At 63.7% G+C, this 454530-nt stretch carries 403 protein-coding genes, 4 tRNA genes, 3 pseudogenes and 1 riboswitch (2 of these 411 running past the window's edge); of the genes and pseudogenes, 266 read left to right on the forward strand and 144 right to left on the reverse strand.

Features of this window, described 5'->3' with window-relative positions:
• The 6 genes from uca to G559_RS0100275 all read right to left on the reverse strand — a co-directional run.
• A protein-coding gene (gene uca / locus G559_RS0100250) for an urea carboxylase (protein ID WP_028626309.1) crosses the window boundary here: on the reverse strand, positions 1-1535 show its beginning. It extends 2074 nt beyond the left edge of the window; only the first 1535 of its 3609 coding nucleotides appear in the window; it begins with the start codon at positions 1533-1535; the stop codon falls past the left edge of the window.
• 232 nt (positions 1536-1767) lie between these two features.
• The gene (locus G559_RS0100255; RefSeq protein ID WP_028626310.1) at positions 1768-2403 is read right to left on the reverse strand and encodes an urea amidolyase associated protein UAAP2; all 636 of its coding nucleotides are present in this window, start codon (positions 2401-2403) and stop codon (positions 1768-1770) included.
• A gap of 11 nt (positions 2404-2414) precedes the next feature.
• Positions 2415-3143, reverse strand: a complete 729-nt coding sequence (locus G559_RS0100260; RefSeq protein ID WP_028626311.1) for an urea amidolyase associated protein UAAP1 — start codon at positions 3141-3143, stop codon at positions 2415-2417.
• A 14-nt stretch (positions 3144-3157) separates the two neighbouring features.
• Positions 3158-3958: an ABC transporter ATP-binding protein gene (locus tag G559_RS0100265; RefSeq protein ID WP_028626312.1), complete on the reverse strand. Its 801-nt coding sequence runs from the start codon at positions 3956-3958 to the stop codon at positions 3158-3160.
• On the reverse strand, positions 3955-4770 hold the full coding sequence (locus G559_RS0100270) for an ABC transporter permease (protein ID WP_028626313.1): 816 nt from the start codon (positions 4768-4770) through the stop codon (positions 3955-3957). Before G559_RS0100270 ends, G559_RS0100265 begins: the two co-directional genes overlap by 4 nt.
• A 100-nt stretch (positions 4771-4870) precedes the next feature.
• Positions 4871-5938, reverse strand: a complete 1068-nt coding sequence (locus G559_RS0100275) for a putative urea ABC transporter substrate-binding protein (RefSeq protein WP_028626314.1) — start codon at positions 5936-5938, stop codon at positions 4871-4873.
• Positions 5939-6003: 65 nt separating this feature from the next.
• A riboswitch (guanidine-I (ykkC/yxkD leader) is annotated at positions 6004-6103 on the reverse strand.
• A 307-nt stretch (positions 6104-6410) separates the two neighbouring features.
• Between G559_RS0100275 and G559_RS0100280 the strand changes: the two genes are divergently transcribed.
• A complete protein-coding gene (locus tag G559_RS0100280) occupies positions 6411-6947 on the forward strand; it encodes a hypothetical protein (RefSeq protein WP_028626315.1) in 537 nt (178 codons plus the stop codon).
• 155 nt (positions 6948-7102) lie between these two features.
• On the opposite strand, the gene G559_RS0100285 is transcribed toward G559_RS0100280, so the two are convergent.
• Entirely contained in the window at positions 7103-8005 is a 903-nt protein-coding gene (locus tag G559_RS0100285) for a LysR family transcriptional regulator (RefSeq protein ID WP_028626316.1), read from the reverse strand.
• A 98-nt stretch (positions 8006-8103) separates the two neighbouring features.
• Between G559_RS0100285 and G559_RS0100290 the strand changes: the two genes are divergently transcribed.
• The 4 genes from G559_RS0100290 (at position 8104) to lapD (ending at position 13099) form a co-directional block, all read left to right on the forward strand.
• On the forward strand, positions 8104-9891 hold the full coding sequence (locus tag G559_RS0100290) for an alkyl/aryl-sulfatase (protein WP_028626317.1): 1788 nt from the start codon (positions 8104-8106) through the stop codon (positions 9889-9891).
• Between the two features lie 76 nt (positions 9892-9967).
• Positions 9968-10216, forward strand: coding sequence for a DUF1145 domain-containing protein (locus G559_RS0100295; RefSeq protein WP_028626318.1), 249 nt, complete (start codon positions 9968-9970; stop codon positions 10214-10216).
• 265 nt (positions 10217-10481) lie between these two features.
• A complete protein-coding gene (lapG, locus tag G559_RS0100300; protein WP_081667863.1) occupies positions 10482-11141 on the forward strand; it encodes a cysteine protease LapG in 660 nt (219 codons plus the stop codon).
• 8 nt (positions 11142-11149) lie between these two features.
• Entirely contained in the window at positions 11150-13099 is a 1950-nt protein-coding gene (gene lapD / locus G559_RS0100305) for a cyclic di-GMP receptor LapD (protein WP_028626320.1), read from the forward strand.
• 34 nt (positions 13100-13133) lie between these two features.
• On the opposite strand, the gene G559_RS0100310 is transcribed toward lapD, so the two are convergent.
• Positions 13134-13484 (reverse strand): hypothetical protein, encoded by a 351-nt coding sequence (locus G559_RS0100310; RefSeq protein WP_028626321.1) that lies wholly within the window; start codon positions 13482-13484, stop codon positions 13134-13136.
• Positions 13485-13571: 87 nt separating this feature from the next.
• Complete coding sequence (locus G559_RS0100315) at positions 13572-21977, reverse strand: retention module-containing protein (RefSeq protein ID WP_028626322.1); 8406 nt, start codon at positions 21975-21977, stop codon at positions 13572-13574.
• Between the two features lie 339 nt (positions 21978-22316).
• On the opposite strand from G559_RS0100315, the gene G559_RS0100320 reads away from it, so the two are divergent.
• From G559_RS0100320 to G559_RS0100330, 3 genes are all read left to right on the forward strand, one after another.
• Positions 22317-23669 carry a TolC family outer membrane protein gene (locus G559_RS0100320; protein ID WP_028626323.1) on the forward strand — a complete coding sequence of 451 codons (1353 nt, stop codon included), beginning with the start codon at positions 22317-22319 and terminating at the stop codon, positions 23667-23669.
• 108 nt (positions 23670-23777) lie between these two features.
• Positions 23778-25934, forward strand: a complete 2157-nt coding sequence (locus G559_RS0100325; RefSeq protein WP_028626324.1) for a type I secretion system permease/ATPase — start codon at positions 23778-23780, stop codon at positions 25932-25934.
• Positions 25924-27282, forward strand: a complete 1359-nt coding sequence (locus tag G559_RS0100330) for an HlyD family type I secretion periplasmic adaptor subunit (RefSeq protein WP_028626325.1) — start codon at positions 25924-25926, stop codon at positions 27280-27282. Before G559_RS0100325 ends, G559_RS0100330 begins: the two co-directional genes overlap by 11 nt.
• Positions 27283-27349: 67 nt before the next feature.
• Here G559_RS0100330 and mmsB read toward each other — a convergent pair whose 3' ends face one another.
• The 5 genes from mmsB to G559_RS0100355 all read right to left on the reverse strand — a co-directional run bounded on the left by mmsB (position 27350) and on the right by G559_RS0100355 (position 32955).
• Positions 27350-28234: a 3-hydroxyisobutyrate dehydrogenase gene (gene mmsB, locus G559_RS0100335; RefSeq protein WP_028626326.1), complete on the reverse strand. Its 885-nt coding sequence runs from the start codon at positions 28232-28234 to the stop codon at positions 27350-27352.
• A gap of 43 nt (positions 28235-28277) precedes the next feature.
• Positions 28278-29381: an enoyl-CoA hydratase/isomerase family protein gene (locus G559_RS0100340; RefSeq protein WP_028626327.1), complete on the reverse strand. Its 1104-nt coding sequence runs from the start codon at positions 29379-29381 to the stop codon at positions 28278-28280.
• Between the two features lie 23 nt (positions 29382-29404).
• A complete protein-coding gene (locus G559_RS0100345) occupies positions 29405-30223 on the reverse strand; it encodes an enoyl-CoA hydratase (RefSeq protein ID WP_028626328.1) in 819 nt (272 codons plus the stop codon).
• A 10-nt stretch (positions 30224-30233) separates the two neighbouring features.
• Entirely contained in the window at positions 30234-31397 is a 1164-nt protein-coding gene (locus tag G559_RS0100350; protein ID WP_028626329.1) for an isobutyryl-CoA dehydrogenase, read from the reverse strand.
• A gap of 64 nt (positions 31398-31461) precedes the next feature.
• Complete coding sequence (locus G559_RS0100355) at positions 31462-32955, reverse strand: CoA-acylating methylmalonate-semialdehyde dehydrogenase (protein ID WP_028626330.1); 1494 nt, start codon at positions 32953-32955, stop codon at positions 31462-31464.
• Between the two features lie 131 nt (positions 32956-33086).
• Here G559_RS0100355 and G559_RS0100365 point away from each other — a divergent pair, with 131 nt between their 5' ends.
• Entirely contained in the window at positions 33087-33968 is an 882-nt protein-coding gene (locus G559_RS0100365) for an AraC family transcriptional regulator (RefSeq protein WP_028626331.1), read from the forward strand.
• 139 nt (positions 33969-34107) lie between these two features.
• Here G559_RS0100365 and G559_RS0100370 read toward each other — a convergent pair whose 3' ends face one another.
• Positions 34108-34950 (reverse strand): HDOD domain-containing protein, encoded by an 843-nt coding sequence (locus G559_RS0100370; RefSeq protein ID WP_028626332.1) that lies wholly within the window; start codon positions 34948-34950, stop codon positions 34108-34110.
• 109 nt (positions 34951-35059) lie between these two features.
• On the opposite strand from G559_RS0100370, the gene ung reads away from it, so the two are divergent.
• Positions 35060-35755 carry a uracil-DNA glycosylase gene (gene ung / locus G559_RS0100375; RefSeq protein ID WP_028626333.1) on the forward strand — a complete coding sequence of 232 codons (696 nt, stop codon included), beginning with the start codon at positions 35060-35062 and terminating at the stop codon, positions 35753-35755.
• A 4-nt stretch (positions 35756-35759) separates the two neighbouring features.
• Here ung and G559_RS0100380 read toward each other — a convergent pair whose 3' ends face one another.
• The 6 genes from G559_RS0100380 to G559_RS0100405 all read right to left on the reverse strand — a co-directional run bounded on the left by G559_RS0100380 (position 35760) and on the right by G559_RS0100405 (position 42045).
• Entirely contained in the window at positions 35760-36620 is an 861-nt protein-coding gene (locus G559_RS0100380) for a DUF6279 family lipoprotein (protein ID WP_036996678.1), read from the reverse strand.
• Between the two features lie 114 nt (positions 36621-36734).
• The gene (locus tag G559_RS0100385) at positions 36735-37757 is read right to left on the reverse strand and encodes an AbrB family transcriptional regulator (protein WP_028626335.1); all 1023 of its coding nucleotides are present in this window, start codon (positions 37755-37757) and stop codon (positions 36735-36737) included.
• A complete protein-coding gene (locus G559_RS0100390; protein ID WP_028626336.1) occupies positions 37750-39258 on the reverse strand; it encodes a tripartite tricarboxylate transporter permease in 1509 nt (502 codons plus the stop codon). Before G559_RS0100390 ends, G559_RS0100385 begins: the two co-directional genes overlap by 8 nt.
• Position 39259: 1 nt before the next feature.
• On the reverse strand, positions 39260-39703 hold the full coding sequence (locus tag G559_RS0100395) for a tripartite tricarboxylate transporter TctB family protein (RefSeq protein WP_028626337.1): 444 nt from the start codon (positions 39701-39703) through the stop codon (positions 39260-39262).
• A gap of 64 nt (positions 39704-39767) precedes the next feature.
• On the reverse strand, positions 39768-40742 hold the full coding sequence (locus G559_RS0100400; RefSeq protein ID WP_028626338.1) for a Bug family tripartite tricarboxylate transporter substrate binding protein: 975 nt from the start codon (positions 40740-40742) through the stop codon (positions 39768-39770).
• 37 nt (positions 40743-40779) lie between these two features.
• Entirely contained in the window at positions 40780-42045 is a 1266-nt protein-coding gene (locus tag G559_RS0100405; protein WP_028626339.1) for an OprD family porin, read from the reverse strand.
• 202 nt (positions 42046-42247) lie between these two features.
• Between G559_RS0100405 and G559_RS0100410 the strand changes: the two genes are divergently transcribed.
• Positions 42248-42919 (forward strand): response regulator, encoded by a 672-nt coding sequence (locus G559_RS0100410; RefSeq protein WP_028626340.1) that lies wholly within the window; start codon positions 42248-42250, stop codon positions 42917-42919.
• A complete protein-coding gene (locus G559_RS0100415) occupies positions 42912-44297 on the forward strand; it encodes a sensor histidine kinase (RefSeq protein ID WP_028626341.1) in 1386 nt (461 codons plus the stop codon). Before G559_RS0100410 ends, G559_RS0100415 begins: the two co-directional genes overlap by 8 nt.
• Before the next feature lie 73 nt (positions 44298-44370).
• Here the strand turns inward: G559_RS0100415 and G559_RS0100420 are convergent, their stop codons facing one another.
• The 3 genes from G559_RS0100420 to ygfZ form a co-directional block, all read right to left on the reverse strand.
• A complete protein-coding gene (locus G559_RS0100420; protein ID WP_028626342.1) occupies positions 44371-45126 on the reverse strand; it encodes a substrate-binding periplasmic protein in 756 nt (251 codons plus the stop codon).
• 67 nt (positions 45127-45193) lie between these two features.
• A complete protein-coding gene (locus G559_RS0100425; RefSeq protein ID WP_028626343.1) occupies positions 45194-46030 on the reverse strand; it encodes an HDOD domain-containing protein in 837 nt (278 codons plus the stop codon).
• Between the two features lie 32 nt (positions 46031-46062).
• On the reverse strand, positions 46063-47004 hold the full coding sequence (gene ygfZ, locus G559_RS0100430) for a CAF17-like 4Fe-4S cluster assembly/insertion protein YgfZ (RefSeq protein WP_028626344.1): 942 nt from the start codon (positions 47002-47004) through the stop codon (positions 46063-46065).
• 119 nt (positions 47005-47123) lie between these two features.
• Between ygfZ and G559_RS0100435 the strand changes: the two genes are divergently transcribed.
• Both G559_RS0100435 and G559_RS0100440 read left to right on the forward strand, forming a co-directional pair.
• Positions 47124-47378, forward strand: coding sequence for an FAD assembly factor SdhE (locus G559_RS0100435; RefSeq protein WP_028626345.1), 255 nt, complete (start codon positions 47124-47126; stop codon positions 47376-47378).
• Entirely contained in the window at positions 47362-47814 is a 453-nt protein-coding gene (locus G559_RS0100440) for a protein YgfX (protein WP_028626346.1), read from the forward strand. Before G559_RS0100435 ends, G559_RS0100440 begins: the two co-directional genes overlap by 17 nt.
• On the opposite strand, the gene nadB is transcribed toward G559_RS0100440, so the two are convergent.
• The gene (gene nadB, locus G559_RS0100445) at positions 47783-49399 is read right to left on the reverse strand and encodes an L-aspartate oxidase (protein ID WP_028626347.1); all 1617 of its coding nucleotides are present in this window, start codon (positions 49397-49399) and stop codon (positions 47783-47785) included. The genes G559_RS0100440 and nadB overlap by 32 nt on opposite strands.
• A 381-nt stretch (positions 49400-49780) precedes the next feature.
• On the opposite strand from nadB, the gene rpoE reads away from it, so the two are divergent.
• From rpoE to pdxJ, 11 genes are all read left to right on the forward strand, one after another.
• Positions 49781-50362: an RNA polymerase sigma factor RpoE gene (gene rpoE / locus G559_RS0100450; RefSeq protein WP_028626348.1), complete on the forward strand. Its 582-nt coding sequence runs from the start codon at positions 49781-49783 to the stop codon at positions 50360-50362.
• Positions 50363-50393: 31 nt separating this feature from the next.
• Positions 50394-50987, forward strand: a complete 594-nt coding sequence (locus G559_RS0100455; protein ID WP_028626349.1) for an RseA family anti-sigma factor — start codon at positions 50394-50396, stop codon at positions 50985-50987.
• 8 nt (positions 50988-50995) lie between these two features.
• Positions 50996-51946 carry a MucB/RseB C-terminal domain-containing protein gene (locus G559_RS0100460; protein ID WP_028626350.1) on the forward strand — a complete coding sequence of 317 codons (951 nt, stop codon included), beginning with the start codon at positions 50996-50998 and terminating at the stop codon, positions 51944-51946.
• 192 nt (positions 51947-52138) lie between these two features.
• On the forward strand, positions 52139-53563 hold the full coding sequence (locus tag G559_RS0100465; protein ID WP_036996681.1) for a DegQ family serine endoprotease: 1425 nt from the start codon (positions 52139-52141) through the stop codon (positions 53561-53563).
• Between the two features lie 151 nt (positions 53564-53714).
• A complete protein-coding gene (gene lepA / locus G559_RS0100470; RefSeq protein WP_028626352.1) occupies positions 53715-55514 on the forward strand; it encodes a translation elongation factor 4 in 1800 nt (599 codons plus the stop codon).
• 5 nt (positions 55515-55519) lie between these two features.
• Positions 55520-56374, forward strand: coding sequence for a signal peptidase I (gene lepB / locus G559_RS0100475; protein WP_028626353.1), 855 nt, complete (start codon positions 55520-55522; stop codon positions 56372-56374).
• Positions 56375-56489: 115 nt separating this feature from the next.
• Complete coding sequence (locus tag G559_RS0100480; protein WP_028626354.1) at positions 56490-56867, forward strand: DUF4845 domain-containing protein; 378 nt, start codon at positions 56490-56492, stop codon at positions 56865-56867.
• Positions 56864-57553 carry a ribonuclease III gene (gene rnc, locus G559_RS0100485; protein ID WP_028626355.1) on the forward strand — a complete coding sequence of 230 codons (690 nt, stop codon included), beginning with the start codon at positions 56864-56866 and terminating at the stop codon, positions 57551-57553. Before G559_RS0100480 ends, rnc begins: the two co-directional genes overlap by 4 nt.
• Positions 57546-58448: a GTPase Era gene (era, locus tag G559_RS0100490; RefSeq protein WP_028626356.1), complete on the forward strand. Its 903-nt coding sequence runs from the start codon at positions 57546-57548 to the stop codon at positions 58446-58448. Before rnc ends, era begins: the two co-directional genes overlap by 8 nt.
• An 8-nt stretch (positions 58449-58456) precedes the next feature.
• Positions 58457-59155 (forward strand): DNA repair protein RecO, encoded by a 699-nt coding sequence (gene recO / locus G559_RS0100495; RefSeq protein WP_028626357.1) that lies wholly within the window; start codon positions 58457-58459, stop codon positions 59153-59155.
• Positions 59148-59894, forward strand: a complete 747-nt coding sequence (gene pdxJ / locus G559_RS0100500; protein ID WP_028626358.1) for a pyridoxine 5'-phosphate synthase — start codon at positions 59148-59150, stop codon at positions 59892-59894. Before recO ends, pdxJ begins: the two co-directional genes overlap by 8 nt.
• A 120-nt stretch (positions 59895-60014) precedes the next feature.
• On the opposite strand, the gene cmoB is transcribed toward pdxJ, so the two are convergent.
• From cmoB to lon, 6 genes are all read right to left on the reverse strand, one after another.
• Positions 60015-60983 carry a tRNA 5-methoxyuridine(34)/uridine 5-oxyacetic acid(34) synthase CmoB gene (gene cmoB / locus G559_RS0100505; protein WP_028626359.1) on the reverse strand — a complete coding sequence of 323 codons (969 nt, stop codon included), beginning with the start codon at positions 60981-60983 and terminating at the stop codon, positions 60015-60017.
• Positions 60980-61723 carry a carboxy-S-adenosyl-L-methionine synthase CmoA gene (gene cmoA, locus G559_RS0100510; RefSeq protein ID WP_028626360.1) on the reverse strand — a complete coding sequence of 248 codons (744 nt, stop codon included), beginning with the start codon at positions 61721-61723 and terminating at the stop codon, positions 60980-60982. The genes cmoB and cmoA overlap by 4 nt, the downstream gene beginning before the upstream one ends.
• A gap of 65 nt (positions 61724-61788) precedes the next feature.
• Positions 61789-62361 (reverse strand): hypothetical protein, encoded by a 573-nt coding sequence (locus G559_RS0100515; RefSeq protein ID WP_028626361.1) that lies wholly within the window; start codon positions 62359-62361, stop codon positions 61789-61791.
• Positions 62362-62390: 29 nt separating this feature from the next.
• A complete protein-coding gene (locus G559_RS0100520) occupies positions 62391-63080 on the reverse strand; it encodes a lysoplasmalogenase (RefSeq protein ID WP_028626362.1) in 690 nt (229 codons plus the stop codon).
• Positions 63081-63171: 91 nt separating this feature from the next.
• Positions 63172-63576 (reverse strand): protease inhibitor I42 family protein, encoded by a 405-nt coding sequence (locus tag G559_RS0100525; RefSeq protein WP_028626363.1) that lies wholly within the window; start codon positions 63574-63576, stop codon positions 63172-63174.
• 107 nt (positions 63577-63683) lie between these two features.
• Positions 63684-66083 (reverse strand): endopeptidase La, encoded by a 2400-nt coding sequence (lon, locus tag G559_RS0100530; protein WP_028626364.1) that lies wholly within the window; start codon positions 66081-66083, stop codon positions 63684-63686.
• Positions 66084-66230: 147 nt separating this feature from the next.
• Here lon and G559_RS0100535 point away from each other — a divergent pair, with 147 nt between their 5' ends.
• The 24 genes from G559_RS0100535 to G559_RS0100655 all read left to right on the forward strand — a co-directional run bounded on the left by G559_RS0100535 (position 66231) and on the right by G559_RS0100655 (position 93741).
• Entirely contained in the window at positions 66231-67004 is a 774-nt protein-coding gene (locus tag G559_RS0100535; RefSeq protein ID WP_028626365.1) for a helix-turn-helix transcriptional regulator, read from the forward strand.
• A gap of 144 nt (positions 67005-67148) precedes the next feature.
• Positions 67149-69209, forward strand: coding sequence for a TonB-dependent receptor (locus G559_RS0100540; protein WP_028626366.1), 2061 nt, complete (start codon positions 67149-67151; stop codon positions 69207-69209).
• 569 nt (positions 69210-69778) lie between these two features.
• The gene (putP, locus tag G559_RS0100550; RefSeq protein WP_028626367.1) at positions 69779-71272 is read left to right on the forward strand and encodes a sodium/proline symporter PutP; all 1494 of its coding nucleotides are present in this window, start codon (positions 69779-69781) and stop codon (positions 71270-71272) included.
• Between the two features lie 303 nt (positions 71273-71575).
• A complete protein-coding gene (acs, locus tag G559_RS0100555) occupies positions 71576-73531 on the forward strand; it encodes an acetate--CoA ligase (RefSeq protein ID WP_028626368.1) in 1956 nt (651 codons plus the stop codon).
• Positions 73532-74154: 623 nt separating this feature from the next.
• Positions 74155-74937: an ABC transporter substrate-binding protein gene (locus G559_RS0100560; protein WP_028626369.1), complete on the forward strand. Its 783-nt coding sequence runs from the start codon at positions 74155-74157 to the stop codon at positions 74935-74937.
• A 108-nt stretch (positions 74938-75045) separates the two neighbouring features.
• Positions 75046-75735 (forward strand): ABC transporter permease, encoded by a 690-nt coding sequence (locus G559_RS0100565; protein WP_028626370.1) that lies wholly within the window; start codon positions 75046-75048, stop codon positions 75733-75735.
• A complete protein-coding gene (locus G559_RS0100570) occupies positions 75732-76430 on the forward strand; it encodes an ABC transporter permease (RefSeq protein WP_028626371.1) in 699 nt (232 codons plus the stop codon). The genes G559_RS0100565 and G559_RS0100570 overlap by 4 nt, the downstream gene beginning before the upstream one ends.
• Before the next feature lie 4 nt (positions 76431-76434).
• Positions 76435-77547: a succinylglutamate desuccinylase/aspartoacylase family protein gene (locus G559_RS0100575; protein ID WP_028626372.1), complete on the forward strand. Its 1113-nt coding sequence runs from the start codon at positions 76435-76437 to the stop codon at positions 77545-77547.
• Positions 77548-77566: 19 nt separating this feature from the next.
• Positions 77567-78331 (forward strand): arginine/ornithine transport ATP-binding protein AotP, encoded by a 765-nt coding sequence (gene aotP, locus G559_RS0100580; protein WP_028626373.1) that lies wholly within the window; start codon positions 77567-77569, stop codon positions 78329-78331.
• A gap of 96 nt (positions 78332-78427) precedes the next feature.
• Positions 78428-79414 carry a transcriptional regulator ArgR gene (argR, locus tag G559_RS0100585; RefSeq protein ID WP_028626374.1) on the forward strand — a complete coding sequence of 329 codons (987 nt, stop codon included), beginning with the start codon at positions 78428-78430 and terminating at the stop codon, positions 79412-79414.
• A gap of 518 nt (positions 79415-79932) precedes the next feature.
• Positions 79933-81153: an aspartate aminotransferase family protein gene (locus tag G559_RS0100590; RefSeq protein WP_028626375.1), complete on the forward strand. Its 1221-nt coding sequence runs from the start codon at positions 79933-79935 to the stop codon at positions 81151-81153.
• 152 nt (positions 81154-81305) lie between these two features.
• Positions 81306-82322, forward strand: coding sequence for an arginine/ornithine succinyltransferase subunit alpha (aruF, locus tag G559_RS0100595; protein WP_028626376.1), 1017 nt, complete (start codon positions 81306-81308; stop codon positions 82320-82322).
• Between the two features lie 115 nt (positions 82323-82437).
• A complete protein-coding gene (gene astA, locus G559_RS0100600) occupies positions 82438-83460 on the forward strand; it encodes an arginine N-succinyltransferase (RefSeq protein WP_028626377.1) in 1023 nt (340 codons plus the stop codon).
• Positions 83461-84924: a succinylglutamate-semialdehyde dehydrogenase gene (gene astD, locus G559_RS0100605; RefSeq protein WP_028626378.1), complete on the forward strand. Its 1464-nt coding sequence runs from the start codon at positions 83461-83463 to the stop codon at positions 84922-84924.
• Positions 84921-86267, forward strand: coding sequence for an N-succinylarginine dihydrolase (gene astB / locus G559_RS0100610; protein ID WP_028626379.1), 1347 nt, complete (start codon positions 84921-84923; stop codon positions 86265-86267). Before astD ends, astB begins: the two co-directional genes overlap by 4 nt.
• A 10-nt stretch (positions 86268-86277) precedes the next feature.
• Positions 86278-86568 (forward strand): hypothetical protein, encoded by a 291-nt coding sequence (locus G559_RS0100615; protein ID WP_028626380.1) that lies wholly within the window; start codon positions 86278-86280, stop codon positions 86566-86568.
• A gap of 9 nt (positions 86569-86577) precedes the next feature.
• A complete protein-coding gene (astE, locus tag G559_RS0100620; RefSeq protein WP_028626381.1) occupies positions 86578-87576 on the forward strand; it encodes a succinylglutamate desuccinylase in 999 nt (332 codons plus the stop codon).
• An 80-nt stretch (positions 87577-87656) separates the two neighbouring features.
• Positions 87657-88661, forward strand: a complete 1005-nt coding sequence (gene ltaE / locus G559_RS0100625) for a low-specificity L-threonine aldolase (protein ID WP_028626382.1) — start codon at positions 87657-87659, stop codon at positions 88659-88661.
• 264 nt (positions 88662-88925) lie between these two features.
• Positions 88926-91550, forward strand: a complete 2625-nt coding sequence (gene alaS, locus G559_RS0100630) for an alanine--tRNA ligase (RefSeq protein ID WP_028626383.1) — start codon at positions 88926-88928, stop codon at positions 91548-91550.
• Between the two features lie 100 nt (positions 91551-91650).
• The gene (locus tag G559_RS0100635; protein WP_028626384.1) at positions 91651-92886 is read left to right on the forward strand and encodes an aspartate kinase; all 1236 of its coding nucleotides are present in this window, start codon (positions 91651-91653) and stop codon (positions 92884-92886) included.
• Positions 92887-93072: 186 nt separating this feature from the next.
• On the forward strand, positions 93073-93258 hold the full coding sequence (gene csrA / locus G559_RS0100640; protein WP_003283978.1) for a carbon storage regulator CsrA: 186 nt from the start codon (positions 93073-93075) through the stop codon (positions 93256-93258).
• A 62-nt stretch (positions 93259-93320) separates the two neighbouring features.
• Positions 93321-93411 (forward strand) — tRNA-Ser (locus G559_RS0100645).
• Positions 93412-93517: 106 nt separating this feature from the next.
• A tRNA-Arg gene (locus G559_RS0100650) sits at positions 93518-93594 on the forward strand.
• Between the two features lie 70 nt (positions 93595-93664).
• Positions 93665-93741, forward strand: a tRNA-Arg gene (locus G559_RS0100655).
• Positions 93742-93783: 42 nt separating this feature from the next.
• Here the strand turns inward: G559_RS0100655 and G559_RS0100660 are convergent.
• Positions 93784-94281, reverse strand: coding sequence for a DUF4124 domain-containing protein (locus G559_RS0100660; protein WP_245586461.1), 498 nt, complete (start codon positions 94279-94281; stop codon positions 93784-93786).
• 322 nt (positions 94282-94603) lie between these two features.
• Between G559_RS0100660 and mgtE the strand changes: the two genes are divergently transcribed.
• Positions 94604-96046, forward strand: coding sequence for a magnesium transporter (mgtE, locus tag G559_RS0100665; protein ID WP_028626386.1), 1443 nt, complete (start codon positions 94604-94606; stop codon positions 96044-96046).
• A gap of 144 nt (positions 96047-96190) precedes the next feature.
• On the opposite strand, the gene G559_RS0100670 is transcribed toward mgtE, so the two are convergent.
• Positions 96191-96517, reverse strand: a complete 327-nt coding sequence (locus G559_RS0100670) for an Arc family DNA-binding protein (RefSeq protein WP_028626387.1) — start codon at positions 96515-96517, stop codon at positions 96191-96193.
• Between the two features lie 477 nt (positions 96518-96994).
• On the opposite strand from G559_RS0100670, the gene phnN reads away from it, so the two are divergent.
• Complete coding sequence (gene phnN, locus G559_RS0100675) at positions 96995-97579, forward strand: phosphonate metabolism protein/1,5-bisphosphokinase (PRPP-forming) PhnN (protein ID WP_028626388.1); 585 nt, start codon at positions 96995-96997, stop codon at positions 97577-97579.
• Between the two features lie 3 nt (positions 97580-97582).
• Here phnN and G559_RS0100680 read toward each other — a convergent pair whose 3' ends face one another.
• Entirely contained in the window at positions 97583-98050 is a 468-nt protein-coding gene (locus G559_RS0100680; RefSeq protein ID WP_028626389.1) for an Lrp/AsnC family transcriptional regulator, read from the reverse strand.
• 201 nt (positions 98051-98251) lie between these two features.
• Between G559_RS0100680 and G559_RS0100685 the strand changes: the two genes are divergently transcribed.
• The 4 genes from G559_RS0100685 to G559_RS0100700 all read left to right on the forward strand — a co-directional run bounded on the left by G559_RS0100685 (position 98252) and on the right by G559_RS0100700 (position 104511).
• The gene (locus tag G559_RS0100685; RefSeq protein ID WP_028626390.1) at positions 98252-101719 is read left to right on the forward strand and encodes an indolepyruvate ferredoxin oxidoreductase family protein; all 3468 of its coding nucleotides are present in this window, start codon (positions 98252-98254) and stop codon (positions 101717-101719) included.
• A 98-nt stretch (positions 101720-101817) separates the two neighbouring features.
• Positions 101818-102873, forward strand: coding sequence for a Glu/Leu/Phe/Val dehydrogenase dimerization domain-containing protein (locus G559_RS0100690; protein ID WP_028626391.1), 1056 nt, complete (start codon positions 101818-101820; stop codon positions 102871-102873).
• Positions 102874-102950: 77 nt separating this feature from the next.
• On the forward strand, positions 102951-104348 hold the full coding sequence (locus G559_RS0100695) for a sodium-dependent transporter (RefSeq protein WP_028626392.1): 1398 nt from the start codon (positions 102951-102953) through the stop codon (positions 104346-104348).
• A gap of 86 nt (positions 104349-104434) precedes the next feature.
• Positions 104435-104511: transfer RNA gene (locus tag G559_RS0100700), tRNA-Arg, on the forward strand.
• Between the two features lie 34 nt (positions 104512-104545).
• On the opposite strand, the gene G559_RS0100705 is transcribed toward G559_RS0100700, so the two are convergent.
• Positions 104546-105367: an AraC family transcriptional regulator gene (locus tag G559_RS0100705; RefSeq protein ID WP_028626393.1), complete on the reverse strand. Its 822-nt coding sequence runs from the start codon at positions 105365-105367 to the stop codon at positions 104546-104548.
• A gap of 137 nt (positions 105368-105504) precedes the next feature.
• Here G559_RS0100705 and G559_RS0100710 point away from each other — a divergent pair, with 137 nt between their 5' ends.
• A complete protein-coding gene (locus tag G559_RS0100710) occupies positions 105505-106020 on the forward strand; it encodes a carboxymuconolactone decarboxylase family protein (RefSeq protein ID WP_028626394.1) in 516 nt (171 codons plus the stop codon).
• Positions 106021-106069: 49 nt separating this feature from the next.
• On the forward strand, positions 106070-106330 hold the full coding sequence (gene grxC / locus G559_RS0100715) for a glutaredoxin 3 (protein ID WP_028626395.1): 261 nt from the start codon (positions 106070-106072) through the stop codon (positions 106328-106330).
• Positions 106331-106337: 7 nt separating this feature from the next.
• Here grxC and G559_RS0100720 read toward each other — a convergent pair whose 3' ends face one another.
• Positions 106338-108428 (reverse strand): TonB-dependent receptor family protein, encoded by a 2091-nt coding sequence (locus G559_RS0100720; protein WP_028626396.1) that lies wholly within the window; start codon positions 108426-108428, stop codon positions 106338-106340.
• Between the two features lie 306 nt (positions 108429-108734).
• On the opposite strand from G559_RS0100720, the gene G559_RS0100725 reads away from it, so the two are divergent.
• From G559_RS0100725 to G559_RS0100745, 5 genes are all read left to right on the forward strand, one after another.
• Entirely contained in the window at positions 108735-109595 is an 861-nt protein-coding gene (locus G559_RS0100725; protein WP_028626397.1) for a LysR family transcriptional regulator, read from the forward strand.
• 225 nt (positions 109596-109820) lie between these two features.
• On the forward strand, positions 109821-110882 hold the full coding sequence (locus G559_RS0100730) for a putative 2-aminoethylphosphonate ABC transporter ATP-binding protein (RefSeq protein ID WP_028626398.1): 1062 nt from the start codon (positions 109821-109823) through the stop codon (positions 110880-110882).
• A gap of 1 nt (position 110883) precedes the next feature.
• Positions 110884-112605 (forward strand): putative 2-aminoethylphosphonate ABC transporter permease subunit, encoded by a 1722-nt coding sequence (locus G559_RS0100735; protein WP_028626399.1) that lies wholly within the window; start codon positions 110884-110886, stop codon positions 112603-112605.
• A 40-nt stretch (positions 112606-112645) separates the two neighbouring features.
• Positions 112646-113665: a putative 2-aminoethylphosphonate ABC transporter substrate-binding protein gene (locus G559_RS0100740; RefSeq protein ID WP_028626400.1), complete on the forward strand. Its 1020-nt coding sequence runs from the start codon at positions 112646-112648 to the stop codon at positions 113663-113665.
• A 184-nt stretch (positions 113666-113849) separates the two neighbouring features.
• Positions 113850-114980 (forward strand): TIGR03364 family FAD-dependent oxidoreductase, encoded by a 1131-nt coding sequence (locus G559_RS0100745; RefSeq protein WP_028626401.1) that lies wholly within the window; start codon positions 113850-113852, stop codon positions 114978-114980.
• Positions 114981-115006: 26 nt separating this feature from the next.
• Here G559_RS0100745 and G559_RS0100750 read toward each other — a convergent pair whose 3' ends face one another.
• The 4 genes from G559_RS0100750 to G559_RS0100765 are packed head-to-tail and all read right to left on the reverse strand — an operon-like array spanning position 115007 to position 118614.
• Positions 115007-116086 carry an ABC transporter permease gene (locus G559_RS0100750; protein ID WP_028626402.1) on the reverse strand — a complete coding sequence of 360 codons (1080 nt, stop codon included), beginning with the start codon at positions 116084-116086 and terminating at the stop codon, positions 115007-115009.
• The gene (locus G559_RS0100755) at positions 116083-117030 is read right to left on the reverse strand and encodes an ABC transporter ATP-binding protein (protein ID WP_028626403.1); all 948 of its coding nucleotides are present in this window, start codon (positions 117028-117030) and stop codon (positions 116083-116085) included. Before G559_RS0100755 ends, G559_RS0100750 begins: the two co-directional genes overlap by 4 nt.
• Positions 117017-117979 carry an HlyD family secretion protein gene (locus tag G559_RS0100760; RefSeq protein ID WP_028626404.1) on the reverse strand — a complete coding sequence of 321 codons (963 nt, stop codon included), beginning with the start codon at positions 117977-117979 and terminating at the stop codon, positions 117017-117019. The genes G559_RS0100755 and G559_RS0100760 overlap by 14 nt, the downstream gene beginning before the upstream one ends.
• On the reverse strand, positions 117976-118614 hold the full coding sequence (locus tag G559_RS0100765) for a TetR/AcrR family transcriptional regulator (RefSeq protein ID WP_028626405.1): 639 nt from the start codon (positions 118612-118614) through the stop codon (positions 117976-117978). The genes G559_RS0100760 and G559_RS0100765 overlap by 4 nt, the downstream gene beginning before the upstream one ends.
• 194 nt (positions 118615-118808) lie before the next feature.
• Between G559_RS0100765 and G559_RS0100770 the strand changes: the two genes are divergently transcribed.
• The 3 genes from G559_RS0100770 to G559_RS0100780 are packed head-to-tail and all read left to right on the forward strand — an operon-like array spanning position 118809 to position 121856.
• Positions 118809-120797 carry an FUSC family protein gene (locus G559_RS0100770; protein WP_028626406.1) on the forward strand — a complete coding sequence of 663 codons (1989 nt, stop codon included), beginning with the start codon at positions 118809-118811 and terminating at the stop codon, positions 120795-120797.
• Complete coding sequence (locus G559_RS0100775; protein ID WP_028626407.1) at positions 120784-120990, forward strand: DUF1656 domain-containing protein; 207 nt, start codon at positions 120784-120786, stop codon at positions 120988-120990. The genes G559_RS0100770 and G559_RS0100775 overlap by 14 nt, the downstream gene beginning before the upstream one ends.
• Before the next feature lie 11 nt (positions 120991-121001).
• Positions 121002-121856 carry an efflux RND transporter periplasmic adaptor subunit gene (locus G559_RS0100780; RefSeq protein ID WP_028626408.1) on the forward strand — a complete coding sequence of 285 codons (855 nt, stop codon included), beginning with the start codon at positions 121002-121004 and terminating at the stop codon, positions 121854-121856.
• A gap of 110 nt (positions 121857-121966) precedes the next feature.
• Here the strand turns inward: G559_RS0100780 and G559_RS0100785 are convergent, their stop codons facing one another.
• From G559_RS0100785 to G559_RS0100795, 3 genes are all read right to left on the reverse strand, one after another.
• Positions 121967-122437 carry a MaoC family dehydratase gene (locus tag G559_RS0100785; RefSeq protein ID WP_028626409.1) on the reverse strand — a complete coding sequence of 157 codons (471 nt, stop codon included), beginning with the start codon at positions 122435-122437 and terminating at the stop codon, positions 121967-121969.
• Positions 122434-123393 (reverse strand): alpha/beta hydrolase, encoded by a 960-nt coding sequence (locus tag G559_RS0100790; protein WP_028626410.1) that lies wholly within the window; start codon positions 123391-123393, stop codon positions 122434-122436. Before G559_RS0100790 ends, G559_RS0100785 begins: the two co-directional genes overlap by 4 nt.
• Positions 123394-123457: 64 nt before the next feature.
• A complete protein-coding gene (locus tag G559_RS0100795) occupies positions 123458-124195 on the reverse strand; it encodes a substrate-binding periplasmic protein (RefSeq protein WP_028626411.1) in 738 nt (245 codons plus the stop codon).
• Positions 124196-124380: 185 nt separating this feature from the next.
• Here G559_RS0100795 and fadD2 point away from each other — a divergent pair, with 185 nt between their 5' ends.
• The 4 genes from fadD2 to G559_RS0100815 all read left to right on the forward strand — a co-directional run bounded on the left by fadD2 (position 124381) and on the right by G559_RS0100815 (position 132931).
• Positions 124381-126069 (forward strand): long-chain-fatty-acid--CoA ligase FadD2, encoded by a 1689-nt coding sequence (gene fadD2, locus G559_RS0100800; RefSeq protein ID WP_028626412.1) that lies wholly within the window; start codon positions 124381-124383, stop codon positions 126067-126069.
• A 356-nt stretch (positions 126070-126425) separates the two neighbouring features.
• Positions 126426-128132, forward strand: coding sequence for a long-chain-fatty-acid--CoA ligase FadD1 (gene fadD1, locus G559_RS0100805; RefSeq protein ID WP_028626413.1), 1707 nt, complete (start codon positions 126426-126428; stop codon positions 128130-128132).
• Between the two features lie 261 nt (positions 128133-128393).
• Positions 128394-132398 (forward strand): ATP-dependent RNA helicase HrpA, encoded by a 4005-nt coding sequence (hrpA, locus tag G559_RS0100810; RefSeq protein ID WP_028626414.1) that lies wholly within the window; start codon positions 128394-128396, stop codon positions 132396-132398.
• Positions 132398-132931, forward strand: a complete 534-nt coding sequence (locus G559_RS0100815; protein WP_028626415.1) for a DUF3087 domain-containing protein — start codon at positions 132398-132400, stop codon at positions 132929-132931. Before hrpA ends, G559_RS0100815 begins: the two co-directional genes overlap by 1 nt.
• 87 nt (positions 132932-133018) lie before the next feature.
• Here the strand turns inward: G559_RS0100815 and G559_RS0100820 are convergent, their stop codons facing one another.
• Positions 133019-133453, reverse strand: a complete 435-nt coding sequence (locus tag G559_RS0100820) for an HIT family protein (RefSeq protein ID WP_028626416.1) — start codon at positions 133451-133453, stop codon at positions 133019-133021.
• Positions 133454-134045: 592 nt separating this feature from the next.
• On the opposite strand from G559_RS0100820, the gene G559_RS0100825 reads away from it, so the two are divergent.
• From G559_RS0100825 to G559_RS0100840, 4 genes are all read left to right on the forward strand, one after another.
• The gene (locus tag G559_RS0100825; protein WP_028626417.1) at positions 134046-135167 is read left to right on the forward strand and encodes a beta-ketoacyl-ACP synthase III; all 1122 of its coding nucleotides are present in this window, start codon (positions 134046-134048) and stop codon (positions 135165-135167) included.
• Positions 135167-135778: an RNA polymerase sigma factor gene (locus G559_RS0100830; RefSeq protein ID WP_028626418.1), complete on the forward strand. Its 612-nt coding sequence runs from the start codon at positions 135167-135169 to the stop codon at positions 135776-135778. Before G559_RS0100825 ends, G559_RS0100830 begins: the two co-directional genes overlap by 1 nt.
• Positions 135772-136005: a zf-HC2 domain-containing protein gene (locus tag G559_RS0100835; protein ID WP_028626419.1), complete on the forward strand. Its 234-nt coding sequence runs from the start codon at positions 135772-135774 to the stop codon at positions 136003-136005. Before G559_RS0100830 ends, G559_RS0100835 begins: the two co-directional genes overlap by 7 nt.
• A gap of 431 nt (positions 136006-136436) precedes the next feature.
• Positions 136437-137726: an OprO/OprP family phosphate-selective porin gene (locus G559_RS0100840; protein WP_028626420.1), complete on the forward strand. Its 1290-nt coding sequence runs from the start codon at positions 136437-136439 to the stop codon at positions 137724-137726.
• A gap of 109 nt (positions 137727-137835) precedes the next feature.
• On the opposite strand, the gene G559_RS0100845 is transcribed toward G559_RS0100840, so the two are convergent.
• The gene (locus tag G559_RS0100845) at positions 137836-138156 is read right to left on the reverse strand and encodes an antibiotic biosynthesis monooxygenase family protein (RefSeq protein WP_028626421.1); all 321 of its coding nucleotides are present in this window, start codon (positions 138154-138156) and stop codon (positions 137836-137838) included.
• The gene (locus G559_RS0100850; RefSeq protein WP_028626422.1) at positions 138153-138851 is read right to left on the reverse strand and encodes a CTP synthase C-terminal region-related (seleno)protein; all 699 of its coding nucleotides are present in this window, start codon (positions 138849-138851) and stop codon (positions 138153-138155) included. The genes G559_RS0100845 and G559_RS0100850 overlap by 4 nt, the downstream gene beginning before the upstream one ends.
• A 100-nt stretch (positions 138852-138951) precedes the next feature.
• On the opposite strand from G559_RS0100850, the gene G559_RS0100855 reads away from it, so the two are divergent.
• From G559_RS0100855 to G559_RS0100875, 5 genes are all read left to right on the forward strand, one after another.
• Complete coding sequence (locus tag G559_RS0100855) at positions 138952-139845, forward strand: LysR family transcriptional regulator (protein ID WP_028626423.1); 894 nt, start codon at positions 138952-138954, stop codon at positions 139843-139845.
• A gap of 62 nt (positions 139846-139907) precedes the next feature.
• Entirely contained in the window at positions 139908-140435 is a 528-nt protein-coding gene (locus tag G559_RS0100860; protein ID WP_028626424.1) for an SRPBCC family protein, read from the forward strand.
• Between the two features lie 190 nt (positions 140436-140625).
• Positions 140626-141003 carry a YciI family protein gene (locus G559_RS0100865; RefSeq protein WP_028626425.1) on the forward strand — a complete coding sequence of 126 codons (378 nt, stop codon included), beginning with the start codon at positions 140626-140628 and terminating at the stop codon, positions 141001-141003.
• Positions 141004-141034: 31 nt separating this feature from the next.
• Positions 141035-142258 carry an RNA polymerase sigma factor gene (locus G559_RS0100870; protein WP_028626426.1) on the forward strand — a complete coding sequence of 408 codons (1224 nt, stop codon included), beginning with the start codon at positions 141035-141037 and terminating at the stop codon, positions 142256-142258.
• A 122-nt stretch (positions 142259-142380) separates the two neighbouring features.
• The gene (locus G559_RS0100875) at positions 142381-142824 is read left to right on the forward strand and encodes a YybH family protein (RefSeq protein WP_028626427.1); all 444 of its coding nucleotides are present in this window, start codon (positions 142381-142383) and stop codon (positions 142822-142824) included.
• Between the two features lie 45 nt (positions 142825-142869).
• On the opposite strand, the gene G559_RS0100880 is transcribed toward G559_RS0100875, so the two are convergent.
• Positions 142870-143178: a hypothetical protein gene (locus tag G559_RS0100880; protein WP_028626428.1), complete on the reverse strand. Its 309-nt coding sequence runs from the start codon at positions 143176-143178 to the stop codon at positions 142870-142872.
• Here G559_RS0100880 and G559_RS0100885 point away from each other — a divergent pair.
• Together G559_RS0100885 and G559_RS0100890 are read left to right on the forward strand one after the other, a co-directional pair.
• Positions 143168-143398, forward strand: a complete 231-nt coding sequence (locus tag G559_RS0100885; protein ID WP_028626429.1) for a WCX domain-containing protein — start codon at positions 143168-143170, stop codon at positions 143396-143398. The genes G559_RS0100880 and G559_RS0100885 overlap by 11 nt on opposite strands.
• Positions 143399-143547: 149 nt before the next feature.
• A complete protein-coding gene (locus tag G559_RS0100890) occupies positions 143548-144408 on the forward strand; it encodes a LysR family transcriptional regulator (RefSeq protein ID WP_028626430.1) in 861 nt (286 codons plus the stop codon).
• A gap of 98 nt (positions 144409-144506) precedes the next feature.
• Here the strand turns inward: G559_RS0100890 and G559_RS0100895 are convergent, their stop codons facing one another.
• Together G559_RS0100895 and G559_RS0100900 are read right to left on the reverse strand one after the other, a co-directional pair.
• Complete coding sequence (locus G559_RS0100895) at positions 144507-145673, reverse strand: HPP family protein (RefSeq protein ID WP_028626431.1); 1167 nt, start codon at positions 145671-145673, stop codon at positions 144507-144509.
• 592 nt (positions 145674-146265) lie between these two features.
• A complete protein-coding gene (locus tag G559_RS0100900) occupies positions 146266-146679 on the reverse strand; it encodes an anti-virulence regulator CigR family protein (RefSeq protein ID WP_028626432.1) in 414 nt (137 codons plus the stop codon).
• Positions 146680-146912: 233 nt separating this feature from the next.
• On the opposite strand from G559_RS0100900, the gene G559_RS30750 reads away from it, so the two are divergent.
• Positions 146913-147392, forward strand: a complete 480-nt coding sequence (locus tag G559_RS30750) for a hypothetical protein (protein ID WP_028626433.1) — start codon at positions 146913-146915, stop codon at positions 147390-147392.
• A 41-nt stretch (positions 147393-147433) separates the two neighbouring features.
• Here G559_RS30750 and fahA read toward each other — a convergent pair whose 3' ends face one another.
• Together fahA and hmgA are read right to left on the reverse strand one after the other, a co-directional pair.
• On the reverse strand, positions 147434-148738 hold the full coding sequence (gene fahA, locus G559_RS0100910; protein WP_028626434.1) for a fumarylacetoacetase: 1305 nt from the start codon (positions 148736-148738) through the stop codon (positions 147434-147436).
• Between the two features lies 1 nt (position 148739).
• Positions 148740-150035, reverse strand: a complete 1296-nt coding sequence (gene hmgA / locus G559_RS0100915; protein ID WP_028626435.1) for a homogentisate 1,2-dioxygenase — start codon at positions 150033-150035, stop codon at positions 148740-148742.
• Between the two features lie 102 nt (positions 150036-150137).
• On the opposite strand from hmgA, the gene G559_RS0100920 reads away from it, so the two are divergent.
• Positions 150138-150926 carry an IclR family transcriptional regulator gene (locus G559_RS0100920; RefSeq protein WP_028626436.1) on the forward strand — a complete coding sequence of 263 codons (789 nt, stop codon included), beginning with the start codon at positions 150138-150140 and terminating at the stop codon, positions 150924-150926.
• 593 nt (positions 150927-151519) lie between these two features.
• Here the strand turns inward: G559_RS0100920 and G559_RS0100925 are convergent.
• Positions 151520-152404 (reverse strand): neutral zinc metallopeptidase, encoded by an 885-nt coding sequence (locus G559_RS0100925; RefSeq protein ID WP_028626437.1) that lies wholly within the window; start codon positions 152402-152404, stop codon positions 151520-151522.
• 149 nt (positions 152405-152553) lie between these two features.
• Between G559_RS0100925 and G559_RS0100930 the strand changes: the two genes are divergently transcribed.
• Together G559_RS0100930 and G559_RS0100935 are read left to right on the forward strand one after the other, a co-directional pair.
• Complete coding sequence (locus G559_RS0100930; RefSeq protein ID WP_036996697.1) at positions 152554-153858, forward strand: ATP-binding protein; 1305 nt, start codon at positions 152554-152556, stop codon at positions 153856-153858.
• A gap of 4 nt (positions 153859-153862) precedes the next feature.
• A complete protein-coding gene (locus G559_RS0100935; RefSeq protein ID WP_028626439.1) occupies positions 153863-154777 on the forward strand; it encodes a response regulator in 915 nt (304 codons plus the stop codon).
• A 47-nt stretch (positions 154778-154824) separates the two neighbouring features.
• On the opposite strand, the gene G559_RS0100940 is transcribed toward G559_RS0100935, so the two are convergent.
• The 8 genes from G559_RS0100940 to G559_RS0100975 all read right to left on the reverse strand — a co-directional run bounded on the left by G559_RS0100940 (position 154825) and on the right by G559_RS0100975 (position 162168).
• Complete coding sequence (locus G559_RS0100940) at positions 154825-156222, reverse strand: ATP-binding protein (RefSeq protein WP_028626440.1); 1398 nt, start codon at positions 156220-156222, stop codon at positions 154825-154827.
• The gene (locus G559_RS0100945) at positions 156219-156881 is read right to left on the reverse strand and encodes a response regulator (RefSeq protein ID WP_028626441.1); all 663 of its coding nucleotides are present in this window, start codon (positions 156879-156881) and stop codon (positions 156219-156221) included. Before G559_RS0100945 ends, G559_RS0100940 begins: the two co-directional genes overlap by 4 nt.
• Positions 156882-156889: 8 nt before the next feature.
• Positions 156890-157531 carry a tetratricopeptide repeat protein gene (locus G559_RS0100950; RefSeq protein WP_028626442.1) on the reverse strand — a complete coding sequence of 214 codons (642 nt, stop codon included), beginning with the start codon at positions 157529-157531 and terminating at the stop codon, positions 156890-156892.
• A complete protein-coding gene (locus G559_RS0100955) occupies positions 157531-158337 on the reverse strand; it encodes an SDR family oxidoreductase (protein ID WP_028626443.1) in 807 nt (268 codons plus the stop codon). The genes G559_RS0100950 and G559_RS0100955 overlap by 1 nt, the downstream gene beginning before the upstream one ends.
• Entirely contained in the window at positions 158324-158998 is a 675-nt protein-coding gene (locus G559_RS0100960) for a TenA family transcriptional regulator (protein WP_028626444.1), read from the reverse strand. Before G559_RS0100960 ends, G559_RS0100955 begins: the two co-directional genes overlap by 14 nt.
• Positions 158995-160464 carry an AMP-binding protein gene (locus G559_RS0100965; RefSeq protein ID WP_028626445.1) on the reverse strand — a complete coding sequence of 490 codons (1470 nt, stop codon included), beginning with the start codon at positions 160462-160464 and terminating at the stop codon, positions 158995-158997. The genes G559_RS0100960 and G559_RS0100965 overlap by 4 nt, the downstream gene beginning before the upstream one ends.
• Positions 160454-161131: a thermostable hemolysin gene (locus G559_RS0100970; protein WP_028626446.1), complete on the reverse strand. Its 678-nt coding sequence runs from the start codon at positions 161129-161131 to the stop codon at positions 160454-160456. Before G559_RS0100970 ends, G559_RS0100965 begins: the two co-directional genes overlap by 11 nt.
• Before the next feature lie 137 nt (positions 161132-161268).
• Entirely contained in the window at positions 161269-162168 is a 900-nt protein-coding gene (locus tag G559_RS0100975; protein WP_028626447.1) for a diguanylate cyclase domain-containing protein, read from the reverse strand.
• A 192-nt stretch (positions 162169-162360) separates the two neighbouring features.
• Here G559_RS0100975 and G559_RS0100980 point away from each other — a divergent pair, with 192 nt between their 5' ends.
• On the forward strand, positions 162361-163746 hold the full coding sequence (locus tag G559_RS0100980; protein ID WP_028626448.1) for an MBL fold metallo-hydrolase: 1386 nt from the start codon (positions 162361-162363) through the stop codon (positions 163744-163746).
• Positions 163747-163940: 194 nt separating this feature from the next.
• Here the strand turns inward: G559_RS0100980 and G559_RS0100985 are convergent, their stop codons facing one another.
• From G559_RS0100985 to G559_RS0101010, 5 genes are all read right to left on the reverse strand, one after another.
• The gene (locus G559_RS0100985; protein WP_028626449.1) at positions 163941-164426 is read right to left on the reverse strand and encodes an adenosine-specific kinase; all 486 of its coding nucleotides are present in this window, start codon (positions 164424-164426) and stop codon (positions 163941-163943) included.
• 144 nt (positions 164427-164570) lie between these two features.
• Positions 164571-165647: a 4-hydroxyphenylpyruvate dioxygenase gene (gene hppD, locus G559_RS0100990; protein ID WP_028626450.1), complete on the reverse strand. Its 1077-nt coding sequence runs from the start codon at positions 165645-165647 to the stop codon at positions 164571-164573.
• Between the two features lie 143 nt (positions 165648-165790).
• Positions 165791-166423 (reverse strand): maleylacetoacetate isomerase, encoded by a 633-nt coding sequence (gene maiA / locus G559_RS0101000; RefSeq protein WP_028626451.1) that lies wholly within the window; start codon positions 166421-166423, stop codon positions 165791-165793.
• A gap of 437 nt (positions 166424-166860) precedes the next feature.
• The gene (locus G559_RS0101005; RefSeq protein ID WP_028626452.1) at positions 166861-168948 is read right to left on the reverse strand and encodes an LTA synthase family protein; all 2088 of its coding nucleotides are present in this window, start codon (positions 168946-168948) and stop codon (positions 166861-166863) included.
• A gap of 255 nt (positions 168949-169203) precedes the next feature.
• Positions 169204-170118: a LysR family transcriptional regulator gene (locus tag G559_RS0101010; protein WP_028626453.1), complete on the reverse strand. Its 915-nt coding sequence runs from the start codon at positions 170116-170118 to the stop codon at positions 169204-169206.
• 174 nt (positions 170119-170292) lie between these two features.
• Between G559_RS0101010 and G559_RS0101015 the strand changes: the two genes are divergently transcribed.
• The 3 genes from G559_RS0101015 (at position 170293) to G559_RS0101025 (ending at position 172595) form a co-directional block, all read left to right on the forward strand.
• Positions 170293-171618, forward strand: a complete 1326-nt coding sequence (locus G559_RS0101015) for an MFS transporter (protein ID WP_028626454.1) — start codon at positions 170293-170295, stop codon at positions 171616-171618.
• A 163-nt stretch (positions 171619-171781) separates the two neighbouring features.
• On the forward strand, positions 171782-172102 hold the full coding sequence (locus G559_RS0101020; protein WP_028626455.1) for a DUF2025 family protein: 321 nt from the start codon (positions 171782-171784) through the stop codon (positions 172100-172102).
• A 157-nt stretch (positions 172103-172259) separates the two neighbouring features.
• Positions 172260-172595 (forward strand): hypothetical protein, encoded by a 336-nt coding sequence (locus G559_RS0101025; RefSeq protein ID WP_028626456.1) that lies wholly within the window; start codon positions 172260-172262, stop codon positions 172593-172595.
• On the opposite strand, the gene G559_RS0101030 is transcribed toward G559_RS0101025, so the two are convergent.
• Entirely contained in the window at positions 172592-173566 is a 975-nt protein-coding gene (locus G559_RS0101030; protein ID WP_028626457.1) for a GlxA family transcriptional regulator, read from the reverse strand. The genes G559_RS0101025 and G559_RS0101030 overlap by 4 nt on opposite strands.
• A 105-nt stretch (positions 173567-173671) precedes the next feature.
• Here G559_RS0101030 and G559_RS0101035 point away from each other — a divergent pair, with 105 nt between their 5' ends.
• The gene (locus tag G559_RS0101035; RefSeq protein ID WP_028626458.1) at positions 173672-174229 is read left to right on the forward strand and encodes a cysteine hydrolase family protein; all 558 of its coding nucleotides are present in this window, start codon (positions 173672-173674) and stop codon (positions 174227-174229) included.
• A gap of 89 nt (positions 174230-174318) precedes the next feature.
• The gene (locus G559_RS0101040) at positions 174319-175143 is read left to right on the forward strand and encodes an alpha/beta fold hydrolase (protein WP_028626459.1); all 825 of its coding nucleotides are present in this window, start codon (positions 174319-174321) and stop codon (positions 175141-175143) included.
• A 64-nt stretch (positions 175144-175207) separates the two neighbouring features.
• Here the strand turns inward: G559_RS0101040 and G559_RS0101045 are convergent, their stop codons facing one another.
• Positions 175208-176089 (reverse strand): LysR family transcriptional regulator, encoded by an 882-nt coding sequence (locus G559_RS0101045; RefSeq protein ID WP_028626460.1) that lies wholly within the window; start codon positions 176087-176089, stop codon positions 175208-175210.
• A 111-nt stretch (positions 176090-176200) separates the two neighbouring features.
• Here G559_RS0101045 and G559_RS0101050 point away from each other — a divergent pair, with 111 nt between their 5' ends.
• The gene (locus G559_RS0101050) at positions 176201-177205 is read left to right on the forward strand and encodes a zinc-dependent alcohol dehydrogenase family protein (RefSeq protein ID WP_028626461.1); all 1005 of its coding nucleotides are present in this window, start codon (positions 176201-176203) and stop codon (positions 177203-177205) included.
• A 107-nt stretch (positions 177206-177312) separates the two neighbouring features.
• Here G559_RS0101050 and G559_RS0101055 read toward each other — a convergent pair whose 3' ends face one another.
• Entirely contained in the window at positions 177313-178062 is a 750-nt protein-coding gene (locus tag G559_RS0101055) for an SDR family NAD(P)-dependent oxidoreductase (RefSeq protein ID WP_028626462.1), read from the reverse strand.
• A 109-nt stretch (positions 178063-178171) separates the two neighbouring features.
• Between G559_RS0101055 and G559_RS0101060 the strand changes: the two genes are divergently transcribed.
• The 5 genes from G559_RS0101060 (at position 178172) to G559_RS0101080 (ending at position 182106) form a co-directional block, all read left to right on the forward strand.
• Positions 178172-179104 (forward strand): LysR family transcriptional regulator, encoded by a 933-nt coding sequence (locus G559_RS0101060; RefSeq protein ID WP_028626463.1) that lies wholly within the window; start codon positions 178172-178174, stop codon positions 179102-179104.
• Between the two features lie 42 nt (positions 179105-179146).
• Positions 179147-179932 carry a histidinol-phosphatase gene (hisN, locus tag G559_RS0101065; RefSeq protein WP_028626464.1) on the forward strand — a complete coding sequence of 262 codons (786 nt, stop codon included), beginning with the start codon at positions 179147-179149 and terminating at the stop codon, positions 179930-179932.
• Positions 179933-180237: 305 nt separating this feature from the next.
• A complete protein-coding gene (locus tag G559_RS0101070; protein ID WP_028626465.1) occupies positions 180238-180447 on the forward strand; it encodes a cold-shock protein in 210 nt (69 codons plus the stop codon).
• A gap of 195 nt (positions 180448-180642) precedes the next feature.
• Entirely contained in the window at positions 180643-181314 is a 672-nt protein-coding gene (locus G559_RS0101075) for a class I SAM-dependent methyltransferase (RefSeq protein ID WP_028626466.1), read from the forward strand.
• 180 nt (positions 181315-181494) lie between these two features.
• A complete protein-coding gene (locus tag G559_RS0101080; RefSeq protein ID WP_028626467.1) occupies positions 181495-182106 on the forward strand; it encodes a cysteine hydrolase family protein in 612 nt (203 codons plus the stop codon).
• A 170-nt stretch (positions 182107-182276) separates the two neighbouring features.
• Here G559_RS0101080 and G559_RS0101085 read toward each other — a convergent pair whose 3' ends face one another.
• Complete coding sequence (locus G559_RS0101085; RefSeq protein ID WP_028626468.1) at positions 182277-186404, reverse strand: sulfite reductase subunit alpha; 4128 nt, start codon at positions 186402-186404, stop codon at positions 182277-182279.
• A 745-nt stretch (positions 186405-187149) separates the two neighbouring features.
• On the opposite strand from G559_RS0101085, the gene nirB reads away from it, so the two are divergent.
• Both nirB and nirD read left to right on the forward strand, forming a co-directional pair.
• Positions 187150-189711: a nitrite reductase large subunit NirB gene (nirB, locus tag G559_RS0101090; protein ID WP_028626469.1), complete on the forward strand. Its 2562-nt coding sequence runs from the start codon at positions 187150-187152 to the stop codon at positions 189709-189711.
• A complete protein-coding gene (gene nirD, locus G559_RS0101095; RefSeq protein ID WP_028626470.1) occupies positions 189711-190082 on the forward strand; it encodes a nitrite reductase small subunit NirD in 372 nt (123 codons plus the stop codon). Before nirB ends, nirD begins: the two co-directional genes overlap by 1 nt.
• Positions 190083-190114: 32 nt before the next feature.
• Here nirD and G559_RS0101100 read toward each other — a convergent pair whose 3' ends face one another.
• Positions 190115-190387, reverse strand: coding sequence for a hypothetical protein (locus G559_RS0101100; protein WP_028626471.1), 273 nt, complete (start codon positions 190385-190387; stop codon positions 190115-190117).
• Positions 190388-190552: 165 nt separating this feature from the next.
• Entirely contained in the window at positions 190553-191212 is a 660-nt protein-coding gene (locus G559_RS0101105; RefSeq protein WP_028626472.1) for a gamma-glutamylcyclotransferase, read from the reverse strand.
• 461 nt (positions 191213-191673) lie between these two features.
• Here G559_RS0101105 and G559_RS0101110 point away from each other — a divergent pair, with 461 nt between their 5' ends.
• The 3 genes from G559_RS0101110 to G559_RS0101120 all read left to right on the forward strand — a co-directional run bounded on the left by G559_RS0101110 (position 191674) and on the right by G559_RS0101120 (position 193815).
• Positions 191674-192330, forward strand: coding sequence for a DUF3313 domain-containing protein (locus tag G559_RS0101110; RefSeq protein WP_036996703.1), 657 nt, complete (start codon positions 191674-191676; stop codon positions 192328-192330).
• A gap of 170 nt (positions 192331-192500) precedes the next feature.
• Positions 192501-192854 (forward strand): DUF3302 domain-containing protein, encoded by a 354-nt coding sequence (locus G559_RS28335; RefSeq protein WP_036996705.1) that lies wholly within the window; start codon positions 192501-192503, stop codon positions 192852-192854.
• Position 192855: 1 nt separating this feature from the next.
• Positions 192856-193815: an HlyD family secretion protein gene (locus tag G559_RS0101120; RefSeq protein ID WP_028626474.1), complete on the forward strand. Its 960-nt coding sequence runs from the start codon at positions 192856-192858 to the stop codon at positions 193813-193815.
• Between the two features lie 302 nt (positions 193816-194117).
• Here the strand turns inward: G559_RS0101120 and G559_RS0101125 are convergent, their stop codons facing one another.
• Both G559_RS0101125 and G559_RS0101130 read right to left on the reverse strand, forming a co-directional pair.
• Positions 194118-194618, reverse strand: a complete 501-nt coding sequence (locus G559_RS0101125; protein ID WP_028626475.1) for a porin family protein — start codon at positions 194616-194618, stop codon at positions 194118-194120.
• A 46-nt stretch (positions 194619-194664) separates the two neighbouring features.
• Positions 194665-195504 carry a DUF3313 domain-containing protein gene (locus tag G559_RS0101130; RefSeq protein WP_245586462.1) on the reverse strand — a complete coding sequence of 280 codons (840 nt, stop codon included), beginning with the start codon at positions 195502-195504 and terminating at the stop codon, positions 194665-194667.
• Positions 195505-195645: 141 nt separating this feature from the next.
• On the opposite strand from G559_RS0101130, the gene G559_RS29515 reads away from it, so the two are divergent.
• Both G559_RS29515 and G559_RS0101140 read left to right on the forward strand, forming a co-directional pair.
• Positions 195646-196491, forward strand: coding sequence for a winged helix-turn-helix domain-containing protein (locus G559_RS29515; RefSeq protein WP_081667867.1), 846 nt, complete (start codon positions 195646-195648; stop codon positions 196489-196491).
• Entirely contained in the window at positions 196488-196961 is a 474-nt protein-coding gene (locus G559_RS0101140; protein WP_028626477.1) for a hypothetical protein, read from the forward strand. Before G559_RS29515 ends, G559_RS0101140 begins: the two co-directional genes overlap by 4 nt.
• Positions 196962-196991: 30 nt before the next feature.
• Here the strand turns inward: G559_RS0101140 and G559_RS0101145 are convergent, their stop codons facing one another.
• A complete protein-coding gene (locus G559_RS0101145) occupies positions 196992-197171 on the reverse strand; it encodes a hypothetical protein (RefSeq protein ID WP_028626478.1) in 180 nt (59 codons plus the stop codon).
• 307 nt (positions 197172-197478) lie between these two features.
• Between G559_RS0101145 and G559_RS0101150 the strand changes: the two genes are divergently transcribed.
• The 6 genes from G559_RS0101150 (at position 197479) to G559_RS0101175 (ending at position 202724) form a co-directional block, all read left to right on the forward strand.
• Positions 197479-198555 (forward strand): hypothetical protein, encoded by a 1077-nt coding sequence (locus G559_RS0101150; protein WP_028626479.1) that lies wholly within the window; start codon positions 197479-197481, stop codon positions 198553-198555.
• Positions 198555-198977, forward strand: a complete 423-nt coding sequence (locus tag G559_RS0101155; RefSeq protein ID WP_028626480.1) for a hypothetical protein — start codon at positions 198555-198557, stop codon at positions 198975-198977. The genes G559_RS0101150 and G559_RS0101155 overlap by 1 nt, the downstream gene beginning before the upstream one ends.
• Before the next feature lie 305 nt (positions 198978-199282).
• Entirely contained in the window at positions 199283-200407 is a 1125-nt protein-coding gene (locus tag G559_RS0101160; RefSeq protein WP_028626481.1) for an MlaE family ABC transporter permease, read from the forward strand.
• On the forward strand, positions 200404-201192 hold the full coding sequence (locus tag G559_RS0101165; protein WP_028626482.1) for an ABC transporter ATP-binding protein: 789 nt from the start codon (positions 200404-200406) through the stop codon (positions 201190-201192). The genes G559_RS0101160 and G559_RS0101165 overlap by 4 nt, the downstream gene beginning before the upstream one ends.
• The gene (locus G559_RS0101170) at positions 201193-202110 is read left to right on the forward strand and encodes an MlaD family protein (protein WP_028626483.1); all 918 of its coding nucleotides are present in this window, start codon (positions 201193-201195) and stop codon (positions 202108-202110) included. It begins immediately after the preceding gene.
• The gene (locus G559_RS0101175) at positions 202107-202724 is read left to right on the forward strand and encodes an ABC-type transport auxiliary lipoprotein family protein (RefSeq protein WP_028626484.1); all 618 of its coding nucleotides are present in this window, start codon (positions 202107-202109) and stop codon (positions 202722-202724) included. Before G559_RS0101170 ends, G559_RS0101175 begins: the two co-directional genes overlap by 4 nt.
• On the opposite strand, the gene G559_RS0101180 is transcribed toward G559_RS0101175, so the two are convergent.
• Positions 202708-202956: a hypothetical protein gene (locus G559_RS0101180; RefSeq protein WP_028626485.1), complete on the reverse strand. Its 249-nt coding sequence runs from the start codon at positions 202954-202956 to the stop codon at positions 202708-202710. The two genes, G559_RS0101175 and G559_RS0101180, sit on opposite strands and share 17 nt — an antisense overlap.
• A 586-nt stretch (positions 202957-203542) precedes the next feature.
• On the opposite strand from G559_RS0101180, the gene G559_RS0101185 reads away from it, so the two are divergent.
• The 4 genes from G559_RS0101185 (at position 203543) to G559_RS0101200 (ending at position 217469) form a co-directional block, all read left to right on the forward strand.
• Positions 203543-213841, forward strand: a complete 10299-nt coding sequence (locus G559_RS0101185) for a peroxidase family protein (RefSeq protein ID WP_028626486.1) — start codon at positions 203543-203545, stop codon at positions 213839-213841.
• A gap of 175 nt (positions 213842-214016) precedes the next feature.
• Positions 214017-215360: a glutamine synthetase family protein gene (locus tag G559_RS0101190; protein WP_028626487.1), complete on the forward strand. Its 1344-nt coding sequence runs from the start codon at positions 214017-214019 to the stop codon at positions 215358-215360.
• Positions 215361-215420: 60 nt separating this feature from the next.
• Entirely contained in the window at positions 215421-216749 is a 1329-nt protein-coding gene (locus tag G559_RS0101195; RefSeq protein WP_028626488.1) for an MFS transporter, read from the forward strand.
• Between the two features lie 99 nt (positions 216750-216848).
• Positions 216849-217469 carry a TIGR04282 family arsenosugar biosynthesis glycosyltransferase gene (locus G559_RS0101200; RefSeq protein WP_028626489.1) on the forward strand — a complete coding sequence of 207 codons (621 nt, stop codon included), beginning with the start codon at positions 216849-216851 and terminating at the stop codon, positions 217467-217469.
• Positions 217470-217537: 68 nt separating this feature from the next.
• Here G559_RS0101200 and G559_RS0101205 read toward each other — a convergent pair whose 3' ends face one another.
• The 4 genes from G559_RS0101205 to flgA all read right to left on the reverse strand — a co-directional run bounded on the left by G559_RS0101205 (position 217538) and on the right by flgA (position 220122).
• A complete protein-coding gene (locus tag G559_RS0101205) occupies positions 217538-218287 on the reverse strand; it encodes a flagellar brake protein (RefSeq protein WP_028626490.1) in 750 nt (249 codons plus the stop codon).
• A gap of 90 nt (positions 218288-218377) precedes the next feature.
• On the reverse strand, positions 218378-218845 hold the full coding sequence (locus tag G559_RS0101210; RefSeq protein ID WP_028626491.1) for a flagella synthesis protein FlgN: 468 nt from the start codon (positions 218843-218845) through the stop codon (positions 218378-218380).
• A 47-nt stretch (positions 218846-218892) separates the two neighbouring features.
• Complete coding sequence (gene flgM, locus G559_RS0101215) at positions 218893-219231, reverse strand: flagellar biosynthesis anti-sigma factor FlgM (protein WP_028626492.1); 339 nt, start codon at positions 219229-219231, stop codon at positions 218893-218895.
• Between the two features lie 129 nt (positions 219232-219360).
• Positions 219361-220122 carry a flagellar basal body P-ring formation chaperone FlgA gene (gene flgA / locus G559_RS0101220; RefSeq protein ID WP_036996712.1) on the reverse strand — a complete coding sequence of 254 codons (762 nt, stop codon included), beginning with the start codon at positions 220120-220122 and terminating at the stop codon, positions 219361-219363.
• 76 nt (positions 220123-220198) lie between these two features.
• Here flgA and G559_RS0101225 point away from each other — a divergent pair, with 76 nt between their 5' ends.
• Complete coding sequence (locus G559_RS0101225; RefSeq protein WP_028626494.1) at positions 220199-221131, forward strand: chemotaxis protein CheV; 933 nt, start codon at positions 220199-220201, stop codon at positions 221129-221131.
• A 45-nt stretch (positions 221132-221176) separates the two neighbouring features.
• Positions 221177-222004, forward strand: a complete 828-nt coding sequence (cheR, locus tag G559_RS0101230) for a protein-glutamate O-methyltransferase CheR (protein ID WP_028626495.1) — start codon at positions 221177-221179, stop codon at positions 222002-222004.
• 75 nt (positions 222005-222079) lie between these two features.
• On the opposite strand, the gene G559_RS0101235 is transcribed toward cheR, so the two are convergent.
• The 4 genes from G559_RS0101235 to G559_RS0101250 all read right to left on the reverse strand — a co-directional run bounded on the left by G559_RS0101235 (position 222080) and on the right by G559_RS0101250 (position 226031).
• A complete protein-coding gene (locus tag G559_RS0101235) occupies positions 222080-222505 on the reverse strand; it encodes an organic hydroperoxide resistance protein (protein ID WP_028626496.1) in 426 nt (141 codons plus the stop codon).
• 86 nt (positions 222506-222591) lie between these two features.
• Positions 222592-223443 carry a helix-turn-helix transcriptional regulator gene (locus G559_RS0101240; RefSeq protein WP_028626497.1) on the reverse strand — a complete coding sequence of 284 codons (852 nt, stop codon included), beginning with the start codon at positions 223441-223443 and terminating at the stop codon, positions 222592-222594.
• 43 nt (positions 223444-223486) lie between these two features.
• Positions 223487-224905, reverse strand: coding sequence for an aminotransferase (locus tag G559_RS0101245; RefSeq protein ID WP_028626498.1), 1419 nt, complete (start codon positions 224903-224905; stop codon positions 223487-223489).
• Between the two features lie 31 nt (positions 224906-224936).
• The gene (locus G559_RS0101250; RefSeq protein WP_028626499.1) at positions 224937-226031 is read right to left on the reverse strand and encodes a polyamine ABC transporter substrate-binding protein; all 1095 of its coding nucleotides are present in this window, start codon (positions 226029-226031) and stop codon (positions 224937-224939) included.
• A 150-nt stretch (positions 226032-226181) separates the two neighbouring features.
• Between G559_RS0101250 and G559_RS0101255 the strand changes: the two genes are divergently transcribed.
• The 11 genes from G559_RS0101255 (at position 226182) to G559_RS0101305 (ending at position 240790) form a co-directional block, all read left to right on the forward strand.
• Positions 226182-226832, forward strand: coding sequence for a TetR family transcriptional regulator C-terminal domain-containing protein (locus G559_RS0101255; protein ID WP_028626500.1), 651 nt, complete (start codon positions 226182-226184; stop codon positions 226830-226832).
• A gap of 78 nt (positions 226833-226910) precedes the next feature.
• On the forward strand, positions 226911-227630 hold the full coding sequence (locus G559_RS0101260) for a response regulator (protein WP_028626501.1): 720 nt from the start codon (positions 226911-226913) through the stop codon (positions 227628-227630).
• 4 nt (positions 227631-227634) lie between these two features.
• A complete protein-coding gene (locus G559_RS0101265) occupies positions 227635-228408 on the forward strand; it encodes a substrate-binding periplasmic protein (RefSeq protein ID WP_028626502.1) in 774 nt (257 codons plus the stop codon).
• Positions 228405-230651: a hybrid sensor histidine kinase/response regulator gene (locus tag G559_RS0101270; protein WP_028626503.1), complete on the forward strand. Its 2247-nt coding sequence runs from the start codon at positions 228405-228407 to the stop codon at positions 230649-230651. The genes G559_RS0101265 and G559_RS0101270 overlap by 4 nt, the downstream gene beginning before the upstream one ends.
• A 181-nt stretch (positions 230652-230832) precedes the next feature.
• On the forward strand, positions 230833-232230 hold the full coding sequence (locus tag G559_RS0101275) for an amino acid permease (protein WP_028626504.1): 1398 nt from the start codon (positions 230833-230835) through the stop codon (positions 232228-232230).
• A 799-nt stretch (positions 232231-233029) separates the two neighbouring features.
• Positions 233030-233812: an enoyl-CoA hydratase/isomerase family protein gene (locus G559_RS0101280; protein WP_028626505.1), complete on the forward strand. Its 783-nt coding sequence runs from the start codon at positions 233030-233032 to the stop codon at positions 233810-233812.
• Between the two features lie 28 nt (positions 233813-233840).
• On the forward strand, positions 233841-235001 hold the full coding sequence (locus G559_RS0101285; protein WP_028626506.1) for an acyl-CoA dehydrogenase family protein: 1161 nt from the start codon (positions 233841-233843) through the stop codon (positions 234999-235001).
• A 13-nt stretch (positions 235002-235014) separates the two neighbouring features.
• The gene (locus G559_RS0101290; protein ID WP_028626507.1) at positions 235015-237102 is read left to right on the forward strand and encodes an acetate--CoA ligase family protein; all 2088 of its coding nucleotides are present in this window, start codon (positions 235015-235017) and stop codon (positions 237100-237102) included.
• 104 nt (positions 237103-237206) lie between these two features.
• Positions 237207-238817 carry a 5-guanidino-2-oxopentanoate decarboxylase gene (locus G559_RS0101295; protein ID WP_028626508.1) on the forward strand — a complete coding sequence of 537 codons (1611 nt, stop codon included), beginning with the start codon at positions 237207-237209 and terminating at the stop codon, positions 238815-238817.
• Between the two features lie 21 nt (positions 238818-238838).
• Positions 238839-240029: a pyridoxal phosphate-dependent aminotransferase gene (locus tag G559_RS0101300; protein ID WP_028626509.1), complete on the forward strand. Its 1191-nt coding sequence runs from the start codon at positions 238839-238841 to the stop codon at positions 240027-240029.
• Positions 240030-240118: 89 nt separating this feature from the next.
• A complete protein-coding gene (locus G559_RS0101305) occupies positions 240119-240790 on the forward strand; it encodes an NAD(P)H-dependent oxidoreductase (protein WP_028626510.1) in 672 nt (223 codons plus the stop codon).
• 134 nt (positions 240791-240924) lie between these two features.
• On the opposite strand, the gene G559_RS30200 is transcribed toward G559_RS0101305, so the two are convergent.
• Positions 240925-241089 (reverse strand): hypothetical protein, encoded by a 165-nt coding sequence (locus G559_RS30200; RefSeq protein WP_155945659.1) that lies wholly within the window; start codon positions 241087-241089, stop codon positions 240925-240927.
• A gap of 66 nt (positions 241090-241155) precedes the next feature.
• Between G559_RS30200 and flgB the strand changes: the two genes are divergently transcribed.
• The 4 genes from flgB to flgE are packed head-to-tail and all read left to right on the forward strand — an operon-like array spanning position 241156 to position 244107.
• Positions 241156-241563: a flagellar basal body rod protein FlgB gene (gene flgB / locus G559_RS0101310; RefSeq protein WP_028626511.1), complete on the forward strand. Its 408-nt coding sequence runs from the start codon at positions 241156-241158 to the stop codon at positions 241561-241563.
• 14 nt (positions 241564-241577) lie between these two features.
• A complete protein-coding gene (flgC, locus tag G559_RS0101315; protein WP_028626512.1) occupies positions 241578-242024 on the forward strand; it encodes a flagellar basal body rod protein FlgC in 447 nt (148 codons plus the stop codon).
• A gap of 16 nt (positions 242025-242040) precedes the next feature.
• A complete protein-coding gene (gene flgD, locus G559_RS0101320) occupies positions 242041-242724 on the forward strand; it encodes a flagellar hook assembly protein FlgD (RefSeq protein WP_028626513.1) in 684 nt (227 codons plus the stop codon).
• 45 nt (positions 242725-242769) lie between these two features.
• Complete coding sequence (flgE, locus tag G559_RS0101325) at positions 242770-244107, forward strand: flagellar hook protein FlgE (protein ID WP_028626514.1); 1338 nt, start codon at positions 242770-242772, stop codon at positions 244105-244107.
• Between the two features lie 125 nt (positions 244108-244232).
• Here the strand turns inward: flgE and G559_RS30205 are convergent, their stop codons facing one another.
• A complete protein-coding gene (locus G559_RS30205) occupies positions 244233-244448 on the reverse strand; it encodes a hypothetical protein (protein WP_155945660.1) in 216 nt (71 codons plus the stop codon).
• Between G559_RS30205 and flgF the strand changes: the two genes are divergently transcribed.
• The 61 genes from flgF (at position 244447) to G559_RS0101645 (ending at position 308485) form a co-directional block, all read left to right on the forward strand.
• Positions 244447-245190, forward strand: coding sequence for a flagellar basal-body rod protein FlgF (flgF, locus tag G559_RS0101335; protein ID WP_028626515.1), 744 nt, complete (start codon positions 244447-244449; stop codon positions 245188-245190). The genes G559_RS30205 and flgF overlap by 2 nt on opposite strands.
• A 45-nt stretch (positions 245191-245235) precedes the next feature.
• A complete protein-coding gene (flgG, locus tag G559_RS0101340; RefSeq protein WP_028626516.1) occupies positions 245236-246021 on the forward strand; it encodes a flagellar basal-body rod protein FlgG in 786 nt (261 codons plus the stop codon).
• Positions 246022-246039: 18 nt separating this feature from the next.
• A complete protein-coding gene (flgH, locus tag G559_RS0101345; RefSeq protein WP_028626517.1) occupies positions 246040-246753 on the forward strand; it encodes a flagellar basal body L-ring protein FlgH in 714 nt (237 codons plus the stop codon).
• An 11-nt stretch (positions 246754-246764) separates the two neighbouring features.
• A complete protein-coding gene (locus G559_RS0101350; protein ID WP_028626518.1) occupies positions 246765-247865 on the forward strand; it encodes a flagellar basal body P-ring protein FlgI in 1101 nt (366 codons plus the stop codon).
• Positions 247866-247875: 10 nt separating this feature from the next.
• Positions 247876-249036 carry a flagellar assembly peptidoglycan hydrolase FlgJ gene (gene flgJ / locus G559_RS0101355; RefSeq protein ID WP_028626519.1) on the forward strand — a complete coding sequence of 387 codons (1161 nt, stop codon included), beginning with the start codon at positions 247876-247878 and terminating at the stop codon, positions 249034-249036.
• A 9-nt stretch (positions 249037-249045) separates the two neighbouring features.
• Positions 249046-251100: a flagellar hook-associated protein FlgK gene (flgK, locus tag G559_RS0101360; RefSeq protein WP_028626520.1), complete on the forward strand. Its 2055-nt coding sequence runs from the start codon at positions 249046-249048 to the stop codon at positions 251098-251100.
• Positions 251101-251111: 11 nt separating this feature from the next.
• Positions 251112-252362 (forward strand): flagellar hook-associated protein FlgL, encoded by a 1251-nt coding sequence (gene flgL / locus G559_RS0101365; protein ID WP_028626521.1) that lies wholly within the window; start codon positions 251112-251114, stop codon positions 252360-252362.
• A gap of 32 nt (positions 252363-252394) precedes the next feature.
• Positions 252395-253726: a UDP-glucose dehydrogenase family protein gene (locus tag G559_RS0101370; RefSeq protein ID WP_028626522.1), complete on the forward strand. Its 1332-nt coding sequence runs from the start codon at positions 252395-252397 to the stop codon at positions 253724-253726.
• 150 nt (positions 253727-253876) lie between these two features.
• A complete protein-coding gene (gene rfbF / locus G559_RS0101375; protein WP_028626523.1) occupies positions 253877-254644 on the forward strand; it encodes a glucose-1-phosphate cytidylyltransferase in 768 nt (255 codons plus the stop codon).
• Positions 254644-255720 (forward strand): CDP-glucose 4,6-dehydratase, encoded by a 1077-nt coding sequence (gene rfbG, locus G559_RS0101380; protein WP_028626524.1) that lies wholly within the window; start codon positions 254644-254646, stop codon positions 255718-255720. The genes rfbF and rfbG overlap by 1 nt, the downstream gene beginning before the upstream one ends.
• The gene (locus tag G559_RS0101385; protein ID WP_051246325.1) at positions 255711-256268 is read left to right on the forward strand and encodes a dTDP-4-dehydrorhamnose 3,5-epimerase family protein; all 558 of its coding nucleotides are present in this window, start codon (positions 255711-255713) and stop codon (positions 256266-256268) included. Before rfbG ends, G559_RS0101385 begins: the two co-directional genes overlap by 10 nt.
• The gene (locus G559_RS0101390; RefSeq protein WP_028626526.1) at positions 256265-257488 is read left to right on the forward strand and encodes a class I SAM-dependent methyltransferase; all 1224 of its coding nucleotides are present in this window, start codon (positions 256265-256267) and stop codon (positions 257486-257488) included. Before G559_RS0101385 ends, G559_RS0101390 begins: the two co-directional genes overlap by 4 nt.
• Positions 257485-258609: a DegT/DnrJ/EryC1/StrS family aminotransferase gene (locus G559_RS0101395; protein WP_028626527.1), complete on the forward strand. Its 1125-nt coding sequence runs from the start codon at positions 257485-257487 to the stop codon at positions 258607-258609. The genes G559_RS0101390 and G559_RS0101395 overlap by 4 nt, the downstream gene beginning before the upstream one ends.
• Entirely contained in the window at positions 258606-259325 is a 720-nt protein-coding gene (locus G559_RS0101400; protein WP_028626528.1) for a WbqC family protein, read from the forward strand. Before G559_RS0101395 ends, G559_RS0101400 begins: the two co-directional genes overlap by 4 nt.
• 167 nt (positions 259326-259492) lie before the next feature.
• Positions 259493-260251, forward strand: a complete 759-nt coding sequence (locus G559_RS30575; protein ID WP_051246327.1) for a hypothetical protein — start codon at positions 259493-259495, stop codon at positions 260249-260251.
• 2 nt (positions 260252-260253) lie between these two features.
• Positions 260254-261567, forward strand: a complete 1314-nt coding sequence (locus G559_RS0101410) for an NAD(P)/FAD-dependent oxidoreductase (RefSeq protein WP_028626529.1) — start codon at positions 260254-260256, stop codon at positions 261565-261567.
• Positions 261530-262672, forward strand: coding sequence for a class I SAM-dependent methyltransferase (locus tag G559_RS0101415; protein WP_081667875.1), 1143 nt, complete (start codon positions 261530-261532; stop codon positions 262670-262672). Before G559_RS0101410 ends, G559_RS0101415 begins: the two co-directional genes overlap by 38 nt.
• Positions 262673-262754: 82 nt before the next feature.
• Positions 262755-263483 (forward strand): cephalosporin hydroxylase family protein, encoded by a 729-nt coding sequence (locus G559_RS0101420; protein ID WP_028626531.1) that lies wholly within the window; start codon positions 262755-262757, stop codon positions 263481-263483.
• 35 nt (positions 263484-263518) lie between these two features.
• Positions 263519-268513, forward strand: coding sequence for a glycosyltransferase (locus G559_RS0101435; RefSeq protein WP_081667877.1), 4995 nt, complete (start codon positions 263519-263521; stop codon positions 268511-268513).
• A 304-nt stretch (positions 268514-268817) separates the two neighbouring features.
• On the forward strand, positions 268818-270011 hold the full coding sequence (locus G559_RS0101440; RefSeq protein ID WP_028626535.1) for a flagellin: 1194 nt from the start codon (positions 268818-268820) through the stop codon (positions 270009-270011).
• Between the two features lie 81 nt (positions 270012-270092).
• Positions 270093-270455 carry a flagellar protein FlaG gene (locus tag G559_RS0101445; protein ID WP_028626536.1) on the forward strand — a complete coding sequence of 121 codons (363 nt, stop codon included), beginning with the start codon at positions 270093-270095 and terminating at the stop codon, positions 270453-270455.
• A gap of 96 nt (positions 270456-270551) precedes the next feature.
• The gene (gene fliD, locus G559_RS0101450; protein WP_028626537.1) at positions 270552-271994 is read left to right on the forward strand and encodes a flagellar filament capping protein FliD; all 1443 of its coding nucleotides are present in this window, start codon (positions 270552-270554) and stop codon (positions 271992-271994) included.
• A 3-nt stretch (positions 271995-271997) separates the two neighbouring features.
• Positions 271998-272396 carry a flagellar export chaperone FliS gene (gene fliS, locus G559_RS0101455; RefSeq protein ID WP_028626538.1) on the forward strand — a complete coding sequence of 133 codons (399 nt, stop codon included), beginning with the start codon at positions 271998-272000 and terminating at the stop codon, positions 272394-272396.
• Positions 272397-272480: 84 nt separating this feature from the next.
• Positions 272481-272861: a flagellar export chaperone FliS gene (fliS, locus tag G559_RS0101460; RefSeq protein ID WP_028626539.1), complete on the forward strand. Its 381-nt coding sequence runs from the start codon at positions 272481-272483 to the stop codon at positions 272859-272861.
• A 28-nt stretch (positions 272862-272889) separates the two neighbouring features.
• Positions 272890-273186, forward strand: coding sequence for a hypothetical protein (locus tag G559_RS0101465; RefSeq protein ID WP_028626540.1), 297 nt, complete (start codon positions 272890-272892; stop codon positions 273184-273186).
• 218 nt (positions 273187-273404) lie between these two features.
• On the forward strand, positions 273405-274877 hold the full coding sequence (locus tag G559_RS0101470) for a sigma-54 dependent transcriptional regulator (RefSeq protein WP_028626541.1): 1473 nt from the start codon (positions 273405-273407) through the stop codon (positions 274875-274877).
• 110 nt (positions 274878-274987) lie between these two features.
• Positions 274988-276193, forward strand: coding sequence for a sensor histidine kinase (locus G559_RS0101475; protein WP_028626542.1), 1206 nt, complete (start codon positions 274988-274990; stop codon positions 276191-276193).
• A gap of 6 nt (positions 276194-276199) precedes the next feature.
• Positions 276200-277615, forward strand: a complete 1416-nt coding sequence (fleR, locus tag G559_RS0101480; protein ID WP_028626543.1) for a sigma-54-dependent response regulator transcription factor FleR — start codon at positions 276200-276202, stop codon at positions 277613-277615.
• A 298-nt stretch (positions 277616-277913) separates the two neighbouring features.
• Positions 277914-278246: a flagellar hook-basal body complex protein FliE gene (fliE, locus tag G559_RS0101485; protein ID WP_028626544.1), complete on the forward strand. Its 333-nt coding sequence runs from the start codon at positions 277914-277916 to the stop codon at positions 278244-278246.
• A gap of 14 nt (positions 278247-278260) precedes the next feature.
• Positions 278261-280039 (forward strand): flagellar basal-body MS-ring/collar protein FliF, encoded by a 1779-nt coding sequence (gene fliF / locus G559_RS0101490; protein WP_028626545.1) that lies wholly within the window; start codon positions 278261-278263, stop codon positions 280037-280039.
• On the forward strand, positions 280032-281048 hold the full coding sequence (gene fliG / locus G559_RS0101495) for a flagellar motor switch protein FliG (RefSeq protein ID WP_028626546.1): 1017 nt from the start codon (positions 280032-280034) through the stop codon (positions 281046-281048). The genes fliF and fliG overlap by 8 nt, the downstream gene beginning before the upstream one ends.
• Before the next feature lie 10 nt (positions 281049-281058).
• Positions 281059-281853, forward strand: a complete 795-nt coding sequence (gene fliH / locus G559_RS0101500; RefSeq protein ID WP_028626547.1) for a flagellar assembly protein FliH — start codon at positions 281059-281061, stop codon at positions 281851-281853.
• Positions 281843-283195: a flagellar protein export ATPase FliI gene (gene fliI / locus G559_RS0101505; RefSeq protein WP_028626548.1), complete on the forward strand. Its 1353-nt coding sequence runs from the start codon at positions 281843-281845 to the stop codon at positions 283193-283195. Before fliH ends, fliI begins: the two co-directional genes overlap by 11 nt.
• A gap of 6 nt (positions 283196-283201) precedes the next feature.
• On the forward strand, positions 283202-283651 hold the full coding sequence (gene fliJ / locus G559_RS0101510; protein ID WP_028626549.1) for a flagellar export protein FliJ: 450 nt from the start codon (positions 283202-283204) through the stop codon (positions 283649-283651).
• A gap of 180 nt (positions 283652-283831) precedes the next feature.
• On the forward strand, positions 283832-284137 hold the full coding sequence (locus G559_RS0101515; protein ID WP_028626550.1) for an STAS domain-containing protein: 306 nt from the start codon (positions 283832-283834) through the stop codon (positions 284135-284137).
• Between the two features lie 11 nt (positions 284138-284148).
• Complete coding sequence (locus G559_RS0101520) at positions 284149-285843, forward strand: ATP-binding SpoIIE family protein phosphatase (protein ID WP_028626551.1); 1695 nt, start codon at positions 284149-284151, stop codon at positions 285841-285843.
• 32 nt (positions 285844-285875) lie between these two features.
• Positions 285876-286229 carry an Hpt domain-containing protein gene (locus G559_RS0101525; RefSeq protein ID WP_028626552.1) on the forward strand — a complete coding sequence of 118 codons (354 nt, stop codon included), beginning with the start codon at positions 285876-285878 and terminating at the stop codon, positions 286227-286229.
• A gap of 82 nt (positions 286230-286311) precedes the next feature.
• Positions 286312-287586 (forward strand): flagellar hook-length control protein FliK, encoded by a 1275-nt coding sequence (locus G559_RS0101530; RefSeq protein WP_028626553.1) that lies wholly within the window; start codon positions 286312-286314, stop codon positions 287584-287586.
• A 189-nt stretch (positions 287587-287775) separates the two neighbouring features.
• Positions 287776-288294: a flagellar basal body-associated protein FliL gene (gene fliL / locus G559_RS0101535; RefSeq protein WP_028626554.1), complete on the forward strand. Its 519-nt coding sequence runs from the start codon at positions 287776-287778 to the stop codon at positions 288292-288294.
• 13 nt (positions 288295-288307) lie between these two features.
• Positions 288308-289279, forward strand: a complete 972-nt coding sequence (fliM, locus tag G559_RS0101540) for a flagellar motor switch protein FliM (RefSeq protein ID WP_028626555.1) — start codon at positions 288308-288310, stop codon at positions 289277-289279.
• 42 nt (positions 289280-289321) lie between these two features.
• The gene (gene fliN, locus G559_RS0101545; RefSeq protein WP_028626556.1) at positions 289322-289789 is read left to right on the forward strand and encodes a flagellar motor switch protein FliN; all 468 of its coding nucleotides are present in this window, start codon (positions 289322-289324) and stop codon (positions 289787-289789) included.
• A 4-nt stretch (positions 289790-289793) separates the two neighbouring features.
• Entirely contained in the window at positions 289794-290243 is a 450-nt protein-coding gene (gene fliO, locus G559_RS0101550) for a flagellar biosynthetic protein FliO (protein WP_028626557.1), read from the forward strand.
• Entirely contained in the window at positions 290243-290998 is a 756-nt protein-coding gene (gene fliP / locus G559_RS0101555; protein WP_028626558.1) for a flagellar type III secretion system pore protein FliP, read from the forward strand. Before fliO ends, fliP begins: the two co-directional genes overlap by 1 nt.
• A 10-nt stretch (positions 290999-291008) precedes the next feature.
• Entirely contained in the window at positions 291009-291278 is a 270-nt protein-coding gene (gene fliQ / locus G559_RS0101560) for a flagellar biosynthesis protein FliQ (RefSeq protein ID WP_028626559.1), read from the forward strand.
• A 2-nt stretch (positions 291279-291280) separates the two neighbouring features.
• On the forward strand, positions 291281-292057 hold the full coding sequence (gene fliR / locus G559_RS0101565; RefSeq protein WP_028626560.1) for a flagellar biosynthetic protein FliR: 777 nt from the start codon (positions 291281-291283) through the stop codon (positions 292055-292057).
• 81 nt (positions 292058-292138) lie between these two features.
• Positions 292139-293275 carry a flagellar biosynthesis protein FlhB gene (flhB, locus tag G559_RS0101570; protein WP_028626561.1) on the forward strand — a complete coding sequence of 379 codons (1137 nt, stop codon included), beginning with the start codon at positions 292139-292141 and terminating at the stop codon, positions 293273-293275.
• Positions 293276-293719: 444 nt separating this feature from the next.
• On the forward strand, positions 293720-295843 hold the full coding sequence (gene flhA / locus G559_RS0101575; protein WP_028626562.1) for a flagellar biosynthesis protein FlhA: 2124 nt from the start codon (positions 293720-293722) through the stop codon (positions 295841-295843).
• Positions 295844-295858: 15 nt separating this feature from the next.
• Positions 295859-297208 carry a flagellar biosynthesis protein FlhF gene (flhF, locus tag G559_RS0101580; RefSeq protein ID WP_028626563.1) on the forward strand — a complete coding sequence of 450 codons (1350 nt, stop codon included), beginning with the start codon at positions 295859-295861 and terminating at the stop codon, positions 297206-297208.
• Positions 297209-297278: 70 nt separating this feature from the next.
• Positions 297279-298112, forward strand: coding sequence for a flagellar synthesis regulator FleN (fleN, locus tag G559_RS0101585; protein ID WP_028626564.1), 834 nt, complete (start codon positions 297279-297281; stop codon positions 298110-298112).
• Positions 298109-298855 carry an RNA polymerase sigma factor FliA gene (fliA, locus tag G559_RS0101590; protein ID WP_028626565.1) on the forward strand — a complete coding sequence of 249 codons (747 nt, stop codon included), beginning with the start codon at positions 298109-298111 and terminating at the stop codon, positions 298853-298855. Before fleN ends, fliA begins: the two co-directional genes overlap by 4 nt.
• An 83-nt stretch (positions 298856-298938) precedes the next feature.
• Positions 298939-299313, forward strand: a complete 375-nt coding sequence (locus G559_RS0101595; RefSeq protein ID WP_003083073.1) for a chemotaxis response regulator CheY — start codon at positions 298939-298941, stop codon at positions 299311-299313.
• A gap of 19 nt (positions 299314-299332) precedes the next feature.
• The gene (locus G559_RS0101600; protein ID WP_028626566.1) at positions 299333-300121 is read left to right on the forward strand and encodes a protein phosphatase CheZ; all 789 of its coding nucleotides are present in this window, start codon (positions 299333-299335) and stop codon (positions 300119-300121) included.
• Between the two features lie 11 nt (positions 300122-300132).
• The gene (locus G559_RS0101605) at positions 300133-302361 is read left to right on the forward strand and encodes a chemotaxis protein CheA (RefSeq protein ID WP_028626567.1); all 2229 of its coding nucleotides are present in this window, start codon (positions 300133-300135) and stop codon (positions 302359-302361) included.
• Positions 302362-302405: 44 nt separating this feature from the next.
• Positions 302406-303509: a protein-glutamate methylesterase/protein-glutamine glutaminase gene (locus G559_RS0101610; RefSeq protein WP_028626568.1), complete on the forward strand. Its 1104-nt coding sequence runs from the start codon at positions 302406-302408 to the stop codon at positions 303507-303509.
• Between the two features lie 16 nt (positions 303510-303525).
• The gene (locus G559_RS0101615; protein ID WP_028626569.1) at positions 303526-304266 is read left to right on the forward strand and encodes a flagellar motor protein; all 741 of its coding nucleotides are present in this window, start codon (positions 303526-303528) and stop codon (positions 304264-304266) included.
• A 10-nt stretch (positions 304267-304276) separates the two neighbouring features.
• Positions 304277-305164, forward strand: a complete 888-nt coding sequence (motD, locus tag G559_RS0101620) for a flagellar motor protein MotD (RefSeq protein ID WP_028626570.1) — start codon at positions 304277-304279, stop codon at positions 305162-305164.
• A 49-nt stretch (positions 305165-305213) separates the two neighbouring features.
• Positions 305214-306002: a ParA family protein gene (locus G559_RS0101625; protein ID WP_028626571.1), complete on the forward strand. Its 789-nt coding sequence runs from the start codon at positions 305214-305216 to the stop codon at positions 306000-306002.
• 87 nt (positions 306003-306089) lie between these two features.
• On the forward strand, positions 306090-306917 hold the full coding sequence (locus G559_RS0101630) for a CheW domain-containing protein (RefSeq protein WP_028626572.1): 828 nt from the start codon (positions 306090-306092) through the stop codon (positions 306915-306917).
• A 94-nt stretch (positions 306918-307011) separates the two neighbouring features.
• Positions 307012-307491, forward strand: coding sequence for a chemotaxis protein CheW (locus G559_RS0101635; RefSeq protein ID WP_016493839.1), 480 nt, complete (start codon positions 307012-307014; stop codon positions 307489-307491).
• Between the two features lies 1 nt (position 307492).
• Positions 307493-307903, forward strand: coding sequence for a DUF2802 domain-containing protein (locus tag G559_RS0101640; RefSeq protein ID WP_028626573.1), 411 nt, complete (start codon positions 307493-307495; stop codon positions 307901-307903).
• A gap of 144 nt (positions 307904-308047) precedes the next feature.
• Positions 308048-308485: a rhodanese-like domain-containing protein gene (locus G559_RS0101645; RefSeq protein ID WP_028626574.1), complete on the forward strand. Its 438-nt coding sequence runs from the start codon at positions 308048-308050 to the stop codon at positions 308483-308485.
• Here the strand turns inward: G559_RS0101645 and G559_RS0101650 are convergent.
• Entirely contained in the window at positions 308466-308795 is a 330-nt protein-coding gene (locus tag G559_RS0101650) for an EscU/YscU/HrcU family type III secretion system export apparatus switch protein (RefSeq protein ID WP_028626575.1), read from the reverse strand. The genes G559_RS0101645 and G559_RS0101650 overlap by 20 nt on opposite strands.
• 58 nt (positions 308796-308853) lie before the next feature.
• Positions 308854-310392 (reverse strand): flagellar hook-length control protein FliK, encoded by a 1539-nt coding sequence (fliK, locus tag G559_RS0101655; RefSeq protein ID WP_028626576.1) that lies wholly within the window; start codon positions 310390-310392, stop codon positions 308854-308856.
• A gap of 151 nt (positions 310393-310543) precedes the next feature.
• On the opposite strand from fliK, the gene ccmA reads away from it, so the two are divergent.
• The 12 genes from ccmA to G559_RS0101715 all read left to right on the forward strand — a co-directional run bounded on the left by ccmA (position 310544) and on the right by G559_RS0101715 (position 319692).
• Positions 310544-311179 (forward strand): cytochrome c biogenesis heme-transporting ATPase CcmA, encoded by a 636-nt coding sequence (ccmA, locus tag G559_RS0101660; protein WP_028626577.1) that lies wholly within the window; start codon positions 310544-310546, stop codon positions 311177-311179.
• Entirely contained in the window at positions 311176-311847 is a 672-nt protein-coding gene (gene ccmB, locus G559_RS0101665; protein WP_028626578.1) for a heme exporter protein CcmB, read from the forward strand. The genes ccmA and ccmB overlap by 4 nt, the downstream gene beginning before the upstream one ends.
• A gap of 70 nt (positions 311848-311917) precedes the next feature.
• Positions 311918-312670, forward strand: coding sequence for a heme ABC transporter permease (locus G559_RS0101670; protein ID WP_028626579.1), 753 nt, complete (start codon positions 311918-311920; stop codon positions 312668-312670).
• Positions 312670-312846 carry a heme exporter protein CcmD gene (gene ccmD / locus G559_RS0101675; RefSeq protein ID WP_028626580.1) on the forward strand — a complete coding sequence of 59 codons (177 nt, stop codon included), beginning with the start codon at positions 312670-312672 and terminating at the stop codon, positions 312844-312846. Before G559_RS0101670 ends, ccmD begins: the two co-directional genes overlap by 1 nt.
• Positions 312843-313289: a cytochrome c maturation protein CcmE gene (ccmE, locus tag G559_RS0101680; RefSeq protein ID WP_028626581.1), complete on the forward strand. Its 447-nt coding sequence runs from the start codon at positions 312843-312845 to the stop codon at positions 313287-313289. The genes ccmD and ccmE overlap by 4 nt, the downstream gene beginning before the upstream one ends.
• A gap of 4 nt (positions 313290-313293) precedes the next feature.
• A complete protein-coding gene (locus G559_RS0101685; protein ID WP_028626582.1) occupies positions 313294-315267 on the forward strand; it encodes a heme lyase CcmF/NrfE family subunit in 1974 nt (657 codons plus the stop codon).
• Positions 315264-315800 (forward strand): DsbE family thiol:disulfide interchange protein, encoded by a 537-nt coding sequence (locus tag G559_RS0101690; protein ID WP_028626583.1) that lies wholly within the window; start codon positions 315264-315266, stop codon positions 315798-315800. Before G559_RS0101685 ends, G559_RS0101690 begins: the two co-directional genes overlap by 4 nt.
• Positions 315797-316285, forward strand: a complete 489-nt coding sequence (locus G559_RS0101695) for a cytochrome c-type biogenesis protein (protein WP_028626584.1) — start codon at positions 315797-315799, stop codon at positions 316283-316285. Before G559_RS0101690 ends, G559_RS0101695 begins: the two co-directional genes overlap by 4 nt.
• Positions 316282-317493, forward strand: coding sequence for a c-type cytochrome biogenesis protein CcmI (gene ccmI, locus G559_RS0101700; RefSeq protein ID WP_028626585.1), 1212 nt, complete (start codon positions 316282-316284; stop codon positions 317491-317493). The genes G559_RS0101695 and ccmI overlap by 4 nt, the downstream gene beginning before the upstream one ends.
• Entirely contained in the window at positions 317490-317939 is a 450-nt protein-coding gene (locus G559_RS0101705; RefSeq protein WP_051246329.1) for a hypothetical protein, read from the forward strand. Before ccmI ends, G559_RS0101705 begins: the two co-directional genes overlap by 4 nt.
• A gap of 179 nt (positions 317940-318118) precedes the next feature.
• A complete protein-coding gene (locus G559_RS0101710) occupies positions 318119-318667 on the forward strand; it encodes a DUF4124 domain-containing protein (protein WP_028626587.1) in 549 nt (182 codons plus the stop codon).
• A 362-nt stretch (positions 318668-319029) separates the two neighbouring features.
• The gene (locus G559_RS0101715) at positions 319030-319692 is read left to right on the forward strand and encodes a hypothetical protein (protein ID WP_028626588.1); all 663 of its coding nucleotides are present in this window, start codon (positions 319030-319032) and stop codon (positions 319690-319692) included.
• Positions 319693-319736: 44 nt separating this feature from the next.
• Here the strand turns inward: G559_RS0101715 and G559_RS0101720 are convergent, their stop codons facing one another.
• Both G559_RS0101720 and G559_RS0101725 read right to left on the reverse strand, forming a co-directional pair.
• Complete coding sequence (locus G559_RS0101720) at positions 319737-320735, reverse strand: sulfate ABC transporter substrate-binding protein (protein ID WP_028626589.1); 999 nt, start codon at positions 320733-320735, stop codon at positions 319737-319739.
• Positions 320736-320889: 154 nt separating this feature from the next.
• Positions 320890-323070 carry a patatin-like phospholipase family protein gene (locus tag G559_RS0101725; RefSeq protein WP_028626590.1) on the reverse strand — a complete coding sequence of 727 codons (2181 nt, stop codon included), beginning with the start codon at positions 323068-323070 and terminating at the stop codon, positions 320890-320892.
• Positions 323071-323142: 72 nt separating this feature from the next.
• Between G559_RS0101725 and G559_RS0101730 the strand changes: the two genes are divergently transcribed.
• Both G559_RS0101730 and G559_RS0101735 read left to right on the forward strand, forming a co-directional pair.
• A complete protein-coding gene (locus tag G559_RS0101730) occupies positions 323143-323427 on the forward strand; it encodes a SelT/SelW/SelH family protein (RefSeq protein WP_028626591.1) in 285 nt (94 codons plus the stop codon).
• Positions 323428-323582: 155 nt separating this feature from the next.
• Positions 323583-323813, forward strand: coding sequence for a hypothetical protein (locus tag G559_RS0101735; protein ID WP_028626592.1), 231 nt, complete (start codon positions 323583-323585; stop codon positions 323811-323813).
• 75 nt (positions 323814-323888) lie between these two features.
• On the opposite strand, the gene G559_RS0101740 is transcribed toward G559_RS0101735, so the two are convergent.
• From G559_RS0101740 to G559_RS0101750, 3 genes are all read right to left on the reverse strand, one after another.
• Positions 323889-324773, reverse strand: coding sequence for a DMT family transporter (locus G559_RS0101740; protein WP_028626593.1), 885 nt, complete (start codon positions 324771-324773; stop codon positions 323889-323891).
• Positions 324770-325105, reverse strand: a complete 336-nt coding sequence (locus G559_RS0101745) for a tRNA-binding protein (protein ID WP_028626594.1) — start codon at positions 325103-325105, stop codon at positions 324770-324772. The genes G559_RS0101740 and G559_RS0101745 overlap by 4 nt, the downstream gene beginning before the upstream one ends.
• An 83-nt stretch (positions 325106-325188) precedes the next feature.
• Positions 325189-325941, reverse strand: coding sequence for an AraC family transcriptional regulator (locus G559_RS0101750; protein ID WP_028626595.1), 753 nt, complete (start codon positions 325939-325941; stop codon positions 325189-325191).
• Positions 325942-326075: 134 nt separating this feature from the next.
• Here G559_RS0101750 and G559_RS0101755 point away from each other — a divergent pair, with 134 nt between their 5' ends.
• Both G559_RS0101755 and G559_RS0101760 read left to right on the forward strand, forming a co-directional pair.
• A complete protein-coding gene (locus G559_RS0101755; protein WP_028626596.1) occupies positions 326076-326909 on the forward strand; it encodes a UDP-2,3-diacylglucosamine diphosphatase in 834 nt (277 codons plus the stop codon).
• The gene (locus G559_RS0101760; RefSeq protein ID WP_028626597.1) at positions 326906-327943 is read left to right on the forward strand and encodes a glycosyltransferase family 4 protein; all 1038 of its coding nucleotides are present in this window, start codon (positions 326906-326908) and stop codon (positions 327941-327943) included. The genes G559_RS0101755 and G559_RS0101760 overlap by 4 nt, the downstream gene beginning before the upstream one ends.
• A 586-nt stretch (positions 327944-328529) precedes the next feature.
• Here the strand turns inward: G559_RS0101760 and G559_RS0101765 are convergent.
• Both G559_RS0101765 and G559_RS0101770 read right to left on the reverse strand, forming a co-directional pair.
• Positions 328530-329903 carry an adenylate/guanylate cyclase domain-containing protein gene (locus G559_RS0101765; RefSeq protein ID WP_028626598.1) on the reverse strand — a complete coding sequence of 458 codons (1374 nt, stop codon included), beginning with the start codon at positions 329901-329903 and terminating at the stop codon, positions 328530-328532.
• A 153-nt stretch (positions 329904-330056) separates the two neighbouring features.
• Complete coding sequence (locus G559_RS0101770) at positions 330057-330374, reverse strand: Mpo1-like protein (protein ID WP_028626599.1); 318 nt, start codon at positions 330372-330374, stop codon at positions 330057-330059.
• 143 nt (positions 330375-330517) lie between these two features.
• Between G559_RS0101770 and G559_RS0101775 the strand changes: the two genes are divergently transcribed.
• Entirely contained in the window at positions 330518-331522 is a 1005-nt protein-coding gene (locus tag G559_RS0101775) for an AraC family transcriptional regulator (protein WP_028626600.1), read from the forward strand.
• Between the two features lie 39 nt (positions 331523-331561).
• On the opposite strand, the gene G559_RS0101780 is transcribed toward G559_RS0101775, so the two are convergent.
• Complete coding sequence (locus G559_RS0101780; RefSeq protein ID WP_028626601.1) at positions 331562-333016, reverse strand: TrkH family potassium uptake protein; 1455 nt, start codon at positions 333014-333016, stop codon at positions 331562-331564.
• A 97-nt stretch (positions 333017-333113) separates the two neighbouring features.
• Entirely contained in the window at positions 333114-334568 is a 1455-nt protein-coding gene (locus G559_RS0101785; RefSeq protein WP_028626602.1) for a TrkH family potassium uptake protein, read from the reverse strand.
• A gap of 262 nt (positions 334569-334830) precedes the next feature.
• On the opposite strand from G559_RS0101785, the gene G559_RS0101790 reads away from it, so the two are divergent.
• A complete protein-coding gene (locus G559_RS0101790; protein WP_028626603.1) occupies positions 334831-335388 on the forward strand; it encodes a nitroreductase family protein in 558 nt (185 codons plus the stop codon).
• Here the strand turns inward: G559_RS0101790 and G559_RS0101795 are convergent, their stop codons facing one another.
• The 6 genes from G559_RS0101795 to G559_RS0101820 form a co-directional block, all read right to left on the reverse strand.
• The gene (locus G559_RS0101795) at positions 335389-336714 is read right to left on the reverse strand and encodes a sensor histidine kinase (RefSeq protein WP_028626604.1); all 1326 of its coding nucleotides are present in this window, start codon (positions 336712-336714) and stop codon (positions 335389-335391) included. It lies immediately after the preceding gene.
• An 86-nt stretch (positions 336715-336800) separates the two neighbouring features.
• A complete protein-coding gene (locus G559_RS0101800) occupies positions 336801-337211 on the reverse strand; it encodes a Spy/CpxP family protein refolding chaperone (protein WP_028626605.1) in 411 nt (136 codons plus the stop codon).
• A gap of 184 nt (positions 337212-337395) precedes the next feature.
• On the reverse strand, positions 337396-338073 hold the full coding sequence (locus tag G559_RS0101805) for a response regulator transcription factor (protein WP_028626606.1): 678 nt from the start codon (positions 338071-338073) through the stop codon (positions 337396-337398).
• Positions 338074-338081: 8 nt separating this feature from the next.
• On the reverse strand, positions 338082-338534 hold the full coding sequence (locus G559_RS0101810; protein ID WP_028626607.1) for a hypothetical protein: 453 nt from the start codon (positions 338532-338534) through the stop codon (positions 338082-338084).
• Between the two features lie 44 nt (positions 338535-338578).
• Entirely contained in the window at positions 338579-338878 is a 300-nt protein-coding gene (locus G559_RS0101815) for a YciI family protein (protein ID WP_028626608.1), read from the reverse strand.
• 11 nt (positions 338879-338889) lie between these two features.
• Positions 338890-339477: a septation protein A gene (locus G559_RS0101820; protein ID WP_028626609.1), complete on the reverse strand. Its 588-nt coding sequence runs from the start codon at positions 339475-339477 to the stop codon at positions 338890-338892.
• Between the two features lie 66 nt (positions 339478-339543).
• Between G559_RS0101820 and G559_RS0101825 the strand changes: the two genes are divergently transcribed.
• Both G559_RS0101825 and G559_RS0101830 read left to right on the forward strand, forming a co-directional pair.
• A complete protein-coding gene (locus G559_RS0101825) occupies positions 339544-340410 on the forward strand; it encodes a PHP domain-containing protein (RefSeq protein WP_028626610.1) in 867 nt (288 codons plus the stop codon).
• 13 nt (positions 340411-340423) lie between these two features.
• Positions 340424-341053, forward strand: coding sequence for an L-threonylcarbamoyladenylate synthase (locus tag G559_RS0101830; RefSeq protein ID WP_028626611.1), 630 nt, complete (start codon positions 340424-340426; stop codon positions 341051-341053).
• A 9-nt stretch (positions 341054-341062) separates the two neighbouring features.
• Here the strand turns inward: G559_RS0101830 and G559_RS0101835 are convergent, their stop codons facing one another.
• A complete protein-coding gene (locus G559_RS0101835) occupies positions 341063-341419 on the reverse strand; it encodes a PA2779 family protein (RefSeq protein ID WP_028626612.1) in 357 nt (118 codons plus the stop codon).
• Between the two features lie 167 nt (positions 341420-341586).
• Between G559_RS0101835 and G559_RS0101840 the strand changes: the two genes are divergently transcribed.
• From G559_RS0101840 to rluB, 3 genes are all read left to right on the forward strand, one after another.
• Entirely contained in the window at positions 341587-342414 is an 828-nt protein-coding gene (locus G559_RS0101840; protein WP_028626613.1) for a segregation and condensation protein A, read from the forward strand.
• Positions 342415-343203 carry an SMC-Scp complex subunit ScpB gene (scpB, locus tag G559_RS0101845; protein ID WP_028626614.1) on the forward strand — a complete coding sequence of 263 codons (789 nt, stop codon included), beginning with the start codon at positions 342415-342417 and terminating at the stop codon, positions 343201-343203.
• Between the two features lie 109 nt (positions 343204-343312).
• Positions 343313-344569 (forward strand): 23S rRNA pseudouridine(2605) synthase RluB, encoded by a 1257-nt coding sequence (rluB, locus tag G559_RS0101850; RefSeq protein ID WP_028626615.1) that lies wholly within the window; start codon positions 343313-343315, stop codon positions 344567-344569.
• A 91-nt stretch (positions 344570-344660) separates the two neighbouring features.
• Here the strand turns inward: rluB and G559_RS0101855 are convergent, their stop codons facing one another.
• The 5 genes from G559_RS0101855 to G559_RS0101875 form a co-directional block, all read right to left on the reverse strand.
• The gene (locus G559_RS0101855; protein WP_028626616.1) at positions 344661-345587 is read right to left on the reverse strand and encodes a GGDEF domain-containing protein; all 927 of its coding nucleotides are present in this window, start codon (positions 345585-345587) and stop codon (positions 344661-344663) included.
• 239 nt (positions 345588-345826) lie between these two features.
• Complete coding sequence (locus G559_RS0101860; protein WP_028626617.1) at positions 345827-346567, reverse strand: YciK family oxidoreductase; 741 nt, start codon at positions 346565-346567, stop codon at positions 345827-345829.
• 28 nt (positions 346568-346595) lie between these two features.
• The gene (mupP, locus tag G559_RS0101865; RefSeq protein ID WP_028626618.1) at positions 346596-347267 is read right to left on the reverse strand and encodes an N-acetylmuramic acid 6-phosphate phosphatase MupP; all 672 of its coding nucleotides are present in this window, start codon (positions 347265-347267) and stop codon (positions 346596-346598) included.
• Positions 347268-347272: 5 nt separating this feature from the next.
• Positions 347273-347971 (reverse strand): bifunctional 2-polyprenyl-6-hydroxyphenol methylase/3-demethylubiquinol 3-O-methyltransferase UbiG, encoded by a 699-nt coding sequence (gene ubiG / locus G559_RS0101870; RefSeq protein WP_028626619.1) that lies wholly within the window; start codon positions 347969-347971, stop codon positions 347273-347275.
• A 21-nt stretch (positions 347972-347992) separates the two neighbouring features.
• On the reverse strand, positions 347993-349318 hold the full coding sequence (locus G559_RS0101875; protein WP_028626620.1) for a TRZ/ATZ family hydrolase: 1326 nt from the start codon (positions 349316-349318) through the stop codon (positions 347993-347995).
• Positions 349319-349430: 112 nt separating this feature from the next.
• On the opposite strand from G559_RS0101875, the gene mtnA reads away from it, so the two are divergent.
• The 7 genes from mtnA to cmk all read left to right on the forward strand — a co-directional run bounded on the left by mtnA (position 349431) and on the right by cmk (position 359920).
• The gene (mtnA, locus tag G559_RS0101880; protein WP_028626621.1) at positions 349431-350507 is read left to right on the forward strand and encodes an S-methyl-5-thioribose-1-phosphate isomerase; all 1077 of its coding nucleotides are present in this window, start codon (positions 349431-349433) and stop codon (positions 350505-350507) included.
• A gap of 243 nt (positions 350508-350750) precedes the next feature.
• Positions 350751-353528, forward strand: coding sequence for a DNA gyrase subunit A (gene gyrA / locus G559_RS0101885; RefSeq protein WP_028626622.1), 2778 nt, complete (start codon positions 350751-350753; stop codon positions 353526-353528).
• A gap of 99 nt (positions 353529-353627) precedes the next feature.
• Entirely contained in the window at positions 353628-354713 is a 1086-nt protein-coding gene (gene serC / locus G559_RS0101890; protein ID WP_028626623.1) for a 3-phosphoserine/phosphohydroxythreonine transaminase, read from the forward strand.
• A gap of 1 nt (position 354714) precedes the next feature.
• Positions 354715-355809, forward strand: a complete 1095-nt coding sequence (gene pheA, locus G559_RS0101895) for a prephenate dehydratase (protein ID WP_028626624.1) — start codon at positions 354715-354717, stop codon at positions 355807-355809.
• A gap of 79 nt (positions 355810-355888) precedes the next feature.
• The gene (gene hisC / locus G559_RS0101900; protein ID WP_028626625.1) at positions 355889-357001 is read left to right on the forward strand and encodes a histidinol-phosphate transaminase; all 1113 of its coding nucleotides are present in this window, start codon (positions 355889-355891) and stop codon (positions 356999-357001) included.
• Positions 357002-357005: 4 nt separating this feature from the next.
• On the forward strand, positions 357006-359237 hold the full coding sequence (locus tag G559_RS0101905; RefSeq protein ID WP_036996729.1) for a bifunctional prephenate dehydrogenase/3-phosphoshikimate 1-carboxyvinyltransferase: 2232 nt from the start codon (positions 357006-357008) through the stop codon (positions 359235-359237).
• Positions 359234-359920 carry a (d)CMP kinase gene (cmk, locus tag G559_RS0101910; RefSeq protein ID WP_028626627.1) on the forward strand — a complete coding sequence of 229 codons (687 nt, stop codon included), beginning with the start codon at positions 359234-359236 and terminating at the stop codon, positions 359918-359920. The genes G559_RS0101905 and cmk overlap by 4 nt, the downstream gene beginning before the upstream one ends.
• A 90-nt stretch (positions 359921-360010) precedes the next feature.
• Here cmk and G559_RS0101915 read toward each other — a convergent pair whose 3' ends face one another.
• Complete coding sequence (locus G559_RS0101915) at positions 360011-361018, reverse strand: bile acid:sodium symporter family protein (protein ID WP_028626628.1); 1008 nt, start codon at positions 361016-361018, stop codon at positions 360011-360013.
• A gap of 83 nt (positions 361019-361101) precedes the next feature.
• Here G559_RS0101915 and G559_RS0101920 point away from each other — a divergent pair, with 83 nt between their 5' ends.
• Positions 361102-361893, forward strand: coding sequence for an AraC family transcriptional regulator (locus G559_RS0101920; RefSeq protein WP_028626629.1), 792 nt, complete (start codon positions 361102-361104; stop codon positions 361891-361893).
• Positions 361894-362103: 210 nt separating this feature from the next.
• Positions 362104-362940, forward strand: coding sequence for an enoyl-CoA hydratase/isomerase family protein (locus G559_RS28350; RefSeq protein ID WP_051246331.1), 837 nt, complete (start codon positions 362104-362106; stop codon positions 362938-362940).
• A 443-nt stretch (positions 362941-363383) separates the two neighbouring features.
• Here the strand turns inward: G559_RS28350 and G559_RS28355 are convergent, their stop codons facing one another.
• The 3 genes from G559_RS28355 to G559_RS0101940 form a co-directional block, all read right to left on the reverse strand.
• On the reverse strand, positions 363384-365051 hold the full coding sequence (locus G559_RS28355; RefSeq protein WP_051246332.1) for a DHA2 family efflux MFS transporter permease subunit: 1668 nt from the start codon (positions 365049-365051) through the stop codon (positions 363384-363386).
• Positions 365048-366145 (reverse strand): HlyD family secretion protein, encoded by a 1098-nt coding sequence (locus tag G559_RS0101935; RefSeq protein ID WP_028626630.1) that lies wholly within the window; start codon positions 366143-366145, stop codon positions 365048-365050. The genes G559_RS28355 and G559_RS0101935 overlap by 4 nt, the downstream gene beginning before the upstream one ends.
• Positions 366146-366291: 146 nt before the next feature.
• Positions 366292-367032 (reverse strand): SDR family oxidoreductase, encoded by a 741-nt coding sequence (locus tag G559_RS0101940; protein ID WP_028626631.1) that lies wholly within the window; start codon positions 367030-367032, stop codon positions 366292-366294.
• 257 nt (positions 367033-367289) lie between these two features.
• Here G559_RS0101940 and G559_RS0101945 point away from each other — a divergent pair, with 257 nt between their 5' ends.
• The 11 genes from G559_RS0101945 (at position 367290) to G559_RS0102000 (ending at position 382337) form a co-directional block, all read left to right on the forward strand.
• On the forward strand, positions 367290-368888 hold the full coding sequence (locus tag G559_RS0101945; RefSeq protein WP_028626632.1) for a winged helix-turn-helix domain-containing protein: 1599 nt from the start codon (positions 367290-367292) through the stop codon (positions 368886-368888).
• Positions 368889-369766: 878 nt separating this feature from the next.
• On the forward strand, positions 369767-371557 hold the full coding sequence (locus G559_RS0101955; RefSeq protein ID WP_028626633.1) for a hypothetical protein: 1791 nt from the start codon (positions 369767-369769) through the stop codon (positions 371555-371557).
• A 133-nt stretch (positions 371558-371690) separates the two neighbouring features.
• Positions 371691-372704 carry a UDP-glucose 4-epimerase GalE gene (gene galE, locus G559_RS29685; RefSeq protein WP_211228776.1) on the forward strand — a complete coding sequence of 338 codons (1014 nt, stop codon included), beginning with the start codon at positions 371691-371693 and terminating at the stop codon, positions 372702-372704.
• Between the two features lie 218 nt (positions 372705-372922).
• Complete coding sequence (locus G559_RS0101965) at positions 372923-373852, forward strand: glycosyltransferase family 4 protein (RefSeq protein ID WP_028626634.1); 930 nt, start codon at positions 372923-372925, stop codon at positions 373850-373852.
• 24 nt (positions 373853-373876) lie between these two features.
• Positions 373877-375142: an ABC transporter ATP-binding protein gene (locus tag G559_RS0101970; RefSeq protein ID WP_028626635.1), complete on the forward strand. Its 1266-nt coding sequence runs from the start codon at positions 373877-373879 to the stop codon at positions 375140-375142.
• The gene (locus tag G559_RS0101975) at positions 375124-376851 is read left to right on the forward strand and encodes a sulfotransferase (RefSeq protein ID WP_081667885.1); all 1728 of its coding nucleotides are present in this window, start codon (positions 375124-375126) and stop codon (positions 376849-376851) included. The genes G559_RS0101970 and G559_RS0101975 overlap by 19 nt, the downstream gene beginning before the upstream one ends.
• A gap of 17 nt (positions 376852-376868) precedes the next feature.
• Positions 376869-377594, forward strand: coding sequence for a glycosyltransferase family A protein (locus tag G559_RS0101980; protein ID WP_028626637.1), 726 nt, complete (start codon positions 376869-376871; stop codon positions 377592-377594).
• Positions 377595-377693: 99 nt separating this feature from the next.
• Positions 377694-379190 carry a glycosyltransferase family 4 protein gene (locus tag G559_RS28360; RefSeq protein WP_081667887.1) on the forward strand — a complete coding sequence of 499 codons (1497 nt, stop codon included), beginning with the start codon at positions 377694-377696 and terminating at the stop codon, positions 379188-379190.
• Positions 379190-380407 carry a glycosyltransferase family 2 protein gene (locus G559_RS29520; protein WP_051246334.1) on the forward strand — a complete coding sequence of 406 codons (1218 nt, stop codon included), beginning with the start codon at positions 379190-379192 and terminating at the stop codon, positions 380405-380407. Before G559_RS28360 ends, G559_RS29520 begins: the two co-directional genes overlap by 1 nt.
• The gene (locus G559_RS28370; RefSeq protein WP_028626638.1) at positions 380404-381135 is read left to right on the forward strand and encodes a hypothetical protein; all 732 of its coding nucleotides are present in this window, start codon (positions 380404-380406) and stop codon (positions 381133-381135) included. The genes G559_RS29520 and G559_RS28370 overlap by 4 nt, the downstream gene beginning before the upstream one ends.
• Positions 381135-382337, forward strand: a complete 1203-nt coding sequence (locus tag G559_RS0102000; protein WP_028626639.1) for a sulfotransferase family protein — start codon at positions 381135-381137, stop codon at positions 382335-382337. The genes G559_RS28370 and G559_RS0102000 overlap by 1 nt, the downstream gene beginning before the upstream one ends.
• 71 nt (positions 382338-382408) lie before the next feature.
• Here G559_RS0102000 and G559_RS0102005 read toward each other — a convergent pair whose 3' ends face one another.
• The 3 genes from G559_RS0102005 to phhA form a co-directional block, all read right to left on the reverse strand.
• Positions 382409-383602 carry an amino acid aminotransferase gene (locus tag G559_RS0102005; protein ID WP_028626640.1) on the reverse strand — a complete coding sequence of 398 codons (1194 nt, stop codon included), beginning with the start codon at positions 383600-383602 and terminating at the stop codon, positions 382409-382411.
• On the reverse strand, positions 383599-383955 hold the full coding sequence (locus G559_RS0102010; RefSeq protein ID WP_028626641.1) for a 4a-hydroxytetrahydrobiopterin dehydratase: 357 nt from the start codon (positions 383953-383955) through the stop codon (positions 383599-383601). The genes G559_RS0102005 and G559_RS0102010 overlap by 4 nt, the downstream gene beginning before the upstream one ends.
• A gap of 74 nt (positions 383956-384029) precedes the next feature.
• Positions 384030-384821, reverse strand: a complete 792-nt coding sequence (gene phhA, locus G559_RS0102015) for a phenylalanine 4-monooxygenase (protein ID WP_028626642.1) — start codon at positions 384819-384821, stop codon at positions 384030-384032.
• A gap of 259 nt (positions 384822-385080) precedes the next feature.
• Between phhA and G559_RS0102020 the strand changes: the two genes are divergently transcribed.
• Positions 385081-386640, forward strand: a complete 1560-nt coding sequence (locus G559_RS0102020) for a sigma-54-dependent phenylalanine hydroxylase transcriptional regulator PhhR (protein ID WP_028626643.1) — start codon at positions 385081-385083, stop codon at positions 386638-386640.
• Positions 386641-386989: 349 nt separating this feature from the next.
• Here G559_RS0102020 and mdtI read toward each other — a convergent pair whose 3' ends face one another.
• The 3 genes from mdtI to G559_RS0102035 all read right to left on the reverse strand — a co-directional run bounded on the left by mdtI (position 386990) and on the right by G559_RS0102035 (position 388875).
• Complete coding sequence (gene mdtI / locus G559_RS0102025; protein ID WP_028626644.1) at positions 386990-387319, reverse strand: multidrug/spermidine efflux SMR transporter subunit MdtI; 330 nt, start codon at positions 387317-387319, stop codon at positions 386990-386992.
• The gene (locus tag G559_RS0102030; protein WP_028626645.1) at positions 387316-387672 is read right to left on the reverse strand and encodes a multidrug/spermidine efflux SMR transporter subunit MdtJ; all 357 of its coding nucleotides are present in this window, start codon (positions 387670-387672) and stop codon (positions 387316-387318) included. The genes mdtI and G559_RS0102030 overlap by 4 nt, the downstream gene beginning before the upstream one ends.
• Before the next feature lie 321 nt (positions 387673-387993).
• Positions 387994-388875: a LysR substrate-binding domain-containing protein gene (locus G559_RS0102035; RefSeq protein ID WP_028626646.1), complete on the reverse strand. Its 882-nt coding sequence runs from the start codon at positions 388873-388875 to the stop codon at positions 387994-387996.
• Between the two features lie 138 nt (positions 388876-389013).
• On the opposite strand from G559_RS0102035, the gene G559_RS0102040 reads away from it, so the two are divergent.
• Together G559_RS0102040 and G559_RS0102045 are read left to right on the forward strand one after the other, a co-directional pair.
• Positions 389014-389652 (forward strand): FMN-dependent NADH-azoreductase, encoded by a 639-nt coding sequence (locus G559_RS0102040; RefSeq protein ID WP_028626647.1) that lies wholly within the window; start codon positions 389014-389016, stop codon positions 389650-389652.
• 10 nt (positions 389653-389662) lie between these two features.
• Complete coding sequence (locus tag G559_RS0102045) at positions 389663-389968, forward strand: DMT family transporter (RefSeq protein ID WP_028626648.1); 306 nt, start codon at positions 389663-389665, stop codon at positions 389966-389968.
• Between the two features lie 105 nt (positions 389969-390073).
• On the opposite strand, the gene G559_RS0102050 is transcribed toward G559_RS0102045, so the two are convergent.
• Positions 390074-393178, reverse strand: coding sequence for a transglycosylase domain-containing protein (locus G559_RS0102050; protein WP_028626649.1), 3105 nt, complete (start codon positions 393176-393178; stop codon positions 390074-390076).
• A gap of 96 nt (positions 393179-393274) precedes the next feature.
• Here G559_RS0102050 and G559_RS0102055 point away from each other — a divergent pair, with 96 nt between their 5' ends.
• The 14 genes from G559_RS0102055 (at position 393275) to G559_RS0102120 (ending at position 417546) form a co-directional block, all read left to right on the forward strand.
• On the forward strand, positions 393275-393961 hold the full coding sequence (locus G559_RS0102055; protein ID WP_028626650.1) for a class I SAM-dependent methyltransferase: 687 nt from the start codon (positions 393275-393277) through the stop codon (positions 393959-393961).
• A 40-nt stretch (positions 393962-394001) separates the two neighbouring features.
• Entirely contained in the window at positions 394002-394682 is a 681-nt protein-coding gene (locus tag G559_RS0102060; RefSeq protein ID WP_028626651.1) for a hypothetical protein, read from the forward strand.
• An 88-nt stretch (positions 394683-394770) separates the two neighbouring features.
• Positions 394771-395178: a VOC family protein gene (locus G559_RS0102065; RefSeq protein ID WP_028626652.1), complete on the forward strand. Its 408-nt coding sequence runs from the start codon at positions 394771-394773 to the stop codon at positions 395176-395178.
• Positions 395179-395256: 78 nt separating this feature from the next.
• On the forward strand, positions 395257-396078 hold the full coding sequence (locus G559_RS0102070) for an aldo/keto reductase (protein WP_028626653.1): 822 nt from the start codon (positions 395257-395259) through the stop codon (positions 396076-396078).
• Positions 396079-396405: 327 nt separating this feature from the next.
• A complete protein-coding gene (locus G559_RS0102075; protein ID WP_028626654.1) occupies positions 396406-397185 on the forward strand; it encodes an efflux RND transporter periplasmic adaptor subunit in 780 nt (259 codons plus the stop codon).
• Positions 397182-398501, forward strand: coding sequence for an efflux RND transporter periplasmic adaptor subunit (locus tag G559_RS0102080; RefSeq protein WP_028626655.1), 1320 nt, complete (start codon positions 397182-397184; stop codon positions 398499-398501). The genes G559_RS0102075 and G559_RS0102080 overlap by 4 nt, the downstream gene beginning before the upstream one ends.
• The gene (locus tag G559_RS0102085; RefSeq protein ID WP_028626656.1) at positions 398498-400594 is read left to right on the forward strand and encodes an HlyD family efflux transporter periplasmic adaptor subunit; all 2097 of its coding nucleotides are present in this window, start codon (positions 398498-398500) and stop codon (positions 400592-400594) included. Before G559_RS0102080 ends, G559_RS0102085 begins: the two co-directional genes overlap by 4 nt.
• A 33-nt stretch (positions 400595-400627) precedes the next feature.
• The gene (locus G559_RS0102090) at positions 400628-401428 is read left to right on the forward strand and encodes an aspartyl/asparaginyl beta-hydroxylase domain-containing protein (protein ID WP_028626657.1); all 801 of its coding nucleotides are present in this window, start codon (positions 400628-400630) and stop codon (positions 401426-401428) included.
• On the forward strand, positions 401416-402423 hold the full coding sequence (locus G559_RS0102095; protein ID WP_028626658.1) for a sulfotransferase family protein: 1008 nt from the start codon (positions 401416-401418) through the stop codon (positions 402421-402423). The genes G559_RS0102090 and G559_RS0102095 overlap by 13 nt, the downstream gene beginning before the upstream one ends.
• A gap of 136 nt (positions 402424-402559) precedes the next feature.
• Entirely contained in the window at positions 402560-403063 is a 504-nt protein-coding gene (locus G559_RS0102100) for a GNAT family N-acetyltransferase (protein WP_028626659.1), read from the forward strand.
• Positions 403060-403377 carry a DUF6916 family protein gene (locus tag G559_RS0102105; RefSeq protein ID WP_028626660.1) on the forward strand — a complete coding sequence of 106 codons (318 nt, stop codon included), beginning with the start codon at positions 403060-403062 and terminating at the stop codon, positions 403375-403377. The genes G559_RS0102100 and G559_RS0102105 overlap by 4 nt, the downstream gene beginning before the upstream one ends.
• Positions 403378-403429: 52 nt before the next feature.
• Positions 403430-404011, forward strand: coding sequence for a phage tail protein (locus tag G559_RS0102110; protein ID WP_028626661.1), 582 nt, complete (start codon positions 403430-403432; stop codon positions 404009-404011).
• 149 nt (positions 404012-404160) lie between these two features.
• Positions 404161-415998 carry an Ig-like domain-containing protein gene (locus G559_RS29525; RefSeq protein ID WP_051246336.1) on the forward strand — a complete coding sequence of 3946 codons (11838 nt, stop codon included), beginning with the start codon at positions 404161-404163 and terminating at the stop codon, positions 415996-415998.
• A 51-nt stretch (positions 415999-416049) separates the two neighbouring features.
• On the forward strand, positions 416050-417546 hold the full coding sequence (locus tag G559_RS0102120; RefSeq protein WP_028626662.1) for a TolC family protein: 1497 nt from the start codon (positions 416050-416052) through the stop codon (positions 417544-417546).
• An 87-nt stretch (positions 417547-417633) separates the two neighbouring features.
• On the opposite strand, the pseudogene G559_RS0102125 reads toward G559_RS0102120, so the two are convergent.
• The 4 genes and pseudogenes from G559_RS0102125 to G559_RS0102140 all read right to left on the reverse strand — a co-directional run.
• Positions 417634-418236 (reverse strand): annotated as a pseudogene (locus G559_RS0102125) (c-type cytochrome); the annotation flags it as partial.
• A 10-nt stretch (positions 418237-418246) separates the two neighbouring features.
• Positions 418247-419152, reverse strand: coding sequence for a copper resistance protein B (locus G559_RS0102130; RefSeq protein ID WP_028626664.1), 906 nt, complete (start codon positions 419150-419152; stop codon positions 418247-418249).
• Positions 419142-419414, reverse strand: a complete 273-nt coding sequence (locus G559_RS0102135; RefSeq protein ID WP_051246338.1) for a hypothetical protein — start codon at positions 419412-419414, stop codon at positions 419142-419144. The genes G559_RS0102130 and G559_RS0102135 overlap by 11 nt, the downstream gene beginning before the upstream one ends.
• Before the next feature lie 11 nt (positions 419415-419425).
• Positions 419426-421168, reverse strand: coding sequence for a copper resistance system multicopper oxidase (locus G559_RS0102140; RefSeq protein WP_028626666.1), 1743 nt, complete (start codon positions 421166-421168; stop codon positions 419426-419428).
• Positions 421169-421387: 219 nt separating this feature from the next.
• Here G559_RS0102140 and G559_RS0102145 point away from each other — a divergent pair, with 219 nt between their 5' ends.
• Together G559_RS0102145 and G559_RS0102150 are read left to right on the forward strand one after the other, a co-directional pair.
• Positions 421388-422896 (forward strand): DUF3300 domain-containing protein, encoded by a 1509-nt coding sequence (locus tag G559_RS0102145; RefSeq protein ID WP_028626667.1) that lies wholly within the window; start codon positions 421388-421390, stop codon positions 422894-422896.
• Positions 422897-422909: 13 nt separating this feature from the next.
• Complete coding sequence (locus tag G559_RS0102150) at positions 422910-423806, forward strand: DUF2950 domain-containing protein (RefSeq protein ID WP_028626668.1); 897 nt, start codon at positions 422910-422912, stop codon at positions 423804-423806.
• Positions 423807-423893: 87 nt separating this feature from the next.
• Here the strand turns inward: G559_RS0102150 and G559_RS0102155 are convergent, their stop codons facing one another.
• Positions 423894-424550, reverse strand: a complete 657-nt coding sequence (locus G559_RS0102155; protein ID WP_028626669.1) for a hypothetical protein — start codon at positions 424548-424550, stop codon at positions 423894-423896.
• Positions 424551-425126: 576 nt separating this feature from the next.
• Here G559_RS0102155 and G559_RS28380 point away from each other — a divergent pair.
• Complete coding sequence (locus G559_RS28380; protein ID WP_028626670.1) at positions 425127-425333, forward strand: hypothetical protein; 207 nt, start codon at positions 425127-425129, stop codon at positions 425331-425333.
• A gap of 817 nt (positions 425334-426150) precedes the next feature.
• Here the strand turns inward: G559_RS28380 and G559_RS0102165 are convergent.
• The 5 genes and pseudogenes from G559_RS0102165 to G559_RS30845 form a co-directional block, all read right to left on the reverse strand.
• The gene (locus G559_RS0102165) at positions 426151-427062 is read right to left on the reverse strand and encodes a GlxA family transcriptional regulator (RefSeq protein WP_245586463.1); all 912 of its coding nucleotides are present in this window, start codon (positions 427060-427062) and stop codon (positions 426151-426153) included.
• 290 nt (positions 427063-427352) lie between these two features.
• Positions 427353-427766 (reverse strand): annotated as a pseudogene (locus G559_RS31205) (M20/M25/M40 family metallo-hydrolase); the annotation flags it as partial.
• Between the two features lie 18 nt (positions 427767-427784).
• Positions 427785-427934, reverse strand: a complete 150-nt coding sequence (locus G559_RS30760; RefSeq protein WP_211228777.1) for a hypothetical protein — start codon at positions 427932-427934, stop codon at positions 427785-427787.
• Between the two features lie 76 nt (positions 427935-428010).
• On the reverse strand, positions 428011-428694 hold the full coding sequence (locus G559_RS0102180) for a DJ-1/PfpI family protein (RefSeq protein ID WP_028626673.1): 684 nt from the start codon (positions 428692-428694) through the stop codon (positions 428011-428013).
• Positions 428695-428846: 152 nt separating this feature from the next.
• Positions 428847-428942 (reverse strand): annotated as a pseudogene (locus G559_RS30845) (integrase); the annotation flags it as partial.
• 174 nt (positions 428943-429116) lie between these two features.
• Between G559_RS30845 and G559_RS0102185 the strand changes: the two are divergent.
• Together G559_RS0102185 and G559_RS0102190 are read left to right on the forward strand one after the other, a co-directional pair.
• Positions 429117-429509, forward strand: a complete 393-nt coding sequence (locus tag G559_RS0102185) for a hypothetical protein (RefSeq protein WP_028626674.1) — start codon at positions 429117-429119, stop codon at positions 429507-429509.
• Positions 429510-429613: 104 nt separating this feature from the next.
• Positions 429614-430063, forward strand: a complete 450-nt coding sequence (locus tag G559_RS0102190) for a hypothetical protein (protein WP_036996738.1) — start codon at positions 429614-429616, stop codon at positions 430061-430063.
• A gap of 310 nt (positions 430064-430373) precedes the next feature.
• Here the strand turns inward: G559_RS0102190 and G559_RS28385 are convergent, their stop codons facing one another.
• Positions 430374-430670: a hypothetical protein gene (locus G559_RS28385; RefSeq protein ID WP_051246340.1), complete on the reverse strand. Its 297-nt coding sequence runs from the start codon at positions 430668-430670 to the stop codon at positions 430374-430376.
• A gap of 555 nt (positions 430671-431225) precedes the next feature.
• On the opposite strand from G559_RS28385, the gene G559_RS0102200 reads away from it, so the two are divergent.
• A complete protein-coding gene (locus G559_RS0102200; RefSeq protein ID WP_028626676.1) occupies positions 431226-431597 on the forward strand; it encodes a hypothetical protein in 372 nt (123 codons plus the stop codon).
• Positions 431598-431771: 174 nt separating this feature from the next.
• Here the strand turns inward: G559_RS0102200 and G559_RS0102205 are convergent, their stop codons facing one another.
• Positions 431772-432053 carry a peptidylprolyl isomerase gene (locus tag G559_RS0102205; protein WP_028626677.1) on the reverse strand — a complete coding sequence of 94 codons (282 nt, stop codon included), beginning with the start codon at positions 432051-432053 and terminating at the stop codon, positions 431772-431774.
• A 118-nt stretch (positions 432054-432171) separates the two neighbouring features.
• Complete coding sequence (locus G559_RS0102210; RefSeq protein WP_028626678.1) at positions 432172-433053, reverse strand: LysR substrate-binding domain-containing protein; 882 nt, start codon at positions 433051-433053, stop codon at positions 432172-432174.
• A 159-nt stretch (positions 433054-433212) separates the two neighbouring features.
• Between G559_RS0102210 and G559_RS0102215 the strand changes: the two genes are divergently transcribed.
• Together G559_RS0102215 and G559_RS0102220 are read left to right on the forward strand one after the other, a co-directional pair.
• Positions 433213-434676 carry an aldehyde dehydrogenase family protein gene (locus G559_RS0102215; RefSeq protein WP_028626679.1) on the forward strand — a complete coding sequence of 488 codons (1464 nt, stop codon included), beginning with the start codon at positions 433213-433215 and terminating at the stop codon, positions 434674-434676.
• Positions 434677-434802: 126 nt separating this feature from the next.
• A complete protein-coding gene (locus G559_RS0102220) occupies positions 434803-435585 on the forward strand; it encodes an SDR family oxidoreductase (RefSeq protein ID WP_028626680.1) in 783 nt (260 codons plus the stop codon).
• A 47-nt stretch (positions 435586-435632) separates the two neighbouring features.
• On the opposite strand, the gene G559_RS0102225 is transcribed toward G559_RS0102220, so the two are convergent.
• The 7 genes from G559_RS0102225 to G559_RS0102260 form a co-directional block, all read right to left on the reverse strand.
• A complete protein-coding gene (locus G559_RS0102225) occupies positions 435633-437246 on the reverse strand; it encodes an FMN-binding glutamate synthase family protein (protein WP_028626681.1) in 1614 nt (537 codons plus the stop codon).
• Between the two features lie 167 nt (positions 437247-437413).
• The gene (locus tag G559_RS0102230) at positions 437414-437824 is read right to left on the reverse strand and encodes a hypothetical protein (protein WP_028626682.1); all 411 of its coding nucleotides are present in this window, start codon (positions 437822-437824) and stop codon (positions 437414-437416) included.
• 532 nt (positions 437825-438356) lie between these two features.
• Positions 438357-439058, reverse strand: coding sequence for an ABC transporter ATP-binding protein (locus G559_RS0102240; protein ID WP_028626683.1), 702 nt, complete (start codon positions 439056-439058; stop codon positions 438357-438359).
• A gap of 3 nt (positions 439059-439061) precedes the next feature.
• Positions 439062-439829: a high-affinity branched-chain amino acid ABC transporter ATP-binding protein LivG gene (livG, locus tag G559_RS0102245; protein WP_028626684.1), complete on the reverse strand. Its 768-nt coding sequence runs from the start codon at positions 439827-439829 to the stop codon at positions 439062-439064.
• The gene (locus G559_RS0102250; protein WP_028626685.1) at positions 439826-441082 is read right to left on the reverse strand and encodes a high-affinity branched-chain amino acid ABC transporter permease LivM; all 1257 of its coding nucleotides are present in this window, start codon (positions 441080-441082) and stop codon (positions 439826-439828) included. The genes livG and G559_RS0102250 overlap by 4 nt, the downstream gene beginning before the upstream one ends.
• Positions 441079-442002 (reverse strand): high-affinity branched-chain amino acid ABC transporter permease LivH, encoded by a 924-nt coding sequence (gene livH, locus G559_RS0102255; protein WP_028626686.1) that lies wholly within the window; start codon positions 442000-442002, stop codon positions 441079-441081. Before livH ends, G559_RS0102250 begins: the two co-directional genes overlap by 4 nt.
• A 115-nt stretch (positions 442003-442117) precedes the next feature.
• Positions 442118-443239 (reverse strand): branched-chain amino acid ABC transporter substrate-binding protein, encoded by a 1122-nt coding sequence (locus G559_RS0102260; RefSeq protein ID WP_028626687.1) that lies wholly within the window; start codon positions 443237-443239, stop codon positions 442118-442120.
• A 304-nt stretch (positions 443240-443543) separates the two neighbouring features.
• On the opposite strand from G559_RS0102260, the gene G559_RS0102265 reads away from it, so the two are divergent.
• Together G559_RS0102265 and G559_RS0102270 are read left to right on the forward strand one after the other, a co-directional pair.
• On the forward strand, positions 443544-443861 hold the full coding sequence (locus G559_RS0102265; RefSeq protein ID WP_028626688.1) for a DUF2288 domain-containing protein: 318 nt from the start codon (positions 443544-443546) through the stop codon (positions 443859-443861).
• Positions 443862-444010: 149 nt separating this feature from the next.
• Positions 444011-444379 carry a DUF5064 family protein gene (locus G559_RS0102270; protein ID WP_028626689.1) on the forward strand — a complete coding sequence of 123 codons (369 nt, stop codon included), beginning with the start codon at positions 444011-444013 and terminating at the stop codon, positions 444377-444379.
• Positions 444380-444525: 146 nt separating this feature from the next.
• Here the strand turns inward: G559_RS0102270 and phnE are convergent, their stop codons facing one another.
• From phnE to G559_RS0102290, 4 genes are read right to left on the reverse strand one after another with little or no spacing between them, the layout of a single operon-like run.
• On the reverse strand, positions 444526-445290 hold the full coding sequence (gene phnE, locus G559_RS0102275) for a phosphonate ABC transporter, permease protein PhnE (protein WP_028626690.1): 765 nt from the start codon (positions 445288-445290) through the stop codon (positions 444526-444528).
• Positions 445287-446114: a PhnE/PtxC family ABC transporter permease gene (locus G559_RS0102280; protein WP_028626691.1), complete on the reverse strand. Its 828-nt coding sequence runs from the start codon at positions 446112-446114 to the stop codon at positions 445287-445289. The genes phnE and G559_RS0102280 overlap by 4 nt, the downstream gene beginning before the upstream one ends.
• The gene (locus G559_RS0102285) at positions 446108-446914 is read right to left on the reverse strand and encodes a phosphonate ABC transporter ATP-binding protein (protein ID WP_028626692.1); all 807 of its coding nucleotides are present in this window, start codon (positions 446912-446914) and stop codon (positions 446108-446110) included. The genes G559_RS0102280 and G559_RS0102285 overlap by 7 nt, the downstream gene beginning before the upstream one ends.
• Complete coding sequence (locus G559_RS0102290) at positions 446911-447762, reverse strand: putative selenate ABC transporter substrate-binding protein (protein ID WP_028626693.1); 852 nt, start codon at positions 447760-447762, stop codon at positions 446911-446913. The genes G559_RS0102285 and G559_RS0102290 overlap by 4 nt, the downstream gene beginning before the upstream one ends.
• A 125-nt stretch (positions 447763-447887) precedes the next feature.
• Here G559_RS0102290 and G559_RS0102295 point away from each other — a divergent pair, with 125 nt between their 5' ends.
• Genes G559_RS0102295 through mnmH form a run of 4 tightly spaced genes read left to right on the forward strand, consistent with a single transcriptional unit; the run spans position 447888 to position 451753 of the window.
• Positions 447888-448775 (forward strand): NAD(P)-dependent oxidoreductase, encoded by an 888-nt coding sequence (locus tag G559_RS0102295; RefSeq protein WP_028626694.1) that lies wholly within the window; start codon positions 447888-447890, stop codon positions 448773-448775.
• Entirely contained in the window at positions 448775-449560 is a 786-nt protein-coding gene (locus G559_RS0102300; RefSeq protein ID WP_028626695.1) for a hydroxypyruvate isomerase family protein, read from the forward strand. The genes G559_RS0102295 and G559_RS0102300 overlap by 1 nt, the downstream gene beginning before the upstream one ends.
• A 52-nt stretch (positions 449561-449612) precedes the next feature.
• Positions 449613-450647 (forward strand): selenide, water dikinase SelD, encoded by a 1035-nt coding sequence (selD, locus tag G559_RS0102305; RefSeq protein WP_028626696.1) that lies wholly within the window; start codon positions 449613-449615, stop codon positions 450645-450647.
• Positions 450647-451753, forward strand: a complete 1107-nt coding sequence (gene mnmH, locus G559_RS0102310; RefSeq protein WP_028626697.1) for a tRNA 2-selenouridine(34) synthase MnmH — start codon at positions 450647-450649, stop codon at positions 451751-451753. Before selD ends, mnmH begins: the two co-directional genes overlap by 1 nt.
• 9 nt (positions 451754-451762) lie before the next feature.
• On the opposite strand, the gene G559_RS0102315 is transcribed toward mnmH, so the two are convergent.
• A complete protein-coding gene (locus G559_RS0102315) occupies positions 451763-453964 on the reverse strand; it encodes a putative bifunctional diguanylate cyclase/phosphodiesterase (RefSeq protein ID WP_028626698.1) in 2202 nt (733 codons plus the stop codon).
• 284 nt (positions 453965-454248) lie between these two features.
• Here G559_RS0102315 and G559_RS0102320 point away from each other — a divergent pair, with 284 nt between their 5' ends.
• A protein-coding gene (locus G559_RS0102320; RefSeq protein ID WP_028626699.1) for a spinster family MFS transporter crosses the window boundary here: on the forward strand, positions 454249-454530 show its 5' portion. 1044 nt of this gene lie beyond the right edge of the window; the window shows 282 of its 1326 coding nt (coding positions 1-282); it begins with the start codon at positions 454249-454251; its stop codon lies off the right edge, out of view.

Genomic DNA, 454530 nt, shown 5'->3' on the forward strand with positions numbered 1-454530 from the left:
CTCATGGTGATTTCCAGGCCTGCCGCACCTTCCGGGTTGCCCAGCAGGCGGTTGCCCAGGCGCAGGGCGCGGCTGTCCATGGGGCCGGACGGCGGCACGCCAACCGCCCAGTAACCGAGGCGGCCGGGGTAGTCCTGCACGCTGGTCTGGGTACCGGCGGCCAGCACTTCGAAGGTGCTGGCCCGGTAGCTCAGGCCTTCCAGGCAGCGGGTCCAGGGCGAGCCACTGGCGAAGGGCGCGTCCCTGAGTATCTGCCGCAAGTAGTCACGGTTGCTTTCCACGCCATACAGCAGGCTCTGCTCCAGGGCCTGGTCGAGGGCCGCGCTGGCCTCATCACGGCTCGGCGCCCAGGCGATGAGTTTGGCGATCATCGGGTCGAAGTAGGGCGGGATTTCGCACCCGGCTTCCACCCAGGTGTCGATGCGCAGCGCGCGGCCATCGGCAGGCGGGAACTGCATGGCGGTGAGCAGGCCGGGGCAAGGCTGGAAGTCGCGGCCCGGGTCTTCGGCATACAGCCGTGCCTGGATGGCGTGGCCGCTGGGGCTCAGCCCTTTGGCCAGTTCGGCGAGAGGCGGCAGGTCACCGGCGGCCAGTTCGACCATCCAGCGCACCAGATCCACGCCCCAGACCTGCTCGGTGACGCCGTGCTCCACCTGCAGCCGGGTGTTCACTTCGAGGAAGTAGAAGCGCTCGGCTTCGCTGTCGTAGACGAATTCCACGGTACCGGCACTGCGGTAGCTGACGGCCTTGGCCAGCTTGATGGCGGCGGCGCAGAGCGCTTCGGCCATGCCAGCGGGCAGGTTCGGCGCTGGCGTTTCTTCCAGCACCTTCTGGTTGCGTCGTTGCACCGAGCAGTCGCGTACGCCCAGGGCGATCACCTCGCCACGGCCGTCGCCGAATACCTGTACTTCCAGATGGCGTGCGCGCTGGATGTACTTTTCGATGAACACCCCGGCATCGCTGAAGTTGTTCTGCCCGAGGCGCTTCACGGCGTCGAAGGCTTCGCTCAGTTCGGCCGCGCTGCGGCACACGCGCATGCCGATGCCACCGCCGCCGGCAGTGCTTTTCAGCATCACCGGGTAACCCACCTGTTCGCCGGCGGCGAGGGCCGCGGTGAGGTCTTCCAGCAGTTCGGTGCCTTCGAGCATCGGCACGCCGTGCTGCTTGGCCAGGGCGCGGGCGGTGTGCTTGAGGCCGAATACGCGCAGCTGCTCAGGCGTCGGGCCGACGAAGGCGATACCCGCGGCCTCGCAGGCTTCGGCGAACGCGGCGTTTTCCGAGAGGAAGCCGTAGCCGGGGTGAATGGCCTGGGCGCCGCTATCGCGGGCAGCTTGGAGGATCTTGTCGACCACCAGATAGGTGCTGGCTGCCGGGCCGTCGCCCAGGCTGATGGCCTGGTCCGCCTGCTGGATATGCAAGCTGGCGGCGTCGGCTTCGGAATACACCGCTACACCGCGAACGTCGAGTTGGCGCAGGGTACGCAGGATGCGGCAGGCGATGGCGCCGCGGTTGGCGATCAGGAGCGTCTCGAACATGGAGTCTTCCCCATGTGGTGGCGGGTCGTCCCGCCGCTATTGGGTCTGTGCCACGGTCGTCCGTGGCTGAACTCTAGAAGTCGCAGGGTGGGTCGGGCGGCGTTCCGCGAGCGGAGCGAAACCCATCACCGCTCGATGGGTTTCGCAGGCTCTACCCATCCTACGGGGGGTGTATGCAGGCACTGCCCCGAGCGGCTCTGGCAGAGCAGGAAGAGCCAGGCGCGCAGTTGCTTCAGTCCCATACCAGCACCTCGGCGGGCGTCGGGTTGTAGGCGTTGCAGGGGTTGTTCAGCTGCGGGCAGTTGGAGATCAGCACGATGATGTCCATGTGCGCCTTGAGCTCGACGTACTTGCCAGGGGCGGAGATGCCGTCCTCGAAGGTCAGGCCGCCGTCCGGGGTGACCGGCACATTCATGAAGAAATTGATGTTGGCGCTGATGTCGCGCTTGCTCAGGCGGCCGTCGTGCAGGCTGGCGCGCAGGAAGTTGTCGCGGCAGCTGTGCATGTAGCGCTTGTCCAGGGCGTAGCGCACGGTGTTGCTTTCCTGGGCGCAGGCGCCGCCGAGGGTGTCGTGGCGACCACAGGTGTCGGCGGTGATGGTCAGCATCGGGTTGCCGAGGTTGGAGTAGAGCACGCTGCCGGCGCTGAGGTAGACGCGGTTCTGCCGGCGCAGGGTGCGCTGCACGTCATAGCGCTCACGCGGGTTGCTGGCGCTGTAGAAGAGGGTGTCCACCGCCTGGTTGCCTTCCAGGTCCAGCAGGCGCAGGGTCTGGCCGGCCTTCACTTCGGTCATGAAGGGCTCGCCGGCGGCGATCACGGCGCGGTAGACGGCGGCTTCGGGGTGTTTTTCGCTCGGGGTCTGGTGCATGGCGTCGGACCTCAGATGTACAGGCGTTCGGTGTTGTGGAAACCGCGGTCGTTTTCCGGGCGCGAGGTGCGGCAGAGCAGGGTGATGCCGTCGCTCTGCACCTGTTGCCAGGCGAGTTGCACCGGCTTGGGCGCATATTCCGGGGCGGGGTCCATGGGGTGCTGCAGGGCGGTGAGCACCACCAGGGTGTCCATGGGGGCGTAGAGCTCGATGTAGTCACCGGCCGTGGAGTTGCCGGGCTGGAAGTGGAAGCAGCCGTCACTGTCCACGGTGACCTTGCTGAACAGGTTCAGGCACATCAGCAGGTCTTGCAGGTTGAGGTCCCACTTGCCCATTTCCACCAGCAGGTTGTCCACGCCGTTGCGGAAGAAGCCATTACGCAGTTCCTGGTAGCGCCCGGCGCCGTACTTTTCCTTCACCTCGTCTGCATTGAGCACGCCGCCGAAGCTGTCGTGCCAGCCGCAGGTGTCGGCGGTGATGGCCGCCAGCACCCGGCCCATGTCGGAGTAGAGGCAGTGACCCGCGGTGAGCTTGGCGGTGTGCTGGCACTTGAGGCTGTCGGGCAGGTTCAGGCGCTCGCTCTTTTCTTGCGCGTTGAGCAACAGCAGGCTGACGTTGGCACCGCCTTCGATATCGGTGACGCGCAACTGCTGGCCGCGCTTGAGCACGAAGGAGGTGTGGCCGCCGCCGGGGACGGTTTCTTCATAGAGGGTCGGGCGCAGGGCCAGGGAAGCGGTCATGGGCAGGCTCCTTGTCAGTGGGCGATGGCGGGCTGCAGGGCGGAAGTGACTCGCTCCGGCAGGGCCTCGACGGCCGCGCGGGCGGCGCGGCGGTCGCTGTTCAACGGAATGTCGTAGGTGATGCGCGCGCCATAGGCATTGGGTGCCTGCGGGTCGTGGCGCACCTTGTCGAAGACCATCAGCCGAGTGCCCAGGCTGAAGCCCTCGGTGAGGTCGTGGGTGACCATGAAGACGGTCAGCCGGGTTTCGTTCCAGAGGCTGAGCAGCAGTTCGTGCATGTCCTTGCGGATGCCTGGATCGAGGGCGCCGAAGGGTTCGTCGAGCAGCAGCACGCGCGGTTTCATGATCAGTGCCTGGGCAATGGCCAAGCGCTGCTGCATGCCGCCGGAGAGCTGGCTGGGGTACTTGTCCAGGGCGTGGCCCAGACCGACCTTGCCGAGAATGGCGGCGGCCTCTTCGCGGGCGGATCGCTTGGCGCCACCGAAGAGCCGGCCAAACAGGGGCGAGCGAGGCAGTTCCAGACCCAGGGCGACGTTGTCCAGCACGCTGAGGTGCGGGAACACCGAGTAGCGCTGGAACACCACGCCGCGGCTGGCGTCGGGCTCGGCCATCAGTGGCTGGCCGTCCAGCAGGATGCTGCCGCGGCTGGGGGATTCCTGGCCCAGCAGCATGCGCAGGAAGGTGGATTTGCCGCAGCCGGAAGCGCCGACCAGGGTGCAGAACTCGCCTTCGTTGACCGACAGGTTAAGGTTTTCGAGGACGACCTGGTCTGCGTATTCCTGCCAGAGGTTTTTCACTTCAATGAACGCGCTCATGCCTTGGCTCCCTCGTACCAGGGGAAGGCCAGCCGCGTGAGCTGGCGCAGGCCCAGGTCCATCAGCCAGGCGAGCAGGGTGATCCACACCACGTAGGGGAGGATCACATCCATGGCCAGGTAGCGGCGGACCAGGAAGATGCGGTAGCCCAGGCCATCGGTAGAGGCGATGGCTTCGGCGGCGATGAGGAACAGCCAGGCCGAGCCCAGCACCAGACGCAGGGAGATCAAGAGGCGCGGCATGAGCTGCGGCAGGACCACCCGCAGGATCAGGGTCCAGGTGTTGGCGCCCAGGGTCTGCGCCTTGATCAGCAGCTCGCGGGGGATTTCCCGGGCGCGCTGCTCCATGTCGCGGGCGATGCAAGGCGCGATGCCGATGACGATCAGCATCACCTTGGACAGCTCGCCAAGGCCGAAGACGATGAACAGGATCGGCAATATCGCCAGCGGCGGAATCATCGACAGCACGGTGAGCAGGGGCGACAGCGGTGCGCCGAACAGCGGCAGGGTGCCGGCGGCGATGCCCAGGGTGAGGCCCAGCAGTGCGGCAATGGAAAGCCCCAGCGCCAGGCGCTTCAGGCTCGAGGCGCTGTCCTGCCAGAACAGGTAGTCGCCGCTGCGCTTGTCTTCGGTGAAGGCCAGACGTTCCACCGCGTCACTCATCTGCGCCGCGCTCGGCAGCAGCTTGTCGTTGGGGTTTTCCGTGAGCCGCGCCGCCGAGCCGGTGAAGTAGGCGAACAGCAGCAGGGCGAAGGGCAGCAGGATCAGGATCAGGCGGCCGGCGCGGTCCGGTTGGCGGTTGATCAGGCGCATGGCGGTGTACTCGTGTGTGGAACGGGCCATTTCGTAGGTTGGTGCGGGCCACGTTGGGCCGCGCTTCGCTCGGCGCCAACCTACGATCGGGTGCCGGCGGTCAGAGCTTCCCTTCGGCGGCCATCTGCACGTAGGTCGGGTCGAAGCGCAGCTTCACGTTGCCCTTGTCACCCGTGACCACGCCCTTGGCGAAGCTCATGCCGACTGCGTTGGCATCCTTGGCGCCTTCACCGAGCAGGCCGTGGTGGAAGCTGAAGTTGGCCACCTTGTCCATGGTTGCCGGCAGTTTCGGGCTGGTGACGAAGGCCAGGGCATCGGCCGGAGTGTGGAACAGGCGGGTGGCGTCCAGTTGGGCCTGGTAGCCGGCCAGGTCGGTGCCGGAAGCCTTGGCCATGTGTTCCAGGGCGGCAGTGCTTTCGGCGGTGTTGGCGTTCATCAGCGCGACGATCTCGAACCAGGCGCCGGTCAGCGCTTTGCCCAAGGCGGGGTTGTCTTGCAGGGTCTCGGTGTTGACCACCATCATGTCCATGATTTCGCCGGGAACCTTGCTGGAGTCGAATACCAGGCTGGTGCCGGGCTTGGCCTTGATGTCGGCGAGCATGGGGTTCCAGGTGGTCACGGCCTGGACTTCGGCGGTATCGAAGGCGGCGGCGATGTCGGCGTCGGAGGTGTTCACCACCTTCACGTCTTTCTCGGTGAGGTCGGCGCGCTCCAGGGCGCGGGCCAGCAGGTAGTGGGAGACGGACAGCTCCACCAGGTTGATGGGCGTGTCCTTGAGATCGGCCAGGGTCTTGCCTTCGCCCTTGAGCACCACGCCGTCGTTGCCGTTGGAGAAATCACCGACGATCAGTGCCGTGCTGTCCACGCCGCCGGCGGCGGGAATGGTCAGGGCATCCATGTTGGTCATGGTGCAGCCGTCGAACTGGCCAGCGGTGTATTGATTGATCGATTCGACGTAGTCGTTGAGCTGGGTGACCTGGATCTCGATCCCATACTTCTTCGCCCATTTGTCGACGATGCCCTTGGTGGCGCCGTACTCCCAGGGCATCCACCCGGCGTAGATGGTCCAGCAGACGTTGAAGCTGTCCTTCTGGGCGGCGGAAGTGTTGAAGCTGAGGGCGGCGGCGAGGCCGGCGGCGGCGAGAGCGAACAGACGGGACTTACGCATGGAGAACCTCCAGTTCGGTTGAGGGCGGGCGGAGCTGCGCGGCACTTTCCCTGTAAAGGGGCGCGTTCTCCCGGGCTTTTGTCCCGCCGTGTAACCTCGCTGGAGGTCGCCAGCTCTCGGACCAGTCATCCGCTTTCGCGAACCGGAACCCTAGCCAGCCATTGCAAATTGTGGTGCCGCGAACCCGGTGGTCCGGGTAGCTCCTGCACGCCTTCGTCAAAGCGAAGGCCGTGCCAAGTTGGTGAGAGGGCTCTGCCACGGGCTTTTCGCCGACCGGCAAGGGCGGCATGAAGGTGAGGGATGCCCGCTCATGGGGCGGCTGGCTTCAAACTGGTGCGTAGCAACAACTGGAAAAGGATTTTTCCGACAGGGAGCGAGCGCTGTTCTGTAGGACTCGTTGTCCAACGCAGTGGGAGCAATCCCGGGCGCCGACATCTGTCTGCGCCATCCCTAGCGGTCGAAGGAGGCCGCCATGTCCTACCGATCATTCTTCCTTGCCGTGCTGAGCCTGACCCTGGGCGGCTGCGCCGTCTATGACTACGACAACGATTACTACGGACGTCGGTACTACGACGGTGACGACTACCGTGTTAATCGCTACTACGACACACCCAAGACGACGTACCGCGTAGCTGACCAGCGCTACGACGACCGGCACTACGAGCGCCGCCACTACGACGGTCGCAAGGACTATTACAAGTCCGACAAGCACCGCTACGACAAGCGCTACTACGACAATGACCGCAAGTACCGCCACGACCGGCGTTACCACCAGCCGCGCCAGGACAATTACCAGGAACGCCGCCACGACTACACGCCGCGCCTGCAGACCTGGGGCAAGAACAACCACCTCCAGCCCGGTTACCGTCAGCCCGGCAACCACCAGAAAAGCTATCGCCAGAGCAACTACCGCCAGCAGTACCGGGTGCAGCCGGGCTACGAGGCGCGGCCGCACAACAATCCCCGCTATAACAACCGCAGCAGCTGGTCGATGGAGAACCGCCGTTAGGCTCTGTACGAAGAGTGCCTGCGCTCGGTGATGCTGCGTTGAAATCGGCCTCGAGCGCGAGTCTGATCAGAATGCTCATTTACAGCACGTAAACTGCGCTTCTTCGGCCGATTTCGCCTTGCCTGACCTTCGCTCGACGACTTTTCGTACAAAACCTAGTCGGCAGGAAAGCGGCTGTCCTCTTCCAGCAACAGCGCCCGCATTGCCCGCGCAGCCGGAGACAGGCTGCGTGCGGCAAGGCTGACCACGCCATAGGCCGATGAGGTCCCGGTGCTGGCCAGTGGCTCCAGCACCGCCAGGCGACCGGCGATCACGTCCTCGGCGACGACATCCCAAGGCGCCATGCTGATCACGTCGCTCTCGGCGACTACCGCCTTCAACACCATGAAGTTGTCGCACTCGATGCCCAGCGGCTTTTCGCTGCCGGCGAGTTCACCTATGGCCTGCGCCACCTCGACGGGCAGCTGAGTGCCGGCCAGGGCGTAGCGGCCCAGGTCGTTCAGTCGAATCCGGTCCTGCTCGAGCAACGGATGGCCCGGACGGCAGAACAGAGTGCCGGCGTGGCGCCGCAAGGGAACGATGTCCAGCATGGGATCGCCCTGAAGTTCGCGAATGTCGGCGACGAATAGCTCGATGGCGTCATCCACCAGTTTCTGGCGAAGGCTGTGCCAGTTTTCCAGGCTGAGTTGCACCCGAACGCCCGGGTGCTGGCTGGCGAAGCGTCCCAGGGCACGCGGAACCAGGCGCGCGGCGGGGTAGGGGCCGGCGCCCAGGCGCAGTTCGCCGCTGTCGAGGTTCTCCAGCTGGGTTACCGCGCTGCGCAGGGCGCGGCTGCCATCGAGCAGGCGCCTGGCATGTTCCAGCACCAGGCGGCCGTGGGCGGTCAGGCTGACCTGGCGTGGACCACGGTCCAGCAGGCTGCAGCCGAGGCTCGCTTCCAGGGCCTGGATGCTGCGGCTGAGCGCTGGTTGGCTGAGATTGACCGCTTCCGCGGCGCGGGCGAAATGGCCGTGTTCGGCAAGGGCCACGAAGTGGCGGAGCTGGCGAAGATCATTCATGCGTGGTTTGCATCGATATAGGGAAAAGAATGCATTGGAATTATTAGCAGGCGCCTGCCAGCCTGTCTCGGCCTATAACAACAATCCCCGAGCGAACCATGCGCATCTCCACCCGTTTCAGCGGCCTGCTCCTGGCGGCCGCACTGCCCCTGGGCGCCGACGCCGCACTGCCGGAAGAGTCCATCGCGCCCAGCATCAACGCCGAACTGGCCGAGCACACCAAGCACTTCAGCGAGAAGGTCTACAAGATCGCCGACAACGTGTACTCGGCGGTGGGCTGGAACCTCGCCAACAGCGTGATGATCGAGGCACCCGAAGGCCTGATCATCGTCGACACCGGCGAGTCGGCCGAGCAGTCGCGCAAGGTGCTGGTGGAGTTCCGCAAGATCAGCGACAAGCCGATCAAGGCCATCGTCTACACCCACTTCCATCCCGATCACATCAACGGTGTGAAGGGCTTCGTCAGCGAAGAGCAGGTGAAGCGCGGCGAGGTGCAGATCTACGCCCAGGAAACGCTCCTGGAAAACGTCGTCACCCAGGGCGCGCTGGTTGGCCCCATCCTCGGCATGCGCTCGGGCTACAGCTTCGGCGCCGCCCTGCCGGATGCCGACAAGAAGGACATGAACGGTGGAATCGGCCCGCTGGTCCATGAAGCCAGCTCCACCTTCATTGCGCCCACCATTACCTTCAAGGACAAGCTCGATACCACGATCGCCGGTCTGCAGGTGCAGTTCCTCCATGTGCCCAGTGAGGCGCCCGACGAGATCGTGCTGTTCCTGCCGCAGAACAAGGTGCTGATCAGTGCCGAGGTGACACAGGGCCCGACCCTGCCGAACATCCACACCCTGCGCGGTACCAAGTTCCGTGATCCGGTGGTCTGGGTGAACAGCCTCGACAAGCTGCGCGCCTTCCAGGCCGACTACATGGTGCCGCTGCACGGCCAGCCGGTGTCCGGCAAGGACAAGGTGGAAGAGGTACTGCGCATGACCCGCGATGCCATCGCCTTTGTCCACGACCAGACGGTGCGCTGGATGAACAAGGGCCTGACGCCCGACGAGCTGGTGGAGAAGGTCAAGCTACCCCCATACCTGGCCGGCTACACGCCCTACCTGCGTGAGTACTACGGCACCGTGAAACACAGCGTGCGGCAGATCTACCAGGGCTACCTGGGCTGGTTCCAGGGCGACCCGGTGGACCTCGACCCGATTCCGCCGATGGAGAAGGCCAAGCGCCTGGTCGATCTGATGGGCGGCCGCGAGAAGGTGTTGATGGCGGCCGGTGAGGCCTACCTCAAGGGCGACTACCAATGGGCCGCCGAACTGGCCAGCTACGCCATCCGCATCGACCACGACGACCAACTGGCCCGCGAGATCAAGGCCCGCAGCTTCCGCCGTCTGGGCTACGCCAGCATGAATATCAACTGGCGCAACTGGTACCTGATGAGCGCCATGGAGCTGGAAGGCAAACTCGACGGCGATGCCGCCCTGCAACTGTCCCAAGGCATGCGCAATGCCTTCCTGTCCCCGGACATGCTGAAGAACCTGCCGGCGCGCATCTTCCTGCAGAACTGGGTGACCCGTATCGATCCCGAGAAGAGCGCGGAGGTGAACCTGACCCTGGGCTTCGTCTTCCCCGACATCAAGGAAGCGTGGGCCCTGGAAGTGCGCCGAGGCGTGGTGGAACTGCACAAGGGCATCCCCGAAGGCACCACGCTCAAGCTGACCTTCGACAAGACCTACCTCGATACCGTGATCAGCGGCGAGAACGGATTGCTCAAGGGGGCTCTGCTGGGCGACGTGAAGGTGGACGGCAACCTGCTCGACATCAAGACCTTCCTCGGCTGCTTCGACTTCGAGGACGCGCCCATCGCCCTGACGCTGCGCTGAGTCTCCAACCGAAAGTGCGGAGAGCCCGGTGGTTCCAGGCGGCACACTGGCCGCCTGGTCCGCACATTCGGGAGACATCATGCACCTGCCATCCTTTCTCAAGGGCGCCCTGGCCATGTTCTGGCTGGTGGCTCTGCTCAACCTCATCCATCCCTTCGGCGAGCCGTTGCAACAGCCCTTGCTGTTGGCGGCTGGCGCGATCCTGCTGGCCCACGTGGGCGAGGCAGCCGTGTTCAATCGCAAGCTGAAAGCACGCCCCCATCCCTGGCTGGAACGGCTGCAAGTGCTGCTGTTCGGATTCCTGCATCTGCGCGGTCTGCGCTGAGAGCGTCTCCCGCCTCGTTGTGGCTGATCTCTGCGAAGCCCAACACATCCGGTGTTTCACTTTGGGTCGCTTGGTGTAAGGCCCCGCGTGGCCCGCACCAGACGGCGTCGTGATACTGCCCGGTGAGGGCAAAATGCCATTGTTTTTTTCAGGGCCAGCCCGCACCATTCGCGCCGTGTTCCATGGGGCCCCGATGGCCTCCTAGACGGGATGGTGGATGTTCCAAGGTTGCGTTCAGGCCTGGCGTGCGCGCAGGGGATGGCGGATGCCGGCCCTGGTCGCGGCGTTGCTGCCGATGCTACTGGTCGGCGCATTGCAGGCGGACTGGGATTTCACCCTGATCAGCCGGCGTGCCGAATCCCTCTACGGCCCCCTCGGTCCCGGCAAGCAGCGCATCGATGACTGGCAGGCCATGTTGGGGCGCCTGGCCGGTGTCGATGAGAGAAAACAGCTGGAAGAGGTGAACCGCTTCTTCAACGCCAAGCTGCGCTTTACCGATGACATCCGCCTCTGGGGCGAGACCGACTACTGGGCGACGCCCGTACAGGCCTTGCGCACCGGCGCTGGCGACTGCGAAGACTTCGCCATCGCCAAGTACTTCAGCCTGCGCCAGCTCGGTGTGCCCAGCGAGAAACTGCGCATCACCTACGTCAAGGCGCTGCGCCTGAACCAGGCGCACATGGTGCTGACCTATTACGCCTCGCCCGGCGCCATGCCGCTGGTGCTGGACAACCTGGTGGGCGTGATTCGCGCTGCCGATCAACGCACCGACCTGCTGCCGGTCTACGCCTTCAACGCCGAAGGCCTGTGGTTGGCCGGGAGCGGCGGTGGCAAGCAGGTGGGCGATGCCAAGCGCCTGTCCCGCTGGCAGGAATTGCTCAAAAAGATGAAGGCCGAAGGTTTCCCCGTGGAACCGGCCGGATAGGAGTCGAGATGTCTCTGTTCAAACAGCTGTTGATCGCCATCTGCCTGTTCCTGGTGGTCGCCTTCAGCGGCAGCTTCATGGTCGGCCTGGAGAGCTCGCGGGAGCAGTACGTCAACCAACTGCGCTCCCACGCGCAGGATGCGGCGACTGCCCTCGGCCTCTCGCTGACGCCGCATATCGACGATGCAGCGATGGTCGAGCTGATGGTCAGCTCCATTTTCGACAGCGGTTACTTCGCGAGCATCCGGGTAATCGACCTGCAGAGTGGCACGGTGCTGGTGGAGCGCACCGGTGTACCCGACGCGGCGGGTACCCAGATACCACAGTGGTTTGTCGAACTGATCGGCCTGCAATCGGCCGGCGGCGACGCCATCGTCAGCCGTGGCTGGCAGCAGGCGGCACGCGTGGAAGTGCAGAGTCATCCGCTATTCGCCCTGGCCCGACTCTGGCAGAGCGCGCTGGGCAGCCTCGGCTGGCTGCTGGCCTGTGGCCTGGCCAGCGCCGGCCTCGGGGCCTTCCTCCTGCGTCGCCAGCTCAAGCCGCTGGATTACATGGTCGAGCAGTCCCATGCCATTGCCCGCCGCGAATTCCTCAGCCTGCCGGAACTGCCGCGCACCCCGGAATTGCGCCGCGTCGTACAGGCAATGAACCAGATGGTGGAAAAGCTCAAGGCACTGTTCCAGGAGCAGGCCGAGCGCAGTGAACGACTGCGCGATGAGGCCTACCGCGACAGCCTGACCGGCCTGGCCAACCGCCGCCATTTCGAAATGCAGTTGCAGGCACGTTTGAGTGCCGACGACCAGGCCAGCACGGGGTACCTGCTGCTGCTACGGGTACATGATCTTGCTGGCCTCAATCAGCGCTTGGGCGGTCAGCGCACCGACCAGCTGTTGTTGGCGGTGGCCGAACTGTTGACTCAGGCTGCGGCGGGGCAGGGCGCCGGTCAATTGGTGGCGCGCAGCCGGGGTGGTGACTTTGCCCTGTTGATGCCCGGCCTGGTGGCCGAAGAAGCCGATCAACTGGCGCAACGCCTGGATGCCGGACTGGCCAATCTGGTGACCACAGGTGCCGCGGACACCTTGCCGGTGGCCCACATGGGCCTGGTGCCTTTCAGCCCGGGCGATGCGCTGGCGGATCTGCTGCGCCTGGCCGATGAGGCACTGGCCAAGGCGGAAAGCCAGACCGACCGGACATGGGCGACGCTGACCCAGGGCGAAGCGCCCAGCGTGGGCGATGAGCGCCATACCTGGCACCAGTTGCTGGATCAGGCCCTTGGCCAACGCCAGTTGCAGCTCTATTTCCAACCGGTGGTGGACAGTCGCGATCGCTCGCGGGTACTGCATTACAAGGTGCTGTCACGCCTGCGCGACGAGCGCGGCGAGAACATCCCGGCCGGTCGTTTCCTGCCCTGGCTGCAGCGCTTCGGCTGGATGGCGCGCCTCGACCTGCTGATGCTGGAGCTGGTGCTGCAGCAGATGGCCAGCCATGGTGAAACCCTGGCGCTCAACCTTTCCGGCGCGTTGCTGCGCGAACCCCAGGCGCTGGACAAAGCCTTCGAGCTATTGCGCAGGCACGCCCAGTTGGGGCCGCGTCTGGTGCTGGAGCTGGAGGAGGATCAACTGCCCGAGCAAGCGGTCCTGGAACGGCTCACTCGCCGCCTGCGCGAACTGGGTTTCAGTCTGAGCCTGCAGCACTTCGGTGGCCGCTTCAGCATGATCGGCAACCTGGCCCGTCTCGGCCTGGCCTACCTGAAGGTGGATGGCAGCTATATCCGTGCAATTGACCTGGAAGCCGACAAACGCCTGTTCATCGAGGCCATGCAACGTGCGGCCCACAGCATCGACCTGCCACTGATTGCCGAGCGAGTGGAAACCGAAGGGGAGCTGGAAGTGCTGCGGGGAATGGGGTTCCAGGGCGTACAGGGCCAACTGTTCGGCGCACCCGCCCCCTGGCGTTAGTGCCATCGGGGGAAGGTGATCGAGACCTCGGGGCTCAGATCAGCCCCGAGCCCGCGTCTTCCTCTTCGTCGACGATCAGCCGTGAAATCCCCCCAAGGGCTTCCCGCGCCTGATTCCGGCTGAGCAGCTTGGACTGTGCTGCCGGCGGCAGGTCGGTGATGCGGATCACGCCTTTGGCCATCAGCACAGTGATCAGGTCGTCGAGCACCCGGATCATGTCCAGGTCGCTCTGCTTCAGTTGCAGCAGGCTGCTTTGCATCGCCAGATTGGCGTACCAGGCCTGGATATCCTGGTCGTCGGCCGGCAGGCTGCCGGTCATCTCGTCGAACTCGGCCGCTTCGACGCGAACCAGCCTTCCTTCTTCGTCGCGCTGGATGTAGAGCATGGAGGTTCTCCCTGGAAGATTGCCGCAGGATGAAGGCAGAGCCTCCCTGCCCGCAACCACCGGGGTGATTGCGGGCAGGGACAGCCGTCAGCTGTGGTCGATCTTGATGGTCGGGTCGGCACCTGCGATCAACGAGTTGATCGACGCCCCGCTCAACTGGTTGGCTGCGCCTTCCAGGGTGATGGCCAGGTCGGCGTGGTTGGCCGCGACCTCGCTGTCGTTCAGGTGGCCTTCCTTACTGACCAGCAGGGTAGCGTGGCCGGTGCCGGTGCCGGTGCCGGTATCGACGATCAACTTGAGGAAGTTGTCGATGCTGGCAGTGGTTTCCCCTTGCAGCAGATCGCTCAGGTCCAGCTTGTCGCTCTCGCTGGTCTTGAAGTCCTGCACCACATCCAGGTCGGGGTCGCCTGCGGTACCTGCATCCCCGGCCTTCCAGACGAAGGTGTCGGCGCCCTCGCCGCCCCACAGGGTGTCGCTGCCCTTGCCTCCAGTGAGGGTGTCGTCGCCGACGCCGCCAATCAGGTTGTTAGCTCCGGCTGCGCCACCCAGGGCGGTGCCAGTAGAGCCCGCCTGGAGGGTGTTGTCCGAGTCGAAGGTGATCTGCAGGGGTTGGCTGGCCGTGCTGTCCTGGTCTCCGTCCGTTGCCTTGACGCCCAGCGTAATCCGCTGGTCGTAGGCTTCGGTCTGTCCGGTGAGAGAGTCGATGATCAGCTTGTACGAGGTGCCGGAGCCCGCACCGAATTTGATGGTGCTGAACTCGAACTGGCCACTGTTGAGCTTGCTGGCGTCAATCGTGAAGGTGGTTGTGCCACTGGACACGCCATTCAGCGTCCCGGCGCCAACGAGGGCTCCGGACGAGTTATAGGCCGACCAGGTGAGGGACTCGTTGTTGCCTAACTTGTCTGTGGTCAGTGTGACAGACGTCAAGTCAGTCGTCTGATTGGTGCTCTTGTCGATGAAAGTGAAGTTGAGCAGATCACCCGTATCGATCGATTGGCCGGTACCGACTCCGAAACTGTTGTTGCTGGTGTTCACGGTGTCAGCTACGCCGTTGGCCGTAGCCGAGGCTTGAAGCGAGAACCTGCTATTGGTGCCCAAGTCGTAGAGACCCGAATTTCCGCCCGAGAGATTGAAGTTGCTGAGTACCGAGGAGGGCGAGTCCAGATCGACGAAGTTGGTGACCTTGTATTGGCCACTGATTGGGTCTGCAGTAATCCTGAATACCTCGGTTCCATTGGCCGCCAAGGCGCTCACGGAATTGGTCCCGGTCACGTAATGCAGCTTGCTCCCCTGGTAAGTCAGATAGCTGGAAGTACTGATCTCGTTACCGCTTTTGTCCAGAGTGGTGCTGAGGATGTATCCGCTGCTGTCGACGGATACACCGGTGGTTGTGCTGAACTGAATCGATGCACCATTGGCGTCGGCGCCAATCGACAGATTGAGTTCACCAATGGCTGTGGCACTGGACGAGTCGAGAAGAATGCATTGCATCGGGGTCGCCATGACTGGCGCATCGTCTTCGACGTTGATCTGTAAGGTCCCGCTGGAGGAATTCACGCCGTCGCTGGCAGTCACCGCCACTGTAAAGCCACGCACATCCTCCGCATTCGCCACCGCATGATCCAGCTGGCCGAGCAATGTAACGGTATAGGCGCCCGAGCTGGTGATACTGATGGTCATGATTGTCTGGCCACCAGCTGTAGCGCTCAACGTAGACGTACCACTGCCGGACCACGCAAGGGGAATCCCATTCGAGGTCAGGGCAGTGGTTGGCGCCGTCAGCGTTACATTCAGGCTTGGCCCGTCGATGTCGCTGATAGCGAAGGTGCCGTTCGCGACCTGTGCATTGGTTGAGTCAGTCGGTGCCCCGGTAGTGTCCGGCGAGCCGCTGGTCAGCCCCTCTTCAGAGACGGTTGCGGTTCCGCTGGCGGTACCGAATACCGGTGCATCGTTGAACGGGTTGACGGTAATGGTGCCGGTTGCCGGGGTGGCATCCGCCAGGCCCTGGTTGTCGGTGGAGGCGTACTGGAAGGTGGTTGTGCCATTCCAGTTGGCGTTGGGTTTGAAGTAGATGGTCGCGCCATTGCTCGCCGCGTTGATGACGCTGCTGGTGCTGAGCGGGTCGGTGGCGGCGGCATCGCTGTAGAAGGTGCCGTTGGCCGGCAGCGAGGTCAGCTTGAAGCTGGCGACGGTGCCGTCGATATCCGAACCGCTGAGGTTGACGGCGATCACCGTGTCTTCATTACCGCTGCCAGTGGCTGCAATGGTTTCCGGCGCGTCGTTGGCCGGAGTTACGGTGATACTCAGCGTGCTGCTGCTACCGGTATTGGTGGTGTAGGTGACCTGCGGCACCGAGCCGTTCCAGTTGGCGACCGGGGTGAAGGTGTAATCACCGTTGCTGCCGAGGGTGAAGCTACCCACGTTGGCGATGGTTGCAGTCTGGCCGGCGGTGAAGCTGCCAGTGACGCCAGCCACGCTGAAGCTGGCAACGGTGAGCGTGTTATCCACATCGCTGTCGTTGCTCAGCACGTTGCCGGTGGCGGGGTTGTCCTCGGTGACAGTGTTGCTGTCGGCGACCAGGGCGGAGGCATCGTCCACCGGCGTGACGGTGATATTCAGCGTCGAGCTGCTGCCGGTGTTGGTGACGTAGGTTACCTGCGGCACCTCGCCGTTCCAGTTGGCCGCCGGAGTGAAGGTGTAGTTGCCATTGGCGGCGATGGTCAGGGTACCGACGCCGGCGATGACCGCGCTGGAACCGGCGGTGAAGCTGCCGGTGACGCCGGACACGCTGAAGCTGGCGACGCTGAGGGTGTTATCCACATCGCTGTCGTTGCTCAGCACGTTGCCGGTGGCGGGGTTGTCCTCGGCGACGGTGTTGGTGTCAGCGATCAGGACGGAGGCATCGTCTACCGGGGTGACGTTGCCGAAGCTCAGCTCGGCGGTGTCGGTGAGGTTGCCATCGGAAACGGTATAGATCGCCGTCGGTACCGGGCCGTTGTAGTTCGGCGCCGGAGTGAAGGTGAAGCTGCCGTTGGCATTGATCACCAGCGAGCCGACGCCATTGATAGTCGCGGTCTGGCCGGCCGCATAGGTGGTGCCGTCCACTTCGAACTGGGTGACGGTCAGGGTGTCGCCATCGATGTCGCTGTCATTGGTCAGGACATTGCCATTTACCGGGGTGTCTTCGGTGACCGCAATCGGGCCATCGTTGGTCGCCAGCGGCGCGTCGTTCACCGGGGTGACGCTGATATCCAGCGTGCTCTCGCTGCCGGTGTTGGTGACGTAGGTGACTTGCGGCACCTCGCCGTTCCAGTTGGCCACCGGGGTAAAGGTGTAGTTGCCATTGGCGGCGATGGCCAGGGTGCCGACGCCAGCGATGACGGCACTGGAGCCAGCGGTGAAGCTGCCAGTGATACCGGCCACGCTGAAGCTGGCGACGCTGAGGGTGTTATCCACATCTCTGTCGTTACCCAGCACGTTGCCGGTGGCCGGGTTGTCTTCGGTGACAGTGTTGGTGTCAGCGATCAGGACGGAGGCATCGTCTACCGGGGTGACGTTGCCGAAGCTCAGCTCGGCGGTATCGGTGGCGGTGCCGTCGGTGACGGTATAGGTCGCGGTGGGCACCGGGCCGTTGTAGTTCGGGGCCGGGGTGAAGGTAAAGCTGCCGTTGGCATTGATCACCAGTGTGCCGACGCCCGCGAGGGAGGCTGTCTGGCCGGCCGCATAGGTGGTGCCGTCCACTTCGAACTGAGTGACGGTCAGCGCGTCATTTTCCGGGTCGCTGTCGTTGGTCAGCACGTTACCGATGGCCGGAGTGTCTTCGGTGACCGCAATCGGGCCATCGTTGGTCGCCAGCGGCGCGTCGTTTACCGGGGTGACGCTGATATCCAGCGTACTCTCGCTGCCGGTGTTGGTGACGTAGGTTACCTGCGGCACCTCGCCGTTCCAGTTGGCCACCGGGGTGAAGGTGTAGTTGCCGTTGGTGGCGATGGTCAGGGTACCGACGCCAGCGATGACCGCGCTGGAACCTGCGGTGAAGCTGCCGGTGACGCCATTGATGCTGAAGCTGGCAACGCTGAGGGTGTTATCCACATCGCTGTCGTTGCCCAGCACGTTGCCGGTGGCGGGGTTGTCTTCGGTGACGGTGTTGGTGTCCGCGACCAGGACGGAGGCATCGTCCACCGGCGTGACAGTGATATCCAGCGTGCTCTCGCTGCCGGTGTTGGTGACGTAGGTGACTTCGGGCACCGCGCCATTCCAGTTGGCCGCCGGAGTGAAGGTGTAGTTGCCATTAGTGGCGATGGTCAGGGTGCCGACGCCGGCGATGACGGCGCTGGAACCGGCGCTGAAGCTGCCGGTGACGCCAGCCACGCTGAAGCTGGCAACGGTCAGGGTGTTATCCACATCGCTGTCGTTGCCCAGCACGTTGCCAGTGGCCGGATTGTCCTCGGCGACGGTGTTGCTGTCGGCGACCAGGGCGGAGGCATCGTCGACCGGAGTCACGGTGATATCCAGCGTCGAGCTGCTGCCGGTGTTGGTGACGTAGGTGACTTGCGGTACCGAACCGTTCCAGTTGGTGGCCGGGGTGAAGGTGTAGTTGCCATTGGCGGCGATGGTCAACGTGCCAACGCCAGCGATGACGGCACTGGAGCCTGCGGTGAAGCTGCCAGTGACGCCAGCCACGCTGAAGCTGGCGACGGTGAGGGTGTTATCCACATCGCTGTCGTTGCCGAGCACGTTGCCGGTGGCCGGGTTGTCTTCGGCGACGGTGTTGCTATCGGCGACCAGGACGGACGCATCGTCGACCGGAGTCACGGTGATATCCAGCGTCGAGCTGCTGCCGGTGTTGGCGACGTAGGTGACTTGCGGCACCTCACCGTTCCAGTTGGCCACCGGAGTGAAGGTGTAGTTGCCATTGGTTGCGATGGTCAGGGTACCGACGCCGGCGATGACCGCACTGGAACCTGCAGTGAAGCTGCCGGTGACGCCATTGATGCTGAAGCTGGCGACGCTGAGGGTGTTATCCACATCGCTGTCGTTGCCCAGCACGTTGCCGGTAGCGGGGTTGTCCTCGGTGACAGTGTTGCTGTCGGCGACCAGGGCGGACGCATCGTCCACCGGCGTGACGGTGATATCCAGCGTGGAGCTGCTGCCGGTATTGGTGACGTAGGTGACTTGCGGTACCGCGCCGTTCCAGTTGGCCACCGGAGTGAAGGTGTAGTTGCCATTGGCTGCGATGGTCAGGGTACCGACGCCGGCGATGACCGCGCTGGAACCGGCGGTGAAGCTGCCAGTGGCGCCAGCCACGCTGAAGCTGGCAACAGTCAGGGTGTTATCCACATCGCTGTCGTTGCCGAGCACGTTGCCGGTGGCGGGGTTGTCCTCGGCGACGGTGTTGGTGTCCGCGACCAGGACGGAGGCATCGTCGACCGGGGTGACGTTGCCGAAGCTCAGCTCGGCGGTGTCGGTGGCGGTACCGTCGCTGACGGTGTAGGTCGCTATCGGTACCGGACCGTTGTAGTTCGGCGCCGGAGTGAAGGTGAAGCTGCCGTTGGCATTGATCACCAGCGAGCCGATGCCAGTGATAGTCGCGGTCTGGCCGGCCGTGTAGGTGGTGCCGTCCACTTCGAACTGAGTGACGGTCAGGGTGTCGCCATCGATGTCGCTGTCATTGGTCAGGACATTGCCGATGGCTGGGGTGTCTTCGGTGACCGCAATCGGGCCATCGTTACTGGCCAGCGGTGCGTCGTTCACCGGGGTGACGGTGATGTTCAGCGTCGAGCTGCTGCCGGTGTTGGTGGTGTAGGTGACCTGCGGCACCTCACCGTTCCAGTTAGCGGCCGGGGTGAAGGTGTAATCACCGTTGCTGCCGAGGGTGAAGGTACCCACGTTGGTGATGGTGGCAGTCTGACCTGCGGTGAAGCTGCCGGTGACACCAGCCACGCTGAAGCTGGCAACGCTGAGGGTGTTATCCACATCGCCGTCGTTGCCCAGTACGTTGCCGGTGGCCGAGTTGTCCTCGGTGACGGTGTCGGTGTCAGGAGCCACCACCGACGCATCGTCCACCGGCGTGACGGTGATGTTCAGCGTGCTCTCGCTGCCGGTGTTGGTGACGTAGGTGACTTGCGGTACCGAACCGTTCCAGTTCTGCGCGGGGGTGAAGGTGTAATCACCGTTGCTGCCGAGGGTGAAGGTACCCACGTTGGTGATGGTGGCAGTCTGACCTGCGGTGAAGCTGCCAGTGACGCCCGCCACGCTGAAGCTGGCGACGCTGAGGGTGTTATCCACATCGCTGTCGTTGCCTAGCACGTTGCCAGTGGCCGGGTTGTCTTCTGCGACGGTGTTGCTGTCGGCGACCAGGGCGGAGGCATCGTCGACCGGAGTGACGTCAGCAAAGCTCAGCTCGGCGGTATCAGTCAGACTGCCGTCGCTGACGGTGTAGGTCGCGGTCGGTACCGGGCCGTTGTAGTTCAGCGCCGGGGTGAAGGTGAAGCTGCCGTTGGCATTGATCACCAGCGAGCCGACGCCATTGATGGTCGCGGTCTGGCCAGCCAGGTAACTGGTTCCGCCGAAGCTGAAACCGGTAACGGTCAGGGTATCGCCATCGGCGTCGTTGTCATTGGTCAGTACATTGCCGCTGGCGGGGGTGTTTTCGGCCACCGCAGTCGGGCCGTCATTGCTGGCGACCGGTGCATCATTGACCGGGCTGACGTTGCCGAAGCTCAGCTCGCCGGTATCGGTGGCCGAACCGTCGGTGACGGTATAGGTCGCAGTGGGTACCGGGCCGTTGTAGTTCGGGGCCGGAGTGAAGGTGAAGCTGCCGTTGGTGTTGATCACCAGGGTGCCAACGCCGGTGAGGTTGGCGGTCTGGCCGGCGGTGTAGGTCGTGCCGCCCACCGTGAACTGGGTGACCGTGAGGGTATCGCCTTCTACATCGCTGTCGTTGGTCAGCACGTTGCCGGTGGTCGGGGTGTCCTCGCTTACCGGGACCGGACCATCGTTACCCGCTTCGGGGGCATCGTTCATCGGGGTGACGCTGATGTCCAGCGTCGAGCTGCTGCCGGTGTTGGTGGTGTAGGTGACCTGCGGCACGTCACCGTTCCAGTTGGCTACCGGAGTAAAGGTGTAGTTGCCGTTGGCGGCGATGGTCAGGGTACCGATGCCTGCGATTACCGCGCTGGAACCTGCGGTGAAGGTGCCGGTGACGTCGGCCACGCTGAAGCTGGCAACGCTGAGGGTGTTATCCACATCGCTGTCGTTGCCGAGCACGTTGCCGGTGGCGGGGTTGTCCTCGGCGACGGTGTTGCTGTCAGCGACCAGAGCGGCCGCATCGTCCACCGAGGTGACATCGGCGAAGTTCAGTTCGGCGGTATCGGTCGTGGTGCCGTCGCTGACGGTGTAGGTCGCGGTCGGTACTGGGCCGCTGTAGTTCGGCGCCGGGGTGAAGGTGTAGCTGCCGTTGGCGTTGATCACTAGGGTGCCAACGCCGGTGAGGTTGGCGGTCTGGCCGGCGGTGTAGGTCGTGCCGCCCACCGTGAACTGGGTGACGGTGAGGGTATCGCCGTCGGAGTCGCTGTCGTTGGTCAGCACGTTTCCGGTGGCGGGCGTGTCCTCGGTGACCGCAGTCGGGCCATCGTTGGCTGCAACGGGGGCGTCGTTTACCGGATTCACGCCAATGGTGACGACGATCGTGTCGGTGCCGCCTTTGCCGTCATCGACGATGACCGTGAAGTTGTCGGTGCCGTTGAAGTTCGGGTTGGGCGTGTAGGTGTAGGAGCCATCCGGGTTGATCGCCACGGTGCCGTTGCGCGGGGCGTCGCCAGGCGCATAGGTGAGCGGGTCGCCATCGGGGTCGGTGGCCCCCAGCTGTCCTGTGATCGGGGTGTCTTCGTCAGTGGAGATGCTGGCGTCCTGGCCTTGCGGGGACGCGTTAGGGCTATCCGGCACATCAGGGATGGGCTGCTGGCTATCGTTCGACGGGAGCGTGGCATCTACGGTCGGAGTGCCGTCCTCTTCGACCAGCGCTGCGCCGGCCAGTGGCTCGGTTCCAGTGGGGAAACCAATGGTTGGGTCGACGCGGTCACCCGTCGCATCCAGCATCACGAAACTATGGCCGCCACCGGCGGCACCACCACCAGCGCCACCCGCGCTCGGGCCGGCCGCAGTGGCTTCGAGTTCCCTGGTCGGGTCGACACCCGCCTCGATGGCCTTCTGCAGTTGTGCAACGTCATCGGCGGGCGTCTGCGTGGCCGGCTGGGGCGCCTGGGCTCCAGTGCTGGCGTCCGTATCGGATTCGCTCCACTGGCTATCGCGGCCGAGGTCGACGGTGCGGCCATCGGTGAGTTCGAGCGTCACCATGCCTTCGAGGCCGGTTTGCAACTGATCGCCCTTGAAGAGTCTGTCGCCTTCGATGAGCAGGCGCTGGATACCCTCGGGCGACATGGCAAATACCTGGCCGACAATGCTTTTGACGATCGCAACGACACTGCTCATGGGGTGACTCTCCTGGAGTGGCTCTCAGCTGGCTTGTCGTCGCTGGGGGTCGTTCCGTCGACGACCAAGCGCAGGACTGACATTCCCTTTCTATAGTTAAGGCGTGGCGTAAAGGTGGCGCCAATAAATTGGCTTATTACGATTGGCTATTGGGAATATGCCAAAGTATTGACCAATTGACTCTCATCCTAAACAATCGAATGCATGCTGTCACTTTGATATTCATCGCTCGTCCCGTGCCGTAAAGTGTGACTCGTATCACGACGTCCCAGCCTCGAAAAAAGGCCGCTTCCGGTGAAGTTTCCGGACCTCCAATTCAACGAAAAGGATGCCAAGAACATGCGTCTGCGCTTCTCCGCCGTTCTCCCGTTTGCCCTGGCTGTCAGCCTGCCCGCCCACGCTCAGAGCCTCTCCGAGGCAATGCAACGTGCCATGGATGCCCATCCGGAGGTCCAGGCTGGGGTGAACAGCCGTCTGTCGGCCGACAAACAGCTTCAGGCTGCCAAAGGGGGGTATCTGCCTTCGGTGGACCTGCTGGGGGGATATGGCCGTGAGGGCACTGACAACACCACCACTCGCGCCACCGGCGACGACCACTGGAAGACCATGACCCGTGGTGAGTCCAGCCTGCGTCTGCAACAGATGGTGTTCGATGGCTTCGCCACCAAGAACGAGGTCGGCCGCCAGCAGGCCACTGTCAACTCCCGCGCGTACTCGTTGCTCGGTACTTCCGAGCGCACCGCGCTGGACGTGGCCCAGGTCTATATCGACGTGCTGCGCCGCCAGGAGATGGTGCGCCTGGCCCAGGAAAACCTGCGCAGCCACGAACGCATCTTCGACCAGATCACCCTGCGCAGTGAGCGTGGGGTAGGGCGCCTGGCCGACCAGGACCAGGCAGAAGCTCGCCTGGCCCAGGCCCGCAACAACCTGATCACCGAACAGACCAACCTGAGTGACGCTCGCACCAATTTCTACAGCGTCGTGGGCGTGGATCCGGTGGAACTCAGCGAGCCGGCTGGCCTGCCAGGGCAATTGCCGGAGTCCCTGGAGTCGGCTCGCCAGACCCTGCTTGCCAACAGCCCGATCCTGCGCTCCGCGGAGTCCGATGTCGCCGCTGCCGAGAAGCAGTATGACGCCGCCAAGTCCTTCTTCTATCCGCGCTTCGATGCCGAATTGTCCCGTGGGGCGGACAATGACCTGGACGGCGAGAACGGCCACGTCAACGAATGGCAGGCAATGTTGCGCATGCGTTACAACCTGTTCGCCGGTGGCAGCAACAAGGCTGACCTGGAGTCCAAGGCCTACCAGATCAACGAAGCGCTGGACATCCGCAACAACGCCCTGCGTGTGCTGAACGAGGAACTGGGCCTGTCCTGGAACGCCCTGAATAACGCCCGAGAGCAGGTGCCGATTGCCCAGCAGTACGTTGACTACAGCACCCGCGTGCGTGCGTCCTACCAACAGCAATTCAGCATCGGCGAACGTACCTTGCTCGACCTGCTGGACAGCGAGAACGAACTCTTCACTGCCTCGCGTCGCTTGGTGGATCTGCGTTACACCGAGCTGTTTACTCAGTACCGCATCAAGGCGACCATAGGCGAGTTGCTGAAGAGCCAGGGAGTGGTGGCACCGATGGCAACGGTCGTACAGACCGAACTGAAGCCACAGGCAACCCTTCCCGGCTTGAACTGAATCCCTGGATCCCACCTGCACCGCCAGGGCGAAGCGCCTGCTTCGCCCTGGCGGTGAGTCCGGCTCCAGGCAGAGTCTTTCGTAGAACCCAGAGCAGAGTGCCCAGGCGTGGATCCAGAAGTCAGCCCGATTCAACTCAATACCGATCCCCGTGGGCAGCATGACGATCCGTTGCTGGATTCGCTGCTATCCCTTTGCGTCCTGCACCGCAAACCCGCCAACCGGGCCATGCTCACCAGTGGCCTGCCGCTGCCTAAACAGCGCCTGACTGCCGAACTGCTGCCCCGCGCCGCGGCCCGTGCCGGTCTGCAGGGGCGCCTCCTGCAGCGTCGCCTGGAGCAGATCCCGAAGATCGCCATGCCCGCGCTGCTGCTGCTCAAGGAAGGCCGTTGCGCGGTGATGCTCGGCTGGAGCGACGATGGAACTGCTCGCCTGCTGCTCAGCGAGAGCGATGGCGGCGAGGTGAAGGTTTCCCGCGAGTTGCTGCAGGAGGACTACAGCGGCCAGGTGTTCTTCGCCCAACCCCAGCACAAGTACGACCTCAACCAGGGCAGCCTGATTCCGCGCACCCAGTCCTGGTTCCGCGACACCCTGAAGCGCTCGCGCTGGCTCTACATCGATGCCGTCGCCGCGAGCCTGCTGATCAACCTGATCGGCCTCGGCGCGCCGCTTTTCGTGATGAACGTGTACGACCGCGTAGTGCCCAACCAGGCCGCCGCGACCCTCTGGGTGCTGGCCATCGGTATTTCTGGCGCCTACTTCTTCGACCTGCTGCTCAAGACCATGCGCGGCCTGTGCCTTGACCTGGCTGGCAAGAAGACCGACCTGATCATCTCCGCCACCTTGTTCGAGCGCATCGTCGGCATGGCGATGAAGTACCGCCCGATGCGGGTCGGCAGCTTTGCCCAGAACATCCATGAGTTCCAGACGCTACGGGACTTCCTGGCCTCGCTGACCCTGACCAGCGTCATCGACCTGCCGTTCACCCTGTTGATCCTACTGGTGATCGGCCTGCTGGGCGGACATCTGGTATGGATTCCGATCCTTGCCTTCCCGCTGGCCATGGGCATCAGCTGGTTGTTGCAGAAGCCGCTGGTGGCAACCATGGACCGCACCATGGCGCTGGCCGCCGAACGTCAGTCGAGCCTGATCGAAACCCTCGCCGGTCTCGATGCGGTGAAGGTCAACAACGCCGAGAGCGACCGCCAGTACCTCTGGGAGCAGACCATCGGCACCCTTGGCCGCCTCGAGCTGCGGGTGAAGATGCTCTCCAGCCTGGCGATGAACCTGACGCTGATGATCCAGCAACTGGCCGGTGTGGTGATGATCGTCGCCGGGGTGTACCTGATCATGGACGGGGACCTCAGCATGGGCGGGCTGATCGCCTGCTACATGCTCAACGGCCGAGCCCTTGGGCCGCTGACCCAACTCTCTGGCCTGCTCACGCGCTATCAGCAGGCGCGCCTGACCATGATTTCCGTGGACCAGATGATGGACCTGCCCCAGGAGCGCCAGGAGGGCGAGCAACCCCTGGTCCGTTCCAAGCTGCAGGGCAGCCTTGAGCTGCGGCAGATCAGCTTCACCTACCCGCATCAGCAGATCCCGGCCCTGAGCGATGTCAACCTGATCATCCGCCCGGGCGAGAAGATCGGCATCATCGGCCGCAGCGGTTCGGGCAAGAGCTCCCTGGCCAAGCTGATCGTCGGGCTCTACCAGGCTGACTCCGGCAGTCTGCTGGTGGACGGCACCGATATCCGCCAGCTGGACGTCAGCGAGCTGCGCCACAACGTCGGCTACGTCCCTCAGGATATCCAGTTGTTCAGCGGTACCCTGCGCGACAACCTGATGTCTGGCGCCCGCTATGTGGAAGACGAATTGGTATTGCAGGCGGCGGAGCTGTCCGGCGTGCACGAATTCGCCCGGATGCATCCGCAGGGCTATGAGCTGCAGGTCGGGGAGCGCGGGCAGAACCTCTCCGGCGGCCAGCGGCAGAACGTTGCCCTGGCGCGCGCCTTGCTGCTCGACCCGCCGATCCTGCTGCTCGACGAACCCACCAGTTCGATGGACAACCCTGGCGAGGAGCGCCTCAAGGAACGCCTCGCCTCGGTGATCGCCAACAAGACCCTGTTGCTGGTCACTCACCGCGCCTCGATGCTTTCGCTGGTGGATCGTCTGTTGATCATCGACCGTGGCCGGGTCATTGCCGACGGCCCGAAGGAAGCGGTCATGGAAGCGCTGAAGAAGGGGCAGATCAGTGTCGCATAAGGGCTTCGGCGCGCTGCGCCAGTACTTCAAGGGCGGTGACTCGCTGTCCGACCAACCGCTGCCGGAGGTCAACAAGGCCCTGGTGGAAGATGCACCGCGCGTCGTGCGGCTGACCATCTGGACCCTCATCGGCTTCACCCTGTTCATGGCGCTCTGGGCGCACTTTGCCCAGGTGGATGAAGTCACCCGTGGCGAAGGCAAGGCGATTCCCTCCTCGAAGTTGCAGAAGGTGCAGAACCTGGAAGGCGGCATCGTGTCCGAGCTCTTCATCCACGAGGGCCAGGTGGTGGAAGTGGGTGATCCGTTGCTGCGTCTGGACCCGACCCGTTTCGAATCGAACGTCGGCGAGACCGAGGCTGACCGCAACGCCATGCAGCTGCGGGTCGAGCGCCTGAGCGCCGAGGTTGACGACCGCCCGCTGGAAATCTCCGAAGCGCTTCGCAACGTCGCCCCCGAGCAGGCGGGCAGCGAGGACGCCCTGTACCGCAGCCGGCAGCAGCAGCTCCAGGAAGAGGTGGCCGGCCTCGAGGAACAACTGGTGCAGCGCCGCCAGGAACTGCAGGAGTTCATCTCCAAACAAGGCCAATACCGCAACAGCCTGCAACTGCTGCGTCAGGAGATCGCCATCTCCGAGCCCCTGGTGGCCCAGGGTGCGATCTCCAAGGTGGAAGTGCTGCGCCTGCGCCGTGCCGAAGTGGAGAACCGAGGCGAGCTGGAAGCCACTAGCCTGGCCATTCCCCGCGCCGAGTCAGCGATCAAGGAAGCCGAGCGCAAGATCGCCGAGACCCGCTCGCGCTTTCGCAGCGAGGCGCTGGCCCAGTTGAACGAGGCGCGTACCGAGCTGAACAAGGCCAACGCCACCGGCAAGGCCCTGGAGGACCGGGTCAAGCGCACCCTGGTCACCTCGCCGGTGCGGGGAATCGTCAAGCAGTTGCTGGTCAACACTATCGGTGGCGTAATCCAGCCGGGCAGCGACCTGGTGGAGATCGTGCCGCTGGACGACACGCTGCTGGTAGAAGCACGCATCCGGCCGCAGGACATTGCCTTCCTGCACCCCGGACAACGCGCCATGGTCAAGTTCACCGCCTATGACTTCACCATCTATGGCGGGCTGACCGCCGATCTGGAGCAGATCGGCGCGGACACCATTACGGACGAAGACGGCAACAGCTTCTACCTGATCAAGTTACGCACCCAGAAGAGCCACCTGGGTAGCGACCAGAACCCGCTGCTGATCATTCCCGGCATGGTTGCTTCGGTGGATATCATGACCGGCAAGAAGAGCATCCTGAGCTACCTGCTCAAGCCTATCGTCCGCGCCAGGGCTGAGGCTCTGCGCGAGCGCTGATCGAGCCAAGGGTGGATAGTGCGCTTCTATCCACCGCCTACGGGTTCCCGCCCAGCGCCTCCTGACCTCACTCCGTGAACAGCTTCTGCACCACCGAGAAATCCTTCTTGCCCTTGCCCTGCTTGAGCAGCAGGCGATAGAGCTGCAGCGCCAGGGCGCCCATGGGGGTGCTGGAGAGGCTGTGCTGCGCGGTCTCCTGGGCCAGGCCCAGATCCTTGGTCATCAACTCGGCCATGAAACCGCCGTCGTAGTCCCTGCTCGCCGGCGCGTTGGGCATCACGCCCGGCCAGGGGTTGTAGCGTTCCAGCACCCAGTTGCCGCCCGAGCTCTGGCGCATGATCTCGGCGAGGATGGCCGGGTCGAGGCCGTTGGCCACGCCCAGGGCCATGGACTCGGCGGTGCCGATCATCTGCACCGCCAGCAACTGGTTGTTGCACACCTTGGCCACCTGGCCGGCGCCGTCAGGGCCGGCGTGGAAGATGTTCTTGCCCATGGCCTCGAAGACCGGCCGTGCCTTTTCCAGTGCCGCCGCTTCGCCGCCCACCATGAAGGTCAGGGTGCCCGCCGCCGCACCGGCCGTGCCGCCCGATACCGGCGCATCCAGTAGCTCGATGCCGCGCGCCTTGGCCGCCGCATGCACCTTGCGCGCGGATTCGGGGGCGATGGTCGAGCATTCCAGCAGCAGGCTGCTGGGGGCGATGGACGCCAGCAGGCCGCCGTCTCCGAGCAGCAAGCCTTCCACGTGTTTGCTGGCCGGCAGCATGGTGATCACCACCTGGGTACCGCTGACTGCGTCCCGCGCGTCCCGTGCCGGCTTGGCGCCTTCGGCCGCCAGTTCGTCGATGGCGGCTTGCACCAGGTCGTAAACCCGGAGGTCATGGCCGGCCTTGAGCAGGTTGCGGGCCATGGGCAGGCCCATGTGGCCCAGTCCGATAAAGGCGATCTTGCTCATCGTGGTTCTCCTTGTCCGGTGCTGCGCGGTAGCGATCAGCGTCTCAGAGATCGTCCAGCGGGTGCCGGCCTTCCCACACCGGCTCGAAATGGGCATCGATCACCGCACGGGGAATGGCCGCCACATCTGGCCAGTGCCAACGCGGCGCGTTGTCCTTGTCGATCAGCCGTGCGCGCACGCCTTCGGGAAACTCCGGGTGGCGGCAGCAGTTCAGGCTCATGGCGTATTCCATGCGGAAGACGTCGGCGAGCGACAGGTGCTTCGCCCGGCGGATCTGTTCCCAGACCAGGTGGGCGGTGAGCGGGCAACCTGCGGCCAGTGTCTTGGCGGCGCGCGCCAGCGGTACGTCGCTATCGTGTTGCAGGGCGGTCATGGCTTTCCAGGCCGCCGGCAGGTCAGCTACATCCAGCAGCTCGTCGATGCGTTTGCGCCGCGGCAGCCACTGGGCTTCCGGCAATTGACTGCGCGATTCGTGCTCCAGCGCCTTGAGCAGGCTGTTGAGCTGGGCGTCGGGCTGGTCTTGCCAGTTGAGCTGGACCAGGCCGGCGAGCAGGGCATCCTGCTGGTCTTCCAGGAGGAATCGGTCGGCCAGGTCGAGATCCAGCGCGTCGTGGGCGTTGATGGTGCCGGCCCCCAGGCCCAGGAACAGGCCGAGCTTGCCGGGCAGGCGGGTGAGGAACCAGCTGCCGCCCACGTCGGGATAGAGGCCGATGTTGATTTCCGGCATCCCCAGGCGGCTGGACGGAGTGACGATACGGATCGAGGCACCCTGCATCAGGCCCATGCCACCGCCCAGCACATGGCCATGGGCCCAGCAGATCAGCGGTTTGGGGTAGGTGTGGATGCGGTGGTCGAGGCGATATTCGTCGGAGAAGAAGCGACCCGCGAGCGGCGGCACCACGCCAGGCTGCTCGCGGCAGGCGTCCACCAGCTTGCGCACGTCGCCGCCGGCGCAGAAGGCCTTGGGACCATTGCCGCGCAGCAGCACACAGACGATTTCCGGGTCTTCGGCCCAGGCGCGCAGCTTGGCGTCCAGGGCCTCGATCATCGGCAGGGACAGGGCGTTGAGGCTGGCCTCGGCGTCCAGGCTGGCGATGCCGATACGGGCACCGTGCAGGCCGCTGCGTTCTTCGAAACTCACATTCATAGTCGTTCTCGTCCAGCGTTCGGTCATTTGTTGCGCCAGTGCGCGTCGCGTTTTTCCAGGAAGGCGTTGACGCCTTCGCGGGTGTCGTCGGCGTCGAACAGGTCGACGAAGCGCTCACGCTCTTCCGGCAGCCAGCCATTCGGCCCACGCTCGCGTGCGCCCTGGATCAACGGTTTGATGGTGCGTACGGCAACCGGGCTTTGCCGCGCCACCTTGGACGCCAGCAGCAGGGCAGTGCCACGGGCTTCGCCGCTGTCCACCACCTGTTCCACCAGGCCAATGCGCAGGGCGGTTTCCGCATCCACGCGCTCGCCGCACAGGATCATGCGCTTGGCCCAACCTTCGCCCACCAGCCAGGGCAGGGCCTGAGTGCCACCGGCGCAGGGCAGCAGGCCCACGGCGGCTTCTGGCAGGGCCATCTGCGCCTGGCGCTCGGCGATGCGGATATCGCAGGCCAGGGCGCATTCCAGGCCGCCACCCATGGCGTAGCCGTTGATCGCGGCGATGGACACGCCACGGAAGTCGCGCAGGGCCTCGAACGCCTCGCCGAAGCGCCGGGCCATCTCACGGGCGCGGGCCTTGTCGCCATCGGCGAAGAGATTGAGGTCGGCCCCGGCGCTGAAGAACTTCTGCCCCTGGCCGGTCACCACCAGGGCATAGATGTCGTCGTCGCGGTTGAGGTGCTCGATCAGTTGCTTGAGGCCGATCAGCGACTCGCGGTCCCAGGTGTTGGCCGGCGGGTGGTTGATGGTGATCAGCGCAGTGTGGCCATGCTTCTCCACCGTCAGCTTGTGGGTCAGGTCGAAGATTCCGGGCTGATAGGGTTCTACGGCAGTGCTCATGTGCATCTCCTTACAACAGACGGTCAAGGGTTCCGCCCTGTTCCAGTAAACGGCGCGCCACGATGACGCGCATGATTTCATTGGTGCCTTCGAGGATCTGGTGCACCCGGGTATCGCGCACCCAGCGCTCCAGAGGATAGTCGTTCAGGTAGCCGTAGCCGCCATGCAGCTGCAGGGCTTCGTTGCACAGCGCGAAGCACTGGTCGGTGGCAAAGCGCTTGGCCATGGCGCAGTAGAGGCTGGCCTCCGCGTGATGCTGGTCCAGGCGGTGGGCGGCCAGGCGCACCATCTGCCGGCTGGCGGTGAGTGCCGTGAGCATGTCGGCGAGCTTGAACTGCAAGGCCTGGAAGTCGGCCAATGGCTTGCCGAACTGCTTGCGTTCCTCCACGTAGCGCAGGCTCTGTTCCAGGGCCGCCTGGGCGGCGCCAAGGGAACAGCTGGCAATGTTCAGGCGGCCGCCGTCCAGGCCCTTCATGGCGTAGACGAAGCCTTCGCCTTCTGGGCCAATGCGATTGCCCGCCGGGATTCGCACCCCCTCGAACGTGATGGTGCGGGTCGGCTGGGCACGCCAGCCCATCTTGTCTTCGTTGCGGCCGTAGCGGATGCCTTCGGCATCGGCGGGCACCAGGAAGCAGGAGATGCCCTTGGCACCGTCCTGCCCGGTACGCGCCATGACGATCAGCACCTGGGTGCTGCCGGCGCCGGAGATGAAGCATTTGCTGCCGTCCAGCACGTAGTGGTCGCCGTCGCGGCGGGCGCGGGTACGCAGGTGGGCGGCATCGGACCCGGCATCCGGTTCGGTCAGGCAGTAGGAGGCCAGCAGCTCGCCGCTGATCAACCCGGGCAGCCAGTGTGCCTTCAGCTCGCTATCGCCGAAGGTGGCGAGCATCCAGGCGGCCATGTTGTGGATGGTCAGGTAGGCGGTGGTGGCCACGCAGCCGGCGGCCAGTTGCTCGAAAATCAGCGCGGCCGACAGCCGGGAAAGGCCCAGGCCTCCATCGTCTTCGCTGATGTACAGCCCCAGGTAGCCCTGTTCGGCGGCCCGGCGGATCACCTCCAGCGGGAAGTGATGGTCGCGGTCCCACTCCGCTGCGTGAGGGGTGAGTTCGTGGCTGGCAAAGGCGCGGGCGCTGTCCACCAGCAGGCGTTGTTCTTCGGTGAGGTCGAAATCCATATGTCGTCTGCCTGTACTCGGTTCCGTGGCGATGCTGCGCACCGCTTGGCGAATGAACTCGCCCCTACTTCAGGTGGATGGTCATGTTCGGGCCGGTGACCGGTGTGTCATCGAACCAGCGCGTGGTGACCGTCTTGGTCTCGGTGTAGAAGCGCACCGCCTGCTTGCCGTAGGCGTGCAGGTCGCCATAGAACGAACCCTTCCAACCGGTGAAGGAGAAGAAGGGCAGGGGCACCGGAATAGGGACGTTGATCCCCACCTGACCGACCTCGATCGCGTGCTGGAAGTGCCGCGCGGCGCCACCGGAGCGGGTGAACAGACTGGTGCCGTTGCCGTAGGGGTTGGCGTTGACCAGGGCGATGGCCTCTTCCAGGGTGTCTGCCTCCATGCACAGCAACACCGGGCCGAAGATCTCCTCACGGTAGAGGCCCATCTTCGGCGTCACGCCGCGGAACAGCGTGGGGCCCAGCCAGTTGCCGTTCGGGTAGCCCGGCACCTGGCATTGAGAGCCGTCCAGCAGGCATTCGGCGCCTTCGGCCTTACCCTCGGCGATCAGCCGCAGCACGCGCTGACGGGCCTGTTGGCTGATCAACGGGCCGAAGGCCGAATGGGCATCTTTCCAGTGACCAGGGCGCAGCTCGGCCATCTGCGCAGCCAGTTCGGGAATCCACTGGCGCGCCTCTCCCACGAAGATCGCCACGCTGATGGCCATGCAGCGCTGGCCGGCGGCGCCGCAACTGGCGCCGACCAGGTTGCTCAGCACCTGGTCCTTGTGGGCGTCGGGCAGCACCACCATGTGGTTCTTGGCGCCGGCAAAGGCCTGTACCCGTTTCAGGTGGGCGGTGCCTGTGCGGTAGATGTGCTGGCCTACCGGCACCGAGCCGACGAAGGAGATGGCACGTACGTCGGGATGGGTGAGCAGCGCGTCCACTTGCTCGCGGCCACCGTGGATAACCTGCAGCACGCCCTTGGGCGCACCGGCTTCGATGAATAGCTCGGCGAGGCGGTTGGGAGTCAGCGGGTCTTGCTCGGACGGCTTGAGGACGAAGCTGTTGCCGCAGGCGATGGCCAGCGGAAACATCCACAGCGGGATCATCGCCGGGAAGTTGAACGGGGTGATGCCGACGCATACGCCCAGCGGCTGTACCCAACTGGCCGTGTCGATTTCGCGGGCGACGTTCTCCACCGTCTCGCCCATCATCAGGCTGGCCACGTTGGCGGCGTGTTCGGCCACTTCGATTCCGCGCCAGACGTCGCCCTTGGCATCGGCGAAGGTCTTGCCGGTTTCACTGGCCAGCAGTTCGGCCAGTTCGTCGTGATGCTCCTTGAGCAGTTGCTGGTAGCGCAGCATCAGCCGGGCGCGCTCCGGCACCGGGACTTCGCGCCAGCTCTGGAAGGCACTCTTGGCGCTGGCGACAGCGGCCTCGATCTCCTCGGCAGTGGCCTTCGGCGCAAGGGCCAGGACCTCCTGGGTTGCCGGGTCAGTGACTTCGATCAGCTCGCGGGCGCGGCTTTCGCGCCATTCACCGTCGATCAGTTGTGGGAGTGTCTTGGCCATCTGGTCCTCCACCCGTAAGACGGGACCTTGTCGTTTCTTGCTTTTATAGCGGCCGCCGATCCAGTTGTGGATTGACGATCTTGGTTGCGGGATGGACGATCTTGGTATTGCAGGCCACTACAAGAACGAACATGAGCCGCTCCGTCGAGACATCCAACTGGCCCCTGCCGGCCAACGGCGTGCGCTTCACCACGCCGCCCCGGTTGCGCCGTCTGCTGGCCCGTCATCCGTTGACTTCCGCTTGTTATCCACTGGCCCTGGGCTACTACCCGGAGGCCTTGGGGCACCGTATGGAGCGCCTGGAACCGGAAGACAGCCTGCTGATCTACTGCCGTTCCGGGCAGGGTTGGCTGGAAAGCGGGGATGGACGATTCGAGGTGGCAGGGGGTGACCTGCTGCTGTTGCCCAAGGGCCGTGCCCATGCCTATGGCTCGGACGCCCTGCGCCCCTGGAGCATCTACTGGGTGCATTTCGAAGGCGAGCTGGTGGAGGACTACCTGCGTCCGTTGGGCCAGTCGGTCATGCGTCGGATCGGCGTGCAACCGAGGCTGCTGGCGGACCTGGATGGCCTGCTGGGACTGCGCAAGCAAGGCTTGAACCTGCCGCATTTCGTCCATGCCGCCCATCAATTGCAGACCCTGCTGACCTCCCTGGCAGTACTGCCGGTGCGGGGCTATCTCAAGTCCGGCCGGGTGCTGGACGTGGACGCGGTGCAGGCGGTGATGCGTGCCCATCTTCACGACAGCCTCAACCTCGACCAGTTGGCGGCGCAGTTCAAGCTGTCGCGCTTCCACTTCGCCAAGACCTACCGTGCCCTGACCGGCCATGCGCCGATCCAGGATTTCATTCAACTGAAAATGGCACATGCCTGCCGCCTTCTCGACGAAGGCGATCAGGGGGTGAAGCAGATCGCCGAGCAGTTGGGTTACGAAGACGTCTACTACTTCTCGCGGCTGTTCCGGAAGGTGGTGGGGATGGCGCCCAGTCATTACCGGGCCTTGCACCAGGGGTGATTGGGTGGGGCAGAGCCCGGTGAGGAAGAACTCATTGGCCGAGCAGCCGAAGGGCTGCCTCCCGAGCTGCTGTAAACCCACCGCTCCTGACCCTCCGGTTCATATCTTTCCGGAGGGGGAGGCGCTGTGAACAAGCCCGTCAGTCGGTCTCCACCGCTCGCCCACCCAGCAATTTCATCCACAACGCCACGACTTCCGCCAGTTCGGCGCGTAGCACCTGCGGTGCCGGTAGCTCCATGCGCTGGTAGGCGGGCAGCCGGGCCAGGCGGTCGTCGTCGCGGGGTTCTTCCAGTAATTGGCTGGCGACCTGCACCACGTCCGCCAGATCCACCGGGCCCTTGTGCTGGCGGCACCAGTCGCGGCGCAGGCGGGCGCAGTCCTGCATGTTGCCGGGCAGTTTCCAAGCGCTTAGCAACAGCACGCCCAGTTCGGCGGAGAGTTGTTCACAGAGACGCTGCAGGTCGACTTCCAGGCGTGACACTTGCGGCCATTGGTGCAGTTCCTTCAGCAGCGGCAGGCTGCCGACGTCCTGCAGCAGGCCGGCCAACAGGGCGTCTTCTGCCTCCAGGTGGGGCAGGTGTTGCGCCAGGCCGGCACTGAGGGCCGCACGTTGCAGGCTGAGACGCCAGCGCTTGTTGAAGACTTTTTCCAGGCTCGGTTCGCTGCCCTCGTACAGCTGCCGCAGTTCGAAGGCCAGCACCAGGTTGGCCAGGCGCCTGCCGTCCAGTTGCCTGACTACGTCCGTCAGTTGCGCGCCGGGGTGGATGTGGCCGAGCAGAGGCAGGCTGGCGAATTCATTCAGGCGTTCGGCCAGCACGGGACAGGCCTCCAGAAGGGCGCTGGCTTGTTCGTGGGTGGCCGCGTCCGCCGTCTGCAGCTGGCGCAAGCGCAGGGAGGCCTCCGGCATCGGCGGCAGTGCACCGACGTCCTTGAGAAAGCGCTCGTAGAGCGCGAGTTTCACGTTGTCGTGACGGTTGTCCATGTGGGATTGCTCCTGGCGTCCTTGATTGACAAGGGTAGTGGGCATTTCTTAGGGTGCCCGACCATCGGGCGGGAAGCGCCCCGGCAACCGCCACGGAACAGATAACGCGATGACTGAAAGCGACGACCGGATCAAGCTCGAAGCGAGCTGGAAAGAAGCCCTGCGGGATGAGTTCGACAAGCCCTACATGCAGGCCCTGAGTGAGTTCCTGCGCCAGGAGAAGGCCGCGGGTAAGGTGATCTTCCCGCCGGGACCGCTGATCTTCAATGCACTGAACTCCACGCCGCTGGAGCGGGTGAAGGTGGTGATCATCGGCCAGGACCCCTACCACGGCCCGGGCCAGGCCCACGGCTTGTGCTTCTCGGTGCAGCCGGGCGTGCCGGCACCGCCGTCCCTGCAGAACATCTACAAGGAGCTCAAGCGCGACCTGAACATCGAGATTCCGTCCCATGGCTACCTGCAGTCCTGGGCCGATCAGGGCGTGCTGATGCTCAACACCTCCCTCACTGTCGAACAGGCCCGCGCCGGTTCCCACGCCGCTGCCGGCTGGCAGCCTTTCACCGACAAGGTGATCGAAGTGGTCAGCCAGAGTCGTCCGCGCCTAGTGTTCCTGCTCTGGGGTTCCCACGCGCAAGGCAAGGAGCGCCTGATCGACCCTACCAAGCATCTGATCCTGAAGTCGGCGCATCCGTCGCCGCTGTCGGCGTACCGGGGCTTCCTCGGCAACGGCCATTTCAGCCGCTGCAACAAGTTCCTGGCCCAGCATGGGCTGGAGCCGATCGAGTGGAGCCTGCCCGCGCTCTGAGCGGTCAGCGCGGGTAGCAGGCCAGGCCGCGCAGGTCGCTGGCCAGGTCGGCCAGGCGATTGTCCAGGTGCCGGCGCTGGTCCGTCTCGGCCTGGTTGAACAGGTCGGCAAGCAGGCTGGCGAAGGTCTGGAGCTGCTGGGCCTCGAAAGTCCGGAACGCAGCGGTCCCGTGGGTTTTCGGGGACTGCAGCAGGCTGGTCAACTGCGCCGCGAAGTCGGGATTGTGGCGCGCGTACAAGGTGCGGCGCAGGGCCAATTGCCAGGCCTGGCGATTCTCCATCCAGATCCGGTTGTACTCGCCCTGGGCTTTCGACCACTCGGCGATTCTCGCCCGCTGGCGGGCTGTGGCCCGGCCCATCCAGTCCTCAACCCGCTTCACCATGCGCTGGGTGCGTTGGTCCACCTGCTTGGTCATGGATGGCGCCAGGTACTCGTCGTGCAGCGCCTCGTTCTTCTCGTCCATGGCGACATAGAGCTCACCCACTTGCCCGGGGCTCAGGTTCTCGGTCAGCCCGATCACCGTTGGCGTGATTTCAACGGAAATGCGCTTCACCGAGCCCTGCACGTTGTCGATCCAGCCTTGCACTGTGGCTGGCTCCAGATGCGGTTGTTTTGTCTGGAGGCGGACGCTTTCCAGCCAGTCGACATAGATCGGTAGTTGCGTACGGCAATGCCATGCCAGGTGCTGTTGCAGGTGAGAGTCCAACCATTGCTCCTGTCGGTCGTCGAGCGTGACGTAGCTCTTGACCCACAAGGGAATGATCAGGTCGAGGTTGCGGTAGGCCAGGTCGAGACGGCTGCAGGAGGCCAGCAGCAGGGCGGTAGCGAACAGCAGGAGACGAAGCGGTGCGATGCGTCCGGACATGGCGGTCAGCCTTGGCAACCATCGGATAGGAAGAGCATAGGCGCGTCTTGTTGCGAATGATTTCGCAGCCGCAACCGGATGTTGCCGGGGCAAAAAGAGCCCGCACGAGGCGGGCTAAGCGTGGGTCTCTTGCTTCTGCCAGCGCCGGAACACCGGCTCGGCGAGGAACAACACCAATAGCAGTCGCAGCACCTGCAGGGCGGTGACCAGGGGCACCGACAATTGCAGCGCTTCAGCGGTGAGGCTGAGTTCGGCGATGCCGCCCGGCATCATGCCCAGCATCAGCGAACGGTGGTCGAGCCCGTCCAGCCAGCCCAGCAGCTCTGCAGCCACGGCGGCGAAGGCCATGCCCAGGGAGGTGGCCAGCAGGGTGCGGGCGATGAAGGAGGGCGCGCGGCGGAAGAACGCGCGATCGAAATGGCAGCCCAGGGCACTGCCGATCAGCCACTGGCCGAGTTGACTGGCGCCTTGCGGCAGGCCCAGCTGCAGGTCGAAGCCGATGCTCATGGCGGCGCTGACCAGCAGCGGGCCGATCAGCCAGGGGTTGGGCTGGTGGGAACGCTGCATCAGCATCGCCAACAGTGCGCCGCCGGCCAACAGTGCCACAAGCCAGCTCCAGTCCACAGTCGCGGCCTGGTGCTGGATGGCCGGAACGCCGAGAAAGAACTGGAATAGCGCCGGCACGCTCAGCACCACCAGCAGCAGGCGCAGGCTCTGGCCGGCGGCGACGCGGCTGAGTACCGCGCCGTTACGCTGGCCGAGGTTGACCATCTCACTGGCGCCGCCCGGCATGCTGGCGAAGAAGGCGGTGGCGCGGTCCTCGCCGCTGCGCAGCATCAGGCTGATGCCAATGACGCTGGAAAGGGTGGTGGCCACGGCCCCGATCAGGATGATCGCGCTGTTGGCCAGCACCTGTTCGATCACCGCCGGGGTGAAATGCAGGCCGATGCCCACGCCCACGATCCACTGACCGCACTTACGGCCGCCGGGGACTTCCGCCAGTGGCAGATTGCCGATGCAGCGTACGGCGATCACCGCCAGCAGCGAGCCCACCATCCACGGCAGCGGCCAACCCACCAGGCTGGCCAGCCAGCCGCCGCCGGCACCCACCAGCGGCGTCAGCAGCCACTTAGGCATGGGCCAGCTTCGCCTTGGCCCGAGCGCGCATCCAGCGAATCCCCGGCAACGCCAGCATGATCGCCGTCAGCACCCAGAGCGCGATGGTGATCGGACTGCTCCAGAGAATGCCGAGGTCGCCATTGGTGATGGACAGGGCGCGGCGCAGGTTGGACTCCATCAGCTCGCCCAGGACAAAACCGAGGATCAGCGATGACAGTGGGAAGTCCATCTTGCGCAGCAGGTAGCCGAACACCCCGAGGGCGGCCATCAGCACCAGGTCGAAGGTGGTGCTGTGAACGGCATACACACCGACGACGCTGACGATGGTGATTGCCGGCACCAGGATCCAGGTCGGCACGCTGAGCATGCGCGCGAACAGGCCCACCAGCGGGATGTTCATCACCAGCAGGATGACGTTGCCGATGAACAGCGACGCGATCAGGCCCCAGACGACGTCGGGCTGTTGCTCGAACAGCAGCGGGCCGGGGGTGATGTTGTAGAGGGTCAGGGCGCCGATCATCACGGCGGTGGTGCCCGAGCCCGGCACGCCGAGGGTCAGCATGGGGATCAGCGAGCCACAGGCCGAGGCGTTGTTGGCCGCTTCCGGAGCGGCCACGCCGCGCAGGTCGCCTTCACCGAAGCGGCCACTGCTGCCGGCCATGCGCTTCTCGCTCATGTAGGTGATGGCGCTGGCGATGGTGGCACCGGCACCCGGCAGCACGCCGATGACGAAGCCTGCCAGGGAGCTGCGCACGCTGGTCCACCAGGTAAAGGAAAACTCCTTGAAGTTGAACAGCATGCGCCCGCTGGCCTTGACCGCCTGCTGGCCGGTAGCGGTGTGTTCGAGCATCAGCAGCACTTCGCTGACGCTGAACAGGCCGATCACCACGATCACGAACTGGATGCCGTCGGAGAGGCCGACGCTGTCGAAGGTGAAGCGGTAGACCCCGGTGGTGGCGTCCACGCCGACCGTGGCCAAACCGAGGCCGATCAGCGCCGAGAGCAGAGTCTTGACCGGTTTGTCGCCGACCATCCCGCCCAGGCAGGCGATCGCGAAGACCATCAGCACGAAGTACTCCGCCGGGCCGAAGGCTACCGCCCAGTTGGCCAGGATCGGCGCGAAGAGCACGACGCCCATGGTGGCAATGGTGCTGCCGATGAAGGAATTCATGGCCGACAGCGACAGGGCGATGCCGCCCTTGCCTTGGCGTGCCAGGGGGTAGCCGTCGAGGGTGGTCATGATGGCGGCGGCGTCGCCGGGTACGTTGAGCAGGATCGCCGAGATGCGTCCGCCGTACTCGCAGCCCAGGTACACGGCGGCCAGCAGGATCAGCGCCGTCTCCGGCGGCAGGCCGAGGGCGAAGGCGAGTGGCAGCAGGATGGCCACGCCATTGATCGGGCCCAGGCCCGGCAACAGGCCGACGACGGTGCCCACGAAGGCGCCGAACAGTGCCACCAGGAGGTTGATCGGGCGCAGGGCGACGTCGAAGCCCTGGGCCAGGAAGTTGAGGGTTTCCATCTCAGTTCTCCAGGAAGGCCAGCAGGCCCAGGGGCAGCGGGACGTCCAGCAGGTAGTCGAACAGGCCGTAGAGCAGCACGCCCATCAGCACGCCACTGACCAGGCTCGGCAGCGGCCGGCCCATGAACAGCAGGCCGAGGCCGAAGCCGACCAGGGTGGTGCTGACAACGAAGCCCAGGGGTTCGAAGAGCAGGGCGTAGGCGAACAGTGCAGCGACGCAGAGTGCGACCTTGCGAGCCAGCGGCCAGGAAATCGGCAGGTCTTCGGAGTCGCCCGGCTTGTACAGAAGCCAGAGTGCGGCCGTTGCCATCAGGAAGAGGAGCAGCAGGGGGTAGGCGCGTGGGCCGACCGGGTCGTAGCTGAAGGGGGCCTGAAAGCCCCAGGCGACCACTGCGAGCAGGGCGCAGACGAGCAGCCAGACCGCAGCGAAGATTCGTACGTACATGGCGATTTACCTAGGAATCATTGATCTCCCCTCTCCCGTTGGGAGAGGGGGCCGGAGCGGCGTGTTACTGCGCCAGGCCGAATTCGCCGGCGAGCTGCTTGTACTGCTTCACCTGATCGAAGACGTAGGCCTTCAACTGGTCGCCGGTGAGGCTGAGGGGGAACAGGTCGCGCTGTTCACGCAGCTTGGAGAAATCGTCGCTGGCCAGCAGGGTGTCGAACTGCTGCTTCCACCAGTTGAAGTCTTCGTCGCTGACTTCCGGGCCCATGTAGAAGCCACGGATCACCGGCCAGGTGATAGCGAATCCCTGCTCCTTGGCGGTGGGGATTTCGGCCAGCTTGCCTGGCAGGCGCTGGTCGGAGAGCACGGCGAGAACACGGATCTTGCCAGCTGCCAGTTGCGGGGTGATCTCGCCGAGGCCGCTGCTGGTCACCTGCACGTGGCCACCGAGCATGGCGGTGAGGGTTTCGCCGCCGCCCTCGAACGCAACGTAGCGCAGCTTCTGCGGGTCGATGCCGGCGGCGCGGGCGATCAGCGCGGTCTGCATCCAGTCCTGGCCGCCGATGGTGGCGCCGGCGCCGAAAACAATGGAGGCGGGGTCTTTCTTCACCGCTTCCACCAGTTCGCCCAGGGTTTTGTACGGGGAATCGGCGCGTACGGAGATGGCGCCGTAGTCGGTGCCGATGCCGGCCAGCCAGCGCACGGCGTTCTCGTCATAGCGGCCGAACTTGCCCTGGGCAAGGTTCAGCAGGGAGCCCGATGAAAAGGCGGTGATGGTGCCGGCATCTTTCGGACGCTGGGCTACCACGGCGTTGTACGCCACGGCGCCGACGCCTCCAGGCATGTAGGTGACGCGCATCGGCGCTTCGAGCAGGCCGCCGTCCTTCAGGCCGCTCTGGGCCAGCTTGCAGGTGAGGTCGAAGCCGCCGCCAGGTTTGGCCGGGGCGATGCACTCGGGGCGCTTGGGTTCTGCCAGCAATTGGGTGGACAGCAGCAGGCCGGAAGTGATCAGGGCGATGCGGGAGAGGGCAGTTTTCATCGGGGTTCTCCTGTGGAGTTTTATTTTGGTTCAGTCATCACCAGATCGGCAGTGCATAACTGACGATCAGGCGCAGTTCATCCGCGTCGCGGGCGAAGCTGGAGCGGAATCCGGCATGGCGTGCACGCAGGGTGAGGTTCTTCAGGCTGCCGCTGGGCACGACGTACTTGAACTCGACGTCGCGCTCCCACTCGCGGCCTTCCTCGCTGCTGCCAGTGACTTCAGCGTTGTCGCTGGTGATGTAGCGGGTCATGAAACTCAGGCCGGGAACGCCCATGGCGGCGAAGTCCAGGTCGTAGCGGGCCTGCCAGGAACGCTGGTCGGCGTTGGCGAAATCGTTGATCTGCACGAAGTTCACCAGGAAGGGGTCGCTGCCATCGATGTAGGCGTAACCGGTGTCGCCGCTCATGCGCTGATAGCCCAGGCCCACCTTGTGGCTCCCCTGGCCGTAGCTGACCATGCCGTTGAGGGCACGGTTGTCCACCTTGCCGGCCTCGGCGCGGCCGGTGTCGTCGCTGATGGCGTAGCGCAGGTCAGCGCTCAGGGTGCCGGCAGCCAGCGGCTGGCTGGCGAGCAGGCTGAAGAAGTGCTGGCGGTAGACCTCATTGAGCTCGGCGAAGTAGTACCGGCCGGTGTAGTGCTTGCTGAAGGCGTAGTCGGCACCGGCGAGGTCGAAGTGATCGCCGGTGGCGGCAGCAGCGAAGCGCTTGTTCTTGTTGTTGATGGCCAGGTCTTCGGAGTTGGTGGAGGCGCGGTCCTTGACCTCCGACAGACGTCCGCCGGTGAAGGTCAGGTTGCTGATCTCCTTCGAGGTGAGCAGGCCGCCTTCGAATACCTGAGGCAGGATGCGGCTGTCGCTGGCTTTCACCACGGGCAGTTCGGGAATGTGGCTGCCCAGGCGCAGTTCGCTCCTGGACGCGCGCAGCTTGGCGGTCAGGCCGAGCTTGCTGTACTCGTCCGGGGTGCCGCCGTCGTCCTGCACGGGCAGCAAGTCGGTGCCGCTGCGGCCGGGGCTGGAGTCGAGCTTGATGCCGAGCATGCCAAGGGCGTCGAGGCCGAAGCCGACAGTGCCCTCGGTGTAGCCGGATTCGAGGTTGAGGATGAAGCCTTGCGCCCACTCCTCGCGTTTCGACTGGCCGGAGCCTTCGCGGAAATCGCGGTTCAGGTAGATGTTGCGGGCTTCGAGGGTGGCCGAACTGTCCTTGAAGAACTCGGCATGGGCCTGGGTGGCCAGGGTGCTGCTGGCGATGGCGAGACTGAGGGTGCAAACAGGCGCAAATGCCTGCCGTGCGGCAGTGAGCATCGAGTGGTCTCCGTTGTTGTTCTTGTTAGCCGGCGCAACCACGGGCCGGCTTTTTTACGGGTGGTCATTGCCACCCTGTCGCGATGCTATGCAGTGAAACTTTCGCCAGCCTTTCAGCGTGAAAGAAAGTTCGTGCGACGTTCACAGCCTTCAATCGGCCGTTAAACTTCCGAGTGATCGCTGCCATTTCGGAGACCTTCTCGTGCGAATCCTGCTGGTCGAAGACCATCCCCAACTGGCTGAAAGCGTTGCCCAGGCGCTCAAGGGCGCGGGCTGGACGGTGGATGTGCTGCATGACGGCGTGGCCGCCGACCTGGCCCTGGCCAGTGAGGATTACGCCCTGGCAGTACTGGACGTGGGGCTACCGCGTATGGATGGCTTCGAGGTGCTGGCGCGTTTGCGTGGACGTGGCAAGACCCTGCCGGTGCTGATGCTCACCGCCCGTGGCGAGGTGAAAGACCGGGTTCACGGCCTCAATCTGGGGGCGGATGACTACCTGGCCAAGCCCTTCGAGCTGACTGAGCTGGAGGCGCGGGTGAAGGCACTGCTGCGCCGCAGCGTGCTCGGTGGTGAGGCGCAGCAGCGTTGCGGGGCGCTGGTGTATGACCTGGGCACGCGGCGCTTCAGCCTGGAGGACGACATCCTCAGTCTGACGTCGCGTGAGCAGTCCGTCCTGGAGGCGCTGATCGCACGGCCGGGGCGGGTGATGAGCAAGGAACAACTGGCTTCCCAGGTGTTCGGCCTGGATGAGGAAGCCAGTCCCGACGCCATCGAGATCTACATCCACCGCCTGCGCAAGAAGCTGGAAGGCAGCGCGGTGCGCATCGTTACGTTCCGGGGGCTGGGCTATCTGCTGGAGAGCCAGGATGCGTGAAGCCGGCAGCCTGCGCGGGCGGCTGCTGCGTCGCCTGGCGCTGATGCTGGGTGCCTTGCTGCTGATCGCCAGCCTGAGCTCCTACTGGAGCGCCCGCGAGGCCGCCGACACCGCCTACGACCGCACGTTGCTGGCGTCGGCCCGTGCGATTGCCGATGGTCTCTACGAAACCGACGGTCGCCTGAGGGCGGACGTTCCCTATGTGGCGCTGGATGTGTTCGCCTACGACAGCGCGGGGCGCATCTTCTATCAGGTGATCGACCCGGACGGGAAGCTGGTGTCGGGCTATGAGCATCTGCCGGCGCCACCGCCGGGCACGCTGCGCACTGACGACTATCCAGCGCTGGCGCGCTTCTACGATGCCGAGTACGAGGGCGTTGGCGTGCGGGTGGTGAGCCTGCTGCAACCGGTCAGCGAACCGCGCCTGAATGGCATCGCCGAGATTCGTGTCGCCGAAACCGAAAGCGCACGCGAGCGCCTGGCCCGGGGCCTGCTGGTGGACAGCCTGTGGCGGCTGGTGCTGCTGGTAGTGGCGGCGCTGGTACTGGTGTGGCTGGCGGTCAGTGCGGCGTTGCGGCCCTTGAACAAGCTGCGCCTGGCGGTGGAGGAGCGCCAGGCCGATGACCTTCGGCCCTTGCCCGAGGTGGCGGTGCAGCGCGAGTTGCGTCCCCTGGTGGACGCCCTCAACCAGTTCACCGAACGCCTGCGCGGATTGTTCCAGCGCCAGGCGGATTTCATTGCCGATGCTTCCCACGAACTGCGTACCCCGTTGGCAGCGCTCAAGGCGCGGGTGGAGCTGGGCCTGCGCGATCAGGAACCCGCGGTCTGGCGCTCGACCCTGGAAGAAGCGGCGCAGAACACCGATCGCCTGACTCACCTGGCCAACCAACTGCTGTCCCTGGCACGCATCGAGAGCGGCGCGCGGGCCATCGCCGAGGGCGGCGCCGAACGTATCGAGCTGGGTCAACTGGCCCGTGAGCTGGGCATGGCCCTGGCGCCCCTGGCTCATGCCCGCGGTGTCGCGCTGGCGCTGGAGGCGGAAGACCCGGCCTGGGTCATGGGCGAGCCGACGTTGCTCAATGAGCTGCTGTGCAATCTGGTGGACAACGCCCTGGCCCATACCCCCAAGGGTGGCAACGTGACCTTGCGGGTGTGCTCACCGGCGGTGCTGGAGGTGGAGGATGACGGCAGCGGCATCCCGCCCGAGGAGCGCGACAAGGTGTTCCAGCGTTTCTACCGGCGCAACGTGCAGAGCCGTGGGGCGGGATTAGGGCTGGCTATCGTCGGCGAGATCTGCCGGGCCCACCAGGCCGAGATCAGCCTGCACGATGGCGAGGCGGGTGGGTTGAAGGTGCGGGTGAGCTTTCCGCCGGCCTGATGCTCGCTGTGGCAATGACTACCGCAGGTTTCCACCGTCGGCCGGGAGTCGCCGGATCGATAGGGTGTGATCCCTACGGCGCCAGGCTGAGCGGCTGCTGCACTTCCAGCAGGTAGCGGGCGACCTTGCCGCTTTCCCGCAGCTGCAACAGCCCCTTGTTGAAGCGTGCAATCAGCTCGGCATTGCCGGGCACCTCGCGGGAGAGCATCAGGTGCAGGCTATCGCTGCGTAGGGGGTGTGGGTGAAAGCTCATCTGTGCGCGTTCGGCGGAGCTGAACTTGTCGTTCAGCAGGGCGAATGCGACGACTTTGTCCATGGGAAATGCGTCGAGCCGACCGGCCAGGATCATTCGAAGGCCTTGTTCTTCACCGCTCAGGCGCTTGACCTGGATCTGGCCGTGACTTTCGGCGCGCTGGAAGTCCGCGCCATAGTCGTAGCCCAGGGCGCCGCCGAGCTGCCGGCCCTTGAGGTCGGAAACCTGTTGCCAGTCCAGGGGGCGGTCCTTGCGGTGGAAGAAGTAGTAGGTGCTGTCCACCACCGGCTCGCTGATGAAGAAGAGCGCTTCCCGCTCCGGGCTGCGCAGCCAGACGGCCGTGCCAGCGCGCTCGCCGCGCTCGGCCAGGTGCATTGAGCGGGCCCAGGGGTAAAACTCCCACTTCACCTCGATGCCTTCCAGGGCGAAGGCTTCCTCGACAATGCGCGAGGCCACGCCCTGGTGGGGAAGCCTGGCGCCCAGGTAGGGGGCCCATTCTCCGTTGGTCAGGCGCACTTCTTCTGCAGCGACCAGGCCGTGGCAGAGCAGGCATAGGGAGAGAAGGAGTACGCGCATCCGGGTCCATCCAGCGACGTCAGGGGAAGCCTGAGTCTAGCGCTGGATGGGGGGATGCGCGCGGGTTTTACTGGAGCAGGCCCATAGCCGCCTCCATGGCGGCGGAGAGGTCTTCGTCGGCCTGCATGTCGACGTTCGGGTCGAGGCCGAGCTTGGCGAATGCGGGCACCTGGCTCCAGTCCAGTTGGGTGTAGGGGTGCTCGCTGCCGAGGTAGCTCTGCAGGGTGGCCACCTGGACGATGTCGATGTAGTCGACGCGTGCCGAGTTGCGGCTGAAGTCCAGGTACTGGCTGGGCACTGCGGCGATCGGCTCGGGGAACTCCCAGGCGCGCAGGATGCGGTCGCCGATCAGCGGGTGGATGCGCTCGATCACATGATTGAGGCTGATGGAGTCGGCCAGCAGCTCGTTGTGTTCCTCGGCATAGGTGAGGATGGGCAGCACGCCGATCTGGTGCACCAGGCCAGCCAGGGTCGCCTGGTCGGGCATCAGGCGGGTGTAGTGGCGGCAGAGCACGTGGCAAATGCCGGCGATTTCGGTGCTCTTGTTCCAGACTTCGCGCATCTTGCGGTCGACCACGTCCGTGGTGGCCTGGAACATCTGCTCCATGGCCAGGCCGGTGGCCAGGTTGCTGGTGTAGTTGATGCCCAGCCGGCTGATGGCCATCTGCAGGTCGGTGATTTCCTTGTTGGTGCGCAACAGCGGGCTGTTCACCACCTTGATGATGCGGGCAGTCAACGCGGCGTCGTTTCCAATCACCTTGGTCAGGTCCTGGATGCCGGCGTTCGGGTCTTCGGCGGTCTCGCGCACCTTCAGCGCGACTTCCGGTAGGGTCGGAAGCACCAGTTCATCGCTTTCGATGGCCTGGGTGAGCTCTTGTAGGACTTTGTCGGCAAGCTTGCTCATTGGATATCTCGTCAGTGGCCGGCAGGGGGTAGCTAGCGTTGGATTTCGCGGTCGGCGTCCAGCGTGTAGGGCAGGTCGAGCAGGCTTAGCGCCGGGCCATCGGCCGTGCCGAGGTGGATGCGCCCGTCGTTCACGGCGTCTTCCTGCAACACGGCGAGCAGCTCGCAACCGTCCGTCGTCGGGGCGGCCAACACCACTTCACCCACCGAACTCTGGTGCACCGGGGAAAAGAGCTCGACGCCCGGTTGGGGCCGCTCGCCTGCAGCCAGTGCCAGGCGGTAGAGACGACGCTTGAGCTTGCCCAGGTACTGCATGCGGGCGACGATTTCCTGGCCGGTATAGCAGCCTTTCTTGAAGCTGACGCCGCCGAGCGCCTGGAGGTTGATCATCTGCGGGATGAACAGCTCACGGGTAGCACCGAACACCTGGCCGATGCCCGCGCGCACCTGGGCCAGCAGCCAGGCGTCCAGCGGTGCCTGTGGCAGTTGCGCAGCCAGGCGGGCTTCCAGGGTGGTGGCTTCTCCCGAGGGGGCCCAGAGTTCGGCGCGGCCGTCGGAGAGGCGTACGGCGATCAGGTCGCCTTCGCGAGTGACGCTGTCAGCGGACTGCGGCAGGTCCAGGCCCAAGGCGAGCAGGGCGCCATCGCCCTGGCTGAGGCCGAAGCGCACCCAGTTGGCGCTTTCATCGGTCAGGGTGGACTTGGAAAAGACGGCGTATTTTTTAAGGTCGGCCAGTTGGGCTTCGACCAGGTCACTGGCCAGGGCCAGCAGGAAGCCCTCGCCCTGGGTGAGGATGCGGAAGCTGGAGATCATTCGGCCCTTGGGCGTGCAGCGGGCGCCCAGGCTGGTGGTGGTCTCGTCCAGATAGCTGAGGTTGCAGGTCACCTGGCCCTGGAGGAATTTCGCGGCATCCACGCCGCGGACGGCGAGCAGGCCTTCGTGGGAGAGCGGACAGAAGAATGCTGAGTCGGCCATTGCGGATCGCTGGAAAAATGTCTGGGGCGTCATCATAGAGTTCCGCTGGTGGCTTGTCAGCGGGTGCCCGGGGCGACGGCTGTGGTTATAATGCGCGCCTCTTTCCTGGAGGCGCTGTGATGGCCGACTCAATTGAACTGAACCGACTCTTCTGGCACAGCCGTCGCGGCATGCTTGAACTGGACGTGCTGCTGGTGCCCTTCGTGAAGGAGGTGTATCCGAGCCTCGACGCCGAAGACCAGGCTCGTTACCGCAAGCTGCTGGAATGCGAGGACCAGGATATGTTCGGCTGGTTCATGCAGCGCGGCGAGCCGGAAGATGCGGATCTGCGCCGCATGGTTCGCATGATCCTGGACCGTGTCCAGCCCAAGTAACACCTTCGAATGCCACTGGCGCCCATCGCGGCGCCTGCTGGCGCTCTACCTGATCCTCTCATGCCTGGCGGTCCTGGCCCTGTCGGTTGCCAATGTTCCTCTCTGGGCGCGGATTGCCGGCTTCATGGCTTGCGCGGTGCACGCCGCCTGGTGCCTACCCAGGCAGATTCTTCTGACCTCTCCCAACGCCTTTACCGGCTTGCGTCTTGACGACGACGGCTGGCAGCTCTGGTGCGCGGCCGATGGCTGGCGGCCGGTGCAGTTGCGCCCGGACAGCCTGGCGCTGCCGTTGGCGGTGATCCTGCGCTTCCGCGTGCCGGGGCAGTGGTGGGGGAGGGGGCTGTGCATACCGGCGGATGCCCTGCATCAGGAGCAGCACCGCCGGTTGCGGGTGAGGTTGGCGTTCAGTCGCCGAAGATGGGCGGAACCAGAATAGTGTCCTTGGCCTCGGGCAGCAGATCCGGATAGTCCAGGGTGTAATGAAGGCCACGGCTCTCGTGGCGCTGCATGGCCGAGCGGATCATCAGTTCCGCCACCTGCGCCAGGTTGCGCAGTTCGATCAGGTCGCGGCTGACTTTGTAATTGCTATAGAACTCGTCGATTTCGCTGAGTAGCAGGCGTACCCGGTGCTGGGCGCGCTGCAGGCGTTTGTTGGTGCGCACGATGCCGACGTAGTCCCACATGAAACGCCGAAGTTCGTCCCAATTGTGCGCAATGATCACGTCCTCGTCCGAGTCGGTCACCTGGCTGGCGTCCCAGGTTGGAAGGTGGGTGGGCATCGGCACTTCGCCCAGTTGGCTGAGGATGTCCGTCGCGGCCGAACGGCCATACACGAAGCATTCCAGCAGGGAGTTGCTGGCCATGCGGTTGGCGCCGTGCAGGCCAGTGAAACTGGTCTCTCCGATGGCGTAGAGGCCGGGGATGTCGGTTCGCCCCTGCTGATCCACCACCACGCCGCCGCAGGTGTAGTGGGCCGCCGGTACCACTGGAATCGGCTCACGGGTGATATCGATTCCGAAGTCCAGGCAGCGCTCGTAGACCGTGGGGAAGTGGCTCTTCACGAACTCGGCTGGCTTGTGGCTGATGTCCAGGTAGACGCAGTCCACGCCCAGGCGCTTCATCTCATGGTCGATGGCGCGGGCCACCACATCGCGCGGGGCCAGTTCGGCGCGCGGGTGGAAACGCTGCATGAAGCGTTCGCCATTGGGCAGCTTGAGCAGGCCACCTTCGCCGCGCACGGCTTCAGTGATCAGGAAGCTCTTTGCCTGAGGGTGATAAAGGCAGGTGGGGTGGAACTGGTTGAATTCCAGGTTGCCCACCCGACAACCGGCGCGCCAGGCCATGGCGATGCCGTCACCGCAGGCACTGTCGGGGTTGCTCGTATAGAGGTAGACCTTGGCCGCGCCGCCGGAAGCGAGCACGGTGAAGCGGGAATGGAAGGTATCCACTTCGCCATTGTTGCGGTTCAGCACGTAGGCGCCCAGGCAGCGCTGACCCTCGCGGCCGAGCTTGCGCTCGGTGATCAGGTCGACGGCGACGCGCTGTTCCAGTAGCTGGATGTTCGGCCGTTTCTTCGCCTGCTCCAGCAGGGTGTTGAAAATGGCAGCGCCAGTGGCGTCGGCAGCATGAATGATGCGCCGGTGGCTGTGGCCGCCTTCGCGGGTGAGGTGGAATTCGAAGCCGCCGTCTTCGCGGGCGCTTTCATCGTCGCGGGTGAAGGGCACACCCTGGTCGATCAGCCATTGGATGGCCGCCCGGCTGTGCTCTACCGTGAAGCGCACGGCGTCTTCGCGGCACAGGCCGGCGCCTGCGATCAAGGTGTCTTCGACGTGGGAATCGACTGTGTCGGTGTCGTCCAGCACAGCAGCCACACCGCCCTGGGCCCAGTAGGTCGACCCATTGCTGAGGTCGGCCTTGCTCAGTACGACGATGTTCAGGTGCGAGGGCAGGGTGAGGGCCAGGGTCAGGCCGGCGGCGCCGCTGCCGATGACCAGTACGTCATGCTGGAAATGTTGGCTCATGTCGGTTCCCGCGAAAAAAGCGGCGGCTAGTATATAGCCGGGGTGGGCGGCACAATAGCGCGCTTATGATCCTGCGTGGTGCCACGGAACTTTTTTAGTCGTTCAGGTTCCATTCAGGGTCACCATTTTGAAGAGACGGTGCTTGCTTACACTTACGCAACGAATGCACATGAAATGTGCAGCCCGGATGCCTGTAGATCAAGCGACTTATATTCGGCGCAGCATGGCCGCAGGCTCTGCTGCGTCATTCCGTGCAGATGAAAAAACAATCTGCAGGAAGCTTGCTTGGAGGGGAGAACTTTTGCGCAACGCCCGAGTCTATTTTGGCAAGCCGATCCACTGGCTGGCGCAGCACCCCTTCGAGATCGACGAGGAGTGTTCATGCTAACCCAGGAAGAGGATCAGCAGCTGGTCGAACGGGTGCAGCAGGGCGACAAGCGGGCTTTTGATCTGCTGGTGTTGAAGTACCAGCACAAGATTCTCGGGCTGATCGTGCGATTCGTGCATGACGCCCAGGAAGCCCAGGACGTAGCCCAGGAAGCCTTCATCAAGGCTTACCGCGCGCTCGGAAACTTCCGCGGCGACAGTGCGTTTTATACGTGGCTGTACCGCATCGCCATCAACACGGCGAAAAACCATCTGGTGGCGCGTGGAAGACGCCCGCCAGACAGTGATGTAAGTGCTGAGGACGCCGAGTTTTATGACGGTGACCACGCCCTCAAGGATATCGAGTCGCCGGAGCGAGCCCTGCTCCGCGACGAGATCGAGGCCACAGTGCACCGGAGCATCCAGCAACTGCCGGAAGATTTGCGCACGGCGCTAACCCTGCGCGAATTCGATGGTCTTAGTTATGAAGACATTGCCAGCGTCATGCAGTGTCCGGTGGGTACTGTGCGATCCCGTATCTTCAGAGCGCGGGAAGCCATCGATAAAGCCTTGCAACCCTTGTTGCATGGAACCTGAGACAGCGGCGACAGCCAAGAGGGGAACCGCCATGAGTCGTGAAGCTTTGCAGGAATCGCTGTCCGCGGTGATGGATAACGAGGCGGACGAACTGGAGCTGCGTCGAGTTCTCGCCGCCAGCGAAGATCAAGAACTACGGGCTACCTGGTCGCGTTACCAGATTGCCCGTGCCGTGATGCACAAGGAGCTGCTGGAGCCGCGCCTGGACATCGCTGCCGCGGTATCGGCCGCCCTGGCCGAAGAAGCCGCGCCGCCGGCGAAGGTGGTACGCGGTCCGTGGCGCAGCCTGGGACGACTGGCCGTTGCCGCTTCGGTGACCGTGGCTGTGCTGGCCGGTGTACGCCTGTATAACCAGGACGAGGTCGTAGGCACCCAGCAGCTGGCGCAGCAGCAGGGCAGCCAACCCACGATGGTTATGCCGCAGGCGCAGAAAGGTGCCGTTCTGGCTGGCTATAGTGAAGATGCCCAGCAGGTTCAGCAGCCCATCGGCGCGACACAGTCGTCTTCCGGTTGGCACGAGAAGCGTTTGCCGGCCTACTTGCGGCAGCACGCGCAGCAGGCTGCGATGAGTGGTAGCGATAGCGCATTGCCCTATGCCCGTGCTGCCAGTCTGGAGAGCCGCTGAGGAGGAACATGCGCGCACTTCCGGTATTCATCTTGCTAGGCGGCTGGCTGGCCCAATCAGCCCAGGCCGCTGACGCTCAGGACTGGCTGCAGCGCCTCGCTGACGCGGAGCAGCGCCAGAGTTTCCAGGGAACTTTCGTCTACGAACGAAATGGGAGTTTCTCCACCCATGAGGTCTGGCATCAGGTCCAGGAGGGTGGGGAAGTGCGCGAGCGTCTGTTACAGCTCGATGGCCCGGCGCAAGAGGTGGTGCGCGTCAATGGACGCGCCCAGTGCGTGAGTGGCTCCCTTTCCGATCAGATGTCCGATGGTCAGGCCTGGCCCGCCCGTACGCTCGATGCCAAGCAGCTTTCCGAATGGTATGACCTGCGCCTGGCTGGCGAATCTCGCGTAGCCGGTCGACCGGCCATGGTCCTGACCCTGGCTCCCCGTGATCAGCATCGTTATGGCTTCGAGCTGCATCTGGATCGTGACACCGGCTTGCCGCTCAAGTCCCTTCTCCTGAGCGACAAGGGACAGTTGCTGGAACGGTTCCAGTTCACTCGCATCAATACCACGACCCCCCCGGCTGATGCCGACCTGCAGCCCAGTTCGAGCTGCAAGTCTGTGCGCGTCAGCGAGACGCAGGCCGACAAGCCAGCCCATTGGCGCTCCGAATGGCTGCCGCCGGGCTTCAGTCTGACCAGCGCGCAGGAGCGTCGCAGCCCGGCATCGTCCGATCCTGTGTCCAGCCTGCTCTACAGCGATGGCCTGGCACGTTTCTCGGTGTTCCTCGAGCCGCTGCATGGCGCAGTGGTCGAAGATGCACGCAGCCAGTTGGGGCCGACAGTGATGGTGTCCAAGCGGCTCAGTACTGCGGACGGCGACGTGATGGTGACTGTGGTCGGCGAAATCCCGCTGGGAACGGCCGAACGGGTCGCCCTGTCCATGCGGGCAGTGGAGGCATCTGCGACACAATGATCCCTGCTACAGGATCTATAACCGCATCGCGGTGCGGGCGTTTCGGCTCCCGCTTTGTCTTTTTCACGATGTTCCACCGAGCCTGGGGCTGACGCTCCGGGCTCGTTTTGCTTTTATGTTTCTGCTTTGCTCGTCGGGCCGGGCGGCTCGGCGAGTTCATACCACTCGTTATGCGACGGGAGCTGTATGTCGATGCTTAACCTTAAATCCTGCATGACTGCCATGGCAGCCTTGCTGTTGCTTGGTCAAACCCTTGTGGCTCGTGCCGAATTGCCGGACTTCACGCCTCTCGTCGAAGAGGCGTCTCCGGCAGTCGTCAACATCAGTACCCGGCAGAAGCTGCCCCAACGTGGTGCGGCCGGGGCCCAAGTGATGCCGGACCTGGAGGGTCTGCCGCCGATGCTGCGCGAATTTTTCGAGCGCAACATGCCGCAGATGCCGCGTAATCCGCAGGGAGGTCGCCAGCGCGAAGCACAGTCGCTTGGTTCTGGCTTCATCATCTCCAGGGACGGTTATGTCCTGACCAACAACCACGTGGTGGCTGACGCCGATGAGATCATCGTGCGCCTGTCCGACCGCAGCGAGCTGGAAGCCAAGTTGATTGGTGCCGATCCGCGTACCGACGTGGCATTGCTGAAGGTCGAGGGCAAGGACCTGCCGATCGTGAAGATCGGTAAATCCGACGAGCTCAAGGTGGGCAGCTGGGTGCTGGCCATCGGTTCGCCGTTCGGCTTCGACCACTCGGTGACGGCCGGTATCGTCAGCGCCAAGGGGCGTAGCCTGCCGAACGAGAACTATGTGCCGTTCATCCAGACCGACGTCGCCATCAACCCGGGCAACTCCGGTGGCCCGCTGTTCAACCTGGATGGCGAAGTGGTTGGTATCAACTCGCAGATATTCACCCGCTCCGGTGGCTTCATGGGGTTGTCTTTCGCCATCCCGATCGACGTTGCCATGAGCGTCGCGGATCAGCTGAAGTCCGAGGGTAAGGTGAACCGCGGCTGGCTCGGCGTCGTGATCCAGGAAGTGAATAAAGACCTGGCCGAATCCTTTGGTCTGGATAAACCTGCCGGTGCGCTGGTGGCCCAGGTTCAGGAAGGTGGCCCGGCAGCCAAGGGCGGCCTGCAGGTGGGGGATGTCATTCTCAGCATGAATGGTCAGCCCATTGTGGTTTCCGCTGACCTGCCGCACCTGGTCGGAAATCTCAAGCCGGGTAGCAAGATCAGGCTGGAAGTCGTGCGTGGCGGTAGTCGCAAGACCCTCGATATGGCCATTGGTGCCCTGCCGGAAGATGGCGAGGAAATGGCCGCCGCAACCGGCGATGGCGTCGAACGCAACATTAATCGCCTTGGTGTGAGCGTGGTCGAACTGACCGATGAGCAGAAAAAGGCGCTGGATATCCAGGGTGGCGTTGTGATCAAGGAGGTCCAGGACGGTCCGGCGGCCATGATGGGCCTGCGTCCGGGTGATGTGATCACCCACTTGAACAATCAGGCCATCACCTCGGCCAAGGCTTTCACCCAGGTGGCGAAGGAGCTGCCGAAGAACCGTTCGGTATCCATGCGCGTACTGCGTCAGGGTCGTGCCAGCTTCATCACCTTCAAACTGGCCGAATAGCGCGGTTGCAGTGCATAAGGGCGGCCAATGGCCGCCCTTTTTCGTTTATGCCTTCCGCCGCATGGGCGTGACGGGCTGGCCGCCGATCAGGTAAACTCCCCCGCTATTTTTCGGCGAGCAACCTGCTTGCGGCTTTCTTGAGTGTTGACCTGTGAGTGACCTGAGTCATATCCGCAATTTCTCCATCATCGCCCACATCGACCATGGCAAGTCGACCCTGGCAGACCGCTTCATCCAGATGTGCGGCGGCCTGTCCGACCGCGAGATGGAGGCCCAGGTACTGGACTCCATGGACCTGGAGCGCGAGCGTGGCATCACCATCAAGGCCCACAGCGTCACGCTGCACTACAAGGCGCAGAGCGGTAAGACTTACCAGCTGAACTTCATCGACACCCCCGGTCATGTGGACTTCACCTATGAGGTCAGCCGTTCGCTGGCCGCGTGCGAAGGCGCGTTGCTGGTGGTGGATGCCGGCCAGGGCGTGGAAGCCCAGTCCGTGGCCAACTGCTACACCGCCATCGAGCAGGGCCTCGAGGTCATGCCGGTGCTGAACAAGATGGACCTGCCCCAGGCCGAGCCGGAGCGGGTCAAGGAAGAGATCGAACACATTATCGGCATCGACGCCACCGACGCCGTGCCCTGCAGTGCCAAAAGCGGCATGGGCGTGATCGATGTGCTGGAGCGTCTGGTCGAGGTGATCCCCGCCCCTGAAGGCGAGATCGACGCACCGTTGCAGGCCCTGATCATCGACTCCTGGTTCGACAACTACCTGGGCGTTGTCTCTCTGGTCCGCGTCAAGCACGGCCGGGTGAAGAAGGGCGACAAGATCCTGGTGAAATCCACCGGCAAGCTCCACCAGGTGGACAGCGTTGGTGTATTCACTCCGAAGCACACCGAGATGGCCGATCTGAAGGCCGGCGAGGTGGGCTTCATCATCGCGGGCATCAAGGACATCCATGGCGCGCCGGTGGGCGATACCCTGACCCTGTCCAACACTCCTGACGTGGACGTGCTGCCGGGCTTCCAGCGCATCAAACCGCAGGTTTACGCCGGCCTGTTCCCGGTCAGCTCCGATGACTTCGAAGACTTCCGCGAAGCCCTGCAGAAGCTGACCCTGAACGACGCCGCCCTGCAGTACGAGCCGGAAAGCTCCGAAGCCCTGGGCTTTGGTTTCCGCATCGGGTTCCTCGGCATGCTGCACATGGAGATCATCCAGGAGCGCCTGGAGCGCGAATACGACCTGGACCTGATCACCACCGCTCCCACCGTGGTCTTCGAGATCGTGCAGAAGAACGGCGAGACGATCTACGTCGACAACCCGTCCAAGCTGCCCGACCTCGCGTCCATCGACGAAATGCGTGAGCCCATCGTCCGCGCCAATATCCTGGTACCCCAGGAGCACCTCGGCAACGTCATCACCCTGTGCATCGAGAAGCGTGGCGTCCAGCGCGACATGCAGTTCCTCAGCTCGCAGGTCCAGGTCTGCTACGACCTGCCGATGAACGAGGTGGTACTGGACTTCTTCGACCGCCTGAAGTCGGTAAGTCGTGGCTATGCGTCGCTGGACTACAGCTTCGATCGTTTTCAACCGGCTAATCTGGTGAAGCTGGATGTGCTGATCAACGGCGAGAAGGTCGATGCCCTGGCACTCATCGTGCATCGCGATCAGGCCCACTACAAGGGGCGTGCGCTGACCGAAAAGATGAAGGAACTGATCCCGCGGCAGATGTTCGACGTGGCGATTCAGGCGGCGATCGGTGGACAGATCGTTGCGCGTACTACCGTAAAGGCGCTCAGGAAGAACGTTCTGGCCAAGTGCTACGGCGGCGACGTCAGCCGTAAGAAAAAACTGCTGGAGAAGCAGAAGGCCGGTAAGAAACGGATGAAGCAGGTTGGCAGCGTGGAAATCCCGCAAGAAGCCTTCCTCGCTGTGCTCAAAGTGGATAGCTAGGGTCTATGTCGATCAATTTCCCGCTGTTGTTGGTTATCGCCGTGGCAGTCTGCGGCGTGCTCGCGCTTATCGATCTGGTTCTGCTGGCCCCGCGCCGGCGCTCTGCGATTGCTGCCTACGAGGGGCAAGTCGGCGAGCCCGACCCGGAGGTGGTCGACAAGCTGAACAAGGAGCCACTGCTGGTGGAGTACGGGAAGTCCTTCTTCCCAGTACTGGCCATCGTACTGGTGCTGCGCTCCTTCCTGGTGGAACCCTTCCAGATCCCGTCCGGCTCGATGAAACCGACCCTGGAAGTGGGTGATTTCATCCTGGTCAACAAGTTCGCCTATGGCATCCGCCTGCCAGTGCTGGATAACAAGGTGATCGAGGTGGGTGATCCGCAGCGCGGTGATGTCATGGTGTTCCGCTATCCCAGCGACCCGAACATCAACTACATCAAGCGGGTGATCGGCCTGCCGGGCGACCGCATTGCCTACAGCAGCGACAAGCACCTGACCGTCAACGGTAAGCCAGTCGCCGAAAAGCTGCTGGGCGAAGAGCCGGGAACGTTGGGTAGCGCCATGCTCTACGAAGAGAAACTGGGCGAAGCCGAGCACCTGATTCGCAAGGAAATGAAGCGCTACCGCATGGAGCCGGGTCGCGAGTGGGTAGTGCCCCAGGGTCATTACTTCATGATGGGCGACAACAGGGACAACTCCAACGACAGCCGCTACTGGAACGATCCGCGTATCCCGAAGGACCTGCTCGGCATGGTCCCGGACCGGAATGTCGTCGGCAAGGCGTTTGCCGTGTGGATGAGCTGGCCCGATCCCAAGATGCGTAACCTGCCGAACTTCTCCCGAGTGGGCCTGATTCACTGATAACCCGCTCGCCATTGCGGTTTTGCGGCGTTGTTCATGACAGCGCCGCAGTCGCTATATAGTCTTGCTTGCGGGCCAACCGGCCTCCATAAAAACACAGACATTGAGGTCGATCATGACGTTCGCGCGTAAGCAGAAGGGTATGTCGGTTATGGGCTGGCTGCTGGTTCTGGCCATAGTGGCTTTCCTGGCCAGCACCGCCTTCAAGGTCATCCCGCACTATCTCGATTTCTTCTCCCTGGAGAAGATCATTACTTCGGTGGAAACCGAGAAGGCCCTGGAAATCAGGTCCATTCCCGATTTCTACAGCCATGTCAGCAAGGGCATGCAGGTGAATGGCATCCGTGACCTTGACCTGGAAAAGTCCCTGAAGGTAACCCTGGAAAACAACGAGTTCCAGGCCCACCTCAAGTATGAAAAACGCGAACCTCTGGTCGAGAACCTCGATCTGGTGGTGCGCTTCGATAAAGAATTCCGTGTGCGAGCCCAGTGAGCGTATCCCTCAGCCGTCTCGAGCGTAAGCTCGGCTATACCTTCAAGGACCAGAGTCTGATGATTCTGGCCCTGACCCACCGCAGTTACGCGGGGCGCAACAACGAGCGTCTCGAGTTCCTCGGCGATGCCATCCTCAATTTCGTCGCCGGCGAAGCGCTGTTCGAGCGTTTTCCGCAGGCCCGTGAGGGCCAGCTGTCACGGCTGCGCGCGCGACTGGTGAAGGGCGAGACCCTGGCGCTGCTCGCCCGCGGTTTCGAGTTGGGCGAGTACCTGCGCCTGGGCTCGGGTGAGCTGAAGAGTGGTGGTTTCCGCCGTGAATCGATTCTCGCTGACGCACTGGAAGCGCTGATAGGCGCCATCTACCTGGATTCCGGCATGGAGGCCGCGCGTGAGCGCGTACTCGCCTGGCTGGCCAACGAACTCGAAGGCCTTACCCTGGTGGACACCAACAAGGATCCCAAGACCCGTCTGCAGGAATTTCTGCAGTCCAGGGCGTGCGAACTGCCACGTTATGAAGTGGTGGATATCCAGGGTGAACCGCACTGCCGGACGTTTTTCGTCGAGTGCCAGGTCACCCTGTTGAATGACAAGACCCAGGGCCAGGGCGTCAGCCGGCGTATCGCCGAACAGGTGGCTGCGGCTGCCGCCCTGGTTGCCCTCGGCGTGGAGAACGGCAATGACTGATATCGATACCCCCCGCTGCGGCTACGTTGCCATCGTCGGCCGCCCCAATGTGGGCAAGTCCACGCTGCTCAACCACATCCTTGGGCAGAAACTGGCGATCACCTCGCGCAAGCCGCAGACCACCCGGCACAACATGCTCGGCATCAAGACCGAGGGTAATGTCCAGGCGATCTATGTCGACACCCCCGGCTTGCACAAGAAGAGCGACAAGGCGCTGAACCGCTACATGAACCGTAGCGCCTCGGCGGCCCTGAAGGATGTGGACGTGGTTGTCTTCGTGGTCGACCGTGACCGCTGGACCGAAGAAGACCAACTGGTGCTGGAGCGCGTGCAGTACGTGCAAGGCCCAGTGCTGATCGCGGTGAACAAGACTGACCGCCTGGAAGAGAAGGGCGACCTCATCCCGCACCTGGCCTGGCTCCAGGAGCAACTGCCGAACGCTGAACTGATCCCGGTTTCCGCCCTCCAGGGACACAACCTGGACACGTTGGAGCGCCTGGTGTCGGAGCGTCTGCCGGAAGGTGACCACTTCTTCCCGGAAGACCAGATCACCGACCGCAGCAGCCGCTTCCTCGCAGCCGAGCTGGTGCGCGAGAAGATCATGCGGCAGTTGGGCGCCGAGCTGCCCTACCAGATCACCGTGGAGATCGAAGAGTTCAAGCAGGAAGGTCACATCCTGCACATCCACGCCCTGATCCTGGTGGAGCGTGACGGCCAGAAGAAGATCATCATTGGCGACGGTGGCGAGCGCATCAAACGCATCGGCCAGGACGCTCGCAAGGACATGGAGACCATGTTCGACTCCAAGGTCATGCTCAACCTCTGGGTGAAAGTGAAGGGAGGCTGGTCCGACGACGAGCGTGCCTTGCGTTCCCTGGGCTACAACGACCTCTGAGCCTCCTCATGATCAGCGCGGCGCTACCGGCGTTTGTCCTGCACAGCAGGGCCTATCGGGAAAGCAGCGCGCTGGTCGACTTTTTCACCCCTCAAGGCCGCCTGCGCGCCGTAATGCGGGGTGCTCGAGGCAAGACCGGAACCCTGGCGCGACCCTTCCTGCCGCTGGAAGCCGAGTTCCGTGGCCGCGGCGAGCTGAAGAATGTCGCGCGCCTGGAGGGCGGCGGTATCCCCAACCTGCTTGCCGGTGAAGCGCTGTTCAGCGGGCTCTACCTCAATGAACTGCTGATTCGCCTGCTGCCGGCTGAAGACGCGCAGCCGGCGCTCTTCGAACACTATGCCGTTACGCTCCAGGCCCTGGCGGCCAACCGACCGCTGGAACCTTTGCTGCGCGCGTTCGAATGGCGCCTGCTGGACGAGCTGGGCTATGGTTTCGCCCTGGATTCGGACCTGGCAGGACAGCCCATTGCCCCCGACGGTATCTATCGCTTGTTGCCCGACGCAGGGTTGGAGCCGGTGGGGCAGTTGCAGCCCGGTCTTTTCCATGGCCGCGAACTCCTCGCCCTGGCCGAAGCCGACTGGAGCGCCCCCGGCGCCCTCGGCGCGGCCAAGCGCCTGATGCGCCAGGCCCTGGCACCTCATCTGGGCGGCCGACCTCTGGTCAGCCGCGAGCTATTCATGACGATCAAGGAACCTCCCCGTGACTGAAGCCAACCGCGTACTTCTCGGCGTCAACATCGATCACGTCGCCACCCTTCGCCAGGCCCGTGGCACTCGCTATCCGGACCCCGTCAAGGCGGCGCTGGACGCCGAGGAAGCGGGTGCCGATGGCATCACCGTGCACCTGCGCGAAGACCGCCGGCACATCCAGGAGCGCGACGTACGCCTGCTCAAGGACGTGCTGCAGACCCGCATGAACTTCGAGATGGGCGTGACCGAGGAAATGATGGCCTTCGCCGAGGAGATTCGCCCCGCGCATGTCTGCCTGGTTCCGGAGACCCGCCAGGAGTTGACCACTGAAGGCGGACTCGACGTCGCCGGCCAGGAAGCCCGCATCAAGGCCGCGGTAGAACGCCTGGCCAAGGTCGGCAGTGAAGTGTCGCTGTTCATCGATGCTGATCCGCAGCAGATCGAGGCGGCCCACCGTGTCGGTGCACCGGCCATCGAGCTGCATACCGGTCGTTACGCCGATGCCCACACCCCGGAAGAAGCCGCTCGCGAACTTCAGCGCATCCAGGAGGGCGTCGCCCTGGGCCTCAAGCTCGGCCTGATCGTCAACGCCGGCCATGGCCTGCACTATCACAACGTCGAGCCTGTGGCGGCGATTCCGGGCATCAATGAGCTGAACATTGGCCACGCGCTGGTGGCCCACGCGCTGTTCGTTGGCTTCAAGCAGGCAGTGGTGGAGATGAAGCAACTGATCGTTTCGGCCGCGGCCAAGGGCTGATCAAGTCAGGCCTCGGGCCTGTTCAGCGAATGAGCTCACCCCCATATGGCGTTCGTTTCATGTGTGGGTGTGTAGGGTGGGCTCCAGCCCACCCTACGCGCTCCCACGACGTAACCAGTATCAAGGCTTGCGGGCGATCATCACGGCACGGGCCGGCGCGGGCAGGCCTTCGATGGTGCGGCTATGGTCAGCGGGATCGAGGAACTCCGGGAGAGACTGGAAGCGCATCCATTCGGTGCTGCGCTGCTCTTCCACGCTGGTGTAGCTGACATCCACGCAACGGATATCCACGTAGCCTGCACGGCGTAGCCATAGTTCCAGGGCCGGAGCCGAAGGCAGGAACCAGACATTGCGCATCTGCGCGTAGCGGTCCTCGGGCACCAGCACCTGTTGCGCATCGCCTTCGACCACCAGGGTTTCCAGTACCAGCTCGCCGCCTCGGCGCAGGCAATCCTTGAGGTCGAGCAAGTGGTCGATGGGGGAGCGGCGATGGTAGAGCACGCCCATGGAGAACACGGTATCGAAGCCTTCCAGCTTCGGCGGCAACTCTTCCAGCGCCAGAGGCAGGTGCCAGGCGGGGAGGTCAGGGAGGAAGCGTTTCATGGCCAGGAACTGGCAGAAGAACAGCCAGTTGGGATCGATACCCACCACGCTGTCGGCGCCGGCACCAAGCATGCGCCACTGGTAGTAACCATTACCGCAGCCGACATCCAGCACGCGGCGTCCACGCAGGTCGAGATGGGGCGACACCCGGGACCATTTCCAGTCCGAGCGCCATTCGGTGTCGACGTGTACGCCGAACAGCTCAAAGGGGCCCTTGCGCCAAGGAATCAGCCCTTGCAGCGCAGTTCTCAGTGCAATGCGTGTGGCGTCGTCGCAGGGGCCGTCGAGCAGGAAGCGCTGCGCCAGTTCCACGTGCTGTGGTTGTAGCGGCGGCAGCGCGTTGACCGCAGCGCTCCAGCGCTCCAGATCGCCATGACCAACCGCCAGCTTGGCGTCGAGCTGAGCGGGCAGATCGGCTGCCCAATCCTGCAGGGGCGTGCCTGCCAACGTTTGCTGCAGAGTGTCCAGGTCCAGCGTACGAATCATGGTAGGGCGATCAGCGAAGCGAAGTTGAGGCATTGGAACCAGGGCACGACCTTGGAGAAGCCGGCCGCCAGCAGGCGTTCACGGTGTTCTTCCAGGCTGTCCGGGTGCATGACGTTTTCCAGGGCACTGCGTTTCTGGGCGATTTCCAGTTCGCTGTAGCCATTGGCGCGCTTGAAGGCAATGTGCAGGTCGGTGAGTAACTGGTGCTCGTCGGCGTCCTCGAAGCGCAGCTTTTCCGAGAGGATCAGCGCGCCGCCGGGCAGCAAGGCCTGGCGAATACGGCCGAGGAGTTCCGTGCGGCGCTCGCGGGGCACGAATTGCAGGGTGAAATTCATCGCCACCAGGGAGCAGGGCTGGAAGTCCAGGGCAAGGATGTCGGCCTCCATCACCTCCACCGGCAGCAGCTCCTGAAACATGGCGTCCTGAGCGTGCAGGTACTCGCGGCAGCGCTCCACCATGGCGCTGGAGTTATCCACAGCAATGACCCGGCAACCGTCGGTCTTCACATGGCGGCGCAGGGCCTGGGTCACGGCACCGAGGGAACTGCCCAGGTCATAGAGTGGGGTACCGGCCTGGGCGAACTGAGCTGCCAGCACGCCGATGTTCTCGACGATGGTGGGGTAGCCTGGCACCGAGCGCTTGATCATGTCCGGGAACACCCGGACCACGTCTTCGTTGAAGGCGAAGTCGCCGACTTGGGCCTGGGGATTGGCGTAGATGCGATCAGGGCTTTCGGTCACGGGCCGGTACCAGCAGTGGAAAAGGCCGGCATTCTAACGGACTGCGCGACGCGGCCAAACCACCCTTACTTCAACTGATCGGAAAAGAACTCGCCCGCCCCCTGCAGGGGGCCAAGCGGGTTTCGCTTGACCTCGTGGCGGCGGATGTTCGGTTCGCCGTTGCTCACCTTGTGCACGACCACGTCGTCCACCAGCACGAATACGGCGCGGAATACCCAACCCTGCAGTTCGCGATTCTTGCGGAAATTGAAGACGTCAGCCCAGAAGCTGCCGACCCGCTGGGTATCGGTTTTGGTGAATTCGAAGGCGTAGCCAATGCAGCGGTCCTTGGCTTCGAGGCACTTCATCAGCCCTTCGGGCAGATAATCGATCGGGACGTTGGGCTGGACGAACATCAATCGCACGTCGATGAACGAGAGCATCTTGCCGTTGCCCTGGATCAGCGGGTCGAAGCCCAGGGAAAAAAGCTCGGGGCGGGTCGTTCTGCCCGGCATCGCCTGGGAATAGCGGGCCTCGGCATCGCTGTAATCCCGAAACGGCGACAACACTTCGGCCCGTTCGCTGGGCAATAGACTGCCGCAACCTGCGAGAAGAACTGCATAGCACAGCAAGCTCCACAGTCGTACCAGGCCGCCCATTGCTCGCTCCCTTTTTTTTGAGTGTCCGCCTATTTGCTATAGCCGATTTCCCGGGAGGGTGCCGGGGGTTTCTTCGCGGATGGGATGGAGGTCGACAACGTCACGGCGGAGGAAGTGATGCCCCATTGGCCGAGCCAGTAGCTGAGAATGATCAAATAGCTCGCGGCACCAAAGGGGGAGACGAAGCGGTTGAACCCGATCAGGCTGTCGGATAGCACGAAGAGCGCTGCACCCCCGGCTGCCAAGAGCGCCGATTGGCGGTCGAGATCCGCACCCAGGCGGGCCAGTGCACGCCAGAGCATGGCACTGATGGCCAGTGCGTAGCAGGCTACCGGAACCAGCAGGACGCCCAGGCCGCCCGAGGCGAGCAGGGCGAAGATGGCGCCTCCACTCCCAATCGAGGTCAGCAGGGCCATCGGGGCCAGCCGACGGGTGTCCAGCAGATAGGCGCGCAAGTAGGCCAGATGGGCTAGCAGGAAAGCGCCAAGGCCGAAGACGAACAGATCGGCAGGCCACTGCAGCAGCATGTCGCCGAGCAGCGACAACGCCAGGCCGATGGCTATCCAGCGGCGGTAAGGGCCGGATGGTGCTCGGCGCAGCCAGAGCAGCAGGGCGATGATGGGAACCGGTTTGCTGACGAAGCACAACCAGTCGAGTTCCAGCGCGAGGCCAGTGAGAAAAGCCAGCACGCCGGCCAGCCCGAAGATCAAGATTCCCATGAGTGCTCCTGCAGATCGGTCAGGGCATCACTATGGGAAGCTGCCGATGCGCCCGCCAGGCGGCGGACGCCAACGGTGCAGTCATTTGGCGCTACTTGACGCTGATCTGGCAGTCGAAGGATTCGGCCGGCGCCACGTCGGTCTCCCAGGGGCGCTGGTAGTCGAGGTGCAATCGGCCTTCGCCGGGTTGGCTGGCCTTGAAGCGCCAGGTGGATTGGCCCGCGCTGCCCACCAGGCCTGCATCTTCCGGCGTCGAATAGACCTCCGGGCCGAGGCTCTGCAGCACGTTGCTCGCGGCGTCGCGCACCACCCAGCGAAAGCCAGTGGTGGGGTTGCTGGGGAGTGTCAGCACCAGAGGTTGGCCCTCGCTGAGGGAGAGCGGGCAGTCATCCTGTTGGTCCTGGACCACCATCGGGCCGGTCTTCTGCTGGGCGCAGGCGGTGAGCAGGGCGAGGCCCAGGGGTAACAACAGGCGAGGGGAGGGAACGAAGAACATCGGCGGCTCCGTCGGTCAAGGGCGGGGTCAGCATAACGGCTGACTCCGCCCTTGCGTAGGCTTGGTTCGAAAAGTGCCAGCGACTTTTCTAGAACAGGAGCGGTCCCTCAGTCGAACAATACCTTCGCCACATCGCTGAAGCGTCGGGCAAAGTGCACGGTCAGGCCTTCCTTGAGGTAGTCCGGCAGTTCTTCGAACGAACCTCGGTTGGCCTCAGGCAGGATCAGCTCGAAGATTTTCTGCCGGCGTGCGGCGATCACCTTCTCGCGTACGCCACCGATCGGCAGCACCTGGCCCGTGAGGGTCAGTTCGCCGGTCATGGCGACGCCCTTTTTCGGTACCTGGTTGCGTGCCAGGGAGAGCAACGCGCTGGCCATGGTGATGCCGGCACTTGGGCCATCCTTGGGCGTGGCGCCTTCCGGTACGTGGAGATGGACGAATGCCTGGTCGAAGAAGGTCGGGTCGCCGCCGTAGCGCTTCAGGTGCGAGCTGATGTAGCTGTAGGCGATCTCGGCCGACTCCTTCATCACATCACCCAGTTGGCCGGTGAGCTTGAAGCCGCGGTTGAGGGTGTGGATGCGCGTCGCCTCGATGGGCAGGGTTGCTCCGCCCAGGCTGGTCCAGGCCAGGCCAGTGATCACGCCGACCCCCGACAGCAGCTGCTCCTTGCGGAACGGCGCCAGGCCCAGGTAGTGCTCCAGGTCCTTCTGGCCGACCTTGATATTCGTCTCGGGCTCCTCCAGCAGGCGGACCACCGCCTTGCGGATGATCTTGCCCAACTGCTTCTCCAGTTGACGCACGCCTGCTTCGCGGGCGTAGCCCTCGATCACGGAAGTCAGGGCGCCATCGGTAATGGCCAGGCGCCCCTTCGGTACGCCGGTACGCTCCAGCAGGCGCGGCCAGAGGTGGCGCTTGGCGATGGCGTGCTTTTCCTCGGTGATGTAGCCGGAGAGGCGAATGGTCTCCATGCGGTCCAACAGGGGCCCCGGAATGGAGTCCAGTGTGTTGGCGGTGCAGACGAACAGCACCTTGGACAGATCCAGGCGCAGGTCCAGATAGTGGTCGAGAAACTCGACGTTCTGCTCCGGGTCCAGGGTTTCCAGCAGGGCCGAGGCTGGATCGCCCTGATAGCTGGCCCCGAGTTTGTCGATCTCGTCGAGCATGATGACCGGATTCATCACCTCCACCTCTTTCAGCGCCTGCACCAGCTTGCCGGGCAGGGCGCCGATGTAGGTGCGGCGGTGGCCCTTGATTTCAGCTTCGTCGCGCATGCCGCCAACGCTGAATCGGTAGAAGGGGCGCCCGAGGGATTCGGCGATGGACTTGCCAATGCTGGTCTTGCCCACGCCGGGCGGGCCTACCAGCAGGACGATGGAACCGGATATCTCACCCTTGAAGGCGCCCACCGCGAGGAATTCGAGGATGCGGTTTTTCACGTCATCCAGCCCGGCGTGGTGTTTGTCCAATACCTTGCGGGCATGCTTGAGGTCGAGCTTGTCTGCCTTGTAGACGCCCCATGGCACCGAGGTGGCCCAGTCCAGGTAATTGCGGGTGACCGCGTACTCCGGCGATCCGGTTTCCAGGATCGACAACTTGTTCAGCTCTTCATCGATGCGCTTCTTCGCCTGGCTGGGCAGCACCTTGCCTTCCAGGCGCTGGGTGAACTGCTCACTGTCGGCACTGCGGTCGTCCTTGGTGATGCCGAGTTCCTGCTGGATCAGCTTGAGCTGCTCCTTGAGGAAAAACTCGCGCTGGTGCTGGCCGATCTTGCGGTTCACCTCGGCGGACAGCTCGCTCTGCAGCCGCGCGACTTCCACTTCCTTGCGCAGTAGCGGCAGCACCTTCTCCATGCGCTTGAGGATCGGTACGGTGTCCAGCACCTCCTGCAACTCACGGGCGGGCGCAGTGGTCAGGGCAGCGGCGAAGTCGGTCAGCGGCGAAGGATCGTTGGGGCTGAAGCGGTTGAGGTAGTTCTTCAGTTCTTCGCTGTACAGCGGGTTGAGCGGCAGCAGTTCCTTGATGGCATTGATCAGCGCCATGCCGTAGGCCTTGACCTCGTCACGCGGGTCCAGCGGGCTATGTGGATAATCCACCTCCACCAGATAGGGAGGGCGGTGACGCTTGAGCCAGCCCCGGATGCGCACCCGTGACAGGCCTTGGGCCACGAACTGCAGTTTGCCGCCCTCGCGGCTGGCATGGTGCACGCGCACCAGGGTGCCGTGCTCGGGCAGGGTGCTGGGGTCGAAATGGCGCGGGTTCTCCGGCGGGTTTTCCATGAAGAACAGCGCCAGGCAGTGGTGTTCGGTCTTGGCCACCAGCTCAAGGGTTTCCGCCCAGGGCTCTTCGTTGACGATGACCGGCAGCACCTGGGCCGGGAAGAACGGGCGATTGTGGATGGGAATGACGTAGACCTTGTCCGGCAGGGTCTGGCCGGGTAGCACCAGGCCGGTCCGCTGGCTTGAAGTGGCTTCGTCGACGATGTCGGCGTTGATATCCTGATCGCTCATGGGGGCACCTGGCTAATGGCTTACCCTGGCTAGATGGGGTAACGCGGCGGGCATTTCAACTGCGCTGGGCCGTAGCACTCTGCCAGGTGGCGCTGTGCAACCCGGGTTGCGACGGCTAGAATGCGCAAAATTCGATCAAGTCACCCCATGCTCGAAGCCCGCCTCCTGCGCCTGGACGATCAGGCCCACCACCACGCCCACGACCATCACCAACTGGTGATGTCCGTCGCCGGCCGCGCCGCGTTCGAGGTGGATGGACGTGGCGGTGAGGTTTGCCGGATGCGCGCTTGTCTGGTGCCGGGGGATGCCAGGCACGAGTTCGCCGGCGTTGGGGACAACCGCATGCTGATTCTCGATCTGGATGAGCAAGGCACCCCGGCCGAGGACCTCGAACTACTGGGTCGCCTCTTCGAGACCCCGCGCTACCCCGAGCTGGATGCGGACTTCCACAACCTCTTGAGCTACGCCGGCGCCGAACTCGCCCGCTACGGCAGCGATCCTATGCTGGCCCGTTCCCTAGGCGGCATCCTGCTGCGCGCCCTGTACCTGCGCCTGTTTGGCGAGATGCAACGGCGTCCGGTCAGCAATCTCGATATCGAGCGGCTGGACGGCTACATCCAGGACAACCTGTCGCGGCGGATCAGTGTGGCGGAGCTGGCCCAGGTCGCTTGCCTGAGTCCCAGCCACTTCCATGCGCAGTTCAAGGACAGCCTGGGCCTGACCCCACATCAATACCTGCTGAAAACCCGCCTGGATCGCGCGGCCCGCCTGCTGCGCGAAAGTGAGCAGCCGCTGGTGCGCATCGCCGAAGAATGCGGGTTCTCCAGTCAGAGCGCGCTGACCACGGCCATGCGCCGCTATCTTGGCCTGACGCCCAAGCGCCTGCGTGGCGCAGACATGACCTCCATGCCCCACGATTAGCCGTACTGCGCACAGTCGTTGTGAATCACTCTTATTTGTTACGTTATAACACTATATAGTTGTACCTCGCAGTGATCATCCCTGCGCGTGTCTGCCAACAGCACCGTGCAATGCGGTGCGTCATACGGATATCAGAGGTACAACATGAAAGCGTTTCACCATCGTCTCGCCTTGGCCATTGCCCTGGCGCCGAGTGCGGCTGCCCTGGCTGACGAGGCCAGGACACCGTTGGAGCTGGAGAGCAACGTCATCAGCGCCAGCGCCCTGTCCAGCTCACCCAACGACATGGTCAGCCCGGCGGCCGTGCTACAGGGCGACCAACTGATGCTGCGTCGCGAGGCGACCCTGGGGGAAACCCTCGACGGCCTGCCAGGCGTGCATTCCAGCAGCTTCGGCGCGGGGGCCAGTCGCCCGGTCATCCGGGGCCTGGATGGCGCTCGGGTGCGGGTCCTCAGCGATGGGGTCGATGCCCTGGATGCCTCCACGATCAGCCCTGATCACGCGGTCAGCCTGGAGCCGATGCTGGTTGAACGTATCGAGGTGCTCAAAGGACCGGCGACCTTGCTCTATGGCGGTGGAGCCATCGGTGGTGTGGTCAATGTGATCGACAAGAAAGTGCCTACCTACATTCCCGAGAAGGGTTACGAGGGGGAAGTCGAGCTGCGCGCCAACAGCGTGGCCAACGAAGGTGCCGGGGCCTTCGGCCTGACTGCCGGAGCAGGGCAGTTCGCGATGCGTGTAGAGGGGGTCAAGCGCCAGGATGACGCGTACGAGATTCCCGGTGCCGGAGGCGAGCCTCGTTCCAGCAAACAGACGGGCTCCTACAACGACACCGATACTGCCACCCTCGGTGGCAGCTGGATCGGTGACCGTGGTTACCTCGGCCTGGCCTACACCCAGCAGAACAATCGCTACGGTCTGCTGGCCCACGAGCATGCTGACTGCCATGTGCACGATCCGCGCGACTGGCACTGCGCGAGCCATGACGATGAAGGCCATGACGACGATCATGACGAAGATCACGACCACGAGGATGCCGAAGGCGGCGTGCCTTACATCGACATGGAGCAGCGTCGCTGGGACCTGCGTGGTGAGTACCGTGAACCGCTGCCGGGTTTCGAGCTGGGCCGACTCCGGGTGGGTCACAGTGACTATGAGCACCGGGAAATAGAAGGAGGCGAGACCTCGACCACCTTCCGCAACGACGCTACCGATGCCCGTCTGGAGTTGACCCATGCGCCGCTGCTGGGCTGGCGTGGTGTGCTGGGTGGTCAGACACTGCGGCGCGATTTTCAAGCGCTGGGTGAAGAGGCCTACGTGCCGCCAACACTCACGCGCAACCATGGCCTTTTCCTGCTGGAGGAGTACCGGGTTGGCGATTGGCGCTACGAGCTCGGTTTGCGTCACGAGTGGCAGGACATCGACGCTGAAGGCCAGCGAGGCGCCAGTCATCGCGGTACCTCGGCTTCGGCCGGGGCGGTCTGGAGTTTCGCCCCGGAATATTCACTTGGCCTGACCCTGTCGCGCTCGCAGCGCCTGCCCACCGCCGAGGAGCTTTATGCCAACGGCCCTCACGCGGCGACTCGCACAGTAGAACTGGGCGATCCGGAGCTGGAGGAAGAAACCTCCCACAATGCCGAGCTGTCATTGCGCAAGCACACCGGCCGTATCCAGTTCAGTCTCAGTCTGTACCGCAACCAGGTGAACGACTTCATCTACGCCGCCGACACGGGACGTGACATCGGTGGTGGCATGCGCGAGATCCAGTACAGCCAGGACGATGCCGTGTTGACCGGCGCAGAAGGTGAGGTCAGCTACGGCTTCACTGCTGCCACCCAGGCGAGCCTGTTTGGTGATCATGTGCGTGGAAAACTGCGTGATGGCGGCGACCTGCCGCGTATTCCGGCGGATCGGTTGGGCGTGCGCCTCGATCAACGCCTCGCCCCGTCGCTGGCCGGCCAGCTGGAGTTCTACCGGGTGCAGCGTCAGGACGAGGTCGCGGCGTATGAGAGCGAAACGGGTGGTTACAACATGCTCGGCGCTTCGCTGACCTACGACGGGCGTTTGCAGAATACCGACTATCAGGTTTATCTGAAGGGGAGCAACCTGCTGGACTCCGTTGGGCGCAACCACAGTTCCTTTATCAAGGATGAGGTTGTCCTTCCTGGGCGCAACCTGACGCTGGGGCTGCGCCTCGTGTTTTGAGGCGATGTACCGGCTGCTCTACGGGGCAGCCGGTTGCACCTTTTGGCGGAAAGTTCCCTGAATCAGAGGATTCTGAAAATGAATCAGAGAATCTGACAAGAAAGGCGTAAGGCCATGTCTCTAAATTCCGCACTCGCCTTGCGACCGCCGGCAGTCTGGCGTGCCCTTGCGAGCCGGAATGGTTGTACTAGACCAAAGTAGTAGCGATCCCGGTGAGTAAAGGGGCGTGATGTCGATAGCCAGTCACGTCGGTTCGGTGTTGGTCCGCCAAGCCCACCCGCTTGACGTTCTCTTCATCGCGGTCCATGGCAGCGCGGCCTCCGTAACCCATGAGGCGCCGAAAGGAATTCATTGATACGCCTGGTGGACTGGACCCCCGGTCCGGATTCACCAGTCGTACTGGCAGGGCCGGATGCTCTGTGACCATTGCCCGACCGGGATTGCATCGGCCCCATGGCTGACGTGGTCGGGAAGTAAACCGGTAGCCGCCAAAAGCGTCTGCCAAATAGCAACCACGGAGCGGATACCCGCCGCATCCGAATAAAAACAAACGAGCAGGGGAGACCCCCATGAGTGTGAGTAACCCGACACTGATCACTTTCGTGATCTACATCGCGGCCATGGTGCTGATCGGCTTCTATGCCTATCGCTCCACCAACAACCTTTCCGACTACATCCTCGGTGGCCGCAGCCTCGGTAGCTTCGTTACCGCACTGTCCGCCGGCGCCTCAGACATGAGCGGCTGGCTGCTTATGGGCCTGCCGGGTGCCGTCTACCTCTCCGGTCTCTCTGAAAGCTGGATCGCCATCGGCCTGATCGTTGGTGCCTACCTCAACTGGCTGTTCGTTGCCGGCCGTCTGCGCGTGCAGACCGAGCACAACGGCAACGCCCTGACCCTGCCGGACTACTTCACCAACCGCTTCGAAGACAACAGCCGCATCCTGCGCATCTTCTCCGCCGTGGTGATCCTGGTGTTCTTCACCATCTACTGCGCATCCGGCATCGTGGCTGGCGCCCGTCTGTTCGAGAGCACCTTCGGCATTTCCTACGAAACCGCCCTGTGGGCCGGTGCTGCCGCCACCATCTGCTACACCTTCGTCGGTGGTTTCCTGGCGGTAAGCTGGACCGATACCGTCCAGGCCAGCCTGATGATCTTCGCCCTGATCCTCACCCCGATCATCGTGATGATCGCCACCGGTGGCGTCGATCCGACCTTCATGGCCATCGAAATGAAGGACGCGACCAACTTCGACATGCTCAAGGGCGCTACCTTCATCGGCGTGATCTCCCTGCTCGCCTGGGGCCTGGGCTACTTCGGCCAGCCGCACATCCTGGCGCGCTTCATGGCTGCCGACTCGGTCAAATCCATCCCCAATGCCCGTCGCATCTCCATGGCCTGGATGATCTTCTGCCTGGCTGGTGCCGTGGCCGTCGGCTTCTTCGGCATCGCCTACTTCTCCGCCCATCCGGAGCAGGCTGGTGCCGTGGGTGAGAACCACGAGCGCGTGTTCATCGAACTGGCCAAGATTCTGTTCAACCCCTGGGTTGCCGGTGTACTGCTGTCGGCAATCCTGGCCGCTGTGATGTCCACCCTGAGCTGCCAGCTGCTGGTGTGCTCCAGTGCCCTGACTGAAGACTTCTACAAGGCCTTCTTCCGCAAGAATGCCAGCCAGCTGGAGCTGGTGTGGGTCGGTCGTGCCATGGTGCTGCTGGTGGCCGTGATCGCTATCGCCATCGCCTCCAACCCGGAAAGCAAGGTGCTGGGCCTGGTGTCCTACGCCTGGGCTGGCTTCGGTGCCGCCTTCGGTCCGGTGGTGATTCTCTCCCTGGTGTGGAAAGGCATGACCCGTAACGGTGCGCTGGCCGGCATGGTCCTTGGCGCGGTCACCGTGGTCCTGTGGAAGAACTTCTTCGGCTGGACCGGTCTGTACGAAATCGTTCCGGGCTTCATCCTCTGCACCCTCGGCATCCTGATCTTCAGCCGCATCGGCAACGGCCCGTCCGCCGCCATGCTCAAGCGCTTCGACGAAGCCGAGAAGGAATACCAGGACGCCCACGTCTGACTCTGTATGGCGCGCGGCCGGTCGTCCGCGTGCCATCAGCCGGGCTTGATGTCCGGGCTCTCACCAACGACCCGATAGTGCTTCGCCGGCCCATATTCTCGGATATCGGGCCGGTTTTTTTTCGCCCCGGAAAAGGTTGTGGCGTGCTTGGGCGGAGCCTGTTCGCCAGGCCGCAGCCGTACGTCATTTTTGCAGCTTCGACCATAGTCCGGGTTTGGTAAGACCATGGTCGAATGGCCCTACAGAAGGGTGGGGGATACAAAAGACGCCATACAAAAACAACTACCCACCGAGGTAAGACCCATGAGTGCTGCTTCTCTGTATCCGGTCCGCCCTGAAGTGGCCGCCCAGTCCCTGACGGACGAGGCGACCTACAAAGCCATGTACCAGCAGTCCGTGATCAATCCCGATGGCTTCTGGCGTGAACAGGCCAAGCGCATCGACTGGATCAAGCCTTTCACCAAGGTGAAGCAGACCTCCTTCGACGACCACCACGTCGATATCAAGTGGTTCGCTGACGGCACCCTCAACGTTTCCGCCAACTGCCTGGATCGCCACCTTGCCGAGCGTGGCGACCAGGTCGCGATCATCTGGGAAGGCGACGACCCTTCCGAGCACGAGCACATCACCTACCGCGATCTGCATGAGCGCGTCTGCAAGTTCGCCAACGCCCTGCGCGGCCAGGATGTTCACCGCGGCGACGTGGTGACTATCTATATGCCGATGATCCCGGAAGCCGTGGTGGCCATGCTGGCCTGTACCCGTATCGGTGCCATCCACTCCGTGGTGTTCGGCGGCTTCTCCCCCGAAGCCCTGGCCGGTCGCATCATCGACTGCCGCTCCAAGGTGGTGATCACCGCCGACGAAGGCTTGCGCGGCGGCAAGAAGACCCCGCTGAAAGCCAATGTCGACGACGCGCTGACCAACCCGGAAACCAGCAGCGTGCAGAAGATCATCGTGGTCAAGCGCACGGGCGGCGATATCAAGTGGAACCAGCATCGCGATGTCTGGTACGAGGATCTGATGAAGGTGGCGGGTAGCACCTGCGCGCCAAAGGAAATGGGCGCCGAGGATCCGCTGTTCATCCTCTACACCTCCGGTTCCACCGGCAAACCCAAGGGCGTATTGCACACCACTGGGGGTTACCTCACCTACGCGTCGCTGACCCATGAGCGCGTATTCGATTACCGCCCGGGCGAGGTGTTCTGGTGCACCGCCGACATCGGCTGGGTCACCGGCCACACCTATCTGGTCTACGGTCCGCTGTCCAACGGCGCGACGACTGTCATGTTCGAAGGCGTGCCGAACTACCCGGACATGACCCGCGTCGCCAAAATCATCGACAAGCACAAGGTCAACGTTCTCTACACCGCCCCCACCGCCATTCGCGCCATGATGGCCGAGGGCAAGGCTGCGGTCGAAGGCGCTGACGGCTCCAGCCTGCGCCTGTTGGGTTCGGTGGGTGAGCCGATCAACCCGGAAGCCTGGCACTGGTATTACGAGAATGTCGGCCAGGGCCGTTGCCCGATCGTCGATACCTGGTGGCAGACCGAAACCGGCGCCTGCCTGATGACTCCGCTGCCGGGCGCCCACGCCATGAAGCCGGGCTCCGCTGCGCGTCCGTTCTTTGGCGTGCAGCCGGCACTGGTGGATAACCTCGGCAACATCCTGGAAGGCGCGACCGAGGGCAACCTGGTGATCATCGATTCCTGGCCGGGCCAGGCGCGCACCCTGTACGGCGATCACGACCGCTTCGTCGACACCTACTTCAAGACGTTCAAGGGCATGTACTTCACCGGCGACGGCGCTCGTCGCGACGAAGACGGCTACTGGTGGATCACCGGTCGAGTGGATGATGTGCTCAACGTCTCTGGCCACCGCATGGGTACTGCAGAAATCGAGAGCGCCATGGTCGCCCACCCGAAAGTGGCCGAGGCCGCGGTGGTGGGTATGCCCCACGACATCAAAGGGCAGGGCATCTACGTCTACGTCACTCTGAACGCTGGAGAGGAGTCTTCCGAGCAGCTGCGTCAGGAACTGAGGAACTGGGTGCGCAAGGAGATCGGTCCGATCGCTACCCCAGATGTAATCCAGTGGGCTCCGGGCCTTCCGAAGACCCGCTCGGGCAAGATCATGCGCCGCATCCTGCGCAAGATCGCCGTCGCCGAATATGACTCCCTCGGTGACATCTCCACCCTGGCTGATCCCGGCGTGGTGCAGCACCTCATCGATACTCACCGCACCATGCAAGCCGCCTGATCGGGGCTTGTCGCAAACCCCGCCCTGGCCACAAGCCGGGGCGGGGTTTTGCATTTCAGGAGCTGTGCGCTCGCACGTTGCCGTTGCGTTCAGTCGCGCCGGGCAAGTAGCGCGACTGCAGTCGGCCCCGCGGGTCGGGCATCAATGCCTCGCTGCAAATACCGATTTCTTATCGAGTTTTCGGCCGGAGAGGGGTGGTCGAGTAACAGTCCCCGTTACAGGTCGCACCATTCTGGTTCCATTGGGAACGCGTTGTCCTTAATTGGGGCGTTATTCGGGCCTCGAGAAACAAGGTGAAACTCGCAAGGTCGCGGAATAAAAGGGGCTTAAGTTTTGTGGTCCGATAATTGCCTTGCTATTGGGTTCTGCATCTAATCCTTTCGGCATTTTTCTTAGTGCCTGTCAATGCTCTTCATCCCCCTCTTCGGTGCTTCTGTAATTTGTTGTCGCATTGAAGAAATATCGACTTAAGGGCTGTGGCTAGAATGCCGCACACCCAGTCGGAGCCTTTTGCCTACAGCTTTCAGACAGCAAAGACGACGACTCTTCCTACAATTCGTGGACCGTCTGGGCGAATTCTCACGCTGCCAACAGAAGCCATATCCCTTTGAAGGAGTCATAACATGAAGAAGATTGCACTTCTCGGCGCCATGGCGCTATCCCTGTTGTCGCCGTTGGCCGCCATTGCTGAGGACGCCAAGCCCCTGCGCATCGGTATTGAAGCCGCTTACCCGCCCTTCGCCTTCAAGACGCCGGAAGGCACCATCACCGGTTTCGACTACGACATCGGCAACGCCCTGTGCGCGGAAATGAAGGTCGAGTGCAAGTGGATCGAGCAGGAGTTCGATGGCCTGATCCCGGCCCTGAAAGTACGCAAGTTCGACGCCGTATTGTCTTCCATGACCATCACCGAAGAGCGCCTGAAGTCGGTGGACTTCACCAAGAAGTACTACCACACCCCCGCTCGCCTGGCGATGAAGGAAGGCACCGTCATCAATGACCCGCTGACCGACCTCAAGGGCAAGAAAGTCGGCGTGCAGCGCGCCTCCATCTATGACCGCTACGCTACCGACGTCTTCGCGCCGGCCGGTGTTGAAGTGGTTCGCTACAGCTCGCAGAACGAGATCTTCCTGGACATGTCCGCTGGTCGCCTCGACGCCACCCTGGCGGACGTGGTGAATATCGACGACGGCTTCCTCAAGACCGACGCCGGCAAGGGCTTCGCCCTGGTAGGTCCGGCTTTCACCGAGAAGAAGTACTTCGGCGAAGGCGCCGGCATTGCCGTGCGCAAGGGCGACAAGGCCCTGGCCGAGAAGATCAACACCGCCATCGCCGCCATCCGCGCCAATGGCAAGTACAAGGAAGTACAGGACAAGTACTTCAAGTTCGACGTCTACGGCGAGTAATCGCTTTTCCCTGAAAGTGGCACAAACTTCACATAGCGGTTTGTGCCACTTTTTCGTTGTGGCGGTGCCGTCCGGAGCATTCCGGCGCGCTGCATGAGGATCTGAATCATGCTCAACGGCTACGGCTCGACCATTCTCGATGGTGCCTGGCTCACCCTGTTGCTGGCCCTGTCTTCCATAACCATGGCAGTGGTGCTCGGCCTGATCGGTGCGGCTTTTCGACTGTCCCCGATCAAGTGGTTGTCCTTGCTGGGTGAGACCTACGCCACCGTGATCCGCGGCATTCCTGACCTGGTGCTGATCCTGCTGATCTTCTACGGCGGTCAGCAGATCGTGAACGTCGTCGCGCCGATGGTCGGCTACGACGACTACATCGACCTGGACCCCTTCTGGTCCGGCGTCTTTACCCTTGGCTTCATCTTCGGCGCCTACCTGTCCGAGACCTTTCGCGGTGCCTTCATGGCGATTCCGAAAGGGCAGGGCGAGGCGGGGATGGCCTATGGCATGAGCGGCCCCAAGGTGTTCTTCCGCATACTCGTGCCGCAGATGATTCGCCTGGCGATTCCCGGCTTCACCAACAACTGGCTGGTGTTGACCAAGGCCACCGCGCTGATTTCGGTGGTCGGCCTGCAGGACATGATGTTCAAGGCCAAAAGTGCAGCGGACGCTACCCGTGAACCTTTCACCTTCTACCTCGCGGTTGCCGCGTTGTACCTGGTGCTGACCAGCGTTTCCCTGCTGGCGCTGCGCTACATGGAGCGACGCTACTCGGTAGGCATCAAGGCGGCTGAACTATGATCTTCGACTACAACGTGATCCTGGAGAGCCTGCCGCTCTACTTCGGTGGCGTGCTGGTGACCTTGAAGCTGCTGGCCATCTCCCTGGCGCTCGGGCTGACTGCAGCTGTTCCGCTGGCGCTGATGCGTGTATCCAAGCAGCCTTGGGTGAACTTCCCGGCCTGGCTCTACACCTATGTGATCCGCGGCACTCCGATGCTGGTGCAGCTGTTCCTGATCTACTACGGCTTGGCGCAGTTCGAGGCCGTGCGCGAGAGCGTCCTCTGGCCCTACTTGTCCAATGCGACCTTCTGCGCCTGCCTGGCCTTTGCCATCAATACCAGCGCCTACACTGCGGAAATTCTTGCTGGCAGCATCAAGGCCACGCCCCACGGCGAAATCGAGGCGGCCAAGGCCATGGGCATGTCCCGCGGCAAGCTCTACCGCCGCATCCTGCTGCCGTCGGCCCTGCGTCGTGCGCTGCCGCAGTACAGCAACGAAGTCATCATGATGCTGCACACCACCAGCCTGGCGTCCATCGTCACCCTGATCGATATCACCGGCGCCGCGCGCACCGTGAACTCGCAGTACTACCTGCCGTTCGAGGCGTTCATTACCGCAGGCGCGTTCTACCTGTGCCTGACTTTCGTCCTGGTGCGCCTGTTCAAGGCCGCCGAGCGTCGCTACCTGGCCTATCTGGCCCCGCGCAAGGCCTGACGTCATGCAACGTATTGACCACGAGCTGCCCTGGGGATGCCTGGGAACCCGCCGCCAACTGACGGTCTTCCGATTCGGCAATGGCGCGCGCAAGGCCTACATCCAGGCCTCGCTGCATGCTGATGAGTTGCCGGGCATGCGCGTTGCGGTCGAGCTCAAGCGTCGCCTGCGTGAGCTGGAAGGGCAGGGCCGCCTGAGCGGTGTGATCGAACTGGTGCCAGTGGCCAACCCCCTGGGGCTTGGCCAGGTGCTCCAGGCGGTCCAGCAGGGTCGCTTCGAGCTGGGCAGCGGCAAGAACTTCAACCGTGACTTCGCTGACCTGGCCGGCCTGGTGGCCGAGCGCCTGGAAGGTCGTCTGGGTGTCGACGCCACGGCCAACGTGGCGCTGATTCGCCAGGCCATGGGCGAGGCACTGGCCGCACTGCCCCCGGCCGGTTCCGAGCTGGCGGGCATGCAGCGTTTGCTGTTGCGGCATGCCTGCGATGCCGACCTGGTGCTGGACCTGCATTGCGACTTCGAGGCGGCGGTGCATCTGTACTGCCTGCCTCAGCACTGGTCAGGGTTGCGTCCGCTGGCGGCGCGCCTGGAGGCCGGTGCGGTGTTGACGGCCGAAGATTCCGGTGGCAGCTCTTTCGATGAATCCTGTTCGCTGCCCTGGCTGCGCCTGGCCCAGCGCTTCCCCGAAGCGTCGATTCCTCCGGCCTGCATGGCGACGACCGTTGAGCTTGGCAGCATGGCCGATACCGACAAGCCGCTGGCCGAAGCGCGCGCCGAAGCCATCCTGGCCTTCCTCGCCGACCAGGGTCTGATCACTGGTGACTGGCCGGTGGCGCCCGAGGCCTGCTGCGAGGCCACGCCTTTCGAGGGCGCCGAGTACCTCTACCCGCCGCATTCCGGCGTGGTGAGCTTCCTGCAGCCCGCTGGCGCGAAGGTCAAGGCGGGTGAGCCGCTGTTCGAGGTGATCGATCCACTTGAAGACCGCCACGCTGTGGTTTGCGCCTCGGTCGACGGCGTGCTGTTCGCGCGTGAGCGGATGCGTTTCGCGCAACCTGGACTGTGGCTGGCCAAGGTGGCCGGCCGTGAACCCATTCGTCAGGGACGCCTGCTGAGCGACTGAGCCAAACGAGACCGAAACCATGTACAAACTGGAAGTCCAAGATCTGCACAAGCGCTATGGCAGCCACGAAGTCCTCAAGGGCGTGTCCCTGGCGGCGAAGGCTGGCGACGTCATCAGCATCATCGGCTCGAGCGGCTCGGGCAAGAGTACCTTCCTGCGCTGCATCAACATGCTGGAGCAGCCCCACGGCGGCAAGATTCTCCTCAATGGCGAAGAGCTGAAGCTCGTGGCCAACAAGGACGGTGGCCTGAAAGCGGCCGATGCCAAACAGCTGCAGCGCATGCGTTCGCGCCTTGCCATGGTGTTCCAGCATTTCAACCTCTGGTCGCACATGAGCGCCCTGGAGAACGTGATCGAAGCCCCGGTGCATGTGCTTGGTGTGCCGAAGAAAGAAGCCATCGAGAAGGCAGAACATTACCTGGCGAAAGTGGGTGTGGCCCATCGCAAGGACGCCTACCCGGCGCACATGTCCGGTGGTGAGCAGCAGCGCGTGGCCATCGCCCGCGCCCTGGCCATGGAGCCGGAAGTCATGCTGTTCGACGAACCCACCTCGGCACTGGATCCGGAGCTGGTGGGTGAAGTGCTCAAGGTCATGAAAGACCTGGCGGTGGAAGGCCGCACCATGGTGGTGGTGACCCACGAGATGGGCTTCGCCCGCGAGGTTTCCAACCAACTGGTGTTCCTGCACAAGGGACTGGTGGAAGAGCGTGGTTGCCCGAAGGAAGTGCTGGCCAATCCGCAATCCGATCGCCTCAAACAGTTCCTTTCCGGCAGCCTCAAGTGAGCTCCGTCGCGGCGGCCCCAGGGCCGCCGCGACGCATTCGAAACCTGTCCTTGTCTTGTCCCTTTCCTTTTACCGGGGTCTGCTAAGCTGCCTGCCATGACTGCCCATCGAATCGCTTTTCTCCTCTGGCCCGGTACCAAGGCGCTGACTCTGGCGCTGGCTGAGGAAGCTCTGCGCGTTGCCCAGCGACTGCATCCGGAAGTGGTTTACGAGATGTCCTTCTTGCAGGCCGAACCGGCTGCCGAAGCGGCGTGGCGCCTGCCCGGCGAAGCCTGGACCGGCAAGCTGGAGGGTCTGCAGCGCCTGTTCCTGTTGGCCGACGAACCGCCGGCGCAGATGTCGCCAGCGCTGTCGGCGGCCATCAAGCATGCGGTACGTGCCGGCTGCGTGATTGGCGGCCTGTCCGCGGGTGTCTATCCATTGGCGCAACTGGGCCTGCTGGATGGCTATCGCGCAGCAGTGCACTGGCGCTGGCAGGATGATTTCGCCGAGCGCTTCCCCAAGGTGATCGCCACCAGCCATCTGTTCGACTGGGATCGTGATCGTCTTACTGCCTGCGGTGGTCTGGCGGTACTCGACCTGCTGCTGGCAGTGCTGGCCCGTGACCATGGTGCCGAATTGGCTGGGGCAGTATCCGAAGAGCTGGTAGTCGAGCGCATCCGCGAAGGCGGCGAACGGCAGCGCATTCCTCTGCAGAATCGTCTGGGTTCCAGCCACCCGAAGCTGACCCAGGCCGTGCTGCTGATGGAGGCCAATATCGAAGAGCCGCTGACCACCGACGAGATTGCCCAGCATGTCTGCGTGTCCCGTCGTCAGTTGGAGCGGATCTTCAAGCAGTACCTCAATCGTGTACCCAGCCAGTACTACCTGGAGCTGCGCCTGAACAAGGCACGCCAGATGCTGATGCAAACCAGCAAGTCGATCATCCAGATCGGTCTGTCCTGCGGCTTCTCCTCCGGTCCGCATTTCTCCAGCGCTTACCGCAACTTCTTCGGCGTCACCCCTCGCGAAGACCGCAACCAGCGTCGTGGTTCCAGCCCCTTCGACACCCAGCAGCCGGTCGCAGTGGCCGAGCGCGGCTGATCCCTCACCGCACTTCTCTTGTAGGGGCGAATGCATTCGCCAGGCGGGCCGCAGGCCAGCCTTTCGGGATTCCATGGGGCAGCTGCGCTGCCCTTGGCGAATAGGTTGGCTATGTCTGCGTTAGCTGTTGCGAGAGATTTACCATTGGGCCAGGAGCCTTGTAGGAGCTGGCTTGCCAGCGAAGCGGGGCCATTCGCTGGCAAGCCAGCTCCTACGGGCAATGCATCTGCTTGCAACACGTACTGCAGACGGATCCAACAAATTCACCCCCACAGATATTCCAATCCCTTCGAGCATCAATACCCATCAGTCACCCTGTGGAGAAAATTTCCCTGCGGGTGCGTAGCAGCGGCGATCAGCGTTTAAACTGCGCCTTCCCGACGCTTTCTGTCGCATTTCCATAAGCGCCGGTTTTCGCGGGGTTGGTGCTGTAAGAAGTTGTCGCATGGCGGCAATGCCAACCCCGAATCAGTCCCTACAATCCTTTCATCACTAGCCGTTCATGGCAGGAGAAACTGATGTCCGTTGAGCATGCGCAGGTCGAGCGCGCCGATTTCGACAAGGTGATGGTTCCCAACTACGCCCCCGCCGCATTCATTCCGGTGCGTGGTCAGGGTTCCCGAGTCTGGGACCAGTCCGGTCGCGAGCTGATCGATTTTGCCGGCGGTATCGCAGTGAACTCCCTGGGCCATGCGCACCCGGCGCTGGTCAAGGCGCTGACCGAGCAGGCCAACAAGATCTGGCACGTCTCCAACGTCTTCACCAACGAGCCTGCCCTGCGCCTCGCCAAGAAGCTGGTAGACGCCACCTTCGCCGAGCGTGTGTTCCTCGCCAACTCCGGTGCCGAGGCCAACGAAGCCGCTTTCAAGCTGGCCCGTCGTTATGCCCATGACGTCTATGGCCCGCAGAAGCACGAGATCATCTCCGCCACCAACAGCTTCCACGGTCGCACCCTATTCACCGTGACCGTTGGTGGCCAGCCGAAGTATTCCGACGGCTTCGGTCCGAAGATGGAAGGCATCAGCCATGTGCCCTACAACGACCTGGAAGCCTTGAAGGCGGCCATTTCCGACAAGACCTGTGCTGTGGTTCTGGAACCCGTGCAGGGTGAGGGTGGCGTTCTGCCGGCCGACCAGGCTTACCTGGAAGGTGCCCGCAAGCTGTGTGACGAGCACAACGCGCTGCTGATCTTCGATGAAGTGCAGAGCGGCATGGGTCGTACCGGCCACCTGTTCGCCTACGAGCACTATGGTGTGACGCCGGACATCCTCTCCAGCGCCAAGAGCCTGGGCGGCGGTTTCCCCATCGGCGCCATGCTGACCACCAGCGAAATCGCCAAGCACCTGTCCGTCGGTACTCATGGCACCACCTATGGCGGTAACCCGCTGGCCAGCGCTGTCGCCGAAGCCGTGCTGGACGTGATCAACACCCCGGAAGTGCTCCGCGGCATCAACGCCAAGCACGGCCGTTTCAAGACCCGTCTCGAAGCCATCGGTGCCAAGTACGGCATCTTCACCGAAGTTCGCGGCCTGGGCCTGCTGATTGGCGCCGTCCTCTCCGACGCCTGGAAGGGCAAGGCCAAGGACGTGCTGAATGCCGCCGAACAGGAAGCCGTGATGGTCCTGCAGGCCAGCCCGGACGTGGTGCGCTTCGCGCCCAGCCTGGTTATTCCGGATGCGGACATCGATGAAGGGCTGGATCGCTTCGAGCGCGCTGTCGCCAAGCTGACCCAGGCGTAAGCCTCTGCTGGACGCGGCGCAGGGAAGCGCTGCGCTGCGATCCCAGGGATGGAACAGATTCATGCGTGAGCGCGGGCCATAGGGGCCCGGCTTTCCTCCGAATGGAACCACTGGTTCGTTCGGGGTTTTCAACAAGAAAAGGAGTGACCCCCATGTTGGTGATGCGCCCCGCGCAAATGGCCGATCTCGCTGAAGTCCAGCGCCTGGCCGCGGACAGCCCCGTGGGTGTCACTTCGCTGCCGGATGACGCCCAGGTGCTGGGCGAGAAGATTGCCGCGTCCGAGGCTTCCTTCTCTGCCGAGGTGAGCTTCAACGGCGAGGAGAGCTATTTCTTCGTCCTTGAGGACAGCAAGACTGGCCGTCTGGCAGGTTGCTCGGCGATCGTCGCCTCGGCCGGATTTTCCGAACCCTTCTACAGCTTCCGTAACGAGACTTTCGTGCATGCCTCTCGTTCGCTGTCGATCCACAACAAGATCCATGTCCTGTCGCTCTGCCATGACCTCACCGGCAACAGCCTGCTGACCAGTTTCTACGTCGAGCGCGACCTGGTGAACACTTCCGTTGCCGAACTCAACTCCCGCGGTCGTCTGCTGTTCATGGCAAGCAACCCGGAGCGCTTCGCCGACGCGGTGGTGGTGGAGATCGTCGGCTACAGCGACGAGCACGGCGAGTCGCCGTTCTGGGATGCGGTGGGGCGTAATTTCTTCGACCTCAACTACACCGAGGCCGAGCGCCTGTCCGGCCTGAAGAGTCGTACCTTCCTCGCCGAGCTGATGCCGCACTACCCGATCTATGTGCCGCTGCTGCCGGATGAAGCCCAGGAATCCATGGGGCAGGTGCATCCGCGTGCGCAGATCACCTTCGACATTCTGATGCGCGAAGGCTTCGAGACCGACAACTACATCGACATCTTCGACGGTGGTCCGACCCTTCACGCCCGCACTTCGAGCATCCGCTCCATCGCCCAGAGCCGCATGGTGCCGGTGAAGCTGGGTGACCAGGGCAAGGGTGGCCGCCAGTACCTGGTGTGCAACGGCCAGCTGCAGGATTTCCGTGCGATCGTCGCCGAACTCGACTGGGTGCCCGGCAAACCTGTGGTGCTTGGCGAAGAAGCCGCCGAAGCCTTGGGGGTTGGCGAAGGCGCCAGCGTTCGACTGATTGCCGTTTGAGTCTTAGACCCTCCTCCCGTCGGGAGGAGGTGGCCCCTGGTTGGGCCGGATGAGAGCACCGCTCTCTCCCTGGCTTTCTTCCCGGACGGAAGGAAGCGCAATTTCTGGAGGCACTATGATCGTTCGTCCCGTACGCAGCGCCGATTTACCGGCCCTGATCGACCTGGCGCGCAGCACTGGCGCAGGCCTGACCACGCTGCCGGCCAATGAAGAGCGCCTGGCGCATCGAGTCGGCTGGGCGGAGAAGGCATTCCATGGCGAGGCCGAGCGCGCCGATGCGGACTACCTGTTCGTCCTCGAAGACGACGATGGCACCGTTATTGGCATTTCCGCCGTGGCCGGCGCCGTGGGCTTGCGTGAGCCCTGGTACAACTACCGGGTCGGCCTGACCGTCAGCGCCTCCCAGGAGCTGAATATCCACCGCCAGATTCCCACGCTGTTCCTGGCCAATGACCTGACTGGCAACTCCGAGCTCTGCTCGCTTTTCCTCCATTCCGGTCATCGCACGGGGTTGAACGGCCGGCTGCTGTCCAAGGCGCGCTTCCTGTTCATCGCCGAGTTCCCGGAGCTGTTCGGTGACAAGGTGATTGCCGAGATGCGCGGCATGTCCGACGAGCACGGTGTTTCCCCGTTCTGGGAAAGCCTCGGGCGGCACTTCTTCAAGATGGAGTTCTCCCGCGCCGACTACCTTACCGGCGTGGGCAACAAGGCCTTCATCGCCGAACTGATGCCCAGGTTCCCGCTCTACACCTGCTTCCTGTCTGAAGCGGCGCGCAACATTATCGGCCGCGTGCACACCGATACCGAACCCGCGCTGGCCATGCTCAAGAGCGAGGGCTTCAGCTATCAGGGCTACGTCGACATTTTCGACGCCGGTCCGGCCATCGAGTGCGAGACCGCGAAGATTCGCGCCGTGCGCGATAGCCAGAACCTGGTGCTGGCTGTTGGCACGCCGGGCGACGACGCTACGCCTTTCCTGATCCATAACCGCAAGCGCGAAGACTGCCGCATCACTGCCGCGCCCGCCCGTCTGGCCGCCGGTACCCTGGTGGTGGATGCGCTGACCGCCAAGCGCCTGAAACTCTCCGCCGGCGCCTCGGTTCGCGCCGTGCCGCTGTCGGCCAAGGAGTCCGTATAAATGAGCACTCACTTCATTGCTGGTAATTGGCAGGCAGGGCGGGGCGAGGCGTTCGATTCGCTGAACCCTGTGACCCAGGCGGTCGTCTGGTCCGGCCGCGGCGCGACTGCTGACCAGGTCGAGGAAGCCGTCAAGGCTGCGCGCGCTGCCTTCCCGGCCTGGGCGCGCCGCCCGCTGGAAGAGCGCATCACCATCCTCGAACAGTTCGCTGTGACCCTGCGTAACCACGCCGATGAGCTGGCTCGTTGCATAGGCGAAGAAACCGGAAAACCGCTGTGGGAGTCCGCGACCGAAGTGACCAGCATGGTCAACAAGGTCGCCATCTCCATTCAGAGCTACCGCGAACGTACCGGCGAAAAGAGCGGCCCCCTGGCCGATGCCACCGCCGTGCTGCGCCACAAGCCCCACGGCGTGGTGGCGGTGTTCGGCCCCTACAACTTCCCTGGTCACCTGCCCAACGGCCACATCGTGCCCGCGCTGCTGGCTGGTAACGCGGTGATCTTCAAACCCAGCGAGCTGACCCCAAAGGTCGCCGAGCTTACCGTCAAGTGCTGGATCGAGGCCGGATTGCCGGTTGGCGTGCTCAATCTGGTTCAGGGCGGCCGTGAGACCGGCATCGCCCTGGCGGGCAATCCAGGTCTGGACGGCCTGTTCTTCACCGGCTCCAGCCGCACTGGCAACCTGCTGCACCAACAGTTCGCCGGCCGACCGGACAAGATCCTCGCCCTGGAAATGGGCGGCAACAACCCGCTGGTGGTGGACCAGGTGCAGGACGTGGACGCCGCGGTCTACACCATCATTCAATCGGCCTTCATTTCCGCCGGCCAACGCTGCACCTGTGCCCGCCGCCTGCTGGTGCCGGAAGGCGCCTGGGGCGATGCCCTGCTGGCACGCCTGGTGAGTGTCGCCAGTACCATCAAGGTCGGTGCCTTCGACGCCCAGCCCGCACCGTTCATGGGGTCGGTGATTTCCCTGGATGCCGCCCGTCATCTGATCAAGGCGCAGGACCATCTTGTCGCGGGTGGAGCCAAGGTACTGTTGGCCATGTCCCAGCCGCTGGCGACCGCCGCACTGCTGACCCCCGGCATTCTTGACGTGACCGCCGTGGTCGATCGCCCCGACGAGGAGTTCTTCGGTCCGCTGCTGCAGGTAATCCGCTACCGCGACTTCGATGCCGCCATCACGGAGGCCAACGCCACTCAGTACGGCCTGGCTGCCGGTCTGCTGTCGGACTCCGCCGAGCGCTACCAGCAGTTCCTCATCGAGAGCCGCGCCGGCATCGTCAACTGGAACAAGCAACTCACCGGTGCCGCCAGCAGCGCACCCTTCGGTGGTGTAGGTGCGTCCGGCAACCATCGCGCCAGCGCCTACTATGCCGCTGACTACTGCGCCTACCCGGTGGCGTCGCTGGAAAGCGAAACCCTTGCCTTGCCTGCAACCCTTACTCCAGGAGTCAGCCTGTGAACGCCTATGAAGTGAACTTCGACGGACTGGTCGGTCCGACCCACAACTATGGCGGTCTGTCCTACGGTAACGTCGCCTCGCAGAGCAACAGCCAGGCGGTTTCCAATCCGAAGGAAGCTGCGCTGCAGGGCCTGGGCAAGATGAAGGCACTGATGGAAATGGGCTTCAAGCAGGGCGTATTCGCCCCGCAGGAACGCCAGGACGTCGCTGCCCTGCGCAGCCTGGGTTTCTCCGGCACCGATGCCGAAGTGATCGCCAAGGCCGCCAAGGAAGCCATGCCGCTTCTGGCTGCCTGCAGTTCCGCCTCCAGCATGTGGACCGCCAACTCCTGCACCGTCAGCCCCAGCGCCGACACCGCGGATGGCCGCGTGCATTTCACTGCTGCCAACCTGAACTGCAAGTTCCATCGTTCCATCGAGCACCCGACTACCAGCCGCGTGCTGGGCGCGATGTTCGCCAATGACAAATTCTTTGCCCACCATACTGCCCTGCCCGCAGTTGGCCAGTTCGGCGACGAAGGTGCGGCCAACCACACCCGCTTCTGCAAGGGCTACGGTGATGCCGGTGTCGAATTCTTCGTGTTCGGACGCAGCGCCTTCGACAGCCGTTTCCCGGCGCCGCAACGCTACCCGGCGCGGCAGACCCTGGAGGCCAGCCAGGCGGTCGCCCGTCTGCATGGTTTGGGATCTGAAGGCGTGGTCTACGCTCAGCAGAACCCGGCGGTGATCGATCAGGGTGTGTTCCACAACGACGTGATTTCGGTGGGGAATGGCGAAGTGCTGTTCTACCACGAGGATGCCTTCCTCGAGACCGACAAGGTGCTGGCCGAGCTGGACAGCAAGCTGGGCAAGCATGGTGGTCGTTTCCAGGCGGTGCGCGTACCGCGCAGCGCAGTGGGGGTGGAGGACGCAGTGCGTTCTTACCTGTTCAACAGCCAGCTGCTTAGTCGTGCTGACGGCAGCATGCTGCTGATCGTGCCGGAAGAGTGCCGCAGCAACGCCAACGTCTGGAACTACCTGAACCAGCTGACTTCGGACCAGGGCCCGATCCGCGAAGTGAAGGTCTTCGACCTCAAGCAGAGCATGCAGAACGGCGGCGGGCCGGCTTGTCTTCGCCTGCGCGTGGCGCTGAAGGAAGACGAGCTGGCAGCGGTGAATCAGGGGGTGATCATGTCCCCGCAACTTCACGCCACCCTGACCACCTGGGTCGAGAAGCACTACCGTGACCGCCTCAGTGAAGCCGACCTGGCCGACCCGCAATTGCTGGTGGAGTGCCGGACGGCATTGGATGAACTGACGCAGATCCTTAAACTGGGCGCTGTTTATCCCTTCCAGCTCAACTGAGAAACCTGAAATGTCCGATGCCCTGCAACTTATCCTCGAAGATACCGACGGCACCCAGCTCGAAACCTCCTGCACCCGTTTCGCCGTTATCTGGCAGGGCAAGGAAGTCTGGATCCAGCAGGCCGGCAACGGTCAGCTTCTTATTGGCGTAGATGTGGAGGAAGGTGACACCGAGTACGCCAACCTGCTGCTGCGCCCGCTGGCTACCAACCTGGTCAGCCTGCAACTGGAAATGGAACCGGCCGACGCCGACGCTGACGACGACCATGTCCATGGTCCCGACTGCGATCACGATCATTGAGGTAACAGGATGCTAGCCCTCGGAAAACTGCTCGAATTGACCCTCGCCGGCCGTGAGCCGACCGAGAAGATCCAGCTGACATCCGGGGGCGTGCGCCTGCACTGGTTGGGCGAGGGGGCGCTGGACGTCACCCCGCCAGCCGCCGAAGACAGTGGGCTGGACCTGCTGCTTTCGGCAGGGGTGCATGGTAACGAGACCGCCCCGATCGAACTGCTGGACCGCCTGGTCCAGTCCATCGCACGCGGCCAGCTCAAGCCGCGCGCACGTATACTTTTCCTGCTGGGCAACCCCGAGGCCATCCGTCGTGGCGAGCGCTTCGTCGAGCAGGATGTCAACCGTCTGTTCAATGGCCGCCATGCCGAATCCAGTGGCTTCGAAGCCATGCGTGCCGGAGAACTGGAGCGATACGCTGCTGCGTTCTTCAGCAAGCCTGACCGCGACCGCCTGCACTACGATCTGCACACCGCCATCCGTGGCTCCAAGATCGAGCAGTTCGCGCTGTACCCCTATGTCGAGGGCCGCGAGCATTCGCGCCAGGAACTGGCCCGCCTGCGCGACGCCGGGATAGACGCGGTGCTGCTGCAGAACAAGACCGGTATCACCTTCAGTTCCTACACCTACGCGTGCCTGGGGGCCGAAGCCTTTACCCTGGAGCTGGGCAAGGCGAGGCCTTTCGGTAGCAACGAGGAGGTCAACCTCGATCGTCTGGAGGCTCGCCTGCGTTCGATCGTCGAAGGCTGCGAGCCGGCCACTGACGGAGAAAGCCTGGATGGCTTGCAGCTGTTCTCGGTATCCCGGGAGATCATCAAGCACAGCGAGTCCTTCCGGTTGCACCTGGCACCGGACATCGAGAACTTCAGCGAGCTGCCCGTGGGCTATCTGCTGGCGGAAGATATCGCCGGTACCCGCTGGGTGGTGGAAGAGCAGGGCGCGCGGATTATCTTCCCCAATCCCAAGGTGAAGAACGGTCTGCGGGCGGGCATCCTGATCGTGCCGGCCGACGTCTGACGATTCATCCCTTTCTGTACCTGTACCCGCACGGCGCCGGGCTTTAGGATCGGGCTCTTCGCCCATCCAAGGAGCCCGGCATGAGCCTGATTGATCTGCGTAGCGACACCGTCACCCAACCCACTGCCGGAATGCGCGAGGCCATGCAGCGCGCCCAGCTGGGCGACGACGTCTATGGCGAAGACCCGACTGTCAATCGCCTGGAAGCCACTCTGGCCGAGCGCCTGGGCTTCGAAGGCGCACTTTTCGTACCCACGGGCACGATGAGCAACCTGCTGGGGCTGATGGCCCATTGCGAGCGCGGCGACGAATACATCGTCGGCCAGCAGGCGCATACCTATAAGTACGAAGGTGGTGGCGCCGCCGTGCTGGGTTCTATCCAGCCCCAGCCGATCGATGGCGAGGCCGACGGTAGCCTGGGCCTCGCCAAGGTCGAAGCTGCCATCAAGCAGGACGACTTCCACTTCGCCCGCACCCGCCTGCTGGCCCTGGAAAACACCATGCAAGGCAAGGTGCTGCCGCTAGCCTACCTGGCGGCGGCCCGTGAGCTGACTCGCCGGCGTGGCCTCGGCCTGCACCTGGATGGCGCCCGGTTGTACAACGCGGCGGTAAAGCTGGGCGTGGACGCCCGTGAGATCACCCGGCACTTCGACTCGGTTTCCGTATGTCTGTCCAAGGGCCTGGGGGCGCCGGTGGGGTCGGTGCTGTGCGGCAGCGCGGCCCTGATCGGCAAGGCGCGGCGCCTGCGCAAGATGGTCGGCGGTGGCATGCGTCAGGCTGGCCTGCTCGCGGCAGCGGGCCTCTACGCGCTGGACTATCAGGTCGAGCGCCTGGCTGAGGATCACGCGAACGCCGAGCGTCTGGGCGCTGGGCTGCGGGAGTTCGGTTTTGCCGTAGAACCGGTGCAGACCAACATGGTCTACGTGCAAGTCGGTGATCAGGCCGGCGCATTGGGCGCGTTCCTTTCCGCTCGCGGTATCCGCGTGAGCCCGGCCGCGCGCCTGCGCCTGGTGACCCACCTGGATGTGCAGGCCGCCGATGTTCCACGTGTGATCGAGGCTTTTGCGGCTTTCCAGCAGGCCTGAGTCGGCGGCGCGCATAAATAGCCGCCATCTATCGCACAAAGAGACTATCCCCGTAGCGCAGGGCCGATATAATGCGGCCCTTTGCCGGTGATTCGTATGTCCGTCGCCAGACGGCTGCGAGTTTCGCGCGCAATGTTGGAAACAGGCGGGAAATGCCGGGATATTCTGGAAAACCTGCTGCTTTCTCGCCGATTTCCACTTGCCGTCCTTCGCCGATAACGATTTGCACCCGCCGTCGTGGCCGCAGTTTCCGTGGAAGAACCTATGAAAAGCGCAGAAATCCGTGAAGCCTTCCTGAGCTTCTTCGAAGAGAAGGGGCATACCCGTGTCGCTTCCAGCTCCCTGATTCCGGGCAACGACCCGACCCTGCTGTTCACCAACGCGGGGATGAACCAGTTCAAGGACTGCTTCCTTGGCCTGGAAAAGCGCGCCTACACCCGTGCCACCACCAGCCAGAAATGCGTGCGCGCCGGCGGCAAGCACAACGACCTGGAAAACGTCGGCTATACCGCACGTCACCACACCTTCTTCGAAATGCTGGGCAACTTCAGCTTTGGCGACTATTTCAAGCGTGATGCCATCCATTTCGCCTGGGAATTCCTCACCGGCGACAAGTGGCTGAAACTGCCGAAAGACAAGCTCTGGGTCACCGTCTACGCCACCGATGACGAGGCCTATGACATCTGGACCAAGGAAGTCGGCATTCCCCACGAGCGCATGGTGCGCATCGGCGACAACAAGGGCGCTCCGTACGCCTCCGACAATTTCTGGGCCATGGGCGATACCGGCCCGTGCGGTCCCTGCACCGAGATCTTCTTCGACCACGGCCCCGACATCTGGGGCGGCCCGCCCGGCTCCCCGGAAGAAGACGGCGACCGCTACATCGAGATCTGGAACAACGTGTTCATGCAGTTCAACCGTACTGCTGACGGCGTGATGCACCCGCTGCCGGCCCCGAGCGTGGACACCGGCATGGGCCTGGAGCGCATCAGTGCTGTGCTGCAGCACGTGCATTCGAACTACGAGATCGACCTGTTCCAGAGCCTGCTGAAAGCCTCCGCGGATGCTGTTGGTTGCGCCAACGACGACGCGCCGTCGCTGAAAGTAGTGGCCGACCACATCCGTTCCTGCTCCTTCCTGATCGCCGATGGCGTGCTGCCGTCCAATGAAGGCCGCGGCTATGTGCTGCGCCGCATCATCCGTCGCGCCTGCCGTCACGGTAACAAGCTGGGCGCCAAGGGCAGCTTCTTCCACAAGATCGTTGCCGCCCTGGTTGGTGAGATGGGCGAAGCCTTCCCCGAGCTCAAGCAGCAGCAGGCGCATATAGAGCGCGTGCTGAAGACCGAGGAAGAGCAGTTTGCCAAGACCCTGGAGCAGGGCCTGCGTATCCTCGAACAGGACCTGGCGGGCCTCTCCGGTACCGTCATCCCGGGCGACGTGGTGTTCAAGCTGTATGACACCTACGGCTTCCCCATGGACCTGACCGGCGATATCGCTCGCGAGCGCGGCCTGACCCTCGACGAGGAAGGTTTCGAGCGCGAAATGGATAAGCAGCGCGAGCTGTCCCGTGCTTCCAGCGCCTTCGGTATGGATTACAACGCGCTGGTCAAGGTCGACGCCGATACCGATTTCACCGGTTATGTCTGCACCCATGGTGATGCCAAGGTCGTCGCCCTGTTCAAGGACGGCCAGGCCGTCGAACAGCTCGCCGAAGGCGAGGAGGGCGTGTTGGTCCTCGATCGCACGCCTTTCTATGCCGAGTCCGGTGGCCAGGTGGGTGACTGCGGCTTCATCGCCGCCAGCGGTCTGCGCTTCGACGTTCGTGATACCACCAAGGCCGGCGGCGCATTCCTGCACCACGGCGTGGTCGACCACGGCACCCTGCGTGTGGGCGCTGCCGTCACCGCCCAGGTGGACGCTACCGTGCGCCAGGCCACCGCGCTCAACCACTCTGCCACCCACCTGTTGCACGCGGCCCTGCGCCAAGTGCTGGGCGATCATGTGCAGCAGAAAGGCTCCCTGGTGGACAGCCAGCGCCTGCGCTTCGACTTCAGTCACTTCGAGTCGATAAAGCCTGAACAGTTGAAAGCGCTGGAAGACATCGTCAACGCCGAAATCCGCAAGAACAGCGAAGTCGAGACCGAGGAAACCGATATCGACACAGCCAAGGCCAAAGGCGCCATGGCCCTGTTCGGTGAGAAGTACGGCGATCAGGTTCGCGTACTGACCATGGGTGGCGATTTCTCCGTCGAGCTCTGCGGCGGCACCCACGTGTCCCGCACGGGTGACATCGGCCTGTTCAAGATCACCAGCGAAGGCGGTGTGGCTGCTGGCGTTCGTCGTATCGAAGCAGTGACCGGCGCTGCTGCGCTGGCCTACCTGAACGGTGCCGAAGAACAACTCAAGGAAGCCGCGGGCCTGGTCAAAGGCAGTCGCGACAACCTGCTGGACAAACTGTCCGCACTGCTGGAGCGCAATCGCCAGCTCGAGAAAGAGCTGGAGCAGCTCAAGGCCAAGGCGGCCAGCGCTGCCGGCGACGATCTGGCGTCTTCCGCCATCGACGTCAAAGGCGTGAAGGTGCTGGCTGCGCGTCTGGATGGACTGGACGGCGATGCGCTGTTGGCGCTGGTCGACCAATTGAAGAACAAGCTCGGCCGCGCGGTGATCCTGCTCGGCGGTGCGCTGGAGGGCAAGGTGACACTGGTCGCCGGCGTCACCCAGGACCTGACCGGCCAACTCAAAGCCGGCGATCTGATGAAGCAGGCCGCGGCAGCGGTTGGCGGCAAGGGCGGTGGTCGCCCTGACATGGCGCGTGGCGGCGGTACCGACGCTGCGGCCCTGGAACAGGCTCTGGCCTTGGCCGTACCGTTCGTCGAGCAGGGGCTCTAAAGCCCTCCGCCATCGGCCCGCCCCACGCCCGGCGGGCCTTGGCAGTGTTCTGCGTTGATTGTTTAATGGGCGCCCTTCACGGGATTAGGCGGCTTTTGAAATGGCTTTGATCGTACAGAAGTTTGGGGGGACCTCGGTCGGCACTGTCGAACGCATCGAACAGGTGGCCGAGAAGGTGAAGAAGTTCCGCGAAGGCGGCGATGACATCGTGGTCGTGGTTTCCGCCATGAGCGGCGAAACCAACCGCCTGATCGATCTGGCCAAACAGATCAGCGACCAGCCGGTGCCGCGTGAACTGGATGTGATGGTTTCCACTGGCGAGCAGGTGACCATTGCGCTGCTGGCCATGGCGCTGATCAAGCGCGGTGTACCGGCGGTTTCCTATACCGGTAACCAGGTGCGCATTCTCACTGACAGTGCCCACAACAAGGCGCGCATCCTGCAGATCGACGACCAGAAGATTCGTGCCGACCTCAAGGCCGGTCGCGTGGTCGTGGTCGCCGGCTTCCAGGGCGTGGATGAGCACGGCAACATCACTACCCTCGGTCGTGGCGGTTCCGACACCACCGGTGTGGCGTTGGCTGCGGCGCTGAAGGCCGACGAGTGCCAGATCTACACCGATGTAGATGGTGTCTACACCACCGATCCGCGCGTAGTGCCCCAGGCGCAGCGCCTGGACAAGATCACCTTTGAAGAGATGCTGGAAATGGCCAGCCTCGGTTCCAAGGTGCTGCAGATTCGCTCGGTGGAATTCGCCGGCAAATACAATGTCCCGCTGCGCGTGCTGCACAGCTTCCAGGAGGGTCCGGGCACCCTCATTACCCTTGATGAAGAGGAATCCATGGAACAGCCGATCATCTCCGGCATCGCCTTCAATCGCGACGAAGCCAAGCTGACCATCCGTGGCGTGCCGGATATCCCCGGCGTGGCCTTCAAGATCCTGGGCCCGATCAGTGCCGCCAACATCGAAGTGGACATGATCGTGCAGAACGTGGCGCACGATAACACCACCGATTTCACCTTCACTGTTCATCGCAACGACTACCAGAACGCCCAGCGCGTGCTGGAGCAGACCGCCAGCGAAATCGGTGCTCGCGAAGTGATCGGCGACACCAAGATCGCCAAGGTCTCCATTGTCGGCGTCGGCATGCGCTCCCACGCTGGCGTTGCCAGTCGCATGTTCGAAGCCCTGGCCAAGGAAACCATCAACATCCAGATGATCTCTACCTCGGAAATCAAGGTATCCGTGGTCATCGAGGAAAAATACCTGGAGCTGGCGGTCCGTGCTTTGCACACCGCATTCGAGCTCGACGCCCCGACTCGACAGGGCGAGTAAGGCAATTTTCAAAAGGCGCGGCTCACCCCGCGCCTTTTGTCGTTTTTGGCTGCTACGGCGGAGCTTTCCTTTTGCCGGGGCTGGTCAATACTTGGGTGTAAGCTCCAGCGGCTAAACCGTGCCGGGGCCGTAACCATTTCTTTTTTGCAGACTGTTGTCCCGAAACGAATCCGTAAGGAGAAAGGAATGCTGATTCTGACTCGCCGGGTCGGAGAGACCCTGATGGTGGGTGACGATGTCACTGTGACCGTGTTAGGCGTGAAAGGTAATCAGGTGCGCATTGGAGTGAACGCTCCCAAGGAGGTAGCCGTGCACCGCGAAGAAATCTATCAACGCATACAGAAAGAGAAAGACCAAGAACCAAGCCACTAATTTTTCTGCAATTTTTGGCTTTGCAAACGGGGAAAACATGGTTATCATGCGCCCCGTGTTGCGGAGAGGTGGCCGAGTGGCCGAAGGCGCTCCCCTGCTAAGGGAGTACACCTCAAAAGGGTGTCGGGGGTTCGAATCCCCCCTTCTCCGCCATTTTTAGTGTTGTAGGGTGGTTCAAGGCTAGATCGATAAGTTATTGAAACTTCTCGAAAAAGCAGTTGACCGAAGCAAGAAATTCCCTATAATGCGCGCCCACAACGCACTCATAGCTCAGCTGGATAGAGTACCCGGCTACGAACCGGGCGGTCGGAGGTTCGAATCCTCCTGAGTGCGCCATTTTCAAGATCTTCGGCTTATGCCGGAATCCTGAAAACCAGCGGTGATCTGGTTTAAAAACACCAACTGCGCACTCATAGCTCAGCTGGATAGAGTACCCGGCTACGAACCGGGCGGTCGGAGGTTCGAATCCTCCTGAGTGCGCCATACCCAAAGGGCCTGCAGAAATGCAGGCCCTTTTTTATTGTTTCAACGCCCGCCTTTCACGCAACCCGCCTCATCGAATTGCACCAGGTGGCGGGCTCCCTTCTTTGGCTGATAGTGATAGAGAAGCCGACCATTCTTGCCGCTTATGCGATCGGGTTTTCCCAGGGCGCTCTCGACATCGGCGCGGGACATGCCGCTGCGAATCTGCTTGCGAATGATGGCTTGGCGTCGCTCCTGCGGAGAAATCAGGTTTCCGCATCCGTCCTCTCGCTCGCCGACCACTACTATTTCCTGACGCTGTTCTGAAATTCCCCAATTCTGAGTCGGAAGATTCCTGCTGCCCAATTCTTCCTGTATCGGCTCGTTGCTTAGCAGATTCGGCGTCCGGGTGCGTTGTTGTTCGGTTTGGCTGCCGGGTGGACAGCCGTGTTGGTTGTAGCTGATGTTCCCGTCGGCGTCGCTGCAGCGGTACACGGAAGCCGCCTGCGCCGGGCCGTAGAGGCAGCAGGGTAGGGTGGTGAAGAGGAGGATCGAGAGCATTCGCATAGTGCCTTTTCCTTGGCGTGGGCTCTCGAGGGTATCCCGTGATTTTCCGTGCGTACGCGTGTCCTACAGAGGGCTGCCATCGTCGCAGCAGGGTGAAGACAATCCCAGCTTTGCGATGCAAGCGATTGTTCTTTCCATGATTTTGTAACGCGTGAGTGGAACGGCGGTGTTATCATTGCGCGGTCAGCCCCGCCGGGGCCTTCGGACAACCATCATGGACTTACCCAGTAGTTACTCAGAATCCCGATTGCACAATCGCGAAATGACTGTCTGACCCCTTCTGGCGTGCTCTGCCACTGGGGGTGGAGCGCGCTATATGACTGAAGTAGAAGCCAAAAAGCCGCAAGAGAGCCTGCAGGACCGCCTGGCCCAGGTTATCGAATTGCTGCATCGCCACAAGCTGGTGGAAGACCTGACCCACCGTCAGGAAGGCCAGCACCGTGACCTCGTCGAGAATCTCGTTCACCGGCAGAACCTTGCCGAGCTGCAACGAAAGCTGGACGAGCTTCACCCGGCCGACATCGCCCACATCCTCGAAGCCCTGCCGCTGAACGACCGCCTGACGGTCTGGCAGTTGGTCAAGGCCGAGCGTGACGGCGACATCCTCCTCGAAGTTTCCGACGCCGTCCGCGAATCGCTGATCGCCGACATGGACGATCACGAGCTGCTCGCCGCCGCCAAGGAGATGGACGCCGACGAGCTGGCCGACCTCGCGCCAGAGCTGCCGCGAGACGTGATCCACGAGCTGATGGAGTCCCTCGATGCCCAGCAGCGCGAGCGCGTGCGCTCCGTGCTGTCCTACGAGGAGGATCAGGTCGGTGCGCTGATGGACTTCGAGATGGTCACGATCCGTGATGACGTGACCTTGGAAGTAGTTCTGCGCTACCTGCGTCGGCTCAAGGAGCTCCCCGGTCACACCGACAAGCTTTTCGTTGTGGACTACGACGGCATCCTCCAGGGCGTACTGCCTATAAAACGCCTGTTGGTGAATGACCCGGACAAACAGGTGGCCGAGGTGATGGCGACCGACCCGGTGAGCTTCCATCCGGATGAGGACGCTTACGATGCCGCCCAGGCATTCGAACGTTACGACCTGGTGTCGGCTCCGGTGGTGGACAAGAACGGCAAGTTGATCGGTCGTCTGACCATCGATGAAATGGTCGACCTGATTCGTGAGGAGAGCGAGACCGAAGTTCTCAACATGGCCGGTCTGCGCGAAGAGGAAGATATCTTCGCCTCGGTCTGGAAGTCAGTGGGCAACCGCTGGGCCTGGCTGGCCGTCAATCTGATCACTGCCTTCATCGCCTCGCGGGTCATCGGCCTGTTCGAGGGCTCCATCGAGAAGCTGGTGGCCCTGGCCGCGCTCATGCCCATCGTCGCCGGCATCGGCGGCAATTCGGGCAACCAGACCATTACCATGATCGTGCGCGCCATGGCCCTGGACCAGATGGGGACAGGCAATACGTCGCGCCTGGTGCGCAAGGAGCTGGGCGTCGCATTGATCAATGGCCTGGTCTGGGGCGGGGTGATCGGTCTGGTGGCCTACTACCTCTACGGGAGCTGGTCGCTTGGCGTTGTGATGACGGGCGCCATGACTTTGAACTTGCTGCTCGCGGCGCTGATGGGCGTTTTGATTCCCATGACCCTGGTGCGCATGGGGCGCGACCCGGCCATGGGTTCCAGCGTGATGATCACGGCCATGACTGACAGTGGTGGCTTCTTCATCTTCCTTGGCCTGGCCACCTTGTTCCTGCTCTGACCTTTCCGCAAGCGAAGAAGCCGCCTCAAGAGGGCGGCTTCTTCGTTTTTGGGGTAGCGCGGGGTGCAGGGGCTGCTTCGATGCCAAATCGAAGGCATGAAAAAACCGGCAGTTGCCGGCTTCTTCAATCGATGTGGAGTGGTCTCACGACTCTTCGGCCGCCAGCTCCGCATCGTGTGCGATCAGTGCAACCAGCGCGTTTTGCTGGCGCCGCGACAGCTGACGGAAACGCTGCAGCAGCTCGCGCTCGTGCAGGGTCAGCTCCGGGCTGTCCAGGCGCAGGGAAACACCTTCATCCAGTGCGCCTTCCTGGAGCATGCTCTGCTCGAGGCGGGCAATGATTTCGGAGTTCATGCTGCGGTGGTGGTTACGAGCGACCAGAGCGATGCGCTCGCGCATACCCTCGGGGAGGCGAACGACGAATTTGTCAGCCGTGCGACTGGAATAAATAGCCTGTTTCATAGGGCGCATACATTCAACCGGTTAGTTCAGGAAAGCGATGCTGGCAATGAGCTGCAGATTGTCACCGGTTTGACTGTCCTTGGCAGCAATTGTTCAACCAGTTTCGCGATTCGAATCGGTATGACCCTTGGGTCAGCAAAACGTTTCCTTGACGTCAATTTGGTGTCAGATTGTGATCGTTATAGCGGCTTTTGGCCAGCACCAATTGTCCGAATTGAGAGTGGCTGAACAATTCGCACGTTTCCGATGCACCTGTGGGACTAAGCCGCTTTGACCGCAGTCTTCTCTCCTGCGAGCACCCTGTTACTCGTTACAGATAATGAAGGCACTGTGATGCTGTCTAGCCATCACGCTAAAGGGTAGCTGCTGTTGTCTGACCACGCCCAGTGCAAAAGAATTCCTTTGCGCTGTCATAAAAGCGGTTCAAAATTTTCCTTTCGGATTTCCGCTCGCTGGCGGCCACAACCCATCCTCTCCAGGTGCCCCATGACAGGCAGGCTCATTTACCTCATAGGCCCTTCCGGTTCTGGCAAGGACAGCCTGCTCGATGCCGTGCGTGAGGGCTCGGGCAGTCACGGTTGCCGAGTGGCGCGTCGGGTCATTACCCGCTCGGCGGAAGCCAAGGGTGAGCTGGCCGAAGCGGTCAGTCCCGAGGAGTTCGCCCAGCGAGAGGGCCGTGGCGACTTCGCCATGAGCTGGTACGCCAATGGGCTGTCCTACGGCATCCCCCGAGTCATCGACGAATGGCTGGATGCGGGCGACGACGTGCTGGTGAACGGCTCTCGCGGTTACCTGCCTGAAGCGCGTCGCCGCTATCCGCACCTGCTGGCCGTGCTGCTGACGGTAGAGGACGAAGTCCTGCGTCGGCGCCTGCACGCCCGTGGCCGCGAATCGGCGGAAGAGATCGAGGTCCGCCTGGCACGTAACGCCGGTTTTGCCGACACCTTGCTGGCTGGAGAAAACGCCGACCTCTGCCTGCTGGACAATTCCGGTTCCCTCGCCCAGTCCTGCGAGCGCCTGCTAAAGCTCATCGAAGACCACCGCCCCATCGCTTGGCCGGACTCGGCCTGACCCTCAATCCAGCGGCAGCTCGGTGGTGCGCTTGACCTCGCTCATGGCGATGTTCGAGTGCGCCTCCAGTACATGAGGGCGTTGCAGCAACTGGTCCCGCAGAAAGCGTTCGTAGCCGGCGATGTCCTTGGCCACCACCTTCAGCAGGTAGTCCGAGCCGCCGGCCATGGTGTAGCACTCCAGCACTTCCGGGTAGCCGACGATGGCTTCCTCGAACTCGGTGAGGTTGTTGCGGCCGTGGGCAGACAGCTTGATGTTGACGAATACCGTGATCGAGAAACCCAGCAACTTGGGATTGAGCAGGGCGACCTTGCGTTCGATCAGCCCGTCCTCCTGCATGCGGTGGATGCGCCGCCAGCAGGGTGACTGGGACAGCTCCACCTTCTCCGCCACTTCCGCGGCGGACAGGTCAGCGTCATGTTGCAACAGGCGCAGGATCTTACGATCGATGGGGCTTAGCGGGTTCTGCATGAATCTGTCCGAAATCTTGTTTTTGTTGGAAGGATCATGCGCAAGTCTGGCGTTGGAATCCGAAAATAGAAAGAAAAAATCAGCACCGTCCGGTCATATTCTTATCCACGCGTCCGAGGCAGCGATCCTGCGTCGGGCTGAACAAGAGATGGCACCCACCGTTGCCATCAAGGTCGCCATAAAAACAAAAGGAGCGCCCGCATGTCTCTGGCCGAGATCCGCCTGGATGACAAGTACCGCCTTGAAACCGGTCACCTGTACCTCACCGGCACCCAGGCACTCACCCGCCTGCCGATGCTGCAGAAGCAACGCGATAAGGCCCACGGCCTGAACACCGCCTGCTTCATCTCCGGCTACCGGGGTTCGCCGTTGGGCAACCTCGACAAGAGCCTCTGGGAAGCCAAGTCCTTCCTCAAGGAAAACCACGTTCACTTCCAACCGGGCGTCAACGAAGAACTGGCCGCAACCGCCTGCTGGGGCAGCCAGCAGACCAGCCTGTTCCCCGGTGCCAAGTACGATGGCGTGTTTTCCATGTGGTACGGCAAAGGGCCGGGCGTGGATCGCTGCGGCGACGTCTTCAAGCACGGCAACTCCGCCGGCGTCTCGGCCCATGGCGGCGTCTTGCTGCTGGCCGGCGACGACCACGGTTGCAAGTCCTCCAGCATCGCCAACCAGAGCGAGCATGCCTTCATCGGCGCCTCCATCCCGGTACTGAATCCGGCCAACGTCCAGGAAATCCTCGACTACGGGATCATCGGCTGGGAGCTCTCGCGCTACAGCGGCTGCTGGGTGGCGCTGAAGACCATCGCCGAAAACGTCGACTCTTCCGCCGTGGTGGAAGTCGACCCGCTGCGCGTGGATGTGAAAATTCCGCAAGATTTCGTACTGCCGGAAGACGGTGTTCATATCCGCTGGCCGGACCCGCCCCTGGCGCAGGAAAAGCGCCTGAACATGTACAAGATCTACGCCGCCCGCGCCTTCGCCCGTGCCAACAACCTCAATCAGGTGATGCTCGACTCGCCGACCCCGCGCCTTGGCATCATCACCACCGGCAAGTCCTATCTCGACGTGCGCCAGGCCTTGAACGACCTGGGCCTGGACGAGGAACTCTGCGCCAAGGTCGGCCTGCGGGTGCTCAAGGTTGGCATGAGCTGGCCGCTGGAACCCGTCTCCGTCCACGAGTTCGCCCAAGGCCTGGATGAAATCCTGGTGGTGGAAGAGAAGCGCAGCGTCATCGAAGACCAAGTCACCGGCCAGCTCTACAACTGGCCTGTGGACAAGCGCCCGCGCGTGGTGGGCGAGTTCGACGAGGAGGGCACCTCGCTGCTGCCCAACCTCAGCGAACTGACTCCGGCGATGATCGCCCGCGTCATTGCCAAGCGCCTGGCGCCGATCTACTCCAGTGAGCAGATCGAGTCCCGCCTGGCCTTCCTCGCCGCCAAGGAAAAGGCCCTCGCCGAGCCCAAGCACACGACCACGCGCACCCCGCATTTCTGCTCTGGCTGCCCGCACAACAGCTCCACCAAGCTGCCGGAAGGCAGTCGCGCCCAAGGTGGCATCGGCTGCCACTACATGACCCAGTGGATGGACCGCAACACCGACACCTTCACCCAGATGGGCGGGGAGGGCGCCACCTGGATCGGCCAGGCGCCCTTCACCGACACCCCGCACATCTTCCAGAACCTGGGTGACGGCACGTATTTCCACTCCGGCCAACTGGCCCTGCGCGCGGCCGTCGCCGCCGGGGTCAACATCACCTACAAGATTCTCTACAACGATGCCGTGGCCATGACCGGCGGCCAGCCGATCGACGGCGAGCTGCGCGTCGATCAACTCAGCCAGCAGGTCTTCGCCGAAGGCGTGAAGCGCATCGCCCTGGTCTCCGACGAGCCGGAGAAGTACCCGACCCGCGCCACCTTCGCGCCCATCGTCACCTTTCACCATCGCCGCGAACTGGATGCCGTGCAGCGCGAGCTGCGTGAGTTCAAGGGCGTGTCGGTGCTGATCTTCGACCAGACCTGCGCCACCGAGAAGCGCCGTCGCCGCAAGCGCGGCAAGCTGGTCGACCCGGCCAAGCGCGCCTTCATCAACCCGGCTGTGTGCGAAGGCTGCGGCGACTGCAGCGTCAAGTCCAACTGCCTCTCCGTGCTGCCACTGGAAACCGAGCTGGGGCGTAAGCGCCAGATCGATCAGAACGCCTGCAACAAGGATTTCTCCTGCGTCGAAGGCTTCTGCCCGAGCTTCGTCACCGTGCATGGCGGCAGCCTGCGCAAGCCCGAAGCCGCCGGTGCCAAGGCGCTCTTCGTGGCCCTGCCGGAACCGCGTCAGCCGAGCCTGAACCGTCCCTGGAACATTCTCCTGCCCGGCGTCGGCGGAAGTGGCGTAACCACCGTCGGCGCGCTGTTGGGTATGGCCGCGCACATCGAAGGCAAGGGCTGCACCGTGCTCGACCAGGCCGGCCTGGCACAGAAGTTCGGCCCGGTGATCACCCACATCCGCATTGCTGCCAAGCAGGACGACATCTACGCCGTGCGCATCGCCGCCGGCGAGACCGACCTGCTGCTGGGCTGTGACCTCGTCGTGGCCGCCAGCGAAGAGGCCCTGGCCAAGCTCAATGACCGCATCGCCAACGCGGTGGTCAACAGCCATGAGGCTGCCACTGCCGAGTTCACCCGCAACCCCGACGCCCAGGTACCGGGCCAGGCCATGCGCGAGGCACTGGTGGAAGCGGTGGGCGAGGCCAAGACCCATTTCGTCGATGCCACCCGCCTGGCCACCCGCCTGCTGGGCGACAGCATCGCCACCAACCTGTTCATGCTCGGTTACGCCTACCAGCGCGGCCTGGTACCCATCTCCGCTGACGCCATCGACAAAGCCATCGAACTCAACGGCGTGTCGGTCGCCCTCAACCAGCAGGCCTTCCTCTGGGGTCGTCGTGCTGCCCACGACCTGGCCGCGGTAGAGAAACTGGCCAAGCCTGTCGAAGTGGAAGCACCTCGCTGTGAAACCCTGGAAGAGATCATCCAGTACCGCGCCGACCACCTGCGTGCCTACCAGGACGCCGCTTACGCCGAGCGTTACCGCGCTCTGGTGGAGCGCGTGCGCAAGGCCGACAGCAGCGAAGACAAGGCCCTGACCCGCGCCGTCGCCCGTTACTACGCCAAGCTGCTGGCCTACAAGGACGAGTACGAAGTGGCGCGCCTCTACAGCGACGCTACCTTCCGCAAGCAACTGGACGCCCAGTTCCAGGGTGATTACCACCTGGAGTTCCACCTGGCGCCGTCCTGGCTGGCCAAGGCTGACCCGGTCACCGGCGAGCCGCGCAAGCGCCGCTTCGGACCCTGGATGCTCAAGGCGTTCGGCGTGCTGGCCGGGTTCAAGTTCCTTCGCGGCAGCGCGTTCGACCTCTTCGGTTACAGCGAAGAGCGCAAGCTCGAACGCCAGTTGATCGCCGAGTACGAAGCCACGGTCGACCTGCTGATCAAGGAACTGAAGCCAAGCAACTACGCAGCGGCAGTCGCCCTGGCCGAGTTGCCGGAGCAGATTCGCGGCTACGGCCCGGTCAAGGAACGCGCCCTGGCCAAGGTCCGCGAGCAAGAGAAGCAGCTGCGCACCCGCCTCACCGCCAGCGAGATCCAGGTGCTGCACCTGTTCGACCCGGCTGCCTGAACCCACCCACTCAAGCTCACCTCCCTCTTCCGTTCGCGGAGAGGGAGGCGAGCACCTGTTCAATTCGCAACACGTCACCACAGAATCGAGGAACACCCATGTCCGTCTTCACACACGTCGAGTTCGATCATCACGAGCAGGTGGTCTACGGCCACGACAAGGCCTCCGGACTCAAGGCCATCATCGCCATCCACAACAGCAACCTCGGCCCGGCCCTGGGCGGCTGCCGCATGTGGCCCTACCTGAATGACGAGCAGGCCCTGCGCGATGTGCTGCGCCTGTCCCGTGGCATGACCTACAAATCCGCCCTGGCCAATCTGCCGCTCGGCGGTGGCAAGGCGGTGATCATCGGCGACCCGCACCGCGACAAGAGCGAAGCGCTGTTCCAGGCCATGGGCGATTTCGTCGACAGCCTGGGCGGCCGCTACATCACCGCCGCTGACTCCGGCACCGGGGTCACCGAGATGCGCATCATGGCCGAGCGCAGCCGCCATGTGGCCGGCGCCGGCACCCGCGAAGCCCTGGGCGGCGGCGTGCGCGACGGCAACCCGTCGCCATCCACCGCCTACGGCACCTTCGTTGGTATCCGTGTCGCGGCGAAGCATCGCCTCGGACGCGATGACCTTTCCGGCCTGCGCGTGGCCATCCAGGGCGTCGGCCAGGTGGGGTTCAGCCTGGCGCAGTACCTGAAAGAGGCTGGTGCCCAGCTCTGGGTCTGCGACATCCACGACGCCAACGCCCGCCGCGCCGCCGAGCAACTGGGCGCTCAGGTAGTCGGGCAGAACGATATCTATGGCCTGGACGTGGACGTCTTCGCCCCCTGTGCCATGGGCGGCATCGTCAACCCGCAGACCCTCGAAGCCCTGCGTGCGCCGATCATCGCCGGCGCCGCCAACAACCAGCTGGCCGACGCCGGCCTGGCCGAGGAACTGCGCCGTCGCGGCATCCTCTACGCACCGGACTACGCCATCAACGCTGGCGGCATCATCGACGTCTGGTACGAGCGCAGCAACGGCAGCGAAGCGGCGCTGCGCCAGCACGTGGAAGGCATTGGCGAGACCCTGCGGGAAATCTTCGTGCGCGCCGACAGCGAAGGCCGCACCACCACCGCGGTGGCCGACCGCCTGGCCGAGGAGCGCTTCGGCCGCGTCTGACGGCTGTTCCCAGCCGGCCATCGGCGAGCGCCCCTGGCCGGCCCGTACCTCACTACAACAACAAGACGGTATGCCCCATGACTCAAGAAAGCCTCGTATCCGGCCATGCCGGTGATGCCTCCAGACCCGCCGACGCCCGTGGACAATGGTCGTCGCGCTGGGCCTTCTTCCTTGCCGCAACCGGCTCCGCCGTGGGATTGGGCAATATCTGGAAGTTCCCCTACATCACCGGTGAGAACGGCGGCGGCGCGTTCGTTCTCGTCTACCTTGGCTGCATCCTGGTGATCGGCATCCCCCTGCTGATGCTGGAAGTAATGCTGGGCCGACGCGCCCGGGCCAACCCGGAGCAGGCGATGAACCTGGCAGCTCTCGATGCCGGTGCTGGGCGCCATTGGCGACGCCTGGGCAGCATGGCGGTGCTCACCGGCTTCCTTATCCTCAGCTTCTACACCCTGGTGGCGGGCTGGGCCGTGGCCTATGTCCCGGATGCCCTGGCCGGCCGCTTCGCCGGGATCGACGGCAAGGCCAGCGAGGCCCTTTTCAACGGTCTGCTGGCCAACCCGCTCAAGCTCCTGGCCTATGGCAGTGCTGTGCTCCTGGCCACCCTGTTGATCGTCGCCCTGGGTGTGCAGAAAGGGCTGGAGCGCTCGCTGCGCTTCCTCATGCCGGGGCTGTTCCTGCTCCTGCTGGTGCTGGTGGGCTACGCCGCCACTACCGAGCACTTCGGCACTGCCGTCCACTTCCTCTTCGATTTCGACTTCAGCAAGCTCACCGGCCAAAGCGTACTCATCGCCCTGGGCCATTCCTTCTTCACCCTCAGCCTCGCCAGCGGCGCCATGATGGTCTATGGCTCCTACCTGCCCGCCGGCACGTCCATTGCCCGCACCTCGATCATGGTGGCCATCGCCGACACCAGCGTCGCCCTGCTGGCGGGTCTGGCGATCTTCCCGCTGGTGTTCGCCAACGGCCTGGAGCCTGGCTCCGGCCCGGGGCTGATCTTCGTCACCCTGCCCATCGCCTTTGGCCAGATGCCCTTGGGCAGCCTGGTAGGCGGGCTGTTCTTCGTGATGCTGGCGATCGCCGCCCTGACCTCCGCCATCTCCCTCAGTGAACCCACCATTGCCTGGCTCACCGAGCGCTTCGGCATCGGAAGGGTCAAGGCGGTGCTGCTGAGCGGCCTCGGTCTGTGGGTGCTGGGGCTGGGCTCGGTGTTCTCCTTCAACCTTGGCGCCGAGTACACCCTGTTCGGCAAGACTTTCTTCGACGCCCTGGACTACCTCACCGCCAACCTGCTGATGCCTGTCGGTGGCCTGCTGACCGTGCTGTTCTGCGGCTGGGTGCTGGGCCGTGCCAAGGTGGAGGAGGGCGTGGGCATCGCCAGCCCGGCGCTGTTCCGTCTCTGGTGGCAAATGCTGTGCTACGTCACGCCGCTATGCATTCTCGTGGTCTTCCTCCACAGCCTGGGCCTGTTCTGAGCCCGTCGGGATGGCATGACAAACGCCGCGAACGTCGTTAACATGCCGCCCGTCCTCACGACCTCGCCACCCGGCGGGGTCGCCGCGTCCCAGTAGCTCAATTGGATAGAGCATCCCCCTCCTAAGGGGAAGGTTGGTGGTTCGAACCCACTCTGGGACGCCATTTCCTCGCCGCTCCGGCCACCGCTTCCTGTCGTTCAACCCTGTGCCAGTAGCCATTCCCGCGGACTCGCCCCGGTCTTGCGGCGGAACGCCCGTGCCAGCGCTGAAGGGCTTTCGTAGCCCACGGCGTCCGCCACATGGGGAATGGGCCGGCCATCGCGGAGCAGCTTCTGCGCCAGGCCCACGCGCCAGTGCACGAGGTAGTCGGCCGGGGTCTGGCCGGTGACCTCGCGGAAGTGCGCGGCGAAGGCAGCGCGGGACATGTTGGCCGCGCTGGCCAGCTCGGCCACGGTCCAGGGGTGCTTCGGGTCTTCGTGCATCAGGTTCAGGGCCCTGGACAGGCGCGGGTCGGCCAGGCCCGCCAGCATGCCGGTGGCGAGGCCGCTGTGGGCCAGCAGGTGGCGCAGCAACTGGATCACCAGTAACTCGAACAGGCGATCCATCACCGCGCGGCGACCGCATTCCTCGCCGAATGCCTCGGCGAACAGCCAGTCCAGGTTGCCCGCCAGCAGCGGCAAGTCTTTCAGCGGCAGCACCAGATAGTCGGGCAGGGCGCCCGCCAGCGGATTGCCCGAGGCACCGCCGAAGGCCAGGGTGGCGCACACCAGTCGGGTGCCGTCGCGCTCGGCGGACTCCAGGCGATGTGCGTAGGGCCGGGGAAAGAAGGCCAGGGTGGGCTCCTCCAGTTTCCAATGACTGCCATCCGCCATGTGCAGGTCCGCCCGGCCCCCCTGGAGCAGGTGGACGTGGCCGCTTTGACCTTCCCGGCCGAAGGCTTCCAGGCCGCAGAAAACGCCACTGAAGAAGGTGCCGGCCTGGACGCCGAAGTGCCCCAGCAGGACGGAAAGACGGTCCATGGTCGGACTCCTGTCAAAAAACTAAAGTCTGGACGATTGGTTGCAAACTGGCGAGTTCCTGCGTCCAAAGAGGCTGGGCAGGCCCCTAGGATGGACGCCGTATCCAACAGGTATACCCATTCACAGGAGAGTCCGTCATGCCCCGTATCGCCATTGCCACCACCGAAGAAGTCTCCACCGCTGCCCGTCCGCTGCTGGACGGCGTGCAGAAAATGATCGGGTTCGTCCCCAACCTGTTCCAGACCCTGGCCCACGCACCCTCCGTGCTGTCCGGCTACCTGCAGCTTTCCCAGACGCTGTCCCGGGGCACCCTGGGTGCCCGGGAGCGGGAGCAGATCGCCCTGGCGGTTTCCGAACTCAACGGCTGCGACTACTGCCTGGCCGCTCACGGCTACTTCAGTGCCAAGGCCGGCCTTTCCGACAGCGAGATCCAGGCTGCGCGGGCCGGTGAGCTGGACGCCCTGACCCGTGTCGCCCGCCAGGTGGCCGAGAATCGTGGCGCCCTGGACGACGCCCAACTGGCGACTGCCCGTGCCGCCGGGATCTCCGACGCCAAGCTGATCGAGGTGGTGGCCCAGGTCGCGCTGATGACCTTGACCAACTACCTCAACAACCTCGCCCACACCGACGTGGACTTCCCGCCGGCCCCGTGACCTTCTACCTACGCGGGCAGGTGACTGCCCGCTCGCCAGGAGCTTCGCCATGAACGATGTGATCCTCTACACCACCCGCACCTGCCTCTACTGCGTCGCCGCCAAATCCCTGCTGCAGCGCAAGGGTGTGCTGGCCACCGAGGTGGATGTCCAGCTCGACCCGGAGCGCTTCCGGGAAATGCTCGAGCGCAGCGGCGGACGTCGCAGCGTGCCGCAGATCTTCATCGGTTCGCGCCACGTCGGGGGCTTCGACGACCTGGCGGCGCTGGAGCGGCAAGGGCAGCTCGATCCTTTGCTGGGACGTGACTGATGCGGCTTCAGTCGAAGGCGTACTCCAGCGCCAGGCCGGCGTACCAGCTGCGCCCGGCCCCCGCCTCGTAGTAGCGCTGGTTGCCCTCGCCAATGATCACCGAGCCGACGTAGTCGCGGTCGAAGAGGTTGTCGAGCCGCAGGGTCTGGCTGAAGGTCCAGGAGCGCTGGCGCTGCTCCAGGCGCAGGTAAGCGTTGGCCAGGGCGAAGCCCGGCGCGGCGCGGGCCCGGGCGCTGTCCTCCACCTCCAGGCTGCTGCGCCACTGGCCCTCCAGGCCGGCGTCCAGGCCGCTGCGGGGCGACCAGGCCAGGGTGGCGAAAAGGGTGTGTTCGGCGATGCCGGGCATGCGCTTGCCCGACGGGATGGTTTGCCCGGCGCTGCTGAAGGACTCCGTGTAGCGGGCGTCCAGCCAGGTGTAGGCCAGCTCGAGGCGCCAGTCCTGGTGCAGCGGTTGCTCCAGGCCCAGCTCCAGGCCTCGGCGGCGGGTCTCGGCGGCGTTCTGGTAGCGGGTGCGTCCGCCCAGGGACGCGGCCACCACCAGTTCGTCTTCGGTGCGGATCTCGAACAGCGCCAGCTCCAGTCGTCCGTCGCGCGGCAGCAGGGCCTTGAGTCCGACTTCCAACTGACGGCTGCTGGCGGGTTGCAGGCCGAAGCCGAACCCGCCATCGGCGCCGGAATAGGACAACTCGTTGAGCGTCGGCGTCTCGAAGCCCCGTGCCCAGCTGGCGTACAAGTTCAGGTCCGGCGTCAGGGCGTAGGTCAGGCCAAGGCTGGGCGTTGTCTCGCGATAGGTGACGCGGCCGCTGTCGTCACCATTGGCCAGGTAGCGGTCGTCTACTTCGAACGCCACCTCGTTGTGCCGCAGGCCCGCCAGCACCCGGAAATCGCCGCGTTCCCAAGAGAGCTGCACGTAGGGCGAGGCGCTGGTTACCTCGTCGCGCTCATCACGGCGCAGCGCCCCCTTTACCCCCAGGCTGTCGCCGATGAAGTTCTCGTAGCCCTGGCGATCGTCGCTGGACTGGTCGTAGTCGACGCCCGCGGTGGCGGTGAAACGTCCCAGGTCGGTGTCGAAGGGCTGGATCCAGCGGCTGCCGATGCCCTGGTAGTCGCGTTGGAAGTCGATCACTCCACCGGAATGCCGGGGGTTGGCCTGTACCGCCACCGGGATGGATTGGAACTGGATCACCCGCCGGGTGCCGCTGTAGAGCGTCGTCTGCCAACTGGCCTCACCGAAGCGGCGTTCCAGATTGAGGCCGCCCTGGCGCTGGTCCACCGTCTTGCGGGTGTTGAACAGCAGGGTGTTGGCCGACACCGAACGCGGGTCCTGGCGATAGGCCTGCCAGCTCAGTCCTTGCGGGTCCTGGGTGCCGTTCTGATCAAGGTCGCTATAGATCAGCGCCAAGCGCGTATCGGCGTCGGGGCGCAGGGTGAGTTTGGCGAATGTCTTGTCGATCAGCGCGGCGCTGTGGTCACGGTAGCCGTCGGTTTCGAAGTGAGAGCGGTTGACCAGGTAACCGACACGGCCGTCACCACCTTCCAGGGTCAGCCTTTCCCGCTGGGTCCCCCAGCTCCCCAGGGTGGTACCACCGGACAGGCGCGGCGGATCTTCGCCGTCGCGGGAGAACAGTTGCACCACACCGCCGGAATTGCTGCCGTAGGTGGTCGCGAAGGGTCCGCGCAACACCTCGATATGGTCCAGCACGTCCAGGTCGAAGCTGGAGGCCTGGCCCTGGCCGTCCGGAGTCGTCGCGGGAATACCGTCGCTGAGTAACTTGATGCCGCGCACACCGAAGGCTGACCGGGCGCCGAAGCCGCGGGAGGAGAGTTGCGGCTCCTGGGCGTCGTTCTGGCGGTTCTGGATGGCCAGGCCGGGCACGCCGGAGAGCTGCTCGGAAAGGTTGATGCCGGGTTGCGCCCGTTGCACCGGGTCGACCCTGTCCACCGAGAACGGCAGGTCGAAGGCCGGTGCCCGGTAACGGCTGCCGCTGATCACCAGCGCGGGGGCTTCCAGCGGTTGTGGATCGGCCGCACTCAACTGCTCGCCACCCAGCAGGCAGAGGAGGGCGGTGTAGCGGGAAACGGTCACAGCATCGGCCATGGCGGGTGTCGTTTTGATAGCTTTTGACAGTCTTTTATCTTTCCTGAAGGTAGCATCGCGCACAGGCTGTAGGTTCCACCGGCAGGTCTGTGTCTTGCTTCGCCAATGAACTCAGTCCTGTTGGGCCCTGGCAGACGGAGCCCGGCACAGTCGAGTAACGGTGGTTTGCCGGGCCGCGCTTCGCTTGACGCCAACCCTCGGGGGACTTCGTCCTCCTCTGCGAATGAATTCGCCCCCACAGCTATCGGAGCTGTCCTGGTGTACGGCTAGAATGCCCGGACTTCCCAGCTCCGAGGTTCCATCGCCATGCTCAGCGCTGAGCTCAAGGCCTTCTACATGGTCGCCCGCCTGGGCAGCATCACCCAGGCGGCGAAGAAGCTCGGCCTCAGCCAGCCCACGGTGACCACCCAGATCCGCAACCTGGAAAGCCAGTACGGCGTCGAGTTGTTCCACCGGGGCGGCCGCCGCCTGACGGTGAGCGAGGAGGGCGCGCGGTTGCTGCCCATGGTCAAGGTGCTGCTGCAGCAGGAGGCCGATATCGAGTTCTTTCTGCGTAACTGCGGGCAGATTCAGGGCACGCTGCGCATCGGCGCCACCGCGCCTTACTACATCCTCGATCTGGTGCGGGTCTTCCGTACCCGCTTTGCGCAGACGGATGTCTCCCTGGAGATCGGCAACTCCCAGCAGGTGATCGAATCCCTGGAGGAATACCGCGTCGACCTCGCTGCCTCCTCGCAGAAACTGGACGATGCCCGCCTGACCCGCATCGTCCTCGGCAGCGACCCGCTGGTGCTCGCGGTGCACCGTGAACACCCCCTGGCGCGGCGCAAGTCCGTCAGCCTGGACGATCTCAAGGGCCACTGCCTGCTGATGCGCGAATCCGGCTCCACCACGCGCCAGCTCACCGAAGACATGCTCAAGGAGGCCGGCATCTCCATCGGCCCGCTGCTGGAGATCGGCAGCCGCGAATCCATTCGCGAAGCGGTGATCCGCAACCTCGGTATCAGCATCATCGCGCGCCACGAAGTGCCGGATAACCCCGAGCTGCGGGTGATCGAACTCAAGGGCGCGCCGCACATCGACGAATACCTCTACTGCCTCAAGGAACGTCGCCAGGCGCGCTTGCCGGCGGCCTTCCTGGCCCTGGCCCGCGAAGTCTCGGAGTAGGGGATCACACTTCATCGATCCACCGTCGGCATCCGCCCGGGCGCCGCTGGTGGACATGAAGAGCGATGTCCACCGTGCTCGACGCCCACCCGCCTATACCAAATCCACCAATGCCACTATCGGCGTACTTTGCCTAACCGCCATCTAGCCTTCGCAATCCCTCCCTAGCATCAACCTCGTCGAGACATGCACCTGTGCATGCCAACCGCTTAACGAGGTACCGCCATGACTCCAGCCAATCAGCACGCCACCCATATGAAGGTGCGCGATATCCACAAGCGCTTCGGCCAGTTCACCGCCCTGGGCGGGGTTTCCCTGGATATCGCCGAAGGCGAGCTGGTGTGCCTGCTGGGGCCGTCCGGTTGCGGCAAGACCACACTGCTGCGCTGCATCGCCGGGCTGGAGCAGCAGGACAGCGGCACGCTGCACATCGGTGCGCGCGACATTTCCCGCCTGCCGCCGCAGGCCCGTGACTACGGCATCCTGTTCCAGTCCTACGCGCTGTTCCCCAACCTGACCGTCGAGCAGAACATCGGCTACGGGCTGGCCGGCAGCAGCCGCGAGCAGGCCCGCGCCCGCGTCGCCGAGATGCTGGAGCTGGTAGGGCTGGCCGGCAGCGAGAAGAAGTTCCCCGGCCAGCTTTCCGGTGGCCAGCAGCAGCGCGTGGCTCTGGCCCGTGCCCTGGCGCCGGCGCCGTCCTTGCTGTTGCTGGACGAACCCATGTCGGCCCTGGATGCCCGTGTCCGCGAACACCTGTGTACCGAGCTGCGCCAGCTGCAGAAGCGCCTTGGTATCACCACCCTGATGGTCACCCACAATCAGGACGAAGCCATGCTGATGGCCGACCGCATCGCGGTGATGAACCAGGGCCGCGTCGAGCAGTACGGCACCCCGCAAGACATCTACCGCCAGCCGGCCACGCCCTTCGTCGCCGAGTTCGTCGGCCAGGGCAACTGGTTGCCTTTCGAGTCCCGCCAGAACGGCCATGCGCGTGTCGGCAGCCTCGATCTTCGCCTGCCCGAGTCGGCCAACGGTGCAGCGAGCGGGCGCCTGTTCTGCCGGCCGGAAGCCATTGCCATCAACCCGTCTGAGCAGCAGGACAACCGTTTCCGCGCCCAGGTTCGGGAGATCACCTTCCTCGGCAACCGTTGCCGCATGAGCTTCGAGCTGGAGCAACTGCCGGGCCATCCGCTGCTGGCCGAGCTGGACCCAGAAAGCCTGCCGCGCCTTGGCACGCCGGACATCTGGGTGGCCTTGCCCGCCCGCAGCCTGCAGGTGTTCGCCTGAGATGGAAGCCGTGATCAAGCTGGAAAAATCCCGGGCCAAAGGCTCCCTTCGCGCCGAGTTGGGCGACCGACTCTTCGTGGCGGGTGGCAAGTACCTGATGCTGGGCTTTCTGACCCTCGCCGTGCTGCTGCCGCTACTGGCCATCTTCTGGCGTGGCTTCAGCGGCGAAGCGGGGCAAGGTGGCGGATTCGCGGCGGCCCGTGAGCTGTTCGCCAGCGCCAACTTCCACTGGTTGCTGGGCAACAGCCTGAAGGTGTCCCTCAGTGTGGCCGCCATCGTGGTGCCCACCGCCTACCTGTTCGCCTACGCCCTGCAACGCACGCTGATTCCGGTCAAGGGCCTGTGGCGTGGCATCTCCCTGCTGCCGTTGCTGGCGCCCTCGATGCTGCCGGGCATCGCGCTGATCTACCTGTTCGGCAACCAGGGCCTGTTGCGCGATTGGCTGCCGGACAACATCTACGGCTTCTGGGGCATCGTCCTGGGTGAAGCCATCTACACCTTTCCCCATGCGTTGATGGTGCTGCTCTCGGCCCTGGGCATGGCGGATGCGCGCTTGTTCGACGCCGCCGCCAGCATGGGTGCCGGTCCCTGGAAGGCCTTCCGCAGCATCACCTGGCCGGCCACCCGCCAGGCCGTGTTCGCCGCCTTCTGCCTGGTGTTCACCCTGACCATCACCGACTTCGGTGTGCCCGTGGTCGTCGGTGGCGACTATCAGGTGCTGGCGCTGGAGGCCTACAAGGCCGTCGTCGGCCAGCAGCAGTTCGGCCGTGGCGCGCTGATCGGCATGGTGCTGCTACTGCCGGCGCTGCTCAGCTTTGGCGTCGATGCCTGGCTGCGCCGCCGACAGGGCGAGGCCATGAGCGGTCGTGCGCAGGTCTTCCACCCGGCGCCGTCGCGGGGGCGCGATGCCTGCTTCCTGGCCTTGGTGCTGGTGGTCTGCGCCATCCTCCTGCTGGTGCTGGGCATGGCGGTGTATTCGTCCCTGGTGAAGTTCTGGCCCTACAACCTGTCGCTGTCCCTGCGTCATTACGCCTTCGAGGAAACCGCAGGCGGCGGCTGGCTGGCTTACCGCAACAGCCTGACCCTGGCCACCTGCACGGCGATTTTCGGCAGCGCGCTGATCTTCACCGGCGCCTACCTGATGGAGAAGACCCGTGGCCAGCAGTGGCTGAACCAGGCGCTGCGCTTCCTGAGCTTCGTGCCCATGGCGGTGCCCGGCCTGGTGCTCGGCCTCGGTTACGTGTTCTTTTTCAACCTGCCGGGCAACCCGCTGCATGCCCTGTACGGCAGCATGGCCTTGCTGGTGATCTGCTCCATCGCGCACTTCCTCACCACTGCGCAGATGACCGCCACCACCGCGTTGCGCCAACTGGATGGCGAGTTCGAAGCCGCCGCGCTGTCGCTCAAGGCTCCGCTCTGGCGCCACTACCTGCGGGTGACGGTGCCGATCTGCCTGCCGGCGCTGCTGGACATCATCCGCTACCTGTTCGTTTCGGCCATGACCACGGTGTCCGCCGCCATCTTCCTCTACAGCCCGGACAGCATCCTCGCCGCCGTGGCGGTGCTGAACATGGACGACGCCGGCAACGTCGGCGGCGCGGCCGCCATGTCCACCCTGATCCTGCTCACCTCGGCTGCCGTATCCCTGCTGCTGGCCTGGACCTCGCGCGGTTTGCTGCGCCGGTCCCAGGCCTGGCGCCAGGGCACGCCGGCCACAGTCTGAACAACCACAACCGTAAGCCAATCCCGACAAGGAGCTTTTCATGTTCAAACGCCTCGCTCTCGCCGCCGCCGTGATGGCCGGCTTCAGCCTCCAGGCCCAGGCCGCCACCGAGCTGACCGTCTACACCGCCCTGGAAGCCGAACAACTGTCCGCCTACAAGAAGGCCTTCGAAGCGCAGAACCCGGATATCGAGATCAAGTGGGTGCGCGACTCCACCGGCATCATCACCGCCAAGCTGCTGGCCGAGAAGGATCGCCCGCAAGCCGACGCCGTCTGGGGCCTGGCTGCCTCCAGCCTGGCCATCCTCGATGCGCAAGGCATGCTGGAGAAGTACGCGCCCAAGCACCTGGAAACCATCGGCGCGAACTACCGTGACGCCGCCAACCCGCCGGCCTGGGTGGGCATGGACGTGTGGGCCGCCACCATCTGCTTCAACACCGTGGAAGCCGAGAAGCAGGGCCTGACCAAGCCCGGCAGCTGGGAAGACCTGACCAAGCCTGAGTACAAGGGCAAGATCGTGATGCCGAACCCCGCGTCCTCCGGCACCGGTTTCCTCGATGTCAGCGCCTGGCTGCAAACCTTCGGCGAGAAGCAGGGCTGGGCCTACATGGATGCCCTGCACCAGAACATCGGCCAGTACGTCCATTCCGGCTCCAAGCCGTGCAAGCTGGCCGCTGCGGGTGAGTTCCCCATCGGCATCTCCTTCGAATACCCAGCCGTGCAGCTCAAGCGCCAAGGCGCGCCGCTGGACATCGTCCTGCCCAAGGAAGGCCTGGGCTGGGAAATCGAAGCCACCGGCGTCGTCAAGGGCACCGACCAGATCGAGGCTGCGAAGAAGCTCGCCGACTTCTCCGCCAGCCCGGCTGCCATGGAGCTGTACAAGGAAAACTTCGCGGTACTCGCCGCCCCCGGCATCGCCAAGCCGCAGACCGAACTGCCAGCCGACTACGAGCAGCGCCTGATCAAGAACGACTTCGCCTGGGCCTCGCAGAACCGCGACCAGATCCTCGCCGAATGGCGCAAGCGCTACGACGGCAAGTCCGAGAAGCTGCCGCAGTAACTAACAGGCCCGCACTTCTTCCCACCTCACCACTTTCCCCCTCTCCCTCTGGGGCGAATAGGCACGCTTTTGGAAGCACTGCTTCCAGTGCCTATGAGCGCCTGAGCGCGAAGCGCCAGGCAGGGGCGCGGAGCGGGGCCGGGGTGAGGGAAGTGGGGTGGCACGAGCTTTCAAGGAGAACCCCATGCCCCTGCAAGACACCGATATCGCCATCGTCGGCGCCGGCATCCTCGGCCTTTCCCACGCCTACGCCGCCGCCCGGCGCGGTCTGCGCGTCAGCGTCTTCGAGCGCAGCGCCACACCGCTGGGCGCCTCGGTGCGCAACTTCGGTCAGGCCCTGGTCACTGGCCAGCCGCCGGGCCCCATGTTCGCCCTGGCCCGTGACAGCCGTGAAATCTGGGCCGACTGGGCCGAAGGCGCCGGCTTCCAGATCCGCCGCAACGGCTCCCTGTTGTTCGCCCGCACCCGCGCTGAGGAAGAGCTGCTGGAAGCCTTCTGCGAAGTGCGCGCACCGGAGCACGGCTACCGCGTCGACCTGCTGCGTGGCGAGCGCCTGCACGACCTCTACCAGGGACAATTCAGCCACCACCGCGCGGCATTGCTCGGCCTGGACGACCAGCAGATCTATTCCCGCGAGGCCATTCCCGCGCTGGTGGACTACCTGCGCCGCGAGCATGGCGTCGAGTTCCATTTCTCCACCCTGGTGCGCGAAGTCGAACCGGGGGTTATCCACAGCACCAAGGGCAGCTGTCGCGCGGAGCAGATCGTCATCTGCTCGGGGCACGACTACCAGACGTTGCTGGCCGAACAGATCGCGCCGCTGCAACCCCAGGTGTGCCGCCTGCAGATGCTGCGGGTGCGTCCGGAGCGCGACTTCGGCCTGAACCAGGCGGTGCTCACCGGCCTCAGCTGCGTGCACTACGGCGCCTTCGCCGACCTGCCGGAAGCCGAGGCCATCCGCGAACAGATCCAGAGCCAGCAACCGGAACTGGAAGAGCACGGCATCCACCTGCTGGTGAGCCCGACGCCCTACGGCGAGCTGATCGTCGGTGACTCCCACCACTACGGTGTGGATGCATCGCCCTTCAACGCCGAAGCCGTGGACGACATCATGCTGGAACTCGCCGAGCACACCCTGGGCACCCGCCTGACCGTGGTGGAGCGCTGGCAGGGCGTCTACGGCGCCCGTGGGCCGGGGCCGTTCTCGGTGCTCAAGGCAGCGCCCGGGGTGACCGCCGTGCTGATGCACAGCGGCGTCGGCATGAGCATCGGCCCGGCGCTGGGTGAGCGGACCATGGCGGGGTTGCTGGGCTGATTCGGGTAACGAATGGGTATGCCTTCTCAATCCAGCCGCTTGTGCACCCGCATGACCGCAACGGTGAGCATCACCAGGGTGAACACCAGCAGCACCACCAGCTCCAGCCAGAGGTCGGCCAGGCCTGCGCCGCGCAGCATGATGCCGCGGGTCAGGCGCAGGAAGTGGGTGAGCGGCAGGATTTCGGCGATCCACTGCGCCGCCTTCGGCATGCCGGCGAAGGGGAACATGAAGCCGGACAGCAGGATCTGCGGCAGGAAGGTGAAGAAGGCCATTTGCATGGCCTGGAACTGGCTCTGCGCCAGGGTGGAAATGAACACCCCCAGGGTCAGGCTGGCGAAGATGAATACCAGCGAGGCGCCGTAAAGCTCCAGCAGCGAACCGCGTACCGGCACGTCGAACAGCCACAGCCCCACCAGCAGGATCACCGTCACTTGCACCAGGCCGATGCCGACGAAGGGCAGCACCTTGCCCAGGGTCAGTTCCCAGGGTGACAGCGGCGTGGTGATCAGCAGTTCCATGTTGCCGCGTTCCCGCTCGCGCACCAGGGCGATGGCGGTGAACAGCACCATGGTCATGGTGAGGATCACGCCGATCAGCCCTGGCACGGTGTTCAGCGGCGCCAGGCGTTCAGGGTTGTAGAAGTTCACCACTTGCACGCCCGTGAGGCTGGGCCAGCCGGGCAGCGGGTAGGCCGCCAGTTGTCGTGCCGAGGCCTGCACCACCTGGTCGGAGCCATCCACCACCAGTTGCAGCGGCGGGCGGTCGCGGCGTTGCAGGCGGGACTCAAAATCGGGCGGGACCACCAGGGCGGCGCTGATGCTGCCTTCGCGCAGCAGCTCGTCCAGTTGTTGCGGGCTGCTGAGCTGGTAGCGGAAGTCCAGCACCTGGCTGGCGCCGAGTTCGGCCACCGCTTCGCGGGAGCGGGCGGTGTCGGCCTGGTCCAGCACGGCCGCGTGCAGGCCACGCACGTCCATGTTGATGGCGTAGCCGAAGAGCACCAGTTGCATGACGGGAATGCCGACGATCATGGCGAAGGTCAGGCGGTCGCGGCGCAATTGGCGCAGTTCCTTGAGGACGATGGCTCCCAGGCGGCGCAGGTTCATGACGACGCTCCGGCTCGCTCGTGCGGGCGGTGGGTGACGGCGACGAAGACGTCTTCGAGGTTGGCTTCGGTGGGGGTCACCTCGGCTTCGATGCCAGCGGCGGTGAGGCGTTGGGCGATGCGCTCCTGGGCATCTTCCACGGCACTGAGCACCCGCAGCGAGGCGCCGATCTGCGCCATGGCGATGACTTCTTCGGCACCTTGCAGGCAACGCTGGGCCTGGCGTGGCTGGGCGCATTCGACCAGCATCGGGCGGCCGGGCAGGGCGGCCATCAGTTCCGCCGGGCTGCCGTCGGCCACCAGGCGGCCGGCGTCGAGAATGCCCAGGCGGGTGCAGCGCTCGGCTTCATCCATGTAATGGGTGGAGACCAGCAGGGTAGTGCCGGCTTCGGCCAGCTCGAACAGCGAATCCCAGAATTCCCGGCGCGATTGTGGGTCCACCGCGCTGGTGGGTTCGTCGAGCAGCAGCAGGTCGGGTTTGTGCAGTACGGCGCCGGCCAGCGCCAGGCGTTGCTTCTGGCCGCCGCTCAGGGTCCCGGCGAGTTGCTTGCGGCGGTCGGCCAGCCAATAGCGTTCCAGCAGTTCGTCGATGCGCTGGCGCGCTTCGCGGCGGTCCAGTCCCTGGACGGTGGCGAGGAACTCCAGGTTCTCGCCCACCGTCAGGTCTTCGTAGAGGGAGAATTTCTGGGTCATGTAGCCGATGCGTCGTTTCAGTGCTTCGGCGTCCTGGGGGATGCGGCAGCCGAGCACTTCGATCTCGCCGGCGCTGGGTAGCAGCAGGCCGCAGAGCATGCGGATGGTGGTGGACTTGCCGCAGCCATTGGGACCGAGGAAACCGAACACTTCGGCGCGGTTGACGTGCAGGTTCAGCCCGTCGACGGCCGTGAGCTGGCCGAAGCGCTTGGTCAGGCCTGTGGCGCGGATCACCGCTTCAGGGTTGTTCATGGCTGACTCGCTCCGCCTGCACCGGCAGGCCCGCGGGCAGCTTGCGTGCCGCCTCGCCCTGCAATACCAGTTCGGCGCGATAGACCAGGCGGCTGGCGTCCTTGCCGGTCAGGGCGAAGTAAGGGGTGAAGCTGGACTCGCTGGCGATACTGCGTACGGTGGCGTTGAAGGGTTCGGCCACGCCTTCCACCTTCACCTTGAGCGCATCGCCGATGGCAATCTGCGGGCGCACCGAGGCCGGCACATAGACTCGGGCATAGGGCGAGTCGCCCACCAGCAGGCTGACCAGTTCGGCGTTCACGGGGGGCTGGTCACCGGGTTTGAAGGGCAGGGCGTCCACCCGGCCGGCACGGGGTGCACGCAGGCTGAGGTGTTCGCGGGTGACCTGCAGCTGTTCCAGGCGGCCCTGGGCGGCCTGGAGCAAGGCGGTGGCCTGCTCGATCTGTTCCGGGCGGGTGCCGTTGGTGAGTTCGCGCAGCTGGGCGTCGGCGTTGTTCACCGCGGCAAGGGCCTGGTCGCGCGCGGCGCGGGCGCGGTCCAGTTCGGCGATGGCCACCTGGCGGCGTTGATAAAGGGCCGAGATGCGTTGGAAGTTGCGCTCGGCATCGGTCAGCTCCGCGCGGTTGCGGGTGAGGGTGGCGTGGGCGGCGTCCATGGTTTCGCTGCGCGCACCATTGGCGAGTTCGTCCAGTCGCGCCTTTGCCTGGCCGACATCGCCCTCGGCTTCCTTGAGGCGAGCGTCGAGTCGGCGTGGGTCGAGTTCCAGCAGCAGTTGGCCTTCCTGCACCCGGTCACCTTCGGCCACACGCCAGGCGAGGATGGTTTCCGAGGCTTCGGCAGGCAGGCCGATGCGGTCCCATTCCAGGGTGCCGAGCAAGGGTTCCCGGGCGGGGTCTTCACAGCCGCTGAGCAACACGACGGCCATCAGGCAAGGAAGCAAGCATTTCATGGCTTCACCTCCAGACCACGTTCGAGCAGGGCAAGGATGTGCTTCACCATGGCTTCGTCGCCCAGCTCCGGGCTGGCGAAAATGCCGCGCCAGATCTGTCCGGCGGCGTAGGGCAGCATCACCAGGCCGACCAGAGAGACCACCAGCAGGCGGGGGTCGATATCGGGGTTGAGGCGCCCGCCCGCCTGGGCCTTGGCGAAGCGTTCGGCCAGCAGCATGGGCACCATGGGGGCGAAACGGGACGTGAGCATTTCGCGCAGAGCGCCGCCTTCGCAGAGTATCTCGCGTACCCAGAGCGGCGGCAGCCAGGGGTTCTTGCTGAGGTTGGCGCTCATGCCGCGAACGAAGGCACTGACCAGTTCCAGTGGATCATCGCCAACCTGCTGCAGGCGCTCGGCCATGCCCTGGAACAGGGGCAGCAGGCGTTCTTCCACCACGGCATCCACCAGGCGTTCCTTGTTGCCGAAGTAGTAGTTGACCAGGGCGGGCGTCACGCCAGCCTGTTGGGCGATGCCACGCAGGCTGGCCGCGTGGATGCCGATATGGGCGAAGGCGTCGGTGGCAGCGTTCAGCAGGCGTTCGCGCTGGAACTGGGAATCGCCTGTGGGGCGGCCGGGGGAGCGGGGGCGGGTCACGGTAACCATCTCCGGACAAGTGAAGATGGTTTATTTAAATATGCATTTAATTAATTAACAACGAGAAGCCGACGAATGCACAGGTGCCTCTAGACGACATTAAGATAGCAAGCTAATAATAAGGTTTATATATAGCCCGTCGATTCCGACGGGCTATCTTCATTCCCTATCTGGATCACCCTTGGACCTTGCCTGTGCGCGATACCCTGCGTGCGTTCCTGGCGCCTGATATCCCGGCGCTGCAATTCGCGATCAAGACCCTGCTGGGCGGCGCCATTGCGCTCTGGTGCGCGTTCCGCTTCGACCTGCAGCAGCCGCAGTGGGCGTTGATGACCGCCTTCATCGTTGCCCAGCCGCTGTCGGGGATGGTGGTGCAGAAGGGCCTGGCGCGATTGCTCGGCACCCTGGTGGGCACCGTGATGTCGGTCACGATTGTCGGTCTGTTCGCCCAGACGCCCTGGTTGTTCCTGCTGGCACTGGCCACCTGGCTGGGTATCTGCACCGCCGCCTCGACCATGATGCGCAGCGCCTGGTCCTATTCTTTCGTGCTGGCCGGCTACACGGTCGCGATCATTGGCCTGCCCGCCATCGCCCATCCGCTGACGGTGTTCGACCAGGCTGTGGCGCGCTCGACGGAGATTTGCCTTGGGATCATCTGCGCCACGGCCACCAGTGCATTGCTATGGCCGCAGCGGGTCGAGCGCCAGTTGGCCCGCCAGGCGCGGGATGCCTGGCAGTGCGGCATCCAGGCGGCGATTTCTGCCCTGAAGGGCGAGCATCAGGAGCGTCAGGGCCTGCTCGGTGTGCTGGGACGCATCGTGGCTGTCGACGCCCAACGCGAACACGCCTGGTTCGAGGGGCACCGCGGTCGCCAGCGCGCAGCGGCCCTGCAGGTACTTAGCCGGGACCTGCTCAGTCTTCTGCGCCTGTCCCGTGGCGTGGCGCGTCAGTGGCGGCAATTGGGTGAAGGCGAGGCGGAAGGCTTGCGGCCTTGGCTGGAAGAAGTGGAGCTGGCCCTGGCCGAGCCGGATGTGGCGCGGCTGGATGATATTCGCCAACGCCTGCTGCACGTGTCGGAGGACGAGTCATTTTCCACTGTCCAGCAATACTGCCTGGGGCGCATGGCGGTGGTGATGCGCCAGGCCGCCGAGGCGGTGGCTGCCATGCGCGCGGTGGAGCGGGGCGAGGCACCGACGGATGCGCCGCCGCCGCTGTCGACCCATCGTGATATCCAGACCGCCACCATCTACGGGCTGCGCAGTGCCTTGGCTTTCCTCGGTCTGTCGGCGTTCTGGCTGGCCACCGCCTGGACCTCGGCGGTCGGGGCGTTGACCCTGACCTGCGTGATCTGCGGCCTGTTCGCCAGCCGCGAGAACGCCGAGCAGATAGGTATGCTTTTCTTGCGCGGGATTGTTTATGCGCTGCCGGTGGCCTTTGTCGTTGGCCAGGTACTCCTGCCCCAGCTCAGCGGCTTCCCGATGCTCTGCATGGCGCTGGGCGTGCCGCTGTTCTTCGGCGCGCTGGGCATGGCCAAACCGGCCCTGGGCGCTACGGCTACGTCCTTCTGCCTGCATTTCATCGTGCTCTGCGCGCCGCAGAACCTCATGCGCTTCGACGTCGGGCTGTTCTTTAACGAGGCAGTTTCCATGTTGCTGGGGGTGGGCTTCGCGGTGGTCGCGTTCCGCCTGATTCCGCTGCGCAATCCCATGTGGCATGGCCGGCGCCTGCTCAAGGCGTCGCACGCCGATCTGGCGCGCCTGACCGGCGTGCGGTTGGCCGGTGCGGAGAACTGGTTCGGTGGACGCATGGCCGACCGTCTGTTGCAACTGGCGCGGCTCTACCCGGTGCTGCCGGAGCAGAGCCGTAGTCGCTGGGACGACGGCATTGCCAGCCTGGACCTGGGAGACGAACTGCTGCATCTGCGGCGTTGCCTGGCAGCTGCGGACAGGCCGCTCGGGGTGTCGGAGGGCCGCTTCCTGCGCAAGCTCGAGCGCATCCTGCTGCAAGGTCCGGCGCCCGGTCGCGCCCAGCTCCTCGATGAACCCGTCAGAGAGTTGTTGGAGGCGTTGCGCGGCACGGGACGGAGCATCGACCGTCGCCTGGCCCAGGCAGCATTGCTGCAGTTGCAGCAGAGCTGGCGGCAATGGTGTGAACAACAGGAGGCGAGCCATGGGCTTGCGTGAATGGTCCCTGGGCGGCGTGCTGCTCAGCCCCTTTCTGCTTTATGCATTGCTGGCGCTGCTGGTGACCGGCGTGCTGCGCATCGGCCTGGCGCGAGTCGGGCTGGCGCGCTGGATCTGGCACGAAGCACTGTTCGATTGTGCCCTGTATGTCTGTGTGCTGGCCGCGCTGGTTGCGCTGACCGGGCACTGGTAGAGGAGAAAAAGATGCGTTCCATGCTGCGTGTGCTGGTAACCCTTACCCTGGTCGTGGTGGCCCTGGTGGCCGGCTATGGCCTCTGGCAGCACTACATGCTTGCACCCTGGACCCGGGACGCGCGGGTCCGCGCCGACGTGGTGGTGATATCGCCGGATGTGTCCGGTTGGGTGATGGACCTCAAGGTCCAGGACAACCAGCAGGTGAAGGCCGGTGACTTGCTGCTTTCCGTTGACCGCGAGCGCTATGTGGCGGCGATGGAAAAGGCCCGCGCCGTGGCCGATACGCGTCAACACCAGTTGCGCCTTCGTGAGCACGAAGCCTCCCGCCGCCAGCACCTCGGCCCCCAGGCCATCAGCGCGGAACTGCGCGAGAACGCCCTGATCACGGCGGAGGTCGCCCGTGCCGAATTCCGCGAGGCCCAGGCTGAACTCAAGGTGGCCGAACTAAACCTCGCTCGCAGCGAACTGCGCGCGCCGCGCAACGGGCAGGTGACCAACTTGCGCCTGGCCCAGGGCAACTACGTGAGTGCCGGTCAGCCGGTCATGGCGCTGGTGGACGACGGCTCGTTCTATGTCCAGGCCTACTTCGAGGAAACCAAGCTGCCGCGCATCAAGGTCGGCGCACCGGTGAAAGTCTGGCTGATGAGTGCCGGCGAACCCCTTGCCGGCAAGGTGGAAAGCATCAGCCGTGGCATCACCGACCGCAATGCGATTCCGGATACCCAACTGCTGGCCAATGTCGAACCCACCTTCAACTGGGTGCGCCTGGCCCAGCGGATTCCAGTGCGGATCAAACTGGACAAGGTGCCGGAGGACGTGATCCTGAGCGCCGGGATGACAGCCAGCGTGACGGTGGAGGAGTAGGGCAGGCCTTCGGCCTGCCTGGCGAATGAATTCGCCCCCACAGGTGCGGCAACTGAGCGCCAACAAAAAAGCCCGGATCAAGTCCGGGCGTCTTCGTATCCAGCGAAACCTCAACCGATGGTGATCGGCGGCAGTTCCGGCAGTTCCACCGACAGCTGCTGCTTGGGCGCCAGCACTTCGGCTTCGCCATCGACCACCTGCTCGGCATTCTGGTTGAACACGCGGGTGGCGATGCGCACGCGGTTCTTCGGCAGTTTCTCGAGGATCTCCAGCTCCACGGTCAGGCTGTCGCCCAGTTTCACCGGGCGGGTGAACTTGAGCTGTTGGCCAAGGTAGATGCTGCCCGGGCCTGGCATTTCGCAGGCGATGGCGGCGCTGATCAGGGCACCGGTGAACATGCCGTGGGCGATGCGCTCCTTGAACATCGTGCCGGCAGCGTACTCGGCGTCCAGGTGCACCGGGTTGCGGTCGCCGGAGACGGCGGCGAACAGCTGGATGTGGCGCTCTTCGACGGTGGTGGAGAAGGTGGCTTTCTGGCCGACTTCCAGGGCGTCGTAGGTGAAGTTGGTTACCTGGCTCATGCGGTCTCCTTGGCTTGCGTTTGGTTGGGTCGACTGTGGGCAAGGGTCTGCTCCAGCCAGTCGATCAAGTCGCGGGTCACCTCGTCGCGGTTGCTCTCGTTGAGCAGCTCGTGGCGGGCGCCGGGGTAAATGTTCAGCTGCACGTTCCTGAGGCCGGCCCGGCGCAAGGCCGCGGCCAGATCCTGCAGGCGCCGGCCTTCGCTGACCGGGTCGCGTTCACCGCCTATCACCAGCAGCGGCAGGTCGGGGTCGATCTGCGCCAGGTGCTTCGGCGGGGTGATGTTCTGAAGCCCGCCGAGCAGGTCGAGCCACAACTGGTTGGTGCAGCGGAAGCCGCAAAGCGGATCGTTGACGTACTTGTCCACTTCCTGCGGGTCGCGGCTGAGCCAGTCGAAAGCCGTGCGGTTGGGCTTGAAGGCCTTGTTGAAGGAACCGAAGGAGAGGAACTCGATCAGCGGGCTACGGCCCTCTTTGCCCTGGCGCCAGCGCTCGAACCGCGCTACGAGGCTGGCCACCCTGTACAACGCCACTGGCTGGTAGTTGGAGCCGGAGAGGATGGCGCCCTGCAGGCTGCAGCTGTGCTGCATCAGGTAGGCCTGGCCGATGTAGCTGCCCATGCTGTGGCCCAGCAGGAGGATGGGCGTTTGCGGATGTTGTTGGCGGATATGGTGGTTGAGGCTGGCGAGGTCGTTGATGACCTTGCTCCAGCCGTCATCCGCGGCGTACTGGCCGAGGACGCCATGCTCGGCGGTGCGCCCGTGTCCGCGCTGGTCGAGGGCATAGAGTTCGAACCCGGCGGCCACCAGGGCCTCGCCCAGGCGAGCGTAGCGGCCGCTGTGCTCGGCCATGCCGTGGGACAGCATCACCACCGCCCGGGGCGGTGCCTCGCCGGACCAGTGATTGACGTACAGGGGCACTGCATCGCTGGCGTCGAGCCAGAAGGCGTCGTGGCGCATGGCCGATCCTTTTGCCGGGGAATCGACGCATTGTGCACGGGTGCGCTGGTGGCGCAAAGCCTGCTCAGCGGGGAGGGGTATTCTGGCGTTCGAGTATGCGCATGTATTCGCCGCTGGCCAGCAGGGTCTTGAGCCCGCGCTCGTACACGTGCGCCCAGTCCGGCTGCCCGGGCTGCGGTGCGGTGAATCCCGCCAACAGGGGGATGCGTTCCAGGGCCGGGGACTGCCATTGGAGCTTGCCGCGCAGGTGCTCGTCCTTCGCGATTAGATACTGGCCCACCACACGCTCCAGCAGCACCAGGTCAAAACGCCGTGCCTCCAGCTTGCGCAGGTTGGAGATGTCGTCCACCGCTTCCTCGGCGCTGAAACCCGAATGCAGCACGCTGGCCGGGTAGCCGTAGCCCCGGACTACGCCCACCTTGCGTCCCTTGAGTTCGGCGAGGTTGTTGAACCGGACCGGCGAGTCGGCGCGCACGAAGAATCCCAGCTCGCTATAGAACAGCGGCCGCGAGGCACGCAGGTTTTCCTCGACCACTTCCCGTGGCCAGAGGGCCAGGGCGCCCTGGTAGTGGCCGCTGTGCAGGGCGGCGCGAACACGGGCCCAGGGCATAAAGTCCACCTGGACCTTGTAGCCCTGGGATGCGAAGGCGCGGGTGGTGAGCTCGACGATGCTGCCGCCTTGCGGCAGGTACTGCGAGCAGTAGGGAGGGTATTCCAGGGTGGCCAGACGGAGGTCGGCCCGAACGCCGCAGCTGAGGAGCAGGCAGCACAGCAACGCCCAGTGGGCCAGAGGGAAACGCATGAGTGATAAGTAATCCAGATGTCATGTTCTTGTTCTGATGCTAGGCGAATCTAACTGGACTATCGGCAAGATTCACGCGGTCAATGACGCCCGCTCGCATATTTGCGCGTTGCCTAGGAGCTGCTAAGTTCCGGGCAGCCCCGCAGCGCGGGCCAGACTATTTCAGGGCTAAGAGGACAAGAACAATGCAACCTGATTTCTGGAGCGACAAACGCCCGGCCGGCGTGCCCAACCAAATCGATCTGGCCGCCTACAAGTCGGTGATCGAGGTGTTCGAGCGATCCTGCAAGAAATTCGCCGACCGCCCCGCCTTCAGCAACCTGGGCGTGACCCTGACCTATGCCGAGCTGGACCGCCTGTCCGCCGCCTTCGCCGCCTACCTGCAGAAGAACACTGACCTTGCGCCCGGCGACCGTATCGCCGTGCAGATGCCCAACGTCCTGCAGTACCCCATCGCCGTGTTCGGTGCCCTGCGCGCCGGGCTCATCGTGGTCAACACCAACCCGCTCTACACCGCCCGCGAGATGCGTCATCAATTCAAGGACGCCGGGGTGCGCGCGCTGGTCTACATCAACCTGTTCGGCAAGCTGGTCGAAGAGGTGCTGCCCGATACCGAGATCGAATACCTGATCGAAGCCCGCATGGGTGACCTGCTGCCAAGCCTCAAGGGCTGGCTGGTCAACACCGTGGTCAAGAAGCTGAAGAAGATGGTCCCCGACTACCACCTGCCACAGGCGGTGTCCTTCAAGGAGGCGCTGAAGCTGGGCCAGGGCCATGCGCTGAAACCGGTGCGGGTGGGGCTGGAAGATATCGCCGTGCTGCAGTACACCGGCGGCACCACCGGCGTGGCCAAGGGCGCGATGCTGACCCACGGCAACCTGGTGGCCAACATGCAGCAAGTGGACGCCTGCCTGTCGCAGCTCGGCCCGGAGGGTGCACCGCTGATGAAGCAGGGCCAGGAGATCATGATTGCGCCGCTGCCGCTGTACCACATCTATGCCTTCACCGCGAACTGCATGTGCATGATGGTCAATGGCAACCACAACATCCTCATCACCAATCCGCGCGACATCGGTGGCTTCATCAAGGAGCTGAAGAAGTGGCGCTTCTCCGCGCTGCTGGGCCTGAACACCCTGTTCGTGGCGCTGATGGACCATCCTGAATTCAAGAACCTCGACTTCTCCAACCTCAAGGTCACCAACTCCGGCGGCACTGCGCTGGTCAAGGCCACTGCCGAACGCTGGCAGGCGATGACCGGCTGTTCGGTGGTGGAAGGCTACGGCCTGACCGAGACCTCGCCTGTGGCCAGCACCAACCCGTATGGCAGCCAGGCACGCTTGGGGACCGTGGGCATCCCGGTGCCGGGCACCGCCTTCAAGACCATCGACGATGCGGGCAACGAACTGCCCCTTGGTGAGCGCGGCGAGCTGTGCATCAAGGGGCCGCAGGTGATGAAGGGCTACTGGCAGCGTCCCGAGGCAACCGCTGAGGTGCTGGACGCCGAGGGTTGGCTGAAGACCGGTGACATCGCCGTGATCGACCCGGACGGCTATGTGCGCATCGTCGACCGCAAGAAGGACCTGATCATCGTCTCCGGCTTCAACGTCTATCCGAACGAGATCGAAGACGTGGTCATGGCCCACCCGAAGGTGGCCAGTTGCGCGGCCATCGGTGTGCCTGACGACAAGTCCGGCGAGGCGGTGAAGCTCTTCGTGGTGCCGCGCGATGGCGGCGTCAGCGTCGAGGAGCTGAAGGCCTACTGCAAGGAAAACTTCACCGGCTACAAGGTGCCCAAGCACATCGTGCTGAAGGACGCCCTGCCGATGACCCCGGTGGGCAAGATCCTGCGTCGCGAGCTGCGCGACATCGCCTGACCGAAAAGGGCAGGGCGGGTCCTCCGTCCTGCCCTCGCTCTTCCCCCCGCGTGTGACCCGCCTTCCGCCCCGGACGCCCTGTCCGATTCGCTCATCACGCTTCCCAGAACCCGTGAAAGCCCCGAAATACGCCGTTTGTCGGCGAATTAGAGTCTGGACTCCAAAAGTGACTGATATGCACTGTTTTGGTCACTTTAATGACTGCATGGGGCTGGTTTGGTGCTGGTGGGCCCTTGGTAAAGCTGTTAATCTCGGCGCGTTTTTTTGCCCGCACGGGCGCACAATTGCACAGAACACAACAAACAACTGCCCCTCGGAGGGTAGTGAAATCAGCTGTTGCTTAGGAGTGGGCCTCCATGACCGATAACTTCTGGAAGGACAAGTACCCAGCGGGTGTTCCTGCCGAGATCAACCCCGATCAATACCCCAACGTCCAGGCGGTATTGAAGGAGTCCTGCCAACGCTTTGCCGACAAGCCCGCATTCAGCAACCTGGGCAAGACCCTCACCTACGGTGAGCTCTACGAACTTTCCGGCGCCTTTGCCGCCTTCCTGCAGAACCACACGGATCTCAAGCCCGGCGATCGCATCGCCGTGCAGCTGCCGAATATCCTGCAGTACCCGGTGGTGGTGTTCGGCGCCATGCGTGCCGGCCTGATCGTCGTCAACACCAACCCGCTCTACACCGCGCGGGAAATGGAACACCAGTTCAACGATTCCGGCGCCAAGGCCCTGGTCTGCCTGGCCAACATGGCTCACCTGGCCGAAGAAGTCCTGCCCAAGACCGGCGTGAAACACGTCATCGTCACCGAAGTCGGTGACCTGCTGCCGACCTTCAAGCGCCTGCTGGTCAATGCCGTGATCAAGCATGTGAAGAAGATGGTGCCGCCGTTCAGCCTGCCCCAGGCAGTCAAGCTCAACGATGCCCTGGCCAAGGGCCGTGGCCGTGCCGTCAACGAAGCCAGCCCGCAGGGCGGTGACATCGCCGTGCTGCAGTACACCGGTGGCACTACCGGCGTGGCCAAGGGGGCGATGCTGACTCATCGCAACCTGATCGCCAATATGCTGCAGTGCAAGGCATTGATGGGCGCCAACCTGAACGAAGGTTGCGAGATCCTCATCACCCCGCTGCCGCTCTATCACATCTACGCCTTCACCTTCCATTGCATGGCGATGATGCTGACCGGCAACCACAACGTCCTCATCTCCAACCCGCGCGACCTGCCGGCCATGACCAAGGAGCTGGCGAAGTACAAGTTCACCGGTTTCGTGGGGCTGAACACCCTGTTCGTGGCCCTGTGCAACAACGAGGACTTCCGCAAGCTGGACTTCTCCGCGCTGAAGCTGACCCTGTCCGGCGGCATGGCCCTGCAACTGGCCGCTGCCGAGCGCTGGAAGCAGGTCACCGGTTGCGCCATCTGCGAAGGCTACGGCATGACCGAGACCAGCCCGGTGGTGTCGGTGAACCCGTTCCAGAACATCCAGATCGGCACCATCGGCATCCCGGTGCCCTCCACCCAGTGCAAGGTGGTGGACGACGAAGGCAATGACGTTGGCCTGGGCGCGCCCGGCGAGCTGTGCGTGAAGGGGCCGCAGGTCATGAAGGGCTACTGGCAGCGCCAGGAAGCCACCGATGAAATGCTCGATGCCGACGGCTGGCTGAAGACCGGCGACGTTGCGGTGATCCAGGACGATGGCTTCATGCGCATCGTCGACCGCAAGAAGGACATGATCCTGGTCTCCGGCTTCAACGTGTATCCGAACGAACTGGAAGATGTGCTGGCGACCCTGCCGGGCGTGCTGCAGTGCGCCGCCATCGGCGTGCCGGACGAGAAATCCGGCGAGGCGATCAAGATGTTCGTGGTCGCCAAGCCCGGCGTCAGCCTGACCAAGGAGCAGGTGATGGAGCACATGCGCAGCAACGTCACCGGCTACAAGGTGCCGCGCGCCATCGAGTTCCGCGACGCGCTGCCGACCACCAACGTCGGCAAGATCCTGCGCCGCGAGCTGCGCGACGAAGAGCTGAAGAAGCTCAAGGCGAAGCAGGAAACGGCCAAGGTCTGATCCCGCCCCGCACGACAAGGCCCCGCACTCGCGGGGCCTTGTCATTTCAGGCCGGAAAAGTGTGTGAGCGAAATCATTCGCGAAAGAGCCGTAGGATGGGTTGAGGCACGAAACCCATGCGGACCACGGTTGTTGGGTATCGCAAGCTCGCGGAACGCCGCCCGACCCATCCTACGCACTGCATGGCGCCCTACAGGCTCTCGCCGGAAATCTGCGACAATTCCGCCCTTGCCGAAAACGACAGCAGAATCAGCGGACCCGATGAGCGAGCAATCCCCCAGCCCCGAACAACTCCTCAAACGCCTTGAACAGGCCATGGGTGCCGACCGGCATCGCCTGCGCCGGCAGCTCCATGAGCTGCGCAAGCACCCGGATGACGCCAAGTTGGCGCAGTGGGTCGAGCGCTTCCAGGCGTCCATCGCGCGAGTCGAGGCCAGGCGCGCCAGCGTGCCGGTGATGCGTTACGACGACGCCCTGCCCATCGCCGCCAAGCGCGACGAGATCAAGGCGGCGCTGGAAAAGCACCAGGTGCTGGTGATTGCTGGCGAGACCGGCTCGGGCAAGACCACCCAGCTGCCGAAGATCTGCCTGGAAATCGGCCGCGGTACCCACGGTCTGATCGGCCACACGCAGCCGCGTCGGCTGGCGGCACGCAGCGTGGCGACCCGGGTGGCGGAGGAAATCGGCAGCCCGCTGGGCGAACTGGTGGGCTACCAGGTGCGCTTCGAGGACCAGTCCAACGAGCGCAGCCTGATCAAACTGATGACCGACGGTATCCTGCTGGCGGAAACCCAGCACGATCGCTTCCTCGAACGCTACGACACGATCATCGTCGACGAGGCCCACGAGCGCAGCCTGAACATCGACTTCCTCCTCGGCTACCTCAAGACGCTGTTGCCGCGCAGGCCCGACCTCAAGCTGATCATCACCTCCGCGACCATCGACCTCGAGCGCTTTTCCAAGCACTTCAACGACGCGCCCATTATTGAAGTCTCCGGCCGGACCTACCCGGTGGACACCTGGTACCGGCCGCTGGCCGCCGAGGTGGACGAGGATGGTGAAGCACTGTTCGATGACCTTTCCGTGGACCAGGGCATCCTCCGAGCCCTGGACGAGATCGCCGCTCACGAACGTGAAGTGGGCAAGCGTCCCGGCGACGTGCTGGTATTCCTCCCCGGCGAGCGAGAAATCCGCGACTGCGCCGACGTGCTGCGCAAGGCCAACCTGCGCCACACCGAGGTACTGCCGCTGTACGCGCGGCTGACTCCGGCCGAGCAGCAGAAAATCTTCCAGCCCATGGCGGGCCGCAAGATCGTTCTTTCCACCAACGTCGCGGAAACCTCCCTGACGGTCCCGGGCATTCGCTACGTGATCGACAGCGGTACGGCGCGCATCAGCCGCTACAGCTACCGCGCGAAAGTCCAGCGCCTGCCGGTGGAAGCGGTATCCCAGGCCAGCGCCAACCAGCGCAAGGGTCGTTGTGGCCGGGTCGAGCCGGGTATCTGCGTGCGCCTTTATAGCGAGGAAGACTTCCTCTCCCGCCCGACCTTCACCGATCCGGAGATCCTACGCACCAACCTGGCGGCGGTGATCCTGCAGATGCTGCACCTGCGCCTGGGCGATATCGAGGCCTTCCCCTTCATCGAGCCGCCAGACGGCAAGGCGATCAAGGACGGTTTCACGCTGCTGCAGGAGCTTTCGGCAGTCAATCGCGAGAGCCAGCTCACCCCCATCGGTCGCCAGCTTGCGCGCCTGCCCATCGACCCGCGCCTGGGCCGGATGGTGCTGGAAGGCGCGCGCCAGGGCAGCCTCGACGAAGTCCTGATCGTGGCCGCTGCGCTGTCGGTGCAGGACCCGCGCGAGCGTCCGATCGAGCGCCAACAGGCAGCCGACCAGGCCCATGCGCAGTGGAAGGACGTGGACTCCGACTTCGCGGCGCTGATCAACCTCTGGCGCGGCTTCGAGGAACAGCGCCAGGCATTGGGCTCCAATGCCTTGCGTTCCTGGTGCCGGAAGAACTTCCTCAACTACCTGCGCCTGCGCGAATGGCGTGACGCCCACCGCCAACTGGTGCTGATCTGCCGCGAGCTGAAGCTCTTCCCGGAATCCGGTAAAGGTAGGAGCCAGCTTGCTGGCGAACGGCAGAACGCGCCGGGCGTTCGCCAGCAGGCTGGCTCCCACAAGAGCGGCGAGGCGGCCGAGCGCAGCATCGATTACGCCAAGGTGCACAAGGCCATCCTCTGCGGCCTGCTGAGCCAGATCGGCCAGAAGACCGAAGACGGCGACTACTTGGGCGCGCGTCAGCGGCGCTTCTGGATTCACCCCGGCACCGCCATCGCGAAGAAGCGCCCGCAATGGATCATGGCCGCCGAACTGGTGGAAACCACCAAGCTGTTCGCGCGCATGGTGGCGAAGATCGAACCGGACTGGCTGGAGCCCCTGGCCGGCCACCTGGTCAAGAAGAACCACCTGGAGCCCCACTGGGAGAAGCGCCGCGGGCAGGTAGTGGCCTATGAACAGATCACCCTCTATGGCCTGATCATCGTCGGTCGTCGCGCCGTGCATTACGGCCCGGTGGACCCGGAGGTCTCCCGCGAGCTGTTCATCCGCGAAGGCCTGGTGCGTGGCGAGATCAACAGCAAGGCGAAGTGCCTCACCGCCAACCGCCAACTGCTGGAGAGGCTCGACGAACTGGAAGCCAAGGCGCGCCGTCGCGACATCCTGGCCGACGAGGAAACCCTCTTCGCCTACTATGCAGCGCGCCTGCCGGCGGATATCTACCAGACCGCGACCTTCGAGAAGTGGTATGAGCGGGAGCGGACGAACACGCCCGACCTGCTGATCATGCGCGAGGAAGACGTGCTGGCCCGCGAAGCCAGCGAAGTCACCGCCGCGCAGTACCCGGACACGCTGCACCTGAGTGAGCTGGAGCTGCCGCTGTCCTATCACTTCGAACCGGGCCACCCACGCGATGGCGTGACCCTGCGAGTGCCGGCGCCGCTGTTGCCGCAACTGCCGCCGGAGCGCCTGGAATGGCTGGTGCCGGGCCTGCTGGAAGCCAAGTGCGTGGCCCTGGTGCGCAACCTGCCCAAGGCCATCCGCAAGAACTTCGTGCCGGTGCCGGATTTCGTCAAGGCAGCATTGGCCAAGCTGGTGTTCGCACAGGGCTCGCTGCCCGAGTCCCTCGGCCGCGAGCTGCAGCGCATGACTGGGGCCCGCGTGCCCGAGGAAGCCTGGGTCGAGGCCGCTGCCCAACTGGAAAGCCACCTGAAGATGAACCTGGAAGTGGTGGACGCCCGCGGCAAGTTCCTTGGCGAAGGCCGCGATCTGGTCGAGATCACCGCCCGTTTTGCCGAAGCCAGTCAGGCGGCGCTCGCCATCCCGCAGGCGCAGAAAGAGCAGAAGCCGGTGGAAGCCAAGGGCTTTGCCCAGGTCGCGGAAAAGACCCAGCAGAAGGTCGCCGGCCTTTCCATGACTGTGTACCCGGCGTTGGTGGAGGAGGGCGGCAGCGTCAAGGAAAGCCGCTTCCCGACCCAGGCCGAAGCCGAATGGCAGCACCGCCGTGCCCTGCAACGCTTGCTGCTGCAGCAACTGGCGGAAACCGCCAAGTTCCTTCGCGGCAAGCTGCCCGGCCTCACTGACCTGGGCCTGCTCTACCGCGATATGGGGCGTGTGGATGCGCTGGTAGAGGACATCCTCCTGGCCAGCCTGGACAGCTGCATCCTTGACGGCGAAGCCAGCCTGCCCCGTGACGGCGCGGCCCTGGCCTCACTGGCCGAGAAGAAGCGCGGCGCCTGGGCCGAACATGCCGAGCGCCTGGCGCGGTTGACCCTGGAAATCCTCAAGCTCTGGCATGGCCTGCAGAAACGCTTCAAGGGCCGCATCGACCTGGCCCAGGCAGTGGCGCTGAACGACATCAAGGCGCAGCTGGCCAACCTGGTCTATCCGGGGTTCGTCCGGGAAACGCCGGCGGAATGGCTGAAGGAGCTGCCGCGTTACCTCAAGGCCATCGAACAGCGCTTCGACAAGATCGCCGCGCAGTTGCAGCGCGACCGCGTCTGGTCGGGCGAGATCGCCGGCTACTGGGAGCAATACCGGGCGCGCCTGGCCAAGCATGCCCAGGAAGGCAAGCGTGACCCCGAGCTGGTGCTCTACCGCTGGATGCTGGAGGAATACCGCGTCTCGCTGTTCGCCCAGCAACTCGGAACGCGCATGCCGGTTTCCGACAAACGTCTCAACAAACAATGGAGCCAGGTAGAAGCCTGATGAGCCCCTTCGAGATCCGCCCCATGAGCCCTGAGCTCTACCGCCAGCAGACCCGTCGCATCACCCTGGTGGTCGCCGGCCTGTTCATTGCCCTGGCGCTGCTGCTTTCCACCTTCTGCGTGAAGGCGTTCGGTACGCCCGGCGGTGACAATTTCCGCTGGAACCTGATCGGCGTGCTGGCCGGGCTGGCGCTCACCGTCGGCGTGGTGCGCATCCAGTTGTGGCCGCGGCCCTGGATGGCGCCGGCGGTCTACGGCTGGCAGCTCAAGCGCAGCCTGATGCGCGTTACCAATGTCATGCACAAGGTCAAGGCGGGCGTGGCGGCCGGTGATCCCGCGGCGATGAAGCTGCTGCGCTTCTATCACCTGGGCCTGACCCAGATGCACCAACTGGACGGCAACAGCGCCGACCTCAACCACCATGTACGCGAGATCGACCAGCACCGCGAAGCGATGGAAGCGCAAGGGCTGGAGGTCGAGCAGAACCGCCTCGAACCAGCCTGGCTGGAGGCGGTGAAGGGATACGGCAACTGAATACGGCCTGCTCGGAGTAAGTTCCTGCATGGGCGGATCACGCTTCACCGATCCACCCATGCAGGGCTGCAATGGCTCCGCAGGTGATTACTGCAGATGTTTCAGCAGGCGTGCCTGCAGCGCTTCCAGCTCCGCCGGGTCAGCCTTCTTGCTGGCGTGGATGCCCAGCGACTCACCTTCGAAGCGCGGCACGATGTGCATGTGGATATGGAAAACGGTCTGGCCCGCGGGCGCACCGTTGAACTGCGCCACCTGAACGCCGGCGGGTTCCAGTTCCTTCACCAGCACATGGGTCAACCGTTGCACCACGGCCATGACCTTGGCCAGGGCATCGGTCTCGATATCCAGGATGTTGCGCGCAGCGGAGCGCTTGGGAATGACCAGGGTGTGGCCGAAGGACTGCGGGAAGATGTCGAGGAAGGCGAGCACGTCGTCGTCCTCAAAGAGTTTGTAGCAGGGGGCTTCGCCGCGAATGATCTGGGCGAAGACGTTCTGCGGGTCATAGGTGCCGTGCAAGCTCATCGAGGCGCTCCATTTGCCGGTTGCGAGAGCCGTGCACCTTACCCTTCGCAGCGGCGGCAGAAAACCCCACCAACCCGGTTCGAACTCCGGCCGGCCCGCGTCCGGGCTGTGTCTTTCTCGGCCAGCAGCTACGCGCCCCCGAGCATCCAGGACCCGCAGGCAGGGGCGCAGGAGAGTTGCCCGCTCAATGTCAGCAGCCAGTCCGAGCGAGCCCTGGTCACGGCGTCCCTCCTCGCCGGGCAAGGCGTTGCTACGCTTTGCCACCTCAAGGTCGCAAACTGACCGATTATTCTCGTCACTTCGCCGATGATTTGGCGAAAGTCCCCGTCGCCAGCCGTCGTTTCTGGCGTTACCCTTCGCATCTGGATAAGAAAGTGGGGCACCCGCCAAGAGAATTCCGGCGAGATCGCTGACTGGCGCCAAGGGCGTCGGCGGGGCACGGCAAAGGATGTTCGTGTTGTGGCCTCCACCCTGTTTGCTGTTCCTTCCCGCGTTGCGGGACGACCATTTTCCGCTGCCGGCCGCCTGGGCCGGTGGCTGACTGCCTGAACCGGCCGTTCGCGCGAGCGGCCCAGTATCGAGAGGATCGACCGTGCACAACGTCGTGATCAGTGGCACCGGCCTGTACACCCCACCCAACAGCATCTCCAATGAAGAGCTGGTGGAGTCCTTCAATGCCTACGTGCAGGCGTTCAATGCCGAAAACGCCGCCGCCATCGAGCGTGGCGAGATGGAGCCCCTGGCCGAATCCAGCGTGGCTTTCATCGAGAAGGCGTCCGGCATCAAGAGCCGTTTCGTGGTGGACAAGGACGGTATCCTCGATCCCAAGCGCATGGTGCCGCGCATCCCTGAGCGCTCCAACGACGAGTGGGGCATCCTGTGCGAGATGTCCGTGGCCGCGGCCAAGCAGGCCTTGGAACGCGCCGGCAAGACGCCAGCCGATATCGATGGTGTGATCGTCGCCTGCTCCAACCTGCAGCGCGCCTATCCGGCCGTGGCCATCGAAGTGCAGGCCGCCCTGGGCATCAATGGTTTCGGCTACGACATGAACGTCGCCTGCTCCTCGGCGACGTTCGGCATCCAGGCCGCTACCAACGCCGTACAGACCGGCCAGGCTCGCGCCATCCTGATGGTCAACCCGGAAATCTGCACCGGCCACCTGAATTTCCGCGATCGCGACAGCCACTTCATCTTCGGTGATGCCGCGACCGCCGTGATCATCGAACGTGCCGACCAGGCCACCTCCAGGCACCAGTTCGACGTAGTCGGCACCAAGCTGCTGACCCAGTTCTCCAACAACATCCGCAACAACTTCGGCTTCCTCAACCGCGCCGCCGAAGAGGGTGTGGGTACCCGCGACAAGCTGTTCGTCCAGGAAGGCCGCAAGGTATTCAAGGACGTCTGCCCGATGGTCGCCGAGCTGATCGCCGCCCACCTGGGCGAGAACAAACTCAATGTCGGCGACGTGAAGCGTTTCTGGTTGCACCAGGCCAACCTCAACATGAACCTGCTGATCGCCCGCAAGCTGCTGGGCCGTGATGCCGAGCCGAGCGAAGCGCCGGTGATCCTCGACACCTATGCCAACACCAGCTCCGCCGGCTCGGTGATCGCCTTCCACAAGCACCAGGACGACCTGCCCAGCGGCGCGCTCGGTGTGCTCAGCTCCTTCGGTGCCGGTTACTCCATCGGTAGCGTGATCCTGCGCAAGCACTGATGAACCACCCGGCCGACGCTGACCTGCTGCCCCGGCTGCTTGCCGGGGAGCAGGGCGCCTATCGCGAGCTGATTGGCGCCTATCAGGGCGCCATGCGCGCGGTCGCCTACGCCATCGTTGGCTCGCGTCTCGCCGACGAAGTCGTGCAGGACGCCTGGCTCGCCGTGGTGCGCAACCTGGACGGCTTCCAGCAGCGCTCCAGCCTCAAGACCTGGCTGCTGACCATCGTCGCCAACACCGCCCGCAGCCGGCTCAGGCAAAGCCGACGTGAAGTCCTGCTCGACGACCTGCCCGCACCCCACGGGACGGTGGATGAAGGGCGATTTTCCGAGGACGGCCACTGGGCCGCCACGGTTCCCGCCTGGCATCAAGACTCGCCCGAGGCCCTGTTGACCGAAGAGGAACTGCGCGAGTGCCTGGAAAAGACCCTGCTCGGCCTGTCGGAGATGCAGCGCAGTGTGGTGCTGCTGCGTGAGCGTCAGGGGCTCGAGTTGGAAGAGATCTGTAATTTATTGGAGCTATCGCTCTCCAATGTCCGGGTGCTGCTACATCGCGGACGCCTGAAGCTGTTCGCCACGCTGGAACATTTCGAGGAGACAGGCCAATGCTGACGTGCAAGGAACTGGTTGCCCGCTCCAGCGGCCTGCTCGATGGCGAGTTGAACTTCCGTGAGCGCATGGCCGTGCGCCGTCACCTGATGCTCTGCCGCAATTGCCGGCGCTTCATCAAGCAGATGAAGCTGACCCAGGCCGTTGTCCGCCTTATGCCCGAAAGCCAGGGTGCCGAAGTGGATGACCTGGCCGTGCACCTGGCGCAGAAACGCCGCGACTCCCTCTAGGCTTTGCACGAAAAGTGCCTGCGCATCGGTGATGCTGCGTTGAAGTCAGCCTCAGAATGCTCATTTACAACACGTAAACTGCGCTTCTTCGGCCGACTTCGCCTTGCCTGACCTTCGCTCGACGACTTTTCCTACAAAACCTAGGCCTTTCGATCGTTCGATCGGAGCGGGTAGTCGCGAATCGCGATTTCCGCAACCCGCTGTTTTCAGCGTCATCTACTGCATATAAACCACTGAAATTGGCTGAAAGGCCCGTTCCAGAGCGTTTCGTTGCTTATGAAAAATCGAAGTAAAAAAGTTCCGTTGTCACAAAATATTTATATAGAAGCAACTGAGCTGAAATAACCCGCCGCCAAGATTCCCCACCAGCACCGACGAGCCCAGATGCTCTCGTGTTTTCTAACGCTAAAGACCAATAGGGGAACCCTTCGATGATCCGTAAGCACTTCGCCGGTTTTGCCGCCAGCGCCATGGCCCTGGCCATTTCCGCCCAGGCTTTCGCCGGTACCGTTACCACTGACGGGGCCGATATCGTCGTCAAGACCAAAGGCGGCCTGGAAGTCGGCACCACCGACAAGGCCTTCAGCTTCAAACTGGGTGGTCGTCTGCAGGCTGACTACAGCAGCTTCGACGGCTTCTACACCAAGGACGGTGACGCCGCGGACGCCGCGTACTTCCGTCGCGCCTTCCTGGAACTCAGTGGCGTTGCGTACACCGACTGGGCTTACCAGATCAGCTACGACTTCTCCCACAACGCCGGCAGCTCTGACGACGGTTACTTCGACGAAGCTTCCATTGCCTACACCGGATTCAACCCGGTTGTGATCAAGGTAGGCCGTTTCGACCCCGACTTTGGCCTGGAAAAGGCTACCAGCTCCAAGTGGGTAACCGCCCAGGAGCGTAACGCTGCTTACGACCTGGTGCCCTTCGCCAACGCCCATGAGAACGGCATGGGTATCCAGGTTTCCGGTGTAGCCGGTGACTCCCTGTACGGTTCCGCGGGTGTCTTCGCCAAGGACGTGAACGACGAAGACGGCGAAAGCGTCAAGCAGTTCAACCTTCGCGGTGTCTTCGCTCCGATGCACGAAGCTGGCAACGTCCTGCACGTTGGCGTGAACTACGCCCAGCGCGATCTGACCGACGTCACCAACTTCGATGCCTCGACCAAGAGCCGTCTGGGCATGCGTGGTGTTTCCACCCTTGGTGGTAACGACGCCGGCGCCAACGGCAACCGCCTGACCCTGGGTGGCACCAGAGGCGCGTGGGCTGACGACGCCGCTCTTGGCCTGGAAGCTGCAGCCGCATTCGGTGCTTTCTCGGCACAGGCCGAGTACATCAAGCGTGAGCTGGACTCCGACAGCGATACCGTTGATGACGTCGAGGGTGATGGTTTCTACGTGCAGCTCGCCTACACCCTTACCGGTGAAGCTCGCGACTACAAACTCGGCAAGTTCGACAAGATCAAACCGTCCAACAAGCAGATCGGCGCCTGGGAAGTGTTCTACCGCTACGACGACGTGAGCATGGACGACGACCTCGTGGGTGACGTTGCCACTGACGAAGTCGAGGCCAAGGTGCACAACCTGGGCGTGAACTGGTACGCCAACGAAGCCGTGAAGATCGGTGGCTACTACGTCAAGGCCCAGGTGGACAACGCCACCAACGCCAACGGCGACGACGACGGCGACGGTTTCGTAGTTCGCGCCCAGTACGTGTTCTAAGAAGACACGGGATTCCGCTCCTTTTTCAGCCCCGCCATCTGGCGGGGCTTTTTCATGAGTGCGGAAAAGGGCGGAGCCGTTGGGCGTTGCCGTTGGCACCGGCCTGCCTTCAGCCCATTCCGTACTCCCGCTCGACATACGCCACCCGCGTACGAAACGCCCGGTACCACTGCTCGCGGCCGCGCCGCTGCGCTTCCCGGTGTTCGGCCTGGGTCCGCCAGGTGCGAATTTCCGCTTCGCTACGCCAGTAGGACACCGTGATCCCCAGCCCATCGCTGCCCCGCGCGGATTCCACGCCCAGGAAGCCTGGCTGGTCGCGGGCCAGCTCCAGCATGCGCTCGGCAGTGGCGGCGTAATCCTGTTCCGTCTCGCTGCGCAGGGAGGTGAAGATCACTGCGTAGTAGGGTGGCTCCGGTGTGCGGGCAATCATCGGGCGTTCTCCTGGCAGGCGTTGACGAAGGCGCGTACCAGCGGCGGCAGGCGGCCGATCAGTGCGGCGCGCTCCGGTTGGAACAGCGTGGCCACGAAGAAGGGATGGCCGTCCAGCTCCACCGCCCTCACGGCGCCAAGGGCATCGGTGGCGGCAACCTTCAGTGGCCCCTGGGTGAGTGCTTCGCGGAAGTCGGGATTGAGGCCGTAGCCACAGAAGTAGCCCTCGAACGCTTCATGCGCGCCATAGGCTTGGGCCAGTTTCGAGCCGGGCAGCAACTGCACCCGTTCCAGGGTTTCGCGCAAGGCGCAGGGCAGGGGACTGATCACCGCGCGCGGTGCATCGGGCGAGTTTTCGGCGTGTTCCGCGTCGGTCCAGCCCAGCACATGGCGCGCATGCTCCAACAGTGCGTGCTGGAAGCCACCACAGGTACCGAGAAAGGGCTGGGCATTGCGCCGCGTATGGGCGATGGCCTGCAGTACGCCCTCGGTGTCGCGGTAGGGGCTGCCCGGGACGCACCAAAGGCCGTGGTATTCGTCCAGGCGGGCTTCGCCGAGGCGCTCGGTGGCCAGCCAGACACCTTCCAGCGCGCGGCCTGTGGCCTGCGCGGCGAGCTCCAGGGCGCGTGGAATGGCGCGGTGTGCGGTGATGCCGTCGTCCCTGTCGCCGATCAGGCCGATGCGCAGTTGCTTCATCTCTGTCCTCCCATGCCGGGCACGGCTTGCACCCGTTCAGGCGAACTATATAGTTGCGTCGAAGCAATCAATATTGGCGAATTGGCAAGGTGGGATTGCAGTGACGCAATACAGCATCGATCACGCCGACCTGGCTTTGGTCTTGGCGCTGGTTCGTGGCGGCACCCTGGCGCGGGCCGCCGAGCAACTCAAGGTGGATGTCTCCACCGTGTTCCGTTCCCTGCGTCGCCTGGAGCAGGCATTGGGCAGCGCGCTGTTCGAGAAGAGCCGCGCCGGCTACCTGCCCAATGCGGCGGCACAACTGCTGGCGCAGCAGGCCGAGCTGGCGGAGCGGGCGCTCGAGGCCGCGCGCCTGGGGCTGGAGCAGGGGCGCGAGGCTGTCAGCGGCACCCTGCGCCTGACCTGCACGGATGCCGTGCTCCATGGTCTGCTGCTGCCCGCCCTGGCCCGTTTCATGCCGGCCTATCCCGCACTGGAACTGGAGCTGACCACCTCCAACGATTTCGCCAACCTCAGCCGCCGCGACGCCGATGTCGCCCTGCGTCTGACCACCGCGCCGCCCGGTCATCTGGTGGGCCGCTGCCTGGGCCCTGTGCCTTACGTGCTCTGCGCGGCGGACAGTTACCTGGCGCGCTTGCCGGAACGCGACCCGGCGCGAATGAGCTGGATTGCCCCGGACGATTTCCTGCCCAACCACCCCAGCCTGGTCTGGCGCCGCCAGCGTCACCCCGAGGTGCAGCCAGCCTACCGTTGCAACAGCATGCTGTCAGTGGCGCAGCTGGTGCGCGCCGGCCTCGGCGTGGCGGCGCTGCCGGAATTCCTGGTACGTGGCGAGCGGGGCCTGCAGGTCCTGGAAACCGACCTGTCCGGCTGCGCCAGCGCGCTCTGGCTGCTGACCCGGCCGGACTGCCGAGCCCTGCGTTCGGTTACCACCCTGTTCGAGGAACTGGCGCGCCATATCACGCTAGCGGGCACCGCCGCGCAGAGCGGCTAACCTTGTTCAAGCTGTACTGCCCAAGTGCCAGTCCACCCGCCCGCAAGCCCCTGGAGGGCGCCATGTTCAAAGCCATCGTTGCCATCATCGTTGTCGCGATAGTCGGCGTGCTGGGATACGCCGCGATCAGCCCGGATCGCTTCCGCATCGAACGCACGACCACCATTGCCGCGCCGCCGGAAAAGGTCTTCCCCCTGATCAACGACCTGCACCAGTGGAAGGCCTGGTCACCCTGGGAGAAGATCGATCCGGCGCTCAAGCGCAGTTACAGCGGCCCGAAGGAGGGTGTGGGCGCGGTCTATGCCTGGCAGGGCAATAACGAGGTGGGCACCGGTAGCATGGAGATCACCCGGAGCGAGCCGGCATCGAAGGTAGAGATCAAGCTGGACTTCCAGATGCCCTTCGAGGCCCACAACACGGCCGAATTCACCTTGCAGCCGCAGAATGGCAGCACCCAGGTCACCTGGGCCATGTACGGGCCTTCGCCCTATACGCACCGGCTGATGCAGGTGTTCTTCGACATGGATGACATGGTCGGCAGCAAGTTCGACCAGGGCCTGATCAACCTCAAGGCCGCCGCCGAGAAATAGTCTGCTACGAACCGCTCGGCCCCTGGGCGGGCCGGGCGGATTCTCGCGGCTATCCTTCCTCTTTCGGCGACGAAAACCTGTAGCGGTCCATTCTGACGAAGAACGGAAATTTCCATCGGCCTTGTCGATTCCCGTAGTGGCCGAACGACCAATGGGTGTCAGTACCCTGCAGCCACCCGAGGAACCCACCATGAAATACCTGTGCCTGATCTATATCGAGGAAGCCAAGCTCGCCACCCTGACCGATGCCGATTACCAGGCCATCGCCGGCGAATGCATCGACTACACCGAGCAGCTCACCGCCAGCGGCCACTACCTGGCGTCCAATGCCCTGGAGTCGGTGCGCACCGCCACCACCCTGCGCATGCAGGGCGGGCGCGTATCCATGACCGACGGCCCCTTCGCTGAAACCAAGGAGCAACTCGGCGGCTTCTATCTGATCGAGGCGCGTGACCTCAACGAAGCCCTGCAGATTGCCTCCAGGATTCCGCCGGGACGCCTGGGCTGCATCGAGGTGCGTCCGGTACGCGAGCCTGAGGTGCGACCCACGCTGGGTGCCGCCTCGTGAAGACACGGAGGGCCTGATGGACGAGGCTGAACTGCGCCAGCGGGTCGAGGCGATCTACCGCAGCGACTCGCGTCGCGTGCTGGCCACCCTGATTCGCCTGCTGGGGGATTTCGACCTGGCCGAGGAAGCCCTGCACGACGCCTTCATCGCCGCCGTGCAGCAGTGGCCCCGGGATGGCATGCCGGCCAACCCGCGCGCCTGGCTGGTGTCGGCGGGGCGCTTCAAGGCCATCGACAGCCTGCGCCGACGCGCCCGTTTCGATGCCTCGAAGCGCCACCTGGTGGATGAGCTGGAGGAGGCCGCCAGCGCCTTCGAAGAGGGTGAGGATGTGGAGGACGACCGCCTGCGGCTGATCTTCACCTGCTGTCACCCGGCACTGCCGGCTGACGCCCAGGTGCCGCTGACCCTGCGCGAGGTCTGCGACCTGAAGACCGAGGAAATCGCCCGCGCCTTCCTCAGCAGCCCGTCCACCATTGCCCAGCGCATTGTCCGCGCCAAGGCGAAAATCCGCGACGCGCGCATTCCCTATCAGGTGCCGGCCCTCGCCGAGTTGCCGGAGCGGCTGGAAAACGTCCTGCGGGTCATCTACCTGGTCTTCAACGAGGGCTATTCGGCGTCCTCCGGCGATTCGCTGATCCGTACCGACCTGTCCGCCGAAGCCATTCGCCTGGCGCGGCTGCTTCTCGAACTGCTGCCGGACCCGGAAGTCATGGGCCTGCTCGCGCTCATGCTGCTGCACGACTCGCGCCGCGCCGCCCGCGCGACCGAGGATGGCGAGCTGATACTGCTGGACGACCAGGACCGCAGCCTGTGGGATCGGGCGCAGATCGCCGAGGGACTTGCCCTGGTGACCCAGGCCCTGGCCAGCCGGCGCGTCGGTGTCTATGCCCTTCAGGCTGCCATCGCCGCCGTACATGCCCAGGCTGCGGATGCCGCGCGCACCGACTGGGGGCAGATCGTGGGCCTCTACGACGTGCTGCAGCGCCTGGTGCAGTCGCCCGTGGTGGCACTCAACCGAGCCGTGGCCATCGCCATGCGTGATGGCCCCGAAGCGGGCTTGGTTGAGGTGGATGCGCTGCTTGAGGCTGGCGAGCTGAATGACTACCACCTGGCCCATGCCGCCCGTGCTGACCTCTGTCGCCGCCTCGGGCGCAAGGCCGACGCGCAGGCGGCCTATCGCAGTGCCCTGGCGCTGGCGCGCCAGGAACCCGAGCGACGCTTCATCGAGAAGCGCCTGCGTGAACTGGAGCGTTGAGGGCACCGCTCGTCGGCCTTGACCGGAGTGGTGTCGAAGTCGGGCAGCGGCCCACGACTAAGCGAGAGTCCGCCGGCAGCGCGCTCGGCGGAACCCCTTACCGGAACCCAAGGAGATGCACTATGAGCAGCGAAACCCTCAAGGCTACCGCCGAACTGGAAGTGCACGAAGTCTTCAACCAGTGGCTGAAGGCGGCCCGCGCAAAGGATGTGGATGCCATCCTGGCCTGCTATGCCGATGACGTGATCGCCTTCGATGCCATCCTCAAGCTGCAATTCAAGGGCCTCCAGGCCTACGGGCAGCATTGGCGTTTTTGCACGGAGATGTGCGGCGGCGACGGAATCTTCGAACCGGCCGATCCGACTATCCATGCCGACACCAGCGTCGCCTTCCTGCATTGCCTGGTCCGCTGCGGCGGCGAGCAGGACGGCGAGGTGAAGACCAGCTGGATGCGCGGTACCCAGTGCTACGTCAAACGCGGCGGGCACTGGAAGATCGTCCACGAGCATTTCTCCGCGCCCTTCGACATGGAAAGCGGCAAAGCGCTGTTCGACCTCCAGCCCTGACCCGGACGCGACGGGGCATCATGCCCCGTCGCAGGGGGGATGGGCTTACGCCGCGAGGCGCGCTGCCAGTTCCGCCAGCGTCACATGCCCCTTGAAGCCGCCACGGCTGAGCGCCGGCTCGCCGTCCTCGATGGCGCGGGCGAAGGTAATGGCCGGGTCGGCCTTCAGCTTCAGCAAGTAGCGCTGCAGGTGCGGGAAGGCCTGCCCCTGCAACAGGCGGTCCAGGTTGGCGCATTGCCCCCGAACATCCTCGGCCCCTTTCTTGCGCAACACGGCCTTGGTGGAGTCAGAGCCGTCGGCCATCTCGTAGGCCTCCCAGCTGCCACGCTCGACGGCGGTGGAGGTGCTGCTCAAGTGCGACCTGGCCCGGGCCGCCGAAGAACTGGACAGCGGCATCGGCCTGCTGGAGCCGCTAGAGGAAGGCGTTTTGCTGCGCACCCGAACCGACAGCATGGGCTGGTTCGCCCGCCAACTGGTGAAGCTGTCCTTCGAATTCGAGGTGCGCGAGCCGGAAGCGCTGCGCGAGGAGATCCGCACCTGCGCGGAGCGGTTGTTGAAATGGGTGGGTCCGTAGCCGGTCTCCCCGCTCCCTTTGGGAAAGGGGTCGAGGGTGAGGGAAGCGCCAGGCCGGCTCGATTTCGCCAATGAAATCCCCCCGCAGGCAATCCACCCCGGCCTTTCAGCCGTTAAACTCGGCCGTCCCTTCAGTACCCGAGCAAGCCCATGGATATCGACCTGGCGCGTACCTTCCTGGAGATCGTCCGCAGCGGCAGCTTCGTCGCCGCCGCCGAGCGCCTGCATGTCACCCAGACCACCATCACGGCGCGGGTGCAGAACCTGGAGCAGCAACTGGATTGCCGGCTTTTCGTGCGCAATCGTGCCGGCGCGAGGTTGACCGCCGATGGCGAGGTGTTCGTCGCCTATGCCAACCAACTGGTGCAGACGTGGGAAGCGGCCCGGCGTGACCTGCCCCTGCCTGAGGGCTATCGCGACGTGCTCAACCTGGGGGGCGAAACGAGCCTGTGCAGCCCGCTGGTGCTCAACTGGGTGATTCGTCTGCGCCAGCGCATGCCGTCCCATGCTGTACGTGCGGAAGTGGGTGAGGCTGGCCACCTGCAGCAGCAGTTGCAGAGCGGCCTGCTCGATGCCGCCCTGGTCTATCGCCCTGATTACTGGCCGGGCTTGCAGGTTGAGTTGCTGCTTGAGGAAAAGCTGATCCAGGTGCGTTCGGCGAGTAACCCTGAGCCGTACATCTACAACGATTGGGGGCCGGAATTCCGCCAGCGCCATGATGCCGCGCTGCCGGAGAAGGCCAGCGCCGTGCTGGCCACTAACCTCGGCCCGTTGGCCCTGCACTACATCCTGCAGTGCGGCGGCTCCGGCTATTTCCGGGCGCGCGTGGTGCAGGGGCATCTGGAAAGCGGTGAACTGGAGCGCGTGGAAAGGGCGCCGGAGTTCACCAATCCCACTTACCTGGTCTATTCCCGCGAGAAGGATTCTCCGGCGTTGCGCCAGGCTATCGACATATTGCGCGAGGTGGTGGCCGAGGATATCGACTGGTCCCGGCGCTGGGACCCGATCTGAGTGCGGGTTTCAGCCACCGCCCAGAGCAAACCGTAGCCCGGATGAAATCCGGGGATGCTTCGCACGGTGCTTTCCGGATTGCATTCGGGCTACTCGACTCAGCTCGCCAATTGCAATGCCGGCGGCGGCTGCAGGTCCTGCAACCAATTGCGGTACAGCGCGGCGATCAGGTCGCTCTGGCTGACGATCCCTGCCACACGACCGCTGTCATCCAGCACCGGCAAGCAATGCAGACCCTGGTCCGACAGCAGCGACACCAACTCCACCACCGGTGTGTCCACGGTCACGCAGCGCACCGGGCGGCTCATCAGGCGTGAAACCGGCGCTTCGCGGCGGGCACGGAAACGTTCGGCGAGGTTGCGGGGGGCTGCGCTGGCGGCATGACCGAGCAGGTCGGAGAGGGTCAGGATGCCCACCAGATGCTGCTTGTCATCCAGTACCGGTAGGGCTTTCAGGTGATGCTGGTCGAGCAACTGCCACGCCTCGCTGACCGGCGCATGAGGGCTGATGCAGCGCAGATCGCGGGACATGATTCTCGCCGCCCGCAGGTCGCCCATGCTGCGCCGCAGCGCGTGTTTCTCTGCAAGTTGCAGCAGGCGCTGGAGATCGTCGCGGGTCACGTCGACGAAGCTTCCGAACTCGGCCAGTGCGCGGTCCAGGTCTTTGTCGGCTATGCCATTACGCTCGCCTGGTCGCGGGTCAGCGGTCAGGTGCGGGCCACTGGCAGGATGAGCGACTTTGCGCGGGTAGGTGGAGCCGCAGAGGTTGTTGATCAGCAACGCTGTACCCACCAGCAGCAGGGACCCAACCAGTACCGGCAGCAACAGGTGCCAGCCTTGGGCAGCGAGGGCAGGTCCGCCAAGCGCAGCGCCAACAGCGATTGCGCAGCTCGGTGGATGCAGGCAACGCAAGGCTTGCATGGTCACCAGGGTCATGCCGAAGGCCAGCGCAGCGCTTGTCAGCAGCGGCAGGCCCCAGTGGGCGACCAGAAGGCCGATGGCAGCCGCCAGCACATTGCCGGCCACTACCGGCCAGGGCTGGGCCACGGGGCTGGAGGTCACAGCGAAGAGCAGCACGGAAGAGGCGGCGAACGGCGCAGCAAGGCGCAGTCCGAGGTCGGTGTCGAAAAAATGGATGCACGCCAGGGTGGCCAGGGCCACGGCGATGCAGCCGCCAACGGCGGCACGCAGCCACTCCCGCGGCGGGGCGGTGCTGGCGTCCGGCAGCAGGCGTTGCAGCCAGAGACGCAGGGGGTTCTGGGGCATGGGTACGACACTTGGCAGTTGATAAAAGGAGAGACCGCAAGGCTCTGTACGAAAACTGCCAACGGGTTTCGCGCCTGACGCGTCGCTCGGTGACCTTTCGTACGGGCCCTGGGTCCCTCAATCCCACTGGGGTGGGGGTTCCATCCTTGGATATGGAAATGTTTTCTTCTCGCGCACGGTTCCTCGGGAGGTCTGCTTGTGCAGGCCACTCCGGGCCGGGCGTCGGGGATGGCGGGAATCCTAAGCGATGGCTGGATAGCGGGCTAATGAATGTTATTGGGGTTTAAGTTCAGAAAAATTGCATCAAATGACGCTGGCCTGCCTGTCGCCGCAGCAACAACGTGCCCCAGGGTGCCGGTGTTATCTGTTCGTGCCAGATGACCTGGCTGAGGACTGGCCTGATTATTCTGCTGGTGCTGATACGCGGCGGGGACAGGTTGGCGTGGCTTGTTGAACAAGCGACCTGAAGTAATGACTGGAGCTGCAGGATGGGGGGAAAGCCATCCTGCGTATCCGGGCGGGGGCGATTGCTGGCAGGCAAGTCCGATATCGGCCCAGGCAGGCTTCGCAACAGCCGATAGGGGGCAGGAGGTCAGTCCATCACATCCTGGAGCACTTCATAGATGATCCCGGTGGCCACGGCCACCAGGATCAGGTCGGTGCCCGCGCGGACCCAGTCATAGCCTTCGTAGTGGGGCAGGCGGCTCACCAGTCGGCCGTCGAGCTTCTTGGCGATCCCCGGCGGCAGCGGTTTGCCGCGTGCCAGGTTCTTCTGGATGCCCGGCGGAAGAGACTGGGCCGGACCCCAGTAGTCACGGTTATCGTCGAGGATGATGCGGATACCGCCGATATCCACCTGCGGGCCGCCGGACCAGTTGCTGCCTTGAGAACTGGAATGGCCCTTGTCATGTCCCTTGCCTTTGCCGGGCTCGGCCAGCAGGGCGGGCGATCCGGCGATGAGGGCAAGGCTGGCGAGTGCTGCGGTGAGCGTCCGGGTTCTGGTCATGTCCGTGATCTCCATGAGGGACTGTTCCCTTTGCTGATGGACTGCGAAAGCAGGGGCGAGTGCCGCAACTATTGCAGAAATTCCGCTGCTGCGAGTTGGCCGAAACATGAACCGGTTCAAAGCCCGGAAACCCGGCTCCGATGGGCGCCTCCACTCGTCGTTCGGCGTTGAACCGGCGCATGGTCCCGGAGTCTCACCGTGTATCGTGAAGAAGCGCCTGTGGAGGTTCCAAATTGATCAATAAGAAAACCCTGTTGGCCGCGGCCACCTGTGTGATGGTCCTTGCGGCGGGTACCGTCCTGCCAGGCGGTGCATCCCTGGTCGACTCCGCCTATGCCCGAGGCAATGGCGGCGGCAATGGCGGTGGCAACGGTGGCGGGCATGGTGGTGGCCATGGCGGCGGATTCGGTGGTGGCGTTGGCGGCGGTCATGCCGGTAGCCACGACGGCAAGGGCCACGGCTACGGCAAGAGCGCCGATCACGCGGGTAAGGCGACCCGTAATGGCGAAGACAAGGGCAACCGCTATGGCAGCGTGCGTAACGATGACAACGGCCATGGGTACTCGACGTCTGCCGTTGCCCGCGACCAAGACAGTCGCGGCCTGGCAAACGCCCGCGCAGTTGCCGATACCACTCCCGGCGACCACAACGCCGATGGCCTGGGCAAGGCGGGCGTTTCGTCGAGCAAGAACGACGGCAAGAGCCACCGCTAGAAACGACTGGGGGCAACCATTCGGTTGCCCCCACTCTCACTTCATTTCGCCGCCAGCAATATCCCGCGGCATTCGCCGAAGCCGATGCTGGGGTAACCCTCGCGCTGGCAACGGGCACGCAGGATCACTTCATCCCCGTCTTCCAGGAAGGTGCGCTGCTCGCCGCTCGGCAGGCTGATCGCCTGTTTGCCGCCGACGGTGCTTTCCAGCAGGCTGCCGAACGCTTCCGGCTGCGGGCCGGACAGGGTGCCCGAGCCGAACAGGTCGCCCGGTTGCAGCTTGCAGCCGCCAACGCTGTGGTGGGCAACCATCTGCGCTACTGACCAGTACATGTTCAGGGTGTTGCTCAGCGCCAGGCGGTGAGGCGCCAGGCCCTGCTCGCGCATGGCCTTGGTGAGGATCAGCACTTCCAGCTCGATATCGAAGGCGCCCTTGGCCTGGTCCGCTTCGTCCAGCAGGTAGGGCAGGGGCTGCGGGTCGCCTTCCGGGCGGGCCGGCTGCGCGGCGCGGAAGGGTTCCAGGGCTTCGGCGGTGACCACCCAGGGCGATACCGTGGTGCCGAAGTTCTTCGCCAGGAACGGGCCGAGCGGCTGGTATTCCCAAGCCTGCACGTCACGTGCGGACCAGTCGTTGAGCAGGCAGTAGCCGGCGATGTGCTGCTGGGCGTCGGCGATGGCGATGGACTCGCCCATCTCATTGCCCTGGCCGATCCAGATGCCCAGTTCCAGCTCGTAGTCCAGGCGCTTGCTGGGGCCGAAGTTCGGGACTTCGTTGCCCGGCGGCATGGTCTGGCCGATGGGACGGCGCACCGGAGTGCCCGAGACGCAGACGGTGGACGCGCGGCCGTGGTAGCCGATCGGGACATATTTGTAGTTGGGCAGCAGCGGGTTGTCCGGGCGGAACAGGCGGCCGACGTTGTTGGCGTGGTGGATGCCCACGTAGAAGTCGGTGTAGTCGCCCACCTTGGCCGGCAGGTGCAGCCGGCAGGTGGAAGCGCTGGGCAGCAGGGCCTGGCCCATGGCTTCCAGGCGCGCCTGGGCGCTGCTGCCTTCGGCCAGCAACGCCTGCAGTTGTGCGCGCAGGGCACGGCGGGCAGAGGCGCCGAGGGCGAAGAAGGCGTTCAGGCTGTCGCTACAGGCGGAGCGGGCGGCCTCGGCGGCTTCACCGCTGAACAGGCCGGCATCGCTCGCCACCTTGAGGTCGAAGATGGCGTCGCCGATGGCCACGCCGCCGCGCGGGGAGGCGTTGGATGGGCTGAAGATACCCAGCGGCAGGTTCTGCAGCGGGAAGTCCGGGTGGCCGTTGGCGGAGGCGATCCAGCTACGGCGATTGTCTGTCTGGGTCATGTCAGATCCTGCCCTTGTCGAAGGTCTTGGCCATGCCGGCCCAGCATGCATCGTAGTCGCTCTGCAGCTGCGGGCATTCCAGCGCGTACTGGCTGGGGCGCAGCACACGGTTGGTCTCGAACATGAAGGCCATGGTGTTGTCGATCTTGTGCGGTTTCAGATCGGCGGCGATGGCGGTGGTGGTGGTGGCGTTGTCCGGGCCGTGGGCGCTCATACAGTTGTGCAGCGAGGCGCCGCCCGGGGCGAAGCCTTCTGCCTTGGCGTCGTAGGCGCCCTGGATCAGGCCCATGAATTCGTTCATCAGGTTGCGGTGGAACCACGGCGGACGGAAGGTCTTCTCGGCCACCATCCAGCGTGGCGGGAAGATCACGAAGTCGACGTTGGCCTGACCAAAGGTGTCGCTGGGCGAAGTGAGCACGGTGAAGATGGACGGGTCCGGGTGGTCGTAGCTCACGGTACCGATGGTGTTGAAGCGGTGCAGGTCGTACTTGTAGGGCACGTTGTTGCCGTGCCAGGCGACCACGTCCAGGGGCGAGTGGTCCAGTTCAGTGGCCCAGAGTTCGCCAAGGAATTTCTGCACCAGCGCGACGGGCGCGTCGATGTCTTCGTAGTGCGCCACCGGGGCGAGGAAGTCGCGCGGGTTGGCCAGGCCATTGCTGCCAATAGGACCGAGGTCCGGCAGGCGCAGGGCGGCACCGTGGTTCTCGCAGATGTAGCCACGGGCGCTGGCATCCAGCAGCTCGACGCGGAACTTCATGCCGCGCGGGATCACCGCGATCTCCAGGGGCTCCACGTCCAACAGGCCCAGCTCGGTCGCGATGCGCAGGCGGCCCTGTTCGGGAACGATCAGCAGCTCGCCATCGGCATTGAAGAACACGCGCTGCATCGAGGCGTTGGCGCGGAACAGGTGCACGCTGACGCCCGAGGCCTGCTCGGCATCGCTGGTCGCGGCGATGGTCAGCAGGCCGTCGATGAAGTCGGTGCGCTCGACGGGGATGTCCTGCGGGTTCCAGCGCAGGCGGTTGGGCGTCACCGGCCCCAGGCGGTTTCCGGCGATCTGGCGCTCCAGGCGCTGGTACCGAGGATGGTTGGCCGACGGCTTGATGCGGTACATCCAGGTCCGCCGGGCTTCGCTGCGCGGGACCGTGAAGGCGGTGCCGGAGAGCAATTCGGCATAGAGACCGTAGGGCGTTTTCTGCGGGGAGTTCTGGCCGACGGGCAGGGCGCCGGGCAGCGCTTCGCTGCTGAATTCGTTATCAAAACCGGATTGGTAAGTGAGCTGCGTGGGGGAGACCATGGCGACCTCGCTGTTTTTGTAATTTGATTACGCATAACGTAATTTGAAAGCCAAAAGGGGTCAAGCTATAACAGCGCCCTCCACACCGACCAAGGCCAGGACATGACGAGCGAGAACGACAGCGCGGGCGCACCGCGGCGGCAGAAGGTGCAGGCCGCGGAAGTGGGCACCGACATCCTCAAGGGCCTCGCCGAACTGGCGCCCGCCACCTCGTTGTCCAAGTTGGCCGAGCACGTCGGCATGCCGGCGAGCAAGGTTCACCGCTACCTGCAGGCGCTGATCGCCAGCGGCTTCGCCGAGCAGGACGCCACCACCAACCACTATGGCCTCGGCCGCGAGGCGCTGCTGGTGGGCCTGGCCGCCATTGGACGACTGGACGTGGTGAAGGTCTCCATGCCGCACCTGGTGGACTTGCGCGACACGCTGAACGAAACCTGCTTCCTCGCCGTGTGGGGCAACAAGGGACCGACCGTGGTCCATGTGGAGCAGGCCCTGCGTGCAGTGACCCTGGTGACCCAGGTGGGCTCAGTGCTGCCGTTGCTGGGATCGTCCACCGGCCTGGTGTTCAACACCTACTTGCCTGAAGCCGAAACCGCCTTCCTGCGCGACGAGGAACTGGCGTTGCCAGGGGCGCCGGCTGCTGCAGAGCTGCAGGAGCAGATGGCGCAGATCCGCGCGACCGGCCTGCACCCCGTTCATGGTCTGTTGATGCCGGGCGTGAATGCCTTGTCGGCACCACTGTTCGCCACCGGCAACAAGCTGGCCGGGGTCATCACCGTCGTTGGCGCCGCCAGCGTATTTCGCGCCGACACCCAGGGTTCGGCCGCCGAGCGTCTGCACCAGGCGGCCGAGGCCATCAGCCGGCGGATGGGAGGGCAGCAGCCGGCATAGGCAGATCTTCACCTGCGCGTGGGCGAAGCGTTTTGGGGGCGATTCCAATGGCTATGTCTGCGTTATCTGTTGCAACGTTGAATACAGCCCTCTAGCTCGAAACCTCCAGGCCTCCGTGCCAATCCTCCCCTCACCCCCGGCCCCTCTCCCAGAGGGCGAGGGGTGACTCGCGCCGGCGAGGCACGAACCATCCTGAAGCCCACACGGGCCTGACACCGGGCAGACAAGGTGGGGCAGCGACTGCGCCCCTTCAGGAGGCCGAGCGGAATCGTTGTGCAGGGGGACGAGCGGCATGGATGCCGCGAGAGGCGTGTGGGGCCATGGATGGCCCCTCGCGCCGGGCCCCCGAAGCAACGATGGAGGGAGGGTAGTTTGGCGGAGCCAAACCCGGATGCAGGGGCAAGCCCTTTGGTTCCTTTCGGCGCTTGAGAAAGGGACTCGTCCGGGGGGACGAAACCAGAAACATCCGCAGAACTCGGCAAGCAGCTGGGCTCAGGACGTTCTAGCAACACTTAACGCAGACATAGCCATTCCAATCGCTAAGCGAACCGCAAGTTCGCCCGCACAGTGAGCATTGATCACGCGGCCGTAGGTCACTCCGCCGATTCCGTGAGCATCTGGCTGCACTCCCTGGGGTCGCCGGTTTCAATGCCTACTTGCAGCCAGCGCATGCGCGTCTCGGCGTCGACCAGCGCCAGAGGGTCGAGCATGCCCGGCTTGCCCGGCATGGCCGTGCGCTCCTTGCTCAGTTCGGTCACGGCCTTGACGGCCGCTGGCAGGTCCTGGGGTTTCATCCAGGCGTACTTGTGCTGGGCATAGCTGATCCAGCTACCGACCAGGCAATCAGCCACCAGTTCCTGCGATTCCTGCAGGCGCTCGCTGCGTTTCGCCTGGTCGATGTCGACGTGGTACTCCTTGAACCAGCCAACTGCGCCCACGAGGTTGAGGACGTGGTGGGCGGCCGTATGGGCCACGGCATAGCTGCGGGCGAGGTCACCCACCTGTGGGGCGCGTTTCTGCAGTTCGTCCAGGTAGGCCAGGTCGATGTACAGACGCATGCCTTTTGGGCAGTAGAACGACCCGCTGAAGGAACCGGTCAGCGTGCAGGGGTCTTCGATCCTGTCTTCGAAAACCTCCACCTTGGGCTTCTTGTAGGCGTAGTCGCCACGGGCAAGGAACTCGCCCCAGATATCTTCGATGCTGTCGATCATCAATGTCACCAACTCCCGCGAGTCAGCAGGGGCCTGCACTGGAGCCGGCACCGGCGCTGCGGCGACCGGGGCCGAAGGCGCCTCGATGGTGTTTTCCGGGAAGGTCGGCGGAGGCGGCGCCAGCCGGTCGATCAGGCGCGCCGGGCCGAAGGCGAGATAGAGCGACACGCACAGCAGTGCCACGACAATCAACAGCCAGGCCAGGATGCGCAGCAGGCGGAGCAGAAGTCCCTTGCGGGGCATCGGGGCGGCGGTTTTTTCGGGCATGGCGATAGGCTCCGCAAGAGTGTCGAAACTCAGTGTTGTCGCTTCCAGGCAACCTCGCCATTTGTTTCTCGCCTGAGACACCTGTCACATGATGGCAATCTGGTGCTGTTTGAATGCGCGGCACCCATCAGTAGCCCGGAGTATCGATCATGGCAGCCGAAAGCAGTCTGGCTCGCCTGCTCAAGACCGTGGAGCCGCTGGCCCCGGACATGAGCATCAGTGATGTGGCCGATCGCCTGCTGACCCATGAGCACAAGGCTTTCCTCTCGCTGCCGGTGGTGGACGGGCAGGGACAGCCTCTCGGCCTGGTCAGCCGCTATACGCTGCAGGACATCTTCATGCAGCGTTTCGGCCGCGATCTCTGGGGGCGCCGCCCGGTGGTCGATGTGATGAATCCGGCACCGCTGACCGTCGCCCTGGCCTCCGGCCTGGAGTTGGCGGCCAAGCAGGTCACCGCACAATTGCAGTACCCGATTACCGAAGATTTCATCCTGGTGGACGAGCAGGGACGCTACTTGGGACTCGGCACGGTGCTGGACCTGCTGAAAGCCATGGAATTGCGTATCGCCCAGCGCAACCGGGTGTTGCGCCAGGCACTGGTGGACCTGAAGGAATCCCAGGCGCAACTGGTGCAATCGGAAAAGATGGCGTCCCTCGGCCAGATGGTTGCGGGTGTCGCCCACGAACTGAACACGCCGCTGGGTTATGTGAAGAACAACGTGCAGCTGATGGAAGAGCTGACCACGCCGCTCTTCGCGCTGGCCGAGAGCCAGGCCGCGCTGGCGGCCTGCCTGGATGATCCGTCCTGTGACGAACAGCGTCTGGCTGATGCATTGGAGTGCGCGGCCGCCAGTCGCGAAGCGGCAGCTCCCGATCTGCTGGCCGGAGACCTGCGCCAACTGTTCGGTGACACGCTCTACGGCCTTGGCCAGATTGCCGAGCTGGTTGCCGGGCTCAAGGACTTTGCCCGCCTGGACCGCGCCATGAGCGAGGAGGTGGACCTCAATGACTGCATCCGCAGCGCCCTGTTGATTGCCCGCAACCACATCAAGGACAAGGCCGAGGTGTACCAGCTCCTCGGTGAGCTGCCGCGCATCACCTGCGCGCCATCGCAGATCAACCAGGTGCTGTTGAACCTCTTCACCAACGCTGCCCAGGCCATGGATGGAGCCGGGCGTATCCAGGTGAAGAGCTGGGCTGACAACGACAACGTCTGCATCTCGGTGCAAGACAGCGGTCGCGGCATGCCGCCCGAAGTCAGGCAGCGCATCTTCGACCCCTTCTTCACCACCAAGCCGGTGGGCGAGGGCACGGGGCTGGGACTGTCCATCAGCTACAAAATCATTCGTGACCATGGCGGCAGCATCCGCGTGGCCTCGGAACCGGGGCGCGGAACGCGCTTTCTCATCAGCCTGCCGCGCAGTCAGGCGGTCGAACTGAAACGGAGTGCCTGAGCCCATGACTTCACCCGTCCGCATCCTCTTCGTCGATGACGAGGAGCGCATCCTGCGCAGCCTGGCGCTGCAGTTTCGTCGCCAGTACGAGGTGATCACCGAAAGCGACCCGCTGCGGGCGCTGGAACGACTGAAGGAAGAGTCGGTACAGATCATCGTCAGTGACCAGCGCATGCCGGGCATGAACGGCGCCGAGCTGCTGGCCCGCTCGCGGGAGATCGCCCCGGAGTGCCTGCGCATCCTGCTCACCGGCTATTCCGATCTGGATGCTGCGGTGGAGGCGTTGAACAGCGGCGGCATCTTCCGCTACCTGACCAAGCCCTGGGACCCGCAGGAAATGGCCTTCACCCTGCGCCAGGCGGCGGAAATCGCCGAACGCCAGGCCGCCGCGCCGGTCACTTCCGCCACCAGTGACCTGGCGGCGCCGCTGAACCTGCTGCTGATGGATGACGACCCGGAAACCCTGCACTGCGTCCAGGCTTTCTGCGAGGCTGGCGGCCACCGCCTGCTGCGTGCCCATAGCCTGAGCGAAGCGCTGGTCACCCTGAATCTGGAACCGGTGGACCTGCTCGTCAGCGACCTCAAGCTGGGCAGCGAGGACATGGCGCCGCTACTGAAATCCCTGGCCCAGGCTCACCCGCGCCTGCTCAGCCTGGTGGTGACGCCCTTCCGTGACACCCAGGCGTTGCTGAAGCTGATCAACGAAGCGCAGATCTTCCGCTACCTGCCCAAGCCGATCCGCCGAGGCCTGTTCGAGAAGGGGCTGAAGGCCGCCGCCGAGCAGGCTTTCCTCTGGCGCGCACAACCCCTGAACCTGGTGCCGCGTGTGGCTGACGTGCCCAAGGAAGCCGGCGAGAGCCAGCGGGTTGGAAGCATCCTCGGGATGCTGGCGCGATTGCGCGAGCGGGTGATCGCCTGAGATGAAAACCCGGCGCTGCGGTGGGGTTTCCCTGGATTTCATCCGGGCTACACGTCTTCTCCCTGCACTTTGCCGCGAGCCTCACGCGGCAATCTCAGGTCGGCGCACAAGCCGCTGCCTTCCCGGTTGTACAGCGTGATGCTGCCGCCCAGGCGCTGGGCGATCATCTGCACGATGGCCAGGCCAAGGCCGGCACCGTGGGGGTTGTCCTGGCTGTAGAAGCGTTCGAACAGGCGCTCCAGCTTGGCCTCGTCGATGCCCGGCCCCTGGTCCTCCACACGCAGCAAGAGGTAGTCGCGACCCTCCGGTAGCAGGCTGACTTTCACTTCGCCGCCGTCCGGGGAGAAGTTGGCGGCATTGGTCACCAGGTTCTGCAGGGCGATGCCGATGGCGGCGGCGTCGCTGGTGATTTTGAAGTTGCCCTCGGCCACTTCGAGGGCCAGTTCGAGGCCCTTGTCCAGCAAGAGGGGTGTCAGTTCGGCCAGGTGCTCGCGGACCAGGTGCCCGAGGTCCAGGGGCTGCCAATTCTGTCGCGCCAGTTCCGGCTCCACCCGGGCCAAGGTGAGCAGTTGGTGCACCACCCGGGTCAGACGGTCGACGCCCACGGTGAGAAAGCGCAAGGCCTCGGCGCGTTGCTCGTCGCTGCTGGCCTCCAGAGCGTTCTGCGCATGCAGGCGCAGCACCGCCAGCGGGGTGCGCATCTCGTGGGCGGCATCGCCGATGAAGCGCCGCTCGCGCTGGAGCATCTGCTCGATCTGTGCCAGCAGGCGGTTGATCGCTGCCTGCATGGGTTCCAGCTCTTTGGGCAGGGGCACGATCTGCAGTGGCGCCAGTGACTCGGCGTGGCGACTGCGGATCACCCGCGCCATGTTCTGCAATGGCTGCAGGCCCCAGCCGATGGCGAGCCAGACCAGGGCCGCGAGGATCAGGATGCCGATCAGGTTTGGCCAGAGCGTATGGCGGACGATGCGCTGTACCAGGTCCTTGCGTACATCGTCGCGCTCGCCTACCCAGATCAGCAGGCCCTGTTCGTTGTCCGGCAACACGAAGCCGCGCCACTGATAGCTGTCCAGCTTGATGTCGTGGAAACCGGTCCGTTGCGGTGCGTGGTCGAAGGGGGGAGCACTGGGCGAGCGCACCAGGCTGCGGCCGTCCTTGCCCCACACCTGGAAGGCCAGTTTGCTTTCGTAGGGGTGGCCAACCTTGTGCGGGCCGGCACTGCTAAGGGCGTCATTGAAGGCGCGATACAGCTCGTCCCGCCCGGTGCTGGCCAGCGGCATGCGCATCACGCCGAGCAGCAGACGTGCGTTCTGCGCCAGGTGGGCGTCGTAGATTTCTTCCACTTCGTGGCTGCTGTCGCGGTAGTTGAGGTAGACGATGAGCAAGGTGCCGAGCAGCAGGAGCACCATCACCAGCCAGAGGGTGCGTCGACGCAACGAGGTCATGGGCGTGCATCCACCAGGTAGCCGATTCCCCGCACGGTGCGGATGAGGTCGCTGGAGAGCTTCTTGCGCAGGTGGTGGATATGCACTTCCAGGGTGTTGCTTTCGGCTTCCTCGTCCCAGCCGTAGAGCGTCTGCACCAGGCGTTCACGGGTGAGCACCTTGCCCGGCTGTGAGAGCAGTTCGTGGAGCAACTGGTATTCCTTGGGGGTCAGCGGCACTGGGCTGCCCAGGTAGCTGACCTGCTGGCTGGCAGGATCGAGCACCACGCCGGCGTGTTCGATCAGCACCTGCGGCCGCCCGGCGCTGCGGCGCAGCAGGGCGCGCAGGCGGGCCTTGAGCTCATTGAGGTCGAAGGGTTTGACGAGGTAGTCGTCGGCTCCGGCGTCCAGGCCGATGATGCGGTCGTCGGTGGCGTCGCGGGCAGTGAGCACCAGCACCGGCAGGGTGGAGCCGCTGGCCCGCAACTGTTGCAGCACCTGTACGCCGTCCAGCCTTGGCAACCCGAGGTCGAGGATCGCCAGGTCGAATTCTTCGGTCTGCAGTGCATGCAGCGCGCTGGCGCCGTCAGTCAGCCAGTCGATGGTGTAGCCCTCCTGGCGCAGGCCGGCGCGCACGCCGGCCCCCAGGGCGTTGTCGTCTTCGACGAGTAGCAGTCGCATGGACGTCCTTAGTGTTTGGCGATTGCCTGCAGTAAAGCATCGATTTCCTGGCGGCGGCCCTGGTCGGCGAGCTCGCGTCCGGGGCGCGGGGCGGCGGCCTTGGCCTTGAGCAGAACCTCGCGGGCCTGTTCCGGGTGGCCCTGGCGGTACAGGTGGTCGCCCCAGAAATACAGGCTGTCGATGCCCGACGGATTGATCTGCAGGGCCTTGCGCAGCAATTGGTCGGCCTTGTCTTCGTCACCGAAGCTGACGGGCCAGCCGGGTACCCGGTCGTACAGTGCGCCAAGGCTGGTGTAGGCCGAGCCCTGCAGCGCCTGTGGGTCGAGCTGGATGGCACGCTCAAGCGCCGCGCGGGCATCCTTGACCTTGCCCAGCGCGCCCAGGCCGCCTTCGGCACCAGCCCAGCTGCTGGTGACGATGCCGTGCCAGATCCAGGCTTCGGCGGCCTGCGGGGTGCTGTGGGTGAAGGCACTGCTCTGGGCTGCGAGCTTCTCGAATTCGGCGGCGCGCTGCTTTTCCGGCACCTGGTACTGGATCTGTGCCCAGCGCTGCTGGATGTCGGCCAGGCGCTGGCTGCCGCTGGCGTCCAGGGCCCAGGCCGGGATGCTGAGGGTCAGGAACAGGCCGAAGGCGCAGAAGAGCTTGTTCATCATGGGTGGTCCTTGCTGTGGTGGGCGGTGCTGAAGCGGCGGATGATCGGCAGTTGCTTGTGCAGGGCGCGGTCCACTACACCCGGAAGCATGCCGTTGAGGCGGACGAAGAACTTCTCCGGCCAGCCCAGGTAGACCTCGCTGAGGTCCTTTTCGATGGCGGCGATCACCGCCCCGGCCACCTGTTCGGGCTCGTCCACCCCCACTTTGAGTTCGGCGTTGAGGGCCATGGCGGCCTGGCTGTTCATGCGGGTACGGGTGGCGCGCGGTGCGACGTACAGGACATTCACCGGGGTATCCGCCAGCTCCCGGCGCAGGGCCTCGGAGAATCCACGCAGGGCGAACTTGCTGGCGCAGTACACGGCGTATCCGGGGTAGCCGATGGAGCCGTAGATGGACCCGACGTTGACCACCAGGGCATGGCTCTGCTGGCGCAACAGTGGCAGCAGGGCACGGGTCAACTGCAGGGTGGCGGTGACATTGAGGGCAAGCATGCCCTCGATCTGGCTGTCGTCCACCTGTTCCAGCATGGCGAAACTGTTCACCCCGGCGGCGTTCACCAGGACATTGATGCCGCCCATGCTGCGTGCGTCGTCGAGGACCCGCTGGCGGCCCTGCGGTTCGCGCAGGTCGGCGCCGGTCCAGGTGAGCTGCTGCGCAAAGCGCTTGCGCAGTGCCGCCAGGGGTTCCTGGTGGCGGCTCACCGCCAATACCTGGGCGCCTCGTGCGCAGAGTTGTTCGGCCAGGGCCAGGCCGATGCCGCCGCTGGCGCCGGTGAGGAGCACGCGGCAATCAGTGAGGCGCATGACTCACCTCATGGGCACGGGGCAGGCCGCGGAACATCTCGGCGTAGAGCAGGTAGACCACCTTGGCGGCATGGATAACGGCCTGTTTGTCTTCTTCGTCTTCCAGGCGGTCCATCAGGCGGCGGTAGGTCGCCATGTGCTCCTGGTCGAGGACGCCGTGGGACGACAGGTAGCTGAAGGCGTCCGACGGCAGGCCGAGGCTCTCGCGGATGGTGTCGGCTGCCTGGGTGGCCAGGGCGATGCTGGTGCCTTCCAGTACGTTGACCATGCCGAAGAGTCCCACCGGATTGCCGCGGGCGATCTGGTCGTAGAGGAAGGCCACCATCAGCTCGATGGCAAGCGAGGGGCGGCTGCGGCTGACGGCTTCGGCATCACCGCCGCAGGCCGCGATGTCATTGAGAATCCAACGCTCGTGCCCGTACTCCTCCTCGATGTACTCGCAGACGGCGCCACGGAGCCATTCCAGGCGCGAGGGCAGGCGGGCGCCACAGGCCATCATCAGCGGCACGGTGTGGCGCACATGGTGGTAGGCCTGGTCGAGAAAGGCGCGGTAGCCTTCCAGGCTGACCTGGCCGGCCAGGGCCTCGCGTATCACCGGGACACTGAACAGCGCCTCGCGTTCACGGGCGGTGGCGGCTTGCAGTTGGTCGAAGAAACTCATGGTTTAACCTCATTCTCGAGTTCAAGCAGGGTGCCGCGATAGCGCGCGAGTATGGCCTCGCGGCGCAATCGGCCATTGGTGGTGAGCAGCCCGTCGGCGGCGCTGAAGGGGGTTTCCAGGCGATGCCATGCCCTGATCCGTGCGTAGTCGGGCAACTCGGCGTTGGCACCGGCCACGGCATCGGCGAGGGTTTGCGCATCGCATTGCGGGTCCAGTGGCCAGAGCAGGGCGAGGTTGCCGGGCAGCCCTTCGCCATGAACGAACGCCTGGGCGATCACGCCGCGCTGGGTGAGCTCGGCTTCCACCCAGTCCGGGTTCACGTTGCGACCGAAGCTGGTGATGAACTGATGTTTTTTGCGGCCCTTGAGGTGCAGATAGCCGTCGGCATCCAACTCGCCCAGGTCGCCGGTGGGCCACCAGTCGCCGGTGAACGGCGGTTCTCCCAGGTAGCCGAGCAGGGCGGAGCCGCTGACTTCCACTTCACCGTCGTCCGCCAGGCGCACCCGCACGTGGGGCAGGGGCCGGCCGACACTGCCCGGCCGGTTGGCGCCGGGGCGGTTCAGGCAGACCACAGACGCGCATTCGGACAGGCCGTAGCCTTCGAATACCGGCAGGCCGACCTTGGCCGCACGGCTCAGCAGGTCCTTCGATACCCGCGCGCCGCCTACCGCTACGAAGCGGAACTGCACGGCGCTGAGGAGTCCACGTTCAATGGCGGTGACCAGGCCCAGCAGCAACTGCGGTACCAGGATCAGGCTCTGTGCGCCGCTGAGGACGACGCTGGCCAACAGTTTTTGCCAGTCCACGCCGCTGGCTCCCTGGATGCCCATCTGTCGCTGCGGCAGCAGGGTCACGCAGGCGCCCGCCAGCAGGGCGGCGTAGATGCCGAGGTTCTCCAGCAGCACGGCCAATGGCAGTACCGCCAGGTAATGGGCCGGTGCCGTGGGACGGCTGGCCGTCTGCAGTTCATGGGCGACCCGCAGCAGGGCGTCCGCTCCCAGGCACACGCCCTTGGGCTGGCCGGTGGTACCGGAGGTGTAGGTGACCTTGGCGGTGCCGGCGGGCAGGGCGGCGTGGCCGCTGCGGGACTTGCGCCAGAAGGTGCCGTCGGCCTGGAATCCGGCTCCTTCCAGTTCGTTGGTGAAATTGGCGTCGACCACCGCCAGGCCGACCTGGCATTGCTCCAGGCAGTGGGCGCGCTGGGCGGGGCTGAAGAAGGGCGGCAGGATCAGGCAGGGGCGCCCGCTGAGCAGGGCGGCCAGGTCCCAAAGCAATGCCTCGGGGCCGTTGTCCAGGCCGAGGGCGAGCACGCCTTCGGGTTCGGCGCGCAGCAGGGCTTCGCGCTGTTCCACTTCGGCCAGCAATTGAGCATAGGTGTAGCGCCGGGTGTCGCCGCGCAGGGCCAGGGGCTGCGGCAGGTGGTTGGCGTAGCCGTGCAGGATCGCCCGCAAGTCCTCAGGCTGCATGGTGGGCTGCTCCTTCTGCCTCAGGAAAACCCAGGCGCGTGATGATCCCGCTGCGCTGCAACTGTTCGAAGCCGTGGCGGATGCTGCCGGTGAACACCTGGGGCTTCTGCTCGTAGTAGGTGCCCCATTGCTCCTGCTCTTGCCCGTTGAGGCGGCTGGGGTCGGCCTCGCCCAGGCGCAAGGGCTCCAGGCCGAGGCGGCGGAAGCTGTTGATCAGGCTCGGCGCACCGGTGAACACCACCCATTCCAGGCCGCGCAGGTTCAGCAGCCAGGTCACGGCGACGATGATCAGCCGCGCATTGCCGGCATTGATCGAGGCCAGGTTGCCCACTTCCACCACCTGCTCGCGTGTCACCGGGTGGGGCGCCAGGCGGGAGATGAGCGATTCCGCCGGTCCTTCCAGGTACTGCTCGAGGAACAGTGGCCCCTGCTCGGCGAGGCGAATGCCGGCCACGGCGCTGAGCGCGCCGTGGTAATTGCGCATGCTCAAAAGCTCCGGCATGAATTGGCGGATGTCCGCGCCATGGGCGCTGAGGAATCGGCGATGGACGAAGTCCTCCACCTGGCTGCGTCCGGAATCACCGGCCAACAGCAGGGACAGGGACTGTTGCTGCGACTTGTGACCGAAACGGAATGGGAACAGGGAGTTCCACTCGGCGCTGTTCATCGTTGCCCTCCAGGCGTTTGGCGTATGGAGGGCAGTATCTGTGGGAAGTCTTAAGGGACCCTGAAGGCGCGGACATGAACTCACACGACGTGGGTCGATGGAACATTCAGTGAGGCCACCGCTCTCGCAGTACCGTGCTAGCCGGATGAGCCGCACGCTGCCATTTTCTGGCCGTTCCCGCCGCGCTCCTTCACTTGGTACATGGATGTGTCCGCTGCTGCCAGGAGCTCATCCGGATTGCGGCCGTGATCGGGGTAACGCGCCAGGCCGATGCTGGCGCTGATGGAGCAGGTCTGTCCGTCGATTCGATAAGGACGGGCAATGCGTCGCACAAGGTTCTTTGCCATGGCGTCCAGGTCCGAAGACTGGTGGGGCGTCGTCAGTACTACCACGAACTCATCGCCACTCAGGCGGGCTACCAGATCGCTCCTGCGGACGCCCCCAAGCAGGCGACCGGCGACGGCGACCAGCAGTTTGTCGCCATAGGCGTGGCCGAAGGCATCGTTGACCGGTTTGAATTTGTCCAGGTCGATGAACATCAGGGCAAGCGGAACGCCATTCTGATCAGCCTCTTGCAACGCTTGCTGCAAACGCTCGAAAAGCAGGCGTCGGTTGGGAAGTCGGGTCAGGGGATCGTGTTCGGCTTCAAAGCGTACGCGCGATCGTTCCTGGTCGGTTTGAGTGAAACTGTGCTGGATGGCCAGCAACTGGCTGACCCGGCCCTGGTCGTCGAGCAGCGGTGTGATGACCTGGTTGACCCGGTAGAAGCTGCCGTCCCTGGCGCGCTCCAGCAACTCGCCCTGCCAGGGCTTGCCGCTCAGCACGGTGCTCCAGAGCCGGGCATAGAAATCGGGGTCCTGTTCCCCGGATTTGAGCAGCGCGGGAGTCTTGCCCAGCAACTCTGCGAGCGAGTAACCGCTGAGCATGCAGAAGGCCGGGTTGGCCCATTCGATGCGTCCATTGCAGTCGGTGATCAGGATGGCATTGGCGGCGCCTTCCATAGCCCTGGCCAGTAGCTGCCGGTCGCACTCGTTCAATTGGGTACTCCAGCGCGGCGAGAGGTCGCACACAGCCAAGACTCTATGTGATGGATTTACGGGTTTTCTTGATCGGCATCAGGCCTGTGGCACACCGCCATCCCCTACCTTGATCCAAGTCGTGCTGCTCGCTGGCAGCTAGAGTTTCCCTCCAGAGATTCGTATGGATCGACGCAAGAGACGGTGATCGAGATGGGTACCCATATCAGCTTTCTTGGCGGTGCTGGCACGGTGACCGGCAGCAAGTACCTGCTGGAGCATGAAGGGCAGCGGGTGCTGGTGGATTGCGGCCTGTTCCAGGGCTACAAGGCGCTACGGCTGCGCAACTGGGAGCGTTTCCCGATCCGCCCGCACCGGCTGGATGCCGTGGTGCTGACCCACGCCCACCTGGACCACAGCGGCTACCTGCCTGCGTTGGTGCGGGACGGTTACGCAGGCCCCATCTATGCCACCGAGGCCACGTGCGAACTCGTGGAAATCCTCCTGCGCGATAGCGCGCGCTTGCAGGAGGAGGAGGCCGAGTACGCCAATCGCCGAGGTTACTCCCGCCACCATCCGGCCAAGCCGCTCTATACCGAAGCCGATGCGGAGCAAGCCCTGAAGCAGTTGCGCCCGTTCGCCTGGCACCGTTCCTACGAGATCGCTTCGGGGGTCCGCCTGCAGTTGCGGCCGGCCGGGCACATCCTGGGGGCGGCGATGGTGGAACTGGAGGCGGGGGGGCGTCGCGTCCTTTTTTCCGGCGACCTCGGGCGCCCGGACGATCCACTGATGGTGGCGCCGGAAGTCGTCGAGGGCGCTGATTTCCTGGTGGTGGAGTCCACCTACGGCAATCGCCAGCACCCCTCGGAAGACACCCAGCGGGTGCTGGCCGACGTCATCAACCGAACGGCGCTGCGCAAGGGGATAGTGGTCGTACCGTCCTTCGCGGTGGGGCGGGCGCAATTGCTGATGTACTTGCTGTATCGCCTGAAGCAGGACGGGATGATTCCGGACCTGCCCGTCTACCTCAACAGCCCCATGGCCACTGACGTGACCACGCTCTACCAGCGCTTCCGGACCGAGCACCGCCTGAGTCGTGCAGAGTGCGAGGGCATGTGCCAGGTGGCGCGCTTCGTGCGGACGGTGGATGAAGCCAAACGCCTGGAGCAATTGCGTACGCCGGCGGTGATCATCGCCGGCAGCGGGATGGCGACCGGCGGGCGGGTGCTGCATCACCTCAAGGCGCTGGCACCTAACGCGCGCAACACCATCCTGCTGTCCGGCTTCCAGGCGGGCGGTACCCGTGGCGCAATGATCGCTTCCGGCGCCCGCGAGGTGCGTATCCATGGCGAAGACATCCCCATCCGGGCAGAGGTGGTGATGCTGGAGAACCTCTCCGCCCATGCCGATGCCGGCGAGATCCTCGACTGGCTGCGGCCGTTCTCCCGGATTCCGAAACACACCTTCGTGGTCCACGGGGAACCTGATGCTGCTGATTGCCTGCGCCGGCGCATAAGCCACGAACTGGGCTGGTCGGTTTCCGTCGCTGAGTATCGCCAGCGGGTGTCCCTGGATGCGCTGGCGGGGGAGGGCGACTGACATCGACCTGCAGTGATTCGGTCACCAACCGGTCATTTCCAACGGGCATCCTGCATGCAGGAACAGAAAGGGCACAGGACGTGCCAGGGTGCAAACTCAAGCTGCCGGCGATGGCAGCTTTTTTTTTTGCGCGCGATTTACCCAGCGGATGACAGGGCCGGAATCGTCGGGCTTCGCTGGGCACTGCCGCAACCTTAAAGCTTGTAGCCGATCTGCCTCAGCAGCCCCTTGCGCCAGGCGATGTCGTCGGCACCTTCGACTCCACTCGGCGAGAAGCCGTCTACCACGCCTAGAACGCCGCGGCCCTGCTCGGTCTCGGCGAGGATGACCTGGGTGGGGTTGGCGGTGGCGCAAAAGATCCGGCAGACCTCCGGCACCAGCTTCAGGCTGTTGAGCACATTGACCGGATAGAAACCGTCGCCGAGGAAGACGATGAAGCTGTGCCCGGCGCCGATGGCGAGGGCGTTCGTGCGGGCCAGTTCGAGCATGGCCTCATCGGTGCCGGAGCAGCGCACCAGGCATTTGCCCGAGGCTTCGCAGAAGGCCAGCCCGAAGCGGATTCCGGGCACGGCGCCCACCAGGGTTTCGTGGATGTCTTCGACGGACTTGATGAAGTGGGTCTGGCCGAAGACGAAATTGATCGACTCCGGCTTGTCGATACTGACGCTGATGAGTTGCATGTGGTGCGCCTCCAACCCCCATGGAACAAGCATAGCCAGGGGACTGGCAGCGGCGCGGTCACCCAGCAGTCAGCCAAGGCAGCGGGTGCCAACTCAGTATGAAAAAACCCGGCGGATGCCGGGTTTCTTGCTGGAAATAGCCGCTTATTCGGTGCTCAGCACGCCTCGGCGGATCTGGTCGCGCTCGATGGATTCGAACAGGGCCTTGAAGTTGCCCTCGCCGAACCCGTCGTCACCCTTGCGCTGGATGAACTCGAAGAACACCGGGCCCATCAGGGTTTCCGAGAAAATCTGCAGCAACAGGCGTTTGCTGCCGTCTTCGGTGGTGCCGTCCAGCAGGATGCCGCGCGACTGCAACTCGCCTTCCGGCTCGCCGTGGTTCGGCAGGCGGCCCTGGAGCATTTCGTAGTAGGTGGCCGGTGGCGCGGTCATGAAGCGCATGCCCAGGGATTTGAGTTCGTCCCAGGTCTTGACCAGGTCGTCGGTGAAAAAGGCGACGTGCTGGATGCCTTCACCGTTGAACTGCATCAGGAACTCTTCGATCTGCCCGGCGCCCTTGGAGGATTCCTCGTTGAGCGGGATGCGGATCATGCCGTCCGGTGCTGTCATGGCCTTGGAGGTCAGGCCGGTGTACTCGCCCTTGATGTCGAAGTAGCGGATCTCGCGGAAGTTGAACAGCTTCTCGTAGAAGTCCGCCCAGTAGGCCATGCGACCGCGGTACACGTTGTGGGTCAGGTGGTCGATGATCTTCAGGCCGGCACCCTTCGGGTGGCGGTCGACGCCCTCGATGAATTCGAAGTCGATGTCGTAGATCGAGGAGCCTTCGCCGAAACGGTCGATCAGGTACAGCGGCGCGCCGCCGATGCCCTTGATCGCCGGCAGGCGCAGTTCCATCGGTCCGGTGGGGATCTCGATGGGCTGGGCGCCCAGTTCCAGGGCGCGGGCGTAGGCCTGGTGGGCGTTCTTCACGCGGAAGGCCATGCCGCAGACGGACGGGCCGTGCTCGGCAGCGAAATAGGCGGCCAGGCTCCTGGGCTCGTTGTTCAGGATCAGGTTGATCTCGCCCTGGCGATACAGGTGCACGTCCTTGGAGCGGTGGGTGGCGACCTTGGTGAAGCCCATCATGGCGAAGATGGGTTCCAGGGTGTTCGGGGTGGGCGAGGCGAACTCGATGAATTCAAAGCCCATCAGGCCCATGGGGTTTTCGAAGATGTCAGCCATTTTTTGGCACCTCAAGCATTTGATAGAAAGTTATGGGTCAATGCGAGGTGGCAGCTGGTGGCGCGCAGGAAATGCCGCGTACGCTGCGGGCGAGGTAGTCGCCGATGGTGACTTTGAATCCGAGGCTTTTCATAGCGGTGGCCTCAGGCCGGTTTGTCGGCTTGTTGGTCGGGGTGCGCCTGGGTGAATGCCGGATGCTCAAGGGCAAGGCATTCGACCCGGGCGATCTTCGGATAGTGTGACAGGTCCAGCTCGAAGCGGCGGGCGGCGTAGACCTGCGGTAGCAGGTAGACGTCGGCCAGGCCCGGTTCGCCGAAGCAGAAACCTTCGTCGCCAATCAGCGCTTCGACCGCGTTGAAGCCCTCTGCGATCCAGTGACGAATCCAGTTAATCACCTCCACTTCCTCCACCTTCAGGCCACGCAGGCGATTGAGCACGGCGACGTTGTGCAACGGGTGGATATCGCAGCCGATGATGGCCGCTACCGCACGCTGGCGCGCACGTGCTTCCAGGTTCTGGGGCAGGAGTGCCGGTTGGGGAAAGCGCTCTTCGAGGTATTCGATGATGGCAGGGGACTGGATCAGTACCTGGCCGTTGTCGGTGCGCAGGCTGGGCACGCGGCCCTGGGGATTGATCGACTTGTATTCGGGGGTGTGTTGCTGGCCGCCGTCCTGGATCAGGTTCACCGGAATATTCCGGGCGTCCAGCCCCTTCAGCGCCAGGGCAATGCGCACCCGGTAGGAGGAGGTGGAGCGGTAATAGGTGTAGAGGTCCATGGCAATCGCTCGGCGGCAGGCGCTCCGGTGTGCGGTCCGGAAGCCAGCATTGTTATTTTCGTAATCAATTTACACTTTGCGTAATTTGCGGGCTTGGGGCGGGACTGTCAAGCAGCGAGCGGCGCCAGGAAAGGCTGTGGGGGGAATTTATTCGCTAAGGGATGCAACGCAGCCCCAGACGAATTCCGCAGGGCAGACCTGCGGTCTGCTTGGCGAATGAATAGGCGATGCCTGCGTTAGCTGTTGCGAGAGATTGACCAGCGGGCCAAGAGCCTTGTAGGAGCTGGCTTGCCAGCGAAACGGGGCCATTCGCTGGCAAGCCAGCTCCTACGGGCAATGCAGCTGCCTGCAACACGCCATGCAGACATAGCCAATGAATTCGCCCCCACGATAGAGCGCACAAAAAGAAGGCCCCGCATTGAGCGGGGCCTTTTCAGTCACTGGTGCTGCTTGGCGTCCTGCACGCCGGCGGTGTTGTTCAGCAGGCTGCCGGTGGCGGTCTGTAGGAAGGCTTCCAGGTACTTCTGCAGGCGCGGGTCGCTGTCGCCGGGGATGCGTTCGGCCTTCGCGTTGACCCCCAACTGGTACTGGTACAGGCGCGCCGGGAAGTCCTTGGGCTGTACCAGGATGCGGTCACTGCTGACGATGGCGACGGTCTGGTCGCTGCCGGACGGCTTGATCACGCCGATGCCCGGGTCGTCGGCTGGCAGGTTGAGCAGGTCGCGGCCCCAGCACTGGTGCCGAACCTCGCCGCCCAGGCGGCCCATGATCGTGGGCACGACATCGATCTGCGTACCGACGGTGTGATTCAGGGTGCCGAACTTTTCCTGCACGCCGGGGCCGATCAACAGCAGCGGCACGTTGAAGCGGAACAGGTCCATCTCGGTGAGTTGCTTGTCACTGCCAAAGCCATGGTCGCCGACTACCACGAACAGGGTGTCCTTGAAGTAGGGCTCCTTGCGCGCCTTCTCGAAGAACTGGCCCAAGGCCCAGTCGGAGTAGCGCATGGCGGTCAGGTGTTCGTCGTGGGCGCCGTGCCCGCTGACCTTTTCCACCGGCAGTTCGGTCGGCAAGGCGTAGGGCGTGTGGTTGGAGAGGGTCTGCAGCAGGGCATAGAAGGGCTTGTCGGTGGGCATCTTCGCCAGTTCGGCGGCGCCCCGGTCGAACATGTCCTGGTCGGAAACGCCCCAGGTCTTGTCCATGAACACCGGATTGACGAAGTCCTCGCGGCCGACGAAGCGGGTCATGCCCTGGTTGCTGAAGAAGCCGGACTGGTTATCCCACTGGAAGTTGCCGTTGTAGACATACAGATCGTTGTAGTCGCGGGCGCTGAGCAGTTGCGGCAGGCCGGAGAACTTGTGTGCGCCCTCGGGGGTACGCATCAGGTACTCGAAGCTGGGCAGGTTGGGGAAGCAGGCCATGGTGGCGAACATCCCCTGGTGGGTGTGGGTGCCGTTGGAGAAGAAACGGTCGAACAGCAGACCCTCCTTGGCCAGTTGGTCGAAGTACGGGGTAATGCCCTCCGGGCTGCCCATGGCGCCGACGTAGCGGCCAGCGAAGCTCTCCATGAGGATGACCACCACGTTGCGGATCGGCAGGGTGCCCTCGGCTGGCGGGGTGAAGTCACGACGGATGGCGGCCTTGTCGGCATCAACCAGATTGTCGTTGGGCGTCAGGAGCATCTGACGCACGGCCGCCAGGGCTTCATCCTCGGGCAGGGTGGCCTTCCAGGCGTTGTCGCGGTGGGAGGAGAAACTGTTCTTGGCGGCGTCCACCAGGGTCAGGGTGCCATTCAGGCCCAACTGGTTGGCGAACATCGAGTCGGTGGTGAAGGCATCGCCCCAGCGCAGCGGCGGACCTTGGCGCAGGTGGCCGCGGGCGGCAGTAGTCGCGACCACCAGGCAGACCAGGAAGACAGCCACACGGGCGAACCAGGGGGCGTGATGGTGAACGGCCGGACGGCCGTGCAGGGCAGGGGATCGTGGGCGGCTCAGCAGGTCCAGGCCACGGAACATCAGGTAGAGCACCGCAGTGGCCAGGGCCCAGGCGATCAGGTAGCGACCGACCGGGAAGCCGTTCCAGATCATGCTGGCAACAGTCCCCAGGTCCTCCTGCATGTACTGGAACACCAGGCTGTTCAGGCGCTGGTGGAACTCGCGATAGAAGTCCAGCTCACTGATGCCGAGGAACAGGGTAAGGCTGGCGAAGAGTGTCAGCCAGATCCGGTGCAGGCCCCGGGCGGCCATGGCGCGGACGCTGAGCAGGGAAAGCAGCAACGGAACGCAGGCGAACACCACCACGCGCAGGTCGAAGCGCAGGCCGTTGTAGAAGGCCTCGACGAAGACCGAGGCCGGGCTGTCGCCGATCTGGTCGCTGTTGTACACCAGCAGCGCCACCCGCAGCAGGCTGTACATCACCATCAGGGCGGCGGCGCTGAGCAGGGTGAAGACGAGGTGGCTCTTGACGGTGGGACGGTCCAGGTTGAACGAGGACTGCCGGGTGGTAACGGGTTCCTGTGCGGTCATGCGATCAAGCATCCATAGGTCTACTTCAAGTCGGGGCGGCATCTCTAGGGAACTGCTGCCGGAGGCAAGAAGACCACCTGATGGCACATTGGTTCCAATAAAGCCCGCCGAGGCCGGCGGACTGTGCCAGACAGAATGTGAAAAAAACGTCGAATGAACGGCGATTGGTCGCGTTGTGGGGCGTGTTCAGCCGCGATGATTGCCGATCGTCGCTCCAGTAGCCGCCCAGGGAGCCGAAGCTGCGCAGCGCTGTACTCAACCCTCGCGGCGTTCTCGAATGGCGGCGGCCTCGCGGGTCACCAGCTCGATGAACGACAGTGCCAGGGGCGAGCGTTCACTGCGTTTGCGTACCAGCCAGACGGCGGTAGTCGCGCCCGGGTCCAGTAGGGTGCGATAGACCACACCGTCGACGCGGGTGCGGCGGAACGAGGCGGGCAGCACCGATACCCCAAGTCCAGCCGATACCAGGCCGATGATGGTCATGGCTTCGCTGGCTTCCTGGGCGACGCGGGGCAGGAAGCCAGCATTGCGGGCGAGCTCGAGCATCTGATCGTAGAGGCCGGTACCGAAGGTGCGCGGGAAAAACACGAAGGGTTCCTCCGCCAGGGCGCTGAAATGGATGCCGTCCTCGCTTCCGACGGCCAGGGGGTGGTCGGCGCGCAGGATGGCCACCAGCGGCTCGCTGAAGAGCTCCACGGCCAGCAGGTTGTCCGGCAGGTTGAGCGGGCGTATCACCCCCACCTGCACGCTGTCGTCCAGCAGCGCCTTGACCGTTTCCGCGCTGCTGCCCTCGGTAAGTTCCAGGTGCACATCCGGATAGGCCTGGCGGAAGGCGTGGATGCTGCGGGGAATGCTGGAGGTGAACGGGGCGGACGAGGTGAAGCCCACCTTCAGCTCACCCAACTCGCCACGATGGGCGCGGCGCGCCAGTTGCACGGCCTTGTCCACTTGCACCAGCACCTGTCGGGCCTCGTCGAGGAAGCGCCGGCCGGCTTCGGTCAGTTCCACCCGGCGGTTGGTGCGTTCCAGCAGGCGTGCGCCGATTTCTTCTTCCAGGGCCTGGATCTGCTGGCTCAGCGGAGGCTGGGAGATGCCCAGTTGCTCGGCGGCTCGACCGAAGTGCAGTTCCTCGGCCACGGCGATGAAGTAGCGCAGATGTCTCAGTTCCATGGCGCGGCCTATTGATATGTTTAGCGTATTAAATGTGTCGAATAATATATTGGAGATAATATAAACCGCCCGATATCCTTCGTCCCATAACCCCAACAACGAATATTCCCAGCCCCTGATTCAGGCGGCACGGCCTCGTTGTGCCTGCTCGCCGCAATCTTCCGAAGGTGTCCCGTGAGCAAATCCCAGGCAGTACTCAAGACCGAAGACGACCCCGCGTTTAGCGAGGCGGTGCGTGACGCAGCCAGTGAGCTGCCGGATGCCGCCGCCAACGACCCCGACCTTCCCACCTACATTCGCAAAGGCACGCCGCAGTTCATGCGCACGTCGCTGGCGCTGTTTTCCGGCGGTTTCGCCACTTTTGCCCTGCTGTACTGCATGCAACCGATGATGCCGGTGCTGTCCAGGGCCTTCTCCATCACCGCTGCCCAGAGCAGCCTGGCGCTTTCGGTATCCACCGCCATGCTCGCCCTCGGCCTGCTGGTGACCGGCCCGCTGTCCGACGCCATCGGCCGCAAGCCGGTGATGGTGGTGTCGCTGATCGCCGCCGCCCTGTTCACCCTGGCCAGTGCCGTCATGCCGACCTGGGAAGGCGTGCTGGTGATGCGCGCCCTGGTCGGGCTTTCGCTGAGCGGCCTGGCCGCCGTGGCCATGACCTACCTCAGCGAGGAGATCCACCCGCATCACCTCGGTTTCTCGATGGGCCTCTACATCAGCGGCAACGCCATTGGCGGTATGAGCGGGCGCCTGATCAGCGGCGTGCTGGTGGACTTCGTCTCCTGGCACGCGGCGCTGGCCGTGCTCGGCGGCCTGGCGCTGCTGGCCGGCGTGGTGTTCTGGCGCGTGTTGCCGGAGTCAAAGCACTTCCGTCCTCAGCCGCTCAAACCGTCCACCCTGATGGAAGGCTATCGCCTGCACTTCCGTGATGCGGGCCTGCCCTGGCTGTTCCTTACCGGGTTCCTGCTGATGGGCGCTTTCGTCACCCTGTTCAACTACATCGGCTACCGACTGCTGGCATCTCCCTACCAGATGACCCAGGCCGTGGTGGGCGTGCTCTCGGTGGTTTACCTGTCGGGTATCTACAGCTCGGCCTGGGTCGGTTCCCTGGCGGACAAGCTGGGCCGGCGCAAGGTGCTCTGGGCTGCCATCCTGTTGATGCTGGGGGGGCTGGTGCTGACCCTGTTCAGCCCGTTGGGGGTGATCCTGGCCGGCATGGCGATCTTCACCTTCGGTTTCTTTGGTGCGCATTCGGTGGCCAGCAGCTGGATAGGCCGCCGCGCCCAGAATGCCAAGGGCCAGGCCTCGTCGCTGTACCTGTTCAGCTACTACGTCGGTTCCAGCCTGGCCGGCACCCTCGGCGGCCTGTTCTGGCACCACTACGGCTGGCAGGGTGTCGGCCTGTTCATCGGTGCCTTGCTGGTAGTCGCGGTGGCGGTGGCCTTGCACCTGGCACGGCTGCCGGCACTGCCGGGCAATGCCATCGTGCAGCCGGCGCATTGACCGTTCCACCCGGGCCCGCCAGGCGGGCCCGGGTGCGACAACACGTCTCCCTCCGGTCATGGCCAGGGCTGGCAGAATGCCCGCCTACCCACCGACCAGAGTGGGAGCGACCCTGCCTTTCATGCGTGCACACCCCAGTTCCTTCAACGCCGGGAAGTACAGCATGAGCATCACCTCCACCGACATCTGCAACGCCGCCGACGCCCTCCAGGGTTTTGTCGGCTTCAACCGCAAGCTGGGCAAGTACATCGTTCGTTTCAGCGAAGACTCGTTCGGCATGGACGTGCCCGACGACAGCATCACGCCGGCCTGCGAGTTCGTCTGGGTGGCGAAATCCGGCCAGGTGATGACGCTCAGCCGCGAATGCCTGCAGATCCTCCTGGAACAGAACATCAACGACCGCCTCAACCTGGGTGATGCGTTGCTGATTTACCTGCGCCGCACCGACCTGCCGGAAATCAGCGCCGAGCGCTTGCGGCTCTGATGCTGTAAGCGGAGCTGGAAGGCGTCCGGGTCGGTGCATGGCGGACCGAACCCTTCGATGCGGGGCGACGAGGCAAGGCATCGCAGGCCCTGCAGTGCGTGTGGTGCCGGGTGCTATAACTGAAAGCCTTGGGGGATTCACCGTGGAGGGCACCGTCATGGCACGCCTCGGAATCCTGCTATCAGTCCTGGCCGTGCCGGGCGCCTGGGCGACCGGCTATGGCGATTCCTATTACGGGGTCGGTCCCTACCTTGGTACTGCTTATTACCCCAGCCGCCCCCTGCAACCCTACGTCTCTCCGCCGCCCCAACCCTTCGCCGACCTGCCGCCGCAAACCTTCATCGTGGTGCCGGACTATCACCAGTTCCGCGACGCGCAGTTGCCTCGCGTCAGCACTGAGAAGCCGCAGGTTCTGATTCGCACCTTCGATCCGGCGCTGGGTGTGTATCGGGATACTGAGGTCAGGGAGGGGGAAGGAGAGGGGCTGCCCTAGCTCGCACTTCTGCGCCCAAACCGCCGCCGGTAATCCGTGGGCGACAGCCCGACCATCTTGTTGAACACCTTCCTGAAGGCCGCCGGGTCCTGGTAGCCGACTTCCCAGGCGATCTGGTCCACCGAGCGGTTGGTCAGTTCCAGCAGTTCACGGGCCTTGGCGGCGCGCAGTTGCTGGCAGTACTCGGTGGGTCGCAGACCGGTGGCCTGCTGGAAGCGGCGCAGGAAGGTGCGTTCGCCCAGCCCGGCCTGGTCGGCCATGGCGGGCAGGCTGACGTTGCGTGCGTCCTGGCGCTGCAGCCAGTGCTGCACCTTGAGCACGGCCTCGTCGCCATGGTTGAGGCGCGGGGTGAAGCGGCGGAAGTACTGCTGGGAGTGGCGGGGCAGGTCGAGCGCCAGGAAGCGCGCGGTGTCTGCGGCAATGGTTGGCCCCAGCAATCGGTCCACCAGGGTCAGGCCCAGGTCGGTCCAGGCCATCACGCCGCCAGCGGTGATGATGTCGCCGTCGTCCACCACCAGTTTGTCGGCATCCACTTTCACGTCCGGATAGCGCTCGGCCAGGTCCTTGGCCAGGCTCCAGTGGGTGGTCATGGCGCGGCCGGCGAGCAGGCCCGTCTGCGCCAGCACGAATGCACCGGCGCACACCGAGCTCAAGGTCACGCCCTCTGCATGCTGGCGGGTGAGCCAGTTGGCGAAGGGCTGCAGGGTTGCGGTCGAGGGCAGTGAACCGATGCAAGGCAGCGCCACCACCACCGCGACACGGCTGTCGGCGTCGGGGTGGCTGTCGAGGGTGCAGCGTAGCTCGCCGTCATCGCCAGCCGTCCAGTGGCGCACCCGCAGCAGGGGAAGGTCGGCGTCGGTGTGCTCGGCGGCCATACGATTGGCCACCGTGAACAGGTCGGAGAGACCGTGGGCCGCCGCGAGCTGGGCACCGGGATAGAGCAGGAGGCCGATCTCCAGCGTGGTCTTCATTGTCAGTTCTTCCTGCGAATTTGTCGGTTGCGCCGATCCCCGCCCGGCGCTGAAAGGTTCACCTTAGATCCCACGCAACCACCCCCACAACCTGAGGTGAACATCATGAGCAAGCAAGCCGTTATCGTAGTCGACATCCAGAAAGACTATTTCCCCGGTGGCCTCTGGACCCTCCACGGCGCGGACGCCGCAGCCGACAAGGCCGCCCGGATCATCGCCGGTGCCCGTGAGGCAGGCGACCTGGTGGTTCACATCCGTCACGAGTTCACCAGCCCGGATGCGCCCTTCTTCCGGCCTGGCTCGGAGGGCGCGCACATCCATCCGAAAGTGCTGAATGCACCGGGCGAGCCGGTGGTCCTGAAGCACTTCGTCAACTCCTTCCGCGAAACCGGACTGAAGGACATCCTCGACAGCAACGGCGTGGAGAAGGTGACGGTCGTCGGCAGCATGAGCCACATGTGCGTCGATGGCATCACCCGCGCAGCGGCCGACTATGGTTATCAGGTCACGGTGGTCCACGATGCCTGCGCCTCGCGGGACCTGGAATTCAACGGCAAGGTCGTCCCCGCTGAACAGGTCCATGGTGCCTTCATGGCTGCACTGGCATTCGCCTACGCCACTGTGATTTCCACTGACGAATACCTCGCGCAGCAGGGCCAGTAAGCCCGCCGCTGATGCAGTCGAGTGCAATCGAGAACCTTCCCACCCAATGGGGCCCCGGGCCGGGGCCCGACACCGAAGGAGTGCGCAAGATGGGCAGCATCACCACCCGAGACGGTACGCAGCTCTACTACAAGGACTGGGGCTCCGGTCAGCCCATTGTCTTCAGCCATGGCTGGCCGCTGACGTCCGATAGCTGGGAGTCGCAGATGTTCTTCCTGGCCAGCCAGGGCTACCGCGTCATCGCCCACGACCGCCGTGGTCATGGCCGCTCCAGCCAACCCTGGGAAGGCAATGACATGGACACCTACGCAGACGATCTGGCTGAACTGATCGAGGCGCTGGACCTGCGCGATGCAATCCTCTTCGGCTTTTCCACCGGTGGCGGTGAAGTGGCCCGTTACATCGGCCGCCACGGTACCGGGCGCTTGGCCAAGGCCGGACTGATCGCTGCCGTGCCGCCGAAAATGGTGCTGAGCGAGGACAACCCGCTGGGCACGCCGATCGAAGCCTTCGACGGCATTCGGGCCGGCTCCGTGGCGGATCGCTCGCAGCTCTACAAGGACATCGCCAGTGGCCCCTTCTTCGGGTTCAACCGCCCGGGCGCCAAGGTGTCGCAGGGGTTGATCGACTCTTTCTGGATGCAAGGCATGATGGCTGGCCACAAGAGCGCCTATGACTGCATCAAGGCCTTCTCCGAGACCGACTTCCGCGAAGATCTGAAGAAGTTCGACATCCCGACGCTGATCCTGCATGGCGACGACGACCAGATCGTACCGATCAAGGCCTCCGGGCTGGAGTCGGCCAAGCTGGTCAAGGACGCGAAGTTGCTGGTCTATCCCGGCGCTCCCCATGGCCTGACCGACACCCACAAGGAACAGGTCAATGCCGATCTGCTGGCTTTCATCAAGTCATAGGCAGGGTGGCGAAGGTGTGAGGCCCGGCGCTGCAATGTCGGGCCTCGCTCCATCCGGCCACTGACTACGCGAGCTTCTGTGCGATGAAGTCCACAAAGGTCCTGACCCGCGCCGACTGCCGCCGATTGGCTGGGGACAGGGCGTGGATGGGCAAGGTTGAAGGGGTGAAGTCCTGAAGCAGGGCAACCACCCGACCGGCCGCGAGGTCGGCCATGAACAGCCAGTCCGGCGACAGCGAAATACCCAACCCGGATAGCACCATCTCCCGTATCGCCTCCGAACTGTTACTGCGCGCATTGCCGCTCACCCGCACTGACTGTGTGTGCCCGTCGCGGATGAAGGTCCAGATGCCGGCATCCGGCAACAGGTTGAAAACCAGGCAGTTGTGTTCACGCAGCGCCTCCGGCGACTGTGGTGTGCCACGGCCTGCGAGGTAGGCGGGGGCGGCCAGTACCAGGCGCCGCATATGGCCGAGCCTGCGCGCGATCATCCCGCTGGCCGGTAGCTCGCCGATTCGCAGGCTGACATCGATGCCTTCGCTTACCAGGTCTTCGTTGCGGTCGCTGAGCTGCAAGTCGAGGCTGACCTGTGGATAACAGGCAAGAAACTCCCCGAGCACGGGAGCGATGCACGTGCGGCCGAAGCTCACGGACGAAGCCACCCGCAAGGGGCCAGCCACCTGTTCGCGACCGGTCTGGAAACTGAGTTCGGCGTTATCCACTGCCGAGAGAATCTGTCGGCACTGCTCGAAGTAGCGTTGTCCCTCATCAGTGAGCGAGAGCTGGCGGGTGCTGCGAGCGATCAGCCGGCCACCCAGGGACGTCTCCAGGGCCTGCACCTGCTTGCTGATGGTTGGCTGGCTGGTACCCAGTTCTCGCGCCACCGCCGAAAAGCTGCCGCTTTCCACTACCCGTACGAACACGGCCATTGCGTTGAGCTTGTCCATCACCGTTCCCACTCATTCTCATGTGGAATGAATGCTATGCCGTTTAGTGGTCTTCTGCGAATGAGCTGGCGGGCAAAGAATGGCCTCCACTGCAACCCGGAGGCCATAGCCATGATTGTCGAAACCCGTGACCGTGCACTGTTGCTCGAAACCGTCGATGCGCCTTTTAAACTCATCCATCCGATGCGCCCGCAACCCGGTCCGGGCCAGGTGCTGGTGCGTATCCACGCCAGCGGCGTCAACCCGCTGGATACCAAGATTCGCGCCGGCAAGGGCGGCCATGCCCGGCAAACGTTGCCCGCCGTGCTCGGGATGGACCTGGCTGGCGTGGTGGCGAGTGTGGGGGAGGGCGTCAGCAACTTCGCGCCGGGGGATGAGGTGTACGGCATGGCCGGAGGTATCGGCGGCAACCCGGGAACCCTGGCGGACTACCAGGCGCTGGATGCCGACCTGTTGGCGAAGAAGCCGGTCAACCTCGACATGCGCCAGGCCGCTGCATTACCGCTGGTGGCCATTACTGCCTGGGAGGGGATGGTGGACCGGGCAAGGGTCGGTGCCGGGCACAAGGTTCTGGTGCATGGCGGTGCCGGTGGCGTGGGCCATGTGGCGATCCAGATCGCCCGTGCTTTCGGGGCCGAGGTCTACGCGACCGGCTCGGCAGAGAACCTGGCGGTGATCGAAGGTTTCGGTGCCGTCGCCATCGACTACCGCAGTACCGCGGTGGAGGACTACGTGGCGCGTCACACTGACGGGAGAGGCTTCGACATCGTCTATGACACGGTAGGCGGAGCTACGCTGGATGCGTCGTTCCAAGCGGTACGCCACTACACCGGCCATGTGGTCAGCGCTCTGGGCTGGGGTGAGCACAAGCTGGCGCCGTTGTCGTTCCGGGGCGCCACCTATTCGGGGGTCTTCACCTTGTTACCGCTGCTCACCGGCGAGGGCCGCAAACATCACGGCGAGATTCTGGCGAAGGTGGCAAGGCTGGTCGAGGACGGCAAGCTGAAGGTTCGTCTGGACCTCCATCGCTTCAGCCTGGAGGAGGCCCTGGACGCGCACCGGCTGGTGGCCAGCGGTGACGCCCAGGGCAAAGTGGTGGTGGACCTCGTCGGCTGATTGTCAGCCGAAGCGCACCAGGTTGAGGGCTGGCAGGGGGCCGCCGGGGAACTGCACCAGGCTGCGCCGATGATTCCAATGCTTTTCATGCGTGTTCTCCGGATGGATCAGGCGGTGAAGCCGCCGTCGGCGATGATGTCGGCACCGGTGACGAAGGACGCGTCCGGTCCGGCGAGGAAGGCCACCACATGGGCGATCTCTTCCGGTTTGCCATAACGGCCGATGGCGATGCCGGGGCCGACGATCTGGCTCACGGGGCCGCCGTCCGGGTTCATGTCGGTGTCGGTGGGGCCGGGATGCACGGTATTCACTGTGATGCCGCGCGGTCCGAGGTCTCGTACCAGGCTGCGGTTGAAGCCGGCGATGGCACCTTTGGTCAGGGTATAGAGCGAGGCTGTGGGGAAGGCCGCGTAATGGGTCATGGAGGAGCCGATATGCACGATGCGCCCACCTGCCGACATATGGCGTACGGCTTCCTGGGTGGCCACGAACACGCCGGTGACATTCACCGCCAACATGCGCTCGTAGGTTTCGAAGGGGATTTCGTCGATGGGGCCGCCCAAGCCAAGGCCTGCGTTGTTCACCAGGATATCCAGGCTGCCGAGGGCGTCCACGGTTTCGGCGACGGCGGCGCGCACGGCGGCCGGATTGCCGGCGTCGGCCTGGATGGCAACGGCGCGGCCGCCGGTTGCCTGGATGGCACGCACGACTTCCGCGGCCTTGTCGGGCGAGGCGCTGTAGGTGATGGCGACGGCGGCACCGTCAGCGGCCAGGCGCTTGGCAATAGCGGCGCCGATGGAGCGGGAGCCGCCGGTAACGAGGGCGGTCTTGCCGGCGAGGGGGAGGGTGGTGGTCATGGCGGGTATCTCCGGGGGGTGGGTGTGAGTCCACTATCCCCTTCGGATTGATCCTTGATTAGCGGGTAATGCCTTGAATGATTTTCAAGCAATGATATAAGGTCGGCCGATGGAAACCCTCGCCAACCTGGAGTCCTTCGTGCGCAGCGCCGAGACCGGCAGCTTCTCCGCCGCCGCGCGTCGCCTCGCCCTGACGCCGGCCGCTGTCAGCCGCAACGTTGCCATGCTCGAGCGCAACCTCGGCGTGCGCCTGTTCCAGCGCTCCACCCGCAAGCTCACCCTGACCGAAGCCGGTGAACGCTTCCTCCAGGCCATCGGCGGAAACCTGGAGGCCCTGCAGTCGGCCATTGCAGCGGTGGGCAACGATCAGGGCGAGCCTTCCGGGATACTCAAGCTGAGCATGGCGCCGAGCTTCGGCATGACTCACATCCTGCCCTTGCTGCCGGCCTTCCGGGCCCGCTACCCCCAGGTGCGTCCGGAGTGGCACCTGGAAAACCGCCCGGTGGACCTGATTGCCGAAGGCTATGACCTGGCCATCGGCGGCGGTTTCGAACTGGCCCAGGGCGTGGTGGCGCGGCCATTGGCGCCGGCTCACATCATCGCAGTGGCGGCGCCGGCCTATCTGGCGGACCGCACCCTGCCCACCGATCCGGCCGGGCTGATCGACTTCGACGGCATCGTCATGCGCTCCTCCCGCACCGGCCGGATGCGCCACTGGAGCCTGCGTGACGCCGCCGGCAACGAAGTGGCCGCGCCACTGGCCGAGACCCTCATGCTCAACGACCCCGCGGCCATGCGCGAAGCGGCGCTGCTGGGCCTCGGCGTGGCCTTGCTGGCGGTACCCGACGTGCTGCCCTGGCTGGAGCGAGGCGAACTGGTGCGACTATTGCCCCAGTGGTACGCCGATGCCGGTACCATTGCTCTCTATTACCCCAGCCGCAGCCTGCTGCCGGCCAAGACCCGCGCCTTCATCGACTTTCTCACCGACCATTTCCAGCGCGAACGGCTGGACCGGCGCTTCGCCGGAAGCCTGGGCGCCTGACCTATGCTGGAAACCTGCTGATTCGCCCGAAACGGAGTCCCCATGAACGATCAAACCCTCCCTCCCGAGTACCTGGAGTTCGCTGAAGAGCTGGCTGATGCGGCGGCCCGGGTGACCCTGACCTACTTTCGCCTGCCTCTGGAGGTGGAGAACAAGGAGGCCGAGCGCTTCGACCCCGTGACCCTGGCCGACAAGGGCGCCGAGCGGGCCATGCGTGCGCTGATCGGCGAGCGCTATCCCGGCCATGGCGTGCTGGGCGAGGAGGAGGAGAACATCGCGGGCGAGGAACCCTGGACCTGGGTACTGGACCCGGTGGACGGTACCCGCTCCTTTATCAGTGGCATTCCGCTCTGGGGCACCCTGATCGCCCTCAATGACGGCACCCGCCCGGCGCTGGGCATGATGGACCAGCCCTTTACCCGTGAGCGCTTCGTCGGCGACGGCAGCAGCGCCTCGCTCAACGGCCGCCCGATCCAGACCCGTGCCTGCAGCCGGTTGGCCGATGCGACCCTGATGGTCACCAGCCCCGAGCATTTCCAGCAGCCGCCCTACAGCGACCTGTTCAAGCAGCTCTCGAACGACGTGCGGCTGGTGCGCTACAGCGGCGATTGCTACGCCTACTGCATGCTTGCCCTGGGGCTGGTGGACGTCGTGCTTGATCCGGGTCTCAAGCCCTACGACATCCAGGCGCTGATACCGATCATCGAGGGCGCGGGCGGTGTGGTGACCCGTTGGGATGGTGGCGACGCACAGCACGGCGGCGATGTCATCGCCTGCGGCGACCCGCGCCTGCACGCCCAGATCCTGGAACTGATGCGGTTGGCGTGATGAATGAACCGCGGCGGGGGCTGGTGGCTTTCTGGCATCCCGCCTGCGGAAATTTCTGCATTCGGCGCCTAAGCGCATGAATGCCAAGCGTATTCACCGGCGCAATTAATGTGCCTGAAAATAAACCTGTACATCCTGATCGAACCGCGTATAGTCGCGTCCACTGCTCTGCGATTGTCTCTGCGATACTTGGTTCGATGTTCTGATTGAAGTTATTTCATCTCCTCGATTCGTTACAGCTTTAGCACTTCAGTAATTTCCTGAGTTTTTATCAGGGTTATTTATTTTTATCTTGGAGTTATGAAATGTCCAATCGTCAATCCGGCACCGTCAAGTGGTTCAACGATGAAAAAGGCTTCGGCTTCATCACCCCCGCAGAAGGCGCTGATCTGTTCGTTCACTACCGTTCGATCGAAAGCACTGGCTTCAAGAGCCTGAGCGAAGGCCAGCAAGTGACTTTCGAAGTCGTACGTGGCCAGAAAGGCCTGCAAGCGGATAAAGTTCAGGTAGTCTGATACTTTACCGCCTCGAAAAGCCCCGTTCTACGGGGCTTTTCTATTTCTGCTCCAAAAAATTCCAATAGTTTCGCTGGCTTGTGAATTGGCAGCAGGAACTTACTTCGCTTTGCCTCCATGTACTGTCGATAGTTACCAATTAACTATCCAGTGCTGCGCATCTGGCGGCAACACTCACTGAATAGGGAGTTCCGCATGCCAGGCTATGAGGTCAGGTATCAAGATATATCCGTGGGCGATATGGACTTTCATATCCGCTCGTTGCTTGATCACCAGCAATATCACGATCCTGGAATGGTGGCAGAGAACCTGGGCATATCGCCCGAAAGCTGGCCGCTGTTTGGCCAGGTCTGGCCATCCGGGCAGGTCCTTGCGCTGGCGATGCTCACGATGGACCTGGAAGGCAAACGCATCCTCGAAGTGGGGGCCGGCCTGGCTCTGGCCAGCCTTGTGGTACATCGCCGGGGTGGCGATATCACCGCCAGCGACTATCACCCGCTGATCCCCGATTTCCTGAAAGAAAATTTGCGCCTGAACGATCTCGGCCCCCTCAAGTACCAGGCGGCGGACTGGTCCGACCTCGAAGATGGGTTGGGCGTGTTCGACATGATCATCGGTAGTGACCTCATCTATGAGCGTGGCCAGCCGGCGCTGCTCGCAGATTTCATCGACCGGCACTCGGCCGATACGGTGGACGTCTACATCGTCGACCCCAATCGCTCGAACCGGTCCAGCTTCTGTCGGGAAATGGTCGAGCTCGACTATGTGTCGAGCACCAGCAAAATGAACTGCCTTCTGGGCAATGGCGAAGCCTTCAAGGGGTCGCTTCTGCATTTCCAGCGCGACGACTCCCGATTCAATCTGTGAAGGCTCTGCAGGACCCGAACTGAATTCGAGATTCTGCTTCTCGCTGACTCTCTATCCGTCTTCTGGCCAGATCTCTCCCATGAGATCGACCAAAAGTGCCGCATTCTCTGTGCACGCAGAGCGATTTGGTCAGGGGCTATCTACACTGGCTCAGGTTACTGATTGTGCCGAGGCAGCGTCATGACCTACCCACGCGAGAGCAGCGGCCTGCTGCTGGTGGACCCGTATAACGATTTCCTGAGTGAAGGCGGCAAGCTCAATGGCCTGGCCAAACCGGTCGCCGACGCCGTGGGCACGCTGGATAACCTGCGCCGGGTGCTGGCAGCAGCGCGCAAGGCAGGGATTCAGGTTTTCTATGTGCCACACCATCGCGCGCGGCCGAACGACTTCAAGACCTGGAAGCACCCCAGCCCCTACCAATTGGGTGCCAGCCGCGCCCAGGTGTTCGCTGCGGGCAGTTGGGGTGGGGAATGGCACCCTGATTTCCAGCCGATGGAGCAGGACGTGATGATCCAGGAGCACTGGGGCGGTAGTGGTTTCGCCAATACCGACCTGGACTACCAGCTCAAGCAGCACGGCGTGCAGCAGGTGATCCTGATCGGGATGCTCGCCAATACCTGCATCGAATCCACCGGGCGTTTCGCCGCAGAGTTGGGTTACCACGTGACGCTGGTGACCGATGCCACGGCGGCTTTCTCGCCTGAGGCCATGCACGCGGCCCATGAGCTGAACGGGCCGACTTATGCCCATGCGATCCTCACCACTGAGGAAGTGCTGGGCGCGCTCCTGTAAGGGCGAGTTCATTCGCTATGTCTGCGTTTTGCGAGAGATTGACCATCGGGCCAAGAGCCTTGTAGGAGCTGGCTTGCCAGCGAAACGCCGCCATTCGCCGGCAAGCCAGCTCCTACGGGCAATGCAGCTGCCTACAAGACGTACTGCAGACATAGCCAATTCATTCGTCCTCAATACACATCCCTCACATAGCGCTTCTCCCGCGCCATGTTGCTGACATAGGTCTCGGCATCCGCTGCGCTGAGGCCACCATGCTCGCGCACCACCGCCTTGAGTGCGGCGTCCACATCCTTGGCCATGCGGCTGGCGTCGCCACAGACGTAGAAGTGTGCGCCGTCCTCCAGCCAGCGCCAGAGCTCGGCACCCTGTTCGAGCATGCGTTGCTGTACATACACCTTTTCCGCCTGGTCGCGGGAGAAGGCGGTATCCAGGCGATGCAGGTGGCCGCTGGCCTGCCAGGCATGCAGTTCGTCGCGGTAGTAGAAGTCGGTCGCTTCCCGCTGTTCGCCGAAGAACAGCCAGTTGCGGCCCTTGGCACCGAGGGCCTCACGTTCCTGCAGGAAGGCGCGGAACGGGGCGATACCGGTGCCGGGGCCGACCATGATCATCGGCCGCTCCGGATCGGCCGGTACGCGGAAGTGGGCCGCCTTCTGGATGAAGATCGACACCTCGCCCCGGCCGGCACGGTCGGCGAGGAACGCCGAGCAGACGCCGGCACGGCTTTGGCCCTCGCATTGATAACGGACGGTGGACACGGTCAGGTGCACCTCGTCCGGGGTCGCCAGGGGACTGGAGGCAATGGAATAGAGGCGAGGTTGAAGGCGCTTCAACCGGCCCAGCAGCTCGTCCGCGTTGATCTGGATGGGGCAGGTGCGCAGCAGGTCGGCCAACTGTTTGCCCCAGAGCCAATCCTCCAGCTCGGCCTTGTTCGCCGGTTCCAGCAGGCGTGCCAGCGCCGCGCTGCCAGAGCGTTCGGCAATGAAGCGCAGCAGATCAGGGGTGACCTTGGCGATCTCGAAATGTCGGCCCAGTGCCTTTGCCAGCGGCAGGACACCCAGGTCTTTCACCTCGACCAACTGATCGCCGTCCAGATCCAGTGCGCTGAGGACCTCGTTCACCAGCGACGGACAGTTGCTCGGCCACACGCCCAATGCATCGCCGGCCCGGTAGTCGAGGCCGCTGCCCTTGAGGTCGAGGACGACCTGCCGGGTCTCCTTGCTGGAACCCGGCGCATTCAGCACGGGGTTGCGTAGCAGCCGGCTGGCCAGAGGGCGCTGACGGCTGTACAGCGGTGGCGCTGCGTCCTCGGCGGGCGCACCAGCGGTTTCCAGCACCGGCAGCGGAACCGTTGCACCGGCCAGGGCACCGCGGACGGCGGCCAGCCAGGCGCGCGCCGGTTCTTCGTACTCCGGCTCGCAGTCCACGCGTGGCACCAGGCGGCGCGCACCGAGGGCTTCCAGGCGGGCATCGAGCTTGCGGCCGAAACCGCAGAACTGGTCGTAGTTGGAATCGCCCATGGCCAGCACGGCGAAGTCCAGGCCGCTGAGGGAGGGGGCGCTGTCCGCGTTCAGCGCGCTCCAGAGCGACGCACCGTTGTCAGACGGATCGCCGTCGCCGAAGGTGCTGGCAATCAGCAGGGCGGTGTCGGCGCTGGCCAGCTCGGCGGGCTGGATGGCGTCCATGCAGTGCACCTTTACCGCATGGCCCTCGCGTTTCAGTGCGTCGGCACAGGCGGTGGCGAAGCTTTCCGCATTGCCGGTCTGCGAGCACCAGAGCACCAGCAGTGAATTCCCCGCCGACGGCGTTGGGCCCGTGACGGCCGTAGGCGCTTCCCAGCTGCGGGAGAACAGCCCTGCGAGCACGCCGTCCAGCAGCAGGCGGGTTTCCGGGGCCAGCGGTGCGCTGGCCGGCAGGGTGGGCACGCCACCTTGCTTGCGGCTTTCCTCGCTGCGCAGGCCGAGCAGGTAACCCTGCAGGTAGCGTTGCTCGGTGGGCGCCAGGCTGAGATCGGCGCTGGCGTCTAGGTTCAGCAGACGGGCGAAGGCATTGATCGGCATGTCGGCGAGTTCCTCCGGAAAACCGGCAGCGGCGCTGGCCGCGACCGGCTCGACTTCTACCAAGGGGATGAGCGGGGGGCTGGCCGGGGCGACCGGCGCCAGGGCGACGGCGCTGTATTTGAACTCCGGCTGCAGCGAAATGGGGTCGATGGCATCACTGGTCACGGCGTTGATTGCCAGGTCTTCGCCATAGCGGTCGTTCCAGTGGAAGGGCGCGAAGCAGTTGCCCGGTTGCACGCGGTCGGTGACCACGGCCGGCAGCACGGCGCGGCCACGGCGCGAGCGCACTTCTACCTGGCTTTTGTCGGCGATACCGAGGCGGCTGGCGTCACTCGGGTGGATTTCCAGGAAGGTGCCGGGGTTGAGCTTGTTCAGGGTGGTCACCTGGCCGGTCTTGGTCAGGGTGTGCCACTGGTGCTGCACGCGGCCGGTGTTGAGCACCAGGGGGAAGGCGTCGTCAGGCAGTTCCGCCGGGTCCATGTGCGGCCGGGCGAAGAACCTGCCCTTGCCGTTGTCGGTGGCGAAGGCGATGGCCGGGCGTGTGCCGTCGGCACCGATCTTCACTGCCTGGCTCACCCCGTCGTTGAAGTAACGGATCGGGTTGCGCGCGTTGGCCTTCGAGCCGGGCGCGCAGGGCCATTGTTGCGGACCCTGGCGCAACAGCTCGTAGCTGGCGCCGCGGATGTCGTAGCCGGTCTTGGGGTTCCAGGCGAGTTTGATTTCTTCGAACACCTCGGCGGCGGACGCATAGTCGAAGGCCTCGGCGAACCCCATCGCGCAGGCGACGCGGGCGATGATCTGCCAGTCCGGCAGGCTGTCGCCGGGCGCGTCCACGGCCTTCTGGGTGAGGGTCAGGTTGCGCTCGGAGTTGATCATCACGCCTTCGGCCTCGGCCCAGAGTGCGCCGGGCAGGAGGATGTCGGCGTAGCGGTTGGTCTCGGTGTCGAGGAAGGCGTCCTGGGTGATCACCAGTTCGGCATTCTGCAGCCCCTCGATCGCCTGGCGGCGGTTGGGCACGGTGGCGACCGGGTTGGTGCAGATGATCCAGCAGGCTTTGATATCGCCAGCGCGCATGGCCTCGAACATGGCCACGGTGCCGTTGCCGCCGTCCTGGCGCAGGTGGCCGCGCGGCAGTTGCCACAGGTCTTCGATGAACTGGCGGTCGGCCTCCACCAGCAGCGAACGCTGGCCAGGCAGGCCGGGGCCCATGTAGCCCATCTCGCGACCGCCCATGGCGTTGGGCTGGCCGGTAAGGGAGAAGGGGCCGCTACCGGGTCGGCAGATGGCGCCGGTGGCCAGGTGCAGGTTGCACAGGGCGTTGGTGTTCCAGGTGCCGTGGGTGCTCTGGTTGAGGCCCATGGTCCAGCAGCTCATCCACTCTTTGGATTCGCCGATCCATTGGGCGGCTTTGCGGATGTCGGCTTCAGGCAGGCCGGTGATGGCGGCGACACGCTCCGGTGCGTAGTCCTCGAGGAAGGCCGGCATGGCCTCCCAGCCCTGGGTGTGGGCGGCGATGAAGGCCGGGTCGGTGTGGCCGTTCTTGTGCAACAGATGGAGCAGGCCGTTGAGCAAGGCGAGGTCGGTGCCGGGCTTGATCGGCAGGTAGAGGCTGGCTTTGTCGGCGGTGGCGGTGCGCCGCGGGTCGACCACGATCAGCTTCGCCCCGGCCTTGACCCGGTCCATCATGCGCAGGAACAGGATCGGGTGGCAGTCGGCCATGTTGGCGCCGGTCACCAGGAACAGGTCGGCCGTGTCGAAGTCCCGGTAGGAGCCGGGCGGGCCGTCCGAGCCGAGGGAGAGCTTGTAGCCGCTGCCGGCACTGGCCATGCACAGCCGCGAATTGGATTCGACGTGACGGGTGCGGATGAACCCCTTTGCCAGCTTGTTGGCCAGGTACTGCGCCTCCAGGGACATCTGCCCGGATACATAGAAGGAAATGGCGTCAGGACCGTGAGTCTCGAGCAGCGCGCGCAGACGGCTGGCGGTGTCCTGGATCGCCTCGTCGATGCCGGTGCGCACCGGGTCGCGACTGCGCTCGTGGCGCAGGTAGGCGTGCTCCATGCGGCCGGAGTCGGTGAGCGGTTGGGCGCAGGTATTGCCCTTGGTGCAGAGGCGGCCAAAGTTGCTTGGGTGGTTCTTGTCGCCCGTCACCTTGACCACGCGGTTGTTCGCGACCTCCATGACGATGCCGCAGCCGACGCCGCAATAGGGACACACGCTTCGCACTGTCTTGTTCGCCATATCCGTACCTTGCGCGGAAACGAAAAAGCGCCATGCCACCCACCGTCGAAACGGGGGAGACACGGCGCCTTTGTCGTGGGGTAGGGCAATCGGCATTGATTGCCTTGGCGGGGCTATCGCAAGGCACATGCCAAGTCCGCTGCAATCCTCGCCAAGGCTTTGCGTGGCGGCCCCTGCAGGCATTTATCAGGTGGAGTTCGAGTGGTGTTGGCTGGCTTCAGGATGGGGCGTGATGCGTGTTGTCGCACCGTTTTGGTTCCTTGGCGGGCGCTTGTCACGAGCGTCGCTGCAGCCGGGAATGGCGGCTGCACGAATCGCTGCAGGGCGCGCCATTACTGGTGCTGGACCTGACTCTGGAGGCGTTGGGAAGCGCCCTTTTGACAATCTGGCACAGCCACTGCATAGGCAGGACCAGGCCCACCACGAACAGTGCGGTGGGTGGCCCGGCAGATCAATGGCGATCGCTTCCCGGGCCAAAGCCTGTTCACGATCTCGCGAGCTAGAGAAGAACAAGGCGGGAATGGCTGAGGACGCGGAGTTTACGAGTTGTAAATGAGCAGTCCGAAGCCATTTTCAACGCGGTTGTTCCGACGCGCAGCAGATTGTGGATAGGTTTGACAGGTGCGCCAGGCAGTGTGGCTCGGCGGCACCCATGAACGAACAGGCAAAGGCGCCTGGGACGATAAGTCCCAGGCGCTTTTTTTTGCCCCCGAAAAACGTGATTGGCTTGGGCCGGGTGCTACCTATGAACTCCAACGTCGCTTCCACTCCTGATGTGCAAACGCTGATCGTCATCGGCAATGGCATGGTCGGCCATCATTGCGTCGAGCAACTGATCGAACGCGGCGCGCTGGACCGCTATCGCATCGAGGTCTTCAGTGAGGAACCGCTGCGCGCCTATGACCGCGTTCACCTGTCCGAATACTTCGGTGGCCGTGATGCCGAGTCCCTGGCCCTGGGCGAGGCCAGCCTCTACCGCACTCCGGGCGTGACGCTGCACCTGGGTGTGCCGGTACTGGAGATCGACCGAGAGCGTCGCGAGGTGATCACCGCCAACGGCTGCGTGGCCTTCGACAAGCTGGTGCTGGCTACCGGTTCCTATCCCTTCGTGCCGCCCATCGAGGGTGCCGAGGGTAACTCGCGGCTGGTCTATCGCACCCTGGCGGACCTCGACACCATTCGTGATGCGGCGGCCAATGCACGCCGTGGCGTGGTGGTGGGCGGCGGCCTGCTGGGCCTGGAAGCGGCCAATGCGCTGAAGTCCCTCGGCCTCGACGCCCATGTGGTGGAGTTCGCCCCGCGCCTGATGCCGGTGCAGCTGGACGACCAGGGCGGCCAGGCGCTCAAGGCGCGCATCGAGGCGTTGGGCGTGGGCGTGCACCTGTCCAAGGCCACCCAATCCATCAGTGCCGGCGCGGAGTACCGCTACCGGATGAACTTCGCCGGTGAGGATTTCCTCGAAACCGACCTGATCGTCTTCTCCGCCGGCATCCGCCCGCAGGACGCCCTGGCCCGCCAGAGCGGTCTGGAGCTGGGGGCGCGTGGCGGTGTGGCCATCGACGGTCAGTGCCTGACCTCGGACGCGAACATCTATGCCATCGGTGAGTGCGCGGCCTGGAACGGCAGCATCTTCGGCCTGGTCGCTCCCGGTTACCAGATGGCCCGCAGCGTCGCCGCGCAGCTCTGTGGCGAGGAGGCCGACCCCTTCATCGGCGCCGATATGTCCACCAAGCTGAAGCTGCTGGGCGTGGACGTGGGCTCCATCGGCGACGCCCACGGTGCATTGCCGGGGGCTCGCAGCTATCGCTTCATCGACGAAGCCACCTCCAGCTACCGCCGGCTGGTGGTTTCCGCTGATGGCAAGCAGGCCCTGGGGGCCGTGCTGGTGGGCGACAACAGCTACTACGACACCCTGCTGCAGTACGTGCAGAACGGCATCAAACTGCCGGCCGATCCGGCCAGCCTGATCCTGCCGGCGGGCGAGGGCGCCCCGGCCCTGGGCGCCGATGCGCTGCCGGCCACCGCCACCGTCTGTTCCTGCCACAACGTCAGCAAGGGGGCGATCTGCTCCGCCATCGACGGTGGCTGCACCGATGTCGCCGGGGTCAAGGCCTGCACCAAGGCGGCCACCGGCTGCGGCGGGTGCGCGGCGCTGCTCAAGCAGGTGGTGGAGCACGAACTGTCCGCCCGTGGCGTGGCGGTGGACAAGAGCCTCTGCGAACACTTCGCCTACACCCGCCAGGAGCTCTACGCCCTGGTGCGTGTGGAAGGCATCGAGACCTTCGAGGAAATGCTCGCCAAGCACGGTCGCGGCCATGTGGGCTGCGAGATCTGCAAGCCAGCCATCGGCTCCATCCTCGCCTCCTGCTGGAACCGTCCGATCCAGAACCCCTGGCTGGTGCCGCTGCAGGACACCAACGACACCTTCATGGCCAACATGCAGAAGAACGGCACCTACTCGGTGGTGCCGCGCATCCCCGGTGGCGAGATCACCCCGGAAGGCCTGATCGCGATTGGCGAGGTGGCGAAGAAGTACAACCTCTACACCAAGATCACCGGCGGCCAGCGTATCGACCTGTTCGGTGCCCAATTGCACGAGCTGCCGGACATCTGGGGCGAACTGATCGCCGCCGGTTTCGAGACCGGCCATGCCTATGGCAAGTCCACCCGTACCGTGAAGTCCTGCGTGGGCAGCACCTGGTGCCGCTACGGCGTGCAGGACAGCGTGAAAATGGCCCTGGACATCGAGAACCGCTACAAGGGCCTGCGCTCGCCGCACAAGCTCAAGTTCGCGGTCAGCGGCTGCACCCGCGAGTGCGCCGAAGCACAGAGCAAGGACGTGGGCGTGATTGCCACCGAGAAGGGCTGGAACCTCTACGTCTGCGGCAACGGCGGCATGCGCCCGCGCCACGCCGAGTTGTTCGCCACCGACCTCGATGACGAGACCCTGATCCGCTACATCGACCGCTTCCTGATGCTCTACATCCGCACCGCCGACAAGCTGCAGCGCACCTCCGTCTGGCGCGAGAGCCTGGAAGGCGGGCTGGATTACCTCAAGGCAGTGATCATCGACGACAGCCTGGGCCTGGGCGATGAGCTGGAAGCCCAGATGCAACTGGTGGTGGATCGCTACGAATGCGAGTGGGCCAACGCCATCAAGGACCCGGAGAAGCTCAAGCGCTTCCGCACCTTCGTCAACGACGGCCGTGGTGACCCGGATATCCATTTCGTCAACGAACGTGGGCAGATCCGTCCGGCGAAGGCGGCTGAGCTCACCCTGATTCCCGTAGCCGAGGAGGTGGTCTGATGGCCCAGCAGAGCGCACAACGCATCGACATATCGGAAAGCTGGCAGCGCGTTTGCTCGCGCCAGGACCTGGTGCCCAATTCGGGCGTGGTGGCCTGGTGGGAGGGTGCCCAGGTGGCGCTCTTCTACCTGCCCGAAGGGGAGGAAGGGCGCCAGCTCTTCGCGGTGGATAACCACGACCCGCTGGCCGGCGCCAATGTCATTGGCCGCGGCATCGTCGGTCACCTGGGCGGCGACCTGGTGATCGCCTCACCGCTTTACAAACAGCACTACCGCCTGGAAGACGGCACCTGCCTGGAGTATCCGGAACAGCAGCTGCGGGTCTGGCCCGTGCGCCTGGAGGGGGATGTTGTGGAAATCAGGGTGGAGTGAGTGCGCAACTGGCCCCGGAGCGGGGCCAGGGTTCAGGCCTTGCCGCAAGGCTGCCGATACGCGCGCGTATACATCAGGTGGGCATCCATCAGCAGCGCCTCCATGCCCGACAGCATGGCTTCGCGGCTCAGGTAGCCGGCACTGCCGGACGCCTGCTCAATTCGCAGGCGCTCGATGAGGCGGGTCACCTGCACCAATCGATAGTCGCCGAGGCGGCGGCAGGCCTCGGGGCTGGAGTCGGCGCGGACGTCCAGCACGTCGTCGGGGAATTCGTCGAGGGTGGGGAAACGGTGCGGAATCATCATGCGCTGGGTCGCTCGGGGCTGCAGTAGGCGGAGTAGGGGCGAAAAAGCTACCCAGTTGCCCTGTAGGGTTTCAAGGCATGAACCCTGTCCGATTTTTCGTGTTGGCAGGTAGGGATATTGTCGCGATGAGCCGCGAACGTACTGGGAAAGTGCACTCCAGAGCCGTCAGCTGAAACTCAGCGCGCCCTGCTTGCAGCAACGCACCAGGGCTTCTTCCAACTTGCGGTCAGGCATGGCGTGCGCGCGCAGGGTGTTCGCGGTCTTCTCCACGTAGTCGCGGGTGCTGCCGTAGTGGCCGCTGGCACTGTCGAACACCTGGCGCAGCACATGGTCCGGCAGCGCGCCGGCGTAGCAGGAAATATTGCGTCGCAGCACGAAGCCCAGGGCCTGCACCTTGGGCCCACGCTCCAGCTGGCAGCTCAGCCACTTCGGCTGGTACGCCGCATCGGGCATTTCCCGCTGCCACAAGGCGAAGAGATGCTCTTCCAGTTGCTCCTCCGGCAGGCGGTAGGCGAAGCCGGCGCAGGAGCCGCCACGGTCCAGACCCAGCACGAGGCCGGGGGTTTGCGGCGTGCCACGGTGGATCTGCGACCACAGATAGAGCCCACGATGGTAGCCATGCACGCGCGCGCGGCGTGTTTCCACCGTGGGGCATTCCGGACGCCAGATCAGCGAGCCATAGGCGAACAGCCAGACCGGTCCACCGCGATGGCGATTCATGGTGGTTTCGAGGGAGGCGAGTAATTCAGCGCGAGTCAGTTGCACCGGCTGTTCGAGCTGGGGCGGATAAAGCGTGAAAGGCGTTTCGGAATTGCTGCCTGTCATAGAAGTACTGCGGGTGCTGGTGATGTACGAACCCGTCCGGGATTCGCCTCTTCTTGTATCAGGTGTTGGGACGCTGGCGAACAGGCGGTCGTCGAATTCCGCAAAAAATTCCCGTTGGCGCAGCGGGTCATGAGCCGCTGATAAAGGAAAGGCATGATTTGGCGCCGGGTTATTGCGGATGGCGATAACCACCAGCGGCCGTAGGTTTGCCCCCGATGCGTGGCAACTGGCGGGGGCGCGCTGAACCGCCTGTGGGCCGGGTTCATTCCGTTCAGTCCAGGGGCTGAAGCTCGCGATATGACGACATCTTTTGTTGCAAGGAACGGCATCACACTGTCATGAAATGCTAAGAAGTTGTCATGAAATGCGAAGCCGTAGGGGGCGGCCGTCCCTAGTCTTTGCCGCCAGTCGGAAGGGGTGGAGAACCTGCACGGTTCGCCCCGACATTCATGGAGCCTTCTATGGTGAAACCGCTATTCGGATTTGCATTGGCTGGAATCGTCCTGCTTGGCAGTGGCTGTGCAAGCAACGTCACCCAGCCTGAGCAGTACTCGGGCTTCCTGGGGGATTACTCGCAGCTCGAGGAAGCGATGTCTGCCAGCGGCAAGCCGGTGCTGCGCTGGACGGCGCCGGATTTCGATCCGCAGCGCTATGGTTCGCTCCTGGTGGAGAAGCCGGTGTTCCATCCCGCCCAGGCACCCAGCGACAAGATGAGCCAGCAGACCCTGGACCAGATTGCCACCTACATGCGCCTCGCGCTGCAGCGCGAGCTGGTGGGCAAGTTGCGTCTGGTGGGGCAGCCCGAGGCGGACACCCTGGTGCTGCGCCCGGCCATCTCCGCGGTGGCGGTCTCGACCGAGCACCTGAAGGCCTACGAGGTCATCCCGATCGCCCTGCTGGCCGCTGCCGCGACCACGGCCGCGGGTACCCGTGACCAGGAAGTGACCCTCTATGCAGAGCTGGAGGCGGTGGACGCCGCCAGCGGCAAGCCCGTTGTCCGGATGGTGCGCAAGGGCCAGGGATTGAGCCTGGAGAACCGCAAGACGCCTCTGATACTGGACGACCTCAAGCCCGTGCTCGATGACTGGGCGCGAGACGCACGCCACTTCAGGCCCTGACAGGCCTCCCCCGATCAACCACCAGGCCGGAACCGGCGAACAGCCGGTTCGCCTTCGCGCGCGCTGAATCGAGCGCTACGGAGCGGCCTGGACGCGAATCCGCATTTTGTTCGACGCCGGGCATCACCCGGCCGGACGCGGATTTCCCCCCCTGCCAATCAGGTGATGACATGCTCAGTGATGGGTTTCTCGATTACTTCGCCCTAGGCGTGCTGTTCTTCGTTGTGATCGTGTTGTTCTACGGGATCATCGTGCTTCACGACATTCCCTACGGGATCGCCAAGCGGCGCAACCACCCGCACCAGGACGCTATCCATGCCGCCGGCTGGGTGAGCCTGTTCACCCTCCACGCACTGTGGCCCTTCCTGTGGATCTGGGCGATGTTGTACCGAACGGATCGTGGCTGGGGCTTTGGAGCCCCCAGGGCGGAGCTGGAGCAACAACTGGCCGAGATGCGCCAGCGCCTCGAACGGCTGGAGGGGGCGGGCGTCTCCCGTCCGGCCTCTGCAGTAGAGGAGGCCTGACATGGACCTGTTGCTGATCCTCACCTACACGGCCATCTGCGTCGCCATCTTCAAGATCTTCCGCATTCCGCTGAACAAGTGGTCGGTGCCCACAGCCGCCCTGGGCGGCGTGGTGCTGATCGGTGCGCTGATCTTCCTGATGAACTACAACCACCCGTACTCCGAAGTGGCGCGAAGCTATTTCGTGTCGACGCCGGTCATTCCGGCGGTCAACGGTCAGGTGGTGGAGGTGCCGGTAAAGACCAACCAGCCGCTGGAGAAGGGTGATGTGCTGTTCCGCATCGACCCGACGCCGTTCGAGAACCGGGTGAAATCCCTCAAGGCCCAGTTGGTATCGGCCCGCGCCGACCAGTCCCGCGCCCGGGAACTGGCCGCGCGCAATGTGGGCAACCGCCGCGACGTGGACCTCACCACCGCGCGGGTGGAAGACTTGCAGGCGCAACTGAACGTCGCCCTGTTCGAGCTGGACAACACCGTGGTGCGTGCCCCCGGCAAAGGTTTCGTCACCCATGTGTCGTTGCGTCCGGGGATGATGGCGACCAAGTTGCCGCTGCGTCCGTCCATGGTCTTCATCCCGGATGAAGGGCATTACTTCGCCGCCTGGATGCGGCAGAACAGCCAACTGCGCCTGAACCCGGGCGACGAGGCGGAAGTGGCCTTCGACGGCATTCCCGGTCGCGTATTCAAGGGCAAGGTCAAGGACGTGATCGCGGTGATCGGCGAAGGTCAGGTACAGCCCTCCGGCACCTTGCTCAGCTTCAGGGGCTCGCCGCCGCCAGGGCGGGTACCGGTGATCATCGAGATCACCGACCCCGACTACGCGCAGTACGCCACGCTGATGCCCGGTGGCTCCTACGGCCAGGCCGCGCTGTACAGCGAGCATTTCCACCATGTGGCGGTGATGCGCAAGATCCTCCTGCGCATGGCGTCCTGGATGAACTACATCTTCCCCTTCCATTGATCGGTACGTCCCCGCGCCCGGCTCTTGAGTCGGGCGCGGGTGCTTTGATCCTGCCGGGGGATGCCCCGGTGCAATCTGACGCGGAAGAATGCTGCGGAAACCAAGTCGGAGGCGCTTGTGTCATGCGCTTTGCTGCGAGGCGTGGGAGGCGGGAGATCGATGAGAAAGAGGGCGGCTCGCTGCCGGGGCAGGAGCCGCGAAGGGATCAGAAAGTGATGTCTGCGTAAGCTGCGTGGAATCCCTTGTAGGCGCTAGCGTGCTAGCGAATGCGGATTGGCAACAGCTAACGCAGACAGGGCCGATCAGAACAACAGGTAGGCGCTGGCGCTGGTCTGGTCCAGCTCGATGTCGCCGACCTTCAGCACTTCCTGCTCCAGGCGCACGCCGATATTGCGGAACAGGTCCAGTTCGACGCCGACGCCGTAGGTCAGATCCAGGTCGCTGCTGTCGCCGGTGGTGTCTTCTTCGGCATCCCAGGCATGGACGCCGGCACTGGCGAACAGGCGAAGGCGATCACCGATCGGCACGCCAAAGTGGGCCGCGGCCTGGAGCGAGTGGCCGTCGAAGTCGCCGCGGCTGCCTTCGAAACTGCCCAGGTCGACCCAGGCGCCTTCCACGGCCAGGTATGGGTTCAGGCGGTAGCCGACGTAGGCCTTGTAGCTGTTGTCATCGTCGCCGAGGGTGTTGTCGTCGATTTCTACGCGGGTCACACCTCCGCCCACATAGAGGCCTCGGTCATCGGCGAAGGCACCCAGGGAGGTCAGGGCAAGTAGGGTGGCTGCAAATTGCTTGCGGAACTTCATTTTTCTTCCTGCGGGGTTTGTTGAAAGTGAAAGGGACGAGGGGGGATCAGGCCGATCCCTTCGGCTGGAATTCCCTGTCCAGGCGCTCGCGAATCTGCCGCGCCGCAGCATCCATGGCGGGATAGATGTCCTCGACGACGGGCTTTTCGGATTGCTCGACGTTCCTGCCGCTGGCGCGGTCGACGGCTCGGACGAGGGTTTCGCCCGTGCGGCCATCGCTGACCTCGCTCTGGAAGAACACGTAGAGGGTTTCGTCGCGCACACCGGTGGCGTGCAGGGAGAGCCCGACCAGGAAGCCGATCGGGATGTACTCCATGACGCTCGGATCACGCGGTGTGCGCTTGAGATCGGTAATCGAGACGCGGAGCGACAGCGCTCCCGGGGTGGGGTTGTCCACCAGGCGGTAGCCGGCGCTGGAAAGTTGCCGTTCGAGTTGGTTGCGGAAGTGGAGAATCAGTTTGTTGGTATCCGCATCGGACTCGCTGAATGTCGAGTCGCTATTGGCGAGAGAAAGAGGAGTTGGCAAATCGATGAATATCGCCTTGTCGTGGTTACTTGATAGTGGTGCAGGGTATTTCTTCCAGGCGATGGTTTTTTCGTCCCGTTCGATGACCTGCAGCGGGATATTGGCTTGTTGTCCGGAAGATCCGGATGTGTCGATGCTGGGAGCCATCGAACAGCCGGACAAGAGTATCGAAAGTGAAAGGATGGAAAGTTCTTTGAGATGCATGGGGATTCCTGTTGAAGTCGCGTCGACCTGCCCATCCACGGCACTGGGAAGTGGCTGCCAGGAAAAGGCATCGATTGCGGCGGTCTGGCCTGCCCTCAGGCGTTCAGCCTTGAACTGCGGGGCGCGTAGCGCCTTGCCGCGCCCTCTCTGGCGCATCCGCACTCTGGGGCACGTGCGACGAAAACAAGAATCAAAAATCGTTATTTATGCCGTGAGGTGCACAGCGCAAAGTCGATGTGCGAGAGAATCCGCGTCCTCTCCCACGGGTAATGCAATCAATAAGCTCAGCAAATTTTCATGAAAAGCCAATTCAAGTTCTTACTGAAAAGTGGCGGCGAAGCAGTGTTCGATGCCGCAAATAATCAGTTGCATATAACCCCGAGTTCGGGCGAGCCGCGTGCGGTGACGCTCTCTTATTCGGAGTCGCGCCTATTGCAACTTCTGCTGGATAACCCGGGGGAAACCCGGAGTCGCAATGAAATAATGGAATACGCCTGGGACAATCGAGTCGTTGCGGCCGGAAGTCTGAACCAGGCGATATTCACCTTGCGCAATCTGATCGATGACGGCACCGATCATGAGTTGCTGCAGACGGTGCCGCGGCGCGGCTATCGGTTCAATGCACAGTACCTGATGGCCGAATCCACGCCGGCGCTGACGATACCCGTTGCTGATACTGCCGTCGGGAGTGCCGGAGCGGTGGACCCGCCTGCGCCCGATGCCGCGCCTGGCACGCGGGAACCTTGGCTGGCCGGACTGCTCCGCTCGCCGAAACTGCTGCTACCCGCCTATGCACTGATGGTTGGCCTGCTCGCCCTGGTGGCCTTGCAGCGCCTCGGCGTCTTCGATGGCGCGGCCTCGGACCAGGTGATCGAAGAGGTGGTGGCAGGGCCGCTGACCTACCACTTCATTGGCGACAGCGCCGAAGAGAACGCCCGAACCCGCGAGGCTTTCAAGGTGGCCGTGAACACCCGCGATGAGGGAATCGCCGGGCATATCTGGATCAATCGCTCGAACCGACTCTACGACCTCGGTTGCGTGCGTGCCGATGGCGCGACGGAGAACCTGATCTTTCTCGAGGACAACCCGGTGGCCAACCTGCAACTGGAGATGGTCCGGCGCTGCATGAGGGGCTGGCCATGATGCTGCGCCGCTACAAGCACGCCTTCATTCTCGGCGGCCTGGCTCTGCTGGCCATTGCCGGCCTGGTACTCGACCGCCCTGCCTATACCCGCGGCGTTTCCTACCACGGTGCCAGCGCCATCGTGCTCAACGACGGTACGCGGATCAGCCTGGAAGAGCGGCTCATCATGGGTGACGTGATGAGCTTCGCTGCCATGGAGCGGGTCGCCGGGGAGGTGAGCTACGCGTCCCTAGTGGCGGACGTCGTTCATTTCGGCCCCCGCAGCCTCGATGTCCGCCTGCAGAAGGCGCAGACCAGTCGCGCCAAGCCCATGGCGCGGATGAGCGAAATCCCCGATGTGCTGTTAGGTCGTCAGTACGGCCTGGCGATAGGGGCGACGCTGCGCCTGGAGTTCCTGCCGGTCGCCGATGACAAGGTGATTTGCTACTACGCGCGGGAGATCGACAACGTCCGTTGCCTGAACCGATGACGACCAGGCCGGCGGCCCTCTCCGCCGGCATCAGGCGGACTCCCGCAGGCGGATTTCGCTCCGTTGCGTGAGCCTTCCATCCAGCGTCCGGGTTTCCACGCTCAGGACGACCGTTGGCCGTTCTGTACGAATGACCTTGATGCGGGTGAGGGTGTCCGGCGTGCGCTGGATGACCAGGCTTTCCCCGACATTGCGACACAGAACCAGCATGATGAACGCTCCAGTGAAGTGGTCTCGCCGCCGATTCTCATCGCCACCCTACGCCTGATGCGAATCAATAGTGCTCATTGCCGGCGAAGCTTCCGACGCCACGCAGAAGGCGCCAGAGGTGGGCTTTTGCTCGTCCGGGGCGCGGGAGGTCAGGCGCTGGAGCCTGCTGACAGAAAATGAGGATTGGTAATTTTCATTTCCGCTTCTTCTTCCCAAGAATCCGGCCGTCCCGAGGTCGATGACCCGAGGGAGGCTGCGGCCTTCCGGGAACAGCCGGGGCCAGTCTTGCTACGAGAAGAGGCGTTGAATGAAGTTTGTACCTGTCATCCGGCTGATGTGCTGGACCGCGTGCTCGGTCCTTGTCGCCCTGTCCTTCGGGGTCATGCGCAGTTCCGTCATCGGTGGGCTATTGATGCTCTGCGGTGCGGTCTGGTTGTGCCCCGCGTCCTGGCGAGCGATCGAGAGCCTTTCCGGGCGAAAGGGCAGCGGCGTCGCCGTGGCCATCCTGGCCGTGCCGCTGTTTCTGCTTGGCATGCACATCGCCACCACCGCGCGGGACCTGGGCAAGGCCTCCGCGCCCTTGCGCTATTTCTCTGGCGGGGAGGAACTACCTCGCCAGGATGCCGCCAACCGTCCCGACGTCGACCCGGGTGCGCTGAACTTCTTCCGTCACATCATGGAGCAGGACTACCTGGTGGCCCTGGCTGGCGGGAAGTCGGCACTGAACAAGCTGTCGATGGTCAATCCGGTGGAGCGCATGCCCAGTTCGAAACTGGCGCGTTTCTATGAAGGGGACGAGGCGGTCGCTGACCCATTCTTCAAGGGCCGCAAACTCATCGTGACGGGCGAGATTCTGGCGGTGCGGGTCGACTACGCCGATGACGTGATCCTGGAGCTTCCGGGCGCCAGCGATATGTTCAACGTGCAGGCCGAACTCCATAGCGACCCGAGCAAGTACGCCAAGCCGGTAGTCGAGGGGAATTACGCGGAACTGTACTGCACCGTGTACGGCAAGGGCACTGAGGACAGCGCCAGCAACCTCTATCTGGAAGATTGCACCGAAGTCGACTTCACCCTCGACGCCGAGGCCTATGCCGACAACCTGACCGAAGCGCTGAGCGGCTGGCTGAACAGTGGTGGCAGGCATATTTTCCCCAACGACAATGCGGCCACCTATTTCCTGGTTTCCTATCTGGCGGGCACTCAGTTGCCGCCAGACAATCCCTGCCTGCGTAAAGACGCCCCGCTGGAGGATTGCGTGAGCTCGCTGGACAAGCTGCAAGCCGGCGCGCTGTTCGAGAAGGCGCGTGGCGACCTGCGCCGCTGGCAGGAGTGGCTCGGGCTGCCAATGCCGGAAGGCAACGGCCAGTTGAGCAGCCGCTGATGAGACCTTCCTTCCAGGCCCTGGCGCTCTGTTGCCTGCTCGGGCTGGCTGCAACCGGGCCGGTGCAGGCCGCGGATGTGCATCTGCGCAGCCATTGGCTTCAACCGATCGACGACGAAGACAGCCTGGTCGGTGTGCTGAGCCGCGACGAGGCGGGGGACGCAGTGGCAGCCGAACTTTACCTGGAGGCCTATAGCGACGGGATTCCCGTCGGTGAGGAGGTGCATCGCTTCGCACTACCGGAAACGGTGCGGCTGTTCGCCATCCCACTGGAAGAGGACGTCGACTGCTATCGGGTCGTGGGCATCGTTGGCCTGGACGCCGAGGGTGACCCCCTCAGCGCCGACGATGATTCGCCGCCTGCCGAGGGTGAATGCCACGCCCCCGGCCTGTTGCCGGTCGAAGCCTTGCGGCCGAGCTGAACCCACAGGCCGGCCATTGCGATCTGGCCAATTGCGGGCGCTGCGTGTCGGGGCAAGGGCTATGCTTTGAGGCTTGGCGGTCAGACGGGCCTTCCCGCAGCCGGAGGGCCGCGTTTGGCCGCTTCGAGCGGGGGCGCTGCTCACCGGGGGAAATGACCTGGAGCAAGAGCGGCACCGACCGCCAACGATACGATTTCAGCGCAGTAGCGACCTCAGGGAGAGCGTGTTGTGTTGCTGAAGCAGATGGTTTGTTGCCTGGCTGTTGCCGCTGCAGCAGTCGGGGTAGATCGGGGAGGCGCAGTGCCATGAGCGGGGCGCCTTCCATTGACGTTCACTCATCGGGCCTGAGCATCGCCGGGGACTGGACCCTCGCCCACTTTGGCGAGTTGCGCGGCCGGGTAGCCGCCCTGCGCGACACGCTGCTGCCCGGACAATCGGTGAACCTCGACGGACTCGGCAGCCTGGACACCGCCGGTGCTGCCCTGCTGGTGGAGTTGCTCGGCAACGCGCGCATGGCGGACCTGGATCGCCTGGCCCCGCACCTGCCCAGCGAGCGTCGGGCCTTGTTGCAGGCCGTGGCTGCAGCCATGGCCGGGGACGGTGAGGTGTCCTCACCCCCCAGGCAGTCGGCCCTGGTGGAACTGCTCGGACGTATCGGTGCCGCGATGCAGGGGCTCTGGGAGCAGAGCCTGGCGTTGCTCGGCTTCATCGGCCTGACGCTTTCTTCCATGTTCGCCATCCTCTTGCGGCCGCGCCGCTGGCGGGTTACCTCGCTGGTGGCACATCTGGAGCAGAGTGGCCTGGATGCGGTGCCCATCGTCGCGCTGCTGACCTTCCTGGTCGGCGCGGTTGTCGCCTTCCTCGGTGCCACGATCCTTTCGGACTTCGGGGCCACCATCTATACGGTCAACCTGGTGGCCTTTTCCTTCCTGCGTGAGTTCGGCGTGTTGCTCACCGCCATTCTCATGGCTGGCCGCACGGCCAGCGCCTTCACCGCGCAGATCGGTTCGATGAAAGCCAACGAGGAGATCGATGCCATCCGCACCCTGGGCCTGAGCCCGGTGGAACTGCTGGTTCTGCCACGGGTGTTCGCCCTGCTGATCGCGCTGCCACTGCTGACTTTCATTGCCATGCTCAGCGGCATGGTCGGCGGTGCGGTGGTCTGCGCCCTGGCTCTGGATATCTCGCCTTCGATGTACCTGTCGCTGCTGCAGGAGAATATCGAGCTGCGGCATTTCCTGGTGGGCATGGGCAAGGCGCCGTTGTTCGCATTCCTGATTGCGGTGATCGGTTGCCTGGAGGGCTTCAAGGTCACGGGCAGCGCCCAGTCGGTGGGTGAGCGCACCACGTCCAGCGTGGTGCAGTCGATTTTCGTGGTCATTGTGTTGGACGCGGTGGCTGCGCTGTTCCTGATGGAGATGGGCTGGTGACGGGAGAATCCATCATCGAGGTGCGCGGCCTGCGCAACCAGTTCGGCGCCCAGGTGGTGCATGAAGACCTCAATCTGGACCTGCTGCGCGGCGAGATACTTGGCGTCGTGGGCGGCTCGGGCACGGGCAAGTCGGTGTTGTTGCGCTGCATCCTCGGCTTGCGTCGGGCCAACGTCGGCACGGTGCGGGTGTTCGGCGAAGAATTGCTGGCGTTGCCGGCCGAGCGCCGCTCGCAGCTGGAGCGCCGCTTCGGGGTGCTCTACCAGCGCGGGGCGCTGTTTTCGTCGTTGACGGTGGTCGAGAACATCGCCCTGCCGCTGATCGAACACGCCCGTCTCGACAGGGCGGACGCCGAGGCCCTGGCCAGGGTCAAACTGGCACTGGTGGGGCTGCCGGCCGATGCCGGTGGCAAATATCCCACCGAGCTGTCCGGTGGCATGGTCAAGCGCGCTGCCCTGGCGCGCGCCCTGGCGCTGGACCCGGACATCCTGTTTCTCGACGAACCCACGGCGGGGCTCGATCCGATCGGTGCGGCGGCCTTCGACCAACTGATCCGAACCCTGCGCGATGCCTTGGGGCTCAGCGTGTTCCTGGTCACCCATGACCTGGACAGCCTCTACAGCCTGTGCGACCGGGTCGCGGTACTGGCGCAGAAACAGGTGCTGGTGGCCGACCGCCTGGAAGTAGTCGCCGCCAATGAGGACCCCTGGGTCCGCGAATATTTCCACGGACCGCGCGGGCGTGCGGCCGAGCAGGCGGCAATGCGCGCGCCGGGGAGTCCATGAATGGAAACACGAGCCCATCACGTTCTGATCGGTCTGTTCACCGTGCTGGTCGTCGGCGCGGCAATGCTCTTCGCCCTCTGGCTGAACAGGGCCGGCTCCGAAAGCCAGTTGCAGGAGTACGAGGTGATCTTCACCGAAGCGGTCAGCGGCCTGTCCCAGGGCAGTGCGGTGCAGTACAGCGGCATCAAGGTCGGTGACGTGGCGCAGTTGCGCCTGGATCCGAAGGACCCGCGCAAGGTGATGGCGCGCATTCGTATCGTTGGCGCCACGCCGATCAAGGAGAACACGCGGGCGCGGCTGTCCATCACCGGCGTCACCGGCACCGCGGTGATCCAGCTGCACGGCGGTACGCCGTCCAGCCCGCTGCTCAAGGGCAAGGGTGGTAAGTTGCCGGTGATAATCGCCGATCCATCGCCCATCGCCCGGTTGATGGCAGGCGGGGAAGACGTGATGCTCAGCGTCACCCGATTGCTGGAGCAGGCCAATAAGCTGTTCTCCAGCAAGAACGTCGAGCACGTGTCCCAGACACTGGCCCATCTCGAACAGACCACCGCCAGCATCGCTGAGCAGCGGGATGAGCTGCGCCGGACCCTGGAGCAGGTGAATACCGCTACGAGCGAAGCCAGTACGCTATTGCGCACCGCCAATAACCTGCTGGATGGCGATGGTCGGCAGGCCTTCGCTAGCGCAGAGCGGCTGCTGGCCTCCCTGGAACGCAGCAGCCGCAGTATCGAGCAACTGCTGGATGGCAACCGCCAATCCCTCGATGGCGGCATGAAGAGCATTGGCGAACTGGGCCCGGCCATCGGCCAGTTGCGCGACACCCTGGAATCGCTGCGCAACTTCTCCCGGCGCCTCGAAGAAGACCCGGGCGGCTATTTGCTGCGCAGCGACAGCATCAAGGAGTTCCGACCATGAAGCCTCTGTTTCCCCTGGCGTTCCTGTTGCTGCTGGGTGCGTGTTCCATTTTGCCCAAGGGTGAGGAGCTGGTGGTCTACCAGTTGCCTGCCAGCAGCGCCGCGCCCATGAACGGGCGGACGGTGGATTGGGCCTTGCAGGTCAACAAACCCCTGGCCAGCCCGCTGCTGGACAGCACGCGCATCGCTGTATTGCCGGAAGGCGACCGCATCAGTGCCTATCAGGGCGTGCGCTGGGAGGACCGTGGCACGCTGTTGCTGCGTGATCGCCTGATCGATGCCTTTCGCAATGACGGTCGCATCGGTGCGGTGAGCAGCGACGATAGCCGGTTGGACACCGACCTGGTGCTGGCGGGCGATCTGCGCGCCTTCCAGGGGGAGTACCGGGCGGGGAGGGTCGAGGTGCATATCCTGCTGGAAGCGCGCCTGGTGCAAAGCGGCAACCGGCGCATGCTCGCCAGCCAACGCTTCGAAGTGCGTGAGACGGCCAGCGACAAGGCACCGGCTCAGGTGGTGGCGGCCTTCGGCCAGGCCGCCGACCGGCTTGCGGCCCAGGTTCTGGACTGGACGCTGGCCCAGGGCGCACGCAGTGCCGCGCTCAGCGCGCGGGACTGAGGTCGATCAGCGGGTCGCTCCGCCATGGGGCGGACGGCACATCGTTGGCGAACTTCATCTGTTCGACCTGCGTATGGCAGCCGTGCGCCAGCAACAACCTCCGAGGCATTCCCAATGGGGCAATCAGGCAAAAAAGCACGGCTTTTTGATTCATAAAATCGCCGACTTTGCAAGATTGCGCCGGGGTCCTCCGGGCGGTGGCAAACACCGGATTAACGGGTGGTGTCTCCATCGAAGGCTCTAGAACGGGTGTTATGGCGTGGTGCACGGGTCCTCTATGTGGGCAAGGAGGCCCCCGAAGTGCCACGCATTCTCTTCTTTGTAAGAAGTTATTTCACTGAAAATTAATTATAAAACAATTAGTTAATGTGATTTTTTGCTGAAAAGTGACCAGGATGACGGTCGCTTGACAGTGTTTTTGGCCGAATCTTTAGTCAGGTATGTAAGAAATTGTTTCGAATTGCGGGCAGCTGCATCGTGAGGGCGCTGCAGCCTTAGCCGGGAAACAATAAAAGCTAGGGAGAACGTCATGAGCCTTGCATCGCGCGACCTGTTCCAGTGGGCGATCTCGCCCATTTCCTTGCACCTTTCCGAATACCACGGTCCGCCGGGTCGATGACCCCGGCGCCGGCACCCGATTGCCGGCACCGTCAGGGATAGAACCTCCTGCTGAAGAGCATGACTCGCGCTGCCACCAGCGTCGCTTCGAGGTAGGCGTCATCTAATCCCCCAAATCCCGAATCAAGTCGAAAGCGTGGAGCCCTGTCCTTGCTGCCATGGCGCACGCCCCTACGCAGTCGGAATTGAGGAATCAGCAAATGGCCAATTTCAACCTCGCAGACCTGGATTTCATCCTCCAGCAGATTCTTATCTCTGAAGCTCACGCCAATGGGGAGGAGCTCCGTGATCTTCTGCCCAACGTGCAGGTGCCTTTCGGTCTGCGCACCATCGATGGCTCGTTCAACAACCTGTTCTTAGGGCAAACCGAGTTTGGCGCTGCAGATAACGTCTTCCCGCGCTTGCTGGATCCTGTGTTCCAGCCCGCAGAGTTGGGAACCTCCTACGCGCAGACAACCGGGACTGTGATCGACTCCCAGCCGCGCACCATAAGCAACCTGATCGTCGACCAGACCGCGAACAACCCGGCGGCGGTCGCCGCTGCTGCACAGACTCCCGGTTCGGCCACGGTGGCCAGCCCCGGTCTGGATGGTCTGTTCGGTACCGCCGATGACGTACAGACGCAGTTCATCCCGAATATCTCCCCGGATGAAGGGCTGTCCGCGCCATTCAACGCCTGGATGACCTTCTTCGGTCAGTTCTTCGACCACGGCCTGGATCTGGTCACCAAGGGCGGCAATGACATCGTTTTCATTCCGCTGCAGCCGGACGACCCGCTCTTCGTACCGGGCAGCCCGACCAACTTCATGGTCATCACCCGCGCCACCATGTTGCCGGGTGCAGATGGGATCCTGGGTACTGCCGACGATATCCATGAGCAACAGAACACCACGTCGCCCTTCGTCGACCAGAACCAGACCTACAGCTCGCATCCGTCGCACCAGGTGTTCCTGCGTGCCTACGAGATCGGTGCCGATGGGCAGCCGCATGCCACCGGCAAGCTGATCACCAACCGCGCCCTCGGGGCGGACGGCGAGTTCGGCACCGCCGACGACGTGGAAATCGGCGGCATGGCGACCTGGGCGGTGGTCAAGGCCCAGGCCCGTGACATCCTCGGCATCGACCTGACCGACGCGAACGTGTTCGATGTGCCGCTGCTGGCCACCGATGCCTACGGCAACTTCATCAAGGGGCCGAACGGGTTCCCGCAGGTGGTGATGAAAGGTGCGGATGGATTGGCTGGCACCGCTGACGATGTCCTGGTGGAAGGCAACCCGCTGGCCCCCATCAGCCTGGCCAACGCGGTCGGCACCGGTCACCAGTTCCTCATCGACATTGCCCACAGCGCCGATCCCAGCGGCGGCCTGACGGCGGACGCCGACGGCATCGTCAACGTCGGTACCACGCCCGCAGCCGGGACCTACGACAATGAGCTGCTGGACGCCCACTACATCGCCGGTGATGGCCGGGTCAACGAGAACATCGGCCTGACCACCGTGCACCACGTGTTCCACTCCGAGCACAACCGGCTGGTGGAGCAGACCAAGGACACCCTGCTGGCCTCCGGCAACCTGGCCGAGCTGACGCCCTGGCTGATGCCGGGTACGGCCCCTGTCGCGTTCCCAACCACCCAGGCACAGATCGATGCCTTGCAATGGAACGGCGAGCGGTTGTTCCAGGCCGCCAAGTTCGGCACCGAGATGCAATACCAGCACCTGGTGTTCGAAGAGTTCGCTCGCACCATCCAGCCCCAGGTGGACGGGTTCCTCGCGCCGAGTGGCTATGACACCACCATCGATCCGTCGATCGTCGCCGAGTTCGCCCATACGGTTTACCGCTTCGGCCACTCGATGCTGACCGAAACCATCGACCGCCTGGACCCGAGCTTCAACCCGGTCACCGCCGACCCGTTGCACCCCACTGCCGACCAGCAGATCGGCCTGATCGCGGCCTTCCTCAACCCCCTGGCCTTCGCCGCCAGTGGACCGAGCGCCGAAGAGGCCGCAGGGGCCATCGTGCGTGGCGTGACCCGTACCGTGGGCAACGAGATCGATGAGTTCGTCACCGAGGCGCTGCGCAACAACCTGGTGGGCCTGCCGCTGGACCTGGCGGCGATCAACATCGCCCGTGGCCGCGACACCGGTATCCCCTCGCTGAATGCCGCGCGTCGCGAGTTCTTCCGCATGACTGGCGACGAGCAGCTGAACCCCTATTCCAGCTGGGTGGACTTCCTCGACCATCTCAAGCACCCGGAATCGTTGATCAACTTCATCGCCGCCTATGGCACCCACTCCAGCATCACCGGTGCCAGCACCCTGGCGGCCAAGCGTACCGCTGCAACTCTGCTGGTGCTGGGCGGCGCTGGTGAGCCGGCTGATCGCCTGGACTTCCTGCACAGCACCGGGACTTGGGCGAGCGGACCGGATGGTGTCACCACGACCGGCCTGGATCTGGTGGACTTCTGGATCGGCGGCCTGGCCGAAGAGAAGATGCCGTTTGGCGGCATGCTCGGCTCGACCTTCAACTTTGTCTTCGAGACGCAGCTGGAGGCGCTGCAGGACGGTGACCGCTTCTACTACCTGTCGCGTACCGCGGGGATGCACTTTGGCACCGAGCTGGAGAACAACTCCTTTGCCAAGCTGGTGATGCTCAACACCGACGTCACTCACCTGTCCAATGCGATCTTCTCTACCCCGACCTGGACCCTGGAAGTCAACCAGGCTATCCAGCACACGGGGTTGGGCGTTGGTGGCCGTGATGACCCCACCGGCGGCATCCTCATCAACGGCGTGGAAGTCACTCCGCTGGTGATCCGTGACGACCCCAACACCGCGGCCGTGGAAACCAACTACTTGCGCTACACCGGTCCGGACCACGTCGTGCTCGGCGGTACGGCTGGCGATGACACCATCATTTCCAGCGAGGGCGACGACACCCTCTACGGTGATGGCGGCAATGACGTGCTCGAAGGTGGCTATGGCAACGACACGGTCATGGGCGGGGCCGGCGACGACATCATCACGGACGCCGGCGGCGACAACCGCATGGAAGGTGGTGACGGCAATGACGTGATCCATGTTGGCAGCATGATGGCCGGAGGCGTTGGCAATCTGATCCTCGGTGGCAGCGGCAAGGACTTCATCGTCACCATCGAGGACCTGTCCACCACCTTCGGTGGCCAGGGCGACGACTTCATCTACAGCGCCAAGACCAGCCTGCCGCCCACCGGCAACGAGGGCGACGACTGGATCGAGTGGGGCACCCAGGACGGCGCGCCCGGCGACAATTTCGCCCCCTTGCTGGCTGACAACGTGATCGGCCACGACGTCTTCATCGGCGGTGGCGGCTTCGACGAGATGATCGGGGAGGGCGGCGACGACATCTTCGTGGGCAGCGATGCCCAGGACAAGATGGATGGCATGTCCGGCTATGACTGGGTCACCTACAAGAACGACAACATCGGTGTCACCGTTGACCTGGCCCTGGCGGCCTTCCTCGGCATCGGTGAGGTGGGCGACCACATTGCCTTCCCCGTAGCGCAGTCGCCGGCCTCCATCTTCGACCGTTTCGCCGAAGTGGAAGGCCTGTCCGGTTCTGACTTCGCCGACATCCTGCGCGGCGACGACGTGGACCCGACCACCATCATCAACCATGGTGGCGCCACCGGCGGTGCGCTGACCAACCTGGACCTGATCACCGGCCTGCGGGCCTTCCTCGGCGATCAGGCCTCGGTGGGTGCGGACGCCATTCTCGGTACCGGGGATGACTTGGTCGACACCTTCGTCGGCGGCAATATCATCCTCGGCGGCGGTGGCAGCGACATCATCGAGGGCCGCGGCGGCAACGACCTGATCGATGGCGACCTGTGGCTGAACGTGCGCATCAGCGTGCGCCAGAACCTCGACGGCACGGGTCCCGAGATCGCCACGTTCGACAGCATGGTGGATCTGATTCCGCTGATGCTGAACCGCACCTACAACCCCGGCCAACTGGTGGCGGTGCGTGAACTGCTCAATGGCGGTGCGGACTTCGATACCGCCAACTACCAAGGCCTGGCAAGTGACTATTCGGTGGTGGCCAACGCCGACGGCTCCTTCACCGTGACCGATTCGGTGGCAGGGCGTGATGGCATCGACCGACTGACCAACATCGAGCGCATCCGGTTCTCCGATGACACCCAGGTGCTGGTGCCGGGACTCAATGCAGAGCCGACGGGCTCCCTGACCATCACCGATACCAATGGTGGATCGCTGCAGGTCGGTGACTTCCTCAGCGTGTCCGCGGCCGGCGTCAACGACGCTGACAACCCCGGCGGCGGCATCACTGACGTCACCTACGTCTGGCAGGTGGAACGCAATCCCGGCACCGGTGTGTTCGAGGACATCATCGCCGCTCCTGCGGGCGACCTGGCCTTCCAGAGTGCCAACGGCATCCGCTTCCGCATCACTCCGGACCTGGCCGGTCTGGTAATCCGGGTGAAAGGCGTTTACGCCGATGCTGATGGGGTGACCGAGCAGGTGTTTTCCGCGCCCACCGTTGCGGTCGACCCCTTCACTCCGCCACCGCCCACCACGGCGGTCGACCCGGGGCCGGCGATCACCGCCAGCGGGGCCGGTGTGCAACTGGTCCGGGCTGACCTGGACTTCATCCTCAACCAGATCCGCATTGCCGAAGCTCACGCCAATGGTGCCGACCTGCTGTCCCTGGTGCCCAACGTGCGCGCGTCGGCCGGCCTGCGTACCGTAACCGGTGAGTTCAACAACCTGCTGAACTTCTCCGGCATCGACCAGAGCCAGTTCGGCGCCGCTGACAATGCGTTCCCGCGCCTGCTGCCGGCAGAGTTCACTGATGAGCAGGACGAGGCTGCCTTCAACGGCATCACCAACACCAACTACAACTCTTCCACCAACGTGGTGGACAGCGACCCGCGCACCATCTCCAACCTGATCGTCGACCAGACCAACAACAACCCGGCGGCGGTAGCCGCTGCGGCAGGTACCGATGGCTCCACACTGGTGACCAGCCCCGGCCTGGATGGCTTGTTCGGCACCGCTGATGACCAGCAGGTGAACTTCGTCCCCAACGTCAGCCCGGATGCCGGCCTGACCGCGCCGTTCAACGCCTGGATGACCTTCTTCGGTCAGTTCTTCGACCACGGCCTGGACCTGGTAACCAAAGGCGGTAGCGGGGCCGTGTTCATCCCGCTGCAGCCGGACGACCCGCGCTTCGTCCCCGGCAGCCCGACCAACTTCATGGTCCTCACTCGCGCCACTCAGGTAGGTGGCGTACCCGGGCAGAACGAGAACACCACCTCGCCCTTCGTCGACCAGAACCAGACCTACAGCTCGCATCCGTCGCACCAGGTGTTCCTGCGTGAATATGTCTCCACGCCGAACGGACCCAAGGCCACCGGTGATCTGATCACCAACCGCAACCTGGGGGCCGACGGCGAGTTCGGCACTGCCGATGACGTGGAGATCGGCGGCATGGCCACCTGGGCGGTGGTCAAGGCACAAGCTCGTGACGTCCTCGGGATCAACCTGACGGACGCCAATGTGTTCGATGTGCCGCTGCTGGCCACTGATGACTATGGCAACTTCATCCAGGGGCCGAACGGCTTCCCGATGGTGGTTTTCGTTGGCCCGGATGGGCTGCCGGGTACCCCTGATGACGTGCTGCTGGAAGGCAATCCGGCCGCCAACGGCGGCCTCGGGATCAGCCTGGCCGGTGCTGTCGGTACCGGGCACCAGTTCCTCATCGACATCGCCCACGCCGCCGACCCGTCGGCAGCACCAGGGCTGGTCCGCGACAACGACGGTGTGATCAACAGCCAGGCAGGTGTTCCCCAGCCGGCCGGCACCTACGACGGTGACCTGCTGGATGCGCACTACATGGCCGGTGACGGCCGGGTCAACGAGAACATCGGCCTGACCGCCGTGCACGCGATCTTCCACTCCGAGCACAACCGCCTGGTGGAACAGACCAAGAGCACGGTGCTGGCGAGCAATGACGTGGCCTTCATCAACGAGTGGCTGCTGAACCCGGTCGCTACCTTCCCGACCACTCCGGCCGAGATAGCCGCACTGCAGTGGAACGGCGAGCGGCTGTTCCAGACCGCCAAGTTCGGCACCGAGATGCAGTACCAGCACCTGGTGTTCGAAGAGTTCGCGCGGACCATCCAGCCCAACGTCGACCTGTTCTTCGCGCCGACGCAGGTCTATGACGTCAACCTCGATCCCTCGATCGTTGCCGAGTTCGCCCACACGGTTTACCGCTTCGGTCACTCGATGCTGACCGAGACGGTCGACCGCTTCGACGCCAACTTCAACCCGGTCACCGTCGATCCGCTGCACCCGACCAACGACCAGCAACTGGGCCTGATCGCCGCCTTCCTCAACCCGCTGGCCTATGCGGCCAGCGGGCTGACCCCGGAGGACGCCACCAGCGCCATCGTCCGTGGTGTGACCCGTACAGTGGGTAACGAGATCGACGAGTTTGTCACCGAGGCCCTGCGTAACAACCTGGTGGGCCTGCCACTCGACCTCGCCGCACTGAACATCGCCCGGGGCCGGGAAACGGGTGTGGCATCGCTCAACCATGCCCGTGCGCAGTTCTATGAAGCCACCGGCGACGCCAACCTGAAGCCCTACGTCAGTTGGGCGGACATGGTGATGCACCTGAAGCATCCGGAGTCGCTGATCAACTTCATCGCGGCTTACGGCACCCACCTGGATATCACCGGGGCTACCACCCTGGCCGACAAGCGTGCCGCCGCGACCGCGATTGTCCTGGGTGGCGCTACCGCCCCGGCCGACCGGCTGGACTTCCTCAATGGCACGGGTACCTGGACCGGCGTGGAAACCGGCCTGAATCTGGTGGACTTCTGGATCGGTGGCCTGGCCGAGAAGATCATGCCGTTCGGCGGCATGCTGGGCTCGACCTTCAACTTCGTGTTCGAGAACCAGCTGGAGAAACTCCAGGACGGTGACCGCTTCTACTACCTGGAGCGCACCGCCGGCCTGAACTTCAACGCCGAGCTGGAAGGCAACTCGTTCGCCAAGCTGATCATGGCCAACACCCACGCGACGCACCTGCCGGCCATCGTCTTCCTCACTCCGGGCTTCACCCTGGAGGTCAACCCGCTGCTGCAGCACACCGGCCTCAACGATGCAGGGCTCGATGGCATCCAGGGCACGCTGGACGATGTGGTGGGGGCCGACGGCATCGCCGGCAACTCCGACCCGCTGGGTGACAACCCGCTGCTGCCTCTGGTGGTTCGCGACAACCCGGCAACGCCGGGTGCCGATACCAACTACCTGCTGTACCGCGGACCCGACCATGTGGTGCTGGGCGGTAGCGCCGGCAACGACATCCTGCGCTCCAGCGAGGGTGACGACACCCTCTATGGCGACGGCGGCAACGACCGCCTCGATGGCGGCTACGGCAATGACTTCATCAATGGTGGCGACGGCGACGACATCATCACGGACGTGGGTGGCGACGACAACATCAAGGGTGACAACGGCAACGATGTGATCCAGGGCGGCAATGGCGTCAACCTGATCCTCGGTGGTTTCGGCAACGACTTCATCATCACCGGTGAAGACGCCAGTGAAGCCTTCGGTGGACAGGGCAACGACTTCATCCTGGGCTCCAAGGCCAACGAGCAGGACATGGGTAACGAAGGGGACGACTGGCTGGAAGCCGGTACCTCGGACGGCGCCCCTGGCGACAACTTCGATCCGGCCGGCAACGACCCCATCGCCGGCAACGACGTCTACGTCGGCAGAGGCGAGGGCGACAAGTTCAACGCCGAGGGCGGCGACGACATCATGGTCGGCAGCGCCGGCCTGGGCGATCGTTACATCGGTGCTTCCGGCTACGACTGGGCGACCTTCAAGAACGACTCGCGCGGCGTCACGATCGACATCAGCGACCGCTTCTTCGATCAGCCGCAACAACCGGGATCGGGCGCTTCCGTGCTGGCTCGCTTCGACTTCGTCGAAGGCCTGTCAGGCTCTGCCTTCGGTGATGTGATCAGCGGCGACGACTCCGATGCCACGACGCTGCCGACCGCTGGCGCCAAGGGCAGCGTGCTGGCCAACATCGCGCTGATCTCGGGCCTGCAGGAGTTCCTCGGCGCCGGGGTCACCTTCTTCGACGGCGGCAACATCATCCTCGGCGGCAGCGGCAGCGACATCCTCATGGGGCGCGGCGGCGATGACCTGATCGATGGCGACAAGTGGCTGAACGTGCGCATCAGCGTACGTCAGAACCTGGACGGCTCAGGACCGGAAATCACCAGCTTCAACAGCATGGCCGAGATGGTGCCGCTGATGGTCAACGGCACTTACAACCCGGGGCAGCTGGTGATCGTGCGGGAGATCCTGCAGGGCGATGCGGCGCTGGATACCGCGGCCTATCGGGGCCTTTCGTCAGAGTACGACTTCGTCACCAACCTGGACGGCTCTATGACGGTGACCGACCTGGTGGCTGGTCGCGATGGCGTTGACCGCCTCACCGGCATCGAGCGGCTGCAATTCACCGACGGGATCATCGATCTGTCGGGCACCGATGCCCTTCCGGTGGGCGCCGTGAGCATCAGCGACGGTACGCCTGAGGTTGGCTCGTTGCTGACCGCATCCCTGGCCGGTGTCACCGATGCCGACAATGCCGGTGGCACCATCACCGGTCCGGTGTCCTACTACTGGCAGGTGGAAACCGTCGCGGGCTCGGGCATCTTCGAAGACATCGTCTTCATTGCCGCCGGTGAGGCATCCCGCGCCACCGGCCAGACGTTCCGCGTCACCGAGGATCTGGCTGGCCTGGCCCTGCGGGTGATGGCCATCTACAAGGACGCCAACGGCGTGCTGGAGACTGTCCTGTCGAATGTGACGGATACGGTAGCCACCACCCAGGTCAACGATGCTGCGACTGGCGCCCCGACCATCAGTGACACCACACCGACCCAGGGTCAGGTTCTGACGGCCACGCGCGGCACCATCGCCGATCCGGACGGCACCACCACCTCGGTGTTCAGCTTCCAGTGGCAGTCCTCCGCTAACGGCACGACCTGGACCAACATCGGTGGTGCGACTGCCGCCAACTTCACGCCCGGCGCCGCACAGCTCGGGTTGATGCTGCGGGTGGTGGCGAGCTTCACGGATGACCAGGGCTTTGCCAATACGCGGGCTTCGGAGGCGACCGCCGTCATCGGCGGGACATTCAACGGCGATGCCGGAAACAACACCCTGACCGGCACCGCTGGTGACGATGTGATGAATGGCGGTGGTGGTAACGACAAACTCAATGCCGGCGCGGGCAACGATGTCATGACCGGCGGTGCGGGCAACGACACCCTCAACGGTGGTGCGGGTAACGACGCCCTTCATGGCGGAGCGGGCAACGACCAGATGGCGGGAGGGGCCGGAGATGATCTGTATGGAGTCGACAGCGCCGGGGATGTTGTGACCGAGACTGCTGGCGGCGGTAATGATGTCGTGTGGACCTCGTTGTCTACCTACACCTTGCCGGCGAACGTCGAGTTCCTGCGCTACAGCGGTACGGGACCGTTCACCGGTACCGGGAACGCCCTGGCCAACAACATCATGGGTGACGTAGGTAACGATGTGCTCAGCGGTGGCGGTGGCAATGACACGTTGGCCGGTGGCGCGGGCAATGATGGTCTCCATGGTGGGGCCGGCAACGACCGGATGGTGGGCGGCGCAGGGGACGACCTGTACGGCGTTGACAGCGCTGGAGACGTCGTGATCGAAACCACCGGCGAAGGCAATGACGTCGTGTGGACCTCGCTGTCGACCTACACCATGCCGGCGAACGTCGAGCTCCTGCGCTACGCCGGTACGGGGTCGTTCACCGCTACGGGCAATGCGCTGGCCAACAACATCGAAGGCGGAGTGGGCAACGATGTGCTCATGGGGGCGGGAGGCAACGACGTGTTGGCCGCAGGCGTGGGTAACGACGCTCTCCATGGTGGGATAGGCAATGATCGGATGGTGGGTGGCGTAGGGAACGACCTGTATGGTGTTGACAGCGCGGGAGACGTGGTGATCGAGCTGGCGGGTGGGGGCAATGATGTGGTGTGGACCTCGTTGTCGACCTACACCTTGGCGGCGAACGTCGAACACCTGCGCTACGCCGGCGTGGGACCATTCAACGGCACGGGCAACGCCCTGGCCAACAGTATTGCCGGTGGCACGGGCAATGATGTGTTGGGTGGCGGTGGCGGCAACGACGTGTTCCAGTTCGGTGCTGGCTTCGGCCAGGATCAGATCCTGGACTTCGACGCCAACCCGGCAGGTGGGCAGGACCGGATGGACATCGCCGGTCTGGGCATCACCGCGGCGACCTTCGCAGCGAACGTCAGCATCGCCGACCTGGGGGCGAATACCCAGGTCACCCTCGGGGCCAACAGCATCACCCTGGTGGGCGTGGCGGATGCCACAACCGTGACCCAGGCGGACTTCGTCCTGGCATGAGGAGGCAGCCGGAACGCTCGTAGCGGTAACCAAAAAGGGGTGAAGCACCTGGTGCTTCACCCCTTTTTCATGTCCGGAGAAATTGCCTTTCGCCCCGCTTGATATTTCGAACAGCCGGTGCGTATTTTGTACAAGCCGCCATCCAGAGCGGCTGTAGTGCACAAGGACAATAACCATGACTACCAAAGTCCGCAGCCCGTTCGCCGAGCGACTGGCCGGCGTAGAAGAGATCGAGTGCGTCACCCCCGACCTGAACGGGGTGATGCGGGGCAAGGTGATGACGGGGGAGGGTTTCCTCTCCGGGCGCCGCTTGCAGCTGGCGCGGGGTGTGCTCCTGCAGTGCATCATGGGCGGTTACCCGCCGGCCCGTTTCTATGGCAGCGACGACGGCGACCTGGCCCTGGTCGCGGAGCCTAGCCAGATCCATTGCCTGCCCTGGGCCGATCGGCCCCGCGCCTTGGCGATCTGCGATGCTCAGGAGCTGGACGGCCGACCTTCGGGGTTGTCCACGCGAGGGCTGCTGCGCAAGGTGGTGGAGCGCTATGCCGAACACGGCTGGAAGCCCGTGGTCGCCACAGAGCTGGAGTTCTTTGTCTTCGCGCCCAACCCGAATCCGACGGAGGCTTTCCAGCCGCCACTCGGGCTGGACGGACGTCGTGAGATCGGTTGTTCGGCCTTCAGCGTGTCCTCCAACAATGGCCTGAGGCCGTTCTTCGAGGAGGTCTATCGCGGCATGGAGGCCTTCGGCATGCCCCGCGATACGTTCATGCACGAGATGGGCGTCAGCCAGTTCGAGATCAACTTCCTACATGGCGACCCGCTGCTGCTCGCGGACCAGACTTTCCTGTTCAAGCATCTGCTCAAGGAGGTCGCGCTCAAGCACGGCATCCAGGTGGTCTGCATGGCCAAGCCATTGGCCCATACGCCGGGCAGTTCGATGCATATCCACCAGAGTGTGGTGACGCTCGACGACGAGGCGAACATCTTCAGCGATACCCAGGGCGAGCCCACCGCGGCCTTTGCTCACTTCATTGGTGGCCAGCAGGCGGCCATGGCGGATTTCACCGCGCTCTTCGCGCCAAACGTGAACTCCTACCAGCGGCTTTGCCACCCTTATGCGTCGCCCAACAATGCCTGCTGGTCCCACGACAACCGGGCGGCGGGCCTGCGTATTCCAGCCAGCGCGCCGGTGGCCAGAAGGGTGGAGAACCGCTTGCCCGGCGCAGACGCCAACCCTTATTTGGCCATTGCGGCCAGCCTGGCGGCCGGGCTCTACGGGATGGAGCAGCAATTGCAGCCGAGCGCGCCGATCCAGGGCGAGTTCGAGGCGCCGGACGAGTTGTTGCTGCCCTGTACCCTGCATGCTGCGATCGAGCGTCTGAAACGCAGCGATCTGGCGCGTGAACTGTTCGGCAAGGAGTTCATCGAAGGCTACATTGCTACAAAGACGATGGAGCTCAGCAGCTTCTTCGATGAGATCACGCCCTGGGAACGGCGCATCCTCGCCTCTCAGGTCTGATCGCCCAAGGGCCGTCCGATCGGGCGGCCCTCCCTGTACAAGGAGCCGCCTGGAGCGCCGATGCATCGGATCTGGAAGTCGTTTCGCGCACTGTATTTCGCCACCCTGCTCATGCTGATCGGCTCCGGCCTGCTCAGTACCTACCTGGGTCTGCGCCTGGCCGCGGACAAGGTGGACGGGCTCTGGGTCGGCGCTTTGATGGCGGCCAACTATTTCGGCCTGATCCTCGGCGGCAAGCTGGGGCATCGGCTGATCGCGCGGGTCGGGCATATCCGCGCCTACGTGGCCTGTGCCGGGGTGGTGACGGCGGCCGTACTCGGGCACGGTCTGATCGACCTCCTGCCGGCCTGGTTGTTCATGCGGATGCTGGTGGGCCTGGGGATGATGTGCCAGTACATGGTGATCGAGAGCTGGCTCACCGAGCAGGCCGATGCGAGCCAGCGTGGCCAGGTTTTTGCCGGCTACATGGTGGCGTCCTACCTCGGCCTGGTATTGGGACAACTGGTGCTGGTCCTGCACCCTGGCCTCGGGCCGGAATTGCTGATGCTGGTGGCCATGTGCTTCGCCCTGTGCCTGGTGCCGGTGGCGCTGACCCGCAAGCTGCACCCGGCGCCTCTGCATCCGGCACCGCTGGAGCCGCGCTTTTTCATCAAGCGGGTGCCGCAGTCCATGACCACCGTGCTGGTTTCTGGTCTGGTTATCGGTTCCTTCTACGGCCTGGCGCCGCTCTACGCTACGGCCCAGGGCTTGCCTATCGACCAGGTCGGCCTGTTCATGGGGAGCTGCATCCTGGCCGGGCTCCTCGTACAGTGGCCGCTGGGTTGGCTGTCGGACCGTCATGATCGCGCGGTGCTGATTCGCAGCACGGCGGCCTTGCTCGCCGTGTCTGCCTTGCCCCTGGCGATCATGCCGACGGCGCCCCTCGAGGTGCTGTTCCCGGTAGGTTTCCTGGTCTGCCTGCTGCAGTTCAGCCTGTACCCGCTCGCCGTGGCGTTCTCCAACGACCATATAGAAGCCGAGCGGCGAGTGTCGCTGACGGCGATGTTGCTGATTACCTTCGGTGTGGGGGCGAGCATCGGCCCGCTGTTGACTGGCGCGCTGATGAAGCAGTTGGGGCCCAACATGCTCTATGCGTTCGTCTGCTTCTGCGCCACGATCCTGGTGTTGCGGGTACGACCGGATGCCGTTACCGGGCTACACCGGGTCGACGAGGCGCCGCTGCACCATGTGCCGACCCCGGACAACATGATCAGTTCGCCTCTGGTGGCGGCCCTGGACCCACGGGTCGACGAGAAGGCTGTACACGACCAGATGCAGAACGGGGATATCCCCCCGCCGCCAACGGAGCCAACCGAGGAGACGTCCGCGCAACCGCAGCCGGAAAAATAGTGGCCCAACGCCACATCGCTTTTGCCCAATTATTGACCAGTGTGGCTGCCTGAGCTTCAAGTCCGAGGCCTGCCTCGGGACTTCAAGGAGGACCTGGTCATGACGTTGAGCATCTCCCTGCATCTGCTGGCCAGTGCCCAGCAGGCTGGCAAGCTCCATCCCCGACTGGTTCCGGAATTGGGGGAGGAGGGGGTGAGCCGGTTGCACAGGCAACTGGTGGCACGCGTTCTCAATCTCCCGCCCATGGGCTTCAGCGAGCGGATCTTCTGGATCGAGGATGGTCCGGACGAGGCCCTGGAAGCCCTGGCCGAGGACAATGACTGGATGGTGGTGGGCCAGCCGGTCGGTGATCTGGGGGAGCGAATGCGACGTATCGCTGCCCTGGGCCTCTCCGAGAACGATGCCGTGGTGCTTATCGGCCAGCATTGCCCGATGCTGGATGCCGATTATCTGTCAGCTGCCTGCGAGGCACTGGATCAATATCATGCGGTGCTAGGTCCGACCGAGGACGGACGCTATGTGCTGCTCGGTCTTCGCCGCATCGATCCGCGCCTGTTCGAAGCCATGCCTTGGGGCAGTGACCAGGTGCTGGCCTTGACCTGTGAGCGCCTGCAGGAGCTGGATTGGCGGCACGGACTGTTGCCTTCGCTCTGGGTGTTGGACAGCCCTGAACATCTGCCGCGCCTGGGGCGGCTGGGATTCAAGCTCGGGGTTGCCTGAGCAGGGGCGGAAGCGATTGAAGCCGGCCAGGAGCAGAGACCTGGCCGCCGGGCATGCCTGATCGATCGCTAGAAGAGTTCGTCTTTCTCGAAGCGCCGGGCTTCGCGCTGCAGCTGGTAGACGAAGCGCTCGACATTGCGTTGCACCAGGCCGCTCATCTTGTGGAAACGGATTCCAACGAAACTCATGCCGAGCTTCTCGTCGAAATGCAGGTGGCGCAGCTCGACTGGTGTGGTGACCGGGCCGATCGGCATCTTCGCACTGAAACGCTCATAGACCTGGCCGGGTTGCAGGCGGCCATTCAGGTCGCCTTCGAAGCGAAGCTTGCATCCAGTGGCCGAGATATCCAGCATCACACCCTTGACCGGTGACGACATCTTGTCGCCGTCCAATTCGACGGGAACCAGTTGGCTCTGTTTGAGGGGCGCGCGGAAAGCGTTGCGGCGCTGGTGGTAGGTCACTTCATCGGGCAGGGCGCACCAGTAGCAGCGGTCACCCTCGAACTCGCCGACGGTGGCGGGTTGCTGCGTCTCCCAGGCGATTCGCACGCCCTCATGGAAGCTTTCGACCCGGAAGGTCTCGCCGTTCTTCAGGAAGCGTTCGCCGTCGTTCGGGATCAGTTCATCCAGGGCGATCAGGCCGCGGTCGCGGTCAACGTCCACCAGATAGCTCTGGAAGCGCTGGTTACGGTCATGGAAGGTGATGATCAGCGGATCGTGGTGTTGCTGCAGCAGACGAAGGTTGGCCAGGATTTCTACCTGTGCCTTGAGCACTTTTGGGGGCTGTGGGCCGTTCTCTTCGTGGAATGGGTTGGACACGGTCCAGGTCTCTCCAAACGCAAAAGCAGGTCACGCAAAGAGTAGTGGCATCATGCCTCTATGTCTTTGTGCTTTTCTTGTAGTGTCTTGTCAGGCCTGACTGAGCGGGCGCTGCTGGCCGATTCTAGCGGCAGCCCCTCGGCTGTCATAGAGGCTAGGCGTTTCGCCGCCGCGGAGGATGCCAAGCATGCTGCTGACCGATGCCCGGTTGGCGCGGATCAGGCGGCCATTGCGCTCGTTGGATGCCTTGCAGCGCTCCAGTAGCTCGCCCAGCTCGTCACTGCGGTCGAGCAGGTCCTCGCCCAGGGGAGAGGACTCGGCGAGTTTCTGCAGTCCGGCGCGGTCAGCGCTGAGTTGAAGGCTGGCCAACAACTGGCTGCGTTGGCGGCCATGCTGGTCGAGCTGGGCGAGAAGAGGCTGCTTGTCGGCAAGCAGCTTTTCGAGGCGCGCGAGATCGCGCTCGCCCATGGCCTGGAATTCTTCGTCCATCAGCTCAAGCAAACGTTGGGCGTGGCCGATATCGTCGGTGAACAGTTGAAGCAGGTTGGTGTCGTGCATACGCGCTCTGGGGCCTAGCGTCCAAGTTCCCCAGCGCTGCCCGTGGACTAGCGCTGGGATTCGAAGTTCAGCAGCTTGCTGGCCACGCGCTTGCTGTCGACCTGGTAAGAGCCGTCGGCAATGGCCTGCTTGAGTTTTTCTACACGCTCCTTGTCCACAACGGGCAGGTCGCGCAGTTTTTCACCGGCTTTCTGCAACACCTGAGCTTCACTGCTCAGTTGCACGGATTCGCCGCTCTTGGCAGCTGGAGCCTGCTCGCCGGTAGTCTGGGTCGATGCAGTCTGGCCGCTGGTGACGGTTTCGCTCTTGCCGGCCTGGGTGCTGCCGGTACGCCCCGTGCTTGCGGGCGTGGGGCCGTTATTGAGCCGGTTGAAGTCGATAACCATGATGCTGAACCTCGGACGCTAGTTGGACGCTTACCGTTTTATCGGCCCTGTCCGGGATAACTTTAGAAAATTCTTCAGTACTGGCTGAGTTTAGGAAATCAGCCCACTTTGGCGCCAGCGGAATCATGCCTACATGTCCACTTCGACCTGGCCCGGGCGCTTGACGCGTGCCCTGATCACACGGCCGGAACTCAGGTTGCGAACCCGGATCTGTTCGCCTGGCGCACCGTTGGCCAGCGCCTCGCCGGGCATCCGGACATTGATTGCCGGACTTTGAGCGCTGATCACCACCTGATCGCCCTTGCTCACCACCTCGGCCTGCTGCAGGTGAAGCGGTGCCAGTACCTGGTCGGGGAGCAGGGTGCGGGTGGTCTTCTGGCCGACGATCTGTCCCGGATCGCTCAAGAATCCCTGGCTCAGGGTACCCACGTCGCGCTCAGCCACCGTTACATCCTGAGGCCCGATGGGTGCCCCGCGGCGCAACGGCCGGGTGACCACCACCACATCGCGATACAGCTTCACCTGGGCCGGTACGAACACGGTCCAGGGCGAACTGCCGTCACAACGGATTCGAACGGTGACGCGCCCCAGCGGCTGTGCCGGGCTTTCCAGCTGGCTCGTCAAATCCTTGTCGCACTCCGCGAGACGCAGCCGCGGATCGAGGCGGTTGACCTGGATTTCGCTGCGGCCCTGGATATTGCTCCGTTGCAGATATTCTTCGACCGCATACTCAAGAAAGCCCTCGGCCGTGCCGATAAGCACCTCAGGCGACGTCACCGTTGCACTCGACGCCGGACTGTAGCCGAGACAGCACAAAGCGGGTAAAACAGCCGCAAGCGATTTGCGGCGTTTTGCTATCAGGTGTCGGAAAAGCGTCGTCATAGCGTTCATGCAAACTGAGAAGCAAGGCTCGTGCCGCCTGCTAGTCTGATGCGGGCGTTCAATGGCTTGTAATAGGAGTCTGGTCATGGCCGGAGTTTTGGATTCGGTTAACCAGCGTACCCAACTGGTTGGGCAGAACCGCCTGGAACTGCTGCTGTTCCGTCTCGACGGATCGCAGCTCTACGGGATCAACGTGTTCAAGGTGAAGGAGGTGCTGCAGTGCCCCCGCCTCACCCTGATGCCCAAGTCCAGCCCGGTGGTACGCGGGGTCGCCAATATCCGTGGGGGTACCATTCCGATTCTCGACCTGTCCATGGCGACCGGGCGCAGAGGCCTGGATGACCTGAAGAACAGCTTCGTCATCATCACGGAATACAACACCAAGGTGCAGGGTTTCCTGGTGCGCTCGGTGGAGCGCATCGTCAACATGAACTGGGAGGAGATCCATCCGCCACCCAAGGGAACCGGGCGCGATCATTACCTGACGGCGGTTACCCGGGTCGACAAGCAATTGGTGGAAATCATCGACGTCGAGAAGATCCTCGCCGAAGTGGCCCCTACTTCCGAGGTGGTGTCCGAAGGCGTGATCGACATCGAGACCCAGAGCAAGGCCGTCAGCAAGCGGGTCCTGATCGTCGACGACTCCTCCGTTGCGCGCAAGCAGGTGGTCCGCTGCCTGGAAACCGTCGGCGTCGAGGTGAAGGCCCTGAACGACGGGCGCCAGGCCTACAACTACCTGCGTGAAATGGTGGAGGAGGGCAAGGCGCCGGATCAGGAACTGCTGATGATCGTTTCCGACATCGAGATGCCGGAGATGGACGGCTACACCCTGACGGCCGAAATCCGCAACGATCCGCGCATGCAGAAGCTGCATATCCTCCTGCATACTTCGCTTTCCGGTGTGTTCAACCAGGCGATGGTGAAGAAGGTGGGTGCGGACGACTTCCTCGCCAAGTTCAAGCCGGACGACCTGGCGGCACGGGTAGTAGAACGCATCAAGGTAACGGATGGGGGCTGATGGCTCGGCCCCCGGACATGGAAATAGATTCGTGAGGCGCCCTTAGTGTCTTCAGGTAATGTGGAGTTCGAGCAGTTCCGGGTGTTCCTGGAAAAGACCTGCGGCATTCTGCTGGGCAGCAACAAGCAGTATCTGGTTTCCAGCCGGCTGAACAAGCTGATGGAGCAGAATGGCATCAAGACCCTGGGTGAACTGACCCAGCGCATTCAGGGATTCTCCCGCGGTGGCCTGCGTGAACAGGTCATCGATGCCATGACGACCAACGAAACCCTCTGGTTTCGAGATACCTACCCCTTCGAGGTGCTGAAAAGCCGGGTGTTGCCCGAGCTGATCAAGGCCAATCCGAACCAGCCGCTGCGAATCTGGTCGGCGGCCAGCTCTTCGGGGCAGGAACCTTTCTCCATTTCCATGTCGATCGACGAGTTCGAGAAAGTCAACCTTGGCCAGCTCAAGGCGGGGGCGCGCATCGTCGCCACCGACCTGTCCAGCTCCATGCTGGCTGCCTGCAAGGCGGGGGAATATGACAGCCTGGCCATGGGCCGTGGCCTGTCACAGGAGCGCCTGACCCGCTACTTCGACCCGAAGGGGCCGGGGCGCTGGGTGGTGAAGCCGGCCATTCGCAGCCGTGTGGAGTTCCGTCCGCTGAACCTGCTGGACAGCTATGCGGCGCTGGGCAAGTTCGACATCGTTTTCTGTCGTAACGTGCTGATCTACTTCTCCGCAGACGTGAAGAAGGACATCCTCACCCGCATCCATGCCACCCTGAAGCCCGGTGGCTATCTGTTTCTCGGCGCCTCCGAGGCGCTCAACGGTTTGCCGGACCACTACCAGATGGTTCAGTGCAGTCCGGGGATCATCTACAAAGTGAAATGAACGAGGGAGGCCAATGGCCTCCCTCCTCGTTTGTACACCGCTGACGTAGCCCGGATGCAATCCGGGCTACGGGGCTCACACCAGGGTCAGCGTCACATTGATATTCCCGCGCGTTGCGTTGGAATACGGGCAAACGATATGCGCCTTGTCCACAAGCTCTTTCGCCGCCTGCTTGTCCAGCCCGGGCAGGGAGATCTTCAGTTCGACCTCGATGCCGAAGCCCGTGGGCAAGGTGCCGATTCCCACCGCTCCTTCTATAGAGGTGTCCTCGCTCAGGGTGATCTTTTCCTTGCCGGCGACAAACTTGATGGCGCCGAGAAAGCATGCCGAATAGCCGGCAGCGAACAATTGCTCGGGATTGGTGCCGTCACCGCCGGGGCCGCCCAGTTCCTTGGGCGTAGTCAATTTCACATCCAGCACGCCATCCGAGGACACGGCGCGGCCTTCACGGCCGCCGTAGGCTTCGGCGTGGGCGGTATACAGGGCTTTCTCGATGGGCATGTCAGGTCTCCGGATTGGTGGCAGAGACAAGCAAGCCTAGTCAAAGGATTCGACCTGCTCACATCCGTCTGACTGAAGGCAGTCTTTCAACTCGTCAGCCAGTCAATGAACAGGGCGAACAGCTCCGCCTGGGAGCCGATCTCCAGCTTGGTGTAGAGATTCTTGCGGTGCATGCGTACCGTTTCCGGGGATATCTCCAGCACCTTGGCGCTGGACTTGGCCGAGTGGCCGCGCAGCAGCAGGTGGGCGATTTCCCGTTCGCGCTCGGTCAGGCGGTCGCAGCCGAAGTTCATGAATGCGGCGCGAATCTGCTGGTTGAACGCGGCGGGCATGGGGCTGTGCAACGGCTCTGGGCTTCGGCCGTCCAGGCTGCGGGCCAGGCCGCCGCGTTCGTCGAACTGGCGGATCAGCTCGCGTACCAGGGGTTCTGCGGCCCGCAGCAGGTCCAGTTCGGCGCTGCTGAAGCATGCACCGCTGCGGCCCTGGTAGACGCAGAGGGAGACTTTGCGCTGGCCGCCGAGGTCGACGATGAAATGGGCGTCTTCCACCGAGCCGCACTTGAGGTAGTAGGTGCGGTAGTACTCGCTGTTGAAGAAGTCGTCCGGGGCGATTTCCGAGAGGTGGTAGAAGCCTTCCGCCAGTCCGCTTTCAAGGGCCAGGCAGAAGGGGTCGAGCATGTAGCCACGGGCGTAATAGCGCTCGATCAGCGCCTCGCGGTATTCCGTCGGGATGCCACGCTGGTAGAGCGGGCGAGGTGGCAGGCCCTTGCATTCCAGCCCGAGCAGTATCGACTCGATGGGCACCAGGCTATCCAGCGCGTCGGCCAGGCGTTCGCAGAACGTCGGTTCGCCGACATTGAGCATGGCCTGCGCCAACCCTGCATGCCAGGCATGCAGGGTGGCGAGGGTCGGGGTTTGGGGCGCAGTGCTGTCAGTCATGTCCGGCAGTCTACTGGCGCCCTCCGGCCGCTGCAAAACGTCGTCATCGGCCCGCATAGTCACCGCTGCGCTGCAGGTCGGCAGCGGTTTCCAGGATGGCTTCGCGCAGCGTTTCGACGATTTCGTCGACCTGCGCGCGGGTGATGGTCAGCGGGGGCGACATCACGTTCAGATGCACGATTGGCCGTACCAGCAGGCCGCGCTTCTGTGCCCGCAGGTGGATCTGCTCGCCGATGTTCAGCTCATCGGGGAACAGCGTTTTGCTCGCCTTGTCGGCGACGAACTCCACGCAGGCCATCAGTTTCTGGCACCGCACGCTGCCCACCAGCGGCAGGTCGGCCAGGCTTTGCAGTCGCTCTTCCAGGTAGGCGCCCACTTCATTCACCTGGGCCAGCAGGTTTTCTCGCTGGATGATCTCGATGTTCTTCAGCGCGCTGACGCAACTCACCGGGTGCCCGCTGTAGGTGAACCCATGGCTGAAGCAACGGCCCTTGCCCGGCTCGCCGATCACCTGCCAGATGCGGTCGGAGAAGATGCAGGCACCCAGCGGCAGGTAGCCGGAGGTCAGGCCCTTGGCCGTGGTGATGATGTCCGGTACTACGCCGAAGACATCCTCCGAGGCGAAGAAGGCGCCGAGTCGGCCAAAGGAGGTCACCACCTCGTCCGAGACATAGAGCACGTCGTGGCGTTGGCAGACCTCCCACATGCGCTTGTGGTAGCCGGCCGGCGGAATGATCACACCGCCTGAACCCATGATCGGCTCGGCAAGGAACGCCGCCACCCGATCCGCGCCCAGGGTGAGTATCTTGTCCTCGAACTCGTTCACCAGGAAATCCAGGAACTGCGCTTCGTCCATGCCCTCCGGAGCGCGGTAGGGATTGGGGCAGGAAATGTGGTGGATGCGATCCTTGAGGAAATCGAACTCCGCCGGCCGGTCCGCTGCCTTGCCGCCCAGGGACATGGTCAGGTAGGTGGAGCCGTGGTAAGCGTTGACCCGGGTGATGACGTGCTTCTTCGCCGGCAGCCCACGGCAATTCTGGTAGTACTGCACCAGACGGTAGGCGGTATCTACAGCAGTGGAACCACCTGTGGTGAGGAACACGTGGTTGAGATCACCCGGCGCCAGTTCGGCGAGCTTTTCGCAAAGCTCGATGGCGGTGACGTTGGCCATGTCGCAGAAGGGATTTGAGTAGGCCAGGCGGCGCACCTGGTCGGCGATGGCCTCGGCCATTTCCTCGCGGCCCAGGCCGATGTTGGTGCACCACATGCCGCCCACGGCGTCCAGGTAGCGATTGCCGGCCGTGTCGAAAATATAGGCGCCGCTGCCGGCGGCGATGTTCAGCGCGCCGTTTTCCCTGTGGTCGTCGAAGACGTGATAGCCGTGCATGTAGTGCGCCTTGTCGGCGGCCACCAGGCGCTCATTGTCGAACTGGGCGAAGAAGTTGGCGTTTGGGGTGTTCATGTTCTTTACCTCTGATACAGGGCAGTTCAAATCACTTGCCGGTCTTGACCGCATTCCAGGTGCGGGTGATCAGGCGCATGGCCTTGGGCGGCTGCGGTTTCTGGGTGAAGAGCCGGGCGCGGGTCGCGTCGTCGGGGTAGATCGCCGGGTCGTTGCGCACCTCGGCGGCTACCAGCGGAGTCGCGGCCTCGTTGCTGTTGGCATAACGGATGTAGTCGGTGACCTGGGCGATCACCTTGGGCTGCAGCATGTATTCGATGAACTTGTGGGCGTTCTCCACATGGGGCGCGTCCTTGGGGATGTAGAAGTCATCGAACCAGATCAGCGAGCCTTCCTTGGGTATGAAGTAGTCCAGCTTCACCTTGGCGCCGGCTTCGGTGGCGCGGGCCTGGGCCGTGGCGTAGTCGCCGGACCAGGTCATGGCGATGCATTGGTCGCCGTTGGCCAGGCCGTTGAGGTAGCTCATGGAGTCGAACTTGCGGATATAGGGGCGCACCTTCATCAGCAGGTCCTGGGCGGCCTTGAGGTCGTCGGGGGCCGCGCTGTTGGGGTCGCGACCGAGGTAGGCCAGGGCGAGGGGGAGAACATCCGTGGGCGAGTCGATCAGGGTCACGCCGCAATCGGCGAAGCGCGACACCACCTCGGGGTCGAAGATCATCGCCAGGGAGCCAATGGGCGCATCGGGCATACGCGCCTTGATCATGTCCACGTTGTAGGTGATGCCGTTACTGCCCCAGGTGTAGGGCGCCGAGTAGGTCACGCCCGGGTCGAAGTGCTCGAGGCTGGCCAGTACCTGACGGTCCAGGTTGCCCCAGCTGGGCAGGCGACTCTTGTCCAGCGGCTGGAACACACCGGCCTGGAGCAGCGGTGGCACCAAGGCGGCGTTGAGCACCACCAGGTCGTAGCCGGAGCGACCCGGCAGCAGCTTGCCCTGGACCGTCTCGTAGGAATCGAAGGTGTCGTAGACCACCCTGATGCCGGTGGCTTTCTCGAACTCGGCGAGGGTGTGCTCGCCTATGTAATCCGACCAGTTGTATAGACGCAGGGTATTGCCATCGTCCGCTGGGCTCAGGGCCGGCAACAGGATGAGAGTCGTGCCAAGTGCTGCAACCAGTGTCTTGCGCATGTCGGTTCCGCCTGTATTGTCGTTATCGGGTCACCTGGGGCTACTCTCCGCCGGTTGCCCGGATGCAGCCATAACCCGAACGGGTAGGTGCAATTCACTTCCTCCTGTACAGTCGTTCAGATTCGCCGTATCACCACAGGAGCTTTCGGCATGACGACCCAGGATGTGCGCTACTCCCGTCTGGACCCTGAGTTGCGCAAGGCCCACCTGATCGAAGCGACCCTCACTTGTCTCAAGCGGCATGGCTTCCAGGGCGCGTCGATTCGCAAGATCTGCGCCGAGGCCGGGGTTTCCGTCGGGCTGATCAACCACCACTACGCCGGTAAGGACGAACTGGTCGCCGAGGCGTACCTGGCCGTGACCGGGCGGGTGATGAAACTGCTCCGTGATGCCATCGACGAAGCCCAACCCAGTCCGCGAGCACGGCTGTCGGCGTTCTTTCGGGCATCCTTTTCCGCGGAGTTGCTGGACCCGCAACTGCTGGAGGCCTGGCTGGCCTTCTGGGGCGCGGTGAAAACCGCCCAGGCCATCAACTCAGCCCATGACCAGTCCTATGGCGAGTACCGCGCCATCCTCGCCAAGTCGCTCAGCGAACTCGCGATAGAGGAGCGCTGGCAGGGATTCGATGCGGAATTGGCGGCCATCAGCCTGAGTGCGTTGCTCGACGGTCTCTGGCTGGAGTCCGGGCTGAATCCGCAAACCTTCACCCCGGAGCAAGGTGTGCTGATCTGCGAAGCCTGGGTGGATGGCCTCCAGGCCGGCGGCGTACAGCGGTTTCTGCGGCCCGTCGGGGTCTGTTGATCGGTCGTTCAACTGGCGATAACCTCCAGCCACCTCCAACAATAAGAACGCCCCGCCTGAACGCGGAGGCGGAGGACAATTGCAATGGCTCCCAGTGTGCTGATCGTCGACGACGATCCGCTGATTCGTGAACTGCTCCAGTCCTACCTGGCCCAGGAGGGCTACCAGGTACGTTGCGCCAGCACGGCCGAACAGGCGGAAGCCTGCCTGGCGGAAGCGCCGGTTGACCTGGTGATGCTCGACATCCGACTGCCCGGAAAGGATGGCCTGACCCTCACCCGCGAACTGCGGGTGCGCTCCGAGGTCGGCATCATCCTGATCACTGGCCGCAATGATGAAGTCGACCGAATCGTCGGCCTGGAGTGCGGCGCGGACGATTACGTCGTCAAACCCCTGAACCCCCGCGAACTGGTGTCTCGCGCCAAGAACCTGGTGCGCCGTGTACGCCATGCCCAGCAGCCCGCCGCACCGGCCAATGGCCAGTTGAAGCGCTTCTCCGACTGGAGGCTGGACAGCGACCGGCGCCGCCTGATCGACCAGGATGGCAGCGAAACCCTGCTCACCCACGGTGAGTTCCAGCTACTCAGCGTCTTCCTGCGTAACGCCGGGCACACCCTCAGCCGCGACCAGTTGATGGACCAGATCCGCAACCGCGAGTGGTTGCCCAACGACCGCTCCATCGACGTGCTGGTTGGCCGCCTGCGCCGCAAGTTGCGCGACGACCCGGCCGAACCCCAATTGATCATCACCATCCACGGCGCGGGCTACCTGTTCACCGCCACGGCCAGCGCTGCCTGAGCTCATGCTGCGCTTCTGGCCGCTGGCCTTCCTGCTGCTCTGTGGCGCCGCCCAGGCCGCGCCTGCGGTGCGTTACTGCGACTATCCGGTCTACCCGCCTATCTCCTGGAGCGACGGTAAGCAGGTACGCGGCCTGGCACCGAGCGTGGTGAAGGCCGTGTTCACCAACCTCGGCCTGGACGTGGAGATGGTTGTACTGGGCAACTGGAAACGCTGCCTGCTGGACGCCGCCCAGGGGCGCGTGGATGTGGTGCTGGCCTACCGCACGCCACAGCGTGACAGCGATCTGCTATTCGCCAACGTGCCGGTCCTGCGCGAGGAAGTTGCAGTCTTCTACAACACTCGGCGCCCGCTTCAGGTAGACACGCTGGAAGACCTTGCCCGCTATCGTGGCGGCCTGCTTTTTGGTGAAAGCTACGGCGAAGCCTTCGACCAGACCGTGGCCCGTGTCGGCAACATCGAATGGGTTTCCGATAGCCAGCAGAACTTCGGGAAGCTGATTCGTGGCCGCATCGACTTCATCCCTCATGAGCGGCGCACGGGCCTGCTGTACATCGAACATTTGCCGGGAGGTGGCGACATCCGCGCACTTCCCATGACCTTGGCTGTGGACCACTTACGCCTGGGCGTATCGCGGCATTCGCCCCTGGCCGGGCGCATGCCGGACATCGACCGCGAGCTGCAACGCCTGACCGACCGCGGCGATATCGAGCGCTGGCTGGCGGAGAGCGAAGCCACCTACCGCGACATGATCGCCCAGCCGGAGCCGCTTAGATGACCGGCCTGAAACCCACCAATGGCCTGTTGCGCCGGCTCCTGCTGTTCATCCTGTTGTTCAGTCTTTGTTTCACGCTGGTGGCCAGTGCCGTGCAACTGCACCTGGAATATCGCCGCGAGATGCGTGATATCGAAGCACGCCTGGAGCTGATCCGCGTCGGTTACCTGGCGAGCTTCGAACGCAGCCTCTGGGACCTCAACCAGGAGCAACTGAAGATGCAGCTGCGCGGTCTGGCGGACTTTCCCGACATCGCCCAGGTACGCCTGACCAGCAGTGACTTCGACTTGCAGGAGGGCGCCAGCGCACTCGCCGGACCGCTTCGCCGCGAGCGCTTTCCGCTGTCCTACCAACCGCCCAGTGGCGAGCGGCGCCAGCTCGGAGAACTGGAAGTCGCCATCGACCTCGGCGCCGTCTACCAGCGCCTGTATGCCACCGGCCTGACCAGCTTGCTCTGGATGGGGACATTCCTCTGCGGCCTGGCGGTGGCGCTGTCGTTTCTGTTTCACCGCCTCGTCACCCGCCACTTGAGGGTGATGGCTGATTTCGCTCGACGCATCGGTGCTGGTGACTGGTACGAAGCGCTGCGCCTGGATCGCCGGGCCGGACGCGGCGCCGATGAGATTGACACGGTCGCCCAGGCCCTGGATGAGATGCGTCGCGCGATCCTTGATGACATCCGGCGTCGCGAGGATGACCGCGCCGCACTGCAAGGTCTGGTGGAGCGGCGCACCGCCAGCCTCCAGCGAGCCAAGGAGGAAGCCGAGGCGGCCAACCTCGCCAAGTCTCGCTTCCTTGCCACCATGAGTCATGAAATCCGCACGCCGCTCAACGGCATCCTGGGCATGGCAGAGCTGCTGCGCGGCGCGGCCCTGGGCGAGCGGGACTGCAAGCGCCTTGAGGCTTTGCACAAGGCCGCCGAAGGCCTGCTGGCGATACTCAACGAAGTGCTTTATTTCGCGCGACTGGAGGAGGGCGAAGGCCGCCCCGAGCTGGTCGATTTCTCCTTGGCGGCGCTGCTTGACCAGGTGCTGACCCTGCTGGAACCCAAGGCCAGTGACAACGGCACCATCCTGCGCTCGCGTATCGACGCGCACGTGGCGACTCAGTGTCATGGCGCCGAGCAGTTCTTGCGTCAGGTGCTGAGTAACCTGTTGGCGAACGCGGTGAAGTTCACCGAGGAAGGGGAGATCCTCGTGGAGGTCCGGTGGCTCGAGGATCTCGAGGGTGCGCAGCGCTTGCGCATCAGCGTCACAGATGACGGCATCGGTATTGCCCCGGACATGCAGGCGAAAATCTTCGAGCGCTTCACCCAGGCCAGCGAGGCCGTCGCCCAGCGCTATGGCGGCACCGGCCTGGGCCTGGCCATCAGCAAGCGGCTGGTGGAGCTGATGGGCGGGCGAATCGGCGTGGACAGCCAGGAAGGCGAGGGCAGTTGCTTCTGGTTCGAGCTGACCTTGCGGGCCGCGCGAGGACAATCCAGCGAAATGACGGTCGCACCGCTGAGTCGCTCGCTGGACGTGCTGGTGGTGGAGGATGTGGCCCTCAACCGCGAAGTGGTGAGTGGATTGCTCGAGCGCGACGGTCACCGGGTCACCCTGGCGGAAGATGCCGCGCCGGCCCTGACGCTTTGTCGGCAGCGGCGCTTCGACCTGATCCTGCTGGACCTGCACTTGCCGGGCATGGCGGGCACCGAGCTGTGTCGGCTGATTCGACGCGATGGGGAGGGGGTCAACCGTGATAGCCGCATCCTCGCATTCACCGCCAGCCAGCAACCTGCGCTGGTGCGCAGCTGCCTGGACGCCGGCATGCAGGGCGCCCTGGCCAAGCCGCTGAAACTCGACGACTTGCGCCGTGCTTTGGCCGGACAGGCGCCGCGGCCGGCGGAGGAGGTCGATGCCGAACTGCTGGATCGGCGATTGCTCGACACCCACCGCAGCCTGCTCGGCGAGCAGAAGCTCCAGGGGCTGCTGGAATTGCTGCGGCGCATGCTCGACGAGCATCGGGACGGTCTGCTCGCCGCCCTGGTCGCACAGGACTGCGCCGAAGTCGGCCACCTCGCCCACCGTCTGGCCGGCAGCAGCGAGTCCCTGGGGTTGCGCGCCCTGGCCGCCTGCTTGCGGCAATTGGAGGCGATCGCCCTGGCCGGTGACGGCACGGCCTTGCCGGCACTCAAGCCGAACCTGGAAGCACTGCTATCGCGCTCCGCTCGGGCCCTGGATGGGGTGTTGCAGTCGGCCGGCTGAAATCGAACAAATTCCTTACGACTTTTTACAACTTCGATCCCGGTATTCAACGGCGTCTTACAAGTCGTTCCAATAATCGGTCCGAACCGCGTCCAACGCGGTCCCCGTGGCCTATTGGAGACAAGAATAATGACCCGCAAAGCCCACCTCTCCCGTCGTCGCCTCCACCTGGAGGTGCTGCATGTCTGAAGAACGCATCCAGCTCACCCGCGCGCTGAAAAGCCGTCACATCTTCATGCTGTCGCTGGGCGGCGTGATCGGCACCGGCCTGTTCATGGGCTCGGGCGTCATCATCAACCAGGGAGGTCCGGCTGGCGCCGTGCTGGCCTACCTGGTGGCGGGTGTTCTCATGTATCTGGTGATGGTCTGCCTGGGCGAGTTGTCGGTGCAGATGCCGGTTTCCGGTTCCTTCCAGGCCCACGCCACCCGTTACATCGGGCCGGGCACCGGCTTCATGATCGGCTGGGTCTACTGGATGAGCTGGGCCACCACCGTCGGCCTGGAGTTCACCGCCGCCGGCATGCTGATGACGCGCTGGTTCCCCGATGTCCCCATCTGGTACTGGTCGGCGCTCTTCGTGGCCGTGCTCTTCTCCCTGAACGCCCTGGCCACTCGTGCCTTTGGTGAAGCCGAATACTGGTTCTCCGGAATCAAGGTTGCGGCCATCCTCGGTTTCATCATCGTTGGCCTGCTCGCCATCTTCGGTGGCCTGCCGCTGGCCAGCGGCGAGCCGGCTCCCATGTTCTCCAACCTGATCGGCGACAGCCTGTTCCCCAATGGAATTTCCGCCGTGTTCGCCGTGATGATGGCGGTGGTCTACGCCTTCCAGGGCTGCGAAATCATGGGCGTGGCAGCCGGCGAAACCGACCAGCCGGAAAAGAGCATCCCCCGCGCCGTGCGCAATGTGGTGTTCCGCGTACTGATCTTCTACGTGCTGGCCATCGTCGTGCTCTCGGCCATCGTGCCCTGGCAGGAGGCCGGGCTGATGGAAAGCCCCTTCGTCCAGGTGTTCGATATGGTCGGCATTCCCTTCGCTGCCGATTTGATGAACTTCGTCATCCTCACCGCCATTCTCTCTGTCGGCAACTCCGGCCTCTACGCCTCCACTCGCATCCTCTGGGCGATGTCCAAGACCGGCATGGCGCCGCGTGGCCTGGCCCGGCTCAGCAAGCGAGGCGTGCCGCTCAATGCGCTGTCCGTCACCCTTTGTTTCGCCCTGGTTTCCCTGCTGACCAGCTTCATCGCCGCCGACACGCTGTTCATGGTGCTGATGGCCATCAGCGGCATGGCCGGCACCGTGACCTGGATAGTCATCGCCCTGGCCCAGTACCGCTTCCGTCGCGAACTGTACAAGTCAGGCGGCACGGTGCAGGACCTCAAGTACGCCGCCCCCCTGTTCCCGCTGATCCCGCTGGCCTGCATCCTGATGTGCAGTTCGCTGTTCATCTTTCTGGCCATGGACCCGACCCAGCGCCCGTCGCTCTACTGGGGCTTCGGCTTCATCGGGGTCTGCTACGCGGCGTACTACGTCCTGCAGTACAAGCGCCAGCGCAGCGCGGTGATTGCGCCAGCCGCCTGATGACCTGGTGCTGGCCTGATTCGTGATTACGTTGGCTATGTCTGCGTTAAGCGTTGCTAGACCGTCCTGAGCCAAGCCGATTGCCGAGTTCGGCGGGTGTTTCTGGTTTCGTCCCCCCGGACGAGTCCCTTTCTCAAGCGCCGAAAGGAACCAAAGGGCTTGCCCCTGCATCCGGGTTTGGCTCCGCCAAACTACCCTCCCTCCATCGTTGCTCCGGGGGCCCGGCGCGAGGGGCCATCCATGGCCCCACACGCCTCTCGCGGCATCCATGCCGCTCGTCCCCCTACACAACGATTCCACTCGGCCTCCTGAAGGGGCGCAGTCGCTGCCCCACCTCGTCTGCCCGGTGTCAGGCCCGTGTGGGCTTCAGAATGGTTCGTGCCTCGCCGGCGCGAGTCACCCCTCTCCTCTTCAGGGAGAGGGGCCGGGGGTGAGGGTTGTATCCGGCTGGCGCGGAAGCCTCGAAGGTGCGCGCTAGAGCGCTTCACTCAACGTTGCAATCGCTAACGCAGACATAGCCATTACGTTCGCTCCCACAGGTATCCTCACCACCTCCCATCCCGCATCAAGAAGCGGTCTGCCTCCCCAGGAATCCGGGTTTCGAGTTGTTCGAAGATGTAACAACTCTTCGCCCCGGGTTCTGTCTTCTTTTGAAAATCCCTTTAAAAACAACCTGATAGACGGTGAGCCTCTCCGTTACATACCCCATTTGGGCAGGATTGCCGGCTTCCTGAACACTCGTTTAGGATCGCTGCAACTTCCCAGCCTCACCTGCAAAGACAACAAGACGAGGGCTCCCATGACTACCCTGCTCAGCCAGGTCGAAGCCGGCATCGCCCGGATCACCCTGAATCGCCCGCAACAGCGCAACGCGCTGGATATCCCCACCCTGAAATCCCTGCACGCGCTTCTGGATTCGCACGAGGCTGATCCGGCGGTGCGCGTAGTGGTACTGAGCGGGGCGGGGCGCAGTTTCTGCGCGGGCGCGGACCTTGCCGAGTGGGCTGAAGCCGATGCCCGCGGCGCACTGGAAACCTACGGCTGGACTGAAACCGCCCACGCGCTGATGACTCGCCTCCACGGTCTGGCCAAGCCCACCATTGCCGCCATCAACGGCACGGCCGTCGGTGCGGGGATGGACCTGACCCTGTGCTGCGACTTCCGTATCGCCGCCGCCTCGGCCCGCTTCAAGGCCGGCTACACCGGCATGGCCTATTCACCCGACGCGGGTGCCAGTTGGCACCTGCCGCGCCTGATCGGTGCCGAGCAGGCCAAGCGCCTGCTGTTCCTCGACGAACTCTGGGGCGCCGAGCGCGCCCTGGCCGTCGGCCTGGTGGGCGAAGTCTGCGCCGACGAGCGACTTCAGGAAGTCGCGGGTGAACTGGCCGCCCGCCTGGCAGCTGGACCGACCTTCGCGTTCACCCAGACCAAGGCGCTGATTCGCGATGGCGCCAGCTGCAATCTGGCCCAGCAACTGGAGGCCGAGTTGGCCGCCGGTCTGCTTTGCGGTCGCAGCGAGGATGCGGCTGAAGCTCTGCGCGCCGTTGCCGAAAAGCGCGCTCCCCAATTCACCGGCCGCTGATGCGCCGAATCCGCCAAAGGACCTAGCCATGAACTTCCAATTGACCCAGGAACAGGAAATGCTCGTCGACGCGGTGCGTGCCTTCGTCGACAAGGAACTGCTGCCCCACGAAGAGGCTGTGGACCGTGCGGACGCCGTGTCTCCGGAGCTCGCCGCGGAAATTCGCGGCAAGGCGCTGGCTGCCGGTTTCTACGCCTTCAACATGCCGGAAGAGGTGGGTGGCGGTGGCCTGGATTACCTGTCCCAGGCCCTGGTGGAGCGTGAACTGTCCAAGGTGTCCTGGGCGCTGCACGTGTTCGTCGCGCGGCCCTCGAAGATCCTCATGGCCTGCAAGGGCGAGCAGATTCAGCAGTACCTGTTGCCGAGCATCCAGGGCGAGAAAATCGACTGCTTCGCCCTCACCGAGCCGGGGGCCGGCTCCGATGCCAACTCCATCAAGACCCGCGCTGTGCGCGAGGGCGACGACTTCGTGCTGAACGGCAGCAAGCACTTCATCAGCCATGCCGGCCACGCGGACTTCGCCATCGTTTTCGCTGTCACCGATACCTACGAGCACAACGGCAAGAAGCGCAACGCCGTCACGGCCTTCCTGGTCGACAAGGGGACTCCGGGCATGACCGTGCGCCGTGGTCCGAGGTGCGTAAGCAACAAGGGCTACCACACCTACGAAATCTTCTTCGATGACTGCCGCGTGCCAGCCTCCAAAGTCCTCGGCGAAGTCGGCAAGGGTTGGGAAGTGGCCAACGCCTGGCTCACTGCGGGCCGCGTGATGGTTGCCGCCAACTGCGTCGGCCAGGCCCAGCGTGCCCTCGACTTGTCTCTGCAATGGGCCGCCGACCGCAAGCAGTTCGGCCAGCCCATCGGCAGCTACCAGGGCATTTCCTTCAAGCTCGCCGACATGGCCACGCAGATTCGTGCGGCCGAGCTGATGACCCTGCACACGGCCTGGAAGATGGACCAGGGCACTATGACCGATGGCGAAGCCGGCATGGCCAAGCTGTTCGCCAGCGAAGTGCTGGGCAAGGTAGCCGACGAGACGGTGCAGATTTTTGGCGGCATGGGCCTGATGGATGAGGGCCCGGTGGAACGTATTTGGCGCAACGCGCGAATCGAGCGGATCTGGGAAGGCACCTCGGAAATTCAGCGCCACATCATTTCCCGCGAACTGCTGCGGCCGTTGCTGCGCTGACCGGAGGCCGAGCATGACTCAACGAGACAACCTCAAGCGCCTGCTGGCGCCACGTCACCTGGCCTTCGTCGGCGGCCGTAGCATGGCCCGCGCCCTCAAGCGTTGTGCCGAAGGCGGTTTTGCCGGCCAGATGTGGCTGGTCAATCCGCAGCATGCCGAGCTGGAAGGCGTCCCCTGCGTTTCCACCGTCGCCGAGCTGCCGTGCGGACCGGATGCGGTCTTCATCGCCACCAACCGCGAACAGACCCTGGAAAGCGTTGCCGCATTGGCGACGAAGGGTGCCGGTGGCGCCATCTGCTATGCCTCCGGCTTTGCCGAAACCGGCGCTGAAGGCCAGGCCCTGCAAGCGCAGTTGCTGGCTGCAGCGGGTGAGATGGCACTGCTCGGGCCCAACTGCTACGGCCTGCTCGACTACCTGCACGGCGCTGCCCTCTGGCCGGTGGCCCACGGCGGCAAGCAGGTCGAGAAAGGGGTGGCCGTGCTCACCCAGAGCGGCAACTTCGCCTACAACCTGTCCATGAGCGACCGCTCGTTGCCGGTGGCCTATATGGCTTCGGTGGGCAACCAGGCCCAACTGGGCGTGGCGGAACTGATGGACGTGCTGCTGGACGAGCCGCGCGTCACGGCCATCGGCCTGCACCTGGAAGGCCTGAAGAATGTGCCGGGCTTCGCCCGTGCGGCACACAAGGCGCTGGAGAAGGGTGTCCCGATCATCGCCCTGAAGACGGGTGTGTCGCAGATCGGCGCCGAACTGGCGCTCAGTCATACCAGCTCCCTGGCCGGTTCCGATGCGCTGTACGACAGCCTGTTCGAGCGCCTGGGAGTGATCCGCGTCAGCGGCCCGGTAAGTTTCATGGAAACGCTCAAGGCCGCTGCCTGCGGCACGCTGCCGGCCGGCCCCAGCCTTATCGCCCTGGCGTGTTCCGGTGGCGATGCAGGGCTGATCGCCGACTATGCCGAGGCCAACGGCCTGCACCTGCCGAAACTGGACGCTGGCCAGCACCACGCGCTGGCGCAGACCCTGCCGAGCTACGCCAACATCGCCAACCCGCTGGATTTCACCACGGCCATCTGGGGTAACGGCGACGCCTTGGAGCGCATGCTCGACAGCGCGCTGCGCAGCGCGGCCGACGCGGCACTGCTGGTGCTGGACTATCCCGGTGAAGAAACCGGTGAGCGACCGCAATGTGACCTGCTTCTGGAACTCTATTGCGAAGCCTTGGAGCGTCATGGCAAGGCCGGCTTCATCGCATCGGCCTTCCCCGAGTTGCTGCCTGCAGCCGCCCGGGACTACCTGCACGCCCGTGGCGTCGCTGCGCTGCAAGGCGTAGAGGAAGGCCTCGCCGCATGGGGCCGAATCGCCGCCTACCGAGCGCGCCGCGAGGCGCTGTTGGCCCGTGGCGAATCCGCCCTGGTGCCGATGAGCCCATCGCCGCTGGCCGATGGCGAGTTGTGGGATGAGTGGCAATCCAAACAGGCGCTGCGCGCCTTTGGCCTGCCGGTACCGCAGGCGCTGCTCAGTACCCCGGAGCGGGCATTGGAGGATGCCGACCAGCTCGGCTATCCGCTGGTGCTGAAGGCCGTCAGTGCGCAGTTGCCGCACAAGACCGAAGCCGGTGCCGTGGCCCTCAACCTGAAAGATGCCGAGGCGCTGGCACAGGCCCTTGGCGAGATGCGGCAACGCATTGCCGCCTATGCGCCGGGCGTCGTATTCGACCAGGTTCTGCTGGAGCGTATGGCCACGGCGCCATTGGCGGAGCTGATCGTCGGCATCAAGCGCGAGCAAGGCTTTGGCCTGGCCCTGGTGATCGGTTCCGGCGGCGTCCTGGTGGAGTTGCTCAAGGACAGCCGCAGCCTGCTGCTGCCCACCAATGACGCGGCCATCCGGGATGCCCTGCTGAGCTTGCGCAGTGCGCCGTTGCTCACCGCCTTCCGGGGGCGCCCGGCGGCAGATCTGGAGGCTTTGGTGGCCGCCATTCGCGCGGTGGCCGATTACGCCTGCGAGAACGCGGGGCAGTTGCTGGAGCTGGACGTCAATCCGCTGCTGGTGAGTGTCGACGGCGCCGTGGCGGTGGATGCACTGATTCGCATCGCGGAATGACATCCCCCCTGTAGGAGCGACCTTGCTCGCGAACGGCTGAGAACGAGAGTTTCGCCAGCAAGCTGGCTCCTACAGGCCTTGGCATCGATTCGAGGAGACACTTCATGCAACACCAGAACACCCTCACCGGCGGCCAGGCCCTGGTCCGTCTATTGGCCAACTACGGCGTCGATACCGTGTTCGGTATCCCCGGCGTGCACACCCTCGAGTTATACCGCGGCCTGCCCGGCAGTGGTATCCGTCATGTGTTGACCCGTCACGAGCAGGGTGCCGGATTCATGGCCGATGGCTATGCCCGCGTCAGCGGCAAGCCCGGGGTCTGCTTCATCATCACCGGCCCGGGCGTGACCAACGCCGCCACGCCGATTGGCCAGGCCTACGCCGATTCGATCCCGATGCTGGTGATCTCAAGCGTCAACCATACGGCGAGCCTCGGCAAAGGCTGGGGCTGCCTGCACGAAACCCAGGACCAGCGCGCCATTACCGCGCCCATCACCGCCTTCTCGGCCGTGGCCTTGACGCCCGAGGACCTGCCAGAGCTGGTGGCCCGTGCCTTCGCCGTATTCGACGGTGAACGTCCACGCCCGGTGCATATCTCGGTTCCGTTGGACGTGCTGGCGGCGCCTATCTCGAGGGATTGGAGTAGTGAAGTGGTCCGCCGACCCGGTCATGGGCTGCCCGCTGGCGATGCACTGCAAGCGGCGGCGAACCGACTGGCTACGGCGAAGCGGCCAATGATCATCGCGGGCGGCGGTGCGTTGGGGGGCGCCGATGCCCTCCAGGCCGTCAGCGAGCGCTTGGCCGCGCCGGTCTTTACCAGCGTTGCCGGCAAGGGGCTGCTACCGCCCGAGGCACCGTTGAACGCCGGCTCGAGCCTTTGCATGGCGCCGGGGTGGGAAATGATCGCAGAGGCTGATGTGGTACTGGCGGTGGGCACCGAGATGGCCGACACCGACTTCTGGCGCGAGCGCCTGCCGCTCACCGGCGAGCTGATCCGCGTTGATATCGACCCGCGCAAGTTCAACGACTTCTATCCCTGCACGGTCGCGCTCAAGGGCGATGCCCGGCAGACCCTGGAGGCCTTGCTGGTCCACCTGCCGGCGGCGGGCAGGGCAGGGGAGGCGGCCGTGGCGCGCGTCGACCGGCTGCGCGAGGCAATTCGCAATGGGCACGGACCGCTGCAGGCTATCCACCAGGCGATCCTCGACCGCATTGCTGCTGTGCTTCCGGCGAATGCCTTCATCAGTACCGACATGACCCAGCTGGCCTACACCGGCAACTATGCCTTCGCCAGCCGGGCGCCGCGCAGCTGGCTGCACCCCACCGGCTACGGCACCCTCGGCTATGGATTGCCGGCTGGTATCGGCGCCAAGTTCGGCGCGCCGACGCGGCCCGGCCTGGTCCTGGTGGGCGACGGTGGTTTCCTCTACACCGTCCAGGAACTGGCCACTGCCGTGGAGGAACTGGACAGCCCGCTGGTGGTGCTGTTGTGGAACAACGATGCACTGGGCCAGATCCGTGACGACATGCTGGCCCTGGACATCGAGCCGCTGGGCGTACTGCCGCGCAACCCGGATTTCGCCGGACTGGCCCGCGCCTTCGGCTGCGCCGTGCAGCAGCCACAGAGTCTCGACGAACTGGAACGCGACCTGCGCACAGGCTTCGGCCATCCCGGTATCACCCTGATCGAACTGAAACACGCCTGCGCTCGCTGAGCACGGGCCAAGGAGCTATCCATGCGCTTTTCCGACCTCACCCAACGTATCGCCGGCGACGGCGCCGCCGCCTGGAACATTCACTACCGTGCCCTGGAGCGCCAGGCCCGGGGTGACGACATTCTCCTGTTGTCGGTGGGCGACCCCGACTTCGACACACCGCAGCCCATCGTCCAGGCGGCCATCGACAGTCTGCTCAACGGCAACACTCACTATTCCGACGTGCGCGGCAAGTTCGCCCTGCGCCAGCGCATCGCCGCCTGGCACAACCAGCGCAGCGGACAAAACGTCGACACCGACCAGGTGGTGGTGCTGGCCGGTGCCCAGTGCGCGCTGTACTGCGTGGTGCAGTGCCTGCTTAATCCGGGGGACGAAGTCATCGTTGCCGAACCCATGTATGTCACCTACGAAGCCGTGTTCGGCGCCTGTGGCGCCAAGGTGATCCCGGTGCCGGTGCGCTCGGAGAACGGCTTCCGTATCCAGGCCGAGGATGTGGCCGCCGCCATCACGCCGCGTACCCGCGCTCTGGCCTTGAACAGCCCGCACAATCCTTCCGGCGCCAGCCTGCCGCGCACCACCTGGGAAGCCCTGGCCGAACTCTGCATCGCTCACGACCTGTGGATGATTTCCGACGAGGTCTACAGCGAGCTGCTGTTCGAAGGCGAGCACATCAGCCCGGCCAGCCTGCCGGGCATGGCCGAGCGTACGGCGACCATCAACAGCCTCTCCAAGTCCCACGCCATGACCGGTTGGCGCGTGGGCTGGGTGGTGGGATCAGAGGCGTTGGCCGGGCACCTGGAAAACCTTGCCCTGTGCATGCTCTACGGTTCGCCGGACTTCGTGCAGGACGCTGCCTGCATTGCCCTGGAAGCTCGCTTGCCGGAGCTGGGCGCCATGCGTGAGGCCTATCGCCAGCGCCGTGACCTGGTGTGCGCCAGCCTGGAAGGCTGCCCCGGCCTGCGCGCGCTGAAGCCGGACGGTGGCATGTTCGTGATGGTGGATATCCGCCCGACCGGGTTGTCTGCGCAAGACTTCGCCGACCGGCTGCTGGACAACCATGGGGTTTCGGTACTGGCAGGCGAGGCCTTTGGGCCGAGCGCGGCCGGGCACATCCGCCTGGGGCTGGTGCTGGGCAGTGAGCCGCTGCAAGAGGCCTGCCGACGCATTGCCCGTTGTGCGGCCGAATTGATTGGTCAACTGGAAATCGCGTGAATGAAGGTTTGCGTTGCGCGGCGAATCCCTGATTGTTGGGCTTCGCTACGCTCTGCGCCAACCTACGGACCGTCCCATAAGGAACACCCATGAAGATCCTGATCGTCCACGCCCACCCCGAGTCGCAGTCCTTCTGCAGTGCCTTGCGCGACCTGGCCGTGGAAACCCTGCAAGGGCAGGGACACGAAGTCCGGCAATCCGACCTCCACGCCCTGGAATGGAACCCGGTAGCCAGTGCCGCCGATTTCAGCGAGCGGCAAAACCCTGATTACCTGGTCTATGCCCTGGAACAGCGCGAAGGCGTGAAGGCCGGCAATATTGCGCCGGATATCCAGCGCGAGCTGGAGAAGTTGCTCTGGGCCGACCTGCTGATCCTCAACTTTCCGCTCTACTGGTTCTCCACTCCAGCCATCCTCAAGGGCTGGATCGACCGGGTGCTGGTATCCGGCGTCTGCTACGGCGGCAAGCGCTTCTACGACCAGGGCGGCCTGGCCGGCAAGAAGGCACTGGTGACCCTGACCCTGGGCGGCCGCGAGCACATGTTCGGCGAGGGGGCCATCCATGGTCCGCTGGAAGACATGCTGCGTCCCCTGCTGCGCGGCACCCTGGCGTATGTCGGCCTGGACGTCCTGCCACCCTTCGTGGCCTGGCACGTGCCCTATATCAGCAACGATGCCCGCCAGGGCTTGCTGCGCGCCTATCAGGACCGGTTGCAGGGGCTGGAACAGGACCTGCCACTTCAGTTTCCGCGGTTGGACTAGTTCGACGACAGGTTGTATCCACTGGCTCGTTGAGAGCACTGAGAGCACCAAGGCCGCCCGAGGGCGGCCTTCTTTTTTCTCCGCTGAGCTCTTTTTGTAGGAGCGAGCTCTGCTCGCGAAAGTCCCGGGCGCGATCATTCGCGAGCAAGCTCGCTCCTACCTGTTTTATCGCCGGATGCCCCCGGCAAAGCGGCAACCAGCGGCAAGTTGCCCTTGCCGCTTTGCCGCCCGTCCAGCGTCCATTGCCGCTTTTTGCCGCTCAAAATTTTCATAAGATATTGAAAATAAAGGAAAAACATATTTGGCACGGCCTTTGCTGAATGTCAGGCAAGCAACCCAGATTGCCACTGGCAAAGGTTCCGGACATGAGCATCAGTTTCGAAAAGGCCCTCGGCATCCATCAGCAAGCCCTCAGCTTCCGCGCTCAGCGTGGCGAGGTGCTGGCCAACAACATCGCCAACGCCGATACCCCGAACTACAAGGCTCGTGACCTCGACTTCGCCAGCGTGTTGGCCCAGCAGTCCGAGAAGGCTGTCCAGGGCGGCTTCCAGGCCGCCCGGACCAACGAACGGCATATCGCCGCCGAAGGCTTCGATCTGGCGGATGCCTCGCTGAAGTACCGCATCCCGTTCCAGGCCGCCGTCGACCAGAACACCGTCGACGCCCAGCTCGAGCAATCGAACTACACCGAGAACGCCATGCAGTTCCAGGCCAGCTTCACCCTACTCAACAGCAAATTCAAAGGGCTGATCGGCGCCCTGCGCGGCGAATAACGGAGAGCCAAGCCATGTCCCTGTCCAGCATTTTCAACATCGCCGGCACCGGCATGAGTGCGCAGAACACTCGGCTGAACACCATCTCCAGCAACATTGCCAACGCCGAGACCGTTTCCTCCAGCCTCGACCAGACCTACCGCGCCCGTCATCCGGTGTTCGCCACCATGTTCCAGGACAGCCTGGGCGGTGGTGACCGCGGCTCGCTGTTCGCCGACCAGGACCAGTCCGGCGCCGGCGTGCAAGTCCTCGGTGTAGTCGAAGACCAGAGCACCCTGACGCCGCGCTACGAGCCCAACCACCCGGCGGCCAATGCGGAAGGTTACGTCTACTACCCGAACGTGAACGTGGTCGAAGAAATGGCCGACATGATTTCCGCCAGCCGGTCGTTCCAGACCAACGTGGAAATGATGAACACCGCCAAACAGATGATGCAGAAAGTGCTGACCCTGGGTCAGTAACAGGGAGCGAACCCGCATGAGTGTCAGCAACGTATCGTCCACCGATGGCCAGTCCTTTCTCGATCAATACGCCATCAAGAACGAAACCAAGACCAGCAACGATCTTGGCAAGAACGAATTCCTTGAGCTGCTGGTCGCCCAGTTGAACAACCAGGACCCGCTGGCGCCCCAGGAGAACGGTGAGTTCATTGCGCAGCTGGCGCAGTTCAGCCAGGTAGAGGGCATCGAGAAACTGAACACCAGCATGGGCTCGCTGCTCTCTGGCTATCAGTCATCCCAGGCCCTGCAGGCCTCGTCCCTGGTGGGACGCAAGGTGATCGTACCGTCCGAGAAGGCCGTGGTGGACACCGCCGAAACCTTCAAGGCCAGCGCCAACCTGCCCATTTCCAGCAGTAACGTCTGGGTCAACGTCTATGACACCGCCGGCACCCTGGTGAATCGCATCAACCTGGGCGAGCAGCCTGCCGGCAGCGTCAGCTTCATGTGGGACGGCAAGGACTCCAGCGGCAAGGTCATGCCGCCCGGTACCTACAAGTTCGAAGCGCAGGCTCAGTACGGCGGCGAAACCAAGGCCCTCTACACCATGCTGCCGGCCAACGTCGACAGCGTCACCCTGTCGCAGAACGGCGGCGAGCTGATGCTCAACCTCGCCGGCATCGGCAGCGTCGGCTTGTCCAAGGTCCAGGTCATCGGTCAATAACTTCCCGGTTCAGAGCGCCGGGAAGCACCGGCAAAGGAGATAGAAATGGCGTTCAACATCGGTCTCAGCGGCCTGCGGGCGGCGACCAGCGACCTCAACGTCACCGGCAACAACATTGCCAACGCGGGCACTGCAGGTTTCAAGCAGTCCCGCGCGGAGTTCGCCGACGTCTACGCTGCCTCGGTGCTCGGCACCGGCAAGAACGCCCAAGGTAGCGGTGTGGCCCTTGGCGATGTGTCCCAGCTGTTCAACCAGGGCAACATCAACTACACCCAGAACGCGCTGGACCTGGCCATCAACGGCAACGGCTTCTTCCAGACCAGCAACAACGGCGAGATCAGCTACACCCGTGCCGGCTATTTCGGCACCGACCGCAACGGCTACATCGTCAACAACTTCGGCTACCGCCTGCAGGGTTACGGTATCGACGGTAACGGCAATGTGCAGAACGGCGTGGTCAGCGACCTGCAGATCCAGACCGGGAACCAGGCCCCCAAGGCCACTACCGAGATCCAGCAGAAGTTCAACCTGAACTCCACCACCAAGGCGCCGACCAATACCCCGTTCGACCCGAGCGACCCGACGACCTACACCTCGTCCACCTCGGTCAACATCTATGACTCCCAGGGCAATGCCCACGTCATGACCCAGTACTTCATCAACAACTCCGATCCGTCGGCCACCCCGCCGGTGACCAACGACTGGACCATGGCCGTGCTCGTGGATGGCCGGAATCCGTCCGACCCCACCAGCACCGATCCCCACACCACCAACCTGCAGTTCAATGCCGACGGTAGCCTGAACACGGCCGGCATGGCCGCGGGCGGCGAGCTGAACTACGACCCGGCCACCGGCCTGATGAACCTCGACGACTGGGTGCCCGCGGTTTCCGATGGCGGTACCCCGGCCACCTGGTCGGCCAACGGCGCCACTGCCAACGCCGGTGGCATCAGCGTCGACATCCGCGGCTCCACCCAGTACTCCAGCGCCTTTGCGGTGAACAGCATCAGCCAGGATGGCTACACCACCGGCCAGCTGGCCGGTCTGGAAATCGACGACACCGGCGTGATCTTCGCCCGTTACACCAACGGCCAGTCCAAGGTGCAGGGCCAGGTGATCCTCGCCAACTTCGCCAACGTCCAGGGGCTCAGCCCTGTAGGCAAGACCGGCTGGGTACAGTCCTTCGAGTCCGGTGAGCCGGTGGTCGGCACCCCGCGCTCCGGCACACTGGGTGCCCTGCAGGCCGGCGCCCTGGAAGACTCCAACGTCGAGCTGTCGGATCAGTTGGTGAACCTGATCGTGGCCCAGCGCAACTACCAGGCCAATGCCAAGACCATCCAGACCGAGGACGCCGTGACCCAGACCATCATCAACCTGCGTTGATGAGCGGCTGCGCGTCGGCCATGCGTCGTTGAAAGTGATCCGAGGAATGCTCATTTACAGTCGTAAACTCCGCTTCCTCGGACCACTTTCGCCTAGCCTGGCTCTAGCTCGCGCGCTCATCCGTACTATGGAGTCCTATGGATTCCGGGCGGCAAATCCCCTTGCCGCTGGCGGCAGCCCTTCGCCGCCAGCGCTTTGACAAGGCCCTGCAAAGGGCCTTTTTCTTTTCTGAAAAATCCTTTTATTTCAGTATCTTGGGAATGATATTCGAGTTTGGCATGGCGCTTGCTGGATAGCCTGCAAAGAGCCAAGGGCGGCAACGCCCACTCGGAGAGATTCATGGACAAGATGCTTTACGTCGCGATGAGCGGAGCCAGCCAGAACAGCCTGGCCCAGCGTGCTCATGCCAATAACCTGGCGAACATCTCCACCACCGGTTTCCGTCGCGACTTCGAACAGGCGCGCTCCATGCCGGTGTTTGGTGACAGCTTTCCGTCGCGGGTCTATGCCATGACCGAGCGCCCGGGTACCGACTTCACCCCGGGTGCCTTGCAGGAAACCGGTCGTGACCTGGATGTGGCCATCGAAGGAGAGGGCTGGATCGCGGTCCAGTCCCCGGACGGCAGCGAAGCCTACGTGCGTACCGCCAGCCTGCAGATCGATGCCCTCGGCCAACTGCGCACCGGCAATGGTTTGCCGGTCATGGGCAATGCCGGTCCCATTGCCATTCCGCCGGAGCAGAAAGTCGAGATCGGCCAGGACGGCACCATCAGCATCCGCGCCCTGGGCGAGAGTCCCAACGTGGTGGCGGAGGTGGACCGCATCAAGCTGGTCAATCCCGATCCCAAGCAGCTGGAGAAAGGCAGCGACGGCATGATCCGGGTCAAGGACCCGCAGCAGTTGGTGCAGGCGGATGCCAATGTGCAGGTGACCTCCGGCTTCCTCGAAGCCAGCAACGTCAATGCCGTGGAAGAGATGACGGCGATCCTCTCGCTGTCCCGCCAGTTCGAGCTTTCCGTGAAGATGATGCGTACCGCCGAGGAGAATGCCTCGGCGATGGCGCGGGTCTTGCAGTTCAGCTAATCACCAGTACGCGGCGCCATGATTCCGGCGCCCGAGGAGAGATAGATGCTTCCGGCACTCTGGGTCAGCAAGACCGGCCTGTCCGCCCAGGACATGAACATGACCACCATTTCCAACAACCTGGCGAACGTGTCGACCACGGGGTTCAAACGCGACCGCGCCGAGTTCGAGGACCTGCTGTACCAGATCCGTCGCCAGCCGGGCGGCCAGACCAGCCAGGACAGCGAGCTGCCTACCGGTCTGCAACTGGGTACGGGTGTGCGCATCGCCGGCACCCAGAAGATCTTCACCCAGGGCAGCCTGCAAACCACCGAACAACCCCTGGACATGGCGGTCAACGGGCGCGGCTTCTTTCAGATCCTGATGCCGGACGGCACCGTCGGCTACACCCGCGACGGCAGCTTCCACCTGAACTCCGACGGCCAACTGGTCACCTCCCAGGGGTTTGCCCTGGAGCCGGCCATCGTGCTCCCCACCGATGTGCAGACCTTCACCGTGGGTGAGGACGGCACCGTTTCCGTCACCACCGCCGGCAACCCTGCCGCCCAGGTGATCGGCAACATCCAGACCGCCGACTTCGTCAATCCGGCCGGCCTCCAGGCCATCGGCAACAACCTGTTCCTGGAGACCGCTTCCAGCGGCGCGCCGCAGGTCGGCACTCCGGGCCTCACCGGTCTCGGGACCGTGCAGCAGAACACCCTGGAAAACTCCAACGTCAGCGTGGTCGAGGAGCTGGTGAACATGATCACCACCCAGCGCGCCTACGAGATGAACTCCAAGGTCATCTCCACCGCTGACCAGATGCTCGCTTTCGTCACGCAGAACCTGTAACGCCTTGAGGTAGTCGCCATGAACCGGCTGATCATTCTTCTCCCGCTGCTCGGTATCGCCTTTATCCAGGGCTGTGTGCAGCCGGCTCCGCGGCCGAACGATCCGTACTACGCGCCCGTACTGCCGCGCACGCCATTACCGGCGGCGCAGACCAACGGCGCCATCTACCAGGCCGGCTTCGAGACCAACCTCTACGACGACCGCAAGGCCTACCGCGTGGGTGACATCATCACCATCACCCTCAACGAGCGCACCCAGGCCAGCAAGAACGCCAACTCGCAGATCCAGAAGGACAGCAACGCCAACATCGGCCTGACGTCCCTGTTCGGCGGCGGCGTCTCGGTGAATAACCCCAATGGCGGCCTCAATCCGCTGGACGCCGCGCGCCTGTCCCTGGACGCGGAGTACAACGCCACCCGCGATACCAAGGGTGACTCCAAGGCAGGGCAGAGCAACAGCCTGTCCGGCTCCATCACCGTCACCGTCTCGGAAGTGCTGCCCAACGGCATCCTCGCGGTACGCGGCGAGAAGTGGCTGACCCTGAACACCGGAGACGAACTGGTGCGCATCGCCGGGATGGTCCGCGCTGACGATATCGGTACCGATAACACCGTGCCGTCCAACCGCGTGGCGGATGCGCGTATCACCTATTCCGGCACTGGCGCCTTCGCTGATGCCAGTCAGCCCGGCTGGTTCGATCGGTTCTTCATCAGCCCGCTGTTCCCGTTCTGATGAGGCTGACCATGAAGCGACTGATATCAGCCCTCTGCCTGCTGATTGCCGCCGGCACCGTTCAGGCCGAACGCCTGAAGGACCTGGCGAGCATCCAGGGCGTGCGTAACAACCAGCTCATCGGCTACGGCCTGGTGGTGGGCCTGAATGGCACGGGTGACCAGACCACCCAGACGCCCTTCACCCTGCAGACCTTCAACAACATGCTGGCGCAATTCGGCATCAAGGTGCCGGCCAACGTCGGCAACGTACAGCTGAAGAACGTCGCGGCGGTGTCCATCCACGCCGACCTGCCGCCCTTCGCCAAACCGGGCCAGACCATCGACGTCACCATTTCCTCCATCGGCAACGCCAAGAGCCTGCGTGGCGGCAGCCTGTTGATGGCCCCCCTCAAGGGCATCGACGGCAATGTCTACGCCATCGCCCAGGGCAACCTGGTGGTGGGCGGGTTCGACGCCGAAGGCAGCGACGGTTCGAAGATTACGGTCAACGTTCCCTCGTCCGGCCGCATTCCCTCCGGCGCCACCGTCGAGCGCCCGGTGCCGAGCGGTTTCGAGCAGGGCAATACCCTGACCCTGAACCTCAATCGCCCGGACTTCACCACCGCGAAGAACATCGTCGACAAGCTCAACGAACTGCTTGGCCCAGGCGTAGCCCAGGCCATCGATGGCGGCTCCGTGCGCGTCAGTGCGCCGCTGGACCCGAGCCAGCGCGTGGACTACCTCTCGGTGATCGAGAACCTGGAGGTCGAGGCCGGCCAGGCCGTGGCCAAGGTCATCATCAATTCGCGCACCGGCACCATCGTCATTGGCCAGAACGTGCGGGTTCAGCCGGCCGCCGTGACCCACGGCAGCCTCACCGTCACCATCACCGAAGACCCCATCGTCAGCCAGCCGGAAGCCTTCTCCGGCGGCCAGACCGCGGTCGTGCCGCGGTCCAGGGTCAATGCCGAGGAAGAGGCCAAGCCGATGTTCAAGTTCGGCCCCGGTACCACGCTCGACGAGATCGTGCGTGCGGTCAACCAGGTGGGGGCGGCCCCGTCCGACCTGATGGCCATCCTCGAAGCGCTCAAGCAGGCCGGTGCCCTGCAAGCCGACCTGATCGTGATTTAAGGGCATGGCGATGAACTCGAAACTCTCCGCAGGTCTCGCCACCGGCTCCAGGCTGGACAGCGGCGCCTACACCGACCTGAACCGGCTCAGCCAACTCAAGACCGGCAAGGATCGCGACAGCGAGGGCAACATCCGCAAGGTGGCCCAGGAGTTCGAGTCGCTGTTCCTCAACGAAATGATGAAGTCCATGCGTCAGGCCGGTGAGGCCTTCTCCGAAGGCAACTACCTGAACAGCAACGAGACCAAGACCTACCAGGAGATGCACGACCAACAGTTGGCCGTGACCCTGTCCAAGCAGGGCGGTGTGGGCCTGGCCGATGTGCTGACCCGTCAGTTGTCCAAGACCCGCCACTCGGATCGTCCGAACCCCTTCGCCCAGGTCCAGTCCGGTGTTCAGGCCAACTGGCCGGCACAGGGCAGCAAGCCGGTGGCGAAGACCGAAGAGGCCAGCGCCCCCGCGCGTGATGACTCCAGGCTGCTCAACCAGCGTCGGCTATCTCTGCCGAGCAGGCTGAGTGACCGTCAGGTGGCCGGCATCGTGCCGTCGCCCGAGCAGGTCGCTGGCACATCGCTGGCCGGCAAGGATTGGACCCCGGCCAAGACCTACGCCGCGCCGGAGCGCGAGTCGGTGGCCGGCGTCGATTCCACCAAGTCCGCCGGCAAGCGTGTGTTCGCCTCGCGCAACGAGTTCATTGAAACGCTGCTGCCGATGGCCGAGAAGGCCGCCGAGCGCATCGGCGTCGACCCCCGCTACCTGGTGGCACAGGCCGCGCTGGAAACCGGCTGGGGCAAGTCGATCATCCGCGAGGGCGATGGCACCAGCAGTCACAACCTGTTCGGCATCAAGGCCCACAAGAGCTGGGACGGCGAGTCGGCGCGGGTCATGACCACCGAGTACAAAGGCGGCAAGGCGGTGAAGGAAGCGGCGTCGTTCCGCTCCTACAACTCCTTCGAGCAGAGCTTCAACGACTATGTGAGCTTCCTGCAGAACAACGACCGCTACCAGCAAGCGCTGGATTCCGCGGAGAAGCCGGAGCAGTTCGTGCGCGAGCTGCAGAAGGCCGGCTACGCCACCGACCCCCAGTACGCCCGCAAGATCACCCAGATCGCTCGCGGCATGCAGATCTACCAGGCCGTTGCCGCCGTCGACGGCACGACCACCAGGATATGAGGCTGAGTCATGGCTGACTTACTGAACATTGGCTTGTCCGGGCTGCGCGTCAGCCAGAGCCAGTTGACCGTCACCGGTCACAACATCGCCAACGTCAACACCCCCGGTTTCACGCGCCAGAGTGCGGCCCAGGCGACCACGCTGCCGCAGTTCTCCGGTTCGGGCTACATCGGCAGTGGCGTGAGCCTGACGGATATCCGTCGCAGCTACAGCGAATTCCTCACCGCGCAGCTGCGCAACACCACCTCACTCAGCAGTGACGTGGATGCCTACAAGAGTCAGATCGACCAGCTCGATTCGCTGCTGTCCGGTACGACCACCGGCATCAGCCCGTCGCTGAAGAGCTTTTTCGCCGCCATGCAGACGGCAGCGGAGGACCCTGCGAACATTCCGGCGCGGCAGTTGGTGCTGTCCGAGGCCGAGGGCCTGGCGCGACGTTTCAACACCATCTACGACAGGCTGGCGGCGCAGAACGAATCGCTGAACAAGCAACTGTCTTCCGTCACTGACCAGGTCAACCGCCTGGCCGGGTCCATCGCCAGCCTGAACGACGCGATTGCCGTCGCCTCGGCCAACGGCAAGGAACCGAACGACCTGATGGACGCCCGCGAGGAAGCCATCCGCCAGCTGTCCACCTATGTGGGCGTCAGCGTGGTGCCGCAAAGCGACGGCACCCAGAGCATCTTCGTCGGTACCGGCCAGCCGCTGGTGGTGGGTAGCACGGCGAACCGCCTGGAGGCCGTCCCCGGCAAAGGCGACCCGACCCGTTTCGAGCTGGAATTTGTCAGCGGCGACTCGCGCCAGGGCGTCACCACCTTGCTCAGCGGCGGCGAGTTGGGTGGCCTGGTCCGCTACCGCGAGGAGACCCTCGACGCCAGTCTCAACTCGGTGGGCCGTCTGGCCCTCGCCATCACCGAACAGGTCAACACCCAACTGGGCCAAGGCCTGGACCTGAAAGGGCAAGTGGGTACGGCGCTGTTCGGTGACTACAACGATCCGGCGTTGGCGGCGCTGCGGGTCAAGGCGTTCTCCGGCAACAGCAATGCCCAGCCGGCCTTGAACATCACCAACACCAGTCTGCTTTCCACCAGCGACTACCAGATGGAATACGACGCCACGGCCACGCCGCCCTACACGGTGCGCCGCCTGAGCGACAACCAGGAGATGGTGGTTACCGACAGCACTCCGTCCGGCACGCTGACCATCAAGGACAGCGCGGGACGCGATCAGGGCTTCCAGATTGCCCTGGGCACGCCGCCGCCCACCACCGGCGACAAGTTCATCCTCCAGCCGACCCGCTCCGGTGCGCTGGACATGAAGGCCGTGCTGGACCAGGCGGACCAGTTGGCCTTCGCTGCGCCGCTGCATTCGGAAGCCAACCTGCAGAACAAGGGCACTGGCGCCATTGGTCAGCCGTCCATCAGTAACGTGCTCAAGCCCATGAGCCAGGCACACCTGGCGGCGATTTCCTCGATCACCCTGGACTACACCGCAGGCTCGCCCAGCGGCACCCTGTCGTTTTCCGGCCTGCCGGCTGGGGTGACCATCAGCCAGCCGGCTTCCGGAACCCTGAACGTGACGCCGGGGCAGACCAACGAACTGAGCTACACGGTTTCGGTGACCACCGGCACGCCGCCGACGACCCAGTCGTTCGAGATCAAGCAGAGCTTCAGCGGTCGGGCGGAGACTGGCGACAGCTTCAGCCTTGCCGTCAGCGCCAATGGCGTCTCCGACAACCGCAACGCGCTGAAGCTGGCGGACCTGCAGACCAAGGCTGCCGTTGGTGTCGATGCCCTGGTCAATGGCACCGGTTCGAGCTTCACCGACGGCTACGGCGACCTGGTCGAGCGCGTTGGCACCCTCACTGCCCAGGCGCGGGTGGACAGCGAAGCCAGTGCGGCGATCCTCAAACAGGCCACCGACAACCGGGATTCCCTGTCCGCTGTCAGCCTCGATGAAGAGGCGGGCAACCTGATCAAGTTCGAGCAGTACTACAACGCTTCGTCGCAGGTGATTCAAGTTGCGCGCAGCCTGTTCGATACCCTGATGAACACCTTCCGCTGACGGACCCGGCCATGCGAATTTCTACCATCCAGCAATTCAATAACGGCGTGATGGGGCTGCAGCGGAACTACGCCAATGTGACCCGTACCCAAGAGCAGATCAGCACCGGCAATCGCATCCTGACCCCCGCGGATGACCCGGTGGCGTCGGTGCGCCTGCTGCAACTCGACCAGCAGCAGGGCATCCTCGAGCAGTACAGCTCCAACCTGACGGCGGCCAAGAACAGCCTGACCCAGGAGGAGGCCACCCTGGAGTCGGTCAACACGGTGCTCCAGCGCGTGCGCGAGCTGGCCGGGGAAGCGGGCAATGGCGCCCTCAGCGCTGCGGACCGCAAGTCCATCGCCGCTGAACTGCGCGAACGGGAAGATGAGTTGCTGAGCCTGATGAACACCCGCAACGCACGCGGCGAGTACATCTTCTCCGGCTTCCAGGGCAAGACCCAACCCTTCGTGCGCAACGCCGATGGCAGCTACAGCTATGAGGGCGACGAAGGCCAGCGCAAGCTGCAGATCGCCAGCTCGCTGCAAGTGGCCATCAGTGACAACGGCAAGGCCATCTTCGAGAACGTGATCAACGCCGGCCGCCTGGACAGCGCCCTGACCAACAGCCCTGCCGGCTCCACCCTGAGCCCCTCGGCGCCGTTGGTGCAGGACGAGGTCGCGTTTTCCGGCAATCCGCCATTTCCCAATGCGGGTGTGGAGATCGTGTTCGGCAACCCGGACGCCAACAGCTACGAGATTTTCGAACTGGGTACGACCACCCCGGTGCTCGGCAGCGGTGCCATCGACAGTGATGACACCACCGCCGACCAGGTGGTGTTCCGGGGCGTCAATATCAAGTTCGACGGCCTGCCGGTTGGCGGGGAAACCATCGAAGTCACTCCCCAGGCCAGCCAGCAGAAACAGGGCATCCTCGACACCATCGCGAACCTGCGCATGACCCTGGACAACGCCCCCGACACGCCGGCCGGCAGCCTGCAGGTCCGGGATTCCGTGGCTGAGGCCCTGACCAACCTGGACAACGGCATGACCGTGGTCGACTCGGTGCGCGGTGGCATCGGCGCTCGCCTGAACGTGGTGGAGTCCACCCTGACTGACAACGAAGACGTGACCCTGGTGAACAAGGCCGTGCAGGCTGACCTGCGCGAGCTGGACTATGCCGAGGCCCTGTCGCGGCTGTCGTTCCAGTCGATCATCCTGGAAGCGTCGCAGCAGAGTTACGTGAAGATCGCGTCGCTGACGCTGTTCAATAAGCTGGGCTGATTGGCACGCCGCCGGAGCCTTGGGGAGCGGGAATGAATATCGGTGTTTTCGGGGCGGGTTACGTCGGCCTGGTGCAGGCTGCCGTGCTGGCCAACGTTGGCCACAACGTGCTGTGCATTGAAAGCGATGCCGGCAAGCGGGCGATGCTCGAGCGTGGCGAGGTGCCGATCTTCGAGCCCGGCCTGACGGGTATGGTGCAGTCCAATGTCCAGGCGGGGCGCCTGCGCTTCTCCGGCTCGCTGGAGGACGCCGTTCGCCATGCCCGGGTGCAGTTCATCGCCGTCGGCACGCCATCCGATGCCGAAGGGCAGGCGGACCTCAGCCAGGTGTTCGAGGTGGCCAGGGGCATTGCCAGCGTCACCGGAAACGACCAGGTCGTCATCAACAAGTCCACCGTGCCGGTGGGCACCGCCGACGAACTGCAGGCCTTGATGAGCCAGGTCCTTGCCGAGCGTGGTCGTCGCGAACTGCACATCGACGTGGTGTCCAATCCCGAGTTCCTCAAGCAGGGCGCGGCGGTGAGCGATTGCCAGCGGCCCGACCGGATCATCATCGGTTCCAGCGAGCCCGCCAGCATCGAACTGCTCCAGGAGCTCTACAACCCGTTCAACCGCAATCGCGAAAAGATCATGGTCATGGATCGGCGCAGCGCCGAGCTGACCAAGTACGCGGCCAACTGCTTCCTGGCCACCAAGATATCTTTCATGAATGAGATGGCGGGGCTTTCCGAACTCTTCGGTGCCGATATCGAAGCGGTGCGCCGTGGCATTGGCGCCGATCCGCGCATCGGCTACGACTTCATCTACCCTGGCTGCGGCTACGGCGGCGCCTGCTTCCCGAAGGATGTGAGCGCGCTGAAGGCATCGGCAAAAACCGCCGGCCACGAGCCAGCGATCCTGCATGCGGTGGCCACGGTCAACGAGCGGCAGAAACGCAAGGTCGGCGAAAGCATTCACCACTACTACGGCGGCGATCTGCGCGGCCGGGTCATTGCCCTGTGGGGCCTTGCCTTCAAGGCCAACACCGGGGATATGCGCGAAGCGCCGAGCCGGACCTTGCTGGAGCAGCTCTGGCGGGCCGGCGCGCAGGTTCGCGCCTACGACCCGGAGGCAATGCCGGAATGCCGTCGCCTCTACGGCGAGCGGCCTGACCTGGTCTTGCTGGACAGCAAGGAAGAAGCGCTTGAAGGGGCCGATGCGCTGGCCATCGTCACCGACTGGCAGAGCTTCAAGGCGCCGGATTTCGACCTGATCCGCAATACCCTCAGAGACGCCCTGATCTTCGACGGGCGCAACCTCTACGATCCCCGCGTGATGCAGCGCTACGGCCTGCGCTACCACTCTATCGGTCGTCTCCCGGCCTGATCGATCCCCCAGGATATCCACTCCGGCGAAAGCCTCTCGGCCGGGTGGCCTGCTTATTGCAGAACCTGGGCATCGAACAACAGCATGCCGACTAATTGACAGGTCGGTACGCCAGGGAGAGCACGCTCCCCTGGCCCCAAGGGGGTAGTGATGAAGGCGGTCATTCTTGCCGGAGGCCTGGGCACTCGCATCAGCGAGGAGTCCCACCTCAAGCCCAAGCCGATGATCGAGATCGGCGGCAAGCCAATCCTCTGGCACATCATGAAGATCTACTCCCATTACGGCATCCAGGATTTCGTCATCTGCCTGGGCTACAAGGGCTACGTGATCAAGGAGTACTTCGCCAACTACTTCCTGCACATGTCCGATGTCACCTTCGACATGTCGAAGAACACCATGGAAGTCCATCAGCGCTACGTCGAGCCCTGGCGGGTGACGCTGGTCGACACCGGGGAAGAGACCCTGACCGGTGGCCGCCTGCGTCGCGTCCGCGAGCATCTCGGCGACGAGCCGTTCTGCTTCACCTACGGCGACGGCGTGGCGGACATCGACATTGGCGCGCTGGTGGATTTCCATCATTCCCACGGCAAGCCGGCCACCGTGACCGCCATCCAGCCGCCGGGGCGTTACGGCGCGCTGGGCCTGGATGAGGAGCGGGTCGGCAGCTTCCAGGAGAAGCCTGCCGGTGATGGCTCCTGGATCAATGGTGGCTTCTTCGTGCTCGATCCCTCGGTCATCGACTATATCGACGGCGACCAGAGCAGTTGGGAAGGGGCGCCCTTGATGCAGCTGGCGGCCGATGACAAGCTCATGGCATTCCGCCATCGCGGCTTCTGGCAGGCCATGGATACCTTGCGCGACAAGAATCAGTTGAACGACCTCTGGTACGGCGGCCGCGCGCCCTGGAAGGTCTGGTAATGGGCCAATTCGCCGAGCGTTATCGCGGGCGCCGGGTCCTGGTTACCGGGCATACCGGCTTCAAGGGCAGTTGGCTGACCGCCTGGCTGGTCGAACTGGGGGCCGAGGTGACTGGCGTATCCCTGCCTGTGGAGGCTGATGGCGACGCCCGCCACTGGACAGCGCTGCAACTGCCGGTAACAGACCTGCGCGGCGACATCCGCGACGCCGAATTCCTGCGCGGAGTAGTCGCGGCCCAGCGTCCCGAAATCGTGTTTCACCTGGCTGCCCAGTCCTTGGTCCGGCCGTCTTACCGCGACCCGCTGCTTGCCTGGTCCAGCAACGTCATGGGGACCGCCAACGTGCTGGAAGCCTGCCGCCAGGTAGAAGGCGTCGAGGCCGTGCTGGTGGTGACCACCGACAAGGTCTACGAGAACCATGAGTGGTCCTGGGGCTATCGTGAGTCTGACGGGCTGGCCGGGTACGATCCCTACAGCGCCTCCAAGGCTGCTACGGAGTTGCTCTGCGACAGCTACCGCAAGTCCTTCTGGCAGGAACGGGGCCCGCTGCTGGCCACCGCGCGGGCCGGCAACGTCATCGGTGGTGGTGACTGGGCGGAAGATCGCCTGATTCCCGATCTGGTACGTGCCGTTCAAGCGGGCCGCGAGCTGGAAATCCGTTCCCCTTCGGCCACCCGGCCCTGGCAGCACGTGCTGGAGTGTCTCTCCGGCTACCTCTTGCTCGGCCAGCGCCTGCTGGAGGGTGATCGTGCCTGCGCCGAGGCCTGGAACTTCGGTCCTTCACCCGAGGCCAACCGACCGGTGGCGCAAGTGCTCGATGCGCTGCAGCGGCACTGGCCGGCCCTGGGTTGGCGTGCCACGTCCAGTGATGGCCTGCACGAGGCCCAACTGCTCTACCTGGACAGCGCCAAGGCGCGGGCGCGCCTGCGCTGGACGCCGGTCTGGGCGCTGGAGACTGCCCTGGAAATAACCGCTGACTGGTATCGCCGCGACCTCGCCGGCGAGGGGCCAGCCACTTTCGAACAACTGAAACGCTTCGGCGAGGCGGCGCGCCAGGCGGAGTGTGTATGGGCTTGAACCTGGCCACTACGCCCATCGACGGCCTGGTGCGCGTCGACTGTCCTTCGCATCGTGATGAGCGTGGCGCCTTCACCCGCCTGTTCTGTGCTGACAGCCTGGCGCCCTTGCTGGGCGAGCGACGCATCGTGCAGATCAACCAGTCCCGCACCTGCGCCGTCGGTGCCGTGCGTGGGTTGCATTTCCAGCATTTTCCCCATGCCGAGATGAAGCTGGTGCGCTGTACGCGCGGCCGAGTGTGGGACGTGGTCGTCGATCTGCGCCGTGGGTCGCCCAGCTTCCTGCGCTGGCATGCGGAGGAACTGAGCGCTGAGAACCAGCGCATGCTGGTGATTCCGGAAGGGTGTGCCCACGGCTTCCAGGTACTGGAGACCGACAGCGAGCTGCTGTATCTGCACACCGAGTTCTACCGCCCCGACGCCGAGGGCGGTCTGCGCCACGATGACCCCGCACTGGCGATCGCCTGGCCGTTGGAGGCGCGCGACCTGTCGCAACGTGATCGCCAACATTCTTTCCTCACCCCGGACTTCATCGGACTGGCCCCATGAACTGTCGGCATTGCCATACCGCGCTGCAGCACCCATTTCTGGACCTTGGTCATGCGCCGCCGTCCAATGCCTACCTGACCGCTGCCGACCTTGCCCGGCCCGAGCGCTATTTCCCGTTGCGCCTGTGGGTCTGCGACCAGTGCTGGCTGGTGCAGACCGAAGACTATGCCGAGGCCGGCGAGCTGTTCGATGCCGAGTACGCCTATTTCTCCTCCACCTCCAGCAGTTGGCTGGAGCACGCACGCCGCTATGCCGAGCGTATGCATGAAAGTCTCGGACTGGGCGCGGACAGCCTGGTGATCGAGGTCGCTTCCAATGACGGCTACCTGTTGAAGAACTTCGTTGCGGCGGGCATTCCCTGTCTGGGTGTCGAGCCCACTGCGAGCACCGCTGACGCGGCCGAACGTCTCGGCATTCCGGTGCTGCGCGAATTCTTCGGCGAGGCCCTGGGCCGGCGCCTGGCGGAGGACGGTCGTCAGGCGGACCTGCTGATCGGCAACAACGTGTTCGCCCACGTGCCGGACATCAACGATTTCTCCCGTGGCCTCAAGGCCGTGCTCAAGCCCGGTGGCACCCTGACCCTGGAGTTTCCGCACCTGTTGCGGCTGGTCGAACTGGTGCAGTTCGACACCGTCTACCACGAACATTTCTCCTACCTGTCGCTCTACAGCGTCGAGCGCATCCTGACGGCCGCCGGCCTGCGAGTACACGACGTCGAGGCGTTGACCACCCATGGCGGCAGCCTGCGAATCTTCGCCTGCCACCAGGAGGACGAGCGCCCCTGCTCGGCGGCAGTGGATGCCGTACTGCGGGCAGAGGCGAGCGCCGGCTTGCGTGACCTGGCGATCTACAGCGGTTTCCAGGCCAGGGCGGATCGGGTGAAGGACGATCTGCTCGGCTTTCTGCTGGAGCAGAAGCGGGCAGGGCGACGAGTCGCCGCCTATGGTGCCGCAGCCAAGGGCAACACCATCCTCAACTACGCCGGGGTCAAGCCCGACCTGCTGCCCTGGGTGTTCGACGCTGCGCCGTCGAAGCAGGGCAAGTACCTGCCAGGCAGCCATGTGCCGATCTGCTCCCCAGAGGAGCTGGACGACGTGCGGCCCGACCTGCTGTTGATCCTGCCGTGGAACATCGCGGATGAGGTGATGCGGCAGAACGAACGCATTCGCCAGTGGGGCGGGCGTTTCGTCACGGCCGTACCGACGTTGGAGGTCAAATGAACCCGCGTATCCAGTACACCCGGCCGTCCATCTCCGAGTTGGAGGTGCAGTACGTGACCGATGCTGCCCGCAATGGCTGGGGGCCGCGCTGCTACGAGTACATCGAGCGCTTCGAGGCTGCCTTCAAATCTCACTTGGGCGTGAAGCACGCCATCGCCACGTCGAGCTGCACTGGCGCCCTGCATATGGGCCTGGCGGCGCTGGGTGTCGGTGCCGGCGACGAGGTCATCCTGGCGGATACCAACTGGATCGCCTCAGTCGCGCCGGTCGTGCACCTGGGGGCGACGCCGGTATTCGTCGACATCCTCGAGGACTCCTGGTGCCTGGATCCGGCTCGAGTCGAAGCTGCCATCACGCCGCGAACCAAGGCGATCATTGCCGTGCACCTGTACGGCAACCTCTGTGACATGGAAGCGCTGCTGGCCCTCGGTGAGCGCCACGGCATCCCGGTGGTGGAGGACGCGGCCGAGGCCATCGGCGCCCAATACCAGGGGCATCGTGCCGGCAGCCTGGGGCGTTTCGGGGCGTTCTCCTTCCATGGCACCAAGACCATGACGACCGGCGAAGGCGGCATGTTCGTCACTAATGATGATGAGCTGTACGAGCGTGTGCTGAGCCTGTCCAACCACGGCCGTGTGCGTGGCCAGACGCGCCAGTTCTGGCCCGACTTGCTGGGCTTCAAGTACAAGATTTCCAACCTGCAAGCGGCCCTGGGGTGTGCCCAGGTCGAGCGGATCGACGAACTGATCGAGCGCAAGCGCGGGATTCTCACGGCCTATCGACACCGCCTTGAAGGTCTCGCCGGCCTCAGCCTCAACCCGGAGCCAGCCGGAACCCGCATCGGCGCCTGGATGCCCACCGTGGTGTTCGCTGCCGAGCTTGGTGTCTCGCGCGAACGGCTACTGGCGCGCTTCGCCGAGGACAATATCGACGCGCGGGTGTTCTTCTACCCGCTGTCGGACCTGCCGATGTTCGAGGGCTACCGGAAACCCGACGGCGGCAATGCGGCCAGCATCGCTGCACGGGCCGTCAACCTGCCCAGCTTCCACGACATGTCCGAGGTGGAGATCGATCGGGTTTGCGCGGTCATCGAGTCCCTGCACCGCGAGGCTGGCCGGTGAGCACCGTGGTGATTTCCCAGCCGATGTACTTCCCCTGGGTGGGGTTGTTCGAGCAATGGCGGCTGGCCGATGACTTCGTGTTCTTCGATGACGTGCAGTTCGCCCGCGGCTTCATCAATCGCGTGCAGTACAAGACGCCGACCGGCAGCAGTTGGCTGACTGTCCCGCTGCGCCAGCACAGCCGCGATGCGCGCATATGCGACCTGGAATGCTCGGAAGAGGGCGGTTGGCGCGACAAGCATCTGCGCAGCCTGGCGCTGTCAATGGCGGGAACGCCGTACCTGCAGGACGCCATGGGCCTCGCTGAGTCGGTGCTGCTGCGCCGCGAGCTGAGTTTCTGCGAGATGCTGATCGACGGCATGCAGGCGGTGGCTCGCTACTTCGACCTGCTGGAGGGAAAGCGGCTGCATCGCTCCTCGCAGCTCGGGTTACCGGGGCGTAAGAGCGAGCTGATCCAAAGGCTGGTGAGCCACCTGGGCGGAAGCCGCTACGTGACCGGTATGGGGGCGTTGAACTATCTCGATCACCCAGCCTGCGAACAGGCCGGTATCGAAGTCTGTTACATGGATTACCGCAAGCACGAATACCTGCAGAAATTCGCGCCCTTTACCCCCTATGTCACCATCCTCGATCTGGTGGCCAATTGTGGGCGGGAAGGTCGGAGTTTCATCGCATCGGGCGTTAAAGGCTGGCGGGAAGCTCAGGTCGCTGGGTGATGTCAAGCATGAACAAGCAGCGTGAAGACGGTTCCGCATACAAGGGAAGAGCCTGCCAGCCCGTTCTGGGAGTTTCGTCGCCGGGCCGCCCTGGTCGCCTGTCGTCTTGGGTCGAATCAGTCGTCTGCCGCTGTCGCTGGCTGGTTATCAGCATTTAAGGAACTGCCATGGATCAATCCAACCCACGCAATTACCTCGACGGCGAAAAACGATACTTCGCTGAAGTTGGCGATTATTTCGAGCAGAGCTCCGGCACCTTCACCGAGAAGGCGCATGCCATGGCGCGCTTCATGCCGCGTCAGTCGTTCAGTTACATGCTGGCGCGCGTCGAAATCTACAAACGTATCTTGTCTTTGCACGGCTCGGTGTTGGATTTCGGCATCCATCGCGGCGCGTCGTTCTTCACTTGGCTGCAACTCAACGCGATTTATGAGCCCTACAACCACAACCGGAAATTCATTGGCTTCGACTCGTTCAATGGCTTCTCGATGCTGGGAGAGAAAGATCACGGCGGTGAAGACATCGCTCTGAAATGCCAGGGCGGCATGGCGTTCTCGCAGGGTATGGCAGAGATACTTCGCGGCCTCGAGTTACACGACCTGAACCGTCCGCTTGGCCATGTGAAAAACGCTTTCGTGATTCCGGGCGATGCCGCAGAGGGGCTCGCGCAGTACTTGCAGGAGCATCCCGAAACGATCGTGGCCATGGCCAATTTCGGCCTGGGACTCTATCAGCCGACGTTGGAGTTGCTGTCGCAGATCAAGCCGCGACTGCAAAAAGGCAGCGTGTTGGCCTTCGAGGAACTCAATCAAGCCAACTGGCCGGGCGAGACCCGGGCCCTGTACGAGGTGTTCAGTCCGGACGAAATCCGGCTGCTACGCGACCCAATCTGCCCGCACCTCAGCTATCTGGTTTACGGAGACTGACTATGCCCAGTGCCGTGATCATCGGAGCTTCGATAGGCGGCCTAGTGGCCGCAGCCCAGCTGAGGAAGTTGGGCTGGAATGTCACCCTGCTTGAAAAAGGGCGAACCCTCGGGGGGCTGTACACGTCAGTGGATACCCCCTTCGGTGTTTGCGAGCTGGGTATGCACGTTCTCTACGTTGGGGATGCGCAGCGAGACCTGCTGGTCGAGATGTTCGGCGCCGACGTATTCATCGAGAAGCGCGGCGTGGAGGTGGATATCGGCTCTTCGTTCAATTGGGGGGGACTCAATCCCAACAGCATCTATCCCGATGTCCGTGGTCTGCCCGAGCGGGAACAGATACGTCAACAGATCCTGAAGCGACAGCAGCAGGGTAGTGGCGACAGTGCTATCAGCGAACTGTGCGCGCGCTTCGGGACCGTTGCGGCGCAACGGGTGGTCGCCCCCATTCTCGAAAAGCTCTGGAAACGGCCAGCAGAAGCGCTAGCTCCCGGAGCACTCCACTGCTTCTTTGACCTGCGGCGGATCGTCCTGTGTGATAAGTCGGAAACCGATTCTCTGAAGCAGGATCCATGGCTGGACGCCGTGATCGGGAACCCCTTGCAGGCTCAGCCAGCCGGGGAGGTTTACGGCGGTCGCAGAGCGTTGTTCTTCAGCTCCGCCGGCCATGACCTTTCCGTTCGTGCGCTGGATTACTTGCAGGGGTGTGGCGTTACCGTCGAGCTGGGTTGTGATGTGTGTCTGGAGGACGATGTGCTGATTTGCGATGGTCAGGCGCTGCACGAGCATTTCGATGCCTGCATCCTGGCCGGTCCGCTAGCCGCGCTGGACCCTGCCGTGATGGAGAGTCTCGACAGCGTCGAATTGTCGATCCTGTATTTCAGGGTCGAACCGCTGACGATGCCGATTTACTACGTGCTGTGCCATGCAAGCGAGTTGGCGGCCAGCCGCATAGTCAACTATGGCGCTTACAACTTCCAGCATGCGCCTCACCTTGATGGGATTATGGCCGTCGAGGTGGTACATGAGATCGGGCAGCCTCCGTCGCTGGAGCAACTGACCGGTGAACTGCAATCAGTGCTGCCCGAAATCATTGTGCTCGATAGCTATGTGCTGCCACGTCGACTTCGGGTTGCCACGCCGAGCCTGGCCAATGCCGCCAGGCTGGATGAGCTGACCCGGCGACTCAGCGATCGGTCGGGGTTCCAGGTGCTCCACTTCACCGGCACACGCACTGACAAGGGCGTGTTCTTCTCCCATCAGACTATTGGAGCCGCGCATGCAGCCGCACTGGATTGCTCACAAAAACTGCCTTGAGATCGCTTCGATGCCGTTTTACTGGCGGCTCAGTGATCGCAGTGTTTCCGTTCCCGGCATAGAGCCGCGCATGCCGGTACGCCTAAAGTTGAACGCTGAGTTCGACTACTTGGAGCTCGCACTGACGGCCACGGAGCAGGCCGGTCTGGATCTTGCTTATCGGCAGGATGCCAACATCGGTTTCATCAACCCCGAGTCCGGGCAGATCGATACCTATGGGGCGAGCGTGAATGCGTTCTTCCTGGAGTCGGTTCAAGCGGCCCAGCCGAAGAAAATCTTTGAGATTGGCTGCGGAGCGGGCTTCAGCATCGAGTTCATGCGTCAACGTGGCTGGCAGGTTACCGGTATTGATCCCTCCGAATATTCGTTGCGGTGGAGCAAGCGCCTAGGTTTCGAATTGATCAACCAGTTTTTTGATGTGGATGCTATGGGGTTGCACGCGGATTTCGTTTTCTGCAACGACGTCTTCGAGCACGTAGGGGCTGTGGTCGAGTTTTCCCGGAATGTCTGCAAGGCTCTGGTGCCTGGGGGTACCTTCGCTTTTGCGACGACCAACTCGACGCAGTCGATCATGGTCGGCGACATCTCGATGCTGGAGCACCAGCACGTCAATATGTTCACGGAAACATCCATTGGTCGAATCCTGCGGGCGGCCGGATTCAACGAGGTGCGAATCGACAGGGGCTCCTATGGCAATACGTTCCATGTCGTAGCACGCAAGGGAGCCGGTTCTTTCCAGTCGGAAGAGGGGCGGCCCGTTTGTGATGGCTATTTCGAGCGTGCACAGCAGAGAATCGAGGCATTCGCGGGGCTGTATTCGAACTTCGATGGTCGTTGCGGCTACTACGCACCGTTGCGCTGCATTCCTTACTTGGCCACGGTGGGCGATTTTGGTGAACACGACCTGTTCGACTCCAACCCAAGCTGGCACGACAAATTCATCGATGGCTATGCACGCCCCATCCGCTCGCCGCAGAACATCGTCCCCGGCGAGCATTGCGCTTTCTTCGTCGGGTCCACCACGTTCTTCGAGGAAATTCGCAAGGGGTTGGTATCACGGGGCGTTGCCGCCGGACTAATTCACGGCGTCGGTACCCTGGTATGAGCCAGGCCATCTTGAAGGCTTGATCTTGCCGGCTGCTGGTAGAGCATGGTTTTCAACATCATTTTCCGGAGAGACTTCCTGCATGAACGCGACTGACCCGTTCGATTCAGATATGCAGACTCAGATCGAGGGCCTCAAGGCTGACCGAGATGTTCAGGCGCTGTCGCGCATCTGGCTGCGTGAGACTTCACCTCACCGCTATGTCTACAACTTTAAGTGGATGGGGCGGCCGATCATCCAGTTTCCCCAGGACATGATGGCGATGCAGGAGATCGTCTGGGCCACCCGTCCGGACCTGATCATCGAGACCGGCGTGGCACACGGGGGATCGGTCCTCTACTACGCGTCCCTGCTCGAGCTGATGGGGCATGGCGAAGTCATTGGCATCGACATCGAGATCCGTGCACATAACCGCAAAGCCATCGAAGAACATCCAATGAATCGCCGCTTGCGGTTGATCGAGGGCTCCTCCATCGACCCGAACGTGATCGCGCAGGTGCAAGAGCTCGCGAAAGGCAAACGGGCAATAGTGGTGCTCGACTCCAACCATTCCCATGACCACGTTCTGGCAGAGCTGCGCGCGTACGCCCCTCTGGTCTGCAAGGGCGGGTACTGCGTTGTGATGGATACGGTGGTAGAGGACTTGCCCGCGTCGCTGATCGCCGAGGGTAGGCCCTGGAGCCTTGGAAACAACCCAAAGACGGCGGTTCACGAATTCCTCAAGGAAAGCGACGAGTTTGTTATCGACAGAGATCTCGAGGCGAAGTTGTTGATAACCGTCGCGCCGGATGGCTACCTGAAGCGAATTTGAAGTTCTGCGTTTATTAAATAATTGATGGGTGTGCTATGCAGCAGCCGATGTTGACGGTGGTTGTGACCTCCTACAACTATTCGAGATACATATCTCGATGTGTTGAAAGCATTCTGGATCAGGACTTCTCAGATTTTGAGTTGCTCATCCTGGACAACAACTCGACGGATGACACGGTCGAGATCGTTTCTGAGTACCTGAAGGATGAGCGGGTTCGGTTGATTCAGCATGAGCAGAATATTGGTGTATGCCTGAATTTCAGCCTGGCCTTCCAGGCCGGTACCGGGCGTTACCTGTCTATCGTCAGTGCGGATGACTGTCTGTTGCCTGGGCACTTTTCCCGCCTCGTCGGATCATTGCAGGAGAACCCATCCTGTGTGCTTGCCTATTCACCCATCATGCTTATGGACGCCGCCGGAGATCTGCAGGGTGCGCAGAAGCATCCGGGGTATGCCAAGACTTCGTATCAGGGGGGGAGGAGCGAGTTCGTAGATCTGCTTGCCTATGATTGCTATGTGACATTGTGCGGGGTTGTATTTGATCGCGAAAAGATAGCGAGTGATCTTTATTTAAATATTGACGCGTGGGGTGGGGCAGACTGGGAACTGTTTGTCAGACTTGCACTGAAGTACAAGGACTTTGCATTCGAAGTGGCCCCAGGGTCCTGTTATCGATCGCATGATAGCCAGTACTCGCGTACGAATTTCTATGGTTCCTTGGAACCGCTCTATACGCATCTTTTCATTTTGGAAAGATATGCGGACGAACTGCTACGTGATCATGCTTCCGCTGCAGCGAACGTTGCAGGATATCTGCGTATACGCATGGCGCAATACGACAGCTCCGTCTATGCGCATATCCAGCAGCGCCTGACATCTGTGCTCGACAAGCTGGAAGGAACCGCAGCAGCCGGTGTTCCCACGGACGGGAATGCCCTGATGGTCGTCGCAGTGCCTTCCTCGGGCGAAGCGGTAGTTGGCGATGAAACGTGGCGCGAGATATCGGACACTGCTGGCGACACGCTGTTCTTGAACGGGTGCACTCATGAAGGCTTGGCTTCGATAAGCGAAGAGGTCAAAGGCGCGTCCTGCCAGCATCTCCTGCTTGCTGAACCAGGCTTTGTACCGGACATGCGGCAACTCGTGTCGGCCCGAGAGCACCTCGACCGGAATGAGGACACTGCCGCAATCTGTTTCACAAAGGGCGATTGGGCGGGTGCGCACGCATCCTTCGATTGGTCGATCGGCGCACAAGCCGGGGCCGTACTGTGTCGAAAGTCGACTTTCGTCAAAGTGGGCGGCTACTCACCGGCAATGGTCCTTGGCGGCGGGCTGTGGGATTTCCTGATCAAGGTTTTACGCAGTGGATATGAGGTGCAGGCCCGCGCCCTGCCTTTCGACTCGCGCATTGACAGCGTGGACAGCGGACTTGCGTGGGCCTCTGTCGTCTTCAGGAACACCGAGTGCTTTGCTTCCGAGGAAATCATCCGTGCTGCCGGCCTGCTGCTGGAGAGCAAGGATGAGTGGTCAAACAAGGTCAACGAGGTCCTCCAACTTTCCCCTTCCTGTGGGTCTGCGCATTTCATGATTCAGTTAGGAGGGAAGAGCGCTGGACAGAAGTCTTCCTCTCCTTACTTTTCGGTGGTGCTGACCACTTTCAACCGCGCCAACCTCCTGCGTGATGCATTGGATAGCCTCGCTGCACAGCGATTCACCGATTTTGAGGTGATTCTGGTCAACGACAATGGTGAGCCGGTTGAGTCCATACTCACCGGCTATGACTTCCCCATAACCTACATCCGTCAGGGGCGTAACCGAGGTCCGGCCGCTGCCCGCAATGCGGCATTGCGCCTTGCTCGTGGCGAATATGTCGTGTACTTGGATGACGACGATCTGTTCCTCCCGAACCATTTGAAGGAACTGGTCCAGGCGATTGGAACCCATCCCGAGACTGTTGTGTACACCGATGCGGTTTTCATCACCGAGACTATCGACGGAGGCAGGCGGATCGAGCTGGCTCGTGAGCAACGATACGCTCATCACGGCTATTCCAAAGAGCGCTTGCTAGTCAATAACTACATTCCGATTAATACCTTCGCTTGTCCGCGGTCGCTTGCTCTCGCAGTTGGTGATTTCGATGAATCTTTGGCGGGGCTGGAAGATTGGGACTTCTTGATGCGGCTTGCGGCGCGCACGACGTTTCGGCACGTTCGTAGTGAAACGGTCGAAGTGCGGATGCGCCAGGTTGAGCCGGCCCGTCGCTCGGAGCAGGCATTAAAGGACTATCCGGCACTGTATCGCGAACTCTACTCGCGCCATTCCGATGGCGGCAGCGTTGCGGTGCGTGCTGGTCGGGACGAGATGCTGCGGCGGATAGGGGGATTAGGGACGGGAGTTCGTCTTCAGGACTGGCTGACGAAGCGTTCGCTGACTACCGTCCAACAGCGCTTAGTGGAGGAACGCCTGGCCCATTGCGGCGAGGGACCTTCCGTCGGGGTCGTGATGCTCGACCTCAAGGGCGACAAAGCGGCGCTGGCTGCCACCCTGGCGTCCCTCAATCCGTCGCGCCTGACCTATTGCAATATTCAGCCGTTGCTGCTGACCGTTGCGCAATCGGCTGCGGACGGCTTCTGCGGTCGGATCGTCGAGATATCTCCGGATGCCTGGGTGATGCCGCTCAACCAGGCGCTGCAGACCGCCGATTTCGACTGGCTCGTCCTAGTCAACGCCGGCGAGGAGCTAACGCCCAACGGTCTGCTGATGGCGTGCCTGGAATTGCTGACGGCGCCCGATTGCCGGGCTGTGTATTGCGACCAGATGTACCGTCAGGCGAATGGCGATCTGGGCGCCGCCTTCCGACCGGCATTCAACCTCGACTACCTGCTCAGCTTCCCGGCGGGCATGGCCCATCACTGGTTGTTCCGTCGGGATGTGCTGCTCGAGGCCGGCGGTTTCGATGCGGGGCTCCCACGGGCGGTGGAGCTGGACATGATTTTGCGGCTGATCGGCTCTGGCGGACTTGCCGGGCTCGGACACATCGCCGAGCCGCTGCTCATCACCGATGCGCCGGCCGTATTCGACATCGAAGATGAGCGCGTGGCGATCCTGCGTCATCTACAGGAGCGGGGCTACGAGCAACCCAGGATCGAATCCAGTGAGCCGGGGCAGTATTGCGTCTACTACGGGCACTCGCAGCAGCCGATGGTGTCGTTGCTGGTCCTGGCTGGCAGCCATCTGGCGCGACTGCAACGTTGTGTGGAAAGCCTGCTGGAAACGACCCGTTATCCGCACTACGAACTGTTGCTGATCGAGAGCGATCCTTCGGCGGGCGAGGTCAGGGACTGGCTGAAGGCTCTCGAAGGCATGGGTGAGGCGCGCCTAAGGACCGTCTGGCCTGCTGCTGCGCAACTCGGTGTGGCTGCTGCGCTGAATCTGGCGGCCGGCCAGGCGAAGGGCGAATACCTGCTCATGCTTTCGCCGGACACGGCGGTGATCGATGAGCAGTGGCTGGACGAGTTGGTCAATCACGCCCAGCGTCCGGAAGTCGGCGTGGTTGGGGGTAAGCTCCTTGCCGCGGATGGCACGATTCGCCATGCAGGGCTGATACTCGGCCTGGAAGGGCCGGTGGGGCGCCCGTTCGTAGGCGAATCCCCGAACGCCCCTGGCTACCTGCAGCGCCTGCAGGTCGACCAGGACTACAGCGCTGTGAGCCGGGACTGCTTGATGATTGCCCGGGAGCTGTACGAGGCCCTTGGCGGAATCGCTGAAGACCTGCCGGAGCGCTACGTCGACGCGGACATTTGCCTGCGTGCCCGGCAGGCGGGCTACCTGACGGTCTGGGCGGCGAGCGCGAAACTGATGCTCGATGCGGACGAGACGCCCGTTGCCTCCGGGGATGAGCAGGATGCCTTCTATGCTCGGTGGTTGCCGGTGCTGGCTCGCGACCCGGCGTACAACCCCAACTTCTCGCTGGCCCAGCCAGGCGGCTTCAAACTGGCCGACACCGCGCTGTCCTGGCGTCCGCTTTCTTCCTGGAAGCCGCTGCCGACAGTGCTGGCCCATCCGGCGGACCAGTTCGGCTGTGGTCACTACCGCGTCATGCAGCCCTTCGCGGCCCTGCAACAGGCAGGGATGGTCGACGGTGCGCTGTCGATGGGGCTGATGCACGTGACCGATCTGGAGCGCTATGCGCCGGACACTATCGTGCTGCAACGGCAGATCGGCGACGAGCGTCTGGAGGCGATGCGCCGGATGAAGGCTTTCTCCGGGGCATTCAAGGTCTACGAGCTGGACGACTATCTGCTGAACCTGCCCATGAAGAGCGCGCACCGCCAGCACATGCCCAAGGACATCCTCAAGTCCCTGCGGCGCGGCCTGGGGTTCGTCGATCGCTTCGTGGTATCCACCGAGCCGCTCGCCGAGGCCTTTGCCGGCATGCACGATGACATCCTGGTGGTCGAGAACCGTCTGCCGGTCGGCTGGTGGCAGGGGCTGCAGGGCCAGCGTCGGGTTTCCGCCAAGCCGCGAGTGGGCTGGGCGGGTGGTTCGAGCCATACCGGCGACCTGGAACTGATCGAGGACGTTGTGAAAGCGTTGGCGAACCAAGTGGAGTGGGTCTTCTTCGGCATGTGTCCGGAGTCCATGCGCCCCTACGTCCACGAGTTCCACCCCGGTGTGGCCATCGAGCAGTATCCGGCGGCGCTGGCGCGCTTGAACCTGGATCTGGCCCTGGCTCCGGTCGAGTTGAACCTGTTCAACGAGTGCAAGAGCAACCTGCGTCTGCTGGAGTACGGCGCCTGCGGTTTCCCGGTGATCTGCAGTGACATCCGCTGCTATCAGGGCGACCTGCCGGTGACCCGCGTGAAGAACCGCTTCAAGGACTGGGTGGAGGCAATCCATATGCACCTGGCTGACCTGGATGCCACTGCCCGCATGGGTGACGAGCTCCAGACCGTGGTTCGCCGGGACTGGATGCTGGAAGGTCGCAACCTTGAGCTCTGGCTCAAGGGCTGGACGCCCGGTTCGCTCTAAAGCTCCTGGCGTCGAAGCCGTCAAGGCCCCGCATGTGCGGGGCCTTGTCGTTTCCGGACGTGGGCAGGGCATCCTGCCGGATCGGTCAGCATCCCCCTAAAGTTTTCCGGAGGGTGGTCGAAAAGCTGACTGGATGGCGGACGTTGGCGTGGCAAGCCTCGGGCAAGAAATTTTTTTGAACGCCCCTAAAGCTTCCTCCGACACCGCCGATACGAAGTACGAATGCGAACTTTACGGGTGCCTGGGCGATGCCCACCCAAGGTCGCAAGCTCAGGCAAACAAGCAGTCCTCGGAGGACACCACCATGGCTTTGACCGTCAACACGAACATTGCTTCGCTCAACACCCAGCGCAACCTGAACACCTCCTCCCGTGCGCTGGACACTTCCCTGCAACGTCTGTCCACCGGTTCCCGCATCAACAGCGCCAAGGACGACGCCGCCGGCCTGCAGATCGCCAACCGTCTGAGCAGCCAGATCAACGGCCTCGGCGTTGCGGTGAAGAACTCCAACGACGGTATCTCCATGGCGCAGACCGCTGAAGGCGCCCTGCAACAGTCCACCAGCATCCTGCAGCGTATGCGTGACCTGGCCCTGCAATCGTCCAACGGTTCCAACAGCACCGAAGAACGCAAGGCCCTGAACGACGAAGTGACCGAGCTGAAGAAAGAGCTGGATCGTATTTCCAACACCACCACCTTCGGTGGTCGCAAACTCCTCGATGGCACCTTCGGCACCACCACCTTCCAGGTGGGCAGCGCCGCCAACGAAACCATCAGCGTCAAGATCGACGAGATGAGCACCGAGTCCCTGGAAGCTACCTTCAGTTCCGGTTCCGTCACTTCCGGCTCCGTTGCCACCGCTCCGGCCAGTGCTTCCGGCGCCATTGCCATCTCCGTCACCATGGCCGGCGGCCAGGCTCGTACCTTCAGCGCCACTTACGCCAGCGGTGCCACCGCTGCCGAGCAGGTGCAGGCCCTGGCTACCGTCATCAACGACGCCAACATCGGCGTAGGTGCCTTCGTCAACGACTCGGGCGACATCGACCTGGTTTCGTCGCTGACCTCCGGCTCCGCCGAAGGCAACATCCAGAACCTGACCTTCGCTTCGGGCGCCAGCGTCGCAGCTGCCGAAACCGCTGCCGGTACCGGTGCTAACCTGGCCATCTCCTCCGTGACCGATGACAACCAGGTGAAGGACATCGACCTGACAGAGGTGAAGTCTTCCCAGGAAGCTGTGATCATCATCGACCAGGCCATCCAGTCCATCGACGCCCAGCGCGCCAGCCTCGGTGCTGTGCAGAACCGCTTCGAGAACACCATCTCGAACCTGCAGAACATCGGTGAGAACGTATCGGCCGCCCGCGGTCGTATCCAGGACACCGACTTCGCAGCAGAAACGGCTAACCTGACCAAGAACCAGATCCTGCAACAGGCAGGTACCTCGATCCTGGCCCAGGCCAACCAGCTGCCGCAGGCGGTCCTCAGCCTCCTGGGCTAAGGCCCGGACGAGGCAAGGCGTTGAACGCGGGGGGAAGTGCTTGGCGCTTCCCCCCTTCTTGCCATTTGTGAGGTGAGCACAATGGATATCGGAATAGTCAACCTGACGGGGAAGGGCGTGAATGCCACTCCGGCCGGCAATGCGCAGGTTCGCGGGCCAGCGGAGAAGGAAAGCCCCGAGAAGGTTTCCGAGCAGGCACGGAAAAAGTCCGAGGCCGAAGAGCGCGAGCCGGTAGAAGCCGCCGCCTCCAGCATCCAGGAGTTCGTCCAGAGCATTCGCCGCAACCTGAACTTTGACGTTGACGACAGCAGTGGCCGGGTCGTGGTGCAGGTGACCGATTCGGAATCGGGTGAGGTCATTCGCCAGATTCCTTCGGAGGATGCGCTGAAACTGGCGGAAAGCTTGTCGGAAATGCGCAGCCTGCTGTTCAAGGCCGAGGCCTGATACATCGGCTGGTACTTGCGTGCGACATGGCACGTTTCTTGACTGCCTTATCGAACATTGCAGCAGGCGTCAGACGATTGGCGAGGTAACGGAAAAATGGCTGGCATAACCGGACTCGGTTCGAACATCGACATCGACAGCATCGTGAAGGCCCTTGTGGACGCCGAAAGAGCGCCCAAGGAAGCCCAGCTGACCCGAGTGGAAAAGACCGCTACATCGAAGTTCTCCGCGGTCGGCCAGCTTAAGAGTGCCATTAGCGAGTTCCAGACCGCGCTGAAGGACCTCAACTCCAGCGACCTGTTCGCCAAGCGCTCGGCCAAGTCCAGCAACACCGACCTGGCGACCGTTACCGCCACCAATAAAGCGAGTTCGGGGACCTATCAGGTCACCGTTGAGAAACTTGCTACCGCCAGCAAGGTCGGCACCGCCACCTTCGCCAAGAACGCCACCGCAGCCGCAGCCGGTACGCTCACCGTCAAGCTCGGACCCAGTGATCGCGGCGTTGACGTGCAGGTCGCTGCTGGCGCCACTCTTTCCGAGATACGTGACAGCCTGAATACCGCGCTCAAGGACAAGGGCGTCAGCGCCAACATCGTCAGCAACCCGGCGGATGGCTCATCGCGCCTGGTGCTCAGTTCCAATACCACGGGCGCGGGCAAGGATATCTATGTCCAGGCCTCTGCCGGACTCGAAGCCTTCCGCATCGGCAACTTCGCCGACAACGATCCGACTTCCAGCCCCACCGGTGCCCTGACCGCGCTGGACGGAAACAATGCCGCTAGCAGTGGCTACATCTCTCAGGCCCAGGATGCGGAATTCACGATCGACGGCCTGAGCCTGCGCAGCGCCAGCAATACAGTGTCCGACGCGATTTCCGACGTCACCCTCAACCTGGTCAGTGCTGAGCCCGGCAAAAAGTTCAAGGTAACGGTCGAGCAGGACACCGCGACCGTGAAGGGCAACATCAAGAAGTTCGTCGATGCCTATAACAAGCTGATGGGGGTGACCAAGACGCTGACGTCGGTGACCTCGGTCGGTGAGGACAAGGCTCCCGTGACTGGCGCCCTCGTGGGCGATGCCACGGTGCGCTCGGTGGTGTCCACCGTGCGCAACGAACTGGTGAATCCGTCGGGTCAGAAGGATGGCATCTCCTTGCTGTCCGACCTGGGTATAACCACCCAGAAGGACGGTACGCTGAAGATTGAAGACTCGAAACTCGACAAGGTCCTCAGCACCCAGTACGAGGCCGTCGCTGGTTTCTTCACTGGCGAGAACGGGCTGACTGCTCGCATGAATTCGAAGCTGGACGCCTATACCGGGACAGGGGGCATCCTCGCCAAGCGCCAGGACGGCCTGCAGGACACCCTCGATTCGGTCACGGACCAGCGCACCAAGCTCAACCAGCGAATCGAACAGGTCCAGAAGCGCCTGTACGCCCAGTACAACGCCATGGACTCCCTGATCGCCAGCCTGACCCAGACCAGTGACCGGCTGAGCCAGGCGCTTTCCAACCTTCCCGGCGTAGTCAAGCAGAGCTAAGTAATGGCCAATCCAATCGATACCTACAAGCAGGTCAAGACCAGCCAGGAAGTTACTCCCTACCGTGCGGTGCAGCTGCTGCTGGATGGCGCGCTGGAGCGCCTGTCCCTTGCTCGTCACGGCCTGGAGACCGGTAATCCGGAAGTGCGTGGCATGGCGGTCGGCTCGACCCTCAGCATCATCGGTGTGCTCCAGGCCAGCCTGGACAAGCAGCTCGGTGGCGAGATCGCCGAGAATCTCGATGCCCTCTACGACTACATGACCCGTCGCCTGTCTCGCGTCGCGCTGGACAGCTCGCCGCGTCCCATTGACGAGGTCGAGACGCTTCTGCTGGAGATCAAGCAGGCGTGGGATTCCATCGGTCCGGAAGTGGAAGCACCGGTCGCTGCGGAAATTTCCTGATATCCGCAAAGCTGCGGGCTAAAGCTCTCGCGGGTGCTGCCGATACATTAGGTATCCAAGCCCGACACACGAGCGAGAGCGAACATGAACGCGATGGCGGCCCTCAAGCAGTACCAGTCCGTGAACACCCAGGCCCAGGCCGTGGATGCCAGCCCCCATCGGCTGATCCAGATGCTCATGGAAGGCGGCCTGACGCGCCTCGCCCAAGCCCGTGGCGCCATCGAGCGTGGTCAGCTGGCGCAAAAAGGCGAGCTGATCGGCAAGGCAATCGCTATCATTGGCGGTCTGCGTGATGGCCTGAACTTCGAGCAGGGCGGCGATATCGCGGCCAACCTCGATGCACTCTACGAGTACATGGTGTCCCGCCTGCTCGAAGCGAACCTGAAAAGCGACGCTGCGCTGGTGGATGAAGTAGCAGGGTTGTTGCGTAACGTGAAAACCGGATGGGATGGCATCGCCCAGTGATGCCGTCCGGGTTGGCAGGAGAATTCCAATGAATGCATCAGTCCAGCGTCTTGAAGCAACCGGCAGCGCTCTGCGTGATGCGCTGGCTCGTCAGGACTGGGCAGCCATCGGTGAGCTGGACCAGCTCTGCCGTCAGGTGGTCGATGACGCCATGGTCGATGCGGTGGATGATGTCGAGGCGCTCGGCAGTCGCCTGCAAGAACTGCTTGGCCTTTATCGCGAGCTGGTTTCCATCTGTCAGTCGGAGCAGCAACGTATTGCGGGTGAGCTGGTCCAGCTCAATCAGGCCCAACAGGGCGCCAAGGTCTACAAGCTGTTCGGCTGATGGCGCTGCGATTCCCATCTGCCACTAGTTCGATACTGCTCCGACAACCGCTTAGCCATTCCGTCGGCTGAACCAAAAAAAGCACGCCATAAAATTGACTCGGCAAGGGTTTTTCACTTTACTAGTGGCCAATTGCCGGTCGATCCTCCTTTCGAGATGCACCGTCTGCCCATGCGCCGTGGAAAACGGCGTTCAGCCCTAAAAGCAAGAACCAGACAATGTGGCGTGAAACCAAGATTCTGCTGATCGACGACAATAGCGATCGCCGCCGCGACTTCGCGGTGATCCTGAATTTCCTCGGTGAAGAGTACCTGGACTGCGGCAGTGATGACTGGCGCGACGTGACGGGACCCTTGAGCTCCAGCCGCGACGTCTTGTGCGTCATGCTGGGCGAGGTCGGTGCCAAGGGCGGTGCGCTCGAACTGATCAAGCAGTTGCTGGCCTGGGATGAGTTCCTGCCGGTCCTGCTGATCGGTGACCAGGTCCAGGCCGACTGGCCTGAAGACCTTCGCCGTCGCCTGCTGGCCAGCCTGGAGACGCCGCCCAGCTACAACAAGCTGCTCGACTCCCTGCATCGCGCCCAGGTCTACCGCGAAATGTACGACCACGCCCGCGAGCGTGGCCGCCAGCGCGAACCCAACCTGTTCCGTAGCCTGGTGGGCACCAGTCGTGCCATCCAGCAGGTCCGCCAGATGATGCAGCAGGTGGCCGACACTGACGCCAGCGTGCTGATCCTGGGCGAGTCCGGTACCGGCAAGGAAGTGGTGGCGCGTAACCTTCACTACCATTCCAAGCGTCGCGAAGCGCCATTCGTACCGGTCAACTGCGGCGCCATCCCGGCGGAGCTGCTGGAAAGCGAACTCTTCGGCCACGAGAAGGGTGCTTTCACTGGCGCCATCACCAGCCGGGCAGGGCGCTTCGAGTTGGCCAACGGCGGCACCCTGTTCCTCGACGAGATCGGCGACATGCCGCTGCCGATGCAGGTCAAGTTGTTGCGAGTGCTGCAGGAACGCACCTTCGAGCGCGTGGGTAGCAACAAGACCCAGAACGTCGACGTGCGCATCATCGCGGCCACCCACAAGAACCTCGAACAGATGATCGAGGCGGGCAGCTTCCGCGAAGACCTTTATTACCGCCTCAACGTTTTCCCCATCGAGATGGCGCCGTTGCGCGAGCGTGTGGAAGACATCCCGCTGCTGATCAACGAACTCATCTCGCGCATGGAGCACGAGAAGCGCGGCTCCATCCGCTTCAACTCCGCCGCCATCATGTCGCTGTGCAACCACGACTGGCCGGGCAACGTCCGTGAATTGGCCAACCTGGTTGAGCGCATGGCGATCATGCATCCCTACGGCGTCATCGGCGTTAGCGAGTTGCCGAAGAAATTCCGCCATGTGGATGATGAGGACGAGCAACTCAAGGCCAGCCTGCGCGAAGAGATCGAAGAGCGTTCAGCCATCGGCGCCGGTCTTCCGGGTGTTGCCGCGCCAGCGCTGCTGCCGCCCGAAGGCCTGGATCTCAAGGATTACCTCGGCAACCTGGAGCAGGGCCTGATCCAGCAAGCACTGGACGACGCCTCCGGGGTCGTGGCCCGTGCCGCCGAGCGTCTGCGCATTCGCCGTACCACCCTGGTGGAGAAGATGCGCAAGTACGGCATGAGCCGTCGCGACGAGGAATTGGCGGAAGAATAATTCCGCTTTTTCCAAGTCGTTGTTTTTAAAGGATTAAATTTTAGGCACGGGTATTGCTATATCTCCCTCGACCGACCGTCTGCTGACGGTCGATGGAGCGAGAGAAGAGCATGAGCCACGCCGTTACGCCCGCACAGAATCCGGAAACCGCCCCCGTCGAACAGGCCAGTCGCGCGGGTCTTGAACAAGCCTTTGCGCTGTTCAACCAGATGTCGACCCAGCTCAGCGAGTCCTACAGCCTGTTGGAAGCGCGGGTCACCGAGCTGAAGGGCCAATTGGCCCTGGTCAGTGCCCAGCGCATGCAGGAGCTGGCGGAAAAGGAGCGGCTCGCCAACCGCCTGCAGAGCCTGTTGGACCTGCTACCCGGCGGCGTCATCGTGATCGATGGGCAGGGCGTGGTGCGCGAAGCCAATCCCGTGGCGCGCAACCTGCTCGGCCAACCCCTGGTGGGCATGCTCTGGCGCGAAGTGATCGCGCGTAACTTCGCCCCGCGCGAAGACGATGGCCATGAAATCTCCCTCAAGGATGGACGCCGTCTTTCCATTGCCACCCGCTCCCTGAATGCCGAGCCTGGCCAACTGGTTCTGCTCACCGACCTGACGGAAACCCGTCGCCTGCAGGATCAGCTTTCCCGCCACGAACGCCTTTCTGCCCTGGGGCGCATGGTCGCCTCCCTGGCTCACCAGATCCGCACGCCGCTGTCTGCGGCCTTGCTCTATGCCAGTCACCTGACCCAGCAGGTGCTGCCAACGGATCAGCAGCAGCGCTTTGCTGGTCGTCTCAAGGAGCGGCTGCATGAGTTGGAGCACCAGGTTCGCGACATGCTGGTGTTCGCCCGTGGCGAGCTGCCGCTACCGGACCGCCTGGCGCCGTCGGCGCTGTTCTCCGCCCTGCGCGCGTCGGCCGAGTCCCATGTGCAAGGCAAGGACGTGCGTTGGCAGTGCGACCTCGCCGAGGGCGAACTGCTGTGTAATCGCGACACCCTGGTCGGTGCGATGCTCAACCTGATCGAGAACGCCAACCAGGCCGCCGGTCGCGAACTGCGCCTCAAGGTCCACCTCTACCGGCGCGGTGGCGATCTGCACCTGACCATCAGTGACAACGGCCCCGGTATCGACGCCGCCACCCTGGCGCGCCTGGGCGAACCCTTCTTCACCACCAAGACCACCGGCACCGGACTCGGGCTGGCCGTGGTCAAGGCGGTGGCGCGTGCCCACCAGGGCGAGCTGCGGCTGCGCTCGCGTCCCGGTCGCGGTACTTGCGCCACCCTGGTCCTGCCGCTGATTCCCGCGGCACATTCGGTTTTTCAGGAGTAAAGGACGATGACTGCCAAAATTCTGCTGGTCGAAGACGACCGCGCCCTGCGTGAAGCCCTGGCGGACACCTTGCTGATCGGCGGCTACGACTACCGTGCGGTGGACTGCGCCGAGGCTGCCCTGGTGGCGCTGGGTGAGGAGTCCTTCGGGCTGATGGTCAGCGACGTCAACATGCCCGGCATGGACGGCCACCAACTTCTGGCCATCGTCCGTCAGCGCTACCCGCAGTTGCCGGTGTTGCTGATGACCGCCTTCGGCGCCGTGGAGCGCGCGGTGGATGCCATGCGCCAGGGCGCCGCCGATTACCTGGTGAAACCCTTCGAACCCAATACCCTGTTGGATCTTGTGGCGCGGCATGCCTTGGGGCGTGTGAGTCAGGCCATCAGCGACGGCCCCGTAGCCCTGGAGCCAGCCAGCCGCCAGTTGCTCGAACTGGCCGCGCGCGTGGCACGCAGCGATTCCACTGTGCTGATCTCGGGTGAGTCCGGCACCGGCAAGGAGGTGTTGGCGCAGTACATCCACCAGCAGTCCACCCGGGCCAACGGTCCCTTCATCGCCATCAACTGTGCAGCCATTCCGGACAACATGCTGGAAGCCACCCTGTTCGGTCATGAGAAGGGCGCCTTCACCGGTGCCATCGCCAGCGCGCCGGGCAAGTTCGAACTGGCAGACGGCGGCACCATCCTACTTGATGAAATTTCCGAAATGCCGCTGGGCCTGCAGGCCAAGTTGCTGCGTGTACTGCAGGAGCGTGAGGTGGAGCGAGTGGGCGCGCGCCGGCCGATCAGCCTGGATATCCGCGTGCTCGCCACCACTAACCGTGACCTCGCCGGCGAAGTGGCGGCTGGGCGTTTCCGGGAAGACCTTTACTACCGTCTTTCCGTGTTCCCCCTGGCTTGGCGCCCGCTGCGGGAGCGTCCGGCGGACATTCTGCCGCTGGCCGAGCGTCTGCTGGCCAAGCACGTCAAAAAAATGAATCACTCCGCCGTGCGCTTCTCCAGCGAAGCCCGGGAAGCGCTGCTGGCCCACGCTTGGCCGGGCAACGTGCGCGAGTTGGACAACGCCGTGCAGCGCGCGCTGATCCTGCAGCAGGGAGGGGTGGTGCAGCCTCACGACCTGTGCCTGACCGCCCCCATCGGCATGGCTATTGCGCCCGCCGCGCCGGCAGTCGCTCCGGTCACTGTTTCTGCGCCCGTGGTGCCGTTGCCGGTGGCTGCCGCGCCCGCCGAAGCGCCCAGTGCCCTGGGGGATGACCTGCGCCGCCACGAGTTCCAGATGATCATCGACACCCTGCGTTCCGAACGCGGCCGTCGCAAGGAAGCCGCCGAACGCCTGGGCATCAGCCCACGCACCCTGCGCTACAAGCTCGCGCAGATGCGCGATGCCGGCATGGACGTCGAGGCTTACCTCTACGCCAGTTGACGGCGGAAGTCAGCTCTCGTCGGAAGAGGTGGATGGCATTCCGCGAGCGAGGCGAAACCCATCATCCCGAACCGATGGGTTTCGCAGGCTCTACCCATCCTACGTTTGAAGCTATCCTGCGGCGCTTTTCCATCCACCAGCGGCGCGATGCCGGGGGGCGAATGGTGGATCGGTGAAGCGTGATCCACCCTTGCGGCTTCCCCGTAACACCCGTTCCTGAGCTTTTGGCACCCTTGTTGCAGATACCCCTTTATCGGACCGCGTAGCGTCAAAAAATCGCGGCAGTTGGAGGAATGTGATGAGCCAGGGTGTTGAATTCAATCGCCTGATGTTGGAAATGCGCTCCATGCAGATGGACGCGATGGCCCGTGCCAAGCCTGCCCCCGTGGCAGCGCCGGAGGCCGGAGCGCCGAGTTTTGCCGACATGCTCGGCCAGGCGGTCAACAAGGTCGCGGATACCCAGAAGGTCTCCACCGAAATGGCCACCGCGTTCGAGGTCGGGCAGAAGGGCGTTGACCTCACTGACGTCATGATCGCGTCGCAGAAGGCCAGCGTTTCCTTCGAGGCTATGACCCAGGTGCGGAACAAGCTGGTCCAGGCCTACCAAGACATCATGCAGATGCCGGTTTGAGGACGGATTGAGAAATGGCTGAAGCAGCTGTTGCAAAGGTCCCCGCCAAGGCAGATGCACCGGAAGAGAAGAAGCCGCTTTTCGGCCTGTCTTTCCTGGATAACCTCTCGCAGATGAGCATGCTGCGTCAGGTCGGCCTGCTGGTCGGCCTGGCCGCCAGTGTCGCGATCGGTTTTGCCGTGGTGCTCTGGTCGCAGCAGCCGGACTATCGCCCGTTGTACGGCAGCCTGTCGGGGATGGATGCCAACCAGGTGGTCGAAGCCCTGGGCGCCGCCGACATCCCCTACAAGATCGAGCCCAACTCCGGCGCCCTGCTGGTGAAGGCCGACGACCTCGCCCGTGCCCGCATGAAGCTTGCCGCCGCTGGCGTGGCGCCCAGCGACAACACCGTCGGCTTCGAGATTCTCGACAAGGAGCAGGGCCTCGGCACCAGCCAGTTCATGGAAGCCACCCGCTACCGTCGCGGCCTGGAAGGCGAGCTGGCGCGCACCATCTCCAGCCTGAACAACGTCAAGGGTGCGCGTGTGCACCTGGCCATTCCGAAGAGCTCGGTGTTCGTGCGTGACGAACGCAAACCCACGGCCTCCGTACTGGTTGAGCTCTACCCCGGCCGCAGCCTGGAGCCGAGCCAGGTGATGGCGATCGTCAACCTGGTGGCGACCAGCGTGCCGGAACTGGAGAAGTCCCAGGTCACCGTCGTCGACCAGAAGGGCAACTTGCTGTCCGACCAGCAGGAGTTGTCCGAGCTGACCATGGCCGGCAAGCAGTTCGACTACACCCGTCGCATGGAAACCCTTTACACCCAGCGCGTGCACAGCATCCTGCAGCCTGTGCTGGGCAGCGGTCGTTACAAGGCGGAGGTCTCGGCCGACGTCGATTTCAGCACCGTCGAATCCACCTCCGAGATGTTCAACCCGGACCAGCCAGCCCTGCGCAGCGAGCAGAAGCTTGCTGAAGAGCGGCAGAACAATGGCGGCCCGCAGGGCGTCCCCGGTGCCCTGTCGAACCAGCCCCCGGCACCCGGCGCCGCGCCGCAGCAGGCCACGGGCGCCGCAGCCGCGGGCGTGCAGCCGGGCCAACCGCTGCTGGATGACAACGGCCAGCAGATCATCGACCCGACCACCGGCAAGCCGATGCTCGCGCCGTATCCCACTGACAAGCGCGACCAGACCACGCGCAACTTCGAACTGGACCGCTCCATCAGCTACACCAAGCAGCAGCAGGGCCGCCTGCGTCGGCTTTCCGTCGCGGTGGTGCTGGACGACCAGGTCAAGGTCGACCCGCAAACCGGCGAAGCCACCCGGGTGCCCTGGACTGCCGACGAGATCACCCGCTTCACCCGTCTGGTCCAGGACTCGGTGGGTTACGACGCCAGCCGGGGCGACAGTGTCAGCGTGATCAACACCGCGTTCATCGCCGACGGCGCCGAAGAAGTCATCGACATTCCGTTCTACACCCAGCCCTGGTTCTGGGATGTGGTGAAGCAGGTGCTGGGTGTGCTCTTCATCCTGGTGCTGGTGTTCGGCGTGCTGCGTCCGGTGCTGAACAACATCAGCGGCGGCAAGGGCAAGGATCTTGAAGGCGGCCGCAACGGCGATGCCGACCTGGGCGAGATGGGGCTGTCCGGCGAGCTGTCGGATGACCGCGTCAGCCTTGGCGGACCGCAAAGCATCCTCCTGCCCAGTCCGAGCGACGGGTATGATGCGCAGCTCAATGCCATCAAGAACCTGGTGGCCGAAGATCCTGGCCGCGTGGCCCTGGTAGTCAAAGAATGGATCAACGCCGATGAGTGATAATCGCGCCCCTGCCAAGCTGAACAAGGTCGACAAGGCCGCCATTCTGCTGCTGTCCCTGGGCGAGACTGACGCTGCCCAGGTGCTCCGGCACATGGGGCCGAAGGAAGTGCAGCGGGTTGGCGTCGCCATGGCCCAGATGCGCAACATCCACCGTGAGCAGGTGGAGCAGGTGATGAGTGAGTTCGTCGAGATCGTCGGCGACCAGACCAGCCTGGGCGTCGGTGCCGACGGCTACATCCGCAAGATGCTCACCCAGGCCCTGGGTGAGGACAAGGCCAACAACCTGATCGACCGCATCCTGCTGGGCGGCAGCACCAGCGGCCTGGACAGCCTGAAGTGGATGGAACCGCGTGCCGTGGCTGACGTGATCCGCTACGAACACCCGCAGATCCAGGCCATCGTCGTCGCCTACCTGGACCCGGACCAGGCCGCCGAGGTGCTCAGCCATTTCGACCACAAGGTGCGCCTGGATATCGTCCTGCGCGTGTCGTCGCTGAACACCGTACAACCTTCGGCACTCAAGGAACTGAACCTGATCCTCGAGAAGCAGTTCGCCGGCAACGCCAGCACCACCCGTACCACCATGGGCGGCGTGAAGCGCGCGGCGGACATCATGAACTTCCTCGACAGCTCGGTCGAAGGCCAACTGATGGATTCCATCCGCGAAGTGGACGAAGACCTCTCGACCCAGATCGAAGACCTGATGTTCGTCTTCGACAACCTGGCCGATGTCGACGACCGCGGTATCCAGGCACTGCTGCGCGAGGTTTCTTCCGATGTGCTGGTGCTGGCCCTCAAGGGCTCGGATGAAGCCATCAAGGAAAAGGTCTTCAAGAACATGTCCAAACGTGCCGCTGAACTGCTGCGCGACGACCTGGAGGCCAAGGGCCCGGTCCGCGTCAGTGACGTGGAATCGGCGCAGAAGGAAATCCTTACCATCGCCCGCCGCATGGCCGAAGCCGGGGAAATCGTCCTCGGTGGCAAGGGCGGCGAAGAAATGATCTGAGGCGGCGACCATGGCCAGCAAGGAACAGGCAAGCGAACTGATCCGCGCCAAGGACGTCAACGTCTTTGACCGCTGGTCGTTGCCCAGCTTCGACCCGGACGCTCCCGAGCCGGCGGTACCAGAAGAGCCGTTGGCTGCGGCGCCCGAGCCTGAGCCCGAACCGCAGATCGAGGAAGTGCCGGTCGAAGACGTCAAGCCGCTGACGCTGGACGAGCTCGAGGCCATCCGCCAGGACGCCTACAACGAAGGCTTCGCCACCGGTGAGCGGGACGGTTTCCACGCCGGCCAGCTCAAGGCCCGGCAGGAGGCCGAGGTCGCTGTGAATGCCCGGCTCGCGCAACTCGACACGCTGATGGCGCAGTTGCTCGACCCCATCGCCGAGCAGGACCGGCAGATCGAGGAGTCCCTGGTGCATCTCACCAGCCTGATCACCCGCCAGGTGATCCAGCGCGAGCTGCGCGTGGATTCCAGCCAGATCCGCCATGTCCTGCGTGAGGCCCTGAAGTTGCTGCCCATGGGCGCCAACAACCTGCGCATCCACATCAATCCGCAGGACTTCGAGCAGGTGAAGGCGCTGCGTGAACGGCATGAAGAAACCTGGCGCATCCTCGAAGACGAATCGCTGGAGCCGGGCGGTTGCCGGGTCGAGACCGAGCATTCGCGTATCGATGCCAGCATCGAGACGCGCTTGAGCCAGGCCATGAAGCAGCTCTTCGAGCAGCAGCGCGAACAGAAGGTCCATCCGCCAGCAGCCGACCTGGTCATGGACCTGGATTCCCCGGACAGCCTCGACCATGCGTATTGAGCGCGCCAGCTTCGCCAAGCGTCTGGCGGGTTACAACGATGTGATCGATCTGCCCTCGCAACCCCTGGTGGAAGGCCGCCTGCTGCGCATGGTGGGCCTCACCCTGGAGGCCGAAGGCTTGCGTGCGCCGGTGGGCAGTCGTTGCCTGGTGATCAACGATGACAGCTACCACCCCGTGCAGGTGGAAGCCGAGGTGATGGGCTTTTCCGGCAGCAAGATCTACCTGATGCCAGTGGGCAGCCTCTCCGGTATCGCGCCTGGCGCCCGCGTGGTTCCGCTGCCGGATACCGGCCGCCTGCCCATGGGCATGTCCATGCTGGGCCGTGTGCTCGATGGCGCCGGCCGCGCCTTGGACGGCAAGGGCGGCATGAGGGCCGAGGACTGGGTGCCGATGGATGGTCCCACCATCAACCCGCTGAAGCGCCACCCCATCAGCGAACCCCTGGACGTCGGAATCCGCTCCATCAATTCCCTGCTCACGGTCGGTCGCGGCCAGCGCCTCGGCCTGTTCGCCGGTACCGGCGTGGGCAAGAGCGTGCTGCTCGGCATGATGACCCGCTTCACCGAGGCGGAAATCATCGTCGTCGGCCTGATCGGTGAGCGGGGCCGCGAGGTGAAGGAATTCATCGAGCACATCCTCGGCGAGGAAGGCCTCAAGCGCTCCGTCGTGGTCGCGTCCCCGGCGGACGACGCGCCGCTGATGCGCCTGCGTGCGGCCATGTACTGCACGCGCATCGCCGAATACTTCCGCGACAAGGGCAAGAATGTCCTGCTGCTGATGGATTCCCTGACCCGCTTCGCCCAGGCCCAGCGCGAAATCGCCCTGGCCATCGGCGAGCCGCCGGCGACCAAAGGCTATCCGCCATCGGTGTTCGCAAAACTGCCGAAGCTGGTGGAGCGAGCCGGTAATGCGGAGCAGGGCGGCGGTTCCATTACCGCCTTCTACACGGTCCTTTCCGAAGGCGACGACCAGCAGGACCCCATCGCCGACTCCGCGCGGGGGGTGCTCGACGGTCACTTCGTGTTATCCCGTCGTCTGGCCGAGGAAGGTCACTACCCAGCCATCGACATCGAGGCCTCCATCAGCCGGGTAATGCCCCAGGTGGTCAGCCCGGAGCACATGAAAATGGCCCAACGCTTCAAGCAGCTCTGGTCGCGCTACCAGCAGAGCCGCGACCTGATCAGCGTGGGCGCCTATGTTGCCGGCGGCGATCCTGACACCGATCTGGCCATTGCTCGCCAGCCGACCATGAGCGCCTTCCTGCGCCAGGGGCTCGACGAGAGCGAGAGCCTGGCCCAGAGCGCCCAGCGGCTGGCTGCCTCCCTGGGCATCCAGGGCTGATAGCGCATGTCCCGCAGTCGCGCGGCGCGCCTGGCGCCGGTCGTCGAAATGGCCGAACGTGCCGAGCGCGAAGCGGCACGCATGCTGGGTCGTTGCCAGGGCCAGGTGACCCAGGCCGAGATGAAGCTGGGTGAACTGGAGCGCTACCGCTCCGATTACCAGCAGCAGTGGATCGAGGAAGGCCGACGCGGCGTTTCCGGCCAATGGCTCATGAACTACCAGCGCTTTCTGTCCCAGCTCGAGTCCGCCATCGGCCAGCAGATGCAGAGCCTCAAATGGCACCGCGACAACCTCGACAAGGCGCGTGCGGCGTGGCAACAGCGCTACGCGCGACTCGAGGGGCTACGCAAACTCGTGCAGCGCTACCTCGACGAAGCACGTGCGGTCGAGGACAAGCGCGAGCAGAAGCTGCTGGACGAGCTGGTCCAGCGCCGGCCGGCCAGGGGTGAGGAGTAGGGGGCGTCGGTAGGATGGGTTTCGCTCCGCTCTACCCATCCTACGGTCCACAATCTGTTCTTCAACGCGTCATCTCAGAACCATAAATTCTTCCTAGGCGCCGCTTTCCAGTTGCCCTGCCTCAAGGGTGGGTGCTAAATCTTCACCACGCGTATTCCGAACTTGAACAAGGAGCTTTGCATGGCCATTACCTCGATGCCCTCAGACGATGGGCAGGAGCTGACCATCACCATCCAGGGACGATTCGATTTCGGCGCCCACCAGGAATTTCGCGACGCCTACGAGCGCGTCAACTTCACCCCCAAGCGCTACGTCGTGGACCTCAAGGGCACCACCTACCTCGACAGCTCCGCACTCGGCATGCTGCTCCTGCTGCGTGATCACGCCGGTGGCGAGCGGGCGCAGATTCGCCTCGCCAACTGCAACCCCGACGTCCGCAAGATCCTCGCCATTTCCAACTTCGAACAATTGTTCCAGATCGCCTGAGGCCCGCTGCCATGCCGTCGCCGCTGACGATCCTGATTGCCGAGGACAACGCGGCGGACAGGCTGCTCCTGTCCACCATCGTCAACCGCCAGGGCCATCGCGCCCTGACCGCCGCCAACGGTCGTGAGGCCGTGGCGCTGTTCCAGCAGGAACAGCCGCAACTGGTGCTGATGGATGCCCTGATGCCGGTGATGGACGGCTTCGAGGCTGCCCGCCAGATCAAGCAACTGGCGGGCGAAGCCCTGGTGCCGATCATCTTCCTCACGTCTCTGACGGAAAACGAAGCGCTGGTGCGCTGCCTGGAGGCGGGCGGCGATGACTTTCTCGCCAAGCCCTACAACCGGGTCATCCTCGAAGCCAAGATCAAGGCCCTGGACCGACTGCGTCGCTTGCAGGACACCGTGTTGCAGCAGCGCGACCTGATCGCTCGCCACAATGAGCACCTGGTGACCGAACAGCGGGTGGCCAAGGCTGTGTTCGACAAGGTGGCGCACTCCGGTTGCCTCAGCGCTCCGAACATTCGCTACCTGCAATCGCCGTACGCGCTGTTCAATGGTGACCTGCTGTTGGCGGCCTACAAGCCCTCGGGTGGCATGCACGTGCTGCTCGGCGACTTCACCGGCCACGGCCTGCCGGCGGCCATCGGTGCCATGCCCCTGGCCGAAGTGTTCTACGGCATGACCGCCAAGGGCTATGCCATGGCCGACATCCTGCGCGAGATGAACGCCAAGCTGAAACGCATCCTGCCGGTGGGGGTGTTCTGCTGTGCCACGTTCCTCAACCTGAGCTTCCAGCGACACCTGGTCGAGGTGTGGAATGGCGGCCTGCCCGATGGCTACCTGCGTCGCGCCGGCAACGGCGAACTGGTGCCGCTGGTGTCGCGCCACCTGCCGTTGGGGGTGCTCGACCAGGGCAGCTTCAACGCGCATTTCGAGTCCTACCCCATCGAGACCGGTGACCGCATCCTCCTGGTGTCCGACGGTGTGCTGGAAACCCGCAATGACAATGAAGAAACCTTTGGCGACGAGCGGTTGCGCGCCGTGCTCGACGCCAGCGGTGACGGCAGTCGTCTGTTCGACGAGATCCAACTGGCCCTGAGCGCCTTTCGCGGCCATGCCCAGGACGATGTGAGCATGATCGAGGTGCGCATGCTCGAAGAGTCCACCGAGCGTGCCAAGCTGGCCTTCACTGACAGTGGCCAGGCCAGCCCCCTGGACTGGTCCGCGTCCTTCGAATTCCGTGCCCAGACGTTGAAACGCTTCAATCCGCTGCCTTTTCTGCTGCAACTGCTGTTGGAGGTCCAGGGGCTGCGCGATCAGGGGGGCGCCCTCTACACGGTGCTCGCCGAGCTTTACTCCAACGCCCTGGAGCACGGCGTGCTGGGGTTGGATTCGTCGCTCAAGCGTAACGCCGAAGGTTTCGCCCGCTACTATCGGGAGCGCAGCGAGCGCCTGGCCGGGCTGGAGGAGGGCTACGTGCGTTTTCATCTGCAACTGGTCCCAGAAGGCCGGGGAGGGCGGTTGCTGATCCATGTCGAAGACAGCGGCAAAGGCTTCGACGTGGGCACGGTCCTGGCTCAGCAGCCCTCGACGGACAGCCTCTGTGGTCGGGGCCTCACCCTGATCAGTCAGCTGACGGCACGTTGCGAGCCCGCTGAAGACGGCAAGGGCATACACGTGGAGTTCCGTTGGCCCACTCGGGCATAATTTTCCGACGTTCAGTACAGGGAGTGACGGGTTTGTCCAATATCCATCTCGACCATTCTGTGCTGTCTTCCCTGCGGGAAGTCATGGAGGACGAGTTTCCAGTGCTGCTGGATACCTTCCTGGCGGACTCAGCGGAGCGCCTGCGGCAGATCCAGCAGGCGAATACTGTGCACGACAGCCAGGCCTTGCGCCTGGCGGCCCATAGCTTCAAGGGCAGTTGCAGCAACATGGGCGCTCCCGTGCTGGCGGGGCTGTGCAAGCAACTGGAAGACATTGCCCGGCGCGAGCAACTTGCCGATGCGGCTGCCGTCATCCCGCAGATCGAGCAGGAGTTCCTCATCGTCCGCGACCTGCTGCAGGAAGAACGTCGCGGCCTGGCGCACTGATCTGCCCCCCAGCTTTCGGCCAGCATGTTGGCCCATCCTTTGCACTTCCCTTGGCACGAACCAACCCGAGCGGAGAGTGCCCATGCCCGTTGCCCCCGATCTGCTTCTTCAGGCCAGGCCTGAGGTGAAGCCGAAAGCACCGGCCGCAAAAGCCCCGGAGAAACCGGCGGAAACCAGTAAGGGCGAGGCTTCCAGCTTCGCCCAGATGTACGCGAAAGAACGTCAGGCCAAGGCCGCTGAACGCAATGAAGCGGCGGCCAAACAGGCCAGCACGAAGTCGGATGAGACGGCAAGCCAGGACACGCCTGCGACCGACCCTGCCGCCAGCCAGCCGGTTGTTGCCGATAGCGGCAAGCCCTTGCCGGCCGAAGAAGGCGACGCCAAGGAGGCCCCCGACGAGCCTGTGATGGACCCGTTGCTGCTCATGGGAATGACTGGCCAACTGCCCGCCGATGCGGCACCGGTCGAGGCGGATGGCGCCGCCGACGCACTGTCGGCCCTGCCCGTTGCGCCGCCAGTGAACAGCTCGGCGCCGGCCACCCTGAGCGAAGCCGCCCTCGACCCGGACCTCGATCAGCTCAACGGCTTGCCGGCAGTGAAGATGACCCAGGACCAGGCGGCCCAGGCAGCAGCCCAGCAGGTGCAGAGCGCGACTCAGACTGCGCCTGGCGCTGACCAGGACTTCGCCAGTGCCCTGGCAGCCTTCGCCGATGAACCGCTGGAAGCCGGTGAGGGCGAGCTGGACAAGGCGCTGTCGTCCTCCGAACTTTCAGTTGAGTTGGCCGATGGGCTTGGCGAGAACAAGGGGGAGGTGCGTAACGAACTGCTCGCCAACCGTCTCAATGCCTTGAGCCAGGCCATCAGCCAGCAGACCGCCCAGGCCCAGCGCACGCCGGCCCTGGTGCCGGGACAACCGGTGGCCATGCAGCAGGGGGGCTGGAGCGAAGCGGTGGTGGATCGGGTCATGTGGTTGTCCAGCCAGAACCTCAAGTCCGCCGAGATCCAGCTTGATCCTCAAGAGCTGGGCCGCCTCGAAGTACGGGTGAACATGACCCAGGACCAGACCCAGGTGACCTTCGCCAGTCCCAATGCCAACGTGCGCGATGCGCTGGAAGGGCAGATGCATCGCTTGCGCGATATGTTCGCCCAGCAGGGCATGAACCAGCTCGACGTGAACGTTTCCGACCAATCCCTGAGCCGTGGCTGGCAAGGGCAGGGCGGTGACGGCGAACGCCGATCTGCCGGCGGCCGTGCCGACTTTGGTGGGAGCAGTGACGAAGATATCTCGGTGAGCCACAGCGAGATCCGCCCGGCCTCGACAAGTGGTGGGCGGGGATTGGTGGATTTCTACGCCTGACGCCCTCTCCCCCGGTCCCTCTCCTCTTCAGGGGGAGAGGGAACCCCGTGACAGCCGCCCCCCGACACTGGTATATCCGCAGCCCTGAAAGCAATTGCCCGAGCTGCCGATTGGCTGGCGAGCTGGCATAACACTTGCTCATTCCCCAGGAAAAGGCGGGCTTGCCCCGTTCGGCGACGGATTATTGGCATGGCGAAGAAAGAAGCGAAGGCCCCGGCAGAGGGTGGTGCAGCAGGCGGTAAGAGCAAGCTGAAGCTCATCATTCTGGGCGTGGCTGCGCTGTTGCTGGCAATCGGCCTGTCGGTGGGCGCTACCTGGTTTTTCCTCAGCGGTGGCGATAAAGGCGCCGAACCGGCCGAAGAGGAAGCCACCAGTGCGCCGGCCAAACAGCCAGCCATCTACCAGGAGCTGGCCCCCGCCTTCGTGGTGAACTTCAACCAGAACGGTCGCCAGCGATACATGCAGGTGAGCGTTGCGCTAATGACCCGCGACCAGGCCCAGATGGACGCCCTCAAGGTGCATATGCCGGTGCTGCGCAACAAGCTGGTCATGCTGTTCTCCAGCCAGAACTTCGAAGCCCTGGCCACGCCGGTGGGCAAGGAGATGCTGCGCCAGCAGGCCACCGCCACCGTGCAGGAGCTGGCCAAGCAGGAAACGGGCGCGGTGACCGTCGAACAAGTGCTCTTCACCAACTTCGTATTGCAGTAGGCAAGGTACAACCATGGCTGTTCAAGACCTGCTGTCCCAGGACGAAATCGACGCGCTGTTGCACGGTGTCGACGACGGCCTGGTTGAAACCGAAACCGATGCGGACCCGACCAGCGTCAAAAGCTATGACCTGACCAGCCAGGACCGCATCGTCCGGGGGCGCATGCCGACCCTGGAAATGATCAACGAGCGCTTCGCCCGTTACACCCGCATCAGCATGTTCAACCTGTTGCGTCGCTCGGCCGACGTGGCGGTGGGGGGCGTGCAAGTGATGAAGTTCGGCGAGTACGTGCATTCGCTCTACGTGCCCACCAGTCTCAACCTGGTGAAGATGAAGCCACTGCGCGGCACTTCGCTGTTCATCCTCGACGCCAAGCTGGTGTTCAAGCTGGTGGACAACTTCTTTGGCGGCGACGGTCGCCACGCCAAGATCGAGGGGCGCGAGTTCACCCCAACCGAGCTGCGCGTGGTCCGCATGGTGCTGGACCAGGCCTTCGTCGACCTGGCCGAAGCCTGGCACGCCGTGATGGACGTGAACTTCGAGTACATCAACTCGGAAGTGAACCCGGCCCTGGCCAACATCGTCAGCCCGAGCGAAGTGGTGGTGGTTTCCACCTTCCATATCGAACTGGACGGCGGCGGTGGCGACCTGCACATCACCATGCCCTATTCGATGATCGAGCCGATCCGGGAGATGCTCGACGCCGGCTTCCAGTCCGATGTCGATGACCAGGACGAACGCTGGATCAAGGCCCTGCGCGAAGACATCCTCGACGTCAGCGTGCCGGTGGGTGCCACCGTAGTGCGTCGCCAGCTCAAGCTGCGGGACATCCTGCACATGCAGCCGGGCGACGTGATTCCGGTGGAGCTGCCCGAACACATGATCATGCGCGCCAATGGCGTGCCGGCCTTCAAGGCCAAGCTGGGGTCGCACAAGGGCAACCTGTCGCTGCAGATCCTCGAACCGATCGAACGCCAGCGCTGATTGCGCGCTACCCACGAATTCAGAGCCAGCCGAGGTCAAGCGATGGCAAACGACATGGACACTACCACTCCCGAAGAGCAGGCCCTGGCCGACGAATGGGCTGCCGCCCTGGCCGAAGCCGGCGACGCGTCCCAGGACGATATCGACGCGCTGATGAACCAGGGTGCCAGCAGTGCCCCCAGTTCGCCGCGTGCCCCCATGGAGGAGTTCGGCAGCGTACCCAAGGCCAACGGTCCGGTGAGCCTGGACGGCCCCAACCTGGATGTGATCCTGGATATCCCGGTGTCCATTTCCATGGAAGTGGGCAACACCGATATCACCATCCGCAACCTGCTGCAGCTCAACCAAGGTTCGGTGATCGAGCTCGACCGCCTGGCTGGCGAGCCGCTGGACGTGCTGGTCAACGGCACCCTGATCGCCCATGGCGAAGTGGTGGTGGTCAACGAGAAGTTCGGTATCCGGCTGACTGACGTGATCAGCCCAAGCGAACGCATCAAGAAGCTGCGCTGAAGCCATGCGCCGTTTTCTGCTCGCGGGGCTGTTTCTCTTCCCCATGACCGGCTTCGCCGCCGAAACCGCCGAAACCGCAGCGACCGCTCCGGCGCCCGCCGCCGCTGCGGCTCAGGCCGGCACTGGCATGGCCGCCCAGCTCGGGCAACTGGCGCTCGGTCTGTTGCTGGTGGTGGGGCTGATCTTCCTGCTCGCCTGGCTGCTGCGTCGGGTACAGCAACTTGGGCCGCGTGGCGGCCAGGTGATCAAGTTGGTGGCCAGCCAGGCGCTGGGTCCGCGAGATCGGCTGGTGCTGGTCCAGGTGGGGGGCGAACAGATTCTGCTGGGCCTCAGCGCCGGGCGTATCACGCCGCTGCATGTGCTGAAGGAGCCCGTGCCCCAGGCTGACGCCGAAGTCGCCAGCCCGGAATTCGCCCAACGTCTGATGGAACTGCTCGGCAAGGACAAGCATTGATGCCCCTGCACCGCCTCCTCATCGCGCTGCTGCTGGTGCTGGCCGCGCCGCTGGCCCTGGGCGCTGACAACCCCTTGTCGGTGCCCGCCATTACGCTGTCCACCAATCCGGAAGGCCAGCAGGAATACTCGGTAAGCCTGCAGATCCTGCTGATCATGACGGCGCTGAGTTTCATCCCGGCGTTCGTCATGCTGATGACCAGCTTCACGCGGATCATCATTGTCTTCTCCATCCTGCGCCAGGCGCTGGGCCTGCAGCAGACGCCGTCGAACCAGATCCTCGTCGGCCTGGCGCTGTTCCTGACCATGTTCATCATGGCGCCGGTGTTCGACCAGGTGAATCGCGATGCCCTGCAGCCCTATCTCAACGAGCAGATGACGGCACAGGACGCAGTGGCCAAGGCACAAGTGCCGATCAAGAACTTCATGTTGGCGCAGACCCGCGCCAGCGACCTGGACCTGTTCATGCGTCTGTCCAAGCGCACCGACATCGCCAGCGCGGATGAGGCGCCGCTGACCATCCTGGTCCCGGCCTTCGTCACCTCCGAGCTGAAGACGGCATTCCAGATCGGCTTCATGATCTTCATCCCGTTCCTGATCATCGACCTGGTGGTCGCCAGCGTGCTCATGGCGATGGGCATGATGATGCTCTCGCCGCTGATCATCTCCCTGCCGTTCAAGATCATGCTCTTCGTCCTGGTGGATGGCTGGGCATTGATCATCGGCACCCTTGCCGGCAGTTTCGGCGGCGTATAGGAGGCTCGCGATGACCCCTGAAGTTGCGGTCGACCTGTTCCGTGAGGCGCTCTGGCTGACCTGTCTGATCGTCGCCATCCTGGTGGTGCCGAGCCTGGTAGTGGGCCTCATCGTCGCCATGTTCCAGGCGGCCACCCAGATCAACGAGCAGACCCTGAGCTTCCTGCCGCGCCTGTTGGTGATGTTGCTCACCCTGATCTGGGCCGGCCCCTGGATGACCCGCCAACTGATGGAGTACATCCAGACGCTCTATCAGAACATCCCGATGTTGATCGGCTGACCATGCTCGAACTCAGCGACGCACAGATCGGTGGCTGGGTCGGCAGCTTCCTGCTCCCGCTGTTCCGCATCGCCGCGCTGCTGATGACCATGCCGATCATCGGTACCCAACTGGTGCCGACGAGGGTCCGCCTGTACCTCGCGCTGGCCATTGCCGTGGTGCTGGTGCCAACGCTGCCGCCGATGCCGCAGGTGGACGCCATCAACCTGGGCAACATCCTGCTGATTGGCGAGCAGATACTGGTCGGCGCCTTGCTCGGCTTCATGCTGCAACTGTTCTTCCACGCGTTCGTGGTGGCCGGTCAGATCATTTCCATGCAGATGGGCCTGGGTTTCGCGTCCATGGTCGATCCCACCAATGGCGTTTCGGTGCCGGTGCTCGGCCAGTTCTACCTGATGTTGGTGACCTTGCTGTTCCTGTCCATGAACGGTCACCTGGTGGTCTTCGAGATATTGGCCGAAAGCTTCGTCACTTTGCCGGTGGGCGGCGGATTGCTGACCAACCATCACTGGGAAGTCGCCGGCAAGCTCGGCTGGGTCATGGGCGCGGGCCTGCTGTTGTCCTTGCCGGCGGTCACCGCGCTGCTGGTGGTGAACCTGGCCTTCGGCGTGATGACCCGCGCGGCGCCGCAACTGAACATCTTCTCCATTGGTTTTCCCCTGACCCTGGCGTTGGGGCTGGTGATCGTCTGGATCGGCCTGGCCGACATCCTCACCCAGTACCAGGTCCTGGCCAGCGACGCCCTGCAGCTCATGCGCGAGCTGGCGAGGGTGCGATGAACACGTCGTCTCGGTTTACGACGGTAAATGAGCAGGTTGAGGCCGTCCTCAACGCAGCATTGGCAACGCAGGTAGTTTTCCATGGCGGAGAGTGAGAGCGGGGCGGACAAGAGCGAGGAACCCACAGGGAAACGGTTGCAGGAGGCCCGCGACAAGGGCCAGATCGCCCGTTCCCGCGAGCTCAATACCCTCGCTGTGACCCTGGCCGGGGCGGGTGGCCTGCTGGCCAGCGGCGGTGGCCTGGCAGACATGCTGATGAAGCTGATGCAGTCCAACTTCGACCTGCCGCGAGCGGTGTTGATGGATGAGCGAAGCATGGGCATCTGGCTGCTGATGTCCGGCAAGATGGCGCTGGATGCCTTGCTGCCGTTGCTGATCACCCTGCTCGTGGTGTCCATTGCCGGCCCTGTTTCCCTCGGCGGTTGGCTGTTCTCCACCGAAGCCCTGATGCCCAAGTTCAGCCGGATGAATCCGCTGTCCGGACTCAAGCGAATGTTCTCCCTGCACGCGCTGGCTGAGCTGCTCAAGGCGCTGGCCAAGTTCGTGCTGATCCTGCTGGTGGCGCTGGCGGTGCTCAGCTCGGACCGCGACGATCTTCTGGCTATCGCCCATGAACCCCTGGACATGGCCATCCTCCACAGCGTCCAGGTGGTGGGCTGGAGCGCGGTTTGGCTGGCTTGTGGCCTGATCCTGATCGCTGCCGTGGACGTGCCGTTCCAGCTCTGGGACAACAAGCAGAAGTTGATGATGACCAAGCAGGAGGTGCGCGACGAGTACAAGGACACCGAGGGCAAGCCTGAGGTCAAGTCGCGCATCCGCCGTCTGCAGCGGGAAATGGCCGAGCGCCGAATGATGGCCGCCGTGCCGCAGGCTGACGTGGTCATCACCAACCCGACCCACTTCGCCGTGGCCCTGAAGTACGACGCCGATAAAGGTGGTGCGCCGGTGTTGCTGGCCAAGGGCAATGATTTCACCGCGTTGAAGATCCGCGAGATCGCCCAGGAGAGCCAGGTAATGGTGCTGGAGTCCCCGGCCCTGGCGCGGGCGGTCTACTACTCCACCGAGCTGGATCAGGAAATCCCCGCCGGCCTCTACCTGGCCGTGGCCCAGGTGCTGGCCTACGTCTATCAGCTCAAGCAGTTCCGCTCCGGCCGCGGCAAACGCCCGGCGCCGCTGAACAACCTGCCGATTCCGCCGGATTTGCGGCGCGACGAGTGACGCCAGCCCTGGTCTGCTCGTTTTTCTGTGGGGGCGAATTCATTCGCTATGTCTGCGTTAGCTGTTGCGAGAGATTTACCATCCGGCCAAATGCCTTGTAGGAGCTGGCTTGCCAGCGAAACGGGGCCATTCGCTGGCAAGCCAGCTCCTACGGGCAATGCAGCTGCCTGCAACACGAAGTGCAGACATAGCCAATTCATTCGCCAAGCAGGCCGAAGGTCTGCCCCGCGCGCCTGCATTGGGGCAGCTACGCTGCCCTTGGCGAATGAATTCGCCCCCACAAGTCATTGACCCACCTCGTTTCATTCCCGGATTTTTCTTCCGTCTAATCAATCTCTTAACGAAGTTGGAAAGCTTCTTGCAGCAGGCGGGGCAGGGCGCTTTCTCGCGTCAAAAGATTGGATGTGCGGAGCCAGGCTTCGCGAAAGGGGTAGGGGAGTACCAGTGGATCGTACGCAACTGATCGGCAATGTCCGCAACAACCTGGTGGGCATGGGGCGTGGCAACCTCGGTGTGCCGCTGCTGGTCCTGGTGATGCTGGGCATGATGACCCTGCCGGTGCCGCCGTTCCTGCTGGACGTCTTCTTCACCTTCAACATTGCCCTGTCGATCGTGGTGCTGCTGGTCAGCGTGTACGCCCTGCGCCCCCTGGATTTCGCCGTCTTCCCGACCATCCTGCTGGTCGCCACTCTCTTGCGCCTGGCGCTGAACGTAGCGTCCACCCGCGTGGTGCTGCTCCACGGCCAGGACGGCCATGACGCTGCAGGCAAGGTGATCCAGGCCTTCGGCGATGTCGTGGTAGGCGGTAACTACGTGGTTGGTGCTGTGGTCTTCGCGATCCTGATGATCATCAACTTCGTGGTGGTCACCAAGGGTGCCGGGCGTATCTCCGAGGTGAGTGCGCGTTTCACCCTGGATGCGATGCCCGGCAAGCAGATGGCAATTGACGCCGACCTCAACGCGGGCCTCATCGACCAGGCTGAGGCCAAGAAGCGCCGCTCCGAGGTTTCCCAGGAAGCGGACTTCTACGGCTCCATGGACGGTGCCAGCAAGTTCGTGCGCGGTGACGCCATCGCTGGCCTGCTGATTCTCTTCATCAACCTCATCGGCGGTGTGGCCATCGGCATGCTGCAGCATGGCCTGAGCTTCAGCGACGCCGGCCGTATCTATTCCCTGCTGACCATCGGTGACGGCCTGGTGGCGCAGATTCCTTCGCTGTTGCTGTCCACCGCTGCAGCGATCATGGTGACCCGCGTGTCTTCCTCCGAGGACATGGGCCAGCAGGTCAACCGCCAGATGTTCGCCTCGCCCAAGGCCCTGGCGGTGTCCGCTGCGATCCTTATCGCCATGGGCCTGGTGCCCGGCATGCCCCATGTGTCCTTCATCGGCCTGGGCCTGGTGGCTGCCGGTGGCGCCTGGTGGATCTGGCAGAAGCAGAAGAAGGTCACGGAAGAGGCTGTCCAGGAAGAAAAGCGCCAGCAGGAACTGTTGCCCGCCCAGCGCGCACAGGAAACCAAGGAACTGGGTTGGGACGACGTGATCCCGGTTGACCTGGTAGGCCTGGAAGTCGGCTACCGGCTGATTCCGTTGGTAGACCGTAACCAGGGAGGTCAACTGCTGGCGCGGATCAAGGGGGTTCGCAAGAAGCTGTCCCAGGAGATGGGCTTCCTGATGCCTTCGGTGCATATCCGCGACAACCTCGACCTGCTGCCCAACGCCTATCGCCTGACCCTGATGGGCGTCAGCGTGGCCGAGGCGGAGGTCTACCCGGACCGCGAGCTGGCGATCAACCCCGGCCAGGTGTTCGGCACCCTCAATGGCGTCGCCGCCAAGGATCCGGCGTTCGGGCTGGAAGCGGTATGGATCGACGCCAGCCAGCGCGACCAGGCGCAATCCCTCGGCTACACGGTGGTTGATGCGAGCACCGTGGTCGCTACGCACCTCAACCAGGTGCTGCATAAGCACGCTCACGAGTTGCTGGGCCATGAAGAAGTCCAGCAACTGATGCAGAACCTGGCCAAGAGTTCGCCGCGCCTCGCCGAAGAGCTGGTGCCGGGCATGATTTCGCTGTCGACCTTGCTGAAGGTGCTCCAGGCCCTGCTGCAGGAACAGGTGCCGGTACGCGACATCCGCACCATCGCCGAAGCCATCGCCAATGTGGCGCCCAAGAGTCAAGATCCCGCCGCTCTGGTGGCGGCGGTTCGTGTGTCGCTGGCCCGCGCAATCGTGCAAAGCATTGTGGGACTAGAGCCGGAGCTGCCTGTGATTACTCTGGAACCCAGGTTGGAACAGATATTGCTCAATAGTCTGCAGAAGGCCGGACAAGGTTCGGAAGATGGCGTTCTCCTCGAACCCGGAATGGCCGAGAAGCTGCAACGTTCCCTGGTGGAAGCGGCGCAGCGCCAGGAAATGCTCGGCAAGCAGGCGATCCTGCTGGTGGCCGGGCCGATCCGGGCGATGATGTCGCGCTTCGCAAGGCTCGCCGTGCCGACCATGCACGTACTGGCCTACCAGGAAATACCGGACAACAAGCAGGTCACCATAGTCGCGACTGTGGGGCAGAACTAACCGAGGTCAAAGACCATGCAGGTCAAACGCTTCTTCGCCGCCGATATGCGTCAAGCCATGAAGTTGGTGCGTGATGAACTGGGCGCGGATGCCGCCATCATCGGTAATCGCCGGGTCGCCGGCGGTGTCGAGCTGACCGCGGCGCTGGACTACCCGATGCCCGCACCGGCCCCGAGCAAGCCCAACCCCGCGCTCGAGGCCGAGTTGCGCAAGACTCAGGCACGCATCGCCGAGGCGCAGGCCGAACTGACCACCCGCGCCCAGGCTGACGCTGGCAAGGACCGTCAATTGTTCGCCGGCCAGCCCCTGACCGCCATCGAGTCGGAATTGCCAGAAGCCGCCCTGGCCGCCGCCATGAGCCGCCCACGCCCGGTGGCCCGCCCGGTGGAACCGGTCAGTGCACCCCGATCCGCCGCGGTGGACCAGGCTGCCCTGGACGCCATGCGTTTCGAGTTGAGTGGCCTGCGTGAACTGATCGAAGTGCAGCTGGGTTCCATCGCCTGGGGCCAGATGCAGAGCCGTCGTCCGCAACAGGCCAGCCTCTGGCGCCGCCTGCAGCGCATGGGGTTGCCGGCTGAACTGGCCCGCGCCCTGCTGGACAAGGTGGCCAAGGTCAACGAACCGCGTCAGGCCTGGCGCATGCTGCTGGCACACCTGGCCCATGCCATTCGCACGCCGCAGATCGAACCGATGGAAGAGGGCGGTGTGATTGCGCTGGTCGGCCCTGCCGGCATGGGTAAGACCACCACCCTGGCCAAGCTGGCCGCCCGCTACGTACTCAAGTACGGCGCCCAGAGCGTCGCCCTGGTGAGCATGGACAGCTTCCGCATCGGCGCCCAGGAGCAGATCAAGACCCTTGGCCGCATCCTCAATGTGCCGGTGACCCTGGTCGATCCGGGTCAGTCTCTGACCCAGGCCCTGGCCCCGCTGGTCCGCAAGCGCGTGGTGCTGATCGATACCGCCGGTCTGCCGGGCAACGATCCGGCCCTGGCCATGCAGCTCGAAGCCCTGGCCAGCCGGGCGATAAACGCGAAGAATTACCTGGTGATGGCTGCCACCAGCCAGAGCCAGGTGCTCAAGGCGGCCTATCACAGCTACAAACGTTGCGGCCTGGTCGGTTGCGTCATTACCAAGGCAGACGAAGCGGCCAGCCTGGGCGAGGTTTTGGGGCTGGCTATCGGCCAGCATCTCCCGGTAGCCTATCTGGCCGACGGCCCGCGAATTCCGGATGATCTGCAGGTTCCCCGCAGCCATCAACTGGTGAGCCGCGCGGTCAGCCTTCAGGCGCCTGAAGATCCGAGTGAAGAGGCAATGGCCGATCTGTTCGCCGGCCTCTACCAGAATCCGGCGCGTCGCGCCGGTTGAAGAATTGTGAACCGCCCCTCCGAGGGGCGGTGCTGGACCGCCAAATGGCCCCTAAGGCAAGGTATTTGAAATGGGTAGTATTCATCCCGTACAGGTGATCGCGGTGACCGGCGGCAAGGGCGGCGTCGGTAAGACCAACGTGTCGGTGAACCTTTCACTGGCCCTGGCCGAACTCGGCCGTCGCGTCATGTTGTTGGACGCCGACCTTGGCCTGGCCAATGTCGACGTCCTGCTCGGCCTCACCGCCAAGCGCACCCTGGCCGATGTGATCAATGGCGAATGTGACCTGCGCGACGTGCTGTTGCAGGGACCGGGGGGCATCCGCATCGTCCCGGCCGCCTCCGGCACCCAGAGCATGGTGCAGCTTTCGCCCATGCAGCACGCCGGCCTGATCCAGGCATTCAGCGATATCAGCGACAACCTCGACGTGCTGGTGATCGATACCGCCGCCGGCATCGGTGATTCGGTGGTCAGCTTCGTTCGCGCGGCCCAGGAGGTGATCGTGGTGGTTTGCGACGAGCCGACTTCCATCACCGACGCCTACGCGCTGATCAAGTTGCTCAACCGCGATTACGGCATGAGCCGCTTCCGCGTGCTGGCCAACATGGCCCACAGCCCGCAGGAAGGGCGCAACCTGTTCGCCAAACTGACCAAGGTCACCGACCGTTTCCTCGACGTCGCGCTGCAGTATGTGGGTGCCGTTCCCTATGACGAGTCGGTGCGCAAGGCCGTACAGAAACAGCGTGCGGTCTATGAAGCCTTCCCGCGCTCGAAGTGCTCGCTGGCCTTCAAGGCCATCGCACAGAAGGTCGACAGCTGGCCGCTGCCGGCCAACCCGCGGGGCCATCTGGAGTTCTTCGTCGAGCGGCTGGTCAAACAGCCCTCCGCGGATAGCCCTGTATGACACCCGCCACTGGACTGCGTATGTACGGCAAGGCTCAGGCAAGGGATTCGCAGCATCAGCTGATCGAGCGCTATGCGCCCCTGGTCAAGCGAATCGCGTATCACCTGCTCGCGCGCCTGCCGGCTAGCGTGCAGGTGGAAGACCTGATGCAGTCCGGGATGATCGGCTTGCTCGAAGCCTCGAAGAAGTACGACGGCAGCAAGGGTGCCAGTTTCGAGACCTACGCCGGCATCCGCATTCGCGGGGCCATGCTCGACGAGGTCCGCAAGGGCGACTGGGCACCGCGTTCGGTGCACCGCAATACCCGTATGGTGAGCGACGCAATCCGTACGATCGAAGCCAGAACAGGACGCGACGCTAAAGATCAGGAAGTTGCTGCCGAACTTGGATTGAGTCTCGAAGACTACTACGGCATCCTGAGCGACACCTTGGGCAGCCGCCTGTTCAGCTTCGACGACCTGTTGCAGGACGGCGAGCAGGGCGGCGTGCACGAGGACGCCGGTGTCACCCAATTCTCACCTTCCCATGATCTGGAAGAAGACCGCTTCCAGGCCGCGCTGGCTGATGCCATCGCGAACCTGCCGGAGCGTGAGCGCCTGGTGCTGGCGCTGTATTACGACGAAGAACTGAACTTGAAGGAAATCGGTGAGGTGCTGGGGGTCAGCGAATCGCGAGTCAGCCAATTGCATAGCCAGTGTGCGGCACGCCTGCGCGCACGGCTCGGTGAATGGCGCGCGCGCTGAACGGCACACCACTGCCAGATTTGAACGGCGCACCCGGCAAGAGGGGCGTTTGAGACTGTACGGAGGTCGACTTGGACAAGAACATGAAAATCCTCATCGTTGACGATTTCTCGACGATGAGACGCATCATCAAGAACCTCTTGCGCGACTTGGGTTTCACCAATACCGCCGAAGCCGACGACGGCACCACCGCTCTGCCGATGCTGCACAGCGGCAACTTCGATTTCCTCGTGACCGACTGGAACATGCCCGGCATGACCGGCATCGACCTGCTGCGCGCGGTGCGTGCAGATGAGCGCCTGAAACACCTGCCGGTGCTGATGGTGACCGCCGAGGCCAAGCGCGACCAGATCATCGAGGCGGCCCAGGCCGGGGTGAACGGCTATGTGGTCAAGCCTTTCACTGCCCAGGTCCTGAAAGAAAAAATCGAGAAGATCTTCGAGCGGGTCAACGGCTGATGTCAGCCGCGAGGGCACCATGGACCAGAACGAACACCTGCTGGGAGACTTCGAGTCGACCCTGAAAACCCGCGCGCGAGAATTGGTAGATAGCCTCGAGAAGGGCAATTTCACTGACGCCGTGCAACTCATCCACGAACTCAATCAGGTCCGTGACCGTGGCCTTTACCAGGAAGTTGGCAAGCTGACGCGCGAACTGCACAACGCCATCGTCAACTTCCAGATCGACCCGCACCTGCCGCACTCCCAGGAAATGTCGCAGATCGCCGACGCGACCGACCGACTTTCCTATGTCGTGAAGATGACCGAGAAGGCCGCCAACCGGACCATGGATCTGGTGGAGGAAAGCGCGCCGCTGCTCAACGGCCTGAGCGATGAAGCCCAGCAACTGGGGGATGAGTGGGGTCGCTTCATGCGCCGGGAAATCGGCGCGGACGGTTTCCGTGAGCTGGCTCGCCGTATCGAACAGTTCCTCGCCCGCAGCCAGCGCGACACCGATGCGCTGTCCGGCAAGCTCAACGAAATCCTGCTCGCCCAGGATTACCAGGACTTGACCGGCCAGGTGATCAAGCGCGTGACCCAACTGGTGACCGAGGTGGAAAGCAACCTGGTCAAGCTGGTGCTGATGGCCAGCCAGGTGGATCGCTATGCCGGTATCGAGCACGACCACAACGCGCTGCGCGCCGAGCTGGAACAACAAAAAAGTCCTTCCAGGGGTGAAGGTCCGCAGATCCATGCCGATATACGTGAAGACGTGGTGTCCGGACAGGACGACGTCGACGATCTGCTATCCAGCCTAGGCTTTTAGGGAGCGCTCATATGAGCTTCGACGCCGATGAAGAAATCCTCCAGGACTTCCTGGTAGAGGCCGGCGAAATTTTGGAGCAACTCTCCGAGCAGCTGGTCGAGCTGGAAAGCCGCCCGGACGACATGGATCTGCTCAACGCGATTTTCCGTGGTTTCCATACCGTGAAAGGTGGTGCTGGCTTCCTCCAGCTCAACGCCCTGGTGGAGTGCTGCCACATCGCCGAAAACGTCTTCGACATCCTGCGCAAGGGCGAACGCCGCGTGGATGCCGAGCTGATGGATGTGGTGCTGCAGGCGCTGGACACGGTCAACGAAATGTTCACCGAAGTGCGCGAGCGCAGCGAACCGACGCCGGCCACCGCGGAGTTGCTGGCTGCACTGTCGCGCCTGGCCGAGCCGGCTGGCGCCGAGCCTGCGCCCGCTCCGGTGATCGAGGAGCCTGCTCCCGTCGACGCGAGCGCCGATATCACCGACAGCGAGTTCGAGCAACTGCTGGACGCCCTGGGTGACAACGCGGGTGGCGTCGCCGAACCGGCCGCTGCTGCCGCTGATGAAATTACCGACGACGAATTCGAAGCGCTGCTTGACCAGCTGCATGGCAAGGGCAAGTTCGTCGCTGCCGTGGAGCCGGAAGCCGCCGTCGCCGCCCATGCCGCTAAGGCTGTTCCGGCTATGGCCGGCACGGGTGACGAAATCTCAGACGATGAGTTCGAGGACCTGCTCGACCAACTGCACGGCAAGGGCAAGTTCAACGGCGCCACGGACGTGGCCGCGAGTGCTCCGGTCGCGCCAGTCGCGCCTGCTGCTTCGGCCGCAGCCGCGAACGGCGGCGAGAACATCACCGACGACGAATTCGAAGCGCTGCTCGACCAGCTGCACGGCAAGGGCAAGTTCAACGGCGCTGCCGAAGAATCGGTTGTCGCGCCTGCCGCGAGCCGCCCGGCTCCCGCTCCCGCACCGGTGCCCAAGCCCGCGGTCAAGGCCAAGGCCGAACCGGCGCCTGCGCCCGCACCTCGCCAACCGGCTGCAGCTGCTGGCGGCAACGGCGCTGCCGGCCCGGCCGTGGCCAGCGAAGCGGAAACCACCGTACGGGTGGATACCGCGCGCCTGGACGAGATTATGAACATGGTCGGCGAGCTGGTGCTGGTGCGTAACCGCCTGGTGCGCCTGGGCGCCAACAGCGGTGACGAATCCATGGCCAAGGCCGTGTCCAACCTGGATGTGGTGACCGCCGACCTGCAGACCGCGGTGATGAAGACGCGGATGCAGCCGATCAAGAAAGTCTTCGGCCGCTTCCCGCGCCTGGTCCGCGACCTGGCGCGCAACCTGAAAAAGGAAATCAACCTCGAACTCGTGGGCGAGGAAACCGACCTGGACAAGAACCTGGTCGAAGCCCTGGCCGACCCGTTGGTGCACCTGGTGCGCAACGCCGTCGACCACGGCATCGAGTCTCCCGAGGAGCGTGAGGCCGCTGGCAAGTCGCGCACCGGCCGGGTGGTACTCTCCGCCGAGCAGGAAGGCGACCACATCCTCCTGATGATCACCGACGACGGCAAGGGAATGGATGCGGCTGTGCTGCGCGCCAAGGCGGTGGAGAAGGGGCTGCTGGACAAGGACGCCGCCGAGCGTCTGACCGAGCTGGAGTGCTACAACCTGATCTTCGCCCCGGGCTTCTCGACCAAGACCGAGATTTCCGACGTGTCCGGCCGCGGTGTCGGCATGGACGTGGTGAAGACCAAGATCTCCCAGCTCAACGGCACGGTGAACGTGTTCTCGCAAAAGGGCCACGGCTCGAAGATCGTCATCAAGGTTCCGCTGACCCTGGCGATCATGCCGACCCTGATGGTGATGCTGGGCAACCAGGCCTTCGCCTTCCCGCTGGTGAACGTCAACGAGATCTTCCACCTCGACCTGTCGCGCACCAATGTGGTGGACGGCCAGGAAGTGGTGATCGTCCGCGACAAGGCATTGCCGCTGTTCTACCTCAAGCGCTGGCTGGTGCGTGACGCGGCCGTGGAAGAGCAGGGTGAGGGCCATGTGGTGATCCTCTCCGTGGGCACCCAGCGCATCGGGTTCGTGGTCGACCAGTTGGTGGGTCAGGAAGAAGTGGTGATCAAACCCCTGGGCAAGATGCTCCAGGGCACGCCAGGCATGTCCGGCGCCACCATTACCGGCGATGGCCGTATCGCGCTGATCCTCGACGTGCCGAGCATGCTCAAGCATTACGCACGCCGCGGTTGATCTGGGGCGGCCAGGAATGGCCGCCTTCTAGGAGCTTTATTTTTATGGCAGTCAAGGTTCTGGTGGTGGATGACTCCGGGTTCTTCCGCCGCCGTGTCACGGAAATCCTTTCTTCCGACCCCAATATCCAGGTGGTCGGTACCGCCACGAATGGCCGTGAGGCCATCGACCAGGCGCAGGCGCTCAAGCCCGACGTCATCACCATGGACTACGAGATGCCGATGATGGACGGCATCACCGCGGTGCGGCACATCATGCAGCGCTGCCCGACCCCGGTCCTGATGTTCTCCTCGCTGACCCACGAAGGCGCCCGCGTCACCCTCGACGCTCTGGACGCTGGCGCAGTGGACTTCCTGCCGAAAAACTTCGAGGACATCTCGCGCACGCCCGAGAAGGTCAAGCAGCTGCTCTGCGAGAAGGTCCACAGCATTGCCCGCAGCAACCGTCGCTACAGCAGCTTCAGTGCTTCGTCGCATTCGACTCCGGCAGTGGCCCCGAGCACCCCGGCGCGTCCGCTGCATGCGCCGGCGCAACCGAGCCACGCCGCCCCGGCGGCTCCGGCCAGCTCCGCTGTCCCAAAGCGTAAGGCCTACCGGCTGGTAGCCATCGGCACCTCCACCGGCGGGCCGGTTGCCCTGCAACGCGTGCTCACCCAATTGCCGGCCAATTTCCCAGCGCCCCTGGTGCTGATCCAGCACATGCCGGCGGCCTTCACCAAGGCTTTCGCCGAGCGTCTGGACAAGCTCTGCCGGATCTCCGTCAAGGAAGCCGAGGACGGCGACGTACTGCGCCCCGGCCTGGCCCTGCTGGCCCCGGGCGGCAAGCAAATGATGGTCGATGCACGTGGCGTGGTTCGTATCCTGCCCGGTGACGAGCGCCTGAACTACAAGCCCTGCGTGGACATCACCTTTGGCTCCGCGGCCAAGTCCTACAGTGACAAGGTCCTGGCGGTGGTGCTGACCGGCATGGGCGCGGATGGCCGTGAAGGTGCGCGCCTGCTCAAGCAGGGCGGCAGCCAGGTCTGGGCCCAGGACGAAGCCAGCTGCGTGATCTACGGCATGCCCATGGCGGTGGTGAAGGCCAACCTGGCCGACGCCGTCTATGGCCTGGACGACATCGGCCGCCACCTGGTCGAGGCGTGCATGTGATGGAGAAACCCAGGTAATGGATGTACTAAGCCTCATCGGGGTAATCCTGGCCTTCGTCGCCATCATCGGCGGCAATTACCTCGAAGGCGGCCACGCCGCGGCCCTGCTCAACGGGCCGGCGGCGCTCATCGTTCTGGGTGGCACCCTGGGCGCGGCGTTCCTGCAGACGCCCATGAACATCTTCAAGCGCGCCCTGGTCATCATTCGCTGGATACTCTTCCCGCCCCAGCTCGACCTCGCCGGTGGCATCACCCGCGTAGTGAACTGGAGCATGACCGCGCGCAAGGAAGGCCTGCTGGGCCTGGAGCCGGTCGCTGACAGCGAATCCGATCCTTTCGCCCGCAAAGGCTTGCAGCTGTTGGTGGATGGCGCCGAGCCGGAATCCATCCGCAGCATCCTCGAAGTCGACCTTTTCACCCAGGAAGGCCGTGACCTGCAGGCCGCCAAGGTGTTCGAGAGCATGGGCGGTTACGCGCCCACCATCGGCATCATCGGTGCCGTCATGGGCCTGATCCATGTCATGGGTAACCTGGCCGATCCCAGCCAGTTGGGCGGCGGCATCGCCGTGGCCTTCGTCGCCACCATCTATGGCGTCGGCTTCGCCAACCTGTTGCTGCTGCCCATCGGCAACAAGCTGAAATCCGTCGCGATGCGCCAGTCGCGTTACCGCGAAATGCTGCTGGAGGGCATTCTCTCCATCGCCGAGGGCGAGAACCCGCGCTCCATCGAACTCAAGCTTCAGGGCTTCATGGATTGAGGAGCGGGCCATGGCGCGCAGGCGGCATCAGGAAGAACACGAGAATCACGAACGCTGGCTGGTGTCCTACGCGGACTTCATCACGCTGTTGTTCGCCTTCTTCGTGGTGATGTACTCCATTTCGTCGATCAACGAAGGCAAGTACAAGATTCTCTCGGAAACCCTGGTGGGCGTGTTCAACCAGCCGGATCGTTCGATCAAGCCGATCCCGGTGGGAGAGGAAAAGCCCCGAACCACTGAGCTGGACCGGAGCATGGTGGAGGAAAGCGAACGCAGTCAGACCTCCATTGACGATCCGGGCGCCGACCCGCTGCAGGAAATTGCCCAGAGCGTGCGCGATGCCTTCGGCGACCTGATCAAGTCCGAGCAGTTGAACGTGCGCGGCAATGAGCTCTGGGTGGAGATCGAGATGAACTCCAGCCTGTTGTTCCCCAGCGGCGACGCCATTCCCAATGATGCGGCCTTCAACCTCATCGAGAGGGTCGCCAGGATTCTGGCACCCTACGACAACCCGGTTCATGTCGAAGGTTTTACTGACAATATGCCCATCGCCACCTCGCAGTTCCCGTCCAACTGGGAGCTGTCCGCGGCGCGTGCCGCGAGCATCGTGCGCATGCTGGCGATGGATGGTCTGGCAGCCAACCGCCTGGCTGCGGTGGGGTATGGTGAGTTCCAGCCGGTTGCTGACAACGCCACCGCCGAAGGTCGGGCGCGCAATCGGCGCGTCGTGTTGGTGATTTCCCGCAACCTCGATGTACGTCGCAGTGTAAGTGGCGTCGGCAGCGCCAATGCCAAACCGGATAGCGCCTTGCTGCGGGCTGGCACGCAACCTGCACCAGCAGCGCCAGCACAGGCCCCTGCAACGGGTGCCGTCAATTCCCCGTCACCGGCCCCGTAGGGCAGGTGCTGATTCTCGGCGCAGTAGCACAGCCGGGAGGATGATGAAGATGAGAGTCTGGGCAGTAGCCAACCAAAAAGGTGGAGTCGGCAAGACCACCACATCCATCGCCCTGGCGGGCCTGCTGGCCGATGCCGGCAAGCGAGTCGTGGTAGTGGACCTCGACCCGCACGGGTCGATGACCAGCTATTTCGGGCATGACCCGGATACGCTGGAACACAGCTGCTTCGACTTGTTCCTGCAGCAAGGCACCGTGCCCGATGGCCTACCGCGCGAACTGTTGCTGCAGACCAGCCACGAACGTATTTCCCTGCTGCCGTCCAGCACCGCGCTGGCGACCCTGGAGCGTCAGTCGCCGGGGCAGAACGGCCTCGGGCTGGTGATCGCCAAGAGCCTGGCGCAGCTCTGGCAGCAGTTCGATCACGCCATCATCGACAGTCCGCCGCTGCTCGGCGTGCTCATGGTCAACGCCCTGGCCGCGAGCCAGCAGCTGGTCATTCCGGTGCAGACCGAGTTCCTGGCGGTGAAGGGGCTGGAGCGCATGGTCAGCACCCTGGCGATGATCAACCGCTCGCGCAAGCAGGCGTTGCCGTACACCATCGTGCCGACCCTGTTCGACCGTCGGACCCAGGCGTCGCTCAATACCCTCAAGGTGCTGCGCAACAACTACCCGGAGAACCTCTGGCAGGCCTACATCCCGGTGGATACGCGATTGCGGGATGCCAGTCGCGCCGGTGTCACGCCGTCCCAGTACGATGCCAACAGTCGTGGCGTGATCGCCTACCGAGCCTTGCTCAAGCACTTGCTCAGCCAACTGCCGGCTACCCAGGTGGCCTGAGATGAATCGCATCGTCGACCGCCGGAACTCAAGTGAAGGGCGCCGCCTGCCGATAGGCTCTACAGATCAATCCCGTGGGTTCCCAACATGAGTCGTCCCCTCGCCACCGCTACCCGCCCGCAACTGGCCCTGCAGTCCTACCTGGATGCATTGCTGCATGAGGCGTCGGTCGAGCTGGCCGAAAGCACCAGCCGGGAAGAGTTCGAAGCCGCGGTGCTGGAAGAGCAGGTCCGCGATGCGCGACTGACCCGCGTGCTGGAGGCCGCACCGGCACTGGTTGCACCGGAGCCGGAAGTGGAGCCGCTGCTGGTCCTGGAACCGGAAGTCCTCATGCCGACTGTGGCCGAGGCCGAGCCAGAGCCCGTGCAGGCGCGCGTCGAACCGCTGGTGGAACTCGGTATGCCGGGCGCCCTCCAGTCCGATGTTCCGGCACTGGTCGCCGGTGGGCGCCCCGCGTGGGGCGAAGAGCCCTTCGAGTGCCTGCTGTTCGATGTCGCCGGCCTGACGCTGGCCGTTCCACTGGTGTCCCTGGGCTCCATTTACCCGCTGGCCGGGCAGGAGCTGACGCCTTTGTTCGGGCAGCCGGACTGGTTCCTCGGCATACTGCCGTGCCAGGCGGGCAACCTGAAGGTGCTGGATACCGCGCGCTGGGTGATGCCTGAACGCTACCGCGAGGATTTCCGCGAAGGCCTGCAGTACGTGATTTCGGTACAGGGCTACGAGTGGGGGTTGGCGGTGCACCAGGTCAGCCGCTCCATCCGCCTGGACCCGAATGAAATCAAATGGCGCAGCCAGCGTAGCCAGAGACCCTGGTTGGCCGGTACCGTGATCGAACATATGTGTGCGTTGCTGGACGTCTCGGCACTGGCCGAGCTGATCGCCAGCGGCGCAACCAAACGCATGTCGCTGAATTGAGGGGGAGGCCCTGTGCCGTACAGGGCCCCATGAACACAACAGCGGGAAAAACCCGCGACCGCCGCCCAGGGTGGCTCAAGAGAGGCTAGGGAACATGAAGAAATCGTCCGCTCAAGGTGCCGAAGATCCCATCCTGCAATGGGTGACTTTCCGCCTGGACAACGAAACCTACGGCATCAACGTGATGCAGGTGCAGGAAGTCCTGCGTTACACCGAGATCGCACCGGTGCCGGGGGCGCCGAGCTACGTGCTGGGCATCATCAACCTGCGCGGCAACGTGGTGACCGTGATCGACACCCGTCAACGCTTCGGTCTCGGCCCGGCGCCGGTGACCGACAACACCCGCATCGTCATCATCGAGGCTGACAAGCAGGTGGTCGGCATCCTGGTCGACAGCGTGGCCGAGGTGGTTTATCTCCGCCAGTCGGAGATCGAGACCGCGCCCAACGTCGGCAATGACGAATCCGCCAAGTTCATCCAGGGTGTCTGCAACAAGAACGGCGAGCTGCTGATCCTCGTCGAACTGGACAAGATGATGAGCGAGGAAGAGTGGTCGGAGCTGGAGAGCATCTGAGTTGATCTGGATTGCACTGCTCGCGGTGGCCCTTGCGCTGGCCTGCATCGGCTTGGGCGTGACCTGCTACTGGCTGGCCAAGCGCCTGCGCCAGGAAGTGGAGGCTCAGGCCCAGCGCGACGCAGTGCGCGACCAGAAGTTCAAGGATCTGGGGCGTCGCCTCGACGCCTATCTGGAAGGCAGCGTGCGCATGGGCGAGGAGCTCCACGAGCTACGCCGCGTGGTGGCGCCCTTGCCGGACAAGCTCAGCCGGATCGAACAGCGTGACCCCAGCAGCCTTTCCTTCTCGCAGGCTGCGCGCTTGGTGGGACTTGGCGCCAGCGTCGACGACCTTACCCATTCCTGTGGCCTGACCAAGGCCGAAGCCGAGTTGGTGAGCAAGTTGCACCAGGCCCAGAAGGATCGCGGCTGACCTTCGTCCCCGAACTTTGAACTCTGCGCGTCTTAGTGCCCGCTGTTCTTAAGCCATTCCTGTTCCATTCCAATCGTTCCGAATCCCACCCATACGCCTGACCTAAGCTGAAATTCCGGGGCTTCTCTCCGGGGAGGTCCGGCGATGCGTCTACTTCCAATTCTTCTCTTGTGCCTGGTGCCCTATCTGCACGCCCAGGAAGCCCCCATGGAAGTAGAGGGCGCCATGACGGTCAACGTGCTGCAGGCTCGCTACCTGTATGAGCGCGGGGCGATTTTCATCGATGTGCGACCGACCCGCGAATGGACCTGGGGTCATATCCACGGTGCCCTGCATCTCGACCTGCTCGACCGTTTCAACGACCTGGCCCAGCCGCAATGGCCGCGCCAGATGCCCCTGGTGATCTACTGCGACAGCGAGGTCTGCCCCCACGGTGCAGAAGCCGTGAGGATGGCGGTGAGCTGGGGTTACCGGCAGGTCTTCTATTTCCGCGAGGGTTACTTCGCCTGGCAACTGCAGGACTTCCCCCAGGGCAAGGGCCTGGAGGGCGAGCGCCTGGTGTTCAATCGGCCGGTCCGCTGAGCAGGGGAAGGGGCGGGGAGACGTCGCGCTCGGCGTCGGGGTCGAAGCCGGCCGGACACTTGCCCCTGAGGTACCAGGCGAAGGCGATGATCTCCGCGATGGTGCGGTAGAGCGCTTCGGGAATCGCGTCTCCCAATTCCAGCCGCGCCAGCAGGCGCACCAGTTCGGCGTTCTCGTAGATGGGGACTTCGTACTCGCGGGCGATGGCGAGGATGGCCTCAGCCAGTTCGTCGTCGCCCTTGGCAGTCAGGTTGGGGGCGCTGACGCCGTCGTAGGAGAGGGCGATGGCCTGGCGGGGTTTCTTGCTCATTCCGACTTCCTTGCAGAGGTGAAGCCGACGAAGCTGAACGCATTCACGGGCGTTGGAATCATGCGGTTTCGTCCACCCAGCGCTGTTCCAGGTTGGTTCTTTGTCCCCGGGGTGGTTTGCCCTGGGTGCAGGCCAGATCGCCGACGGTGAGGCCGGCGGCCTGCAGGCGCTCGCGAAGGTTCGGCAGTTCGCGGTCGATCAGTCCGGCGGTGTCGGCGCGTTCCGCCCAGAGCTGGCTGGACAGACTGCCCTGCGCCAGTTGGGCCTGGACCTGCAGCGGCCCGAGCGGCTCCAGGTCGAAGGCCAGTTCGATGCGCCAGAGGCTTTCCTTGCGTTCGTTCTTCTCCTGCCGGCCGTCTTGCTCCTGTTGCAGCTTGATCTGCAGCGGAACGATTTCCTGTTGATTGCGCATCGGCACTTCCAGTTGCCAGGTGGTCAGCAGGTTGCCTTCGGGGGTCACCTGGGTCTGGGCGAGGCTGGAAAGCTGGTGAGTCTGCAGTCGGGACACGGCAGCCGCAGCCAGTTTGAGCAGGGTTTCCAGGTCGCCTTCTTCCTCGGCTGTCTGCGCCAGGCGCGAAGGCAGGGGAAAGCTCAGCGCCTGCTGGCGGGCGTTGGCCTGGCCGAGGGCACCCAGGGCGCTACGAATGAAGGCCGGCAGGGCCTGGGCCATGGCGTTGCTGGTGCCGGTGGTCGGCAGGGCGCCGGGCGTTGGCAGGGCTGGCAGCAGTTGCGCGACCAGGCGCAGCAGGTTGGCCTTGAAGTCCTGCGGCAGGGCGCCGGTCTGGCCGCCCAGCAGGCGTGATTCCAGCAGGGCGCCGCTGTTCTCCAGGGCTGCGGCCAGGACCTTTGGGTCACCGAGCTGACGGATGTCGGGCAGGGCACCGAGCAATTTATCCATGGCGGCCCGCAGGTTTTCCGGCAGGTTCTCCCGGCCGGTGGTCTGCAAGGCCCCGATCAGCACGTCGAGCGAGCCCTGGCGGCTCTGCTGCCCGGCCAGTTGCTGAGTGAGTTCGAGCTGATCCAGCTGCGCTGCCAGGGGTAGAAACTGCAGCATCTGGCTGCCCTGGACCTGGGCGCTGAGCAGGCTGCCGATCGCCAATGGCCGAGGGCTCTCGATACTCAGCTGATTTCCAGCCAGCGGGGTGTTGAGGACATTGACCAGCACCTTGTAGACCGCTGCCTGAGCCTTGCCTTGGGCGGTCAGTTCGCTGGACACCACCTTGCCCTGGACCAGGGTGCCCACGGGCAGCAGATCGAGGTCGAGGCTGCCGAGGGCGCGCTCGCCACCTTTCAGGGCCATGGCCAGGCGGGTATCCGACAGGGCAGTGATGTTGAGCAGGCTTCCCTGGGCCAAAGGGCGCGTGCTGCTGGCTTCCAGGGTTGTCTGGGTGCCATTGGCCAGGGTCAGTTTGAGCAGCAACTGGAAGCTCTGCGCGGTTTCCTTCAGGGCGATGACTTCGGCGTCGGCGCTTTCGCCAGCGGCCAGCAGTCCGTCCAGGGGCTGCAGGAGCTTGAGCGCCATGTCCGCCGCGTTCTGCACGGGGCGGGAAACGGGCTGGCTGGGGGGGAGAGGGCGCACGCCGCTGATTTCGGTCATGAAAGGGTTACAACCTGTCGAAAAAGCTCGCTTCGGGGGTGGGGTGTGGCATGTATAATGCCGCCCCGTCCGGGTCGGCCGCGAGCCTTGGAGTTCTCCATTATAGCGGCCGGCACCTCCCTGACTTGAATACACCCCGGGTATCCATGCCGTGACCAGTCCCTATCTCGAGACCGTGGCCCTCGCCTGCGAGCGGGACTGGCGTCTGCTGTTCGAGCGGCTGGATCTGCAATTGGTCCCGGGCGAGATGCTCCAGGTCAGTGGCCCTAACGGCAGTGGCAAGACCAGCCTCTTGCGCCTGCTCTGCGGCCTGATGCAGCCCACCGCCGGGGAAGTCCGCCTGAACGGCAAGCCGCTGGCCCGCCAGCGCAGCGAACTGGCGCGAAACCTCCTGTGGATCGGTCATGCTGCCGGTATCAAGGGCCTGCTGACCCCCGAGGAGAACCTGCGCTGGCTCTGTGCCCTGCACCAGCCCGCTGGCCACGAGGCCATCTGGCAAGCGCTGGAAGCGGTGGGCTTGCGCGGCTTCGAAGACGTACCCTGCCATACCTTGTCTGCCGGACAGCAGCGCCGTGTGGCCCTGGCACGCCTGTACCTGGACGCGCCACCGCTGTGGATTCTCGACGAACCCTTCACCGCCCTCGACAAACAGGGGGTCGCCCAGTTGGAGCTGCATCTGGCGCGGCATTGCGAGCAGGGCGGACTGGTGGTGTTCACCACTCACCACAGCATGGGCCATGTGCCTTCCGGCTATCGCGAACTTGACCTGGGGCAGCGCCGCGCATGAGCAACGTCTTCACCTTGCTGGTTGCTCGGGAAGCCCGCCTGCTGGTACGCCGTCCGGCGGAATTGGCTAACCCGCTGGTGTTCTTCGCCATAGTGGTCGCATTGTTCCCCCTGGCCGTCGGCCCCGAGACCCAATTGTTGCAAAGCCTTTCCCCCGGCCTTGTCTGGGTAGCGGCCCTGTTGGCCGTGCTGCTCTCGCTGGACGGGCTTTTCCGCAGTGATTTCGAAGATGGCTCGCTGGAACAGTGGGTCGTTTCGCCGCACCCCCTGCCGCTTCTGGTGTTGGCCAAGGTGCTGGCACACTGGCTGTTTTCCGGATTGGCCCTGGTATTGCTGGCACCGTTGCTGGCGCTGATGCTCGGTCTGCCGGCACGCTGCCTGCCTGTGCTGCTGCTCTCGCTGCTGCTCGGTACGCCGGTGTTGAGCCTGCTGGGTGCCGTGGGCGCCGCGCTGACTGTAGGCCTCAAGCGTGGCGGCCTGCTGCTGGCGTTGCTGATCCTGCCGCTGTACATCCCGGTGCTGATTCTTGGCAGCGGAGCGTTGCAGGCGGCCCTGCAAGGACTGCCGACAGTCGGCCACCTGTTGTGGCTGGCGAGTCTCACCGCCCTGGCGGTGACCCTGACACCCTTTGCCATTGCCGCCGGCCTGACCATCAGTGTCGGCGAATAAGAAACAGAGTTGCCCTGATGAGAAAACTGCCGATGTCCGAACAGGCCTCAGCGCCAAGCAGGTGGCCCCGATGAACTGGACGTGGTTCCACAAGCTTGGCTCGCCGAAATGGTTCTACGAGATCAGCGGCCGCTGGCTGCCCTGGTTCGCCTGGGGCGCGGTGATCCTGATCACCCTCGGCCTGGTCTGGGGCCTGGCCTTCGCACCGCCGGACTACCAGCAGGGCAACAGCTTCCGCATCATCTATATCCACGTGCCGGCAGCCTTCCTCGCCCAGTCCTGCTACATCATGCTGGCGGTGTGCGGCGTGGTTGGCCTGGTGTGGAAGATGAAACTGGCCGACGTCGCCCTGCAGGCCGCCGCGCCCATCGGCGCCTGGATGACCTTCGTCGCGCTGGTCACCGGTGCCATCTGGGGCAAGCCTACCTGGGGTGCCTGGTGGGTCTGGGATGCCCGCCTTACGTCGATGCTCATCCTTCTTTTCCTGTACTTCGGTGTCATTGCCCTCGGCCAGGCGATCAGCAATCGTGACAGCGCCGCGAAGGCCTGCGCAGTGCTGGCCATCGTCGGCGTAATCAACATCCCGATCATCAAGTACTCGGTGGAGTGGTGGAACACCCTGCACCAGCCGGCCACCTTCAAGATCACCGAGAAGCCGGCCATGCCGCCGGAAATGTGGTTGCCGCTGCTGATCATGGTGCTCGGCTTCTACTGCTTCTTCGGTGCCGTGATGCTGCTGCGGATGCGCCTGGAAGTGCTCAAGCGCGAGTCCCGCGCCAGTTGGGCCAAGGCCGAGATTCAGGCACAAGTGGGTAAGGTCTGATGAGTTTTTCTTCCTTCACCGAATTTCTCGCCATGGGTAACCATGGCCTGTATGTCTGGACCGCCTATGGCATCAGCCTCGCGGTACTGGCCATCAACGTCGCCATGCCATTGATCGCGCGGCGCCGTTACCTGCAAGACGAGGCGCGTCGTTTGCGCCGGGAGGAGTCGAAGTGAATCCGGTACGCAAGAAGCGCCTGTTCATCATCCTGGCCATCGTGGCGGGTGTGGGCGTCGCCGTGGCGCTGGCGCTGTCCGCGCTGCAACAGAACATCAATCTGTTTTACACCCCGACCCAGATCGCCAACGGCGAGGCCCCGCAGGACACCCGTATTCGTGCTGGCGGAATGGTCGAGAAGGGCTCTGTGCAACGTAGCGGCGACTCTCTGGACGTGCAGTTCGTGGTCACCGACTTCGCCAAGAGCGTGACCATCCGCTACCACGGCATCCTTCCCGACCTGTTCCGCGAAGGGCAGGGCATCGTTGCCCTCGGTAAGCTCAACGCCGACGGCGTGTTGGTGGCTGACGAGGTACTGGCCAAGCACGACGAGAACTACATGCCGCCGGAAGTGACCAAAGCCCTCAAGGAAAGTGGCCAACTCCCGAAGAAGGAGGGGTGACCTGATGATTCCCGAACTTGGCCATCTGGCCCTGATCCTTGCCCTGTGCCTGGCCGTCGTGCAGTCGACCCTGCCGCTGATCGGCGCCTGGCGCGGCGACCGCCAGTGGATGAGCCTGGCCCAGCCAGCCGCCTGGGGGCAGTTCGCCTTCCTGGCCTTTGCCTTCGGTTGCCTGACCTACGCCTTCATGGTGGATGATTTCTCGGTGGCTTATGTCGCCAGCAACTCCAATAGTGCGCTGCCCTGGTACTTCAAGTTCAGCGCCGTCTGGGGGGCTCATGAAGGCTCGTTGCTACTCTGGGCAATGATCCTCGGCGGCTGGACCTTCGCCGTGGCGATCTTCTCCCGGCAGTTGCCGGAAGTGATGCTGGCTCGAGTGCTGGCCGTGATGGGCATGATCAGCATCGGTTTCCTGCTGTTCCTGATCGTCACCTCCAACCCCTTCAATCGCCTGTTGCCGAACATGCCGGCCGACGGTAACGATCTCAACCCGCTGCTGCAGGACTTCGGCCTGATCGTCCACCCGCCGATGCTCTACATGGGCTACGTCGGCTTCTCCGTGGCCTTCGCCTTCGCCATCGCCGCGCTGCTCGGCGGCCGCCTCGATGCCGCTTGGGCGCGCTGGTCGCGGCCGTGGACCATCATCGCCTGGGCTTTCCTCAGCGTCGGTATCGTGCTCGGCTCCTGGTGGGCCTACTACGAACTCGGCTGGGGCGGCTGGTGGTTCTGGGACCCGGTGGAAAACGCCTCCTTCATGCCCTGGCTGGTCGGCACGGCGCTGATCCATTCCCTGGCCGTGACCGAGAAGCGCGGCGTGTTCAAGAGCTGGACCGTGTTGCTGGCCATCGCGGCTTTCTCCCTTAGCCTGCTGGGCACCTTCCTGGTTCGTTCCGGTGTGCTGACTTCGGTCCACGCTTTCGCTACCGATCCGGAGCGCGGGGTCTTCATCCTCGCCTTCCTGCTGCTGGTGGTAGGCGGTTCCCTGGCGCTGTTCGCCGTTCGCGCGCCAGTCGTCAAGAGCCAGGTGGGCTTTGCCCTCTGGTCCCGCGAGACCCTGCTGCTGGTGAACAATCTGGTGCTGGTGGTCGTGGCCTCGATGATCCTGCTCGGCACGCTCTACCCATTGGTACTGGACGCCCTGACCGGCGCCAAGCTGTCGGTCGGTCCGCCGTACTTCAACGCCCTGTTCGTGCCGTTGATGGGGATCCTCATGCTGGCCCTGGCCGCAGGCGTCCTGGTGCGCTGGAAAGACACCCCGGTCAAATGGCTGCTCGGCATGCTCGGCCCGGTACTGATCGGCAGCCTGGTGCTCGGCGTGCTGGCGGCGTTCCTCTATGGCGACTTCCACTGGGCCGTGCTGGCCGTTGGCTTCCTGGCCGCCTGGGTGGTTCTGGCCGGCGTCCGTGATCTGGTGGACAAGACGCGCCACAAAGGCCTGCTCAAAGGCGCCAGTGGCCTGACGCGCAGCTACTGGGGCATGCAATTGGCCCACGCAGGCATCGCCGTCTGTGCATTGGGCGTCGTGCTCTCCAGCCAATACAGTGCGGAGCGCGATCTGCGCCTGGCACCGGGTGAGTCCGTGGAGCTCGGCGGTTACCGCTTCCTGTTCGAGGGTGCGGCACACCATGAAGGCCCGAACTTCACCTCCGATAAAGGCACCGTCGTCGTCTTCGACGGCGACAAGCAGATTTCCGTGCTGCATCCGGAGAAACGCCTCTACACCGTGCAACAGTCCGTGATGACCGAGGCCGGCATCGATGCCGGTTTCACCCGCGACCTCTACGTCGCGCTTGGCGAGCCCCTGGAAAACGGCGCCTGGGCAGTGCGTGTGCATGTGAAGCCCTTCGTCCGCTGGATCTGGCTGGGCGGCCTGCTGATGGGCCTTGGTGGCGTGCTGGCGGCGACGGACCGACGCTACCGGGTGAAAGTGAAGACCCGCGTCCGCGAGGCGCTGGGCATGGCGGGAGCCCAAGCATGAAGCGTCTGATCCTGGTCCTGCCGCTGCTGGCCTTTCTCGGCATCGCACTGTTCCTCTACCGTGGCCTGTTCCTCGATCCAGCCGAGCTGCCTTCGGCCTTGATAGACAAGCCGTTCCCGGCCTTCTCCCTGCCCAGTGTCACCGGCGAGCGTACGCTCACCGAGGCCGACCTCAAGGGCAAGCCGGCGCTGGTCAACGTCTGGGGCACCTGGTGCGTATCCTGCCGCGTCGAACACCCGGTCCTGAACAAGCTGGCGCAGATGGGCGTAACCATCTACGGCGTCAACTACAAGGATGACAATGCTGCCGCGTTGAAATGGCTGAAGGAGTTCCACAACCCCTACCAGTTGGACATTCGCGACGAGCAGGGCAGCCTTGGCCTGGACCTGGGCGTCTACGGTGCACCGGAAACCTTCCTGATCGACAAGGACGGCATCATTCGCCACAAGTTTGTCGGCGTGATCGATGAAGTCGTCTGGCGTGAACAACTGGCGCCGCTTTACCAGGCCCTGGTCGACGAGGAGGGCAAATGAAGCGCCTGATCGCTGCAGTCCTGCTGGGCCTGGCCCTGACTGGCCTGGCCCGTGCCGCTATCGACACCTACGAGTTCAAGGATGAGGCCGAGCGCGAGCGCTTCCGCACCCTCACCGAAGAGCTGCGTTGCCCCAAGTGCCAGAACCAGAACATCGCTGACTCGAACGCGCCCATTGCGACCGACCTGCGTCGCGAAATCTTCCGCATGCTGGAAGAGGGCAAGAGCAACGACGAGATCGTCGACTACCTCGTCGCCCGCTATGGCGACTTCGTGCGCTACAAACCGCCGGTCAACGCCCGCACCCTGCTGCTCTGGTACGGCCCTGCTGGCCTGCTGGTGGGCGGCCTGGTCGTGCTGGGCATCATCGTCGTGCGCCGCCGTCGGGTCGAAAGCACCCCTGCCAAGGTCATGCTTTCCGCCGATGAGCAGGTTCGCCTCGACGCCCTGCTGAACTCCGAGAACCAGGACAAGAAAGACCCATGATCGATTTCTGGCTCGCCGCCGGCCTGCTCCTGCTGGTCGCCCTGGCTTTCCTGCTGATTCCCGTGCTGCGCGGCCGCAAGGCCCAGACCGAGGAAGACCGTACCTCCCTGAACGTTGCCCTCTACCAGGAACGCCTGGATGAAATGGACGCCCAGCGCGCCGCCGGCACGCTGACTGCCGAGCAGTTCGAGGCCGGACGCGCCGAGGCCGCTCGCGAGCTGCTGGCCGATACCGAAGGAGCGGACAACGGCCGCTCCTCTCGTTTGGGCAAGGCCCTGCCGCTGCTGTTTGCCGTGCTGGTGCCGGTGCTGGGTTTTGGCCTCTACCTGCACTGGGGCGCCAGCGACAAAGTGGAGTTGACCCGCGAACTGCGTGAGCAACCCCGCAGCATTGAAGAAATGACTTCGCGCCTGGAGCGTGTGGTCGAGGCACAGCCGGAGTCCGCTGAAGGCTGGTACTTCCTCGGCCGCACCTACATGGCCCAGGATCGGGCCGCCGATGCCGCGCGCGCCTATGAACAGGCAGTCAAACGGGGTGGTCGTGAGCCCGAGCTGTTGGGTCAATGGGCCCAGGCGCTGTACTTCGCCAGCCAGAAGAAGCTGACCCCCGAGGTCAAGGCCCTGACTGAAGAGGCGTTGAAGGCTGATCCCAAGGAAATCACCAGCCTTGGTCTGCTCGGCATTGCCGGTTTCGAGGAAGGCCGCTACCAGGAGGCGATCACCTACTGGGAGCGTCTGATCACCCAGCTGCCGGCCGACGACCCCTCCCGCGGCGCCCTGCAGGGTGGCATCGACAAGGCCCGCGAGAAGCTCAAGGAAAGCGGTGTGGCCGTCGAGGAGCCCGCGGTCGCTCCGGCACCGGCCGGTGCCGAGTTGAAGGTGCGCGTTGACCTGGCGGCGTCCCTGAAAGACAAGGTGCAGCCCGGCGACAGCGTGTTCATCTTCGCCCGCGCCACCTCCGGCCCGCCCATGCCGCTGGCGGTCAAGCGCATGACCGTGGCCGACCTGCCGGCGGAAGTCAGCCTGAGCGACGCGGACGCCATGATGCCGCAGCTCAAGCTCTCCAACTTCCCGCAGGTGCAGTTGGTCGCCCGGATCTCCCGTAGTGGCAATGCGACCGCCGGGGAATGGATAGGAAGCAGTTCGCCGCTGTCTACTGGTTCGTCGGATACCCAACGACTGACCATCGACAGCCCGGACAAGAAATGACCACCCACATAGTGCTTCCGGCAGTACCGAACCCCCGCTTCGGTCTGCCCCTGATCTGCCTCCTCCTGACCCTGGCCGGCTGTGCTGGCCAGGGTCCGTACCACGAACCCGACGAGCCTGAGTGGGAACCTTCCCGCAAACCGCCGGCCGTTCAGTCCCCTCCCCAGAGCCGCCCCTTGCCGCCACCGCCGCCACAGTCGCAGCCGCCCAAGCAGGCGCCGCGATTGAAGGCGCACCCACGCTTCGCTCCGCCTCCAGGTGGCAATTGCTACTGGGACACCGGGCTAGGCGTCTATGTGCTCGAAGGCCAGCGCAACGTGTTCTACCGCGAGCGCGTCTACTACCGCTGGGATAACGGCTGGAGCTACTCCAACGGCCCACAAGGTCCCTGGCAGCCCACTGACGCCAGCGGCGTGCCGGCCGGCTTGGGTCGAACGTTTCGTTGAGTCCTTCCGGGATTCCCGGACCTGGTGGTTGAGCCAAGCAAAGCCCAAGCATTCCGGCTTCCTGCCGTTCAACCACCACGGACCTTCCGAGACGTCCACCACATCCCTGAATCGCTTCTGTTGCTCCTGTAAATCAGCTTCTGTAGTGTGCTGGCATTCCGCTATCTAGGAGGTCGTGGATGCTGCCTCGTTTTGTGTTTGCCGCCCTTACCCTGTTATTGGCCCAGCCACTCGCTGCCCAGGTCTATCAGTGGCGCGATGCCGATGGGAAGGTGCATTTCACCGACACGCCGCCGCCCCAGAGTCGCGCGGTGGAGAACGATCACTTGCAGGTCAACAGCATGGATGCCGTGCCGGCCGCGCAGCCTGAACCTGCCGCAGAGGCCGAGCCGCAAGCGCGCTCGCTGAACCCGGGCCAGCTCCATCAGAAGGGCATGCAGCAATGCTCCACGGCCATCGCACGCATGCCCTCGCTGATCAACGAGACCCAGAAGCTCGGCCGTGATGCGGTGCGCAAGCAGAAGATCACGCAGAACCAGCTGGACAAGGCCATGTTCAAGATGGACGACTTCTACAAGGGGCTGAAGCGCAACGAGCGGGAATGCGTGAGCGAGTACGTCGCCAGTGAAAAGACTCGCAGCTCGGTGGACTGCCTGGCCGATACACCGGATGTAGTCAGCTTCGGTCAGTGCATGCAGTTTGCTGAGTGGTCAGAGACTTTCAAGTGAACGTCAGGGAGCGGGGCATCTTCAAGCGCCTGTATGAATAGTAAGAAGAGATTCGGCTGGGACGAGATATTCGGCTTGGCGTAGAGAAGAAAGAAGGAGCCTGCGGGCTCCTTTCTCAATTCTGATTCAAATTCCCATTCGTCGGCGAACCCCTGGATTCGGACTTGCGGCAGTCGGAAATGCCTCCAATTGAAATATCTTGCCGGCATTCTGCGTGACGTCAACCATTTGGCGTCAAGGCGGTGTGTGGTGGCCACGGGACTTTTCGTTTCCGCTATCGGGATCGGTCCGGGGGAGTGGCGATCGCCTTGAGCAGATGGCAATTTCGAACGGCCAACCGACAGCTCTGAACGAGACCAATCGTGGAACTATTTCATCTGATCAATTCACTTCTGGAGCAGGACACGACCAAGGAACTGGTTCGACTCGCCATCATCTACGCGCATCTGATTGCATGTTGCGTCGCCATTGGCCTGGTGCTGACCAGCGATCTCGCCATGATTCGGCAATTGCTTCGCGGCTCGGACGCCACCGAAGCTGATCGGCATCATCTGGAAGGGCTCAAGCACACTGTGTTGCTCGCCCTGCAAGCGCTTTGGGTGACCGGTATTCTGATCGTGGTGCTGGATGTTGCCGCCAAGGGCGCAATCTATCTGTTGAATCCGAAGTTGCAGGCCAAGGTTCTGATCGTTTCGCTTCTGACCCTCAACGGCGTACTTCTGCACCGGACGATCATGCCTGCCCTGGCCAAGGCTGGGACGCTGCTCCGGATGGAACCGAGCATGCGCAGCCTCGCGATTTTCGCCGGCACCGTGTCGGCCGTTTCCTGGTTCTATGCCGCGATGCTGGGTGTTGGGCGGCCGCTGGCGTGGAAGTACAGCGTGGTCGAGTTGATGGTGGCCTATCCGCTGCTGATTTTGGGCGGGTACTTCGCAATGAGCCTGCTGGTAGGGTGGGCCAGCCAGCGGCGTCATCGGATTGTTTCGAGGGTGGCCAAGAGGGATGCCGGCCAGGCGGTATCCTGACCCAGGAAAAGAGCGGCAAGGCCGCTCTTTTTCATTCCGGGGCCTTACTGGCCACTGTAGATCTGATCGAATACACCGCCGTCGTTGAAGTGGGTTTTCTGCACTTCACGCCAGTCACCGAAGGTCTTTTCCACCGAGAGGAATTCCACTTTTGGGAAGCGGTCGGCGAACTGGGCGAGGATTTCCGGATTGCGCGGCCGCAGGTAGTTGTTGGCGGCTATGGTCTGGCCCTCGTCGCTCCACAGGTACTTGAGGTAGGCCTCGGCGGCGGCACGGGTGCCCTTCTTGTCCACCACCTTGTCGACCACGGCTACCGGCGGCTCGGCCTCGGCGGAAACGCTGGGGTAGACCACCTCGAAACCGCCACGGCCGAACTCGCGGGCGATCATCTCGGCTTCGTTCTCGAAGGTCACCAACACGTCGCCGATCTGGTTCTGGATGAAGGTAGTGGTAGCGGCGCGGCCACCGGTATCCAGCACCGGGGCCTGCTTGAACAGCTTGCCGACGAACGCCTTGGCCTTGTTCTCGTCACCACCGTTCTTCAGTACGTAGCCCCAGGCGGAGAGATAGGTGTAGCGACCATTACCGGAGGTCTTGGGGTTCGGTACCACTACCTGCACGCCATCCTTGAGCAGGTCAGGCCAGTCCTTCAAGCCCTTGGGGTTGCCCTTGCGCACGATGAACACCGTGGCAGAGGTGAAAGGTGCGCTGTGGTTCGGCAGGCGGGTTGCCCAGTCCTGCGGTACCAGGCCGCCGTTGTCGGCCAGGGCGTTGATGTCGGTCGCTTGGTTCATGGTGATGACATCGGCGGGCAGTCCGTCGATTACGGCACGGGCCTGCTTGCTGGAACCGCCATGGGACATCTGCAGGGTGATGTTCTCGCCGTTCTCCGCTTTCCAGTGCTTCTGGAAGGCAGCGTTGTAGTCCTTGTAGAAGTCGCGCATCACGTCGTAGGAGACGTTGAGCAGGGTGGGCGCAGCCTGGGCGGCGCTTGCCAGGGCGAGGCCAGCGGCAAGGAGAGAAGCGGAGAACAGTCGTTTCACAGGGCGTTCCTTCTGGGCAGTGGGAGCAGCCGACTATAGTGGACTGTCATATATTCGTTTAATACTAAAAACTAATTTATTTATTCCTGTTTGTTCGATCTCTTCGTTGTAGGTTGCGGTGGGCGCCAACCTACGGCTAACCACAGCGGGACGATCAGAAGACTCGGCCAAGGTTCAGGTAGAGCGCGCGCTCCGCCTCATCGTTCAGACCGTAGCTGAAGTCCAGTGGTCCCAGTGGCGTATCGAAGCTGATGAAGACGCTGCCGGCGTTGATGTAGCCGCTGTCGAAGCTGTCATCGTTGTTCCAGGCGCGGCCCCGTTCGAGGCTTGCGCCGAGGTAGACGGGAAAGTCCAGGGGCACGAAGGCTCGCGGGGTCACCCGACGGTAGTAGACCAGCCGCGCCAGGCTGATGTTCTGGCCGGCAACGGAGTCCTGGCGGAAGCCCGAAAGCTGGCGTGCACCGCCGATCACAAAGGCCGAGGTCACTGCGTCGGCGGCGTCCAGGGTACGGCCGTAGCGGCCGCCGAGGACAACGGTATCCGGTCCTGAACTCAGCGCCTTGTCCAGGCCGAACTGCCACTGTCGGTAGCGGTCATCGGAGGCGAGGCTCGGATCGTACTGGCGCAGGCTCAGGCCGATGTCCTCGCCTTCGTGGGGGTAATCCACGTTGTCCAGGGTGTCGAAGGAGTACTTCACCTCGTAGTAACCCTCGTTGAAGCTGAAGCTCGGCAAGGCGGGATCGCCGATTCTCACATCCGCCTCGCCCCATGCCTGGCCAATACCGAAGCGGATTTCGCCGTTGTTGGCGATCTGCCGTCCCAGGTTGAGACCGAATCCGAATCGCTCTACGCGGTACTCAGCCACCGGGTCGTCGTCGATGCTGGCTTCGATGTTCTGCGCCTCGCCGAACATGTAGGGGGCGATGAAGTAACGCGAGCCGGCATCCAGCGGCTGGTAGAACTCGCTGTAGAGTTCCTGGTGGTCACCCAGTTGCAGGCGGGTCAGCCATTCGGCGCCCAACTCGTTGATGCCGTTCTTGCGGTAGCTCGCGCCCAGGTTGAAGGCGCTGTCGCCGCGCAGGTCGTCCGACAGATTCAGGCCCAGGCGCAGGTAGTCGGTGCCGGCGCGCTTGCCGCGCGAGTTGATTACCAGGGCGTTGCCGTCCTTGCGCTTGACCACCCGGTATTGCACCTGCTCGAAGTAATCCAGCCCGTAGAGGGTGCTCATGTCGCTCTGCAGGCGATCCAGGTCCAGCGGCTGGCCCAGGGGCTGGCGGATGTAGTGGCGGATTACCGCATCGCTGATCTTCGAGTCGTTCTCGATGAGGATGCTGCGAATCACCGGCGTGCGCTCGCTGGGCAGTCGCGCGCTGTCCAGCGCCAGGTCGTGGCTGCTGGCCAGCGGTCGCAGCTCAGCCAGGCGGCTGGCGAGGATCTGGGTGGCGCGGTAGCCGGCATCGATCATGTCGCGGGCGCGGCCGAAGTCAGTAGCGCCGTAACCAGCCAGGGACGGCTGGACCAGCACGTCGCTGGGCTTGAGTGTGGCCAGTTGGGCTTCGGAGTTGGTTCGCGTCATCAGGGTGACGGACTGGTTGAGCACGTCCACCACCGTGGCCAGTTCCTTGCGTGAGCGCAGCGGCGTGCCGATGTCGACCACTATCACCCGGTCGACGCCCATCTCGCGTGCGACGTCGACGGGGATGTTGTCCACCATGCCACCGTCTACCAGCAGCCGACCGTTGACCTCCACCGGGGCGAATACCGCCGGAATCGACATGCTCGCGCGGATCGCCTGGGGCAGGTGGCCACGGCGGAACACCACCTTCTCCCCGGTGGCGATATCGGTGGCCACGGCCCGAAAGGGGATCGCGAGCTGGTCGAAGTCGCGGGTATCGCTGGTGTGCACCAGCAGGCTTTCCAGCAGCAGGGCGAGGTTCTGGCCCTGGATCACCCCCAGCGGCAGGCCGAGGCTGCCATCGTCGCGGAAGCTCAGGCGTTGCTTGACCAGGAAGTCGCGGTCGTCCTGCTTGCGGCGGAAAGGGATTTCCTGGCGCGGCGGGCTATCGGACAGGGCCTGCTGCCAGTCCAGGTGGAGGGCGATCTGTTCCAGCTCGTCCACCGTGTAACCCGCAGCATAGAGCCCGCCGATCACCGCCCCCATGCTGGTGCCGGCAATGGCATCGACCTTGATGCCCTGTTCCTCCAGTGCCTTGAGCACGCCGATATGGGCCAGCCCGCGGGCGGCGCCGCCGGACAGGACCAGGCCGATGCGCGGTTCGGGCTGGGCGAAGCCGAGGAGGGGCAGAAACAACAGGCAAAGCAGAAGGCAGCGCATAACGCATCCCTGGTCAGGCGGAGAGCTGAAGCCGGCTATTATAGGGCGCCCAGACCATTCACCGAGCTGACCATGCCATCGACCAAGCCAGAAATCGTCATTACCTATTGCACGCAGTGCCAGTGGCTGCTGCGTGCCGCCTGGCTTGCCCAGGAACTGCTCAGTACTTTCAGCGACGATCTCGGCAAGGTGAGCCTGGAACCGGGCACCGGAGGGGTTTTCCGCATCACCTGCAATGACGTGGAGATCTGGGAACGCAAGGCCGATGGCGGTTTTCCCGAGGCCAAGGTGCTCAAGCAGCGGGTACGCGACCAGATCGATCCAGCGCGGGACCTGGGCCACAACGACCGTTCCTGATCCAGCCCCGTTCGCCTCAGATCAACGGGCAGGCGCATATCGGGGCATAGCCTGACGGCATTTCCAACTTCTAGGAGGACGTCAGTCATGAGCATCCCGGCATCTTCAGCCTTGGCAGCGGCCGCGCCCAACCGTTCAACGAGGTGGCCCGGAGCATGGTAAACGCCCTGCGCGCCAGCGAAGACCTGCCGCCGCTGAGCCTCTCGGCCATGCGTGAGCAGGGCCTGCTGGAGTACAGCGAATTCCCCGACACCCTGCGCGGCAAGTACCAGTGCTTTACCCAGGCCGATATCAGTCGCCTGCGCCAGACCGGTTACCGCCAGCCCATGCTGGATGTGGAGCAGGAGGCGGGCGGCTGGTTGCCGGAAGCGGGCCAAGCCGCCTGAGCGTGCAGGGTAAGACGGGTTGAACTCGCGATTCCCTTCCGCTTCCTGGGCTCGCTGCGTGGCCCTCGGCGACTGCTACGAGGTGACGGGCGTCGGCTTGGCCTCCACCGTTACGCCTTTGCGTGCTGACAGGGCGATGGCGAAGATGATCAGCGCGCCGCCCGCCAGCATGCGCAGGCCGGGTTGCTCGTCGAACAGCCACCAGGCGAAGGCGATGCCGTAGACCGGCTCCAGGGCGAAGATCACCGCCGTGGTTCGCGCCTTCAGCACCTTCAGGCTGGCGACGAACAGGCTGTGGGCAAGGCCAGTGCAGAACACCCCGAGCAGGGCAATCCAGAACCAGTCCATGGGCTTGACCTCGTGCAGCAGCGGCCAACTGAAGGGCGCCAGGCAGAGCACGATAGTCAGGTTCTGGCAGAGCGCGGCCTTGACCGGGTCCAGCCCCTTGACACTGACACGGTTGAGCAGCGACAGCAGGGAAAACAGCAGGCCCGAGAGAATGGCCGAGAGCAGGCCCTGGGTGGCCGCGCTGCCCCAGTCGAAGCTGGGCGTCACCAGCACCAGACCGAAGCTCACAAGGCCGACGATGAGTATTTCCTGGGCGCGGATGCGCTCGCGAAACAGCAAGCCTTCCAGCAACAGGGTGAAGGCCGGGAAGCTGGCGAAACCCAGAGTTGCGATGGCGACGCCCGCCACCTGAACCGCGTGGAAGAAGGTGATCCAGTGGGCGCCCAGCAGTATTCCGCCCAGTGCCAGCATGCCCAGCTGGCGCACGCTCGGATTGGCGCTGCGGCTGCGGGTAATGAGCTGGGCGAAGAGCGCAAGGGCGATGACCGCGAACAAACCGCGACCGAAAGTGATGAGCATCGGTTCGGTATCGGCGAGCTTGCCGAAAATGCCCGAAAGCCCGAACAACAGGGCCCCCAGGTGGATGGCGAGCAGTGCATTGCGTTCCTTCATGCCAGGCGTGCCCCATTGGGCAGGGGCTTGTCGAAGCTGGCCAGCACCACCTTGTTCTCGTCGTCATGGACGCCAGTGACGAGGATTTCCGAACGGATGCCCGCGATGCGTTTGGGCGCGAAGTTGCAGACGCAGAGCACTTGGCGGCCGACCAACTCCTGGGCCTGATAGTGGGCGGTGATCTGGGCGCTGGAGGTCTTCACCCCGAGTTCGCCCAGGTCCACTTCCAGCACGTAGGCCGGTTTGATCGCCTTGGCATTGGGGGCGGCGGACAGGATGGTGCCGACGCGCAGTTCGACGCGCTCGAAGTCGTTCCATTCGATGGTGGACATGAGTTTCTCCCTGATAACGGTCGTACATAGCCTACTGACGACGATCGGCCTTGTCTGTCGTCAGGCTCGCGGCCTTTGTCGCGTTACTCGCGGTTTCTGCGCAGGACGCGCGGGGTGACGCCGAACTCGCGGGAGAGGGCGGCGGTGAAGGCGCTCTGGGAGCTGTAGCCGACCCGTGTGGCGACCTCACCCACGGCCAGTCGGCTTTCCAGCAGCAGCTGGCGCCCGAGGTGCAGACGCCGGGTGCGCACGTAGTCCATGGGCGTCTCCCCGGTTTCGACGAGGAAGCGCGCATGGAAGCGTGCCACCGAAAGGCCGCACAGGCGCGCCAGGTCGGCCACTTGCAAGGGGCGGGCGGCGTGTTGGTCGATGTGGGCGTCCACTGCCGCCAGGGGAAGGGCGCTATTGCCTTCCACCGGAATGCCGGGCGCGGCCAGGCTTGCCAGCAATAGCCCGACGGATTGTCCGGCGATCACCTCATCGGTCAATGGGCTGGCGGCTATCCAGCTCACCAGTTGGCTCTGCGCCGGGTTCAGGTGCAGCGCGCCTGGGCGTTCCAGCAGGCGTTGCCCGGCGTCGAAGTGCCTGCCCAGCGTGTGGCGCAGCCAGTCGTGGTCGGGCACGTCCACCACCAGGCACAGACTGCCCCCCGGGCTGCCGCAGGCATGCCGGGCTTCGGGCGGCACAACCGCAAGGGTCTGGCGTTCCACCCGCGCGCCCCGGCCATCGACTTCGAAGTCCAGGCTGCCGGTCAGGCCGAACACCAGCTGGGCGTGGCTGTGGCTATGGACCAGCAGGTCGTGGTTGTACTGGCGCAGGGACAGGATCGAATGCATGGCGGTCACCTTGGGGCAGGCGGCCATTCTACTCCCTGTTGCATGGCACGCGCTGTCACAGGCCTGCAACCTCATGTTCATGCTCGATTCACCGCAAGGGCCCACCATCGGCGAAACCCCGCCGGAGGTCGCCCATGAGCAGCGTCGAACGCCTGGAACCCGTCATCAAGACCAAGCCCCGCAAGCAGCGCGTGCGCACCTTGTGGATTTCCGACGTCCACCTGGGCACTCGCGACTGCCAGGCCGAGCATCTGGCGCGCTTCCTCAAGCAGTATCACGCGGACCGTATCTACCTGGTCGGGGATATCATCGACGGCTGGAAATTGCGGGGCGGTATCTACTGGCCCCAGGCGCATACCAACGTGATCCGCCGCCTGCTGACCATGAGCAAGCGCGGCACCGAGGTGATCTACGTCACCGGCAACCACGACGAATTCCTGCGCCGCTACTCGGCGCTGATGCTGGGCAATATCCAGTTGGTGGACGAGGCCGTGCACGAGACTGCCGATGGCCGTCGCATGCTGGTCATCCACGGCGATCAGTTCGACGTGATCACGCGCTACCACAAGTGGCTGGCCTTCCTTGGCGACTCGGCCTACGAATTCACCCTGACCCTCAACCGCTGGCTCAACCACTGGCGGGAGCGCTGGGGCTACGGCTACTGGTCGTTGTCGGCGTACCTCAAGCACAAGGTGAAGTCCGCGGTGAATTTCATCAGCGACTTCGAGGAAGCCATCGCCCACGAGTGCGTGAAGCGCGGCCTGGATGGCGTGGTCTGCGGCCACATCCACCACGCGGAAATCCGCAAGGTGGGGGGTGTGGACTACCTCAATTGCGGCGACTGGGTCGAGTCCTGCACGGCGCTCATCGAGCACTGGGACGGCAGCATCGAGCTCTATCGCCTGGCTGACGCCCAGGCACGGGAGCTGGAAGCCCGCGCCGTGGAGCTGGTCGAGCCAGCGGCATGAGGATACTGATTGTCAGCGATGCCTGGCTGCCCCAAGTGAATGGTGTGGTCACCAGCCTGCACGCGCTGGTGACCGAACTGGAAGATCTCGGCCACCAGGTGCTGCTGCTCTCACCTCAGTCCTTCCGCTGCCGGCCGTGCCCGAGCTACCCGGAAATCCCCCTGGCCTGGGATCTCTGGCGTGTTGGGCCGATGATCGAAGCCTTCCAGCCCGACTGCGTCCACCTGGCCACCGAAGGTCCGCTTGGGTGGGCAGCGCGGCGTTGGCTGGTCAAACGCGGCCTGGCCTTCTCCAGCGCGATCCACACCCGTTTTCCCGAGTACGTCCATGGCCGCTGGCCTTGGGTTCCCCTGTCCTGGGGGTATGCCTTCCTGCGGCTGTTCCACCGCCCGAGCCGGGCGGTGCTGGTGAGCACCGAGCGTATGCGCGAGACCTTTGCCAGCCACGGCCTGACCCGGCTCAGTCTGTGGCGCAAGGGCGTGGACACGGCGTTGTTCCGTCCGCTGGTGCTGCCCAGTTCGGAACAGCCGGTATTCCTCTACGTCGGCCGTCTGGCCACGGAGAAGAACCTGCAAGCCTTCCTCGACCTCGAACTGCCGGGGGAAATGTGGGTGGTGGGCGATGGACCATTGCGAGATGAACTGGTGGCGCGCTATCCCGATGCGCGCTTCTTCGGCTATCGGCAGGGCGAGGAACTGGCGCGCTTCTATGCCCAGGCCAGTGTGTTGGTATTCCCGTCGCTGACGGATACCTATGGCCTGGTGATGCTCGAAGCCCTGGCGTGCGGCACGCCGGTGGCAGCCTTTCCCGTGGCGGGTCCGCTGGATGTGCTGGAGCCGGGCGTTACCGGTTGCCTGGATGAAGACCTGCAGCGTGCCTGCCTGACGGCGCTGGAGCTGGATCGGGAACGCTGTGCGGAGCGGGCGGGGTGGCTGTCTTGGCGGTCTTCGGCGCTGGAGTTCCTCGCCCGGCAGCCGTTGCTGGATGGGCAGCCCTGCGTCGAACCACCCCTGAACGCTGTTCCTGAACTGTAGGGGCGAATTCACTGGCTATGTCTGCGTTAGCTGTTGCAACGTTGAAGACAGCCCTCTAGCCCGAAACCTCCAGGCCTCCGTGCCAATCCTCCCCCTCACCCCCGCCCCTCTCCCAGAGGGCGAGGGGTGACTCGCGCCGGCGAGGCACGAACCATCCTGAAGCCCACACGGGCCTGACACCGGGCAGACAAGGTGGGGCAGCGACTGCGCCCCTTCAGGAGGCCGAGTGGAATCGTTGTGCAGGGGGACGAGCGGCATGGATGCCGCGAGAGGCGTGTGGGGCCATGGATGGCCCCTCGCGCCGGGCCCCCGAAGCAACGATGGAGGGAGGGTAGTTTGGCGGAGCCAAACCCGGATGCAGGGGCAAGCCCTTTGGTTCCTTTCGGCGCTTGAGAAAGGGACTCGTCCGGGGGGACGAAACCAGAAACATCCGCAGAACTCGGCAAGCAGCTGGGCTCAGGACGTTCTAGCAACACTTAACGCAGACATAGCCAATTCATTCGCCAAGGACTGCGCAGCAGGCCCGTCGGGTTTCATCAGGGCAGGCCTTCGGCCTGCTTGGCGAATGAAGTGGCCGCTACAAGCGTCAGGGAATGATCTTGTCCCGCAGTTTCTCGGCAGCCTGTTGCAGGGCCTGGATGACCCTGGCCTTGTCGTAGTTCTGGATACCGTTGGTATCCAGGTACATGGAGAAACCGGGCAGCTCGTGCTCGACGTAGCTGGAGGCGGCGCCCAGATCGCGGCGGAAGTCCACGACCTGGTAGATCTGCACCGGTCGGGTGAAGCCCTTGACGTTTATCTGGCCCTTGTCGCGGCACATGATCACGTCTTTCACCAGCGAGTAGGTTTCGTGGGAGATCAGGATTTCGCCCGCATCCGAGGCGGTTTCCAGGCGGCTGGCCAGGTTCACTTCGCGACCGATGATGGTGTAGTCCATGCGGGTATCGGCGCCGAAGTTACCCACGGTGCAATAGCCGGTGTTGATGCCCATGCGGATTTCCAGCGGCTTGGTGATGCCCTGTGCGCGCCACTGCTGGCGCAGCACCTTCATGTGCTTGCGCATGGCGACGGCCATGGACACGGCTGCCACCGCGTCCTTCTTGGCGCCCTGGGTGCTGGGGTCGCCGAAGAACACCATGACGCTGTCGCCGACGAACTTGTCGATGGTGCCGCCGTACTTGAGCGCGATCTTCGACATGTCGTTGAGGTAGTTGTTGAGCAGGTCCGTCAGGGCCTCGGCTTCCAGCTCTTCGGACAGCTCAGTGAAGCCCTTGATGTCGGAGAAGAACACGCTGAGCTTCTTGCGCTGGGTTTCCAGTCGCACGGTTTTCTTGCCGCTGAAGATCATTTCCCAGACCTGGGGCGACAGATATTTGGCGAGGTTGCGTGCCAGGCGCGCGGCCTTTTCCTGTTCGCGCTTGATCTCGCTGCGGGCCTGGGCCAGGCGCAAGCCTTGCTGGTGTACGAAGAAGGCGATGATGCAGATGTAAAGGGTGGTAAAGAGCACGCTGACCAGGGCCACCAGGGCTGGGGTACCCCCCTTGAACTCCGGCTGCAGCGCGAGGCCGACAGCGGCCATGCTGACGAGCGATCCGCCCAGCACCAGGGTCATCTGGCGCAGGCCGCCGAGGATCATGGCGCTGAAGCAGAGGGTCAGCACGATCATCAGCGCCGGAACCACCGAGAAGCCCAGCAGGGCAACGGCGGCGCCGGAATGGAATGTGTCGACGCCGAGCAGAATGCGGTCGGTGCGCTCCCCTGGGAAACGCAGGCTCAGATGGTGGGCCAGGTGAGGGTAGAGCAGGGCGTAGGGAACCATCCAGAGGATGTCAAAGCTGAAATGCTGGACGTAGGTGCCGGCGGCGATGCTGGCGGCGATGGCCATATAGGCCAGCACACGTGAGTAGTACTCACGCAGCATTGGCGTTGCGGTGGAGGGGTCGAGCATGGCGGGCTTCATGGCTTGGGTCTGTCCCTGGTGCTTTCTTGACGCCGGGTTGCAGTGTTCGGGTAACGCTGCAAGTCCTGGGCCATGACTTTTGGCTGGTGCGGGATCATAACCAGGCGAGGGACCGGCGGCCAAGCTGACGCCGACCCCGTCAGACTCCGGGGCTCAGAAGCGGATGCGGCCGGTCAGGGCATCCTTGAGCATCACCCAGTCACCCATGAAGCTGTAGAACGGGTACTTGAAGGTGGCCGGTTTGTTCTTTTCGAAAACGAAATGGCCGACCCAGGCGAAGCCGTAACCGGCGAAGGGAATGGCCAGCAGCCAAAGCCACTGCTGGGTGACCAGCGCGTAACCGAGGATGCTCAGCACCAGCAGGCTGCCTACATAGTGGAGGCGGCGACAGGTGTCGTTGCTGTGCTCCTGCAGGTAGTAAGGGTAAAACTCGGCGAAGCTTTGAAAGCGGTGTACTGACTCAGTGGGCATGACGGCGGCTCCAGGTTCTTGTTGTCTGGAGCAGTGTAGGACGGGTGTCTTCGTGGGCCAGTGACAATGAGCGCCACTTTAGTATCCTTGCCGGCACGCCGCCCTGCGGGTGGCTGTCTTGAACTTCAGAACAAGAAGGCGCCATGAGCGAACGCACGACTTCTTCGAGTTGGGCCCTGGGGATAGTCCAGGCCCTGGAAATGGGTGGAGTGGACTGCCTCAATCTGTTTCCCGAACTCGGTCTCGATTACCAGGCCCTGAACGATCCCGACGCCCGTTTCCCTCAGGACGGCATGACCCGTCTCTGGCTCCGGGCTGTCGAGCTGTCCGGCAATCCGGCCATTGGCCTGAATATGGCCAAGGTGGTTCGTCCGGCTTCCTTCCATGTTGTGGGCTATGCGCTGATGTCCAGCCGCACCCTCAAGGAGGGCTTTACCCGGTTGGTGCGCTACCAGCGGATCATTGCCGAAGGCGCCGACCTCAGCTTCTGCGCGACGCGCGAAGGCTATGAGCTGCGCTTGTCGATCCATGGTGACCGCCTACCGCCGGCCCGGCAGAGTGCGGAGGCTTCCATGGCTTATTGCCTGGCATTCTGCCGCTGGATGACCGGCCGGCCGATCAACCCGCTGGAGATCCGCTTCCAGGGACCGGCACCGGCGGACCTGGAGCCCTACCGCCAGGTGTTCCAGGCGCCGCTGCGCTTTAATACCGAGCACTGCGCCCTGTTGTTCAGCCGTGGCGATATGGAAACCCCGCTGCCCACCGCCAACGAATCCCTGGCGCAGTTGCACGACCGCTTCGCCGGCGACTACCTGGCGCGCTTCTCCGGCACCCGTGTCACGCACCAGGTGCGCCAGGTGCTCTGCCGTCTATTGCCGCAGGGCGAACCCAAGCGTGAAGTGGTGGCCAGCCTGATGCACCTGTCCCAGCGCACCCTGCAGCGGCGTTTGCAGGAAGAAGGGGTGAGCTTCCAGCAACTGCTGGACGATACGCGTCGTGAGCTGGCGGAGCAGTATCTGGCGCAACCGAACCTGACGCTGCTGGAGATCGCCTACCTGCTGGGGTTCGCCGATCCGAGCAACTTCTTCCGCGCCTTCCGTCGCTGGTTCGACAGCACTCCGGGAGAGTTCCGCGCGCGCCTGGAATGACGTCCGGGTGGGCTTCAGCCCACCGCTGTCGCTGAATGATCAGTGCCGCCAGAAGTAAGGCGTCAGCAGCACCAGTACGGTGAGGATTTCCAGGCGACCCAGCAGCATGCCCAGGGTCAGCAGCCACTTGGCGCCATCCGGCAGGCTCGAGAAGTTGCCTGCCGGGCCGATGATTTCGCCCAGGCCTGGCCCCACGCCCGATACGGTGGCGGCGGCGCCCGTGAGCGAGGTGATCCAGTCCAGCCCCATCAGCGACAGGCCCAGGGCGATGCCGCAGATGATGATGGTGAAGAAGAACGAGAAGGTCAGGATCGAGCGGACGATGTCTTCATCGAGGCGGTGGCCGTTGTAGGTCTGCTTGATCACCGCGCGCGGGTGCACCAGTTGGGTCAGGTTGGCCTTGAGCAGGATGTAGGCCACCTGGAAGCGGAAAATCTTTATACCGCCCGCGGTGGAACCCGAGCAGCCACCGATGAAGCCCAGGTAGAAGAACAGCATCAGCGAGAAGTTGCCCCACAGGCTGTAGTCGCCCAGTGCGAAACCGGTGGTGGTCAGGATGGACGTCGTGTTCACCGCCACATGGCGCAGCGCGTCCAGCCAATGCAGTTCGGTGGTCAGCCAGTACCAGGTACCCAGCACCAACCAGATGACCAACAGCAGGCCGATGAAACCTTGTACTTGCTCATCCCTGATCAGCGCCTTGCGATTGCCGCGCAGCACGGACACATAAAGCATGAAGGGCAGGCTGCCGAGGATCATCACCACCACCGCCACCCAGTGCACTGCCGGTTGTTGCCACTTGGCCAGGGACTGGTCGGAGGTGGAGAAACCACCGGTGGCAATGGCCGACATGGCATGGTTGATCGCGTCGAACGACCCCATGCCCGCTGCCCAGAACGCCAGGCTACCCAGCAGGGTGAAGCCGACATAGATGGCGACGATGTACTTGGCCACCATGTGCGAGCGCGGCATGACCTTGTCTGAGCGGTCGGAAGATTCGGTCTGGAACAGGCGCATGCCACCGATACGCAGAAGCGGCAGGATCGCCACTGCCATGCCGATGAAGCCGATGCCGCCGAGCCAGTGCAGCAGCGAACGCCAGATGAGGATGCCCGGGGACATGCTGTCCAGGCCGCTCAGCACCGTGGCACCGGTGGCGGTGATGCCGGACATGCTCTCGAACCAGGCGTCGGTGAAGCTGATGTGCTGGGTGAGCAGGAAGGGCAGCGCGGCGAAGGCGCCGACGATGATCCAGCTCGACACCGTCAGCAGGTACATGTCCCGGGGGCGCAGGTGGACTTGCTCGGGGCGACCTGGAATGACCAGCGACAGGCCGGCGATGAAGGTCATCAGGCTCGACCAGACGAAGGCATTGATGTCTTCGGTGCGCTCGTAGACCACCAGGGTCAGCACGGGAATGGCCATGCTGACCGCGAGGGTGATCAGGAAGATACCGTTGAGAAAGCCGATGATGCGAAGGGTCGGCAGGGCCATGGGGTCCGCTTCTGGCTGGAGGGCGAAACGCGCAATTCTAACCGGGCTCGGCGCCCTGTAAACCCGGCGCCCGTTGGACTATAGCCTGCGCCGACCCTCAGTGACGCCAGAACCCCGGCGTGAACAGCACCAGCACGGTGAGGATTTCCAGCCGGCCGAGCAGCATGCCGATGGTCAGCAGCCATTTGGCCGCATCGGGCAGGGTGGAGAAATTGCCCGCCGGCCCGATGATCGGGCCCAGCCCCGGGCCGACGTTGCACACGGCGGTGGCCGCGCCGGTGAGGGCAGTGACCCAGTCCAGGCCAACCAGGCAAAGCCCAAGGGCAATCACCGCGATGGTAGTGGTGAAGAAGAAGGAAAAGGTGATCAGCGAGCGGACGATGTCGTCGTCCAGGTTGTGGTTGTTGTACTGCTGCTTGATCACCGCGCGAGGGTGCACGAGTTGTTGCAGGTTGGCCTTGAGCAGTTGCCAGGCCACCTGGAAGCGGAAGATTTTCAGGCCGCCGGAGGTAGAGCCGGAGCAGCCACCGATGAAGGTCAGGTAGAAGAACAGCAGCACTGCGAAGCTGCCCCACAGGGTGTAGTCGCCCAGTGCGAAGCCCGTGGTGGTGACCACCGAGGTGATGTTCACGGCGACGATGCGCACGGCGTCGAGCCAGCTGTTGTCGGAGTGCGCCCAGAGCCAGGTGCCAACAAGCAGCCATGACACCACCAGGAACCCAATGAAACCATGCACCTGATGGTCGCGTAGCAGTGCCTTCCGATTTCCGCGCAGTGTCGCGACGAACAGGGTGAAGGGCAGGCTGCCGAGGATCATCACGGCGACGGCTACCCAGTGCACCGCGGGTTGCTTCCAGTTCGCCAGGGATGAATCCGATGTGGAGAAGCCGCCGGTAGAAATCGCGGCCATGGAGTGGTTGACCGCATCGAATGGGGTCATGCCGGCCAGCCAGAACGCCAGGGTGCCGAGTAACGTCAGGCCCAGGTAGGTCAGCACGATGAACTTGGCCACCATGTGCGAGCGCGGCATCACCTTCTCACCCCAGTCGGAGGATTCGGTCTGGAACAGGCGCATGCCGCCGACACGCAGTAGCGGCAGGATGGCCACGGCCATGCCGATGAAGCCGATGCCGCCCAGCCAGTGCAGCATCGAGCGCCAGATCAACAGCCCCGGTGAGGCCGTGTCCAAGCCGGTGAGCACGGTGGAACCGGTGGTGGTGATACCGGACATGGTTTCGAAAAAGGAGTCGGTGTAGCTGATGTGCTGGATCAGCACCATCGGCAGGGCAGCGAAGCAGCAGACGATGACCCAGCTCGCGGTGGTCAGCATGTACATGTCACGGGGGCGCAGGTGGCTGTTTTCGGGACGTCCCGGGCCTACCAGCGCGAGGCCGGCGACGAAGGTGATCAGGCTTGACCAGAGGAAGGCGAAGATGTCATCGGTGCGCTCGAACAGCAGCAGGGTCAGCATGGGGATGACCATGCTCACGGCCAGGGTAATCAGGAAGAGGCCGATGATGAAACCGATGGTGCGCAATGTCGACAGGGACATGGAGCCCTCTGGGGCAGTAATCGAGCGGGGCATTCTACTGGGCCTTCGAACTCCGCGAAATGCCCGGTTGGAGGGGCTCACGCGTTTCCGGCCAGGAAAAGGATAGGCATGTGCAGATGGCTCCGCTCCTACCTTCTACGATCCACTCCCATCATCTCCTCGTTGGATCGCTACCTTGCTCGCTGCGTTCTCTTTGCATGCTTGCGAGACTGAGTCGTGCTATCGGCTAGAATGCCGGCTCCCTGAATTCTGGAGGTGGCCGATGGAGGCTCTCGACGCTCTGCTCAACCGTGTATCCCTGGCTCGCTTGCACGAGCCGGCACCGGACGCCGCCCAGCGTGAGGTGCTGTTCCGTGCGGCCCTGCGCGCACCTGACCACGGTTACCTGCGCCCCTGGCGCTTCCTCACCATCGAGGGGGAGGGACGTGCGAAGCTCGGTGAGCTGTTCGTCTCTGCCGTGCTGGCCAAGGACCCGCAAGCGCCGGAGGCAGCCACCACCAAAGCACGCAACATGCCGCTGCGGGCGCCGCTGATGGTGGTCGTTGTCGCGACCCTGCAGGCGGGTCACAAGGTGCCCGAGGTGGAGCAATTGCTGTCGGCCGGTTGCGCTGCCCACGGAATGCTGCTGGCCGCACACGCCCTGGGGCTGGGGGCCATCTGGCGGACCGGCGATATGGCCTACGACCTCACCGTCGCCAACGGACTCGGTCTGGCGGAAAATGAGCGGGTAGTCGGCTTTCTCTACCTGGGCAGCGTCGAGGGCGAGCGCCGCGCCGCGCCGGAGCTGGCTCCGGCTGACTTCGTCCAGAACTGGGGTTGATCAGGCCTTCAGTGCAGCGGGTAGTTCCAGGGTGGCGATGAAGCCGCCCTCGGGATGATTGCCCAGGTGCAGGCTGCCACCGTGACGCTCCACGGCTCGGCGCGCAATGGCCAACCCCAGGCCATGCCCGGCACCAGATTGGTTCGGCGCACGGAAGAAGGGTTCGCCCAGCCGCGCCAGATGTTCGGCGGCTACACCGGGGCCGTGGTCGCGGACCCTGATCACCAAGGCGCCATCCTTTTCATTCACCGTCACTTCCACCGGCTGCCCCTGGGGATTGAAACGCAGGGCATTGCGCAGCAGGTTATCCAGCGCCCCCTCCAGCATGTCGGGCCAGCCTTCCAGTTGCGGTTCGCCGATGCAGTCGATGCGAACCTCCTGCTCCGGCGCCAGCAGCCGGGCGTCTTCCTTCAGTTTCTCCAGCAACGCTCTCAGGGCGATGGGGTGACGCGCGCCCGGCTCTGCGTCCAGGCGCGCGAGGGCGAGGATTTCGCTAATCAGCGCTTCCAGGCGATCGCATTCCTGACCCAGGCGCGGCCAGAGGGCTTCCCGCTGGTGGGGTTCGGCGCGCTCGGCCAGGGCCAGGGCGATACGCAAGCGGGCCAGGGGAGAGCGCAGCTCGTGAGAAACATCCCGCAGTAGCTGGCGCTGGCTGCCGATCAGCCCTTGCAGGCGCTGGCCCATGCGGTTGAAGTCGCCGGCCAGGACGCCCAACTCATCCCTTCGTCGCGCCAGGCGGGATAGGCTGTCCTGCTGGTAGGTGGTCTGGCCGAGGTCATGCACGGCCCGGCGCAACCGATCGAGGGGGCGGGTGATAGACAGTGTCAGGGCCAGGCTGAACAGGGTCAGCACCACCAGGGCAATGCCCAGGGCGCTGAAGGGCCAGAGCAGGCTGCCGCGGTGCCAGGCGTCCAGCTCCGGGTAGGGGATGCGGTAGATCAGCAGGTAGGACTCGCCGCTGACGGGGCTTGTGTACTCCTCGGTCAAGCGGCGCCACGGCAGGCGGCGCGGGTTCTTCTGGCGTGCTTCGAAGGCGGCGGCGCGAGGCGGAAAGGTGCCTTCGACCACGGGCTGGCCAGTGTCGTTGAGCATCTGCACGTCGACTCGCGCGCGATGGCGAAAGTGTTCCAGAAAGCGCTGGGTGTCCTGCGGGCCTTGGTCTTCGTAGCGTTGCACCAGGCGCTCGGCCAACCCCTGAAGAGTCGGGTGGTGGCTGAGAATCCAGGCATCCTGGTTCAGCGCGCGGCCCAGCAGGATGGACAGTCCAGCCACCAGGGCCAGGGCCAGCCAGAGGGTGGCCAGGATTCGCCAGAAGAGTGAACGCACGGTGTAGCTCCTGAACGGCAAAACCCATCAGGCCGGCTGGCCTGATGGGCGTAGGGTGGGTGCCGGCAGCCTGGGCCGCCTGGCGATTACTGGGCCTTCTTGTCCTTCTCCGCCTTCCAGGCTTCGAACTCGGCGCGTTCGGCGCGGCGCTCTTCCATCTTCTTCTGGAGATCGTCGAAGGCTTTCTGCTGCTCGGGCTTGAGCTGGGCGCGGATGGCATCGCGGTTCTTGGTTTCGGCGGCCTTGAGCTCCTCCTGCATGGCTTTGCGCTCGGCAGCCGGCAGTTTGTCCAGGTAGCGCTGGGTGATGTCGTGGCGGGACTTCATCTGCTCGCGCATCAGCTTGCCGATTTCATGGCGCTGTTCCTGGGTGAGGTTCAACTCCTTGAACATGTGGCCACCGAAACCGCGCTCATGGCGCGGGCCGCCTTCCGGCATGGCCATGGCCAGGGTCGGCAGGGTAGCGGCGAGCAGCAGGGCGATGAGGGTCTTGCGCATGGTGGTTCTCCTAGTCTCGATTCCGGCCAGTTGCCGGATGTGCCCAGTCTAGGGATGGCAAGGTCAAGGGCAGTCAGCCGTGAGTAAAGCCTGGGTAAAGACGCAGAACCTGCTCACAATCTGCTGCGCGTCGGCCCTGCTGCGTTAAAAGCAGACTCTAGCTTGCGAGATCGTAAACAGGCTCTCAGGCGCTGTAGTAGTAGCCGCGGCTGCGCAGCGCCAGGATGCGTGGTCGGCCGTCCGCATGGGGGCCGAGTTTCTTGCGCAAGTTGCTGACGTGCATGTCCAGGCTTCGGTCGTAAAGGGTCAGCTTGCGGCCCAGGGCGAGTTGCGCCAGTTGCTGCTTGTCCAGCGGTTCGCCGGGCTGGTGCAAGAGGGCTTCGAGCAGGCGGCCTTCGGAAAGGGTGAGGCTGATCTCGTGATTGCCGACGGTGACGATGCCGCGCACCGGGCTGTAGCAGAGGTCGCCCAGTTCAAGCTGGCTGGATTGCGGCGGCGGCTGGGTGCGACGCAGCACGGCGCGCAGGCGGGCGGTGAGTTCGCGGGGGTCGCAGGGCTTGGCCAGGTAGTCGTCGGCGCCCAGTTCCAGGCCGAGGATGCGGTCCAGCGGCTCACCACGGGCGGAGAGCATGAGGACCGGCAGTTCCGGGTGGTCGCTGCGCAGTTGCTTGAGCAGTTCCAGGCCACTGCCATCCGGCAACATCACGTCGAGCACCACGGCAGATGGAGCGTGCTCGGCCAGGGCCGCACGCGCAGATTGGCCATCATGGCAGGCACGGACGTTGAAGCCTTCCTGGCTGAGCCAGCTGATCAGGAGCTCGCAGAGTTCCTGGTCGTCATCGATAAGCAGCAATTCACTCATGGTGCGCTTCAGTTGATCCATTGACGGCGCTGGCGGCGACCACCGCGGGCGGCCAGGCCAGCAAACAGGGAGAGCAGGGCGACGCCACCGCCGACTGCGAACCAGGTCTGCTGTTCGGTCAGAAGGCGTGGCGATTGCGATGCCTGGGCTTCCTTGAGTTGCAGCTTGAGGCGCTGGTTCTCCTGACGCAGGCGGGAGAGCTGGGCATTCTCCCGCTCGCCGCTGGCTGCTTCCAGTTGGGTGCTCAGTTCGTTGCGCTGACGCTCGCTTTCGGCCAGTTGGCGCTGGAGCTGGCCGAGTTGGGCGACCAGGGAGTCGCTTGCGACGGCCGGTGCTGCCGGGGCCGCTGAACGCACGGGGAGAACGTCTTCCGCTGGCGTCCCGTGCTGGGGTTCTTCAGCCAGGGCCAGGCTGCAGAGCAGCGCGGCGGTAAACAGCAGGGGCAATCGACCGACGTGCATGGGAACTCCTTTTTCCTGGCGTGGAACGGCTGAAGGGAATTGGCTTAGGGGAAGACCTGCTTGAAAGGTTTGACCACAACGTCGACGTAGACGCCGGCGGCGCGGTAGGGATCGGCGTCGGCCCAGGCCTTGGCGGCCTCGAGGGAGTCGAACTCGGCAACGATCAGGCTGCCGGTGAAACCCGCGCTGCCCGGGTCAACGCTGTCTACTGCCGGGTGCGGGCCGGCCAGCACGATGCGGCCTTCGGCCTTCAACTGCTCCAGGCGCGCGAGGTGCGCAGGGCGGGCAGCGAGACGGTTTTCCAGGGAATCGGCAACGTCGGTGGCGATGATGGCGTAGAGCATGACAATCCTTATTATTGGGGTTTTTCGGTTTCGCCGTCGTGAAGGTGGCGAGCCAGGTAGACACCCTGGCCGACCAGGAAGAGCACGGTCATGCCGAGGCTGCCGAAGACTTTGAAGTCCACCCAGAACTCGTGGAAGGTGAAGGCTACGAAGAGGTTGGCGCAGCCGCAGACCAGGAAGAATGCGATCCAGGCAAGGTTCAGGCGCACCCAGATGACCTGCGGAAGGCTCAGGGCATGGCCCATCACGCGCTGGATCAGGGGCTTGTCGCCAATGAAGTGACTGCCGGCGAACGCCAGGGCGAAGAGCCAGTTCACCACGGGCGCCTTCCATTTGAGGAAGGTTTCGCTGTGGAAGGCCAGCGTCATGCCACCGAATACCAGGCAGGCCGCCAACGTCAGCCACTGGCCTTTCTCAAGGCGGCGCTGGTGCAGGAAGATCGCGCCGTAGACGATAACCGAGCTGATGATCAGAACCGCGGTAGCGCTGAAAATTCCGCCTAGCATATAGGTATGCCCGGCCAGCTCGATGGCGCGTGGTTCCAGTTTGTAGACGACGAAGAAGAGGATAAGCGGGATGAAGTCGATGAATTGTTTCACGGCGGCAGCCAGAAGCGGGATGTGGCGGCATAATAACAAACCAATCCCCTAGCGAAAGCAGACCCCATGCAGATCGACCTGCATTGCCACAGTACGGCCTCTGACGGTGCTCTGGCGCCCGCGGCCCTCGTCGCCCGCGCTCACGAGCAGGGCGTGCGCCTGCTCGCGTTGACCGACCACGACACCCTCGAAGGCCTGGACGAGGCTCGCAAAGCAGCCGTAGCGCTGGATATGCAGCTGATCAACGGTATCGAACTGTCCTGCACCTGGGGTGGCGCCACCATCCATGTGTTGGGCTACGCCTTCGCTGCCGATGCCCCTGCGTTGCTGGAGGCCATTGCGGACCTCCATCGCGGCCGCTGGTCGCGGGCCGAGGAAATCGCCCGTCGCCTGGCCGCCAAAGGCATGCCGGGTGCCCTGGAGGGTGCCAGGGCGGTGCAGCAGGAGTTGGGTGATAGCGGCAACGCACCGGCACGCCCGCATTTTGCGGAGTTCCTGGTCCGCAATGGCCACGTGCGCGACCGTGCCGAGGCGTTTCGCAAATGGTTAGGGGCCGGCAAGCTGGGCGATGTGAAGCAGCACTGGCCAACCCTGGCCGATGCGGTGGGAACCCTGCGCACCGCGGGTGCCTGGATCAGCCTGGCGCACCCGTGGCAGTACAACTTCACCGGCACCAAGCGGCGCAAGCTGGTGGCGGATTTCATCCAGGCCGGCGGTCACGCGTTGGAAGTGGTGAACGGCCTGCAGCCAGCGGACCAGGTGGGAAGCCTGGCCATACTGGCGCGAGAATTCGGCATGCTGGTCAGTGCCGGTAGTGACTTCCATGCACCCTGCGATTGGTCGGAGCTGGGCATGTACCGACCCTTGCCGGATGATCTGCCGCCGATCTGGGGGCGCTTCCGCCATGCATACAGCCCTATTGCTGCCCTCTGAACAGGGAGATGTCGTGAGTCAATTTTTCCAGATACATCCGGAGAATCCGCAGCCGCGCCTGATCAAGCAAGCGGTGGAGATTGTCAAGGCGGGCGGGGTGATCGTCTATCCCACCGATTCGTCTTACGCTCTGGGATGCCTGATCGGTGACAAGAACGCGGTTGAACGTATTCGCCGACTGCGTCGCCTGGATGAGAAACACAATTTCACCCTGGTGTGCCGCGATCTGTCCGAGATCGGTTTGTTCGCCAAGGTGGATACCGCAGCGTTCCGCCTGATCAAGGCGCATACGCCCGGCCCTTACACTTTTATTCTTAGCGCCACCCGTGAAGTTCCGCGCATGCTGATGCACCCGAAACGGCGCACCATTGGCATGCGGGTACCGGACCACCCCATTGCCCTGGCGTTGCTGGAGCAACTGGGCGCGCCCCTGATGAGCACCAGCCTGATCCTGCCGGGTGAAGAACTGCCGATGAGCGACCCCTACGAGATGCGCCAGATTCTCGAACATCAGGTCGACCTGATCATCGACGGCGGTCACGGCGGCATGGCTGCGTCCACCGTGATCAACCTCTCAGAAGGCGAGCCCGAGGTGGTGCGCGTGGGCTGCGGCGACCCGCAGCCTTTCCTCGACGAGGACTGAGCTCCCCGCTCAAAGCAGGATCGCCACCAGGATTATCACCAGCAGGATGATGATGAAGTCAGTACTGCTGATGTTCCCACCCGCAGGTGCTGCGTTCATTTTTTGCGCAAGCTGGGCGGCTTCCTCATGGGTCAGGGCCTGTGCCCGCGTGCGTGCCGTGGCGGCATCCACGCCCATGGCGCGCATCTGATCCTGAACCTCGGATTGACTGAGGAAGGCGTCGATCCTGTCGTGATCACCGGATTGCTGTTGGGTCGCGATGGCTTCATCGGTGCCGATCATGCCCGCCTGCGCTGTTGTAACCGGCACCAGGCCGAGGCAGACGAACAAGAGGACGGTACTGAAAATCAGGGCGAACAGTTTCATCGGAACCTCCTTGGGCGTTTCGCTCCAGACCTGACCAAGGGCGCTGCGTTGTACTTTTTTAGTCTGGCACATGGTGCTAATTTGCCCGCTTTCCCGCCGACCGGTCCTACCCGATAGGCTTCAACCGAGGGCAGCAGCGCGCAGCGGCCGAGCAACGAGAGGAATACATGCACGAAACGCCGCTAAACGAGTCGCCGGATCCCCAGGCGGGCGCCCAGCAGGAGCTGCCCTTCGCCCTGGTCTACGGCCAGGCGGTGACTGAGCTGCCGCAAGACCTGTATATCCCACCGGATGCGCTGGAAGTCTTCCTCGAGGCCTTCGAAGGCCCTCTCGACCTGCTGCTGTACCTGATCCGCAAGCAGAACATTGACATCCTCGACATCCCGGTCGCGGCCATCACCCACCAGTACATGGCCTACGTCGAGCTGATGAAGTCGGTACGCCTGGAGCTGGCCGCCGAGTACCTGGTCATGGCCGCCATGCTAGCCGAGATCAAGTCGCGCATGCTGCTGCCGCGCTCGAACGAGGCGGAAGAGGAAGAAGACGATCCGCGCGCCGAGCTGATCCGCCGCCTCCAGGAGTACGAACGCTTCAAGGCGGCTGCCGAAGGCATCGATCAACTGCCTCGCGTGGGGCGCGACCTCATTGTTCCGCGCGTGGATGCACCGGACGCGCGAGCGCGCAAGCTGCTGCCTGATGTCGCCCTGGAAGAGGTCCTGCTGTCCATGGCCGAGGTGTTGCGCCGCGCGGATATGTTCGAAAGCCACCAGGTAACCCGTGAGGCGCTGTCCACCCGCGAACGTATGAGCGAGGTGCTGGAAAAGCTCAAGGGCGGGGCTTTCGTACCTTTCGTCGTGCTGTTCACGGTCGAGGAAGGTCGTCTTGGCGTCGTGGTCACCTTCATGGCGGTGCTGGAGCTGATCAAGGAACAGCTGGTTGAACTGGTGCAGAATGAGCCATTTGCCCCCATTCACGTTCGGGCGCGAGCCGAGTAGATGAACCTCAACGATCCCAAGGAACTTGCGTCGCTGCTGGAAGCTTTCCTCCTGGCGTCCGGCAAGCCTCTGTCGCTGGAGCGCCTGGCCGAACTCTTCGAAGAGGCCGAGCGCCCCGAGCTGTCGGTGATCCGTTCGGCCCTGGCCATCCTCGCCAAAAGTTGCGAGAAACGTGCGTTCGAACTGCGCGAGGTTGCCTCTGGCTACCGTCTGCAGATTCGCGAGCGTTTCTCGCCCTGGGTTGGCCGGCTCTGGGAGGAGCGGCCGCAGCGCTACTCGCGCGCGATGCTGGAGACCCTGGCCCTGGTGGCCTATCGGCAGCCCATTACCCGTGGCGAAATCGAGGATATTCGCGGTGTTGCGGTCAATAGCCAGATCGTCAAGACACTGTTGGAGCGGGAGTGGATTCGGGTGGTCGGCTATCGCGACGTACCCGGAAAACCGGCCATGTTCGCCACCACGCGCGCATTTCTCGACCACTTCAACCTGAAGAGCCTGGAAGAGCTCCCGCCGTTGGCCGCCCTGCGTGAGCTGGAACCCGAGCCGGTGCTGGAGCTGGACGACGGCGATGCGCCAGTGCCCGAAGGGTTGCAGGCCCGTGCGGACGCCGAACAGCTTGCCGAGCCGCGCGTGGAAACCAGTTTCCGCTCCCTGCTGGCCGAGCTCGACACCATGGAAGAGGGTCTGAAGACCGACTTCGACGATCTGCTGCTCGATGAGGCCGACGAAGCGGAAGCCGTTATTGCCGAAGCCGACGACGAGTCGCTTCCGGACGAAACCCTGCATTGACACCACCGGTCAGCGGACAGGCTGACGCCGGGCCTTTGCTCAACTAGCCTCAGTGCCAGCGGCCGCGTATGATGCGCGGCCTTTTACTGCTACACCGGGAGGTGCCCAGATGAGTGACGTCGAATACAGCCCCACAGGGGAAAAGCTGCAGAAGGTCCTGGCCCGTATGGGGCTGGCTTCTCGCCGCGATATAGAGGCCTGGATCACTGAAGGCCGAGTGAAGGTCAACGGCGAAGCCGCCACCCTTGGTCAGCGCGTCGACAGCCATGACGCCATCAGCGTCGATGGTCGTCTGCTCAAGCGCGAAGAAGAAGTCGAGAGCGTCCGCCGCGTACTGATCTACAACAAGCCCGAAGGCGAAGTCTGCACCCGCGACGACCCGGAAGGCCGTCCCACGGTGTTCGAGCGCCTGCCGCGCCTGAAGGCCGGCCGTTGGATCAACGTCGGTCGCCTGGACATCAACACCACCGGCCTGCTGCTGTTCACCACTGACGGTGAACTGGCCAACCGCCTGATGCACCCCTCCTACGAGATGGACCGCGAGTACGCCGTGCGCGTGCGCGGCGAAGTCACCGAGGAGATGCTGGAGAACCTCAAGCAGGGCGTGATGCTGGATGACGGCCCTGCGAAGTTCACCGACATCAAGGAAGCGCCGGGTGGTGAAGGCTTCAACCACTGGTACCACTGCGTGGTGATGGAAGGCCGTAACCGTGAAGTGCGTCGTCTCTGGGAATCCCAGGGGTTGGTGGTCAGTCGCTTGAAGCGCGTGCGCTTCGGCCCGGTATTCATCACCTCCGACCTGACCATGGGTCGCTGGCGTGAGATGGGCCAGAACGAGGTGGATATCCTCAGCACTGAAGTCGGTCTGAAGCCTGTGGCTCTTCCGGCCATGAAGGGCAAGTTCCGCGAGAAGCTGGATCGCCTGCAGCGCAAGTCGGCCAAGCCGGTGGGCGCTCGTGGTCCGCGCAGCGAAGGTGGCGAGCGTCCGGCTCGTGGCCCGCGCAGCGAAGGTGGCGAGCGTCCGGCTCGTGGCCCGCGCAGCGAAGGTGGGGAGCGTCCGGCTCGTGGCCCGCGCAGCGAAGGTGGCGAACGCCCGGCCCGTGCTCCTCGCCGCGATGGCGACGAGCGTCCGGCTCGGGGTCCTCGCCGTGACGGTGATGAACGTCCTGCCCGCGCTCCGCGTGGCACGCCGGTAGCTGATCGTCCGCGTGACGAGAACAAGAAGCGCCCGGCCAAGTCTCACGGTGAGCGTCCGGCCGTGGAACTGGCGGACCGTCCGACTCGCAAGCCCCAGCGTCCACCGCACAAGCGCAGCGGTCCGGCGGGTGGCGAAGGTCAGCGTCCGGGCTTCGGTCGCAAGCGCTGATTCAAGGCAGAATGAAGAAGGGGCTCTCATGAGCCCCTTTTTACTGTCTGCTTCTCTGTGCGAACTCGTTCGCGACTGGCTACAAGGTACCTCAGCCGGCCATGGAGAGGCGGTTGCGGCCTTCGCGCTTGGCCACGTAGAGCGCGTTGTCCGCACGGCGTAGCAAGCTCTCTACGGATTCCGCCGGCAGAAGCGTGGCGCAGCCGAGGCTGATCGAGAGGTCCAAGGGGTGACCCTGCACCAGGTATTGCAGTTCAAGGATGCCCAGGCGCAGGCGTTCACCTACCAGGGCGGCGGCTTCGCGGCAGGTGCCTGAGAGCAGTACGAGGAATTCCTCTCCGCCGAAGCGGAACACCATATCAACGTTGCGCAGGCGTGCCTTGAGCGTGTTGGCGACGGCTTTCAGGACTTCATCGCCGGTGCCATGGCCGTATTCGTCGTTGATGCGCTTGAAGTGATCAATGTCCAGCATCAGTACCGACAGCGGCTGCAGATTGCGTCGGGCGAGGTCCACTTCACGCTGAAGGGTCTGCTCCATGGCGATGCGATTGCCCGTGTCGGTCAGCGGGTCGCGCAGGGCGCTCTGGATCGCGGCACGGTAGAGCAGGGCGTTGCGCAGCGGAAAGAGCAAAGTGGCGAGCAGGGATTCCAGCTGGTTCAGTTCCTGTTCGTCGAAGCGCTGGTTGCGCCGGAAAATCAGTTCGCCCAGGTACTCACCTTCATGGGTCAGGCGATAGCCGGCGGAGTGGCTGGAGCGGCTGCCGTACTCGAGACGTAGGTCACTGCTCTGGTGCTGGTAAGCCAGGGCGTCGAGGGCAACCAGGCGCTGCACTTCGCTGAAGAACAGGCTGACGATGCGCTCCACCTCCAGGCTGGTCTGCAGTTGCAGATTCAACTGGCGACGCAGCTCCGCCAGGCTGAGGGGGCGCAACTTGGGCTGGCGGTTACCGGAGAAACCGAGGCGCTGCAGCTTGGCGGCGTCAAAATCGATGGTGTTGGACTGTGTGGGAGGAACCATGGAGTTGAACCTCTGACGCAAATTGCGACGACACCAGGCATGGAGCTATTTTCGTGCCAGGAGTTCGTTGATTATAAAAAATCATTTAATTTCAATTGCTTAGCTGTTGTCTGTCGGCTTGCGAGGCAAGCCTTTGCCGGGTTAATGGCGAAACAGTGGCAATGTGATGCCGTTCACAGGAAAGGTCGCCGGAAATCTGGCGAAGGCTGCGGCGGTCGGATGACCGCCGCGGAGGGAAGTCATTGCGCGTCGAAAGCCTGGCCGTTCACTCCAGCGCTGTCCGGCCCCATGAGATAGAGGTAGACCGGCATGATCTCGGCGGGTTCCGGATTGTTGTCAGGGTTTTCACCTGGATAGGCCTGGGCGCGCATATCAGTGCGCGTCGCGCCGGGGTTGATGCTGTTGGCACGTACGCTGGCGATGCCGTCCACTTCGTCGGCCAGGACCTGCATCAGGCCTTCGGTGGCGAACTTGGACACCGCATAGGCGCCCCAATAGGCCCGTCCTTTGCGGCCAACGCTACTGGAGGTGAAGATCACCGAGGCGTCCTTGGACAGCTTCAGAAGCGGCAGCAGGGTGCTGGTCAGCATGAACATGGCGTTGACGTTGACTTGCATGACGCGCATGAAGTTGTCGCCCGAGAGCTGCTCGATGGGGGTGCGGGGGCCAAGGATCGAGGCGTTGTGCAGCACGCCGTCGATGCGTCCGAACTCCGTCTCCAGGGTTGCTGCCAGTTCGTCGTACTGGTGCGGCTGGGCGGTTTCCAGGTTGAAGGGGATCACCGCGGGTTGCGGGTGGCCGGCGGCCTCGATCTCGTCGTAGACGGCGTTCAGGCTGGCCTCGGTCTTGCCCAGCAGTAGCACGGTGGCGCCGTGAGCGGCAAAGGTCTTGGCGGCCGCTGCGCCGATGCCGCGGCCGGCTCCGGTGATCAGAATGACCCGGTCCTTGAGCAAGTCGGGGCGGGCGGAATACTGGAACATGTGAATCTCCTTCGGGGCGCTGCCGGTGTCAGCAGCTGCACAGCGCGCGGTCGAGCACGGCGCGCAATTCGAGCGGGTGGTCGACTACTACATCGGCGCCCCAGTGGGCGGGGTTGTCGCTTGGGTGGATATAGCCGTAGCTGACCGCCGCGGTGCGGGTGCCGGCGGCGCGGCCGGACTCGATGTCGCGAAGGTCGTCACCGACGAAGAGCACACTGGCCGGGTCCAGGTTCAGCTTGCTGCAAGCCAGCAGCAGCATTTCCGGGTCCGGCTTGCTGTTCTTCACGTGATCGGGGCAGATCAGCACGGCGGAGCGCCCGGCCAGGCCGAGCTGCTCCATGATCGGCTCGGCGTAGCGTACCGGCTTGTTGGTCACTACGCCCCAGATCAGCTTGGCTTGCTCGATATCCGCCAGCAGTTGGTCGATGCCGTCGAAGGGGCGGGTGAGCACTGCGCAGTGGCTCTGGTAGCGCTCCAGGAACTCCAGGCGCAGGGGCTCGAGCTGCGGGTCCTCCGGGTCCATCTCGAAGGTGATGGCGACCATGGCGCGGGCGCCGCCGGAGACCACGTCGCGGATCAGCTTTTTGTCCAGGGGGGGCAGGCCGCGTTCGGTGCGCATGGCCTGGCAGATGGCGATGAAATCGGGCGCCGAGTCGAGCAGGGTGCCGTCCATATCGAAAAGTACCGCTTGAAGGCGCATGCCGGTCACTCCTCGCGCAGGGTCTGGATCATGTAGTTGACGTCGACGTCGCCTTCCAGCTTGTAGTGCTTGGTCAGCGGGTTGTAGGTCAGGCCGATGATGTCTTTCACCTGCAGGCCTGCGACGCGGCTCCAGGCGCCGAGCTCGGAGGGGCGGATGAATTTCTTGAAGTCGTGGGTGCCGCGCGGCAGCAGGCCCATGATGTACTCGGCGCCGACGATGGCGAAGAGGTAAGCCTTGGGGTTGCGGTTGATGGTGGAGAAGAACACCTGGCCGCCCGGCTTGACCAGGGTGTAGCAGGCGCGGATCACCGAAGCCGGATCGGGCACGTGCTCAAGCATTTCCATGCAGGTGACCACGTCGAACTGACCGGGCATCTCGGCGGCCAGGCCTTCAGCCGTGATGCGGCGGTATTCGACCGGTACGCCGGATTCCAGTTGGTGCAGTTGGGCGACCGCCAGCGGGGCTTCGCCCATGTCGATGCCGGTAACGGTGGCGCCACGCTGCGCCATCGATTCGCTGAGGATGCCGCCGCCGCACCCGACATCCAGCACCTTCTTGCCGGCCAGCTTGACGCGCTCGTCAATCCAGTTGACCCGCAGGGGGTTGATGTCGTGCAGGGGTTTGAACTCGCTCTCGCGGTCCCACCAGCGGTGGGCGAGGGCCTCGAACTTGGCGATTTCGACGTGATCGACGTTGGTCATGGGATGTCCTCGAAACAGAATTCAGCGGCCGGCGATGCGATCGCCCCAGGCGCGGGCAGTGGCGCCCAGGCGCTCTTCGTCCAGGCGCGTCAGGCGGCCGTCGTCCAGCAGTTGCCTGCCGTCGACCCAGAGGTGCCGCACCGAGTCGCGCCCGGTGGCATAGATAAGTTGGGAAACCGGGTCGTAGACCGGTTGCTGGGCGAGCCCGGAGAGGTCGAAGGCCACCACGTCGGCGGCTTTGCCTACTTCCAGGGAGCCAGTGTCCTGGTCGATTCCCAAGGCGCGTGCGCCGTTGAGGGTGGCCATGCGCAAGGCGCGATGGGCATCCAGGGCGCTGGCCGAGCCGGACACGGCCTTGGCCAGGAGGGCCGCAGTGCGGGTTTCGCCTAGCAGGTCCAGGTCATTGTTGCTGGCTGCGCCATCAGTGCCAACGGCGACATTAACGCCGGCCTGCCAGAGGCGTTCCACTGGGCAGAATCCGCTGGCCAGCTTGAGATTGGATTCCGGGCAGTGGATCACGTTGCTGTTGCTTTCCACCAGCAGGGCAATGTCCGCGTCATCTACCTGGGTCATGTGCACGGCCTGGAAGCGCGGGCCGAGAAGGCCGAGGCGTGCAAGGCGTGCCATCGGACGCTCGCCGCGCAGGTCCAGGCTTTGCTGGACCTCGAAGGCGGTTTCCTGGACATGCATATGAATGCCGGCGTCCAGTTCTTCGGCGAGTACGCGGATATCCTCGAGCTTGTCGTCACTGACGCTATAAGGTGCGTGGGGGCCGAAGGCGACCTTGATGCGCGGGTGGTGCTTGAGATCGCTGAACAGCTCGACGCCTCGACGGATTGCTTCGGCTGCGTCGACGGCGCCCGGGATGGGGAAGTCCAGCACCGGGATCGCCAGTTGGGCCTTGATTCCGGCGGTATGGATGGCAGAACTGGCCTGGGCCGGGAAGAAATACATGTCGGAGAAGCAACTGATGCCGCCCTTGATCTGCTCGGCCACGGCCAGTTCGGTACCGTCTCGGACAAATGTCTCATTGACCCACTTGGCCTCGGCGGGCCAGATGTGTTCCTGTAGCCAGGTCATCAGCGGCAGGTCGTCGGCCAGTCCGCGGAACAGGGTCATCGCGGCATGGCCGTGGGCGTTGATCAGGCCGGGAGCCAGCAGCATGCCCGGCAGTTCGCGGCGCTCACGGGCGTTAGCGCGCAGCGCTACGTCTCTGGGTGCGAGCAGGGCGATACGACCGTCGCGAATGCCCAGCGCATGATCCCGCAGGACCACGCCGGCAGGCTCTACCGGAACTATCCAGGACGGGAGCAGTAGCAGATCGAGCGGGGCGTTGGGGCTGGGCATGGAGGCGCATCCTGGGCGCAAAATGAAGTGGCGGCAGTATACCCGAGCCAGATAGGCTCCGGCTCGCTATAATCTGCGGTTTTTCCGCGAGTTACGGGTGGCGAGGTGGGCGATGCGTGAACAACTGTTAGCAGCCGAGAAGGTCAAGGCCATCGACTGGCGTGACGGCGTGCTCCACCTGCTCGACCAGCGTTTGCTGCCGGCTGAAGAGGTCTGGCTGGCCTACGAATCCGCTGAAGGCGTGGCCCAGGCCATTCGCCAGATGGTGGTTCGCGGCGCGCCAGCCATTGGAATCAGTGCTGCCTACGGTGTCGTACTTGGCGCGCAGGCACGCATCGCAGCTGGTGGCGACTGGCGCGAGGCGCTGGAAGCCGACTTCAAGGTCCTGGCCGAGTCCCGGCCGACTGCGGTCAACCTCTTCTGGGCGCTGAACCGTATGCGTGAGCGCCTGGAGCGCGTGCGTGACGGCGAAACACCGCTGCAGGCGCTGGAGGCTGAGGCCATTTCCATCCATCTGAGCGATCGGGAAGCCAACCTGACCATGGCCCAGCTCGGTATGGAGCTGATTCGCAAGCACCAGGGGAGTCCCCAGGCGTTGCTGACCCACTGCAATACGGGGGCGCTGGCGACGGGCGGTTTCGGCACCGCCCTCGGGGTGATTCGTGCGGCGCACCTGGATGGCTTGGTGGAGCGGGTCTACGCCGATGAAACACGCCCCTGGCTGCAGGGCGCACGACTGACTGCCTGGGAGCTGGCCAACGAAGGCGTGCCGGTGAGTCTCAATGCGGACGCCGCCGCAGCGCACCTGATGAAGACTGCCGGTATTACCTGGGTCATCGTCGGTGCCGACCGCATCACCGCCAATGGCGATGTGGCCAACAAGATCGGCACCTACCAGTTGGCAGTCAACGCCATGCACCATGGCGTGCGCTTCATGGTGGTGGCGCCCAGCTCCACCATTGATATGTCGCTGGAAAGCGGGGACGACATCCCGATCGAGGAACGTGATGGCTCAGAGCTGCTGGATCTGGGCGGCCGCCGTATTGCGGCGGAAGTGCATGCGGTCAATCCGGTTTTCGATGTGACTCCTGCCGATCTGATCGATGCCATCGTGACCGAGAAGGGTGTGGTCGAGCGTCCTGACGCAGCCAAGATGGCTCAACTGATGTGCCGCAAGCGCCTGCATTGAGCCGTCGGTGCGACGTTTTCACCCTGCCGGCAGGCCGCCCGGCGGGGTAGGTGCAAGACGGTGACTATGGTAAGCTCCGGCAGTTATTGCCGCCCCTCCATTGAGGCGGCCCAATTGCACAGATCCTTGGCTTAACTCGTTGATTTGTCGTGAGTCGCTGCAGCATCTGGCCGCAGTGGCGAGCTTCGCGCCGCTCAGGACGAGCGGGGCGGAGTTTCATCAGAAAAAGGAACCAGGCTTCTCATGGGCGAACTGGCCAAAGAAATCCTCCCGGTCAATATCGAAGACGAGCTGAAACAGTCCTACCTCGACTACGCGATGAGCGTGATCGTCGGGCGCGCCCTGCCGGATGCGCGCGACGGTCTCAAGCCGGTGCACCGTCGCGTCCTCTATGCGATGAGCGAGCTGGGCAACGACTGGAACAAACCCTACAAGAAGTCCGCCCGTGTGGTGGGTGACGTCATCGGTAAGTACCACCCGCACGGCGACACCGCGGTCTACGACACCATCGTTCGTATGGCCCAGCCGTTCTCGCTGCGCTACATGCTGGTGGATGGCCAGGGCAACTTCGGTTCGGTCGACGGCGACAACGCTGCGGCCATGCGATACACCGAAGTGCGCATGTCCAAACTGGCCCACGAACTCCTGGCCGACCTGGACAAGGAAACCGTGGACTGGGTGCCCAACTACGACGGCACCGAGCAAATCCCCGCGGTCATGCCGACCAAGGTCCCGAACCTGCTGGTCAACGGTTCCAGCGGTATCGCTGTGGGCATGGCGACCAACATCCCGCCGCACAACCTCAGCGAAGTCATCGACGGTTGCCTGGCGCTGATGGATAACTCCGAGCTCACGGTGGATGAGCTGATGCAGTACATCCCGGGCCCGGACTTCCCCACGGCAGGCATCATCAACGGCCGCGCCGGCATCATCGAGGCGTACCGCACCGGCCGTGGCCGCATCTATATACGTGCCCGCGCCGAAGTCGAGGACATGGAAAAGGGCGGCGGCCGCCAGCAGATCGTGGTCACCGAACTGCCCTACCAGCTGAACAAGGCGCGTCTGATCGAGAAGATCGCCGAGCTGGTCAAGGAGAAGAAGCTCGAAGGCATCACCGAACTGCGCGACGAATCCGACAAGGATGGCATGCGCGTGGTGATCGAGCTGCGCCGTGGCGAAGTGGGCGAGGTGATCCTCAACAACCTCTACGCCCAGACCCAGATGCAGAGCGTCTTCGGTATCAACGTCGTGGCCCTGGTGGATGGCCAGCCGCGCACGATGAACCTGAAGGACATGCTCGAAGTGTTCATCCGTCACCGCCGTGAAGTGGTGACCCGTCGTACCGTTTACGAACTGCGCAAGGCACGTGAACGCGGCCACATCCTCGAAGGCCAGGCAGTCGCCCTGTCCAACATCGACCCGGTGATCGAGCTGATCAAGAGCTCGCCGACTCCGGCCGAGGCCAAGGAACGCCTGATCGCTACCGCTTGGGAGTCCAGCGCGGTGGAAGCCATGGTCGAGCGCGCCGGTGCCGATTCCTGCCGTCCGGAAGACCTGGACCCGCAGTACGGCCTGCGCGAAGGCAAGTACTACTTATCCCCCGAACAGGCCCAGGCCATCCTGGAACTGCGCCTGCACCGCCTGACCGGCCTGGAGCATGAAAAGCTGCTGGCCGAGTACCAGGAAATCCTCACCCTGATCGGTGAGCTGATCCGCATCCTCACCAACCCTGAGCGCCTGATGGAAGTCATCCGCGAAGAGCTGGAGAAGGTGAAGGCCGAGTTCGGCGACGCCCGCCGTACCGAGATCGTCGCGTCCCAGGTGGACCTGACCATCGCCGACCTGATTACCGAAGAAGAACGCGTCGTCACCATTTCCCATGGCGGCTATGCCAAGTCCCAGCCGTTGGCCACCTACCAGGCCCAACGTCGTGGCGGCAAGGGCAAGTCGGCCACCGGCGTGAAGGACGAGGACTACATCGAACACCTGCTGGTCGCCAACAGCCACGCCACACTCCTGCTGTTCTCCAGCAAGGGCAAGGTGTACTGGTTGCGCACCTTCGAAATTCCGGAAGCCTCGCGTACCGCGCGTGGCCGTCCGCTGGTCAACCTGCTGCCGCTGGATGAGGGCGAGCGCATCACCGCCATGCTCCAGATCGACCTGGAAGCCCTGCAGCAGAGCGCAGGTGCCGAGGAAGACCTGGAAGAGAGCGAAGGCGTGGTGATCGAAGGCGAAATCGTCGAAGCCGAAGGTGGCGACGACGAAGGCGCCGACCTCGACGACGAGCAGGACGAGCCCACCGGCGCCTACATCTTCATGGCTACCGCCTTCGGTACCGTGAAGAAGACCCCGCTGGTGCAGTTCAGCAAACCGCGTACCAGTGGCCTGATCGCCCTGAAACTGGAAGAGGGAGACACCCTGATCGCCGCTGCTATCACCGACGGCGCGAAGGAAGTCATGCTCTTCTCCGACGGCGGCAAGGTCATTCGCTTCAAGGAAAAATACGTCCGCACCATGGGTCGTACTGCCCGTGGCGTGCGCGGCATGCGCCTGCCGGAAGGCCAGAGCCTGATCTCCATGCTGATCCCGGAAGCGGGCGCGCAGATCCTCTCTGCCTCCGAGCGTGGCTACGGCAAGCGTACCCCGCTGGAAGACTACCCGCGTCGCGGTCGTGGCGGCCAGGGCGTGATCGCCATGGTCACCAACGAGCGCAACGGCAAGCTGGTGGGCGCCGTACAGGTGCAGGACGGCGAAGAGATCATGCTGATTTCCGACCAGGGCACCCTGGTGCGTACCCGCGTGGACGAAGTCTCCAGCTCCAGCCGTAATACCCAGGGCGTCACCCTGATCAAGCTGGCCAAGGACGAGACCCTGGTCGGCCTGGAACGCGTCCAGGAGCCGTCTGGTGTCGACGAGGGCGAAGAGCTGGAGGAAGGCGAAGAGCAGACCGTTGACGTCGTGGCCGATGCCCAGGCGGATGACGTTCAGCAGGACGACGTTCCGCCGGCTGGCGACGAGTAATAGTTGTAGAAACGGGCAGGCCGTCAGCCGGCCTGTCCATTCGGTAGGTAACAATTGGCGGGGGCACCGGTGCCCCCGCGCTACCCAGTGAGAATGGATGTGAGCAAGCGAGCCTTTAACTTCTGCGCCGGCCCGGCCGCGCTTCCGGAAGCTGTTCTGCAACGCGCCCAGGCGGAACTCCTTGATTGGCAGGGCAAAGGCCTTTCCGTCATGGAAATGAGCCACCGCAGCGACGAGTATGTTGCCATTGCCGAAAAGGCCGAGCAGGACCTGCGCGACCTCCTGTCCATTCCCTCCAATTACAAGGTGCTGTTCCTCCAGGGCGGTGCCAGCCAGCAGTTCGCCGAGATTCCGCTGAACCTGCTGCCGGAAAACGGTGTCGCCGATTACGTCGAAACCGGCATCTGGTCGAAGAAAAGCATCGAAGAGGCCAGCCGCTTCGGCCGCGTCAACGTTGCTGCCAGTGCCAAGGGCTACGACTACTTCGCGATTCCCGGTCAGAACGAGTGGCAGCTGTCGAAAGACGCGGCCTACCTGCACTACGCCTCCAACGAAACCATCGGTGGCCTGCAGTTCGACTGGATTCCGGAGGTGGGCGACGTGCCCCTGGTCGTGGACATGTCCTCGGACATCCTGTCCCGCCCGCTGGACGTTTCCCGCTTCGGCCTGATCTACGCTGGTGCCCAGAAGAACATCGGCCCCAGCGGCCTGGTCGTGGTCATCGTCCGTGAGGACCTGCTCGGACGGGCCCGCGCCAGTTGCCCGACCATGCTCAACTACAAAGTCGCCGCCGATAACGGCTCCATGTACAACACCCCGGCCACCTTCTCCTGGTACCTCTCGGGCCTCGTCTTCGAGTGGCTGAAGGAGCAGGGCGGCGTCGAGGCCATGGAGCAGCGCAACAAGGCGAAGAAGGAATTGCTCTACGGCTACATCGACAAGAGCGATTTCTACACCAACCCGATCGCCCACAATGCCCGCTCCTGGATGAACGTTCCGTTCCGCCTTGCAGACGAGCGCCTGGACAAGGACTTCCTCGTCGGCGCCGACGCCCGTGGCCTGCTGAACCTCAAAGGCCACCGTTCTGTAGGCGGTATGCGCGCCTCCATCTACAACGCCGTCGGCCTCGATGCGGTCGAAGCCCTGGTGGCCTATATGGCGGAGTTCGAGAAGGAGCGCGGCTGATATGTCCGAGCAAGAACTCAAGGCACTGCGCCTGCGCATCGACAGTCTCGACGAGAAGATCCTCGACCTGATCAGCGAGCGCGCTCGCTGCGCCCAGGACGTCGCTCGCGTGAAAATGGCCTCCCTGCCGGAAGGCGAGAAGCCGGTCTTCTACCGTCCAGAGCGCGAGGCCTGGGTCCTCAAGCACATCATGGATCGCAACCAGGGCCCGCTGGACAACGAAGAGATGGCGCGGCTGTTCCGCGAAATCATGTCTTCCTGCCTGGCCCTGGAGCAGCCGCTCAAGGTCGCCTACCTCGGTCCGGAAGGCACTTTCACCCAGGCCGCGGCGCTCAAGCATTTCGGCCACGCGGTGATCAGCTCGCCGATGGCCGCCATCGACGAAGTGTTCCGCGAAGTGGCCGCCGGCGCGGTCAACTTTGGCGTGGTACCGGTAGAGAACTCCACCGAGGGCGCGGTGAACCACACCCTCGACAGCTTCCTCGAACACGACATGGTGATCTGTGGCGAGGTGGAGTTGCGTATCCACCACCACCTGCTGGTGGGCGAAAGCACCAAGACCGACAACATCACCCGCATCTACTCCCACGCCCAATCCCTGGCGCAGTGCCGCAAGTGGCTGGACGCCCATTACCCGAATGTCGAGCGCGTGGCGGTGTCCAGCAACGCCGACGCCGCCAAGCGGGTGAAGAGCGAGTGGAACTCGGCCGCCATTGCCGGTGACATGGCAGCCAGCCTCTACGGCCTGACCAAGCTCTGCGAAAAGATCGAGGACCGCCCGGACAACTCCACGCGCTTCCTTATCATCGGCAGCCAGGAAGTGCCGCCCACCGGCGACGACAAGACGTCGATCATCGTCTCCATGCGCAATAAGCCGGGCGCCCTGCACGAACTCCTGGTGCCGTTCCACAACAATGGCATTGACCTGACCCGCATCGAGACCCGCCCGTCCCGCAGTGGCAAGTGGACCTACGTGTTCTTCATCGACTTCGTAGGCCACCACCGTGATCCGCTGATCAAGGACGTGCTGGAGAAGATCAACCAGGAAGCCGTTGCCCTGAAGGTGCTGGGTTCCTACCCCAAAGCGGTGCTTTGAATTAGCGACGGGCCGTCGCGCTCCAGCCAGGGTTGGGGCGCGCTACGGCGGCCCCTAGCCCGTAGTTGAGGCTGAATCCATGAGCTGTGACTTCCTCGCCCTTGCCCAACCGGGCGTGCAGAAACTTTCGCCCTACGTACCCGGCAAGCCGGTGGATGAGCTGGCCCGCGAGCTGGACCTCGACCCGGCCGGTATCGTCAAGCTGGCCAGTAACGAGAACCCCCTCGGCCCGAGCCCCAAGGCCCTGGAAGCCATTCGCGCCGAACTGGCCGAGCTGACCCGGTACCCGGACGGCAATGGTTTCGAGCTCAAGCGCCGTCTGGCGGAGCGCTGTGGCGTTACCCCGGCCCAGGTCACCCTGGGCAACGGCTCCAATGACATCCTCGATCTCGTTGCCCGTGCCTACCTGGCTCCCGGCCTGAACGCCGTGTTCAGCGAGCACGCCTTCGCCGTCTACCCCATCGCCACCCAGGCCGTGGGCGCTACCGGCAAAGTGGTTCCAGCGGTGAACTACGGCCACGACCTGCCGGCCATGCTGGCCGCCATCGATGCCAACACGCGCGTCGTGTTCATTGCCAACCCGAACAACCCCACCGGGACCTGGTTCGGCCCCCAGGCCTTGGAAGACTTCCTCGCCAAGGTCCCGGAGAGCGTGCTGGTCGTGCTGGACGAGGCCTACATCGAGTACGCCGAAGGCGAAGAGCTGCCTGATGGCCTGAACTACCTGGCCTGTTATCCGAACCTGCTGGTCTCCCGCACCTTCTCCAAGGCCTACGGCCTCGCCTCGTTGCGTGTGGGCTACGGCCTGTCCAGTGCCCAGGTGGCCGACGTGCTGAACCGCGTGCGCCAGCCATTCAATGTCAACAGCCTGGCCCTGGCTGCCGCTTGCGCTGCGCTGGACGATGCCGACTACCTGGCCGAGAGCCGCCGCGTCAACGATGCCGGCATGGCCCAGCTGGAAGAAGGCTTCCGCGCCCTGGGGCTGTCCTGGATTCCCTCCAAGGGCAACTTCATCGCTGTCGACTTCGGCTGCGACGCCGCCCCGATCAACCAGGCCATGCTGCGCGAAGGCGTGATCCTGCGTCCGGTGAGCGGCTACGGCATGCCGACCTTCCTGCGCGTCTCCATCGGCCTGCCGGCAGAGAACGCCCGTTGCCTGGAGGCACTGGCCAAGGTGCTCGGCCGTGGCTGATGTCATGACCCTGAAACAGGGCGCCCCTATCTTCGGGCGCCTGGTGGTGATCGGCCTCGGCCTGATCGGTGGTTCCTTCTCCAAGGGGCTGCGCGAGAAGGGCCTGTTCGCCGAAGTGGTGGGCGTGGACAAGGACCAGGAGTCCTGCCGCATTGCCGTCGAAACCGGCGTGGTCGACCGTTGCGAGAGTGACCTCGCTGCGGCCTGCCGCGGTGCCGACGTTATCCAGCTCGCGGTTCCCATCCTCGCCATGGAAAAGCTCCTCGCTGAACTGGCTTCCCTCGATCTGGGCGACGCTGTGCTGACCGATGTCGGCAGCGCCAAGGGCAACGTGGTGCGCGCGGTGCGTCGGGTTTTCGACGGCATGCCGGCGCGCTTCGTGCCCGGCCACCCTATCGCCGGTTCCGAGAAGAGTGGGGTGGAGGCGGCCAACGCCGGCCTGTTCCGTCGTCACAAGGTCATCCTTACGCCGGTGGAAAACACCGATCCATCCGCCTTGCAGTGCGTCGACCAGCTCTGGCGCGCCCTCGGCGCTGACGTTGAACACATGGAGGTCGAGCACCACGACGAGGTGCTCGCCGCGACCAGCCACCTGCCGCACCTGCTGGCATTCGGTCTGGTCGACTCGCTGGCCAAGCGCAGCGAGAATCTGGAAATCTTCCGATATGCCGCCGGTGGCTTCCGCGACTTCACGCGGATTGCCGGCAGCGACCCGGTGATGTGGCACGACATCTTCCTCGCCAACCGCGACGCCGTGCTACGCATCCTGGACGCATTTCGCGCCGACCTCGACGCCCTGCGCGGCGCGGTCGACGCAGGGGATGGGCATGAACTGCTGGGCGTGTTCACCCGCGCCCGCTTCGCCCGCGAGCATTTCAGCAAAATCCTGGCCCGCAGGGCCTATGTGGACGCCATGCACAACAACGATCTGATTTACCTGGCGCAGCCGGGTGGCAAACTCGCCGGCCGTATCCGCGTACCGGGCGACAAATCCATTTCCCACCGCTCCATCATGCTCGGCTCCCTGGCCGAAGGCACCACAGAAGTCGAAGGCTTCCTCGAGGGCGAAGACGCCCTGGCAACCCTGCAAGCCTTCCGCGACATGGGCGTGGTCATCGAAGGGCCGCACCACGGCCGCGTGACCATCCACGGTGTCGGCCTGCACGGCCTGAAGCCGCCGCCCGGCCCGCTCTATCTGGGTAACTCGGGTACCTCCATGCGCCTGCTCAGCGGCCTGCTGGCAGCGCAGCCGTTCGACACCACCCTGACCGGCGACGCCTCGCTGTCCAAGCGTCCGATGAATCGCGTGGCCAAGCCGCTGCGCGAAATGGGCGCTGTGATCGAGACTGGCGCCGAAGGCCGCCCGCCGCTGACCATCCGTGGCGGCCAGCGCCTCACTGGCATGAACTACGAAATGCCCATGGCCAGCGCCCAGGTGAAATCCTGCCTGCTGCTCGCCGGTCTCTACGCCGCCGGTGAAACCGCGGTCACCGAACCGGCACCGACTCGCGACCACACCGAGCGCATGTTGCAAGGCTTCGGCTACCCGGTGAAGGTGGACGGCAACACCGCCACCGTCGAGAGCGGCCACAAGCTTTCCGCTTCCCGCATCGAAGTGCCCGCCGACATCTCCTCGGCAGCCTTCTTCCTGGTCGCCGCCAGCATTGCCGAAGGCTCCGAACTGGTACTGGAACACGTTGGCATCAACCCGACCCGTACCGGCGTGATCGACATCCTCAAGCTGATGGGCGGCGACATCACCCTGGAAAACCAGCGTGAAGTGGGCGGAGAGCCTGTAGCCGATATCCGTGTGCGCGCAGCCAAGCTGAAGGGCATCGACATCCCTGAAGACCTGGTGCCGCTGGCTATCGACGAGTTCCCCGTGCTCTTCGTCGCGGCTGCCTGTGCCGAAGGCCGTACCGTGCTGCGTGGCGCGGAAGAACTGCGGGTGAAGGAATCCGATCGCATCCAGGTCATGGCCGACGGCCTGCAGGCCCTGGGTGTGAAGGCCGAGCCGACTCCGGACGGCATCGTCATCGAAGGCGGTGTCATGGGCGGTGGCGAAGTCTGGAGCCACGGCGATCACCGTATTGCCATGTCCTTCAGCGTGGCGTCGCTGCGTGCCAGCGCGCCGATCCGCATCCATGACTGCGCCAACGTCGCCACCTCCTTCCCCAATTTCCTCGGTCTCGCGACCCAGTCCGGCATCCGCGTAGCGGAAGAGGGCAAGGCATGAACGCCAACCTGCCCGTAATCGCCATCGACGGGCCCAGCGGCTCCGGCAAGGGCACCGTAGCTGGCCTGCTGGCCAAGCGCCTGGGCTGGCGCCTGCTGGATTCCGGTGCGCTGTATCGCCTGCTGGCATTCGCCGCGCGCAATCACGGGGTCGACCTGACCAACGAGGAATCCCTCAAGGTCCTGGCCGCTCACCTGGACGTGCAGTTCAACGCCAAGACCGGTGGTGGCCAGAGCATCATCCTGGAAGGCGAGGACGTCACCGACATCATCCGCTCCGAGCAGGTGGGCGCCGGCGCCTCCCAGGTCGCTGCACTGCCCGCCGTGCGCGAAGCGCTGCTGCAGCGCCAGCGTGCCTTCCTCGAACCCCCCGGCCTGGTGGCCGATGGTCGCGACATGGGCACCGTGGTCTTCCCCCAGGCGCAGCTGAAGATCTTCCTCACCGCCAGCGCTGAAGAGCGTGCCCGTCGCCGCTACCTGCAGCTCAAGGGCAAGGGCATGGAGGCCGACCTGAGCGCTCTGCTGAAGGAAATCCAGGACCGCGACGAACGCGACAGCCAGCGCTCCGTCGCCCCGCTGAAGCCGGCTCCGGATGCGATCATCCTCGACTCCACCAGCCTCAGCATCGAGGAGGTGCAAGGCAAGATCCTCGAAGCCTTCGCTGCCCTTGGCCTGGACGACTGAGCCCCAGCTGATGCAAAAACGCCGCAGTCATCGACTGCGGCGTTTCTGTTTGTGGGGCAAGGCCATGGAGATGAGTACCTCGGCGATGCTTTACGGCCTGGCTGAAGCGTCAGCCGGGGAAGTGAGAGGGGCCAGTTCCGGCCGCTGTGCATAGCGCTGCGCCAGTACGGCACAGACCATCAGCTGGATCTGATGAAACAGCATCAGCGGAAGAATGAATACGCCGATGCTGCTCCCGGCGAACAGCACCTGCGCCATGGGAACGCCAGTGGCGAGGCTTTTCTTCGAGCCGGCGAAGAGAATGGTGATGCGGTCTTCGAGGTCGAAGCCCAACCATTTACCCAGCAGATGGACGATCAGCAAAACCAACGCCAGCAGCAAGCAGCACCCGGCCACCACGCCCAGCAGCTTCAGGGCCGGAACCTGCTGCCAGAGTCCGCCGATCACCGCTGCACTGAATGCGGTGTAGACCACCAGCAGGATGCTTCCCTGGTCGACGTTCTTCAGCCACCCCTTGTTGCGGGTCACCCAGTTGCCGATCCAGCGGCGGGCGAATTGGCCGGCAATGAAGGGCAACAGCAGCTGGATGCTGATCTTGCGGATAGCCTCGACAGTCGAACCCCCATCCCCGTGAACACCCATCAGCAAGGCGACCAGCACGGGCGTGATGAAAATGCCAATCAGACTGGAAGCGGCGGCACTGCAGACTGCCGCCGGGAGATTGCCGCGCGCCAGTGAGGTGAAGGCAATGGCCGATTGCACGGTGGCGGGCAGGGCGCAGAGATAGAGGAAACCCGCGTAGAGCTCGGTTCCCACCAAGGGCAGAAGCACCGGTTTCAGGGCCAGGCCCAGCAACGGGAACAGGCCGAAGGTGCAAGTGAATACCAGGAGGTGCAGGCGCCAGTGGCCGGCGCCGGTGATCACGGCCTCGCGGGACAGCTTGGCGCCGTGCAGGAAAAAGAGCAGGCCGATCGCGATATTGGTGATCCAGCTGAAGGCCACTGCCAGTTGGCCTTGAGCGGGTAGTAGGGTGGCAGTGGCGACGACGGCGATCAGCGTGAGGGTGAAGTTGTCCGGCAGGAAACGCGAGCGGGCCATGGTGTGAGTCCGGTTATTGTCATTGAGGCTCGGGATACTCTAGCCTTGGTCAGGTATGCCGACTAACGCGATAGGGGCAAGAAATGCCTGAAAACGGACAGGGTGTGTGGCCCGAGCGGCAGGTCCCACGACTCGAAAAACTGCCTCGCCCGCTATTCGCCCGCAATGAGTCGCTGGAGAACGCGGTGGGGACGCCGCGCCATACCCATGCCTGGGTGCAACTGTCCTATGCCATTCGCGGGGTGCTGCATGTGCACACCGCTGAAGGGAGCTTCGTCGCGCCGCCGCAGCGTGCAGTGTGGATACCGGCGGGCGCGGAGCACGAAGTGTTCAGCTCCCCGCATACGGAAATGCGCAGCCTGTACCTGGACGCCGCAGTCACTGGCAGCGGGCTCGACAGCTGCCGGGTGATCGAGATCGACGCCCTTACGCGAGAGCTGATCCGGCGCTTCTGCGAACTGCCGGTGGAATATGACGAGGACGGCCCCGACGGTCGGTTGGCGCAGGTCCTGCTGGATCAGCTGTTGGTGGCCCGCGAGGTCAGCTTGTCCTTGCCGTTACCCAGTGACCCTCGGTTGCTGCGGCTGTGCCGGGCGCTGCAGGAAGCCCCTGACGACGCCCGGACGCTGTTGCAATGGAGCGAGGATATCGGTGCCTCGGAAAAGACCCTGCGGCGTTTGTTCCTGCGTGAAACCGGCCTGACTTTCCGCGTCTGGCGCCAGCGGCTGCGGCTGCATGGCTCGCTGGAAGCGCTGGAGCAGGGGCAGCGAGTCACTGAAGTCGCGCTGGCCTGTGGTTACGATTCCACCTCTGCCTTCATCGCGGCATTCCGACAGCACTTCGGCGTGACGCCGGGGGACTTCTTCCAGTCCTGAACCGGGCATCGACTGTGTGTGGTCCCGGCCGCATTCCTTTTCTCTCCTGCCGACCCCCATTCCACTTCCCCAAGGGCCGACCGACACAACGCCTGGCAGGGCAATTCGGTGTGCGTCACTGTGAGTCCCCGGCATTCTTTCAATCAATGATGCTTGAGCGCACGGGGCGCCCTTCACATAGTGGGGGCGACCACAATCGGGAGAAAGGCGTTGAGCGATTACCAGAGCTTCACCCGCGAAGATCACGATGGCGTTGCCGTGGTGCGTTTCGATCATCCACCGATCAATCTGGTCGATCGCACCATGGTGATCGACCTGCTGCACCTGGCGAAGAGCCTCGAGGGTGACGTTCAGACCAAAGTGGTGATCTTTCGCAGCGATAATCCCGAGTTCTTCCTGGCTCACTATGACCTGGGCAGCCAACTGGATGCCGCGCCGATGGCCTTGCCACCCGGCGTGGCCAGCCCCCTGAGTGGGCTCTTCAGCCGTTTCAGTCGCCTTCCGCAGGTCACCATCGGCGAGCTGCGCGGGCGCGCCCGTGGGGCGGGAAGTGAGTTCCTCCTGGCGCTGGATATGCGGTTTGCTGCTGAAGAAACCGCCGTACTGGGGCAGCCGGAAATTGGCGTGGGGCTATTGCCTGGTGCCGGTGGCACGGTGCGGTTGACTCAAATGCTGGGTAGGGCTCGGGCGCTGGAAGTCTGTCTGGGCGGTGACGACTTCGATGCCAGGCTGGCGGAGCGTTATGGCTGGATCAACCGTGCGTTGCCAGGCGAACAGCTCGGTTCGTTCTGCGATGCACTGGCCCGTCGCATCGCGGGCTTCCCGGCCGGCGGAATTGCCAACGTCAAAGCAGTCGTGGAGCGTGTCAGCAGTGCCGACGACGATGCGCTGGTAGACGAGTCGCAGCGCTTCGTGGCTGACATGCAGGCCCCGGAAACCGTTGAGCGGGTCCGCTGGATGCTGGCGCAAGGCGGCCAGACCCACGGCGTGATGGAGCGTCAACTGGGCACCCTTTTAGGGCGTTACCCGCACCCCTTGAACGAATGATCGGGTCTGTGGCCCGAATGGAATAACGGAATGGCTTTACCGCGATTGCGACATGCCATGCTCCAGACCGCCGCAGGATGGTCTGAGCCTGTGACTCCCATCAATCGGCGGTAGGGGCGTCACTTCACTCGCGAAACGCTGCCCGTCCCGTCCTACGAACTAGAATTTCAGTAAGGCTCCGCGGAGAAGGGCCCCTGGCCGTCGTAGCGGTTTCCCCATCCGCGATTATTCGCGAAGCTTCGGCGGCCCCTTTTAGGGGCGTGAGACATTTCTCCTTCCTGATCACTCGGGGTTGATGCCAGCCGCTTTTTCAGTCCGACAAGCGCGGTATTCCCCGCCGAACGACCGGACGTGATCACCAGGATGGATTGCTCATATCCGCTCTGAGCCGGTTCCAACCGCTCAACAGTCGCGCCGTGCGCGTCCTGTCATCGTGCCAGCTATCAGCGGGGCTCGAACGACCGGAAGGACGCGCAAGGCGTATCCGTTCCAGAGCTAATTGGCGTGGGTTGCCTCACGGCCATGGTTCGCGCAGCGCGCACTTTCGCGTAGCGCGCGAGCCCGACCTTGATGCCGATCAGCAGGGGAGCGGCGATGACAAACAGCAAGGCAACTGCGTTGAACGCTGTGTCGAAGGCAATCACCGTGGATTGGCTCGACACGGCCCGGCCTAGAAGGCTCGTCGCCGCCCGGCCTGCGGCTACTGCATCCATCCCTCTCTCCGTCAGCATGGCGGTCGTGCTTGTCAGGCGCTCGATGACCGCGCTCCCTCCTGCGGTGACGTTCGCGCCGAGGATCACGCCATTGGCGACGACGTTATGGTCGATCAGCGTCTGCAGTGCGGCCACCCCCATAAGGCCGCCAAGCTGGCGCCCCGTATTGAAGAGTCCGATTCCGCAGGCGAGGTTTCGGCTGTCGAGGTTGCTGAAAGCGATCAGGGTGATCGAGAGAAACAGGAAGCCCAGGCCCAGGCCGCGCAAGAGGATGGCGGCCATCATGTCGTCCGTGCCGCTTTCGCTGGTCGAACCGGACAGCATCCACATCGCAACCATGATCATCAGGATTCCAAAGGGCACCGTGGCGAACGGCGGGACCCGGCGCACCTGCATGAGAAAGGCAGAAATGAGGAGCGCGCCGATGAAAAACGCGCCACTCGGCAACAAGAGCTGGCCAGCATCGGTAGGCGTGAACGCGAGGACTGACAGGGCGAATGTTGGAATCAGGAACGCACTCCCGAACAAGGCGGCGCCAGCGACGAAACTGACGATGAAGGCGAAGGAAAAATCGTCCGATCTGAACAGGGTGAAGTCGAGCAGTCCCTTGCCGCTGGCCAACACTTGCTGGCCGAGAAATGCCAGCAGAGCCGCTGTGCCTATCACCGTCAGCCACAGGATGTGAGGCTCCTCGAACCAGTCCCATCGACTGCCCTGGCTGAAGACGTAGGTGAAACAGAACAGGGTGGCCGCGATCAGTGAGAAACCGATCCAGTCGAACGGACGGCGCCGGATACTGGTGGACATCGGGCAGTCGGCGATCAGCAATAGTCCGGCAGCCGCCAGGGCAACCGGCACAATGCTGAAAAAGATCCACGTCCAGGATTGGCTATCGATCAACCACCCTTGAAGCGCTGGTGCAATAGTCGCTGGCGCGACAACGGCCCCCATGGCAAACAGGGCCTGCAGGGTTGGCTGATGGGCACGCGGGTAGGCGAGGAAAAGGATCGTCTGGCCGGCAACCAGCAGGGTGCCGCCGCTGAAGCCCTGCATGATGCGAAGCGCGACCAGCAGGTCCAACCGAGCGGTGATGGCGGCAATGCCACACGCGAGGCCCATGAGCAGGGTGGAGGCGATCATCACGTTACGCGGAGTGAAACGGTTCAACAGCCAGTGAGCGGTCATGAACCCGACAAGCTTGAGCGCGGTGTAGCCGACATCCAGCCACGCGAACTCATCAGGCGTTGCATAGGTGTCGCCGATGATGTCGCTTCGTCCGAGCGACAGAACGGTGCTGGCGATCGCTTCCGTCAGCGTGGCAATCAAAATGCCCGCAATGAGCAGGACTCCGGTCGTCGACCGGCTGTCGTTCGGTGTAGTGAAAGCAACGCTGGTCATGAGCCGCTCCCGCCTGCAACTTCGACGCGTGCGGACAAGCCAGGCACGATGCGCCCCGGCAACGGATTGTCGGCAAAGCGGATCTTTACCGGAACGCGCTGCACGACGCGGACGAAGTTACCTGTTGCGTTGTCTGCGGGAAGCAAGCTGAACGCCGACCCACTCCCAGGCGCAAAGCTGTCGACCACACCTTCGAGTACCCCGCTCGGGTATCCGTCGATGGTGATGCGCACACTCTGGCCGGGCCGGATATGTTCGAGTTGCGTTTCCTTGAAGTTCGCAACGACCCACACATCATTGACCGGCACGATATCGAGCAACGACACGCCCGGCGTCACGAAGCGGCCGATGCGGACCTGGCGGTTACCGATAACGCCATCGATAGGCGCACGGACCACGGTGCTCTCGAGATCGATCTGGGCGAGATCGCGCGCGGCCAGTGCCTGAGACACGGCCGCAACGGCGGCCTCTCGCTGGGCCACCAGGACGACGATGCGTTGCTGCTCCGCCTCTACCGTTGCGGAAGCGGCCGATACGCTGGCCTCGGCGCGCGATCGTGCCGCGTCGCTTTCATCGACGAGCGCTTGGCTGACCGCGTTGCTGCGGATGAGTTTGCGGCTGCGATCGTGGGTCTTGATCGCCAGATTCATCTCGGCCACGGCCGATCGTTTCTGCGCCTCGGCCTGTCGAATCAGGGCACGTTGGAGCTGGGCCTCCGCATCGACATTGGTCAGGCGAGCCTGGGCAGCTATGACATTCGCCGTTGCTTGCGCAAGCCGTGCGCGGTAGTCCCGATCGTCGATCCGGAACAGGACGTCACCCGCCTGGACGGTCTGGTTGTCCGCGACCTCTACCGCGGTGACATAGCCGGCCACCTTGGCGGCGAGCGAGGTGACGTCGCCGCGGACATACGCGTTGTCGGTCGAGGTCGCGCCGCTGGAACGGGCCATGGCCCATCCGGCCGCCACGACCACCACGGCGCCGACGCACAGCAGCACGCCGATCGTCTTTCTCTTGTTTTGCCGCGCCGCTGCGACACCGATCTCGGAGTTTGCGCCGGTGGCAATGGCGACTTTGTCCTCGAGCGATTTCATTTTCTTGTTTCCTGATAATGACCAATGACCTGCAGCAGAGCGGCAGTAACCTGCCGCCGGGCTGTCGAACGTCGATCAGGGCGTTGATCGGATCACTTCGTCGGGTTGATTTGTACGCGGGAGTCTCAGCGGCCCGCTTGGGCTGTCTACCGGCCGAGCCAGTCCTCGAAGCGAATCGCGCCGAGGCGCGGGTTCTTGCCGGGGGTCAGCGATTGATCGTCGAGAATGGAGCCGAAGTAACGGGCGCGCACGTCCGGCACGACCTTGCTCGTGTCCTGCGATGCCCGCAGGAAGCGCCGGATCAGTTCGTCGAGTGGCATGGCCTCGGGCCCGGCGACTTCGACCGAGCCATTGACCGGCGTTTCGAGCACGACATCGGCGAGCGTTGCCGCCACGTCGTCCGACGCCACCGGCTGGATCAGCGCCGGCGACAGGTGAAGCTCCTCGCCGACGATGGCCGACTGCGCAATGCCGCCGACAAACTCGAAGAACTGCGTGGCATGCAGGATGGTGTAAGGAATGCCGGACGCCTTGATCAGGTTCTCCTGCGCGACCTTTGCTCGGAAATAGCCGCTTTCAGGAAGCCGTTCGCTCCCGACGATCGAGAGCGCAACATGATGGCGAACACCCGCGGCCGCTTCGGCAGCCAGCAAATTACGACTCGACGTTTCGAAGAAATCGAGGACGGCCTGGTCCTCCCACGACGGCGCGTTCGCCACGTCGACGACGATCTCGGCGCCCTCCATCGCGTGGGCCAGGCCCGCGCCGGTGAAACTGTTCACGCCCGTGCTGGGGGCGGCTGCGAGTACGTCATGGCCGCGCTCGCGAAGGTTCTTCACAACTTTCGATCCGATGAGGCCGGTGCCTCCAATGACGACGATCTTCATGGGGTCTCTCCGCTTCTCGACGGCAACCATTGCTGTCGGTGTAGAGAGAGGGTGCCTGCACCCCCCTGGGAAGTCCTTGTGCCGGCCTTGAGTTTCCCGTTGGAGAAGCTTGGTTTTTTGTCCAGAACCCACTGCTGGAGCGGCATCCGTCTTGGACGGTGCGGCTTGCCAAGCCCTGCCGTATCATCCATTGCAGAGACCAACCAGCAGTCGCCTCGGACAGGAACGCCAGGGCACTCGTCCAGGGGATACTGACGTTGCAATTCGCGTTTGGAGACTACGTGCTCGATCAGGAGCGCCGGGAATTGACCCGGCGCGGGCAAGTCGTGGCAGTCGGGCCACAGGTCTTCGATCTGTTGCTGCAACTGGTCAGAAGCCGCGATCGCGTGGTCAGCAAGGATGACCTGCTGGAGGCCGTGTGGGGCGGCCGGATCGTCTCGGAATCGACGATCACCAGCCACATCAATGCGGTTCGCAAGGCCATCGGCGATACCGGCGAGGAACAGCGCCTCGTTCGGACAGTCGCCCGCAAGGGCTACCGCTTCGTCGGCGAGATCAGGGCCAGCGAGACCGGGGAAACGCGACAACCCGACCGGCCAGGCGGCGGCGAACTCGCGCCCGTCGACCCCCAGGAAACGCCTCCCTCCGCGCTTGTCCTCCCGGACAAACCCTCCATCACCGTCTTGCCCTTCCAGAACCTGAGTGGCGATCCGGAGCAGGATTATTTCGCCGACGGCGTGGTGGAGGACATCATCGGCGCCCTGTCACGTATCCGCTGGTTGTTCGTCATCGCGCGCAATTCGAGCTTCACCTACAAGGGCCGGGCAGTGGACGTTATGGACGTCGGCCAGGAACTCGGTGTGCGTTACGTGCTGGAAGGTAGCGTGCGCAAGTCCGGGAACAAGGTGCGCATCACCGGACAACTGATCGACGCGACGACCGGGACACATATCTGGGCGGAGCGCTTCGAGGGAACGCTCCACGACATCTTCGAACTGCAGGATCAAATCGCCGAAAGCGTCGTTGGCGCAATCTCGCCGCAGCTCGAGCGGGCGGAAATCGAGCGTGCCAAGCAGAAACCAACGGAAAGCCTGGACGCCTACGACTATTACCTGCGCGGCACCGCGAAGTTGCATAACGGCACCCAGGACGCCATCGAGGAGGCGCTGCGGCTGTTCTACAAGGCCATCGAACTCGATCCGGAATTTGCCTCGGCCTATGGCATGGCCGCCTGGTGCCACTTCTGGCGCAAGTTGAATGGCTGGATGAGTGACCGAACGCTAGAGATCGCCGAAGGCGCTCGGCTTGCACGTCTGGCGGTGGAACTGGGCCGCGATGATGCGGTAGCGCTGACCCGCGGCGGGCATGCGCTGGGACATCTTGCCGGCGATATCGATGGCGGCATAGCGCTGCTCGACAGGGCCCGCCTGCTTAACCCCAACCTCGCCCCGGCCTGGTACCTGGGCGGCATCCTGCGCGCCCTGCGTGGTGAAACAGACACCGCGATCGAGAACCTGACGCACGCCGCTCGGCTGAGTCCGCTGGATCCGGAAATGTTCAGGATGCAGGTAGGGATGGCGCTCGCGCACTTCTTCGCCGGGCGCTTCGATACCGCTGCAGACTGGGCGGAAAAGGCGTTGGGCAATTTGCCCAGCTTGCTGCCTCCCGTGGCCCTGGTGGCGGCCAGTCACGCGCTCGCCGGACGAATGGACAAAGCGCAGCAGGCGATGCAGCGCCTACGCCAGCTGGACCCCTCGTTACGCCTCTCCAACCTGACGGACTGGCTGCCGATCAAGCGGCCTGAGGACCTCGCACTGTTCACCAATGGACTGCGTCTGGCCGGGTTGCCCGAATGACACTGAACCGATTCGCCCGCTCCGATTTCTCACATTAGCTCGGTGTCCCAGCGATTCGTTCGTCTGGGATTGGGGGCCGCGCAAAGAACAACCCGACAAGCATGGACACGTAGGATGGGTTGAGGCACGAAACCCATCGGTGGACTGGATCAGTTTCGCCTTCACGATCAAGCCCCAGGTCCGGCCGCCAGCGAAGCACGCTCGCCGATGAAATCTCGGCGGCCTTGTACATGCTGCGTGAGCTGCAGCAGTTCAGTTCGCTCTGACTCAGCAAGCGTTATCGGTATGGCGGGGTGGCCTGTCTTCATTACCTGCTCCTTCGATGGCGATTTAGATTGCCTGTAAGTGAGCACAGTATGAATAGACGTTTTGACCCACTACACCAGGGTCATAAGATCCCCGGTCGCATCTATAAGAAAGTCGAGCCTCCAACTGATTGGAGTGATTTCTCTTGGTTGTTTTTCGTGGCTGACGCGAGTCCTCTGCGTTGCGAGAAGTCTTGTCTGGTAAAAAATGATTATTGGTTGTTATTTTCCTACGTATCTTGGCTGTGCCTTTGTGGTTATTTTACCGGCGGCTGTAGGAATTTTCTTTAATTCTGCTAAAGGCTCGAAAATCATCTGAGTTGGGTTGTTTGGTTGGTTTTGCGAGTATATAAAACCGCTCGTTGGTGTCAGGTCGTAATGAAAGGCTTGGTACTGATTCGATTGGTAAGTCGCTTGAAGTCGCTTTTTAGCTCTAGGGCGGTTATGTCTTTCGAATAAAAAGTTATGTGTCGTGCATGGCTTTTCGATTTGTTCAGTGGGGTCGTGGTTGATTCGGCTTCGTGGACATTCGATTGATTTGCTCAACTCTACGCCTCAAGGAGTCATTTCCCTATGTTGAAAAGAACGCTACTCGGCGCTGCTGTTGCCTCGGCCCTCTTTGCTGGAGCTGCTACTGCGGGTGTCGTCGCAATTACTTCGAGCCCCTCTCTGGAAGCTAACTCGCCGGGTGCGCTCGAACAGTACGCGTCGCCGCAAGTCAACTACAAGGCGGGTCTGAGCGTTGAAAGTGGTGCCGGTCTTGAGAGCGCTGCCGCGAACATTACCTTGGCTCAGGAGATCTTCGGTAACAAGTCAGAAGAGTCCACCTTTGAGCTTCCTAGTGTCACGTATGTTATCGATCCGACCAAAGCCGCAATGGCTGAAGAAGGTCACACAGTCAAGCTGACCCTGGGTCGAACCGTCGTGCGGTTCGCCAAGGCTGTTACGCCAAACCAGATCCAGATTGCAGGTTTGGCTGAGGGTACAGGCTTCACTATTGCCACCGGTAGTGGCTCCTCGGATAACGTACTTGAGCTGCGTTTGAATCGGGAGGGTGCGGATCAAGTCAAGCGATCCCATACCATCCATTTTAACTTCCGTACGCCTAGCAGTCTGGATGGCACGCCGGCTAAGGTCACCAATATGCGTGCCCCACTCCAGGGTGACGCAACCTTTGTATCGGGCTCTTGGAACCCGAAGGTCAGCTTGCTTGAGGATCCGCTGAACGAGTTGCGATTCGAGGTAACGGTCTCTGCGCAGTTCGATACCACTACCGGCACAGTGGGGGGGGATCCGGCAAATAATGACTCTGCCGAGCCCCTGAAGATCTTCACGTCTCTTCCGGCCGTTTACTGGGATGTGCTGAGCACAAATCAGTACGGGCAGCACCGTGTTCTGCATCCGCTGGATCTGAACAATCAGGATCGGTCTTTCGATGCCAGCGTCTCCGTCGGTAGTGCCAACAGCGCGTCTTATGGCAGCAACTATGCTCGCCTTGGTGCAGTAAGGCTCGGCATCAATAAGGATGTATTGAACGAGGCTGGTCGTACCGTCTTTGGTTTTGCAGGCGGTGACAAGGTTGCTAGTACTTTGACTGGTAACTTCAGTGGCATCAGTGACGTTGGTATTACTTCCCAGACCTGCGAAGAGTTTGCTGCGGCCCCGAGCGCTGCCGTCAAGTACTGGAACGCTGCTGCCATTAAGGCAGCCTTGGATGGGCAGGGAAATGCAACACTGCCGGTCAGCTTCGATAATGCCAATATCAACCAGGTCTACAACGTCTGTGTGAAAGCCTCCGGGTCTGTGCCCATGCAGGCATTGCAGCGGTTCGATGTGGGTGACCTGAAGGTCGATTTCGAGAACGTTCGATATGTGGATCGAACCATTCCAGGCAACCGACTCGATGAGTTCTGGAAGAACAGCTGCGTAGCCAGCCTGTTCAACCTGCCAAGTTCCAGCGTGTCTGACCAGTTTTTCATTCGTCTGACCAACACTAGCGATGATGGTCGCAATGGCAAAGTACGCGGCATTCTGTTCGACCAGAACGGCAAACGCTATCCGGCTACCGGCAGCAGTTATCTGGTTGATAGCACCGGCAAGACTGAGCTCAAGGCGCATGAAACGGGCGTCTATACCGTGACCGAAGTCGCCAAGGCATTTGGTGTCGATGGTTCCAGTTGGAATGGCGTTAACGGCAGAGCGCGTCTCGTGCTCGAGGGCGAGTTTCCAACTTGTGAAGCGCTGGGTCTGATCCGCTCCGCCAATGGCACGATCACTAATATGACGTCCACCACTCAAGGAAACTTCAACGAAGACGGCTCCTCTACCTCTGAGAACCACAAGGCAGGTAACAATCGCAACTAAGTTGCTAAAAGGGAGGCGATCTTAGATCGCCTCCATCTTTTTTTTGGGTATGGAGGTAGGTCGTTACATTGTGTTTGCTCTGTTTTTTTTGTTTGAAGGGATTTTCTAGGGTGAATTTTGTGCGAGTGTGAGTATGCGTGTACTGGTAACAGGGGGTGCTGGATTCATCGGTTCTCACGTGCTGGTGGATCTAGTGCGCCAAGGAGCGCATGTCGTTGTGCTTGATAATTTGAAAAATAGCTCTGTCAAGTCAGTGTTGCGGGTTGAAAGAATCACCGGGGCCTCCATTCGTTTAGTCGTAGGTGATGTTCGAGATCAAAGTCTTATAGAGAACCTGCTGCTTGGGGAGGAGATTGACTCCGTTATTCATCTGGCGGGATTGAAGGCGGTTGGTGAGAGTTGCGAGATACCCCTTGGGTATTATGAGAATAACGTCCAGGCGGCGGTTTCTCTTTTAAGGGCTATGGAGAATTGCCAGGTCTTTAATTTGGTATTTAGCTCGTCTGCGACTGTGTATCGAATGCCTACGCCATTACCTCTTTCAGAAGACTCTCGCGTGGGTAAGTGCAGTAGTCCTTATGGTCGGAGCAAACTCATGGTTGAAAGCATGCTCCGTGATCTTTCCCATGCTGATCGTCGTTGGTCAGTTGCGTTGCTGCGTTACTTCAATCCGATCGGTGCACATGAAAGCGGACTTATCGGAGATGACCCAAATGGGATTCCCGATAACCTGCTTCCGTTCGTAGCTCAGGTTGCAATTGGGCGTCTAGGAAAGTTGGTCATCCATGGCGGCGATTATCCCACTGCCGATGGTACTGGCGTCAGGGACTATGTCCATGTGTGTGACCTCGCATCCGGACACGTCAAGGCTCTCGACTACCTGGAGCGCCACACCGGTTGTCATACTTGGAACCTTGGGACTGGCATCGGATACTCTGTCTTGGAGGTTGTCGCGGCTTTTGAGCGTGTGTCTGGTAAGCGCATTCCGTATGAGATATCGGCGCGTCGCTCGGGCGACGTGGCAGCCTGTTGGGCGGACGTTTCTAAGGCCAATCGCGAGCTTGGCTGGAAGGCGGTGCGCGGGTTGGATTGCATGGTTGCTGATGCGTGGCGCTGGCAGTCCAAGAATCCTAGTGGCTACGCGTGAACGCTTCGTCTTCAGAGCGAGAGGTTCCGTTCCACCGATTGGCGCTCGTATCCAATCAGGCCTTTTCACTATGCAATTTCCGTAGTGACTTCATCCGCGAAGTTGTCAGCAGAGGAGTACAGGTATACGCATTAGCGCCGGACTACGATGCTGAGACGCGAAGCCGGGTAGAAGCGCTAGGTGCTATCCCTGTTTCATTCGCACTCTCGCGAGCGAGTATGAATCCTGCGCGGGAACTTCTAATTGTCCTGAAACTGATGCGCAAGTTTTCGGAGCTGAACGTGGACGCAGTCTTCAGCTTCTTCATCAAGCCTGTTATTTATGGCGGAATTGCTGCTTGGCTCGCCGGCATTCCGTTGCGTTACTCAATGATCGAAGGTGCGGGATATGTATACTCGGGCGGCGGACGCGATTCTATTCTTCGCCTCTTTCTTCGGCATATCGTCACTCGAGCGATTAGGTTGAGCCTTGGCTTATCCCGGCGTGTTTTCCTTTTGAATCAGGATGACTTCAACCTGTTCATCACACCGAAAATGGCGCGCTCCGGCAAAGTGGTGGTACTTCCCGGCATAGGTGTTGACCTTGACTACTTCTCCCTAAGCCCGGCCGTGCAGGTGCCTATCACTTTCGTCCTGGTCGCGCGTTTGCTCAAGGAAAAGGGGGTCTATGACTTCGTGGCGGCTGCTCGCCTCGTGAGATCGAGGAACAAGTTCGTACGTTTCCTGATCGTAGGAGGTATCGACCAGCACCCCAGTGCAGTTCCCTACGCAGAGATCAGACAGTGGGTTGATGAGGGCCTGATACAGTGGCCCGGCCATGTTGCAGACGTAAAGAGCTGGGTAAGAAATGCCAGTGTATTCGTCCTCCCGTCGTATTACCGGGAAGGGCTGCCGAGAAGTACTCAGGAGGCCATGTCACTGGGAAAGCCGATCATCACCACGGATTGGATTGGCTGTCGAGAAACCGTCATGGATGGTGTGAACGGATTCTTGGTTCCGGTCAGGGACCCGACAAGTTTGGCTGCAGCCATGTTCAGGTTCATCGAGCGGCCAGCCCTAATCAACAGCATGGGTGCAGCCAGTCGTTGCCTTGCCGAACAGCGCTACGACGTTTCAGTCATCAACAGCACGGTTTTGTCGGCGCTGTAGTTTTTATCTTCGTAGGCGAATCCTATGCGAATACATGAACCCGCGCTCGTTGCTAGCGGAATCAGCAAGTGCTTTCGGGCTTATCAGTCTTCCCGGCATCGCTTACTGCAAGCCCTGTTTGGTCAGCGACGAAAGCTCTATGACGAGTTCTGGGCATTGCAGGACGTTGACTTCCGGGTGTCTCGCGGTGAGGTCGTAGGCATCATTGGGCGCAATGGATCAGGGAAGTCTACGCTGCTTCAAATTCTGGCCGGCACGCTGCGGCCCACTAGCGGCCAAGTTGCCCGTTCAGGTCGCGTTGCTGCCTTGCTTGAGTTAGGGGCGGGGTTCAATCCTGATTACAGCGGGCGAGAGAACATCCTGTTCAATGCGCGGCTGCTGGGTCTAACTAACCAGGAAATCATGGAAAAGCTCGAGGCCATCATCCGCTTCGCCGATATCGGAACTTTCATAGATCGGCCGGTCAAGACTTATTCCAGTGGAATGTTCGTGCGCCTGGCCTTTGCCATCAGTGCTCATGTGGACGCTGAGCTACTGATCATTGACGAGGCTCTGGCAGTGGGTGATGCGGCGTTTCAATTCAAATGTCTCACCAGGCTCGAACAGTTGCTCCAGCAAGGTGTCACCGTTTTGCTGGTGTCCCACGATGTCCAAATGATCAAGAGCTATTGCAGTCGGGCGGTGTATCTGCGTGATGGGATCGTAATGTTCGATGGCGATTGCCAGATGGCAACCGAACTCTACCTTCGCGACAGCGTCGAAACCGATCGCGCTGAACTGGCCTCTGGGCGCATGCAGTCGTCGAAGGCACTGGGTTGTGATGGTATTGGCTATGGCAATGGACTGGGTCATATCGATTTGGTCCGGATGGGCGTGGGAAGCCAGGTACGCGACTACTTCGAGTCCGGGGAGCGGATCTGGATCGAGTTACAGGCCTATGTGGGCGTCCCTGTATCTGTTCCCAAGATCACGCTGACCATTCGTGACCAGCGTGGCTACAACTTGTACGGCGTAAGCAACCTGTTGCTAGGCACCCCATTGAGTGTCGAGCCGGATGGCAGCATACGCACGCGCATCAGCTTTAACTGCGATCTACAGGCGGGTGAATACGCGGTGACTCTTCGCTTGGAGCGATCCTTGTCCGAGTCACTTTGCGAGCTACTGGACAAACAAGTGAGCGCGGCCACGTTTACCGTCATGAATCCCCGCAAGCATTTCGACGCCGTGGTCAATCTGCATGGCGCCTTCGAACCCATCACCTCATTGACTGCATGCGGGACGTCATTGTGAAGTCTTCCAGCCCGACAGCCGTTACGCTGGTTTTCGTCGTCCATGGTGGCGAGCTAGAAGTCAAGGCAGCCATATTGGCGGCATCGCTGCGCAAGGTGTTTGGCTTTTCAATCACTATTCTTGCCGCCTTGCCTGTTTCGTCTTCATCATGGGGCGACTTGAGCGATGCATCCCGACGCCTTTACCGACGTCTATCTATTCCCCTGATACCGATCGAGAACCCTTTCGGCACCCGCTATCCCATCGGCAATAAGTTCGCAGCGCTGGCGCTTGGGCCGGAAAGTGGGCACACGCTGTTTCTCGACAGTGACATGATTTGCCTGAGGGCGTTCGACTTAGAGCTCTTCTGCAACGTCGATGCCGCCCTCAAGCCCGCAGACATGGCACTCGTGCCGAGCGAACTAGGCTATTGGCGCTTCCTCTACGCAATTGCCGGGCTGGAACTGCCTGATAATCGCGTCGTGACGACGTGTACCGAAGAAGTAATACCGGCGTACTTCAACGCTGGGTTCATTCTGGTACGTAATGCCAGGAGTTTCTCCCGACGTTGGTTGGAGATTGCAGAGCAAATCGATGGCGATGCAACCATAAGCCACAAAATGCCTTGGCTGGACCAGTTGGCACTACCGGTCGCCTTGAAAGCAGAGCGATATCGCACTCGCATACTGGGTGAACGGTTCAATTACCCTCTTCACATCAAGACGTTACCGGCTGATGGGGTGTTGCCGTTCTTGTGTCACTACCACGACTTTGGTTCACTGGTTCGTGAGCCCGAGGTGCGCGCCAGTCTGACTACGTTGCTGTCTACCTTCCCTGAACTGCGAGAAGTAGCGTCCGCAAACGGTGACTGCCATCTTTCACAGCTCCAGCCTTATTTCCCACGACCGCATGCCGGGGCTCGCGAGCCCATCCCTGCAACGCACGCCGATCTGGTCCTGACTGGTATTCCTCGTAGTGGGACGAGCTACCTCTGTCGCCTGCTTTCGGAACTGCCGGACACCGTCGTACTCAATGAGCCGCCCCAGGCACTCGACCTGTTGAACGCCACTCCTGCGCCCTGGGCGTTGCCGCGCTACTACGCAGAATTGCGGCGCGACATCCTGTCTGGGAAACCGGTGCCGAACAAGCATGTGGACGGGCAACTGATTGACGATACTGCTCGTGGAGTCGACCAGTCCTCGGATTACTTCCCCTCTGTGTCCGGTCCGTCGTTTCGCCTGGCAACCAAGAACACGCTGGGCTACCTGTCGCGTCTGCGGCTGATTCGCAAGGTAATGCCCAAGGCAACGTTCATTGTGTCTATCCGACATCCCTACGACACCTTGAGTTCTTGGTCGAGCACGTTCCAACACCTGCGCTACGCCGACATCGCGAGTCAGCCGTTGGGAAATCCCGATGACCCTTGCCTAACAGGTTGGCAGCGCAAAGCACTGCTGGCCATCATCGCCACTGAGAGTTTGCCGGTTCGGCGTGCACTGTGGTGGCGATACTTGGCATTGCAGGTCGAGGACGCGGCGGACTTTGCCCAGGTGTTGCGGTACGAAGACCTGGTTGAGGCCCCAGGTAGCACGCTTGAGGCATGCCTACGCAGTCGTATCACGGTTTCTTCGAAGCCAAGGGCCTGGGGCAAAGGGCTTGCGCTCGACGAACAAGACCTCGTGGCAAGCATCGTCCACGATGTCGCGGAACGCTTCAACTACAGCCTGTAATACCAGGAGGGCTGTCTATGCCTGATATCAGTTTGATCATGAACTTTCATGCCGAGGGAGTACAGGCTCATTGGAGCCTGCTGGGGTTTCAGCGCATGCGTGACTATGCGTTGCGCTGCAATCTAAATGTGCAATTGATTGCAGTGCTTGATCGGTCCGATGCGGACACCCGGCGCATGGTGAGCGGGCATCCGGTGTTGTGCGCGGGAGACAAGGTTCTTGAGGTGGAGCACGGTGATTTGGGACTCTCGCGGAATGCGGGCGTGGCGAGCGCCGATGCCTTGCATGTCGGCTTTTTGGATGGCGATGACTACTGCTCGGCGAACTGGTTGGTGGAGGCGCTGCGCGCGGCGACCGCTGCAGGCCACAGCATCGTGGTCCATCCCGAATACACCCTCAGTCACGGCACCTGCCAATTGATTGGTCGATCGGTTGACCAGCTCGTCGAGGATTATCCCCTAGATAGCTGCTTCAAGCATCACCCTTGGGTTTCGGTCGTGTTTGCGGCGAAATCCGTGTTCCTGGAGATTCCCTATCGGGAGACTCGAGTGCTGGAAACCGGCTATGGGTACGAGGACTGGGATTGGAACCTGCAAGTCGTGGCGTCTGGCCGGAAGCATACCCTGGCCGCGCAAACCTGCCTGTTCTACAGACGCAAGGACCAGTCGATGCTGGTTGCCATGAATGCACGCAAGGCATTGGTGCGGCCTGGTCCATTCTTCGACGGTCGGCCGTTCGACTGAGCCGTCCTCGTCAAGAGTTCATCCAAGCATACTGGCGTATGCGCCATTCAATATCGCGCCTTCGGCTTGGTGGCGTTCTGATTGTAAGTGAGTCATCACATGAGTTTCGAGTACAGAGTCAAAGCCTGTGCCTTGCACTTGTTGCAACCCCTTTATCGACCTCTGCTTGGTGAACTGCGTCGTTTTCTATCCGATCGGCAGGTGCAGCGATTCCAGCGGTTGTGCGGCCGCATCAGAGACCGTCTGGCCCAAGACGCGACGCAACATTCCACGGTCGCGCCTGCATTACTCCCTGAATGGATCGTGGAGGAGATGAAGGCCTTGGCCAGAATTGAGCCCGGACTGTATCCAACTGAGGAGAAAGTGTGCAGTTTCACGTATTGGACGGCTCCGATCGACAATACTGCGGGGCAGCTGTATCGAGCATGCGTGGCTGATTTTCTCGAACCGGCGCCGGATGTAGTGTTCCTCATACCGCATCTGCAGCGTGGGGGCGCTGATCTTGGAATACTTCACCATGTTCGGCTTTGTACCGAGATGGACATGCGTGTGACGGTCGTGACGACGCGGGATGTGGTTTCGCCTTGGCTCAATCGACTGCCGGAACAGGTTCGGGTAGTCGAGTTCGGGAGGTTGAGCCACCTATTGAGCGGGTTGGATCGGCGGCTCGTGTTGATTCGGCTGTTGCTGCAATGCCCAGCGAAACGCATTCACCTGATCAACTCACAACTGGGGTGGGAGGTACTAGAAAACTATGGAAAACCCCTGCTAGCGGAAGGTAAGCGCGTCTACGCAAGCCTGTTCTGCGATGACTTCGACGTTGAGGGGGTGCGACGCGGCTATGCCAGTGAGTTCCTACCGAAGACCTGGGGACACTTGGCAGGACTGTTCTCCGATAACCAGACCTTCCTAGACGAGATCATTGCACGTGATGGGTTTCCGCGTGAGCTGACACATCTACTTTACTTCCCTACCGATATCCGTCCTGACCAAAACTTCGAAAAGGGGGGCACCATCCTCTGGGCAAGTCGGATTGCGCCGCAAAAAGGTCCTGAACTGCTCTACGAAATTGCGCTTGGGTTGCCGGAGTTCATATTCGATGTCTACGGCGAAGCGGATGCCGCGTGCAATCGGGGCCTGTTGAGAAAGTTGAAACGCCTGCCCAATGTTCGTCTGCAAGGGCGCTACGACTCTTTCGAGGCGCTTGTCCGGCGTGGCCATCACTCGATGTTGTTGTACACCTCACGCTACGACGGGCTGCCCAACGTCCTCCTCGAGGCCACCGCAGCCGGGCTGCCCATCGTGGCTGCCGATGTTGGAGGTATTGCCGAGTTCATCCGTGACGACACGGGCTATCTGATAGGAAAAGAGGCTACGGCCGGGGACTTCGTGATGGCGATCAGGCGCCTGCTGGCGGATCCTGTGCAGGCCATGCGCAAGGTCGAGTGCGCCCGCGATCTGCTGGAGCAGCGACATGCCTGGCGCTCATTCACACAAGCAGTCTGCGCGATACCGGGATATCTTGCCGCCGATGAGCCACTCACTCCGGCTGCCAGGCAGACTGCACCTGGGCAAATTGTGCATCAGGGACGCTAATGTCTGTGTTGTTCCAGCTTCTGCTTCGATTGATGTTTGCTGTCCGCCCAGCGCTTCGCGCCTTACTGGGCGCTTGGGGAAGGCGGTTGGCTGCTCGCATCGTTGGCGTAGGTACAAACGTCCGTGTCGCTGAATTCGGCACCACTGCGCCATGGGATAGCCGCAAGCCTTTAGTGAGCGTGATTATCCCCTGTTATAACCATGGCCCGCACCTGCCCAGGAACTTCGCAAGCCTGGCGGCGCAGAGCCTCCAAGACTACGAAATGATTCTGGTAGATGACGGCTCCACCGATCCGGCGACGGTCGAGTACATCGATGGGTTGGATTTGTCTCGGGTATCCGTGATTCGCCAGGCCAATGCCGGGCCCGCTTCAGCGCGAAATGCGGGCATTGAGCAAGCGCGCGGTCGCTATATCTGCTGTCTGGATGCAGATGATTACGTGGCGCCAACCTATCTGGAGAAGTGCCTCCTGCTCCTTGAAGGCAATACCGGAATTCGCCTCGCCTACAGCTGGGTCAGGCTGGTAGGCAAGGAACAACGCTTGCATCGCGTGGCTGATTTCGATCCCGGCCTTCTGCGCTATTTCAATCCGATTTGTTCCGCAGCGGTATTCCATCGTGCAGATTGGCAAGCTGTTGGTGGCTTCGATGAAGCACGCGAAACGATGTACGAAGACTGGGACTTCTGGATATCCCTCGCCCGTATCGGTGTGCGCGGAAAGGTCATAGAAGAAGCCTTGCTCTTCTATCACCAGCAACCAGGCTCGCGACTGCGGGAGGGGAATCGCCGTGGGGCGCAATCTTACGCACGAATGCGGGCGCGTCACCTGGAGTTCTATCGCCGGACCATTGTGCGAATGCTGTCCCAAGGCTACGTCGAAAAATGGACACGGACGCCGTTGGCAAACCTGTCTCGTGCCGAGCAGTACGCGCCTGTTGCGCCTTGTGCGGTACTTGCTGTCATCACTTACTGTTCGGAATGGACGGAGTGGAGACGTTGGCTGAGCACAGTAGACGCATCTGACGCGTTCTTCGTCATAGTTTGTGAGTGCGCGAGCATACCTGCCTGGCTACTTGCCCGGGCAGATGAAACCTACTGGTTGGAGAGTCTCCTGCATCCAACACAATGGCCGGACTTCATCGAAACCTTTAAGCGCACCAGAAGAATTTCCCGGGTGCTGCCGAACCCCATGGTGGTCACGGGGGGGGGCGAGTGAACAGCCTGCTGCGAAGGGACACTTTTGTCTTGGTGCCCGTGCTTGCGATGCTTGCCGGGCAAGACTGTAGTGTTGACGAGTTTGAACGAATTGCTGTCTTCCTGGTGGGTCAGACGCTGCAGGACTGGGAGTGGCTACACGGCTCCGGTGCTGAAGTCCAAGGCCAAATAAACGTCGGTTGGGCGGTGATGGAACTTTCCCGCAGGCCGCGTGCAATGCGGGCGATTGTCTTGGAGGAAAGCGTCTGGCTCCAATTGGACCGTCCTAAAGCACGGTGGTTAGAGCTGATGGACGGCGTGAATGGTACCGACTGGTCCCGCGGTGGACATTCCTTGCCGAGTGGCGAAACGTTCATAGCCCTGAACGATCAGCCCCATTGCGATCCGCGTGCGTCAGTAGTACATGCTTCCCGCCTGCGAGGCGGCATGAAGCGCAAGCTGTTGCTGGTGGCCTGGTTGGAATCCGGTGAGGGGGTTCGCCGCAATGGTAGTGACCTCGCCTATCCGGCTCACCAAGGCTGGTATCTCTCAGTGGTCGCCAGCCTAGCGTCGGAGCATTGTTGGCGGGCGCAATGGTCCGTGTTTCGATGGACTGCACATTCTCGCTGGCAGCGATTGCTGGCCAGGTATTGGCACTTGCCGCAGATCCTCGAACGTTGCGTGCGGGCGATGTATGTGGCGCAGGTGTTTGGTATCCACAGGCCGTGGAATCAGGTCTGGAGCAAGTGATGATTCGAGGGATGAACGGCGGCAAACCCCGGGTATTGGTAGTCTTGGGTATGCATCGCTCTGGTACCAGTCTGCTTTCGGCAGGGTTGGAAGTCTTCGGAGTGGATTTTGGGGACAACCTGATACCCCCACGAGAGGACAATCCCCGAGGCTATTGGGAAGACGCCCGATTGGTGGCGCTGAACGACGAGATACTTGCTGCCTGTGGCTTCGCCTCGGGTGACGTGGGGCTGGACCTTGAGCGCATGATGACGCCCCATCTGCTTGATGAGTTCGTCCTTCGCGCCATGGGCTTGCTCGAAGAGCTATCGGTGGGCAAGTGCCTGATCGGCATCAAGGATCCGCGCATGCCGCGATTGATGCCCGTCTGGCAGACGGCCTTCGATCGACTCGAGCTTCAGGTCGATTTCGTCGTCGCGGTTCGCCACCCGCTCAGTGTGGCGAAGTCTCTGGCTCGTCGCGACAAACTGAGCCAAGGCAAGAGCTTTCTCCTTTGGTACGAGCACTCCTGCCGCGCTATGCAATGGTCACGAAAGCGCGGCGCGATCCTGGTGGATTACGACCGCTTTCTGTCCTCGCCTGGATCAGAGCTGGCGCGCCTGGGCCGCAGGCTGTCGCTACCGATGGATACGGTCGCTCGCGATCGCTTCATCGCCGAGGTGCTGGATGTAGGGTTGCGTCATTCCGTGCACGACGGTGACGACCTGGTCAGAGCAAGGGCCGGCTTTGATGCTCTGTTGGATGTGTTTCGGGTCATGGCAGGATTGGCGGCGGATCGTTTCGACCTCTCGTCCGAGTGGGACGGACTGGAAGTTGAATTCACCCGCTCCCAGCCGTTGCTTGCTTTCGCTGGGCAGCTCGACCAGGAACTTTGGAGGTCGTCAACGCATTTCAATGCAGAGCGCCAGCGCTTTCTTGACACCGAGACCGCCCTGCGTGAGGAAGTTCGGCGCACCGTAGCCATCATGCAGCAATGCGAAGTTGCACGACTCGGACTTGCAGGTGAGCTCGCAGCGGTACAAGAAACCCATGTCACGCTACAGGCGAATTTGGCAGTTCAGGCCGGGGAGCTACAGAAAGTTAGAGCGGACCGGGACCGTGCCGAGCAACAGCTGAACGCGTTGCTTGCCAGTCGATCCTGGCGCTTCACTCATCTGCTCCGCCTTATGAGCCAAAACCTTCGACGCCTCGTGGGCTCCTGATGCCGGCGCCGTCAATACCAACTGCATGCCTTCTGGCCCGCCAGAGCGGGCTAGAAGGCATGCTCTGAGGCTCAGCACACCTTGGCGATGGCGGCGGCCAGATCTCCGATGCGGCTGAAATCCAGCCCTGCCACGTTGGCCCGTCCGGTGCTGACCATGTACACGCTGAATTCGGCACGCAGTCGTGCCACCTGCTCAGGCGACAGGCCGGTGTAGGAGAACATGCCGCGCTGCTCGCCGATGTGCGCGAAACGCTCAGCCAGGCCGTAAGGCTGCAGGGCTTCAACCAGCCCGAGGCGCAGGTCGGCAACGCGCGAGCGCATGGCTTCCAGTTCCGTCGTCCACTGGGCCTTGAGGGCGGCGTCACCGAGGATGGTGGCGACCACGGCGGCGCCATGGGCCGGCGGTGTGGACCAGAGGTTGCGGGCGAGGAAGGCCAGTTGGCTGCGCACGTCGGTGAGCTTTTCCACGTCGGCAGCGCAGACGATCAGCGCGCCGGTGCGTTCGCGGTAGAGGCCGAAGTTCTTCGAGCAGGAGCTGGTGACCAACAGTTCCGGCAGCGCCTCGGCGAACAGGCGCACGGCCCAGGCGTCCTGCTCCAGGCCATCGCCGAAGCCCTGGTAGGCGAAGTCGATCAGCGGCAGTAGCTCGCGTGCCTTTACCACTTCCAGCACGCGGCGCCAGTCGTCCTGGCCCAGGTCGAAGCCGGTGGGGTTATGGCAGCAGGCATGCAGGAGCACCACGTCGCCCGCGGGCACTTGCTCCAGGGCTGCGAGCATGGCGCTCACGTCCTGGCGGTTGGCCGCATCCACGTAGGGGTAGTGGCTGACCGTGATGCCGGCTCCGGCGAAGATGGTTTCGTGGATCGGCCAGGTCGGATCGCTAAGCCAGATGCCACGGCCGGGCAGTTGGCTGGCGATGAACTCCACCGCCAGGCGCAGGGCGCCGGTGCCCCCCGGAGTCTGGGTAGCACCGGCGCGGCCAGCGGCTTCCAGCGGGTTGCCGGTGCCGAGTACCAGGTCCAGCAGCAGGCGGCCGAAGGCTGGGTCACCGTGGCCGCCGACGTAGGTCTTGGTGGTTTCGGTATCCACCAGGCGCTGCTCGGCGAGCTTCACCGCCCGAGGAATGGGCGTCAGGCCCTGGGCGTCCTTGTACACGCCCACGCCGAGGTCGAGCTTGGCCGGGTTGGGGTCCAGGCGATAGGCATCCATCAGGCCGAGGATCGGGTCACCAGGGACCCGGCCCACCTTGGCGAAATGGCTCATTTACGGCCCTCGGCGGTTTCGGCCACCTGGTCGGTGCGGGCGGACATGATGAAGTCGTTGCGGTGCAGGCCCTTGGCCTCGTGGCTCCACCAGGTCACGGTGACTTTGCCCCACTCGGTCAGCAGGGCAGGGTGATGGCCTTCTTCCTCGGCAATGGCGCCGACAGCGTTGCTGAACGCCAGGGCGTAGCGGAAGTTCTTGAAGCGGAACTCCTTCTCCAACTGCATGATTCCGTCGCGGACTTCGATGTTCCAGTCGGGGATCTGCTTGATCAGTACGGCCAGTTCTTCATCGGACACCATCGGGGCGTCGGCGCGGCAGGCTTCGCAATGGGCTTGGGACAGGGCAGTCATGTTCGTTCTTCCAGAATGGGGTTCGTCGGTAGGGTGGATGGCACTTTTTCCATCCACCATTCGCGGGGATCGGCTCAGGCCGCCTTCGGCTTCGGCGGGAACTTCGGCGCGTGCAGGCCCATGCCCATGGCCTTGTGCACCAGCGCCATGATGTCTTCATGGGCCAGGTCGAACAGGCGCTTGAGGTCCGGCAGCACAAAGTACAACGGTTGCAGAATGTCGATGCGGTACGGGGTACGCATGCATTCCAGCGGGTCGAACGCCTGATGCTCGGGCTCGCCCGACAGAGCGTAGACGGTCTCCTTCGGCGAGGAGAGGATGCCGCCGCCATAGATGCGCCGGCCCTGCGGGGTATCCATCAGGCCGAACTCGATGGTCATCCAGTACAGGCGGGCGAGGTAGACGCGCTCTTCCTTGGTGGCCTTCAGGCCGAGCTTGCCGTAGGTGTGGGTGAACTCGGCGAACCAGGGGTTGGTCAGCAGCGGGCAGTGGCCAAAGATCTCGTGGAAGATGTCCGGTTCCTGGAGGTAGTCCAGCTCTTCCGGGGTGCGGATAAAGGTGGCTACGGGGAATTGCTGGCTGGCCAGCAGTTCGAAAAAGGTCTGGAAGGGGATCAGGGCCGGTACGCGGGCAACGCGCCAACCGGTGGTGGCCTGGAGCACCTTGTTGACCTCGCCCAGTTGCGGGATGCGGTCATGGGGCATGCCGAGCTTCTCGATGCCGTCGAGGTATTCCTGGCACGCGCGGCCTTCGATCACTTTCAACTGACGGGTGATCAGGGTGTTCCACACCTGATGCTCGGTTTCCGGGTAGTGGATGAAACCGTTGGCATCGGGTTCGCGGGCCACGTACTGCGTCGCTTTCATTCGGCCTCCTGAGGATGGGGCTTCGTTGTTGTGTTGCCTTATCGATAGCGCAGACCGGGTCGTAGTGCAGCAGGGGCGGGACCTGTGAGGACGCCCGTACAGCGCCGAAAGCGTAATGAAAACTTTACGATAGCGGCGGAGCGGCCAGATATCGCCTTGTCGAAGCGCTGATTTGTCACATATTCTTGACGGAAAAATAGGGTCGAGAACGGATTCTTTCGTCCACAACCCAAGGAAAAGCCCGACCCAGGGGTGCCTGATGCGTATCAAAGTCCATTGCCAGAACCGTGTGGGAATCCTGCGCGACATCCTCAACCTGCTCGTCGATTACGGCATCAACGTCAATCGCGGCGAAGTGGGCGGAGACCAGGGCAACGCGATTTACCTGCTCTGCCCGAACCTGATCAACCTGCAACTCCAGTCCCTGCGGCCGAAGCTGGAAGCCATTCCCGGCGTCTTCGGCGTCAAGCGCGTGGGTCTGATGCCCAGCGAGCGCCGTCACCTGGAGCTGAATGCCCTGTTGGGCGCGCTGGATTTCCCGGTGCTGTCCATCGATATGGGCGGTTCCATCGTCGCCGCCAACCGCGCCGCTGCCCAGTTGCTTGGGGTGCGGGTGGACGAGGTGCCGGGCATCCCGCTGGCGCGCTATGTCGACGACTTCGACCTGCCCGAACTGGTCCGAGCCAACAAGGCGCGGATCAACGGATTGCGCATCAAGGTCAAGGGCGACACCTTCCTCGCCGACATCGCGCCGCTGCAGTCCGAACATGACGAGAGCGAGGCCCTGGCCGGCGCAGTGCTCACCCTGCACCGCGCCGACCGCGTTGGCGAGCGCATCTACAACGTGCGCAAGCACGAGCTGCGCGGCTTCGACAGCATTTTCCAGAGCTCCAGGGTGATGGCCGCGGTGGTTCGCGAGGCACGGCGCATGGCGCCTCTGGACGCCCCGTTGCTGATCGAGGGTGAAACCGGCACCGGCAAGGAACTGCTGGCCCGCGCCTGCCACCTGGCCAGCCCGCGCGGCCAGTCGCCGTTCATGGCGCTGAACTGTGCGGGTCTGCCGGAATCCATGGCCGAGACTGAACTGTTCGGCTACGGCCCCGGTGCCTTCGAGGGGGCGCGTCTGGAAGGCAAGCTGGGCCTGCTGGAACTCACCGCTGGCGGCACGCTGTTCCTCGACGGCGTCGGCGAGATGAGCCCGCGCCTGCAGGCCAAGCTGCTGCGCTTCCTGCAGGACGGTTGCTTCCGCCGCGTAGGCAGTGACGAGGAGGTCTACCTCGATGTGCGGGTGATCTGCGCGACCCAGGTGGACCTCTCCGAACTCTGCGCCAAGGGCGAGTTCCGCCAGGATCTCTATCACCGCCTCAACGTCCTGTCGCTGCACATCCCGCCGCTGCGCGAGTGCCTGGACGGCCTGCCACCGCTGGTGGAGCATTTCCTCGACTCGGCCAGCCGGCAGATCGGCTGTGGCCTGCCGAAGTTGGCACCACAGGTGCTGGACAGGCTCAGCCACTACCACTGGCCGGGCAATGTGCGGCAACTGGAAAACGTGCTGTTCCAGGCGGTTTCCTTGTGCGATGGCGGCACCGTTCGGCCCGAACACATCCGCCTGCCGGATTACGGTGCACCGCAGCCGTTGGGCGATTTCTCCCTGGATGGCGGGCTGGACGCGATCGTCGGCCGTTTCGAAAAAGCCGTGCTCGAACGGCTCTACGCCGAGCATCCGAGCAGCCGCCTGCTGGGCAAGCGGCTCGGGGTTTCCCATACCACCATTGCCAACAAGTTGAAGTTGCACGGATTGGGGAAAGAGGAGAGTTAGACCATCGTTGAATGGTGCGGGGGAGGGGCTGTGCGTAAAAAGGGTCCTGTCTGAATCTTGCGTGATGCGGACACAAGCGTTTCTGACATTCCTCTCCCGGAATGATTGGGCGGGCGACCAGATGGTCGCCCATTTTTTTGCCTGGAATTTTTTCCGGCTACAGCGGCCGGGCGATAGCGCAGGTTGGGCAGAGGAACGAAACCCAACGGGCGGCGCTTCGGATCGCCGGGAAATGTGAAGGGTGGATGTCGCTTTCCACATTCACCAGCGTGGTCAGGTCTGACACCAAGGGTGGTGGATCGATGAAGCGTGATCCATCCGGGGCCAAGCTTCCGGACAGTTCGGCCCTTCACGCCAGCTTCAATAACCCCATCCCCACCAGCAGCAATCCCAACCCCAGCCAGCCACGCCGGGCCAGGCGCTGGCCGAACAACACCCAACCCAACGCGACAGTGGCGAGGATGCCGAAGCCGCCCCAGATGGCATAGGCCAGTGACAGGTCGATGCGGCGCACCGCCTGCGCCAGGGCCGTGAACGCCGCCAGGATGCAGAGCAACGAGGCTGTCCCCAGCAGTCGGCGGCGGAAGCCGTCGGAGTACTTCAGCAGCACGTTGGCCAGCACCTCCAGGGCAATGGCCACGCCCAGCCAGGCGAAATGAATCCAGGTCACGCCGTTCATGCCAGCACCTCCTGCTCACGAGCCTTGGGCGCGGCGCGGGTACCGGACTTGATCAGCAGGATGCCCGCGATCATCACGGCCAGGCCCAGTGCCTTGTATGGGCCGATGCTTTCACCCAGCCAGGTGACGCTGACGCTGGTGATCAGCACGATGCCGATGCCTTCCCACAGGGCATAGGCCACGCCCACCGGCACGCGCTTGACCGCCAGGGCGAGGAAGAAATACGACAGGCCGATCAGGCCGTACATCAGCAGGTGGCCGAGCACGGGCGCGTGTTCGGCGGCGAGTTTCATCGAGGTGGTGCCGACGACTTCGAAGAGGATCGCGGCAAGCAGATAGATCCAGGAACGCATGGTGCCCTCCCTTGGGCATGCAGGGCCCTTCGCCCGGAGGCGAACGACGTGATTGCAGGAAGTCCTGGCCATGGACGGCAGGGCACGTGCCCGGCGTTTCCATGGCCATGAGGAAAGGGAGAGGGCTACAGGTCGCCGGTCCAGTGGCGCTCGCGGGAAGCGAGGCGAGCGAAGTGGAACGGGTGGATCAGGGTGTTCAACATAATGAACGCAATGTTAGCCGTTTGGATTGCTGAAAGGCAAATTTCGCCATGTGGCGGCTTGTCGCGGTGGCTACCTGCCTGTAAGTGTTCGTTATTTTGTTCGATTGTGGGCCTGGACTCACCCCACCTCCCGGCCCAGCCAGTCAAAGAAGGCCTTGACCGGCGGGTGGCGTTCCCGGCCCGGTACGCACAGCGTGGAGTAGCCCGCGCCAGCCACGTTCACCTCCGGCCGGTACGGCACTAGCAGGCCGTTGGCGAGGCTTTCCGATACCAGGATCGAGCTGGCCAGCACCAGGCCCTGGCCGGCGATGGCGGCTTGCAGGGCATAGTGTTCTTCGTCGTATTCGCGCTGTGGGGCGGTGTCGAGCAGGTGTTCTTCGCCCGCGGCCTGGCACCAGGCCTTCCAGCCCAGCTCATAGAGCAGGGCATTGCGCCAGCGCACGGTAATCAGCGTCGGCACCCGGTTTCCCAGTCCTGCCACCAGTGCCGGCGCACCGTAGACGCCGAAGCATTCGTCCAGCAGGCATTGGCTGTGCAGGTTGGGGTAGTCGCCCATGCCGTAGCGGATCACACAGTCGACGCTGGCATCCTGGTGCAGGTCGATCAGGGCGTTGCTGGTGTCCAGTCGCAGGTTGATTTCCGGGTGCTCGGCGTAAAAGCGGCCGAGCCGCGGGATCAGCCAGAGGGCGGCGAAGGCCGGAGTGGTGGACAGGGTCAGGTTGCCGGCGCTGCGCTGCGGGCGCAGCTGGTCGAGAGTCTGGGTGACCTCCAGCAGGGCGCCGTGGAGGCTGCCGAACAGACGCTGGCCGCAGGCGGTCAGGCGCACGCTGCGGGGCAGGCGGTCGAACAGCGGCACGCCCAGCCAGCTCTCCAGGCCGCGGATCTGGTGGGACACCGCCGTGGGCGTTACTGCCAACTCCTCGGCCGCCGCCTTGAAGCTGGACAGGCGCGCGGCGGCTTCGAAAGTGCGCAGGGCGGTGAGGGGCAAGCTGGAAAACATGAAATGCTCCATGGATGAATTCAATTCATCCAGATGAACTAATGCTCATTTGTCCGGGATGGTCGGCGTAACTAGCTTAGTGCCTGAGTTTCCGCCAATTAATGTGCTCCTGGAAGCACAGTCCTCAAGGAGATTGAGATGAGCACCATTCTTTCTGTACAAGGCAGCCCCCGTGGCGAACGCTCCCATTCCCGTCGTCTGCAGGAGTCCTTCCTCAAGGCCTGGCAAGCGCGTGGGGACGGCCGTCAGGTGCTACGCCGCGAAGTTGGGCGGGTGGCTATTCCGGCGGTCACAGAAGGCTGGATCGCTGCTGCTTTCCATCCCGAGCCGGAGGCGCGCAGCGAAGTGATGAAGGCCGACCTTGCGCTTAGCGACCTGCTGGTGGATGAGCTGTTCGCCGCCGACCGCCTGGTGATTTCCGCGCCCATGTACAACTTTGGCGTACCCAGTGGGGTCAAGGCCTGGGTTGACCAGATCGTGCGCATTCGCCGCACGTTCGACTTCGATCCGAACAAGCAGGGCAATCCCTATACCCCGCTGGTGCTGGACCGAAAGGCGCTGATCATTACCACCCGTGGCGACCACGGCTACGGCCCCGGCGGCGCCAATGCCCATATGAACCATGCGGACGTCTATCTGCGCACCGTGCTCGGCTACGTCGGCATCAGCGACGTGACGGTGGTCGCGGTGGAGAACGACGAGTTTGGTGGCGAGGCCTTCGAGCAGTCCTACCAGCGTGCCGAAAGGAGCCTGGCGGACCTCGCCGAAACCTTCTGAGGAGGTGGCCATGGCCTGGATATTCCTGCCGGTGGCGGCCTTCTTCGAGGTGCTGTTCGCCATGGGCATGAAGTACGCCGAAGGCTTCACCCGGCCCTGGCCGAGCGTGCTGGTGGTGGTGGCCGCAGTGGCCGGGATCTACTTCCTCACCTTGTCCATGCGCGTGCTACCCGTGAGCATCGCCTATCCCATCTGGACCGCCATCGGCACCCTCGGCACGGTGTTGCTGGGCTTCCTCCTGCTGGGCGAAGCCCTGACGCCAGCCAAGCTGCTCTCAGTGGCGCTGATCGTCGTCGGTGTGGCGGGGCTAAGGTAGGTTGGCGCCAGGCGAAGCGCGGCCCAACATCGGCGCTCGACCGGAAGCAAGATGCGTTGGGCTGCGCTCCGCTCTGCACCAACTTACGGCGGGGCCGCGTCCGGCTTAACGCCTGCTCACCTGCACGGCGGGCGCCAGGTCCTGGCACTGGGTGTTCATGCCGGGGGCGAGGTAGGGCTGGAGAATCGGCGCCATGCCCTTGAGCACCTGCACGGGCAGCGCGGAGGTGAAGCTGAACTTGTCCGCCTGGCTGCCCTCGACGAAGGCCGTCAGGGTGCCGAAGTGGCGCGGACCCAGGAAGAAGACGAAGGTGGCTGTACGGTTCATCGCCTTGGAGCTCTTCACCGTACCCCAGCGGGTCACGGTCTGGATGCGGTTATCGCCGGTGCCGGTCTTGCCGCCCATCACCAGCGGCTGGCCGTCGGGCAAGGTGAAACTGCCTTGCAGGCGTCGCGCGGTCCCGCCTTCCACCACCATGGAGAGGGCGTCGCGCAGGGCAGTGGCTACTTCCGAGGTCATCACCCGCTTGCCTTCACGGGTCTGGGGGCCCACCAGGGTTTCGTAGGGCGTGTCGGCGGCGAAGTGCAATTGGTCGATGCGCAGGGTGGACTGTCGAACACCGTCGTTGAGGATGATGCCCATCAACTCGGCCAGAGCCGCCGGACGGTCGCCGGAACTGCCCAGGGCGGTGGCCAGCGACGGCACCAGGTGGTCGAAGGGGTAGCCCAGGGATTTCCAGTGTTCGTGGATATCGAGGAAGGCTTCCACTTCCATCATGATGCGGATGCGTTTGTCGCGGGCGTACTTGCGTTTGGATTTGAAGAGCCAGCCATACACCTCACGGCGCTCATCGCCGCTGGCTTCGACGGCTTCGCGGTAGGTCGCCTGGGGGTGCGCCTGAAGGTAGCCCAGCAGCCAGAGTTCCAGGGGGTGCACGCGGGCCACATAGCCCTGGTCGTTCAGGTCGAAGGCGCCCGGGCCGTAGCGGGTGTAGAGGTCTTCGATGCGCTTGTCGGTCAGCGGCGGGTTGGCCTTGGGCACCCGCTCGCGCATGAAGGCAGCAAAGGTAGCGAGGTCGGCGTTGGGCTGCAGGTAGCGGTGGATGGCGGCCATGCGAGCGCCCCAGGGGTTGAGGCCGTCGAGGAAGGTGGACATGCGCTGTTCCGCATCCTTGCCCTGGTACTTGTTCCAGAAGCGGCGAAGGTAGGTCTGGCTTTCCCGGGAAACGAACAGGTCCAGGTAACCCTGGCGGCGCGGGTCCTTGTCATTGGATAGCAGCTGCATCTTGCCGCCGTCCGGGCGGTACATGTCGTGCCGCACCACATCGCGCAGCAGGCGCACGAAGGGCAGGTTGATGGACTCGCGCAGGGCATCACGAAGGCTCGGCCGGCGTCCGTTGTCTTCCTTGCGGAAGTTGTTGAAGGCGTGCAGCCCACCGCCGGTGAAGAAGGATTCGTAGGGGCTGGCGGAATAGGTGCGATCCAGGGCCGCCTGGAGCATGGCGTCGAGGTTGCGGTCCTTGGTCTGGATCAGGTAGTCGATGGCCCAGCGGCTGATGAAGTCGAGCGGGTCCACCGGTACCTTGCGCAGCTCCGCGACAGGCATTTCGGCGTAGCGCTGATGCAGGGTTGCGACGTTTTCCAGGTAGGTGGCCAGTACCCGCAGCTTGGCCGTGGAACCGAGCTCCAGCTTGCTGCCTTCATTGATGTCGAAGGGCTGATCGGTGTTGTCGGTCTGTACCCGTACGCGGTTACCGGAAGGCGTGCGTTCGAACAAGGTGAAGCTGTAGCGCACTTCACGAGTCTTTTCCGGCGACAGCAGGCGCTCGCCGTAGAGCCCGACCTGCTCGGCGAAGGCCGGGTCGGCCAGGTGCTGCAGGTAGGCGGTGACGGCGTTCTGCAGCTCGCTCTGCAGGGTGCTGCTGGCGGTCAGGTCGAGGCGGTCGAGGTCGTAGAGCGGCATGTTCAGCATGCTGGAGAGGCGGCCGCGGGCGACGCTGATGCCCTTGTTCGACTCCACGGCCTGCAGCGCAGGCTCTTCAACCCAGTTGCGGAAACGCAGCTTCGCATCGAGCGCGCCATCGCGCAGCGCCGAATCGATGATTCCGGCGTTCGCCAGCACGCGGATGTGGCTGTCGGTGAGGGTGTTCAGTTCCTCGTGGGCGTTGGACAGGTAATAGGAAGGGCGACGCTGGGCGATGAACAGCGAGAGCACCTGGCGCATGGCCAGGCCGCGCTCGGCCAGGCTGCTGTCCTTGCTCGTCAGAACCTGGTTGACCCGGTTGAAGTCGGCGCCGTACCACACCCGCAGGCCATCGGCGATGCCGTGCACCTCGCCGTGTCCCGGCGCGGCTGAAAGCGGCACGCTGTTCAGATAATCCATGACGATGCGTTCGCGTGCGGCCAGGGTCTCCGGGCCGCCCTGGTAGGCGCGCACGCTGGCGGAAACCATCTGGCGAATCTTTTCAGAGGCCGAGGCCGTGCGACCGAAAGGCGAGTGGCGATACTTCTCCAGTTGGGTCGCCAGGGTGCTACCCCCGGCCGACTGGCCGTCGAAGTCGATGGCCTTGCCAACCTGGGTCAGCGCGGCCTTGGAGAAGCGCGGCCAGTCCACCGCCGGGTTGGCCAGGGGGAGTTCGCGGTCCAGCAGCTTGCGGTTCTCGATGAACAGCAGGCTGTTCACCAGTAATGACGGAATACTGGCGAAGTTCGGATAGCGTTGCTGCGGGTAGCTGAACTGGTAGAAGGGCCGGCCACGACAGTCGCAGATGTTGATGCCGGCCTGAATCTTTTCCCGGTACGGCGGGAAGAGCCCGTGCTCGGTGTAGCTGATCAGGGCTGGGGAGAAACGGGTCTGTTGCTGGATTTCGAAGCCGCGTTTTTCCAGGCGTTCGAGCATCGTTGGCAGGACGGCGTAACCCAGGCGGCGGTCGAAGGGGCCGTCACCGGGATAGCGGATGGCGTTGCTGGGCCCATCCTCCAGCTTGTAACTCAGGGTGGCGGCGTAACGGCTAAGCTCCCGGGCCTGGAAGCGAGAGGTCTGCATTTCATGGGTGGCGGCGGCGCCGACGATCCCGGCGGTCACCAGGAAGACACTCCAGAACAGGAGTCGATGCTTGCGACGGGGCTTTTTCGGCGGAACGCCGGGGTCATTGAGATGACCTTCGGGTACCTCGTTCCTGGCTTCGTCGGATTGCCATATTGCGCCCATAGTCCACCGGCCTGGCCTGTCACCGCTCTTGCTTGCAATCTTAGTAGGTCATTGGCCGGCTGCATGGCGGAGTGGCAGCAAAATGGGAGCGAATCCATGACACGCGACAATCGGAGGCTACTGGGCCACAGCTGGCACGCCAATGCGCTGGCCTGGACTCGCGCAGTGCGGGAAGGTCGCATCGAAAGCAGGCAATTGGCCACTGATCGAGCCATCCTCGACGCTGTCCTGACCCTTGGGCCAGCGCGGGTGCTGGACCTGGGGTGCGGCGAAGGCTGGCTGAGCCGAGCAATGGCCGCGCAAGGTCTGGCAGTGCTGGGCATCGATGCCTCCAGGCCGCTGGTGGAGGCAGCGCAGCTTGCCGGTGGCGAGTTTCGCTGCCTCGACTACGCCGGGCTGCAGGCGGATCCAGGCCAGTTGGGCGTCTTCGAGGCGGTGGTATGCAATTTTTCGCTCTTCGAAGAGCAGCTGGAACCGCTGCTGGCAGCCTTGCGTGAACTGTTGGCCGTAGACGGCGTGCTGCTGATCCAGACCGTGCACCCCTGGCTGGCCCGAGGCGAGGAGGGCTATCGAGATGGTTGGCGTTGCGAGGACTTCGCTGCCTTTGCCGGCGAGTTCCCCGAACCCATGCCTTGGTACTTCCGCACGCTGGAGTCCTGGTGTGGGCTGTTGCTGCGCAGTGGTTACCGCATCGAAGCCTTGCGCGAGCCGGCTCATCCACATACCGGTGAACCACTGTCCCTGTTGCTGGAGGCGAGGCCAGGCCGAAGCGGGCCATCTTGAACGGCGCACTCGGTTGCCGGAATATCCACGGCAACCGGCGATGCGCCAGTCTTTCGAGGAAGAAATCATGCCCGGCATCCTTTCCCAGTCCTCCACCGGCCTCAACCTGGCATTCGCCGGATTGCTGGCAGGCTGCCTGCTGTTGGCGGGGTGCGCCGGATTTCGCTCGGGCGTGGAAAGTGTCGCCTACGTCGGTGAGCAGGAAGCCGACGAACAGGGGCGTCTCAGGCTGGACGATGCGACCCTTGCCCTGCGCCTGAACAACCAGATCCAACAGAGCGACTTTCAGGTGATCCTGTTCGTGGTACCGGTGATGTACGACCCCATCGACAAGCCGCGCTACGACGAAAAGGACGGCATACGTCTGCTTTTCGAAATCCAGCCGGCGACCACCGATTTCCGCTTTCGGCCGGAGCACGTCGTGCTGACGGTCGACGGCCGTTCGCTGTCGCCGTCATCGGTTTCGCTGATCATGGTCCGCGATCCCGGGCAGTTCCCGCTGGAAGGACTCCAGGCGATCAACCAGTCGCCTACCGGCTTGGACTACCCGTTGCGGGTGCCGCAGCGCAGCTGGCAGTTCATTCTCAAGTTCGCCGGGCCGGTGCCCACACCTTCCAGCGATATCCGCCTGGACCTGTCCCGTGCCCTGGAGCGGCCCGCGAAGTCGCCTCTGCCGCCGATCCGCTTCCGCTCCCGGGCCTGGAAGCAGGGATACACCTGATTCTGCCCCGGCGCGCTGACCACTGGCCCTGCGCGCCGCGGTGAGGCGACTAGGCTGAATCCATTCATAGTTTCCGGAGATCCTCGCCATGGCCGGTTCAACTGCCATTTCCTGCCTGCGTTACCGCGACGCGCCCGCCGCCATCGCCTGGCTTTGCCACACCTTCGGCTTCGTCGAGCACCTGGTAGTGCCCGAAAAAGATGGCAGCATCTCCCATGCCCAACTGAGCCTTGGCGACGGCATGATCATGCTCGGTTCCGTGCGCGACACTGACTACGGCCGCCTGATGCGCCAGCCCGATGAGACCGGTGGGCTGGGCACCCAGAGCATTTATCTGGTGGTGGCTGATGTCGATGGCGTGCATGCGCGCGCCGTGGCTGCCGGCGCCACCATCGTGTTGCCGCTGAAGGATGAGGACTACGGTGGACGAGGCTTCACCTGTCGCGACCCGGAAGGCCACTTGTGGAGCATCGGTTCGTACGATCCCTGGGCTTGAGCCGCACGGGCCATTGCCGGATTATCCCGCCCCAGCTGCCGGCAATCCCGACTGAACGGACTTTCCGAGGAATGAGCCATGCAAAGCATCACCTTCCCAGACGGCACCCGGGTGCCCGCCATCGGCCAGGGCACCTGGCACATGGGCGAGAACCGCAGTGAACGCGCGCGCGAGGTCGCGGCGCTGCGCCAGGGGCTGGAACTGGGGCTGAAACTGATCGATACCGCTGAGATGTATGCCGAAGGCGGCGCCGAGGAGGTGGTGGGCGAAGCCATCGCCGGCCGGCGGGAGCAGGTTTTCCTGGTCAGCAAGGTCTATCCCTGGAATGCCAGCCGCCGGGGCACGGCCCTGGCGTGCGAGCAAAGCCTCAAGCGCCTGGGCACCGACCACCTCGACCTCTACCTGCTGCACTGGCGTGGCGAGCACCCGCTGGAGGAAACGGTGGAAGCCTTCGAGCGTCTGCGCGAGCAGGGCAAGATCGCTCGCTGGGGTGTGTCCAACCTCGACCTCGACGACCTTCACGAATTGCCCGCTGGGTGCGCCGCCAACCAGGTGCTCTACAACCCCGAGGCACGCGGCATCGAGTTCGACCTGCTGCCTTTCCAGCAACAGCAGGGCATGCCGCTGATGGCCTACTGCCCGGTAGGGCAGGGCGGCAAGCTGCTGCGTAACACCAGCGTTCAGGAAATCGCTCGTCGCCATGACGCCAGCCCCGCCCAGGTCGTCCTGGCCTGGGCTTTGCGCCAACAGGGCGTGATGGTCATTCCCAAGGCAGTCGACCCGCTGCACCTCAAGCAGAACGCCGAGGCCCGCAGGCTCCAACTCAGCGACGACGACCTCGCCCTGATCGACCACAGCTTCCCACCGCCGCGCCGCAAGCGCTCACTGGAAATGGTCTGAGGCCTGGCTTCTTCATGTGGGGGCGAATTTGCTCGCGAAAGATCGTGCTCGGGCTGTTCGCGAGCAAGCTCGCTCCTACAGACAATCCGACTTCATCCTGTACATCAGGCATTTCGATCCTCACAGGCAGCGCCGATGACTCATGACCACGCCCTAAGGACGTGGTTTCCCACGTTCAAATAAACTTGCTCCCACGGTTGGTCGCACATCCCCGCCCGCCACTCGACGGTGAATCCTGACTGATGGCAAGTTAATTCCTCATCCCAGATTCCTATTGTCCGACAGCTCTCATAGACTCTTGCCCACTTCTATCCAGGGATGGCCTTGATGAAACGTACGTTGTGGACGCTGTTTGGGGTGATGGGGCTGGTCGCGGTTTCCTGGGCTGAGGAACCGCCCGCGCAGGACCCGTTGCTCGATTCGCCCGCCGCGGCCACCGCCACCGGAAGCGAAGCCCGTGGCGTGCTGCGTGCCCGCAACCAGGCCGTGCTGGCCAGCGAGCTGCCCGGGCGTATCGTCGAGATGCCTTACGCCGAAGGCCAGGCCTTCAAGAAAGGCGAGGTGCTGGTTCGCTTCGACTGCAGCGCCTACCAGGCCCAGCTGAATGCCGCCAACGCCGCTGTGCGTGCGGCGCGAGAAGAGCTGAAGAACAAGCAGCAACTCGCCGCCCTCAATTCGGTTGGGCGCTTCGAGGTGGCCGTGGCCGAGGCGCGGCAGGCCCAGTCCCAGGCCGAGGCGCAGGTTTACCAGGTGCACGTGCAGCGCTGCCAGGTGAAGGCACCCTTCGACGGCCAGGTGGTGGCGCGCAAAGTGCAGCCCCACGAGAGCGTGGCCAGTGGCGCGCCGCTGTTGGAGGTTGTGGATAACCGCACCCTGGAAATCCACCTGCTGGTGCCCTCGCGCTGGCTGGACCGCCTCAAGCCCGACCAGTCCTTCGAGTTCACCCCCGATGAAACCGGAAAGTCGCTGCAGGCTGTGGTCAAGCGGCTTGGGGCGCGTATCGACGAGGGCAGTCAGACGCTTTTGCTGATCGGTGGCCTGCCCGCTGATGCCGATGGTCTGCTGGCCGGTATGAGCGGCACCGCGCACTTCCCGGAGACGCCATGAACGCGGCGGCCCCCAGTGCTGTCGAGCGTGTTTTTGCGCTCTTCCTCGGCCTGGAAAAACAGGCTCGCCAGGCGGCCAACACCGAGCAGCTGGGTTTCGCCATGGTCAACGACGGACAGACGCTGTTCGGTTTTCGCCATGCGGCACTGCTGATTGCCGGCAAGGTGCAGGCGTTGACTGGCATCAGCCTGGTGGAGCCCAACGCCCCCTTCGTGGCGTTTGTCGAGCGTGCCGCCGCGCAATTGCTGGGTCAGGGCCAGTTGAATGAAGTCCGCGCCGTCGATGCTGCGCTGCTGGACGAACAATCCCGAGCGGACTGGCAGTCGTTGTCTGCCGCCCAGGCCTGCTGGGTGCCCCTGAAAGATCGCCGTGGCGAGATGTTCGGCGGGCTCTGGTTGGCCCGCGAGCAACCGTTCAACGAGGCTGAACTGGCCCTGCTGGCCCAGCTCGGTGAAACCTATGCCCACGCCTGGCTGGCCTTGCAGCCGCGCAAGCCCTGGCGCCTGCGCTGGCCGAAGAAGAAGTTGCTGGCCATTGCCGGTGGCCTCTGCCTGCTGCTCCTGGTGCCAGTGCGTCAGTCTGTGCTGGCACCCGCCGAAGTGGTGCCCCTGGGCGGTCGCGTGGTGGCGGCCCCGCTGGACGGCGTGATTGCCGAGTTCCTGGTCAAGCCGAACCAGAGCGTGGCCGCCGGCGACCTGCTGGTGCGCTTCGACGCCACCAGCCTCAAGGCCCAGGCGGATGTCGCCGAGCGTACCTTGGGGGTGGCTGAGGCCGAGCTCAAGGCCAACACCCAACGCGCTTTTGCCGATGCCGAATCCAGCTCACGTATCGACCTGCTGGCCGCGCGGGTGGAACAGAAGCGTGCCGAGCGCGATTACGCCCGCCAACTGCTGGCCCGTAGTGAAGTGCGTGCCGAGCGTGCCGGTATTGCCGTGTTCGCCGATGCAGAGCGCCTCACCGGAAAACCGGTACAGACCGGTGAGCGATTGATGCAGATCGCCGACCCGCGCCAGGCCGAACTGCGTATCGAGTTGCCCGTAGGGGACGCCATCGCCCTGCAGCCCGGCGCCGAGGTGGCGCTGTTTCTCGACAGCGATCCGCTGAACCGCCACGGTGCGCGCCTGGAACGGGCGGCCTATGAAGCCCAGGCCACCGCCGCCGGGCAACTGGCCTACCGTCTGGACGCTGCCTTCCTGGAAACGCCGCCCCGCATCGGTCTGCGCGGCACCGCCAAGCTCTTCGGTGACCGCGCGCCGTTGGCGTATTACCTGCTGCGCCGGCCGCTCGCCGCACTGCGCCAGAGTCTGGGCTTCTGATGCTGCCCGCACTGCGTCCCGACCTGCAGCTGTCACCGGCCGCGCCAGCGCTCGACGGTGCGCCCCAATGGACACTGGCCGACCCACTGAGCGGACGGTACTTCAAGCTCGGCGCCGCCGCCGTGCGCCTGCTGCGTCATTGGGCGCTGGGCGATCCGCAGCGGGTGCTGGAGGCCGCCAATACCGAACCCGGCCTGCCTCTGGGAAAGGAAGAGATCGAGGAGTTGCTGCGTTTCCTCGGCAACCACGATCTGATCACTGGCCTGGATGACGCGCAGCGGGCCAGCTACGCCGTGAAGGCCAAGTCTGTGCGCCAAAGCCCGTGGAAGAAGGTGCTGCACCAGTACCTGTTCTTCCGAATCCCGCTGTGGCGGCCCGACGCCTTCCTCAATCGCGCCTGGCCCGTACTTGAGCGCAACGGCCGCTGGTTGCTGCGTTGGGGCCTGCCGCTGGTGTTCGCCCTCGGCCTGTTCCTGGTGGCGCGGGACTGGCAGCGCTTTATCGCCACCTTCCCGCACCTGTTCAGCCTCGGCGGCGCCCTGGCTTTTGGTGTTGCCCTGACCTTCGCCAAGCTCTGTCACGAGTTCGGCCATGCCTTCATGGCCAAGCGTGCCGGCTGCCGGGTGCAAAGCATGGGGCTGGCCTTCATGGTGCTGCTGCCGATGTTCTACACCGACGTCAGCGACGCCTGGCGGGTCAATGACCGCCGCTCGCGGCTGCTGATCGGTGCCGGCGGCGTGCTCGCCGAGCTGGTGCTGGCCTTGCTCGCGCTGCTGGCCTGGTCGCTGCTGCCGGATGGGCCGGCGCGCACGTCGGCCTTCATGCTGGCCAGCGCCACCTGGATCACGACGGTGATCATCAACCTCAACCCGTTCATGCGCTTCGATGGCTATTTCCTGCTCAGCGACCTCTGGGGCGTGGAAAACCTCCAGGCGCGGGCCTTCGCCCTGTGCCGATGGCGCCTGCGCGAGACCTTGTTCGGTTACGGCGAGCCCATGCCCGAACCCTGGCAGCCGGCCATGGCGCGACGCCTGATCGTCTGGGGCTACGGCTCCTGGCTGTGGCGCGCGGTGCTGTTCTTCGGGATCGCCCTGGCGGTCTACCACTTGTTCTTCAAGGTACTGGGCATCTTCCTGATGCTGGTGGAACTGGTCTGGTTCATCGGCCTGCCGATCTGGCGCGAGCTGGGCGAATGGTGGCAACGCCGCGACCAGGCCGAACCTCGCAAGGTCGTGCTGATCGGGTTTGGGCTGGCGGTGCTGCTGGCATTGCTGGCGCTGCCCTGGCGCGCTTCGGTGGAGGTGCCGGCGTTGCTGGAAGCCTCCCGCGCTACCACCCTGCACGCACCAGTGGCCGCGCGGCTGAAGGCGCTGCATGTGAAGGATGGCCAGGCGGTGGAAGAGGGCGAGCTGTTGCTGGAACTGGAATCCCCGGACCTGGACGCTCGGCAGTCCATCGTTCGTCGCGAGATAGAGATTCTCCAACTGCAGCTGCGTCGTCAGGCCGGGCGCAGCGAGACCGCCGCCGATGCCGGCATTATCGAGCAGCAACTGGCCGAAGCCGTGGCTGAGTACCGTGGCCTGGCCGCCCAGCGAGAGCGCTTGCAACTGCGTGCGCCGCAGACCGGGGTGGTGCGCGACCTGCTGCGCGACCTGATCCCCGGCCGCTGGCTCAACCCCGGCGAACCCCTGGCGCGCGTGGTGGAGCCTGGCCTGCGCCTGCGCGGCTACCTGGCCGAAGAAGAACTCTGGCGGGTGGAGCCCGGTGCCGAAGGGCGCTTCATCGCCGACGACCCTGCCCGCCCGGCTCTGCCGGTACGGCTGGACGAAGTGGATGCCACTGGCGTCGCCTATCTGGAGCTGGAGGCCCTGAGTTCCGATCACCACGGCCCCATTGCCGTGCGCCGCGACGCCCAGCAGCGCGCCGAGCCGGTACAGGCCCAGTACGGCGTGCGTCTGAGTCTGCTGGACGACGCCATCCACCCGGCCCAGCCCCTGCGTGGCGTGGTCGTGCTGGATGGCGAAGGGCAGTCGCTGCTGGGCGCCGCCTGGCGAAAACTGGCGGCGTTGGGCGTGAGGGAAAGCGGTTTTTGAGGCGCTCAGTCATCCATTGAGGAGCAAGGACGCATGCCAACCCCAACATTGCCGGTCTGTTCGCGCCTGCTGTTTAGCGTGGAACTGGCGCCGCTGCTGCAGGCGCTGGCGCGGGTCGAGCCCGGTGCATGGCAAGGCCATTTCAATACGGGTTACTACGAGGGCGACTGGAGCGGCGTCGCCCTGATCACCCCCGAGGACGCGCCCCTTCCCCTGGCTCCCGGCCAGGGGGCGCCGAAGCGAAGCACTTGGTGGCAGGGGGAGGCGGCCTGGAATGATCTGCTCGGCGCCTTCCGCACCCGCGTGCGCAGTGCGCGCCTGCTGCGCCTGGGGCCGGGCTCGCGCATCCATGAGCACTGCGACCCGGACCTGGGGATGCCCGGCAGCGACCTGCGCCTGCATGTGCCGCTGCTGAGCCCGGCGGGCGTGGAGTTCCTCGTCGACGGCCTGCAGGTGCCCATGCAGCCGGGCGAATGCTGGTTCCTCGACCTCTCGCGCCCGCATCGGGTGGACAATCCAGGCCCCGGCGAGCGCATTCACCTGGTGCTGGACTGCCAGCCCAATGACTGGCTGCTCGACGCCATCAAAGAGGGGTTGCCAGACACACCAGCGCTGCAGCTGGGGAGGGCGGGACAGGCTTTCGCGCAATTCCGTCGGAGCGTGGAGGGGGACGCCGCGCTTGCCCGGCAATTGCAGGGGCTGACCGATGTGCGCGAGTTCATCCGCGAAACGGTCGCGCTGGGGGCGGAGCAGGGGTTGGAGTTTTCTGAGGCGGAGGTCCGTGGTGCCATGCGCCAGGGCAAGCAGGCGTGGAGCGATCAATGGCGAGTGTGAACCCCAGCGAGGATTTCAGCGGTTGGCTGCCTATCCGAACCTGGCTTCAACAGGGCGAGTGGCGGGTCGATTGGTGCTGGCTGGGCGAACAGCGGCTCACTCGCCCATTCTTCCGCGACGACGTGGACCAGGCCCTGCGCCTGCCCTTCAACCAGGCGTTTCGGCGGGAGACCGGCATCCAGGCCTTGCTCGATTGGCAGGTGGCCAGCCCCGGCTTGGCGCCCAGTGCCTTCATCTTTCACGCATCGCGCTGCGGCTCCACCTTGCTGGCGCAGATGCTTGCCGGCCTGGAGCGCAATATCGTGCTGTCCGAACCGCCACCCTTGGACAGCCTGCTGCGCGCGCACTTCCTCGACTCCACTGCCTCGCAGCATCAGCCCCGATGGCTCGGCGCCCTGCTGTCAGCCTATGGTCAGCGACGGCACGGCAACGAAGAGCGGCTGCTGATCAAACTGGACGCCTGGAATGTGTTCGAGGCGCCGCTGCTGCGCGCGCTCTATCCGGATGTGCCGCAACTATTCCTCTATCGCGACCCGCTGGAAATCGTCATCTCGCAACTGCGGCAGCCTGGCATGCACCGGGTGCCGGGCCTGCTGGGGCCGTCGGCCCTGGACTTCTCCCAGCAGGACGCCTCTGCCATGTCACCGCTGGAGTTCACCAGCCGCATGATCGGCCGCATCCTGGAGCAGGGGCTGGCGCTGTGTCGGCAGCAGGGCGGCGTGCCGGTGAACTACAGCGAACTGCCCGACGCGCTTTGGGGCCGCCTGGCGCCCTGGTTCGGTCGGACCGAAGCCGACGCACCCGCGCTGCGAGATATCGCGGCCTTCGACGCGAAACAGCCGGCCATGTGGTTCACCGCCGACAGCCAGCGCAAGCGCGAGGAAGCCGATGATGGCGTAAGAGCGGCGGTGGGGCGCTGGGCGCGTAAGCCCTACGAAGAATTGGAAAAATTACGACATTTAGATCAGATACTTCATACGAGCATTACGGATTAGTCACATTGAATATTAACTAAATAGTGGATAGTGGCCTTTCGCTTCGGCTACTCTTCCGCCGTTGATGTCGCGTGATAGCAAAATAATAGGATGCCGACTTGCCCTGGCGGGGCTGTCAGCAAGGACGCGAAATACCATGCCAGCCACGGAACTGAACCTGCGCCCCAGAACGGATGCCGACATGGCGTTCCTGCAGGAGCTATACGCGACCACCCGCGCCCTTGAGATGAGCCAGGCCCCTTGGGACCAAACGGCCATCGACGCCTTCCTCACCCAGCAGTTCAACGCCCAGCACGACTACTACCAGGCGCACTATCCAGACGCCGAGTACTGCGTGATTGAACACGGTGGTTCGCCCATCGGCCGCCTCTACGTCTTCCGAGGCACTGAACAAATCAACCTGATGGACATCGCCCTGCTGCCGCACTGGCAACGCCGGGGTATCGGTACCCATTACCTGAGCCTTCTGGCCGCCGAAGCCGACTCGACGGGAAAGGCTATGCGCCTGTTCGTCGAGGCCGACAACCCGGCGAGGCGCCTCTACAGTCGCTTCGGTTTCGTCGTTACCGGCAACAATCAGATCTACCTGCAGATGCATCGCGGCGCGCAAGCGGCCAGCGCGCTTGGAGTCCCCGCATGAGCCTCGTTCCCTCCCGAACGGATCTGGAGCAGCAGCTCCATCAGCCCTGGCACCTGAGCTGGGAGGGCAGCGAAGGGCTCGCCGTGACCCTGGCAGAGGTGTTTTCCGGCACGCCCATGAATGGCCGTTATGAATGCTACAGCGCGACTTTCGCGCAGCCTGCCGGCGTTCAATTGCCCCAGCACACCTACCTGTTGGGCAGCCCTGCCGGCCAGCAATGGCACGTGCTGTTGAGCCCCATCGGTCCGGATGCAGATGGCAAACATCACCTGCTCGAAGCCGTGTTCCACCTTGAACGGCCCACAGAAGGCTGAACCTCCCTAAACCAGAAGCAAGCGCCGCAAGTCGGCACATAAGGAGCTAGCAATGAGCGAACCATTCCTGGGCGAAATCAAGATGTTCGGCGGCAACTTCGCGCCGCGCGGATTCGCGCTCTGCCAAGGCCAGATATTGTCTATCGCGCAGAACACCGCGCTGTTTTCGATTCTCGGCACTACATACGGCGGTAACGGCCAGACCACCTTCGCCCTGCCGAACTTGAGCGGTCGTGTCCCGGTCGGGACCGGTACAGGCCTCGGCCTGAGCCCCATCGACTTGGGTGAAGTGGGCGGTACCGAGAGCGTTACCCTCGTGAGCAGCAACATTCCGCCGATCGTTTCCGCCGTCACCGCGACCGCTTCCGTCGCTGTACCTGTGAACACCACCGAGGGCAGCGGTCTGACGCCATCCAATACCAGCGTCCTGTCTACTCCCGTGGACTCCGTATCGGGTGCCGAGGTGAAGCTGTACAGCCCAGGTCCCGGCACCGCGACGCTGCAGCCGTTCAACGTCAATGTCAGCGGAACCGCGACTTACAACAACGGTCCCGTTCCGACGGCTATTCGCAACCCCTTCCTGGGCCTGAGCTTCATCATCGCCCTGGAGGGGATCTTCCCGTCCCGCAACTAAGGATTCGGGAAGTTGAACGGGGCTCTGGGCTGATGCTGAAAGGTAGCGCCAGTCCTAGGGCCTCTTTTGGTATCCACGCATTGACTCGCATGCGATCACAGCACTGCTGACGCACCACGAAGTCCCTGCACCACTCGATCGAGGTCATCATGGCATTCTGGAAACGCGACAAGACTGGCAGCCAACCATCCAGTTTTGCGAACAGGGCCAGCCTGATCCAGGCGCTCGAACCACGCATGATGTTCGACGCCTCGGTTCCCGTGGTAGCCGATCAGGGCGCGCAAGCCGTGGAGGCCGCTAGCGTGAAGGACACCGCGTCCAGCCATGACGCGGCGACTCTCGAGACGACAGCGACGGCGGAATCCTCCTCGCCAAGTTCGCGCCATGAAGTGGTGTTCGTTGACGGCAATGTCGCGGACCTCCAGCAACTGACCAACCAGCTGGCTGGCAAGGAAGTGGTGGTGCTGGACCCGTCCAGGGACGGTCTGCAGCAGATGGCCGACTACCTCAAGGGACGCAGTGAGATCGATGCCATCCATCTGATCTCCCACGGCGGCGAGGGCAGCATCCAGGCTGGTTCGAGCCGTCTGACGCTCGACAATATCGATAGCGCCCAGGCTAAGTTGGAAAGCATCGGTGCCAGCCTTTCCGTCGACGGTGATCTGCTGATCTACGGCTGCGACGTGGGCAAAGGCCAGGGTGGATCAGCCTTGCTGGCTAAAGTCGCCGATTACACTGATGCCGATGTGTCGGCTTCTACCGACTGGAGCGGCGATGCCAGCAAGGGGGCGGACTGGGTGCTTGAAGCCAGCACCGGCAGCATCGAGACTGCCTCGGTACTGGACGGCGTCAGCTATGACCATGTGCTGAATACCTTGAACGCGGGAGACATTGTCGTCCTGGGGTGGAGTGCGCTGAATGACACCATCACGTTTGCCACGCTAGTCGATATCCCCGCGGGTACCCAGATCAAGATCAGTGACCGGGGCTGGGACCAGAGCACCGGCGCATTCGTCAACAACTCGACAGGCGATGGTGTGGTGGTATGGACCACCAGCAGCACTGTCAGTGCTGGAAGTGTTTTCAATCTATACCTCGGAGGTTCTGACGCACCGACGACCCTGACCAATGTCACGGCTGCGGCGGACCTCTCCTCGGATATCACGAAGACTGGATACACTGTCGCTGACCCAATTCTCATCAATGGCGATGGCGTATTCATCTATCAAGACTTCGACGCGAACCCGTATTTCATCTTCGGGATGAACAACTCCGCCGGAACGCTTGATGCGAACAACTGGAATACGTCCATTGCGATATTGCTTCGAGACTCCATGTTGCCCGATGGCACTGGCAGCCAGAATGCCCTGACCAACGGGGCCAACGCAGTCGGCTTGCCGGGTGGAGCGTTGGACAACATCCAGTACACCGGTCCGACCGGTGCAGCTGACCGCGCCACCTGGCTCGCTCGCGTCACCAATGCGGCGAACTGGGCTGGAGACAATACCGGCGTGGCGACCACCTCGGTCGGCAGCTCGGTAACACTCGGTGCGGTACCGGCGCTGGTCTCAGCCACATTCGGCGACTCGACGCTTTCGGCGGGGGAGACTACCCAGGTCACCTTTGTGTTCAACACTGGCGTCATCGGCTTCACCACCGCAGACATTACCGCTCCCAACGGCGTCGTGAGCGGGCTGGGCTCTACTGATGGTGGCGTCACTTGGACCGGCACCTTCACGCCGAGCGCCGGTGTCTCCGATCCAACCAATGCGATCACCGTGAACCTGGCTGGCGTCCTTTCCGTTGCGGGCAGCTTGCCGGGTAGCGGCACGGCAGACTCCGCCAACTACGTTGTCGATACCGTATTGCCTACGGTTACTTCCGTCACCTCGTCCACGGTGAACGGCACCTACAAGACTGGCGATGTCATCTCGATTCAGGTGAGCTTCAACGAGGCGGTTACGGTGACCGGCACTCCCCAGCTCACCCTGGAAACTGGCGCCATCGATCGGGTCATCAACTACAGCAGCGGTTCCGGGTCCAACACCCTGACCTTCAACTACACGGTACAGGCGGGAGAAACCAACGCCGACCTGGACTATCTCAGCACCGGCGCCCTGGCCCTCAACGGCGGCACCATTCGTGATGCCGCCACCAACAATGCCACCCTGACCCTGGCGTCACCGGGCGCTGCCGGCTCGCTGGGCGCCAACAAGAACATCGTGATCGACTCGGCGCCGAGCATCGGCAACGTCAACGGTGAAAGCGTCGACTGGGCAGGAGTCGGCAATACCGTCACGCTGGATTCGGACAACAACGCTGTCATCAGCGATACCGAGAAGGGCGCGCTCAACGGCGGCAACGGCAACTGGGCGGGCGCAAGCCTGACCGTGCAGCGCTCGGGTACAGCCGTTACTACGGATACCTTTGGTTTCAACACTTCGGGTGCGCTGTTCACCGTCAGCGGCAGCGACCTGCAGTCCGGCGGCCAGACCTTCGCCACCTTCACCTCCGCTGGCGGCGTGCTGACAATCACCTTCACCAGCAGCGGCACTACTGCCACGACCGCTCTGATCAATGATGTGGCACAGCGCGTCACCTACCGAAGCGATACACCGGCTGGCGACGCCATCATCCAGTTCACCCTGAGCGATGGCACCTCCACCGCCACGGCCGATGTCACGGTCACCAGCGACACCATCTACGTCACCAACACCAGTGATACCGCCACCATCGGCGCCAGCGATGGCGTGGGCCTGCGTGAGGCGGTAGCCATCGCGGCGGCTGATGCAACGGGTACGCAGACCATCATTCTCGGCAGCGGCGTGGCGGGCCAGACCATCACGCTTGGCAGCGGCCTGAGCCTGGGCGAGAGCCTGAGCTTCAATGGCGATTCGGCTACCGGCCTGATCATCACTGGCAGCACCATCACCCTGGGCGGCGGCACCACCACAGGTTTCACCAACGCCAGTGGCAGCGTCAGCTTCAACAGCACCCTGGCGGGGACCGGCGCGCTGGCCAAGTCCGGCGCGGGTACGTTGACGCTTGGCTCCACCAGCAACAACGGTGGCTGGTCCGGCGCCATGTCGGTAACCGGCGGTACCCTCAATGCCGATACAGGCTCGCGCTTGTCGAGTGGGAACCTGACCCTGGATGGCGGCACCCTGGCCATGACCGTGACGGGAGCGGCAGGGACGACCACCACCGTCGCCAACGCGGTCACCTTGGGAGCGGGCGGCGGCACCATCAGCGTCGGCGGTGACTTCGGCACCAATATCGCCGACTTCAGCGGCGTGATTTCCGGTTCCGGTAGCTTGACCAAAGCCGCGACGGCCACTCTGCAGCTCAGCGGCAGCAACAACTACGCCGGGACGACCACGGTCAATGCGGGCACTCTGTCTATCAGTGGCGATGGCAATCTGGGAAGCGGCGTCGTCGTCCTGAACAACATCGCCACGCTAGCGGTCACGGCCCCCACTACCATCGACAACGCCATCACTCTCAATGGCTTCGCCACCGTCCGCAACAGCGGAGCGGTAACGCTGGCTGGCGCCATCAGCGGTGGCGGCAACTTGGACAAATTCGGTGGCGGTACGCTGACTTTGACGGGAACCAACAGCTACCTGGGCTCCACAACAGTGAGTCTGGGCACCCTGAGTATTGCCGGTGATGCCAACCTGGGCAGTGGTGTGGTGAGCCTACACAGCGGCGGGGCGCTGACGGTGACCGGTGCGACCACCATCGATAACGACATTGTCCTGGGGGACAATATCTCGCTGACCAACACCAACGCGGTCACCCTGTCGGGCGTGATCAGCGGCGGCAGCAACTTCAGCAAGTTCGGGGCGGGCACCCTTACGCTCAGTGGCACAAACACTTACACCGGCACCACCAGTGTGAGAGTCGGCACCCTGAGCATTACCGGTGACCAGAACCTGGGTAGCGGCGCCGTGAGCTTGTTCAGCGGGACCACCCTGAGCATCACGGGCAACACCACGATCGACAACGCTATCGATCTGAGCGGCACCGCCAGTCTGGCCACCAGTGCGGCGGCCACCCTCTCCGGCGTCATCAGCGGCTCGGGCGGCCTGACCAAGACGGGCACCGGTACACTGACGCTGTCGGGAACCAATAACTACACCGGTGCCACGACGGTGTCGGCAGGCACGCTCGCCGTGAATGGCAGCACCACCAGCGCCACCACCGTAGCCAGCGGCGGAACCCTCGCCGGCAGTGGCACCCTGGGCGGTGCCGTGACCATCCAGAGCGGCGGCATTCTGTCTCCCGGCAATTCCGGCGCAGGCGCGCTGACCATCAACGGCAACCTGGGCATGGCCACCGGCAGCACCTTGGCAGTGGATATCAACGGCACCACTGCCGGTACCGGCTTCGATCAGCTGGTGGTCACTGGCACGGTGGACGTTTCCGGCGCGACCTTGGCTGTCAATCACGGCTATGCACCGGGCAACGGCGACACCTACACCATCATCTCCAACGATGCCGCCGATGCCGTCACCGGTACCTTCAGCGGTCTGGCCGAGGGTGCTACCACCACCGCAGGTGGCAACAGCACGGTACTGACCGCCAGCTACATCGGCGGCACCGGTAACGACTTCACCCTGACCGCGCCGATCAACGCAGCGCCTGTTGTCGGCAGCCTCAACGGCGACAGCATCACCTTCACCCAGGGCAGCGGCACCGTTCTGCTCGACGGCGGCAGCAACGCCACCGTCATCGACTCCGATTCGCCCGATTTCGACGGCGGCAACGTGACCGTGTCCATCGTCACTAATGGCGTAGCCGGCGAGGATGTGCTCGGCATTCGCAACCAGGGCACCGGCGCGGGGCAGATCGGCGTCTCCGGAAGCAACGTGACGTACCAAGGCACCATCATCGGCAGCTTCACCGGTGGCAGCGCCGGGGCCGATCTGGTCATCAGCCTGAACAGCTCGGCCGATGCAGTGGCCGTCCAGGCGTTGATTCGCAATCTCGGCTACAACAACACCAACGCCACCAACGGCATCGGCCAGGCGGATCGCACGGTCCGCATCACCGTCAATGACGGCGATGGCGCCACGTCCAGCAATGCCGATGTAACAGTCGCGGTGGTCGAGACCGTAGCGCCGGCTACCGTCAGCATCGTGGTTGCCGACACAGCACTGAGCGCTGGCGAAACCAGCACCGTCACCCTCTCCTTCAGCGAGGCGGTGACGGGCCTCACCACCGCCGACTTCACCGTGGCCAACGGCGTACTCAGCAACCTCAGCACCTCGGACGGCGGCATCACCTGGACCGCCACCCTGACGCCGGATAGCAATGTCCAAGACGCCGCCAACCTGATCACCCTGAACAACACCGGCTACACCGACCTGGCCGGCAATGCCGGTGTCGGCACCACCGATTCCAACAACTACGCCATCGACACCCAGCGCCCAACAGCCACCATCGTGGTGGCTGACACCGCATTGAAGGCCGGCGAAACCAGCACCGTCACCATCACCTTCAGCGAAGCGGTGAACGGCCTCACCACCGCCGACTTCACTGTCGCCAATGGCACGCTCAGCAGCCTGAGCTCGTCCAATGGCGGCATCACCTGGACCGCCACCCTGACGCCGGATACTGATGTCCAGGACGCCGGCAACCTGATCACTCTGGACAACACCGGCTACATCGACCAGGCCGGCAACACGGGTTCCGGCACCACCAATTCCAACAACTACGCCATTGATACCCAGCGTCCCAACGCCACCCTAGTCGTGGCCGATACCTCGCTGATTGTGGGCGAAACCACCACGGTCACCATCACCTTCAACGAAGCGGTGACGGGGCTGGACCTGGCCGATTTCACCGTCGCCAATGGCAGCCTGAGCAACCTTTCGAGCACGGATGGCGGCACCACCTGGACGGCCACCCTGACACCGAGCGCCAGCGTCGAAGACAGCGGCAATCTCATCAGCCTGGACAACACCGGTGTGATCGACGCCGCTGGCAATACCGGCATCGGCAGCACCGACTCCAACAACTATGCCGTCGATACCCAGGCTCCGTTGAACGCAGTGCCGGGCGCGCAGGTCACCAACACCGTGACTCCAATCGTGTTCAGCAGTGGTAACGGCAATGCCCTGACCGTGACCGAGGGTGGCAACCTGACCACCGTTGTCTCGGTGGCCAGCGGCACCCTCAGTGCCACCGCCGGTGGCGGCGCGATCATCAGCAACAATGGCACCGGCAGCGTGACCATCAGTGGCACGGCAGCAGAGATCAACGCCGCGCTGGAAGGGCTGGTCTACACCCCGGCAGCGGCCGGTGGTACCAGCATCAGCATCCAGTCCACCGATGCCGCCGGCAACATCGACAGCGACAGCGTCGCCGTGACCGTGAACAACAGCACCCTGCTGGTGACGTCCAACCTGGATTCCGGTGACGACCAGACTGTGTCCAGCAACATGGCGGCCGATCAGGCTGACGGCGGTGGCCTGAGCATTCGCGAAGCGCTGTTCTGGGCGCGCGGGGGCGACACCATCACCTTCGACCTGAACGGCGCGCTGGCCGGCAACCAAGGCGGCACTATCGTCCTTGGCGGCAGCCAGCTCGACATCAACTACAGCAACCTGCGCCTGGACGGTGACCTGAACGATGACGGCGTCGCCGACGTGACCCTCTCTGCCAACGGCGCCAGTCGGGTGATGCAAGTCGGCAACAGCCTCGCCGGCGTCGAGATTTCCGGCCTGGTGCTGACACAGGGCAATACGGGCGGGGGAGGCGCTGGTCTCAGTATCGGCTTCGGCTCCAGCGTGACCCTTCGGGATTCGGTCGTCAGCAACAGCGCGGATAGTGGTCTCGGCGGTGGCGGCATTTATGGGAGTGGCGCGAACCTGACGATGGTCAACAGCACCGTCAGCGGCAATACCAGCAATACGTTCGGCGGCGGTATTCGTGTGGTGGGGTCTGGCGGCACGCTGACGATGCTCAACAGCACCGTCACCGGCAATACCACCACCGGCGCTAGCGCTCACGGCGGCGGCCTCCAGTTCGGCGGTACCGGCGGTTTGACGATCATCAACAGCACCTTCAGCGGCAACGCCGTCCTTGGCGCCGGCTCGCTGGGGGGCGGTATCCGTGTCACCAGCGGTACGTCCTTCATCTACAACACCACAGTGGTCGGCAACGCCGCGTCCGGCAGCGGTGGCGGTATTCACGCCAATGGCACCGACACGCTGGTCAACACCGTGGTCGCCGGCAACACCTCCGGTGCCGGCGCCGCCGCGGCAGTAGGCGGTTCGCCGCTGGCTACGGGCGGTATCGCAGACGACGTGGCCTCGACAGTCGAGACCGCCACCAACAGCTATTTCGGCAGCAACGTCGGTATCACCACTGCCAGCGGTGTGCTTAACAACCAGGGCACCGCCAACCTGCTGCTGGGCAATCTGGCCAATAACGGCGGATCGGTGCAGACCCACAAGCCCCAGGCAGGCAGTGCATTGCTCGACGCTGGCAGCAATGCCGGCCTGCCGCTCGACACCTATGACCTGGATGACGATGGCAATACCACCGAGGTGCTGCCGATCGACGCCATAGGCAACGTGCGGGCCACCGGCAGCGCCGTCGATATCGGTGCAGTGGAAGCCAATGCACCGCCGGTGCTGGGCAACGTCAATGGTGGTGGCAGCTACACCGAGGGTGGTGCGGCCATCGTGATCGATGCCGATGCCCGCGTGTCCGATGCGGACCTGGACCTGCTCAACGGTGGCAGCGGCAACTACGACGGCGCCTCCCTGGTCGTGGTGCGCAATGGCGGCGCCAATGCCAGCGACCTGTTCGGCTTCCTCGATGGCAACGGCATCACCCTGGTGGGCAGCAGCCTGGTCAAAAACGGCCAGGTGATCGGCAGCTTCGACACCAGCACGAGCGGCCAACTGACCCTGACCTTCACCGACGCCAACGGCCAGATTCCGACCACGGCGGACGTGAACCACATCCTCCAGCAACTGACCTATGCCAACAGCTCCAACGACCCGGTCGCCAGCGTCGCCCTGAGCTGGACCTTCGCCGATGAGCTGGGCGCCACTGCTTTCGGCAGTACGCTGGTCAACCTGGTGGCGGTGAACAACGCACCAACCGCCACCGCCACCGGTGGCAACCCCACCTATACCGAGAATGGCGCCGCCGTCGATCTGTTCAGCGGCATCAGCATCGGCACGGTCGAAGCGGGCCAGAGCATCACCGGCCTGACCCTGACCGTCAGCAACCTCGCCAACGGCGCCAGCGAGATCCTGAGCATCGACGGTACCGACGTCCTTCTGGTCAATGGCGCCAGTGGCACTACTGCCAGTAATGGCATCGGCTACAGCGTCAGCCTGGTGGGCGGCACCGCCACCATCACCCTGACCCATGCCGGTCTGAGCACTGCAAGTGCCCAAGGCGTGATCGATGGCATGACCTATCGCAACAGCAGCGAAGCGCCTGCTGCCGGTAGCCGCGTGGTCACCCTGACCAGCATTCGTGACAGCGGCGGCACCAGCAATGGCGGGGTGGACACTAGCAGCCTCGCGATTGCGGCCACCGTGAATGTGGTAGCGGTCAACGATGCACCGGTCATCACTGCCCCGGGTTCCATTGGCGTCACCGAAGATCTTGCCCAGGCCCTGACCGGCATTTCCTTCAGCGACGTGGATGCCAGCACTGGCAGCGTCACCGTGACCTTCAGCGTGGCCAGCGGCAGCCTGGGCGCCATCAGCGGCAGCGGCAGCGGCGTGACCGTGGCCGGTTCCGGCACCGGTACCCTGACCCTCGTGGGCAGCATCAGCGATATCAATGCCTTCATCGCCGCCAATGGCGTGAGCTTCACCGCCGCAGCCAATGCCACGGCCAACGTGACCCTGACCATCGGCATCGACGATGGCGGCAATACGGGTACCGATCCAGGCAACTCCGGCACCGGCACCTCGGAAGCCAGCAGCACCACCGTCACCCTGGCGGTAAGTGCGGTGAACGATGCACCGGTCAACAGCCTGCCGGTGGGGCAGGGCGTCAACCAGGATGCGAACCTGGTGTTCAGCGCGGGTAATGGCAACCTGATCAGCATCAGCGATGTGGACGTCGGAGGTGGCACCCTGCAGGTCACCCTGACTGCAACCAACGGCCTGATTTCCTTGAGCGGTATCAGTGGTCTCAGCTTCAGCAACGGCGACGGTACCGCCGACGGCAGCATGACCTTCACCGGCACATTGGCGGATATCAACAACGCCCTGAACGGCCTGACCTTCAGCCCAACCACCGGCTACAACGGGCCGGCCAGTATCCAGATCAGCACCAGCGACCTGGGGGGCACAGGCAGCGGCGGGGCCCAGACCGACACCGACACCCTCGCCATCACCGTCAACCCGATCAACCCGGTGATCACCGACATCGGCGTCAGCAACCCGGATGGCGGCTACAAGGTGGGCGACGTCATCACCATCACCGTCACCTTTGATCAGGCGGTGATCGTGGACACGTCCGGCGGCGTGCCCACGCTGCTGCTGGAAACCGGCCTGCTGGACCGCACTGTCACCTACGTTTCCGGCTCGGGCAGCAACACCCTGAGCTTCAGCTACACCGTGCAGGCGGGTGACCTCAGCGCCGACCTGGATTACCAGTCCAGCGGTGCCCTGGCGCTCAACGGTGGCAGCATCCGCAATGCCGGCAACGCCAGCGCCATCCTGACGCTGCCGACCACTGGCGGCGCCGACTCCATCGCCGGGCAGCACGGCATCGTCATCGACGGTGTGGTGCCGCAAGTCACCGGCGTCAACGTGCCGGCCAATGGCACCTACGTGGCCGGGCAGAACCTGGACTTCACCGTCAACCTCAGCGAAGCGGTGACCGTCGACACCACTGGCGGCACGCCGCGCATCGCCATCACCCTGGACGGCGGCGGCACTGTGTTCGCCGACTACCTGAGCGGTTCCGGCACCACGGCGCTGGTGTTCCGCCTGACCGTCGCCAGCGGCCAGCTCGATACCAATGGCATCAGCGTCGGCGGCACCATCCAGGCCAACGGCGGCACCCTGCGCGATGGCGTGGGTAACGACGCCAACACCAGCCTCAACAATGTCGCCAGCACCACGGGTGTGCGGGTGGATGCCGTGGTGCCGGTGGTGGGTAGCGTCAGCGTGCCGGTGGGCATCCCCTACAACGCCGGCGATACCCTGACCTTCGTGGTCAACGCCAGCGAAGCGGTGATCGTCAATGGCGTCCCGCGCTTGTCCCTGGATATCGGTGGTACCACGGTCTTCGCCAACTACGTGGCCGGTTCCGGTACCAGCACCCTGGTGTTCCAGTACACCATCCAGGCGGGCGACAACGACGCCAACGGCATCGCCGTGACCGGTCTCGCCAGCAATGGCGGCAGCCTGCTGGACGCCGCTGGCAACGCCATGACGCTGACGCTGAGCAGCGTTGGCGACACCAGTGGCGTGATCGTCGACACCGTCGCGCCCAACCCGAGCGGCATCGTCAGCGTCGATCCGTCGCCGACCAATGCCGGCAGCGTGCGCTACACCGTGACCTTCAGCGAAGACGTCAGCGGTGTGGACCTCGGCGACTTCACCCTGGTGACCACAGGCAGCGCAGGCGGCAGCCTCACCGGCCTGGTGCAAATCGACGCCCGCACCTATCAGCTCACTGTCAGCGGCGTGAGCGGCACCGGTACCCTGGGGCTCAACCTCAACGGTTCCGGTACCGGCATCGTCGACGTTGCCGGCAACGCCCTCAGCGGCGGCCTTACCGGCGCGGTGTACAGCGTCGACCGCGATGTGCCCACCGTCACCGGCGTCAGCGTGCCGGTCGGCGTGCACTACAACGCCGGCGACACCCTGACCTTCGTGGTCAACGCCAGTGAAGCGGTCATCGTCAACGGCGTACCGCGCCTGGCCATCGACATGGGCGGCACCACGGTGTTCGCCGATTACGTGGCGGGCTCGGGCAGCAGCACACTGGTGTTCCAGTACACCGTCCGCGCGGGCGACAACGATGCCAACGGCATCGCTGTCACGGGCTTGGTGGCCAATGACGCGACCCTGCGGGATGCCATCGGCAACTCGATGAACCTGGCGCTGAACGGCGTCGGCAACACCAGCGGTGTGATCGTCGATACCACGGCGCCGAATGCCAGCGCGACAGTCACGCCGCTGCCCACACCCGGCAGCGTGCAGTACACCGTGACCTTCGACGAGAACGTCAGCGGCATCGACCTCGGCGACTTCAACCTGGTGACCACCGGCAATGTCACCGGCACCCTGCAATCGCTGGTGCAGGTGGATAGCCGTACTTTCCTGGTCACCGTCAGCAACGTGGCAGGTGCCGGCACGCTCAGCCTCGGCCTGAACGCCACCGGTACGCTGATCACCGATACCGCAGGCAACGCCATGCTCAGCGGGCTGCCGGCGCAGACCTATAGCGTTCCGCAGAGCGATGGCGATCCGGAGTTCCGTCACAACCCGCCGGTCATCGTGCCGCCGGAGCCGACGGTGCCGGTGGATACGGTACTGCCGAATCCGCCACCGCCGCCGTTCACCTCGCCGCTCATTCCGCCGCCGCTGTTCGAGCAGCCGACGCTGGGCAGCGGCATTCCGACCCTGGGCAATATCTTCATCAACCAGGGGGCCCTGGCGCCCAGCTTCATCGCCCAGGTATTCGGCAGCAGCGACGGCTTCGGCGATGGCTCCGGTTCGGGCTTCCTCGGCTTTGGCGGGGGCGATGGTGGTGTGTTCGGCAGCAGCAGCCTGTCGAGCTTCTTCGACAAGGATGTGCCGCAGGACTCCGAAGAAATGAAGCTGTTCGACGGTAAGCAATGGAAGGGCGGCTCCGGGGGGAGCGGCCAGGGCATCTTCGGGGCGCCCTCGCTTGGCCAGCAGTTGCAGGACATCAAGGACAACGAGCAGCGTCAGGTCAGGGAGCTGGCCATGGCACTGGGACAGATCCAGGTGGATCGCCCGCAGGCTTAAGAACAACGAATTAGAAATCTGTAAGTGCCGTGTCTAGGGGGCGGCCCAAGGATGAGCAAAGCAGCGAAGCTTTTCACCGTAAGCGTACTGGCGCTGGCGGTCACCGGTTGTGCGGTGACCAGCCAGCCCATCGACCGTAGCGTCAGCGAACAGCGCGCCCGCGCGGACCTGGCCACCATGTTCAAGGACCAGGAACCCCTCAGCGGGCCCCTGACCTTGCATGAGGCCATGGCCCGTGCGGTGAAGTACAACCTGGAGGCACGCCTCAAGGTGATGGAGGAAGCCCTGGCCAAGCGCCAGGTCGATCTGGCCAGCTTCGACATGCTGCCGCGCATGGCCATGGAAGCGGGCTACGCCGGGCGCAGCAACGTCAGCGCCTCCAGCAGCCAGAGCGTGCTGACCAACACCCAGTCGCTGGAACCTTCCACCTCCCAGGACCGTGACCGTGGCGTGGCGGACCTGACCATGGTGTGGAACGTCCTAGACTTCGGCGTCAGCTACGTCAGCGCCAAGCAGCAGGCCGACCAGCGCCTGATCGTCCAGGAACGTCGCCGCAAGGTGGTCCACACCATCATCCAGGACGTGCGCTCGGCCTACTGGCGTGCCGTGGCGGCCGACCGCCTGCTGAAGCAGATCGACAGCCTGATGGCGCGCGTCGATGAGGCTCGCTCCAGCAGCCAGCGCATGAGCTCGGAGCGCATTGGCGACCCGGTGCAGGCCATGAGCTACCAGCGAGCGTTGATCGAGGCCACCCGCCAGTTGGAAGAGCAGCGCCGCGCGCTATCCCTGGCCAAGACCGAACTGGCCGCGCTGATCAACCTCCCGCTGAACACCGACTTCACCCTGGCCGCCACAGACGATTACCAGGTGCCGGAACTCAAGGTGGACATGAACCGCCTGGAAGAAGAAGCCCTGGCCAGCCGCCCGGAACTGCGCGAGCAGGACTACCAGGCGCGCATCAGCGCTGCCGAGACCCGCAAGGCCATGCTGCGCCTGTTGCCGGGCCTGGAGTTCTCCGCTGGCGGCCATTACGACAGCAACTCCTTCCTGGTGAACCAGAGCTGGGCCGACTACGGCGTGAAGGTTACCTGGAACCTGTTCAACGTCCTCTCCGGTCCGGCCGCCATCGACGTCGCCAGGGCTGGCGAGTCCGTCGCCGCTGCCCGTCGCCAGGCCATGTCCATGGCCGTGCTCGCGCAGCTCTACGTGGCGAACGCCAACTTCCACGAGGCGCAGCGACAGTTCCAGACCAGCGAAGAACTGGCCAAGCTGGACGGACAGATCGCCGAACAGCTGCGCAACCGCTACAAGACCCAGAGCATCGGCGAGCTGGACCTGATCCAGGGTGAGCTGAACACCCTGCAGGCGCAGCTCAAGCGAGACCTGTCTTACGCCGAACTGCGCAACGCCTACGCCCAACTGTTCGTCAGCGCAGGCGTAGACCCGCTGCCCGAGACGCTCCCGGACGACAAGCTCGCCACCATCGCCAATGCGCTGGAGAGCGGCGAGTCGCGCTGGGAGAGCGGGGATATCAGTACAGCCAAGTAGATACTGTGTAGAGCGACGCGAAACCCAACACAGGTGATGGAGCTGTTGGGTTTCGCCGCGCTCAGCCCAGTCTGCGGACTAATGCGCATGACCTTCCGCATGCCCATGCCCGTGCCCTTCTTCCTCTGCCACCTCTTCCTCATGCCCTTGAGAGGTGCTTTCCCCTCCGCCATGCTGATGCCCATCACTGCTGGCCACCAGTTGGCGATAGTCGTCTGCGTCCAGCTCCGGTAACTGCTGGAGGAACGCGACCATACCCCAGATGTGCTCGTCGCTCATGCTCTTGCCCCAGGCTGCCATACCGGTGGCCTTGATGCCGTGTTTGATCACCCAGAAAGCCGCCGCGGGGTCGCCGCCCACACCTTGCCGGCTGAGGTTCGGCGGAGCCGGGTAGAGGGCTTGGCTGAGCTCGGTATTTGCCATTCCAGGGGCCAGGTGGCAGCCGACGCACATGGCGTCGTAATTGCCTGCACCCGCGCGGATGAGCTCTGCATTGTCCAGTGGTGGAACGGGGATGTCCCGTGCCCGGATTTCGATGGAGCGGTCTCGGGCGGCGGTAAGGAATGCATGTACCAGGGCGTGGTGCGGGTCGTCGGCAGCGACGTTCACCATGCCGGTATACACCACGCCGCTCACGCCAGCGGCGACCATAAGGCCAGCGAGGGCCAGGGTTTTTATTGTTCTTTTCATCGTCAGGGGCTCAGAACCAGAAGCGGATACCGGCGACGAAGCGGGCTTCGTCATTGTCTTCACCTTCTTCGCGTGCGAAGTCGGCGGTGTTGCCGTAGTTGCGGTTCCAGGTCACGCCCACGTAAGGGGCGAACTGGGGAACGATCTCGTAGCGCAGGCGCAGTCCCAGCTCGGTATTGGCCAGGCCGGAGCCGACGCCGCGCTCGTGGTCGTTGCGTCCGTAGAGGTTCACCTCCGCCAGGGGCTGCAGGATCAGCCGGTTGGTCAGCAGGATGTCGTATTCGGCCTCCAGGCGCAGTGCGCTCTGGCTGCTTTCGCCGAGGTAGGCGGTGGCCTTGGTTTCCAGGCCATACAAGGGCATGCCCTGTGCCCCGAATGCCGCCCAGGTTTGCGGCGAGCCGGGCTTGAAGTCCTGACGCACTCCGGCCACCAGCTCCCACCAGGGGCTCACGGCGCGGCCGTAGAGTGCCTGGACCTCGGCTTCCTCGGTGGTGCCGTTGCTGCGCTCGCCTTCCGAACGCAGCCACAGCCGATTGATATCGCCGCCGATCCAGCCCGAGGCGTCCCAGCTCAGCACGCTGGCATCGTCGGCGTCCTGGTACTCCAGTTGGTCCAGCAGGAAGTAGCTGTTGATCCCGCCGGCATGCATGGTGTGGGGCGGCAGGTCCGGGAAGGCTGCGGCGCGGTCGGCGTCGGTTGGCACCGGGATGGGCGCGCGACTGCCATAGCCGTCGGGCTGTTTCTGCGGGTGCTCCATGGAGCCGTGATTCATCTGGCTGTGATCCATGGCGCCGTGGTCCATCTGGCCATGCTGCACCTGGCCGTGATCCATGGTTTCGGCCGCCTGTGCACTGCCGGCCGAGCCAAGGGCCACGGCCAGGGCGAGCAGGGCAGGGCGCTTGAGGCTATCGATCATCTTTGCTGTCCGCCTTGGGCTTGGCGTCTTGGGCCGGATGCATGGCGCCGTGGCCCATCTTGCTGTGATCCATGTTCTGCATCTGGGTGTGGTCCATGCCCTGCATCTGGCCGTGATCCATCTGCCCGTGATTCATCTTCTGCGTGTTGTCGACTTGGGGTTTCTGGTGGTCGTCATTGTCGTTCTCACCGGCCCAGGCGGCCGGCGCCAGCAGGGCAAGGACCAGGGTGGCGACAGTGAGGGGCTGCATCGATTTGTTCATAGGTTTCTCCTTCATTCGATTACGCGGACTTCACGGAACATGCCCATGTCCATGTGGAATAACAGATGGCAGTGGTACGCCCAGCGGCCCAGTGCATCGGCCGTGACGCGATAGCTGCGTCGTGTGCCGGGGGGCATGTCGATGGTGTGCTTGCGTACCTGGAAGTTGCCTTGCTCGTCCTCCAGGTCGCTCCACAGGCCGTGGAGGTGAATGGGGTGGGTCATCATGGTGTCGTTGACCAGGGTGATGCGCAGGCGCTCGCCGTATGTCAGCCGCAGCGGCTCCGCGTCGGCGAACGGGATGCCGTCGAACGACCAGGAGAAGCGCTCCATGTGCCCGGTGAGGTGCAATTCGATGGTGCGCGCCGGCTCACGGCCGTCAGGGTCGGGGAAGGTGCTGCGCAGGTCGGCGTAGGTCAGCACGCGGCGGCCGTTGTCGCGCAGGCCGATGCCAGGGTCGTCCAGCTTGGGGGCTGGCGTCATGGTCTGCATGTCCACCAGCGGGTTGTTGGCTTCCGATGCCGGGTGGGCCTGCATCTGGCCACCCATCTGCGAGTGGTCCATGCCCTGCATGGCGGAATGGTCCATTCCTGCCATGTCGTCCCCATCCTGCGATCCGTGGCCCATGGCACTGTGGTCCATACCCATATCGGCCATGCTGATCAGCGGGCGTGGGTCGGGGGTTGGCACGGGTGCGCTCAGCCCTTCGCGCACCGCCAGGGTGCCGCGGGCGTAACCGGAGCGGTCCATGGACTGGGCGAAGATCGTATAGGCCTCGTCGCTCGAGGGCTCCACCAGTACGTCATAGGTCTCGGCCACGGCAATACGGAACTCATCCACGCTCACCGGCTCAACGGGCTGCCCGTCGGCGGCGATCACCGTCATTTTCAGGCCGGGGATGCGCACATCGAAGTAGGTCATGGCCGAGCCGTTGATGAAGCGCAGGCGGATCTTTTCGCCCGGCCGGAACAGCCCGGTCCAGTTGCCATCCGGCGCCTGGCCGTTGAGCAGGTAGGTGTAGGTGGCGCCGCTGACGTCCGCGAGGTCGGTGGGGCTCATCTTCATGTCCGCCCACATCGTGCGGTCGGCCATGGTGGCGGACCAGCCTTTCTCGCTGACGTCGTTGATGAAGTCCCCGACGGTGCGCTTGTGCTGGTTGTAGTAGTCCGACTGCTTCTTCAGCTTGGCCATCACGCGGGCCGGGTCTTCGTCGGTCCAGTCGCTCAGCATCACCACGTAGTCGCGCTGGTACTGGAAAGGCTCCGGTTCCTTCGGGTCGATCACGATGGGGCCGTACACGCCTACCTGCTCCTGCAGGCCGGAGTGGCTGTGGTACCAGTAGGTGCCGTGCTGCTTCACCTGGAAGCGGTATTCGTACATGCCGTCCGGCGCAATGCCGGCAAAGCTGAAGCCCGGCACGCCGTCCATGTTGGCGGGCAGGATCATGCCGTGCCAGTGGATGGACGTGTCTTCAGCCAGGCGATTGCGCACCCGCAGGGTCACGGTGTCGCCCTCGCGCCAGCGCAGCAGCGGGCCGGGGAGGGTGCCGTTGATGGTCTTGGCGATTCTCGCCTTGCCGGTGAGGTTCACCGGCGTCTCGCCAATGAACAGGTCGAACTCGGTGCCGCTGAGCACCGCAGGCTGGCCCGGGCTGGTCACCGCCCAGACAGGCGCTTTCCACAGCCCCAGGCCACCGAGTATGCCGCCAGCGGCAAGGCCTTTGACGAAGGTCCGCCGCGAGGTTTTGCACTGCATGCCGTTTCAATCCAGTCAGTCAGAAAGGGCGCCGCGCAACGGTCTGCTGCGCGGCTCACATGTAAAACTGCCATATCGAAGAACGGCGGGTGATTACATTTCTGTCAGTTTGGCCGGGCTCGGTGCTGGCCTCTGGGCTATCGTTTCTCCACGGCAGCGGTAAGGCTCAGCCCTTTGCCGGGTTCAGGGACAACCACTCCTTTTGGCGGGAGAAACGCCATGTCTATCCGCACCCGATTCAGCGCCGTGCTGCTGGCCTTGCTGGCTTGCGGCGTCAACCTGGCCTTTGCTGCCACGGATGCCGGCATCTCCGCCGCCGAAAGCGATGACGCCCCCACGGCTGGCGTTTCCGCAGCCCCGGCGGTTGACGCCGCACCGGCCGCCGCCTCGCCAGCGACCCAACCCGCCGCCACGCAGGCGGTGTTCAGGACCGAAGAACTCGACCAGATGATGGCGCCCATCGCCCTCTATCCGGATTCCCTGCTGGCCCAGGTGCTGATGGCAGCGACCTACCCGGGCAACGTGGCCGACGCCGTCGCCTGGTCCAAGGCCCATCCGGACGTCCAGGGCGATGCGGCTGTGAAGCAGGTGGCCGACCAGCCCTGGGACCCCAGCGTGCAATCCCTGGTGGCCTTTCCGCAGGTGCTTGCCACCCTCGGGCAGGACCCGGCCTGGGTGCAGCGCGTGGGGGATGCCTTCCTGGCCCAGCCCAATGATGTAATGGATTCCGTCCAGCGCCTGCGGCGCCAGGCCCAGGCCGCTGGCAACCTGGAATCCAATGAACAGCAGACAGTCAGTGTCCAGCAAGCCGCGCCCGCGCCCAGCTCCACCACCACCGTGGTGCAGCCGGCCGCCAGCACCCAGACCATCATCATCGAGCCCGCCGACCCGCAAGTCGTGTACGTGCCCAGTTACAACCCCACCGTGGTCTATGGCAGTTGGTCCTATCCGTCCTACCCGCCGCCCTACTACCCGCCGCCGCCCAGCTATGGCTATCCAGTTGCCACCGCATTGGCGACGGGCCTGGCCTTCGGCGTCGGCGTGGGCATCGTCAATTCCCTCTGGGGCGACTGCGACTGGGGTGGCGGCGACGTCGACATCGACGTCAATCGCTACAACAACATCAACACCAACCGGCAGATCAACGCCAACCAGAACAAGTTCGTCCACAACCCCGTCAACCGCCAGGGCGTGCCCTACCGCGACAACATCAACCGTCAGCAGAACGGCCTGCGCCTCAATGGCAGTCAGCAGCGCGAGCCCCTGCGTGGGTACGACGCCGATCGCACCGCGCAACGCCAGCGCGCCAGCCAGAGCATGCAGCAACGGGGCATCCAGGCGCCCGCCGGCAGCAACCAGCAAGCCCGTGAGAGAGCCCAGGCTGCCAGCCGCGATATGCGCAACGACCCGCAGGCGCGCCAGCGCGCCGAAAGTGCGGTGCAGCAGCGCCAGCGCACCGATGCCAACCGGCCGCAACAGCGCCCGCGCACGCAGAACAACCAGCAAGTACGGCAACAGGCCCGTCAGCAACACACCGCAGCCCGCCAGCAGGCACCGCGCAATAACGCCTTTGATGGCGCTCGTCAGCCGTCCCAGACGCGCGCGGCCTCCCATCGGGGTGAGGTCAGCCGGGCCTCTGCTTCGCGCCCCCAAAAGGCTTCTGCCGGCCGGCAGGTACAACGTCCAGCCCACGCACCGTCTCGTGGCGGTGGTGGCCGTAGGCGCTGAAAGGAGACAGCCCATGAATCGCGTAAACCGCATCCTCGCCCTGCTGTCGCTGGCCGTCTGCGCCATCAGCGTCAATGCAAACGAACGTTTCAAGACCCCGGAGGCCGCAGCTGAATCCTTCGTCGCCGCCCTCGGAACCGAAAAGGCCGATGCCGATCGCCTGGCTGCACTGCTCGGCGCCGACTGGCGGGACTACATCCCCACCAAGGGCATCGAGCGCAAGGACGTCGACGCTTTCATCGCCCACTACAAGGAAAAGCACGAGATTGACATCGCCACCAAAGGCCGCGCCCACATAGTCGTCGGCAACGACCCCTGGACGCTGCCCATCCCTATCGTTCAGGACAAACAAGGCTGGAGCTTCGACGCCAAGGCCGGTGGCGAGGAGATTCGCCTGCGCCGTATCGGTCGCAACGAGCTGTCGGCCATCGAGGCTGCAGAGGCGTACCACGACGCGCAGATGGACTACGCCGAGGTCGACCGCAACGGCGATGGCGTGCTCGAGTACGCGCAGAAGTTCATCAGCACCGACGGCCAGCACGACGGCCTGTACTGGGCCGATGAAGACGGCACCGACGAAAGTCCCCTCGGTCCGCTATTCGGCGGCCAGACCAAGGGCGACGACTGGCACGGTTATCACTTCCGCATTCTGACTGCCCAAGGCCCCTCGGCCCCCGGTGGCGCCTACGACTACATGCTTGGCAAGGCCATGAGCCGTGGCTTCGCCCTGGTCGCCTGGCCCGCCCAATACGGCGACAGCGGCGTGATGAGCTTCACGATCAGCCACGAGGGCCAGGTCTTTCAGAAGGACCTTGGCCGCGATAGCGAAAAGATCGCCAAGGCCATGAAGACCTTCGACCCGGACAGCAGTTGGGATGAAGTTCAGCCGCAGGAAGCGCCGGGCTCGTAAGGCGTTTGCCCGAAAAGCAAAAGCCGCAGGGGCACGTGGGCACCCTGCGGCTCTTTTATAAGGTCGGGCTTCCTTGCCCGCCCACGCTTACCAGGAGGCGAGCGCGGGGTTCATTCGAGCAGGAACCTGGGTGGTAGTCCGGTTGGCGGCCCACTTGACCAGCAGGGTCATCGCGGCGAAGCCAAGGCAGATGAGCACCGGGTAGGCGAACATGATGTCGCTCAGGGAGTATTTCCAGCTCAGCGGACGGGCGATACCCAGCATCGCGCCGTAGAACCAGGACACCCCGGAAACGACACCCGAGAACAGCGCGAGGTTACGGGCATTGATGTCGAGCTTGAGCAGGCTGCCGGCCTTGTCCATCGCAGGCATCACCACACTGTGCAGTACCCAGCCGTTGAGGGTCAGCAGTGCGACGACCAGGATCTTGGCCTGCAGTTTGGGGTTGAGGAAATACACCGCCCCCTTCTGCGAGTAGTCCAGCGCCACGATACCGATCCCGGTTACCCAGAGTGCTGCGAGGGAAAGCAGTACAGTCTGCTTCAGCGCATGCAGATGTTCCTTGTCGGCAGCGGTCGAATCACGGCCCTGGAACAGTTGCTTGATCATGGCGATATCGCTGGTCAGCACCATGCCGATAGCCACGCAGCAAGCGATGAGGTGGGCGTAGACCACGCCCATGCGAGTCAGCTCCATGGTTGCCGGCTGTTGGAACAGGGAAGCAACAAGATGAAAAAGCTCCATGGTTTACCTCTTTCTAACAATTTGAGCGGCTGTACTGATGCAACAGCGGCATTGGAATTATGTATTTGCATGTTCGCCGTCTGCGAACGAAGGCCTACCCTTGGCCTTTTTCCGGGACGAAAAATCCCCGGCACATGAACTCTCATGCACTGTGGAGTCGTTCCGGATTTATGTAGAAGTCAGTCGCGCCATCAGTGGTGTTGATGGCAAGTTGCGTCCTGATCGCCGGTGCATAATAATCGCAACATCCCGTTTTTGTTCAAAAAACGATCAAAACCCCGACCGGCGGCAGTGACGGCGATGGTTATAACAGCCCTGCAAAAAGTAAGGGATCGCCTCTAAACCGGTGGTTTCCGGCACCCCCGGAACCCCTCCGGACGCTTCCGAAATTTTGACTATCACTGGGTGGCAAATAAGCCATTTGATGGCTGATTTGCCGCGCCATCGTAATCCCAACCATCAAGCCGCGGGTACGTCCGGAATACCTATCCATTCGTACCCATTCTGCGGTTTTGCGCCGCATTGCTCCCTTCACGGCGCACCGCCAATATCAGGCTTCGATTCCGGAGGCTCCCTATGGAAGGCAACGGTTGGTTACTGCTGGCCGCTGCGGGCACTGCGCTCGCCGCCGCTCTGCTGGTGCGCGGGATGGCAGGCCTGGCCATTGCCCGGTTCAAACCCGGCTACAACGGTGCCCGCTTCTGGATCGTCAGCTCGTTGGCCAGCCTGGTGCTCGGCGGGTTGTACCTGACCGGGACCCTTCAGACCTGGCCCAGGCTATAGGTGCACGCGGACTTCGTGCCGGCGCCCAATCAACTCGTAGGATGCGGTAGAGCGAAGCGAAACCCATCACCCTCGCCGATGGGCTTGGCTCCGAGCCACCCAGCAGCCTGGATGCACTCCAGGTAAGACCTGCCACAGCCCCCGGATTCCATCCGGGCTACGGCCTACCAACCGAACTTCGTGCCTGCGCCCGATCAACTCGTAGGATGCGGTAGAACGAAGCGAAACCCATCACCCTCGCCGATGGGCTTGGCTCCGTGCCACCCAGCAGCCTGGATGCAATCCAGGTAAGCCCTGCCACAGCCCCCGGATTCCATCCGGGCTACGGCTGGCGAAAGGCATCGGGAGGCGAGGAAGCACTCAGCCGTATCCAAAGGAGCCGCCACATGCCGTTTCGACTCGGCAAGAGGTGGCGGGCCGTGCGGAAGTCGAAATACTGGTTACGAAGGAAACCGTCCAGACCGAGGCCTTCACCGTACCTCGCCACAGCCCCTCATCTACGCCCCTCGCTACTATGGCGGCTACTACCTGGGCAACGGCCCTATTACTGCCAGCGCTACGGCAGCCCGCGAATCGTCATTCAGTACTACGACCCGAGGCTGGGGATCTTCGCGGGGACTGATGTAGGCGGGTAGGGCGCTTTATTAATGGGCGGGCCGTAAAGCTGCCACCTGGGCGGCCTCAAACCTCGGCACTGACCTGATCTCGCCGGCATTGCTACTACAGGGAAAGACTCAGCGACAGCTCGGCGCAGCCGCGCGGAGGCGTGCATCTCAGATGATCGGCCGCGACTGTTGAGCGTTCCGCAGAGGTAAGGTCAATCGCCGGCCGAGCGTCGTAGCGACGACGGGGGCACCCCCAGCAAGCGCATGAAGCTGCGGCGCATGCGTTCGATATCGCCGAATCCACATTCGGTGGCCACGCGTTGCACGGAGTTGGCACCGTTCTCCAGCGCCGTGCGAGCGGCCTCCACGCGCAGGCGCTCCACGGCCTTGGCCGGGGTCACACCAGTCTTTGCGCGGAACTCCCGCGCGAAATGGCGCGGGCTCATGCAGGCTATGGCGGCGAGGTCTTCGACGCCATGTCGCTGTGCGAGGTGGCGGCGTACATAGTCGAGCAGCACGTCGAAGCGGTCGTGCGATCCCTGCATCGTGAGCAGCGCGGAGAACTGCGACTGCCCGCCTGGCCGACGGTAGTAGACGACCAGTTCCTGCGCGACGCTGCGAGCGAGTTCGTGGCCATGGTCCTCGGCAATCATAGCTATCGCGAGGTCGATGCCGGCGCTGATACCAGCACTGGTCCACACGGACTCGTCCTTGACGAAGATGCGGTCGGCGTCGAGGTGCACGTTCGGGAACTGGCGCTCGAACTGCCCGGTGCGCGACCAGTGCGTAGTCGCACTGCGCCCATTGAGCACACCTGCCGCGGCAAGCAGCAGGCTGCCCGAGCACACGCTGGCAACGCGCACCTGTCGGGCCACCGCGCGGCGCACGAAATCCAGCAGGCGCTCGTCGTTCATTGCCTGATCGACGCCATCACCGCCTGATACCAGCAAGGTGTCGATGTCGGACAGCCGTGGCAGCTGCTCGGCCTGCCAGGTCACGCGCGACGAACTGAGCACCAGACCAGGTTGGAGGGCGACCACCTGGATGGCGTAGCCCCCCGCCGCCTCGAAGGCCGCGATTGGCCCGGCAGCATCGAGCAATTGGAAGCCCGGAAACACAAGCATTGCAACGCGGTGCGACATGGCAGAAATAGAGGTCTAGCTGGAGTTTCAGCCGGTACGTTAGTCCACGGCGCTAGCCGCGTCAAAACGGTCTGCCCCTCCCTCCGTGGGAAGGGCGGAACTGGCTTCAATGGCAATGACTACTTACAGCTGGAGAGCCGCATGAGCTGGCTGATGAGCTTTCTTGAAGCGCCGCCACGGTACCTCGGGTATGGCAGCTATTGCTGCATTGCTTCGCCAAGGACACGTTAGCCCGCGGCGAGCTGCAACCGGCACTGGGCCAATGGCCTACGCTACCGCTGGGCGTATGACCGGCCACACGTCGCGGTTCGCCTATCGCGAGCAGCGCGGCCGAGGTGCCCCCCATCGAGTTGCCGGCGATATGGACACGCTTGAGGCCCAGGCACCACGAGCCGTCGCATCTGCGCGGCATAGCCGTGCGACTCGCCGGCCAAGCGTCTGCCGCCGGCTTCTTCGTCGTGGCCGGCCACGATGTAGATCGTCTGCTCCGGCCGGACGCCCTGGGCCGGCAGGACTTCTATGGCCTCCAGCATGGACCGCAGGTTGCCCTTATCGTCCCGGGAACCTCGGCCCCAGATGTAGCCGTCCTTGATGGTGCCCGCGAATGGATCGACAGACCAATTCTTCTCCGTGCCTTCGGCGATGGGTACCACATCCTGGTGCGCCATCAACATGAACGGCTTGGCCTTCGGGTCGCGCCCCTCTCAGGTGCAGAGCAGGCTGTAGCCTCCCACCAGTTCACGCTTGAGCGTGCGGTGCACCAGCGGAAACACTTGCTGCAGGTGCTTGTGCAGCTTGAGGAACTCGGGCGCTGCCTGTACCTCAATCTGCTTCGACTCCTTATTGCGGCTCACGGGTCATGCTTCGGCAGGCCCCGGCTTCGATGAAAGCCGCACAAGGAAGCCTGACCCGGAGATCGCCGGCGCGCTGCTACAGCCGTGCCACCGCTTGGGCGATGCGGGCTTCGACATAAGCCACACGGTCGGCCTGCAGCGCGCTCAGGTGCTCGACCAAGGCGGGGCCGGCCTTCTCGGGCGTGCCGCAGTCGAACGGCGGCTCAGGGTCGTACTCGAAGGCCAACTGCAGTGTCTTGGCCACGTCGTCACCGGCCAGCTCGGCGGCCAGTGCGAGGCCAAAGTCGATGCCAGCCGTCACCCCGCCGCCCGAGATGCGATTGCGATCGCGGACGATGCGCCGTGCCACAGGCTCCGCACCAAAGCTCGGCAGGTACTTGCGCCACATCCAGTGGCAGGCCGAGCGGTAGCCCTGCAGCAGCCCGGCGGCGCCGAGCAACAGTGCGCCGTTGCACACCGAGGTGACGTAGCGCGCGCTCTCGCCGTGGCGGCGCAAAAAGTCCAGCGTCTGGCTGTCGTTGAGCTGGTCGCCGATGCCGAAGCCACCTGGCACGCACAGCACGGTCAGTGGTGGGCAGTCGTCGAAGGTTGTGGTCGGCACGATCTCGAAGCCAACGTCGGTGACCACCGGATCGGTGGTCTTCCACACCAGATGCACCTTTGCATCCGGCACACGGCTGAGTACCTGGGCCGGCCCGGTCAGGTCGAGCTGGGTGACATAGGGGAAGAGCAGGAATCCGATGTGAATGGGGGAGTTCATCGTGGCACCTGGCGACGTAATGGGGACAGGTCCCAAGAGTCATTGCCCGGCGCAATGGCTGCAATGTCACATTTACAGCTTTTTCTGCCATACAAGCCAAATCGTGCCGAGCGCGATGCCAGGATTGCGGACCTCGGTCTGAGTCATTAATGAATGGCCCAGAGGTGTCTGAGTCGAAGCGGGGCTTTCTGTCCGGCAAGCTTCCCCTTGCTCCAAGGTTGATGGCTGTACGAAGTATTGGTGTTCATGGCTTGTCCTCCGAGTTGGGGAGGACAACGGTGGATCAGCCGCAGTGCATGGCCGCCAACCAACCCAAAGCAGCCCTCCAAGCTGGCAGCTAGACTGCCGAGACTTGATGTGGATCAAGCGCGGCATTGCCCTAGGCGCTAGTGTCGAACTTGATATCCCGGCGGACTGAGCAGATGTCCTGGTTACGATTTCATCAACGCTCGTTGCTACGCATGGCCTTGGTGCTGTGGTTGCTGGCGTTTGGGGTCGCGGCAAGCCATGGCTGCCTGTCCTACCTGCCTCACGATCTGGCGAGCGGCCATGATGAAGTGTCGTCCAGCCTGCATGAACGATCTCACCAGCTGCATGCCAGTGGGTGCCTGCAGTTCTGCGAGGACGGCGCGACGGCGTTGAAGCTGGCGTCGGGCCAGGTTCTCCTCGACCAGATATTCTGGCCCCTCTTGCTGCTACTTCCGGTAGCCCTCCTGCCTGCCGTCATACCCCCACGTTTCGCCGCACTCGCCTTCCACCTGCCTGCGCCGCCACGGCCGCCGGCACGTCTGCGCTTCGTCCGCTTCAACGATTGACCCGTCTTCTGTGCGCCCGGGCCTCCGGACGCACAGTCCTGCTACGCCTGCACGAGCAGGCGTGGACCGCTGCATCCCACCCTTTGAAACAGTCGGAGATCGCCATGCACATCACCATCAAATCGCTCGTTGCCGCACTGCTGATCAGCAGCCCGCTGCTCGCCGCGGCCGTCGAAGAACATCACCCCGAGCAGGCTCCGGCGAACGCCGAGAGCCCGTCGGCAACCACCCAGGACCGGGAAAAGGCCATGGCTGAGCAAATGCAGAAGATGCAGTCCATTCACGACAGGATCGCGGCCGCCAAGACCCCGGAGGAGCGCCAGGCGGCCATGCGCGAAGGCATGCAGGCGATGAAGGAAGGTCTCGGCATGATGCAGGGCGGCTGCCCCGGCAAGGATATGGGCCAGCACATGAAGATGATGGGCCCGCAGATGATGGAAATGATGATGCGGATGATGGACCAGCACGCCGGCATGATGGGCTCGCAGCCGGGCATGGGGGGGATGCCCATGCAGAAGCCCATGGAGCAGCCGGCCCAGAAGCCTGCCCAATAAGCACTTGGCACGACCTCGGTGTCGGCCTGGTTGGCGGAAGCGCCCCCAGGCGGACACTTCCACCATGCCCGTTCAGCCTGCCTTCCAATTCTGCGGTCTTCCGCCGCTACGACTCGGACATCGTGCCGTCGTCCGATCAACTCGTAGGATGCGGTAGAGCGAAGCGAAACCCATCACCCTCGCCGACGGGCTTGGCTCCGCGCCACCCAGTAGCCTGGATGCACTCCAGGTAAGACCTGCCACAGCCCCCGGATTCCATCCGGGCTACGGCTGCCTACCACCCGGGCCTCGTGCCGGCGCCCACCACATCCTATGGCGCCATTCCCGCCGTCTCCTCGCCACCCAGCTGCATCGCCCGCTCATATGCGGCCTCGTACAGCGACCGCGCATCCCCCAGCAGCAAACCCACCGCAAAGGACAAACGCGCCGCTTCGCGCTGCACGAAGTCGCCGTTCTCCGCGTGTTCCACCAGTTGCAGCAGGTCCAGCACGGCGGACATGCGCTGGTGGGCGGTTTCGAAGAGGTGGGCAGGGCTGGCCGCGGCGTTGAAGAACATCACGTCGGGATAGGGCTGGGAAGGGGAGGTAAAGGCCTTGAGGTCAGGCATGGCGCACCCCCGGGGTGGAGGCAGAGCTGAAAAAAGCGCGGAGGCGCGCGGGGGTAAAAGGCGGGAAATTGCTATCCATGGCAAGCACCTTGGTTGGGCCTTCTTTGCCTGCCAGTAACCGTCCTACGGGTTGGGTGGCAGGGCCGTGCAAGGGTAGGAGCCCCGGCAACCAAGATCCGGGCAGGCCTTAAAGGCCTCCTCGCACGGCCCGCCATAGATGTGCTGGACAGCATCAAGCCTGTGCCAGCAGCCATGTCGCTACCGCGTCTTGGTTAGAAAACAGGGGTCCTACGCCCAGGTCACGGGATTGACCGTGACGGGCAGGACTCTAGCCAGAGCGCTTGTAGGCGCTCAAGGCTAAAGGCTCGTAGGAAGTTTCTCTGTAGGCGGCTGGGTTTGGAGTACAGAAAAGGCTGTAGGAAGCGGCCTTCACCGTATGTCGCCGGGGCCAGTTCCGCCGACGCAAGGTAGTGCCCTGCCCGGGTTGAAACTGGTCAAAAACTATACTGGGAGTGCGGGGGTGAACTGTGGGGGGACCATTCAGGAGGGCTCGCCATGCGTATCCTCAAGCTGCTGATCATCTTCCTGGCCTGCGCTGGCAGCGGGCATCTCCTTGCCCAGCAACCCTGGCCCACCACCAGCAACGCCAGTGAGACCCTGCTCGCCTGGAACGGCGGCGGTCACGGCGGTGGACGCCACAACGGCTATCGCCACGGTAATGGCTACAAACACCACAAACACTTCCACCGTCACCGTGGCTACTACGGCCACGGCCCGCGCGTCATCTACGCCCCTCGCTACTATGGCGGCTACTACCTGGGCGAACGGCCCTATTACTACCAACGCTACGGCAGCCCGCGAATCGTCATTCAGTACTACGACCCGAGGCTGGGGATATTCATCGGCTCGGATCTGGGAGGCTATTGAGCAAACACCGTATCTACCGGCCCAAAGAGGAAAGTTAAGTCCGTAGCGCTCGAATTTCTCCGAAGAACCTGCTCGAAGAAGGTAGGGCGGGAATACGGCATCGGAATCGATGGTGGTCGCGGTGTAGTCAGATGGGCGTAGAAAGCGCCGCCGGGCGGCGGCGCCTTGGCGTCATCAGTCCTGGCGGCTGGTGACTTCCAGCAGGTGATAACCGAACTGGGTTTTCACCGGGCCTTGCACCACGTTCAGCGGGGCGCTGAATACGACGGCGTCGAATTCCTTGACCATCTGGCCACGGCCGAAGGAGCCGAGGTTGCCGCCGTCGCGGCTGGAGGGGCAGGTGGAGTTTTGCTTGGCGACTTCGGCGAAGTCGGCGCCGGCTTCGATGGCGGCTTTCAGTTCGTTGCACTTGGCTTCGGTGGAAACCAGGATGTGGCGGGCGGTGGCGCGTGCCATGGTGGGGTACTCCTTGCTCGTTTGAGGGGGCAGAGACTAGCGGAATTGGCGGTTGATTCAAGGTGGTTTGTCGGCGGCGGCGCACTTTCTGCGGGGCGGTTGGCGACTTTGCAGAGGCTCAGGCCGCGCGTGCCTCTGCGGTCAGCCAGTCCACCAGTTCACGCAGCTGCGGACTGGGACCGGTGCGCTCGGGGTAAACCATGAAGTAGGCGCCGCCAGTTGGCACCTTGAGGTCGAAGGGGGCGACCAGGTTGCCGTTGGCCAGGTCATCGCCGATCAGTGACCAGTCCCCCAGCGCAATGCCGGCGCCCTGGGCCGCGACGGACAGGGCCAGGTCCATGGTGTCGAAGTGGTGCCCGCCGCTCAGTGGGCCGGGGGTGTGGCCGGCGGTGCGTAGCCAGGTTTCCCAGTCGTGTTTGTCGCGCGCCGGGTGCAGCAGCACGTGGTGCTCCAGGTCGGCTGGGGTTGCCAGCGGCCCTGATCGTTCCAGGTATTGCCGGGTACAGACTGGCGTCAGTTGTTCATTGAACAGGTGGTGGGCGGTGACGTTCCCGGAGGGCGCAGTGCCGTAGACGATTGCCGCGTCGAACTGGTCGCGGCGAAAGTCCACGCCATAGGCGATGGTCGTGGTCAGCTCCACGGGGACATCGGGGCACTCGGCCTGCCACTTCATCAGGCGCGGCAGCAGCCAGCGCATGGCGCAAGTGGGTGCCTTGAGTTGCAGGGCCTTGCGCCTGGCGCCCACTTCTTCCACGGCCTCATCGATCAGGGCGAACACTTGCTGGATGCGCGGGTAGAGGTCGCGCCCCTGTTCGGTCAGGGCCAACCCTCGCGCCTGGCGCAAGAACAGCGGGTAACCCAGATGGCTCTCCAGTCCGGCGATTTGCCGGCTCACGGCGCCCTGGGTGATGTGCAGCATTTCTGCGGCCCGGGTGAAGTTGCAGCACTGGGCGGTGATCAGGAAGGTATGCAGAGCGGGCAGGGGAGGCAGGCGTTTCATCATTCGAGCCATGACTTGAAGACATGGCTAGTATGACGATTTTTGCCTTGTCAGTCGCGCCACCTGGCGGCTCAATGGGCGCCACTCGTGGCCCTCCAGCCGTTTCGGTTCTGTGTTCAGGGAGTGGCCGCCCTTAGCCTCGCTCATGGAGCCCATGCAATGTCGAATACCCTTCCGACCTTTCCCGAGACCCTTGCCGGCGTATACATCAACGGCCAGTGGCTGCCCGGTGGCGCCGTTCTGGATGTCGTGAACCCCTCTACCGAAGAGCGCCTGGCCACCATTGGCACCGGCGATGCGGTCAGCGTCGAGCAGGCCGTGCAGGCCGCCAGCCAAGCCTTCCCGGCCTGGGCCCGCAGCAGCGGCGCCGAGCGCGGCGCGGCGCTGCGCCGTATTGCCGAAGGTGTGCGCCAGCGTCGTGAAACGCTGATCCAATTGCAGTCGCTCAACAACGGCAAGCCGCTGTTCGAAGCGGGCATCGACGTGGACGACGTGATCGGCACGTTCGAGTACTACGCCGGCCTGGCCGAAGGGCTGGACGCTCAGCAGGACCGTCCGGTGGCGCTGCCCAGCGAAGACTTCACCGCGCGCCTGCGCCGTGAGGCCGTTGGCGTGGTGGGCCTGATCGTGCCCTGGAACTTCCCCATGGTGACCACCGCCTGGAAACTCGCCCCAGCCCTGGCAGCCGGTTGCGCCGTGGTGCTGAAACCCTCCGAGGTGACGCCACTGGCGGAGCTGGAACTGGTTCGCATCATCGCGGAGGCCGGTCTGCCGGCTGGCGTGCTCAACGTGGTGTGCGGCACCGGCCTGGCCGTGGGTGCGCCGTTGTCGTCCCACCCGAAGGTGGCCAAGGTGTCCTTCACCGGCAGCAACGCGGTGGGCGTGCAGGTGATGCAGCGCGCGGCGGAAACGGTGAAGGGCATCAGCCTGGAGCTGGGCGGCAAGTCGTCCTTGCTGGTGCTGGAAGAGGCCGACCTGGACCTGGCCGTCGAGCTGGCCTGCGGTGGTGCGTTCTTCAACGCCGGGCAGATGTGCTCGGCCACCAGCCGTGTGCTGGTAGCTGAACCCCTGGTAGGGGACTTCCTGGCTCGCGTGCAGGCCCGTGCCGAGGCGACCAAGGTCGGCGACCCCTTCAGTGAAGGCGTGGAAATGGGCGCTCTGGTGAACCAGGCGCAGTACCAGCGCGTGCGTGGCCATATCGAGCGCGGCATTGCCTCGGGCGCCCGTCTGGTGTGCGGTGGCGAGCGTCCGGCGGAGCTGCAGCGCGGGTTCTTCCTCAAGCCGACGGTGTTCACCGATGTGCCGAAGGACAGCGCCCTGTGGAAGGAAGAGATTTTCGGTCCGGTGCTCTGCGTGCGCAGCTTCGCTACCGAGGAAGAGGCGATCGAACTGGCCAACGACAGTGAATTCGGCCTGGTGGCCAGTGTGGTGAGCCGCAATGGCGAAGCCGCCGAGCGCGTTGCCAACGCCTTGCAGGCCGGCATGGTGTGGATCAACTCGCCGCAGGTGATCTTCCCGCAGACCGCCTGGGGTGGTTACAAGCAGAGCAGCATCGGCCGTGAGCTCGGCCCGTGGGGCCTGGCTTCGTTCCAGGAGCTGAAGCACGTGGTACGGGCGGTCTGACACTCGCCGAGCGTCCTCTGCGGGTGCGACTTCGGTCGCGAATCAAGTCGCCCCTGCAGTGCTTTGCTTGTACCTGGCCGGCGAAGGCGCACACTGGCGGGTGAATCTGGATAGGGAGTGCTGATCATGGATCTTCAACTGGAAAACCGCAGTGCCCTTGTATGCGGCGGCAGTTCCGGGTTGGGTTTTGGCGTGGCCGAGGCTCTGGCCAGGGAGGGCGTGCGTGTCTGCCTGCTGGCGCGCAACCTGTCGAAACTGGAGTTGGCGGTGGAACGCATCCGCAAGGAGGGCGGCGAGGCGCAAGCGGTTGCGGTGGACCTGAATGACCTGGGGGCCGTGGACATGGCCATCGAGCAGGTGGTGGCGGCCATTGGTGCGCCGGACATTCTCGTGGCCAACAACGGCGGGCCGCCGCCGGTCAATGCGGTGGATTTCGACCCGAAGCTCTGGCATCAGCAGCTGGACGCCATGCTGCTCGGCACCCTGGCCCTGACCAATGCCTTCCTGCCCGGTATGCGCCAGCGCCGCTTCGGCCGCATCCTGATGATTTCGTCCACCAGCGTGGTGGAGCCCATCCCGGGGCTGGTGCTGTCCAGCGCCTTGCGTGCTGCCCTGGCCAACTGGGCCAAGACCCTGTCCGCCGAGGTGGCTGCCGATGGCGTGACGGTGAATACCCTGATGCCCGGCTCCTTCTGGACCGAGCGCACGGAAACCTTGCTGCTCCGCGCCGCCGAACGCAGCGGTACATCAGTGCAGAGCCTGATGGCCAGGGAGCAGGCGGCGATTCCCGTGGGGCGCTACGGGGCTGCGGAAGAGTTCGGCGCGGTGGCGACCTTCCTGGCCAGCCCCTTGGCCAGCTATGTGACCGGGACGTTGATCCCGGTGGATGGTGGGGTGTTGAAAGGTTGATGGGGCAGGCCTTTGGCCTGCTAGGGCCGCGTAGCGGCCCCAAGGAATCACCACGCGCACGACGGCTCGAAGCTGTCGGCCCGCGCCATTGCCCACATGCGTTCGTAGAAGTCCGCTTCGATCCTGTCGTTGAGCAGGTCTCCCGGCTTGAGGAAGACGTGGATCTGCGAGAACAGCCGAATCTCCTTGTCTGAAACACGCCGCACCAGGTGGCGGGGCTCCAGTTGGTTGGGGTGCTCGAGGCCGGCTGCGGCGAGCATTTCCGCCAGGGCCTTGAGGGTGTTGCGGTGGAACATCTGCACCCGTTGGGCCTTGTCCGGTACCACCAGGGCGCGCTGGCGCAGCTTGTCCTGGGTGGCGACGCCGGTGGGGCATTTGTTGGTGTGGCAGGACTGCGACTGGATGCAGCCGATGGCGAACATGAAACCGCGCGCCGAGTTGGCCCAGTCGGCGCCGATGGCCAGCACGCTGGCGACGTCGAAGGCGCTGATGATCTTGCCGCTGGCGCCGAGCTTGATCTTGTCCCGCAGGTTCAGCCCCACCAGGGTGTTATGCACGAACAGCAGCCCTTCGCGCAGCGGCACGCCGATGTGGTCGGTGAATTCGAGGGGCGCCGCGCCGGTGCCGCCTTCCTTGCCGTCGACGACGATGAAGTCGGGGAGGATGCCGGTTTCCAGCATGGCCTTGGCAATGCCCATGAACTCCCAGGGGTGTCCCAGGCAGAACTTGAAGCCCACCGGCTTGCCGCCGGACAGCTCACGCAGTTTGGCGATGAACTGCATCATCTCGATGGGGGTGGAGAAGGCGCTGTGACGTGACGGGGAGATGCAGTCCTCGCCCATGGGCACGCCGCGGGTAAGGGAGATTTCCTCGGTGACCTTGTGCTTGGGCAGGATGCCGCCGTGACCGGGCTTGGCGCCCTGGGAGAGCTTGATTTCGATCATCCGCACCTGTGGGCTGCGCGCCTGGGTGGCGAAGCGTTCCGGGTCGAACTGGCCGTCGCTGGTGCGGCAGCCGAAGTAGCCGCTGCCCAGTTCCCAGACCAGGTCACCGCCATTCTCGCGGTGGTAGGGGCTGATGCTGCCTTCGCCGGTGTCGTGATAGAAGTTGCCGAGCTTGGCGCCACGGTTCAGGGCGCGGATGGCGTTGGCGCTAAGGGAGCCGAAACTCATGGCGGAGATGTTGAACACCGAGGCCGAGTAGGGCTGGGTGCACTGCGGCCCGCCGACTACCACACGGAAGCTGGACGGGTCGCTGAGCGGCGCCGGGCGCATGGAATGGCCGATGAATTCATAGCCGGCCTTGTAGACGTCGATCAGGGTGCCGAAGGGCTTGTCGCCGCCCTCGTTCTTGGCTCGTGCGTAGACCAGCGAACGCTGGGCGCGGGAGAAGGGCAGGCGGTCGTCGTCGGCTTCCAGCAGGTACTGGCGGATTTCCGGGCGGATGCCTTCGACCAGGTAGCGGATGTTGCCCAGGATCGGGTAGTTGCGCCGCACAGCGTGGCGCGACTGCATCAGGTCGAATACGCCCAGCACGCTGAGCCCGGCAGCGAGGAGCGTGAAGGGCCAGACCCAGTCGTGGTCAGTGAAGGGCAGGCTGAACAGTGTGAACAGTACGCAGAAGGCGAAGAAGGCGTAACGACTCAGCAGCGAGAGGCTCATGCGGATTCCTTGTGTGCAGGTACCGGCACAGAGTAGTGCGAATGGGCGGGGATTGCCTTGCCGGGGCTCAAGAATGGGGTCTTGTCCTACAGGAATGCGGTTCGCAATGTGGCAGGAAAACGAAAACCCGGCATTAGCCGGGTTTCGAGAGTTTGAGCGAGTTGGGATCAGCTGACGCGCTGGGCTTGCAGCAGACGGTCGGAACCGCCTTCAGCGATGCGGTTGGTACCGGTGCGGTCGGAGCCCCCTTCAGCGATGCGGTTAGTACCGGTGCGGTCGGAGCCCCCTTCAGCGATGCGGTTGGCGCCGGTGCGGTCGGAGCCCCCTTCAGCGATGCGATTGGCGCCGGTACGGTCGGAGCCCCCTTCGGCGATGCGGTTGGCGCCGGTGCGGTCAGAGCCCCCTTCGGCGATGCGGTTGGCACCGGTGCGGTCGGAACCGCCTTCGGCGACGCGATCCAGGACCATGTAGCTGCCTTCAGCGGCAACCGGGTCGGTGCCCTGGAAGGAGGACGGCAGAGCGAAAACAGAGCTGCTCAGGGCGGCGATGAACAGGGCGGCGAAGGCTTGGGTTTTCATGGTCTGGCTCCTCGTAGGGGGCTGGAAACTGGGTACGGGGCCAATCTTACGGATGGGGGAGTGATTAAAAAGTGATCACGCGCGATAGAGACCATCAATGCCGTTGATGGTTGATTAAATTCATCAATATCAATGGCTTGTATTGCTTCTTCTCGCCAGACGTGTCGATGACGGCGTCAGACTGGAGCAACCTTGTAGGGTGGACATCGATTTTCATGCCCACCCTGCGCGGCGGAACCAGCCTCCAATGGTGGACCGGTAGAGCGTGGTCCACCCTACGGAAAAGCGAAACCCATCGGGCGGAGTGACAGGGCGCGCGGATCGTTGGTTTTCGCTGCGCTCTACGCGAACCTACGGGTCTGTAGGATGGGTTGAGGCACGAAACCCATCAGGCGGAGTGGCAGGGCGCGCGGATTGTTGGGTTTCGCTGCGCTCTACGCCAACCTACGGGTTCGTAGGACGGGTTGAGGCACCGCAGGGAGCCGAAAAAAGAAAACGGCCCCGAAGGGCCGTTTCTTGTACAGCGAGGTCGTTAGCCGCCGAGGTAGGCGTCGCGGACCTTGGGGTCGTTGAGCAGGTCGTCGCCGCTACCCTGCATGACGATGTGGCCGTTTTCCAGCACATAGCCACGGTCGGCCAGCTTGAGCGCCTGGTTGGCGTTCTGTTCCACCAGGAAGATGGTCACGCCGTCCTTACGCAGCTGTTCGATGATGTCGAAGATCTGCTGGATGATGATGGGTGCCAGACCCAGCGAAGGCTCGTCGAGCAGCAGCAGCTTGGGCTTGCTCATCAGCGCGCGGCCGATGGCGAGCATTTGCTGTTCGCCGCCGGACATGGTGCCGGCGCGCTGCTCGAAGCGTTCTTTCAGGCGCGGGAACAGGTGCAGCACCTTGTCCATCTGCTCCTGGAAGTCGCCCTTGGCGGTGAAGAAGCCGCCCATGGCCAGGTTTTCTTCGACGGTCAGGCGGGCGAACACGCGGCGGCCTTCCGGCACGACGGCGATGCTCTTGCGCATGATGTCGCAGGATTCCTGGCCCACCAGCTCTTCGCCCTCATAGCGAATGCTGCCGCTGGCCGCGCGCGGCGAGCCGCACAGGGTCATCAGCAGGGTCGACTTGCCGGCACCGTTGGCACCGATGAGGGTGACGATCTCGCCCTTTTTCACATCCATGCTGACGCTGTGCAGCGCCTGGATCTTGCCGTAGAAGGTGGAAACCTTGTCGAAAGTAAGCATGGCTCAGGCCTCCCCCAGATAGGCTTTGATCACGTCGGGGTTGTTGCGGATCTGCTCCGGCGTGCCGTCGGCCAGGGGGGTGCCCTGGTTGATCACGTAGATGTGGTCGGAGATGCTCATCACCAGCTTCATGTCGTGCTCGATCAGCAGCACGGTCACGTTGTGCTCGTTACGCAGCATGGCGATCAGCGCCTTGAGGTCGTCGGTCTCACGCGGGTTGAGGCCGGCCGCTGGCTCGTCGAGCATGAGGATGCGCGGGCGAGTCATCATGCAGCGGGCGATTTCCAGGCGGCGTTGCTGACCGTAGGCCAGGGTGCCGGCCGGGCGGTTGGCGACCTCGGTCAGGTTGACCTTTTCCAGCCAGTGGGCGGCGTAGTCCATGGCCTCGCGTTCGCTCTTGCGGAAACCCGGAGTCTTCAGCAGGCCGGCGAGGAAGTTGGTGTTGAGGTGGCGGTGCTGGGCGACCAGCAGGTTTTCCACCGCCGTCATTTCCTTGAACAGGCGAACGTTCTGGAAGGTCCGCACCACGCCTTTGCGAGCGATCTTGTGGCCCGGCAGGGCTTCGATCTGCTCGCCATCCAGACGGATGCTGCCGGAGGTCGGCTGGTAGAAACCGGTCAGGCAGTTGAACACGGTGGTCTTGCCGGCACCGTTCGGGCCGATCATGGAGACGACTTGTTTTTCCTGTACGGTCAGCCCCACCCCGTTGACGGCCAGCAGACCGCCGAAGCGCATGGTGAGACCGCTTACTTCGAGAATCGGGCGGCTCATTGTTTCAGCTCCAGGTGGGGACGTTGCATCGGCAGCAGACCTTGCGGGCGCCAGATCATCATCAGCACCATCAGAGCGCCGAACATGAGCATCCGGTACTCGCTGAACTCACGCATGAGCTCGGGGAGCAGGATCATCACGATGGCCGCGAGGATTACGCCCAACTGGGAGCCCAGGCCACCTAGCACGACGATGGCGAGGATGGTCGCCGACTCGATGAAGGTGAAGGACTCAGGCGTCACCAGGCCCTGGCGCGCGGCGAAGAAGCTGCCGGCAAAGCCTGCGAAGCAGGCGCCCAGGGTAAAGGCGGAAAGCTTGATCACGGTGGGGTTCATGCCCAGTGCGCGGCAGGCGATCTCGTCTTCGCGCAGGGCTTCCCAGGCGCGGCCCAGCGGCATGCGCAGCAGGCGGTTGATCACGAACAGGGTCAGCAGCACCAGCAGCAGGGCGATCAGGTAGAGGAAGACCACCTTGTTCACCGAGTTGTAGGCGAAACCGAAGTACTCGTGGAAGGTCTGCAGGCCTTCTTCGGCACGGCGCTCGAACGACAGACCGAACAGGGTCGGTTTGTCGATGTTGCTGATGCCGTTGGGGCCGCCGGTCAGCTCGGTCATGTTGCGCAGAAGGATACGAATGATCTCGCCGAAGCCGAGGGTCACGATGGCCAGGTAGTCACCGCGCAGGCGCAGTACCGGGAAGCCGAGGATGAAGCCGAAGAAGGCCGCCATCAGGCCGGCGATCGGCAGGCACACCCAGAAACCCAGGCCGTAGTAGTGCGAGAGCAGGGCATAGCTGTAGGCGCCGACGGCGTAAAAGCCGACGTAACCCAGGTCCAGCAGGCCCGCCAGGCCGACCACGATGTTCAGGCCAAGGCCGAGCATCACGTAGATCAGGATCAGCGTGGCGATGTCCACGGCGCCGCGGGAGCCGAAGAACGGCCAGACCAGGGCCAGCACGATCAGGCCGAGGATGAACCAGCGCTGGGTGGAGGGCAGGGTTAGGAAGTTCGCGGTGCCCTTCGACATGCCCGGCAGCTTGGGCGCAGAGGCCCAGGCACCCTGGACTTTTTCACGCATCAGTTGCCAGAAGAACATGGCCACGGCGCACGCGGCAATGGCCAGCAGGGTGGGGGTGTCGGCACCGGTGACCACCAGGCCCACGCCAACCACGCTGAGTTTCAGGCCGAGGATGGGGTAGGCGACGGCCAGCACCAGAAGGGCGCTGAAGAACGCCGTTTTGAGTCGAGTGTTCATACCTTCTCCACCTCCGGACGGCCAAGGATGCCGGTCGGCCGGAACAACAGGACCAGAACCAGCAGGCTGAAGGCCACGACGTCCTTGTACTGGTCGCCGAAGAGGTCGGCGCCGAAGGCTTCGGCCACGCCCAGCACCAGGCCGCCGAGCATGGCGCCCGGAATGCTGCCGATGCCGCCGAGCACGGCTGCGGTGAAGGCCTTGATACCGGCGAGGAAGCCGATGTGCGGGTTGATCACGCCGTATTGCATGCCCAGCAGCACAGCGGCCACGGCGGCCAGGGTGGCGCCGATGACGAAGGTCAGGGCGATGATGTTGTTGGTGTTGATGCCCAGCAGGTTGGCCATGCGGATGTCTTCGGCACAGGCGCGGCAGGCACGGCCCAGGCGCGAACGCGAAATGAACATCGTGAGGCCGTACATGACCAGGAAGGTGACCACGAAAATCAGGACCTGCATGTAGGAGATCACCACGCCATTCATGGTGCTCTCGCCGAACACGAAGTTGCCCGGAATCAGGTTGGGGATCGCCTTGTCCTTGGAGTCCTGGGTCAGCAGTACTTCGTTCTGCAGGAAGATCGACATGCCGATCGCGGAGATCAGCGGGATCAGGCGGTTGCTGCCGCGAAGGGGACGATAGGCGACCCGTTCGATGCTGTAACCGTAAGCACTTGCAACGATGATGCTCGCAGCGAATGCCGCGACGATAACGATCGGAAGGCTTTCCAGACCGAGCATGGTGAGCCCGGCAATCACGATGAAGGCTACGTACGAGCCAATCATGTAAACCTCGCCGTGGGCGAAGTTGATCATGCCGATGATGCCGTAGACCATGGTGTAGCCGATGGCGATCAGGGCATAGGTGCTGCCAACGGTAAGCCCGTTAACCAGCTGTTGCAGATAGTGATAGAGATCAGGCATTCCCTAACTCCTCGGGCATCACGAAAAGCGGCGCTTGTGGCGCAGCGGAGCCCGTAAAACACGGATAAACAAAGCCCACTGCCGTAGCAGTGGGCTTTGCGTTCAGGCGGGAAGCTTATTTAGCTTCGGTTTTGGTGCCGTCCTTGTGCCACTCGTACACCACGAAGCTGAAGTCCTTCAGATCGCCCTTCTCGTCGAAGGCCAGGTTGCCGGTCGGGGTAGCGAAGGAGTTGGCGCGCAGGGCGGCAGCTACCTTGGCGGTGTCGTCTTCGCCAGCTTTCTTGATGCCTTCGGCGATGACTTGAACGGCAGCGTAGGCCGGGAACACGAACGGACCGCTCGGGTCCTCGTTTTTGGCCTTGAAGGCGTCTACCAGGGCCTGGTTCTTCGGATCCTGGTCGAAGGACTTCGGCAGGGTGACCAGCAGGCCTTCGGAAGCCGGGCCAGCGATGGCGGACAGCTCTTTGTTGCCTACGCCTTCCGGACCCATGAAGCGTACTTTCAGGCCTTTTTCAGCCGACTGGCGCAGCAGCAGGCCGAGTTCCGGGTGGTAGCCGCCGTAGTAGACGAAGTCCACGCCAGCCTGCTTCAGCTTGGAAACGATGGTGGAGAAGTCCTTGTCGCCGGCGTTGATGCCTTCGAACAGGGCGACTTTCACGCCTTTGCTTTCCAGGGTCTGCTTCACGGCAGTAGCGATGCCTTCGCCGTACTGCTGCTTGTCGTGGATGACAGCGACGGTCTTCGGCTTGACGTGGTCAGCGATGAAGTTGCCGGCGGTCGGGCCTTGCAGGCTGTCCAGGCCGATGGTGCGGAACACCAACTGGTAGCCACGGGAAGTGATGTCCGGGCTGGTGGAAGCCGCGGTGATCATCAGGATGCCTTCGTCTTCATAGATGTCGGACGCGGGCTGGGTGGAGCTGGAGCAGAGGTGGCCAACTACGTAGTGGATACCGTCGTTGACGATCTTGTTGGCTACGGCAACAGCCTGTTTCGGATCACAAGCGTCGTCATAGACCACGCCTTCGAGCTGAGCGCCGTTCACCCCGCCGGCCTTGTTGATCTGCTCGATCGCCATCTTGGCGCCGATGAATTGCATCTCACCGTACTGGGCAACCGCACCGGTCACCGGGCCAGCCAGGGCGATCTTGATGGTGTCAGCTGCTACGGAGTAGCTGGCGACACCGGCGAGAGCCATGGCGGCGAACAGTTTGGAAATCTGCTTGGTAGCCTTATTCATAGTGCTCCACTCTTGTGTTTTTCATTGTTGTTGTCCTGATTGCCGAGGCTACGGGACAGGGAATTGCACCCCGCCAACACTCCCCGGCAACTGTACCGGAACAGTGTAGATTGCTGATTTGCGGCTTGAAAAGTCGGGTTTTGATGGCGGAATGATCTTGTGTCGCTTAATCGAAACAAACGTATAGAAATACGGCGTGTCTCGCGTGTGGCTGGCGTCGTCAAGGCGGGCTTGTCTGAATGTTGCTCGACGCTATCATTGCGCCCCCCCAATCCATTCGTTACCAACCAACACAAAACAAGCCATGAACGATAACGCTAGCACCCTCTATGCCAAGCTGCTTGGCGAAACCGCCGCCATTACCTGGGAAGAGCTGCAGCCCTTCTTCGCCCGTGGCGCGCTGCTCTGGGTCGATGGCGCCGAAGATCTGGTGGCCGTTGCCCTGGCCGTGGCCGAAGACGACAAGGCTCAGGTCGCGGCCTTTCTGGCCGCCGGCAAGCTCAGCAAGGTGGAGGAAGACCGTGCCCAGGACCTGCTGGCCCGCGATCCGAAGCTCTGGGCTGTGGTGGTAGCCCCCTGGGTTCTGATCCAGGAGCGGGACGAAGCGCCGACCCGTCACTGACGGAGCGCGCGGATGGAGCCCAGGGAGGGGCTCCAGGAGTGTGCCGCATGCCCGGTCCTGCACTGGTCAGGGGCAGCGGCGAAATCGGTGGGGCGAGCTAGACTCAACCCACCTTCTACTTCTCTTTGATATCCACAGGGAGTGCCATCATGTTCGAACCAGGCCATGTACACCGGGCCAATATCCCCGGTATTCCGGGGCAGCAGGAATTCTCCATCGACCTTTATTACGAAGCTCGTCCTAACCCCAAGGAGGGCACCATGCTGCACTTCCGCATGGTGGGCGAGATCGCGGGCAAGCCTTTCGAGGAGGAGTTCGAGATGCACCGCGACACGGCATTCAACTTCGCTGCCGTGGTTTCCAAGGTGGCGGTTAAGAACGGCCTGAACCCCAACAACACGCTGATCATGCGTAATCACAAGGAATACGACCTGATCTTCGAAGATATTCGTCGCGTGCTTGGCGCCGAGCCGGGCGAGGCGGTGAACTTCGATCATCTGGAGAAGGACGGCCTTTGACCTTCGTCCCGGTGGAGGCCACGGCGTGGTTTCCACCTTTCTGCCTGGCCAATCTGAATTGAGGGGTATCGCTTAGCTCAACCGCATCCTACGACTGCGAAGTCAGCTGTAGGTTGGCGTAGAGCGAAGCGAAACCCAACGACCCTCTACGTGCTGACCCAACGCTGGCGCATCCAGCCACTCAGTGCATCCACACCCAACACCAGAATCAGCATGGCGATGATCACGCTGGACGCTTGCGCTTCCTGGAACAGGCTGAGGCTCACGTAAAGCATTTGCCCCAGGCCGCCGGCACCGACGAAGCCGAGCACGCTGGCCATGCGGATGTTGTTCTCCCAGCGATAGAGCATGTAGGCCACCAGTTGCGGCCATACGGCGGGCAGGGTGCCGTAGCAGAACGCTGCAACGCGCCCGCCGCCATTGAGGCGGATGGCTTCGGCGGGTTCCGGCGGGGTGTTCTCCAGGGCCTCGGCGAAGAGGCGGCCCAGTACCCCAGCGGTGTGCAGGGCCAGTGCCAGGGTGCCGGCATTGGGACCGAGGCCCGCGGCCAGCACCATCAGGGCAGCCCAGACCAGTTCGGGCACGGCGCGCAGCGCATTCAGCAGCAGGCGCGCGGTCCCTTGGGCCAGACTGCCGAAGCGGCCAGCCGCAGGCAGGGCGATGAGCAGGCCCAATAGCGCCGCCAGCAGGGTGCCGAGTGCCGACATGGCGAGGGTTTCCAGGGCGCCCCAGCCGATGGCCCTGAGGTGGGCGTTGGAAAAGTCCGGCTGGAGGAAGCGCGCCGCGTAGCTGCTCATCTGCTGCAGGGCGTCGCCACTGACCAGCGCGCCCAGGTCGATGCCCAGCCAGATAAAGGAAGTGGCCGCGGCCGCCAGCAGGGCGAGGATCACCAGGATGTTGCCCACTCTCATGCGAACCTCCCGCGCAGGAAGCGGCTGAGCTGGTCGGCCAACAGCACCAGGGCAAGGAAGGTCAGCAGCATGCTGGCGACTTCACCGCCGGCGAACATCCGCATGGACAGGTCCATCTGTTGACCGAGTCCGCCAGCCCCGACGAAACCCATTACCACCGAGGCGCGCACTGCGCATTCCCAGCGATAGACGGTGTAGGAAATCATCTCCGCCGCCGCGCTGGGCAGCACGCCGTAGGCGAATGCGGCCAGGCGCGGGCTGCCGGCGGTGAGCAGGGCGCGGGTGGGGCGCGGGTCGACGGACTCGAAGATTTCCGCATAGACCTTACCCAGCATGCCGCTGTAGGTGATGGCGATGGCCAGGACGCCGGCGGTGGGGCCCAAGCCCACGGCGCGGACGAAGAGCAGCGCCCAGACGATTTCCGGCACGCTGCGCAGGAAGATCAGCAGGCCACGCACCGGCCAGCGCAGGGCCTGGGCCCACCAGGCCGGACGGCCGCCACGGGGCAGGGCGGAGAGCGACAGGGCGCGGCTGGCCCAGAGCGAGGCGGGCAGGGCAATCAGCAGCGCCAGGCTCATGCCGGCGGTGGCGATGGTCAGCGTCTCCAGGGTGGCGCGGCCTAATAGAAGCAGAAACTCCTCGCCGTGCTCGGGCGGCCAGAAGGCGGAAAGAAACTGCCCCATGGTGCGGGCGTTGCCTTCGTCCAGCAGCACGGCCGGGTTCAGCTCGCTCAGCTTCAGGCCGGGCCAGAGCAGCGCCACGGCCAGCAGGGTCAGCAGCAGGCGGGGCAGCGCGGCGGGGTCGCGAGGCGCCGATCTCAGCATCGTGGAATATGCAGCGCGGGGGCCGCCACGGGCGGAGAAGACGGCACGTCGCCGCGTAATTGCTCGTTGGCGTAGAGGGCGTCCAGGTCGGCCTGGCTAACGGCCTCCCGTGGGCGATCGAAGGCGATGCGCCCGTCTCGCACACCCACGATGCGTGGGAAGTGTGCCAGCGCCAGTTCCACCGCGTGCAAGCTGGCCAGCAGGGTGACGTCGCGGCGACTGGCATCGGCGCAGAGCACGCCGAGGGTGTGGTCGGCCAGCACCGGGTCCATGGCCGAAACCGGTTCGTCGGCGAGGATCAGTTCTGGGGCCTGGTAGAGCACACGGGCGATGCCTACGCGCTGTAGCTGGCCACCGGAGAGTTGGTCGCAGCGCTCGAAAAGCTTGTCGGCGAGATCGAGGCGGGCAAGGGCTGTTTGGGCGCCTGTGCGGTCCAGTGGGTGCAGCAGACTGAGCAAACCTTTGGCCAGGGACCATTGGCCGAGTTTGCCGGCCAGCACGGCGGTGACCACCCGCTGGCGCGGAGGAATCGGCGGGGCCTGGTGGACGAGTCCGATGCGCGCGCGAAGGCGCTGGCGCTCCCGCGCAGAGAGCGTCCAGGGCGCCGCACCGAGCAACTGGAACTGCCCGGTGGCGGGTTTCAGGCTGGTGGCGAGCAGGCGCAACAGGCTGGTCTTGCCAGCACCGGAAGGGCCGATGATGGCTACCCGTTCGCCGCTGGCGACGCTCAGGTCGATAGCCTGTAGGGCAGGCAGGCCGTTGGCGTGGACCAGGTCCACGCCGTGTAGCGACAGGCTCACTTCAACAGGCCGGCCGAGCGTGCTGCTTCTTCGATGCCCTGGTAGTTCTCGGGCTTGGTCGGGATGAAGCGTGTCGCGGCCTGCAGGTCGAGGATCGCCTTGTGCTCCGGGTTGGCCGGGTCGAGGGCGAGGAAGGCCTGCTTGATCTTCTCGGCCAGGGCCGGGTCCAGGGTGCCGCGCACGGTCCAGTTGTAGTCGTAGTAGGGCGGGGTGGTGGCGAAGACTGTCACCTTGTTGGTGTCGACCTTGCCGGCGTCCACAAGCTTCTGCCAGACGCTGGCGTTGAGCACGCCGCCATCCACCTTGCCAGCCTGGACCCAGGCCACGGTGGCGTCGTGGGCGCCGGAGTAGGCGACGCGGGAGAAGAACTCCTCGGGCACGACGCCGTCCTTCTGCATGAAATAGCGCGGCATCAGGCTACCGGAGGTGGAAGACACCGAGCCGAAGGCGAAGGTCTTGCCCTTGAGGTCCTGCAGGGACTTCACCGCCGGATCGGCGCTGATGAATTTGCTGGTGAACTTCTCGTCCTGCTCACGCTGGACCAGCGGAACGGCGTTGCCGGTTTTCAGGCGGGTCTGGACGAAGGTGAAGCCACCGAGCCAGGCCATGTCCAGGCGGTCGGCCGCCAGGGACTCCACCACCGCGGCGTAATCGGCCACGGGCACGAACTCGACCTTCATGCCGAGTTGCTGCTCGAGGTAAGCGCCGAGGGGCTTGAATTTGCGCAGCAGTTCGGTGGGGGCTTCGTCAGGAATGGCCGAGACTTTGAGGACGTCGGCAGCCTGGGAAACAACGGCGGACAGGGACAGGGCGAAGCCGGCCGCGAGGGCCAAGGAGCGTTTGAACATGGGATTCTCCGGTTCAATAGCGGAAAAGGCAGGCGGATTATAGTGATCGGACGATCGCTTGGTAGCTTCATCTTGCTCAGCAGGCAGTTAAGATGTGCGTTTCGCCAACCGCCTGGAGTTATGGCATGACCGCTCCCCTGCCTTCCATTGCCTTTGCCGGTATCGGCCTGATGGGCCTGCCCATGACCCGCCGCTTGCTGGCTGCCGGCTTCCCGCTGACCGTGTGGAACCGTTCCCCGGAAAAGTGCGCGCCGCTGCTGGAGCAAGGCGCCCGCCGTGTGATGACGCCGGCCGAGCTCTGTGCCGAGGCGGATATCGTGATGCTCTGCCTGGCTGACACCCGCGTGGTGCGCAAGGTGGTATTCGGGGAGGGCGGTATTGTCGAAGGGGCGAAGCCCGGGCAACTGCTCGTGGACTTTTCCAGCCTGGAACCGGCCGCCACCCGTGAGATGGCCGCCGAACTCGAGGCTCGCACCGGTATGCGCTGGATGGATGCGCCCGTCTCTGGCGGCACCCCCGGCGCCGAGGCCGGCACTCTGGTGATCATGGCCGGCGGGCATGAAGACGACGTGGAACGGGTGCGGCCGATCCTCGCTCACCTGGGCCAGCGACTGACCCGCATGGGCGGGGTAGGTGCCGGGCAAGTGACCAAGGTGTGCAACCAGATGATCGTGGCCTGCAATGCCCTGGTGATCGCCGAAGTGGTGGCCCTGGCCGAGAAGGCCGGGGTGGACGCCAGCCTGATTGCCCCGGCGCTGGCCGGCGGTTTCGCTGACTCCAAGCCGCTGCAGATCCTCGCGCCGCAGATGGCCGAGAGCCATTTCGAGCCGATCAAATGGCATGTGCGCACGCTGCTGAAAGACCTGGACACCGCCGTGCGCCTGTCCCGCGAGCACGACTCGGCGACGCCCCTCAGCGGCCTGGCAGCGCAACTGATGCGTCTGCACGGCAGCCAGGGCAATCTGGAGCGCGATCCGGCTACGCTGGTGGAAATGTACCGGGAGGATCACTGATGAAGATCGCCGCCAACCTTTCACTGCTATTCACCGACCGCCCGTTGATCGAGCGTGTGATCGCTGCGCGCGTCGCCGGCTTCGATGGTGTGGAGGTGCAGTTTCCCTATGAGTTGCCGGCTATCCGCATGAAGGAAGTGCTGGAGGCGGCCGGCCTGCCGCTGATCCTGTTCAACCTGCCGGCTGGCGACCTGATGGAAGGTGGCCCCGGTCTGGCAGCGGTGCCGGAGCGCCAGGAGCAGTTCGACGATGCCCTGGCGCAGGCGCTGGCCTATGCCGCGATGACCCGCCCGCGCTTCGTCAACGTGCTGGCTGGGCGCAAGGCCGACGGTGTGACTCGGGAGCGGGCGCTGGCCTGTCTGGCCGCTAACCTGCGCAAGACGGCCGAGGCCTTCGCCGTACTGCGTATCGGTGTGGTCTGCGAGGCGATCAACCCGCTGGATATGCCGGGCTTCCTGATCAACACCCCGGAGCAACTGGATGAGCTGCTGCGCGATGTGGATCATCCCAACCTCAGCGCCCAGTACGACCTCTATCACATGGCCCGCCAGGGCGTAGACGCAGCAGCGGGCATTCGCCTGCTGGCCGGCCGCATCGGCCATGTGCAGTTCGCCGACTGCCCCGGCCGTGGCGAGCCAGGTACGGGCAACACCGACTTCGGCCCGGCGCTGCGCGCCCTGGAGGAAGACGATTACCCCGGCTGGATGGGGGCCGAATACAAACCTGCCGGTGTGACCGCCGATACCCTCGGCTGGCTGCCGGAGTGGAAGGCCCGACTGGCCTGAGCTGCCGGCGCCCCCACAGCGAAATGATTTGGCATTTTGTAGAGAGAACACCATGAACGACCCGATTCGCCTCACCCAGTACAGCCATGGTGCTGGTTGCGGCTGCAAGATTTCCCCCAAGGTGCTGGAGGTGATCCTCGCCGGCAGCGGCGCGCAGAACCTCGACCCCAAGCTCTGGGTGGGTAACGCCTCCAAGGACGACGCTGCAGTCTACGCCCTGGACGAGGAGCGCGGTGTGGTGTCCACCACCGACTTCTTCATGCCGATTGTCGACGACCCCTATGACTTCGGCCGCATTGCCGCCACCAACGCCATCAGCGACATCTATGCCATGGGCGGCGACCCGCTGATGGCCATCGCCATTCTCGGCTGGCCGGTCAACCTGCTACCGCCGGAAGTAGCTCGCGAAGTGATACGTGGTGGCCGCTCGGTGTGCGACGAGGCGGGCATTCCCCTGGCCGGTGGGCACTCGATCGATGCTCCCGAGCCGATCTTCGGCCTGGCCGTCACTGGCGTGGTGGACAAGCGCCACATGAAGCGCAACGACACCGCCACCGCCGGCTGCAAGCTTTACCTGACCAAGCCGCTGGGCATCGGCATCCTCACCACCGCCGAGAAGAAGGGCAAGTTGCGCGAGGCCGATGTAGGGCTGGCCCGCGACTGGATGTGCACCCTGAACAAGCCCGGTAGCCGCTTCGGCAAACTGGCAGGGGTCAAGGCGATGACCGATGTCACCGGTTTCGGCCTGCTCGGCCACTTGGTGGAAATGGCCGACGGCAGTGGCCTCACCGCCCGTGTCGAGTACGCCAAGGTGCCCAGCCTGCCTGGCGTGGAGTACTACCTGGAACAGGGCTGCGTGCCCGGCGGCACCCTGCGCAACTTCGACAGCTACGGCGATCGCCTGGCACCTTTGGCCGAGGTGCAGAAGCTGCTGCTCTGCGATCCACAGACCAGCGGCGGCCTGCTGGTGGCGGTGACTCCGGAAGGGGAGGCGGAATTCCTCGCAGTGGCCGAGGAGCTTGGTCTGCAACTGGCGCCTATTGGCAAGCTGCACGAGCGACAGAGTCTCGCGGTCGAGGTGTTCTGATGCGTCCGGACACCTCGAATTACCGCGACATCTTCCTCAATGACCTGCCGATGATGGACGCCCGCGCGCCGGTCGAGTTCGTCAAGGGCGCCTTCCCGCATACGGTCAATCTGCCGCTGATGACCGACATCGAGCGGCAGAAAGTGGGCACCAGCTACAAGCTGCATGGCCAGGACGCTGCCATCGCCCTTGGCCACCAATTGGTCAGCGGCGCCGTCAAGGCGGAGCGCATCGAGGCTTGGGCCGCCTTCGCCCGCGCCAATCCCCAGGGCTATCTCTACTGCTTCCGTGGCGGGCTGCGTTCACAACTGGTTCAGCAATGGCTGAAGACGGAAGCGGGCATCGAGTATCCGCGCGTGAAAGGTGGCTACAAGGCGATGCGGACCTTCCTCCTGGAAACCACCCAGGATGCCGTGACCCAGTGCGACTTCGTGCTGGTCGGTGGCCTCACCGGTACCGGCAAGACCGACGTGATTGCCCAGTTGGCCAACAGCCTGGACCTGGAGGGCCACGCCAACCACCGCGGTTCCAGTTTCGGCAAGCGCGCAACCCCGCAACCGGCGCAGATCGACTTCGAGAACGCGCTGGCCATCGACATCCTGAAGAAGCGTGCAGCGGGTCATGAACAGTTCGTGCTGGAGGACGAAGGGCGCATCGTCGGCAGTTGCTCGGTTCCGCTGGAGCTTTACCAGGGCATGCAGGCATTCCCGCTGGTCTGGCTCGACGACAGTTTCGAGGACCGGGTGGAGCGCATCCTGCGCGATTACGTGGTGAACCTGTGCGCGGAGTTCATCGCGACCCACGGCGACGAGCATGGCTTCACGCGCTTCGCCGAACGGTTGCGCCAGAGCCTGGACAACATCGTCCGGCGCCTGGGCGGTGAACGCCACCAGCGCATGACGGCGCTGATGGACCAGGCCCTGGTCGAGCAGGAAGCGACCGGAAACGTGGACTTGCACCGGGGCTGGATCGAAGGCCTGTTGCGCGAGTACTACGACCCCATGTACGCGTTTCAGCGCGAGAGCAAAGCGTCGCGTATCGAGTTCGCCGGGGAACAGGCGGCGGTGCTGGAGTATTTGCGGCAGCGTCGGCCAGCGCGGGGCTGATTCAGCCCTTCACGCCGGATTCGAATCCACCGGCCTCAGGGGCTGCACATTGCTGCTGCCCAGCCTGTGGGGGTGGCGCAGGAATTCTTCGATGCTGGCCAGTGGTTGGGGACGACTGAGCAGATAGCCCTGGATGTAGTCGCAGCCATGGCCGCGCAGGAAGTCCAGCTGTTCGCGGGTCTCCACCCCTTCGGCGACCACCTGCAGGTGCAGCGTGTGGGCCATGCCGATGATGGCCTGGACGATCTCCATGTCGGCATGGCTGCCGGGGATGTCCATGACGAAGGAGCGGTCGATCTTCAGGGTATCCAGGGGCAGGCGCTTCAGGTAGGCGAGCGATGAGTAGCCGGTGCCGAAGTCGTCGATGGAGATGCTTACGCCCAGATTGCGGATGCGCTCCAGCAGGTGCAGGGCCTGGTTGACGTTGTGCATCAGGGCATTTTCGGTGACTTCCAGCTCCAGCCGCTGCGGCCGTACGCCGGTCTCCCGCAGGGCGCGTTGCACTTCGTCCGCCAACTCGTCGCGGCAGAGGTTCAGCGCCGAGCAGTTGACTGCAACGCGCAGGTCCTGGAAGCCCTGAGCGGCCAGTTTGGCCAGGTCCCGGCAGGCTTGGCGCAGCACCCAGGTGTCCAACTGGGCGATGAATCCGTTGGCCTCGGCCACGCCGATGAAACGATCCGGGGGCAGCAGGCCGAGCTGTGGATGTTGCCAGCGCACCAGGGCTTCCAGCTTGGTCACCTGGCCAGTGTGCAGGTCGAGGATCGGCTGGTAACTGAGGAACAGGCCCTGATCCTTGGCCAGCGCGAGATGCAGTTCCTCTTCCAGTTGCAGCTCGAAGGTGGCCTTGTTCTTCAGGTGGCGGCTGAAGAAGTGCAGGTTGTTGCGTCCGCTGCTCTTGGCCTGGTAGAGCGCGAGGTCTGCATGTTTGAGCAGTTCCTCGCAGGTTTCGCCATCGTCCGGGTAGAGGCTGATGCCGATGCTGGTGGTCATGGTGACGTTGCGCCCGGCCAGGGTGATGGGTTCCTTCATGCGCTCCATGATGCGCTGGGACAGGGTCTTGGCCTCCATCAGGTTGCCCAGGCTGGCGAGCACGCAGAATTCGTCGCCTCCCAGCCGCGCGATCACATCTTCGCGACGCAGCACGCTGCGTACCCGGTCGGCCACCACCTTGAGCAACTCATCGCCCGCGTCGTGGCCCAGGCTGTCGTTGACGCGCTTGAAGTGGTCGACATCGAGGAACATGACCGCCAGTGACTGCTTGAACTCGGCGTGGGTTTGCAGCTTTTCCACGAAGTACTCGTTGAAGGCACGCCGGTTGGGGAGGTTGGTCAAAGGGTCGAAATGGGCAACATTCTGCAGTTTCACCTTCACCTGCTCCAGTTCACCCAGCAGGTTGCTGACATGCTGCAGATCGAGTTCCTTGCGTTGCAGTTTCTTGTCGACCCAGGCCACGCACAGGGCAAAAAGCAGCACCATGCTGGCAATTACCGCCAGGCTGGAACCAAGCTGTACGGCATTGTCCGCACGCTCCAGATACAGTTCGGTGCCCTCCGGTACCGCCAGTTGCAGGGCCAGCATGCCGGTGAAGTGCATGCTGCAAATGGCGCCCCCCATGGTCAGACTGGCAGGGATCTTGAGCAGTTGGTGGCCTTCGCCGCGCTCGCGGAAGAAGGTGGACAGAAGCATGGCGGCCATGCTGGCAGCGATGGCGACGCCTACCGAGATGGCGACCATGCCGGGGTGGTAGTACTGGGTCGCCACCGAGCGGATGGCGGCCATGCCGCAGTAGTGCATGAGCGCGATGCCGAGGCCGACGGCCAGGGCCGCAGCCATATAGTGATGCGGTTCGACCTCGGAGCGGCCAAGGGTGTGCATGCCCACCAATGAGGCGGCGATTACGATCAGCAGGGAAAGCGTAGTGGTGGGGATGTCGTAGTCGATGGCGATCGGTGCCTCGAAGGCCAGCATGGCGATGAAGTGCATCGTCCAGATACCGCCACCCAGGCAGCCGGCGCCGAGCCAACTCCAGCGTCGCCGGGTTTCCGGCTGTTGGGCATGGGCGACCCGCTCGACCATGTCGAAGGCGCAGTAGCTGGCACCCGAGGCCACGAGGAAGGCCAGCAGCACAAGCCAGCTGTTGTGGGTGCATGCCAGCAATATCTGGCCATCCGTGGGAAGTGCAGTACCGAAACGCAGGCCCAGCCAGTCCATAGAGGGGATTCCCATGCAGACGGTTAGACTTCGGGGGAGGGGGTTGCTGGCACAATGCCGTCAGTATAGCCAGCGTGGGTGTCCTGGTTTGGACGTCCGTACCTGGGCGCTGAACGGTCGTCGGTGGGGGATGGCCGGCAGGGGTGGGCCTTCATCGCCGCCGCATCGGGTTACATAAATCAAACTAATTTTCGCAGACAGTGGTCGGCTGGACCCTCTAGATTGCAGTATCGACCCCGGCTTGCGGTTACCCGGGGGCCTGACAACAACAACGAGACCGACTCATGCAGCAATCTCCTCAAGCGGCCAATGCCTGGCGCGTGCTCTTCCTGCTGTTCCTGGCGAACCTGTTCAACTTCTTCGACCGCACCATCCCGGCCATCATCATCGAGCCGGTACGTCATGAGTGGAGCCTGAGCGACTTCCAGTTGGGCCTGATCGGAACCGCTTTCACGCTGGTCTACGCGGTCGCCGGCGTGCCGCTGGGGCGCATGGCCGATACCGGTGCGCGAAATAAGATCATGGGCTGGGGCCTGGCGGTCTGGAGCGGCCTGACCGCGGTGAAC

The sequence above is a fragment of the Metapseudomonas resinovorans DSM 21078 genome, from assembly GCF_000423545.1.
In the GTDB taxonomy this organism is placed as follows: domain Bacteria; phylum Pseudomonadota; class Gammaproteobacteria; order Pseudomonadales; family Pseudomonadaceae; genus Metapseudomonas; species Metapseudomonas resinovorans.

What these genes read in the sequence shown, in the direction of transcription:
- G559_RS0100255 (WP_028626310.1), bottom strand. Translation starts at nt 2,403, where the DNA reads ATGCACCAGACCCCGAGCGAAAAACACCCCGAAGCCGCCGTCTACCGC.
- G559_RS0100260 (WP_028626311.1), bottom strand. Translation starts at nt 3,143, where the DNA reads ATGACCGCTTCCCTGGCCCTGCGCCCGACCCTCTATGAAGAAACCGTC.
- G559_RS0100265 (WP_028626312.1), bottom strand. Translation starts at nt 3,958, where the DNA reads ATGAGCGCGTTCATTGAAGTGAAAAACCTCTGGCAGGAATACGCAGAC.
- G559_RS0100270 (WP_028626313.1), bottom strand. Translation starts at nt 4,770, where the DNA reads ATGCGCCTGATCAACCGCCAACCGGACCGCGCCGGCCGCCTGATCCTG.
- G559_RS0100275 (WP_028626314.1), bottom strand. Translation starts at nt 5,938, where the DNA reads ATGCGTAAGTCCCGTCTGTTCGCTCTCGCCGCCGCCGGCCTCGCCGCC.
- G559_RS0100280 (WP_028626315.1), top strand. Translation starts at nt 6,411, where the DNA reads ATGTCCTACCGATCATTCTTCCTTGCCGTGCTGAGCCTGACCCTGGGC.
- G559_RS0100285 (WP_028626316.1), bottom strand. Translation starts at nt 8,005, where the DNA reads ATGAATGATCTTCGCCAGCTCCGCCACTTCGTGGCCCTTGCCGAACAC.
- G559_RS0100290 (WP_028626317.1), top strand. Translation starts at nt 8,104, where the DNA reads ATGCGCATCTCCACCCGTTTCAGCGGCCTGCTCCTGGCGGCCGCACTG.
- lapG (WP_081667863.1), top strand. Translation starts at nt 10,482, where the DNA reads ATGCCGGCCCTGGTCGCGGCGTTGCTGCCGATGCTACTGGTCGGCGCA.
- lapD (WP_028626320.1), top strand. Translation starts at nt 11,150, where the DNA reads ATGTCTCTGTTCAAACAGCTGTTGATCGCCATCTGCCTGTTCCTGGTG.
- G559_RS0100310 (WP_028626321.1), bottom strand. Translation starts at nt 13,484, where the DNA reads ATGCTCTACATCCAGCGCGACGAAGAAGGAAGGCTGGTTCGCGTCGAA.
- G559_RS0100315 (WP_028626322.1), bottom strand. Translation starts at nt 21,977, where the DNA reads ATGAGCAGTGTCGTTGCGATCGTCAAAAGCATTGTCGGCCAGGTATTT.
- G559_RS0100320 (WP_028626323.1), top strand. Translation starts at nt 22,317, where the DNA reads ATGCGTCTGCGCTTCTCCGCCGTTCTCCCGTTTGCCCTGGCTGTCAGC.
- mmsB (WP_028626326.1), bottom strand. Translation starts at nt 28,234, where the DNA reads ATGAGCAAGATCGCCTTTATCGGACTGGGCCACATGGGCCTGCCCATG.
- G559_RS0100340 (WP_028626327.1), bottom strand. Translation starts at nt 29,381, where the DNA reads ATGAATGTGAGTTTCGAAGAACGCAGCGGCCTGCACGGTGCCCGTATC.
- G559_RS0100345 (WP_028626328.1), bottom strand. Translation starts at nt 30,223, where the DNA reads ATGAGCACTGCCGTAGAACCCTATCAGCCCGGAATCTTCGACCTGACC.
- G559_RS0100350 (WP_028626329.1), bottom strand. Translation starts at nt 31,397, where the DNA reads ATGGATTTCGACCTCACCGAAGAACAACGCCTGCTGGTGGACAGCGCC.
- G559_RS0100355 (WP_028626330.1), bottom strand. Translation starts at nt 32,955, where the DNA reads ATGGCCAAGACACTCCCACAACTGATCGACGGTGAATGGCGCGAAAGC.
- G559_RS0100365 (WP_028626331.1), top strand. Translation starts at nt 33,087, where the DNA reads ATGAGCCGCTCCGTCGAGACATCCAACTGGCCCCTGCCGGCCAACGGC.
- G559_RS0100370 (WP_028626332.1), bottom strand. Translation starts at nt 34,950, where the DNA reads ATGGACAACCGTCACGACAACGTGAAACTCGCGCTCTACGAGCGCTTT.
- ung (WP_028626333.1), top strand. Translation starts at nt 35,060, where the DNA reads ATGACTGAAAGCGACGACCGGATCAAGCTCGAAGCGAGCTGGAAAGAA.
- G559_RS0100380 (WP_036996678.1), bottom strand. Translation starts at nt 36,620, where the DNA reads ATGTCCGGACGCATCGCACCGCTTCGTCTCCTGCTGTTCGCTACCGCC.
- G559_RS0100385 (WP_028626335.1), bottom strand. Translation starts at nt 37,757, where the DNA reads ATGCCTAAGTGGCTGCTGACGCCGCTGGTGGGTGCCGGCGGCGGCTGG.
- G559_RS0100390 (WP_028626336.1), bottom strand. Translation starts at nt 39,258, where the DNA reads ATGGAAACCCTCAACTTCCTGGCCCAGGGCTTCGACGTCGCCCTGCGC.
- G559_RS0100395 (WP_028626337.1), bottom strand. Translation starts at nt 39,703, where the DNA reads ATGTACGTACGAATCTTCGCTGCGGTCTGGCTGCTCGTCTGCGCCCTG.
- G559_RS0100400 (WP_028626338.1), bottom strand. Translation starts at nt 40,742, where the DNA reads ATGAAAACTGCCCTCTCCCGCATCGCCCTGATCACTTCCGGCCTGCTG.
- G559_RS0100405 (WP_028626339.1), bottom strand. Translation starts at nt 42,045, where the DNA reads ATGCTCACTGCCGCACGGCAGGCATTTGCGCCTGTTTGCACCCTCAGT.
- G559_RS0100415 (WP_028626341.1), top strand. Translation starts at nt 42,912, where the DNA reads ATGCGTGAAGCCGGCAGCCTGCGCGGGCGGCTGCTGCGTCGCCTGGCG.
- G559_RS0100420 (WP_028626342.1), bottom strand. Translation starts at nt 45,126, where the DNA reads ATGCGCGTACTCCTTCTCTCCCTATGCCTGCTCTGCCACGGCCTGGTC.
- G559_RS0100425 (WP_028626343.1), bottom strand. Translation starts at nt 46,030, where the DNA reads ATGAGCAAGCTTGCCGACAAAGTCCTACAAGAGCTCACCCAGGCCATC.
- ygfZ (WP_028626344.1), bottom strand. Translation starts at nt 47,004, where the DNA reads ATGGCCGACTCAGCATTCTTCTGTCCGCTCTCCCACGAAGGCCTGCTC.
- G559_RS0100435 (WP_028626345.1), top strand. Translation starts at nt 47,124, where the DNA reads ATGGCCGACTCAATTGAACTGAACCGACTCTTCTGGCACAGCCGTCGC.
- nadB (WP_028626347.1), bottom strand. Translation starts at nt 49,399, where the DNA reads ATGAGCCAACATTTCCAGCATGACGTACTGGTCATCGGCAGCGGCGCC.
- rpoE (WP_028626348.1), top strand. Translation starts at nt 49,781, where the DNA reads ATGCTAACCCAGGAAGAGGATCAGCAGCTGGTCGAACGGGTGCAGCAG.
- G559_RS0100455 (WP_028626349.1), top strand. Translation starts at nt 50,394, where the DNA reads ATGAGTCGTGAAGCTTTGCAGGAATCGCTGTCCGCGGTGATGGATAAC.
- G559_RS0100460 (WP_028626350.1), top strand. Translation starts at nt 50,996, where the DNA reads ATGCGCGCACTTCCGGTATTCATCTTGCTAGGCGGCTGGCTGGCCCAA.
- G559_RS0100465 (WP_036996681.1), top strand. Translation starts at nt 52,139, where the DNA reads ATGCTTAACCTTAAATCCTGCATGACTGCCATGGCAGCCTTGCTGTTG.
- lepB (WP_028626353.1), top strand. Translation starts at nt 55,520, where the DNA reads ATGTCGATCAATTTCCCGCTGTTGTTGGTTATCGCCGTGGCAGTCTGC.
- G559_RS0100480 (WP_028626354.1), top strand. Translation starts at nt 56,490, where the DNA reads ATGACGTTCGCGCGTAAGCAGAAGGGTATGTCGGTTATGGGCTGGCTG.
- era (WP_028626356.1), top strand. Translation starts at nt 57,546, where the DNA reads ATGACTGATATCGATACCCCCCGCTGCGGCTACGTTGCCATCGTCGGC.
- recO (WP_028626357.1), top strand. Translation starts at nt 58,457, where the DNA reads ATGATCAGCGCGGCGCTACCGGCGTTTGTCCTGCACAGCAGGGCCTAT.
- cmoB (WP_028626359.1), bottom strand. Translation starts at nt 60,983, where the DNA reads ATGATTCGTACGCTGGACCTGGACACTCTGCAGCAAACGTTGGCAGGC.
- G559_RS0100515 (WP_028626361.1), bottom strand. Translation starts at nt 62,361, where the DNA reads ATGGGCGGCCTGGTACGACTGTGGAGCTTGCTGTGCTATGCAGTTCTT.
- G559_RS0100520 (WP_028626362.1), bottom strand. Translation starts at nt 63,080, where the DNA reads ATGGGAATCTTGATCTTCGGGCTGGCCGGCGTGCTGGCTTTTCTCACT.
- G559_RS0100525 (WP_028626363.1), bottom strand. Translation starts at nt 63,576, where the DNA reads ATGTTCTTCGTTCCCTCCCCTCGCCTGTTGTTACCCCTGGGCCTCGCC.
- lon (WP_028626364.1), bottom strand. Translation starts at nt 66,083, where the DNA reads ATGAGCGATCAGGATATCAACGCCGACATCGTCGACGAAGCCACTTCA.
- G559_RS0100535 (WP_028626365.1), top strand. Translation starts at nt 66,231, where the DNA reads ATGCTCGAAGCCCGCCTCCTGCGCCTGGACGATCAGGCCCACCACCAC.
- G559_RS0100540 (WP_028626366.1), top strand. Translation starts at nt 67,149, where the DNA reads ATGAAAGCGTTTCACCATCGTCTCGCCTTGGCCATTGCCCTGGCGCCG.
- putP (WP_028626367.1), top strand. Translation starts at nt 69,779, where the DNA reads ATGAGTGTGAGTAACCCGACACTGATCACTTTCGTGATCTACATCGCG.
- acs (WP_028626368.1), top strand. Translation starts at nt 71,576, where the DNA reads ATGAGTGCTGCTTCTCTGTATCCGGTCCGCCCTGAAGTGGCCGCCCAG.
- G559_RS0100560 (WP_028626369.1), top strand. Translation starts at nt 74,155, where the DNA reads ATGAAGAAGATTGCACTTCTCGGCGCCATGGCGCTATCCCTGTTGTCG.
- G559_RS0100565 (WP_028626370.1), top strand. Translation starts at nt 75,046, where the DNA reads ATGCTCAACGGCTACGGCTCGACCATTCTCGATGGTGCCTGGCTCACC.
- G559_RS0100570 (WP_028626371.1), top strand. Translation starts at nt 75,732, where the DNA reads ATGATCTTCGACTACAACGTGATCCTGGAGAGCCTGCCGCTCTACTTC.
- G559_RS0100575 (WP_028626372.1), top strand. Translation starts at nt 76,435, where the DNA reads ATGCAACGTATTGACCACGAGCTGCCCTGGGGATGCCTGGGAACCCGC.
- aotP (WP_028626373.1), top strand. Translation starts at nt 77,567, where the DNA reads ATGTACAAACTGGAAGTCCAAGATCTGCACAAGCGCTATGGCAGCCAC.
- argR (WP_028626374.1), top strand. Translation starts at nt 78,428, where the DNA reads ATGACTGCCCATCGAATCGCTTTTCTCCTCTGGCCCGGTACCAAGGCG.
- G559_RS0100590 (WP_028626375.1), top strand. Translation starts at nt 79,933, where the DNA reads ATGTCCGTTGAGCATGCGCAGGTCGAGCGCGCCGATTTCGACAAGGTG.
- aruF (WP_028626376.1), top strand. Translation starts at nt 81,306, where the DNA reads ATGTTGGTGATGCGCCCCGCGCAAATGGCCGATCTCGCTGAAGTCCAG.
- astA (WP_028626377.1), top strand. Translation starts at nt 82,438, where the DNA reads ATGATCGTTCGTCCCGTACGCAGCGCCGATTTACCGGCCCTGATCGAC.
- astD (WP_028626378.1), top strand. Translation starts at nt 83,461, where the DNA reads ATGAGCACTCACTTCATTGCTGGTAATTGGCAGGCAGGGCGGGGCGAG.
- G559_RS0100615 (WP_028626380.1), top strand. Translation starts at nt 86,278, where the DNA reads ATGTCCGATGCCCTGCAACTTATCCTCGAAGATACCGACGGCACCCAG.
- astE (WP_028626381.1), top strand. Translation starts at nt 86,578, where the DNA reads ATGCTAGCCCTCGGAAAACTGCTCGAATTGACCCTCGCCGGCCGTGAG.
- ltaE (WP_028626382.1), top strand. Translation starts at nt 87,657, where the DNA reads ATGAGCCTGATTGATCTGCGTAGCGACACCGTCACCCAACCCACTGCC.
- alaS (WP_028626383.1), top strand. Translation starts at nt 88,926, where the DNA reads ATGAAAAGCGCAGAAATCCGTGAAGCCTTCCTGAGCTTCTTCGAAGAG.
- G559_RS0100635 (WP_028626384.1), top strand. Translation starts at nt 91,651, where the DNA reads ATGGCTTTGATCGTACAGAAGTTTGGGGGGACCTCGGTCGGCACTGTC.
- csrA (WP_003283978.1), top strand. Translation starts at nt 93,073, where the DNA reads ATGCTGATTCTGACTCGCCGGGTCGGAGAGACCCTGATGGTGGGTGAC.
- G559_RS0100660 (WP_245586461.1), bottom strand. Translation starts at nt 94,281, where the DNA reads ATGCTCTCGATCCTCCTCTTCACCACCCTACCCTGCTGCCTCTACGGC.
- mgtE (WP_028626386.1), top strand. Translation starts at nt 94,604, where the DNA reads ATGACTGAAGTAGAAGCCAAAAAGCCGCAAGAGAGCCTGCAGGACCGC.
- G559_RS0100670 (WP_028626387.1), bottom strand. Translation starts at nt 96,517, where the DNA reads ATGCGCCCTATGAAACAGGCTATTTATTCCAGTCGCACGGCTGACAAA.
- phnN (WP_028626388.1), top strand. Translation starts at nt 96,995, where the DNA reads ATGACAGGCAGGCTCATTTACCTCATAGGCCCTTCCGGTTCTGGCAAG.
- G559_RS0100680 (WP_028626389.1), bottom strand. Translation starts at nt 98,050, where the DNA reads ATGCAGAACCCGCTAAGCCCCATCGATCGTAAGATCCTGCGCCTGTTG.
- G559_RS0100685 (WP_028626390.1), top strand. Translation starts at nt 98,252, where the DNA reads ATGTCTCTGGCCGAGATCCGCCTGGATGACAAGTACCGCCTTGAAACC.
- G559_RS0100690 (WP_028626391.1), top strand. Translation starts at nt 101,818, where the DNA reads ATGTCCGTCTTCACACACGTCGAGTTCGATCATCACGAGCAGGTGGTC.
- G559_RS0100695 (WP_028626392.1), top strand. Translation starts at nt 102,951, where the DNA reads ATGACTCAAGAAAGCCTCGTATCCGGCCATGCCGGTGATGCCTCCAGA.
- G559_RS0100705 (WP_028626393.1), bottom strand. Translation starts at nt 105,367, where the DNA reads ATGGACCGTCTTTCCGTCCTGCTGGGGCACTTCGGCGTCCAGGCCGGC.
- G559_RS0100710 (WP_028626394.1), top strand. Translation starts at nt 105,505, where the DNA reads ATGCCCCGTATCGCCATTGCCACCACCGAAGAAGTCTCCACCGCTGCC.
- grxC (WP_028626395.1), top strand. Translation starts at nt 106,070, where the DNA reads ATGAACGATGTGATCCTCTACACCACCCGCACCTGCCTCTACTGCGTC.
- G559_RS0100720 (WP_028626396.1), bottom strand. Translation starts at nt 108,428, where the DNA reads ATGGCCGATGCTGTGACCGTTTCCCGCTACACCGCCCTCCTCTGCCTG.
- G559_RS0100725 (WP_028626397.1), top strand. Translation starts at nt 108,735, where the DNA reads ATGCTCAGCGCTGAGCTCAAGGCCTTCTACATGGTCGCCCGCCTGGGC.
- G559_RS0100730 (WP_028626398.1), top strand. Translation starts at nt 109,821, where the DNA reads ATGACTCCAGCCAATCAGCACGCCACCCATATGAAGGTGCGCGATATC.
- G559_RS0100735 (WP_028626399.1), top strand. Translation starts at nt 110,884, where the DNA reads ATGGAAGCCGTGATCAAGCTGGAAAAATCCCGGGCCAAAGGCTCCCTT.
- G559_RS0100740 (WP_028626400.1), top strand. Translation starts at nt 112,646, where the DNA reads ATGTTCAAACGCCTCGCTCTCGCCGCCGCCGTGATGGCCGGCTTCAGC.
- G559_RS0100745 (WP_028626401.1), top strand. Translation starts at nt 113,850, where the DNA reads ATGCCCCTGCAAGACACCGATATCGCCATCGTCGGCGCCGGCATCCTC.
- G559_RS0100750 (WP_028626402.1), bottom strand. Translation starts at nt 116,086, where the DNA reads ATGAACCTGCGCCGCCTGGGAGCCATCGTCCTCAAGGAACTGCGCCAA.
- G559_RS0100755 (WP_028626403.1), bottom strand. Translation starts at nt 117,030, where the DNA reads ATGAACAACCCTGAAGCGGTGATCCGCGCCACAGGCCTGACCAAGCGC.
- G559_RS0100760 (WP_028626404.1), bottom strand. Translation starts at nt 117,979, where the DNA reads ATGAAATGCTTGCTTCCTTGCCTGATGGCCGTCGTGTTGCTCAGCGGC.
- G559_RS0100775 (WP_028626407.1), top strand. Translation starts at nt 120,784, where the DNA reads ATGGGCTTGCGTGAATGGTCCCTGGGCGGCGTGCTGCTCAGCCCCTTT.
- G559_RS0100780 (WP_028626408.1), top strand. Translation starts at nt 121,002, where the DNA reads ATGCGTTCCATGCTGCGTGTGCTGGTAACCCTTACCCTGGTCGTGGTG.
- G559_RS0100785 (WP_028626409.1), bottom strand. Translation starts at nt 122,437, where the DNA reads ATGAGCCAGGTAACCAACTTCACCTACGACGCCCTGGAAGTCGGCCAG.
- G559_RS0100790 (WP_028626410.1), bottom strand. Translation starts at nt 123,393, where the DNA reads ATGCGCCACGACGCCTTCTGGCTCGACGCCAGCGATGCAGTGCCCCTG.
- G559_RS0100795 (WP_028626411.1), bottom strand. Translation starts at nt 124,195, where the DNA reads ATGCGTTTCCCTCTGGCCCACTGGGCGTTGCTGTGCTGCCTGCTCCTC.
- fadD2 (WP_028626412.1), top strand. Translation starts at nt 124,381, where the DNA reads ATGCAACCTGATTTCTGGAGCGACAAACGCCCGGCCGGCGTGCCCAAC.
- fadD1 (WP_028626413.1), top strand. Translation starts at nt 126,426, where the DNA reads ATGACCGATAACTTCTGGAAGGACAAGTACCCAGCGGGTGTTCCTGCC.
- hrpA (WP_028626414.1), top strand. Translation starts at nt 128,394, where the DNA reads ATGAGCGAGCAATCCCCCAGCCCCGAACAACTCCTCAAACGCCTTGAA.
- G559_RS0100815 (WP_028626415.1), top strand. Translation starts at nt 132,398, where the DNA reads ATGAGCCCCTTCGAGATCCGCCCCATGAGCCCTGAGCTCTACCGCCAG.
- G559_RS0100820 (WP_028626416.1), bottom strand. Translation starts at nt 133,453, where the DNA reads ATGAGCTTGCACGGCACCTATGACCCGCAGAACGTCTTCGCCCAGATC.
- G559_RS0100830 (WP_028626418.1), top strand. Translation starts at nt 135,167, where the DNA reads ATGAACCACCCGGCCGACGCTGACCTGCTGCCCCGGCTGCTTGCCGGG.
- G559_RS0100835 (WP_028626419.1), top strand. Translation starts at nt 135,772, where the DNA reads ATGCTGACGTGCAAGGAACTGGTTGCCCGCTCCAGCGGCCTGCTCGAT.
- G559_RS0100840 (WP_028626420.1), top strand. Translation starts at nt 136,437, where the DNA reads ATGATCCGTAAGCACTTCGCCGGTTTTGCCGCCAGCGCCATGGCCCTG.
- G559_RS0100845 (WP_028626421.1), bottom strand. Translation starts at nt 138,156, where the DNA reads ATGATTGCCCGCACACCGGAGCCACCCTACTACGCAGTGATCTTCACC.
- G559_RS0100850 (WP_028626422.1), bottom strand. Translation starts at nt 138,851, where the DNA reads ATGAAGCAACTGCGCATCGGCCTGATCGGCGACAGGGACGACGGCATC.
- G559_RS0100860 (WP_028626424.1), top strand. Translation starts at nt 139,908, where the DNA reads ATGTTCAAAGCCATCGTTGCCATCATCGTTGTCGCGATAGTCGGCGTG.
- G559_RS0100865 (WP_028626425.1), top strand. Translation starts at nt 140,626, where the DNA reads ATGAAATACCTGTGCCTGATCTATATCGAGGAAGCCAAGCTCGCCACC.
- G559_RS0100875 (WP_028626427.1), top strand. Translation starts at nt 142,381, where the DNA reads ATGAGCAGCGAAACCCTCAAGGCTACCGCCGAACTGGAAGTGCACGAA.
- G559_RS0100890 (WP_028626430.1), top strand. Translation starts at nt 143,548, where the DNA reads ATGGATATCGACCTGGCGCGTACCTTCCTGGAGATCGTCCGCAGCGGC.
- G559_RS0100895 (WP_028626431.1), bottom strand. Translation starts at nt 145,673, where the DNA reads ATGCCCCAGAACCCCCTGCGTCTCTGGCTGCAACGCCTGCTGCCGGAC.
- G559_RS0100900 (WP_028626432.1), bottom strand. Translation starts at nt 146,679, where the DNA reads ATGACCAGAACCCGGACGCTCACCGCAGCACTCGCCAGCCTTGCCCTC.
- fahA (WP_028626434.1), bottom strand. Translation starts at nt 148,738, where the DNA reads ATGACCCAGACAGACAATCGCCGTAGCTGGATCGCCTCCGCCAACGGC.
- hmgA (WP_028626435.1), bottom strand. Translation starts at nt 150,035, where the DNA reads ATGGTCTCCCCCACGCAGCTCACTTACCAATCCGGTTTTGATAACGAA.
- G559_RS0100920 (WP_028626436.1), top strand. Translation starts at nt 150,138, where the DNA reads ATGACGAGCGAGAACGACAGCGCGGGCGCACCGCGGCGGCAGAAGGTG.
- G559_RS0100925 (WP_028626437.1), bottom strand. Translation starts at nt 152,404, where the DNA reads ATGCCCGAAAAAACCGCCGCCCCGATGCCCCGCAAGGGACTTCTGCTC.
- G559_RS0100930 (WP_036996697.1), top strand. Translation starts at nt 152,554, where the DNA reads ATGGCAGCCGAAAGCAGTCTGGCTCGCCTGCTCAAGACCGTGGAGCCG.
- G559_RS0100935 (WP_028626439.1), top strand. Translation starts at nt 153,863, where the DNA reads ATGACTTCACCCGTCCGCATCCTCTTCGTCGATGACGAGGAGCGCATC.
- G559_RS0100940 (WP_028626440.1), bottom strand. Translation starts at nt 156,222, where the DNA reads ATGACCTCGTTGCGTCGACGCACCCTCTGGCTGGTGATGGTGCTCCTG.
- G559_RS0100945 (WP_028626441.1), bottom strand. Translation starts at nt 156,881, where the DNA reads ATGCGACTGCTACTCGTCGAAGACGACAACGCCCTGGGGGCCGGCGTG.
- G559_RS0100950 (WP_028626442.1), bottom strand. Translation starts at nt 157,531, where the DNA reads ATGAACAAGCTCTTCTGCGCCTTCGGCCTGTTCCTGACCCTCAGCATC.
- G559_RS0100955 (WP_028626443.1), bottom strand. Translation starts at nt 158,337, where the DNA reads ATGCGCCTCACTGATTGCCGCGTGCTCCTCACCGGCGCCAGCGGCGGC.
- G559_RS0100960 (WP_028626444.1), bottom strand. Translation starts at nt 158,998, where the DNA reads ATGAGTTTCTTCGACCAACTGCAAGCCGCCACCGCCCGTGAACGCGAG.
- G559_RS0100965 (WP_028626445.1), bottom strand. Translation starts at nt 160,464, where the DNA reads ATGCAGCCTGAGGACTTGCGGGCGATCCTGCACGGCTACGCCAACCAC.
- G559_RS0100970 (WP_028626446.1), bottom strand. Translation starts at nt 161,131, where the DNA reads ATGAACAGCGCCGAGTGGAACTCCCTGTTCCCATTCCGTTTCGGTCAC.
- G559_RS0100980 (WP_028626448.1), top strand. Translation starts at nt 162,361, where the DNA reads ATGGGTACCCATATCAGCTTTCTTGGCGGTGCTGGCACGGTGACCGGC.
- G559_RS0100985 (WP_028626449.1), bottom strand. Translation starts at nt 164,426, where the DNA reads ATGCAACTCATCAGCGTCAGTATCGACAAGCCGGAGTCGATCAATTTC.
- hppD (WP_028626450.1), bottom strand. Translation starts at nt 165,647, where the DNA reads ATGGCTGACATCTTCGAAAACCCCATGGGCCTGATGGGCTTTGAATTC.
- maiA (WP_028626451.1), bottom strand. Translation starts at nt 166,423, where the DNA reads ATGGACCTCTACACCTATTACCGCTCCACCTCCTCCTACCGGGTGCGC.
- G559_RS0101005 (WP_028626452.1), bottom strand. Translation starts at nt 168,948, where the DNA reads ATGACCGCACAGGAACCCGTTACCACCCGGCAGTCCTCGTTCAACCTG.
- G559_RS0101010 (WP_028626453.1), bottom strand. Translation starts at nt 170,118, where the DNA reads ATGGAACTGAGACATCTGCGCTACTTCATCGCCGTGGCCGAGGAACTG.
- G559_RS0101020 (WP_028626455.1), top strand. Translation starts at nt 171,782, where the DNA reads ATGAGCATCACCTCCACCGACATCTGCAACGCCGCCGACGCCCTCCAG.
- G559_RS0101025 (WP_028626456.1), top strand. Translation starts at nt 172,260, where the DNA reads ATGGCACGCCTCGGAATCCTGCTATCAGTCCTGGCCGTGCCGGGCGCC.
- G559_RS0101030 (WP_028626457.1), bottom strand. Translation starts at nt 173,566, where the DNA reads ATGAAGACCACGCTGGAGATCGGCCTCCTGCTCTATCCCGGTGCCCAG.
- G559_RS0101035 (WP_028626458.1), top strand. Translation starts at nt 173,672, where the DNA reads ATGAGCAAGCAAGCCGTTATCGTAGTCGACATCCAGAAAGACTATTTC.
- G559_RS0101040 (WP_028626459.1), top strand. Translation starts at nt 174,319, where the DNA reads ATGGGCAGCATCACCACCCGAGACGGTACGCAGCTCTACTACAAGGAC.
- G559_RS0101045 (WP_028626460.1), bottom strand. Translation starts at nt 176,089, where the DNA reads ATGGACAAGCTCAACGCAATGGCCGTGTTCGTACGGGTAGTGGAAAGC.
- G559_RS0101050 (WP_028626461.1), top strand. Translation starts at nt 176,201, where the DNA reads ATGATTGTCGAAACCCGTGACCGTGCACTGTTGCTCGAAACCGTCGAT.
- G559_RS0101055 (WP_028626462.1), bottom strand. Translation starts at nt 178,062, where the DNA reads ATGACCACCACCCTCCCCCTCGCCGGCAAGACCGCCCTCGTTACCGGC.
- G559_RS0101060 (WP_028626463.1), top strand. Translation starts at nt 178,172, where the DNA reads ATGGAAACCCTCGCCAACCTGGAGTCCTTCGTGCGCAGCGCCGAGACC.
- hisN (WP_028626464.1), top strand. Translation starts at nt 179,147, where the DNA reads ATGAACGATCAAACCCTCCCTCCCGAGTACCTGGAGTTCGCTGAAGAG.
- G559_RS0101070 (WP_028626465.1), top strand. Translation starts at nt 180,238, where the DNA reads ATGTCCAATCGTCAATCCGGCACCGTCAAGTGGTTCAACGATGAAAAA.
- G559_RS0101075 (WP_028626466.1), top strand. Translation starts at nt 180,643, where the DNA reads ATGCCAGGCTATGAGGTCAGGTATCAAGATATATCCGTGGGCGATATG.
- G559_RS0101080 (WP_028626467.1), top strand. Translation starts at nt 181,495, where the DNA reads ATGACCTACCCACGCGAGAGCAGCGGCCTGCTGCTGGTGGACCCGTAT.
- G559_RS0101085 (WP_028626468.1), bottom strand. Translation starts at nt 186,404, where the DNA reads ATGGCGAACAAGACAGTGCGAAGCGTGTGTCCCTATTGCGGCGTCGGC.
- nirB (WP_028626469.1), top strand. Translation starts at nt 187,150, where the DNA reads ATGAACTCCAACGTCGCTTCCACTCCTGATGTGCAAACGCTGATCGTC.
- nirD (WP_028626470.1), top strand. Translation starts at nt 189,711, where the DNA reads ATGGCCCAGCAGAGCGCACAACGCATCGACATATCGGAAAGCTGGCAG.
- G559_RS0101100 (WP_028626471.1), bottom strand. Translation starts at nt 190,387, where the DNA reads ATGATGATTCCGCACCGTTTCCCCACCCTCGACGAATTCCCCGACGAC.
- G559_RS0101105 (WP_028626472.1), bottom strand. Translation starts at nt 191,212, where the DNA reads ATGACAGGCAGCAATTCCGAAACGCCTTTCACGCTTTATCCGCCCCAG.
- G559_RS0101110 (WP_036996703.1), top strand. Translation starts at nt 191,674, where the DNA reads ATGGTGAAACCGCTATTCGGATTTGCATTGGCTGGAATCGTCCTGCTT.
- G559_RS28335 (WP_036996705.1), top strand. Translation starts at nt 192,501, where the DNA reads ATGCTCAGTGATGGGTTTCTCGATTACTTCGCCCTAGGCGTGCTGTTC.
- G559_RS0101120 (WP_028626474.1), top strand. Translation starts at nt 192,856, where the DNA reads ATGGACCTGTTGCTGATCCTCACCTACACGGCCATCTGCGTCGCCATC.
- G559_RS0101125 (WP_028626475.1), bottom strand. Translation starts at nt 194,618, where the DNA reads ATGAAGTTCCGCAAGCAATTTGCAGCCACCCTACTTGCCCTGACCTCC.
- G559_RS0101130 (WP_245586462.1), bottom strand. Translation starts at nt 195,504, where the DNA reads ATGCGCCAGAGAGGGCGCGGCAAGGCGCTACGCGCCCCGCAGTTCAAG.
- G559_RS29515 (WP_081667867.1), top strand. Translation starts at nt 195,646, where the DNA reads ATGAAAAGCCAATTCAAGTTCTTACTGAAAAGTGGCGGCGAAGCAGTG.
- G559_RS0101140 (WP_028626477.1), top strand. Translation starts at nt 196,488, where the DNA reads ATGATGCTGCGCCGCTACAAGCACGCCTTCATTCTCGGCGGCCTGGCT.
- G559_RS0101145 (WP_028626478.1), bottom strand. Translation starts at nt 197,171, where the DNA reads ATGCTGGTTCTGTGTCGCAATGTCGGGGAAAGCCTGGTCATCCAGCGC.
- G559_RS0101150 (WP_028626479.1), top strand. Translation starts at nt 197,479, where the DNA reads ATGAAGTTTGTACCTGTCATCCGGCTGATGTGCTGGACCGCGTGCTCG.
- G559_RS0101155 (WP_028626480.1), top strand. Translation starts at nt 198,555, where the DNA reads ATGAGACCTTCCTTCCAGGCCCTGGCGCTCTGTTGCCTGCTCGGGCTG.
- G559_RS0101160 (WP_028626481.1), top strand. Translation starts at nt 199,283, where the DNA reads ATGAGCGGGGCGCCTTCCATTGACGTTCACTCATCGGGCCTGAGCATC.
- G559_RS0101170 (WP_028626483.1), top strand. Translation starts at nt 201,193, where the DNA reads ATGGAAACACGAGCCCATCACGTTCTGATCGGTCTGTTCACCGTGCTG.
- G559_RS0101175 (WP_028626484.1), top strand. Translation starts at nt 202,107, where the DNA reads ATGAAGCCTCTGTTTCCCCTGGCGTTCCTGTTGCTGCTGGGTGCGTGT.
- G559_RS0101180 (WP_028626485.1), bottom strand. Translation starts at nt 202,956, where the DNA reads ATGGAGACACCACCCGTTAATCCGGTGTTTGCCACCGCCCGGAGGACC.
- G559_RS0101185 (WP_028626486.1), top strand. Translation starts at nt 203,543, where the DNA reads ATGGCCAATTTCAACCTCGCAGACCTGGATTTCATCCTCCAGCAGATT.
- G559_RS0101190 (WP_028626487.1), top strand. Translation starts at nt 214,017, where the DNA reads ATGACTACCAAAGTCCGCAGCCCGTTCGCCGAGCGACTGGCCGGCGTA.
- G559_RS0101195 (WP_028626488.1), top strand. Translation starts at nt 215,421, where the DNA reads ATGCATCGGATCTGGAAGTCGTTTCGCGCACTGTATTTCGCCACCCTG.
- G559_RS0101200 (WP_028626489.1), top strand. Translation starts at nt 216,849, where the DNA reads ATGACGTTGAGCATCTCCCTGCATCTGCTGGCCAGTGCCCAGCAGGCT.
- G559_RS0101210 (WP_028626491.1), bottom strand. Translation starts at nt 218,845, where the DNA reads ATGCACGACACCAACCTGCTTCAACTGTTCACCGACGATATCGGCCAC.
- flgM (WP_028626492.1), bottom strand. Translation starts at nt 219,231, where the DNA reads ATGGTTATCGACTTCAACCGGCTCAATAACGGCCCCACGCCCGCAAGC.
- flgA (WP_036996712.1), bottom strand. Translation starts at nt 220,122, where the DNA reads ATGAACGCTATGACGACGCTTTTCCGACACCTGATAGCAAAACGCCGC.
- G559_RS0101225 (WP_028626494.1), top strand. Translation starts at nt 220,199, where the DNA reads ATGGCCGGAGTTTTGGATTCGGTTAACCAGCGTACCCAACTGGTTGGG.
- G559_RS0101235 (WP_028626496.1), bottom strand. Translation starts at nt 222,505, where the DNA reads ATGCCCATCGAGAAAGCCCTGTATACCGCCCACGCCGAAGCCTACGGC.
- G559_RS0101240 (WP_028626497.1), bottom strand. Translation starts at nt 223,443, where the DNA reads ATGACTGACAGCACTGCGCCCCAAACCCCGACCCTCGCCACCCTGCAT.
- G559_RS0101245 (WP_028626498.1), bottom strand. Translation starts at nt 224,905, where the DNA reads ATGAACACCCCAAACGCCAACTTCTTCGCCCAGTTCGACAATGAGCGC.
- G559_RS0101250 (WP_028626499.1), bottom strand. Translation starts at nt 226,031, where the DNA reads ATGCGCAAGACACTGGTTGCAGCACTTGGCACGACTCTCATCCTGTTG.
- G559_RS0101255 (WP_028626500.1), top strand. Translation starts at nt 226,182, where the DNA reads ATGACGACCCAGGATGTGCGCTACTCCCGTCTGGACCCTGAGTTGCGC.
- G559_RS0101265 (WP_028626502.1), top strand. Translation starts at nt 227,635, where the DNA reads ATGCTGCGCTTCTGGCCGCTGGCCTTCCTGCTGCTCTGTGGCGCCGCC.
- G559_RS0101270 (WP_028626503.1), top strand. Translation starts at nt 228,405, where the DNA reads ATGACCGGCCTGAAACCCACCAATGGCCTGTTGCGCCGGCTCCTGCTG.
- G559_RS0101275 (WP_028626504.1), top strand. Translation starts at nt 230,833, where the DNA reads ATGTCTGAAGAACGCATCCAGCTCACCCGCGCGCTGAAAAGCCGTCAC.
- G559_RS0101280 (WP_028626505.1), top strand. Translation starts at nt 233,030, where the DNA reads ATGACTACCCTGCTCAGCCAGGTCGAAGCCGGCATCGCCCGGATCACC.
- G559_RS0101285 (WP_028626506.1), top strand. Translation starts at nt 233,841, where the DNA reads ATGAACTTCCAATTGACCCAGGAACAGGAAATGCTCGTCGACGCGGTG.
- G559_RS0101290 (WP_028626507.1), top strand. Translation starts at nt 235,015, where the DNA reads ATGACTCAACGAGACAACCTCAAGCGCCTGCTGGCGCCACGTCACCTG.
- G559_RS0101295 (WP_028626508.1), top strand. Translation starts at nt 237,207, where the DNA reads ATGCAACACCAGAACACCCTCACCGGCGGCCAGGCCCTGGTCCGTCTA.
- G559_RS0101300 (WP_028626509.1), top strand. Translation starts at nt 238,839, where the DNA reads ATGCGCTTTTCCGACCTCACCCAACGTATCGCCGGCGACGGCGCCGCC.
- G559_RS0101305 (WP_028626510.1), top strand. Translation starts at nt 240,119, where the DNA reads ATGAAGATCCTGATCGTCCACGCCCACCCCGAGTCGCAGTCCTTCTGC.
- G559_RS30200 (WP_155945659.1), bottom strand. Translation starts at nt 241,089, where the DNA reads ATGTTTTTCCTTTATTTTCAATATCTTATGAAAATTTTGAGCGGCAAA.
- flgB (WP_028626511.1), top strand. Translation starts at nt 241,156, where the DNA reads ATGAGCATCAGTTTCGAAAAGGCCCTCGGCATCCATCAGCAAGCCCTC.
- flgC (WP_028626512.1), top strand. Translation starts at nt 241,578, where the DNA reads ATGTCCCTGTCCAGCATTTTCAACATCGCCGGCACCGGCATGAGTGCG.
- flgD (WP_028626513.1), top strand. Translation starts at nt 242,041, where the DNA reads ATGAGTGTCAGCAACGTATCGTCCACCGATGGCCAGTCCTTTCTCGAT.
- flgE (WP_028626514.1), top strand. Translation starts at nt 242,770, where the DNA reads ATGGCGTTCAACATCGGTCTCAGCGGCCTGCGGGCGGCGACCAGCGAC.
- flgF (WP_028626515.1), top strand. Translation starts at nt 244,447, where the DNA reads ATGGACAAGATGCTTTACGTCGCGATGAGCGGAGCCAGCCAGAACAGC.
- G559_RS30205 (WP_155945660.1), bottom strand. Translation starts at nt 244,448, where the DNA reads ATGAATCTCTCCGAGTGGGCGTTGCCGCCCTTGGCTCTTTGCAGGCTA.
- flgG (WP_028626516.1), top strand. Translation starts at nt 245,236, where the DNA reads ATGCTTCCGGCACTCTGGGTCAGCAAGACCGGCCTGTCCGCCCAGGAC.
- flgH (WP_028626517.1), top strand. Translation starts at nt 246,040, where the DNA reads ATGAACCGGCTGATCATTCTTCTCCCGCTGCTCGGTATCGCCTTTATC.
- G559_RS0101350 (WP_028626518.1), top strand. Translation starts at nt 246,765, where the DNA reads ATGAAGCGACTGATATCAGCCCTCTGCCTGCTGATTGCCGCCGGCACC.
- flgJ (WP_028626519.1), top strand. Translation starts at nt 247,876, where the DNA reads ATGAACTCGAAACTCTCCGCAGGTCTCGCCACCGGCTCCAGGCTGGAC.
- flgK (WP_028626520.1), top strand. Translation starts at nt 249,046, where the DNA reads ATGGCTGACTTACTGAACATTGGCTTGTCCGGGCTGCGCGTCAGCCAG.
- flgL (WP_028626521.1), top strand. Translation starts at nt 251,112, where the DNA reads ATGCGAATTTCTACCATCCAGCAATTCAATAACGGCGTGATGGGGCTG.
- G559_RS0101370 (WP_028626522.1), top strand. Translation starts at nt 252,395, where the DNA reads ATGAATATCGGTGTTTTCGGGGCGGGTTACGTCGGCCTGGTGCAGGCT.
- rfbF (WP_028626523.1), top strand. Translation starts at nt 253,877, where the DNA reads ATGAAGGCGGTCATTCTTGCCGGAGGCCTGGGCACTCGCATCAGCGAG.
- rfbG (WP_028626524.1), top strand. Translation starts at nt 254,644, where the DNA reads ATGGGCCAATTCGCCGAGCGTTATCGCGGGCGCCGGGTCCTGGTTACC.
- G559_RS0101385 (WP_051246325.1), top strand. Translation starts at nt 255,711, where the DNA reads ATGGGCTTGAACCTGGCCACTACGCCCATCGACGGCCTGGTGCGCGTC.
- G559_RS0101390 (WP_028626526.1), top strand. Translation starts at nt 256,265, where the DNA reads ATGAACTGTCGGCATTGCCATACCGCGCTGCAGCACCCATTTCTGGAC.
- G559_RS0101395 (WP_028626527.1), top strand. Translation starts at nt 257,485, where the DNA reads ATGAACCCGCGTATCCAGTACACCCGGCCGTCCATCTCCGAGTTGGAG.
- G559_RS30575 (WP_051246327.1), top strand. Translation starts at nt 259,493, where the DNA reads ATGGATCAATCCAACCCACGCAATTACCTCGACGGCGAAAAACGATAC.
- G559_RS0101410 (WP_028626529.1), top strand. Translation starts at nt 260,254, where the DNA reads ATGCCCAGTGCCGTGATCATCGGAGCTTCGATAGGCGGCCTAGTGGCC.
- G559_RS0101415 (WP_081667875.1), top strand. Translation starts at nt 261,530, where the DNA reads ATGCAGCCGCACTGGATTGCTCACAAAAACTGCCTTGAGATCGCTTCG.
- G559_RS0101420 (WP_028626531.1), top strand. Translation starts at nt 262,755, where the DNA reads ATGAACGCGACTGACCCGTTCGATTCAGATATGCAGACTCAGATCGAG.
- G559_RS0101435 (WP_081667877.1), top strand. Translation starts at nt 263,519, where the DNA reads ATGCAGCAGCCGATGTTGACGGTGGTTGTGACCTCCTACAACTATTCG.
- G559_RS0101440 (WP_028626535.1), top strand. Translation starts at nt 268,818, where the DNA reads ATGGCTTTGACCGTCAACACGAACATTGCTTCGCTCAACACCCAGCGC.
- G559_RS0101445 (WP_028626536.1), top strand. Translation starts at nt 270,093, where the DNA reads ATGGATATCGGAATAGTCAACCTGACGGGGAAGGGCGTGAATGCCACT.
- fliD (WP_028626537.1), top strand. Translation starts at nt 270,552, where the DNA reads ATGGCTGGCATAACCGGACTCGGTTCGAACATCGACATCGACAGCATC.
- fliS (WP_028626538.1), top strand. Translation starts at nt 271,998, where the DNA reads ATGGCCAATCCAATCGATACCTACAAGCAGGTCAAGACCAGCCAGGAA.
- fliS (WP_028626539.1), top strand. Translation starts at nt 272,481, where the DNA reads ATGAACGCGATGGCGGCCCTCAAGCAGTACCAGTCCGTGAACACCCAG.
- G559_RS0101465 (WP_028626540.1), top strand. Translation starts at nt 272,890, where the DNA reads ATGAATGCATCAGTCCAGCGTCTTGAAGCAACCGGCAGCGCTCTGCGT.
- G559_RS0101470 (WP_028626541.1), top strand. Translation starts at nt 273,405, where the DNA reads ATGTGGCGTGAAACCAAGATTCTGCTGATCGACGACAATAGCGATCGC.
- G559_RS0101475 (WP_028626542.1), top strand. Translation starts at nt 274,988, where the DNA reads ATGAGCCACGCCGTTACGCCCGCACAGAATCCGGAAACCGCCCCCGTC.
- fleR (WP_028626543.1), top strand. Translation starts at nt 276,200, where the DNA reads ATGACTGCCAAAATTCTGCTGGTCGAAGACGACCGCGCCCTGCGTGAA.
- fliE (WP_028626544.1), top strand. Translation starts at nt 277,914, where the DNA reads ATGAGCCAGGGTGTTGAATTCAATCGCCTGATGTTGGAAATGCGCTCC.
- fliF (WP_028626545.1), top strand. Translation starts at nt 278,261, where the DNA reads ATGGCTGAAGCAGCTGTTGCAAAGGTCCCCGCCAAGGCAGATGCACCG.
- fliG (WP_028626546.1), top strand. Translation starts at nt 280,032, where the DNA reads ATGAGTGATAATCGCGCCCCTGCCAAGCTGAACAAGGTCGACAAGGCC.
- fliH (WP_028626547.1), top strand. Translation starts at nt 281,059, where the DNA reads ATGGCCAGCAAGGAACAGGCAAGCGAACTGATCCGCGCCAAGGACGTC.
- fliI (WP_028626548.1), top strand. Translation starts at nt 281,843, where the DNA reads ATGCGTATTGAGCGCGCCAGCTTCGCCAAGCGTCTGGCGGGTTACAAC.
- fliJ (WP_028626549.1), top strand. Translation starts at nt 283,202, where the DNA reads ATGTCCCGCAGTCGCGCGGCGCGCCTGGCGCCGGTCGTCGAAATGGCC.
- G559_RS0101515 (WP_028626550.1), top strand. Translation starts at nt 283,832, where the DNA reads ATGGCCATTACCTCGATGCCCTCAGACGATGGGCAGGAGCTGACCATC.
- G559_RS0101520 (WP_028626551.1), top strand. Translation starts at nt 284,149, where the DNA reads ATGCCGTCGCCGCTGACGATCCTGATTGCCGAGGACAACGCGGCGGAC.
- G559_RS0101530 (WP_028626553.1), top strand. Translation starts at nt 286,312, where the DNA reads ATGCCCGTTGCCCCCGATCTGCTTCTTCAGGCCAGGCCTGAGGTGAAG.
- fliL (WP_028626554.1), top strand. Translation starts at nt 287,776, where the DNA reads ATGGCGAAGAAAGAAGCGAAGGCCCCGGCAGAGGGTGGTGCAGCAGGC.
- fliM (WP_028626555.1), top strand. Translation starts at nt 288,308, where the DNA reads ATGGCTGTTCAAGACCTGCTGTCCCAGGACGAAATCGACGCGCTGTTG.
- fliN (WP_028626556.1), top strand. Translation starts at nt 289,322, where the DNA reads ATGGCAAACGACATGGACACTACCACTCCCGAAGAGCAGGCCCTGGCC.
- fliO (WP_028626557.1), top strand. Translation starts at nt 289,794, where the DNA reads ATGCGCCGTTTTCTGCTCGCGGGGCTGTTTCTCTTCCCCATGACCGGC.
- fliP (WP_028626558.1), top strand. Translation starts at nt 290,243, where the DNA reads ATGCCCCTGCACCGCCTCCTCATCGCGCTGCTGCTGGTGCTGGCCGCG.
- fliQ (WP_028626559.1), top strand. Translation starts at nt 291,009, where the DNA reads ATGACCCCTGAAGTTGCGGTCGACCTGTTCCGTGAGGCGCTCTGGCTG.
- fliR (WP_028626560.1), top strand. Translation starts at nt 291,281, where the DNA reads ATGCTCGAACTCAGCGACGCACAGATCGGTGGCTGGGTCGGCAGCTTC.
- flhB (WP_028626561.1), top strand. Translation starts at nt 292,139, where the DNA reads ATGGCGGAGAGTGAGAGCGGGGCGGACAAGAGCGAGGAACCCACAGGG.
- flhF (WP_028626563.1), top strand. Translation starts at nt 295,859, where the DNA reads ATGCAGGTCAAACGCTTCTTCGCCGCCGATATGCGTCAAGCCATGAAG.
- fleN (WP_028626564.1), top strand. Translation starts at nt 297,279, where the DNA reads ATGGGTAGTATTCATCCCGTACAGGTGATCGCGGTGACCGGCGGCAAG.
- fliA (WP_028626565.1), top strand. Translation starts at nt 298,109, where the DNA reads ATGACACCCGCCACTGGACTGCGTATGTACGGCAAGGCTCAGGCAAGG.
- G559_RS0101595 (WP_003083073.1), top strand. Translation starts at nt 298,939, where the DNA reads ATGAAAATCCTCATCGTTGACGATTTCTCGACGATGAGACGCATCATC.
- G559_RS0101600 (WP_028626566.1), top strand. Translation starts at nt 299,333, where the DNA reads ATGGACCAGAACGAACACCTGCTGGGAGACTTCGAGTCGACCCTGAAA.
- G559_RS0101605 (WP_028626567.1), top strand. Translation starts at nt 300,133, where the DNA reads ATGAGCTTCGACGCCGATGAAGAAATCCTCCAGGACTTCCTGGTAGAG.
- G559_RS0101610 (WP_028626568.1), top strand. Translation starts at nt 302,406, where the DNA reads ATGGCAGTCAAGGTTCTGGTGGTGGATGACTCCGGGTTCTTCCGCCGC.
- G559_RS0101615 (WP_028626569.1), top strand. Translation starts at nt 303,526, where the DNA reads ATGGATGTACTAAGCCTCATCGGGGTAATCCTGGCCTTCGTCGCCATC.
- motD (WP_028626570.1), top strand. Translation starts at nt 304,277, where the DNA reads ATGGCGCGCAGGCGGCATCAGGAAGAACACGAGAATCACGAACGCTGG.
- G559_RS0101625 (WP_028626571.1), top strand. Translation starts at nt 305,214, where the DNA reads ATGAGAGTCTGGGCAGTAGCCAACCAAAAAGGTGGAGTCGGCAAGACC.
- G559_RS0101630 (WP_028626572.1), top strand. Translation starts at nt 306,090, where the DNA reads ATGAGTCGTCCCCTCGCCACCGCTACCCGCCCGCAACTGGCCCTGCAG.
- G559_RS0101635 (WP_016493839.1), top strand. Translation starts at nt 307,012, where the DNA reads ATGAAGAAATCGTCCGCTCAAGGTGCCGAAGATCCCATCCTGCAATGG.
- G559_RS0101645 (WP_028626574.1), top strand. Translation starts at nt 308,048, where the DNA reads ATGCGTCTACTTCCAATTCTTCTCTTGTGCCTGGTGCCCTATCTGCAC.
- G559_RS0101650 (WP_028626575.1), bottom strand. Translation starts at nt 308,795, where the DNA reads ATGAGCAAGAAACCCCGCCAGGCCATCGCCCTCTCCTACGACGGCGTC.
- fliK (WP_028626576.1), bottom strand. Translation starts at nt 310,392, where the DNA reads ATGACCGAAATCAGCGGCGTGCGCCCTCTCCCCCCCAGCCAGCCCGTT.
- ccmB (WP_028626578.1), top strand. Translation starts at nt 311,176, where the DNA reads ATGAGCAACGTCTTCACCTTGCTGGTTGCTCGGGAAGCCCGCCTGCTG.
- G559_RS0101670 (WP_028626579.1), top strand. Translation starts at nt 311,918, where the DNA reads ATGAACTGGACGTGGTTCCACAAGCTTGGCTCGCCGAAATGGTTCTAC.
- ccmD (WP_028626580.1), top strand. Translation starts at nt 312,670, where the DNA reads ATGAGTTTTTCTTCCTTCACCGAATTTCTCGCCATGGGTAACCATGGC.
- G559_RS0101685 (WP_028626582.1), top strand. Translation starts at nt 313,294, where the DNA reads ATGATTCCCGAACTTGGCCATCTGGCCCTGATCCTTGCCCTGTGCCTG.
- G559_RS0101690 (WP_028626583.1), top strand. Translation starts at nt 315,264, where the DNA reads ATGAAGCGTCTGATCCTGGTCCTGCCGCTGCTGGCCTTTCTCGGCATC.
- G559_RS0101695 (WP_028626584.1), top strand. Translation starts at nt 315,797, where the DNA reads ATGAAGCGCCTGATCGCTGCAGTCCTGCTGGGCCTGGCCCTGACTGGC.
- ccmI (WP_028626585.1), top strand. Translation starts at nt 316,282, where the DNA reads ATGATCGATTTCTGGCTCGCCGCCGGCCTGCTCCTGCTGGTCGCCCTG.
- G559_RS0101705 (WP_051246329.1), top strand. Translation starts at nt 317,490, where the DNA reads ATGACCACCCACATAGTGCTTCCGGCAGTACCGAACCCCCGCTTCGGT.
- G559_RS0101710 (WP_028626587.1), top strand. Translation starts at nt 318,119, where the DNA reads ATGCTGCCTCGTTTTGTGTTTGCCGCCCTTACCCTGTTATTGGCCCAG.
- G559_RS0101725 (WP_028626590.1), bottom strand. Translation starts at nt 323,070, where the DNA reads ATGCGCTGCCTTCTGCTTTGCCTGTTGTTTCTGCCCCTCCTCGGCTTC.
- G559_RS0101730 (WP_028626591.1), top strand. Translation starts at nt 323,143, where the DNA reads ATGCCATCGACCAAGCCAGAAATCGTCATTACCTATTGCACGCAGTGC.
- G559_RS0101735 (WP_028626592.1), top strand. Translation starts at nt 323,583, where the DNA reads ATGGTAAACGCCCTGCGCGCCAGCGAAGACCTGCCGCCGCTGAGCCTC.
- G559_RS0101740 (WP_028626593.1), bottom strand. Translation starts at nt 324,773, where the DNA reads ATGAAGGAACGCAATGCACTGCTCGCCATCCACCTGGGGGCCCTGTTG.
- G559_RS0101745 (WP_028626594.1), bottom strand. Translation starts at nt 325,105, where the DNA reads ATGTCCACCATCGAATGGAACGACTTCGAGCGCGTCGAACTGCGCGTC.
- G559_RS0101750 (WP_028626595.1), bottom strand. Translation starts at nt 325,941, where the DNA reads ATGCATTCGATCCTGTCCCTGCGCCAGTACAACCACGACCTGCTGGTC.
- G559_RS0101755 (WP_028626596.1), top strand. Translation starts at nt 326,076, where the DNA reads ATGAGCAGCGTCGAACGCCTGGAACCCGTCATCAAGACCAAGCCCCGC.
- G559_RS0101760 (WP_028626597.1), top strand. Translation starts at nt 326,906, where the DNA reads ATGAGGATACTGATTGTCAGCGATGCCTGGCTGCCCCAAGTGAATGGT.
- G559_RS0101765 (WP_028626598.1), bottom strand. Translation starts at nt 329,903, where the DNA reads ATGAAGCCCGCCATGCTCGACCCCTCCACCGCAACGCCAATGCTGCGT.
- G559_RS0101770 (WP_028626599.1), bottom strand. Translation starts at nt 330,374, where the DNA reads ATGCCCACTGAGTCAGTACACCGCTTTCAAAGCTTCGCCGAGTTTTAC.
- G559_RS0101775 (WP_028626600.1), top strand. Translation starts at nt 330,518, where the DNA reads ATGAGCGAACGCACGACTTCTTCGAGTTGGGCCCTGGGGATAGTCCAG.
- G559_RS0101780 (WP_028626601.1), bottom strand. Translation starts at nt 333,016, where the DNA reads ATGGCCCTGCCGACCCTTCGCATCATCGGCTTTCTCAACGGTATCTTC.
- G559_RS0101785 (WP_028626602.1), bottom strand. Translation starts at nt 334,568, where the DNA reads ATGTCCCTGTCGACATTGCGCACCATCGGTTTCATCATCGGCCTCTTC.
- G559_RS0101790 (WP_028626603.1), top strand. Translation starts at nt 334,831, where the DNA reads ATGGAGGCTCTCGACGCTCTGCTCAACCGTGTATCCCTGGCTCGCTTG.
- G559_RS0101800 (WP_028626605.1), bottom strand. Translation starts at nt 337,211, where the DNA reads ATGCGCAAGACCCTCATCGCCCTGCTGCTCGCCGCTACCCTGCCGACC.
- G559_RS0101805 (WP_028626606.1), bottom strand. Translation starts at nt 338,073, where the DNA reads ATGAGTGAATTGCTGCTTATCGATGACGACCAGGAACTCTGCGAGCTC.
- G559_RS0101810 (WP_028626607.1), bottom strand. Translation starts at nt 338,534, where the DNA reads ATGCACGTCGGTCGATTGCCCCTGCTGTTTACCGCCGCGCTGCTCTGC.
- G559_RS0101815 (WP_028626608.1), bottom strand. Translation starts at nt 338,878, where the DNA reads ATGCTCTACGCCATCATCGCCACCGACGTTGCCGATTCCCTGGAAAAC.
- G559_RS0101825 (WP_028626610.1), top strand. Translation starts at nt 339,544, where the DNA reads ATGCAGATCGACCTGCATTGCCACAGTACGGCCTCTGACGGTGCTCTG.
- G559_RS0101835 (WP_028626612.1), bottom strand. Translation starts at nt 341,419, where the DNA reads ATGAAACTGTTCGCCCTGATTTTCAGTACCGTCCTCTTGTTCGTCTGC.
- G559_RS0101840 (WP_028626613.1), top strand. Translation starts at nt 341,587, where the DNA reads ATGCACGAAACGCCGCTAAACGAGTCGCCGGATCCCCAGGCGGGCGCC.
- scpB (WP_028626614.1), top strand. Translation starts at nt 342,415, where the DNA reads ATGAACCTCAACGATCCCAAGGAACTTGCGTCGCTGCTGGAAGCTTTC.
- rluB (WP_028626615.1), top strand. Translation starts at nt 343,313, where the DNA reads ATGAGTGACGTCGAATACAGCCCCACAGGGGAAAAGCTGCAGAAGGTC.
- G559_RS0101855 (WP_028626616.1), bottom strand. Translation starts at nt 345,587, where the DNA reads ATGGTTCCTCCCACACAGTCCAACACCATCGATTTTGACGCCGCCAAG.
- G559_RS0101860 (WP_028626617.1), bottom strand. Translation starts at nt 346,567, where the DNA reads ATGTTCCAGTATTCCGCCCGCCCCGACTTGCTCAAGGACCGGGTCATT.
- mupP (WP_028626618.1), bottom strand. Translation starts at nt 347,267, where the DNA reads ATGCGCCTTCAAGCGGTACTTTTCGATATGGACGGCACCCTGCTCGAC.
- ubiG (WP_028626619.1), bottom strand. Translation starts at nt 347,971, where the DNA reads ATGACCAACGTCGATCACGTCGAAATCGCCAAGTTCGAGGCCCTCGCC.
- G559_RS0101875 (WP_028626620.1), bottom strand. Translation starts at nt 349,318, where the DNA reads ATGCCCAGCCCCAACGCCCCGCTCGATCTGCTACTGCTCCCGTCCTGG.
- mtnA (WP_028626621.1), top strand. Translation starts at nt 349,431, where the DNA reads ATGCGTGAACAACTGTTAGCAGCCGAGAAGGTCAAGGCCATCGACTGG.
- gyrA (WP_028626622.1), top strand. Translation starts at nt 350,751, where the DNA reads ATGGGCGAACTGGCCAAAGAAATCCTCCCGGTCAATATCGAAGACGAG.
- pheA (WP_028626624.1), top strand. Translation starts at nt 354,715, where the DNA reads ATGTCCGAGCAAGAACTCAAGGCACTGCGCCTGCGCATCGACAGTCTC.
- hisC (WP_028626625.1), top strand. Translation starts at nt 355,889, where the DNA reads ATGAGCTGTGACTTCCTCGCCCTTGCCCAACCGGGCGTGCAGAAACTT.
- G559_RS0101905 (WP_036996729.1), top strand. Translation starts at nt 357,006, where the DNA reads ATGACCCTGAAACAGGGCGCCCCTATCTTCGGGCGCCTGGTGGTGATC.
- cmk (WP_028626627.1), top strand. Translation starts at nt 359,234, where the DNA reads ATGAACGCCAACCTGCCCGTAATCGCCATCGACGGGCCCAGCGGCTCC.
- G559_RS0101915 (WP_028626628.1), bottom strand. Translation starts at nt 361,018, where the DNA reads ATGGCCCGCTCGCGTTTCCTGCCGGACAACTTCACCCTCACGCTGATC.
- G559_RS0101920 (WP_028626629.1), top strand. Translation starts at nt 361,102, where the DNA reads ATGCCTGAAAACGGACAGGGTGTGTGGCCCGAGCGGCAGGTCCCACGA.
- G559_RS28355 (WP_051246332.1), bottom strand. Translation starts at nt 365,051, where the DNA reads ATGACCAGCGTTGCTTTCACTACACCGAACGACAGCCGGTCGACGACC.
- G559_RS0101935 (WP_028626630.1), bottom strand. Translation starts at nt 366,145, where the DNA reads ATGAAATCGCTCGAGGACAAAGTCGCCATTGCCACCGGCGCAAACTCC.
- G559_RS0101940 (WP_028626631.1), bottom strand. Translation starts at nt 367,032, where the DNA reads ATGAAGATCGTCGTCATTGGAGGCACCGGCCTCATCGGATCGAAAGTT.
- G559_RS0101955 (WP_028626633.1), top strand. Translation starts at nt 369,767, where the DNA reads ATGTTGAAAAGAACGCTACTCGGCGCTGCTGTTGCCTCGGCCCTCTTT.
- galE (WP_211228776.1), top strand. Translation starts at nt 371,691, where the DNA reads ATGCGTGTACTGGTAACAGGGGGTGCTGGATTCATCGGTTCTCACGTG.
- G559_RS0101965 (WP_028626634.1), top strand. Translation starts at nt 372,923, where the DNA reads ATGAATCCTGCGCGGGAACTTCTAATTGTCCTGAAACTGATGCGCAAG.
- G559_RS0101970 (WP_028626635.1), top strand. Translation starts at nt 373,877, where the DNA reads ATGCGAATACATGAACCCGCGCTCGTTGCTAGCGGAATCAGCAAGTGC.
- G559_RS0101975 (WP_081667885.1), top strand. Translation starts at nt 375,124, where the DNA reads ATGCGGGACGTCATTGTGAAGTCTTCCAGCCCGACAGCCGTTACGCTG.
- G559_RS0101980 (WP_028626637.1), top strand. Translation starts at nt 376,869, where the DNA reads ATGCCTGATATCAGTTTGATCATGAACTTTCATGCCGAGGGAGTACAG.
- G559_RS28360 (WP_081667887.1), top strand. Translation starts at nt 377,694, where the DNA reads ATGAGTTTCGAGTACAGAGTCAAAGCCTGTGCCTTGCACTTGTTGCAA.
- G559_RS29520 (WP_051246334.1), top strand. Translation starts at nt 379,190, where the DNA reads ATGTCTGTGTTGTTCCAGCTTCTGCTTCGATTGATGTTTGCTGTCCGC.
- G559_RS0102000 (WP_028626639.1), top strand. Translation starts at nt 381,135, where the DNA reads ATGATTCGAGGGATGAACGGCGGCAAACCCCGGGTATTGGTAGTCTTG.
- G559_RS0102005 (WP_028626640.1), bottom strand. Translation starts at nt 383,602, where the DNA reads ATGAGCCATTTCGCCAAGGTGGGCCGGGTCCCTGGTGACCCGATCCTC.
- G559_RS0102010 (WP_028626641.1), bottom strand. Translation starts at nt 383,955, where the DNA reads ATGACTGCCCTGTCCCAAGCCCATTGCGAAGCCTGCCGCGCCGACGCC.
- phhA (WP_028626642.1), bottom strand. Translation starts at nt 384,821, where the DNA reads ATGAAAGCGACGCAGTACGTGGCCCGCGAACCCGATGCCAACGGTTTC.
- G559_RS0102020 (WP_028626643.1), top strand. Translation starts at nt 385,081, where the DNA reads ATGCGTATCAAAGTCCATTGCCAGAACCGTGTGGGAATCCTGCGCGAC.
- mdtI (WP_028626644.1), bottom strand. Translation starts at nt 387,319, where the DNA reads ATGAACGGCGTGACCTGGATTCATTTCGCCTGGCTGGGCGTGGCCATT.
- G559_RS0102030 (WP_028626645.1), bottom strand. Translation starts at nt 387,672, where the DNA reads ATGCGTTCCTGGATCTATCTGCTTGCCGCGATCCTCTTCGAAGTCGTC.
- G559_RS0102035 (WP_028626646.1), bottom strand. Translation starts at nt 388,875, where the DNA reads ATGTTTTCCAGCTTGCCCCTCACCGCCCTGCGCACTTTCGAAGCCGCC.
- G559_RS0102040 (WP_028626647.1), top strand. Translation starts at nt 389,014, where the DNA reads ATGAGCACCATTCTTTCTGTACAAGGCAGCCCCCGTGGCGAACGCTCC.
- G559_RS0102045 (WP_028626648.1), top strand. Translation starts at nt 389,663, where the DNA reads ATGGCCTGGATATTCCTGCCGGTGGCGGCCTTCTTCGAGGTGCTGTTC.
- G559_RS0102050 (WP_028626649.1), bottom strand. Translation starts at nt 393,178, where the DNA reads ATGGGCGCAATATGGCAATCCGACGAAGCCAGGAACGAGGTACCCGAA.
- G559_RS0102055 (WP_028626650.1), top strand. Translation starts at nt 393,275, where the DNA reads ATGACACGCGACAATCGGAGGCTACTGGGCCACAGCTGGCACGCCAAT.
- G559_RS0102060 (WP_028626651.1), top strand. Translation starts at nt 394,002, where the DNA reads ATGCGCCAGTCTTTCGAGGAAGAAATCATGCCCGGCATCCTTTCCCAG.
- G559_RS0102065 (WP_028626652.1), top strand. Translation starts at nt 394,771, where the DNA reads ATGGCCGGTTCAACTGCCATTTCCTGCCTGCGTTACCGCGACGCGCCC.
- G559_RS0102070 (WP_028626653.1), top strand. Translation starts at nt 395,257, where the DNA reads ATGCAAAGCATCACCTTCCCAGACGGCACCCGGGTGCCCGCCATCGGC.
- G559_RS0102075 (WP_028626654.1), top strand. Translation starts at nt 396,406, where the DNA reads ATGAAACGTACGTTGTGGACGCTGTTTGGGGTGATGGGGCTGGTCGCG.
- G559_RS0102080 (WP_028626655.1), top strand. Translation starts at nt 397,182, where the DNA reads ATGAACGCGGCGGCCCCCAGTGCTGTCGAGCGTGTTTTTGCGCTCTTC.
- G559_RS0102090 (WP_028626657.1), top strand. Translation starts at nt 400,628, where the DNA reads ATGCCAACCCCAACATTGCCGGTCTGTTCGCGCCTGCTGTTTAGCGTG.
- G559_RS0102095 (WP_028626658.1), top strand. Translation starts at nt 401,416, where the DNA reads ATGGCGAGTGTGAACCCCAGCGAGGATTTCAGCGGTTGGCTGCCTATC.
- G559_RS0102100 (WP_028626659.1), top strand. Translation starts at nt 402,560, where the DNA reads ATGCCAGCCACGGAACTGAACCTGCGCCCCAGAACGGATGCCGACATG.
- G559_RS0102105 (WP_028626660.1), top strand. Translation starts at nt 403,060, where the DNA reads ATGAGCCTCGTTCCCTCCCGAACGGATCTGGAGCAGCAGCTCCATCAG.
- G559_RS0102110 (WP_028626661.1), top strand. Translation starts at nt 403,430, where the DNA reads ATGAGCGAACCATTCCTGGGCGAAATCAAGATGTTCGGCGGCAACTTC.
- G559_RS29525 (WP_051246336.1), top strand. Translation starts at nt 404,161, where the DNA reads ATGGCATTCTGGAAACGCGACAAGACTGGCAGCCAACCATCCAGTTTT.
- G559_RS0102120 (WP_028626662.1), top strand. Translation starts at nt 416,050, where the DNA reads ATGAGCAAAGCAGCGAAGCTTTTCACCGTAAGCGTACTGGCGCTGGCG.
- G559_RS0102130 (WP_028626664.1), bottom strand. Translation starts at nt 419,152, where the DNA reads ATGATCGATAGCCTCAAGCGCCCTGCCCTGCTCGCCCTGGCCGTGGCC.
- G559_RS0102135 (WP_051246338.1), bottom strand. Translation starts at nt 419,414, where the DNA reads ATGAACAAATCGATGCAGCCCCTCACTGTCGCCACCCTGGTCCTTGCC.
- G559_RS0102140 (WP_028626666.1), bottom strand. Translation starts at nt 421,168, where the DNA reads ATGCAGTGCAAAACCTCGCGGCGGACCTTCGTCAAAGGCCTTGCCGCT.
- G559_RS0102145 (WP_028626667.1), top strand. Translation starts at nt 421,388, where the DNA reads ATGTCTATCCGCACCCGATTCAGCGCCGTGCTGCTGGCCTTGCTGGCT.
- G559_RS0102150 (WP_028626668.1), top strand. Translation starts at nt 422,910, where the DNA reads ATGAATCGCGTAAACCGCATCCTCGCCCTGCTGTCGCTGGCCGTCTGC.
- G559_RS0102155 (WP_028626669.1), bottom strand. Translation starts at nt 424,550, where the DNA reads ATGGAGCTTTTTCATCTTGTTGCTTCCCTGTTCCAACAGCCGGCAACC.
- G559_RS28380 (WP_028626670.1), top strand. Translation starts at nt 425,127, where the DNA reads ATGGAAGGCAACGGTTGGTTACTGCTGGCCGCTGCGGGCACTGCGCTC.
- G559_RS0102165 (WP_245586463.1), bottom strand. Translation starts at nt 427,062, where the DNA reads ATGCTTGTGTTTCCGGGCTTCCAATTGCTCGATGCTGCCGGGCCAATC.
- G559_RS0102180 (WP_028626673.1), bottom strand. Translation starts at nt 428,694, where the DNA reads ATGAACTCCCCCATTCACATCGGATTCCTGCTCTTCCCCTATGTCACC.
- G559_RS0102185 (WP_028626674.1), top strand. Translation starts at nt 429,117, where the DNA reads ATGTCCTGGTTACGATTTCATCAACGCTCGTTGCTACGCATGGCCTTG.
- G559_RS0102190 (WP_036996738.1), top strand. Translation starts at nt 429,614, where the DNA reads ATGCACATCACCATCAAATCGCTCGTTGCCGCACTGCTGATCAGCAGC.
- G559_RS28385 (WP_051246340.1), bottom strand. Translation starts at nt 430,670, where the DNA reads ATGCCTGACCTCAAGGCCTTTACCTCCCCTTCCCAGCCCTATCCCGAC.
- G559_RS0102200 (WP_028626676.1), top strand. Translation starts at nt 431,226, where the DNA reads ATGCGTATCCTCAAGCTGCTGATCATCTTCCTGGCCTGCGCTGGCAGC.
- G559_RS0102205 (WP_028626677.1), bottom strand. Translation starts at nt 432,053, where the DNA reads ATGGCACGCGCCACCGCCCGCCACATCCTGGTTTCCACCGAAGCCAAG.
- G559_RS0102210 (WP_028626678.1), bottom strand. Translation starts at nt 433,053, where the DNA reads ATGAAACGCCTGCCTCCCCTGCCCGCTCTGCATACCTTCCTGATCACC.
- G559_RS0102215 (WP_028626679.1), top strand. Translation starts at nt 433,213, where the DNA reads ATGTCGAATACCCTTCCGACCTTTCCCGAGACCCTTGCCGGCGTATAC.
- G559_RS0102220 (WP_028626680.1), top strand. Translation starts at nt 434,803, where the DNA reads ATGGATCTTCAACTGGAAAACCGCAGTGCCCTTGTATGCGGCGGCAGT.
- G559_RS0102225 (WP_028626681.1), bottom strand. Translation starts at nt 437,246, where the DNA reads ATGAGCCTCTCGCTGCTGAGTCGTTACGCCTTCTTCGCCTTCTGCGTA.
- G559_RS0102230 (WP_028626682.1), bottom strand. Translation starts at nt 437,824, where the DNA reads ATGAAAACCCAAGCCTTCGCCGCCCTGTTCATCGCCGCCCTGAGCAGC.
- G559_RS0102240 (WP_028626683.1), bottom strand. Translation starts at nt 439,058, where the DNA reads ATGCTTACTTTCGACAAGGTTTCCACCTTCTACGGCAAGATCCAGGCG.
- livG (WP_028626684.1), bottom strand. Translation starts at nt 439,829, where the DNA reads ATGAGCCGCCCGATTCTCGAAGTAAGCGGTCTCACCATGCGCTTCGGC.
- G559_RS0102250 (WP_028626685.1), bottom strand. Translation starts at nt 441,082, where the DNA reads ATGAACACTCGACTCAAAACGGCGTTCTTCAGCGCCCTTCTGGTGCTG.
- livH (WP_028626686.1), bottom strand. Translation starts at nt 442,002, where the DNA reads ATGCCTGATCTCTATCACTATCTGCAACAGCTGGTTAACGGGCTTACC.
- G559_RS0102260 (WP_028626687.1), bottom strand. Translation starts at nt 443,239, where the DNA reads ATGAATAAGGCTACCAAGCAGATTTCCAAACTGTTCGCCGCCATGGCT.
- G559_RS0102265 (WP_028626688.1), top strand. Translation starts at nt 443,544, where the DNA reads ATGAACGATAACGCTAGCACCCTCTATGCCAAGCTGCTTGGCGAAACC.
- G559_RS0102270 (WP_028626689.1), top strand. Translation starts at nt 444,011, where the DNA reads ATGTTCGAACCAGGCCATGTACACCGGGCCAATATCCCCGGTATTCCG.
- phnE (WP_028626690.1), bottom strand. Translation starts at nt 445,290, where the DNA reads ATGAGAGTGGGCAACATCCTGGTGATCCTCGCCCTGCTGGCGGCCGCG.
- G559_RS0102280 (WP_028626691.1), bottom strand. Translation starts at nt 446,114, where the DNA reads ATGCTGAGATCGGCGCCTCGCGACCCCGCCGCGCTGCCCCGCCTGCTG.
- G559_RS0102290 (WP_028626693.1), bottom strand. Translation starts at nt 447,762, where the DNA reads ATGTTCAAACGCTCCTTGGCCCTCGCGGCCGGCTTCGCCCTGTCCCTG.
- G559_RS0102295 (WP_028626694.1), top strand. Translation starts at nt 447,888, where the DNA reads ATGACCGCTCCCCTGCCTTCCATTGCCTTTGCCGGTATCGGCCTGATG.
- G559_RS0102300 (WP_028626695.1), top strand. Translation starts at nt 448,775, where the DNA reads ATGAAGATCGCCGCCAACCTTTCACTGCTATTCACCGACCGCCCGTTG.
- selD (WP_028626696.1), top strand. Translation starts at nt 449,613, where the DNA reads ATGAACGACCCGATTCGCCTCACCCAGTACAGCCATGGTGCTGGTTGC.
- mnmH (WP_028626697.1), top strand. Translation starts at nt 450,647, where the DNA reads ATGCGTCCGGACACCTCGAATTACCGCGACATCTTCCTCAATGACCTG.
- G559_RS0102315 (WP_028626698.1), bottom strand. Translation starts at nt 453,964, where the DNA reads ATGGACTGGCTGGGCCTGCGTTTCGGTACTGCACTTCCCACGGATGGC.